We start from the raw sequence: 452178 nt of genomic DNA, 5'->3' as shown, positions 1-452178 counted from the left end.
CCGGCGCGAAATCCTTGATCGGGTCATACGACAGCTTGCCGTACAGCGCCGGGTTCACGGCCATGCCATTGGCGACGATGATCAGCGTATAGCCGTCGGCCGGCGAACGCGCCACCAGTTCGGCGCCGATGTTGCCGCCCGCGCCGGGGCGGTTCTCGACCACGATCGACTGGCCCAGCGTGCGCGACATGTCCTCGCCCAGCGTGCGCGCGATGTTGTCCATCGCGCCGCCCGACGGGAACGGCACGATCCAGCGGATCGGGTGGTCGGGATAGGCCGCGTGCGCGGCCGGTGCGGCGAACGAAAGGCTCGCGGCCAGCGCAAGCGCGCCTGTGCGGCTGACACCTGCCAGCCGCTGAAACAACGTCTTCATAGTCTCCTCTCTGCTTGCCCGCGTGATGCGGGTTGTTCTGTTCGCGTACCGCCGTTCAGCGGATCGACGACGGGTGCTTCGCCAGCGGGGTCACGTGGATCTTCATGTACGGGAACAGCGGCAGGCCGGACAGCAGCGTGTGCAGCTCGTCGTGCGAACCGACGTCGAAAATGCTGTAGTTGGCGTACTCGCCGACCACGCGGTAAAGCTGCTGCCACTTGCCTTCGTGCTGAAGCTGCTGGGCATACGCCTTCTCGCGCGCCTTGATGTCATCGGCCTGCGCAGCAGGCATGTCGTGCGGCAGGTTCACATCCATCCGGACCAGGTAAAGCATGGCGTTCCTCTTGGCTAATCAGATCAGTTCTTTAAGCGCGGTCGCGCCGGTAGTGCGCGAGCTTGTCTTCATCGAGCGCGAGGCCCAGTCCCGGGCCTGCGGGCAGGTGCAGGCTGAAATCGCGATATTCGGGCCGCTGCACGACTACATCGTCCTTGAGCAGCAGCGGGCCGAACAACTCTGTGCCCCACGCAAGTTGCGGCAGCGTGCAGAAGCCGTGCGCGGCAGCGATGGTGCCCACGCTGCCTTCCAGCATCGTACCGCCGTATAGCGCGATACCCGCGGCATCGCCAACCGCTGCCGTGCGCAGCATGCCGAAGATGCCGCCCGATTTCGCGATCTTCAGCGCGAACACATCGGCACCGCCGATGCGCGCGAGTTCCATGGCATCTTCTGGGCCACATACCGCTTCATCCGCCATGATCGGCACGACGAAGCGCGCCGCCAGACGGGCCAGCGCCGTACGTTGCTCACGCGGCGTGGGTTGCTCGATCAGGTCGATGCCAGCGGCTTCGAGCATGGCAATACCACCCGCGGCATCGGCCTCGTTCCACGCCTGGTTGATATCCACTGTCACGCGTGCACGGTCACCCAGCGCGCGCTTGATCGCGGACACGTGCGCCACGTCATCACGCACGCTGCGCCGGCCGATCTTGAGCTTGAACGTGTTGTGCCGGCGCTCGGCCAGCAGGCGCTCGGCTTCGTCGATGTCCCTCGCGGTATCGCCGCTGGCCAACGTCCACAGCACCGGCAGCGTGGTACGCACGGCGCCGCCGAGCAGCGTGGCGAGCGGCACACCGAGGCGCTTGCCCTGCGCATCAAGCAGCGCTGTCTCCAGCGCCGACTTGGCAAAGCGATTGCCGCGCGCGATCTTGTTCAGGCGTGCCATGGCGGCATGGACATTGGTCGCATCTTCGCCGGCCAGCGCAGGCGCCAGGTAAGTGTCGATCGCCAGCTTGATGCCTTCGGGGCTTTCATCGCCATAGGAAAGGCCGCCGATGGTGGTGGCCTCGCCGATGCCTTCGATGCCGTCGCTGCAGCGCAGCCGCACGATCACCAGCGTCTGCTGCTGCATGGTGGCCATGGCCAGTTGATGGGCCCGGATGGTGGGCAGGTCGACCAGGATGGCTTCGACCGAGGTAATCGTGGCTGTCATACCTTTGCGCTGCGGAGAAGGATTGTCGACGAAGTATGAATCTTGACGCGAGTCACGTCCAAGACCGATGATGTCTCAATCAATACCCTACAGGTATGCCAATGGAACTCCGACACCTGCGATATTTCCAGGTTGTGGCCCAGGAACTCAATGTCACGCGTGCCGCAGAGCGGCTGCATATGGCGCAACCGCCGCTTTCACGCCAGATCCGGCAGTTGGAGGATGAAGTCGGCGTGACCTTGTTCGATCGCGTGGGACGCGGACTGCGGCTGACGGAGGCGGGCCGTTTCCTGCTGGAACAAACCACGCAACTGACGCAGCGGCTTGAGGAAACCATCGAAAGCACCCGCCGCATCGGCCGGCAGGACAAGCGCTGGTTCGGCATCGGCTTCGTGCCGTCGGTGCTGTATGGGGTGTTGCCGGAACTGATTCGCGAACTGCGCGGCTCGGAACAGCAGGTAGAAGTCGGGCTGGCCGAGATGATTACCGTCGAGCAGGTCGAGGCACTGAAATCCGGCCGCATCGACCTGGGCTTCGGCCGCATTGCGATCAATGACCCTGCCATCCGCCAGGAGGTGGTAATGGCAGAACCGCTGGTGGCAGCGCTGCCGGCAAGCCAGCCGGTACCGGCGCTGGACGCGCTGACGCCGCAGGGGCTGGCCACGCGCCCGTTCATTCTCTACCCGGCGCGGCCACGGCCGAGCTATGCCGACCACCTGCTGTCGCTGTTCCGCGCGCAGGGTCTGCAACTGCGTGTGGCGCAGGAAGCCAACGAACTGCAGACCGCGCTGGGGCTGGTGGCAGCCGGCGTCGGCATTACGCTGGTGCCGGCGTCGATACAACGCCTGCATCGCGATGATGTCCGCTACTGCCCGATCGATGCGCCGGGGTTCGTGTCCCCTGTCATCATGAGCTATCGGGTTGGTGACAGCTCTCAGTTCCTGGCCCAGGCGGTAGCCTGGGTCATGCGTCAAGGGCAGTAGGGATTGACTGGTCCAGAATCGGGGGAATCAGGCCTGTGAGCGGCGCTGGCGCACCAGGCGGTTCGCTACGCTGATCACAGCCTGCACTGACGCTTCCACGATGTTGTGGCTCATGCCGACACCGAAGCTGGCGCCGGGCACGCCTTCCAGCGCGGCTTCGACGATGGCCATCGCCTGTGCATCGGCACCGGCGCCGGTGGCGCGCTCTTCGTAGGCATCAATGCGCATGCGCAGGTCGAGCGCGTGGACTGCGGCTGCGATGGGGCCATTACCCTTGCCGTGCAGCGTCTTGCGCACGCCGTCGACCGTCACGTCGAGCGCAATGCCCTCCCCGCTCTCGTCGAGCTTGTAGGCGTGGTAGACGATGCCCTGGCCCGATGCATCGGATGGGAGATACGTCTCCCCGAACAGCTTCCAGAGTTCCGGGCCGCTGATCTCGGTCTCGCTCGCGTCGGTAGCCCGCTGCACGACCGCGCTGAATTCCACCTGCATGCGGCGCGGCATCACCACGCCGTGCTCGCGTTCGAGCATGAACGCAATACCACCCTTGCCCGACTGGCTGTTCACGCGGATCACGCTGTCATAGGTGCGGCCGAGGTCGGCCGGGTCGATGGGCAGGTAAGGCACTTCCCACACGCCGTTCGGATCCTGTGCGGCAAAGCCCTTCTTGATCGCATCCTGGTGCGAGCCCGAGAACGCCGTGAACACGAGGTCGCCCGCATAGGGGTGGCGCGGATGCACGGGGATCGACGTCGCTTCTTCGGCAATCCGGGCCACGGCGTTGATGTCGGAGAAATCGAGGTTCGGATGCACGCCCTGCGTGTACATGTTCATGGCGAGCGTGACGATGTCCACGTTGCCGCAGCGCTCGCCGTTTCCGAACAGGCAGCCTTCGACGCGGTCCGCGCCAGCCATCATCGCGAGTTCGGCGGCAGCCACGCCGGTGCCGCGGTCGTTATGCGGATGCACGGACAGCACGATATGCTTGCGCGGCACGAGACGGCGGTGCATCCATTCGATCTGGTCGGCAAATACGTTAGGCGTCGCGTTTTCGACGGTGGTCGGCAGGTTGATGATCACGCGGCGGTCGGCACTTGCACCCCATGCCTCGATGGCCGTATGGCACGCCTGCAGCGACACCTCGAGCTCGGCTGCGCTGAAGGTCTCGGGCGAATACTGCAACGTCCACTTGGTTTCAGGATGCTGGTCGGTCAGCGTCTTCAGGTAGTCGATGTGATGGTGCACGAGCGACATCACTTCGGGCACGCTCATGCCGAACACGATGCGGCGCCAGGCCGGCGCAACCGCGTTGTAGACGTGGACGATAGCCTTGCTCGCACCCTTCAGTGCTTCCACGGTGCGGTCGATCAGCTCCTCGCGCGACTGCGTGATGACCATGATGGTCACGTCGTCGGGAATCAGGTTTTCATCGATCAGCTTGCGGATGAAGTCGAAATCGGTCTGCGACGCCGACGGGAAGCCGACTTCGATTTCCTTGAAGCCGATGCGCACGAGTTCCTGGAACAGACGCATCTTGCGCTCGCCGTTCATCGGCTCGAACAACGCCTGGTTGCCGTCCCTCAGGTCGGTCGAAAGCCACATGGGCGCTGAGGTAATCGTGCGGTTCGGCCAGGTGCGATCGGTGAGGCCGACGGGCGGGAACGGTTGGTATTTGGCGGAGGGCTGGGCAATCATCATGGTCCACGAATCCGGTGCCGGACGGTCCGCTGCGGGCCGTGCCGGGAAGTCAAACAGGCAAATGCAATGTGACTTCCCCTGCAGCCCCTCGCATGGCGAAGGCTGGTTCGTGGGCCGGGATCAGGGGGAAATCAGGAGGCGCGCTGCGAATCGTTCGATTCAGGCGCCGGAGAGCTTAGGCAAGCAGATCCCGGCCGAGCACTAGGGCTAGGCGGCGCAGGGATAGGGAGGTGAGGCGCTTGCAAGACATGCGGTCGATTCTAGCAGAGGCTTTGGGAAAACGTGAACGAAAATTTACGGTGTGATGGCCGGACTTCCGCTCATCCGGCAATGGGTTTCGACATCTCCGTGGTCGGGCTCCAGCCCATGCGCGCATAGAGCGGCTGCCCCATCTCCGTGGCATGAAGGACCGCAAAAGCGATGCCGCGCTCGGCAAACTCGGCCTCGGCGCGGTTCATCAGCGCTTGCCCGATGCCGCGCTCGCGGTGGCTGGGATCAACGTAGAGATTGAGGATGTAGCCGCGCTTGTCCTGCAGCGGATGCGAGGGATGCGGCGGCCATTCAATGACCATCAGGCCAATGCCCGCGAGCGGCGCGCCGCCCTCTTCCATCACCCAGCCAAAGTAACTGCCATCGGCAAGTCGCGGCAGAAGCCAGTCGCGGAACGGGTCCTGCATCGCGGCAAGCGTCAAGGCATCGCGGCCCGCTTCGCGGAACATCGCTTCACGGTGGCGGCAAACCAGTTCCAGGTCATCGATGCACAGCGGCCGGCATTCCATGGCTTGGCGCTCCCTCGGCGTAGTGAAGCCGAGAGCGTAGCGCAAACGGCCGGTGCTGCGTAATGGTCGATCAACGTCGATCAACGTCGATCAACGCCAGCCGATGGCCCCCGCCGCCTCAACACGGAACGTGCCCGCATCCGCGACCAGCCGCGACGCCTGTTCCCGCAGGCTCTCGGCTGCCGCGGCCGCCTGCTCGACCAGCGCCGCATTCTGCTGCGTGGCCTGATCCATCTGCGCGACGGCCTGGTTGACCTGCTCGATGCCGGTCGACTGCTCGTCGCTCGCCTCGGCGATTTCCTCGATCAGCGTGGTCACCTGACGTACCGCCATGACGATGCTGTCCATCGCTTCGCCGGCCTGCGCCACGCGCCCGGTACCGGCTTCCACCTGCTGCAGCGACGACGAGATCAGTTCGCGGATCTCCTTCGCCGCACCGGACGAGCGCTGCGCGAGCGTGCGCACCTCGCCCGCCACGACCGCGAATCCGCGCCCCTGTTCGCCGGCACGCGCCGCTTCCACAGCGGCGTTCAGCGCAAGGATATTGGTCTGGAACGCGATGCCTTCCACCGCGCCGATGATGTCGGCCATGCGCGTCGCCGCAGTCGAAATGCCTTGCATGACCTCCACCACACCGCGCACCGTCGCCGCGCCATTGTCGGCCACGCCCATCGCGTCCTGCGCCTGCTTGCGCGCAGCGCGTGCGTTGCCCGCGTTCTGCGTGACGGTCGAAGTCAGTTCCTCCATCGAGGCCGCGGTTTCCTGCAGCGAAGCCGCCTGCTGCTCGGTGCGCTGGGACAGGTCGGTGTTGCCTTGCGCGATTTCATGCGCGGCGCTGTCGACCGAGCCCGACGCAACCTGGATGTTTACCACCAGCGTGCGTAGCTGCGTGAACGCGCGTTCCAGCGCCTGCATCATCTCGCCGATTTCGTCGTGGCTGGTCGCCGTGACGGGATAGGACAGATCGCCCTGCGCGAGTGCCTGGGCCGCCTTTACGGCATCAGCCACCGGCCGCGTCACGGAGCGCGTGATGCGCACGGCCGACACCACGGCCGCGAGCACCGCGATCGCCAGCACGCTGAGCAGCCACACCTTCGCCGAACGGTAGGCCTCGTTCGCCTCCGCCGATTCCTTCGCGCTGACGGCCTTGCCCACTTCCATCAGGGCATCCAGCGGCGCGAAGTAGCTCGCTTGCGCGGCAGACAGTTCACCGTTGAGCTCGGCGCGCGCCTTCTCCGCATCGCCGGCACGCACGCCATCGATCACGATCGCCACGCGCGACCAGTAGCGCGTATCGGCCGCCGCGAGGTCCTTGTACAGCGCCTTGCCCTTGTCGGTGTAGAAGATGTTCGCCATGCCTCGGATCTTCTCTTCGTTGACGGCACGCAGCGCTGCGATCCTGGCAACGCCCTTCTCCACCTTGGTCGCGTCCGGCGCCAGCGCCAGGTCGCGCAGAATGATGGCTGTATGGGCCGCGCGATCCTTCAGTCCATGGAACTCGAGGATCTTGTTGTTCAGGTCCGATACGATGAGTTGCGTATTGGCGTCCATGGTGGCCATCTTCTGCAACGCCACCACGGCAATCACCAGCAACATAAACACACTGAGCGAAAACGCCGCCGCCAGCCGCGTGCCGATGCGCACGCGCTTGAACGAATTCAACATACCTGAAATCTCTCCACTTGAACCGTATCTGCATCTATTGCGGTGGATGCCGTGAGGCACCCGCCCGCCCGTGACTTCAGACCACGGCAGCCGCATCGCACCGGGGTACGGTGCTGGTTTTCAGCGGCTCGTCATTCGTGGACACCAGGGTGTTGGCCCTCGCGTTATCGTCACCCCTCAGGGGTTCTGAAGCATGACCTGGAAAGATGACGGAAAAAGTGATGTATCCGTAGGTCGGCGCACTTGCCGACTCTACGCCGTATGTGCAACCCACTGCCTGACGATTTCAGCCCAGCGCGGAGAGCGCGATGCGCGCCGCGCTGGCGATCGTTTCATTGCTCCACTTCGCATCCGGGGCGGCTTGCGTGAAATAGATAGCAACCACGATCGGCGCGCCCGCCAGGGGCCACAACACGGCGATGTCGTTGGTCGTGCCATAGTCGCCGCTGCCGGTCTTGTCGCCGATCTGCCAGCCGGCGGGCATTCCTGCCTGGATGCGCGCTGCGCCGGTCGTATTGCCGCGCAGCCATGCCTGCAATTGATTGCGCTGTACTGGGGGCAAGGCGCCGTCGAGCGCCAGCGCCTGCAGGCTGGCTGCCATGGCGGCAGGCGTTGAAGTATCGCGCGGATCGCCGGGAATCGCGGTATTCAGTTCGGTTTCCCAGCGGTCGAGCCGGAAGGTCTGGTCGCCGATGGAGCGCGCGAATCCGGTCACGGCAGCGGGGCCGCCGAGACGGTGCATCAGCAGGTTAGCGGCGCCGTTGTCGCTGTATTGGATCGCAGCGGCGCACAACTGGGCGATGGTCATGCCGTCCGCGACACGCTTCTCCGTAATGGGGGAATAGGCAACCAGGTCCTGGCGCGTGTAGCGGACATGCTCATCGAGCAGGCCGGGCGCGCCTGCGCTGCGCTGCAGGACAGCGCCGGCGAGTATCACCTTGAACGTGCTGCAAAACGGGAAGCGCTCCTCGGCGCGATGCCGTACCTGGCGGCCATCGCCGGTGTGGCGCGCGAATACGCCAAGGCGGCCGCCGGCACTGCGCTCCAGCGCGGCCAGTCTCGATTCGGCGTCAGGCGTGGTGGAGCGCGCCGAACTGGCGCAGGCGGAGGCAAACGGAGCCGCGGCGGCGGCCAAAAGCAAGGTGCGGCGGGTTCTTGAAGGGAGCATGGGAAGCGACGGTGAATGCCAGCCGGGCATTCTAACTGTCTGCCTGCTCGCCAGCATTTACGTTTGCCGCCTGCATGTCCTCCGCCTGAACTCGCCCCACGGCAGCCCATGGTCCACCACGCGTGCGTGGATCCACCGGCAACTGCCGCTGGATGGCTGCCTTGGCCAGCATGTGCGCGCTGATCGGCGCGGTCAGGAACAGGAAGGCCGTCACCAGCAGTTCGTGCACGCTGGCACCCTGCCCCTGGCAACTGAAATACACCACCGATGCCACCACCACGCCGCCCACGCCGAGCGTGGTCGATTTGGTCGGCCCGTGCAGCCGCATGAAGACGTCCGGCAGCCGGAACAGGCCGATGGCGCCGACCAGCGTGAACAGGCTGCCAGTCAGGAGCAGTACGCAGACGGCAAGTTCGGCGATCGTGCTCATCGGAACGCTTCCGCTTGCAGGCATGGCTAGTACTCGATGATGTCGCCGCGCTGCAGGTACTTGGTCAACGCAACGGTGCCGACGAAGCCCGTCAACGCGATCAGCAGCGCTGCCTCGAAGAACATCGCCGAGCGCAGGCTGATGCCGAGCACGACGATTACCGCGATAGCGTTGATATTGAGCGTGTCCAGCGCGACGATGCGGTCCACCAGCGCGGGGCCGCGCACCAGGCGCACGAAGGTCAGCAGGAACGCCAGGCCCAGGATCGCCAGGCAGACCGGTATCACGAGGGCAAGCACAGGAAGATCTCCTTCAATGGCACTTCATAGCGCGACTTGATGCGTTCGACCAGGGCGGCTTCGTCGTCGAGGTCCAGCACGTGCACCAGCAGGCTGCGGCGATCGTCGCTGAGTTCCGCGCACAGTGTGCCGGGGCTCAGCGAGACGATGCTGATCAGTGCAGTGGTCGCAAGTTCATGCTCGACATCGAGCGGTACGACAATGAATGCGGGCCGCAGCCGCGCCGTGCGGCCCAGCACGAGGATCGCCACTTCCACATTGGCGACCACGATGTCGATCAGCACATGCACGGCCAGCCGCAGCATCAGGTCCGGGCGCGACAGCCGGAATGGCCCGAGCACGAGCCACAGGTCCGCGAGCCGTCCCAGCCCCCAGCCCAGGAATGCGCCAAGCAGCCAGTGTGCCGGCGCCACGCTGTTGGACAGCATCAGCCACATCAGCAGCAGGATCAGGCTCAGCCATGGATGCGGGAACTGGCGCGCGAGCATTGACCTACCTCTCCGCCGTTTCCGGAACGCCGGCTGGCAGCACGGCGCGAACGTAAGCAGTGCGATCCTGCAGTTGCACGGCTGCCTGTCCGACATAGGCGCTTACCGGCGCGGCAAATGCCGTCAGCATGACGTTGCAGGCCAGCAGGAACGCGCTGCAGGCAAGCTTGCGGCCTTCGGGGCGTGAGCGGACGCGCGCTGGCACGGCGGCATCCTGCGACGGGTGGCTGCCATCGTGCGGCAGGCGCCACAGCAGGCGCGTGCCTGTGCGCGACGCAGCCACCAGCAACACCAGTCCGGATGCCAGGATGGCAGGCCAGTAGACGATGGCACTGTCGGTCGGTACGGCGCGCAGGATCATGACCTTGCCGAGGAAGCCCGACAGCGGCGGCAGGCCCACCGCCACCACCGCGCCGGTCAGGTAAAGCAGACCAGCGAGCCGCGTGCCGGCCACCCTCGACACCTGCCCGTCCGCATGCGGGGGCTCCAGCGCGTCAGCCAGCAGGAACAGCGCCGCCGTGCATAGTGTCGTGCTAAGCAGGTAGTACAGGGCAGCGGCCCAGGCGGCGGGCGTCTGCATGGCGACGGCAATGCCGAGCAGTCCAACGGAGGCGAGCACAAGGTAGCTGGTCAGCGCACGCAGGCTGGTGGCTGCCAGTGCGCCGATGGCGCCCACTGCCAGCGTCGCCAGCGCCAGCACCGGCAACCATGTCTGCATGAATGGCGCGAGCAGTCCTTGCCCGGCGCCGAAGACCAGTGCGTCACAGCGCAGGATCGCGTACAGGCCGACTTTTGTCATCACCGCGAACAGCGCCGCCACCGGCCCCGCGGTCTGCGCATACGCACGCGGCAGCCAGAAGTACAGTGGAAAGAAGGCAGCCTTGAGTCCGAATACCAGCATCAGCATGACACCCGCGGCCACCGCCAGCGGCAAATCTGAGGCCGGCAGGCCCTGCAAACGCAAGCCTATATGCGCGAGGTTTAGTGTTCCGGTCAGCCCGTACAGCATGCCGATGGCGACGAGAAAGAACGACGATGCCACAAGGTTCAGCAACACGTAGTGCAGTCCCGCGCCGATGCGGTCGCGCCCTGCGCCGTGGATCAGCAGCGCGTACGAAGCGATCAGCAGGATTTCGAAGAACACGAACAGATTGAACAGGTCGCCGGCCAGGAACGCGCCGTTCAGTCCCATGAGCTGGAACTGAAACAAGGCGTGGAAATGGCGGCCCGCACGCACGAGTTCAGGCCCTGCAGCTGCGAGCGCCGCCGGTGCCAGCAGCGCGGTCAGCCCCAGCATCATCGCGCCAAGACGGTCGAGTTGCAGGACGATGCCGAACGGCGCCTGCCAGTTGCCGAGCGCGTAGACGGCGATGCTGCCGCCCGCGGCCTGGTCCACAAGCAGCCCGGCAACCGGTACCAGCAGCAGCGTGGCGGCCATGCACACCACGCGCTGCGCGCGCAGCCAGTGCATCGGCATGGCGGTCAGCAGTGCACCGGCGAACATCGGCACAAGGATGGGAAGCAGCAGGACGTGGGTCACGGGCGGCCCTCCGTCGCTTGCGCATCGTTTTGTCCGGCCGCATCGACATGGTCGCTGCCTGTCAGGCCCAGCGAGCGCAGCGACAGCACCACCGCGAATGCCGTCATGCCGAACGCGATGACGATTGCGGTCAGCACCAGTGCCTGCGGCAGCGGGTCGGCATAGCTGGCGCCCGACGCGATCACCGGCGGCCTGCCGATCGTAAGCCGGCCCATGCCAAGCAGAAACAGGCTGATCGCGTACGACAGCAGCGTGAGGCCGAGCACGACAGTGAACGTACGCGCCCGCAGCAGCAGATAGATGCCACACGCACCAAGCACGCCGATTGCTCCGGCATAGAGCGCCGCCATCATGCGCCCTCCTTGCCCTGCCGCGGCCGCCCGAATGCCGCCGGCGTGTTGCGCACGCCCAGGTGCGAGACGATCAGCAGCGTGGTTCCGGTCACCGTGCCGTACACGCCAAGGTCGAAGATCATCGCCGTCGCGAGTTCGATTTCGCCGAGTCCGGGCACGTGGTAATGCCCGAACGCAGTGGTCAGGAACGGAAAGCCGAACGCTAGGCTGCCAAGGCCAGTCAACCCGGCAATCAGGATGCCGATACCGGCCAGCGCACGGTAGTCCGGGGCGATGCGCGCCTCGGTCCAGCGCACGCCGCTGGCCACGTACTGGAGCAGCAGCGCCACCGATGTGATCAGCGCCGCAATGAAGCCACCGCCCGGCAGGTTGTGCCCGCGCAGCAGCAAGAACACGGACACCAGCAGCGTCAGCGGAAGCATCAGCCGCGCGAGCATGGCCAGCAGCAACGGATGCCGTTGCGCCGACCATGCCTTGCCGTCGGGACCGGCCTCGGGCATCGGTAGCCGCATGCCGCGCAATAGTGCCTGCACAGCCAGTCCGGCAATCAGCAGCACGCAGATTTCGCCCATCGTGTCGAAGCCGCGGAAATCCACAAGCAGCACGTTGACCACGTTGTGGCCCCCGCCGCCCGGCACGGCGTTCTCGACGTAGAAGCCCGACACCGGATCGTAAGGCCGCGTCATCACCGCGTAGGCGCAGATGGCGAGCATGCCTCCGCCGCCGAACGCCAGCACGATGTCCCGCACCTGCCGCGTTGGTGCTGCGGCCATGGTCGGCTCCGGCGGCAGGTAGAACAGCGCCAGGACCAGCAGCAGGACGGTGACCACTTCAACCGAAATCTGCGTGAGGGCCAGGTCGGGGGCCGAGAAGCGCGTGAACAGCAGTGATACCAGAAGCCCGCACGTGCTCAGGAACACCAGCGCCGCCACGCGCTGGCGCCGAGCTACGACTACCGCCACAGCGCACAACGCCAGCAAGCCGAGGTAAGCCGCGCCCATTGGATCGATCGTTCCATCGGAGGTTGTCCCGGCCAGCGTATCCAGATCGGCGAGGAATACCGCTGGCACCGCCACCAGCGCGGCCAGCATCCAGGCCATGTAGCGCTGCAGCGAACCGTTCTCCATGCGCTGCGTCAGCGCGCGGGCCAGGCGTTCCAGCGCGGCAATGCCCGCTTCGAACGAACGTCGCGCACTCAGCGGTTCGATTGCCTGCTGCCAGCGCCGCAAGGCGTCGCGCCGCAGGAAGAACAGCGCCGCGCCGCCGGCCATGGAAACCAGGCTCATGAGCAGCGGCAGGTTGAAGCCATGCCACAGGTGCAGGCTGTAGTCGGGCAGCGGCGCGCGCAGCGTGGCCAGCGCGGTGGTTGCAAGCAGGTCGCCAACTGTATAGCCAGGCGCCAGGCCCACCACCAGGCAGATCACCACCAGCAGTTCGACCGGCAGCTTCATGAAGCGCGGCGGTTCGTGCGGCGGATAGTTTGGTACATCGGGGCGCTCGCCGCCAAAGAAGACACCGTAGATGAAGCGCAGCGAGTAGGCCATGGTCATGGCGCCGGCCACCGTGGCGGCTGCCGGAATCACCCAGTTGAAATCGCCGAGCAGGCCCTGCGCCAGCGTCTCGCCAAAGAACATCTCCTTGCTCAGGAAGCCGTTGAACAGCGGCACGCCGGCCATGGACAGCGACGCCACCACGGCCAGCAGCGCGGTATGCGGCATGTAGCGCGCCAGCCCGTGCAGGCGGTCCAGGTCGCGCGTGCCGGTTTCATGGTCGATGATGCCGGCGGCCATGAATAGCGACGCCTTGAATACCGCGTGGTTGATGATGTGGAACAGCGCGGCGACGGTGCTCAGTTGCGTGTCGAGCCCGAACAGCAGCGTGATCAGGCCGAGATGGCTGATGGTCGAATACGCGAGCAGGCCCTTCAGGTCCCGCTGCAGCAGCGCCAGTGCCGCGCCCATGATCAGCGTGACCAGGCCCGTCATGCTGACGAGGTAGAACCAGGCGTTGGTGCCATCCAGCACCGGGTAAAGCCGCGCCAGCAGGAATACGCCCGCCTTGACCATCGTGGCCGAGTGCAGGTAGGCCGAAACCGGCGTCGGCGCTGCCATGGCGTGTGGGAGCCAGAAGCTGAACGGAAATTGCGCGGACTTGGTGAATACCGCAAGCAGCACCAGCACCAGCATCGGCAGGTACAGCGGATGGCGCTGCACGTTGCCGGCCTGCGCCAGGACGTCGCCCAGTTCCAGGCTGCCGCAGATGCGCCCGAGCAGCAACACCGCCGCCAGCAGTGCAAGGCCTCCGCCACCCGTGACCGTGAGCGCCATGCGCGCGCCCTGGCGCGCGTCCTCGCGCCACGACCAGAAGCCGATCAGCAGGAAAGACAGGATGCTGGTCAGTTCCCACGAAATCGCCAGCAGCAACAGGTTATCGGCGAGCACCACGCCGAGCATGGCGGCCATGAACAACAACAGCAGGCAGAAGAAGCGCACTGCCGAGGCATTGCGCGGCAGGTAGTAGCGTGCATACAGGACGACGAGAAGGCCTACGCCGATGACCAGCAGCGCGAACAGGAAAGACAGGCCGTCCAGCCGCAGGCCGAGGTTCAGGCCGATCTCTGGAAGCCAGTTGACGCGCCAGACGAGCGCATGGTCGGGGTGGTCGAACACCGCTTCGCGCACGCTGAACAGCAGCACAAGCGCCGCCAGCGGGAAGCCGATGGTGATCGGTGCAACGAGCTGAGCGGCACGCTTGCCCGCCAGCCATGTCAGGACGGCGGCGACAAGTGGCAGCGCGATCAGCAGGACCATCACTACAGTCATAGCCTGACACCTGTTGACCCGAACGGGTCACGAATCCGGTCACGAATGGGCAGTTCCGCCACCGGTGCGTGAGCCATACTGCCCTCACCCTGCCTGAATTGTGCCCGCGTGGGCCGGCAAACGGACCCCATCCGCGCACGACGCGAAAAAATTCACTGCCGTGCAAAAGATTCTGAATACGCAATGTCGGCAAAGTCGCCGAAGGCGCGTAGTAATCTTGCGTACCCCTTGCAAAACGGTCTACTGGTACGCGGATGAATCGTCCCATGTTCCTGCTGATGTCGGTGGCGCTGGCAAGCGTCGCGGCGCTGGTCCCGGTGTTGGTCAGCGTGCGCGTGGCCGAGCAGGAAGCGGACCGGCGCGAACAGGAACACCTGCACGCCTTTACACGGGCGGCGGTGCTGCGCATCGAGCGCGTCATGACTGATGCCATCCAGGGCCTTCAGGAAATGGAGGCGCAGACCGATCCGCCGTGCTCGCCGGGAAACCTGCTCGCGCTGCGGCGCGTCGCCTTTACCTACCGCTATGTCAAGGATGCCGGCCGGCGCGTCGGCAACACGCGGCTGTGTTCGGCGCTGCTCGGCGATGCTTATGGCCGCGGACTGACACTGCCTGAGCAGGACTGGCAGGGCCTGGACGGGCTGGAATACTGGTTCTCGGTACGTAATCCGTTCGGGGCGCCCCGCCCCGAACTGCTGGTCGGCCGCAGCGGCCACTACGTCTCGCTGGATCCGCAGTCCATGGTGGATGTGGTCGACCTCGAGCGGCGCGACCTGGCGGCCGTGAGCCTCGGCACCGGTCGTCTGGTGGCGGCCAAGGCCGGCACGGACCCGGTGGAGATGGAACGCCAGTACGCCGATCCCTCGGCCCGCGACAATAGCCACTACTACGCGGTGGTCCGCTCCGCGAGCATGCCGTTCGCGGTGGTGACCCGGGCTCCGCGGGGCCGCCTGGTCTCCAACTGGCCGCTGTTGCTGGGCCTGTGCATCTTGACGGGGCTGGCGATCGGCACCGCGGCCGGCGCGCTGACGCTGCGCCTTGTTTCTCACAGGTTCTCGCTGGAATGGGCGCTGCGCAACGCGGTCAAACGCCGCCAGATCAGCGTGCATTTCCAGCCGATCATCGCGCTGGCAGACCCACGCTGTGTCGGCGCGGAGGCCCTGCTTCGCTGGCAGCATAACGGCGAGATGGTGTCTCCGGAACTGCTGCTGTCGGTGGCCGGGCGTGCGGGACTGATGGCACAGATTACAGACCAGGTGCTGGACAACGTCCTGCAGGATCTCGGCGACTGGCTGCGCAGCCATCCCGACTTCTATGTTTCCGTCAACGTCGACGTGCAGGACCTGAAGGCGCGCCGCTTCCTCGACGTGCTGAGCGCCCGCCTTCCCGGCACGGGCATTGGCGCACGGCAGATCCGTATCGAGATCACGGAGCACGCCTTCCTAGAGGCCGAAGCCGCCCGGGGCATCATCCAAGCCTTCCGCGATGCCGGCCACCCCGTCTATATCGATGATTTCGGCACGGGGTACTCGAGCCTGTCCTACCTGCAGAACTTCAAGGTCGACGCGCTGAAGATCGACAAGTCGTTTACCGACACGATCGGGCGCGATGCGGCGTCGAGCACGGTGGCGCCGCACATCATCAGCATGGCGCATGAACTCGGCTTTGAAGTCGTGGCCGAGGGCGTCGAGCATGAAGCGCAGGCGCGTTACCTGAAAGAGCACGGCGCCCAGTACGCGCAAGGCTGGCTGTATTCGCGCGCATTGCCGGCCGATGCGCTGGTGGGGTTCCTCGAAAGATGGCATCCCGTCCCGGGGGCAGCATGAACGCGTGCCGGTCCGTGACATGTCTCGCTGTTCTATCTTTGGGACATTTTTAATGGCGATTTGAAAACTTTAACTTCGTGGTCCGACGCGCCACGGCGACAATGCCGGGGAAACTGGAAAACTAAATTAAGCACTATCCAGAACGCCATAACTAACCAGACGCCCGTATCACCCGGCATCCGGCCCTTCGCGACCGGCAACGAGGAGCGAACATGCAAATTGCGCCAGCCCGATCGATTCGTCGCTTCCCTTCGCCCCGACCGCTCGTTGCCGGGCTGGCCGTAGCAGGCGCATGCATGGGCACCGCACACGCGACCGAAGGCGGCCTGGGCCGCCCGGTCACCGGCACCAGCGTGCTGCCCAATGCCGGCATCGTGGCGCCCGAGCCCATTACCGTGGTCAATTTCGGGGAGATCTACCTGAACGGATCGATCGGCGGCGGCCGGCAGGTGCCGGTCGTCGGCCAGACTTCGCTTGGTATCGACGCGGAGATCGCCTTCACGCTGGCCACGATCATGAAAGTCTGGGACACGGGCCCCGGCGCGTGGAACTTTGCATCCAGCTTCACGCTGCCTTATGTATGGACACAGGTCGGTGCCACGTTTTCGGCCGGCCGGCTGCAGGGACGCACGGAAGACCGCGCCTCGAACCTGTTCGACATCACGTTCACGCCGGTGATCGCCGGCTATCACTTTTCCCAGACGGCCCACATGGCGCTGAGCCTGAATATCTGGGCACCGACCGGGCAGTATGACAAGAACGCGCTGGCCAACCCGAGCCTGAATAACTGGACTTTCATCCCGCAGGTGGCGTTCACCAAGCTGATGCCAGAACACGGCCTGGAGTTCGATGCCGTGGCTGGCATCCAGTTCTATACGCGCAACAACGCCACCGACTACCAGAACGCTCCGCTCTTCACGCTCGATGCGATGGTGCTCAAGCGTTTCGCCAATGGCTTCGGCGCCGGCATTGTCGCAGGCACCACGCAGCAGCTCGGCGACGACAGCGGTCCGACCGCCGACCGGCTCAACGGTTTCCGCGGGCACGACTGGGCCCTGGGCCCGATCGTCACCTACGACACCAAGGTCGGCGCCAAAAGCAAGCTGTCACTGGGATTGCGATGGGTACCGACCGTGGCCAGCAAGAACCGCATTGACAGTACGAAGACCTTCATGGGGACGGCAACGCTGGTCTTCTGAGATCGGGCGAAGATCGGCCGAGGCGGCCCGAAGGCGCCCTGCTCCCGTGTGTCCTTGAGGTCTGGCGGGCCGGCACATTGGCGCCGGCCCGTCGGTCTTTTGAACGGCGTGTTCCTGCCGGCGGGCACTCAGCCCGATGTGCTGGCCAAGGTCGAGAAAATGTTCCTTGCCGCTTCGGCAAACCCGTCCACCGCCGCCAAGCTCGAAGCATTGGGCCTTGAAGTGGTGGCGCGGCCCGGGCAGGAGGCGCGGCATCGCATCCAGAAGGAACGCGCCGCATGGCGGCCCATCGTGGAGGCGACCGGCTTCGTTGCGGAGGATTGAACCGAGCGGGAACGCACAGGGCGTGCGTTCCCGCTTTGTACTCGGGGCTTGCGCCGGATGGCGCCCGCCCCTGCAGCTCAGTCCGCTTTAACCCCAAGCGTCTTCGCCAGCGGAATCCACCGCGCACGCTCGTCACGCACGAACTGACCGAATGCCTCCGCCGAGCCCGGCATCGGCTGCGCGCCGATGGCATGCAGCTTGTCCTGCAGGTCCGGCTGCTGCAGCGCGTCGTTGATGGCGCGGTTCAGCCCGGCAATGGCCGCGTCAGGCGTGCGCGCGGGTGCGACGACGCCGAACCACGCGCTCGCTTCCAGGCCCGGATAGCCGAGTTCCTGCATGGTCGGCACATCGGGCAGCAGCGGAAAGCGGCTGCGGTCGAGGATGGCCAGCGCCTGCAGCTTGCCGCTCTTTGCCTGCTGCATGGACGACGGCAAGGCATCGAACATGATGTCGACGTTCTTGCCCATCAGGCTGATGATGGCCGGCGCACTGCCCGCGAACGGTACGTGCGTGACCTTGAGGCCGAGCGATGACACCGCGTATTCGCCCGCCAGGTGCGTGATATTGCCGCTGCTGGCCGAGCCCATCGTCAACTTGCCGGGCGATTGCTTGCCCAGCGCCACCAGGTCTTTCACGGACTTCACCTGCAAGTCCTGCCGCGTGACCAGCAGCAGCGGCGACTTGCCCATGCCGGCCACGGGCTTGAAGTCCTTGACGGGGTCATACGGCAACGTCGTATAGAGCGCGCTGTTGATGACCAGCGGCGCGTTGGAACCCACGAGGAAGGTCTTGCCATCGGGTTCGGCTCGCGCCACGGTTTCGGCGGCGATGATGCCGCCCGCACCGCCCTTGTTGTCCACCACGATGGGCGTGCCGAGCTTCACGCTTGCCTGCTGGGCCACGAGCCGCGTGATCTGGTCGGCCGCGCCGCCGGGCGGGTATGGCACGACAAAGCGGATCGGCTGCGCGCGGGACCGGGCGCCTGCGGGTACGGCCATGACGCCAAGCACGGCCGCGGTCATCGCGACGGCCAGGCGCAACGGGAATCGGGTCTTCACTGCTGTCTCCTCTGGTTGGTATGTGTTCATGCAGCGATGCCGTCGATGTGGCCTACAGCACACCCTCCTTGCGCAACGCGGCAATACGCGCGGCGTCGTAGCCGAGTTCGCCGAGTACAGCGTCGGTATGCTCGCCCAGCGTCGGCGCGGAGCGCTCGTATGTGACCGGCGTGTCGGACAACCGGATCGGGTTGGCCAGGCCTGGTGCACTCACGCCAGCGCTGTGCGGCAGCGACAGCTGCATCTCGCGATGGCGTACCTGCGGATCTTCGAATACCTGCTGCATGTTGTAGATCGGGCCGCAAGGCACGTTAGCCGCTTCGAGCAGCTCGACCCATTCCGTCATGGTGCGCGCCAGCATGGCTTCGGCGACTTGCGGGATCAGCACCTCTCGGTTGCGGTTGCGGTTCCCGGCAGTCGCGAAGCGTTCGTCTTCGCCCAGGTCGTGCCGCCCGATCACCTTGCACAGTGCGCGATACTGGCCGTCGTTGCCGACCGCGACGATGACGTCGCCCTCCTTGCAGCGGAACACCTGGTACGGGACCATGTTCGAATGCGCATTGCCCATGCGCTGCGGAATCTTTCCCGACAGGAAGTAGTTGATCGCCTGGTACGAGTTGATCGTCACCACGCAGTCGAGCAGCGCCATGTCGATGTACTGGCCAACGCCGCTCACGTGCCGGTGTTCCAGCGCGGCGAGAATGGCCGTGGTCGCGTACATGCCGGTCAGCAGGTCGGTAATGGCGATGCCGGACTTGACCGGCCCGCCTCCGGGCTCGCCGTCGGGCATGCCGGTGATGCTCATCAGCCCGCCCATGCCCTGGAACACGAAGTCATAGCCGGGCAGCGATGCGTACGGGCCGCTCTGGCCGAAGCCGGTGATCGAGCAATACACGAGCCGCGGGTTGATGGCGCGCAGGTCTTCGTAGCCCAGCCCGTAGCGCGCCAGCGTGCCGACCTTGTAGTTTTCGACCACCACGTCGGCCTCACGCGCGAGGTCGCGGATGATGACCTGGCCCGCGGGCGTGGCGATATCCACCGTCACCGAGCGCTTGCCGCGGTTGGCACTCAGGAAGTAGGACGAATCGCGCGTCTCCTCGCCTTGTGCATCGCGCAGGAAGGGCGGGCCCCAGGCGCGCGTGTCGTCGCCCGCGCCAGGCCGTTCGATCTTGATCACGTCCGCGCCCATATCGGCAAGGTTCTGCGTCGCCCAGGGGCCGGCCAGCACGCGTGTGAGGTCCAGCACCCTGAGGTGTCCGAGGGCTTTCTTCATGGGTCTCCTTGCTGTTCTGGGCCTGTTCTGCCGCCACCGGTCCGAATGACGGAGCACGGACCACGGAGAAGCAGCGGAACTCAGCTTAGGAGTGCGCGAGTGTCAGTGTCCAATATTCATTTGTTCGAGAGCGATATCTAGCGGATATCGCGCGGCAATAAATGAATATTGGACGCGCGCATGCCCCTCCCCTTAGCCTTGGCGGCACAGACCCGTCGAACGGGCAAACGCATACGAGGAGACAACATGCAGGCAATCAAAAGGCGCGTGGCAGCCATCGCGGGCGTAACCGTCCTCGCCACGCTGGTGCTCTGTGCCGCACCGGCACGCGCGGAGTATCCGGACCGGCCGGTCAAGCTGGTGGTGTCGTTCCCGCCGGGCAGCGGCACCGACACAAACGCACGCTACGTTGCGCGCAAGCTCGAAGAGAAGCTCGGCAAGCCGGTGGTGGTGGAGAACCGCCCCGGCGGCAACAGCTTCATCGCCGCGCAGGCCGTTGTCGGCGCCGAGCCGGACGGCTACACGCTGCTGCTGGCCAGCAACTCGCCTGTCGCCACCAATGTGGCCATGTTCCGCAAGCTGCCCTATGACCCGGTGGCCGACCTGGCGCCCATTGCGCGGCTTGGCGTTGGCGCCATGGCGCTGGTGGTGCCGGCCTCATCGTCCTACCGCGACGTGGCTGGCCTGGTCGACGCGGCGCGCCGTAATCCCGGCAAGCTCAACTATGGCGGTGGTAGCGCCTCGTACCAGATCGCCACCGAACTGTTCCTGACCCGTGCAGGCGTCAAGGGCAACCATGTGCCCTACAAGGGCGCAGCGCCTGCGCTGACCGACGTGGCCGCCGGCCAGATCGACTTCGCATTTGCCGACTACGGCGCCACGCTGCCGCTGCTGCAGGCCGGCAAGCTCCGCATCCTGGCGGTCACGGGCGACAAGCGCCTCGCCAGCCGCCCCGACACGCCTACGCTGCAGGAAAGCGGCTTTCCCGGCTATTTCATGGTGAACTGGACCGCCGCGTTCGCGCCGGCCCGCACGCCCAAGCCGGTGCTGCATAAACTGGAGCAGGCCATCGTCGAGATCTACAGCACGCCGGAATCGGCCGAGTTCCTCGCGCGCACCAACTGGGATGTCTTTGTCGCCGGCGCCGACGAACTGCGCCGCTTCCAGCTCGCGGATATCCGCCGCTGGTCCGAGGCAGCCGAGCAGGCCGGCATTCCGAAGCAATAACGCGTTTTCAGATTCAGAAACGGAGAGACCACAACATGGCTGACTTCCTTCGCTACGAGCAGCAGGGCCACATCGTGACCCTGACCATGAACGAACCCGAGCGCCGCAACCCGCTGACCGGCAATACCGCCGTCGACGAGTTCCTGGCCGCGATCGACCGTATTCACGGCGACCGCAGCGTGCGCGCCGTCATCATCACCGGCGCGGGCACCGCGTTCTCGTCAGGCGGCAATATCCATGACATGGAACGCCAGGCCTCTGGCGAGGTGAGCGGCATGGAGATCCGCCAGGATTACCGCTGCGGCATCCAGCGGCTGCCGCTGGCGCTGTTTAACCTCGAAGTACCGGTAATCGCCGCCGTCAATGGCGCGGCCATGGGTGCCGGCCTGGACCTGACCTGCATGTGCGATATCCGCATTGCGTCCGAACGCGCGCAGTTCGCGGAATCGTTCGTGCGGCTGGGCATCATCCCCGGCGATGGCGGCGCATGGCTGCTGCCGCGCGTGATCGGGCTCTCGCGTGCCGCCGAGATGATCTTCACCGGCGAGTCCATCAGCGCACAGCAAGCGCTGGAATGGAACCTGGTATCGCGCGTGGTGCCGCCCGAAGAACTCCTGCCAGCCGCGAACGCCATGGCCGAGCGCATCGCGGCCAATCCGCCGCACGCCGTGCGGCTTGCCAAGCGCCTGATGCGTGAAGGCATGCATACGCGGCTGGACACGCTGCTGGAGCTTTCCGCGGGCTTCCAGGCGCTGTCGCACCAGACCGCCGATCATCGTGAGGCGGTGCAGGCCTTCCTGGAAAAGCGCAAGCCGGTGTTTTCGGGCAACTGAGGCGTGGACTTCAGGCGGCCGCCGGATTGCCCTTGCGCGCCGCCTTTGTTTCACATTACCCCGCTGCCCCCAGCGACCCCTCCACGTTGCGCACCAGGCTGACCAGCCGCGGCCCGACGTCTTCGAACAGTTGCTTGCTCTGCTGGCTGAATACAGGCACGGAGGCGGCGACCAGCCAGGCTTCGCCATCGCGCCGGGCGCGCATGGGCACGGCAATCGCCTCGATTTCCCGATGCAGATCGCGGTGGCCACAGCAGAAGCCGTGCTCGTCAAGGTCGTGCAGGGCCTCTTCCAGCCGGCCCTGCAGCCACGTCGCGCGCTGCGGATCGGTGGCGCGGAGTTGTTCCAGGTAAGCGTTCCGTTCCCTCTCACCCATCATTGACAGGTAGGCGCGGCCCGACGCCGTCCGCGACATCGACACGCGGGTGCCGACTTCCGGCCGGAATACACGGCTGCGCAGGCCTTGGGCGATCTCCACGTAGGTCAGCGTGTGCCCGTAGCCGACCATCAGTTCGACCTGACCCTCGATATGGTCGGCCAGTTCCTGCATCAACGGGCGCGCGAGTTGGCGCACCGTCATGCGCGCGAGCGCGGGCGCGGCCATGTTGACGAGTCCGACGCCCGGCACGTAGCGCGACAAGCGCTCCGAGTAATGCAGCAGGCCCAGCTCGCAGAGGGTATCGAGCAACCGAAAAAGGGTCGGCTTGGCCAGACCGGTCCGCTCCATGAGTTCGCGGCTGCTCAGCTCCTGCACGGTCGGCGAAAAGCAGTTGAGGATCGAAATGCCACGCGCAAGGGCGCTGACAAGGCGGGCTTCGCCTTCGGCGTCCGCGCTCGCAGCGGTTGGCAAGGTCATCGGATTATGTGATCCATTTGGCATATAAACGGCTGCTTCTCGGGTTTTTCGATACCAGCGTCTCAAAACCTGGATGGTGCCCTTCGTTTTTCCCGAAGTCAAATCGAGAGTCTTTAGATTTACAGAGGGCTTTTCCGAAGCCAGAATGCCAAATCATCGTATCGGACGATCATTTTCTGGCACCGAGGTCTCACTATCTAGCTCGTGCTGCCAACTGAAATCTGCTGCCCTCTTACAGGAGACCCTCCATGCAACAAGCCGTCATCGTCGACGCCATCCGCAGCCCGATGGGCCGCTCCAAGCCCGGTTCGGCTTTCACCGAACTGCATGCCACGGAACTGCTGGCCCAGGTGCTCAAGGGCCTGGTGGAGCGCAACAAGCTGGATCCGGGTCTCGTCGACGACGTCATCACCGGCTGCGTCACGCAGGCCGGCGAACAGTCCGCCGGCCCCGGCCGCGTGGCCTGGCTGGCGGCTGGCTTCCCTGACCATGTGCCCGCCACCACGATCGACCGCAAGTGCGGTTCGAGCCAGCAGGCCGTGCATTTCGCCGCGCAGGGCATCATGGCCGGCGCCTATGACATCGTCATCGCCTGCGGCATCGAGTCGATGAGCCGCGTGCCGATGGGTTCGGCCCGTATCGGCCAGAACCCCTATGGCCCGTCGATGGAAGCGCGTTACGCGCCGGGTCTGGTCTCGCAGGGCGTGGCAGCGGAACTGGTTGCCGCCAAGTACGAACTGTCCCGCGCGCAGATGGACGGCTACTCGGCTCGTTCGCACGAACTGGCCGCTGCCGCACGCGAAGCCGGTGCATTCCGCCGCGAGATCCTGCCGATCGTGACGCCGAATGGCGTGATCGAGCACGACGAGACCATCCGCCCGGGCACTTCGGTCGAAAAGCTTGGCACGCTGCAGGCCTCGTTCCGCAATGACGAGCTGAGCGCGCGTTTCCCGCAGATCGGCTGGAACGTGACGGCCGGCAATGCATCGCAGATCAGCGACGGCGCCTCGGCCATGCTTCTGATGAGCGAATCCATGGCGCAGCGCCTGGGCCTGAAGCCGCGTGCGCGTTTCGTGGCCTTCGACGTGTGTGGCGACGATCCGGTGATGATGCTGACCGCACCGATCCCGGCCAGCCAGCGCGCCATCAAGAAAAGCGGCCTCAAGCTCGATCAGATCGACCACTACGAAATCAATGAAGCGTTCGCTTGCGTGCCGTTGGCCTGGCAGAAGGCGCTGGGCGCCGACGCGGCGCGCCTGAACCCGCGTGGTGGTGCGATTGCGCTGGGCCACCCGCTCGGTGCATCGGGCGTGCGCCTGATGACCACCATGCTCCACGCATTGGAGGACAGCGGCGGCCGCTACGGCCTGCAATCGATGTGCGAAGCCGGCGGCATGGCCAACGCCACGATCATCGAACGTCTGTAAGGCGTTGACGGACCGGCCTGTGTACCGGTCCGTGCCGCATTTCGCGACTAGCCGTATTTCCGTATCCCTGAATCCCTGAATCCCTGAATTCCTGAATCAGAACTGGAGACTCAAGATGAAACTGACCGCAGATATGTCCGCTGTTGTGACCGGCGGCGCGTCCGGCCTGGGCCTGGCTACCGCACGCCGCCTGATCGAGCGCGGTGTCAGCGTGGTGATCGCCGACCTCTCCGAAGAACGCGGCAACGCCGCCCTGGACGAACTCGGTCCCAAGGCGCGCTTCGTCAAGGCCGATGTCTGCGACACCGACCAGATGAACGCCGTCTACGACGCGGCCGAAGCGCTCGCCCCGCTGCGCGCGCTGGTGCACTGCGCCGGTCTTGGTGCCGCGGTGCGCGTGGTCGAGAAGGACGGCTCGCCGGGTTCGCTGGAAAAGTACGAGTCGATCGTGCGCGTCAACCTGATCGGCACGTTCAATGCGCTGCGCCTGGGTGCCGCGCGCATGGCGAAGAACGAAATGATCGACGGCGAGCGTGGTGCCTGCGTGCTGACCGCTTCGGTCGCCGCCTACGAAGGCCAGATCGGCCAGATTCCGTATTCGTCGGCCAAGGCCGGCATCGTCGGCATGACGCTGGTGGCCGCGCGTGACCTGGCGCAGCGTGCGATCCGTGTCTGCACGATTGCTCCGGGCCTGTTCGACACGCCCCTGCTGGCCAAGCTGCCGGAAAACGTGCGCGCCTCGCTGGGCGCGATGGTGCCGCACCCGGCACGCCTGGGCGCGCCGGACGAGTACGCATCGACTGCCCTGCACATCCTCGAAAACATCATGCTCAACGGCGAAACCATTCGGCTGGATGGCGCTATTCGCATGGCCCCGCGCTGAGCCGCCGGTTTCTCTTCAATACCGATTCAAGCAACACAAGGACAAGCATGAGCGACACGCTGCAACTTGAAACGCGCGGCAATATCCTGCTGATCACGATGAACCGGCCCGAGGCGCGCAACGCCATGGACTTCGAGACTGCGACGGCGCTGGCCGCCGCGCTCGACCAGCTCGAGTCGCGCGACGACCTGAGCGTGGCCATCCTGACCGGTGCGGGCGGTACCTTCTGCTCCGGCATGGACCTGAAGGGCTTCCTGGCCGGCAAGCGCCCCAGCCTGCCGGGCCGCGGCTTTGGCGGCCTGACCGAAGCGCAGCCGCGCAAGGTGCTGATCGCCGCGGTGGAAGGCTATGCACTGGCCGGTGGCTTTGAAATGGCGCTGGCCTGCGACCTGATCGTGGCCTCGAAGGCGGCCAAGTTCGGCCTGCCCGAAGTCAAGCGCGGCCTGGTGGCTGCCGCTGGCGGCCTGATGCGCCTGCCGAGCCGGATCCCGTACCACATCGCCATGGAATACGCGCTGACCGGCAATATGCTCGGCGCCGAACAGGCGCATACGTACGGGCTGGTCAATCGCCTGACCGAGCCGGGCCAGGCACTGGAAGCCGCGATCGCGCTGGCCGAGGAAGTCGGTGCCAATGGTCCGATGGCCGTGGCGGTCAGCAAGCAGATCGTCAGCGAGTCCGCTGACTGGTCGGCGGCCGAGATGTTCGAGCGCCAGCGTCCGCTTGTCGCACCGGTGTTCACGTCATCCGATGCCCGCGAGGGCGCCGCTGCGTTTGCCGAGAAGCGCAAACCTGTGTGGACCGGCAAGTAAGCCGCTGAAGCGGCAAGCCCTTGCCCATGCGGCCGGCCCTTGCGCCGGCCGCATTGCCATCCACGCTCATCCGAAAAGAAGCCGCCTATCGGCGCACGCTGCCGCGCGCGGCGCGGCTTTCCTTGGGACTGCAGCCAAACTGCGCGTGATACCAGCGCGAGAATCCGCTCGGCGCCGAGAACCCGAGCAAGGTCGCCACCTCGGTCAATGGGCGGTCGGTCTCGATGACATGGCGCGCCGCGAGTTCCGTGCGGATGTCGTTGACGACTGCTGAAAAGGGCTGACCCTCTTCCGCCAGCCGGCGTTGCACCGTGCGGCACCCGATACCCAAGTGCTCGGACACCTGCTCGATGCTGCACCGGCCGCTGGGCAGCAGCAACAGCACGATGCGGCGGACGTCCTCAAGCATGGTGGCCTGCTTCGACATGGCCGTGGCGTCGATCAACTGCTGCACATAGCGCGCCATGGCCGGATCGGCATACGGGTTGCGCGCGTCGAGATCGGCCTTCGTGCAGAGGATGCAGTTGAAGTCGTAGTTGAACTCGACGTTCGGGCCGAAAAAGCGCTGGTGCACACTGAGGTCGCGCGGCGCCGGGTGCTCGAAGCATACGCGCGCCGGCTCCCAGTCGTACCGGTGGAGTTGGCGTATCAACCGTACCATCACCCCGAGCGCCAGCTCGACCCTCTGGCGCGTGGGCTCATGCGCATGCCCAGCCATGACCACTTCGCGGATGATGACCAGATCGCCGCACTCCTCGATCGCCAGCGACAACGAACCGTTGAGCAACGCCTGATAGCGCATCAGCATCCGAAGCGAGTCACGCAGCGTCGGCTGGTCGCGGATGAGCAGCCCGACCGGACCGAGATTCGACAACAGGCGCGACTCGGCCATGCACAGCCCGAAACTCTCGTTGCCTGACTGGGTAGCGCACGCCTGAAGCAAGCGTCCGAGACGCTCCACGGGAATCATGACGTCCGGCTCGCGCAGCGCGCTCGGGCTCAGTCCCGCATCGAGCAGCATCCGCACCGGATCGAGGCCGCCGGCACGAGCGACCTCGTTAAAGTTCGTGAGGGCTGCGGCGCGGACAAGTGACGACATCGGAGGGGGCGGTGAGTGAGTCTTTGACAGCTAAGGATAAATGCCTGTCACGTAGTGTCAAGCGGGAAACGCCTGCAGCGCCCAAACTGAGAGGATCCGATCGGCCCGATCGATCACAGGAGACAACGTCCATGACCCAATCCCCAGACGCGGCCCCCGCCGTTGTCCGCGCAACTTCCCTGAGCAGTTCGATCCGGGTCGAGCCCCTCACTTGCACAATCGGTGCGGAGCTCAGCAACGTCAATCTGGGCGCGGCTGCCGAGGATGACGGGCAGATGGCCGAGATCCGCGCATTGCTCCTCAAGCATCGTGTGCTGTTCTTCCGCGACCAGGACATCACACGCGCGCAGCACGTGGCGTTTGCGAGCCGCTTCGGCAAGCTGGAAGACCACCCGGTGGTGGGCAGCCACCCCGATTACCCGGGACTGGTGCAGATCTACAAGACTCCGGACAGTCCGCCCGAGCGCAACGAGAACTCCTGGCACACCGATGCCACCTGGCGCGAAAAGCCGCCGCTGGGTTGCGTGCTGCGATGTATCGAATGCCCGCCCGTGGGCGGCGACACCATGTGGGTCAACATGGTCGAGGCCTATAACCAGTTGCCCGAAGAGATCAAGACGAAGATCGGCTCATTGCGCGCGCGCCACAGCATCGAGGCGAGCTTCGGTGCCGCGATGCCGATCGAAAAGCGTCTTGCGCTGAAGGCCCAGTACCCCGACGCCGAGCACCCGGTGGTGCGTATCCATCCGGAAACCGGAGAGAAGGTGCTGTTCGTCAACGGAAGCTTTACGACGCACTTCACCAACTACAACGTGCCGGCCAACGTGCGCTTCGGGCTGGACAAGTCACCAGGCGCCAGCAACCTGCTGAACTACCTGACCAGCCAGGCCATGATCCCCGAATACCAGGTGCGTTTTCGCTGGAAGAAGAACAGTGTCGCGTTCTGGGACAACCGCTCGACGCAGCATTACGCAGTGATGGACTACCCGCCGTGTCACCGGAAGATGGAGCGTACCGCCATCGTCGGTGATGCACCCGTTTGAACATCGACCCTGACAGTCACACATCGCTTCTACTCCCCCGGGCCTGCGCGACCGCGTGCCGGAAGCCGGGCTTGCGCTGGCTGATGGTTGCGCAAACCTGAGCCAAGCGCCGCGGCGAGTCCAGCGTAAATCCCTTCCCATCATTCCGGCTGGTAGTTGATCGACTTGAGCAGCGCGGCCTGTTGCTGGTAGGCCTGTTTCAGGTCCGCCATCATCTCTTCCGAGGTGACGGCATCGCCCTGCTCCATGCCCATTTCCTTGAGGCGGTTTTGCACCGCAGGCTGCTTGAAGTACGTCAGCGTAGCCTCCCGCACTTTTTGCTGGACTGCCGGAGCGACATCCGGACGGGACCAAACGGCGAACCAGCTTGCTTGCGCCAGTTGCGGGTAGCCGAGTTCCTTGAACGTAGGCACATCCGCCAGTCCGGAAATCCGGGTCGGATAGGCCACCGCAATCGCCTTGATCTTGCCCGCCTTGATCAGCGGCAATGAGGTCGTCACCCCATCGAACATCAGCGGCACGTGGCCGCCCATGAGGTCGTTCAATGCCGGCGGAGAGCCCTTGTAGCCCACATGCCGCATGGGTACGTGGGCGAGTTGTCCCAACAGCATGCCCGACGTGTGGCCCTTCAGCCCCGGCGCGTAAGACGCGAAGACGAGACCGTCCTTTTGCGATTTGCCGTAGTCCACCAATTGCTTCAGGTTGGAAACCGGCAGATCCTTGTTGGCTACCAGTACCAATCCCGTCCGGCTGACCTGGGCCAGCGGCTTCAGGTCGTCGAACGGCTTGTAATGGACCTTGTTGGCCAAAGGCGCTTCGCTCACGACGCCGCCCTGGATAACCAGAAGCGTATGGCCATCCTTGCCGGTGGACTGCAAGTCGGCGATTGCGAGCGCACCGGCGGCGCCAGCCTTGTTTTCGACGATCACCGGCTTGCCCCACGTCTTCTGCAGGCCTTCCGCGAGCAGCCGTGCCAGCGCGTCAGCGGTGCCGCCGGCGGGCCCGCCTACTACGAGGCGGATCGTTTTCGTTGGCCAATCATCCTGGGCCTGGGCCGAGGGAATCCACGCTGCAACACCGACACCGATCGCCAGGGCGTATCCGGTCCACCGGAAGTGATTGTTATGCTGCTTCATGTACATTCCTCTTGATTGCCGCGCTTTCTGTCGAGAAGGCTTTGTCGATGATTGGGGCTATTCTGCGAGGACACTGGGTCACCCCGCTTGGCCAATCGCGCCACGTTCTTGCCATTTCGCGCAAACAGAGGGAAAACCCTGCCAGAGCATGGCAGGCCGGAGTTTCCAATGACGACTTCTCCTGCCTGGGGAGGCCTACGAAGCGCTGACCTTGAACGTCTCAGTCCCAAGCTTCACGAACTCCCGTACGGCTGGCGATACTTCGCGGCGCCGGTAAGCCAGCGCCAGGTTCACCGAGAGCAGGAAGTCGCTGATCGGCTTGTAGATGACGCCCGGCTGGGAGAAGTTCTGCATCGACTCGGGTACGATGGCCATGCCATATCCCGCCGAGGCCAGGCATATCGCCGAGATGAAATCCTGCACGCGATATTCGAGGTGCGGTGTGAATCCTCCTGCTTTGCCCAAGGCCGATAACGCAGATCCGAACCCTTCCTCCTCGGCAAACTGTGGGACGATGAACGATTGATCGGCCAGTGCGCGTGCGGCAACCGTCGCGCGCCGTGCAAGGGGATGGCCTTCCGCCATGGCGGCCAGAAGACGTTCCGTCTGCAAGACTTTGCTGACCACGCCAGCCGGATAGAGCCGTCTCGGCCTGACGATTCCCACATCGATCTGCCCATCGCCAAGCGCTTCGAGTTGCCTTGGCGTATCCATCGGCACGATCTCGAGCCGGACCATCTCATGGGATTTCCGGAACGCGCTCAGCAACCTGGACAGCAGGCCGCTGCTGACGCCGGAAGCGACATAGCCAACACGGATCACGCCAGCCAGTCCTCTGGCCGCGAGGCGGCCGACCTGGTCGGCACGCTCGATGTGCCTCAACGCGGCGGCGGCCTCGGCCAGGAATAACTGCCCCGCATCCGTCAGTGACACTGGCTTTCTCTTGTTCCGATTCAGGAGCGTCACGCCCAGGTCTTGTTCCAGGCGCTGGATCTGGGTACTGAGCCCCGATTGTGCGACGCCTAACCGATCCGCCGCCTTTGCAAAGTGAAGTTCTTCCGCCACGGCAAGGAAGCACTGCAACTGACGTACGTCGATCATCGTTTTAATCGGAATATCGGAACAAAAATTACAGATTGACATCTGGATCATATCAAAGAATCCGGATGAAATAGCGCCATACCACTCATACCATCCGTACCACATCCCGGAGAATGACCGATGAATGCTCCGCTTCCCGCGGCATTGCTCGCCGCCAATGACCAGCCCCGCTTCCAGCTGTCCGGGCACCCGGATCACCATCGCATCGTGCATGTGACCATCGAACGTGACGCGCTGCTGGCGTTCCTCGAGGAAGTGCGCAAGATCGACGTACAGAATCTCGAGTACGTTCCCTTCATGCGCTACGAGCTCGCGAGCACGCTTGCCAGGCATGTCGGCGAGGACTTCGCGGCAACCGTCAACAGCATCGTGAAAGACCGGCATCACGGCGGCTTCACGGCAGGACTCCAGGATCTGACGTCCGACGCCGACGACTTCGTGCGCTTCGGCACTGCCATCGGCCATCTGCTGGGTCCGGGCAACCACGATGCGATGTCGGGCACCTACTATGCCCGCTTCGTGGTCAAGCATACGGACAACAGCGACTCCTATTTGCGCCAGGCCTACCGTCTCTTCACCATGCATACCGATGGCACTTTCGTCAGCGAAGCGACGGACTGGCTGTTGATGATGAAGTTTGCGGAACGCAACGCCGTGGGTGGCGAGTCCCGTTTCCTGCATCTGGACGACTGGGCAGACATCAACCGGTTTGTCAGCCACCGTCTCGGGACAAAGCCTTTCGTCTACAAGGCCCCGGGGTCCAAGAATGTCAGCGATACCGTCGAACGCCCGGTCTTCTTCCAGAACGAGTTCGGGCTGTCCATGTCGTTCATCGATCAATTCGTACAGCCTCGCAATCGTGAGGAAGCTGCATTCCTGAACGACCTGTCGACTTCCATGGAGGCTTCGCCGGGAACGAAGGAGGTGTCGCTGCCCGTTGGCGATCTGGTTGTCCTGAACAACTACTTTTACGTCCACGGCCGCGCGCCGTTCGAAAAGAACCCCTTGCTGTTCCGGGAACTGATGCGCCAGCGCGGGACATTCGCCTGAACATGTAATGGGTTCCGGCACGGCTGGCCGTGACAGCTGCCGGGCTGGACAGAGGCTTCAAACAAGATGACATCTCGAACAGAAGTTGCAGCAAGCCAGCTTGCACCAAGCGCCGGAATGCCAGCTACGGCTGCTAAGGCTGCTTATGGCGTCAACCGCCAGATTCATCGACGCTTGCGCCCTATCCTTTCACTCGCCGATTTTGAAACCGCCGCAAAGCGCGTGCTTCCGCGCCCGATCTTTGGCTACATTGCCGGGGCGGCGGAGGATGAAAAGTCGCTCGCCGCCAACCGGTCGGCATTCGACGCGGTCAGGTTTCGCCCCAGGGTCCTGGTCGACGTCTCTGGACGATCGCAAGCGACCGAGATCTTCGGGCAGCGCTACGCGTCTCCCTTTGGCATTGCGCCCGTCGGAATCAGCGCGATTGCCGCTTACCGTGGCGACGTGGTGCTGGCGCAAGCCGCGCGCGACGCGCAAATACCCGCCATCATGAGCGGCACGTCGCTGATTCCGATGGAAGAGGTCCACGCTGCCGCGCCCGGCACGTGGTTCCAGGCGTACCTGCCGGGCGATGCCCTGCGGCGGGACGCGCTGATCGAGCGGATTTGCGCGGCGGGATTCGGTACCCTGGTCCTGACCGTGGATATTCCCGTCTGGGCCAATCGGGAGAACAACGTCCGTACTGGCTTCTCGCTGCCCTTGCGGCCGTCTGTCCGCCTGGCATTTGATGGTGTGTCCCGTCCGCGCTGGCTGGCCGGGACGTTCGCCAGGACGCTTCTCACGAGCGGCATGCCGCATTTCGAGAATTCCTTTGCCACGCGCGGCGCACCGATCCTGTCGGCCTCGGCGATTCGCGACACAACAGGACGCGATCACCTGAACTGGATAGACATCGAACGCATCCGGCAAAGATGGCCCGGCAATCTGGTTATCAAGGGGATTTTGCACAAGGCTGATGCAGAGCGCGCTGTCGCGTTGGGCGCCGACGGCATCATCGTCTCGAATCACGGCGGCCGCCAACTGGACGGTGCCGTCGAGCCGCTTGCCGTACTGCCGGAAATCTGTGACAGCGTCGGGCACAATACCGCCGTCATGATGGACAGTGGTATCCGGCGCGGCGGTGATGTGCTGAAAGCCCTTGCATTGGGCGCCCGCTTTGTCTTCCTGGGGCGGCCCTTTATCTACGCAGCGTCCGTGGGTGGACCCGAGGGCGTTTGCCACGCCATCACGCTCTTGCGCGACGAAGTCGATCGAAACATGGCTATGCTTGGGGCGAACACCGTCGCCGACGTGAACCGTTCCGTCATTGTCTAGTTCCGTGCACCATTGAAGCCGCACCGGGCGGAATCGCGCCGGTCGCAAGAAGGGAATGCCATGACTCAAGCAAAAGCCATTTATCTCGATCCGCCGGCGGGTTTCGATCACATCGTCGTCGGCACCGCTGACGTTGCGCCGCCGGGGCCGGGCGAGATCACCGTCCGCATTCGGGCCAGCTCGCTCAATTATCACGACTACGCCGTGGTTTCCGGCCGCAGGAGCCTGACGGAACGACGCATTCCGATGGCGGACGGCGCCGGAGAAGTCACAGCTGTCGGCGCGGACGTCAAGGGTTTCTCGGTGGGCGACCATGTCGTCAGCACCTTCTTCCCGACGTGGCAGGACGGCGAGCCGCGATTGTGCGATTTCGCTACCGTCCCCGGAGATGGCGTCGACGGCTTTGCGCGCGACGCCGTGACGATGCCGCAAGATTGCTTCACGCTCGCGCCGCGCGGCTACAGCCATGCCGAGGCCGCGACGCTGACCACCGCCGGACTGACAGCCTGGCGGGCACTGTTTGTCGACGGCGCCCTGAAGCCCGGAGAGACCGTGCTGGTACTTGGGACCGGTGGCGTATCGGTCTTTGCCCTGCAGTTCGCCAAAGCGGCCGGCGCGCGCGTGATCGCCACTTCCTCGTCGGACGAGAAGCTCGACAGGCTTCGGGAGCTTGGCGCGGATTGCCTGATCAACTATCGCAAGACGGCGCAGTGGGGCGAGACCGTGCGTGATATGACGGACGGCGCCGGCGCCGACCATGTGATCGAGGTAGGCGGCGCCGCAACGCTGGATCAATCGATGACGGCAGCCCGTGTCGGCGGCCATATCGCCGTGATCGGCGCGCTGGGGAACGCGACCGCGCCGATTACTGTCACGCAGCTGCTGCGCAAGCATCTGCGTCTGACCGGCCTGCTCGTCGGGAGTCGCCGACACCAGCTTGACATGGTGCGTGCCCTCGATGCCACCGGCATCCGCCCGGTCATTGACCGCCACTTTCCGCTCGAATCCATGGCTGACGCGTTTCGCTACCAGGCGTCGAACCAGCATTTTGGCAAGATTGTGCTGGACATCTGAGCGGGCGTCTGCCTCGCTGAAGGACGCATGGTTACCATGCGCAGCCGCTGACTCCCTGGCATCAGTCCAGCCTGCCCGAAACATCGCCTAGTCCGATAAGACGATGAATGGCAACCCGCGGTCAAAGTAATGTCGGCTCGGGTTGCCGCAAGGCAACGTGGTGAAGCATCAACAAGCCCGGACACGACCCGTGTCCGTGGGCTCTTCTCACGAGGCTGATTCATGTCATTGGAGTTCTCCGTCACGCACCCCTGTCGCCTTGGGAACGTCCCGCAATGGGACATGGAAACCGACGTGGTCGTCGTCGGCTTTGGCGCGGCGGGCGCGTGTGCAGCCATCGAAGCTGCCCAAGCCGGCGCTGTGGTCACGCTGTTCGAGGTCGCTTCCGGCAGTGGCGGCACAAGCGCCTTGTCCGGGGGCGAGATTTACCTGGGCGGTGGCGGTGGTACGCCCGCTCAACAGCAGGCTGGCTTTGTCGACGATACCGAGGACCTGTACCGCTACCTGCTCATGGCAGGCGGCCCTGATGCCGACGAGCCGAAGGTTCGCACCTATGCAGACGGCAGCCGTGCTCACTATGACTGGCTGGTCGAACAGGGGCTGACCTACAAGAACACCTATCTGCCAGAGCGCATGCTTGAGCCGGAGACGGACGACTGCCTGATCTGGTCGGGCAGTGAGGAGGCATGGCCTTTTTCCGGCAACGCGAAGCCTTGCCCGCGCGGCCATACGCCGCAGTGGGCCGGCTGGGGCGGCGGCCGCATGCTGATGGACGTGCTGGCCGCGCGCGTCGTCAAGCTTGGCGTGGATGTGCGCTATGACAGCCGCGTCCTCGCGTTGATTGCCGATGAGGCGAACAACGTGCACGGGGTTGTCGTGCGCATCAACGGCCAGACGCGCTACGCACGCGCACGCAGCGGCGTCGTGCTTTGCGCCGGCGGGTTCGTGATGAATCGCGACATGGTCAGGCGACACGCACCCGGCCTGCTGCGCGCGAACGAGCCGATTGGCAGCCCCGGAGACGACGGCTCGGGCATCCTGATGGGAATCAGCGTGGGCGGCGCCGCGATACACATGGATCAGGGCTTCGTCAGCTTGCCCTTCTACGCGCCCGAATCGCTGATCAAGGGCGTGTTCGTCAATGAACGCGGCCAGCGCTTCATCAACGAGGACTGCTATCACGGCCGCATCGGCCACCACATCATGCAGCAGCTCGGCGACCGTATCTATCTGCTGGTAGATAGTGCCACGTATCAGCAGCCCGCTGAATTCACGCGCATCGGCATTGCCGCCGCTGGCGACACCTGGGAGGAAGTCGAGCATGATCTGGGCATGCCGGCGGGAACACTGAGCGCCACGGTGTCGAACTACAACCGGCACGCTGCCGACGGCGCTGATCCCCTGTTCCACAAAGCGGCGAAGTGGCTGAAACCGCTCGATGAACCGCCCTTTGTCGCGCTCGACTGCCGCGTCGACTATGCGTTCTATCCGCACTTCACGCTGGGAGGATTGGACACATTGCCCACTGGCCAGGTGCTCAGCGAGAAACGCGTACCGATCCACGGTCTTTATGCTGCCGGACGAACGTCGTGTGGATTGCCACGCTGGGGCGGCGGGTACAGCTCAGGGATGTCACTCGCGGATGCCACCTTCTTCGGCCGACAAGCCGGGCGGCACGCTGCCGCCTCGGCGAGCCGATCCTGAGCTCAACTGGTAGCGGGACGCGGATTCAAACCGCCGATACGCCGTTCGACTGCGTCGTCCCGCCAAAGGTGGGCGGCGCCGTCACGATGGAGCGAAGCGCGGGCACGGCCGGCACGATGGCATCGAGGTCGGGAATCGGACGGCACAGTGCTGGCGAGGCCGCAAAGGCGGTCTCCATCGCTTGCGCCACGCCGAGCGCCATGGCATCGCCGCGAAAGCCTCCGGTTATCTGCAGACCGAATGGCATGCTTTGCTCGTCCACGCCGCATGGCAATGAAATGGCCGGGTGTGTGGTCAGGGTGACCACATAGGTCAGTGCCAGCCAGCGGTAATAGTTCTCTTGCCGCTCGCCATTGATGATTTCCGCGAACAGGCGGGTCCACGGAAATGGCGAGACCGGCGTCGTCGGCGACAGGATGACGTCATAGTCCCGGTATGCCTGCTGGAAGCGTTGCAGGATCCGTGTCTGTTCGGCCTGGGCCCAGGCGCTGTCGCCGAGCGACATCTTCGCGCCCAGCTCATAGTTGGCGCGGGTGTTGGGCCCGAGGCTGCCGGGATCGCGCTGATAGGCCTCATGCAGGCTCGCGACGAAGCTCTCCGCGCGCAACACGTCAAAGCAGCGGTGCACATCGCCCAGATCGAAACTGACCTCATCGCAGGACTTGAAGAGGTGCCGCATTTCGGCGATCTTCGCGCGAAAGACGCGGCGGATGCCGTCGTCGACGCTGCAACTTCCAAAATCCTCTGTCCAGCCGACACGCAGGTCGGAAAGGTCGACGTGCTGCGGGGTCAGGAAGGCGCCAGGGTCGAGTTCATAGCTGAGCGGATCGGAGGCCGATGCACCCGCCGATGCTGCCAGCTGCAGGCAGGCGTCGGCGACCGTGCGGCCCATCGGGCCAACCACCGAAATCGGGGTCCAGCCCAACAGCTTGCGCGAGTTCGGCACGACGCCCGGCGAAGGCCGGAAGCCCACCACGCCGCACTTGGCCGCCGGGATACGCAGCGATCCTCCCGTATCGGACCCCGTACAGACCGGCAGAAAGCCTGCGGCCAGCGCCGCGGCCGAGCCGCCCGAGGAGCCCCCGGCGTTCAGGTTCGGATTGAACGGGTTGCCGGTGGCGCCCCATACCGCATTGCGGGAGTTTGCCCCCGCACCCATCTCCGGAATATTGGTCTTGCCAACCACGATGGCGCCGGCCGCGCGCAGGCGTGCCACAAGGACATTGTCCTGGCTGGGCACGTTGTCACGGTAAAGCGGCGAGCCATAAGTGGTGAGCAGCCCGGCGGTCGCCTCCAGATCCTTGACGCCCAGCGGCAGCCCGTGCAACAGGCCAAGCGGCTCGCCGCGCATGACGGCCTGCTCGGCCGCCCTCGCCTCCGTGCGCGCCCGCTCGTAGCAAGTCGCCGTGATCGCGTTGATGGCTGGGTTGTAGGTCTCGATACGGGCAATGCAGGCGTCCAGCAGCTCCACGGGAGAGATTTCGCGGGTGCCGATCAGCCGGCGAAGTTCGACTGCGGAGGCGGAAGTCAGCGAGTCCTTCGAGTACATGGGACGATAGTTTCCTGGAGCGGCCGCTGGGTTTGCCAGCGGCCCGGGACGTGGATCGGTGGGCGTTTGCGCAGGCTCAGTCGAGCTTGATATTGGAGCGCCGCGCTACCTCGCGCATTTGAGGCATCTCTTTCGCGATCAAGTCGCTGACTTGCTTGCCCGGCGCGTAGTGCGGTTCGATGCCGTTATCGTTCAGCTTTCGTTGCGTGTCCGGGGCGGCGAGGACTTCGGCCAGCGCTTTCTCGAGCCTGGCGTGGACCTCCGGCGGCAAACCGCGCGGGGCGACCAGCGCGATCCAGGTACTGGCGTCCATGCCGGGATAGCCGCTCTCGGCCACTGTCGGCACATCAGGCAGCAGCGCCGAACGCTTGGCCGTGGTGACGGCGATGGCCTTGACCTTGCCGCCCTTGACCTGCGGGAGGGCTGCGGCCACGGTATCGATGCTGAATGGGACCTGGCCGCCAATCAGGTCGGTCATGGCTGGTGAACTGCCTTTGTAGGGCACGTGCAGCAGCTTTGTGCCGGTGAGGCTCAGCAGCGCTTCGCCGGCAAAATGCGCGGTGGTTCCCGCCCCGAACGAGCCATAGGAATACTTGCCGGGATTCGCTTTGGCGGCGGCGACGAATTCCTTCAGGTTGTTGACCGGCACATCGCGGTTGGCCAGCAGGATCAGGCCGGTGGATCCGATCAGGCCAATCGGCTCGAAGTTCTTTTGCGGGTCATAAGGCAAGCGCGGATAGATGGCAGGGTTGACCGTGAAAGTCGTTCCGGACGTTGCCAGCAGGGTGTAGCCATCGGCGGCTGATTTCGCGACATAGCTGGCACCGACAATCGTGCCCGCGCCCGGGCGGTTGTCGACGACCACGGTCTGACCGAGCTTCTCGCCGAGCTTCTGGCCGATGATGCGGCCCACGACGTCGGTGGCGCCGCCCGGCGGAAACGGTAGCACCAGCTGGATCGACTTGGTGGGGTAGTTGCCTTGCGCGCTTGCCAGGGCAGGCGTCAGGGCCGCCCCCATGGCGAGTGCGCAGGCAGTCAGCACGGAAAGAGCGTGGTGGAGAGGAGGTCGCATCTCGATGCTCCGGCAAGGATGGGGATCGACTGTTGGCATGCAGTGGCGCCATGCCGTGTGTCACTATCCTACGGTCTCGCCAGCCTGAATTCGTGGCAATGTTTAGAACAATTGATTGCCGTTTCGGCAATCCGTAGAATGGACAGGCTGTCCCTATCGTCACTGTCAGCGTCAGTCCCCATGTCCTCCTATCGGATCCTTCAGGAAACCGCCGTTCGCTACTTCCTCGAAGTGGTACGCACCGGCTCGGTCAAGGATGCCGCGCTCAAGCTCAACGTGGCGCCGTCAGCGGTCAGCCGGCAGATTGCCAAGCTCGAAAGCGAGCTGGACACCCTGCTGTTCGACCGACGAGCGCGGGGTCTGGTCCCCAATGCCGCGGGCGAGTTGCTGGCCGCGTTCGCGAAGCGGTCGCTGCAGGACATCGAACGCGTCACGGGTGACATCCAGGCACTGCGGGGTCTGCGCGCAGGACGAGTGCGGCTGGCCAGCGTCGAGGGCATCGCGCACGAATTTCTTCCCACCCTGGCGGCAAGGTTCAGGGAGCAGCACACGGGCATTCGATTCGATCTGGATGTCTGCCTGCAGGGCGATGTCGCGCGGCGGATCCGCGACGGCGAGGCCGATATCGGGGTCACGCTGAGTGGACTGCCTGAACGGGAGATCGAGGTGGAACTTCGCCACCCTGCCCCCGTACTGGCGATCATGGCGCCCGACCACCCGCTCGCGGGGCAACGCCAGGTTTCGCTGTCGCAAGTCATTGCCTATCCACTCGCCTTGCCGCCGAAGGGCAGCTCGCTGCGGCAGCTGCTTGATACGAGCTGCAGCCGCCAGGACCTGCACTACCAGACGGTGTTTTCCAGCAATCATCTCGACGCGCTCGTAAGCTTCGTGGTGGCAGGCGGCGGCGCCATCAGCTTCTACGGGGAGTTGTCGATACGCGGGCGCCTGGAGTCCGGCACGATCGCCGCCGTGCCGTTGCGCGACCGGGAAATGAACGAGCGCTACATCGAGATCCAAACGCTGGCCAAGCGCAGCTTGCCCCCTGCGGCGCGCGCCTTCGTGCAGCAGTTGGTACAGACCATTACCGGTGTCGGCACCGCTTGATTGCCGAAATTGCAATCCATGGTTCTGTTAAATGCTGCGCAGGCATATTTCCTTCGGTTCGCGCGACACGGAGAATCTGAAGCGGATCTGATCAGGCATGACCAGGAATCAGCCAAGGCAACCCTACAAGAGACAGCACGGAAGGCATGACAAAGGACATTGTGGTACTTGGCGCCGGCATGGTGGGCGTATGCACGGCGCTGGCACTGCGCCAGCGCGGCCATGCGGTGGTACTGGTCGATCGCCAGGCACCCGGCAGAGAAACCTCCTACGGCAACGCCGGCATTATTCAGCGGGAGGCGGTGCAGCCTTATGCCTTTCCCCGCGAGTGGCAGGCCATCCTGCGCGTTGCCCTGCGCCAGGGCAATGATGTGCACTACCATCCCGGCGCGCTGGCACACCTGTCACCGACGCTTATGCGTTACTGGCGCGAGTCGGCGCCCGATCGCTATGCGTCCATCGTGACCGCCTACAGCGCGCTGATCCGCCACTGCCTGAGCGAGCACGACCGGCTGATCACGCTCGCTGGCGCGCAAGACCTTGTGCGGAAATCCGGTTGGCTGCAGGGCTACCGCACGGCGCAAGCGTTCGATCGCGCGGCGAGCGAAGCCGCCGCAATCGCGCGCGGCCATGAACTGGATTGCAAGGTTCTCGACCAGGCTGGTGTAGTTGCCACGGAACCGGCCATCAGCGGGAAACTCGCTGGTGCGATCCACTGGCGCGATCCCTGGACAATCGCCGACCCCGGTGAGCTTGTCACGCGCTATGCCGCGCTGTTCGAACGCGAAGGCGGTGAGTTCCGCCGCGGGGACGCTACCACTTTGAGGCAGACAGGCGCAGGCTGGACCGTAACCACGGAAACGGGTCCGCTAAGCGCAGCCAATGTCGTGATCGCCCTCGGTCCATGGGCTTCGAATCTGATCCAGACGCTCGGCTACCGCTTTCCATTGTTCGTCAAGCGCGGCTATCACCGCCACTATGCCGCCGAGCCGATGCCCCGCTTGCCGCTGCTCGATGTGGAGAGAGGCGTCATGCTGGCACCGATGCAGCGCGGCCTGCGCCTGACGACGGGCGCCGAATTCGCGCTGCGCGACGCGCCGCCAACGCCCGTCCAGTTGGGACGGGCGGAAAGCTATGCGCGGGAACTGGTGAATCTGGGATCACCGGCCGAGTCGCAGCCGTGGCTTGGTGCACGTCCTTGCGTGGCCGACATGAAGCCCATCGTCGGCAAGGCTCCCCGCCATGAAGGCCTCTGGTTCCACTTTGGACACGGGCATCAGGGCTTCACGCTGGGACCGGTAACGGCGCGCCTGCTCGCAGAGGTGATCAACGGCGAGCAGCCCTACGTGGATCCCTTGCCCTACGACCCTGTTCGCTTCGCCGCGATGTAACCCAACTCCCTCACTTTCCAATGTGACGAAGCTGCCTTGCGGGTTTTCCCGCGGTTGAGTTCTGCCCGTCCGTGCTATTTAATTCAACGTGAATTAATTAATAGCGCTCCTCGATGGAGCCAACCGGACGGAGACAAGATGACCGCATCCAAGGCGGGCCGTGGCGTGAATTCCGCCAGCCTGCGTCTCTACAACGAACGGGCCCTGCTGCTTGCGCTGCGCCGCGCGGGTGAAGCTTCTAAGGCAGATCTGGCCCGCATGGCTCAGCTGACCAATACGGCGGTGGGCAGCATCGTGCAAACGCTGACCGACGAAGGCCTGATCCAGCTTGCCGGACGGCGCGTGGACGGCCAGCGCGGGCAGCCTGCCAGCCTGATTCGCCTTCAGCCCAAGGGCGCCTTCGGCATTGGCGTGCGGCTGGACCGCGGCAGCATCGAGGCCGTGATGGTCGATTTTGCCGGGCATATCCTGGCCAGCCGGGCGCACCAGATGGTCCTGCCCCATCCCGATCAGGCGCTGGAGCTGGTGCGTCGCGACATCGATGAAATGCGCGCCCTGCTCTCCCCGGCTGAGCAAAAACGCCTGCTCGGCATCGGCGTTGCCCAGCCCTACAACCTCGGCGCGTGGCTGCGAGAGCTCGATCTGCAAGGTGAGGCCTTCCAGGCCACATTCCGCGCCTGGGACGAGGTGGATTTCCCGTCGATGCTGGCCGACGCCACGCTGCTGCCGGTGTTCAGCGAGAACGACGGCACCGCGGCTGCGGTCGCGGAACTCTTCTACGGTCGGCACCACGCCCAGCACTTCCTCTATGTCTTTCTCGGTCCGGCGATTGGCGGCGGCGTGGTCCTGAACGGCGACTGCGTGCGCGGCGTCTCCGGCAATGCCGGCGATATCGCGATGATGCCGGTGCCGCCCAGCAGGCTGGCTTCTGCCGCGACGGTGCCCGGCCGGCGGCGGGACATCCTGATTTCCCGCGCCTCGCTCAACGCACTGACACGCCACCTGCGCCACCACGGCGTGACGGTGCATGGCCATGCCGACTTGCAGCGCGAGGTGGAACTGAAGCACCCGGCCGTGGCGGAATGGGTCGATGACTGTGTCGATGCGCTGGCGCCGTCGCTGCAATCCGCGCTGGCCGTGCTGGACGTGCCCCTGGTGATCTTTGATGCCGATATCGATGGCGGTCTGGTGCCCACGCTGATCGAGCGACTGCAGCAAGAGCTGGACGCCAATGCCCCCGAGGCGCGCCCGGCCGCCCGCATCGTGCGTGGCTGCTTTGGCGCCAATGCCGGCGCGGTCGGCGCCGCTTCGCTGCCGATGTTCATGAACTTCTCGCCGCGCGCCGAACTGCTCAAGGGCGCGTCCGCCATCGTTCCGGAGGCCAGCCATGCCACTGTCTGAAGCCACTGCCGCCGCGGCGCCGCTGCTGGAAATGCGCAACATTTCCAAGACTTTCCCGGGTGTGAAGGCACTCAGCAATGTCCAGCTCACGATCTTCCCGGGCGAAGTCCACGCGTTGATGGGCGAAAACGGCGCGGGCAAATCCACGCTGATGAAGATACTCTCCGGCGCCTATATCGCCGATGAGGGCGCCGAGTGCCGCATCGGCAGCCGGCCCGTGGTCATCGACGGCCCGCTCGCGGCCCGCGCGCATGGTGTGGCGGTGATCTACCAGGAGCTGAGCCTGGCCCCCAACCTGAGTGTGGCCGAGAACATCTATCTGGGACGGCACCTGCACCGCCACGGCATGGTGGACCGCGCCGCAATGGCGCGCGCCTGCGAAGGCACGCTAGCCAGGCTTGGTGCTGACTTCACGCCGCAGACGCTGGTCGAGCGCCTGTCGATCGCCCAGCGCCAACTGGTGGAAATCGCACGCGCGGTGCATTTCGAGACTCGCATTCTGGTGATGGACGAACCCACCACGCCACTGTCCACCCGCGAAACCGACCGCCTGTTCGCGCTGATCCGCCAGCTGCGGGCCGACGGCATGGCCATCATCTACATCAGCCACCGCATGGCCGAGATCGACGAACTCGCGGATCGCGTCACCGTGCTGCGCGACGGCTGCTACGTCGGCACGCTGGAAAAGGCCGAGCTGACCCAGGCGGCGCTGGTCAAGATGATGGTCGGCCGCGACCTGTCGGGCTTCTACACCAAGACGCATGGCGAGACGCAGGTCGGCGACATGGTGCTGTCGGTGCGCAATATGTCGGACGGCCGCCGCGTGCGCGATTGCAGCTTCGACCTGCATGCCGGAGAGGTCCTGGGCCTGGCTGGCCTCGTCGGCGCGGGCCGCACGGAACTGGCGAGGCTGGTGTTTGGCGCGGATGCGCGCAGCAGCGGCGCGGTGTTCCTCGCCGGCTCGCCACTGGCGATCAGCCAGCCGCGCCAGGCCATCGACGCGGGCATTGCCTACCTGACGGAAGACCGCAAGCTGCAGGGCCTGTTCCTCGACCAGAGCGTGCACGAGAACATCAACCTGATCGTTGCCGCGCGCGATGCGCTGCGCGGCGGCCGGCTCAACCGTGCCTGCGCACGCCGGCGTACGGCCGATGCCGTCAGTTCGCTGGGCATCCGCGTGGCGCATCCGCGCGTCAATGTCGGTGCGCTGTCGGGCGGCAACCAGCAGAAGGTGATGCTGTCGCGCCTGCTGGAAACCAAGCCGCGTGTGCTGATTCTGGACGAGCCCACGCGTGGCGTGGACATCGGTGCCAAGGCGGAGATCTACCGCCTGATCGACGCCCTCGCCCGCTCCGGCGTGGCCGTCCTGCTGATCTCCAGCGAATTGCCGGAAGTGGTAGGCCTGTGCGACCGCGTGCTGGTGATGCGTGAAGGCCGGCTGGTGGGCGAGGTGCAAGCCTGCCCGGATGCCGCAGCCACGCAGGAACGCATCATCGCACTCGCCACCGGCGCGGATGAGCCGGCACAGGCCACCGTACTGCACTGAACCGACATTCCCCGAGACCGCGCAGACGGTCGACGGCAAGCGCCGTCCCACAGACTCAGGAGACACCATGCGCAATTCCATTCATCCCACGGCGCACGCCGTTGCTTCACAAGGCGCGGCGCGCACGCTTGGTCGCCCCGGCGGCGCCACCACGCAGGAACGCCTTCGAGCCCTCGGCATGCTGCCGGTGCTGGTGCTGCTGTGCGCCGGCTTCACGGTGCTGACCGACAACTTCGCCAGCCTGCAAAACCTGTCGATCATCGCGCAGCAGGCGTCGATCAACCTGGTGCTGGCGGCCGGCATGACCTTCGTCATCCTGACGGGCGGGATCGACCTGTCGGTCGGTTCCATCCTGTCGATCTCGGCGGTGGCGGCGATGCTGACGTCGCTGACGCCGGAACTGAGTGCGCTCAGCGTGCCCGCCGCGCTGCTGTGCGGCCTGCTGTTCGGGCTGGTGAACGGCGCGCTGATTGCCTTCATGAAGCTGCCGCCGTTCATCGTCACGCTCGGAAGCCTGACCGCAGTGCGCGGGCTGGCGCGGCTGGTCGGGCATGACAGCACGCTCTACAACCCGGACATCGGTTTTGCCTTCATCGGCAATGGCGACGTGCTGGGCGTGCCGTGGCTCGTGATCATCGCGGGTGCCGTGATCGCGGTGTCCTGGGTCGTGCTGCGCCGGACCGTACTGGGGCTGCAGATCTACGCCGTGGGCGGCAACGCCGAGGCGGCGCGGCTGTCGGGCATCAAGGTGTGGGTGGTGCTGCTGTTCGTCTATGCCGTGTCTGGCCTGCTGGCGGGGCTGGGCGGCGTGATGTCCGCCTCGCGCCTGTACGCGGCCAACGGCCTGCAGTTGGGCCAGTCTTATGAGCTCGATGCGATCGCCGCGGTGATCCTCGGTGGCACGAGCTTCGTGGGCGGCGTCGGCTCCATCGGCGGCACGCTGATCGGCGCGCTGATCATTGCCGCGCTTTCCAATGGGCTGGTGCTGCTGGGTGTGTCGGACATCTGGCAATACATCATCAAGGGTCTGGTCATCATCGGCGCGGTGGCGCTGGACCGCTATCGCCAGAAGGGCTCGGCCCGGACCTGAACCCGCACAGGAGACGCAAGTGATCAAGCAATTCCTGATGACAGTCGCGCTGGGCGCATGCTGCATGACCGGGGCCATGGCGCAGGCGCCGGCCAAAGACAGCGCGACGACCGCTGCGCCGCGGCAGCTGAAGAAGGTGGGCGTCACGCTGGGCTCGCTCGGCAATCCCTACTTCGTGGCGCTGGCCCGCGGCGCCGAAGCTGCCGCGAAGCAGGTCAACCCGCAGGCCAAGGTCACCGTGCTGTCGGCCGACTATGACCTCAACAAGCAGTTCTCGCACATCGATAGCTTCATCGTCGCCGGCGTGGACCTGATCCTGATCAACGCGGCCGATGCGCGCGCCATCGAGCCGGCCGTGCGCAAGGCGAAGAAGGCAGGCATCGTGGTGGTCGCGGTGGACGTGGCCGCAGCCGGCGCCGACGCCACCGTGCAGACCGACAACATCCAGGCCGGCGAACTCGCTTGCGGTTTCATCGCCGAGCAACTCAAGGGCCATGGCAACGTCATCATCCAGAACGGGCCGCCGGTGTCGGCGGTGCTGGATCGGGTCAGGGGCTGCAAGACGGTGCTGGCCAAGCACCAGGACATCCGCATCCTGTCCGACGACCAGGACGGCAAGGGATCGCGCGAAGGCGGCCTCAATGTCATGCAGCTCTACCTGACGCGCTTTCCCAAGGTGGATGCGGTCTTCACCATCAATGACCCGCAGGCCGTCGGCGCCGATCTGGCCGCCCGGCAGCTCAACCGGCGCGGCATCCTGATCGCTTCGGTCGATGGCGCGCCCGACATCGAGGCCGCGCTGAAGGCCGACACGCTCGTGCAAGCTTCGGCCAGCCAGGATCCGTGGGCCATCGCCCGCACGGCAGTGCAGCTGGGCGTCGGCATGATGAACGGCCAGCGGCCCGCCAAACCGGTGGTGCTGCTGCCCTCCACGCTCGTCACGCGCGCCAATGTCCGCGATTACAAGGGCTGGGCGACCCCGAGATAGTGCGCGCCCTGCCATACCCCGAACACCTTTCTGACCGTCCCAGGTGACATGATGGATAGCTCCAAGACCGGCGCGCAGGCCCCGGATTTCGACTTCGTATTGTTCGGCGCCACGGGCGACCTCGCGCGCCGCAAGCTCCTGCCCGCCTTGTTCGATGCGCATGCGGCAGGCGCGCTGCATCCGCGTGGACGGATCCTCGCGCTGGGCAGCCAGCCGCTCTCCCACGAGGCCTATCTGGCCATGCTCAACGACGAGGTACTGCCCGCGCTGGCCGGCAACGCCGTGGCCTCGTCCTGGCCCAGCTTCGTGGAGCGAATCGTCTACCTGCAGGTGGACGCCAACGCCGAGCCGGGCTTCGATGCGTTGGCGGAGCTGGTGAATGCCCGGGCCGCGCCGGTGGTCGTGTACTACCTGGCCACCGCCCCTCACCTCTTCGTCAGAATCTGCGAGCAGTTGTCGCGTGTCGGCCTGACCGACCAACGCAGCCGCATCGTCCTGGAAAAGCCGTTGGGCCATGACCTGGAATCGTCCGAGGAAATCAATTCGGCCGTGGCCAGATTCTTCGCCGAAGACCAGATCTATCGGATCGATCACTACCTGGGCAAGGAGTCCGTACAGAACCTGATGGCAGTGCGTTTCGGCAACGTACTGTTCGAGCCCCTGTGGCGGCGCGAGTGGGTGAAGGAGGTCCAGATCACGATCGCCGAGGAATTGGGCGTGGAGCGGCGCGGCAATTTCTACGACGGCATCGGGGCCCTGCGGGACATGGTGCAGAACCATTTGCTGCAGCTACTGTGCATGGTCGCCATGGAACCGCCCACGAGCTTGTCCGAAGACGCCATCCGCGACGAGAAGCTGAAGATCCTCAAGGCGCTCAAGCCGATCCGGCCCGAGACAGTGGCGGAGACGGTAGTGCGCGGCCAGTACTGCCGCGGCGCGGCTGGCGGCGACCCGGTGCCGGGATACGTGAGCGAGCCAGGCATCCCGGCCGACAGCCGGACCGAGACCTTTGTGGCCATCAAGGCCGAGATCGCGAACTGGCGTTGGGCCGGCGTGCCCTTCTACCTGCGCACCGGAAAACGCATGCAGTCGCGCGTGGCGGAGATCGTCATCCACTTCCACGATGTACCCTGCGCGCTGTTCGATCGGCCGCTGGGCACGCCGGCAGGGAACCGGCTGGTCATCACGCTGCAGCCGGAGGAGAGCATCCGGCTTTATTTCCTGACCAAGCAACCCGGAGACACGCAGGCCCTGGTGCCGGCCTCGCTGGATCTCCAGCGCCCGGGGACAGGCACGCGCGTGCGCCGCATGGGCGCGTACGAGCGCCTGCTGCTCGATGTCATCCGCGGCAGGCTCGGCCTCTTCGTGCGGCGCGATGAACAGGTCCAGGCCTGGCGCTGGGTCGCACCGATTCTCAAGACGTGGCAGAGCACCAACACGCCGCCCAAGCTGTACACCGCCGGCACATGGGGGCCGGCGGCCTCCAGCGCCCTGTTGTCGCGCGACGGCATGGCGTGGCATGAAGAAATGTAGTTCTGTCGTCCGAATTTCCGTTGGAGCAATCCCGATGTCGACGTCCCTCTCCGCCTGGCAATCCCTGCGCGAGCATGCCGCCAAAATTCGCCATACCCATATGCGTGACTGGTTCACGGGTCCGCAGGGCCAGGCGCGCTCCGTGCGCCTGACCGTTGAGGCCTGCGGTCTGACCCTTGACTACGCCAAGAACCGCGTCACCGAAGACACCCTGTCGCTGCTGTTCGCACTCGCCCGCCAGGCTCGCGTTTGCGAGCGGCGCGATGCCATGTTTGCCGGCGAGCCGGTCAACACCACGGAGCGCCGCGCTGCGCTCCATATGGCGCTGCGCGCTCACCCCGGTGACGGCTACCGCGCACTGGGCGTGCCGGTGGAGGCCGATGTATCCGCCGTGCTGGCGCAGATGGAACGCTTCGCGCGAGACGTGCGCAGCGGCAGCTGGACCGGCTTTGATGGACGCGCCATCACGGATGTGGTCAACATCGGCATCGGCGGTTCCGACCTCGGGCCGCGTATGGTGTGCCGCGCGCTGGAGCAGGACACAGAACCGGGGCCCCGCCTGCATTTCGTCGCCAACGTGGACGGCTACGACCTGGCCCGCACGCTGGCTCGCCTCGATGCCGCCACCACGCTGGTGATCGTCTGCTCCAAGACGTTCACCACGCTGGAAACAATGGCCAACGCCCGCACCGCGCGCGACTGGTTCCTGCGCCATGGCGTCACGCACTCGGACCTGGCGCGCCACTTTGTGGCCGTGTCGACGAACCGGGACGCCGTGGCGGCGTTCGGCATCGACCCCGTCAACATGTTCCCGTTCTGGGACTGGGTGGGCGGGCGCTTCTCGCTGTGGTCGGCGGTTGGCCTGTCGATCGCGGTGGCGATCGGCTTTGACAGGTTCCGCCAGTTGCTGGATGGCGCACGCGCCATGGACCGGCATTTCGCCGGCGCGCCGCCCGAACAGAACCTGCCGATGATCCTGGGCCTGCTGGATGTCTGGTATCGCAGCTTCCTCGGCACCGCCAGCCGCTGCGTCGCGCCGTATTGCGAGCCGCTGGACCTGCTGCCGGCGTTCCTGCAGCAGCTCGAAATGGAGAGCAACGGGAAGTCGGTGCAGCACGACGGTGCGGCGCTGGAGGCCGGTTCGGCTGCGGTCGTATGGGGCACCACCGGCACCAATGGCCAGCATGCCTATTTCCAGATGGTCCACCAGGGCTCGCAGCTCGTACCGGTGGACTTTATCGCTTGCCTGCAACCGCACAGCGACCTGCCCGGCCACCATACCAAGCTGCTGGCAAATTGCTTTGCGCAGGGAGAAGCGCTGCTGCGCGGGCGCACCGCCGACGAAGTACGCGCCGAGGGGAAGGCTGACGAGGCGCTGGTGCCGCATCTGGTATTTGAAGGGAACCGCCCCAGCAATACGTTGCTGCTGCAGCGGCTGGATGCGTTCCACCTCGGCGCCTTGCTCGCGATGTCGGAACATCGCACCTTTGTGCAAGGCGCGCTTTGGAACATCAATCCCTTCGATCAATGGGGCGTGGAACTTGGCAAGATGCTGGCCCGTCCCATCGAGCGCGAACTGGAAGGAGCGCCCCCGCAGCCGCATGACGCGTCGACGGCCGCGCTGATCCGCCGCGCCGCACAGTTTTGTGCAAGCACAGACTAGGAGACACGGATGTCAAGACCCCTGCCCCGCTACGTCGTGTTCGGTGAGGCGCTCACCGACATGGTGCTCCAGGCCGACGGCAACTGGCTCGGCCTGCCAGGCGGATCCTGCTGGAATGTGGCCCGCGTCGGCGCGCGCCTGGGCATCGACACGGCCTTTGCCGGCGCTGTCAGCCAGGACCTGTTCGGCGATACACTGGCCCGGGCCACCGAGGAAGCCGGACTCGACATGCGCTTTCTGCAACGTGTCGAGCGTTCGCCGTTCCTGGCTTTTGTCGCTTCGCGGCATCCTCCACAATACTTTTTCGTGGGCGACGACAGTGCCGACCTGCATTTCGAGCCGTCCCGGCTGCCGCAGGGCTGGCACGAGGCGGCGGAGGTCATTCACTTCGGCTCCATCAGTCTGGTACGGCAGCCGCTGGCCGGACGCCTGTGCGAGGAAGCCACGCAGGCCGCTGCGGCCGGCAAGCGCATTGCCTTCGATCCCAACTACCGCTCGCTCATGAGCGCACCGGGCTATGGCGAAACGCTTGCGCACATGCTGCGGCTGGCGTCCTACGTCAAGATCTCGGATGAAGACCTGGCGGGCCTCTTCCCGGCGCTGCCACTGGACGCGGCGCTTGCGCAGGTGCGGGCCATCGCGCCGAACGCCACCATCATGCTCACGCGCGGGGCTGATGGCCTGACGCTGCTGCAGTCGGACATCGTGGTGGAGCAGCCGGCGTTCCGGGTGGAGGTTGCCGATACCGTCGGTTGCGGGGACGCGGCCATGGGCGGCTGGATGGCCTCGGTGCTTAGCGAGCCGCGAGCGGACCTTGCGGGCCAGGCGCGACTAGCGGCAGCGGCAGCGGCAGTCGCGGCCAGCCATGCGGGTGCTTATGCGCCCTTGTGGCGAGAGCTGGAGGGGTTGGCGGCAATGCCCCGGGGATCGGCGTAATTGCCGGTCTGCCAGAGAGTCATCAGGCGAAGTACCCTTCGTCGATGTGAAGCAGTTGCTCTTCCACGAGATGGGCGCCCAGCTCGGTGTGGATCTCCGGAAATATGCGCATTCATGGTGGCATTTTGCCAAACCCGCCATCGCAAAGGTTTCCCTACCGTGTGGCTTCGCCAATGATGCTTTCAATCACCCGCATCTGCGGCGCCTTGCTGGTCAGGTAACGCCTGGCCTGCGGCGTCTCATCGTCCAGATAGCCCCACCAGTCCCAGCAGGCGTTCGGGTTCGGCTTCACCCAGCTGGAATCGGCAATCCGCAACGCCGCGGGCATGGCGCAAACCTCTCCATCCATGGACGTCTGGTGATCGAGCGCCGGGTAGATGACGATGACCTTGTAGTAGTCCGCCCAATTGTTGTAGCCCGCGGTCACGGCAAACTCTTTCGCCGTCTGTTTGCAGCCATGCAGTGCAATGTGTATCCGGCAACGGCTGCCGCTGCTTCGGCAGGACGGCGGAACGTAGAGATATCCGGTATCCGCCATATCGAAGTTCTTGCGCCGCGCGGTGCTGAAGGGTAGCCAGAAGATACCGTCAGGGGCGATCTTGCCGTCGCTCTTTTTGATCGGGTCGATCAGCGGCTGTTGCTTGAATGCCCAGACCTCCGTTGCCGGGATGTCCCTGACACGCCTGGTCGGATCGTAGACCGTGGCCGGTTCATAAAGGGCGTGGAAAAGCTTCCCGGCATTGTCTTCCGCGCCGCAGCGGCGAACGTAGGTCTTTTCCTTGCCATTGGACTGGCACGCATCCGTCCCGTCGGGGGAGATAATGCCGTGGCCGGCCCGGTTGCTTCCGTCCGCGGCATTCCCTCTGTCTACGACAGGCGCTTTTCCGATAAGGGCAGCCAGGAAGTCAATGCTCGCCTGACCCGACTGCTTTACCACGGTATGGTCTTCCGGGCTCTGGAAGACATAGGAGCGCTGAAGTGCCACCGGCTTGCCCGCGACCAGCTGATCGATCGACCCGCTCGCCGCTTGCGCGCGGGCGCCCGCAACATGGGGAGCAGTAGGCTGCCGTCCACACATGCAGTCATTGATTGCCACGGATAGTCGGCCGTCCGCACAGCCCCACCCCGGGCCGGCAACGGCGCCCACTCCGACGATGGAACTGGAATGGGCGACAGCGTACTGAATGGCCATGGCAGCGCCGGATGAAACCCCTGAAATCGAAACCTCATTGGGATTACCACTCCGTGCCAAACCTCTCCCGTCGTCGGCACGGGCGGTACCGAGCGCAGTGAGAATCACGAAAGCGAAGATTTTGAATTGACGCCGCACGTTGTGTCTCTCCTCCAGGACACCCGGGCTGGCGCATGCCAGCCGCTTGCCTACGCTGCCGTTCACCGCCGGAACCAGAGCATCGACAGCACGCACGCCGCCACGAGTAAGACAACCGAGCCTGCCGCGAACAAGGCACCGATCTCGACTTCGCTGCGCTCGAGTGCGAAGCGGCCGCTCAGCTGGCGATACACACGCGTCAGGTCGGCGGCCGAGCCGGCCTGGAAGTATTCGCCGTCCGTGAGCGTCGCGATCTGGCGCAAGGTCGGTTCATCCACCTGCATTTCGTAAGACAAGCTGGATCCCTCCGTACCAGCGTCCTGTACCGCTCCGAAGCCCACGGTATAGACGCGCAGGCCGCGCTGGGCGGCCATGCGCGCCGCGTCAAGGGGATCCGGGCCGGTCGTGCGCCGACCATCACTGAGCAGGATCACCGCACCGTGCCGGTAGGAGCCGGGCGCCGCCCCGGGCTGTTCCAGATCGCGCTTGCGGACGGCGTCCGCCGCGGCGGCCTCGGTCAGCGAGCGGCCGCCAGTGCCCGGCGCAAGCGACTCGCCGCCAAAGAGGATCCCTTCGAGGTCGATGCCGTCATCAGGAAACAGCACCGCCAGCGACTGGATCAGTCCGCTGCCTGTCGCCGTGCCGTTCTGGAGCTCGAAGCGGTCGATCGCGTCGAGCATGCGAAGCCGGTTGTCGGTAGGCGGCAGCACCACGATTGCCGTAGCCGCAAACGAGACAATGCCAAGGCGCACGCCAGGCGGCAACCCGACGATGAGATCGCGTGCGGCCTGCTGGGCGGCGCCAATGCGCGTGGGTGCGACATCGCTCGCTGCCATGCTGCGCGAGACGTCCATCGCGAGCACCAGGGTGACGGTGTCAGATGGCAGTGTGAGGGTGGCGGTGGGACGGGCGCAGGCCAGCAGCGCCGCGGCCAACGCGAACAGGAACAGCAGCGGCGGGATGTGACGCCGCAGCCGCTGCCTGCGACCCAGCGCGGCACGCGGCAGCGCAAGGCTGGCATACAACACGGCAGATTTCTTGCGCCGGGCAAGCAGGTAAAGGTAAGCGGCCACCAGCAGGGGAAGAGAAACCAGCGGCCAGAGCATCTGCGGCCAGAGAAACTGCATGCCTGCTCCTTGGCGCGTAAGTAGGACGATGGTACCGGTATTTCCTGGGTTGACGGTACCTCGCGGGGCAATCGAACGACTATGATCTACGCATGGGTCTCCAACCCCGGCAAACCGACCATGCCAGCTGGCATGCGAAATGCGTATGCCCGGGCTGTTAGAGGCCTTAGGCCCGGCGGGAGCTTCCTGCCGGCCCGCAGCCTTGTCAAAACGACATGGTCATGGCAACGCGCAGCGGCAATCTGTGGAAGCGGTTCCTTGACATCGCCAGGCCATACTGGGTGTCACGGGAAAAGGGAAAGGCTTGGGCGCTGTTGCTGATACTGGTCGGCTTGCTGCTAGGCCAGACCTGGACCAATGTGCGCTTCAACGAGCAGACAGGGGAATTTGCCTCGGCACTCGCGGCCGGAGACGCTGACCGCTTCTGGTATGCCATCCGGATCTTCGTCTACGTGCTGCTGGCGGCCGTTCCCGTTTACGCCTTCTACTACTACACGCGCAACAGGCTGTTCATGCATTGGCGCGCCTGGATGACGCACCAGTACCTGGAAAAATACTTTGGCAACTGCGCCTTCTATGCGCTGAACAACAACACCAACATCGACAACCCCGACCAGCGCATCTCGGAGGACATCAGCACATTTACGCAGCAGTCCTTGTACTTCCTGCTGCTGATGCTGGGGTCATTGCTGCAGCTGATTGCGTTCAGCGAGGTGCTGTGGTCGATCTCGCGCGAACTGGTGTTGTTCCTGGTGCTTTATGCCATCTGCGGCACGGTGGTTTCGGTGCTGTGCTTCGGCAAGGTACTGATTGGGCTGAACTTCTATCAGCTCAGGCGCGAGGCCGACTTCCGCTTCAGCCTGATCCGGGTGCGCGAGCATGCCGAGTCGATCACCTTCCATCGCGGCGAGCAACATGAGTTCCACCACGTACGCGGCCGGTTCCAGCATGTGTTCGCCAACTACAACCGCCTGAACCGCTGGCAGCTCAACCTCTACCTGTTCCAGTATGCGTATGCGTTCCTGACACTGATGCTGCCAAGCGTCATCGTCGCCAACCGCGTGCTCGACGGCGAACTGGAAGTCGGCAGCGCGATCCAGGCCGCGGGAGCGTTCACAGCGGTGCTGGCGGCGCTGACGGTCATCGTCGACAACTTCGAAAGCCTGAGCCGCTTCGTGGCAGGCCTGGACCGGCTTGCCACATTCGCCTCGTCGCTTGCGCATACGCGCGTGCTGCGGCGCAAGCCCGGGGGGCGGATCGATCACCAGCGCGGCGACACGCTGTCACTGGAGCACCTGACGCTGCATACCCCTGACTATGATCGTACCCTGCTGAAGGACCTTAACGTGACGGTGGGCAAGGGCCAGAGCCTGTTGATCATCGGTCCCAGCGGAGGGGGCAAGAGTTCACTGATGCGGGCTATCAGCGGCCTGTGGAACTGCGGCAGCGGCCGCATTGTGCATCCCGAGCCCGGGCAGATGCTGATACTGCCACAACGGCCATACATGGCGGTTGGCAACCTGCGCTGCCAGCTGTTGTATCCCGACCAGGGGCAGCATCGCATATCGGATGAGGAGCTGTTGAAGCTGCTGGACATGGTCAACCTGCCTGACCTAGCGGAACGCGTCGGCGGCCTGGACGCGGAACTGGACTGGGGCAAGGTCCTGTCGCTCGGTGAACAGCAGCGGTTGGCGTTCGCCCGCCTGCTGCGGGCCCGTCCGCGCTACGCGTTGCTCGATGAAGCGACCAGCGCGCTCGATGTCGCAAACGAGGCCGCCCTCTACAGCCAGCTCTCCGCTGGCCATACCACGATCGTGAGTGTCAGCCACCGCCCCACCCTGCTCAAATATCACGTCCAGGTACTGGAACTGTGCGGCAACGGCGACTGGCAACTCCGCACACCGTCCGACTGCAGCTTTGCGTGGTAGCGGCAGCGAAGGGACAGCGGTGCCCGGATTCTGGCTAGGTGGGTCGTGTCGTACGTTATGCCGCCGCGTACAACGGCGTCACCACCTTGCTGTAGAACCGTTCCCCGAGGGCCGTCAGGCACGGCCGACGCTGGGTGATGCCGCGCCGCACCCATTCGATCATGCCTTTATTCGCCAGCCCCTCCAGTTCCAGAGCGTCGGTCGCATGGTATGGCGCGTTCCGCACAAGAATCAGTGCCGAGATTTCATGGTGACTGAGCATTGCGTCTCCGATCTAGCTTTCGGGCGGCACAACCGGGCATGTGCGGCCATAGGTCAAATCATCTCGCAGTCCCGGTGGCGTCCCACGCGCACCTGGAACCCCGACGGCGCATCGGCACGTTGGCAGACCGTGCCGCCCAGACAGCGCCGTCCGGACAGGTTGCTATTCTGGACAAGGTGGACGCCTGCGCAAAGCATTGCTTTGCGATGCCGCCATAACGAAAACTGAGGGCAGTACGGCTCCTCTACGTGGAGCAAACGACATCCCCATGAGCCAGCTTGACCCGCTTTCGCTTGAGCTCTTCATCCACGTCGTGGAGCATGGGACGATCGCCGCCGCCGCAGAGCGCGAACACATTTCCGCAGCGGCTGTCAGCAAGCGCTTGAGCGACCTTGAAGCCCAGCTTCAGACGCAGCTGCTGGTGCGCACCAACAAGGGCGTGGAACCGACTCCAGCCGGCCAGGCGTTGTTGACGCTCGCCCGCAGTGCCCTGCATGAGCTGGACCAGGTCTTGGTGCAGATGCAGAGCTTTGCCGTGGGTGTACGCGGACTGGTGCGCATCTGCTCGAGCCTCTCAGCCATTCTCCAGTTCCTCGCCGAACCGCTTCACTCGTTTTCGGCACGATACCCAACGGTCCAGCTGCAGCTGGAGGAAAAGACCAGCACACTGGTGCCAAAGGCTGTTGCCGAGAACGCCGCCGACATCGGCATCTACCTGCCGGTCATGCCCGTGCCTGGGTTGCAGACGTTCCCGTTCCGCAAGGACAGGCTCGTCGTGGTCACACCGCATGGGCATGTGCTCGGGAATCGGCCCCACGTTGCCCTTCGAGACCTGCTCGATCACGAACTCGTCAGCATGCACACAGGAAGTGCCATCGACGTCGCGCTGCTGCGTGCCGCGCAAGACTTGCATTGCCCGTTGAAACTGCGTATCCGGGTAACGAGTTTCGACGCTTTGTGCGTGATGGTTAGCGCCGGACTCGGCATCGGCATACTGCCGGAGGCGATCGCACAGCGTAACTGCGCCACGATGCCGCTATGCATCGTGCCGCTCAGCGATGCGCTGGCGAGGCGCGAGTTCCTGCTGGCCGTGCGCTCCATGGATGCCTTACCCGTGGCGTCGCAGATGCTGGTGCGACATTTGCTGGAAACGGAGGATGGCACGGACGGTGTCTGAGCTCGCCTGCCGCCTCACATAGAGGGGGTGAGCGGATTAGGCGACACGAGCGGCCATCGGCCGGACCGTCCGCTCACATTCCAGGGAACTATCATGAACTTCATCACCAGTGCCGGCCCGCTGATCTCTTTGATTGCCGGAATCCTGATTCTCATCATGCCCCGGCTGCTTAACTACATCGTCGCCATTTACCTGATCGTCATTGGCGTACTAGGGCTTTTCGGCGGGCATTTGCATTGACGTCAGCTGTCGTCGTGGCACTTGTATGCCTGGCGCTTTCCGAGCACTTGGGCGAGTAACGGCACTGTAGTTACGACCCCTACGGCAAGCAGCGTCCAGCCGATGGCGCGGCGCTGTTCGGGGTTCATTCGGTTGCTGAGCAACAGCGCCAGTCCTGCTGCGCCCGCCGCTCGTGTTCCGGCAATCAACCCTATTTCCGGAATCGTCAGTGATACCTCATTCATTTGTGCCTCCGTCTCCTTTGGGGTGGTCAGTTGCGTGTCTTGAGGTGGGCACATTGACTTCACGCCATCTATTTTTTGTTTTCCGGCGGCTTGTTCATGGTGAACCGGCCAATATCAGACAAACCCATCTCATCCTCGATACTCGCGATCTCCTTCGAAGCGTAATCGAAGCCATCATGGCCAAATACCTTTTTTTCGATTTTTTCGAATTCCTCCCCTGCTTCTTCATAGTTCTTCTGCGACAAGGAATTTTTCCATGCCGTGAAGACTACGGTATCTTCGCGGGCGGCATGGTGTGCATACATCAAATTGAACTCCCGTAGTGCCGCGGCAAGCGGCGCAGCGTTGCTGCCGGCAACATTTCCGCCCTGCGCAACACGAAGGACATAATCGGTGAGATCCCGTCCCCGATCATGCTGCTGCTGCAGGACATCGGCGTAGCGGGAAACCGGCCCCTCGAGTTTGCGTATCGCCGGGAAGATGATCTTTTCTTCCAGCCTGCGCTCGTGGTAGTCCTCCCCGAATGTCCGGAACAGCCGGGCGGTTCTCGCCAGTGCATGGGCCGGGAGCGAGGCGGGTTGCTGCATCAAGCGGTCGGCCGCAGCGCCATAGACCAATAGTGCCCGGCGAAGGACGCCGTGCTCGCGCATGAGATCTTCGTTTGCCGTTACCTTTTTCTCTTGCGTCGCGGCCAAGCCATTGGACAGGAAAGATTCGGCGAGTACCAGGCCGCATCCGACCATACACGTTTCCATGAAATCCCTGCGCTTCGTTGACATTGCACTCTCCTTCTGAAGTGCACCTTTGAGATGCCGGGCGCAATTGGCGATCGAACCTGATGGAAAATGTGAGATTTGCCGTTGCCAGCCTTCCATTTGAAGTCTAGATTTTTCATTTCGCGGAAGCTTCGCGCGCGGAACGTCACAATGCCCGCTTTATGGACAATGGCCGGCAGCATATGTGCGCCGTCAGGCACCACGGCACCACAGCACCGGGGCGCCGTTCACCTCAGGTCACGGCGCTCACGAACGCCTCGAATGCGCTGGCCTCTACCGGAGGACAGAAGAAGTGGCCTTGCCCGTAGTCGCAGCCGGCAGCGAGCAGGATGTCGCGTTGCGACTGGGTCTCGACGCCCTCGGCGATCACACGGATGCGCAGGGCGTGCGCCATGTTGATGATGGCGCGGCACAGGGCCACGTCGTCCGGACCGCGCGTCAGCGAGCGGATGAAGGACCGGTCGATCTTGATGTAGTCAATGTCCAGGCGCCGCAGGTACGACAAGGAGGAGTAGCCGGTGCCGAAGTCGTCGAGCGCAATTTCGATGCCGGCCGCCTGAAAGCGGGAGAGCTGATCCATGACATCGGCGTTCTGCTCCATCAGCGAGTTTTCAGTGATCTCGATGACGAGGCTGCCCACCGGCACGTTCCTGCGCTCGATCATGCTGGACCAGGACTCGGGTCCGCTTGAAGGCGCGCAGAACTCCATTGGGGATTTGTTGACCGAGATCTGGAAATCCTTGCCTAGCAATACGTGCCAGCGCGCAAGCTGGCGCAGCGCTTCCGTCAGCACCCAGCGGCCGATGTCGATAATGAGGCCGGATTCCTCCGCAACGGCAATGAAATCGACCGGGTGGATCGGCCCGCGCACCGGATGGTTCCAGCGAATCAGGGCCTCGGCCTTGCAGACCTTGCCCGTGCGCAGATCAACGATGGGCTGGTAGTGCAGCGCGAATTGTTCGGACGCCAGCGCCGTGCGCAGGTCCTGCGTGATACGCAGGCGTTCCCTCTCTGCCTGCAGCAGCGCCTGGGTGAAGATCTTCCAGCGATTGCGCCCCTCCTCCTTGGCGGCAAACATCGCGTGGTCGGCGTACACCAGCAGCGCCTCGGCATTGTCGGCGTCCTTGGGGTAGGTCGCCACGCCGATGCTGGCCGACACCACCACCAGCTCGCCGGCCAGGCGGTAAGGCGCGGCAATCTGCTGCAGGATCGCCTCGGCGATGCCGCCGGCAACGCCGGCATCGCCGACTGCGGGCAGGATCACGGTGAACTCGTCCCCGGCAAGCCGCGCGACGGTATCCGACGCGCGCACCGATGCCGCGATGCGCCGCGCCGCCTCCAGCAGCAACAGGTCGCCCTGGTCGTGGCCAAGGGTATCGTTCACCTCCTTGAACCGATCCAGGTCGATGAACAGCAGCGCCAGCACATCCTGCGTGCCGCGCGAACGCTCGATTTCCTGCTCCAGCCGCTCGAAGAACAGGCGGCGGTTGGGCAGGTCCGTGAGCGCGTCGAAATTCGCCTGGTGCCGGATGACTTCTTCCGCCTGGCGCTTTTCGGTCATGTCATGGATCAGCGCGACGCGGCGGTGCTCGCCGTACTGGTGTGCCAGGTAGGTATCAACGGTCAGGTAGGCGGGAAACTCGCTGCCGTCCTTGCGGCGGATCGAGAATTCGCCGCTCCATCTGCCCTTGGCGCCCAAGGTAGCCCGCAGGCGTTCGACCAGCCCTGCCGCATTGCCGGCTCCGCTAATGCTGTAGCCAGAGCGGCCCTTGATCTCCTCGACCGTATAGCCGGTGGCAGCCGCAAAGGCGGGATTCGCGTCGATGATGGTGCCGTCGACGGAGGTCACCATCATGGCCTCGCTGCTCGACGAATAGACCAGCGCCGCCAGCCGCATCTCCTCCAGATGGCGCCGTCGCTCCACCATGGAGCGACGCAGGCTGTAGTACAACAGTCCGACCAGCAGCGTGGAAGCCATGGCGCCGGCCAACGCAATGCGGCGATAGACCTCGTAGGGAGCCAGCACCAGGCCCACCGACTCGCCCACTACGAAATTGAGTCCGAACTCCGGCATGCGGTAATAGCCAAAGACCCGTTCCACGCCTTCGGAGCCCGATACCGCGCGATAACTACCAGACTGGGGCGACCCGCTGGCGAGATAGGGCCTGTTGGTGACCGCCCTTGCCAGTGAGCCCTCCAGGCTCGGTACGCGCGCAATGACCTGGCCCGAACTCTTGATGACCGACGCCACTTCGCCATCGCGGTTAGTGAACGTCTGCGCAAAGCTGGCGAACTGCTCCGGACTGACCGAGACCACGATGACCCCGTCGAAGCTGCCCTCGCGCAGGATCGGGCGCGTGAACTGGATCGACCATTTGCCCGAGACCTTGCCCTTCACCGGGTCGCTGATAAACAGCATGTCGCGGCCGCCCGCGTCCTGATGGACCCGGAAATGCTCGCGCCCGCTCAGGTCAACCTTCTCGCCGGATGCGGGCGGGGCGATAGATGAGTAGACGAGCAAGCCATGCTTGTCGATCACGGCGACCTGGAACGTGAGATCGACCACCAGGTTCTCCCGCTCACGCACCATGTCGATGAAGCCCGTCTGACCGGCCAGCCAACTGGCCCGCAGGTCAAGGAGGAACTCGGACAGCCGCAGGATGCTGGACTTGGAGTACGCGCCGAACGCCAGAGCCTCTGCCTGGGTACGGTCGGCAGCGTCGTGCAGCAACCGGTCCCGCTCGCTCACGAGTTGAAACGCCGCGAATGACCACGTTGCAATCAGCCACGCCGCCGCGCCCAGGTTCAAGGGGGAAAAGACCTGGCGCAGGCGCTGCAGCGCCTTGCCCCGGGTGGTCGAGCGTTCTCGCATCGAATAGGTGTCGCAACGCAGCGAAGAATCGGTATGGGTAGCAGGCTAGCCGAGGTCAGCGAACCCGACAAGCGGCACGCATGCTGTACCGTGCATGCTGGCGCGGTACGCCGCTGGTGCGCCGAAAATAGCATGTGGCTGACACGACACCCGGGGCGTGTGCTCGTCCATTAACAAACCATTACAGATGGTGAGATCGGTTTGCATTAACCTCCGCAGCCAACGGCCCAAGCTGGCCACTGACCCACGAGGCCTGAGGCCGGAGAATGTATGAAGAAGATCCAAACGCTTACCCTGATGGCAATGGCTGTGCTGGCAACCGCAGGCACCGCGCATGCGCAGCGTGCCGTCGGTGGGATGGGCGAAGAGATCAGGATCGGCGCGTTCTCCGAGCCGGGACATGCGAGCCGCAACCGTGGCTTTACGGCGGACAGCCGGGACGGCAAGGCAGTCCAGGGTCGAACCCCCACCACCGTCGGCCAGCAACCGGGCCGGGCCGGTGCGCGCGCGCCGGCCGTCCCGCTGCCCGGCAGGCATCTGCCCTAGATCCGCGCCTGGACAGCGAAGCGGCCTTGAAAGGACGCCCTGTTGGCTTGGCTTGGGAGAGTCATGCCCCGCCGCCGTGCACATCGCTGTGCCCGCCGTCGGTGAAGCCATCACGCGAACTGATGCGAGCGCCATCCGTAAAGGGGTCACGCGAACCCATGCGCGCACCGTCGGTGAAGGGATCGCGCGCACCGATGCGCGCCCCATCGGTATAGGGATCGCGCGGGCCGTTGTGACTCGGCGCGCCAACGATCAGTGCATCAGCATAGCCGCCGGCATGGGCGCTCTGGCTGAAGCCGGCAATCAGTGCAACGGTGGCAAGAAGGGTCCTGGCAAGATTTTTGTGCATGGCAATCTCCAACATGGGTGTCGGCGGCGCTGCCGCGGCGGCACTCCTCGTGCAGGCGATCGGACGAAACGACACGTGCCGCACGGGATCGCCTCTGCCGTGCAAGCCGTTGCCTGGCGTGGGCCGGCCGCTTGGTGTGGCTGCGGCGCAGGCCCGGACTTCTGAGTCAGTGGTTGCGAATAGGGAAAGGAGCGCCTCCCCGCCTTAGCGCAACAGGTACAGCGAATGCTGGTCTCCATTTGCCAGTTCGCCGGTGCCCGCGATCGCGGTCATGGCGTTATCGCTGGGGTAATCCGCATCGGCCCCGGTGTCGCGGCAACCGGTGCACGCCAGCATCAACGCTGCAAATCCGACGCACAACAAGCCGTTCATGAAAATCTCCTTCCGCAGGGCGCGAGGAATACCTGCGCCCCATGTGCCATCGTGTTGCTTCAGGCTGGCTTGATGTTTTGATTCACGCGGAACAGGTTGGCCGGGTCATACTTGCGCTTGATCTGCGCCAGCCGCGCGTAGTTGTCGCGATAGGACGCCTTCACGTTGTCATTGCCCTCGTCCATCATCATGTTGATGTAGCCGCCGCCCGCGGAGTACGGATGCAGGGCTAGCCAGTAGTCCTTTGCCCACTGCACGATGCGGTCGTTGTTGGCCGGGTCGGGATCCACGCCGACAATCACGCTCGCAAAATTGGCGTCGCGGTAGCTGAAGGCCGTGTCGTCGCAACCGGCTCGATGCGCTGCGCCATTGATCGGATACAGGTGCATGGTCGAGTGCATCGACGGCAACTGCTGCGCATATTTGATGTGCAGATCGATCGCCTTGTCGCTGAGGTCGCTGACGAAGTCGGCTTTCCAGTACCACTGCAGGCCAGCCGGATACAGTCCGTCGAACAGGCTCTGCAGGACCGGCCAGGGGATCGGCCCGGCAAAGTCCACTACGGGCGGCATGGCCTCGCGAATCGTACGGAAATGCGTATCGGCCTCATCCAGCGGCCCGGTGTAGCACCACACGACGGCGCACATCTTCTGTAGGTGAACTTCCTCCGGGAACGGCGGTGCAGGCGGTACCGTGACGAAGCCGAACCAGCCATTGATCTGCTGCGGCGCGTTCAGGATGAAATCGCGCCACCATGCCATCAGCTCGCGTGCCTGCTCCATCGGCCACAACATCGGGCCGCCATAAACCGTGGCAACGGGGTGCGCCTTGAATTCGAACGACGTCACCACGCCGAAGTTGCCGCCGCCGCCGCGCAATGCCCAGAACAGGTCGGCGTTTTCCTCGTTGCTAGCGGTGACGATGCGCCCATCAGCCAGCACGACCTCGGCGCTGAGCAGATTGTCGATCGTCAGGCCGTAGGCGCGGCTGAGATAACCGATGCCACCGCCGAGCGTCAGCCCGCCCACGCCCGTTGTCGAGATGAAGCCACTTGGCGTCGCCAGCCCGTAGGCACTGGCGGCGTGATCCACGTCGCCCCAGGTGCAGCCACCGCCCACCCGCAGCGTCTTGCGGCCGCCATCGACAAACACGCCCTTCATGGGCGACAGGTCGATGACCAGCCCGCCGTCGCAGGTGCCGAGCCCGGCGCCATTGTGCGCACCGCCACGCACGGCCAGCAGCATCCCGCTGTCGCGCGCCGCGTTCACCGCCGCAACGACGTCCGCGACATCGACGCAGCGCGCGATGATCGCAGGACGCTTGTCGATCATGCCGTTGTACACGGTACGTGCCTGATCGTAAGCCGCGTCGCCCGGCTGAATCAGTTGTCCGCGAAAGTTCGCCTTGAGTGCGGTGGCGACGGTTTCGCTCATCGAAGTTTCCATGGTTGCCTCCTGTCCGGCTGGTATGCAGGAGTTTTAGCAACCTCGGCGTTTCGAAAGCGTTAGGTGCGCCGTTACATGGGGGTTCTGTCCCCCGACCTGAGCGCGGCGGTCGCGCGGAGACTAACGCGCGAGTAACGCCCGCGCCGTGACGATGTCGGGCTGATCGAAGCCTTCCGTGAATCGCGCAAGCGGCGCGGCGATCACCTCGTGCGCAGCGACGCGCCCTTGCGCGGCACGCAGTGCCGCCCATGACAGCGTGGCACGCAGTTCAAGCGGGAGGGCGCGTTGGGCCGTGGCGATCTCGATCGCCCTGGTCAACGATGACTCGGCTTCGGCGACGTTGGCGCTGCTGCGCAGCAGCAAGTCGCCGCGCAGACGGTACAGTTCGGCGTCCAGCCAGTGCTCGTCAGTTCGACTGGCACATTCGAACGCCTGGTCCAGAGCCGCCAACGCACTCTCGGTCTCTCCCACGTCGCCGAGACATTCGGCCAGCATGCCCAGATAGAGCGGCAGACGCAGGCGTGCGCCCGTCGCGTGAAAGGCTTCGAGAGCCGCCCGCATGGCCACTACGGCTTCGGCACCCGGCGACTGCTTCGCGTTCGCCCAGACGAGCAGCATGTCTGCCCAGGCGAGGTAGTAGCCTACGTGGTATTGCTCGGCGATCTCGTGCGCCTGGCGGGCATAGTCGAGCGTGAGACCGTGCTCGCCTCGCAGCGCATGCTGTGTCGCCAGATAGGACAGCGCAAGCGCCCGGGAGAACGGGTGCGCTACCCGGTTCGCTATCTCGAGTGCTTCGTGGCCACGTTGAAGAGCCTGATCGGCAAGCCCGCGGAACCACAGTGCGTGCGCCGACCACGCGGCAGCCAGCACGCCGAAGTTACCGCCCATCAGGGACGCATGCTCGGCATGCTGGGCTTCGTCATAGGCAGCGTGCGCGCGTTGATACGCCGGCTCGGCAGCGAGCCAGTCGCCTTGCTGGACCAGGCTGCCCATGATGCTCGTCCATGCCATCACCGAGTAGGTGCCCGAACCGGGCTTCCCCATGCCTGCAAGCACCTCCTCGCTCAGGCTGCGTGCCTGTGCAAGTTCTGCACGCACTGCCAGGAAAAATGACAGGCTGACCTGGGCGCGGGCCTGCTGATTGCTGTCCCCCACCAGCCGGCTCAGTTCCACCGCGCGTCGCAGCGGCGCGTCCAGTTCAGGAGCGGCCCAACCACGGGCGATGCGAATCGGTGGCGCAAGGTCGAGCTGCAGGGCCAGCGACTGACTGGCGCGCTCATGCGGATCGGCAATCTGCTCCGCTTGCACCAGCCCTCGCGTCAGCAATGCCATGGCGTCGTCATAGGCATACACACGCTGCGCAACACCGGCCGCGCGCCGATAGAATGCCGCCGCCTGGGCTGGCTGGCCCGCCTGCTCATAGTGCCAGGCGATCTGCGCGCTTGCCGCATCGGGCGCTTCGCCTGGCGCCCCCTCGAGCGCTCGCGCCACGCGCAAATGCAGGCGGCGGCGCTGCAGCGGACTGACTTCGGCGTAGGCAACGTCGCGGATCTTGTCATGGCTGAAGTCGAAGGCCAGGCCACCACTGTCGGTCTGGCGCACGATGCGCCGCTGCCACAACTCGTCCAGCGCGCCAGCGAGGGCATCCTCGTCGAGGTCGCTGGCCTGGGCGAGGATGTCGGTCGTGAATGCCCGGCCAATGATTGCAGCCACCCCGACCATATCGCGGGCTTCCGGCGGAAGCTGCGCCAGCCGGTTCGAGATGATGGTGTAGACCTTGGGCGGCAACTTCGATGCCATGCCGCCCTGTGTGTTGCCGACCGGCACGGTGTCGGAGCGGGCCCGCGTCATCTCGACCGCAAACAGCGGGTTGCCCTCGCTCTCTTCAAACAGCCGGGTAGCTTCCGTGTCGGCCAGCGGCCGGTCCAGGATCTGGGCCGCAATCTTTGCCGTCTCGGCGGCATCCAGACTCCCCAATGGAATCTCGACGAACTGGTCGTCGCGGCGCAGTGCGTCCAGCAACCGGTTCGCAGCATGTCGCGGCATGATTTCCTCGGGCCGCGCCGTTGCGACCACCATCACCCTTGCCGTCGCGTCAAAGCGCATCAGGAATCGCAGCCATTCGAGCGTCTCGCCGTCGCACCATTGCAGGTCGTCGAGCAGCAACAGCAGCGGCCCGCCTTGTGCAAGCACGGCTCGCGCCAGCGCCTCGAAGAACCGCTGGCGTTGCCAGTACTCGGTCAGCGGCGACGGCGGCGATAGTCCGGATTGCTGCGTGAGGAGTTCGGGCAACAGTCGCGTGACCTCGCTCAGCCACAGTCTGTCGAGCTTGCCGATTGCGCCGCTCAGGGCAGCGCTGCGCAGCCAGCCGGTCACCGGCGCAAACGCGAGCTGACCCTCGGCCGCATAGGCGCGCGAATGCGCGACAGTGATGCCTTGCTCGGACAGATGGACCAGCAGTTCCTCTGCCAGGCGCGATTTGCCGATACCGGCCTCGCCCAGGATCAGCACAAACTGCTTGTCGCCCAGTTGGGTACGCTGCCAGACCTCAAGCAGCCGGCGCCATTCGCCATGCCGGCCAATCATGGGCAGCATCGCCTCCCGCGGGCGTTGGCGCTGCATGGACGCGCCCTGCCCTGCCAGCCGCGCATAGGCCTCGCGCATGGGTTCGCCAGGCAGGACACCCAATTCGCGCGCGAGCGTTTCCACGCACGTTTGATAGGCGCGCATGGCCGATGCGTGGTCGTGGTTCAGCGCATGCAGGCGCATCAGCGCCATGCAGGTCGGCTCGCGGCACGGGTCGAGCCGCTGCAACTGCTGTGTGTACTTCAGCGCCTTGGCATAGTCTCGCCGGTCCTCGCTCAGTTGACCGAGGCGTGCAAGCGCCGCGATGCACTGTTCGCGCAACCTTTCGCGCTCGGCGTGGATCCACTCGTCGTAGCAGTTGGCCAGAAGGTCACCGCGATAGAGATGCGCGGCATGCGTCAGCGATTCTTCTTCAGCGCCAGGGTCGCCGTGCCTTGCGGCCCTGGCCGCAGCCGCAAGCGCCGACTGGAACTGGGCGACATCGAGGTCGAGCGCCGAATCGGGCAACCATCGCACCGTTTGGGCATCGGCATGGATGAACTGATCTGCCTCCGGCCAGGCCTTGCGCAGCTGGAACAGCAGCTGACGTAGGGCATTACGCGCCTGTGCCTGCGAGGAATCCGGCCAGAACAGAACCGCAAGCTGCTGCCGTGTCTGCGGTGCGTCGCGATGCAGGACAAGACAGGCGAGCAGCGCCTGCAAACGGGGCGAGTTTGCGTTGAACCGGGGCGCGTCGGCGCCGTCGAGCTGGAACTCTCCAAACAGACTGACGGAGTAGCGGGTCTGGGAAGTCATGCTGGGGCGCAATACGGCACAAGGCGGCGGGGAGCTCCTGTTCGGCAGCGTGCGATGCGCACTGCGGAAGCGCTCGCGCGGGTGCTGTCTGTCCCACAACCACGCCCGCGCGAGCGGCATTCGTGACTATATCTCCAGTGTCGGGTATTTCGCCCCTTTATTCTGAAATCGAACTCCGCCAGCGGCGTAGCTAATGATGCCTTTTCGCAACGCGGTGCAGGCGCCCCTTGCGGGAGCGCCTGCACCTGCTTGCTGCCGGGTTGTCAGACTGGTTTGGAGGTAACCGCCCGTCGTCCGTTTCGTGTGCCGAGCAGATCGTAGCGATCGAGATTCATGACCTTGTTCCACGCCGCCACGAAGTCGCGCACGAATCTTTCCTTGCCGTCGTCGCACGCGTAGACCTCGGCCAGCGCGCGCAATTGGGAATGCGCTCCGAAGACGAGGTCGGCGGCCGTCGCGGTCCACCGGGTCTTGCCCGAAGTGCGTTCAATGCCCTCGTACACGCTCTTGTCCGCAACGGAAGGTCTCCACGCTGTGCCGATGTCGAGCAAGTTCACGAAGAATTCGTTGCTCAACGTGCCCGGCTTGTCGGTGAACACGCCGTGCCTGGATTGGCCGTGGTTTGCATCGAGCATTCGCATGCCGCCGACGAGTACCGTCATCTGCGGCGCGGTCAGCTTCAGGAGATTGGCCCGGTCCAGCAGACGGGTTTCCGGCGACAGAGGGTCTTCTGCCCGGAAATAGTTCCGGAACGCGTCACCGATAGGTTCGAGCACGTCAAAGATGCTCTCATCCGTCTGTTCCTGCGATGCATCGGTGCGGCCCGGCGCGAACGGGACGCTAATGTTGAATCCCGCTTTTCTGGCCGCTTCCTCAACAGCGGCGCAACCGCCAAGAACAATCAGATCGGCAAGCGAGACTTTCTTGCCGCCGGACTGCGAGCCGTTGAAGTCGTTCTGGATGCGCTCTAGGGCTGTCAGGACCTTTGCCAGCCGCGAAGGCTCGTTGGACTCCCAGTCCTTTTGCGGCGCCAGGCGAATCCGCGCGCCATTCGCACCACCACGTTTATCGGTGCCACGGAAGCTGGCGGCAGCGCCCCACGCTGTCGATATCAACTCAGGGACGGACAGACCAGAACCGAGGATCGTTCGCTTGAGGGCGTCGATATCCTGTTCGCTGACCAGTTCATGGTCGACGGGTGGGATCGGGTCCTGCCAAAGCTGCGCCTCGGGGATCCATGGGCCCAGATAGCGCGAGCGAGGACCCATGTCACGGTGAAGCAATTTGAACCAGGCTTTGGCAAATGCATCCTCGAGCTGGTCCGGATTGTCGTGAAAGCGTTTGGCAATCGGTCCGTAGATCGGATCCATGCGCAGTGACAGGTCTGTGGTCAGCATCGTCGGCGAATGTCGCCTGGACGCTCCATGTGCATCGGGCACCGTGTCATTCGCTTCCGGATTCTTCGGCTTCCACTGCTTCGCGCCCGCCGGGCTTGTCGTCAGTTCCCACTCGTATTTGAACAGGTTCTCCAGAAAGCCGTTGTCCCATTTGGTCGGATTGTTGGTCCATGCGCCTTCAAGTCCGCTGGTAATCGCGTCGGAACCCTTGCCGCTGCCGAACTTGTTCTTCCAGCCCAGGCCTTGCTCCTCGATCGGGGCGCCCTCCGGTTCCAAACCGACATTCCCTGCCGCCGGCGCAGCACCATGTGTTTTGCCGACGGTGTGGCCGCCCACGATGAGCGCAACGGTTTCTTCATCGTTCATGGCCATGCGGGCAAAAGTCTCTCGGATATCCCTCGCCGCAGCGAGCGGATCGGGGTTGCCCCCTGGCCCCTCTGGATTCACGTAGATCAGGCCCATCTGTACGTTGGCGAGTGGCTTGGCGAGTTCGCGGTCGCCGCTGTAGCGCTCGTCCCCGAGCCAGGTGTCCTCCGGACCCCAGAATATGTCTTCTGGCTCCCAGACATCAGGCCGGCCAAAGCCGAAGCCAAAAGTCTTGAACCCCATTGATTCATAAGCCACATTGCCCGCAAAGATCAGCAGATCGGCCCACGAAACCTTCTGGCCATACTTTTTCTTCAGGGGCCAGAGCAGTCGGCGCGCCTTGTCGAGATTGGCGTTGTCCGGCCAACTATTGAGCGGCGCGAACCGCTGCTGGCCCTCGCCGCCGCCACCGCGGCCATCGGCGATGCGGTACGTGCCGGCGGCATGCCAGGACATGCGAATGAACAACGGCCCATAGTGGCCGTAGTCGGCCGGCCACCAATCCTGCGATGTCGTCATCAGCTGGATGAGGTCTTGCTTCAGCGCGTCAACGTCAAGACCCCTGAACTGGTCCGCATAGTCGAATTCTTCTTCCAGCGGGCAGGACAGGTGCGAGTGCGTGTGAAGCACCGAAAGATCCAGTTGATTCGGCCACCAGTCCTTGTTCCGCCTGGGGCGGCTGACCTTTGGAGTCGGTGAAGGGATGGCAGGGTTCTCGCTCTCGCTAACACTTCTGGTATGTTGCTTGTCAGTCATATCATCCTCCAGGACGGGGGGTACCATATTTGAGGTGGCATTCCGTTGGAGTAGTACTTGCCGGCACAAAATCAAGGCAAAGATGTTGAAATTTAATAATCAGCGCAATAGCGAAAGCCAATCGCAAAGTTTGCCTCGGCCAGGTCGCACTCCCTCCACCAGAAACTACTGATTGGGCGGTTGCCTTGATCCTTGCTTCCGTCAAGGCTGGGCGATTTATCAAAGTCCCTGCTGCAGCTTGAAAGTGATTCTGATGCGCCCTAGTTTGGATGCGTCGGTGCGACAAGCCGGCTTGAGTGAAACGGGAGCCAGAAATGCCAAGTCCTAAGGAAGTCGTTCAAGCGTCATACGAGGCGTATCGCAGGAGGCAAATCGATACCGTCATGAGCCTCATGGCCCCACAGGTTGACTGGAAGTTCGTCGGGCCGCCGGCCATGCGGTACGCAGGCCCGCGCGGAACCCTGGCGGAGATTCGCGAAGTCTTCGAGCAGATGATGCAGGACGATGTCATCGAGGTCTTCGAAGCTCGCGAATTTATCGAAGCCGGAGACGATTTGGTGGTGCTCGGCTTTGTAAAGGGGACTACGGTGCCGGAAGGCAAGCCGTTCGAATCCGACTGGGCGCATGTGTTCACTGTGCGCGACGGCAAGATTACGCGCTGGCGCGGCTTCTACGATACCGCCGCCCGTTGTGTCTAAGGCTCTGCAGGCCTCAGGAAAAAGGACGAAGCGCCAGTTCGAGACCCAGGATGATCAGGAACATGAGAAAGCCACGACGGAAGGCTTGGGGACTGATCTTCTGCCGCACGATCGCGCCCAACCACATTCCTGCGAGCGCGGGAATGACAGCCAGAAGGGACAAGCCGAGCTGATCGAGTCGAAACGCGTCTTGGGCCAGGAGCCCTCCTGCGAGTGCGACTGTGGAGACGGTGAACGAAAGGCCAAGGGCCTGCACGAGTTCGTCCTTCTGAAGACCCAACGACTGCACATAGGGCACGGCAGGAATCGTGAAGATACCGGTGACGCCAGTCAATACCCCGGTAACAATGCCGATGACGGGCGAAAGCCAGGACTCGAGCCGTTCCGGGACCGAGAGCGTCGGCAAGAACAGAGCGTAGGCAGCATAGGCGATCAAGGCCAGGCCCAACGCACGTCCCGCCCAGACCGGGTCAACGATTACCAGCAGTCGCGTCCCCATCAGGGTACCGATCACGATGCAGAGCATCATTGCCCAGAGCCGTCGCATGAGACGGAGCGTGCCGCGCCCAGCCAGCATTTGCCACACGTTGGTCACGAACGACGGAATGATCAGGATCGCCGCCGCTGTGAGCGGTGACATGATCGCGCCAAGCACGCCCATGGCAACCGTTGGCAACCCCATTCCCGTCACGCCTTTGACCATACCGGCCCCGACGAACGTGGCGGAGAGCAGGCAAATCGATTCAATGGTCAGAGTATTCATACGATGGTCCGCGCAGTCATAGCGGCCATTACATATCGGGTCCTGGGCTGGCACAATGCGGTTTTTCCGACACCCCCTTCGGATTTGCCGAAGGAAAGCCGTCTTGGAGGCCGTATGAGATTCGATCTCGCGGATCTGCGCTTGTTCGTTTGCGTGGTCGATGCCGGCAGCATCACAGCCGGGGCCAGACAAGCAAACCTTGCGTTGGCGTCGGCAAGCGAGCGTCTCAGCAATATCGAGGCGGATGCCGGTGTCGTCCTGCTTGAGAGAAGCCGCAAAGGGGTAGTAACCACCGAGGCAGGCGAGGCGCTGGCGCACCATGCCCGTCTGATCCTCCGACAGCACAGCCTGTTGCAAGGGGAGCTACGGGACTTTGGTGCTGGTGCACGCGGTACGTTGCAGCTGTACGCAAATACGGCGGCGCTGACTGGCCTGTTGCCGGAGAAGCTTGCCCCGTGGCTTGCACAGCGTCCGCGTCTGCACATGGATCTCAGAGAACGTACAAGTGCCGAGATCGTGAAGATGATCAGCGCGGGACTGGCCGAAGCGGGCGTGGTATCCGATGCCGTCAATCCCACGGGTCTCACAATCCAGCCCGTCGGCAGCGACCATCTCGTCCTGATTGTTCCTGTGGCACACAGACTCGCAGCATCGAAGGAAGTTTGCTTTGCCGAAATTACGGGCGAGCAGTTCGTTGGCCTGGAGGCGGGGAGCGCGCTTCAAGACCACATCGAAGAACACGCCGCAGGTCTGCGTAAGACGTTGTCACTCCGTATTCGCATGAAGACCTTCGAGGGATCGTGCCAGATGGTGTCGCAGGGAGTGGGAGTCGCGATCATTCCGTTGGCGGCCGCAAAACGCTATCGACGCAGATATCCGTTCAAAACCCTCATGATCAGAGAGGATTGGGCGCGCAGACAGCTCTGCCTGTGCTTTCAGCAATGGCACAGTCTGTCTAAGCCGATGCAAAGTCTGCTGGCGCATCTCGGTGGTAGACCGCAGACCCCCTCACTGTGAACAATGTGACAACACAAGGCGACCGGTCCGCTACGGCAATCGATACTCCATCCGTATGGTTGCAGACCCAATCAGTATTGGACTGAGCCCCGCCGCCGCCAATACGATGCATGCGAAGTGTCGACCCACACGAACGAGGGCGCGCCCCAGCGCAGAGGTCGCCATGTCAGCGCCCCTGGAGGCACCAGCAATGCCCTCGCCCGCCCGCCTAATCTACCGACATCAAGCATGAACAAGCCCTGCATTATTTCTGTTGCGATCACGGGATCACTGCCGCGCAAGAAAGACAATCCGGCTGTGCCAATCACAGTGAGCGAGCAAGTGGAATCTACCCAGGCGGCATTCGAAGCCGGGGCGACCCTGGTTCATCTCCACGTGCGCAACGATGACGAAACGCCCACGTCAAATCCGGATCGTTTCGCACTGGTGCTGGAGGGCATTCGCAAGCACGCGCCGGGCATGATCACTCAGGTGTCCACCGGTGGTCGCTCCGGCGCCGGCAATGAGAGAGGCGCAATGCTTTCCCTGCGGCCTGATATGGCGTCCCTGGCAACCGGGTCGGTCAATTTCCCAGCCCGCGTCTATGACAATCCGCCGGAGCTGGTCGACTGGCTCGCCGCCGAGATGAAAACCTACGGCATCAAGCCCGAAGTCGAGGCCTTTGACCTGTCGATGATCTTCCAGGCCGCTGCCATGCAGGCGGCCGGCGCGATCGTCGGTCCGCTACACATCCAGTTTGTCATGGGCATCAAGAATGCAATGCCCGTCGATCGCGAAGTGCTTGAATTCTACGTTCAGACCCTGAAGCGCCTTTCGCCCGATGCGACATGGACTGGCGCCGGCATCGGTCGCCATCAACTGACAATGGCCCGCTGGTCACTGGAACTCGGGGGACACTGCCGCACCGGGCTCGAGGACAATGTGCGACTGGACAAGAATACGCTCGCCCCATCTAATGCCGCGCTTGTGCGCCAGGTTGCCGAGCTTTGCAAGGAGTATGGTCGCCCTGTCGCAACCGCGGCCCAGGCGCGCGAGATCATGAGTCTGGGTTGAAGATGCGTCCCCTCGAGCCGCACCGCTAGATGCGCCCGAATTCGGGGCTCGCTGCCTCAGAGCGGCATGTGGTCGGTCGAGAACTCGTAGCGGGCGCCGTCGGAGTTGACATCGAATTTGCCTGCCTTTGCGCCATCGGCGTAGATGTCGTACTTCGCAGCCCGAGCACCGGCAGTGTAGGGATCGAACTTTGTGCTGTCAGCCAGAACCGGGGCAGCCGACAAGGCGGCGGCGATGGCGGTGATGACGATCAAGGTGTAGCGGGTGGCGTTCATGATTTCCCTCTCTCTTTTCTCTTTTTTTCCGAGCGACCCGCCAGTGATGGAGTTGCTGCGTTGCGGTATCGCATGGATTGAAAGATAAGGGTTTTCCCGAAAGCGACAAAGAGGGAACTCAGCAACAGACGGTTTCCCGTTACGCAACAATCACCTGGTCGAAATCATGGCATGCCCGGTCAAGCCCCCTTCCTAGTTGGCCTTCCCACCTTAGCCAACGGTAGATTCTCCAGTCGCTCGGCGATGACGTCGCGCAACGCTTGCGATGCGCCCATCTTCTCCAGAAGGCCTGGCCAATGCGCGTGGGCCATGGACACGGCCTCCTTGACCGCGGCTGTAGCGATCCGCCTGGGGATGCCGGCCTTGTCCGCGATATCTTCATAAAGATCCATGGTCTCCTTGCGCTGGATCTCGTCAATCGCAACGTTCTGACCATAGGACGTGAAGTTGGGCAAGGCAGCGACGCACACGATGTCGTACGCCGGCGAGAGCTCCGGCAGCTTCCGGTCGCGGTAGATCACCGAGAAGTTCTTCAGATGCGCGTCGCTATTGCCGATCAGCGTATTGACTGCCTGGCGCAAGAAGAACTGTCGTACGTTCTCAAATCCCTTCGGGCTGAGCCGGTACAGTGCCGCCAGTAGCCGAATGTACTCTTCACGCTTTGCGTACTTCCTGTTGGGCATCCGGCCGAGCATTTGACAGCCGTCCTCCGCATGGAGAAGGCCACCGTCGGCGGCGCGATCAAAGCGCTCCACCGCCAGGTAATGCAAGCCCTTTCCCATCAAATCTGCCAGGTCCGGCACGTCGATACTCGACATGGGAAGAACCTGGATCGGGGCGATGTTCACTCCGGCCGCCGCTGCAAGATGCATCGACACGTATTCGTTGAACACCTGGGAATCGTCATTCTTCGCCGGCAGCTTGGCGATGATGTCGGATACCTTCCCCTTAGTCGGGAGGGTGTACCGCTCGCCCTTGCGCATCGTCGAAAGCGCCAGCTTGTTCTGGACACCCGAAACCGACGCCGCGCCTTCCGTCGCGCCTTCGACTACCGCGATCTCGAGGTTGTCAGCGCCGCCCGTCACGCCGTAGGTGCGCACGTATCCCGGCAGTGCGCGGACATCGGCCGGCTTCACAACGATGGCGCCCGGCAAATCGTTGCCAGCGGAGGCCAGAACGCCAAAATCGTCCTTGTCCTCAGGATTCGTTCGGGTGGACTCAAGGCGCTTGCGCAGTTCGCCCTCCGGCAGCAACCCGGCAAAGTACGGGGGAAGCTCGCCGCCCGTGTTGTAGATCGCGGGGTGGAACGCGTTGTCGAACACTGCCGACGTGGCTTCCCGGCCAATCTCTGTTGGCAGAGTAATGGACAAGCTGAGCGTGTAACGCTCGTTGTCGCCACGGTATTCGTCCGTGGGAACGAAGCGGGTATTCCCACCCGCTTCACAAAGGAAGCCGCAGAGCCGCCCATGAAGGTGAACCTCCAGGTACCGGGGGTGCAGTTCAAAGCTCATTATTTGCTCACCAGGTAATCCAGTGTGGACCGAGCAGTGCGATCCGGACCGCTACCTTTGCCGTCGAGAACCTGGCGTACCTCAGCCAGCTTCTCCTTGGGCACCAGTACCCACTCGGCATCCATGGCAGCGGCCAGCGATTCGAAAGTCGAGGCCCGGCTATCCTTTTTCCCCCGCAGGATAGTCGAGAGGTTTTGCGCTGCCATACCGATCATCCGGCTCAGATCGGCGATGGTGATGCCGCGGCGATTGCGCAGGGTCTGCGTCTGCGAGAGTAATGACATAGCATACTTTTTGCGCTGGAAACTCTTCCATAGTATGTGGCTTCAATCGCCGCCGGACAAGAGAGATACACGCTATCGAATGCATGTACGCCAAAATCCATGCAATAGGTGGTGGACAAAGCGCAAACTAGCCCTTGCGAAGTGACTGAGCCGGAAAATACTATCGAATACCTCCTTTACCAAAACAATGCAATAGCATTGCTTTTTCACTTATACATGCTCCCTACAGCACAACGTACGCCGAAAGCCTAAGAGGCGGCCCGCTGGAGACCTCCGCACTTAGTGCAATGTCTTCAACCGGTTGTTTGCCGTACGCGCGCCTTCCGTACCGGGATATTTGGCCACCACCTGTTCCAGCGTTTTGCGCGCGGCCGGCTTCTGACCGGATTCGAGCTGGTTATTGGCCACCGCGATCATGGCGTCCGGCACCTTCGGATGCGTCGGGTTCGCATGGATCATTTGCTGTAGCACCCAGGTGGACCCCTTATAGTCGCGCTGCGCGTATAGCGAGTTGCCGAGCCAGTACTGCGCCAGCGGCACGTACGGGCTCTGCGGATACTTCTTGATAAACGACGAGAACGAGTTCCCCGCGCTCTTGAAGTCGCCCGCCTGGAAATGCCTGAGCGCGGCGTCGTATTCGGGCTTCTCCCCCGGCGCCGATGTCCCTTGGCGGTCTTCGGCCGAAGCCTGCTGCGGCTCGCGCGTCTTCAGGCGCCCATCAAGGTCGGCGTAGTAGTCCTTCTGCTGCTTCTGCAGGGTCGTCACCGTGTTTTGCAGCACTTCGTTCTGGCCGCGTAGCCGCGCCACTTCCTGGCGCAGGCCTTCGAGCTGGTTCTGGAGGTCGAGCGTGGTGCGGCTGTTCTGCTCGATGCGCTGGGTCGCAGTCGCCTGGAAACTGTTGAACTGGTCACGCAGGTTGATGACCGTCCTGCGTGCCTGGTCATCGTCGAACGCTCCGGCATGCGCCGGCGCGGTTGGCAGGAGGCCGCCGCCAGCCATAGCGGCGAGCCACAACAGGGTGAGAACGCGTACTTTCATAAACGGATCGTGGTTGGTTGTGTCAGTTAGCCTCGTCACATCGGCGGGCGGGGGGGCAAAGGCCGAATGCATCTGCGGGCCTGTCCAGCCCGGCATAACTCCTCGCTCTGCCCGCATTGACCGCCAGCTTGAGCCACGAAAGCCATCTCCCCTGCCCGTCCCGGGTCAGCCCGTAGCTGGCCACCTGATACTGGATCCAGCGAATCTTCGCCGTCCGCTTAGTGTTCGTGGTCATCGCTGCTGCTATCGATACTGTCGCCGCCGTCGGCGGACGGTGCCTGTACGCCCGGATCCGGCTGCTGTGGGTGCTGGGCCTGGTTCCCTGCCGGCGCTTGCCCGCGACCCTTCCCCCGTCGCCGACTGCTGTCCCGCTCGTGCAGCGCCCCGCGCAACTCCGCCAACAGCTGAGGCACGAGCGCCGCCTCGGCTTCGGCGCGCTCGGCGCGTCGCTGTGCCGCCGCCAGCTCGGTGCCCATCCGCTCCTGCTCGAGCGCCTGCCGGCCCTGCGCCTGTTCGGCGGCCGAAAGCCGGTCCGTGAGCGCTACGACCTGGGCTTCGAGCCGGGCGCGGACCTCGGCCTGCGACACCGCGGCGTCGCGGGCTTCGCTGCGCGCCGCCGCCAGTTCGCCGCGCAACTCTTCGGCGGTGCGGTCGCTCTTCTGGCGAGCCGTGCGTTCCTGGTCGAGCTCACGCAGCGCGCGCCGCTCGCTCGCCTCGGCCCGTTCCTGGGCAATGACCACCTGCTCGCGCGCACGCTCGAGCTCGGTCGAGAACTGGGTGCGCAGATCCGCCAGCTGACGGCCCGCCGCCTCCAGCTCGCTCCGTCCCGCTTCCCATCGCGCCCGCGTCGCGGCGTGCGCCTGGCGCTCGGCCGCCAGTTCGACCTGGACCGCTTCATGCGCCTGCCGGGCCTCGCCCAACTGCGCCGAGATCGCCAGTGCGTCCTCGCGCGCCGCTGCTGTCTCGGCGCGCGCGGCATCGCGCCCGGCCTCGGCCGCATTCGCCGCGTCGCGGGCTTCCGCCCGGAGCGCCGCCAGCTCGCTGCTGGCGGCTTCGTTGGCGGCCTGCCAAATCGTCTTGATGGCGTCGGCGGCGACTTCTTTCAACGCATCGGGCAGATCCGGGTGGTCAATCGTGACACGGGTGCGCCCGCGCAACTCCTGCCAGAACTGCTGCAGCACCTCGGCGGGCGTGCCCATGCTGCCCTTGCGCACCAGGCTGTAGAGCTTGTTGGCGGTGGGCGTCACGCCATAGCGAAAGAACAGCAGGCCGCAGACTTCCCGGTACAGCGCCCGGGTTTCGGGGAAGCGGCCGCGCAGTTCGGCGAGGTCGGCTTGCAGGGCGGAATCGGTTAAATCCAGGTCGGCAACGGGCATTGGAAGGTCAAATCGGCTCGATGTGTATATATTACTACGTAATACGTTATTTATTTTGATTGATGTGCATTTTCTTAGACATAAGTGTTCTTATGTCTATAATAACGTCGAGATCACATTTCTCCCCTTGCCCTCGCTATGCAACCCGCCTTGGATGTCCACTCCCCGGTCGCCCGCGCCCTCGCCGCCATCGTGCCTGTACCGATCGAGCGCTTGCACCTGCCCATCGAGCTTTCTGGTGCTCAGGGCACGAATCGGGCGCCGGCGCGCGGGTCGCAGATTGCAGCGTCGGATGATTTGGCCGCTGTTGCCGCCTGGCTCGCGCGCTATGCCAACAGTCCGGCCACGTTTCAGGCCTATCGGCGCGAAGTCGAGCGGCTCGTGTTGTGGGCCACGCTGCAACGCGGGAAGCCTCTGTCGTCACTGACGCATGAAGATTTGCTGGCCTACGAGCACTTCCTCGGCGACCCCCAACCCGCCGCGCGGTGGGTGCTCGGCGCCGGCAAGAAGCTCGCGCGCAGCCACCCCGGCTGGCGCCCGTTTGCCGGCCCGCTGTCGCCGGCGAGCACGCGCCAGGCCATGGTCATCCTCAATGCCTGTTTTGCGTGGCTTACGGAAGCCGGCTACCTGTCAGGCAATCCGCTTTCGCTGGCGCGGCGCCGGCGCGGGCCGACGCAGGCCAGGATTACGCGCTACCTGAGCCACGCGTTGTGGGATGCGGTCAAGGAAGCCATCGAAGCGATGCCGACCGGTACCGAGCGCGAGTGCCTGCACGCGGCGCGCTGCCGCTGGCTTTGCACGGTGCTGTACCTGGCGGGTCTGCGCGCCTCGGAAGTCGCCGGCACCACCATGGGGGCCTTCTTCTGCCGGCGCGACGCCCAGGGGATTGAGCGCTGGTGGCTGGAGGTCGTCGGCAAGGGCAGCAAGCCGCGGCTGGTCCCGGCGACCGACGAACTCGTTGCCGAACTCGCCCGCTACCGGCGCGCGAATGGCTTGCCGCCCATGCCGCAGCCCGGGGAAGATCGGCCGCTGGTGTTGCCGGTGATCGGCCGCGCGAACCCCGATAAGGCGATGTCGCGCGGCGCCCTGCATCTGGTCCTCAAGGAAGTGTTCAGCATGGCGGCAGAGCGCTTGCGCGCGCGCGGGCCGCAATGGGCGGCGCAGGCCGATGTGCTGGCCAGCGCGTCGGCACACTGGCTGCGGCATACGGCGGGCTCGCACATGAGCGACCGGCAGGTGGACCTGCGCCATGTCCGCGACAACTTTGGCCACGCGTCGATCTCCACCACCAGCATCTACCTGCATACCGAAGACGATGCGCGGCATGAGGCGACGCAGGAGCGGCATCGGATTGGCTGGACCAGCAAGGCATGAGCAGTGTCCGCCCCTACCTGGACGCTTCGGCGCTGCCTTGCGCGCCTTGTGACGATGCAACATTTAATGCAAAATCCCCTGAAATCTGAACGCAGCGGCACCGGCGGGCGGCTGCAGTCTGCCACGCAGGCGCGCCTTGCAAGTCTCGCTGCTGCCATCCGCGTTGATGACACCAAGGGGTGTGGCGCACCGGCCCAAGCTTCACTAGAGACCTCGCTGCGTTTCACACGCTAATGCAATGACGCCGGACACCTCTCTCGAAAAGACCTCCCAAAGCATGGACGGGGGCGACGACTGCCCCTTGCGCTGGTTCGATGCGGATCTCGGTGCGTTCGAATCGCTCGAGCGGCTGATCGCCGAGCATCCGGCGGATTTTTTCGCCGGCAAGAGCTTTGAACCGGTAGGCGCTTGCCACACACGCGAGGCAGTGTTCGCGTCGGTAGAACTGCCAGAGACGCCGACATCGCCGCAAGCGCATGCCGATCATCTGCTCCATGACGTGTTTCGGCACGTGATGCCCGTGGCATCGCCGACCTTCGTCGGACACATGACGTCGTCGCTGCCATCGTTCATGCCTTCTCTGGCCAAGGTGGTCGCTGCGCTGAATCAGAACGTCGTGAAGCTGGAGACGTCGGGTGCGCTGACCGGGCTCGAGCGCCAGGTCGTCGGCATGCTGCACAAGCTGGTGTTTAGCCAGGACAGTGCGTTCTATGGCAGATGGCTGCACGATGCAGATCACGCGCTTGGCGCCATCTGTTCTGGTGGCACGGTCGCCAACCTCACCGCCTTATGGGCGAGCCGCAACAAGCTGCTGGGCGCGCGTGATGGCTTCGCCGGCATCCATCGTGCCGGCATGGTGGCAGCGCTGCGCCATTATGGCTATGACGGCCTCGCGATCGTCGTCTCGGAGCGCGGCCACTACTCGTTGGGCAAGGCAGCCGATGTGCTTGGCATCGGGCGCGACAATCTCGTGCCTGTCGAGGTCGATGCGGAAGGCCGCATGCGCATCGACTTGCTGCGCGACACCATGCGTGACCTGCAGCAGCGCAACATCCGGCCGATGGCGATCGTCGGCATAGCGGGGACCACCGAGACAGGCTCGGTCGATCCGCTGGATGCGATTGCGGATATTGCGCAGGAGGCCGGCTGCCATTTCCACGTGGATGCAGCATGGGGCGGCGCAACGCTGCTGTCGGAGCGCGAGCGCTGGCGCTTCGCGGGCATCGAGCGTGCCGATTCCGTCGTCATCGATGCGCACAAGCAGTTCTACGTGCCGATGGGCGCCGGCATGGTGCTGTTCCGCAGCCCCGCGTGGACGCAGGAAATCATCCAGCATGCGAACTACATCGTGCGCAAGGGCTCGGTGGACCTGGGCCGTCATACGCTCGAAGGCTCGCGTGGCGCGGCGGCTGTCATGCTTTACGCGAACCTGCATCTGCTCGGTCGCAAGGGTTTGGCGCAGTTGATCGACCGCAGCATCGACAACGCCCACTACTTTGCTTCGCTGATTGCGCAGCAGCCGGATTTCGAGCTCGTCAGCCATCCGCAGCTTTGCCTCCTGACCTATCGTTACTTGCCTGAGACCGTGCGCGCAGCACTGGCAACGGCTTCGGAGGACAAGCGCGAGAAGATCCTGGATGCGCTCGATGCGTTGACCGTCAGCATCCAGGAAATGCAGCGCGATGCCGGACGCTCGTTCGTGTCGCGCACGCAGTTGACGTCAACACAGTTTGCAGGGCGCCCGATTGCGGTTTTCCGCGTGGTGCTGGCCAATCCGGATACAACGCATGCCATCCTGCAGGACATCCTTGACGAACAGCGCATGCTGGCGGCGGCCAGCCCATGCATGGCTGCGCTGATGGCTCTGGTGGAAGCCAGCGGCAGGCTTCAGCGCTGACGCTGGCGCGCGTCAGTGGCTTTCCTTCGGCCGGGATACCGGACCCTCAAAACGAGCCGCCAGCCATTGAGAGAACACTCGCACGCGCGCCGATAGCTGCCGGTTCTGCGGATACAGCACGGAGACAGGCATCCGTGGCGGCGGGCTGTCAGGCAAGACGATGCGTAGCCGGCCATCGGCCAGTTCTTTCTCGATCCGGTACCGCGGCACTTGTACGAGCCCAAGTCCGGAGATTGCGGCGCCCGTATAGAGATCCGCCCCGGTCACCGAGATCTTCGACGTGAGCTGCAAATCGACGGTTTCCTCGCCAACGTGGAAATCCAGGGCGCTCGGCTGCCCTGTCGCGCTGGAAACGTAGTTCACGGCGTAGTGGTGCTTGAGATCATCCAGCGTGTTCGGCACGCCATGCCGCTCAAGGTATGCCGGGCTTGCCACGGTGACCTGTTCCAACAACGCGATCTGCCGCCCGATCAGGGACGAGTCCTGCAACACGCCGGCACGCAGTACGCAGTCCACGCCTTCCCGAACCAGGTCCACCAGCCGGTCGTCCTCGCCGACATGCAAGGTGATGTCCGGATACTGTGCCAGGAACTCACCCAAGGCCGGCATGACGAAATGCCTGGCAAGTGTCCCCTGCAGGTTCACCCGCAGCAAGCCCTTGGGCGGCGCGTCGCGAAACGAATTCTCCGCCTCTTCCAGGTCGGTCAGAAGGCGCAAACAGCGATGGTAGTAAGCCTCGCCGTCGTGCGTCATTCGCACCTGACGGGTGGTGCGCTCCAGCAGCCTGACGCCGAGGCGCTGCTCCAGCCGCTTGATGAGATTGGTCACCGTCGCGCGTGGAATCTGGAGATCCTCCGCCGCCAGCGAAAAGCTGCGCCGATCGGCGATCCGGACAAAAACCTGCATTTCCTGAAAACGATCCATCAGCGCCAATTGTTGAGCAACGACATAACGTGCGGCGCCCAGATTCGCAGGCCCTGCCGCAAAAATGCAGGATAGATCAATCCCGGGAGAAAGTTAAAGCAAATGGAATTGTGATCACAATTTACACGTAATTATCTTTGACGGTGAACAGTCCAGAATCCTTCTCACCCCCCTGACCCAAGGATTCAGACCATGACGACCAGTTCCAAAGTTGCCCTGATCACCGGCGCCTCCCGCGGCATTGGTGCCACCATTGCGCGCCGGCTGGCCAGTGACGGTTTCGCCGTCGCCATCAACTACGCATCCAATGCGGCCGAAGCCGACGCCCTGGTGGCCGAGCTGGCCCAGGCTGGCGTCTCTGCCATCGCGGTCAAGGCCGACGTTTCCAGGGCTGATCACGTGCATGCCATGTTCGCCACCGTCGAAGACCAACTCGGCAAGATCGACGTGCTGGTCAACAACGCCGGCGTCCTCAAGACCGCTCCGCTGGCGCAGACCAGCGACGAGCTGTACGCGCAGAATTTCGCGATCAATACCCAGGGTGTGTTCAATACCCTGCGCGAAGCTGCCACGCGCCTGAACGATGGCGGGCGCATCATCAACCTGTCGACTACCACTTTGGCGCTGAACCTGCCCGGCTACGCTATCTACAACGGCACCAAGGCCGCAGTGGAAGCCTTCACCCGTGTTTTCGCGAAGGAACTGCGCGGCCGCCGCATCACGGTCAACGCGGTGGCGCCCGGTCCGGTGGCCACGGACTTGTTCCTCAATGGCAAGACTGACGAGCAGATCGACACCTTCGCCAGGATGCCGCCGCTGGAACGGCTGGGCCAGCCCGAGGACATCGCCGGTGTCGTGGCATTCCTGGCCGGCAAGGACGGCGCCTGGGTCAATGGACAGGTGCTGCGCGCCAATGGTGGCGTTGCCTGATCCCGACAGGTCCGGCGGCTGGCGGCCCGGTCATGCAGTTCCTGGCGATCGGCCGATAGCTTCGTGGGCTCGGCCATCGCGGAGCGTCGAATCCATGTACCCTGCCAGGGTGGCGCGGCAACGGTGGGGGGGCGAACCGCGCAGGCTTGCACCTTGGAGATCCACCCCGTCCCGGAGGTTGCGACATGGCCATCCAGCTCAATCACACCATTGTGTTTTCCCGCGACAAGAAGGCGTCAGCCGACTTCCTCTGCGAGATCCTGGGACGTCCCGCGGCGGTCCCCTTTGGACCGTTTCTTACCGTACGGCTGGACAACGATGTCACGCTCGACTTTATGGACGCGGAAGGCGATGTGGCCATGCAGCACTATGCCTTCCTGGTCAGCGACGCCGAATTCGAGCAAGGTTTCGCCCGCATCCAGGCGCGCAATCTGAAGTACTGGGCGGACCCCTACCGTCGCCGCCCCGGCGAGGTCAACACGGACGGTGGCGGCCGCCGGATTTACTTCGAGGATCCGAGCCAGCATTTTTTGGAGATCTTCACGAAGGCATAGGTCGCATGCTCGTGGAGAGGCGCGCAGAGCACAGATGCGCGGCCTCGGCGAAAACCAGAGCGATCGCGATCAATCCGGCACCCACGATACTGAGGTATTGCCGGTCGATGAACAGCAGCACAATGCCCCCGAGAACACCTGAGCAGGCCAGCCCGCCGTAGGTAGCCGTATTGTTAAGGGCCAGCAGCAACGGCGCCATGGGAGGCGCGATTTTTACCAGCCGGTGCTGTTGCGGCACAATCAATCCCCATCCGACCAGCCCCCAGGCGACCAAGGAGACTGCGGCGGTGACCATGTATGCCGAAGTCCATGGCAGCGCACAGAAATTGAGAATGCCGATGCAAAGGCCTGCATTGATGATCTTGCGACTGTCGAAGCGGTCAACGAGGCGGCCGGCAAGCATGTTCCCGACTGTCGCGGCGCAGCCCCAGACGAGCAGCATGCCGGCCAGCACGCGTTCGTCGCCGCCGGTCACCCGATCCAGCACGAGTCCGGCATAGGTGTAGACCATCAGGAAGCCGCCGAACGCAAACAGGGACGTGAGCAGGGTCAGGGCAACGCGGACGTCGCGCAGGGGCGTCAGCCTATCGCGCAGCGAGATTCGCGCAGGCTGAGGAACCGAGCGCAGCATGGCCCCGATCCCGATCATCGCGATCAGCCCCAGGAGCGCGACGAACCAGAGCGTGGTTCTCCAACTGCCGAACCCACCGATGAACGTGCCGATCGGGGCGCCCAGCGCCGTTGCGCCCGCGAGGCCGGCGGTCACCGTGGCAAGCGCGCGCCCTCTCCTCTCAGGAGCCGCCAGTAACGTGGCGACACCCAATGCGGTAGGAGAGAACATCGCCGCGCCAAGGCCCGCCAGCGCGCGACTGAACAGGACCGTGTTCAAATCCGTCGCAAGGGCTGTGATGGCATTGCCAATGACGAAGATGCCGAGCGCGGTGACCAGCAGCAGCTTTCTTGGCCACGCCCCCGCGACAGCCGCCATCACCGGCGCCAGGATTGCATAGGACAGCGCATAGACGGTGACCATCTGGCCCGCGAGGCTCGGGGTCGTGTGCAGCGATGCAGCGACGTTCGGAAGAATGCCGGCAACAACGAAGTTGTCCGTTCCCATGGCAAACATGCCGAGGGCCAGCATCAGTAGTCGACGATCCATTTGAATGACCTTTACTGGAATGACGTTTACGTGGATTGGGAAGTGGGTGCGCTACCAAGGCCTTTCCCAAAGCTGCTGAGTCAGTGTTCCGTGGGCCGCCTCGATCATGGCACCCGCGTGCAACAGCCGCATTTCGCGGAATGCCGGCGCAACGAGCTGGACGCCGACAGGCAATCCCTGTGACAGCCCTGTCGGGACGTGCAGCCCTGGCAACCCACACACGGCAACCGCCATAAGCGGGCTCTGTATTTCCAGCAAGCGACGCATTTCATCGACTGAGCCCTGATCTGCGCCCCACGGCAGTGGCTGGCGACACGAGGTAGGCATGAGCACCAGCGGATGGCGCTGGAACAAGATATTCCAGCTGCGGCGCATTTCATCGCGTGAAGCGATTGCTGCGGCATACCCAGCCAGGCTTGGCACAGGCGCGCAGGCGGCCATGTTGCGGACCGGCGTACTAATGGTCGCGTCGCCAATTGCATCCACGGCGGCAAGCATGCCCAGGTTGCATTCGGACATGACGATGCTTTCCCACAACTCCATCCCGCGCTTGAGGTCTGGCAACGCGACGCGTTCGACCGTGTAACCTCCATCGATCAGCGCCGCGGCGGCCGATGAGAGCGCTTGTTGAATCTCCGGGCTGATATCGATGCCACGGATCTCGTCTACCAGCGCAACGCGTGTTGGCGTCTCATCGTCATCGTAATTCAGGCGGGCATCGACCCAGACCGGGTCAATGCCGCCGTCGCTGGCCATCGCCTCCAGTCCGAGCCGCGCATCCGAAACCGTGCGTGCGATTGGGCCCTGCGCAGACATCGCCTGAAGTCCAAAGAAGCGCTGTGGCGCAGTGGCCTGGAATCCGGGGATGCGTCCCGTAGTTGCTCGCAAGCCGACGACACCGTTGACAAACGCCGGATAGCGGATGGATCCCGCAATGTCAGTGCCATGCGCGATCGGCCCCATCCCGCTCGCTACCGCAGCACCGGCGCCCCCGCTTGAGCCGCCCGAGGTGACTGCCGGCGACCATGGGTTATGAGTTCGTCCATAAATGGGGTTTTCCGTGAACCAGCGGAAAGAATGCGGCGGAGCATTTGTCCGTCCTATGACCACGGCCCCCGCACGGCGCAGGTTGGAAACCACGCCACTGTCCGCTTCAGCAATGCGATCAAGCCACAGCGGATTTCCATTGCTTGTCGCCTCACCGGCGACGTCAACGTTAAGCTTGATCGAGACCGGCACGCCGGCAAGCGGCCCCAGTGGATCGCCGGCCTGGCGCCGCCGGTCGAGCGCACCGGCATCCGTCAACGCGTGCTCCCTGTCCATATGGACAATGCCGTTGATCATGGGATTGACTGCGGCGATACGCGCGTAGACGCTTTCCACCACTTCGACGGCCGAAACATCCCCTCGACAAACCGCAGCCGCAATTTCGGCGCCGGACCAGCGCCAGAGATCGTTCTCGGGTGCGTCGATCGTACAGTGGCTACTTTGCATTGGATTCGCTGACATTATTTGTTATCTCGTGTCCGCTGGTAACGTGAGAATCGTTGCGGACATTGATGGACACCAGAGCGAGCAACCCGCATCGTGCTCGCGGATCAAGTCTGCAGGCGTGCAGCGTCAGCCCGCGGCTCCAGATCCGTTGCACGGATTGAAGGCGAGCTATTGGAGCGGTCAATAAAGGCAACGGCAATCATTGCTATGGCAGCCGGAATTGCCATCAGCAGAAAATTTTGATGCAACGGAAGTTGCATGCCGACCACGGTGCCAAGGATGACCGGCGCCGAGATGGCGCCAATCCGCCCGACGCCCGAACCCACGCCGATACCGGTCGATCGAATCGTCAAGGGATAATACTGACCCGCATAAGCGTAGACGACGATCTGCGTGCCAATCGTCGACGCACCGGCTACAAACAGAAGGAAATAAAGCACTGGCGTTGATGAGTTGAAGCCCAACAGTGCAATCGATGCGCCCGCCAGCGCAAACATGAAGACAAGCACAGTGCGTATGTTCATGCGGTCTGCAAGCATGCCTCCACCAACCGCGCCGAAGATTCCACCGATATTCAGAATGAGGACGAACGTCAGCGCCGATCCGAGGCTATACCCGGCGTTGGCCATGAGCTTTGCCAGCCATGAGCTCAACGCGTAAACCATGAACAGGCACATGAAGAACACGATCCAGAACATGAAGGTGCTCACGCCCCTGCCGTCGCCGAAAAGCGTGCGCAACGTGGTCCCGCCGCTTCGGTTGGCGCCAATGACGAACGCATCATCATGGCGAAGTACATAGGTGCCATCCAGCCGCGCACAAATCCGGCTCAACTCCTTCGTGCGATTGTGCTTGACCAGGTAGGAAAGCGATTCCGGAACATATTTCAAGATCCAGGGAACCACCAATACCGGCGCTGCCGCAGCATAGAAGACGGCTTGCCAGCCATAGGTCCCTATGAAGCCCTTGCCAAACATGGCGGCAATCATGCCTCCGACAGAGTAGCCGCTGAACATCACCGTCACCAACGTCGTCTTCCACCTGCGCGGGGAATACTCGGTCATCTGCGCCACGACCGCCGGCATCACCCCGCCAATCCCGATTCCGGCAATAAAGCGCGCAATGCCAAAGGCAATCGGGTCGCTGGCCAGGCCAGCCGCTGCGGTAAACACACTGAACAAGGACACGCAAAGCGCAATGGCACGACGCCGCCCGATGCGGTCGGCCAGGGACCCCAGCAACACCGCACCGCACATTGCCCCAAATAGTGCCGAGCTAACCATCATGCCGGCCCGGGTAGCGTCGACATTCATGTCTTTCATGATGGATGGCAACGCAATACCGGAGACTGCAAGGTCATATCCGTCAAATATGATGACCAGTGCGCACCACGCCAGAATCGATACGTGGAAGGAATTGAATTTCGCGTCGTCCGCGATTTTCAGTAAGTCAATATTTCGCCCGTTGTTTCTTTCGTTCACCTTTGTCTCCTGCTGTAATGCAGACTGCATGCAAAAGTTAATCCACAATATGACTTCAATGTTGAAGTCAACATCGTTTTTCAACTTAGGGATTCCTCGATCCGGATGCCTCACCGTCCCTGACGAGAAGGACTATTTTTCAGGCGTTGATCAGCGTATGGCGATGGTTTTTTTGGTCTCGTGCCGGGAAATCAGGGAGCTGCCGTGAGCCAGACGCCGGATCCAGGAAGTGCGCGCGATAGTCCTGCGGTGAAATGCCCAGGTTTCTTCGAAATACCGAACGCATTCGGTGTGCCGTTGAAAAGCCACACTCATAGGCGATTGCCTTGATCGGCCTGGATGTTGTCTCAAGCAAGCTTCTGGCAGCGTCCAGCCGTACGGCTTCGACAAAGTCCATCACACTGATGTTGGACTCTCGCATGAAAATCCGCGTGAAGTGGCGCACGCTCATTCTCGCGACGTTCGCGAGAACGTTCAGCGACAGGTCCGCGGTCAAATTGGCAAACACGTACTCGTGCACGCGCGAAACCAATGAACTGGGCTCTACCGATGTATTGAGGTAAGGGCTGAACTGTGACTGGCCCCCTGCGCGATGCGTAAAGAGCAACAACTGCTTGGCAACTTGGATGGCTACCTCCCGGCCATGGTCTCTTGCCAGCAGATAGAGGCTCATGTCGATGCCGGCCGTCACGCCTGCGGATGTCACCAGATTGCCGTCCTGGATATACAGCCTGTCAGGGCTCACCACGGCCGTTGGACACTCCCGGGCAAGGCTCGCCGCATCATTCCAGTGGGTCGTGACATGCTTGCCATCGAGGACACCGGCTCTGGCCAACAGGAAGGTGCCGTTACAGATTGTGCAAATGCATGCTGAATTGACAGACGCCGACCGGATCCATGCATATAGGGAAGGCGCAAAGCTCTGTTGAGGCAACGTGGGTCCTCCGGCGATAAGCAATAGCTCATAGGCGCCATTGGATTCAGAAAACAAGCGATCCGGGTGGATTTCCAGTCCATTGGAGCAACGTATCCGCCCCGGTTCAGTTCCAAGAATTTCAAAGGAATACTGGTCTTCCGAAGAAAGAAAGCGATTGGCTTCCGCAAAGACATCAAGCGGCCCGGAGACATCCAGGCCTTGAACTTCGGGAAACACCAGGACAGCTGCGGTTTTCATGTCAACGTCGGTAAATCGGATAACGCACTTTCCACCTTTTGGCCTCTTGTCATCAGCCTTTAGAACGCGGAGCCTGACGCCGTCGCATCCGCCGCAGCCGGCGTGGCATGCTCGACCGGACCGTCATAAAGCCCGGAAAATCTGCCGTTCCGGCTTGCCTGTTCCAGGACGTCTTCCGGGACCAACGTGGCGAGCAGATAGGTTGAGTACCCGCCAAGAAGTACGGCCAGGAGAACGTATGTGACGGAAAGCAGCGCGAACATCGGCAACTCCGGTTCAGTAGCTTGAAGCAAGTGCGCTAAACCGTCCTTGCCGAGACGAAGCGCGACACGCGACCTGGCTCGTCGCTGACCCTGCATACCCATACGAGCCTTCAAGGGGAGTGTAGGCGTTACACGTCGCTTCCCCGATGCCAGACGGCAATCGAATCGGGCCAAAGGACGGTGGTTTCTGGTCCTGCCTGGCACAGAGCGCGCCCGGGTATTTCCGAAGTCACAGATAGTCCTCATCATCCAGCAGCATGTCCTCGAAGAACGCGCCGAATCGATTCTGGGGATCACGGATGTGGATCTCCAGGATCCAGCGCATCGCCGACGGGCTCGCATCGAAGTCGGCCAGCGAGCCAGTGTGGATGGTGGCGTGCGGGAAGTCCGACACGCGGTGACCCGGTAGATCGAAGTTGAGCTCCCAGCCCATCGACGTGGCAATACGGTCCGCTTCGGCATAAAGGTTCTGTCCGGTCAGGCGGTCGCGCTTCCAGATGCCGCGCATTTCGTGGAAGAGCGCCTCGGCATCGCGCGCACAACGCGCGTAGCTGGCATGTTGCCCGACCACAAACGATGCGCCGCCATCACCTTCCCAGGCGTCCAGACGCGGGGCGATGTCGATGAAGAAAATGTCGTTGTCCTGCAGGATCACCCCTGGCTCGGATGCCAGCTTCATCGGCTTGATGGTGTTGCGACCAAAGCGGACGCGCGCGGGATGCCAGCTCAGCGCAAGGCCGGCGTCGAGCATGACACGCTTCGCCATCTGAACGGCGTCTTCCTCGACCATCCCCGGTTTGACGCGAGCGGCAATCTCGGCAATCGCCTCACGGGTCTTCTTACGAGCCAGCAACATGCCATCGACGGAAAAGGCCGGCCCGACGCGCTCGGCCAGAGATTGGGTAACTTCACGCATTCTGTTCTCTCCTGTGAGAAGGCCGAAACGGCTTCGACCCTTGAGGGGAGAATTGTTCCTGCGCGCATGGCTGAAGGCAGCGTTGACGGACTGCTGGAACGTGCCAATCCGCGTGGTTTTCGTGCCAGTCTCCGTCACCCGTGAATTCTGGGTGTTTCTTGAGCCAAATGACGTGGAATTCCGGCCATGGCACGGTAAGCCTCGCGCCCGGGAGACCATTTCCGCTATCGTTTGAGTTCAACGAAGTTCTCGTCCAGCGCCCTGGAAGCTACGCCCATGACTCGAACTGTTGCCCTGCTGGTCTTTCCCGGCGTGCAGGCCCTGGACGTCAGTGGTCCGATGGATGTGTTTGCCGAGGCGAACCGCTTCGTGCCCAGTAGCGCGCGCTACGAGATCGAGGTCATCGGCATCGGCGATGACGCGCTGGTTGCCTGCTCCAATGGCTTGCTGCTCAAAGTGCACCGCGCGTATGCCGACGTCGACCCATCGGACACCTGCTTTGACCTGATGCTGGCCGCGGGCGGGCCGGATTTGCCTTCGGCCGTCTGGGAAGCAGGTGCGTATGATTGGCTGCGACGCGTGTGCGCGGCCTCGCGCCGTTACGGTTCGATCTGCAACGGCGCTTTCGCCCTCGCGCGGGCCGGCCTGCTAGACGACCGCACCGTTACCACGCACTGGAATGATGCGGAAGCGCTCCGGCACCTCTGCCCCACGACCCGTGTGGAGGCAGACAGAATCTTTGTACGTGACAGCGAACTTTATACGTCGGCCGGTGTGACGGCTGGCATCGACCTTTCGCTATACCTGCTCGCACAGGACCATGGCGACGATGTGGCACTCAGCGTCGCCAGACGGCTGCTGGTGGTCATGCAGCGGGCGGGCGGCCAATCCCAGTTCAGTCCCTACCTGACGCCCTACGCGGAGCCGACCTCGCCGATTGCGCAGGTGCGCGAATACGTGCTGGCACACCTTGCGGACGACCTCAGCGTCAGCGTCCTGGCCGCCATCGCGAAAATGAGCCTGCGCAACTTCGCGCGGATCTTTGCGCGGGAAGCCAGGATGACCCCCGCCGCCTTCGTCGAAAGCGCCCGGGTCGATGCGGCACGGGTCATGCTCGAAAACGGCAAGGTTCCGCTCAAGCGCATCGCCTATGAATGCGGCTTCGGCGACCCCCACAATATGCGCCAGATCTTCAAACGACGGTTCGGTGTGTCGCCCCAGCAGTATCGCGCGACATTTTCCACGCCGGCAGAAAGCGCGGTCATTCCCGGGCCTTGACACCGACGTAGACCTCAAGCCACCGCCGTTTGGCCGGAATCGCCCCCCGGCGCAGATGCTATCGCTCGTCCGGCATCGCCATACTTGTCGTGGATGTCCGCAATCCCGCCCGCATCTATGCATCACACACAAGACGTCATGCTAAAGCGACTATTCCTTTCCACGCTCATTGCGGCGAGCTCGCTGCCCGCCTGTGCGGCCACCGCTGTTGCCCCCGCCATGCAATCGCCCGCCAGCCAGCAGACCACGCCAGACGATTACTTTCATACCGGTGCAGGCGCGCGGTATCTGCGTCGCGCCGATGCCGATCTCGTCGTTCAACCCTTGCGCGACAACATCACCGTCCTGATGGGCTCCGGTGGCAACATCACGGTGCTTTCCGGAAAGGAAGGCAAGTTCCTGGTCGACGCAGGCATCAGCAAGTCGAAGGAGAAACTGCGTGCCGCGCTTGAGAAGATCAGCCCCGCCCCGCTAAAGTATGTCGTGAACACGCATTGGCACTGGGATCACACCGATGGCAATGCCGACATGCATGCGGCCGGCGCCACCATCGTCGCGCAAGAGAATACCTTCCGGCATCTGACCGAAACCACGCATGTCAATGCCTGGAACTGGACATTCAAGCCAGTGCCGGACGATGCACGACCGACTTTGCTGGTCAAGGACCGGAAGATCTTCGAGTTCGCGGGTAGCCGGGTCGAAGTGGAAAACTTCGGCCACGGTCATACCGACGGAGATCTATGGGTCTACTTCGCGAAAGCAGATGTCCTTGTGCTCGGCGACACCTTCTGGAACGGCTTCTACCCCTATATCGATAACGAGGATGGCGGCAGCATCGACGGCGCGATTCAATGGGCCGACAAGGCGGTGGCGCGTACTACTGCGCATACGATTGTCGTTCCCGGGCACGGTGCGGTCGGCACGCGCGCGCAGCTGATCGAGTTTCGCAACATGCTGGTGACAGTCCGCAGCAGCGTGGCGATCCTGAAGCAGCAAGGCAAATCGCTTGACGAGATCATTGCTGCCAGGCCAACGGCCGCGTTCGATGCGAAATGGGGCAACTTTGTGTTCAACGGCGACCAGTTCACAAAGATGGTCTACGCCGGCTTGTAAGGACGATCAGCCGTTACCAAAGATCGTGTTCCTGCAAGGTCCTGATGGTGCCGGGCGCCACAACCGCTGTCGCTGTCGTGGCATCGCCCGTATCGAATACAACCTTTCTCGCACGAAGCAGCGGCTGGATGTGCCGCCACGGTACCTGTCCTGCCACTTCCTGTGATGCTGGCTGAACCACTTCGACGCACACTGGCTGCGCGTCGACCGGCGAACGTCTGATCGTCAGCTGGTAGCCAGTGGCCACCAGCGAAGCCAGGCGAATCTGGGCGTGTGTCAGGCTCATGATGGCGCCGGCTGGGATCGGGCTCAACCCACCAGCGCCTTGGTGGCCAGGTACAGCACGGAAGGCCCGAGCAGGCAACCCAGTCCCGTGTGAAACGTGGCCACCAGCGCGCCATAAGGCACCAGCCGCCGATCCGTGGCTGCCAGGCCGGCCGATACACCGCTGACCGTGCCGGCGAGGCCGCCGAACACCATGGCCGCGCGCGGGTTGTTCAGGCCCAGGAAGCCGGCCGCGAATGGCGTGCCGATCATTACGATGATGGCCTTGACCAGGCCCGTGGCAATCGACAGCGCCATCACGTCGGAACTTGCGCCCAGCGCCGCCCCCGTCACGGGGCCCACGATGTAGGTCACCGCACCGGCGCCGATGGTCGTCATGCTGACCGCATCGTTGTAGCCGAACGCCCGTGCTACCAACGCGCCGACGATGAACGGGACTATGGTGCCCAGCAGCAGGGACACGGCGCCTACCATGCCGGCCTTGCGTGCCTCGCGCACCTGGACCTCGAAGGCGGTGGCGACAATGGCAAAGTCGCGCAGCATGGCACCGCCCATCAGGCCGATGCCCGAGAACAGCGCGAAATCGGCCATCCCTTTTTCCTTGCCGGTCACCACGCCGCCGTAATACGCCAGCGCAAGGCCGATCATGATGGCGATGGCCGAGGCATGCAGGCGCCCTTTCGTAAGCCGTTTCGAGATCTGCGAAGACACCCACATCACGATGCCGACGGTGGCGAATGCCGTCACGAGACCGTTATGGAGCAGCACGTTATCGAACATCATGGCCGGAGCAGCGATAGTCATGGCGTTCTCCCACTTATTTCGAAGCAGCTTCGGCTGCCAACGGCGGCAGGGGCTCGTGGTCGCCGGTGCGGCTGAGCAGTGCAATCAGGCAGGCGCAAGCTGCCGCCGCCAGGATTGCCGACAGCAACGCCACCGGGCCGCCGCGCAACGCGGCCACCACGTTTTGCTGGGCCGCCATCGCCACCACCACGGGGATATACATCGCGCCCCAGAACCCCACACCGGCCTCGGTCTCCTTCGGCATCAGGCCCCGGTCATGCAGGTAGAGCCGCAGGAATATCAGCAGCAGCATGGCGATGCCCACGCCGCCAACGTTCGACTTGACGCCGATGGCGGCGCCCAGCAGGTCGCCAAGGTAGAGGCCCACCAGATGGCAGATGGCCAGTAGCGCGGTTCCGTAGATGATCATGGTGTCTCCAGTTGCTGTTTTAGGCGCCGCCCTCAAGGGGGTCATTTGCAGTCAACTGTACGAATCGTGCTGGTGTGCATCAATCAACCAGCGACGCACGATCGTTACGGTGCGGTTAAGCGTTGTGTCGCAACACCCGCGGAGACAAGTGCGCTCCGGCGCACTACATTCGGATACTGGAATATTGGGGAGTCGCCATCGCGTTCCAGGATGGCACGCTCGCGACTCACAAGAATGTCAGGTGGAAAACACCGAGCCCAGGCGATACCGCTTCACCGGACATGAGTGAGCAGTCCGCAATCGTTCGCAATATGCTCGGCGGCGAGCCGTTTGCTGACCCGCTGGCCGATGCATCGCCAAATTGCGCGGTTGTCGCCCCAGTCTCCGAATGCTCAGATATGAAGTGATAGTCCAGCACTAAACGCCGCAACGGCCCGATTGAACGCGCTGGGGTTCGCGATATTCATGCCGTGGGAAGCTCCGGCAATGGTCTGCCGCTGCGCGCCACCGATCCACTCCTGGAGCTTCTCAACCGTGCTGCGGAACATGCGCGGACTCTTTTGCCCATCGATCAGCAACGTCGGGCACTGGATGTCACGGGCAGCCTCGCGCGTGTAGGCGGGCAACGGGTCACGCATTTGCTTCGGCAGTGTGAGCGCATTATCGAGCGCCATCGTACGGAAGCTCGGGGAACTCTTGTCCCAGAAACCGGGCATGGTGACCGAGTCGACAAACAGGTTCAGGCCCGCATCGAATTCGCCTTGCTCGATCAGTTCCGCGGCCTTCGCCCGCAATGCCTGGGTGGCCGGCGGGAGTTTGGCGGCCTCTGCTTGCGGAGTTGTCTGCAAGGGGCCACCTGGATCGGCGAGCGTGAGTGTCTTCACCAGATGCGGGCATTCGCGCGCCAGATGAAACGTAATGCAGCCGCCACGCGAGTGGCCGACCAGATGGACCGGCCCGCGATGCAACGCCTGGATGAACTCCGCCATCTCGGCGACGTGTGCCTCCCAACTGAAGTCGCCGCGACCGAAGGCGCAGGTTTCCGGCCAGTAATGGCCCAGGCTCGGCGCGAAGCAGTGGAAGTGCTTCGACAGCGAAGCGAGCTGCGGATCCCAATACCGGTAGTCGCACAGCGACCCGTGCACAAATACCATAGGCTCGCCGCTCCCGGCCTCCACGTAGGGAATGGAAATGCCAGAAGCAGTGGAGACAAAGGCGGGTTGGGGCCAGGCACCGGCAAGTGCCAAGGTAGACAGGGGCGCTCGTGCGTTCATTGGAATGACTCCGTTTTGCGAACTTTGCTGCAGCGCACGAAAAAAGAAAATCGCATAATATTGATGGAATCCTTCAGATTTTCTGATGCCTCCCGGACAAACGCATGACCACTGAGATGAAAGCCCTCGACGTCGACGTCCTGACCATGATCATTGCCGTCGCAGACTCCGGCACCATCAGCCGGGCTGCCGACCTCGTGCATCGCTCGCAGTCGGCCGTGAGCATGCAGATCAAAACGCTGGAATCGGCGCTCGGCAAAGCGCTCTTCATACGCAAGCCACGCAGCGTGATTCCGACGCAGGACGGTGAGGTTCTGCTGACGTATGCGCGCCGGATCATTGCCCTTCGCGATGAGGCGTGGGCGGCGATCGTGCGGCCCGACGTCACGGGCCGCGTGGTGATCGGCGTACCTGACGATTACGCATCGTCGCTGTTCCCGCCCATTCTGAAGAAGTTCTCGGCCACCTACCCCAAGGTCGAGATCCAGGTCATCGGGCTGCCCAGCGTCGCGCTCGCGCCGATGCTGCGCGATGGCACGGTGGATCTCGTCTGCGCGACGCGCGTCAAAGGGCTGACCGGCGAGTTTCTGCGGCATGAGCCAATGGTGTGGGCAACCGACCCGGGGTCCACGGAAATCTGGCGAGAGCGGCCCCTCCCCATCGCCGTGTTCCTGCCGGGAAGCGTCGCGCGCGAAAAGGCGATCCGAAGCCTTGAGCGCGCCAAGATCGCGTATCGCACCTCCTATGAGAGCCCCAGCCTGCTGGGCCTGCTGACGATGGCGCGCGCCGGCCTTGCCATCACCCCGCTGGCGCGGTGCGCGGTGCCATCCGACTTTACGCTGCTCGGGGCGGCGCAGGGTCTGCCCGAGATCGGCACGCTTGAGATCATCCTTGCGCGCAGTGTCACGTCGAACCGGCCGCCCTGCGATTTTCTGGCGGAGCGCATCGTCGCCGAGTTGCACGCATAAACCGATAGCGAGCCAGCCCGAGGGGCTGCTCGTGCAAGACCAATGCCGCGTCCCCACGCAGGCGGTCGCTTATCGCACACTCCGTGCGTGGCATGCGGCCGATTGCGGGCTTCGCGCGAAATACGCCCTCGCCCCCTCCGGCATAATCGGCCTGCGGATTGACCGCGAGAACCCCCGGCAAACGCGGGGGAAGATTTGTTCCAATGCAGGAGACGCAGTTGAGCATCAAGAATTCCGTGGCGCGCGGCGCACGACTGGCGACATTCGCCATTACAGGCATGGTTCTGGGCCACACCACTTTTGCCGCCGACGCGTGGCCGACCAAGCCGATCAAGGTCATTGTTCCCTACACGCCCGGCGGGTCGACCGACACGGTATCCCGCGTCGTGTTCGAGAAGGTCGCGCAAAGCCTCGGCCAGCCGATCATCATCGAGAACAAGCCCGGCGCGAACAGCACGCTGGGCGTAGGCGTCGCCGCGCGCTCGGCGCCGGACGGCTATACCTTTGTCTCGGTGCTTGCAGCCTACAGCGCCAACATGTCGCTGTATTCCAAGCTCAGCTACAAGCCTTCGGACCTCGTGCCGGTGGCTGAGATGGCGGAACTTCCGCTGTTCCTGTTCTCGAGCAAGAAGCTGCCCGTCAAGACCGTCGGTGAACTGGTCGACTACGGCAAGAAGCATCCGGACACGCTGACCTTCGGCTCCAGCGGCGTAGGCAGCTCGGCACACCTGACCGGCGAGCGCCTGGCCATGGAATCGAAAGTCAAGATGACTCACATTCCCTACAACGGCAGCGCACCGATCCTGCCGGCGCTCATATCCGGCGAGGTGTCGGTCGCCTTCGATCCGCTGCTGGTCCCGATGCCGCACGTGAAGTCCGGCAAGATCAATGTGCTGGCCGTTGCCTCGGCCAAGCGCTGGCCCGGCGAGCCGAATATCCCGACCATGGAAGAGTCAGGCTTCCCGGGCTTCGTCATGAGCTCCTGGACTGGCCTGCTGGCGCCTGCCGGCACGCCGGCGCTGGTGGTTGACCGCATGGCGAAGGAAATTGCCGCCGCAACGCGCAGCCCGGACGTGGCGAAGAAGCTGACCGACCTCGGCTTCGTGCCGGTGGGCGGTACATCCGAGGATTTCCGCAAACTGATCGAGCGCGATATTTCGCGCTATGGCCAGATCGTCAAGGCGGGAAAGATCACCCTCGACTGAGAGGCCTGACTGTGGGCGACGAGCGGGCAGGAGATGGGGTTTCTGTCACCCGTTCGCCCACCGCGGCACTTGCAGCGCGGCTTTCCTTGGGGCTGCATCCGAACTGCGTCTGATACCAGCGCGAGAATCCGCTTGGCGCAGAAAAGCCGAGCAGCGTCGCCACCTCGGTAAAAGGTCGATCGCTCTCGACGACATGACGCATTGCGAGTTCCACGCGGATGTCGTTGACGACCGATGAGAAGCTCTGCCCCTGCTCCGCCAGCCTGCGCTGGACCGTGCGGCAGACCACGCCGAGATTTTCCGCGACCTGCTCGACGCTGCAGCGCCCGCCGGGCAACAACAGCAGGATCGTGCGCCGTACGTCCTCAAGCATGGTCGTCTGCCGCGTCGCGGCCGACTCGTCGATCAGGCGCTGCGCGTAGCGTGCCATGGCCGGATCGGCCCACGGGTTGCGCGCATCGAGATCGGACTTTGCGCAGACGATGCCATTGAAATCGCAATTGAATGCGACGTTCGGGCCAAAGAACCGCTGATGCGTACTGAGGTCGCGCGGGGCCGGGTGCTCGAAGCATACGCGCTGCGGCTGCCAGTCCGGTTTGATGAGCTGGCGTATCAGCCGCACCATGACCCCCAGCGCCAGTTCAACCCGTTGGCGAGTTGGCTGATGCGCGCTGCCGGCGATCAGTACCTCGCGAATGATGACCCGTCCACCACACTCCTCGACTGCCAGCGACTTCGCGCCGTTGAGAATCGATTGGTAGCGCATCAACATGCCGAGCGCGTCGCGCAGCGTCGCCTGGTCGCGGATCAGCATGCCTACCGGCCCCAGGTTGGACAACAGGCGCGACTCCGCCATGCTCAATCCGAAACTCTCGTTGCCTGACAGCGTTGCAGAGGTCTGGAGCAGCCGCCCGAAACGATCCACCTGAATCATGAGATCCGGCTCGCGCAGTACGCTCGGACTGATTCCGGCGTCAAACATCATTCGTAGCGGATCAAGCCCGCCGGCACGCGCAACTTCGCAGTAGTTGGTAAGGGCTGCGGCGCGGACAAGTAGCGACATCGGGGGCTAATCAGAAAATGACAGTCCATGGTAAATCTAGGTCATGCATTGTCAAGCCCGACTAACCCGCCACGAAAAGCCGGTCATGGCACTACGCCATTCCTGTCTTCTCCGAATCCGCAACGATGCGCGCCATTGTTTCCTGCACCAGTGCCCGCTGTCACAAAAGGTCAAATGCCTGGCACGTAATGCAAAGCGCGAAGTATCGCCGTGCAGGATGATCTGACATGCGAAAAAAGATCACTCACAGGAAAAGGAAATGACTCAAGCACTGCGGATCGACTTCGTCTCCGATATTGCCTGCCCGTGGTGTGCCATCGGCTTGTCGTCGCTCAAGCACGCGCTGGAGCAACTTGGCGACGAAGTGGATGCCGAAGTCGTCGTGCGTTCGTTTGAACTGAACCCGGATATGCCGCCGGAAGGCCAGACCCTTCTCGACTACGCTAGCAGGAAGAACGGCAGTACCGCTACGCAAGTCGCGGAGAGGCTTGCGCTGATACGCGAACGCGGCGCAAGCGCCGGTTTCGACTTCGCTCCCAGGACCCATGTCTACAACACCTTCGACGGTCATCGGCTGCTGCACTGGGCCAGTACGCAGGGCAAGGCGCTGGCGCTCAAGGAGGCGCTGCTCAAGGCATATCACGGTAACGGCAAGAACCCCAGCAATCACGAGGTACTGCTGGAAGCAGTCAAGGCTGCAGGGCTCGATGCCGCGCAAGCACAGCGCGTGCTGGAGAGCGGCGAGTATGCTGCCGAGGTCCGCGCGGAAGTCGCGGAGTTCCAGGCGATGGGTATCAATTCCGTTCCGTCGATCATCTTCGACAACCGCTATCTCGTCGCGGGCGGGCAGTCAGCCGACGCCTTCGCGCAGATCATCCGCGAGGTCCTGGCGAAGCGTCAGGGCTGACGAGCGCTTGCATCGCGGCACCGAACCAATCAGGCATTGGATCGATGCCGCTCCTGATCAGAGTTCCTGAACAAGCGCCTCCGCCAGCGGCCACGTCCCAAAGCCATCCGCCGGCCCCAGATGCCCGACTTCCCCGGCATCGACGAACCGGCTGCCCCAAGCCTGCGCCATCTCGCGGATTCGTTCGAACTTGCCGAGCGGATCATTGCGGCTCGCGACGACGATGCTCGGGAATTTGAGGGGCCGCCGCGGAATCGGGGTCCATCCTTCATCCGCCAGCGTCTGCGGAACCGCGTATCCGGGCGGCAACGGGCTATCGAAGTCGGCCGGCGCGGCAAGCAGTACGCCGTGCACCGCGCACTGCGTCTCCTGTGCCCAGTGAACGGTGATCAGACACCCCACGCTGTGGCCAACGAGGATGGCCGGTCCCGAGATGCTACTGACAACACGCTCCAGGTTCTCGACCCTGGCACGGCGCAACCGCTTGTCGTGATCAATCTGGGGCACGATGCGCACCGCTCTTCCCTGCTGCTCCAGGCGTTCTGCCAGCAGCGACTGCCAGTGCTCCGGCATGTGATCGCGAAAGCCGGGAACGATCACAACGGTTGGCTGATTTCCGGATGTCATGGGATTTACACTCCTCGTTTGATTGGAAAACTCACTGTTATGTCCGCCAGCGAGCACGGCGCTGGTGATCTATTGCGCGACACACTGAACCACAACGGTGCCGAGCTTCGCGCCGGCCTCGACGGCCTGATGAGCCTTCTCGGTGTCTTGCAGGTCGAAGACGCTGTCGACAGCGTGGATGGCATTCGGGACGTCGTGCATCCAGCGCGACAAGCCCTCCTGCGCAATCCAGCGCATCTCGTAGGGCAATCCCGGCAGGTAGAGTCCCTGCAGGCAGAGGTTCTTGCGAATCAGCGTGACCAGCGGAACCGCCTGTTCGAGGCCGGCACCGCTTGCATACGAGACCCACTGCGCATGGTTAGCGGCTGCTTCGAAGCACAGCCTGGAATTGTCGATGGCATTGACATCGACGATGTGGTCTACGCCTTGCCCGTGAGTGGCATCGAGAATCTGCTGCGCAGCATCGGGAGCACGGTAGTCGACCACTGCATCGGCGCCACCCGCTGCGGCGTGAGCCGCCTTGCGTGCGGAGCTGGCGGTGGCAATGACATGTGCGCCGCCCCACTTGGCGAGTTGCACCGCGTAGTGCCCAACGGCTCCCGCACCGCCGGTCACGAGGACGTACTTGCCTTTGATCGCTCCGCGCTGGAACAGGGCGATATATGCCGTCATTGCAGGAATGCCCAGGCATGCGCCCTGCGCGAAGTCCAGATGCTCGGGCAGTGGTGACGTCAATTCGTGTGGCACGCAGATGTACTCTGCCGCTGTACCGAACGGACGCCCGCGCTGTCCGAAATGCAACCAAATCCGCGTGCCCAGCATCTTCTGGTCGACGCCATGCCCAAGCGCGTCGATCACACCCGCGCCATCGCTATTCGGAATGATGCGCGGGAACTCCATGCCACCATGCATGCGTCCGGCGCGCCGGTTTGCATCTGCCGGGTTAACGGCCGATGCGTGGAGGCGCACGCGGACCTCGCCAGGGGCCGGTTGCGGCGTGGGTAGCTCGCCGAAGGCCAGCACCTCTTCCGCCCGCCCTTGTTTTTCGTACCAGATCGCCTTCATGGTGCCCTTGTGCCGTTGCGCATGGCGCGCATCAAGTCGTTCTGCTGGCCCAGTTTCGAATCAGTATGGGATATCACCCACTATTCCCGCGCGCTCCATCTTGCGCGGCGCCGGATAGTAGTCGTTGACCGCATAGTGCTGCGTGCTGCGGTTGTCCCACACTGCAACATCGCCCTCCTGCCAGGCCCAGCGCACCTGGTACTCGGGAATGGTGGCGCGGCTAGTCAGGTAGTTGAGCAGGAGGGACGCGCCGGGCGACTTGTCGATGCCGTGGCGCACGTTGTCCGGCGTACTGTAGTTGGTGAAATGCGTCGTGAACGAGGCGCCGACGAACAGGATCTTCTCCCCGGTCTCCGGATGGGTGCGCACCACCGGATGCTCCACCGCAGGATGATCCTGGGCCAGCTTGGCGCGATCTTCAGGCGTCATGACTGCGCCGAAGCTGTGTTCGATGCTGGCCCTGGCGCGTAGGCCGTTGATCTTCCTCTTGATCTCTTCAGGCAGTTCATCGTACGCCTTTACCATGTTGACCCAGATGGTGTCGCCGCCGATCTCCGGACATTCGAGGCAGCGCAGCACCGCGCCCATGGCCGGGTTGGGACGCCACAGGCCGTCGCAGTGATAGCTGTTCTCGTAGCTGTGCGGGTTGTCGCTGCGATAGACCTTCACGAGGCCCGGGTGATCAGGAACGCTGCCGACAACCGGATGGTCTTCGAGCTTGCCGAAAGCGCTTGCGAAGGCCACATGATCGGCGCGAGTGATCTCCTGCTTGCGAAAGAAGAGCACGCGGTGCTTGAGCAACGCCGCCTTGATTTCGGCAAACAGTGCCGGATCGCGCGCCCCCTCGCCAAGGTTGACGCCGGAAATCTCGGCACCAATGGCCGGGGTGATTTGCCTGATCTTCATTGCTATGTCTCCTGCAGTCCGGTTGATTCTGTCTGTCCGACTTTCTGGTGAGCAAGTATCTGGCCTTCCAGGCTTCCATGCTTATTTGCTCAGGACATTGACTTTCCAATTCGCGACATTGCGCGCGCAACTGCGGCAAGGGACGGCGATGTTTCGTAGCATGAGGACGTCGCACGAACGTGTGCATTTCACAGCCAAAGCGCGAAGGGCCTCTACCATGGCAGCACCACAGAACAAAGTGATCGTCACGTGCGCCGTGACGGGCGGTATTCACACCCCGACAATGTCGCCTCATCTCCCCATTACCGCCAGGGACATCGAAGACGAGTCCGTTGCGGCGGCAGAGGCCGGCGCCGCAATCGTCCACCTCCATGCGCGCAAGCCGGAGAATGGCCAGCCATCACAGGATCCCGCGCTTTTCCTCGAGTTTCTTCCACGGATCGCAGCGCGTTCGGACGTTGTGATCAATCTCACGACGGGCGGCGCTCCCAACATGCTCGTCGAAGAACGCCTGCAGCCGGCGCTGCAGCTCAAGCCCGAGGTGGCCTCGCTGAACATGGGCTCGATGAACTTCGGTCTCTATCCGATGATCGCCCGGCACAAAACATTCAAGTACGACTGGGAGCGCCCTTACCTCGAGGGCTCCGAAGACCGCGTTTTCCGCAACACGTTCAAGGAGATCCGCTACATCCTTGAATCGTGCGCCGACAACGGCACGCGCTTCGAGATCGAGTGCTACGACACCAGCCATCTCTATACCGCTGCGCATTTCATTGACCGCGGCATCCTCAAGCCGCCTTTCTTCATCCAGTCCGTATTTGGACTGCTCGGCGGCATCGGCACGCACCCCGACGATGTCATGCATATGCGCCGCACCGCAGAGCGTCTGTTTGGGAAGGACTATTACTGGTCCGTGCTTGGCGCCGGCCGCAGCCAAATGCCAATTGCCTCGATGGCCGCTGCCATGGGCGGCAACGTTCGCGTCGGGCTGGAGGATTCGCTGTGGGAAGACCGGGGCCGGCTGTCCAGGAGCAATGCCGACCAGGTCAGACGCGTGGTCGGCATTCTGAAGTCACTGAACCTCGAGGTAGCCACGCCGGACGAAGCCCGCGACATGCTTCAGCTGAAGGGCCGGGACGCTGTCGCGTTCTGATCCATTGAATCGCTTCTCTTCACTCACTGTAGGAAACTCCACATGTCTCATCCTGTTGTCCTGATCACCGGTGCAACCGCAGGCATCGGCCGCGCGACGGCGCTTGCCTTCGCAGCCAAAGGCGCGCGGCTGGTCTGCTCCGGGCGAAACGCCACGGCCGGAGACGCGCTCGTTTCGGAACTCCGGCAAATGGGCGCCGAAGCAGACTTCCTCGCGGCCGACATCAGCCTTGAGGGCGATGTCATCCGTCTTGTCAGGCATGCCATCGAACGCTTTGGATCGCTCGATATCGCCGTGAACAGTGCCGGAACGGAAGGAACACCGGGGTCGATCGTCGAGCAGACCGTCGAGTCGTACACGACGACGTTCAATGCGAATGTCCTTGGCACGTTCCTCTGCATGAAGCACGAGCTGCAAGCAATGATCTCGCAAAAGCGTGGGTCGATTGTCAATCTCTCGTCCACGATGGGCAGCCGCGGCAATCCGCGCAATCCGATGTACGTGGCCAGCAAGCACGCGGTCGAGGGCCTGACCAAGTCGGCGGCGCTCGATGCCATCCAATCGAATGTCCGCGTCAATGCCGTGGCGCCCGGCCCGATTGAAACCGGCATGCTCGAGCGCATTGCGGGCGGCACCGATCGGGTAGCGTCGGTCGCGGCAACGATTCCCGCAGGACGCGTCGGCACGCCGGAGGAAGTGGCCGATGCAATCCTCTTCCTGGCCTCCGAGCAAGCGACGTACATCACGGGCCAGATCCTTCACGTCAACGGCGGGAAGACTGCCGCGTAAGCGGCCTTTCACAAGGCGTCGTCACCCACCAAAGCATTACGGAGAGGCGCAATCATAGCGCTGCGCCGCTTCGTTCATTTTTGGTTCGTCTAAAGCGGACCCCAGACGCGCATTCCCCAGACATTCGCTTATTAAAAAAAAGACAAAGGTTCCACAGGGGCTACCTGTCGAACCTTTGAAGCCGGAAGTGCCGAGGAAAGTGCCAGGCTGGCTGAAGATCGGCATTTCCGGTGGAGACTCATGCAGATGGCTCTTCAGAGCCGCCTTCAGAACACGTGGCGGATACCCACAGCGGCGCCAAACATCGAGCTCTGGCCATTGGACAGCGCGTAGTTGTTGACTGTCAGGCTGGTGGCATAGTTGCTCGCTGCCGATTCCATCGCCAGGCCGGCGTTCTTGGCATAGGCCATGGTCAGATAGATATCTGTCCGCTTCGAGAGCGTGTAGTCGGCAATCAGCGCAACCTGCCAGGGATTGGCAACGTGCGTATTGCCGCCGAGGCTCTTCACGTTCTGATAGTCATACTCGAGCGTGAAGTCGAGTGCAGAAGAGAACCGGTACTGACCGCCGACCCAATAAAAATCGTCACGCATGGTCAGGCCGCCATTCTGGTTCTTGTTCTGGCCCCAGCGATAACCGCCCATGACTTTCGCCGTGGCGTTGAAAGCGTAGCTGCCCATGACCGCGGCCTTCTTGAAGGTACCGCTGCCAGTGCCGATCGTCGGATTCCATTGATCGTAGGCAACGCCTACCCCGAACGGCCCGGCGAGATAGCTCAAGCCAACACCATAGGCCGTGTCGCGGCGATACTGCCCCGGCACCTCGCCATTGCCGCCGGCGGCCGGAACGCTTGCGATGACTTGCGGCAGTGTCGTCCCGACGCCGAACGACATGTTGGCCTGTGCCGTGAGGCCGCCGAACACGCCGACGTACTTCAGCGCATTGTCCTCGCGGAAATTCGCACCGGCGATCACGCCCACGGGTTCATACTGGGTCGCATATCGGGCCGGAATGAAGTTGGCCAGCGTCGAGAACATCGAATGGTATTGCCGGCCGAAGGTGAGCTGACCATATTCGGAGCTAAGACCCACAAAGGCCTGGCGACCAAACAAACGCCCGCCCTGCTGCGACGCGCCACTATCGAGATTGAAGCCGCTTTCCAGGACGAAGATGGACTTCATTCCGGCGCCCAGATCCTCCGTGCCGCGAAGCCCCCAACGCGAGCCGGAGTACCCGCCGGAATTCTCGCGGACGACGCTATGGCCGGCACCCGACTGGAAGCCGTTGGCGGCCGACGGCACGGCGGCGCCGACGCGGTTGACGTACTCTACGTTGATATCCGCCACACCATACAAGGTCACGCCGGATTGCGCGCTCGCTGCCCCACACGCACTGACAGCAGCCAGGGCAAGAATCTTTCTTTTCACCAGAACTCCTCCACGTTCATTGTTGTCGTCTTCAACCCGGTGGCGCGCGAATGCCAAGAGGTCGAAGCGTTTGAGGGGGCGAATCGAGGGTCGATTTCCCCCCCCATGCGCAATACAGCCGCGCATCTGCAGGGACGAGCGCGTTCCCCCTCCCTTTGGGTGAGCGATTGCGCTTCGTCCGGTTTTAAAGCTTGAATTTGCTGCGGGTCTGCAGCGGAATCAGAGCGTTAATCGATCTGAATGCCCGCATCGGTCGCGATCTTCGACCAGAGCTGCAGGTCGTGACTGACCAGGTCGCGGAACTGCTCCGGAGTCTTCGAAGGGGGCGGCCCGAAGTTCATGGTTTTCATCGTGGTGGCGACGTCGGGAGACTTCTGGACCTTGCTGATCTCATCCGCCAGCCGCTTCAGGATTGCCGGACTGGTCCCCGCCGGTGCGAAGACGCCGAACCAGCCCACCGCGTCGAACTTGTAGCCCTGTTCCCCCATGGTTTTGACATCAGGCAGTTGCGGCGCGCGCGCATTGCCGGCAATCGCGATGGCGCGGACCTTGCCGGAACGCAGGAACGGAATGGGCGCGCCCGGATCGGTCCAGCCGATCTTCACGACACCTGAGGCGAGGTCGGTCAACAGCTGATTCGAAGTCCGGTACGGGACGTGATCGGTCTTCACACCGGTCTGCTTCTTGAGCCATTCCATCGTCAGTTGCCCAGACGAGCCCGTGGACCACGTGGCGTAGCCGTACTTGTCCGGGTTCGCCTTCAGGAACTGGATCAGCTCCGGCAGGTTGTGTACCGGCAGATCGTTGCTCACCAGCAGCACTACCCCACCCTCCGCCGTTTCGGCGATCGGCACAAGGCTCTTCTTCGGATCGTAGGGGATGGTCTTCAACACGGCCGGGGCGATGACCATGTTCGATGCCGTGGTGTAAAGCAGCGTGTATCCGTCGGACGGCGCCTTGACGACAACGTTGGTCCCGACCACGCCACTGCCGCCCGGCCGGTTGTCAACGACGACCGGCTGCTTCAGGGCCACCGACAACCGTTGCGCCATCAGGCGTGCCAGGGAATCGGTTCCCGAGCCTGCCGATGAGGCGACGACCATCTGAATGGGGCGCGCGGGCCACGCATCTTCCGCGCGCGCCGGCGCGGATGCGCACAATGCCACAAGCGCTACCGTGCCCAGCGTGGCCGCAAGCGGCTTTTGCATTCGAAATATCATTGTCACCCTCCATATCATTGTTCTGTGGCCGATCGCTCGGCCTGTGTGCCTTCCATGTGCATCGGCATGGCAGTGGAGCAACGCCAATGACGAACGCCACGCCGCCTAATGAGGCAGAGCAACGCCAACGCGAAGCTCAGCAAGAAAGGGACGTGTGAACCGTTGAAGGACTGCAAGCGTCCGCTGATTAGTCGCCGCGAGTAATCTCGAACTTCTTGAGAAAGCCCTGATGGCCACCGTTGCGATTCGGCGTGAAGCCATTGGCCTGGAGCGTCTCTTCCACGGTGTCGTAGAACACGTCAAGCTTCAGGATCTCACGCGTTTGCTGTGCAGTCGCGATGGGGCGGCCGAATTCACCGGCGATGCGCACCAACTGCTTGATCTGCTCGACCGTGCTCATCTTGCCGGTGCGGGTCTGGTTCCAGAGTACGTCCTCGATGCCGCAACGAACATGCAGGCCCAAAGCCATCCCGATCATGTTGATGGGGAGGACATTGAGTACCGAACTTTCCACCGTGAGAACCGCGCCATCAGGCACAGCACGCAGCATGTTTGCCAGGTTGAAGATGTTCGCCTGGTCCATGCCGCCGCTGATGGCCACCCAGTTCATGACCAGCGGACCTTTGTAGACGCCGCGGCGCATCATTCGCTCAACCGTTTCAAAGCTATTGATGTTGTAGCACTGAAACGCGCTCTGGATTCCGGCCGCCGACAGTCGTTTAACGTGCTCCTCGTACCAACTGGGAGTCGAGGGCACGACCATGTCCTTGTACGTGTTGTAGTACTCCGGGAAGCCCCGCGACACCCCGCGGAAATCATCGATACCTGCGTGTTCCGTCACATTCATCTGCGAGGTGTTGACGGTCACCGTCACCTGGTCCGGCTTCGGATCCAGCTCGGCGAGCATATGGCGCGTGTCATCGCTAAGCCATTTGGCGCCCTGGCCCTCTTCAGGCGCGAAGCTGATCGAGCCCCCGACCTGGATGACCATCTCGGGGCAGGCTTCACGTACGCCGGCGATCAGCTCATTGAACTTGGACAGGCGCTTGCTGCCTTTGCCGTTGGCTTCGCGCACATGCAAGTGCAGCACCCGTGCACCGGCTTCGTAGCAATCCACCGCCTTCTGGATCTGGTCCTCCATGGTGACAGGGATATCTTCCGGGAAGTCCTCCGGGATCCAGCCCGGCGCGTAGGGAGCGGCGGTGATGATCAGCGGTTGCTGGTTTTCGGGGTACAGGTGGCCGTCAAGGAAATGCATGGTATTGGATATCCAGAATAATGGAGACGATCAAGCGTCGAACCAGAGAAGAGAATTTCGCCGGAGGGATCTGTCAAATCACGAAAATCGATGATCCGGTGGTCTTTCGGGCTTCGAGATCCCGGTGTGCCTGCACGGCATCCTCTAGCGCATAGCGCTGATTGATCTCGATACGGATGCGGCCTGCCGCCACATGGCCGAACAGTTCATTGACCAGTTCCGCCTTCTCGGCAGGATCGGCGATATAGTCGGCAAGGCCCGGGCGCGTAAGGTATGCCGAACCTTTGCGTGCCAGGATTGCCGGATCGAACCCGGTGACCGGGCCCGAGGCAAACCCGACGCACACCAGCAGGCCACGGCGCTTGAGAGAATCCAGCGAGGCCATGAAGGTGTCCTTGCCCACGCTGTCGAACACCACCGATACGCCCACGCCATCCGTCAGTTCGCGCACGCGCTTGGCCACGTCCTCATGGCTGTAGTTGATCGTGTGATCGCAGCCATGGGCGCGCGCCACTTCCGCCTTGGCATCGGTGGATACCGTTCCGATCACGTTCAGACCCAGCAGCTTGGCCCACTGCGAAATGATCAGGCCCGCACCACCCGCCGCGGCATGCAGCAGGATGGTGTCGCCCGCCTTGAACGGCCAGATCCGGCGCATCAAATACGAGGCCGACAAGCCTCGCATGGTCATTGCCGCGGCGACTTCACAACTGATCTCAGGCGGCAGCTTGATCAGCGGTGCGGCGGCAATCAGGCGCTCGGTGCTGTATGCGCCCAGCGTGTTGGTGAAGCCCGTGTAAGTCACGCGGTCGCCAACCGACAGGTGCGTGACGCCGGGCCCGACGGCCTCGATCAAGCCAGCGGCTTCATTGCCGATGCCGCTGGGCAGCGGAACCTGATACATGCCGCTGCGAAAGTAGGTGTCGGCAAAGTTCAGCCCGACGGCCACGTGACGCACGCGGACCTCTCCCGGTCCCGGCTCGCCCACCGTCGTGTCTTCAAACCGAAGGACTTCGGGGCCGCCCGTTTCGTGAATCCTAACGACTTTCGCCATGTCGTCTCCTGTCTTCTGTGGAATATGAAATTGCACCTGCGGCTTGCCGGTCGGGCTTGCCGGAAGGTCAACCTGTGTGGCGAATCATCGGGTCTGACACGGCTTTTCGCTTTCCCGTATGCGTCTGGCGCTTTCCCTTTTCTGACAGCGACGGTCCGCGAGGACGCTGTCTGTCGGCATTAGCATCGCGCAAGCTGTGTGCGTGAACCAAAGGGTGGTGTGGCTTTCGGACGAGCTGGGATTTCGCGCCAGACAGAAGGAGATGTGCGTGGTCAGGGTATTGCGGTGACCGATCGCAGCGGCGTTCCGGGCGCTTCGTCGACCAAACCGCACGATATAAGGGTTATCCCTAGCCCACCATTCCCATTTCCCGAGACTTGGAGTTTTGATTTTTGGGAACGAAGTCCTATTCTTTGCCCCTATGTTGAATGCTGTCGATAAGCCCCGCGCCATGAATCCCGCGCCTTCCACGTCCGCCGAATCCGCCCAGCCCGCGGGCGGCGCCGATCGTGTGCTGTTCGTGCTGGCGACGCTCGCCCAGCACGGCGCGCCGATCACCGTGCGCGAACTCGTTGCCACGACCGGACTCCCCAAAAGCACGCTCTACCGGCAATTGATGATGCTCAAGCGCTGGGGTTTTGTGCTGGAGTCCGACGGCGAATACGCACCGGGCCCAATCAGCCTGCAACTGGCGCTCGGCTTTGACATGGCCTCCCACCTGGCCCGCGAAGCCTTGCCGGACATGCGGCTGCTCGCGCAGCAATCCGATGAAAGCGTGGGCCTGGTCGTTGCCGTGAAGGATCACGTCGTCTGCCTTGAAATGGTCGAGAGCCGCCAGTCGCTGCGTTGCTCGTTCGAGAAAGGCCGCGGCGTGCCGTTGCGCACCGGTGCGTCGGCCATGTCGCTGCTCGCCTTCATGCGGGACGAAGTGCGCGAGCGCGTCGTGCGTGCCCAGTGCGAGCCGGCCGAAGCCGAACGTCTGCTGGCCGAACTCGCCGCCATTCGCGAGACCGGCTACGCCGTCAGCGAGGGCGCCGTGGATCCGGGCGTGTGGGGCGTGAGCGCCCCGCTCTTCTCGCGGCGCGGCAAGACGGATGCGCTGGGCTCCATCACGCTGATGGTGCCGGCCACCCGACGGCAAGGGCGTGAGACCGCGCTGATCGACATGACCGTGGCCGCGGCGATGCGGATTTCCGCGCGCCTGCAGTCCTACTGAATTACGAAGCCCCTCATTACCGCTGCCGTCGGCAAGCCCATGTGGCGGCAGATTCCTCGTTCCCGAGAAAAGGAGACCTCCATGAACCTTCGCCGCAAATGCCTGATGGCCGGCCTCACGGCCCTGATCGGCCTGACTTTTGGCGCCGCCGCCCACGCCGAGGACAATGCCGTGCTGCGTGTGGCCACCGACGCCACCTTCCCGCCGATGGAATTTATCGAGAACGGCAAGCGCACCGGCTTTGACGTGGAGCTCGTGGAAGCCATGGCCAAGACCATGGGTAAGCGGGTCGAATGGACCGACATCGACTTCAAGGGCCTGATTCCCGGCCTGGTTTCGCGCCGCTTCGACATGGCCGTCTCCGGCATCTACATCACGCCGGAGCGCCGCAAGGTGGTGGACTTCACCGAGCCGTACTACACCGGCGGCCTGGTGGCGCTGGTCAAAAGCGGCAACACCACCATCCACGCCCCGGCCGACCTGAACGGCAAGAAGGTCAGCGTGCAGGTGGGCACCAAGTCGGTCAGCTTCCTGCGCGACACGTATCCGCAGGTGCAACGCGTGGAAGTGGAAAAGAACCAGGAAATGTTCAACCTGGTCGAGATCGGCCGTGCCGACGCCGCCGTGACCGGCAAGCCGGCCGCGATGCAATACGTCAAGACCCGCGGCGGCCTGCGCATGGTCGAGCAACCGCTCACCACCGAGGAATACGGCATGGCCGTGCGCAAGGACATGCCCGAGCTCACCCGTGCCCTCAATGCGGCGCTCGTCAAAGTGAAGGCCGATGGCACCTACGCCAAGCTGACCCAGAAGTGGTTCGGCACGGCCGCCTCCAAGTAACCCGAGCCGGTCATCATCATGGAACTGGATTTTTCTCCCGTCTTCAGCGGCTGGCCTGACATCGTCCACGGTGCCATCGTCACCGTGGAAGTGACAGCCTGCGCGCTGGTATTGGGCTGCGTCATGGGCCTGCTGGTCGGTATCGGCCGGCTCGACCCGAAGCGTCGCGTCATCTACAGCATCTGTACGGCCTATGTGACGTTCATCCGCGGCACGCCGCTGCTGGTACAGCTGTTCCTGCTGTTCTTCGGGCTGCCGCAATTCAACATCATGCTGCCGGCCTTTGTCTGCGGCGTGATCGGGCTGGGCGTCTATTCCGGCGCCTATGTATCGGAAATCGTGCGAGGCGCAATCCAGTCGGTGGAAAAAGGCCAGATGGAAGCGGCCCGCTCGATCGGCATGTCTTCGGGCCAGGCCATGCGCGCGGTGATCCTGCCGCAGGCCATCGTGCGGATGATTCCGCCGCTGGGTAACGAGTTCATCGCGCTGATCAAGAACTCGGCACTGGTCTCGCTGCTGACCATTGCCGACCTGATGCACGAGGGCCAGAAGATCATCAGCGTGTCGTACCGGTCGCTGGAAGTCTATCTGGCGATCGCGCTGGTTTATCTGATCCTGACGAGCGCGGCCGGGCTGATCCTGCGGCGCGCAGAACAACGCCTGCGCATGGGAGGCATGGTGCAATGAGCGATTCCGCAATCATCCGGATCCGGAACCTGGGCAAATCTTTCGGCGGCCATACCGTCCTGCGCGGCATCGACTTCGATGTCGAGCCGTCGCAGGTCGTGGTCGTGATCGGCCCCAGCGGCTCCGGCAAGAGCACGTTCCTGCGTTGCTGCAACGGTCTGGAACAACCTGAAGCGGGCACCATCGACATCGTCGGCAAGCGGCTGGTCACTGACGGCCAGCTGATCGGCGAGCACGAATTGAACCAATTGCGCACCGAAGTGGGCATGGTGTTCCAGTCGTTCAACCTGTTCCCGCACCTGTCTGTGCTTCACAACGTCACGGTGGGCCCGCGCATGCTGCGCGGCGCCTCGCGCGAGGACGCGGAGCGCAAGGCAATGAGCCTGCTCGAGAAAGTCGGCCTTGCCCACAAGGCACACGCCATGCCCGCCAGCTTGTCTGGCGGCCAGAAGCAGCGCGTGGCCATTGCGCGCGCACTGGCCATGGAGCCACGCGTGATGCTGTTCGATGAACCGACCTCGGCGCTGGACCCCGAACTGGTCGGCGAAGTACTGCAGGTCATGAAGGTGTTGGCCGCGGAAGGCATGACCATGGTCGTGGTCACGCATGAAATGGGCTTTGCGCGCGAGGTGGCCGATGTGGTGGTGGTCATGGATGGCGGCGGCATCATCGAAGCCGGACCGCCGTCGGTCATCTTCTCGGCGCCGACACAGGAGCGCACGCGCGGCTTCCTGCAAGCCGTGCTGACGCGGGCATGAGGATGGCGGTGACACAGAATCCATGGCAGGGCCGCGTCGACAGCGGCGAAGTTGGCGACACCACTCGCCTGTTCCGTATCGTGAATACGCTGGAATCGTCTGAGGCGAAAACCCTTGGCGGAACGCCAGTGTTGCTGGGTTTCGGTTGCGACGCCGGCGTGCTGCGCAACCAGGGCCGCGCTGGCGCCGCGCACGGTCCGGACGCCATTCGTCAGGCACTGGCCAACGTGCCGGCACATGGGCTGCCCGCGTTATACGACGCCGGCAATATCGCTTGTGAACACGGCGACCTGGAATCGGCGCAGCTCGCGCTGGCGGGATCCGTACACAACATCCTCAGCCGCGGCGGTTTTCCGCTGGTGCTGGGCGGCGGCCATGAAGTGGCCTGGGGCACGTGGCAAGGCCTGCGCGCGCATCTGGACGCACGGAACGATGACGGGCGCCTGCTCATCATCAATATCGATGCCCACTTCGACTTGCGCACCAGCCGGCCCGCAAGCTCCGGCACGCCGTTCGACCAGATCGCCAACGCGTGTGCGGAGCGGGGCCAGCCGTTCGATTATGTCTGCCTGGGCGTCAGCCGCCTGAGCAACACGCCGGCGCTGTTCAGCCGCGCCGACGCGCTGGGCGTCAGCTACGTCGAAGACGTGGACATGCAGGAACGGCACCTGGCATCGCGGCTCGCGGAACTGGCGGCGCGCATCGACGCCACGGACCACGTGTACCTGACTATCGACCTCGACGCATTGCCCGCAACCGTAATGCCGGGCGTTTCGGCGCCTGCCGCCTATGGCGTGCCGTTACCGGTCGTAGAGGAAATCGCCCTGCTCGCACGCCGCAGCGGCAAGCTGCGCGCGGCAGATCTCGCGGAATATAACCCTCAGTACGACCGCGACAATCTGGGCGCGCGCGTGGCGGCGCGGCTGGCCTGGCGGCTGTTGGGCTGAGATGCTGGCGGCTCGTCGCGGCCCCTCTCGCGACGAAGGCTCTTGCCGCTTCCTGATATTTGCTTAACCGGCCGCCAGCGATCCGGCTCTAGCCTTTCCACCCATTGCACCCTCAACGTGTGATCCGCTTTGCAAGCCAGTGAATGAACGGCGCCGCGACAATGACAACCGGCAACATTGCCGCCCAGGAAAACAAATACGCACGCACCCAGTGCGAAATGAACGTGCCCTCCGCGACGAACTGCATGCTTGCGATCGCAGATGCCACCGCGCACGTTATGCCTGCCTGTATCGCGCCGAACGCAAAATGGCTGTATTGCTTTGGAACCTTCCACATTTTGTGCCTTCCGTTGTTTGCCCCCTGAGCGCGAACTGATCGCGCGCCACCAACACATACCGCTTCAAACGGGCCGACGCCCCTCCCACGCGTTCTGCAGCAATTCACGGATCGCCCCAGCTTCAAGCGGACGCGGGTTCGGGTACTGGTTCTGCAGCGCGATCTCGCAAGCCTTGTCGAGTTCGTCCTCGCGCATGCCGATCTGGCGCAACCCCAACGGCGCACCGGTCGTGCGCGCCAGGTCGAAAGCTCCTTGTGCCGCATTGTCTGCGCCCAGGGCCTGCGCGATGGAGGCCATGGCGTCCGGCGCAGCCTTCGCGTTGTAGGCCAGCGCGTGCGGCAGGATGATCGTGTGCGTTTCCGCATGCGGCAGGTTGAAGCTGCCTCCAAGCGTGTGGCAGAGCTTGTGATGCAACGCCACCCCCACACTGCCAAGCACTGCTCCGCATAACCACGCGCCATACAGGGCTTGCGCGCGCGCCTCGCGCAACCTGGCGGTATCCCGTTCGCTGACGAGCGCGGGCAGCGCCGCCGCCATGGCCTGAATGCCTTCCCTTGCCATCAGGTCCGAAATCGGGTTGCGGTCATGGGCGTACAAACCTTCTGCTGCGTGCGCGAGTGCGTTGATGCCGCTGGTCACGCTGATCGCCGCCGGCAGCAAGTAGGTCAGTTCAGGATCGTAGATGACAGTGCGCGGCAGCACTCGCACGTCAGTCCCAGTACGCTTCAGGCCCGCATCGGTGAGGCCGTATATCGTAGTCATCTCCGAGCCGGCATAGGTGGTGGGAATCGCCAGCACGGGCACGCTCATCTCGAGGGCGATGGCCTTGGCGAGCCCCGTCGTGGAGCCGCCACCGATCGCCACCACGCTGTCGGCGCCCAGCTCGAATGCCATCGCGCAGGCCGCGCGCGCCGTCTCGACCGGCACGTGCATCACGGCGCGGTTAAAGATGCCGATCGCGCGGGCGCCAAGCAGGTCCGACACCTGTTCGGCCAGCCGGCGCTGCTCGGGGGTGCTGAGCACCAGGACACTGGATGCGCCCAGTGCATCGATTTCCTCGCCGACTTGCCGGATCGTGCCGGCGCCAAAGACGATGCGCTGGGCGCGCGCGGCGTACTGGAATGCTTTCATCGTAGGGTCTCCCGTCAAAACGATATGCGGCCCATGGCCCAGATCCGGTTGCCTTCCGGCCGATTGCGGGCGCCGAACTCGAACTGCCCTTTAAGCGAGAAGCTGACCTTGTCGTTGAGCTGGAAGCAGATGTCCGGCCCCAGCGCCGTGACGCGGCCACGGTTGCCATTGCCGTTGATGCGCACGCCGTTCTGCGTGTCGTCGGTGGTCTGAACGTAGTAGTAGCCGTTCAGGCCCAGCGTCAGCCTTGGCGTGACGTGGTAGCCGGCACTGAATTCGATGGTGGCTTCGTCACCCGACTGATACTGGGTGGCTTCGTTACGTGTGTTGAAGCCGTATCGGAACTTGGCGCTGATATCGACCTTGGGAGTCGGGAACCACGTGAAAGCGTAGCTGGGCGCTATCTGGTAGTAGTTGCGGCCGATATTGACCGGGTCATGGACATCATAGGCGCCGGTCTTGAGATGGAACTCGACGCCCGCCATCTGGTGGAAGCTGCCGCTGTGCCAGCCGAGGATCACCGGCGCGAACGTCATGTCGGCAAGCCCGGTCTTGTTGCCGCCCTTGTCGAGCGGCGGCAGCGGTGCCGGCCTGGCAACCGACATGTCGAGGTTCGCAGACACGATCGGTACCACGATGCGCGTTTCCAGGTTGGCGCCGAACACTCTGACGCCAGGCCAGACATACGACAGCCGCGGCGCCAGCGCGTCAAGGCGCAGGTGGAAACTGGCCAGCTTGGGATTGTCGTTCCCGGCATTGTCCTTGGAACTGCCCGCATCGTAATGCTGGTAGAACAGCAGCCAGTTGGCGCCCTCGGGCAACATCAGGCCGGAATACAGGTTATCGACCCCGATGGGGTAAGAATTGCCGCCACCCTCCGTGGCCCGTGCCGACATGCTGCCTGCCGCGCATGCGGCGGCGAGCGCCAGCCGCCCGAACTGAACCGGCAGCGCTGCGCGCGCCCGCCGGACCTTCATGCCATCTGTCGAACCCATTTGCCACTCCGAAAGACCGCGTGGAACACCGGGCCGGCTGGCGCGGTGCGTGGTTGCCGCCGCGCCGCCCGCAAGGGCAGCGCGGCGCTTTCCGGTGCTAGAGGGTTGGATTGAGCACGAAATCGAAGTCGAGCCGGTAAGTGCCGTCCGTCTGGCGCACCCAGTCGCCGATCAGCGACGTGCGCACGCCGAACACGGCATCGGAGTCGAGATACTTGTCGCCGCGCCGGAACACGTGCGTGACCAGCGTCTCATAGCCAGGCGCCTTGATCATGAAGTGCAGGTGCGCGGGCCGCCACGGATGGCGGCCGGTGGCGCGAAGCAATTCGCCAACCGGGCCATCGTCAGGAATCGGATAGGCCTGCGCGACGATGGTGCGGAAATGGAAGCGGCCATCCTCTCCCGACTTCAGCACGCCGCGGCCCTGGGCGACTTCGAGCCCTTCGTACTGCACGTCATAGTGGCCATCAGCATCCGCCTGCCAGGTTTCCACCACGGCACCGGCAACCGGCCGGCCGTCTACGCCGGTGACGCGCCCATAGACCATGCAGGGCTCGCCTTTGGCGCCGTTGGCCACATCGGCGCCATGTGCGTAGTGCGGTGCGCCTTCGACGTGGAAGGGACCGAACACGGTGGGCTCGGTGCAGCCTTCCGGCTTCTCCTGGTTCATGGCCACGGTCAGCATCGACAGGCCGAGCACGTCGCTGAGCAGGATGAACTCCTGGCGCTTGTCGTCGCACATCTGGCCCGTGGCGGTCAGGTAGTCGATGCCCTGCTTCCATTCGGCCTCGGTCAGCCTGACCTCGCGCGCGAAGTCGTGCAGGTGCCGCACCAGGCTGGTCATGATCTGCTTCGTGCGCGCATTGGGCGTATCGGCCAGGCGCGCAATGACGGCCTTGGTCAGGTTATGCTGGTCATACTCTTGCATCACTGGACTCCCGGCCGCTAGGCAAGTTGGCAGGCCTGCTCGAACGACAGGCGTGGACTGCGGGCGAACACTTTTTCCGGGTCGCCGTGACCAAGGCCGCAGATGAAATTCGAGCGGATGCTGGTGCCGGCGAAGAAGGCCTGATCGATGGCCTGGTTGTTGAAGCCGGACATGGGGCCGCAATCGAGACCCAGCGCGCGCGCAGCGGCGATAAGATAGCCGCCTTGCAGCGTGCCGTTTCGAAACGCGGTGGTGTTGGCGAAATCCACCTTCTCGTCGCCCTCGAACCATGCCTTGACTGCGGGGTTGTGCGGGAACAGATCCGGCAGCTGCTCGTAGAAGCGCGTGTCGTAGCCGACGATCGCGACGACCGGCGCCGCCATGGTCTTTTCGACGTTGCCGGGGGCCAGTGCCGGACGCAGCTTTTCCCTGCCCTCCTCCGTGCGCACGAACACCAGCCGGGCTGGCGAGCAGTTGACCGAGGTCGGGCCAAATTTCATCAGGTCATACAGTTCCCGCAGCTTGCTGTCAGGCACCGGCGTGGGCAGCCAGCCATTCTGGCTGCGTGCACCGCGGAAGATCTTGTCAAGCAGTTCATTGGTTTGCATCATTCACTCCTTGCATGTTTCGGGTGTTCCGGCCAGACGACGCTGGCCGGAGGTTGAGGCGGTCACACAGTCATCGTGCCGCTCAGGGCAAGCTTTTCCTGATGACGCGCGGAATCCAGAGCCTGGGCGTAGCCGGCCGTGGCCTTGTATTCGCTGTCGTGGCCCTCGGTCAGTTCGATGCCGCAGACCTTGCGCGCCAGCGTGCCGTAGGGACCAGCAGCGGAAAACTCGGCGCGTTGCATAGTCAGCATGCGGATGGCCTGCAGCGGCGTGCCGTTGAAGTTCTCGAAGACGAACAGGCGGTTGCCCCAGTCGGTCAAGAACAGGTCGCGGATCACACGGCCGATCTTCACGCGGTCATGCGGCTGGCCCACAGGACCATTGTTCATGCGTTCGAACCAGCCGTTGAGGGCCTCGTCGTTCCATTGGTCTTCGCTCGCGAAGATCAGCGCACTGCGCCCGGAGAGATCGACCAGCTCGTAGATCATCTGCGAGAAGTTTTCGAGGTAAAGCGCCCGGCCGAAGTCGTAGATCAGGATGTTCGGCTTGTAGGCCCCGCCCGGCGTATGGAAGCCCAGTTCCTCGCTCGCGACGATGTGCGCGAGCATGGCCTGGTGGAAGCCGATCAGCTTGGCCACGCGCGTCTGCACCGCGGGGATCTTGTTGGTGCCGATATGCTCGGTGATCAGGATCGCCAGGCCAGCCATCAGCTCGGCGCGCACCGACTGGCGAATCAGCGCGTGATAGTGCAGCCAGTCGAACACACGCTGCGGGTAGAGCTTGGCGTGTTCCGGATTGCCCAAATGGAACACGTGCGACCACGGGATGAAAACGTTGTCGAATACCGTCATGCCGTCCAGCTCATCGCCCTGCGAGGCCAGAGGGTGTTCGATGGGATCTTCCTTGACCACGCTCTCGCGGCAGACGATGGTCACGCCCGGGGTGTTGACCGGCGTGGCCGCGAAGATGATCTGGTCGCCCGGGATACCGGGGCGGAAGAACACCCCGATATGAATCCAGTCGGCAAACGCCACGCCAGTGCCGATAGCCTTGACCCCTGACACGACGATGCCCTTGTCGTTCTTCTCGATCACGCGCAGCCCCGGCGAACGCTGCTGGGCATCGGGGTTGGAGCGATCCATCTGCGGATCGACGAACTGCGGCGCGCAGTTCAGGTCGTGCTTCTTGGCGAAATTGACGAAGTCGACGATGTTCTTCGCCTTCACCTTGCCTTCGGCGCCGATGGTCTGCGTTTCCCACGGCGACGGATCGTCGATATAGGTCTGCAGCACGTAGTTGTTGACGTCCGGCGTGCGCGGGAACGACGCGCCGGCCATCTCGCGCATGATCGTCTCGTGATACTTGCGTTTGCGGCGCAGCTGTTCCTTGTCGTAGTGGCCGAACCACTGCATGGTGCGGCGCTCGCCATCCTTGTCGACGAAGGTCATTACGTCCTGCAGGTCGGGACGATGGTGCAGGTCGTAGAAGTCGGCGTGACGCTGCGCGTAGTCCCGCGTCTTGGGGTGCGTCGCGACGTTGTCGATCTTCTCGTTGCCGACCCATACGTTGCGGCCGTCGTTCAGCGATTCCAGGTACTGCTTGCCAGTGCGAATCATCGCCAGGTCTCCTTGGTGGTTTTCGGGGTGTGACAGTCCCTGCCCTGGAGAAGGGCATATGGACACGGATACGAAATCGGGTTCTCGCCTGGCGCGGGCCAGGCCGCTTCAAGTCGCGCTAGGCGGCGACTGGCTGCGTGGTGGCGTAGCTGCGGCGGCAGTAGACCAGCGGCGTGTCGTTGCTGCTTTCCGCGCCCGAGCTGCCGAGCACCTGCGCGACGAAGACGCTGTGCGTGCCGATCTCGAGCTGGTCAACGACCTTGCAGTCGAGCGCGACCATGGCGGACTTGCTGTATGGCGCGCCGGTGCCGAACACACCCCAGCTGTCACCGTCGAAGCGCTGCGCCATCGGCACCGCGCCGGCACCGGCGAACAGCTGGGACACCGCGGTCTGGCTGGCGTGCAGCCAGTTGATGCTGACGACGCCGTTGGACTTGATCACGCTGTTTGCGGCGCTGCGGCGATTGATGCAGAACAGCACGGTGGGCGGCGAATCGCTCACGGAACAAACAGCCGAGCACGTGACGCCAGCGCGGCCTCCGGCGCCGTCGGTGGCGATGACGGTCACGGCGGTGACTGCACGCGACAAGGCGTCGCGGAAGCGCGTGGCGTCGATGGCGTCGATGGCGGCGTCGGTAATGCGGCTCGCGCCGGCTTCGATGAAGACTGCGGACGACATGGCGATCTCCTCCTTGTTGGGGGCCTTCTTCGTTGCCCTGCGACAGGGCTTGAATGAAGCTTTGTCTCTGGAAACCTGCTTTCTGATCTGTGTCAGCTGTGTGAAACTAGACTACAGCCGAGCCGGCCCGTTTGCTAATTACCTCGCATCATGGACACTATTCCCCAGCGTCATGAAGACGAACTCAGCCTGAATCAACTGCTGGTGCTGGATGTACTGCTGAGCGAGCGCAGCCTCACCAAGGCGGCGCGCGTGCTCAACCTGACGCAGCCTGCTTTGAGCAAGACGTTGGCGCGTCTGCGCCAGTATTTCGGTGACCCGCTGTTCGTCCGCGTCGGCCTGCGCATGGAGCCGACCCCCAAGGCACTGGAGCTTGCTGATCCGGTGCGGGGCATTCTCCAGAGCGTGCGCGCGCTGCGTTCGGACCATGTCGGCTTCGATCCGCGCACCAGCCAGCGCAGCTTCAGCTTCTTCCTGCTCGATGCCGGCGCCTCGCAGATGCTGCCACCGCTGCTGAGCCGGCTGGCGGAAGAAGCACCGGGCATCCTGGTGCAGGCGGTCAACGCCGATGCCACGCATCTCGACATCTGGCTGGAGAACGGCCTTGTCGACCTGGCCATCGGTTCGTTCCCGGGCCTCACGCAGAGCATCCGCCGGCAGTTGCTATGGCACGAAACCTACGGCGCGGTCGTGCGCAAAGACCATCCGCGGCTCGCTCAACTGGGAGACCTGGATGCCTTCGTCGCCGAGAAGCATGTGCTGGTATCCGCGGTCGGTACGGGCCACCAGCACCTGAGCATCGAGCGCGCCATCGAGGCCGCAGTGCCGCACACCAACATCATCTGCCGCGTGCCCAGCTTCGCCACCGCGGGCCTGATCGCCAAGCATTCGGACGCCGTGGCGGTCCTGCCGCTAACGCTGGCACGCGCGCTTTGCAAGGATCTCGACCTGACGGTTGTCATGCCACCGCTGACGCTGCCCGGCATGGACATCGCCCAACACTGGCACGACCGCGTGCACCGCGAGCCCGGCAACCAGTGGATCCGTGCGCTCGTACACAGGCTGTTCGCCCGGCACGATGCCGTGGCGGGCGCGGCTGCCGGGGCGAACATGGAAGGATGAGCGCCGGTTATAGACACCATGACGGCAAAGGATTGGCGTCCTGCGCCATCGCCTCCTAGCATGCGGTGCATGACAAGAGGAGGAGAGCATCATGCAGGTAACAAGGCAAGCAGGCCCGCTGCGTCTGGCGGCATCCGTCGTTTCGATCGGCACTTTCGATGGTGTACATCGCGGGCACCGTGCCGTGCTGGCGGCGCTACGCGCCAGCGGGCGGGCGCTTGGTCTGCCGACCGTATTGCTGACCTTCGATCCGCATCCGCGGGCCTTCCTGCAGCCGCAGAGTGCGCCGCGCATGATTTCCACGGTCGATGACCGCATCGCGCTGCTGGCCGAAAGCGGCGCCGTCGACCACTGCCTGGTGCTGCCGTTCGACCGTGCGCTCAGCGAAGCCAGTGCGGATGACTTCGTTCGTGGCTTGTTGCTCGCGCGTCTGGGGATGCGGCGGCTGGTAGTCGGCGCGAATTTCCGCTGCGGCCGGGGACGCCAGGGCGATATCGATTACCTGGGCCAGCTCGGCAAATCGCACCGCTATGACGTCGAGTCCGTAGCGTTGCATGCCACCAACGCAACCGGAATGGATGTGCGCTGTTCATCCACGGAAGCCCGCCGCCTGATTCAGAGCGGCGACGTGCGTGCTGCGGCCGCGTTGCTCGAACGCCCGCATGAAATTCATGCCATGGTAGTCGCCAAGGCGCCTGCGAGAGCCAGCGGCGCGGCGGAGATCTGTCTCCCGCACGGCATCTGCGTGCCGCCTGTGGGGCAATACGCTGGCGCGGTGCGCACTCGGACGGGTGGGCCGCAGTGGCGCCCTGCACTTGTGCAACTGGGGGATGCGGACGGCATGGCATGCGTGTTCAGCGACACGCAGTTCGCGCCGACGCCCGGCAGCGCGGTGTCGGTGCGTTTTTTCAACTCGGCGGAGGCTTAGGCCTCGAAGCTGCGCCTGTTTGTTGTCCGCAAGAAATTGCCTTCGAGCGGTACTCCCACCGGGGCACCGCTGTTTCGCAGGCGTAGGCTGGCGTAGGCGGCAAGTCACTTTTGGCCCCATTCGTCCCCAATTGCCGCGCGAAACTCGACGGCGCCCCCGAAATTCCGAGTTCGTCTGACATCCCCCGAGGACCGGCATTGCTAGAGTGGCTCCGGACTGGCACGGTTATTCAGCACGGGTCCATGCACAGTTTTGAAATGGATCTTCCGGGAGCCCATCATGGACGAGAGCGAGACCGGTTCCCCCGTCGCCGATACCAGTACCGACACCGACGCCAACGTGCCCTGGTACAAGCTCATGGGGCCTGGCCTGATCACCGGCGCCGCTGATGACGACCCCAGTGGCATCGTCACCTACGCGCAGGCTGGTGCCCAGTTCGGCAACGGGCTGCTGTGGAGTGTGCTGCTGACGCTGCCGCTGATGATCGCCATCCAGCTCGTATGTGCGAGACTTGGCCGCATTTCCGGCCGGGGGATCGTTGCGAACATTCGCCGCCACCAGTCACGGCCGCTCGCCTACGCCTTTGTGGTCTTGCTGGTCGTGGCCAATACGCTGAACGTCGGCGCCGACCTGGCTGCCATGGGCGATGCCCTGGCTCTGGTCCTCGGCGGCGCGCGCTGGATCTATACGCTGGCCCTCGCGGCGGGATCTCTGCTCTTGCAGCTGTTCATGCCTTACCGTCGGTATGCGGCCTATCTGAAATGGCTCAGTCTTTCACTGCTGGTGTATATCGCGGCCATGTTCCTGCTCAAGATCGACTGGCACGCCGCGGCCCTGGCGATGGTGTGGCCCCGGATCGAGTTCTCCAGCGCCTATCTGCTCATGGTGGTGGCGGTACTCGGCACGACCATCAGCCCCTACCTGTTCGTATGGCAAGCCGCCGCCGAGGTCGAAGAGCTCGACATCGACCGTACCGCCTTGCCGCTTCACGCTGCGCCCGAGCAGGCCAGGATGAATTTCAGGCGCATCAACGTGGACACGGTGACGGGCATGGTGGTGTCTGCGGTCATCGCCCTTTGCATCATGCTCACAACGTCATATGCGTTGCACAACTCAGGCATCCTGGACATCGACAGTTCGGCCGCCGCCGCCAAGGCGCTGGAGCCGGTCGCGGGGAAGTGGGCGCTGCTGCTGTTCAGCGCGGGCATTATCGGCACAGGCCTCATGGCCGTGCCGGTCCTGGCCGGTTCCGTGGGCTATGCGGTAGCCGAGGCGATGCGATGGAGACGCAGCCTTGAAGAAAAGCCGCTTTCCGCCAGGAACTTTTATGCGGTCATCGGCATCACCATGGTCATCGGCACGGCGCTGTGCTGGCTGCCCATCGAGCCCGCAAAGATGCTCGTCTGGAGCGCCGTCCTGAACGGCATAGCCGCTGCGCCGGCCATGGTCATGCTTCAGCTGATGTCGCGACACAAAGCCGTGGTGGGCGAATTCCGGACGCCGGGCTGGGTCCACTCGCTGGCGTGGCTCGCCACGGCAACGATGTGGATTTCGCTGCTGGTGACAATCGTGTTTGCCCTGTGAGCAAGCTGGGGCCTCATGGCGCCGGGCAGATTGACGGACTTGTCCAGTTTCGTGCGGGCTTAACCGGTCAGGCAACCGTATAGCGTTCGCGCGAGACGCAATGCCTCTCTCGCATCGGTTACGTTGGCGAAGCCCATGACCAGGCCACGCGGGGTGCGCCGCGTGCGTCCGTTCGCATACCAGATCGACAGTGGCACCACCGCGAGCCCCGCGTCGCGTGCGCGCGCGGCAACGGCCACGTCGTCGACGGGACCATCGGGACCTTCGGCAAACTGGACCGCGAACTGGATGCCGCCGTGCGGCAGCTCCACAAGCATGCGCTCGCCGAACGCCTGCTCCAGCGCATGCGCAATCAGCGTGCGGCGCTGCCCGTACAACGCACGCATCCGCTTTACGTGGCGCGCAAAATGTCCTTGTTCGATGAAGTCCGCCACGGCCGCCTGCAATAGCGTCGGCGAGCCGGCATTCATGCTGCAGGCCACGCGCTCCACGCGTTCGACCGCACGCTCCGGCACCACGGCATACGCGAGCCGTAGTCCCGGAAACATCACCTTGCTGAACGTGCCGCAATAGATCACGCGATCGTCCTTGTCGAGGCTTTTCAATGCCGGCAGTGGCCGGCCCACATAGCGGAATTCGCTGTCGTAGTCGTCTTCAATGATCCAGCTTGACCCTTTCGCCGCCCAGTCGAGGAGCGCCATGCGCCTGGCGAGCGACAATGTGTATCCGAGCGGCGCCTGGTGCGATGGCGTCACCAGTGCGAAACGCGCGAGCGGATCCAGCGCGATGCCGCGGTCGACATCGATCCCTTCGCTGTCGATCGGCACCGGTACGAGATTGACGCCGACTTCGGCCAGAAAGCCGCGTGCGAGCAGGTAGCCGGGGTCTTCGAACCACATGCGGTCATTGGGACTCGCGAGACTGCGCAAGACAAGTTCGAGCGTCGCGCGGTAGCCAGCGGTGATGAATACCTGCTCCGGCACGCACGCCACGCCCCGCGACAAGCCCAGATAGGTGGCAATGTGCTCGCGCAGCGCGCGGTAACCAACCGGATCCGGATAGGCCAGCATCGCGCGCTCACCGCTGCGCGCGCAACGCGAGACGAGCCGGTTCCACAGCTTGCGCGGGAACGCGTCCAGCGCCGGCAGCCCGGGTTGCAAGAGCTTCGGCTCCCCGCTCATCGCCACGGCGATCGCCAGTTGACGCGTTGCCGGCTGACGACCGCGCAACGCATGGGACGATTTCGTCGCGCCCTGCTCCCTGGCGGGCGGCTGCTCCCGATCCCCGCCACGTGCCGGGCGCGTCACCGATGCCGGCAACGACGCTGAGACGAACGTCCCCGCCGCACCGCGCATCTGCAGGTAGCCCTCGTCGACCAGGACGGTATAGGCCATTTCAACCGTGCCGCGTGCCGTATTCAGCTGCAAGGCAAGCCCCCGAAGCGCGGGCACGCGATCACCGGGACGCAGGTGCCCTGCTGCGATGGCCGTCCTGAAGCGCTCGCAAATCTGCAGATAGATCGGCGAGCGGTCCTGGCGGTCGATTTCGATGGCCAATGCGGAGGTCCGTGCAGTCATGATGGGTTCGCGGGCAATGTGAACAGGCTGGACTTGGCCTAGTCATTTCGATAATTCTTGGCCCTTATCCATAGGGCATGATTGTTCCACAATGGTCTCACACGATGCGACGAAGGCCACGCACCCGAATGGATGCCCCCGGCAGCCGCACCGCGCACTCCCTTACTCTCTCATCTGGAGAATCTGCCATGAAGATCGTTGTAATCGGTGGTTCCGGCCTGATCGGCTCCCAAGTTGTCGCGCTGCTCGCCAAGGCTGGCCACACCGCAATCGCGGCCTCTCCAAGTACCGGCGTCAACAGCGTGACGGGCGAAGGATTGGCCCAGGCATTCGAGGGCGCGGACGTCGTCGTGGATGTGGCGAACGCACCATCGTGGGAACCGCAGGCCGTACTCGATTTCTTCCGCACTTCCGCACGCAATCTCGGCAAGGCCGAAGTGGCCGCGGGCGTGCGCCATCACGTTGCGCTGTCCATCGTCGGTACCGACCGCATGCCGGGCAATGCATATTTTGCGGCCAAGGTCGCACAGGAAGAGGCGATTGAAGCGGCCGGCGTGCCATACACGATCGTCCGCGCCACCCAGTTCATGGAGTTCCTGGGCGGTATCGCGGATTTCGGTACGGACGGTGGCACCGTGCGCATCGGCGACGGACTGTTTCAACCGATTGCTTCACAAGACGTCGCGGCAATCCTTGCGCAGGTGGCGCTGGAAGCACCGCGCAACGGCACCATCGAGATTGCCGGCCCGGACCGCGCCCCCTTCGCCGAGATCGTTGCGCGCTATCTGAAGTCGACGGGCGATGCCCGCCCGGTGGTGACGGACCGCGAAGCCCTCTACTACGGCGGCCAGGTCGAGGAAATGTCGCTCGTACCGCTCGGCGACGCGCGGCTCGGCCGCATCAGCCTCGAACAGTGGCTCTCGCAAGCGAACAAGCAATGAGGAGTCAAGCCATGAAAGCAATCGTCTCTTTTGCGGCAGCGCTGATGCTACCGTGCCTGATGGCGGCGCAGCCGGCAATGGCCGCACCGGAAGCGAAGGTCACGCCCCTGCGGACAGAACCGTTGCCCGAGTACCCTGGCAAGGAAGTCGAGATGATCGTCGTGGACTATCCGCCGGGCGCGGTGGACCCGGTGCATCGACATGATGCGCACGCCTTTGTCTACGTGCTCGAGGGCAATATCATCATGGGCGTCAAGGGTGGCAAGGAGGTGACGCTCAAGCCCGGCGACACCTTCCACGAAGGCACCAATGACATCCATACCGTCGGGCGCAACGCCAGTTCCACACAGCCGGCCAAATTTGTCGTGCTGCTGATCAAGAACAAGGGCGCACCGATCCTGACTCCGGTGAAGTAGGCTTGCAGAACCCGGCAATTCAGGCGCGTCGGACGGCAGATGCCGGGGCCGGCGCGCCTGCTTTAGTCTGTTTGGACTATGTCACCTTGGACGTGAGCAGAAACAATGCGTATGGCAGCCGCGCCTGTTTCGGCTGTGACGCTAACCAAGACATCCGGGAGAGACAACAAGTGACGACCCAACATCCTGCCGCCAGCGAGTTTCGCGTGGCCCTGAATAGCCCGGCCAGCAGTGTCGTGATTACCGGCGGCGCCTCCGGCATTGGCGAGGCTTGCGCGGAGGCCCTGGCCGCTGTCGGGCGGCCTGTAGCGATCTGGGATATCCAGGAGGACAAGGCGCGAGCCGTCGCGGCGACGCTGGCCGAACGCTATGACGTACCCGCTTTCGGGCTCGGCATTGACCTGCGGGTACCCGCAGGGCTCGAAGATGCGCTGGCCCGCACCCGCGCCGCCCTGCCGGCGCTCGGCGGCATGGTGCATGCCGCCGGCGTGGTGGACCAGAGCGGTATCGAGGGCCTGACGCAGGCTCGCTGGGATGCCGTGCTCGATGTCAATCTGCGCGCTATGCCGCTGCTGGTGCAGGCCATGCTGGCCGACTTGCGCCAGCAACCGGGCGCCGCCGTTGTCGCCATCGCATCGATCAATGCGACATTGGGCAATGGATTGATTCCGGCTTATTCGGCTTCCAAGGGCGGCTTGCTCTCACTGGTGCGTTCCCTTGCCGACAGCCTGGGCCAGGACGGGATCCGCATTAATGCCGTCTCTCCGGGACAGATCCACACGCCGATGCTCCAGCCTGCCATCGACGCCCTGCCGCCTGGCACCTTTGAGCGCCGCATCCAGTTGGGCCGCCTTGGCACGCCCGCAGAGATCGGACGCGTAGTCCGTTTCCTGCTGTCTGACGAAGCCAGCTATGTCACCGGCACCGAACTGGTTGTCGACGGCGGCAATATTCCTTCGCAACGCTAAGCGGAAAAAAGCGAAATGCGCCTTCGCGCATTTCGTCTCCCTCCTGGCCACCAGCTTCAGGCCTCAAGCCTCGAACACGTGCCCCAGCGTTGGCAGTTCGATGCCGCCAGGATTCAGCTCGAACACCCGTCGCGCCACGCTGGCGGGGCGCACCTGTTCCACATCGGTGTAGAACTGCTGGTACCAGTCACGCATCTGGTAGATGGGGCCGTCGCCCTCGCACAGCAGCGGATTGTCGATGCGGATCTTGCTATCCCAGATCGCCACATCCTCGTAGAAGGCCTCACGTGCCTGCTCTACATAGGCTTGCGCCACGGCGCGGTTCTGCTCGTCCGACAGGCCCGGTATCTTCTTGACCAGCACACCGTAGCGCAGCTCGAAGCTGTTCAGGTCGATCGGCACATGGCAGTTGAGCAGGATCGAGTGGATCTCCTGGTCGCCCATCTTTCCCGTCATCTCGGTGATGTGGTACGCCGGGCCGAAATACGTCGAGTGCGCGGTCAGCCGCGAGTCACCCGACAGCCGGGCGCTGCGCCCGATCATCAGCTGCGTGGCCTTGTGGTGTTCGAACAGGTTGGCGAAGTAATCCACCGGAGCGCCGTGCACGGTGCCGAAATGCGCCATGTCGGAGATATTGTCGACGAGCTCGCGGCAGTTGGTGCCGATCAGCATCTTGTCCATGGCCCAGTCCGACCAGTCCGCCGCAAAGCAGGCGTCGATGCGCGGAATGGCGACCTCCCGCGGCGCCGGACGGCCTTCCGGATCGTGCCAGACGAACAGCAGCCGGTTCTGCTCGCTAGTCTCCCAGCTGCCGATGCGGGCCTTGGGCGGCACGCGCTTGCAGTACGGAATCGACTTGCAACCGCCGTCGCCGCCCCATTGCCAGCCGTGGAACGGGCAGACCAGGTTGTCGCCCTGCACGGTGCCGGTGCTGAGGTCGGCCCCCATATGCGGGCAATAGCTGTCGACGATGCGGATAGCGCCCGTCGAGTCTGCAAACGCCGCCAGGCGCTTGCCGAAGATGTTCAGCGTATGCGGCTTGCCGTCGCGATAATCATCGGCCAGTCCCAGGCAGTGCCAGCCTCGCGCGTAGCGGGCCTCGAGCGGGCGCGTTTCGATCTTGTAGCCGGTAGTTGTCATGGCGTCAGTCTCCTTGGATCTCTGTGGATGCTTCACGATACGAGGCGCGCGCACGCCGCTCATCGTCCCATCAGACTAGGCTCTGTGTGCGCCTTCACGGACTTCAGGACCTGGATCGGCTTCAACGCCGCCGGGATGCCGGTGAGCGCGGGATCGTTCGCCGGGCCGTGCACGCAGCACACGCCCGCCGGGTCGTAGATCTTTGCCACGCAGCCATTGCAGCTGTCGCACGCCGAACGCGCGGCCACGCCGTTACGCCAGTGCTCGACCAGCGCCGGATCGTGGATCAGCGCGCGCGCCAGCGCGATGCAGTCGAAGCCTTCGCCGAGCAATGCATCCACGTTCTGCAGCGATTTCACGCCGCCGATATAGGCCAGCGGCATTTGCACCGCCTGCCGCACCACGCGCGACGCCTCGAGGAAATACAGTTCCCGGAATGTCAGGTCGCGCGGCGTGCGCTTCTCCAGCATGGTGATGCCGAAGCGGGCCATTGCGTTCGGCGCTGCAGCCTTCATCTGCGCGGTCGGCATCGGGCTGCCGAACAGCGCCCACGGGCTTTCGACATTGCGTCCGCCGCTGAGGGTCAGCAGGTCGGCGCCCTCCGCTTCCAGGATGCGCGCGGTGATTGCGGAGTCGGCAGCGTCATTGCCGCCGGGCACGCCGTCGGTCACGCTGAGCTTGCAGCAGACCGCCATCTCGGCACCGACTGCATCCTTTACCTGGCGCAGCACCATCGCCGGGAAGCGCGTGCGGTTTTCCACGCTGCCGCCAAACATGTCGCGACGCCGGTTGCTTAGCGGCGACAGAAACTGGTTAAGCAGGTAGCCATGGCCCATATGGATTTCCACGGCGTCGAAGCCGGCCTCGCGCGCGAGCCGCGCCGCCTGTGCGAACTGCGCGGCGCGGCGCGACATGTCCGCCTGGCTCATGGCGCGCTGGAAATACACGCCGTGCATCATGCCGAAGGCATTGAGCCCCGTCGACGCGCTGCCCGGCGCACGGCTGCCGCCGTGGCGCATGGTGGTGAACGAGCCGGCATGGGTAATCTGCAGACAGGCCGCAGCGCCCTCGCGGTGCACGGCATCGGTCAGTACGCGCAAATGCGGCACCTGCTCCGCGCGCATGCTGAGCTGGTGCGCGAAGGTCAAGCCGTCATCGGCCACGGCGGCATAGGCGACCGTGGTCATGCCTACGCCACCTGCGGCCAGGTCGGCGTGATGCTTGACCAGCGCCTGCGTCGGCAGGCCTTCGGGTGTCATGCCCTCGTTTGCGCCAGCCTTGATAAAGCGGTTGCGCAGCGTCAGCGGGCCGATGCGAACCGGTGCGAATGCCGCTGCGCCGGCGGATTGCGGAGCCTCCATGCTGTCCCTCCCTGGGTCTTTTGCTTTTGGTAATGACTCATATGAACCGATGGTCTTCTGCTCTGCCCGTTCGTGGGACAGCGCAGAAGACCATCGACATGCGGATTGGCTATCGTGCCGGCGTCATGCCGTATCGGACTTCAGCCCGCGTGCCGGACGTACCCGTTCGTCGTGCACGGCACTCCCCGCCGCCACCCGGGCGCGCTCCTCCTCTTCCACGCCAAGCCATGACGCCAGCGCCGGCAGCAGCGATACCGCACCGAACAGGTTCACCAGGAACATGAACGCCAGCAGGATGCCCATGTCCGCCTGAAATTTGAGTGCGGCAAACGCCCACGTGCCCACCCCGATGCACATCGTCAGCGCCGTGAACAGCGCGGCCGAGCCGCGCTGGCGCATGGCTTCCGCAAAGGCCTGCGGCAGATTCTGGCCTTCTTCGCGGATCTGGTGCTGGATGCGCTCGTACAGGTAGATGCCGTAGTCCACGCCAACGCCCACGCCGAGCGTGATCACCGGCAGCGTGGAAACCTTCAGGCCGATGCCAAGGCGCGCCATCAGAGCATTGCACAGCACCGACACCAGCGTCAGCGGCACGATGATGCACAGCACCGCGCGCCACGAGCGGAACGTCAGCAGGCACAGCAATGTGATGGCGCCGAAGATCGACAGCAGCATCGCCACCTCGGCCTCTTCTACCGCCTCGTTGGTGGCCGCCATCACGCCGATATTGCCGCCGGCGAGGCGGAACGCCACGTTCGCTGTCTTGTCTTCGGCCGTAAAGCGGCGGATCTCGCGGATGATGTGGGCAATGGTGGCGCCTTCATGGTTGGCCGTGTAGATCAACACCTGGATGGCCTGGCAGTTCGGCGTGTTCATGCCGTTGTCCGGGTCGAAGGCCTTGGCGCCCTGGCTCAGGCCGTCGCTGCTGCGCGGCAGTGCCTCCCAGCGCGGATTGCCCTCGTTGTAGGCGCCGACTACCACCTTGGCCAGCGACGACACGCTCACCACCGACTGCACGCCTGACACGCCGCGCATATGCATCTCGAAGCGTTCGACCGCGCTCATCACCGGGTAATGCAGGCAGCCGTCGTCAAAGCCGGCCGGCTCCACCACCACCGTCAGCGCGTCCGAGCCAATGTTGTACTGGCTGACCACGCTGGCGCTGTCGTGGTTGTAGCGCGAGTCGGCGCGCAGTTCGGGCGCACCGCTGCCCACGTCGCCGATCTTCAGGCCGCGCGATTCGATCGCGCCGACCGCCAGCAGCGCCAGCGCGGCGACAAACACGCCAAGCGCCGGTGCCGGTCGCGCCAGCGCACCGAACTTCTGCCACAGCCGGCCGCCGCCCTGTGCACGGCGCGCCTGCGCCGCTGCCAGCGCCGATGGCTCCAGCCGCGTGTACGACAGCAGGATCGGCAGGAACACCTTGTTGGTCACGATCATCAGCAGCACGCCCAGGCAGGCGGTGATGCCAAGCTCGCGCACGATATCGATCTCGATGCGCATGATAACCATGAAGCCGAGCGCATTGGTCAGCAGCGCCACCGTGCCCGGGATAAACAGCTTGCGGAACGCGGCGCTGGCGCTGTCCAGCGCGCTGTGGCCCAGCACCACCTCCTGCTTCCACGCGTTGGTCATCTGCACCGCGTGCGACACGCCGATCGAGAAGATCAGGAACGGCACCAGGATCGACATCGGGTCGATGCCATAGCCCAGCAGCGGCAGCAGACCGAGCAGCCAGCCCACCGGCAGCAGCGCCACCACCAGCGCCAGCAGCGTTGTACGCAGCGAGCGGGTATAGAGCCACAGCAGCAGCGCCGTCACGGCAAAAGCCAACGCGAAGAAGCCCATTACGCCGGCAATGCCCTCTTCCACGTCGCCGACCAGCTTGGCGAAGCCCACGACATTCACGTCGACATCGGTGCCACCGAACTCGGCCCGGATCTTCTCGAGCTGGCGCGCGACCGCGCCGTAGTCGATAGTCTTGCCGGTGGCCGGATCGGTCTCGCGCAGTTCCGCGCGGATCAGCGCGGACTTGAGGTCATTGCTGACCAGCCGGCCGATCTGCCCGGAGCGCGCCACGTTGCGGCGCACCTTGTCGAGCTCGGCGGGCGTGCCCGAAAAGCGCCCGGGCACCACCACGTCGCCTCGGAAGCCGGCCTCGGTGACTTCCGTGAAGCGCACGTTCGGCGTGAACAGCGAGAACACGCGTGAGCGGTCCACGCCGGGGATGAAGAACACCTCGTCGGTGGCGCGGCGCAGCTTGTCCATGAAGGCCGCGTTATAGATGTCGCCGTCGCCCTTCCAGCGCAGGCTCACGAGCACCGTGTTGGCGCCCGAGAACGTGCTCGCGTACTTGGTGAACACCTGCATGTACGGGTGCTGCAACGGGATCATCTTGTTGAACCCGGGATCGAGCCGCAGCCGCGTGGCGGAGAAGCCCAGTGCCACCGTAATGGCCAGGCACACGGTCAGCAGCAGGCGGCGCCTACGCATCAGCACGCTGGCGCAGGCGTCGACGAAACGGCCCAGGCGGCCGGGGGATTGGGGGCGGTTCATGATCGTTCTCGCAATCGTTCAGGCGGGTGGGAGTCAGCGGACAGCGGGGAGTGTCAGGTCCGCAATGCCGCTGTTGCCGCCCAGCGCCAGCGTGTCCTTGCCCGTCGGGGCAAGCGCGGCCAGGGTCTGCGGGCTGCCGGCGGGCAATGCAGCGAAGTGACGCCCGCCGTCGGCGGACATCACCAGGCTGCCACCTTGCCCGGCCAGCACGATGCGGCCATCAGGCAGCATCACGCCGCCGAAGAAGGAGGTCTTCAGGCCTGTCTCTGCGACCTGCCAGGTGGTACCGAAGTCTTCACTGCGCAGCACGTTGCCGCGCATGCCAAACGCCAGCCAGGCGCCATCGCGAAGTGACAGCGCGCCGTACAGCGATCCTTCATAGGGCGCCTTGACGGCTTCCCAGTGCTCGCCGCCGTCGGCCGAGCGCAGCACCAGCCCGGCTTCGCCGACCAGCATCAGGCGGCCTTGCGCATCGCCCGAAATGCCGTTCAGGTGGCGATCCTTCATCGCCTCCGGCATGCCCTTCGCGGCGCCATCTTCCCAATGCTTGCCGAGATCGCGCGAGACCAGGAAGCGGCCGAAGCTGCCAACCGCAAACCACGTCCCGCCAGCCTGCGCCCACGCGCCGAGCAGCGGATCGGACGACTCCGCGTCGAACGCGGCCTGCTGCCAATGCTCGCCACCGTCTTCGGTGCGCAGGATCCAGCCACTGTGGCCCACCGCCATGCCATGGCGGCTGTCGGCAAAGGCGACCTGCGTCAGCGTGGCGCCCTGCGGCTGGTCCACGGTTGCGCCGCGCCAGCTGCGGCCCTGGTCATCGCTGAACAGGATCTTGCCGCGCTCGCCCACGGCCACCAGCCGCTCGCCGGCGCGCGCCATGCCGTTTACCTGCAGGCCGTCCGGACGCAGCACCGTCGCCGGGAACGGCGGCAGCGGACGCGGCGCAAAGGCCCATACCGCGGTCGCCAGTACCGCCAGCGACATGGCGATGCCGATCAGTCGTTTCATGATGTCTCCTCCGTATGGAGCCATGGCGGGCGGCCTCGTGGCGGGCCGCTTCCATGCCAGGATTGCTGCTCAGGGCAGTACGTCGAACAGCGCCGCGGCACCCATGCCGCCGCCGATGCACATGGTCACCACCGCTTGCCGCACACCGCGGCGGCGGCCCTCGATCAGCGCGTGCGCGGTCATGCGCGCACCCGACATGCCGAACGGGTGGCCGACCGAGATCGCCCCGCCGCTGACGTTCAGGCGCGCATCGGCAATGCCGAGCTTCTGCTGGCAATACAGCACCTGCGACGCAAACGCCTCGTTCAGCTCCCACAAGCCCACGTCGGCCACCGTCATGCCGTGGCGCTCCAGCAGCTTCGGCACGGCGAACACCGGGCCGATGCCCATCTCGTCGGGCGCGCAGCCCGCCACGGCCATGCCGCGGTAGCGGCCCAGCGGGCGCAGGCCGCGACGTTGTGCCTCTTTGGCGCTCATCAGCAGTACGGCGGCCGCGCCATCGGAAAGCTGCGACGCATTGCCCGCGGTGATGTATTCGCCTTGAGCGATCGCCTGTCCGCCGCTCCAGACCGGCTTCAGTGCGGCGAGGCTTTCGGCGGTGGTGTCAGGCCGGTTGCATTCGTCGCGCTCCAGCCGCACGGTCTCGTGCCCGGTCAGCACGCCGCTCTTGTCGAACAGCGCGCGGCGCGTTTCCAGCGGCACGATCTCGTCGTCAAAGGCGCCGCGGCGTTGTGCCTCGGCCGTGCGCTGCTGGCTGCGCCAGGCGTAGGCGTCCTGCTCGGCGCGGCTGATGCCGTAACGGCGCGCGACCACTTCGGCGGTCTCGATCATCGCCATATAGGCGGCGGGCTGGTGCGCCAGTACGGCTTCGGATTGGGCGCGGAAGGCGTTCTTGTGCTTGTTCTGCGTGAGCGAGATGGATTCCACGCCGCCGGCGACAAGGATGTCGGCCTCGCCGCACTGGATCGCACGCGCCGCCGCGGCAATGGTCATCAGGCCGGAGCCGCACATGCGGTCCAAGGTCATGCCGGGCACGCTGTCCGGCAGGCCCCCCGCCACCGCGCAAAGACGGCCCAGGTTATAGCCCTGGGTGCCCTGCTGCGCAGCCGCGCCGATCAGTACGTCTTCCACCTCGGCCGGGTCCACGCCCGCGCGCTCGACCACCGCACGCACCACATGACCGCCCAGCACGGGGGCTTCGGTGTCGTTGAAGGCGCCGCGGAAGGCCTTGCCGATCGGCGTGCGCGCGACGGCGACGATGACTGCTTCATTCATGCTCGATTCCTTCTCAGAAGTAGTAGCGGCTGATGGTCTCGGCCACGCAGGCCGGCTTGTCCTCGCCCTCGATTTCCACGGTCATGCGCACCACCGACTGCACGCCGCCCGGCAGGGTCTCTGCCCGCACCAGGTCACCCACGCCACGTACCCGGGCGCCCACGCGCACCGGCGCCGGAAAGCGCACCTTGTCGCAGCCGTAGTTGACGCCCCATTTCATGCCCTCGACCGTGATCAGTTCCGGCAGGAACTGGTTGACCAGGGCCAGCGTCAGGTAACCATGCGCGATGCACGCACCGTACGGCCCCTGGGCAGCACGCTCGGGATCGACGTGCAGCCACTGGTGGTCGCCGGTGGCATCGGCGAACTGGCCGACCTGCGCCTGGGTGATCCGCGTCCAGGCGCTTTCGCCGAGGCGCTGGCCGACGGCGTCGTGGATGTCCTGCGCGGAACGGAAGACTCGTGACATCTGCTTTCCTGTTGTATTCAAGCCCGCTGGCTGCTCACCGGCAGCACTTCGCCCGTCATGTAGGAGGCGTAGTCGCTCGCCAGGAACACCATCACATTGGCCACTTCCCACACCTCGGCCGCTCGCCCGAACGCTTCGCGTTCGCTGAGTTGCCGCAGCAGGTCCGCCGGCGCCGACTTCTTCAGGAAGTCGTGCAGCGCGATGCTGGGCGCCACGGCGTTGATGCGTATGCCGAACTCGGCGGCCTCCATCGCGCTGCAGCGCGTCAGCGCCATCACCCCGGCCTTGGCCGCGGCGTAGTGCGACTGCTCTTTCTGCGCGCGCCAGCCCAACACCGAAGCGTTGTTGACGATGGCTCCGCGCCGCCGCGCCTGCATGTGCGGCAGCATGGCCCGCGTCATGCGGAAAGTGCCCGTGAGGGAAATATCGAGCACGCGCGACCACTCGGCATCGTCCATCTCGACTAGGCGGCGCGAGCCGCCCAGGCCCGCGTTATTGATCAGCACATCGGTCCCGCCCAACGCTTCCTCCGCCGCCGCCACGAGTGCGCGCACCTGCACGTCGTCCGCGACATTGCAGAGCTGGCCATAGATGGCCTGCAGGCCGGTTTCGGCGCGCAGCTTTGCGACCGCCTCCTGCAGCCGCTTTTCGTGGATATCGGAGATCATCAGCGCGCGGCAGCCCTCCTCCGCGCAGCGGCGTGCGGCCGCGAAACCGATGCCGGCGCCTGCAGCCGCGGTGATGAGCACGCTCTTGCCGGCAAGCAGTTGGTGGCCCGGTACGTAGGCCGGCGCGGCCGGCAGGTCAATGGCTTCGGTGTTCGGGGTCATGACTGTCCTCTTGCCTCGCGGGGCATGCCGAGTCCGCGCTCGGCGATGATGTTGAGCTGGATTTCGTTGGTACCGGCGTAGATGGTGTCGGCGCGCGAGAACAGCGCCATCTGCTGCAGCCGCGTGCGGCGCACATCGCCCGCCTCGCCGGCATCGAGCACGTTGGCTAGCGGGCCCAGCACGTCCAGCGCCAGTTGCCCGAGGTCGCGGTGCCAGTTGGACCAGTAGTACTTGTAGATCAGCGCCTCGCGCTGCAGCGTGGCGCCGCCGTCGGCACCGGCTTGCGCCGCGCCGGCCAGCATGCGCAGCGCGTTGGCGCGCATCACGCGCAGGCCGGCCCAGGCGCGCGCGATACGCTGGCGCACCACCGCATCGCGGCTGCTGCCGTTGTCTCGCGCGGCCTGCGCGACCCATTCCAGTTCATGCGTGAACTGCATCTGCTGGCCCAGCGTGGAGATGCCGCGCTCGAACCCGAGCAGCGCCATGGCGATGCGCCAGCCGTCGCCGGGCTCGCCGAGCACGTCGGCGGCCGCCGCGCGTGCGCCGTCGAAGAACACCTCGTTGAATTCCGCACCACCGCCCATCTGCCGGATCGGCCGGATCTCGATGCCGGGCTGGTCCAGCGGCAGCATCAGGAAGATCAGGCCCTTGCTGCCGTGCGAACCGGGCTCGCAACGCGCCAGCACGAAGATCCAGTTGGATTCGTGCGCGAGCGAGGTCCACACCTTCTGCCCGCTCACCAGCCAGTCGCCGGTGGCCGCGTCGCGTACCGCGCGCGTGCGCACATTGGCGAGGTCCGAGCCCGCGCCTGGCTCCGAATAGCCCTGGCACCAGAAGGTCGTGCCGTTGCGGATGCCCGGCAACAGGCGCGCTTTCTGGTCCTCCGACCCGAAGGCGATCAGCGTCGGGCCGATCAGCCCCTCGCCGATATGCCCCATGCGGCCCGGGCCGCCGGCGCGCGCGTATTCCTCATGGAAGATCACCTGCTGCATCACCGGCAGCTCGCGGCCGCCGTGCGCGCGGGGCCAGCCGAGCCCGGTCCAGCCGCCTTCAGCGAGGCGCCGCTCCCAGGCCTTGCGCAGTTCGGGATAAGCCTCCTCGTCACCGGGCCCGCCGCGGTGTTGCAGGCAGGCGAACTCTCCGGCCAGATTGGCGGACATCCACCGCGCTACCTCGGCACGAAATGCCGCGTCTTCGTTCGTGTTCATGCTGTCCTCCCCGCGCCCGGCTCGCTATCCGCGTCTTGGGAAACATCGGCGATGTAATCGAGTGCCACGCCCGCCCCGCCGAGCCAGTGGCTGGCCGCCTGCGCGCGCTTGAAATAGAGCTGGGGGTCGTATTCCCAGGTGAAGCCGACCCCGCCATGGAGCTGGACAGCCTCCTGTGCGCAGAAGCGCAACGCGTCGTCGGCCGCGATCGAGGCCGCGGCGATGTCGGGACGGGCACGGGCCGAATCCTCGTCATCCCATGCGTTGGCCGCGCCATACACCGCGGACCGTGCCGCTTCGATCAGCACCATCATCTGCGCGCAGCGGTGCTTCACTGCCTGGAACGAGGCGATGGCGCGGCCGAACTGAATACGTTCCGACGCGTACGCAACGGTCAGGTCCAGGCATTGCTGCGCCGCGCCAAGCTGTTCCGCTGCGAGCATCAGCTTGCCGTGCCACCAGGCGTGGGCCAGGCCCTGCGCGGCGGCGTCGCCGCGTGCGAGCAAGGCGTCGGCACTGACGGGCAGCCCGTCCAGCCGTAGTGCGGCCATCGTCCGAGTGCGGTCGAGCGTATCGAGCGGCTGCAGCGAGAAGCGTGCATCGCCTGCGAAGGCGACGGGCTCCAGCAGGAACAACGCGGGGCTGCCATCCTCCAGCTGCGCCGGCACCAGCAGCCAGTCCGCGCCGGCGGCATCGGCCACCTGTGCGGCATTTCCATGCATCACGAAGCCGTCCGCGCCCGCCTGTGCGGTGACGGCAACGCGGTCATACCGCCAGCCGCCATCGTCCGGCAACACCACGGCGGCACGGATCTCGCCGCAGGCCAGCCGTTCCAGCCATTGCGCGCTGCCGCGCGGACCGAGACTGGCCTGCAGCAGCGGTGCTGCCACGCAAACCGTGGACCAGAACGGCACGCACGCAAGGCGCTGGCCGAGCTGTTCCTGCAGCAGCACCAGTCCGGGCGCACCCAGGCCGGCGCCGCCCACGGCTTCGGGCAGCGCGATGCCGCACCAGCCAAGCTCGCCGGCCATCGCGCACCACAGCGCGTCGTCATGGGCCGGGCCGGCTTCGGTCACACGCCGCACCGCTGCGGAATCGCTGTGTGCGGCGAGATAGTCCCGCGCGCTGTCGCGAATCATCTGCTGTTCGACGGAATGGGAAAAGTCCATGGCCGTCGCGCTCAGGCCGCGCCGTAGACCGACTGCGGCGCGTGCGCCTGGGCCAGCAGTTCGCCCACCGTCGTGCCGAGTTCCGCCGGTTGCCAGCGTGCGCCCTTGTCGGCGGTGGGGCCGGTGCGCCAGCCGTCGGCAATGGAGATCATGCCGCCCGCGGCCTCGAACATGCGGCCGTTGACCTGTGCCGAAGCGGTACTGCCAAGCCACACCACCAGCGGCGCAACATTGGCCGGGTCGTAGTAATCGAAGCCGCCTTCCGGCGCCTTCATCATGTCGGCGAACACCTGCTCGGTCATGCCGGTGCGCGCGGCCGGCGCCAGCGCGTTAGCGGTGATGCCATAGCGGCCCAGCTCGGCCGCCTGCACGAGTGTGAGCGCAGCAATGCCGGCCTTGGCCGCGGCATAGTTGGACTGCCCGACCGAGCCCTGTAGCCCCGCGCCGGAGCTGGTGTTGATGATGCGTGCGTCGACCGACTGACCGGCCTTGGCCGCATCGCGCCAGCGCCTGGCCAGCAGGTTGGCCAGGCAGAAGTGGCCACGCAGGTGCACGCGCATGACGTCGTCCCAGTCGGCCTCCGTCAGGCTGACAAACATGCGGTCGCGGCAGATGCCGGCATTGTTGACCAGCACGTGTACCTCGCCGAAGGCCGCCACAGCCGCGTCGACGATGCGCTGCGCGGTCACGAGTTGCGTGATGTCGTCATCGTTCGCCAGCGCGCTACCTCCAGCCGTGCGGATGTCGGCGCAGACGGCCTCTGCCGCCTCGCGCCGGATGTCGTTGACGACCACATTGGCGCCTTCGGCGGCAAAGGCCAGCGCATAGGCGCGGCCGAGCCCGCCGCCGGCGCCAGTGACGATAACGGTGCGTCCGTCGCAGATTCCCATGGCCTTCTCCTTACAGTCGTTCGATGATGGTGACGTTCGCCAGGCCGCCGCCTTCGCACATGGTCTGCAGGCCGTAGCGGCCGCCGGTGCGCTCCAGTTCATGCAGCAGCGTGGTCATCAGGCGTGCGCCGGTGGCGCCGAGCGGATGGCCCAGCGCGATGGCGCCTCCGTTGGGATTGGTGCGCGCGGCGGAGTAGCCGGTCTCCGCCAGCCAGGCCATCGCCACCGAGGCAAAGGCTTCATTGATCTCCACCACGTCGATGTCGGCCAGGCTCAGGCCGCTGCGTTCGAGCGCCCGCTTCGTCGCCGGGATCGGCGCGGTCAGCATCCACAGCGGGTCGTCGCCCATGACGCTCATATGCGCAATGCGTGCGCGCGGCGTGAGCTGGTAGCGTTTGAGCGCGTCTTCGGAAACGATCAGCAGCGCGGCGGCCGAATCGGCAGTCTGGCTTGATACAGCCGCGGTCAGCGCGCTGCCCGGCATCAGAGGCTCCAGCGCGGCCATCTTGGGCAGCGTGGTATCGGGGCGTGGTGTCTCGTCATGCTTCACGCCTTCGCACGGCACGATTTCCCGCGCGAAGTGGCCGCCCTCGATCGCAGCCGCGGCGCGGCGGTGGCTTTCCAGCGCGTACGCTTCCATGGCCTCGCGCGACAGCTTCCAGTGCTCGGCGATGCGCTGCGCGGCGTGGAACTGCGACACCGGCGCATCGCCGAAACGCGCGTGCCAGCCCTTGCTGCCCGAGAACGGGTCGGAGAACCCCAACGCCTGCCCTGCCAGCATGGCCGACGAGATCGGGATCTGCGTCATGGTCTGCACGCCGCCGGCGATCACGACGTCCTGCGTGCCGCTCATCACCGCCTGCGCGGCAAAGTGCACGGCCTGCTGCGACGAACCGCACTGGCGGTCCACCGTCACGCCCGGCACGGTCAGCGGCAGGCCGGCGGCCAGCCACGCGCTGCGGGCGATATTGCCGGCCAGCGGGCCAATGGTGTCGACGCAGCCGAACACCACGTCGTCATAGTCCTCGGCGGGAATGTCGTTGCGGCGCACCAGCTCGGCCAGCACGAAGCCGCCGAGGTCCGCGCCGTGCATGTGCGACAGTCCGCCCTTGCGGCGGCCGGTGGGCGTGCGCAGGGCGTCAACGATATAGGCGTGTTTCATGGTCATGTCTCTTGGGACTCTCTTCGGATTCAGGCAAAGGTGGCGCCGGCGCCGATGTCATGCGCGCCATCCAGGATGTGCGCGCCCAGGCGCGCCTTGTGGAAGGCCCGGTCGCCCCAGCTTCCCGCCAGGGCCCAGGCCCGCTTGGTAAAGATCTGCAGGTCGAGTTCCCACGTGTAGCCCATCGCGCCATGCACCTGGATGGCCTGGCGCGCGGCGGACCACGCGCAGCGCGCGGCCGCCACGCGGGCATGCGACACATGCAGGCCCGCCTGCGACAGGCCTTGCGCCAGCGCACTGGCGGCCCGGTGCAGGACCGGCTTGGCGAACTCGAGCTGGATCGCCACGTCCGCCAGCAGGTGCTTGACCGCCTGATTGGTGCCAATGGCCTTGCCGAACTGCTTGCGCTGCGCGCTGTAGTCGATCGCAAGATCGAGCATGCGCTGCGTCAGGCCTAGCTGTTGTGCCGCCACGCCGAGCGCGCCGCGGTTCAGCGCGTCGTCCCACAGGCCGGCGGTAGCGGCCGCCGCCGCGGGAGTCAGTTGCGTCTGTTCGGAATGGGTCCAGGCCAGTTCGAACAGGCGGCGCGAAGGATCGAGCCCCGCGCGCGGCGTCAGCACGGCCTCGTCCCGCCGCAGCAAGTGCACCGCGCCTTCGTGCTCGCACAGGATGGCGTCGGCCACATGGGCGTCGGCCACCAGCAGCTCCTGCGGATGCGCCACCGCGATGCGCGCATGGCCGCCAGCAATGCGCTCCAGCAGCGTCGTGCAACGGTCGCGCGCCGCGTCGTCTTGCACAAGGGGCAACGCATCGCGCAACAGGGCCGCCGCCACCAGCGCGGTGTCGAGCAAGGGCTCGGGCAGCGCGAAATATCCGCACGCCTGCGCCAGTGGCGCCCATTCGACCTCGCCCAGTCCCAGCCCGCCCTGCTCCTGCGGCACCATCAACGCCGCCATGCCCTGATCGGCAAGCTGGCGCCACAGCGCATCGGAGCGGCCAGATTCGGTGGCCCACAGCTCGCGGGTCAGCTCGGGCGTCATCTCGGTCATCAGGAAGCGCCGGATCGCTTCGGCAAACTGCTCCTGCTCTTCGGTGAAAGTGAAATCCATCGTGTTTCCCCTCGGATGCCGTTTTTCTCGTTACGCGCGCGGCATGCCGAGCAGGCGCTCCGCGACGATATTGCGCTGGATCTCGTTGGTACCGGCGTAGATCGGCCCGGCCTGCGAGAACAGGAAGCCATCCAGCCAGTGGCCAAGCGAGCCCGACGGCTGGTCGGCCGGCGCGACTTCTGCGGCCTGGCCAAGGATGGCCAGCGCGGTGTCGTGCATATGGATGTCCAACTCCGACCAGAACACCTTGTTGGTGCTCGATTCGGCGCCAATATGGCCACCGCGCACCAGACGGCTGGCGGTGGCGTAGGTGGACAGCGTGTAAGCCTCCGCATCCATCCATGCGCGCAGCACCGCTTCGCGCAACGACGGATCGCGGTCGGCAGATGCCTTGTGCTGCTGGTACAGCTTCACCAGCGCCCGCGCGGTTTCCTGGAAGCGCGCCGGCGAGCGCAGCATCAGGCCGCGTTCGAAGCCGGCGGTAGCCATGGCGACCTGCCAGCCCGCGCCTTCGGCGGCCAGACGGTTTTCTACCGGCACGCGCACTTCGTCGAAGAAGATTTCCGCAAAGCCGGTCTGGCCGTTGAGCTGGCGGATCGGCCGCACGGTGATGCCGGGCGTGTTCAGCGGCACCAGGATGAAGGTCAGCCCGTGATGGCGCGACGACGACGGATCGGTACGGAACAGGCCGAACAGCCAGTCCGCCCATACCGCGCGGGTGGACCAGATCTTCTGGCCGTTGATCACGTAGTCATCGCCCTGCCGCACTGCGCTGCAGCGAATCGCGGCCATGTCGGAACCGGCATTCGGCTCGGACCAGCCTTGCGCCCAGACGTGCTCGCCCGAAGCCATGCGCGGCAGGAAGCGCGCCTTCTGCGCCTCGGTGCCGAACTCCATCAGCGTGGGGCCGAGCAGGAAGATGCCGTTCTGGTTGACGCGCAGCGGCGCGCCGGCACGCCAGTACTCTTCCTCGAAGATCAGCCACTCGATCAGGTCGCAGCCGCGCCCGCCCAGTTCGGACGGCCACGTGACCATGCTCCAGCGGCCCTCGTTAAGCTTGGCTTCCCACGCGCGGTGCTGCGCGAAACCTTCTTCGGTATCAAAGCTTGCCAGCGGCGTGCGCGGCACGTGTTCGGCCATCCACGCGCGGACCTCGGCGCGGAAAGCGCGCTGGGCGTCGGTGTATTCGAGATGCATGGTGGATTCCCGGGCTAGGCGAAGCGGGCCTCGCGGCCTTCCACGAAGGCGGCGCGCGCCTCGCCGGAATCGGCGCTCATATAGGCCTGCAGCGTGAAGCCCTGCTCCCAGCGGTACTTGTCCTCGAGGTTGCCGTCCTCGACGCCGTTGAGCGCTTCCTTGGCAAGCTGCAGCATGGCCGGGCTCTTGGCGGCAATCTTGCGGGCCAGCGCCAGGGCCGCGTCGCGCAATGCGTCGCGCGGCACGACACGCTCGACCGCACCGAGGCGGAAGGCCTCGGCCGCATCGATCATCTCGCCGGTGAAGTACATCGCGCGCACCTTCTGCACACCGAACATGCGCTGCAGGTGGGCGCCGCCGCCCATGGCGCCGCGGTCGATCTCCGGCACGCCAAAACTTGCGCACTCGGACGCCACGATGATGTCGGCCGCACCGCAGATGCCGATGCCGCCGCCCAGCACGAAGCCGTGCACGGCGACAATGACCGGCTTGGGATTGCGGTGCACGGCGCGGAACGTCGCGTAGTTACCGGCGTTGACGTCGACGATGCGCTGCGGATGCTTCGCCAGTTCTTTGATATCGACGCCCGCGCAGAAGCCACGGCCTTCGCCGCGCAGCAGGATCACGCGCACCGTCGGGTCATCGCCGAGGCGGTCGATTGCCCGTGCCAGCGCCTGCCAACCGGCATTGTCGAGCGCATTGACGGGGGGATGATCAATCACCAGTTCGGCGATGCCATCGCCGATGTAGACGCGAAACGGCGCCTTCTGGGCGGTTTGATTCGTTTGCATGGTTTCCTCTGTCTGTGGTCAGGCGGCAGCAGCCAGCCCGGTGCCGGACAACGCGGCCAGCCGCACCTGCGCCTGGGCAGCGATGCCCGCGACAATCTGCTCGCACGATTCGATGGCGCCAATGGCCGCGGCGGCCTGGCCGCTCGGCAGCACGCCGTCGTCAGGATGCCCTTCCACCATCGCGCGCTGGATCAGCACCGGCGCGTTGGCGGCCATCAGCGTCTGCGCGGCGCTGTAGTCCTGCTCGCGCATGGCGCGCCACGCGGTGGCAAGCATCTGCGCCGAACTCATCCCGGTACGTGCGCGCCACTTGCGCGCGGCACCCAGCGCCAGCCAGGTGCGCCGCCACGGGCCGGCCTGTTCCAGTTCCAGCAGCAGCGCGTTGTCGATCATCCGCTGCGGCAGGCCGTCAATCGCCAGCGACACGCGGATGCTGGCCGGATCACGCACCTTGACGTAACGCTCCAGCGTCTGCGCCGGCACCGGCGACTCGCTCGACATCAGGAAGCGTGTGCCCATGGCCACGCCTGCCGCACCGTACGCCAGCGCCGCAGCGAGTCCACGTCCGTCGAAGAAGCCGCCCGCTGCCACCACCGGTACGCGCACGCTGTCGAGCACCTGTGGCAGCAGCAGCGTGGTTGGCGTGCCGCCGGTATGGCCGCCGCCCTCGCCGCCCTGCACGGTCACCACATCCGCGCCCAGTTCCACCGCCTTGGCGGCGTGCTTGGCGGCGCCGACGGTCGGCATGCAGACGACGTCGGCCGCCTTAAGCCGGCCGACCATCTTCGCGTCCGGCCCGCGCCCGTAGCTGACTGCGCGCAGCCGGTGGCGGATGGCCATCTCGATGACTTCATCCGCGTTGGGCTGGAACATGTGGAAGTTGATGCCGAACGGCCTTTCGCTGAGCGCCTTGACCCGCAGAATCTCCCGCTCGACCTCGCCGGGAGGAATCGTCGCGCCGGCCAGGAAGCCAAACGCACCAGCATTGCCGCTCGCCGCAACCAGCTTCGCATCGGCCACCCAACCCATTGCCGTCTGGACAATGGGATAGCGGCAGCCAAGCAGGTCGCACAGCACCGTATGCAGGCCGGACGCGCTCATGCCTTGCCCTCCCCGGTTCGTTGCGATGCCGCCATGGCGCGCGCGTCGTAGCCGCCGAGCTTGTCGCCGCTGATCAGTTCGTTGTGTGCATGCGCGAAGTGGTGCCAAGCGAAGACAGCGTCCATTGCTGTGCGCTTGCCTTGCAGGTCTTCCACATGGTTGACCGCCTGCTTGGTCAGGGTCAGCCCGAGCCTCGGCATCTGCGCGACCTTCGCGGCCATGCCGTAGACGGCGTCCTCCAGCGCATCGCGCGGCACCACGCGGTTGACCATGCCCATGCGCTCGGCGCGTTCCGCGCTCATGCGCTCGCCCAGGAACAGGAATTCCTTGGCGATGCGCGGGTGCAGTTCATAGGGATGCGCGAAGTACTCCACGCCGGGAATGCCCATGCGCACGACCGGGTCGGCAAAGAATGCGTCATCGGACGCCACGATCAGGTCGCACACCCAGGCGAGCATCAGCCCGCCGGCAATGCAGGCACCGTGCACCATCGCAATGGTCGGCTTGGGCAGTTCGCGCCAGCGACGGCACATGCCCAGATACACCTCCTGCTCGCGTGCATAGAGGAACTCGCCGCCAGGCTTGTTGACGTGGTCATACCAGAGCGACGTGCGATCGAACGATTCGTTGATGTCGCGCCCAGGCGTGCCGATATCGTGGCCGGCGGAAAAATGCTTGCCTGCACCGCGCAGCACGATCACCTTGACCGCGTCATCCGACGCGGCGCGGCGATAGGCCTCGTCCAGCGCATACGTCATCTTCGAGTTCTGCGCGTTGTGGTACTGCGGACGGTTCATGGTGACGGTGGCAATGCCGTCCGCCACGTGGTAGAGCACTTCGGCATCCGGGCCGAGTGCGATGGGCTCGATGGCTGGCGTTGTCATGGTTGCCTCACGCGCGTCCGGAAGGGTTGCCGCGCACGATGGTCGCGCGCAGGTTGTGCGGGTCGAGCTGCGCGATGAGGCGCAGCTCTTCCGGCGTGGGCGGCGCAGTCTCGGGCAGTACTTCGCCGGCCGTGTTGGCCAGCGCGAAGCCGGTGGCCGCCTGAACTTGCTCCAGGCTTACGCCCGGGTGCAGCGAACGCACGCGCACGGCGTGATCCGGGCCGCCAAAATCCATCACGCAAAGGTCGGTGACGATCACGCGCAGGTCGACAAAACTGCGCATGCCTTCGATCTGGCGCGCCGGGTTGTAGCCGGTGCTGCAGACCATGTCGACCTCGCCGGCGACAAAGGCACGCGTGCTGTGCGCCGGCACGAAGAAGGAATTGGCGTGGTGGATGCTGTTGCCGGGAAAGCCACGGGCACCCAATAACTGCGTCTTCGGCTGTGCATGCGTGCCGCCCAGGCACGAGATATTGGCCTGGCCAAAGCGGTCGATCTGCGTGGGCATCACCAGCGCGTGGCGACGTCCGCCCCACAGGCAGTCGAACACGCGCGAGTAGCCCATCCAGCCACTTGCGCGGACCTTGTAGCCGGGCTCGCGCGGGCCCAGCGGCACCGGCGATTCCACCAGGTAGGCTTCGCCGTCGGTCAGCAGCAAGCCGGGGTTGTGCGCGAGACGCGCCAGTCCGGCTGCAATGCGCGGACCGGTGCCGATGCCGGTGGCCAGCACCTCGCCATCGTCGCGCCAGGCGCGGGCGGCGACGGCGATCATCAGCTCGGCGCGTGTGAATTCATAAGTGGCGCTCACGGTCGCTCCTAGAGTTGACGGGTTCAAAGTACGGGCAGCGGCAGGTCATGCACGTGGCCAAGGCCGCCGATGCGCTCCAGATAGGCGGCTTCACTCGCGCCCACCACCTCGTTGCGGTACGCAGCAAAGCCGTTCTCGACCTCGGCGCTGGCGCAGTACGCCTTCAGCGCGGGCAGGTCCCAGCCATAAGCCGGAGCGCAGGACGTGGGATGGGCGCCGCCGGGTCCGTGGACCACGCCCGTCACAAGCGAGCGTTCGAAGGCATTGCCGCGTGCGCGCGACAGGTCTTCATCCTCGATGCTTGGACGCAGGGTTTCGCAGCTCACGTAGCAGCGGCGCGCGGCGCGGGCGAACCATTCATCGAAGAAGGGATCCGGACCGTCGATGCGGGTATTGCCGAGCACGTCGCTCTCATTGACGTGCAGCAGGGCCACGTCCAGCTCGATGGCCGGCATCGCTACCAGTACCTCGCCGTCAGCGTAGGGCGAGCGCACTGTCTTCAGTTCGGGGTTCCTGTCCAGCACATCGGTGCCCAGCGACGCGCGGGTCGGCAGGAACGGCAAGCGCGCGGCGGCGGCGCGCAGGCCGAGTTGCAGCATGCCCTCGTCCAGCTCCGTCACCGCCAGCTGGCCGCGTTCGCGCGCCTGGCGGAAGTACGGCTCGAGCGGAATCACGTCGAGCGACACGAAGCCGAACACCAGCTTGCGCACCTTGCCCGCTGCGCACAGCATGCCCACTTCAGGGCCGCCGTAGGCGACAACGGTCAGGTCTTTCAGCGGCGAGCGCAGGATCTCGCGCACCAGCGCCATCGGCTTGCGGCGCGGGCCCCAGCCACCGATGCCGATGGTCATGCCATCGGCGAGCTGGCCGACCACATCGGCCGCGCTCATGGTCTTGTCGATTGTCTTGATCATAGGTATTCAGGGCTTAGCGGTATCCGATGCTGAAGTCATGTCCCCACAGGCTGACGCGCGTGGCTTCGTAGGCGGCGTGGTGGCTCCAGTCCACCACCAGCCCGCCATGGCCGTATTCGAGGTCGAAACCACCCGGCGTCTTCATGTAGAAGGACGTCATGCGGTCGTTGCAGTGCTGGCCCAGCGTGGCGGACATCTTCACGCCGTGCTGCTGCACGCGGTCCAGTGCGCGGCCGACTTCCGCCATCTCAGGCACTTCGGCCATGACATGGATGCAGCCGGCTTCCGACGGCATCTCGAAGATCGCCAGGCTGTGGTGGCGGCCGTTGCCGCAATGCAGGAAATGGATGCGCTTCTCCGGTTCGGCCGGGTCGTTGGTGAAGCGCACGCGGAAGATGTCCGACAGCCCGAAGCCCATCACATCGCGCAGGAAGGCATAGGTCTCGTCGAAGGCGGGTGCCGGCAGCACGGTGTGGCCTGCCCCCATCGGATCGGTAATGAAGCGCGGCACGCCGATCGGCGAGACAAAGCGCAGGAAATCCGAGCGCATGCCCCACGAGATCTCATGGCGATTGCCCGAGGGGTCGACAAACCAGGCCAGCGCCTGCACGCGGCGTTGCGCCAGGTCCGCGGCGCTGGCGTGCACCACTTCCACGTTGGCCTCGCGCAGCGTAGCGAGCGCATGGCGGTAAGCCGGCTCATCGGCCAGTTCCCAGCCGGAAGCCAGGTAGCGGTCACGCGTGCCGGGAACGATCAGGTAGCGGTAATCGCGCTCGTCCATCTTCACGTACAACGCGCCGCCCGGAGCCCCGGAACAGGCCATGCCAAGCACCTGTTCGGCGTAGTGTCGCCACTGCCCTAAGTCAGTGGACTCGACCACGATGTAGCCAAGCGCACGAATGTCCAACATGCTGGTCTCCTCTGGTTTGATTCGGTATGGAGACCATTCTTCCGTGCGCGGCCGGCCGGCACATCGTCCTAGCGGACTAGCCGGATCCGGCGCGTTCAGGCGGGATTCAGGCGGGATTCAGGCGGCTGGCGGCCTGACGATGTACTGGCTGCTGGCCACCACGTCGATCTTGTCGAAGTCGATAAAGCGCTGGCAGCTTTCCATCATGGCGGCCAGGTTGCGCTGGTATTTCGCCTCGTCGCCGGGTGCATCGAAGAACGCCTGCGGGTCGGTCATGGCGGCTTCAGGGAAGCCTTCCTCCACCACCGCGTCGAGCGGCGGCGCGCCGTACGTCAGCGCGCGCACCACCACGTTCTGCACATAGAGGAACGTGTCCTGGGTGTCGATGGCCACCTGGGTGTGGCGGTTGTGCCAGGTATCGAGCCATGCCTCGTGGGTCAGGCGCGGCGGGCGCTTCAGGAACGCCAGCTGCGAAAAGCCGGGCGTGCGCTCGCCGGCGCGTGCGGGATGCCGCGTGTTGCGGATGGGTTGGGATTCGGTGACGAGGTAGCCGGCCATTCGGCCGGTGGCAGCCAGTACGGCGTCGTCGAATGGCCGGCGCAGACTGGTGATGGCGCTGTCGACCCAGACGGATAGCAGGCCGTCCATCTGGGGGAGTGTGTTCACTTGCCGCAAGGCTGCGGCGGGTGCCACGTCCTCGTCCTGTACGTTGATCTGTACGCCGCGGGCGCCTAGTTGGAGCAGCTGCTGTGCCAGTTTTGTTCGCAGGTCCTGCGCGAATGTTTCCGGCTTGGTGCTGGGGTCGCGCCAGACTATGTAGATGACTTTTTCCATGCTCTTGGCTCCTTGTGCGAAGGGATTGCAGGTTTCAACCTGACGGTCCGTTTAGAACGACATCGCCGATGGCGTTCAGGGGTTCGCAAGGATGCTAGGAGGCTGGGGGGTGAGGGGCATACCTCAAGTGGACTACCGGGTATACGGGGATGTCGGCGGGAGCGGCTTTCTCGTTGGGCTGGGTTATCGCTCTTGGCAGGCGCCGCTGTTTCGCCGGCGTAGCCGGCGACCTACTTCTTGTCCGAGCGACAAGAAGTAGGCAAGAAACGCGTGTCTTGGCAGACGGCCATCAACGATGCGCTTCTATGGTTCGAGCGGCTTTGGTCTCGCGATGCTTGGGTGCTCGTTCAAGCCTGCTCACGCTATGTGAGTCAGGACCTGTGCCTGGCGCGGCACGGCTTTTGAACGATCCCCAAGTTGGACTCGGGTACAGCGTTTCAAACAGGTCAGTGGTGGGACGCCTTCGGCTGCGCTGCGCGCGCGTCCTAGTCTGGGTGCAAGCTCATCAACGTCGCTGGCGCCCGTGGTTCGTTCCGAGGTCCCTTTCCTCGACTTCGCGCATGCAATGCGCGGGCCTCGTCACTGAGGCGTGGTTCGCCTTGGAGTTGCGTGCTCAGACTTGAGCTCTGCGCGTAGCGCAGCCGAAGGCGATTACACGATATCGCCAGCAGCAGGGTCCACGGACAGTTTCGGGGCTCGTTCAATCAGCGCTGTAATTCTGACCATGGTGGTGCACCACGCGGCAGGCAGCCAGAAAAACTCTGAAGCCCATACCCGTACAACACTCTCAGCCCACTGGGGTTGTCAGTTTTTTTGTGTGCAGGGCAGTTAAAGGCTCACCGTCGATTGAGCGGTGAGCCAGCATTATCTCAACGATGCGGATGGGTGAAGCGCTCCTCGTAGAGGATCGCAAACTGGTTCATCGCCGCCTTCCAGTCATGGGTCGAGCTTCCCCACTTGCCGGTGATGTTGCGCAGCGCCAGCCAGAGCAGTTTGGTTGCCGCCTCGTCGCTGGGGAAGTGACCTCGCGTCTTGATGATCTTGCGCAATTGGGCATTGATACTCTCAATGGCGTTGGTCGTGTAGACGATCTTGCGGATTGCCGGCGGGAACGCAAAGAACGGAATCACCTGATCCCAGGCGCGCCGCCAGGATGCGCCGATGGGTGCGTACCGTTGACCCCATTCCCCTTGCTCGAAGGCTGACAACTCGGCTAGCGCAGCTTCGACAGTAGGTGCCGTGTACACGGGCTTGAGCGCTGCCGCCACGGCCCGGCGTTCCTTCCAGCTGGCGTACTCGAGGCTGTTGCGGATCAGATGCACGATGCAGGTCTGCAGCGTCGTATTCGGGAACACCGCATTCAATGCCTGCTCCATGCCTCTGAGCCCATCGGTGACCGCGATCAGGATGTCCTGCGTGCCGCGGGTCTTCAGGTCGTTGAACACCTTCATCCAGAACTTGGCGCCTTCGGTAGTCTCGATCCACAGGCCCAGGATGTCGCGCGTGCCATCTGGCAGCACGCCCAAGGCCAGGTAGACAGCCTTGTTGCGCACCACGCCGTCCTCGCGCATCTTGACCCGCAGCGCGTCGAAGAACACCACTGGGTACATCACTTCCAGCGGGCGCGACTGCCAGGTGATTACCTCATCCATGACTGCGTCGGTCACCGAACTGATGAACTCGGGCGACACTTCGGTGCCGTACTGCTCGGCCAGAAACGCCTGGATCTCGCGCACGGTCATGCCGCGGGCGTACATGGCGATGATCTTGTCGTCGAACCCGGTAAAGCGCCGCTCGTGTTTGGGAATCAGGATCGGATCGAAGCTGCCATCGCGGTCGCGTGGGATATCCACCCGCAGTGGGCCGTCATCGGTCAAGACCGTCTTGGCGCTCTTGCCATTGCGCTGATTGGCCGTGCCGGCTGGGCGCTCAGCACCAGCCGGGTAGCCTAGATGATGGCCCAGTTCAGCGCCCAGGGCGCGCTCGATCAGGGCCTTCTTGAACGCCATCGAGGCGTCCTGGACCGCCTCAGCGGTCATCGGACCCTTGACGAAATGCGCGATCAGGTCCTCGGGAATGGTCGGCAGCTCGCGGTCAGCGGCTTGGCTCGTCTTGGTTTTGCGTGGCATACATGCTCCTTGGTGACATGTTATGCCCTAAACACAAAATTTCTGACAGGCCCAGCCCACTACGATAAATATTCGCCCGTTAGGGCAAGCATGACGCGCTTTTGCCTACTTTTGTCGCTCGGACAAAAGTAGGTCGCCGGCTACGCCGGCGAAACAGCAGCGCCTGCCAAGAGCGTTAAGCCGCCAACCCCTACCCCAACGCCACCACACTACTCAGCAACGTCCTGACCAACGTCGCCTGCCGAGTCACCCCAGTCTTGGAAAAAATAGCCCTTAAATGCGCCCGCGCTGTGTTCTTGCTGATGCCCAGTTCGACAGCCGCCTCATCAAGCGTCAACCCGTCAGCTAGCACCAGTGCGAGCGCCGTCTCCGCAGGCGTGAGATCGAACAGCTTGCGCACGACCTCATGCGAGGCGCGCGATTTGCGCTCCGGATCGCGAATGAACACCGCGCATGCCGGCCGGTGCCGGTTATCCTCCGACCACTCGCTCAACGGAATCGTGCGGATCAACACGCCAAGCTTCCCACGCCCAGACGGCCGCGTGATCGACATGGCTTCGGCAATCGCCGGCGCGCCGCCATGGTGCCCCATGCGCGCACGACGCAGCAGGAACTGGAATTTCCGGCTCTCCTGCGCGTAGGCAATCTCGAAGTTGCCACCGTTGAGCCGGATACCGTCGTTCTCGGCCAGGATCTCATCAGCCTCGAAGTTCTTCTTGAGGATGGCACCCGACTCATCGAGGATCAGCATGCCCACCAGCATCCGGTCAATGGCACCGGCGTAAAGGCTGCGTTCGGACTCGACCACGTCGAGCCGTGAATGGAGCCGCACCGCCCGCTTCAGGTGCGGCAGGATGACGCCGCAGGCAGCCTTGTCCTTCTCGTCGAAATCCCGCGACGCATGTGGACGGCAGATGCGCAGGCGGCATTCCACGCCGTCGTCGGTGCGGATGTCCGCGCCCAGCAGGTAGCGGATGTCGAGCGGCTGCAGGAACTGCCGGTAGATCTCGCTGTGGCACCAGTTGCCCGATCCGGTTGCCTCGTCCACGGTAACGGCGCGGTCGGTGGGCAGGTTGATGAAGGGATCGATCGCGTAGTAGTAGCTGTTGTATGACGCCTCCGCCTCGAGCGAGGTCCCCTGCTCGGACGCATGTACCGCCAGGCCACTGCGGTCGCTGGCCGGCGAGCGCAGGATAAAGCTCACATACGTGGCGTCCAGTTGCTTGCGGAGCATTTCAAGCGCGCGGCCCCAGGGCACGGACTCCATCGGGCCTTCGTAGATGGCTGCCAGCAGCGCACTGAATTGCGCCAGGCCGAGCCCGGAGTGGGTGAACAGGGGCGACGACGCGTCCGGCGCCGGCTCCGTGGCCATCAACATACTTTTCGTCTCCTCGCTTCGCACGGTGTGTATTGCCCGGCGCTCTGCCGGCGCCTGGGTCAGCGGCGATTATAGGGACGCATCAGGGCCATCCCGGGCCCTGCCTTATCGGTGTTTTCCCTGCCATGCATTCGGACGATGTCCACGCCACCACGGCGCTTCAAAGTCGCCCCGGGCGGCCTGCTACGGCCGCTGTCGACCTTTCCCTGCATTACCGCCACGACGAAGAAGGAGACTGAGACTGATGGATTTCCAAGGCAAGACTGTATTGATCACCGGCGGCGGCGCCGGCATCGGGCTGGCGGCCGCACAGGCCTTTCAGGAACAGGGCGCCCGCGTGGCGGTGATCGAGATCGATCCGAGCCGCGCCGACGCCGCCGCATCCTTGCTCGGCGCCGATGGCAACGACGCACTGGTCGTGCATGGCGACGTCACCTGCGCTGCGACCGTGGCTTCACTCGCCGCGCAGATCGGCGAACGCTTCGGCGCGCTCGATGTGCTGGTCAATAACGTCGGTGACTTCCTGCGCATCGCCAAGCCCTTCGAACTGTATGACGACGCCGAGATCGACAGCCTGTACGCGGTCAACCTGCGCCATGTCTTCTCGGTCACACGCGCGATGCTGCCTCTGCTCCGGCGCAGCGCGGCGGCGAGCATCGTCAGCGTGTCGTCGATCGAGGGCTTCCGCGGCATCCCGAACTGCAGCGTCTATGGCGCGTTCAAGGCCGCACTGACCGGCTTCACGCAGAGCCTTGCGCTCGAGCTGGCGCCGTCGGGCATCCGCGTCAACCTGATCGCCCCCGAGACCACGGAAACGCCGCAGGTGCCGGTGTCGCTGGTCGTTGCGGAAGAGCACCGGCACCACATGCCGAACTGGATCCCGCTGGGCCGGTTCGGCACGCCGCGGGACATTGCCGAAGGCATCGTGTTCCTGGCGGGCCCGCGCGCGTCGTGGATCACGGGCACGGCCCTGCATGTGAACGGCGGCGCGCTGGCGGCGTCCGGCTGGTACCGCGACCCGAAAGGCAACTGGACCAATATGCCGGTGATGGTCGGCAACGGCATGAACCTCTGACGGCTGATCGAACCCATCGTAAGCATCAGCCACCCAACAACAACCACGAGCAAGGAGAACAGCATGAAGATTCTGATCGTCGGCGGCACGGGCATGATTGGCGGCCACGCCGCCCTGGCCCTGCGCGACAAGGGACACGAAGTCACCATTGCCGGCCGCAACTGCCCCGCCGCCGGCACGCCGCTCGGTGAACTCGACTACCTGCGCTGCGATTACATCGCCAACGACCTGCCGGCCGCGCAGCTCGGGGCGTTCGATGCCCTGGTCTTCGCCGCGGGCAACGATGTGCGCCACCTGCCGCCGGACGGCAACGAAGCCGCGCACTGGGAGCGCGCGAATGTGCAGGGCGTGCCTAGCTTCTTCCGTGCGGCGCGCGATGCCGGCATCCGTGTCGCCGTGCATGTCGGCAGCTTCTATCCGCAGGCCATGCCGGCGCTGGCCGAACAGAACGCCTATATCCGCTCCCGCAAGCTCGCTGACGAGGGCGTACGTGCACTGGCCGGCCCCGCCTTCCGCGTGGTGAGCGTCAATGCGCCGTTCGTGGTCGGGACCGTGCCGGGCCTGCTGGTGCCCATGTTCAAGGCCTACACCGACTATGCGAAGGGCGGATTCGCGCCGATGCCCGACTTTGCGCCGCCCGGCGGCGTCAACTTCATCTCGGCGGCATCGCTGTCGGAAGCCATCGAAGGCGCGCTGCTGCGCGGCGAGAACGGCAAGGCCTATCTTGTCGGCGACGAGAACCTGACGTTCCAGGATTACTTCGGCGCCTTCTTCCGCGAGGCGGGCCGTCCTGTGCCTCCGGCCATCGACCAGGAACATCCGCTGATGCCTGATGCCGCCATCTGCTTCGGCCGCGGCAATACGCTGTACTACGAACCCGATGCAGCCGAGACCGCGCTGCTCGGCTATCGCCGCCAGGACATCGCACGCACTGTCAGGGAGATCGTCGCGCAATACAGCGCTTAACCAGAACGCGGCAGCTCCGTACTGGCGGCTGCCGCGTCCTCGTCACAGCGACGAGATCAGCTGTGCATTGTCGATGTGCAGTTCAGCGCCATTGATGAAGCGCGATGCATCCGAGGCGAGGAACAGCACCAGGTTGGCGACATCCTCAGGGTTGCACATGCGCGCCATCGGGTCTGTCCCGATACCGAGTGCGACCGGGTCGAGATCCGGCACGAGCGCCTGCGTCATCGGGGTCCAGATACCGTCCGGGTGGATCGAGTTGCAGCGGATGCGGTAGCCCTGCTGCTTGCAATGCGCCGCTACGCTGCGCGTCAGCGCGGTGACAGCGCCTTTCGAACCGGTGTACGCGCACATCATCGGCAGGCCGCCCAGCGCTGCCACCGAAGACATCATCACGATCGAGCCGCCGGCCTCATTGCCTTTCATCGCCGCCACGCCGAAACGGCAGCCGAGGAAATAGCCATCGGCATTGACGCGCATGACCTGCCGCCAGCATTCGAGCGAGGTTTCCTCGATCGAGCCGAGCGGACAGATCGCGGCATTGTTCACCAGCACGTCCAGCCGTCCGAAGCGATCCAGTGCAGCCGCCATGACACTGCGCCAGTCCTCCTCGCTAGCGATGTCGTGACGGACGAACAGCGCCGCGTCACCGATCTCGCGCGCCAGCGCCTGGCCCGCTTCTTCGTTGACGTCGCTCAGTACCACCCTCGCGCCTTCTGCGGCCAGCAGCAGCGCGTCCGCACGGCCGACGCCGCTGGCCGCGCCGGTGACCAGGGCGACTTTGCCCTTCACCCTACCTTCTTGCTTCATCTGCGTTCTCCTCCTTCGTTGTGCCGGCCGTTCATGCCGCGGCCGGAATCCTGCCGGCAAGCACGTCGTCCAGCGCGGCCCTGCCGTACATGGCAGCGATGGCATCGTCCAGCATGGGGTTGCCGCGCAGCTCGTTGCCGCCATCGACGCCAAAGCTCTGTCCCGTCACCCATCCGGATTCCGGCCCAGCGAGGTAACGCACGGCGTTGGCGATGTCCTCCGGCTCACCCGCGCGGCCCAGCGGCATCTGCGCGACAAACTGGCCCAGCACCGCTTCGTTGTCGAACATCGGGCCAGTCGCGCCCGAGCGTGTGAGCCCCGGCCGCACTGCGTTGACACGGATGCCGGCTTCGGCCAGTTCCTCCGCGGCGCCGCGCACGAACGCCTCCAGCCCGGCCTTGGCCGCACAGTAGGCCGACAGCCAGCGGCAGTTCATGCGCGCCGCGCCCGACGAAATGCAGACGATGCTGCCGCCGTGCGGCGCCATCAACGGCGCGGCGTGGCGCACGGCCAGGAACGCGCTGGCGATGTTGAACTCGATCTCGGCCATGAACGAAGCAGCGTCATGCATCAGCATCGGCTTGAAGCCGCCGCCACCGACCGTTGGCACGAGGATATCGAGCCGCCCGCGCAGGTCCCACGCCCGCTGCAATGCGGCCTGCACATCGTCGGCGCGGCATGCATCGCCCACGCAGATCTCGATGCTGGCGCCGGGCACCTTCTCGCGCAGCGCGTCCCGGGCAACTTCCAGCGCTTCGCGCCGCCGGCCCATCAATGCCACCGCGGCGCCGTCGCGCGCCAGTGCCAACGCGCTCGCCGCGCCAATCCCGCCTGCGCCGCCGGTAACCAGTGCTGCCTTACCTTCCAATGCTTTCGTCATGCTGTGCCTCATCCTTTCTGTGGGAGATCCTGGGTCCAGTCGACAAGCAGCGTGCGCGCGGCGATTCGCCACTCGCCCTGACGGCGCACATAGCGGTCCTGATAGCGGATGCCCCAGTCCAGCTTGCGCGGAACGCCGCCCTCGTCCTGATACAGGTGGTTGGCAATGCAGTAGGTCTCGCCGCTGGCGGTGTCGCCGTCCACGTCGACCAGCTGGTGATGCACGTGGTGCTGCGTGGCGCTGTAGTTGCCGAGTGCCGACATGCCTTCGGCGATGGCCTGTGCGCCGTCGAGGTGGAACCCCGGGCCGCTTAATTGCGCGTCGGGTGTGAACAGTGCCGTCAGGCGCGCGAACTCGCGGCGGTCTACGGCCTGGGCGTAGCGCCAGGCGAGTGAGCGGATCGCTTCTATGGATTCGGGGTCTGGCATCGCTTGTCTCCTTGATTGTTGATGGTTGCGCCGCTCGCGGCGCGTGGGCGTATCCGCGCCTATCGTGGCTTGCGTGGAGACAGCAGCCATCGTCCGGGTGGATTAGCCGGCTTCGAACATGGCTAGTCCGAACGAGTGATGTGCTGGTTCCCCTCGAACCGCAATCTTGGAAGCGGTTCCCATACTCAGAGGAGGAGACATGAGCGATTCAAAACAAGCCTGCGTCGCGGTAGTCACCGGCGCATCGCGCGGTGCCGGCCGGGGCATTGCACTGGCACTCGGCGCGGCCGGCGCCACGGTATACGTGACCGGACGTACCGAACAGGAAGGCAGCGCGCCGCTGCCGGGCACGATTCACGCGACCGCACGCGACATCGACGCGCTCGGCGGCCGCGGTATCGCGGTGGCCTGCGACCATAGCGACGATGCGCAAGTGGCCGCGCTGTTCCAGCGCGTGCGCGAGGAAGCGGGACGGCTCGACATCCTGGTCAACAACGCCACCTTCCTGCATGACGAACTGATCATGCCGGGGCCCTTCTGGCAGAAGCCGCTGGAGATGACCGGCATTCTCGACGTGGGTCTGCGGTCTGGCTATGTGGCCAGCTGGCATGCTGCGCCGATGATGGTCGCGCAGGGGAGCGGGCTGATCGTTTTCACTTCGTCATTCGGCGCCAATTGCTATATGCACGGGCCTGCCTACGGCGCGCAGAAGGCTGGGATCGACAAGTTCGCGCATGACATGGCGGTGGACCTGCGGCCCTATGGTGTAGCTGCGGTGTCATTGTGGATGGGGCCGCTGCGGACTGCGCGAACGATGCAGGTTTGGGAGAAGCATCCAGACAAATATGCGTCGTTTGCGCCGGTGGCGGAGACGCCGGAGTTCACGGGGCGCATTGTGGATGCGCTGTATCGGGATCCTGCCTTGATGGATAAGTCCGGGAAGGTCCTGATCTGTGCGGAGGCGGCGCTGGAGTACGGGATCGTGGACGATGAGGGGGTGCAGCCGCCGTCGTATCGGCAGGTGCTCGGCGGGCCGCCGGGGGTGCATCCGGCGATTGTTGAATAGAACGCTGGTAAGGCTGTGGATTTGAGCGGTGTTGGCGCTCTGGCTGGCGTGGCTGTTTCGCCGGCGTAGCCGGCGGGAGCTTTTCTAAGCGGGGGCCGGTTTGTGGTGCTTGGCGGGCGCCGCTGTTTCGCCGGCGTAGCCGGCGACCTACTTTTGCCCGAGCGGCAAGAGTAGGCAAAAGCGCGTCAGGCTTGCCCTAACGGGCGAATATTTATCGTAGTGGGCTGAGGGTGTTGTACGGGTATGGGCTTCAGAGGTTTTTCACGCTGCCTGCCGCGTGGGGCACCACCGTGGGTGGGAATACAGCGCTGATTGAACGAGCCCCGAAACTGTCCGTGGACCCTGCTGCAAGCGATATCGTGTGATCGCCTTCGGCTGCGCTACGCGCAGAGCATTGGTCTGAGCGCGTGAGCCCAGGGCAAGCCACGCCTGGGTGACGAGGCCAGCCATAGCATGCGCGAAGTAGAGGGCGCGCCAGGGAGATGAAAACCGACCTCGGGCGCCGGCGCCGTTGATGAGCTTGCACCCCGACGACGACGTGCGCGCAGCGCAGCCGAAGGCGTCCCACCACTGACCTGGTTGAAACGCTGTACCCGAGTCCAACTTGGGGATCGTTCAAGAGTCGTGCCGCGCCAGGCACAGGTTCTGAATCACATAGCGTGAGCAGGGTCGAACGTCGATCACGCATCGCGAGACCAAAGCCGCTTGAACACAAGAAGCGTACCGTTGATGGCCAGCCGCCAGGCGACGCGTTTCTTGCCTGCTTCTTGTCGCTCGGACAAGAAGTAGGTCGCCGGCTACGCCGGCGAAACAGCAGCGCCGGCCAAGAGCGATAACGCGCGCTCAACCAAAACCCACCGGCCACGCCGGCAAACCGCGGCGCCTGCCAAGAACGACAAACCTAAGCCCCATGCGACAACAGCCCGGTCGTAAAGACAGTCGAGCGGATCAGCCACACGCCATCAACGCATACATACTCATCGGCATAGCGACCACTCAGGAACGTCCTAGCCCCATTGGCATCATCAATCGCCAGATAAGCCAGATCCCAACTCCCCCGCGCTGTCCCATCATCCAGCACCTGAACATCCCCCTGCCCCGCGAAATGCATCTCCCGCAGCGTTGGCCGGCAGGCCAGTTCAGTGAAGCACTGCACCAGCGCATCACGCCCCGCGAAGCTGCCAATGCGGTCATAGTGAATATGCGCGCCGTCGGCGACAAAGCAGGCCCGCATATCCTCCGGGTTCTTGTCATCGCACGCACGCAGGTAGCGCAGCTTGAGCGCCCGGATGGCGTCGGCCGCTTCAAGCCGGTCGAGCCGCTGCGCCAGCGATTTCGTATCGGTCATATCTGTCATCCCCCTCTCCTCCTCAGGATCCCCGCAACTGGTACTTGAGCACCTTCCCTGCCGCGCTGACTGGCAGGGTCGGTACGAACACGATCTCGCGGGGCACCTTGTAATTGGCCATCTGCCGGCGCGCCCAGCCGATCAACGTGTCGGCATCCGCGCGCGCGCCATGGCGCAGTACGACATAGGCGCGACCGACCTCACCTAACCGGTCGTGCGGCATGCCAACCACGGCTACCTGGGCCACAGCGGGGTGTGCAACCAGCAGCTTTTCGACTTCCGCCGGGTAGCAGTTAAAGCCGCCCACGATGAACATGTCCTTGATGCGGTCGGTGATGCGCAGGTAGCCGCGCGTATCGAGCGTGCCGACATCGCCGGTATGTAGCCAGCCATCAGCGTCGATGGCTTCGGCCGTGGCTTCAGGCAAGCTGAAGTAGCCTTGCATCACGTTGTAGCCGCGCACCAGCACTTCGCCCGGCTCGCCGGTGGCGACGGGCTGACCCTGCGCATCCACGCAGCGGATTTCTATGCCCGGCATGGCGCGGCCCGAGGTAGCGGCGACGGTGTCGGCATCGTCGCCGGCGCGCGTCAGCGTGGCAAAGCCGCAGGATTCGGTCAGGCCGTAGCCGGTGATGATGGTGTCGAAGCCCAGCTCGCTGCGCATGCGCTGGATCAGCGCCGGCGCAATGGCGGAAGCGCCGGTCACCGCGATGCGCAGCGACGACAGGTCGAACTCGCGCAGGCGCGGCGCGTTGAGCAACGTCTGGTACAGCGTCGGCGGCCCGGGCAGCACCGTGATGCGTTCGTTCTCGACGCGCGTCATCACGGCTTCGGCGTCGAACACCAGGTGCGGCAGCACCGTGGCCCCGCGCGACAGCGCCGCGAGCCAGCCGGCCTTGTAGCCGAAGGTATGAAAGAACGGATTGACGATCAGGTAGCGGTCGCCGGCCTGCACGCCGGTGATGGCGGCCCAGCCGTCAACGGCGCGAAGGTTCTGTGCATGCGCGGTCACCACGCCCTTAGGCCGGCCGGTGGTGCCGGACGTGAACATGATGTCCATCGGCATATCGCCGCGTACGGTGGCCTCGCGTTCCGCGAACGCAGCCATGTCGACTTGCTGCGCCAGTGCGAGGAACGCCTCCCATGGGAGTTCTCCGTCGGCTGCCGCCCTGCCGTGTCCGGGACGCAGGATCACCAGACGTTCCAGCGTGGCAGGTCGATGCGGCGCCAGCATCTGCGGATAGCTCTCGCCCAGGAAGTCGTCGACGCAGAACAAGAGCCGCGCGCCGCTGTCGGCCAGTACAGCGCCGGCTTCCACGCCTTTCATGCGGGTATTGAGCGGCACCAGTGCCGCGCCCACGCTGTGCGTGGCCAGCGCCGCAATGATCCATTCGGAGAAATTCGGCGCCCACATGGCGACGCGGTCGCCCGGCTGCACGCCGAGCGCCATCAGCGCGCGCGCCGCCTGGATGCGGCTCGCGTCGAGTGCGGCATAGCTCAGGCGCAGGCCGTCTTCCTGAATGGCGATGCGATCGCCATAGCGCTGCGCCGCGCGCCGCACCAGTTCCGGAATAGTCCCCGGGATGTCTTCGCGCGCTGCCATGCCGGTCCCGACCGGTGCCGCAATAGCGTCGATGGTGTCAGATGTGGTCATGTCAATCCGGGAACTTGAGGTGGATGTCGCCGCTCGCGGCGCGGGCCTGGCAAGCCAGGGTCCAGCCCGACTCCAGGTCGGCCTGGTCGAGCACATGGTTTTCGCCGAGCGTGACGTCGCCCTGCGTCACCTGGCACATGCACGCGCCGCACAAGCCGGCACGGCAGGAATTGGGGGCCGCCACGCCGGCGCGCTGCATGGCGTCGAGCACGGTTTCATCGGGCGCGACGCTGACCTGGTGGGTTTCCCCATCGAGCTGCACGGTCAGCGCGGCGCCGTGCATGGTTGCCACCGGGACTGGCGTGACTACGGTGGATGCCGCTGGCATCACTGCTTGCACAGGTGCCGACGCGCGGTCCGGCAGCGACACGAAGCGTTCCACGTGCAGCTTGCCGCGCGGCACGCCCAGTTCCTGCAGTGCCGCCTGCGCGCTGTCCATGAACGGGCCGGGCCCGCAGATAAAGCACTCGGCCAGGCTCCACGGCCGCACCAGCTCTTCGATCTGGCGCTGGCTGGGCGGACCCTGCACGCTGTCGAGCCAGTGGATCACGCGCAGCCGGCCAGGATGACGCCGCGCCAGTTCGCCCAGCGCTTCGCGGAAGATTACCGATTGCTCGTCGCGATTGGCATAGACCAGTGTCACCGTGCCGCGCCCATGGCGCAGCGCCGCCTTGGCGATCGACAGCACCGGCGTGATGCCGCTGCCGCCGGCCAGCAGCAGGAAGTCGCCGTGCAGCGTGGGGGGCGTGAACACCCCGGCGGGCGGCATGACTTCTACCGTATCGCCGGCACCGAGGTGGTCGCAGACCCAGTTGGAAACCCGCCCGCCCTGCACGCGCTTGATCGTCACGCGCAGCGCGCTGTCGACTTCCGGCGCGCTCGACAGCGAATAGCAGCGCTGCTGCGGCACGCCGTCTACCGGCACGCGCAGCGTCAGGAACTGGCCCGGCCGGTAGGCAAAGGTGTCGCGCAGGCTCTCAGGCAGCGCGAAGACCAGCGAATGCGCCTGGTCCGTCTCCGCCACGACTTCGGCGATCTGCAGCCGGTGAAATTGCGCTTGCACCATAGTCGTTTGCGTCAGGCGACGCCCATGATGGACTGCGCGTTGTCGATGCGCAGCTCGGCGCCATTGATGAAACGCGATTCATCGGAGGCCAGGAACAGTACGAGATTGGCCACGTCGCGCGGGTGGCACATGCGCTGCATCGGGTCCACGCCGCCCACCTCTTCCGGCAAGGCGGTGGCACCGCCGGGCAGGAAGGCCGCCGTCATCGGCGTCAGGATGCCGTCGGGGTGGATCGAGTTGCAGCGCACCTTGTAACCGCTCTGCTTGCAGTGGGCCGCGACGCTGCGCGTCAGTGCTGCCACTGCGCCCTTGCTGGCGCTGTAGGCACAGAACGCACCCATACCGCCGAGTGCCGCCACCGACGACATGTTGACGATGCTGCCACCGTCCGCCTTCATCGCGGCCACGCCGTACTTGCAGCCGAGGAAGTAGCCATCGGCGTTGATGCGCTGCACGCGCTGCCATTGCTCCAGCGACGTGTCTTCGACGTTACCAAGCAGAAGGATTGCGGCGTTGTTGACGAGGACATTGGGAGCGCCGAAGCGCTGCTCGGTGCGTGCCATCACCTGCTGCCAGCCGGCCTCGCTAGCAATGTCGTGCTGCACGAACAGCGCGGTCTCGCCGATTTCGCGGGCCAGCGCATGGCCGGCTTCCTCGTTGAGGTCGGTCAGCACCACGCGCGCGCCTTCACGCGCCAGCAACAGCGCGTCTTCCCGACCGACACCGCTCGCGGCGCCGGTGACGATGGCGATCTTTCCTTCAGTACGTCGGCTCATGATTGGTCTCCTGCTGATTGTTGTTTCTGATTTCCGCCTGCCGGTTGCCGGCCGGCTGGTGTTTGCATGGCGGCCTTCCGACGGCCGCTTACATATGGATTACGCTGGACACAACGAGGCGAGCGGCGCGGAAGTGGTATAGGCCCCGTCGACATAGACCAGCGGCGACACCTCGCCCGCCAGCCGCACCTCGCGAAGCCGGCCGATAAAGACCGCGTGCGTGCCATAGTCGAAGCGGCCGTCCTGCGTACAGATCAGGTTGGCCTGGGCGTCGCGCAGGCACGGCACGCCGAGCATGTCATCGTCCCACTGCCCGCTGGTAAAGCGCTCTTCGCCCTTGAGCCTGCCGCTGCAGTCCACCGCGATATCGCGATGATCGGCGGCAAGCAGGTTGATGCAGAAGTCCGCGCCGGCATCGAGCGGGGGGTAGATCGATGAATTGCGGTTGATGCAGATCAGCAGCGACGGCGGATCCGCGGACAGCGAATCGACCGCGGTCACGGACATCGAATAGCGGCGCTCGCCATCGCGGCAGCTGATGACCGCCACCGAGCGCGCCATGCGGCGCATGGCCATCAGCATGTCGTCGCGCAGCGTGGCGCCGGGAATGGGATTGGCGCTCATAAGGCCTCCTGAACGGATTGAGTGTGGGGCGCCGCGGCAGTCTGCCGCGCTTGCTGCGCCAGCACGTCGGCGGCGATAAAGCCGAAAGTCATGGCGGGTCCGAGCGTGGAGCCCGCGCCTGGATAGCTGGTGCCCATCACCGCGGCGCTGGTATTGCCGATGGCAAAGAGCCCCGGGATCACGGAACCGTCTTCGCGCAGCACGCGGGCGCTGGCGTCCGTCACCAGCCCGCCCTTGGTGCCGATGTCACCGGCATCGAGCCGGACGGCGTAGAACGGCGCCTTGCCAATCGGCGCGAGGCACGGATTCGGGCGGACGGCGGGATCGCTGTAGTAGGTATCGAACAAGTTGTCGCCCTTGCCGAACTCCTCGTCCACGCCGCTCGCCGCGTAGCGGTTCATGCGCGCCACGCTGTCGGCCAGCCCCGCGGCATCGATGCCGGTCTGCGCGGCCAGCGCATCCAGCGTGTCGGCTTTCACCAGAATGCCGGACAGGCTGGCGGGGATGCTGCGATCCGGCATGACCGAGCCCGGCAGGATCGGCCCGCACGGGTACTTGTGACGGAAGGTCGCGTCGAACACCATCCACGCCGGCACGCTGCAGCCCGTCTGCTCGTGGTCGCGGTACATGGCAGGCACGAATTCCGAATACGGCGCGGCTTCATTGACGAAGCGCCGCCCCTGCCCGTTCACCACCATGCAACCCGGCATGGCGCGCTCGATAAAGAGCGCGCGCTGCTTCTCCTCGCCCTGCACGCGCACGGTTGGCGCGCCCCACATGTGGGACATCAGTGCGACGCCGGCACCGGCGGCCTGGCCGGCGCGGATGGCATCGCCGGTATTGTTGGGCGGCGTAGCGCTCCACGCGGCCTGCGTCGGTTGCGGCAGGTACTGCTCACGCATGGTCTGGTTGCGCTCGAAGCCGCCCGCGGCCAGGACCACGCCGCGCAAGGCACGGATCTCGACCACGCGGCCGTCCTGCAGCGCGCGAACGCCACGGACCACGCCGTCTTCGATGATCAGGTCCTGCAGCGCCGTATCGAGCCACAGCGGAATGGCCCGGTCCATCATCGCGCGCCGCAGGCCGCCAGCCAGGCTGTTGCCGAGCGTGAGCCGGCGGTCGCGCCGCGTCTTGCGGCGCCAGCCAAGGTCGAGCCAGTAACGCGCGAACTGACGCACGGCCAACCACAGCCAGCCCGGCGACTTGCACACCAGCTTGTGCGCCTCGCCGGAAGTGACCGCCACGCGGCCGGCCACCAGCGTGCCGGGAGACGGCGGGCGCAGGCGGTCAAATTCCTCGCGCAGGCGCGCGCCGTCGAACGGCATCGGGTCAAGCGAGCGATAGCCCGGCATCGCCCCCGGTTGCTTCTGGAAGTAGTCGGCGTAGCGCGGCAGCGTGTAGTAGTGCACTCCGGCCTGCTTCTCCAGGTACTGCAGCATGCGCGGCGCATGGTCCAGGTAGGCACGCAGCCGTTGCGGATCGCCGTGTTCGCCCGTGCAGGCCAGGATGTACTCGAGTGCGGTCGCGTAGTCGTCCTTCGCGCCCGCTGCGGCGATATGGTGGTTGAGCGGAATCCAGATGCCGCCGCCGGACACGGCCGACGTGCCGCCATACTGGCTGCTCTTTTCCAGTACCACCACCGACAGGCCGCGGTCGGCAGCGCGGCAGGCAGTCAGCATGCCGCCCGCGCCGGAGCCCACCACCACCACATCGAATTCCGCCGGCTGCTTGCGCGCTGTGCTCTGGCTCATGATCGGTTCCCTTGAGCGAAGCGAGGCTCAGATGAAGAAATCGGTGTTGGCACGGCCCATCATCACGCCGCCGAGGTTCTGGCCGAAGCGGTCCAGGTTGTTGGCGTAGTGGGCGCGTGCCGCGTGCAGGTCCATGAAGCGGCGCACCATCGGGTTGCTGCGGTAGATACCATTGCCGCCCGCATAGCGCAGCAGGCTGTTGGCAAGCTGCGCGCAGCGCTCGGCCACCTGCGACGACTGGTAGCGGAAATGCAGCCGGCGCGGCGTCGGCATCTGGCCGCCCTCGCGGGCGAGCGCAAGCAGTTCGTCGAAGTTGCGTTCGAGAATGGTGCGCATCTCGTCAATGGCAATCGCGGCGTTAGCGCATGCAAGTTGGGCGCCACCATCCTCTGCGGTCTTGCTGCCGCCGTTGCTGCTCACGCGGCCATCGGCATAGGCGACGAAATCGTCCAGCGTGCCTTCGAGCGCGCCGATGCAGGCGGTGCAGACCGCGCGCACGAAGATCTGCGCGAACGGCAGCCGGTACAGCGGCACGTTGTTCTGCGCCAGGCCCGGGCTGGTGCCCATGGCGCCATCGACGGCACGGTGGGTGCGGTACTCGGGCACGAATACATCATCGACGACGATGTCATGGCTGCCGGTGGCACGCAGGCCCAGCACATCCCAGTTGCGCACGATCTTGTAGTCGGAGCGCGGCAGCAGGAAGGTGCGGTAGTCATAAGCACCGCCCGGCTCGGACGGCGGCACGAGCCCGCCCAGGAAGATCCACTCGCACAGCTCGCTGCCGCTGGAGAACTTCCAGTGCCCTGAAAAGCGGAAGCCGCCTTCCACCGGCGTCACCTTGCCGACCGGCATGTAGGTCGAGGCGATCAGCGTCGAAGCATTGTTGCCCCACACCTCTTGCTGGGCGCGCTCGTCGAACAGCGCCAGTTGCCAGTTGTGCACGCCCACCACGCCGTAGACCCAGGCCGTCGACATGCAACCTTTGGCCAGCGCCATCTGGATGCGAAAGAAGGTTTGCGGGTCCAGCTCATAGCCGCCGTAGCGGCGCGGCTGCAGTACCTTGAAGAAGCCCGCGGCCTGCATGTCGGCCACGGTCTCCTCGGGAATGCGTCCCTCGGCTTCTGCCTGCGCGGCGCGCTGCGCCAGCACGGGAATCATCTGCTCGGCGCGCGCGATCAGGCGTGCCGCCAGTTCCTTGGGATTGTTGTCGTGATGCACCGCGGTCTCCTTGTGATTTTGTCTTGTGGCTGGCGTTGATGTTTGCATCCGCGGGTTCGGGTGCCATCGTCTGATGGGACTAGCCCACGCGCGATTACGCCAGGCATTTCATGGATGCGCTGGCATCTCACCCCGGCGGCCCCTCTCCCGCATGCGGGAGAGGGGCGCAAGCCATCGGCGAGAAATGCGCCCCGGTCAGGCCACGCGCAGCTTGTGGCCCTGCTTGCGGAAATGCGGGATCACGTGTTCGCCGATATTGCGGATCGTTTCGAGCTGGGCCCACTGCGGCACCGTGCCCATCTGGCAGATGAACAGGATTTCGTCGGCACCGGCGTCGATCAGGCGCTGCACGTAGCCGATGCAGTCCTCGACCGTGCCGTACGCATGGTTGGGGTTGAGCATCATCATCGCCGGATCGCTGAAGTCCACCGAGACCTTCTCGGAAGCGAAGTTCGTGTTGATGACGTCCTTGCCTTGCGCGTCGGTGGCGGTAACGTGCTCGTCGTCCCACTTCGAAGGATCGGGACGCTCGCCACCGGCGTACCAGTACGACAGCGATTCCATGAAGTAGCGCTGTCCCTTGATGCCGATCTTGCGCGCGGCCAGGCCGTCTTCGAGCACGATGGTCGGGCACAGCGCGGCCAGGTGCTGGTGCGGGCGGAAACCGACCTGGTCCTCGGGCTTGCGGCTTACCCAGGCGGCGCGATAGATGTCGTTCTTCTTGGCGACATCCTCCGGGCCGCCGAAGCCGAGCACCAGCGCGCCCATGCCGCGCGCGCCCGCACGCTGCAGCGTGTCGGCATTGGTGCAGGCCAGGTACATCAGCGGATGCGGGTCCTGGCGCGGCTTCGGGTGAATCGGGCGGCGCGGGATCTTGATGAACTCGCCGTCGTGCTCGATCTCGTCCTGCGTGAGGATCTTCGGGATCAGGTACATCGACTCGTCGATCATCGGGTGCAGCGTGTTCAGGTCATAGCCAAAGGTGCCCGCTTCCTGTTGCGTGCCGCCCTTGCCCACGCCGAAGTGCACGCGGCCGCCGGACAGGATGTCCAGCGTGGCGATACGCTCGGCCACCTTGACCGGATGATTCATCGCAGGTGGCAGGCACACCACGCCATGGCCGATGCCGATGCGCTGCGTGCGCCCGGCGACGAAAGCCAGGAACGTTTCCGGCGCGCTCATGTGCGCATAGTTGGTCAGCGCGGTGTGCTCCACCGCCCAGACCACATCGAAGCCCATGTCTTCGGCCAGTACCACCTGTTCCATGATTTCATCGAACACCTTGTGGTCGCCGGCGCGCGAAGCATCGACGGTCTGGGCTTCATAGATCAGCGAAAAACGCATTGCAGTCCCCTCTCGGCTTGTATCGGTCCAGATCCGCATCCGGGGCACTGCAAGACGCTGCGCCTGTGGCCGGATGTGGCCTGTGTAATCGCAGTGTGGTCGCCGCAAGGCATTGCAACATCGTCTGATTGGATTATGAGCAGGACATTGCGCGTACCTATCATTGGCAACGGGCATTACGGCCCCTCTTTCAACGAAAGGAACCGCACACCATGCAATCGAAGCTGTTGCTCTACCCCGTCGGCAATCTCGACACGGCCCTGCCGTTCTTCACGGAAGGACTCGGACTACCGGTGAAATTCCGTGATGGCGATCGCTACTGCGCGCTCGACGCGGGAGCGCTGACGCTCGCATTGGTGGCCGGTGAAGAAAGGCTGGTGGAACAGCCCGCGCTTGCGTTCAAGGTGGACGAAGGGGAAGACATTGCGGCGGCAGTCGCACGGCTGGTGAAAGCTGGCGCTGCTGTGACGCAGTCCCCGGCGCAGGGGCCGCATGAGGCGCGTGCGGTGCTGCACACGCCGGAAGGCTTTGCGCTGGTGCTCAGCGCAAAGCTTGCGCCGGCGAGTTAGCCGAGCGAGATCACGCTGCTCAGCAGCATGCGGACCAGCGTGGCCTGTCGCGTGACGCCGGTCTTGGAGAAGATCGCGCGCAGGTGCGCGCGCGCCGTGTTCTTGCTGATGCCGAGTTCGTCCGCGGCTTCATCGAGCGTAAGCCCGTTGGCAAGCTGCAACGCGAGCTGCGTCTCTGCGGGCGTGAGATCGAACAGCTGGCGCACCACATCATGCGACGCCTGTGAACGCCGCTCCGGATCGCGGATGAACACCACGCAGGCCGGCCGCTTGCGATTGTCCTCGGACCATTCGCTGAGCGGAATGGTGCGGACCAGCACGCCCAGCTTGGCGCTGCCAGACGGCCGCGTGATCGACATGGCCTCCATCACCGGCGGCGCTGTGCCGACGTGGCCCATCATCGCCTGGCGCAGTACGCGCTGGAACTTGCGGTTCTCCTGGCCGTACTCGACGTCGAGCCCGCCCTTGGCAATGCGGATGCCGTCCTTGGCGGCGAGGATTTCGTCGGCAGCCGCATTGGTCTTGATAATGGTGCCGGACTCGTCGAGGATCACCATGCCGACGAGCATGCGGTCAATGGCGCTGGCGTAAACCGTGCGTTCGGATTCCACCACGTCGATGCGTGAGTGCAGGTCCACCGCGCGCTTCAGGTGCGGCAGCAGCGCCGTGCACAGCGCCTTATCGGAGGTGGAGAAGTCGGGGCCGTCATGGTTGCGGCAGACGCGGAAGCGGCATTCCACGCCGTCGTCCGTACGCAGGTCCGCGCCCAGGATGTAGCGGATGCCGATGTCCTTGAGGAATTGCTGGTACAGCTCGCTCATGCACCAGACGCCGTGCCCCAGGTGCTCGTCGATGGTCACGACGCGGTCCGACGGCAGGCCGATGAACGGATCGAGCGAATAGTAGTAGCTGTTGTAGGACACCTCGCCCGGCAGCGTCTGGCCATGTTCGGAGGCATTCACCATCAGCCCGGGACGGTCCGTCGCCGGCGAGCGCAGGATCAGCGTGACGTAGTTGGCATCGAGCTGCCTGCGGATCTGCTCCAGCGCCTTGCCCCATGGCACCTGCTCCATCGGCCCCTGGTAGATATTCCCCAGCAACGCGCTGAAGTCCGACAGCGACACGGTTGCCTGCGTGAACAGGTGTGCGATTGCCGGGTTCTGGCTAGCCTCCATCAGCATTTCCTCTGTCTCCATTGTGTGGCGTGCCCAGCGCGCGAGACGTGCCGCGCGGCTGGACTTTGTATGGGCTCTGCGGCCCTTCCGTGCGTCCCGATGACGGGGACGGTGGCGGTGGCCGGCGTCGCGGCCACCTTCATGGTTTTCCCCAAGGCAATCCGGCCATGCATGGGAAGCGGACTAGTCCTGCGGGATAGCACAATGCTCACGCGCCTGACGCGCACGCACATACTCCAAACAGACTAAGGGCAGACCCACCCTGCCCTCCCCCAAGCCCGCCATGCCGGGGGCAAACCCTTAGGCGTCGCCGGATCCTTTGGAATCCGGCCAGACGCCGGTCGCCGCCCTACCCAAACAGACGATGCCGTGCCGCCGCGCTGCCGCTACAAGACAGCCATGCGCGGCGATTTCCGCCGCCTTCTTTTCACCGAGGAGCAACACCATGGCGGCAAATCCGCGGCAGCAGGCCGCAGTGATCACCGGAGCGGCCAGCGGCATCGGCTGCGCGCTCGCGCAGGCCCTGGCGGCGCAAGGGTATGCGCTGGCGCTCGCCGATATCGACGCCAATGCGCTCGAAGCGGCACGCGCGGCGCTCGCCGGGCAAGGGGCGACCGTCATCGCCATCCCCACCGACGTGTCCGACGCCGCGCAGATCGAGCACCTGTGCGAAGAGAGCTTCCGGCGGCTGGGCCGTGTCGACCTGCTGGTCAACAACGCAGGCATTCTCGCGACCGGCCGCTGCTGGGAACTGGAGCCGGAGGTGTTCGAGCGTGTGTTGCGCGTCAATCTGTGGAGCGTACTGCACGCGCTGCGCAACTTCGTGCCCCGCATGGCGGAACAGGGTTCAGGCCATATCGTCAACGTGGCGTCGATGGCAGGCCTCGCGGTAGGACCGTGGCTGGCGCCGTACACGCTGTCCAAGCAGGGCGTGGTGGCGCTCAGCGAAGGGCTGCTGCTCGAACTGCAAGCGGCGGGGATACCGCTGGGCGTATCGGTGGTCTGCCCAGGTCCGGTCGCCACCGGCATCGCGGCGGGACTTGGCGGCACGGCGCAGCAGGAGGTGGACCAGATGAACGGCGCGCTGCGCAACGGCATTGCCGCGGGCATGACGCCCGATGCCGTCGCGCAGCGGATCCTCGACGGCGTGTCGGCGGGCCAGTTCTGGATCCTGCCGCACGAGCAGGCCGCCCAAGCCGCGCTCGTACGCGCGCAAGGCATTGCCGCCGGCAAGGCGCCCGCCTTCGCGCTCTGACCATCATCACCCCAAGTTACTCAGGAGACCCGATGCCGCTCGATCCCCAGGCCCGCGCCATGCTGGACGCCATGGCCGCCATGCCGAGTCCCGACTTCACCACGCTGCGCGCTGCCGACTACCGTGCGGCAGTCGCCGCCATGCCGGCCTTTGCGCCCGGCGACAGCGTTGCCGCGCAGCAAGACCTGACCATCGATGGCGCCGCGGGCCCGTTGCCGGCGCGCCTGTACCGGCCCGACGACAGCGCAGGTCCGCCGCTCATCGTTTATTTCCATGGCGGCGGCTTCGTGCTCTGCGGCCTCGATTCGCACGACAACATCTGCCGCAGCCTGGCGCGTCGCAGCGGCGCGCTGGTGCTGTCGGTCGACTACCGGCTGGCTCCGGAAGCGCGCTTCCCGGCCGCGGCCGACGACGCGGTTGCGGCTGTGCGCTGGGCCGCCGGGCACGCCGCCGAGCTTGGCGTCGACCCGGCCCGGCTGGCAGTGGCCGGCGACAGCGCCGGCGGCAACCTCGCCGCAGTCGTGTGCCAGCAACTGCGCGGCAGCGGCATCGCGCTGAAGCACCAGTTGCTGCTCTACCCTTACCTGGACTGCACTGACGCCGCCGCCGACAGCGCCAGTTACCGCGCCTGTGCCGAAGGCTATTTCCTCAGTGCGCGCGAACTCGACTGGTATCGCGCCCAATACCTGGCCAATCCGGACGACGCCGCCGATGTCCGCGCGAGCCCCTTGCACCAGCGCGATCTGCATGGCCTGCCGGCCGCCACCATCATCACGGCGGAATTCGATCCGCTGCGCGACCAGGGCGAAGCGTATGGCCAAGCGCTGCAGCGCGCGGGCGGTGCGGCCACCGTACGCCGCTGGCCCGGCCAGTTCCATGGCTTCATGAGCATGCAGGGCGTGCTCGATGCCGCGAGCCATGCGCTCGATGCCGCCGCTGCGTCATTGCGCTACGCTTTCGCCGCCAGCGGCACGCAGGAGGCTGCATGAACGCCTCCATGCTCCCGCCGATGCAGGACGTGCTCGCGGCGCTGGCTGCGGGACAGCGCGTGGTGGTGCTCGAAGACGAGACCGACGAAGCCCTTGGCTGCGTGCTGGTCGCCGCCGAGCGCGCCACCGAGGGCGACGTCAACCTCATGGCCGCCGAGGCCCGCGGACTGGTCTGCATGGCGATCACCGAGGCGCGCCGCCAGCGGCTGCAGTTGCCGCCCATGGCCGCCAACCATCGCCAGCGCGAGCGCTACACGGTGTCGATCGAAGCCGCCAGCGGCGTCAGCACCGGCATTTCCGCCGCGGACCGCGCGCTGACGCTGCGCGTGGCCGCGGCACGGCTCGCACAACCGGCGGATCTGGTCCAGCCTGGCCACATCTTTCCTGTGGTGGCGCAGCCTGATGGCGTTCTGCGCCGCGCGGGCTTTGCCGAAGCGTGCTCCGACCTGCCGTCGCTGGCCGGATGCGTCGCGTCGGGCGCTTATGCGATGCTGCTCGACGATGCCGGCGACCTGCTGCGCGGCCCCGCCCTGCTCGCGTTCGCGCAGCGCCACGGCCTGCCCGCGGTATCGATCAGCGGGCTGATCCACCACCGGCTGCTGACCGAAGGCGCGCTGCGCCGCACGCGCACCTCCGAACTGAACACGCCTTATGGCCGCTTTGCCGTGCATGCCTACCATGACGTGCCGGTCGATGCGCTGCACCTGGCGCTGGTGCTGGGGCAACCCGACCCGGCCAAGGCCGTGCTGACGCGCGTGCAAGCGGTGGAGATGCAGCGCGACGTGCTCGGCTTCGGCACGCCGGCGCTGCCGGCCTGGAACCTGGAGCGATCGCTCGCGCGCATCGGTGCCGAAGGCTGCGGCGTGCTGGTGCTGCTCGATGAACGCGAATCGCCGCAGCAGCGGCTGGAGCGGCTCGCCGCGCCGGCCGCCGCTACGCCCGCGCCGGCGTTTGCGCAGCGCGCACTGGGCGTGGGGGCGCAGATCCTGCGCGACGTGGGCGCACGCAAGCTACGCCTGCTAAGCCATCCGGTGCCTTACCGCACGGTCGCCGGCTTCGAGCTGGAAGTCACGGAGTTCGTGCCGCCCGCCTGAACAAGGCGGGCAACGATACCGATGGGGGCTACGCGCGGCCGAAGCAGTCTGTAAAGCTGCGCGTGAAGCGTTCCACGTCGGCGTCCGGCAGGTGGTTGATGCCACCTGCCAGGCGCCGGCCGCCGCCGGTATCGAAGCCGCGGCAGAAGTCGGCTGCGCCGGTGGCGCTGTGCGCGGGCACCCGCACGCTGACGGCAAAGCCGCCGTCCGTCCTGGGCGACAGCAGACCGATGGCGTCGCCGGGGCGCCCGCTCACCAGTTCATTGGCCAGCACGCCAATCGCGCGCCGCGCCCACGCGGCGTCGGGCAGGACCAGCAGCGCCGCACCGGGGACCTCGTGCGACGGCGCCAGGCAGCGCGCTTGCGCCATGTCGTCCGCATAGCCGGCACACAACACCCGGTAAGCCGCGCATTGGGCCGCGAAGTCCAGTGGATCCGCAAACGGCAGCATGTGCGCGGCCAGCTCGGCGGGGTCGAAATGCAGATCGGCCACGCACTCGCCGTAGGCGTTGTAGTTGAGGCAGGTGCCCAGTTGCTCCAGCACAGTGATATCGCGCGCGTGGAGCCCGGCTTGCGCAGCCATCAGCCGGGCCACGCCTGCCAGGTTATCGCCGAAAGCAGCGGTGATCGCCCAGTTCCGGTGGCGACCGCCAAGATGGCGGTCCACCAGAATGCTTGTGCACACGTCCGCGCCTTCGTCGATATGCGCGCAGAGCCCGGGATGGGCGGGTAATTCGCCCGCGTGATGGTGGTCGAAGTAATCCACCCGCGCACCGGCCGCGAGAAGCCGCAGCAGGCCGCCGCGGTTCTGCTCGAGCGAAATATCGAGCGCGGTGACCGTATCGCGCGGTCCGGCGTCGATACGGTCGAGCAGGAGGATATCGCGCTTGACGCCGGTAACCAGTGTCGCGTCGCCGGGACAGGCCAGGCGCAGCTGCTGCAGGGCACACAGGCCGTCGGCGTCGCCGTTGAAGGCGAAGTAGCGTGTCATGGCAGGTTTCCGGTGGCCAGCGGTCAGGGCATGAAATCGCCGCCGTTGGCGTCGAGCGACGCGCCGGTGATCGCGCGGGCGTAGTCCGACACCAGGAACAGCGCGGCGCGCGCGCAGTCGTCGTCGGTCGGCATACGACCCAGCGCGATCTGCGCGGTGACGGGGGCAATCACCGCATCTTCGCTCATGCCCTGCTCCGCTGCAACGTGGCGCACATAGCCCTGCACCGGCGCGCCCCACATCCAGCCCATGAAGATGCTGTTGGCGCGGATGCCATAAGGGCCCAGTTCGCGCGCCAGATACTTGACCGCGACGGCCAGCGCGCCCTTGGACGCCGCGTAGCCGCCTTCACCGGGCATCGGCTTGCGCGTGGCCTGCGTATTGATCATCACGATCGCGCCGCCGCCCTGCGGCTTCATCAGCGCGGCCACTTCCTGGGTCAGCGTCATGGTGCCAAACACGTTGGTATCGAACACCTCGCGCCAGACGTCGAGGTCGGCGGATTCCATCGGCTCGGGGAAATTGCCGTGCTGGAACGCACTGTTGACCAGCGCGTCGATCCGTCCGTAGCGGCGCAGGGTCTCGCCGGCCAGTTGCCGGCACTGGGCGCGGTCGGTGATGTCGGTCACCACCTTGAGCACCTCGCAGTCGGCGCCCAGTTCGTCGATCCGGGCCTGGGCCTCATCCAGCTTCGCCGCGGTGCGTGCGGCAATGGCCACGGCGCGCGCGCCTTCGCGCGCGGCCTCCACGGCCAGCTTTGCGCCAAGTCCGGGACCGATCCCGGACACGATGACGATCTTGTCTTTCAGCAGCATGTTGTTGTCTCCTCGGTGCGCAGTGCGCTGTCTGTTAACGGGTGTTCAATACGTGGCGGGCGCGGTAGCCGGCGAAATCCCGCTCGAGCTGCGCCTGGCTGAGGCCGAACTGGTCTAGTGAATACGCATGCGCCGCGCGCTGATTGCGCGGGTTGTCCTCCATCCACGCCCACATGGCGGCACGCGCTGCTTCGGTCAGCGGCATGCCGGCGAATCGATAGACCGCCCGCACCACGCCGAACGGATCTTGCACGGTGTCTTCGAAGCGGACGTCGAGGAAACGCTCGGCCGGAAGGCTTTCGCGCACGGCCATCGCGTGCGCCATCGCCCGCTGCATCTGGGCGCTCCATTGACGGCCCACGGTGACCGGATCGGGCGCGTCGGCATACAGCTTCCACAAGGTATGGGCCATGCTGGCCATGGAAGGAATGGTCTGCGCGGGGTCGCGGTGGGTCAGCACGACTTGTGCTCCCGGGAAAACCCGGAACAGTACCTCCAGCGTATGCAGGTGTTGCGGTGTCTTCAGTACCCAGCGCTGCGCCGCCGGTTCTCCGCGCTGGCGCTTCTGCCACTGCAGGAACTTCAGCATGGTCTTCAGGTAGGTGTAGACCGGCGTCTGGTCCTGCTGCGAGAGCCACGCGGTATAGGCCGGTACGTTCGCGTATGAGTCCATGGCGCACATGAACGAGTGCTCCATCAGCATGAACTCCTCGTCGGCCTGCATGGCGTCGAGCGGGTGGATGGAGAGGATGTCCGGGATGAAGTGGATCATCTGCGCGACCTCGTCCCGCGCCAGCCCGATGCGCCGGCTGGCGTCGCGCACGTCTTCTTCCGGCAACGGCGCTGGGTAGCGGGTTTCCCACCAGGCTGCCGAATGGAAGCGCGGGTCGCTGGCCAGCATGCGCTGCAGCAGCGTGGTGCCCGTGCGCGGCAGGCCGACAATCACCAGCGGGTCGTCGATGCGCTCCTCCAGGATTTCGGGATGGCGCCGGCAGTAGTCCTGGATCACGAGCCGGTTCACCAACTGGGCCAGCAGCTTGCCGTGCAGCATCTGCGCGCCCTGCACTGACAGGTTGGCCTCGCGCCTCAGCGAATCGAACAGTACGCCAAGCGCCTCGCGGTGATTGCCCGGACCGAAGTCCGTCAGTCCGCCCGCCTGCCCGCTGGCCAGCGTCAGCAGGCGCTCCACGTCGAACACGGCCTGGTTGACCACTGCGGTATTCATGCTGCCCCCTTGAGCGATTCGACTTTGACCACGCGCGTGCGCGGATGCACGGGTTGCGCCGCGCCGACCCAGCGCCAGCACATGGTGCCGTTCTGGTGCCCGGCGGTTTCGAGCCAGTTGGGCAGGCCCGGATCGCGCGCGCTGAGGATGACGGTGACACCGCCGTGGGCGCCGAGCCGCGCACGGTGCTTGTTCAGGCAGATGTCGTGGTAGCGGTAGTCGAGCGATTCCATCCAGTAGTTGTTGATCTGGAAGTTCCAGAACTCGCATTCGGGCACGCGGTCCACCTCGACCACCAGCGCCTCGTCGTCCGCGAGCGCCCAGCACGAGTGGTAGTAGAAGATGTTGGGATCGCCACCGGCCGCCTGGCACACGGCCTGGTCCGCCGGCGGCAGCGCGTTGACGTGGCCGCCATAGCCCTGTGCCCAGTCGGCGAAGATGCGCGCCGTGCTCTCGACAAAACCCGCGGCGCGCATCAGCCCGCCGTGCAGGCGCTCGGCGCCGAGCACCGGCGGAAGGGCCTTGGCGCCGCCATCGATGCGCTCGATGCTCAGTTCTGCCGGCGTCTCCGCCTTGCGGTCAAGGAAGGTCTGCCGTACCACCAGTGCATTGGTGGCGGGCTCCATCCGCACCCAGTTGCCGTCATGCGGCCCCGCGCTGAGGATGAGCTCGAAGCTGCCATCCGGCGCCACGGCGAGCTGGCTACTGTCGATGAAGCCGGTCTGGATCATGCGGCCATCGGTCTCGTAGCCGCCCTTCTGCGTACCGAAGCTCAGGTAGGCCACAGTGCAGCGCCGGCCCCGGATCCGGTATTCGGCGTTACCGTCCAGGCGCGCATAGCGATAGAGGTTGTCCGGATTGTCGGCGCCGATCTTGGCGGTTTCGTGCGACGGCGAGAAGAAGCCGGGAAACGCCGGATCGGCGAATTCCACGTGCATTTCGAGCGCGATGCGCAGCAAGCGGCTCAGGTAACGGAAGCCCTCGGCACGCGTGAGGGCGTCCGATGGTGCCTCTGGGCGCAGGATCTGCTGCCCGCTGCGCTTTAGCACCTCGCAAAACTCGGCCCAGGTCTGGCCGCTCAGCAATTGTTCTTCGGCGGAAGTCGCCATCTGCCTGCTCCCCGTGGTTCGTCAGTGCACACGGGACGGCAATGCCGCTGTCCCGCACCGAAGCAACGATACCTAGCCGCGGGTGGCCCGCTCCTCGTCCGGGCGGACTAGAAAATGCGCGATGGGTCCTCGCATTTCTTAGTCCGCCCGGACGAAGTTGCGCAAGGCCTCGGCTCGTTACCTTTTCCCCATGCCAGGCACCGCGAAATCCGTGGACGGCGCCGGCAACACGAAGAGGAGATCTCGATGTTGACCCACCTGGAGCAACTGGAGGCGGAGAGCATCCACATCATGCGGGAAGTGGTGGCGGAATGCGAAAACCCCGTCATGCTCTATTCCATCGGCAAGGACAGCTCCGTCATGCTGCACCTGGCGATGAAGGCCTTCCACCCGGCCCGGCCGCCCTTTCCGCTACTGCACGTCGACACGACGTGGAAGTTCCGCGAAATGATCGAGTTCCGCGACCAGACTGTCGAACGGCTCGGGCTCGACCTGCGCGTGCATATCAATCCGGAAGGCATCGCGCGGAACATCAGCCCGCACGAACACGGCTCGGCCGTGCACACCGACACCTGGAAGACGCAGGGGCTCAAGCAGGCGCTCGACCACTATGGCTTTGATGCCGCGTTCGGCGGTGCGCGTCGCGACGAAGAGAAATCGCGCGCCAAGGAGCGTGTGTTCTCGGTGCGCACTGCGCAGCACCGCTGGGACCCGAAGATGCAACGCCCCGAACTCTGGCGCCAGTACAACGCCCGCAAGCGCAAGGGCGAAAGCCTGCGCGTGTTCCCGCTGTCGAACTGGACCGAGCTCGACATCTGGCAATACATCTACCTGAACAAGATACCGATCGTGCCCCTGTACTACGCCAAGGAGCGTCCCGTGGTCGAGCGCGACGGCACGATGATCATGGTCGATGACGAACGCCTGCCGCTGCGCCCGGGCGAGACGCCGGCCCTGCGCAAAGTGCGTTTCCGCACGCTGGGCTGCTATCCGCTCACCGGCGCGATCGACAGCGAAGCCGACACGCTCGGCGGGATCATCCAGGAAATGCTGCTGGCCACCACGTCGGAGCGCCAGGGGCGGCTGATCGACAGCGATTCGGCCGGGTCGATGGAGAAGAAAAAGCAAGAGGGGTACTTCTGATGGAAGCGCTGATGGCAATGCAGACGGAAACCGTGCCGGTCACGGCCAATGACGACATCGGGCAATACCTGCGTGCGCAGCAACACAAGGGCCTGCTGCGCTTTATCACCTGCGGCAGCGTCGACGACGGCAAGAGCACGCTGATCGGCCGGCTGCTGTATGAATCGAAGATGCTGTTCGAAGACCAGCTCGCCCAACTGGAAGCCGATTCGAAGAAGATGGGCACGCAGGGCGAGAATCTCGACTTCGCGCTGCTGGTCGACGGCCTCGCCGCGGAGCGCGAACAGGGCATCACCATCGACGTGGCGTACCGCTTCTTCGCCACGGACAAGCGCAAGTTCATCGTCGCCGACACACCCGGGCACGAGCAGTACACGCGCAACATGGTGACGGGCGCATCCACCGCCGATCTCGCGATCCTGCTGGTCGACGCGCGCCGCGGCGTGCAGACGCAGACGCGCCGCCACAGCTACCTGGTGTCGACACTCGGCATCCGCCGCGTGGTGGTGGCCATCAACAAGCTCGACATGGTCGACTACTCGCGCGAGGTCTACGACCGCATCGAAGCCGAGTACCGTGACTTTGCGCGGCAGATCGGACTCAATGACATCGTCTGCATCCCGATGTCCGCGCTGCATGGAGACAACATCACGCAACCAAGTGCCAATACACCGTGGTACCACGGGCCCACGCTGATGGCGCACCTCGAAAGCGTGCCGGTCGACCGCGCGCCGGCGCAGGACGAATCGTTCCGCCTGCCGGTGCAGTGGGTCAACCGCCCCAACCTCGACTTCCGCGGCTTTGCCGGCACCGTCAGTGCGGGCGAGATCCGCTGCGGCGATCGCGTACGTGCGCTGCCGTCCGGCCGGGAAAGCCGCGTAGCCAGCATCGTCGGCGCCGATGGCGAGTGCGGGCAAGCCATGCGCGGCCAGGCGGTGACGCTGACGCTGGCCGACGAGATCGACGTGAGCCGCGGGGATGTGCTGGCATGCGCGGAAGACCCGGCCGAGGTGGCAGACCAGTTCGAAGCCACACTGGTGTGGATGAACGAGGATGCCATGCTGCCCGGCCGCCCCTACCTGCTCAAGCTGGGCACGCGTACCGTCGGCGTTACCGTGGCCCAGCCCAAGTACAAGGTCAACGTCAACACGCTCGAGCACCTGGCCGCGCGCACGCTGGAGCTGAACGAAATCGGCGTGTGCAACCTGCACCTGGACCAGCCGGTCGCGTTCGCCCCGTACACGCGCAACCGCGACCTGGGCGGCTTTATCATGATCGACCGCCTTACCAACAACACCGTCGGCGCGGGCATGCTGCACTTTGCACTACGGCGGGCGCAGAACGTGCACTGGCAGGCCATCGACGTCGACCGCCGCGCGCATGCCGCGCTCAAGCACCAGGCGCCGCGCATTGTCTGGTTCACCGGGCTCTCCGGCGCGGGAAAATCGACCATTGCCAACCTCGTGGAAAAGCGCCTGCACGCGCTGGGCCATCACACCTACCTGCTCGACGGCGACAATGTGCGCCACGGCCTGAACAAGGACCTGGGCTTCTCTGAAGCCGACCGCGTGGAGAACATCCGGCGCGTGGCCGAGGTGGCGCGGCTGATGCTCGATGCGGGTCTGGTGGTGCTGGTTTCGTTCATCTCGCCGTTCCGCTCGGAGCGCGAGATGGCGCGCGCGCTTGCTGGCGACGGCGAGTTTGCAGAGGTCTTCATCGACACGCCGCTCGACGTGGCCGAGCTGCGCGACCCCAAGGGCCTCTACCGCAAGGCGCGGCGTGGCGAGCTGAAGAACTTCACCGGCATCGACTCGCCTTACGAGCCGCCCGAGCGCCCCGAAATCCGTATCGACACCACGGCCGATACGGCCGAACAGGCGGCGGAGCGCATCGTCGCCTGGTTGCAGGAAACGGGTCTGCAGGAATCCGGCGCGCCTAGTACAAACGGACGATGATCGGTTGGCGCCGATCCGTAGGATGAAAGAAGGCGGGCCTTGTCCTTGGGCCTTGTCCCGCCTTCTTTCGCTCCAGCGCTCCGAGGATCCGCGACCATGCTGCCTGCCCCCGACGCCGCCGCCCTGCCGGCCAGCGAGCTGAGCGCCCTGCTCGGCCAGCTCTACCAGGGCCCCACCGAAACGGTACCGTGGGCCGGCTTTCTGGAAAGCGTGCGAGAGCGGCTCGACGCGTCCTTCGTCACGCTGGTGCTGCGCCACCCCGCCACCGACCGGCCCGGGCTGATCGTCAACGCATCGCCATTCGGACCGCACCTGCCGGGCGAGCCTTCCTACAGCGAACAGTATTACGCGCTATGTCCATTCCTGAACCTGCACCCCGACCAGATCTTCAGCGCCGATGAGCTGTTCGGCGAAGCGGGATGGATCGCGCATCCCTTCTATCTGCAATATCTGCAGCCGCTGGACCTGCGCTACATCCTGGCGGCCAACCTGCGTACACCGGACGGCGTGGAATGTGCGCTGTTCATCAGCCGCGGCCATCATGGGGAAGACTTCAGCCCTGCCGGCAAGACGCTGCTGGCGCAGTTGCTGCCCCACCTGAAGCGCGCCGTGGACCTGCACGCGGCGCTGGACGTACTCGAATCCGAACGCGCCCTCTACGCCGATGCGGTCGACCGCCTGCTGGTCGGCACCGTGATCCTGGACGAAGACGGCAAGGTCATGAAGGCCAATGACGTTGCCGGGCGGTTGCTGCAGGCACGCGACGGCCTTTGTCTTTGCAACGGTGCGCTACAGGCAAACAATCCGGTGGAGAACCGCACGTTCCGCAAGATCGTGGACGCGGCGATCGAAGCCCATGGACTGGCGGCATCGCGCAGTGAAGTCACTACGCTGACGCGACCCGCGGTGGCGACGCCGCTGAGCGTGCTGGTGCGGCCCATTCCCCTCAGCTACCGTGCCGAAGACAAGGCGCGGCGGCCTGCCGTGGCGGTCTTCATCCGCGATCCGGCGGGATCCCCGCGTAATGCGCATGCAAGCTTGCGCAAGCTGTTCCGGCTGACGCCTACGGAGATCGAACTCGCGCTGCTGATGATGGACGGGCTGACGCTGGACGAAGCCGCCGGCCGGTTGGGGATCAAGAAAAATACGGCCCGGGCGCATCTGCGCGGGATTTTTGCCAAGACGGGGGCGACGAGACAGGCAGTGCTGGTGAAGACGTTGCTGTCGAGTGTGGTGGCGATGGGGTGAGACGAACGTCTATGCCACGGCATACCGACGATAAGTAATTCTTTCTTCTGCATGGAAGAAAGTCGAACGCCAGCGCCGCGGAACTACATCGTTTCGGTACGGACAGAAGCATGGTGTTGCAAGAGCAACGCATTCACCGCTGGCACCTCGGACTCGCTGACATCCGAAATGACGACTTCCAGCGGGAACGTTTCGCCGGGATGCTCCCCAACACCGACAATCTCGACGATCAGGCTTCGCAGATTGTCGCTGGCCCCTTTCCTTTCCCCGGTTGGCGACTGGTGCAATGCAAAGCGGACGCCCGGAAACTCCGCAACGAGTTCCTCGCATGCGCGCGCGGCGTCCGTCCGTTCGTTGAAAGATGCAATGAGCGTTGCCATTCTCGTTCTCCCCGCTGATACGCAGGCGGAGACGCGCAACCATCGTGCCAACATCCGCCGTGAGCGGCTTAGCGAGAATTTCCGGCAATCCCTCCGGCTTGCTTAGTTTCTATATTTCGAATATAGTCGAAACATGGAAACTGATAATGCGCTTGAAGCACTTGCGGCGCTTGCCCACGCTATTCGCCTGGCTGTTTTCCGCCTGCTCGTGCAAGCCGGCCCTGAAGGCTTGCCTGCAGGGCGCATCGCTGAACTGATGGAAATGCCAGCGTCGTCGCTGTCATTCCACCTCAAGGAACTGCACCGGGCCAGGCTGCTGGTAAGCCGCCAGGAGGGCCGGTCGATCATCTACATGGCAAGGTTCGAGACCATGAACGCCCTGCTGGGCTACCTCACCGAGAACTGCTGCGGTGGCACGCCTTGTTCGCCGGTGTCTGGCTACTGCTGAACTTTTACGTACATAGCAACTTGTGGAGTCGGGGCAATGAGCACCGTGCAAAGTACCGCCTTGGCAGCGCAACCTGGCGCCATTGGCTTTTTTGAACGCTATCTGACCATCTGGGTGGCGCTGTGCATCGTCGCCGGCATCCTGTTCGGCCAATGGCTGCCGGCGGTCTTTCACGCCATTGGTGCCATGGAAGTGGCTCGCGTGAACCTGCCGGTCGGCGTACTGATCTGGATCATGATCATTCCGATGCTGATCAAGATCGATTTCGGCGCGATGGGCCAGGTAGCGGGACACTGGCGCGGCATCGGCGTGACGCTTTTCGTGAACTGGCTCGTCAAGCCGTTCTCGATGGCGTTGCTGGGCTGGATCTTCATTCGGCATTTGTTTGCTGGCTGGCTGCCGGCAGACCATCTCGACAGCTATATCGCGGGCCTGATCCTGCTGGCCGCGGCGCCCTGCACGGCAATGGTGTTCGTCTGGTCCCAGCTCTGCAAGGGCGATCCGTACTTCACGCTGTCGCAGGTGGCACTCAACGATGCGATCATGGTGGTGGCCTTTGCGCCCGTAGTCGCCCTGCTGCTCGGCTTGTCGTCGATTACCGTGCCGTGGGACACGCTCATCACTTCGGTAGCGCTCTACATTGTCGTGCCCGTGCTGATCGCACAGGTTATCCGCAAGGTGCTGCTGGCGCGCGGCGCGGCGACATACCAGCGCGTAGTCGGTGCGCTCGCGCCCTCCTCGATCACCGCACTGCTCGCAACACTTGTGCTGCTGTTCGGCTTTCAAGGGAGTGCCATCGTGGAGCAGCCCCTCGTCATCCTGTTGCTGGCCGTGCCCATCCTGATCCAGGTACTGCTGAATTCGGGCCTCGCCTACCTGCTCAATCGCAAGCTCGGTGTGGCCCACTGCGTGGCCGGCCCGTCCGCGCTCATCGGAGCGAGCAACTTCTTCGAACTGGCCGTGGCCACCGCCATCAGCCTGTTCGGCTTCCAGTCCGGCGCGGCGCTCGCCACCGTCGTCGGCGTGCTGATCGAGGTGCCCGTGATGCTGTTCGTGGTGGGCGTGGTCAACCGCTCGCAGCGCTGGTACGAATCGCCCTGAGGAATCACCATGTCCGTCACCATCTATCACAACCCTGCGTGCGGAACGTCGCGCAATACGCTGGCCATGATCCGCAATGCGGGCATCGAGCCGACCGTCATCGAATACCTGGACACGCCTCCCGACAGGCAGACGCTGCTGGCGCTGATCCGCGATGCCGGACTTTCCGTGCGCGAAGCCATTCGCGAAAAGGGGACGCCCTATGCAGAGCTTGGCCTCGCCGATCCCGCACTGACCGATAACCAGTTGCTCGATGCCATGCTGGCCCGCCCGGTCCTGATCAACCGACCCTTTGTCGTCACGGAGCTCGGCGTACGGCTGTGCAGGCCGTCGGAAGTCGTGCTGGATATCCTGCCCGCGCCGCAGCAAGGTGCCTTCTCCAAAGAGGACGGCGAGGCCGTGATTGACGCGCAGGGCCGGAGGATCCGGTGAGCGATCTGCGGGTCAGCGTCCCGCAGGCATTCGGCATCGACCAGATCGTCCCGGCATTACCAGCTTCCTTGCGGCCAATCCGAAGCTGACGGTCGCAGTCCGCCGCGATCGATACGGAGTCGTTGATGAATCCCGATCTCCAGTGACCAAGTCTTGCCGGCCAGGTGGTGATGACTGTATATTTATACAGTTGTATATTTATACAGTTGTCGTCGCATCCGGAAATGCTGGCTCCTGAAGTCAAGCCCGTGCGGCGGCGACCCTTTCCCCTCCCCCACTTCGAAAGGCAATCATGTTCGTGGACCGCACTGAAATCATCAACGCCGCCAAGGCATTGCGCGCCAGCCAGGAAGAATCCAGGTACGGCAAGCTCGTCGCGCTCGCGAACAAGCAACTGAAGGCAATGCAAACGGCAATCCAGAGGGGCAAGGAAGAATTCGAGACCAGCCTGGTACTCGACATCAACGAAGACAATCCGCAAGCCGCGCTTGAACCGCGCGCGCAACGGCTAGCCGACGATCTCAGAGCGCAGGGCTACACCGCAACGGTGACCACGTTTGCCGAGGTCAGCACCGACCGCAAGAACTGGACGCCGAATATCACGGTCGTCATCGGTCTGGGCGACATGGTTTCCGAACACCACAACGCGATTGCGGAAAGCACGGTGGCCGACGAGACGGAAGTCGCGCTGACTGGCGAAACGGCCAGTGAAATGGCCTGACATCACGCGGGCAATCCGAGATAAGGACCGGCAACCGCGCACGGCGGATCTCGCTGGGAGGATCACGGCGCGCGCTAATGCGTATGGCGATGATGCACGTCCGGATAGTGGGGGTGCTTGTGGACCATCACCTCATGCTTATGCCAATGCCTATGCGGTTCCTTCCCATCCCACGGGAAGTCGTGCTCATGCTGATGGTGCTCGTCGTGCCGATGTGAGTGGCTGTGCGCCAGCGGCTCATGGGTATGCTCGTGCTCGTGACGTTCGCGAAGATGCAACCACACTCCCAGGGCCATGAGAGCCGCCGCAAACCAGAACGCCAGGCTGGGCACTTCGGGCCAGATCACGAACGAGATCAGCACCCCAAACAACGGGGCAATGGAAAAATACGCGCCGGTTCTCGCAGTGCCCAGCACCCGCAATCCCACAACGAACAGGGCGAGACTCACGCCGTATCCAGCGAAGCCGACAAGCAGAGCCTCAGCCGTGGTGCCCATTGAAGGAAGCACGGCCCCCTGCATCAGAGCGAGCCCCGTGTTGCAGAGCCCGGCAACCAGCCCCTTCAGGCAAGCGATAAGGAGCGCATCGTTGCTGGACACTTTTCGGGTCAGGTTATTGTCAATGGCCCAGCACAGGCAAGCACCTACGATAAACAGTGCGCCAGGTGACGTTTGCAGGCTTCCCGGCTGCCAGGACAGCAGCAAGCCCCCGGCCACGATGGCGAGCATTCCCAGCACGATCTGGCGATCGGCGTTCTCCTTGAAAACCAGCCAGGCGATGACTGCCGTCAGTACGCCCTCAACGTTCAGGAGCAGCGAAGCCGACGCGGCATTGGTGGAAACAAGCCCTGTCATCAGCAAGGCTGGTCCTGCCACGCCACCCGCAAGGATGGCGCCGATCAGCCACGGCACCTCCGCTCCGGGGATACCGCTCCGGTCGCTTTCCGGTCCCGGCGGCGTCCAGATTCTGCGAATCGCCAGCACCAATGTCAGCCCTACGCCACTGCCCAGATAAAGCAGGCCCGCTAGCAGGAGCGGTGTCACAGAACCTGTAAGCGCCTTAGCCAGCGGAGTGCTCGCGCCAAATAGCAAGGCAGCAAACAGTGCCGGGGACGCGGTACGAATAGACATGGTGAGCGAAGCGGAGGGGGATGCAGGTCAAGGGGGCGATTTGATCATAAAGCACGTGACCACGCGCTCTTCCCAATCGGACGTGCGAAAACGGGGGTTGTAGAGGTCTCTACAACGTTGAAGCAGCGACTACGGCCGGCTAAGCTGGGCGCATGACTACTCTTCAATCCATCTCTCAACCCGCCTGGCTACTGCTTGTCGTGAGTCTGCCAACGTCGGCCGCCACGCCGCGTATGCGGCTGTGGCGAGGCGTCAAGGCATTGGGCGGCGCGGCATTGCGCGATGGCGCCTATCTTCTGCCAAACGAGGCGGGATTGCGAGCCCAGCTTCAGGCGCTGGCCGACGACGCGGCCAGCGGGGACGGCAAAGTGTGGATTCTGTCGGTGCAGGCCGCGGATGCACAGGAAGATGCCGAGTATCGCGCGCTGTTCGACCGAAGCTCCGAATACACGGCCTGGATGGCGGAACTCTCGGGCGCCCGTGCAACGTTGGGTACCGCGGGCGAAGCGGAGCTACTGCGCATCGCTCGCCGCCAGGGCCGGGGATTCGACGCGATCCGCAAAATCGACTTCTTCCCCAACGAGGCGTCCGCCCGTGCGGAGGCGCATTGGCGAGATTTCAATGCGGCCATCGACATCATGCTGTCACCGGGTGAACCGCGCGGCGTGGCGGGCAACATTCCGCGACGGGACCCTTCCCAGTATCAGGGACGACGCTGGGCCACCCGGCGGCACCTCTGGGTCGACCGGGTCGCCTGTGCCTGGCTGATCCGACGCTTCATCGATCCCCATGCCACTTTCCTCTGGCTCGACGACGTTCGCCAATGTCCTGACGACGTGCTGGGGTTCGACTTTGATGGCGCCACGTTCACGCATATCGGCGATCGCGTTTCCTTTGAGGTACTGCTCGCCAGCTTCGGACTCGATGAGGACAAGGGGCTGGCGCGTCTTGGTCAGATGATTCATGTGCTGGACATTGGCGGCACGCCGGTTGCGGAAGCCAGCGGCTTCGAAGCCGTACTGGCTGGCGCGCGTGAGCGCTTTCCCGATGACGATGCATTGCTCGACGAAGTCGGCCATGTCCTCGACTCCCTCCATACGCATTACTCGAGCCCGCGCAAGCGCTAGCTCGTTGCCAAACCAGCAAAGTCTAGTTTCCACTCCATACGACACAAGATGAACTCGCCCCAACCAACGGAGACCTCTCTAGCCCAATCCCCGCACGAACGCCCCAGCTACACATTGCGCCAACTGGTGATGTACTTCCTGCGGCTTGGCACCTTTGGCTTTGGCGGTCCGGTAGCGCTCGCGGCCTATATGCACCGAGACCTGGTGGACTCGCGGCAGTGGATCACCGATGCAGATTACAAGGAAGGCCTCGCGCTGGCGCAATTGGCACCGGGCCCGCTGGCCGCCCAGTTGGCGATCTACCTTGGCTATGTCCACTACCGGATTTTGGGCGCCACGCTCGTTGGAATCGCTTTCGTGCTGCCCTCATTCCTGATGGTGTTGGCGCTTGGTTGGGCCTACGTGCGCTTCGGCGGCCTGACCTGGATGCAGTCGGTGTTCTACGGGGTGGGCGCGGCAGTGATCGGCATCATCGCGATCAGCGCTCACAAGCTGACCAAGAAGAGCGTGGGCAAGGACAAGCTGCTGTGGTTCATCTATCTGGTTCTCGTCGCAGTCACAGTCATTACCGAATCGGAGGTGGCCTGGCTGTTCCTCGCGGCCGGCGTTTTGGCCTGGTTCTGGCGTGCTCCGCCCAAGTGGCTGCGTCAAGGCAAGCTCAATGCGCTGGCGGCAACACCGCTGCCGGCAGCCAGCGGCATGGTCAGTACGTTGGACTGGCCGCTCCTGTCGCAGATCGGCGTGTTCTTTGCCAAGGCCGGTGCGTTTGTCTTCGGCTCCGGTCTTGCGATTGTGCCGTTCCTGTACGGCGGCGTCGTCACCGAACATCACTGGCTGAACGACAAGCAGTTTGTTGACGCCGTGGCTGTGGCCATGATCACCCCGGGCCCGGTCGTCATCACGGTCGGCTTCATCGGCTATCTGGTGGCCGGCCTGCCCGGGGCTTGCGTGGCGGCGGCCGCGACATTCCTGCCCTGTTACCTCTTCACGATCCTGCCGGCGCCGTACTTCAAGAAGTACGGGAAGCTGCCCGCCATCCTGGCATTCGTGGACGGCGTCACCGCAGCCGCCATCGGCGCCATTACCGGAGCGGTGATCGTACTGGCCAAGCGCTCAATTGTGGATATCCCGACTGCGTTGCTGGCGCTCGTCACCGTGGCGCTGCTGCTGAAGTTCAAGAAATTGCCCGAGCCTGTGATCGTTGCGGGAGCGGCCCTGATCGGCCTGGTGGCCTATCCGCTGCTGCATCACTGAGATGCAAAAGGAGACTCCATGACCTACCAGATGAAACCGCTCCTGTGCGAGCCGACGGGCCTGTCGGAAAAACTGATCGCCAGCCACTACGAGAACAACTACGGTGGCGCCGTAAAGCGCCTGAACGCCATCACGACGGACCTTGCGGCAATGGATGGATGTGGCGACAGCCCCAGTGTTTGTGCTCAACGGGCTCAAACGCGAAGAACTGATCGCTTCGAACTCCATGATTCTGCATGGGGTGTATTTCCACAGCCTTGGTGGCGGTGGCCGGCTGGCAGCGAAGGTGTGGTCGGAGCGAACGCGCACACTCTGGCGGTCGATCCTGCTTCGCATGAAATCTACCTGCCGTTGAAGAATGTAGATCATCGCTTTGTGATATGGGTCATGACACCTTGATGCCATTGGCCAAAGCTGCGCGGGCGAGTAGCCGTGAGCAGTGCAACCTAGTCGACTTCAGAAGTTAAAGGCACCGCCGAGTTGTCGCCTGGGGGTGCGCCCGTCGTGGGCAGCGACTTCACTCACCTCAGTCGTCTGCTTTCCTGAACTCGAATCGCAGAGACGAGTCGTTCTAAAACACGCCGCCTCCCCACAAATCAACAATAAATAAAAAAAAAGACCGACCATCGGAGATGATCGGCCCCAAGCTCACAGCTCATGGAGACTCAGTTCCCCGCCCCTCGCGCGGCATCCGGCGAAAAATAGGCTTCCACGTATTTCGGCTCGCTGTTCAGCCGCGGCGGTTGCCCTTCGTTGGTCAACCGGTCCGCCAGGTAAGCGCCCGAGATCAGGTCGTGGAAGAACACCGCGGTCGGGTAGAAGCGCTTTGCATCGTAGGCATAGACGTTGGCCTGGATGTTGGTGCGCCACAGCTGCCCACGGCTGTCGTAGTTGTCGGCCAGCACGCCGTACCACGAGTCCTCGTCGATATAGATGATGCGCTTGGCGTACTGGTGACGGAAACCTTGCTTGAGCGTGGCCTCCAGCACCCATACGCGGTGCAGTTCGTAGCGCATGTTGGACGGGTCGGCATGGCCCTTCGTCAACAGGTCCTGGTACTTGATCGACGGCGAGCTCATGCGGTAGTTGTTGTACGGCACGTAGAGTTCGCGCTTACCGACGATCTTCCAGTCGTAGCGCTCCGGCGAGCCGTTGAAGAAGTGGTCGTCATCCACGGTACGGAAGCCGCCGGGGCCGAACGGCTGGTCATAGCCATACTCCGGTGCCTGGCGCACGCGGCGCGTGCCGGGGTTGTAGGACCAGGCGCGGTTGCTGTCCGGCTCCGGGCTGTCATAAACGGTATAGCCAGTAATAATCGAACCGCGATCGCGTAGCGGCAACTCAGTGTACATCCGGTAGAACGCACGCGCGTTCATCGGCGCCTTGGCATCGAAATGCTGGCCGTCCTTGGGCGACCAGATTTCATACTTGACCTTGCCCCAGGCGACCTTGCCGTCAGCATAAACGACCGCCTGGTCGTAGACTGCACGCTCGCTCTCGATTGCCGACGCAAAGCGCAGGTTCCACAGCAGCTCCAGCCCGGTCTTCGGAATGGGGTACGGCAACGTGGGCGGGCTGTTCTTCACGCCATTGCCTTCGCCCAGCATCTCGATCTGGGGCGCATAGGTGCGGATCGCCTTGTACGTGCCGTCGTCATAGCGGAAATCGCGATGCGTGGCGTAGATCGGCATCTTGAAGGTTTCCGGATACTTCTTGAACAGGGCCTTCAGGCCATCGGTCAGCTGCTTGTCGTATTGCGCCATGTTCTGCGCGGTGATGACGTACAGCGGCTTCTCGTCGGCATACGGGTCCTGGTAGCGCTCCCCCGCCTTATAGGCGACGCCCGTGGGGGCACCCAGCCACTTGCCCGTCCATGCGGGAATGGTGCCATCCTTGTTGGCGGCGCGCTCCGCGCCCAGCGGCGTGAGGTTGCCATCCAGTTGCTTGAGGTCGTCCTGGGTAATCTTCGCCGTGGCCATCGTGACGGCCAGGGCGCCGGCCGCCAGCACGCCGGCGTGCAACAGAATCTTCAGTGGTCGGGCTTTCACGTCTGTCTCCTGGAAAGTTTTGTCGTGCCCGCTGCCATCGCGCGCAGCGTGGCATCAATTTGCCCTGCCGCTGGCGTAGCGGCTTCGTCCGCTCGGACTCGTCCGTTCGGAGTATGCGAACGCACGGGGCGCCGCCCTAGCATCGGGCGGCCGGCACGTGCCGGTACGAGTCAACCCGCGCCGGTGCGGTAAACGGGCCGGCGCCTACGGAGGAGCAGATGGCCAAGGCAGAGAATCTCGTCACGTCGATCCACGTCGACATCGACGCCCCCGCATCGCTGGTGTGGGAAGTACTGACCGACTTCAGGCGCTATGCGGAATGGAACAGCTTCTGCCCGGGCCTGGAGACCACCGGCCAGTTGGGCGACATGGTGCATATGCAGGTGCGCATCCCTGGCACCGACCAGACGATTCCCGTCAACGAGTACCTGGTGGCATGGGAGCCGGAACGGTTGCTGTCATGGGAGCAGCGCCCCACCGACGAGAACAAGGATGCCGCGCGGCGCGACCAGTACGTGCAGGCCATCGGCCCCGCACGCACCCGCTACTTCACCACGGACCTGTTCCTGGGGCTGAACGCCGACACCATCATGCGCGAGCACGGTGCCTGGGTGAAGCAAGGCTTCGACCAGGTGGCGCGCGATGTCAAGGCGCGGGCCGAGGCGGTTCACGCACAACGGCAATAGGGCAAGCGCGAAGCGCTCACCAAAGGCATGCGGACGCTCCTACCCGGAGCGTCACGCAAATCAGAAATCGAGTGGCCGCTGCACCGCGTCCACGCCGCCATCGATGAAGACGACGTTGCCGTGTATGTAGGAAGCCTGCGGGCTGCACAGGAATTCGATCAGCGAGGCCACCTCTTTCGGTTCCGCGCGCCGGCCCATCGGCGGCAGGAAATCGCGGATGGCATCGCCATAACGCGGATCGTCCAGGCCCGCCTGGAGCAGCGGCGTCTGCACGGCACCCGGTGCCACCACGTTGAGGCGCACGCCTGCCCTGCCCCATGCCGCAGCGCGTTGCCGCGCGGCCGCCGCCACGGCGTTCTTGGCGCTGGCATAGGCCACGTAACCTGACTGGTCCCGCGTCGCGTCGGCCGCCATCGCGGCACGCACCAGCGCATGCACGCCGGCCTCGTCGCCACGCAGATAGGCGTCGCGCAACGGGCTGCCTGCCCACGATTGCAGCGTGGCCGAGTTCGATGACACCACCACGGCGCACGGATCGGTGCCCTGCTGCAAGGCATCGAACAGCCCGTCAAGCAGCGCCACCACGCCAAAGTAGTTGACCGACGCCACCAGGGTGGCGGGATCGACGTGCGGGCCAACCCCGGCGCAGCAGATCAGCCTGTCGATCTTGCCGCCGGACTGCGACAATGCGCCGTCGATCGCCGCTGCGCGGCCCTCCGGCGTGGAAAGGTCGGCGTGGATCTGCGCATCGCGCAGGTCGATGCCGATGACCCGGCAGCCGGTGTCAAGCAGGCGCTGGCGAATGGCCGCGCCCATGCCGGACGCGGCACCGGTGATGACCGCAGTTGTCATGTGTTGGTTTCCGTGGATGAAGAAATGAAAGGAGCCGGCAGGACGGCATCACGGTGCCGGCCGCTGGCCCAGCACCGTCAGCGCTGCGACGCCGCGGCTGCGCACGCAGGCGTCGTCGCAGGCCTCACGGCCGGCGTCGGCCGACCTGAAGATGCCGGCACGGTGTTCGTCCGCCTCGTCGCGGTCGGAAAACATGCCCGATCCGCCCGTTGTCAGGCCCAGCGCCATACCGGCCGCCATGCCGGCGCCCAGCGCCGCCAACCACCGAGTCCGCTTCATCGCTGTCTCCCGTCCGCCTTTTTGCATGGCTTGTGAGTCGATCGTAGTCAGTGGCGTGGGTGTCCGATTCGTCCAAGCAGACTAGGGGGTATCCCGCACCGCCGCCCTCCCGGCAGTGGCGACGGATGCACATGGCAGAGATGCCAGCCGAAGATCGGCGCCTGCGTACAGCCGCGCCAACGGTGCGACGCAATGCGCCAGGCTCGATGGCACCAGCCATAGCGACTGCGCGCTCAGCAAGCCCCACAGGTGGGCCAGCAGCAGGTTTGCGCGCTGCGGATCGGGCAGCCATGACCGCAGCCGCTCGCATGCATATTCAGCGCGCTGCAGCACGTGCGCACGCAGCGGGCAGAGCTCACAGTCTTCCGTGCAGCGGTGCTGTACCACCGCAGACAGCAAGTTCGCATGCGGCGCCAGCGCATCGCCATCGAGCAGCGCTGCAAGCAAGCGCTCGAGCTGCCCCGGCGCGTCCGCATCACAACGCGCGAGCCGCAGCGAGATCTCGGCCTCGGCATCGGTCAGCAAGGCGCGAAACAGTTCGGCCCGGGACCGGAAATGCCCGTAGATGGCGCCGCGCGTCATGCCAATGGTGCGTGCGACCTCTTCCAGCGTGACGCAGTGCGCGCCGCGCTCCCGGATGACCTGCCAGGCGCTGGCAAGGACCCGTTCGCGCGTCATGGCCGCATCCTCGCGGCGGCGGCGGCCCATGGCTGCGCGCGCCTTATACGAAGTGAAGATCGTCGGCCCCCCAGTAGGCCCGCATGCTGCGGATGCGACCATCGGCGCCGAAGGTCATGACGTCCGTCACGTCGATGCGGGCCGGGCGCCCTTCCATGCGCACATGAACCGAGAACGTGAGCGCGGCGGCATCGCCATGCGAACCGCGCGGTGGCGCCATCACTTCCAGCCGTGCGCCCAGCGAGGTGGTGTGCCGGTAGAACGCGCGGATCGCGTCGCGTCCGGCAATCACCTCCCCGCCGACCGGGTCCTCAACGGTCGCATCGTCGGCATACAGCGCGGCAACGCCTTGCGCGTCTGCGGCGTTGAAACGTTCCACGTATTGCTGCAGCGTGGCTTTCCTGGTGGCGTTGTCAACCATCATGGTTCTCCTGAGCGGTTCAGCGGGCCGTTGCCGTATCGGCCAGGAAGCCGAGGCACTCGCGGTTGAAGTAGTCCGCGTGCTCGACCATTACCCAATGGCCGCAGCGGTTGATCATCACGAAGCGCGCATCGGCGCAGCCGGCGAGGAACTTCATGGCGCCGCCCGCGGGATTGAACTGGTCTTCGGTGCCCCAGAAGCCCAGCACCGGGCACTGGATCTCGCCAAGCCGCTCGGTCAGGTTCGGCACACGCATGGTCGACAAGACCTCGCGCGGCTGTTCGCGGCACACGGCCATGCGTTCGTCGACCAGCGCGTCGGTCACAAGGCTGGCGTCGTGGACCAGCAGCTGCAGCAGTTGCCGCATGGTGTCCGGGTTCATGTGCCCGCCGGTGAACAGCGACACCATGCGCTGGATGCCGGCCATCTGGAAATAGGTCTCGCGCTCTTCGACACCGCCCGGCGCCATCATCACGAGCCGGCTGACATGCTCCGGATAATCGAGCGCGTACTGCAGCGCAATCGCGCCGCCGAGCGAATTGCCGACCAGCACGCAGCGCGGCAGTTCCAGCGCCAGCAGTTGTTCGCGCAGTGCGGCGACGAAGAAGTCCAGCGTGTATTCGACGTCATCCGGCTTGGACGACAGCCCGTAGCCCGGCAGGTCCACCACCACGGTGCGGAAACCCGCCGCGCCAAACGACGGCACGTTGTGGCGGAAGTTGCTGTGGCCGCTCGCGCCCGGGCCGCTGCCATGGATGAATACCACGGGCTCGCCACTGCCCGTATCCAGGCAGTGCAGCCGCAGGCCCGCGGCCGTGGTGATGAAGCGTCCCATCGGCAGCGATGGGTGCAGCGACGAAGGCGTGGCGGCTGGCGTGGCCGGCTGTGACGTAGCGGACATGATGGCGTCTCCCGTTGTAGTGGCGACGATAGTGCTGGGCGGGCGCGCGCCGGGCATCGTTCATTCGGACTACGATCGGCATGGCCGCTTCTCCTACGATGGGCGCTCCAATGAGAGGGAGAGCACCCATGACGGAATTCGACTACACCGGCCAGCGCGTTCTGGTAACGGGCGGCATGCGCGGCATCGGCCGCGCGATCAGTGAAGCCTTCCTGCGCGCCGGGGCGCAGGTCTGGGTATGCGGGCGCACCGCGCCTGCGAGCCGCGACGAGTTGCCGCGTGCCGATGGCCGCGCAGCGCATTTCATCGCGGCCGACATTCGCGATATGGAGCAGGTCGAGGCCATGCTCGCGCAGATTGCGCAGGACAGCCCGACGCTCGACGTGGTGGTCCACAACGCTGGCGGTTCGCCGTTCGCGATGGCCGCCGACGCCTCGCCGCGGCTACTTGAATCGGTGATCCGGCTGAACCTGGTGGCACCTCTGCAACTGGCGCAGCGTACCAACGCGCGCATGCAGCAGCAGGCAACGGGCGGCACGCAGCTTTTCATCGGCAGCATCAGCGCGCTGCGGCCATCGCCGGGCACCGCGGCCTATGGCGCCGCCAAAGCCGGCATTCTCAACGCGGTGCGCACTCTCGCGGTGGAATGGGCGCCCAAGGTGCGCGTGGTCGCAGTGAGCCCGGGGCTGACGCTGACCGAGACATCGCAGCAGCAGCATTACGGTGACCCGGAAGCGCTGCGTGAAGTGGCTGAAACCGTACCACTGGGCCGGCTCGCGAACCCTCAGGACATTGCCAGTGCGTGCCTGTTCTTCGCCTCGCCGCACGCCTCCTATGTGTCGGGCGCGAACCTCGTTATCGACGGTGGCGGCGAGCGGCCGGCGTTCCTGGGCGCGGCATCGGTGAACCATTCGTGAGCGCTGCGGCTTGGGGAATCCGCCTAGTCCGTTCTGCCGATTTGTGCACTGCCTCCACTCACTACGCTTGCGCCTAGTCCACTGCGTCCGAGAAAGCGCACCCGGGCGGCTGTGCATCGAGGCCGCAGGCTAGGCGCAAGCGCAGCAATAGCGGGCTATTGCGAGCATTTTCAACGACGCATGCGGCCTCGAGGCGCAGTAGAACGGGGGTGCTCTTCGACTGACGCAGTGGACTAGCGAGCGCTAATCGAAGTGTCAGGCAATGAACCATCACCGATACCAAGGGGAGACAACCATGCACATTCCACGATCCTGCCCACTGCCGGCGAAACCAGCGCGCTTGCGCAAGCTGCGGCCGATCGCCGCTGCCGCGGCGCTGACCACCTTGCTGGCGTCAGGCGCCCAGGCAGGCGAAACCATCGATCTCGGCCACGACACCACGCTAGACTACAGCGTCACGGCCAGCTACGGCGCTGCCGTGCGCACCGGTACGCAGAGCAACACGCTGCTGAGCCCCGCCAACATCAACGGCGACGACGGCAACCGCAACTTCAAGCGCGGCGACATGACCGCCAATCGCGTCTCGCTGCTGGGCGAAGCCCACGTCAAGCACGACGCATTCGGCGCGCTGGTGCGCGGCAGCGTGTTCTACGACTGGGCCTACAGCGGCACCAACTCGAACAACGCGCCAGGCACGGTCAACCACAGCGGCCCGTTCAACGAGTTCACGGGTTCCGCGCGTGACTACCACGAGTCCCGAGCGCAGTTGCTTGACGCCTATGTCTACGGTGCAGTGCCGATCGAAAGCACGCAACTCAGCTTCAAGCTCGGCAACCAGGTAGTGGCCTGGGGGGAGAGCCTGTTCTTCGCCAACATCGCCGGCGCGCAAGGGCCTGCGGATGCGACCAAGGCGTTCGTGCCGGGCGCGGAAGTGAAGGACATCCTGCTGCCCGTGCCGCAGGCATCGGTGCAGTGGCAGGTCACGCCGGCGTTCAGCCTGATGGGCTATTACCAGTTCACGTTCAAGCCCAACCAGCTCTTCGCGCCGGGCAGCTACTTCAGCACGTCGGACATCGTCGGTCCGGGCGCGGAGTTCATCATCGGGCCGGGCTTCCGCATTCCGCGCGGCCCCGACATCTCGCCGTCCGACTGGGGCCAGTGGGGTATCGGCGGTCGCTTCCGGGTGTTCGAAGACACCGAAATCGGCCTCTACCAGCTGCGCTACCACGACAAGAACCCGAGCGTCGTGACCTCGCTGTTCCCGACGCTGCAGTACCAGCAGAAGTACTTCGGCGGCATCAACCTCACCGGTGCGAGTTTCTCGACGCAGCTGGCCGGCGCTAACGTCGCGGGTGAAGTGAGCTACAAGGACGGCGTACCGATGCTGGTCGACGTGGCCGGCTCGCCCACCGCATCTCGTGGCAAGGCGCTGCAGGCACAGCTGTCCGCGATCTACGCGATCGGGCCGACCTTCCTGGCCAACTCGCAGACGCTGCTCGGTGAAATTGCCTACTTGCACGTGATAGGCGTGGATTCGGTGATGGGCTTTGACAAGCTGTCGAACACGCGCAATTCCGCAGCGTTCCAGGTCGGTTGGTCGCTCACCTACAACAACGTGTTCGATGGCTGGGACCTGACGGTGCCGCTCACGTATGCGCAGCAGTTCAGCGGCAACGCCGCCGTTGCCGGTGCGTTCGGCACGCTGATGGGATACGGCGACAAGCGTGCCAGCGTTGGCCTCACGTTCAAGTACCTGAACAACCTGGAGCTCAACCTGACCTATGCCGCGTTCATCGGTGGCGCAAGCATCGCCAACCGTCCGCTGGCTGACCGCGACTACGTGGCCTTCAACGCCAAGTATTCCTTCTGACCCGCGTGCGCCGCGGCGGCTTCACGCCGCGGCTGCATCGACCGAATTCCCCTTCCCCCATGACAGCCGATCTGATCACCTCGCTCAGCAACGAACTTCACCATGCGCTCGTCACGCGCTTGCCCGTGCCGCCCCTGAGCGGCCGTGGACTGAGCCTGGGCATCAACGACGCCTACCGCATCCAGCAAGGCTTCATTGCGCACCGGCTCGCGGCCGGCGACCGCATCACGGGCAAGAAGATCGGCGTGACCAGCCAGGCCGTGCAGCAAATGCTCGATGTCCACCAGCCGGATTTCGGCATCCTGCTGCAGAGCATGCACTATGCCGAAGGCCTGCCGATTCCCACCGACACGCTGATCCAGCCTCGCGCCGAAGGCGAGATCGCGTTCTTCCTGCGGCGCGACTTGCGCGGTCCCGGCGTCACGCGCGACGATGTGCTCGATGCCACTGAGGCCGTCGCGGCTTGCTTCGAGATCGTCGATTCGCGCATCCGGGACTGGCGCATCCGCATCGAGGACACCGTTGCCGACAACGCCTCGTGCGGCGTCTACGTGCTCGGCGACGAGCGTATCAGTCCGCACGCGCTGAACCTGGCTGCTTGCGCCATGACGCTCGAAAAGAACGGCGAATGCGTGGCCACGGGATCAGGCAGCGCCGCGCTGGGCCACCCCGCCGATGCGGTGGCGTGGCTGGCCAACACGCTTGGCAGCTTCGGCATTCCACTACTGGCAGGCGAAACCATTCTATCGGGCTCGCTGGCGGCACTGATTCCCGTGCAAGCGGGGGACCGGTTGTCCATGCAGATCAGTGGCATCGGTAGCTGCACCGCACAATTCATCTGAAGCGCTCATAACGAGGACGCGGCAACGCTCGACGCGGCGTTGCTGCACCGCGAGGATTCCTCCAACTCGACGTTGGTCCATTACCCCGCGCGATCCAAACTTTGTAAATCCTGCACCGCGTCGCGCCTCTGATTCGGGTTGATTGGGCTGCAAGGGCAACCAGCCAATTCTTCAGGCCTTTGAAAAAGCTCCACTCCAACACGCGCAGGAACAAATGAGTCGCCCCCTGCGTCGGTACTCGTGGACCACATAGGAAATCTGCTGCATATTTCCTGCTCCACTTCCAGGCCCCGCACTACGTCAGGCACGCCAAATGCAGACGTACACGCGGGATATCTCGTCGGGTTATACCGCGCTATCCCATTTCTGGAGACACCTGGAGAACACAAATGTCAAAAGACATTGGATGCAGACCTTTGCCAGCAACAATCAGACTGGCACCCCACGTCGTTGCAACGGCAGCGTTGCTGATGCTTTCTGCCTGCGGCGGAGGAGGCGGTGACGACAACAACGCCGGTAACCACCCGGCGACTCCGGTGTCGTGCGAAAACATGCCCGGCAGGACCGTTTCGGCCAGCAACATCGGCTTGCCGACCAAAGGAGCGACCGTCAACGATGCGGTCAAGGTGCCTGCGTCAGGTGGCGGCCAGCTTGGCACTGGCGAGTATTGCAAGGTGACCGGCACGATTACCTCCGTTGACCCGACTGCGCCGGCGATCAAGTTCGAGGTCGACATGCCTGCGAGCTGGAACCAGAAAGTGGTCATGTTTGGCGGCGGCGGCTACGACGGCACCATCCCCAACACGGCAGGCAATGTGCCCGCCGGCCCGACTGACCAGCCCACGCCGCTTGCGCGCGGCTATGCCACCTTCGCCAGCGATTCGGGCCACCAGGCCGGTGCGCTAGGCAGCCGCGACGGCTCGTTCGGCACCAATGACGAAGCCCTGCGCAATTTCGCCGGCGACGCGCTGAAGAAGACCCGCGACGTTGCGGTGGCGCTGATCCAGATGCACTACGCCGCCGATGGCCCGAAGAAGGCCTACTTCGCGGGCGGCTCGAGCGGCGGCCGCGAAGCGCTGGCGGTGGTGCAGCGCTGGCCTCAGGACTGGGATGGCGCCATCGTGCTCTATCCTGCCTGGAATGCCGCGAGCCTGGACCTGCAGTTCGGCCGTATCACCCGCGCGCTGGCCGCGCCGGGCGCCTATCCGAACCAGGCTAAGCGCAAAGTGCTCTACGACGCTGCGATTGCCGCCTGCGACAACCTCGACGGCGTGAAGGACGGTCTGATCAGCAATATTTCCGCTTGCAACGCCAACTTCGACCCATCGACGGCGATGCTGAACGGCCAACCGGTACGCTGCGCCAACGGCGGCGATACCGGCGACACTTGCCTGTCGGACGCTCAGATCAGTGCACTGAAGGTCTATAACTCCGAAATTGTCTTCGGCTATGCGCTGGGCAGCGGAGAAAAGCATTATCCGGGCTTCAACGTCTGGGGCGCGGATCTTGGCATCGCCGGAAATGCCTCCGTTCAGGCCACGGTGATCGCACTGGCACTCAACCTTGATGCCCCGGCAAACCCGATGCCGACGACTGCCCCGTACGGAAGCGTGTTCTGGGACCAGTGGGCGCGCTACTTCGTGACGCGCGACCCGACCTTCAACTCGCTCACGCTCGACCCGCAGAACCCGGGCTCGTGGCAGGACCGCATCAGCCAGCTCGCCGGCATCCAGGACGTCAACAAGACCGACCTCTCCGCGTTCAGGACCAAGGGCGGCAAGATCCTGATGGCGCACGGCATGTCTGACGTGCTGGTCAGCACGCGGTCGACAGAAGAGTATTTCACGCGCGTGCAGAGCACGATGGGCGCAGGCAATGTCAGCACGTTCATGCGTTACTACGAGATCCCAGGCTATGGTCATGCCGCGAGCTCGGTCTTCAACGCTTCGTGGGACTCGCTGACAGCGCTGGAGAACTGGGTCGAAAAGAACACGGCACCGGCCTCGCTGACGGTGAAGGACACCGTTGGTGTACCGGGCCGGACGCGACCGCTTTGCGACTATCCGAGCTGGCCTAAGTACAACGGCTCGGGCGACGTCAACGCGGCGGCGAGCTTTACCTGCGCCACGCAGTGACCTTCAGGCAGGGCCGGCCATCAAGGCCGGCTCTGCCCTTTGACCGCCAGCACCACAGGAAAAGGGTGGGCCATCGGCGCAACCGAGAAGCGCATCCATTGACAATCGTCCTGAACGCCAAGCGCATCGTCGACACGCCAGCCCTCCGCGGCTGGCGCGACGCTGGCCGGCGTACGAAGACATCCGACGCGAATCTATGCTCGACTCCACCAACCCATACCTGACAGGTATGGGTTGAGACATCATTGGTCTTGGACGTTCGAGCCGCCGGGGTCCATACTTTTCTCCCTGTCTGGCCGGCGCATAAGGCCTCGTGAAAGCCCCCTTTCGGATTGGAAAATTTGCGGGGCTCGAAAATTCACCGATCCTTTACGCCGACAACCGCTACCACGACCCGCGAGTGCTGCGGGCGCTGGCAGCAGCACCATCGGACAATGGAGACAAGGCACATGATGCAAACGCGCAAGGTCGGCGACCTCAAGATCACCCGCATTCTCGAGTACGCGGGTCCGACGCACGATCCCGCCTTCCTCTTTCCCGACATCGACCGCGGCGTGCTGGACGCGAACGCGGACTGGATGGCGCCGCACCACTGGATGCCCCATATGAACAAGCTGATCGTGACGATCCAGTTCTGGGTGGTGCATGCCGGCGGCAACATCATCGTGGTTGATACCGGCGTGGGCAACTTCAAGCCACGGGCCGGCATCGCGCGCATGAACATGCTCAACACGCTGGTGCGCGAGTGGATGATTGCGGCCGGCGCCCCGCCGGAGAAAGTCACGCATGTCGTCATGACACACCTGCATGCCGATCACGTCGGCTGGAACACTACCTGGCAGGACGACCGCTGGGTCCCGACCTTTCCAAACGCGCGCTACTACATTCCCAGGGACGACTTCGTCTTCTGCGAGGAAGGACGCAACAAGGAGCCGGGTGTGGTCGACGTATTCGGCGAGTCTTTCTTCGACAGCGTGATGCCGGTCGTCAGCGAAGGCCTGGCGCAGATGATGATGCCCGGGCAGGAAATTGCCGGTTGCCTGCAGGTCGAGTCCGCGGCAGGCCATAGCCCTGGCCAGGTCGCGTTCCGTGTGCGCTCCCGGGGCGAGGAAGCAATATTCTGCGGCGATATCCTGCACAGCCCGCTGCAGATCGTGCGCCCCGACGTGAACTCCGGCTACTGCATACGCCCTGACCTGGCACGCAGCACGCGACTCGCCCTCCTCAACCAGGCCGCCGACAGTGAGGCACTGATCCTGCCGGTGCACTTTGGCGAGCCCTATTGCGGCTATGTCAGACGCGAGGGGACCGGCTTCCGCTTCGAGCCGGCCACGTGGTAAGCACGACGTGCCTGCCGCCCCGCGCCATGCGGCAGCGCGGTACAGGCAGTTGGCGGCGATTCCGCGGTGACGCGGCTATCATCGCGGGTCAGTGAATGTTCGCCGCGAGATTCGAAGAATGCCGGTTCCCTTTGACATCACCGATTTCCGCCTGTTCGTCAACGTTGCGGAAACGCGCAGCCTGACCCGCGGTGCCGAGCGATCGTTCCTGTCCGTGCCGGCCGTCAGCAACCGGATCAAGAACCTCGAAGATACGCTGGGCTTGCGCTTGCTGGAACGCTCGCCGCAGGGGGTGACGCTGACCGCCGCCGGCGAGGTCTATCTGCAGCACGCGCGCGTGGTGCTGACGGAACTGGAACGCCTGACCGGAAACCTGCAACCGTTCACCACGGGCCTGAGCGGGCAGCTCAAGCTGGTGGCCAACACCACGGCCATTACGGAATACCTGCCGCCGGTCATCGGCGACTACCTGGCCACCCACCCCGATGTGCGCATTGAAGTGCGCGAGCGCCTGAGCGACGATATCGTGCGCCTGGTACGCGAAGGCGGTACGGATCTCGGCATCATCTCGGGCAACATCCCGACCCAGGGCCTGCAATCGGTACCGTTCGTCAAGAGTTCGCTGATCGTGGTCGCTCCGCTGGGCCACCCGCTCCTGGCCGAGCGGGACGTGTGGTTCGGGCAAGTCCTGGACCACGCCTTTGTCGCGCTGCTCGAAGGCAGCGCGTTCCAGATGTTCATGACGCGCGCGGCCGGCTCTCTGCACAAGCCCATGACCATCCGCGTGCATGTCGCAAGCTACGACGCCATCTGCCGCATGGTGGCCGCGGGCGCCGGGATTGCCATCATGCCAAAGGCAGCATTCGTGCGCCTGAAGGGCCAGCAGCAGATTGGCGCTTGCAACCTGCGCGATGACTGGGCCGTGCGCACGTTCCAGGTTTGCGCGCGCGATCTGGACGGCCTGTCCAGCTTTGCACGTGAATTCGCCAATCTGCTGATCGGCCACTACGCGCCCGGCGCGGAAGGAAGCTAGCCCATGCGCCGGCCTCGCGCCGGTGGACTTAAGCCAGCGCTAAGGGCGCTTGCAGAAGTCGAAATTGTGAACCGCCGGGCAGCGTGGCAACCTTGTTTCGCCAGACAACAACGAAGGCGAGACATGATTGACAAGCTCTATGGGACAGCGCGCGACGCCGTGAACGATGTGCCGGACGGTGCCACCATCGCGATCGGCGGATTCGGTGGCGCGGGCATGCCCGACGAACTGATCGATGCGCTGATCGAACACGGCGCCACTAACCTTACCGTCGTCAGCAACAACGCCGGCAATGGTGAAACCGGACTGGCCGCGTTGCTGAAGGCGCGCCGCGTTCGCAAGCTGGTGTGCTCCTTTCCGCGCCAGCGCGACGCCCACGTATTTGAAGCCCTGTACCGCGCCGGGGAGATCGAACTGGAAGTCGTTCCGCAAGGCACGCTCGCCGAACGCCTGCGCGCCGCGGGCAGCGGCATCGGCGCCTTCTACACCCCCACTGGCTATGGCACGTTGCTCGCGAAGGGCAAGGAGACGCGCGTGATCAACGAACGCGGCTACGTGCTTGAGTACCCGATCCATGTCGACGTCGCACTGATCAACGCTGCCGCTGCCGACCGCTGGGGCAATCTCGTCTACAACAAGACCGCACGCAACTTCGCCCCCGTGATGGCCATGGCCGCCAGCCAGACCATTGCCGCGGTGGCACGCATCTGCGAACTAGGTGAACTGGACCCGGAAGCCGTCGTCACGCCCGGTATCTTCGTCAGCCGCGTGGTGCTGCGCGACAGCGCTGCCATGCAGGCCAACCTCATGCACGCGAGCTGAAATCATGGACCAAGTCGCAAAGAACCTGCTGGCAGCGCGCGTGGCGCGCGATATCCCGAACGGATCGTACGTGAACCTCGGCATCGGCCTGCCGACGCTGGTCGCCAATCATCTGCCCCGGCATCGCGAAATCATCCTGCATAGCGAAAACGGCGTGCTGGGCCAATGGTCGGCCGCCGAGCCGGGGCAAGAAGATCCTGATTTGATCAACGCGGGCAAGGAACCGGTCCGGCTGGAAAAAGGCGCGGCGTTCTTCCACCATGCGGACGCCTTCGGCATGATGCGCGGCGGCCATCTTGATATCTGCGTGCTTGGCGCATTCCAGGTGTCCGGGCACGGTGATCTGGCCAACTGGCACACCGGAGACCCCGATGCCATTCCGGCGGTAGGCGGCGCTATGGACCTCGCGATCGGCGCCAGGCGCGTGTTCGTCATGATGGACCACATGACCCGCGATGGCGCGAGCAAGCTGCGCCGCCAGTGCAGTTATCCGCTGACCGGGCTGGCCTGCGTCAGCCGGGTGTACACGGAACTCGGCACCTTCGCCATCGGCCCGCAGGGCGTGGCCGTCATCGAGATCATCGGCGACATGTCGCCACAGGCACTGCAGTCGGTCACGGACGTGGAGCTTGATTTCACCACCCTGGCGACGGCCGAGCTTGCCTAGCCTTCTCTGCAGGGGCCGGCGGATCGTTCCATCCAATGCCCGGTACCGCACCTACAACGAAAAAAGACTCACCTCAGGAGACAACCATGTTTGCTTGGTACAAGGCTGGATCGCCCCAGCAGAAAAAGACATTCTGGGCCTGCTACTCCGGCTGGGCGCTGGATTCCTTCGACATGCAGATGTTCAGCTTCCTGTTGCCGGCCCTCACACTTACATGGGGCCTGACCAAGGCCGAGGTTGGCGTCCTCGGGACCGTTGCGCTGGTCGTTACCGCGATTGGCGGCTGGGGCGCCGGGATCCTGAGCGACCGTTACGGCCGCGCACGCATCCTGGTGCTGGCAATCATCTGGTTTACCTTGTTCGGCGTGCTCGCCGGCTTCGCCCAGTCTTACCAACAGCTATTGATTGCCCGTACGCTGCAGGGCCTCGGCTTCGGCGGCGAATGGGCGGTCGGGGCAGCATTGATGGCAGAAGTCATCGACTCCAGGCATCGCGGCAAGGCCATCGGCTTCGTGCAGTCCGGTTTCGCGCTGGGGTGGGCACTAGCGGTCGTCGTCGCCACATTGCTGCTGGCCTGGCTGCCCAAGGAAATGGCGTGGAGGGTGGCGTTCTGGAGCGGTATCATCCCCGCCCTCATCGTGTTGTTCATCCGGCGCCATGTCAAGGACTCTTCGATGTTCGAACGGGCACGCCAGAGCCGCGCCCCGCGCGCCTCGCTGTCCTCGGTGTTCAATCGCAAGTACGCCCGTACGCTAGCGCTGTCCAGCGTGCTGGTCATCGGCCTGCAGGCCGGCTGCTACGCCATCCTGGTCTGGCTGCCTTCCCTGCTGAACCAGCGGCAGGTCGCGGCCGGTTCGATGATCGTCACCGTATTCATCATGGCCTTCGGCTCCTTCTGCGGCTTCGCGGTGACGGCTGACCTCTCGGATCGCATCGGAAGGCGCCCTACGCTGATCCTGCTGTCTGTCTGCGCATGGATCGTGACGGTCAGCTATATGCTTTTGCCGCTGAACACCACGCTGACAGCGATTCTCGGCTTCCTGGTGGGTTTCTCCGCCATCGGCATGTTCGCCGCGCTTGGCCCGTTCCTGAGCGAACTGTTTCCTACCAATGTGCGCACCACTTGCATGGGATTCGCGTACAACGTGGGCAAGTCGATTGGAGCGGGATCCGTCGTCGGCGTCGGCGTGCTGTCCACGCATATCGGCCTGGCCAACGCCATGGGCACGTTCTGCCTGGTCGCTTACGCCTTTGCGGTATTCGGCATCATGCTGCTGCCCGAGACGCGCGGCATCGCGATCGAGAACATCGGCGAAGCCGATGCGCACTCTCCCGCCGCACCGCTGGCCCAGCCGGCAAGCGCTCGATCCTGAATGGCGCCGCGCCAGCACCGGCGGCTGATACAAACGAACACCAACACATCGACAGAGGAGCCAACATGATTCGCTTGCTGTACCTGCTGGTCAAACCAGCCGGCATGTCCGACGAGACGTTCCGCGCGGAGTGCCTGCGCCATTACGAGATGTCGCACGATGTGCCGGGCCTGCACAAGTATGAAGTCCGACTCGTCGCCGAGCAGCCCACTGACACTCACGTGCCCTTCTTTGATATCGGCCATGTCGATGCGATCGGCGAATGCTGGTTCAAGGATGACGCCGCCTATGCGACGTACATGGCCTCGGACATCCGCAAGGCCTGGTTCGAGCACGGCAAGACCTTCATCGGCCAACTCAAGCCCTTCCGTACCGCGCCAGTCGCCGGCGATGAACCGGCAAGCTGAGCGCTTCGGCGTCCAGGACATTCCACACAAGGAGACCCCATGCTTTACTGCGTACAGATGGAAGTGAATATCCCCGATTCCCTGCCGGCAGATCGCGCCGAAGCCATCAAGACCGCCGAAAGGGCGCGTGCCATCGAGATCCAGAAAGCCGGAAAGTGGCCGCACCTGTGGCGCGTGGCCGGGCGCTACGCGAATATCAGCGTATTCGACGTGGACAGCCACGACGAGCTTCACGAACTGCTGTCGTCGTTGCCGCTGTTCCCGTACATGAACATTCAGGTCACACCGTTGGCTCGCCATCCTTCGGCTGTTTGATCGCGCGGAACGAACGCCATAAGGGGCACGATGCCACGCTTGCGTGGCATCGCCCTGGCTGGACCCCGGCATCTCGAAGCGGTGAACTTCCTGCCTAAACCAACCGCGCCCCCGGCCACGCCCCCGACATCACGATACTGCGCACCGACTGCCGAACCGTCTGCATGATGTCCCACAACTCCGGCACGACTGCACGATTGCGCGCCGTTGTCAGGGCCACCTGCCGCGTGACGACAGGATCCACCACGCGCGCCGAATGCAGCCGGCCCTGCGCAACGCGATCGGCCACCGCGGCGAACGGCAGCAACGTTGCGCCGCATCCGTCTTCCACGAGCCGCATCGACACCGTATTCGAAGCATCGCATTCCATTGCCATGTTCAGCGTGGTGCCGACGCGCGTGGCGAGCGATTCGGCCAGCACGCGCAGGCCGTTGGCAGTGCTCGGCAGGATCAGCGGAATCTCGCCGAGGCGCCGCGCCGGGAACGTCGGGCCCAGATGGCTCCACGATGTCGGCGTGACCAGCGTCAGATCTTCTTCCAGCAGCACATCCACCTTCAGTGCGCCCTGTTGTTCCGGCAGGTAGAGCAAGGCCACGTCGATCTCTCCGGCGGCCAGCCAGGCTAGTACCGGACTGGCCAGCCCTTCGACAAAGCGAAGTTTCGTCGCCGGGAAACGTGCCTTGAGCGCGGTGCCGATGGCCGCAAAAGCGGTATTGGCAATGGTGGGCTGCGCGGCGATGACCAGTTGCGCCGGCCCTTGCGCGGCCGAAGCGCGCACGGCGTCGCGCGCCTCGGTTAGCGTGGCCGCCACTTGCCGCGCGTAGCCGAGCAGCGTGCCGCCCGCTTCGGTCAGCACCACGCCGCGTCCGCTGCGATGAAACAGCCGCGTATCGAGTGCGGCTTCAAGCCGTGCGATCTGGCGGCTTACCGTCGACTGGTCCGCACCAAGTTCCAGCGCGGCGCGCGAGATGCTTTGCGCGTTGGCCACGCAGACAAAGCTCGCCAGGTCGTCGGAATTCAGCGCGGACGTCATCGCGGCATCAGGCCTTTTTCGGCGTATCGCCAATGGCAAAACTCGACAGATGCTCGATGGCCTTGACCAGCCCTGAATGATCCCAGCCAGCCCCGCCCTGCGCCACGCAGACGTTGAACAGTTGCTGGGTCGATGCCGTATTCGGCAAGCCCAGCCCAAGCTGCTTTGCCGTCGACAGCGCCAGGTTCAGGTCCTTCTGGTGCAGCTCGATGCGGAAGCCCGGATTGAACGTGCGCTGGATCATCCGTTCACCGTGGACTTCCAGGATCTTCGAACTGGCAAAACCGCCCATCAAGGCCTGGCGCACGCGTGCCGGGTCGGCGCCGGCCTTGGCGGCCAGCACCAGTGCCTCGCTGACAGCCTCGATCGTTAGCGCCACGATCACCTGGTTGGCCACCTTGGCCACCTGCCCGTCACCGGCATTGCCCACCAGCGTGATGTTCTTGCCCATCAGCTGCAGCAAAGGCAGCACCTTGTCGAACACATCCTGCTTGCCGCCGGCCATGATCGACAGCGTGGCGGCCTTCGCGCCCACCTCGCCGCCGGACACCGGTGCGTCCACATAGTTGCAGCCGAGCTTCTCGATCTTCGCCGCGAATTCGCGGGTCTCGATCGGCGAGATCGAACTCATGTCCACGACGATCTTGCCCGCGCTCAGGCCCTCGGCCACGCCATTCTTGTCGAACAGCACGCGGGCCACATCGGGCGTGTCCGGCAGCATCAGGAAAATGACTTCGGCCTGCCGGGCCACATCCGCGGCACTGGAGCAGGATTGCATGCCCTTGTCGAGCAGTTCCTGCGGCACGCCGCTGCGCGTGTGCGCATAGACGATATGGCCGCCCGCCTGCAGGTGTTCCGCCATGGGCTTGCCCATGACACCGAGTCCGATGAATCCGATCTTGCTCATGTCTGTGTCCGGTTGAAGTCGTGTCAGGACGCGAAACGCTCGCGCAGCGCGCGCGCCGCATCGCGCAACAGTACGTGATCCAGTCCGACGGCGACGAAATGCGCACCCATGTCAAGGTAGCGGCGCGCGTCGGCCTCCACGGGTGTCAGGGTGCCGATGGCCTTCCCAGCGTGGTTGGCCGCATCGCAGATCTGCCGCACGGCCGCCTGCACATCGGGATGGTTCGGGTTGCCAAGGTGGCCATAGGCTGCAGCCAGGTCATTCGGGCCAATGAAGATGCCATCGACGCCCGGCTCCGCGCAGATCTCCGCAACCGCTTCCACACCCTTGCGGCTTTCGATCTGCACCAGCACGCAGATATTGTCGTTGATGGTCTTGAAGAAGTCCGGCAGCGTGCCGAAGCGGTTCTGCCGCTGCACGCCCGACACGCCGCGAATGCCGTCAGGCGGATAGCGCGTGGCCCGCACCGCGCGGCGCGCTTCCTCGGCCGATTCCACGAACGGGATCAGGAAGTTATAGAAGCCGATATCGAGCAGGCGCTTGATCATGACGGGGTCGTTCCACGGCGGCCGCACCACGGGCGCGCTGACGCTGTCCTTGAGCGCCATGAGCTGCGGCGCGAGTGTCAGCACGTCGTTGGGCGAATGCTCGCCGTCGAGCAGCAGCCAGTCGAAGCCGGCCAGGCCAATGATCTCGCTGGTCACGGGCTGGCCCAGCGAACTCCACAAGCCGATCAGGCGCTTGCGCGCCAGGATGTCGGCGCGAAACCGGTTGGGCAGCGGATGGATCTGGGGCAGATGCGGGATAACGGAGGGAGTGGTCATCGTCGGGATTCCTGTTCATTCGGCCGCGAGCGCGGAAAGTGGACCGGGCGACTTGCCGCGTGCCTGCAACACGCGCGCGGCGGCATCGTCGAGCTGGGAAAGCGTGCCGCTGTCCACGGGGATGAATTCGGCACGGGCCTGGCGCCATGCGCGCTCGGGGTCGCCAGGCAGCCGGATGGCGTCGTTGCCTGGCTGCAGCCGCGATGCCTTCATCCACTCGACGAACGCTTCCACTTCATGGCCGAACGTGGTGCTGCTGCCAAGCCGCGCCGGATCGAAAATGATCGCCAGCATGTTGTTCCAGACCGCGTGCTCATGCGTGAGCGTTTCCGGCCGGATCGTGTGGCCGCCCGTCACGGCCGCGCCCAGCAGTTCGCACATCACGGCGAGCACATAGCCCTTGTGCTCGCCGAACGTGCGCAGCGCGCCTTGCGGCGTGCCCGGGGGCGGGAACATGACGCCGGGATCGGCGGTGGGATAGCCGTTCGCGTCCATCAGGCAGCCCGGCGGCACAGGCACGCCCTTGTTGTTGGCCACGCGCACCTTGCCCAGCGCAATGGCGCTGGTGGCAAAGTCCAGCACCAGCGGCGGCTGGCCGGGCACCGGCACGCCGATCGTGAACGGATTGGTGCCGAAGCGCGGATCGTAGCCGCCATGCGGCGCGACGATGGGCTTGGACAGCACGTTCACGAAGTGGATCGAGATCATGCCGGCCGCAGTGGCCTGCTCCGCCCAGTGTCCCACCCGGCCCAGATGGTGCGAACGGCGCAGCCCCAGCACGCATACGCCATGATCCTGCGCCCGTTCGATGCCCAGCCGCATGGCCTGTTCGGTCACGGCCTGGCCCATGCCGCGGTTGCCGTCGAGGCTCAGGATGCCGCCCGACTCGTGCACCACGCTGACCTGCTGGTTCAGCTGCAGCTGGTCGGCCTGCCACGACATCACGTACTTGGGGATCATCCCCACACCGTGCGAATCGTGGCCTGACAGGTTGGCGCCGACCAGGTGATCAGCGGTCAGCGCAGCTTCGCGTTCATCGGACCCGGCGGCCAGCCAGAGGTCGACCACCCACTGATGCAGTCCGGCGGTCGGAATTCGGTGATCACTCATGCTGGCTCCGCGTGACAAGGCGCGGCCAGTACCGGCCGCATCCCGAGATGTGAAAAATGCATCCTGTGTCTCCTGTTCGCGCGAATATTCGGGTGCGCCGGTGCGGTATCGTTATGGCTTCGAGTGACGGCCTCCGGCTACAAACCCAAGGCAGACCGCGCGTTTCCGTGTCGTTTCCATGCAAGACCCAGCAGCAAATCTACACGGACAGCCACCTCGCCGACTTGCAGAAATCGCATAACAGAAATGCACGATAGGCCGCACAACCCCGCGCGTCAAACGGAACAATTGCAGACATTCATCCGACCAGACCTCGCCATGACCTCCACTCCTGCCCAGGCCGCCCGCACCGGCGGCCGCGTTCTTGTCGACCAACTGCGCATCCATGGCACCGAACGCATCTTCTGTGTTCCGGGCGAGAGCTTTCTCGACGTGCTCGACGCGCTGCACGACCAGCCAGCCATCGATCTCGTCGTCTGCAAGCACGAGGGCGCAGCCGCAAACATGGCCGAGGCCGACGGCAAGCTGACTGGCCGCCCCGGCATCTGCTTCGTGACGCGCGGACCGGGCGCCACGCATGGCAGCATCGGCGTGCATATCGCCCGGCAGGACTCGACGCCGATGATCCTGTTCGTGGGCCAGATCGCGCGCGAGCACAAGGGCCGGGAGGCGTTCCAGGAAGTGGACTACGCCGCAGTGTTTGGCTCGATGGCCAAGTGGGCGGCCGAGATTGACGATCCGGCCCGGATTCCGGAGATGGTGGCACGTGCGTTCCAGGTCGCCACATCGGGCCGGCCCGGCCCCGTGGTGCTGGCGCTGCCGGAAGACGTGCTCGACGGCCTCGTGAATTGCGCCGATGCCGCGCCGTACCGGCCGGTTGCCGCCGCACCGCGTGCCGAGGATGCCAACGCGCTGGCCACTGCCCTGCGCGCCGCGCAGCGTCCGCTGGTCATTGCCGGTGGCGCGAACTGGACCGAGCAAGCGACCAGCGATTTCGCCGCGTTCGTCAGGGCGTGGGATTTGCCGGTCGCCTGTGCCTTCCGCCGCCAGGACGTGATCGACAACCGCGATCGGCACTACGTCGGCCACCTGAGCCTGGGTGTCAACCCGAAGCTGGCCGAACGCGTGAAGACGGCCGACCTGATCGTGGCCGTCGGCACGCGGCTCGGCGATATCGCGACAGACGGCTACACGATGCTGCAGGTACCGGTGCCGACGCAGAAACTTGTGCATATCCATGCGGACAGCGCGGAACTGGGGCGCGTGTACCAGGCCGCGCTGCCGATCCACGCGGGCGTGGCGCCCGCCGCCGCAATGCTGGCCGCCCTGCCCGCGCCGGCTACCGCGCCGTGGAAGGAGTGGACCGCCGGCGCGCGTGCCGACCACGAGGGGTTCGTCGCGCCACCGAAGCCCCATGCCGAACTGACCGGCGTCGATATGATCGCGGCAATGTCGCACCTGAGCCAGGTCTTGCCCGAGGATGCTGTCGTGACCAACGGCGCCGGCAACTACGCGGTCTGGCTGCACCGCTTCTACACCTACAAGCAGTCACGCACGCAACTGGCGCCGACCTGCGGCGCCATGGGCTATGGCTTGCCGGCAGCCATCGCGGCCAAGCTGCGCCATCCGGAAAAAACGGTGCTCTGCCTGGCCGGCGACGGCTGCTTCCTGATGTATCCGCAGGAAATCGCCACGGCCGCCGCGTATGGCGTGAACCTGGTCGTGATCGTGGTGAACAACGGCATGTACGGCACGATCCGGATGCACCAGGAACGCCGCTACCCGGGCCGCCAGAGCGGCACGACCATCGTCAACCCAGATTTTGTGGCCATGGCCAGGTCATGCGGTGCCTGGGCCGAGCGCGTGGAACGGACGGAAGACTTTGCGGCGGCATTCGAGCGTGCCCGTCAGGCGGGCAAGCCAGCCGTGCTGGAACTGGTGACCGACCCACTGCAGATTACGCCTGCGATGCGGGTCAGCGATCTGCCGCAATAAGGCATATCGGGCCGGGCAACCTGACCCCGTGGGTCACGGTCCCGGCCGCAGCGCGGTCAGCCAGGCTGTTCGTCGTCGGTCGACTCCTGGAGCAAATGCCCGTACGCATCGATTTCCTTCTGCGTGCGTGCCTCGCTTTCCGCGATCTTCTCGGGCGTCACCTCGCCCTCGACAAACTCGACCGATACCCGCGCTACGCGCGGATCCTTGTCGACGATCCCTTGCAGGACCTTGTCGAACAGCTTTTCGCCGGCCCGCAGGCCCAGTGGCCGTGGCACGAGTACCTTGACCAGGAGGATTTCGTCCTCGCCGGCACCTTCCGCCACTTCAGCCAGCGCGGACTTCAGATAGCCCTTCAGTTTCAGGACACTCAGGTCACCGGGTACCCCCACATGCGAGAGCCGAATCGATTTCTTGGCCATGCCTTCTGCTTGAGCGTGTTGTGGAAGCCCGGAATATACCGCACGACGGACCGAAAAAAGTGCAGCGTTCCACACAACGCACGGCGATTGGCACGCTCCCCCATACATCGCACCATTCGCAAGCGACGGCAGAGTCTATTCTCGTCAAGAGCCCGACGCTTGAGACCGAGAGGGACGGCGGCTGGACCCAGCACTGGAGGGACGCGACATGTCTGCCACCCCGGGAACGCGCGATGCAGGCGATGCCAAGGGCTCCGTGAAGCGCATCACGCTTGCCTTGCAAGGCGGGGGTTCCCATGGCGCTTTTGCCTGGGGCGTGCTGGACCGCCTGCTCGAAGATGAACGGCTCGCCATCGAAGGCGTGAGCGCCACCAGTGCCGGCGCAATGAATGCCGCAGTTCTCGCCTACGGCTTGCTCCAGGGCGGGCCGCCCGGCGCGCGCACGGCGCTGCACCGGTTCTGGCAAGACGTTTCCAGCACCGCACGGCTTTACAGCCCGTTCCGCAAGCTGCCATGGGAGATCTGGATGCGTGGCGGCTACGGGCTCGACAACTCACCGATGTACGTGATGACGGACCTGCTGCTGCGCGTACTCTCCCCCTACCAGTTCAATCCGCTCAACCTCAACCCGCTGAGCGACGTCCTGGCCCGCCATGTGGATTTTGACGCCCTGCGCCACGATTGCCCGGTCCAGCTCTTCTTGTGCGCGACCAATGTCGAGACCGGCAAGGTGCGCCTGTTTTCGCGCGAGGAAATCAGCCTGAAAGCCGTATTGGCCTCGGCCTGCCTGCCGTCGCTGTTCCAGGCCGTGGAAATCGACGGCCAGCACTATTGGGACGGCGGCTATGTCGGCAACCCAGCGATCTTTCCGCTGATCTACCACTGCACCACGCGCGATGTGGTGATCGTCCATATCAATCCGATCGTGCGCAAGGGCGTACCGAAAACCACGGCGGAGATTCTCAACCGCATCAATGAAGTCAGCTTCAATTCTTCATTGATCCGAGAGCTCCGTGCGATCAGCTTCGTCACCACCCTGATCCAGGAAGGCAAGGTGGACCGGGCCGACATGAAGGAGATGCTGATCCACGCGATCCGCTCGGACAAGATCATGGCCGGGCTGGGCGTGTCCAGCAAGCTCAATGCGGACTGGGACTTTCTCTGCCACCTGCGCGACCAGGGGCGCAATGAAGCGGAGCATTGGTTGGCGCAGAACTACAGCGCCATTGGGGAACGCTGCAGCGTCGATCTGCGCGAAGAGTTCCTTTGAGAGCGCTCAGTTCGTCCAAGCCGGCGGTGCACTTCCGTGAAACCACGGAATCGCGGATCATGGCAAGGGCAGGCAACCCCGCTCGATATCCAATACTGCCAAGGTAACCATCATGAGCACGCAAGCAAGCACGGTTAGACTGGCCGTCCACTCGCGCGAGAACGGCAAACTGGTCTCGGCACGCGAAGCCGTGCGCCTGATCCGCGACGGCGATACCGTGGCGACCGGGGGCTTCGTCGGCATCGGCTTCGCGGAGGAAATCGCCATCGCGATCGAGGAACTCTGCCTGGCGCAGGAAGACGAGTCGCCAGTCGGCCTCACAAAGCCCCGCAACCTGACCCTGGTCTACGCCGCCGGGCAAGGCGACGGCAAGGAACGGGGCCTGAACCATCTCGCGCTGCCGGGCCTGGTGAAGCGGGTCATTGGCGGACACTGGGGCCTGGTGCCGAAGCTCCAGCAGCTCGCGGTCGGTAACCAGATCGAAGCCTACAACCTGCCGCAGGGCGTGATCACGCATCTTTTTCGCGATATCGCGGCCGGCAAGCCGGGCCACCTGTCGCGCGTCGGGCTGGGCACCTTCGTCGATCCACGCTTTGGCGGCGGCAAGCTCAACGAGCGCACCACCGAGGACCTGGTCGAACTGATGCGCATCGGGGACGCGGAGTATCTGTTCTACAAGGCCTTCCCGATCAACGTCGCCATCGTGCGCGGCACTACCGCCGATCCGGACGGCAATATCACCATGGAGCGCGAAGCGCTGACGCTGGAAGCGCTGGCGATCGCCATGGCCGCGCATAACTGCGGCGGCCTGGTGATCGTACAGGTGGAGCGCATTGCCGAACGCGGCTCGCTCAATCCGCGCCAGGTGAAGATTCCAGGCGTGCTGGTGGACTGCGTGGTGCTCGCGCGACCGGAAAACCACCAGCAGACCTTTTCCACGCCCTACAACCCGGCATTCTCGGGCGAAGTCCGCGTGCCGGTGAGCAGCGTGGCGCCGATGCCGATGAGCGAGCGCAAGATCATCGCGCGGCGCGCGGCCATGGAACTCAAGCCGAACAGCGTGGTGAATCTCGGCATCGGCATGCCGGAAGGTGTCGCCAGCATCGCCAACGAGGAACGGATCCTCGACCTCCTGACGCTCACCGCCGAGCCTGGCGTGATCGGCGGCATCCCGGCCGGCGGGCTGAACTTCGGCGCGGCGACCAATCCGGATGCGATCATCGACCAGCCCTATCAGTTCGATTTCTACGACGGCGGCGGGCTCGATCTCGCCTTCCTGGGGCTGGCGCAGGCCGATGCCATGGGCAACCTGAACGTATCCCGGTTCGGGCCGCGCCTGGCCGGCGCAGGGGGCTTTATCAACATCAGCCAGAACGCCAAGAAGGTCGTGTTCGTCGGCACTTTCATGGCCGGCGGCAGCGAGATCGCGATTGCCGATGGCAAGCTCCAGATCCACCGCGATGGCAGCGCCAGGAAGTTCGTCCAGGAAGTGGAGCACCGCACGTTTTCGGGGCCGCACGCGGCTGCGGCCAACAAGCCGGTCCTATACATCACCGAGCGGTGCGTATTCGAACTGACTGCTCAAGGACTGGAACTCATCGAGATTGCGCCCGGCGTCGACCTGGAGCGCGACATTCTCGCGAGGATGGACTTCACGCCGATCGTGCGCTCGCCGGCACTGATGGACCCCCGGATCTTCAGCCCCGAGCCGATGGGACTGCGCGCGGACGTGCTGCGCCTGCCGCTGGAAGCGCGCGTCAACTACGACGATGACAAGAACATCCTGTTCCTGAACTTCGAGCAGCTCGAAGTGAAGCGCGCGGAGGACATCGCAGCGATCCGCGAACAGGTGTGCCGCGTCTGCGAGCCACTGGGCCACAAGGTCTATGCCGTGGTCAACTACGAAGGCTTCGTGCTGGATCGCAGCGTGGAGGACGCCTATGTCGAAATGATCGCGGAAATGGTGCATCGCTTCTATATCGGCGTGACGCGCTTCACCACCAGCGGTTTCATGCGCGCCAAGCTCGGCGACACCCTCGCCCGTCGCGGGCTCGCACCCTATGTGTATGAGACCGAGGCCGAGGCGAAGGCATCGTTGCGGGATCAGCCGGAGGGCGGCTGACGGGCCCTACACACCCGTTTCCGGTTCATAAGGCTCAACCTCCTCGCGCTCGTCCGCGCTATCCCGCGCGACGATCGCGCGGGCCGGGGCCGTCTTGCTCAGGTTGAACGGCTGGTGCGGCACGCCCGGCGGAATGAACAGGAAGTCGCCGGCTTCCGTCACGACCGACTGGCGCAGGCCCGGCCCATAGCGGGTTTCCACCCGCCCTTCGAGCACGTAGATGCCGGTTTCATAGCCGCGGTGGATATGCGGCTCAGCGTGGCCGCCGGGCGGCACGACCACGACGGACATCGACAGGCCCCTGGCACCCGCCGTTTGCCGGGAAATGCCCACGAAGTACGGCAGCTTCTGCATCGTGGAAATCTCCCGGTCGGGATGCACTGCGACCACGGTTTGCGGCGCGTCATGGGAATCGTCCGACACAGGCCCTCCTTCGATACCGTTCGATGGCGTCATGTGCGGCGCGGGCGGCATCGCCCTGCTGCCACTGCAGCATAGGGCACGTTGCTGGCGATGGCGAATGCCCCTTGGGCGGGGGCGACGCCGGGACTGCTAAAATCACCCCAAATTTCACAATTGGCAGGACAAGATGGGTTTCGAACAACTCGCAGCACTGAAGGCACAACTGGCCAAGCAGGCCAAGGAAGCAAAGGAAGCGCGCCCCGCAAAGGAAGCCCGCCCGGCAAAGCAGTCCAAGGACGCACGGCCGGCCAAGGACGCACGACCGGCCAAGCCCCAGCGCGCGCGTCCTGCCGGCTCGGCAGCCCCGGCGGCCCCGGCCAAGCCCGTGGATCCGGTGATCCAGGCGATCGGCAAGCTGCAGAAGCGCTTCCCGCTGGCCTTCCCGAAGAACCCCGCGCCGAAGCTGCCGCTCAAGGTGGGCATTTTCGAGGACCTGCTACAGCATGCGTCGACGCTGGGGCTGGACGAAGCCATGCTGCGCGAAGCCGTGCGAACGTGGTGCCGCGGCACGCGCTACTGGACCTGCATGGTGGAAGGCGTCGAGCGCGTCGACCTGGCGGGCCAGCCGGCCGGGCAGGTAACGCTGGCCGATGCCAAGCGCGCGCAGCAGCAGCGTGGCCAGCAACATCGCGCTAGCCGTGCGCAGAAGGGGAAGCAGCAGGCTGCGGGGGAACCTGCGGTAGAAGCTTCGGCAGAAGCGGCCAAGGTGGCCGAAGCGGCCAACGGTGAATCCGCGAACGCGCAACTGGCCGTGGACGAAGCCGCCAAGCCGGAATAACGCGGAAAGGTCTTTGTATCGGCATGTATTACCACACCAGGGGAATACATGGCGAAACACTTCCCCTTCCCGCCGATACATCACCGATACGACGACCTGCTGAAATGGAGACTCCTCTGGCTAACCGTAACGAAGGAGTCTCTACATGAAGTCGATTCGAATCATGGCTGCCGTGCTGGTCGCCGGCATGGGCGCGATCATGCAGGCCGTGCCGGCGCAAGCAGCGGATGTCCACCGCACCGATCTCGTCCAGCACGCACTCAGCGCGCCGGGCATCGAAGGCGTCCAGGTCCGGGTGGACTTTGATCCGGGCGCCTTTGCGCCAAAGCACACGCACCCTGGCGAGGAGATCGCCCATGTCCTGCAGGGATCGCTGGAATACCAGCTTGGCGATCAGCCGCCTGTCACGCTGAAGGCCGGCGAATCGCTGTTCATCCCGGCGGGGACGGCGCATTCCGCGCGCAATGTGGGTAGCGGGCAGGCATCCGAACTGGCGACTTATGTCGTCAGGAAGGGCGCCCCGCTGGTGGTGCCCGCCAAGCCCTGAAATCTTCACCTCGTTCCGGGGGGCTGCAAACGACCCTTCGAGCCGCGAAGGCATCGACGCCGTGGCGCCGCACCTCGCGTCGCGAAGCTGTGCAGTTGCCAGGCCCCGCCGCTTCAGCCGCCCCACCCGCCTCCGAACGCCCGGTACATCGCCACTCGCGCCCGAAGCCTAGCCAGCCGCAGTTGTACCGACAGGTCCTGCGCTGCATAGCAGGTGCGCTGGCTGTCGAGCAAGCTGAGCAGGCTCTCGGCTCCCGGCCCGGTAGCGCGCCCCGCTCAGGCAACCGGCCGGCTCAGATTCACTACCTGATCTCGGGCCAAAGCAAGCGGACTCTGACTACCCAGATCCAGATCAATCTGCCCTGCGACACCTATCTGGACGACGACTTTGCCTTTGCCGCCCGCGATGGCCGCGTGGTGGATCTGAAGCAGGTACAAGACCCGACGAGCTATGAATCGCTCGGCATTGGCGCGCCTTTTGCCAGGGTGCAATTCGATTTCCGTCTCCCTTTGCACCAGAATCCGAACTCGTCAACACGAGGCGCCAAGAGAGGATTCCGCTGCCAAACTGACCGCGATAGCCTCAGCGGGCCAATCGCCGATATAGGACTTCAGCATCCGATTCTCGAACGCCTGCTCCTCGTGCACGGCTTTAGCGACGTCATGGAACGAGATGATTCCGAGGAAGTCGCCTTTGCTTACCATCGGTACGTATCGCAGGGAGTGCTGGACCATCAGTCCTCGCAGTTCCGCGATGCCCATTTCCGGGTCGATGACAATGGGAGTTGGGTTCATGATGTGGCGGGCTCGGATACCCAGCACCTGTGGTCCATGCTCCATATTGCGGCCTCGATGGTGTTGCGCCATTGCCGAAAAAATCTCGCGGAAAGTCACCAGTCCCACCAGCGTCCCTCGCTCGACTACGGCCAACGATCCGAGATCATTGTCCGCCATCACGAAGAGACATTCTGAAAGGAGCGTGTTTGGCGAGACGAAAGGGATCGGACCCGCCTTGATTTGCAAAATATCGCACACGCGCATGATTGCCTCGATGTCATTGATAGGTGAACGGATCCCGGCTCGCCTGCACCCGACCACGTAGTCGGCGCCCAGCACCACGCCGGCCCGGCCAAATTCGCCATTGATGTCTTCCATCTCAAAGACTTGGCCGTATGGCACTTCGGCCTCGGCCAGCAGCACGTTTACATGGCCCGGCATGCGGCCCGCCACCGGGTGGATCGCGTACTTCACGGTGACGCCTTCCTCGATGAGCAGGCCGTTCGGTTCCTCTAAGGCGTGCTAGGCACGCGCCACGGCGATCCCGTAGCCGGGCACAGTGATCACGGTCTCCGCATTGCCAATCCGGAATGCGGCGTCGTCCGCTGGGCCTGACTTCACGTTGAACTGGCCCTCGTCCGCCGCCGCACCGGTGGCGCCGCCGAAGCCGCCCAGCAGCGCGTTGAAGAACGAGCGGTTCATGGCCCGCACCTGATGTACGACCGGATGGCACCGGAGGAACGCACCAGCGAGCCGGCGATGATCAACATCGGGCTAGTGTTACTGCTCCATTCTCATCTCTGTCCACGTCAATTCTGGCGATCTTTAAGCACCGTTAGCTCAGACCTACCCCCACAACGTGCTCCTGAAACGCGGGCCGCTGACAGATCAGGTCGTACCAGCGCCGCAGATGGGTGTATTGCGGACGTTCGATCGGCAGTTCGAACCAGCGGTAGGTCAATGGAGCAAGGACGATGTCGGCAAGCGTCAAGCTGTTGCCTTCGACGTAGTCGTGCCCATCGAGCGCCTGATCGAGGACGGCAAACAGCGTCGCGTTGCGGTCCCTGTACCCGTCTATCAGTTCTTGCACGCGCTTCCCAGCGGGGGTACGCACGATGCTCTGAAACAGCTGTGCATTCGCCGGCCCCAGCGTCGACAACTGCCAGTCCATCCAGCGCTCCACCATAGCCCGGCGCGCGACGTCGTCCGGATACAGCGCGCGCGCATTGAACCGGTTGCACAGATATCGAACGATGGTGTTGGACTCCCAAACTACGGTCTCCAAATCGATCAAAGTGGGCACCACCCCATGGGGGTTTTTCTTTAGATATTCAGGCTCCCGGTTACCGCCAAACGCCCCCCCCATGTCCACGCGATGGCACGACTGGCCGATTTCGGCCAGCAGCCACATCACTTTTTGTACGTTAGAAGAGTTCGCACGTCCAAGCACAGTCAGGGTCGAAGGGCTGGTCATCACAGCACCTCCATGCCACGCTGCACCGCCGGCCGTTCACCCAAGGTGTCATACCAGCGTTTGACGTGCGGCACAGAAGCCAGGTCGATCTGATGCAGACCAAAGCGCGCAACCCACGGATAGATCGCGATATCGGCAATGCTGTACGCGTCGCCACCCACGAACTCGTTTTTCGCGAGCTGGCCGTCGAGCACCTTGTATAGCCGATGGGTCTCGGTGGTGTAGCGCTCAAGGCTGTACTTCTCGTGCGCGGCGTAACGCTGGAAGTGATGCGTTTGTCCAAACATCGGACCGACGCCGCCCATCTGGAACATCAGCCACTGGATTGTTTCATACCGTGCGCGCCCCGCTACCGGCAGCAGGCGCCGGGCCTTGTCAGCGAGATAAACGAGAATCGCACCCGACTCGAACAGCGTGACCGGATGCCCGTCCACCCCATCGCTGTCGCGGATGACAGGAATCTTATTGTTCGGATTCATCGCCAGAAACTCCGCGCTGAACTGCTCGCCCTTCGAGATGTCGACCGGATGCAATGTGTAACCCAGGTTGAGCTCCTCAAGCGCGATCGATATTTTTCGACCGTTCGGCGTACTCCACGAATAGAGATCAATCATGTTTCGTTCTCCAGAATGACTAGGCGCTCGAGGAGCGCGATATCTTGAATACGGCTACGACGTTAGCGTGCCGCCGGATTGCCGGCGCTGGCCGGCACATACGTCATCGCCGATTGCGCAGCGTGACGAACTCTTCGGCAAGTGTGGGATGAACGCCTAGCGTTGCGTCGAAATCAGCTTTCGTCGCCTTCGCCTTGATCGCAACCGCAATGCCCAGAATGATTTCTGCCGCGTCGGCAGCGACGATATGCGCGCCTAGCACCCGATCCGTCGACGCATCCACGACAAGTTTGACCAGGGCCCGTTCATCGCGACCCGACAGCGCGGTACGCATCGGCCGAAACGCGCTGCTATAGACGTCGACCTTCGCATGCCGTCTGCGAGCCTGCGCTTCCGTCAGGCCTACCGATGCCGCCTGGGGCTGGCTGAACACTGCAAAGGGCACGTTGTCGTGCGCACTCGCCCGCTTCCTGCCGCCGAACACGGTGTCGGCGAACGCATGCCCTTCGTGGATCGCAACCGGTGTCAGGTTCAGCCGGTTGGTTACGTCACCGACCGCATAGATGTCCGGATTGGACGTTGCCGAGTATTCATCGACCTTGATCGCCCCGCTCTCGTCCAGTAGGACCTCCGCGGACTCCAGCCCCATTCCCGACGTGTTGCTGCGTCTTCCGGTTGCAGCCATCACGGCATCGACTTCGATGGCTTGGCCCGTCGTCAGATGGACAACCAGGCCATCGCCCCGTTTTCCCACCGCTGCGACGTCCACCGCGACGCGCAAATCCACCCCGCTCTTCGACACTTCGGCGCCGAGGTGATTGCGCAACTCGTCGTCGAAGCCGCGCAAGATCTGCTGGCCCCGGTATAGCTGCGTGACATCGCTGCCGAGCCCGTTAAAGATGCCTGCGAACTCGCACGCTATATAACCGCCGCCGATTATCGCGATACGCTTCGGCAACGTATCCAGATAGAACGCCTCATTCGACGTGATCATCAGTTCCGCACCCTGGATAGCAGGCTCCACGGGAACCGACCCGCTGGCAACGAGTATGACCTTCGCGGTGAAAATGACGCCGTTGACCTCGACGCGGTGTGGGCCCACAATCTGCGCCCGTCCCGTAATTGCCTCAACGCCGGCGCTCTGCAGCATGCGCACGTAGATCGCTTCCAGGCGCGCGATCTCCGCGTTCTTCGCAGCAATCAGCGAAGCCCAGTCATGAACCGGCGTTGGGGCCCTCCACCCGAACCCCGCTGCGTCGTCAACTGCCTGCGCGAAATGGGATGCATACATCAGAAGCTTCTTGGGCACACAGCCGCGGATGACGCAGGTGCCGCCGGTCCGATACTCCTCGGCGACAGCAACTCTCGCACCGTAGCCTGCGGCGATGCGGCTTGCCCGAACGCCACCGGAGCCTGCTCCAATGACAAAGAGATCGTAATCGTAAGTCTGCATGGCAGTTCGCTACTGACCGCGCAATCGGCAATGGTTAATCGGGACGCAGGCCGTCGTACGCGACAACATCGGTCCGACACCACCCATTTGAAACATAAACCCCTGCAGCATCGATGCCCACGTGAGGCGTTCGCCGGGAGCGGCGTGCTGCCGTTCCTTTGCAAGGTAGACGAGGATTGCGCCCGACTCGGCCAGCACCAAGCGATCGCCCCGCTCCCTCTCGGGGTCGACCGGTACGGGGATCTAGTTGTTCGCATTCCAAGCAAGGAACTCGGGACGAAGCTGCTCATCCTTCGTGATGTTCACGGAATGCACCGCATAAGAGAGGCTCGAGTTCCTCGAGCAGGACGGAAAACCTTGCGGCCATTTGGCGTGGTCCAGGGTATAAAGCTTCAGCAATTCTCCACCTCATCCTTTGTCCGGATTGCCTGACCCCCAATCCCAAGGCCTGACCGAGACCTCCGCGAATAGATCCGCCTTTCTGTAGGGATCGCCGGCCGAAAATCGTTCAGCGGTGACCAGATCTGGCGCCTCGATCACAATCAACGAACCGATCATCGTCGCGCCGTCAGGCGCTAGAAGTGGTCCGCCCAGCCTGTAAGTCACTCCAGGATGAGGGGTACCCAAGTATTCGCGGTGAGCGGGGCGAGTGCTGGTTCGGACATCGGTGGCCCCGGGGCGGTCGATGGCTACAATAGCGAAATACATTGAAGCTCCTTAGTGTTCCGGATACTAAATAGCGCTAGTTTTTTTCCGACAGTGGCTTCCAATCTCGTCGACCGCGTGTCGGCATGCCGGCCTGGCTGCCGGGACCGTCCATCAGCGGCATTGGGAGGACCGGTCCGATTGCGCCTTGGCAGCGTCGACCTATTTAGCGACCGGTCCGCAGACCCGCGACCTTATTGAACGCCGCCTCGGCCGTTGCCCTGATTTCGCCCACGATTTCTGCTACAGGCTTGACATCGTGGATAAGTTCAACCGTTGCACCGGCATACAGCGGACTTGCCTCCCAATCTCCCTCCATGGCGTCCCACGCAGCCGCGACGTCATAGCGACAGAGTGGCTTTCCATTCGGAAAACGCGATATAGGCTCGCCTTCCCCAGGTCGTTGACCGGTAGGTGGACAACCGGCGGCCTCCCATTTGGAAAACGTGGAATTGCGAATCACCTGATGCGGAGACTCCTGCCAGCCCGCGTCGAAGAGCCTTGTCTCGACAAGGTCCGTCGCGCGCGCTGCAACAACCCGCTCCTTGTAACCGCGATGGTTGGCCGATTCGCTGCTTGCCACAAAACGCGTTCCCATCCAGACCCCACAAGCACCAAGCGCCATCGCAGCGACCAGGCCCCGCCCATCCGCAACTCCGCCTGCGGCTACCACAGGCACTCCCCTGGCGGCGTCCACGATAGCAGGCAGCAGTGACATCGTAGGCGCGCTGCCTACCAGGTGCCCCCCCGACTCCCGCCCCTGGGAAACGATAAAGTCGACGCCAATATCCCTTGCCCGCGCCGCATCTTCGGGAGTACCCACGGTCCAGAACACCAGCCCGCCTGCATCCTTGATGATACGAACATAAGGCTCGATATCTCCCTGCCACATCGAGAATACGCGCACTCCCGCATCCAACGCAGTCGCCAGCCTCTTCCGTTGGTCAACAATCAACGTCAGATTTGCACCAAACCGACCGTTCGTCGCTCGACTGATCTTTGCAAGCTCGTCGCTTACAGTCTCTTCCGGCATATGCATCAGTGCAGTAAAGCCGAAGCTGCCGCTATCGGCCATTGCTCCGAGAAATTCCGCGCTCGAGCCTCGCCCGAGAGGACCCGCCAACACCGGAACGCGCAAATTAAGTGCTTTGGTCAATGCTGTTTCGAAAGACATATCAGTTTTCCTCCACGCTCAGATCGAGCGATTGTCGAATCCATGGGCCCGCCTCAGCCTTTCGCGGACGTCAACTGGGCAGAGGCTACAAAGATCCTGCCATCGGCCACCGTGACCCCGTAGGTTTCAATGTCTCCGTTTGCCGGCGCCGACAACGCCTTTCCTGTGACGACATCGAATTGCGCACCATGGAGCGGACATTCGACCACTGATCCCTCGAGCCAGCCGTCCGACAGATAGGCCAAAGCGTGCGAACAGACATCACTGGTCGCGTACACCTTGCCGTCCACGTTAGAGAGCAGAATCCGCGTGCCTTCTACGAAGACACATTTCATTTCGCCTGGCTTTAATTCCGCGACGCTACAAACATCATCACCTTTGTGCATGCTTCACCTCTCTTCCACCGAATTTCGCCTGACACTGTTTCACATATGCAGATTCAATCGACAAATCTGACAGCCGATCTGCCGATTTACATTGCGCGACGGGGTTAGATCAACGTGGAACCGCGTCTGCATTGACTGCAATATAGACCTCTTTCCTGACGGGATAACTCCCCTCAATCTTGATAGACATTTAGGCGATTCGAAAAGATCACGTACTTGCTTGGAACGTGCGCCCCGGTCCCAAACTCGTTGTGACGACATCTGACTCACTTTGGGTTCGGGGGCGGTAATATCAGAATGAATGAAGACTTACTCGTTGGGATTTGATGCGTGAGGCGGCGCAGTGTGGCTGCCGGCTGGAGAGGGACTTGCGAGGAAATGGGCGTAAACGCGCGCACGTTTCAGCGCTGGGTGGCACGCGGTGAGGACCCGGTGCGCGCCGATGGCCGCACCACGACCGAGCGGCTGGCTGAGGCCGAACAGCAACAGATTCGGGAGGTGGCTAATAACGAGGAATTTTCCAGACCGCAGCCCAGCATGGCGGACCGCGGCGTGTACTTCGAGTCGGAATCGAGCTCTTACCGCGTAGTTCAGATGTATCGATGCTTTGCTGGGAGACTTGCAAAGCAATTGTCGGGCAACTACTGCATGAACCTGATGAACGTAATGGAAAGCCTCGATACGCCGATCTCTGGCTGGGCTGCGTTCACCGAATCGTGGCGCTGCCGGAAAGCAGCTACTCCGGTCTTACCGATCAGGCATGGCATCAAGCCAGCGCTGCTCTTCGGCGAACCGGTCGACCAGCATATCGAGGAGCAACCGGACCTTGGTGCTTACCTGACGCCGATGGGGGTAGAGCGCGACGATCTCCAACTCCTGTGTTCGGTAATCGGGCAGCAGCGGCACCAGCGCACCGGAGGCGAGAAGGTCTGATACGAGAAACGGGGGGCACAGCCACAATCCGAGTCCGGCTGCGGCAGCTGCGCGCATTACGGTAATGCTGGCGGTGACCATGTTGCCCGAAACGCGAGTGCTCATCGGATTGCCGGCAGGATCGACGAAATGAAACTCGTTGCGGAAGATCGAATAGGCGTAAAGCAGGCAGTTATGGTCGACCAGGTCGGCTGGGCTGTGGGGCACGGAATGCGTCTCGAGGTAAGCCGGCGCACAGCACAATAGGTAGTGCCATTTCGCCAGGGTCCGTCTGATCAGGGTCGAGTCAGGAGGTGATGCCGGCATGATCGATAGGTCGAAGCCCTCCCGCACGGGGTCGATCATGACGTCGGTCTCGAAATCTAGCGAGACTTCCGGGTAATTGCCCAAGAAGCGGGTGACGACCGGCGCGATGAACCGGTCCAGTGATTGATGGCAACGGAGGCGAAGCCGGCCGCGCGGAGTCACCTGCAACGCGCTGGTAATCTCGTCGGCTTCCGCCAACTCCTGCAAGATATGTGAGCAGCGCTCGTAATACTCGCGGCCGATCTCGGTTAGACTCACATGGCGTGTGGTGCGGTTCAACAGGCGCACACCAAGGCTGTCTTCGAGCGCCTGGACGTGGTTGCTGACCGTCGTTGTCGACAGGTCCAGGCGACGCGCCGCCGCGGTAAAGCCCCCGCTCTCGACGACGCGGACAAAGGCGGTAAGACTGGCCATCCGATCCATGCGTTCCACCAATTAAGTCACAGTTGAGAGTCACGTCAATACTGGAGCGCCAAACCGGCGTTTGTCAACGTAATTGACGCGTCACGTTAAGCGAATTGCTTTGCTAGGAAATGTTGCGGACAGATGGGTGCCTGAAGAACCGAGCGCACGAGCTTCGGGTTGCGTCCAACTTGCGAGCTGCTCGTGAATTTGTGGCCCCAACCTTTCGCCTTTTTTGCAAAGGGGACCGCGCGGCGGCGCGGCGCTTGACGTGACTCCACACCAACTCGTCTGGATTGAGGGTCCGGTGCGTAGCCGGGAAGGAAATGCAAGGTCAGTTTTCCCTGCGTACTGGCGACGTAGTCCTTGATGATGGCCTTCTTATGCGCTGGCAATCCATCCACGGTCAGATGCACCGCCTTCTTTCAATTGAACATCAGCTTCCTGAGCAGCGTGACAAACAATTCCCTCTGAGCCCGCCTTCGTACGTTGCAAACCAGAAGGCACCCTTCTAATTGACGGCGGACGCCGCGCTCACGCTTTGCCGCTGGCTAGGCCGAACGAAAACTGGCGTTTCGCCGCGCGGCGCACGGGTCCTGGCATGCACCCGTCAGATCGGAAGCCAGATTCGTCCCAGAAGAAATTTCTACACGCGCTATCAAGCCATCGTGTAGGCGGTCTTGATCGTAGTGTAATGCTCCTTGGCGTACGTCCCTTGCTCACGAGAGCCATAGCTCGAGCCCTTCCGACCACCGAACGGAACGTGATAGTCGACACCCGCTGTCGGCAGGTTGACCATCACCATGCCAGCCTCGCTACTGCGTTTGAAGTGCGTCGCATACTTCAGAGAGGTCGTGCAGATACCAGCGGAGAGGCCGAACTCGGTGTCGTTGGCCAAGGCTAGTGCTTCGTCGTAGTCCCTGACTCGCACAATGTTGGCGACCGGGCCGAAGACCTCCTCGCGCGAGATCCGCATCGCATTGGTCGTTTCGGTGAAGAGCGCCGGCTGGAGATAGAAGCCGGGCGTCGCACGCTTCAGGAGTTCGCCACCGAAGACCAGCTTGCCGCCCTCATCCTTAGCGATCTGGATGTACCTAAGGTCCTGGTCGATCTGGCTCTGGTCGACCACCGGGCCTATCTGCGTGCCTTGCTTCAGCGCGTCGTCGACGACGATGCTCTTCAGCCGCTCGATGCAGGCCTCGACGAAGCGGTCATGGATGCCCGCTTGGACGACCAGGCGCGAAGACGCCGTGCAGCGCTGACCGGTGGAAAAGAAGGCGCCGTTGACTGCCACTTCGACCGCCGTGTTGAGATCCGCGTCGTCAAGCACGACAAGCGGGTTCTTGCCACCCATCTCGATCTGGACCTTTTTCATCGGGTTCGAGGCGATACAGGTGGCCGCAACCTTGCGACCAGTCGCGACCGAGCCGGTGAAAGAGATCGCGTGCACGTCCTTGTGCTCGAGCAGCGCCTGACCAACTACCGAACCGCGACCCATGACAAGATTGAGCACGCCCTTAGGCAGGCCGGCGCGCTGGATGATGTCGACGAGCGCCCAGGCGGAGCCCGGCACAAGGTCGGCCGGCTTGATGACGACGCAGTTGCCCCAGGCGAGAGCCGGCGCGATCTTCCACGCCGGGATTGCAATCGGAAAGTTCCAGGGCGTGATCATCCCGACAATCCCCACCGGCTCGCGGGTGATCTCGACACCGACACCAGCGCGTACTGAAGGAATTGCCTCACCACCGGCACGCAAGCATTCGCCTGCGGCGAACGCGAAGATCTGCCCTGCACGGGCCACCTCGCCGATGCCCTCGGCGAGCGTCTTGCCTTCCTCGCGCGAGAGAAGCCGGCCAAGCTCCTCCTTGCGGGCGATGATCTCATCGGAAGCCTTCCTCAAGATGTCGAAGCGCTCCTGTGACGTCGCACGGCTCCAGGCCGGGAAAGCAGCCTTAGCTGCGTCCACTGCTTTATTAACGTCCGCCACGGAACCCTGCGCGTACTCGCCGACAACGTCGTTCGTATTGGATGGGTTGATATTGCGAGAGATATTCGCCCCTTCAACGAATTCTCCGGCGATAAGATTGGAATAAAGTCGCGACATTTTTCCTCGATCCTTCTTCTGTTGAGCAAAGGGTTGATAAGCATGACATGGTACGATCACGCTCGATCCTTGATCTGCCTGCCTTCTCTTGGGAGTCTGGATGCACGCCGACATAGCGACATCCGCGCCTTGCAAGGCTCTTCAGCCAAGCCACGCCGTAAGCCCCGGCGGAACGATAGATAGGGCTCGCTTTGCGGTCGCCCCAAGATCTATCGTTCTTCTGCAGTACTTCTCAAACGGCCTCAATTGTCAAACTATGGTGCCGGTCCGGTCCGCGCTCTCAAACTCGGCAAGCTGAGCAATGATCTCCGCGCCGCGGTTTGCGCACGGTATCCCGCCATAGAGGTAAGCGAGACTAACGACGGCCTGCATTTCTTCCCAGCTAGCGCCAGCCCGGCGTGCCGCGCGCGCATGCAACATGGCCGCGTCGAGCAGCTTGGCGAGCAGAATGCCAAACACCATTAGCTGGGAAGTTTTCGTGTCGAAACACGCCGGATACAACGTGCGAAGGCGCACCTCCTCTTGGAGACCAAGCAGTTCAGGATCGAGCGCTCCCGTCACGGCCAGTCGGGCGGCTATGCGTGGAGGCAGGAAGCCAACGAGGTCCTTGTAGGCTTGCTCGCGTTCAGCGAGAGGAGTTTGTGTATCTGCGTAGGGACCGATTTCGCTCCTAACCGCATCCATATCCAGGTTGACATGTGCCATCGATAGAGTCCGTCCATTTCGAAATTTGTTGTCTTGAGCTTGCCGATGATCGAGGCCGCGCACTTCGTCACATCGTGAAGCAAAACGTTGCCCGGGACTGTCCGCCCCGGGCAGGGTAAAGATCATTCTGAAAAGCAATGCCGGCTTCGAGACGCCGACGGCGCTTCGCTTCAGGGCAGCAGCACCAGAGAACCGGTCGTCTTGCGCGACTCCATCGCAAGATGCGCTTCAGCCGCGTCCTTGAGCGCGAAGCGCTGGTTGATGTGAACCTTCACCGCCCCTGACTGCACGACGTCGAACACCTCCTGCGCACCCTCCTCGACCTTGGCGCGGGTGGGCAGGTACGCATTCTGGGTCGGGCGGGTCAGGAACAGCGAGCCCTTCTTGTCGAGGATGCTGATGTCGAACGGCGGCACCGGGCCGGAGGACTGGCCGTAGAGCACCATCAGGCCGCGCGGCCTGAGGCAGTCGAGCGAGCCCATGAAGGTATCCTTACCGATCGAGTCATAGACGACTGGGACACCGACGCCGCCTGTGATCTCCTTCACTACCTCGACGAAGTCGTCCTTGCCGTGGATCAGCGCATGGTCGCAGCCGTGGGCCTCCACAAGCTTCGCCTTTTCCTCAGTCGACACGGTGCCGATGACGGTCGCACCCAGATGCTTGGCCCACTGGCACAGCACGAGGCCGACGCCGCCTGCGGCCGCGTGCACGAGGATCGTGTCGTCCTTGCCGACTTGGTAGGTCTGACGGCACAGGAACTGCGCGGTCATGCCCTTCTGCATCACCGCCGCACCGATCTCGTCGCTGATGCCGTCGGGAAGTTTGACCAGGCGATCGGCCGGCACCAGCCGGACCTGGGCGTAGGCGCCCTGCACGCCGCTATATACGACACGGTCGCCCGGCTTCAGCGAAGTGACGTCAGGCCCGACTGCCTCGACTACGCCGACCGCTTCGCGCCCCGGGATAAACGGCAGCGGCAACGGGTAGAGGCCGGTGCGGAAGTAGATGTCGATGAAGTTCACGCCGACGGCCGTCTGGCGAAGGCGCGCTTGCCCTGGGCCGGGATCGTCGACGGAAATCTGATCCCAGACAAGCTTTTCGGGTCCACCGGTCTCGTGAATGCGGATGGCATGGTGCATCAGTCGTCTCCTTCTGTTGACTAAATTTTGCAGATTGGGTTAGTGCAGGTACGTCGGCGGTATGGCTGTACTCCGGCCGGCGGGCTCATCTGTCCTGGGCGCGGGCGGCCCCGTCTTCGTGCGAGTGCGTATAGGCTCCGTGGTCACCTGTGTGCCACCGGAGGTAATGTTGGCGCAGCAGATCCTTTCCATAGTCCTTGCCATTCGGCGTGCGAACGAGCGTGTGGATGTGATCACGGGACGGCTTATCGTTGTCGAACACGATGCCCGGTTGGTGGTCGAACTCGACCAGGATCGCCGGGCTCAAGATGCGGTAATAGAACGGGCTGGTATCGTCGAACGGCCCGATCCAGGCGAATTGCGTATCGCCGAGGTGGCGTTTGGCCTCGGCCCAGCGCAGATCGGAATGACCGGGGCGGATGTACCCGATATAGGTTGCCAGCAGCGCCTCGAGACGCTCGCGGCCTTCCTGCGGCAGGTCCGCGTAACGGATGCCGCCCGGCTCAATATGCCGGTTGTCGTTGTAAGCACCGGCGAACACTTCCCACGGCAAGTCAGTGCCGAGCGTCGCCTGTTGCCGCGCCTCGGCCGACAGCGCGCTCATCAGCGCATGGCCTTGTTCCTCCTCGGCAGCAAACACCCGCAGACCGCTGTACTTACCGAACCGCGCCAAGACCGGCTCCGAACCCATAAGGGTCGGTGTCATGACGAACTGGTCGCCGAGCACGAAGCAATTGACGTTGAGGTGGTGCCCATCGATCTGCCAGCCCCAAGGGGCGTTCGGCGATGGCGTCCCGAAGATGCTGATCCAGTAGTACCACTCGCTGTACTCCTCGGGCTTACCCGTTATTTCGAGGGCGTGCTCGTTGAGTCGCATGACATCGCGCGCGGTCTGATAGCCCGCCCCGCTCATCGTCTCACGCATCAGTGCCAGCGCTGCCTTGCGCTGGCCGTGGCTGAGATCGGCGAGGCAGATCCCATTGCGTGGCATCAGCCAGGGATGAAAGTTGGACCACTGGCGCCACGCCGTGTCGTCGATTGCCAGGCAGGCGGCGCGCCGCTGCCTGGCGTCGAGACTCGCGAGAAAGGCGCGCGCCGCCTCCAGCAGCGGGGCGAGCGAGACGCCGGTTGCAGCGGGCGGAAATTGCCCCTCGGCTACCGAGCCGATGCAACTGATCCCGCGGAACGGCTCGGCCAGGCCAGCCCGCGCCATATCGACCAGCTTCTGCTGGCGCAGCGTCAATTCGAATGGTCGGATCGCCGGCGCCGGCGGCCAGTTGCGCAATCCGAAATGTGCCGTTTCTCCTGCCATATTCATCGCCCCCGCGCTTGTTTGGCTGCCACCCGATGGCAAGCCGAGATCGGAAATACCCGTTTCGCCCGCAACGTCGTTTTGACCGTCATGTTTGCGCCCTCTCACGTCGCGAAAAGCGGATCGCGTGCGCCCGCAGATCGAAGTCGGGATCGACGGCCTGTTCCGGGGACAGACGCGGGTCGGCGAGCAGCAACCGACGCGCGACCACGTGGTCAGCCGGCCGGTTGATCGACTCGACGCCGATCAGGGTGCCGTCGCGGAAGAAGAACACCGAGAAGCTGCGGCTCTCAGGATCGCCGCGCAATACCGAACGGTCGTGGCCAGCCGTGATGCCGGCGATCTGCAGTTTCAAATCGGCCTGGTCGGTCCAGAACCATGGCACCTTGTCGTAGGGTATCGACTCGCCGACAATCGCGGCAGCGACGGCTTGGCCCTGATCGACGGCGTTCTGTACCGATTCGAGACGGCAGCGGCCGAAGCGGCTGGGGTAGTTGGCGCAATCGCCGATCGCGAAGATCGTTGGGTCGGTGCTCGCCAGGTTCTGGTCGACAATGATGCCGTTGTCGATCGCCAGCCCCGCTGCCGCAGCGATCTCGGTATTTGGCACGACGCCGATGCCGATCAATACGAGGTCGGCCGGCAGTGTGCGGCCATCGCTAGTCTCAACCCCGCTGACCCGCCTGTTGCCGAGAATACGGGCAACACCGGTGCCGAACAGAAACGCTGAGCCCCAGTCGCGGTGCGCCCTGGTGTAGAAGCGGGATGTCTGCTCGGAGACGACCCGCCCCATCAGCCGCTGCGTCATTTCGATGATGTGTACGGCAACCCCTGCCTTGCGAGCGACGGCGGCAAATTCAAGGCCAATGAAGCCGGCGCCGATGACAACAACCTCGCGCGCCTCTGCGAGCCGCGGCCGCAAAGCGTCTGCGTCGGCGAGAGTGCGCAGTGGCAAAACGCCGTCAAGCTCGGCGCCCGGGACCGACAAGGGGCGGAAGCGAGCACCGGTCGCTAACACCAATCGGTCGTAGGCAACCTTGCGGCCAGAGGCGAGTTCGACTTGCCGCGTCTGCCGGTCAATCGCGGTCGCGGTTTGGCCCAGTTCCAGCTCGATTCGCTCCTTTCCGTAGAACATCTCCGGCCGCAACCAAAGGCCGTCGAGCCCGGTCTCGCCTGCAAGGTAGGATTTCGACAGGGGTGGGCGCTCGTAGGGGATGCAGGGCTCATCGCCGACCAGCCGAATCCTGCCGTCGAACCCCGCTTGGCGCAGCGAGGTGGCTGCCTGCAAGCCAGCCTGGCCGGCGCCGACGATGACGACCGTCGAGCTCGGCATCATATCCACGTCTCCATCAGGGGCCCGACGACGCCGCCCGTCCCCGGCGACGCCACCAATCGGCTGGAGAGGCGCTCCGTCGGACAGCGCTCGCAGGCGGTAAATTCGAGCATCTTGTTTTCGCTCCATGTTGGGATCTAGCCGGGATCATCAGCCACGACATAGCCGCGGCGGGTGGCGCATATCCCCGATCCGCCACCCTCGGCAAAGGTACGGACGATGCAGTTGTGAGCCGCGGCCCGCACGTCCCGGACGTCGAGCGCCAGGGACGTGACTCCGGCGAGTCAGGCGAGGCGCCCCACATTCGCGCCGAGAGCCGCGGCTTCGGCGGAGGTGAGGACCGCGTTCCAGGTTCCGGTCGGAATGCCGCGCGCGGCGTCCTTGTCGCGCACGACGTTCAGCGGGTCGAGTCCTTGTTCGAGCCGCTTCAACTGTTCGCGCAAGATACGTCGCAACATCACGACGCCGCCGTCGGAGGTGCCAAGGTTTTCGAGCGCATGCACGGCAGTCGTGCGCTGGCCCTCCTGCGCTTCGCGGTCATCAGGCTTGCGCTGGCGTTCCTCGTAGCTCCGCTCCAACGCCGCGCCCGGCCGGACTGCGTCGCTGATGTCGGTCCCGGGGCGCCAGCCGGGCTTCGGCTTGCCGTCCTGCAAGGGCCACGCGACGATGCTGATGCCGCGAACATGCTCGTTGTCCACCGGCACCACCCAGGACAGCTCGGTGGCGCGTGTCTTGCGCGCGCCGCTGTCGTAGACGGCGGGGACCAGGAACGCGTTCGGCACGATGCATTCCGCATGCCGAATGAAGTGGTTGCCGTTCGGCAACTCGCGCACCATGTTGAAGCGCACACCCAATGGCGTTTTCTCAAAGTCGATCTTCGCCATGTCCCGCGCCAACGTGTCGCCTGCCAGGCCCTCGAGCATGTTGTGCCCCTGGTTGCCGCTGATCACCTGGTGCAACATGATGAGGTGCCAGGGATCGACGACGTTCTCGTAATGCTGGAGCCAATTGCAGTCTTTGACGTAGCCGATCCCGTGATCGCCCCAGAGTCGCATGCCGCGCAGTTCGACCTCGCCCACCACGTTCGGGTCGATAATGTCGTAGACAGGGAATATCGGCTCGGTGCCGGCCGGGCCCATATAGACGAAGACGAGCCCGCCGAATTCGAGCGTCGGATAGGCCGGCTGCCAGACATTCATCCGCTCGCGAAACTCCTCGGTCTCGCACGGCATTTCAAGGCAGCGGCCATCGGTGCCGTAGAGCCAGCCGTGGAAACAGCAACGCAAGCCCCTGTCCTCGATCCGCCCCCATTCGAGCGAGGTGCCGCGATGCGAGCAATGCGGCTGCAAGGCGCCGACTTTCCCTGTCCCATCGCGGAACAGTACGATCTCCTCGCAGAGGAGCTTTTCCTTGCGCGGCCGGTCCGTCAATTCATCGGAGGTGCAGACAGGTTGCCAGTAGCGCCGCAGCAACTCACCCATTGGGCTGCCCGGCTCAACGCAGGTTAGTTCGGAAGTGACTGGCGGTGTCTGGTGTCCATAGGCAGACTGCATCGCGTTGCTCCTAGTCTCGTTGTAGTGTTATCAAACTAGGGGTGAAGGTACCCTCGACGGGCCCTGGAATAAACATGTCTCGGCTGGAAGAACTCTCAGGCGCAGCCGGATAATCGCACCTGCTTCAAGCACTTCCTTGAGTGGCTTAAGTCACGTTGCCGGTCGCTATTTCCGGGCAATGTAGGAATCTAGGCGTTAGCTAGTCTCCCCCGGATGTTGCCGCAGGGGTCGGCGACATACATCGTGCCGGTGCCGTTGGTAGTGATCGACGTCGGGGAACTCGAACTGGTCACTTCCGACATTGGCCGGCGGCTCCGCCCAATGTCGTCACATTTCCGACCGGCTGGGTCGGTTGCTACCGTCCCGCATGTAAGCGCTGGCCATTTGTTGACGGCCGACTCGACACTAATGCCGATTTCGTCGACGGCAGGCAGGCCTGGCGAACTCGGGCTGCAACGAGCGTTGCGGATAATCCGTTGGCCATCGCGCACGAGGCTGCCCGCTAGGTCGCTGCCGCTCTGGATGCCATTCCGGCGCCAAGCGACTCATGCAATTGCCCTTCTCGATCGTGAGGTGGAAATCCTTCTCGCGGAGTCGATGGAGCAAGATCGATGGCTTGGCGTCAACCAGAAGGGCGCTGTTCGGCGAACCTGGAAACAGCTGCGCCTGCGAAAAGCCATCCCCCCCCCGCGACAGCCACCCCGCTGGACCCAACGAAAGCCCCCCACTGGCACTAACCCCGCAAAACGGCCTTCCCTACCATGGCGCTCACATGCCGCGCCATGCGTCATGTGCCGGCGCTCTGCGCAGTAGCGGGGAGCCCCATCCAACAGAGGGTGCAACGACACCCCAGCCAAGGAGACTGGCATGCCTCTTGCTCGACCTTCCTTCCTCCTCGTTTAGGCACCACACGCAGGCACTGCGACGGTGCCGACCCACCGTGCCGTCCAACGGACGGCATCCAGGCAGTTTCAACAATCGAGGAGTCCGATCATGCATTGGATCAAGCAACTGGCAGCAGGCATCGCGCTCGCGGCCGTACTGGCCCCGGCCGCCCACGCACAGGCCAAGGAAGTCATCATCGCCTATCAGGACATGGTGGTGCCGTGGCGCTACGCGCAGGATATGAAGGAGGTCGAGAAGCAGACCGGCTACAAGGTCTCGTTCCGCCAGTTCACCGGCGGCGGCGACGTGATCCGCGCGATGGCGTCGGGCCAGATCGCCATCGGCGAGGCCGGTTCCTCGCCCATCGCCTCGGCGTTGTCGCAGGGGCTCGATGTGGAGCTGTTCTGGATCCTTGACGACATCAACGCGGCCGAGGCCTTCGTGGCCCGCAATGGTGCGCAAGTGTCCAATATCGCCGACCTGAAAGGCAAGCGCGTCGGCGTGCCGTTCGTCTCGACCACGCACTACCACACGCTGGTGGCGCTGGAGCAGGCCAAGGTCAATCCGAAAGACGTCAAGATCATGAACATGCGGCCGCCGGAAGTGGCCGCGGCGTGGGAACGCGGCGACATCGACGCGACCTTTATCTGGGACCCGGTGCTGGCCAAGGTCAAGCGCTCCGGCAAGGTGCTGACCACGTCGGGCCAGATCGCCGCGCAGACCGGCAAGGCGACCTTCGACGGCATGATCGCCAACAAGAAGTTCGCGCGTGAAAACCCGGACTTCATGGTCAAGTTCGTGCGCGTGCTGGCCGCCGCGGACGACAACTACCGCAACAACAAGGCAGCATGGACGCCTGATTCCCCGCCTGTCAAGTCCGTGGCCCGGCTCACCGGTGCCAAGGCCGAGGAAGTCCCGGCCAGCATGGCGCTCTACAGCTTCCCCACGCTGCAGGAGCAGGCATCGTCGCGTTGGCTCGGCGGCGGCGCGGCCAGCGCCCTGCGCTCGGCGGCAGTCTTCCTGAAGGAACAGGGCACGATCCAGACCGTGCTGCCCGACTACAGCGGCGGTGTCAACGCCGAATGGGTCCGGCGCGCCGCGCAGTAGCCGCGGCCCCTTGCAGTGCACGCGTCGGTGCCGGCCACGGCCCACCGACGTACCTGCCCTCGCCCGCCCATGGCTTCATGCGGCCGGCGATGCGGCAAGCCACACCCCAAATCTTCAGGAGGACTGTCATGTCCCGGCTGGAAATCGACAAGGTCAGCGTCAACTACGGCGGCCGCGGAGGCGCGCAGACGCTGGCCCTGTCCCAAGTGAACCTGACCATGGAACGCGGCGACTTCGTGGTCGCCCTCGGCGCCTCGGGCTGCGGCAAGACCACGCTGCTGTCCTGCATTGCGGGCTTCATGCAACCGTCGGAGGGCGAGATCCGCCTCGACGGCAAGCCTGTGCTCGGCCCTGGCGCGGAACGCGGCGTGGTGTTCCAGAAGCACGCGCTGATGCCGTGGCTCAACGTGGCCGACAACGTCGCCCTGGGCCTTCGGCTGCGCGGCGTAAACCGTGCCGAGCGCCTGCGCATCGCGCATGAAAAGCTGGCCCAGGTAGGTCTCGAGAAAGTCGCCAGCAAGCCCGTCTACCAGCTGTCGGGCGGCATGCAGCAGCGCGTGGGCATTGCACGCGCGCTGGCCAATGACCCCGAGGTGATGCTGATGGACGAGCCGCTGGGCGCGCTCGACGCACTCACGCGCGAATCGATCCAGGCGCTGATCCTGCGGCTGTGGGCGCGCGAACAGAAGATCGTTTTCTTCATCACGCACAGCGTGGAAGAGGCGCTGTTCCTCGCCACGCGGCTGATCGTGATGACGCCGTCGCCGGGCCGCATCGCGCACAGCTACGACCTGCCGTTCGCGCGCCGCTACATCGAATGCGGCGACGCGCGCGCCGTCAAGTCCGATCCGGAATTTATCCGCTATCGCGAAGAAATCGTCGACCTGATCCATGCCACGCCCTGAGGACAAAGCCATGACCGTACCCGCCCAACAGGTCGACGCTGCCGCCGTGGCAGCCCCCGCCGTCCCGACCCGGAGCACGGCTCCGGCCGGCCAGCCCGCCGCACCGCGCCGCGCCATGCGCACCGTCTCCGGTTACCGCATGCCGGGCGAAGGCTCCAGCTCGCGCATCGCCACCGTCACGGTAATGACGCTGCTGGCGCTGTGGTGGATCGCCAGCCACCTGCAGTGGCTGCCGCCGCTGTTCCTGCCCACGCCGGAGGCCATCATCCGGGCCTTTATCGATGCCTGGAACGGCAATGTGCAAGGCGGCCTGCCGTTGCTGGACCACTTCCACGCCAGCCTGGTGCGCGTCTTCGGCGCCTTCGCGCTGGCCGTGCTCACCGCGGTGCCGATCGGCGTGCTGATGGGCGTGTCGCGCGTCGCGCGCGGCGTCTTCGATCCGCCAATCGAGTTCTACCGTCCGCTGCCGCCGCTGGCCTACCTGCCGCTGATCGTGATCTGGTTCGGCATCGACGAGACCTCCAAGATCCTGCTGATCTACCTGGCCTGCTTCGCGCCGCTGGCCATGTCAGCGCGCGCCGGCGTGCGTTCGGTCACGATCGAGCAGATCAATGCGGCCTACTCGATGGGTGCCACGCCGTGGCAGGTGATCCGCCATGTGGTGCTGCCCGCTGCGCTGCCCGACATCCTGACCGGCATGCGCATCGCCATCGGCTTCGGCTGGACCACGCTGGTCGCCGCCGAGATGGTCGCAGCGACCGCCGGACTCGGCCAGATGGTGCTCAATGCGTCCAACTTCCTGCGCACCGACGTGGTGATCATGGGCATCCTGCTGATCGGGCTGATTGCCTTCCTGTTCGACCTGCTGATGCGCAAGTCCGAAACGTGGCTGGTGCCCTGGAAGGGCCGTATGTAAGACGACACCCGGCTCCGTCGGCAGGAGCACGAAGCGCCCGCCTGTGCCGCAGCCGCGGCCCGGGCCGGCGCTTTGCATTGGTGCAGCGGACGATGGCAGACGAGCGCGGTGACACACGTGATCGCCTTGAGCATTTTTGGGATATCCGACATTTTCGGCGCTACAACGCGACGACGCGAAGGTCAGTGCCGAGCCAACATATTGGACGCAGATGTCGGTGCAAATCCGGCAGTTTCGGCGATTTACCGCAGGTCACCGGCCGTCTGAAGGCCATTTCCCGACATGGCATGCCATGTGCATGGGTAAAGGCAACCGCGAGCCACGCGCGCCAGCCCGGATCCCAAAGGAGTCAGCCATGAATGCCAGACTTGTCTACCTGATCGCCGTAGTCACCGCAGCGCTGGCAACCCTCTTCCTCGCCGGTGAGACCGACACCATCAAGGAAGATTTCGGAGCACGACTGCCAGGCATGATCCAGACCGTGTGGTAAGGCGCAGCGTTACTCCGCCGGCGGTTCCGCCTGCTTGACCCGCGCCAGCGCTGCGCCCACCTCGCCGTAGAACTGCTTGAGCGCGACGGCATCCAGATCGGGCGGTTGCAGCGCTGGCCAGAGCAGCGCGATCAGGTCGCTCGCCGTCCGGTCGATGTCCACTGGACGCCCGCTCACCACCGCATCCCACAGGACGTGCTCCATCGGCCCGAGGATGGCCGAACGCAGTAGCCGCAGCGACAGGTCCGTCCGGATTTCCTTACGTGCCTGGGCCCGCGCCAGCAGGTCCATCAACGGCGCCGTGTAGCGCCGTTGCAGCGGCACGAACACTTCATCCAGGCCCTGGCCTTTGGCCCGCCCCTCCGACAGCACCAGTGCGCACAGTCCCGTGCCCTGTATCAGGAACAGCCGCAAATGCGTGCGCACGAAGAACTCGAGCTGCACCTTGGTGCTCTGCTCGCGCGGCAGGCCATTCTCGATCGCGGCAATGATCTCGTCATACCAGTCCTGGATCACCCGGACACACAGGTCGCGCTTACTGTGGAAGTACGTAAAGACGGTGCCTTCGGAGATGCCGAGCCGCTGCGCGATCTCGGTCGTGGTCGCGCGTTCGTAGCCAAGCTCGGAAAACACCTCGCGGCCGACCCGCAGGATGTCGCGCATGCGCTGCTCGGCCTTGGCCCGTGCCGGCACCCGGCGTTGTCCCGCAATCTGCTGCATCGACGTGTCCTTGCGTGGTGATAGTGACGACGGCCGCATTATAAGTGCGGCTTCCCGCCCAAGCGCCGCCATTGCAGGCCTGTCGATCCACTTTATACGATAGTTGACCAACACTCAATTTTTGTTGATTTTTTCTGAGCGCAGGTATAACTTTACCGGACAGAAAGAAAAAAGCAGCGCCAAACCGAATGAAAGGCTTCCCGCCATAAACTTGAGCTACGCTCAAAATACGGGAAGAACGACACCGAACGCCGCACTCTGGAGACGAGCATGACGATGCAGCCTGGGACTTCCCGGACCGTGCCCGATACAACCCTGCCCACCAACGGGTTGTCCTATGTAAAAGGCGACACCACCTCCCCGCTCAGCGAACAGACGATCCCGGCCATGCTGGCCGACACGGTCGCCCGCTTCGGCCAGCGCCCGGCGGTCGTGTTCCGCGAGCAGGGCATCCGCTGGACCTGGCAGGAATTCGCGGCGGCCGTCGATGCACTGGCAGCCAGCTTCCACGCGCTGGGCCTGCGCCGTGGCGATCGCGTCGGCATCTGGTCGCCGAACCGCGTGGAATGGCTGCTGACCCAGTTCGCCACCGCGCGCGTCGGCCTCGTCATGGTCAATATCAACCCGGCCTACCGCCTGTCGGAGCTTGAATATGCGCTGAACAAGGTTGGCTGCAAGGCGGTCATCGCGCCGGAGTCGTTCAAGACGTCGCGTTATCTGGAGATGCTCCAGACGCTGGCCCCGGAGCTGCAGCAGAGCGAACCGGGCGCGCTGCAGGCGGCGCGCCTGCCGGAACTACGCTGGGTCATCCGCATGGAGAACAAGCCGACACCCGGCATGCTGACCTGGCAGGAACTGCACGCGCGCGGCGCCGGCCTCCCCGTATCCGAGCTCGACGCGATTACGGCGCAACTCGACCGCCATGACCCGATCAACGTCCAGTTCACCAGCGGCACCACGGGCGCGCCCAAGGGTGCCACGCTGACGCACCGGAACATCCTCAACAATGCGCGCTACATCGCCGCCGCGATGCGCTTCACCGAGCAGGACAAGCTCTGCATTCCGGTGCCGCTGTACCACTGCTTCGGCATGGTGCTGGCCGTGCTGGCGTGCGTGTCCACCGGCGCATGCATGGTCTTCCCGGGCGAGGCGTTTGAACCCGTCGCGACCATGTCGGCCGTCAGCGAGGAACGCTGCACCGCCCTGCACGGCGTGCCGACCATGTTCATCGCGCAGCTCGACCATCCGGAATTCAGCCGCTTCGATTTCTCGACGCTGCGCACCGGCATCATGGCCGGTTCGCCCTGCCCGATCGAGGTCATGAAACGCGTCGTCGCCGACATGCACATGGCCGAGGTCACCATTGCCTACGGCATGACCGAGACGAGCCCTGTGTCGTTCCAGAGTTCCACCAATGATCCGCTCGACAAGCGCGTCTCCACGGTCGGCCGTGTGCAGCCGCACCTGGAATGCAAGGTGGTCGATGCCACGGGCCAGATCGTGCCAGTCGGCGAAACCGGCGAACTGTGCACGCGCGGTTACTCCGTCATGCTCGGCTACTGGGACGACGAAGCACGCACCAGCGAAGCGATCCGCGACGGCTGGATGCACACCGGCGACCTGGCCACGATCGACGCCGAGGGCTATTGCAATATCGTCGGCCGCGTCAAGGACATGCTGATCCGCGGCGGCGAGAACGTCTACCCGCGCGAGATCGAGGAATTTCTGTTCCGCCACCCCAAAGTCCAGGCCGTGCAGGTGTTCGGCGTGCCGGACCAGAAGTACGGTGAGGAAATCTGTGCATGGGTCGTGCTCAAGCCTGGCCAGACCGCGACGGAAGACGAGATCCGTGCGTTCTGCCGCGACCAGATCGCCCACTACAAGATCCCGCGCTATATCCGCTTCGTCGACGAAATGCCGATGACCATCACAGGCAAGGTGCAGAAGTTCGTCATGCGCGAACGCATGACGAAGGAACTGAACCTCACCGAAAGCAAGACCGCCTGACCCACGGCGCCCCACACACATCTACGGAAGAACACGATCATGACCCAACTCCCTGGCCTGAGATTCGACCTGGGCGAAGATATCGAGATGCTGCGCAGCGCCGTGCGCGACTGGGCCCAGGCCGAACTGGCGCCGCGTGCGGGCGAGATCGACCGCACCGACCAGTTCCCGATGGACGTCTGGAAGAAGATGGGCGACCTCGGCGTGCTTGGCATCACCGTGGCCGAAGAATACGGCGGCGCCAACATGGGCTACCTCGCCCACATGGTCGCGATGGAGGAAATCAGCCGCGCTTCGGCGTCGGTCGGCTTGTCCTACGGCGCGCATTCGAACCTCTGCGTGAACCAGATCCACCGCAACGGTACGGCCGCGCAGAAGGCGAAGTACCTGCCCAAGCTGGTCTCCGGTGATTGGATCGGCGCACTGGCGATGAGCGAGCCCAATGCAGGCTCCGACGTGGTCAGCATGAAGCTGCGCGCCGAACGCAAGGGCGACCGCTACGTGCTCAACGGCACCAAGATGTGGATCACCAACGGCCCGGACTGCGACGTGCTCGTGGTCTACGCCAAGACCGAACCGGAACTCGGCGCGCGCGGCATGACCGCGTTCATTGTCGAGAAAGGCATGAAGGGCTTCTCGGTTGCGCAGAAGCTCGACAAGCTCGGCATGCGCGGCTCGCACACCGGCGAGCTGGTGTTCGAGGACGTGGAAGTTCCCGCCGAGAACATCCTCGGCGCGGAGAACGGCGGCGCCAAGGTGCTGATGAGCGGTCTCGACTACGAGCGCGCCGTGCTGTCGGGTGGCCCGATCGGCATCATGCAGGCTTGCATGGATGTGGTCACCCCGTACATCCACGATCGCAAGCAGTTTGGCCAGAGCATCGGCGAGTTCCAGCTGATCCAGGGCAAGGTCGCCGACATGTACACCACGCTGCAGGCGGCACGCAGCTACCTGTACACGGTCGGCAAGAACCTGGATTCGCTGGGCAGCGACCACGTGCGCCAGGTGCGCAAGGACTGCGCAGCAGTGATCCTGTACACGGCCGAGAAGGCCACGTGGATGGCCGGCGAAACGGTGCAGATCCTCGGCGGCAACGGCTATATCAACGAGTACCCGGCCGGCCGCCTGTGGCGCGATGCCAAGCTGTATGAGATCGGTGCCGGCACCTCGGAAATCCGCCGCATGCTGATCGGCCGCGAGCTGTTTGCCGAAACGGCCTGATCCGCAACCGACGCCCCCACTGCCCGCCCTGCCGGCGGCCCGACCAGAACAAGACTGCCCAAGATCGTATGCCGACCTTAGAAACCAAACTCAACGCGCGCTCCGAATCGTTCAAGTCGAATGCCGAAGCCATGCAGGCGCTGGTCGCCGACCTCAAGGCCAAGGTCGCCAAGCTCGCCGAAGGCGGCGGCGATGCCGCGCGTGACAAGCACCTGTCGCGCGGCAAGCTGCTGCCGCGCGATCGCGTGCAGCAACTGCTGGATCCGGGCACGCCGTTCCTGGAACTGTCGCAGCTCGCCGCGTACGACATGTACGACAACGCCGCGCCGGGCGCGGGCATCATCACCGGCATCGGGCGCGTGGCCGGGCAGGAATGCGTGATCGTCTGCAACGACGCGACCGTCAAGGGCGGCACGTATTACCCGATGACGGTCAAGAAGCACGTGCGAGCACAGGAGATCGCCGAGCAGAACAACCTGCCGTGCATCTATCTGGTGGACTCGGGCGGTGCGAACCTGCCGAACCAGGACGATGTATTCCCCGACCGCGATCACTTCGGGCGCATCTTCTACAACCAGGCCAACCTGTCCAAGCAGGGCATCCCGCAGATCGCCGTGGTGATGGGCTCTTGCACGGCCGGCGGCGCCTATGTGCCGGCAATGAGCGATGAGTCGATCATCGTCAAGAACCAGGGCACGATTTTCCTAGGCGGCCCACCGCTGGTGAAGGCCGCTACGGGCGAAGAAGTCACGGCCGAAGATCTCGGCGGCGCCGATGTGCATACGCGCCTGTCAGGCGTGGCGGATTACTTCGCGCAGAACGATCATCACGCGCTGTCGCTGGCCCGGAACATCGTGCAGCACCTGAACCGGCGCAAGCCCGACCAGATCCGCCTGCATGCGCCGGCCGATCCGCTGTATCCGGTAGAAGAACTGTACGGGGTGATCCCGACCGATACGCGCAAGCCGTTCGATGTACGCGAGGTCATTTCGCGCATTGTCGATGGCTCCGAGTTCGACGAATTCAAGGCGCGCTATGGCACGACGCTCGTCTGCGGCTTCGCACGCATCTGGGGCTACCCGGTCGGCATCATCGCCAACAACGGCATCCTGTTTTCCGAATCGGCGCTCAAGGGCGCGCACTTCATCGAACTGTGCTGTCAGCGCAAGATTCCGCTGGTGTTCCTGCAGAACATCACGGGCTTCATGGTAGGCCGCAAGTACGAGAACGAAGGCATCGCACGCAATGGCGCCAAGATGGTCACGGCGGTCGCCACGGCACAGGTGCCGAAGTTCACGGTGATCATTGGCGGCTCGTTCGGTGCGGGCAACTACGGCATGTGCGGCCGTGCGTATTCGCCGCGCTTCCTGTGGATGTGGCCGAACGCGCGTATCTCCGTGATGGGCGGCGAGCAGGCCGCAAGCGTGCTGGCGACGGTGCGCCGCGACGGCATCGAGGCCAAGGGCGGTAATTGGAGCGCGGAGGAAGAAGAGGCATTCAAGCAGCCGATCCGCGACCAGTACGAGCATCAGGGGCATCCGTACTACGCGAGCGCGCGGCTGTGGGACGACGGGGTCATCGATCCCGCGCAGACGCGCACGGTGCTCGGGCTGGGCCTGTCGGCCAGCCTCAACGCGCCGATCGACGACATGAAGTTCGGCGTGTTCCGCATGTAAGCCGGCCCCCGACCAACGCACATTCAAGCCATACCGCCATGGAATTCACCACGCTTACCGTCACCATCGCCCGGCATGTCGCGACCGTGACGCTGAACCGCCCCGACGTGCGCAATGCGTTCAACGAAACCGTCATCGCCGAACTGACCGGCGCCTTCCGCGCGCTCGGTGACATGGACGAAGTGCGCGCGATCGTGCTCGCCGGCAACGGCCCCGCGTTCTGCGCAGGCGCCGACCTGAACTGGATGAAGAAGATGGCCGGTTACTCGAACGACGAGAACCGTGCCGATGCTCTGGCGCTCGCGCAGATGCTGCACACCATCTGGTCCTGCCCGCGCCCGGTCATTGCCCGCATCCAGGGCGACACCTATGCCGGCGGCGTCGGCCTTGCCGCGGCGTGCGACATCGCGGTGGCCGCCGACCACGCCCACTTCTGCCTGTCCGAAGCGCGCCTGGGCCTGCTGCCCGCGACCATCAGCCCGTACGTGATCCGCGCCATGGGTGAGCAGGCATCGCGCCGCTACTTCATTACGGCCGAGCGTTTCGACGCCGCGGAAGCGTTGCGCCTCGGCTTCGTCCACGCCGTAGTACCGGCCGATGCGCTCGACGCCAAGGTGACGGAAATCGCTTCGGCACTGGTCGGCAACAGTCCCAACGCCGTGCGCGAGAGCAAACGACTTGTGCAGGAAGTGGCGGGCAGACCGGTCGACAACAACCTGCTGGCCGATACGGCGGACCGCATCGCCGCGATCCGCGCCTCGGACGAAGGCCGCGAAGGCGTGCGCGCGTTCCTGGAAAAGCGCTCGCCTGCCTGGAAGCCCGCGTAAGCGCTTCCGACACCCCTACAAAACGAACCCCGGCAGCATGCCGAGGCGGCGTCCGCCTGCTGCCCGCATGCGGCAGCGGCCGGCGTGATACCGCTGCCCTCGCCCGCCCCCATTCCAGGAGAAACCATGTTCAACAAGATCCTGATCGCGAACCGCGGTGAAATCGCCTGCCGCGTCGCCGCCACTTGCCGCCAGCTGGGCATCCGCACCGTCGCGGTGTACTCGGACGCCGATGCCGATGCGCGCCACCTCGCGTTCTGCGATGAAGCTGTACATATCGGCGGCGCCGCAGCGCGCGACAGCTACTTGCGCGCCGACCACATCATCGAGATGGCGAAGGAGACCGGGGCGCAGGCGATCCACCCCGGCTACGGCTTTCTCTCCGAGAACGAAGCATTTGCCGAAGCCTGCGCTGCGGCGGGCCTCGTCTTCATCGGTCCGCCCGCTTCCGCCATCCACGCAATGGGCAGCAAAAGTGCGGCCAAGCAACTGATGGAAAAGGCCTCGGTACCGCTGGTACCGGGCTATCACGGCGAGGATCAAGACCCCGCCCTGCTGCGCCGCGAGGCCGATCGCATCGGTTACCCCGTGCTGCTCAAGGCTAGCGCCGGTGGCGGCGGCAAGGGCATGCGTGTGGTGGAATCGGGCGACGCGTTCGAAGCCGCGCTCGCTTCGGTCAAGCGCGAAGCGTCGGCGAGCTTCGGCGATGACAAGGTGCTCGTCGAAAAGTACCTGACCCGTCCGCGCCACATTGAAATCCAGGTGTTCGCCGACACGCATGGCAACTGCGCCTACCTGTTCGAGCGTGATTGCTCCGTGCAGCGCCGTCACCAGAAGGTGCTCGAAGAAGCGCCCGCGCCGGGCATGACGGAGGAACGTCGCCGCGCGATGGGCGAAGCGGCCGTCGCCGCCGCGAAAGCAGTCGGCTATGTCGGCGCCGGCACGGTCGAGTTCATCGCCAACCAGGACGGTTCGTTCTACTTCATGGAGATGAACACGCGCCTGCAGGTCGAGCATCCGGTTACCGAAATGATCACCGGACAGGACCTGGTCGAATGGCAACTGCGCGTGGCGGCTGGTGAACCGCTGCCGCTGAAGCAGGAACAACTCCACATCCACGGCCACGCGCTCGAAGCGCGCATCTACGCCGAAAACCCGGACAAGCAGTTCCTGCCATCGACGGGCACGCTGCGCTTTCTGCGCACGCCGCCTGCGGTGCAGTTCATGCGCGGCGGCGATGCGCACGGCCCGGCCGGTGTCCGCATTGATTCGGGCGTGCGCGAGGGCGACACGATCAGCCCCTACTACGACCCGATGATCGCCAAGCTGATCGTGTGGGGCAAAGACCGCGACGAAGCGCTTGCGCGCATGCAGCAGGCACTGGCGGCGTATCACGTGGTGGGGTTGTCGACCAACGTGGCATTCCTGCAGCGGCTGGTGAAGTCCGAAGCCTTCCGCACCGCCGATCTCGACACGGGCCTGATCGAGCGCAATGAAGCGACGCTGTTCCCGCCGCCCGCTCCGGTCGGCATGGAAACCATCGCGCTGGCCGCCGCCGCGCTGCTGGATCGTGAAACGCGCGAGCGACATATCGACGCGGCCGACCAGCATTCGCCGTGGACCCATGCCGGCGCATGGCGACTGAACGGTGCAGGCCGCACCACGTATCGCCTGCAAACGCCCGACGGTGACATCGATGTCGCCGTGCAAAGCGACGCCCGCCGCCAGTCGCTGACCGTGCGCGGCAAGACCTTGCCGTTCCGCACATCGCTGCGCGACGAAGTCCATACCGTCGATCTCGGCGAGCGCACCGTCAAGGGACGTTGCCATCTGGAAGGCGACACCCTGCACGTCTTCAGCGGCGAAGGCCAGTGCTCGCTGGTGCTGGTGGACCCGCTGATGCATGCCGGCGAGTCTGAAGGCGAAGGCGGCAAGCTGGCCGCACCGATGCCGGGCCGCATCATCGCCGTCATGGTCGAAGCTGGCACCACCATCAACAAGGGCGATGCACTGATCGTCATGGAAGCGATGAAGATGGAACACACGCTGACTGCCCCCGCAGGCGGCAAGGTGCAGGAAGTGCTGTACGCCGTGGGGGACCAGGTCCAGGAAGGCGCGCAGCTCGTGACGCTGGAACAGGAGGCCGCCTGACATGGAACGCAACGCCCCTTCCCTGCTCCAGGCGCTGCCGTTGCCCGACGCCGTCAAGATCGTCGAGGTCGGGCCGCGCGACGGCCTGCAGAACGAAGCACGCCACGTGCCGGCAGCGGTCAAGGTCGAACTCGTCAATCGCCTGAGCGAGGCCGGCTTCGCCAATATCGAGGCCGCGTCGTTTGTCTCGCCCAAGTGGGTGCCGCAGATGGCCGACGGCGCCGAAGTCATGGGCGCCATCGCGCGCCGGACGGGCACCGTCTATTCGGCGCTCACGCCCAATATGAAGGGCTTCGAGGCCGCGCTGGCAGCAGGCGCCGACGAAGCCGTCATCTTCGGTGCGGCGAGCGAAGCGTTTTCCCAGCGCAATATCAACTGCTCGGTGGCCGAATCGATCGCGCGTTTCGAGCCCGTGGCGGCTGCGGCCAAGGCGGCCGGCCTGCGCCTGCGCGCCAGCATCTCGTGCGCACTCGGCTGCCCGTACGAGGGCGAGATCGCGATCGAAAAGGTCGCCGAGGTGGTATCGCGCATGCGCGATCTCGGCTGCGACGAGATCGACATCGCCGATACCATCGGCGTCGGCACGCCGCTGCGCACGCAGGCCGTCATGAACGCCGCGGCGCAAGTCTTTCCGCGCGAGCGGGTGGCGGGACATTTCCACGACACGTATGGCCAGGCACTGCCCAATATCCTGGCCAGCCTGCAGGTCGGTATCCGCATCTTCCATGCGTCGGTCGCAGGCCTTGGCGGCTGCCCATACGCCAAGGGCGCCTCGGGCAATGTGGCGACGGAAGACCTGCTTTACATGCTGCATGGCATGGGCATCCATACTGGCATCGATCTTGGCCAGGTGATCCAGGCAGGTGCCTTCATCTCCGAGGCAATCGGGCGGCCGTATGGGTCGCGTGTTGGCAAGGCATTGCTCAAATGCAGTTGCCAGCAGCAAAGCGCCTGAGCCTGACTCTTGCGCCTGCCCACATCGCCCGGGTCGCCGCAGCGTCCCGGGCGTTTTACATGGTTACGGCTTCTTCGGCCGCACGGCATCCGCGGTGCCAAGGATGAAGGCCTGGATCTTGGTCACATCCTCGGCTGTCAGCTTGCCCGTGAAGTCGGGCATGCCCTTTTGCACGAACGGCCCGTTGAACACGAACTTGTCCAGATGCTCGATGACCGGGGCACCGACGTAAGCGAGGTTGGGAATGTTGCCGCCCTTGTCCACGCCCGGCACGCCATGGCAGAACACGCAGTTGTTGACGTAGAGCTTCTGCCCTTCCTGCACCTTGCCCGCGTCGTACTTGACGCCTGATACCAGCTCGGCCATCGGATACGGCGCGAATGCCGGCGCCTTGGCCTTGCCCCCGACAGCAAAGGTGTACACCGTGCCCGGCGACTGCCGGTCAGTGCCACGCGCGCTCAGGCCAAACACGCCGCCCCAGCCCACGGCAACCGACACGTACTGCTTGCCATCGACCAGGTAGGTCACAGGCGGCGCCACCACGCCGGTGCCGGTCGGTGTTTCCCACAGCTTTTCGCCGGTCTGGGCGTGATAGGCGATAAAGCGTCCGTCCGCAGTGCCCTGGAACACGAGGTTCCCCGCGGTGGTCAGCGTGCCGCCATTCCATGGGCCGGTGTAGTCCTGGTGCCAGACCGCCTTCTGCCGAATCGGGTCCCACGCGATCAGGCGGCCCATCGGCTTGCTCTTCGGCGGCTCGGCGTTGACCAGCATGCCGAGGTTCCAGCCCACGCCGCGGTGAGCTTCGGGGGAATCCTTCTGGTTGTGCTCCCATCCCTTGTTGTCGGCCAGCGTCAGCGGCACATGCTGCGCCGGGATGAAGGCCAGCCCGAGACGCGGGTTGAACGACATCGCATGCCAGTTGTGGGCGCCGAACGGACCCGGCACGACATCAACGGGCTTGCCAGAGGTATCCGCCTGCGGCGTTTCGATCGGGCGTCCGTTCTTGTCATAGCCCGATGCCCAGTTCACGTCGACAAAGTTCTTCGCGGAGATGAACTTGCCGTTGGTCCGGTCGATCACGAAGAAGAAGCCGTTCTTCGGCGCGTGCAGGATCACCTTGCGCGGCTGGCCGTCGATCGGCAGGTCCGCCAGGATGATGTCCTGGGTCGAGGTGTAGTCCCAGTTGTCGCCGGGCGTTTCCTGGTAGTGCCAGACGTATTCGCCCGTGTCCGGATTGAGCGCAACCACCGAAGCCGCGTACAGGTTGTCGCCACCGCCGGGGCTGCGTGCCTTGCGGCTCCACGGGCCGGCATTGCCCGTGCCGATGTACATCAGGTTCAGGTCGGGATCGAACGCCATCGTGTTCCACACCGTGCCACCCCCGCCGTTGACCCAGTACTTCCCGGCCGGGTCCCACGTAGCCGCGGCCTTTGCCATGGCGTCATTCTCGAACGGCTTAGACGGATCGCCCGGCACCGTGAACCAGCGCCACCGCTGCTTGCCGGTCTCGGCGTCATAGGCGGTGATGTACCCGCGCACGCCATATTCGGCGCCACCGTTGCCGATGATGACCTTGCCCTTGTACACGCGCGGCGCGCCCGTGATGGTGTAGGAATGGCTGCGGTCGGCGATGGTGTCCTGCTCCCAGACCTTCTTGCCGGTGGCCGCGTCGATGGCCACGAGGCGGCCGTCGAACGAACCCACGAACACCTTGCCCTTGTAGAGCGCCACGCCACGGTTCACGACGTCACAGCAGCCCTTGTAGGCCTGGTCGCGTGGGACCTTGGGGTCGTAGGTCCACAGCGTCTTGCCGGTGCGCACATCGATGGCATGCACGACGCTCCACGGCGCGGATACGTACATCACGCCATCGACAACCAGCGGCGTGGCCTCCACGCCGCGCGTGGATTCAAGGTTGTAGGACCAGACCAGGCCGAGGTCCTTCACGTTGCCGGCGTGGATCTGGTCAAGCTTGCTGAAGCGCGTCTCGGCATAGTCCAGGCCATAGGTCGGCCAGTTCGGCGTGGCAGTCTCGTTGGCGCGGATGGCCGCACCGTCCACGCGGGCGGTGCTCGCGCGTATCTTCTGCGCGGTCACGGGCCGGCCGTCTGCGCCTTGCGCGGTCACGCCAGCCATGGCCATGGCGGCGGCAATGCCCGCCAGCACCAGGCCGTGCGGCCGGCGTGACCGGCTGCGGGAACGCATCTGTGAGGTGTTCATCGAAATCTCCTCTTTGTCGTTGGAATGTGGGGTCAGAACACTTTGAGCAAGCGCAGATTGAAGCGATTGTTCTCCATGGGGCCGTTGCGTACGGAGATGTCCTGGCCGTACGTGCCCAGCACTTGCACGGTCGGCGCCGGGAACCACGCGAAGCCGATCGAGAATTTCGACGTATTGGCGCGATCGTTGCGTGATACGCCGTTGACCGAGGTCTCGCCGCCAAACGCGTACGACAGGCCACCGCGAATATCGAAGGCGTCCGTGAAGTGGTAGCGCAGCCACGCCTGCCCCTGCGCCAGTGCATCCTGCCGCAGCGTGGCCGATGCCGGGCCGAACTTCGTGTTGTTGCCGAACACCGTCACGTCGGCAACCAGGTCCAGCGTCACCTTCTGTGCCAGCGGTGCAATATAGCCCGCCTGCAGCGCAAACTTCCAGCGGTTCTCGCCGAGGTTGAGCGGCTTGTCCTTGTCGTAGCTGCCCACCGGCACGTACAGGAACGGCGTAATGCCGACGTACTGCTTCTTCTCCGGCTGGTTGACCAGCCAGACCGTCGCCGCGAGGATCAGGTCGCCCACGCCGCTCGCGCTGCCGAGCGCGGACAGCTTGTCGGAGCCGCGCAGCTTGCCGAACGGCAGCAGGAACTGCGGATCGACGGTAAAGCCGCCGATGTCCATGAAATGCACATAACGCAGAATGCCGACGTCCGAGTCAAGGCTGCCGCCCGCGACCTGGTTGCCCCCGGCATAGATGCGGTCGCGCGCCACGTGCTGGTAGTAGAGCAGGCCAAGGTTGGTACCGGCCGGCAAGGCGGTGTAGTCGCCGGCGTCCACGTCGATGGCGTGTGCTGGCGCGGCCAGGGCCAGCAGCATGGCCGCGCCGGCCTGTTGCAATGCCCTCCGGATCCTGCCTGGCGTGCGCCGTCCCCGGCCGCGCGCCGTCAGTGTCTGATGCATGTCTCCTCCGAATTGTTCTTGTTGCACGGCCGGCCGCCCGCGTGCAGCACGCGGACAGGCCGTGGTCGTGCGCCGGGCATGGGCGCCCGGCGTTGCTGGCTGGCAGGTGTTCAGGCCGCCTGTTGCCGAGCGATGTTGATCACGCTGAGCTGCGCGTACTCGGCCAGGCCTTCGGTGCCGAACTCCACGCCGACGCCCGACTCCTTGGCGCCCACCAGCGGAATGTGCGGGCCGAAGTGCAGGTGATGGTTCACCCATGCCGTGCCGACCTGCAGCCGCTGTGCCACTGCGCGGGCGCGGTCTTCGTCGGCCGACCACACGGAGCCGCCCAGGCCATAGGGCGAAGCGTTGGCGCGCACCACGGCCTCGTCGATGGCGTCGTACCGGAGCACCGGCAGGATCGGCGCGAACTGTTCCTGCGCCACCAGCTCGCTCTGGTCATGCAGGTCGCGCACGATGGTGGGCGCGACGAAGTAGCCATCGCCGTTGAGCAAGGCGCCACCGGCCAGGATCTTGCCGTCGTGCCGCGCCGCCGCGAGAAAACGCCCCGCCTTGTCGTACTGCATGGCGTTCTGCAGCGGACCAATCGTCACGCCTTCGTCGGCACCATTTCCCACGACAGCCTGGCGGGCCAGCTCCGCCAGCGCCTCGCAAAGCTGGTTGTGGATCGACGCATGCACGTAGAGCCGCTTCAGCGCCAGGCACACCTGCCCGCAGTTGTAGAAGGCACTGCCGAAGATCTTTGGGGCGATGTCGTCGACATTGGCATCGTCCAGCACGATGGCCGCGTCATTGCCGCCGAGTTCCAGCGTAATGCGCTTGAGCCCCGGGCCGGCGCTCGCCATCACCTTCTTGCCCGTCGCGGTCGATCCCGTGAACGAGACCTTGGCAATGTCCGGATGGGAGGTCAGGAAGCTGCCGAGGTCATTGGCATCGGTGATGACATTGACCACGCCCGCCGGAAAGATGTCTTTCAGGATGGCGCCCATCTGCAGCGCCGCAAGCGGCGTGGTCGGCGCAGGCTTCAGCACCACAGTGTTGCCCATCAAGAGCGCCGGGGCCAGCTTGTAGGCTGCGATCAGCACCGGGAAATTCCACGCGGCGATGGCAGCCACGACGCCCAGCGGCTTGTGATGCAGTTCGATGCGGTGCGTAGCATCGTCCTGCACGACCGATACCGGCAGGCTGAGCCCGGCGATGTGGCGCACGAACGCTTGCGCGAACTGCAACTCCTGCCGCGCCTCGGCCAGCGGCTTGCCCTGTTCCAGCACCAGCGACGCGGCCAGGTCTTCCGCGTTGGCTTCGAGTTCGTCGGCAAAGCGCAGCAGCAACGCGCGCCGCTGTTCCAGTGCCAATGATCCCCACGCTGGCTGCGCGGCCTTGGCCGCGGCAATGGCGGCAGCGGCCTCGCGCTCCGTGGCGCGGGCAACGGTGGTGAATACCTCGCCCGTGGCCGGGTTGACCACGTCCAGCGTGGCATTGCCCTGCACCAGTTTTCCGTCGATCAGCAGTCCTGCATGGGTCTGCATGGTGTGTGTCTCCTCTTTTGCATTGTCAGTGTGCGTCGGGGAAGCGACCGCTTCGATGCCGTCACTGGAGGAAACCGGCATTGCATCAAGCGTGAAGCGGCGCTCACGCATCACAATGCAATGGGCGTGCCTGCACGGCCGACGACGGCGTGGAGAGATTTCCGGCCGGAAACAGGCCCTTTTCGAGGGGGATATGCGGGAGGATGCGCGGCGGACTGTCTCAGCTTGAGTCAGTCCGCCCGAGACAGTCGGCGCAGATTGAGGCAGCGGAAAACTAGCGGCCCTTGTCCCTGTCCTGGGCCAGCTTCCGGTACAAGGTCGCGCGCGAGATACCCAGCGCCTTGGCCGCCTGCGAGCGGTTGCCGCCCAGTTCGGCGAGCGTGCGCTCGATCATGCGGCTCTCAACGTCGGCCAGCCGTGTCGGCATACGTTGCGGCGGCATGATTGTCGTCGGTGCCGTGGTGACAGCTGTATCGATGACGGACTCAAGCCAGCTTTCATCGAGATGCTCACGGCGGATCTGCACCGCTTCACCGGACAGCGCGACCGCCGCGCGCAACACCTGATGGAGTTCGCGCACGTTGCCCGGCCATGCATGGGACATCAGCAACGCCACCACGTCGGCGTCGAGCACCTTGCGGCGGCCGCGCGATAATGCTGACAGCGTGCTGTCGATCAGTTCCGGCAGGTCGGTACGTTCGCGCAGCGCGGGAAGGCGTACCGACATGCCGTTGAGGCGGAAGAACAGGTCCTCGCGAAATACGCCCTCGCGCACGAGTTCCTGCAGATTGCGGTGCGTGGCGCAGACCACGGAGATATCGACCGCAATGGACGCAGCGCCGCCCACGCGCGTGACGCTGCGCTCCTGCAGCACGCTGAGCAGGCGCGTCTGCAACGCGAGCGGCATGTCGCCGATCTCGTCCAGAAACAGCGTGCCGTGGTTGGCCTGCTCGATCTTGCCCGCGCAGCCGCCCCGGCGGCTGCCGGTGAAGGCGCCATCGGCATAGCCGAACAGCTCTGCCTCCACCAGGCCTTCCGGAATCGCCGAACAATTCAGCGAAATGAATTTGCCATCGGGCCGGCTCGCCTCATGCAGCATGCGCGCCAGCATGCTCTTGCCCGTGCCGGTCTCGCCGAGTAGGATCAGCGGCACCTGTTCGCGCACCGCCATGATGGCCTTGCCAAAGACGCGGCCGAGCGCCCCATCCGCGATGACCTGCGGCGCGCCAGCAGCTTGTGGCGTACTGCCTGGGTAGGACACCGTCCGCGTGCCCGCCGGATGCGCCGCCACGACGTGCAGACGCTCGCCTCCGTGGGTATGGACCATCGCAGGCGCGGAACCGCCAAGGCCACGCAGGCCGCCAACCAGCAGGCTGCCGATTTCAGTGACCCCAAGAGCCGCATCGGACAGATGCAGCATCTGCCGCGCCGCGCGGTTCGCTGCGACCACCACGCCGTCCTCCGATACGGCGATCACGCCCTCTACCGGCGTCTGCAACATGCGGTAGTCATGATGCAGGCGCACCACGCGGCAGCCGGGCAGCCGTTCGAACGTTCGGTTGCCGATCGACATGGCAGCCGCCTGTACTCGCGACAGCGTGTAGCGCGGCAGGTCCACGCCGAAGCCAGTCACATCGAGCACGCCAATCAGCTGCTCATGGCAATCGAAGATAGGCGCTGCCGCGCAGACCACGTCGACAAGTTCATGCAGATAGTGCTCGCCCCGGCGAATCTCGATACCAGGGCCGCCGCGCTCTTCCAGCACGCAACCGGGCGCATTGGTGCCAATGCCTTCCTCCGACAGCATCCGTCCATGCTGCAATGGCGACGGCTCCGTAGGGCCCGCGCCGAGCCGACCGTGCGACGCCACGATCGTGCCTTGCGCATTCGTGCACAGCACGATCCAATGCTGCGACGGAAATGCGCCGGCAAGGATATCCATATCGGTAGCGGCCATCGTGATGAGCGCCTGGTTCTCTTCTTCGGCACGCCGCCACTGGCTGCGTGTGACGACATCCGAGAACAGCAGGCGCTGCTCGGGCCGCACGCCGGCCTGCACAGCGCGCTGCCACGAACGCACGATCGGGTCGGGCACCATGCCGGCGGGCAAATCCTTTCCTTCGAGGAAATTCTGCCGCGCCGCCGAGGCGTCGCGTGCAAGGGCAGCGGGTGCAAGTGGCATTGCGTTTGTCTCCGTTGGCCAGCGTGCGCAGCGGGCACGACAGCGGGATGCCGGCCTTCGCGTGAGACCGGTCTTCGCGCCGCGCCGCCACTGGCGACCCGCGCGTAAGCTGGACGGTACTTTATGGGAGCATTCCCGCGAATACAAGACGGCTGGCAGCGCAATTTCACTGCCGACGCGGTACTCGATTTCCGTCGACGATCACGGTGTCTCAGATTGAGACAGTCGGGCAACGTTCACGACACATGCCGCCTTACCCGGCACTGGAACTTTGTGGCCGATGCGCCTAGGCTAGGGTCTGGCACGTCCCCAGATGGGATCTGCGTGATCCCGATTCGCAAGGAGCACTCATGAAAGCCGTTGCCGCACTGGCCATCGCCGCTCTTGCCCCAATGGCCGCCTACGCCGCGGGGCCCGCCAATCCGGCGGACCGCTACGACTACAACATGCGCAGCACCAACAAGGACGGCTACGTTCCCGATGCGCAGCGTGCCACCAACAAGGACGGCTACGTCCCAGACTCGCAGCGCGCCGGGGACAAGTTCGATCCGTACACGCAAGGCGCAAAGCAAGGCACGGCCTCTTCGCTGGCGGATGACAAATCCACGCAGCCGAAATCGTCTGGCAAGTCACACAACAGCCATAAGAAGGCGCCTGCCAAGAAGGACGCCGAGTGATCCGGCGACAATCGTTGATTTCCGGATCGCATCGGACAGGACTTGATCCCGCGCAAGTCCTCGTGCGCTTTGCGCCGCCAAACTTGCGCGCATGACATCGCCTCCCTCCCCCGACGCCGGCAGCGCCATCGCTGCCGGCCAGCCCGGTCACCACGAAACCAACGTCCGCCCCGCCCACCAGCGCACATCGCGCCCTCCGCCGCATAGCTGGCCGCTGGGTGCCGCCAGCCTGCTCGTGCTGGGGCTCAACACCGTGTTCTGGTGCCTGCTGCTGTTCCCGCTGGCACTGCTGAAGCTGGCCTTGCCGATGCCCGGTGCCAGGCGGCGCCTCGACCCCATACTCAATGCCGTCGCGCGTGCATGGATCCGTTGCAACGGCGCGTGGTTCGGCGCGATCCAGCGGCACGCGTGGGACGTTGACGGCGTGACCGGCCTGGCACGTTCCGACTGGTACCTGGTCAACTGCAACCACCAGTCGTGGGTGGACATCTTCGTGCTGCAGCGTGTGCTCAACGGGCGCGTGCCGCTGCTGAAGTTCTTCCTCAAGCAGCAGTTGCTCTATGTGCCGTTCATCGGCCTGGCGTGGTGGGCGCTGGACTTTCCGTTCATGAAGCGCCACACGCGGGCGCAGTTGCGCCGCAAGCCCGAACTGCGGCGCGAGGACCAGGAAACCGCGCGGCGCGCCTGCGAGAAATTTTCTCTGTCTCCCACCAGCGTGATGGTGTTCGCCGAAGGCACGCGCTTCAGCGAAGCCAAGCGCGCGGCGCAGGCGTCGCCGTACCGACACCTGCTCAAGCCGCGCGCAGGCGGGCTTGCAGTGACAATCAACTGCATGGGAAGTCGCTTTCGTGCGCTGCTCGACGCCACCATCGTTTATCCGCACGGTTCACCGAGCTTCTGGCAGTTTGCGTGCGGACGTACGGGCCCGGTAATCGTGCGCATGCGGCAACTGCCCATCCCGACTGCATTCTGCAACGCAGACTACGGCACCGATTCCAGATTCCGTGGCGATTTCCATCGCTGGCTCGACGCACGCTGGCAGGAAAAGGACGCGGAGATCGATGACCTGCTGGCGCAGTCGACGGACCGCTGAAGCCGCTTTCGAAAGTGGATCAGGCGGCAACTTGTTCAACGCAGTCGAACGAGTTGCTCTGGAAAATCGTAGGGAAAGCCGTCCGAAAGCGCTCACCATGGCGGCATCGGCCCGCGCAACACGCACACCGCGCGCCACCGTCAAGGAGCAGCAAATGGGACTTCTGGTAAATGGCCAGTGGCAGGACAAGTGGTATGACACCGCCTCCACCGGCGGGCGCTTCGTGCGCAAGGACGCAGCATTCCGAAACTGGATCACGGCCGATGGCGCACCGGGCCCGTCGGGCAACGGCGGCTTCGCGGCGCAGGCCGGGCGCTACCATCTGTACGTCAGCCTTGCGTGTCCGTGGGCGCATCGCACGCTGATCATGCGGCGCCTCAAGGGGCTGGATGACATGATCGGCGTCTCGGTCGTGCACTGGCTCATGCGTGAAGAAGGCTGGACCTTTTCCGAAGGTCCCGGCGTGGTGCCAGACACTGTCAATCACGCGCGCGTACTGCACCAGGTCTATACGGCGGCAGATCCGCAATACACGGGCCGGGTCACGGTGCCCGTTCTGTGGGACCGGCAGCGGGCCACCATCGTGAACAACGAGTCGTCGGAAATCCTGCGCATGATGAACAGTGCGTTCGACGCGATCGGCGCCAGGCCGGGCGATTACTACCCGGCGGAATTGCGCGAGGAAATCGACGCGGTCAACGCGCGTGTCTATGACACCGTCAACAACGGCGTGTACAAGGCCGGCTTCGCCACGATGCAGCAAGCGTATGAAGAAGCCGTGTGGCCGCTGTTCGAGACGCTCGACTGGCTCGACAACCGGCTGTCGATGCAGCGCTATCTCGTGGGCAATCGCTTGACGGAGGCTGACATCCGGCTGTTCACCACGCTGGTTCGCTTCGACCCCGTGTATGTGGGGCACTTCAAGTGCAATCTGCGGCGGATTGCCGATTACCCTGCCCTGTCAGCGTTTGTGCGAGATATCTACCAGCATTCGGGTATTGCGGAGACTGTGAATGTTGAGCACATCAAGCGCCATTACTATGAAAGCCACCGTACGCTGAATCCGGCAGGTATCGTGCCTGCGGGGCCGGTGCTGGATCTCGATGCGCCGCATGGGCGGGAGACGCTTGCCTGACTTCAGACCGGCAGCCTGTCCACGGCACTCCGCCCCCGCGCAATCGCCCCCGTCAGTGACGGACTCCCTGCGCTGTCGCTACCCGCAAAACTCACATTACCTACCCCCGCGGGCGACGCCCACGTGGCCGCATCTTCTCCGGCAAGGCTGTCAGGCCGATAGCTGTAGCCGTGCGCCCATCGGTTGACGGTGATCGCGCGAATGACATCCTTTGACGCAAACCCGGCAGTCCCGAGCATGCGGTCAAGCTGTGTACGGATGCCACGCTCCAGTTCGCTGAACGGCGTGCCGAGCAGGAACGCACGCCCTGCGCGGAAACGCTCGCGTGCGCTCATGCCGCTGTCGGGCACCGTCGGCACGTAGAGCATGTGCAGCACCGCCGGATCAGCCGGACTTGTGCCGGCAGGCGGCTCCAGCCAGAGATCGGTGTAGGCCATGGCCGGCGCGTGAATGCGCCGCGTCTGGAGCGCGGCAAATGCGCGCCAGTGGTCGAGCGCGACCTTCGTATAGACCAACGGCGCTTTCACTTCGGCACGCATGGTGTCGCGCTGCGTAGCCGGCAGCGATGGCATCAGGTACGGCACCATCATGTTCCAGCCCGCGAGCACCACGTGGCGCGCTTCGATGCGATGCAGGTTGCCGCGCCAGCCATATGTGACACGCGTGATCGGTCCGTCCGGATCGACGGCGATGGCCGTGGCTTCCAGGCGCAGCCGCACCGGCGCACCTTCCTGGTCGAGCCGCCCGTAATCGAAGGCCGCATTCATGATGTCCGACGGACGCGTTAACTTCGCCACGCCTGGAATCATGCGCTGCACGAGCAGTCGCGCGAGCGAGGCATTGCCGTCCGGGAACCACAGCCGCGAAGCCGGCGATTTTCCAAGGCGAGGATCGGGCGAAGGCGCCGGCATGCCCGCGCCCGCCGGCAGACCGATGCCGATGGCATCCGCCACGCTGATGCCGTCGGCATCGAGCGCATAGGTATCGTTGCTGCGGCTGCGCAGGAAGCGTTGTCCGGCCAGGCCGATGCCGGCCTTGTCGCGCAGGAATGCCGCGTAGCGCGTGCTGCGGAGGTACGCCGCACGTTCGCCGGCCGGCATGCCCGTCAGATAATCGGTGGTGCCGTCGACAAGCCGGGCCAGTGCCGCGCGATCCTGCAGCGGCAACGGCGCAGCATCGAGGAAGCGCGACAAGGCTGCTGCGTCCGGCGCCGCGGCGCCCTGCCGCCCGGCCCGTGCATCGACGTATTCGCCAAACGGGTCGCCGGCCAGCCACTGGTCGCGGCCGAAGTGGTCGGCATCGAAGAACACCGCACGGCCCATGCCGAGCGCGGCGTAAGGGTCCGCCTGTTCGGCCGGCGGTGTGCGTGCGGCATCGACGCCCAGGCCGGTGAACAGTTCGCGCACGGCAGCGTCGGTGGCGGCCGAGGGCGGCACCTCGGCGCTGCCGCCATAGGTCACCAACCGCTTGCCGCGCACCGTGAACTCGTTGCGCTTGGCGTGACCGCCGAAATCGTCGTGGTTATCCAGGACCAGGATGCGCTTCCCGGTCCCGAAACGACGCTGGTAGAACCACGCAGCCGCCAGCCCGCTCAGCCCGCCGCCCACCACCACGAGATCGAAGGACTCGCGGGCCATCACCGTCGGATACTTGGCGCCTTCGCGCGCGAGGCTGTGCGCAAGCGTGAATGTGCCGGCATGGTTGCCGCGCAACCCAGTCAGCGCGGGCGGATAAGCTGCGCCCGGCCGCCCCTGCGCGGCGGCCAGCAGTTGCGCGGGCGCCATGCCGGCGGCGATGGCGAGCGCGGTGCCGTTGAGGAAATCTCTGCGCGAAATCGTCATGGGTCGTCGTGGCGGGATCAGCGGGTGGCTTCGAGCTGGCGCCGGCGTGCCGCTACGTCAGCTTCGCTGACAGGCGCGGCGCGGTTGCCCCAACTGCCGCGGATGAAAGTGAGCACGTTGGCAAGCTCCTGGTTGTCCAGGGTCCAGCCATAGCCGGGCATGTGATAGTCGGTCGGCGCCGTATTGATGCGGGCGGTCACCGCGCCATTCAGCAACAAGTTCACGAGCGAGGCCGGGTTCGGGTCCGCCACCGTCGGGTTGCCGGCCAGCGGCGGAAACACGCGCGCAAAGCCTTTGCCGTCGGCGCCATGGCAAGGCATGCAGAACTGCGAATACTGGCGCGCGCCAGGGCTGTCGTAGCGGCCCTGCAGCAGGCTTGGCGCAGTCGATGTGTCATGCTGGAACGGCCGGGTTTCGCCGCGAGCGCCGGGCAGCGACTTCAGGTAGGCGGCCACGGCATCGAGATCGGCTGGCGTCATGTATTGCGTTGCCGTGGAGATGACCGTGGACATCGGCCCGAACGACGTCGCGTGCGCATTGCGTCCGGTGCGCAGGAACTCGGCGATTTCCGCGCGCGACCAGGCGCCCAGGCCCGTCATCTGATCGCCGGTCAGATTGGTGGCCGACCACCCTTCCACGCTGGCGCCCGACAGGAAACGCTTGCTGCGCTCGTCGAGGCCTTTCTCGCCATACAGCCAGCCGCGCGGCGTGTGGCACGCCCCGCAATGCGCGACAGCTTGCACGACGTATGCGCCGCGGTTCCACGCCGCGTCCTTTGCGGCATCGGTGCGCACCGGTGACCCACTCACATACAGCGCGTTCCACACGATCAGCAGCGAGCGCATGCTGTACGGCCAGTGCATCTGGGCGTCCGTGTTGCGCTGGGTGACGGGGACCACGCTGGCGCGCATGTAGGCATAGAGCGCGGCAATGTCTTCGGCCCGCATGCGCGCGTACGACGGGTAAGGCATGGCCGGATACAGCCGCCTGCCGTCGCGCGCGACGCCCTGGCGCACCGCACGGTCGAATTCGGCGAGCGTGTAGCCGCCGATACCGGTCGTGACATCCGGCGTGATGTTGGTCGAGTAAAGCGTGCCGGCTTCGGTGCGGATTGGCAGACCGCCGGCGAAAGGCTTGCCGCCTTCGCGCGTATGGCAGGCCACGCAGTTCGCGACGCGCGCAAGATAGCGGCCGCGTTCCACCTCGGCGGAGGCGGCATCCGCTGCGGCAGCGGGGGCGATGCTGCCCGGCAAGCCGGCGAACAGGCCAGCGAGCAGCGTGGCGGCGCTCAGCAGCCGCCTTGCAGGGAAAAACATGGATCCGTCCAGGTCTTATTGTTCTGGGGTTGCACGGCAGCGTGCCGTCGGGGCGTCCAGTCTCAGGCGCCGGCTACCGCGAACTTTGCCACCATCAGCAGGCAAAACACCAGCCCGGCCGCCAGCGACACGCCGGTCAGGATCAGCGGCACCGGCCGCATGTTCTCGAGATCGCGCTGGTGCTCCTGGCCCTTGCGCAGGCCGAGAAAGCCCCACAGCACAGTGCGGGCAAGCCTCAACGGGTTCATGGCGACTCCTTTGTCTCGGGGAGGCAGCCGCCCTTGCGCTGCCAGTCCCTGGCGCCGATTATCGGCGCCAGCCTGCGGACATGACAGCAGCAGATATCGTGAATTCTTGCATATCAGATGGGGGGCCCGGCGTGCCGCTTCCGGCGCAGCGCCCATTCCAGCAACTCGAATCCGGCCTGGACCGCCAGGGCCAGCACGGCGGCGGGTATGGCGCCGGCCAGCAGCATCACCGTGTCGTTGAGCGCTAGCCCGGTGGCAATGCGCTCGCCGTAGCCCCCGGCGCCGACGAACGCCGCGATGGTCGCGGTCCCCACGCTGATGATCGCCGCGGTCTTCACGCCGGCCAGTACCACCGGCAGCGCCAGCGGCAGTTCGACGTAACGCAGCACCTGCAGATCGCGCAGGCCCAGCGCACGCGCCGCGTCCCGCATGCTGACGGAAACCTGCTGCAGCCCCGTGCAGGTATTGCGCACGATCGGCAGCAATGCGTAGAGGAACAGTGCCACCATCGCCGGCCAGACGCCGATGCGGCCGAGCAACGGAATCAGCATGGCCAGCAGCGCCAGCGACGGCACCGTCTGCAGCATGCTGACCACGCCGAGCACACCCTGCCCCAGCCGCCGACGCCGCGCCGACACGATGCCGAGCGGCACGCCCGCGAGAGTGGCCGCGCCCACGGCGCCAACCACCAGCGCAACGTGGCGGCGTGTCAGGCGCAGCGTGTCGGTATCAAGCAGCGCCTGCATCAGGCCGGCGCGTGCTGGCGCCTTCGCCGCATGGCCGGACAGGAAGTCTCGCGCGATCGCCGCGAACGACTGGCCGTCGATTTCGGCCGCCGCGTTCATCGCCACCATGTCCGCCGCGCTGATGCGTCCGGCCAGCGCCTGCAGCGCCTGCCAAGCCGCCGGAAACCGGCGCGGCACGTCCAGCCGGTAAACGACCACGGCGTCATAGCGCGGAAAGAAGTGCAAATCATCCTCTAGCACGCGCAACTGGTATTTGCGGATCTTGGCGTCCGTCGAATAGATGTCGATCACATCGACCTGCCCGGCTGCCAACGCTTCGTAGGCTACACCGTGGTCGAGTCCGACCGGCTTCTGCGGAAGCCCATAACGCCTGGCCAGTCCCGGCCATCCATCGGCACGCCCCAGGAACTCATGCGACAGGCCCATGCGCAACTGCGACTGCCGCGCCAGATCGCTCAGCCGGCGCAAGCCAGGGGCACGCGTTTCCTGCACAGCCAGCGCATAGGTGTTCTCGAATCCCAGCGCGATGCCCGCGCCGAGCCCCATCGGCCGCAGCGCATCGTTGATCTGTGCCAGCGTCGCGCCCGGCGGCAGCTTCAGGATCTCGCTCGCGAGCGTGCCGGTGTAGTCGGGATAGAGGTCAATGCTGCCCGACCTTAACGCTTCGAACACGATCGCGGAATTGCCCAGCCCCGCGTGATGACGCGCATTGCCGGCAGCTTGCGTCAGCAATTCCCCAAGGATGTAGGACTCGGTAAAGCGCTTGGAACCGACGCGGAGGCTGTCGCCGCCCTGAGCCTGGCATGCAGACGCAAGCGCAATCAGCATGCCGGCGAAGCACGCGGCCATACCGGGAAACACACCTCTGCGGCTGAATAAGGACAAAGCGTCGGCTCCGGGGGGCGTGGTTGGCCGATGTGCATTCGGCATCTCTACATCATAGGCGGGCGCGTGCGCATGACGTCATAGCGAAATAGTATTTGCAATTCGCATGATTGACCATGCAGAATCCATAATTCGCATACAAACACGTTCGCCTTTGATGGAAATCCGGCAACTCGAAGCCTTTGCAGCGGTCGTCACGACCGGCAGCGTCACCGCCGCCGGCCGCCTGCTCGGCCGCTCGCAGCCCGCTATCACTCGGCTGATCCAGGAGCTGGAAGGCGAACTGGGCTTCGCGCTGTTCACGCGCAGCGGTCCGCGCGTGAGCCCTACGGAGCAAGGCTTCCTGCTCTATGACGAGGTGGAACAGACGCTGGCGGGGCTGCAGCAGATCCGCATGCGTGCTGCAGCGCTTGCACGTGGCGATGGCCGGCCGCTGCGCATCGCCGCCACGCCGGCACTGTCGGCCGGCTTGCTGCCCGCCGCGCTCGCGCTGGCGTTCGGGCGCGGGCTGTGCGCGCCGGAGCGCGTGGAAGTGCAGAGTGTGTCGCCCGAGCAGGTCGTGCATGCGGTGCTGACCGGCGCGGCCGAAATCGGCGTGAACAGCCTGCCGCTCGAACACCGCGGCGTGAACGTCCATTGGATCGGACAGGCCGGCTGCGTGGCGGCGATGCGCGTCGACGATCCACTCGCGGCCTGCGAGACTGTGCGCCTGGCGGACTGCCGCGACCGCCGCATCGTCACGATGCAGAACCCGTACCGCCTGCGGCGCCGAACGGATGCCGCCTTCAAGCGCGCTGGCATCGGCCCGGCCGGCGTGATCGACACCAATACGTCGATCAATGCGCTGACACTGGTGCGCGCCGGGCTCGGCATCGCCGTACTGGAACCCATAACCGCGCGCGGCCTGCCGCTCGCCGACATCGCCGTGCGCCCCGTCGACGCGGACATCCCGTTCTATTTCGGCGTGATCACGCCGCAAGCGCGCCCGGCCAGTGCCGTCGTACTCGGACTGGTCGACCTGCTGGCCGAGGCCTCTGCCGCGCTACTGCCTGATTTCGTGCGCCGCGATCCCGCCGAACATGGCGCGCTACTGCAGTCGCTGTATGGCGACGGCGCAGCCCCGACTGAAGATATCGAATCCCTGAGTCATGACTGACACCAACACCCCATGCGGCGCGGCTGGCCTGGCCGCGCTCGAAGCGCGTTTGCGCCAGGATCTTGCCTGGCTGGAACTGCCGGCCAAGGCCTGGACCATGCCGCGCACCCACGAAGGACAAGCCGTGCTCGACGTCGCGGTGATCGGCGGCGGCATGGCGGGGCTGGCGGTCAGCGCCACGCTCAAGCACCTTGGCATCCAGGCCTGCGCGTTCGACCAGTCGCCGGCAGGCTTCGAGGGCCCGTGGGCCACCACGGCACGCATGGAAACCCTGCGCTCGCCCAAGCAGCTCACTGGGCCCGCACTCGGCCTGCCCGCTCTGACCTTCCGCGCGTGGTTCGAGGCGCAGTTTGGTGGCGAGGCATGGGAAGCGCTCGACAAGATCCCGCGCCTGCAGTGGATGGACTACCTGCGCTGGTACCGGCAGGTGCTCGACCTCGATATCCGCAACGCGCACCGCGTCGAGCAGGTACTGCCGCGTGCCGACGGCCTTGTCGCACTCTCGATGGTGGCGCCGGAGGGTCCGCGCACGGTGCTGGCGCGCCGCGTGGTACTTGCCACCGGCCGTGACGGCCTCGGCGGCGCTTACGTGCCGCCGCTCGCCGAAAACCTGCCGCGCAAGCTGTGGGCGCATTCGTCCGACGACATGGACTACACCAGCCTGCGCGGCAAGCGCGTGGGCGTGGTCGGCGCGGGCGCCTCGGCCATGGACAGCGCCGCCACCGCGCTGGAGGCAGGCGCCGCGAGCGTCGACATGCTGATCCGCCGCGCGGATATCCCCCGCGTCAACAAGAGCAAGGGCGCGGGAAATCCCGGCCTGACCTTTGGGCACAATGGCCTGTCCGACGAATGGAAATGGCGCCTGCGCCATTACATCAACAGCCAGCAGGTACCGCCGCCGCGCGGCAGCACGCTGCGCGTCTCGCGCCATGCCAATGCGCGCTTCAACCTCGGTTGTGCGCTCGACGCGGTGGACGTAGACGGCGATGTGCTGCGCGTGCGCACGCCCAAGGGCATATTCGAGCTGGACTTCCTGATCTTCTCGACCGGCTTCCGCATCGCGCTGGAGACCCGCCCCGAGTTCACCGCGTTCGCGCCGCATATCCGTTTCTGGCGCGACCGTTTCGATCCTCGGCCCGGACAGGAAGACGGCGAATTGTCCGATTCCCCCGATCTCGGCCCGGTCTTCGAATTCCAGGAGAAGACGCCGGGCGCTTGTCCGGGGCTGTCGCGCATCCACGCATTCTGCTACCCGTCCGCGCTGTCGCACGGCACGGTGTCGGGCGATATCCCCGCCATTAGCGACGGCGCGAAGCGCCTGGGCCAGGGCATTGCCGGCCTGCTCTACCAGGAAGACGTTGAACTGCACTACGCCGCGCTGCAGGCCTATGCCGAGCCTGAAGTGTTTGGCGACGAATGGGTGCCGGCACCGCCGCCCGCACTGAAATCCTGATTCTGAACCCGACCGGAACCTCACAAGCACCATGAGCCAAGCCCCCACGCCGCCGGACCTGATCGACGCGATCTCCGGCCTGCAACCCGGCAGCGCGACGCACGCGCTGCGCCACCAGCGCGAGAAGGTCGTGGCAGCCACGCAAGGCAGCTACGACGCGCTGTTCGACCCGGCCCTGCCCGGCCTGACGCTGGTGGAACGCCTGCTGGTCGCGCTCTACGCCGCGCGCCTCACGCCGTCGCCGAAGCTGGCCAACCACTACCGCGCACGCCTGGCCGTGGCCGGCGCCGATGCCGCAGCGATCGCCATCGCCGAACAAGGCACGCCCGCCGATGCCGCCGATCCGCGCCTGCGCGCCATGCTGACGTTCACGCGCACGCTGATCGAAAAACCGATCGAAGGCGACAAGGCCGCGCTCGAAGCGCTGCCCGCTGCAGGCCTGACCACGCCTGCCGTGGTCACGCTGGCGCAATTGATCGCCTTCTTGTCATATCAGGTACGGCTCGTCGCCGGCCTCGATGCCCTGACGGCACTGAACGACAACGCAGGAGCACAGGCATGAGCGAGATCATCCAATCCCACGGCTTTACCAACGAAGTGCTGGACTGGAAGGCCTGGCTCGACATCGTCGAACTGGACCAGGCCACGCCCGAGCAGGTCGCCGTGCTCGACGAAAGCCACCCCAAAGCCCGGGTGCAGGACTACTACCGTTTTCTCGTGCACCAGCCCGAGATCCTGCGCCAGCGCTCCACCGCGTTCAACGCGATCATGTACGCGCCCGGCGGCATGCCGCGCGCCGAGCGTGAACTGGCTACCACGGTGGTGTCGCGGCTCAATGGCTGTGTTTATTGCGCTTCCGTACATGCGCAGCGCTTCGAGCAGCTTGCCAAGCGGAATGACGTGATCAAGCAGGTATTCGAGGATCCGCGTACGGCTGGCACGACGGAGCGGGAGAAGGCAATTGCTAAGTTTTCGGTCGAGTTGACGGAAAATCCGGCGGGTGTGTCAGCGGAGAGTCTGGCTGCGCTGCGCGAGGTGGGAGTCAGCGAAGCGGAGATTCTGGACTTGATTCACTCGGTCGCGATCTTTGCGTGGGCGAACCGGTTGATGTTGAATTTGGGGGAGCCGGTGTTTCCGGCCGACGCCACTGCCGCGTAGCACTCCCGCTCCGTCATTCCTGCGGCGGCGGGATTTCGAACGATTCATCCAATGCAATCAGCCGATCGCACAGCGGGACGCTACGCAGCGTCGCAATGCACCGCCAGCCAGACCGTCGGCTCGCCGCCATCAGTCCATGCGACGCGATGACGGCAGTGCGCTGGCACGTGCAGCCAGTCGCCGGGCCGCATGACGCGCGGGGCCGTATCGCCCTCGCACTCGATTCCCGCGCTGCCACTGACGACCATCACCCATTCGTCCTGCGGGCTGTCGTACCAGAAGCCCGGCGGGCTGGCCTGGCCATTGGAGATGATCCGTTCGATCTTCAGGCCCTTCCGTTCCAGCAAAGGCTGAAAGATCTCGTCGGGCGCGCCGACAGGGACGTCGGCGAAGAGATTGCCGTGCTTCGGGTCCATGTCGGCCTCCGGAGATTCAGTCGCCCGGCCCGGGCGCCAGCACGTCGCGTGCGCCGTTGCGACCCATCGGCGAGACCAGGCCCGCGGCTTCCATCTGCTCGATCAGCCGCGCGGCGCGGTTGTAGCCGATGCGAAGCTGGCGCTGGACTGCAGAGATCGATGCGCGGCGTGAATTGAGCACAAAGGATGCGGCCTCGTCATACAGCGGATCGGCTTCGCCGTCGCCGTTGCTATCGCCGAACAGATCGCTGGCACCCACCTCGGCGGCATCGCCGGCGAGGATGGCTTCATCGTAGTCGGGTTCGCCGAACTGCTTCCAGTGCTCGACCACGCGGTGCACCTCATCATCCGCGACAAACGCGCCATGCACGCGCTGCGGATAGCCGGTACCCGGCGGCAGGAACAGCATGTCGCCCTGCCCCAGCAGGCTTTCCGCGCCCATCTGGTCGAGGATGGTGCGCGAATCGATCTTCGACGACACCTGGAACGCTACGCGTGTCGGGATATTGGCCTTGATCAGGCCCGTGATGACGTCCACCGACGGACGCTGCGTGGCCAGGATCAGGTGGATGCCAGCCGCACGCGCCTTCTGCGCGAGCCGTGCGATCAGCTCCTCGATCTTCTTGCCGGCCACCATCATCAAGTCGGCCAGTTCGTCGATCACGACCACGATCAGCGGCAGCGTGGATAGCGGCTCCGGCGCGTCCGGCGTCAGCGAGAACGGGTTCGGCACCTTCTGCTCCGCGGCCTCGGCCGCGCGGATCTTCTGGTTGTAGCCGGCCAGGTTGCGCACGCCGAGCGCCGACATCAGCCGGTAGCGCTTTTCCATCTCGCCGACGCACCAGTTCAGCGCATGCGCGGCCTGCTTCATGTCGGTGACCACCGGTGCGAGCAGGTGCGGAATGCCTTCGTAGACCGACAGCTCGAGCATCTTCGGGTCGATCATGATCAGGCGCACGTCCTCGGGCGTGGCCTTGTATAGCATCGACAGGATCATCGCATTGACCGCCACGGACTTGCCCGAGCCCGTGGTGCCCGCCACCAGCAGGTGCGGCGCGCGGGCCAGGTCGGTCACGACCGGGTGGCCCGTGATGTCCTTGCCCATGGCCAGCACCAGCCGCGAATTGTGCGACTGGAACGACGACGCCCGGACAATCTCGGACAGCCGGATCATCTGCCGGCGCGCATTGGGCAACTCCAGGCCCATGCAGGTCTTGCCGGGGATGGTCTCGACCACGCGGATCGACGTCACGCCAAGCGCGCGCGCCAGATCCTTCATCAGGCCGACCACCTGCGCGCCACGCACGCCCATCGCGGGCTCGACTTCGAACCGCGTGATCACCGGGCCGGCGCTGGCGCCTACCACGGCGACCGGTACCTTGAATTCCGACAGCCGCTGTTCGATCAGCTCACCGGTCTCGCGCAGGCGCTCTTCGGAAACCTGCTCCGTATGGTCAACCGCAGCTTCCAGCAGTTCTGTCGGGGGCAGGCGGTAATCGACGATGACGCGCGGTGCAGGCGCGGGTGCCGGAGCTACCGGCGCGGGCTGGACGGGCTGCGCGTTGAGCGGAACCGTCTTGCCGACCACTGCGGGCAGCACGATACGCGGCTTGGCCGCCGGGGCAACCGGTGCCGGTGCCGGCTCGGGTTCGGGCAACGGCTCGGATTCAGGTACCGACGCACCCAGCAAGGCATTGGCATCGACGAGCGTTTCCGCCTCGAAAGCATCCTCAGGTTCCGCTTCAGGGAGCGGACCGTCCTCCATGACGAACGCCGGTGCAGCTTCCGATGCGGACGCAGCGTCGACTGGGGCGTCAGCTTCGGCTTCGGCTTCGGCTTCGGCTTCGGCTTCGGCTTCGGCTTCGGCTTCGGCTTCGGCTTCGGCTTCGGCTTCGGCTTCGGCTTCGGCTTCGGCTTCGGCTTCGGCTTCGGCTTCGGCTTCGGCTTCGGCTTCGGCTTCGGCTTCGGCTTCGGCTTCAACGGCGAGTTCGGTGATGGACGAAGGTTCCCCGAATTCCGTCGACTCCGGCGCGGCTTCCTCTACCGCAGGAGCGGCCGGAGCCTGCGCTTCGACGGCCGGCTGAACAGGCACTGCCTTGCGCGACAGCATCTGCAGCTCGGCCAGCAGTTGCAGCGCTTCCTGGCGGATAGCTTCGACCGTAGCTTCGTCCGCCTCGGATCCCTCCACTTCAGCGGTCTGCGCAGCCACTTCGGTGGCGTGGCTGTCGGTCATCTCGATGGATGGAACCGCCTCGACAACGATGGGATCAAGCACGGCGACTGCGTCATCAGTCGTCGTTTCGGCGAGAACCTCAGTTGTCGCCGTGGCGGGCGCATTGGCCACTGCCGCTTCGACAGCGGGGGCAACCGCCGCAGAGGCAGCCGCGACCGTTGCCGCTGCCTTCGCAGGCGCGGCGGCCACCGCTGCTTCCGGCAAGGTCGTGATGGCAGAGCGAACGATCGGTTGCGGCTGGCGGAACGGCGTGCTGACCACCGTGGCGCGAGCGGGTGCGGGCGCGGCCGGACGGGATGCAGCAGCCGGGGCCGGCGTCGGCGTTGCAGCGGCCGCGGCGGCAGCCTGCAAGCTCACCGGACGGCGCGGCGGCGGATTCTGCTGGGCGCGTGGTGCCGTGGCTTCTGGCACGGACTGCGCGGCAGGCCGCACGGGCGGCTTCACCGCGCCGGGCGATTCGGCATGATGCAGCCAGATCTCGCCGGGCTGGGGCGGCGACTCGCGCGTGCGGGGCGGCGGCTGCCAGGCCGGCTGGCGGCGCGCGGAAACGGCGTCGAAACTGCGGTGGCGCGGCGATGGCGCGTTCCAGCCGCCGGATGCGGCACCGTTGGCCGCGGTCGATTCCCAGCGTTCGGGTTCGCGCATCGGCTGGGTCGGCACGAATTCGGCGGGCTCGTCTTCGGCGCGCGGGGCGCTGAGCGGCTTGCGCAGCAGGAACAGGCTGCGCCATGTCTCTCCGAACACCATCGGTGCGGCCAGCGCGAGCACGCCCAGCATCACGAACAAAGCGCCGGTCCAGCCGAACAGGTTACCGACCATGCCGCCGAGCGCGCGGCCGGCCGAACCGCCCGCCGTCCCGCCTTCGCCGCCGGTCAGCGCCTCCAGCGATGCGCTTGCACAGAGCACGATCACCGTGCCGAGCCAGATGCGCAACGAGCCCGGGCCGGAAAGGCGCCGTTCGCGCGCCAGCAGGCCGCCGAAGAACCGCCACACGAGCGGCACCAGCCACAGAGTCGAAAATCCGAACCAGCCAAAACCCATGATCGCCACGCCACGTTCAAAACTACGGGCAGCGATTGTAGCGGTTAAGGCGGCCGGCCATCGCCCCGGGCAGCGCAATAAAGCGCAAGTATTCGTAAGCGCGGCGTGCCGGCAACACTCCCCTGCCCTGCCGCTCGCTACCGGGCGCTACGGGTCGCTACCGATCGCTACTGGCTGCCAGCGCGGAACGGGTACTTGGCGAAGATCTGTCCGACGACCTTGTCGATGCGCTGCTGGATATTGGACTGGTCGTGCGTATCCACGCTGCCCACGGCAACGCCTTCCCAGACCAGCTTCATCGCCTTGCGGTCGACGACGTCGATGTTCAGCGTGCCTTCGGTGTACGTGTACACGTCGTTATAGAAGCCGTAGCCCGGCCACGGCGCGTAGAGCCCGCCGCGATAGCCGTAGTAGCCCATCATCGGCGGCGGCGCCGGCGTGACCTGCACCTTCTCCTGCGTGCGCGCGTTGAAATTGACCAGCAGGTCGGGCGCCTGGGCGTTGTACTGATACCCGCGCGATGTCATCTCGCGCTGCACCGCGCTTTTCAGGTACTGCGTGGTCAGGCTTTCGTAACCCTGCCGGTCCGTGCCCGGGTTCTGCACGAAGCCGAAGCTGCGGTACACGCTGAAATCCGTGTTGTGGTTGTAATCGGTCTTGATATCCGGTGCGCTCGCGCACGCGGCCAGCAACGCCGATGCCACGACAACAGCCGTTGCCGTCCTGCTTCTCGGAAGTTCCACGATACGTCTCCAGGAACTCGCGGCAGTGGCTAGTTCCACTTGCCGCCGGCACCACCGAGGCCCAGACGCCCGCCACCGATAAGCACCAGCGTCAGCGCCGCTGCCAGGTACATGCCTTGCAGCTCGAGCTGCCAGCCGCCGGTATCGTTGAGCATGGCGATCTGCTTCGTATGCACAAGGGCAACCGCAAACAGCATGTTGACCACCACGATCAGCGCCGCCAGACGCGTCCACAGGCCGAGGATCAGCAGCACGGGGGCAACGACCTCGCCGATATACGCGCCGTAAGCCACCCACGCGGGCAAGCCTGCCTGCGTCGCGGTCTGCTCGACGAAGCCCACCCCGCCCTTCAGCTTGGCAATGCCATGCAGCAGGATCAATACCCCAAGCACGATGCGCAACAGTGCCTTGCCCAGATCCTGCGAACCCTGAGAGCCGCTCATGGCCATCCTCCTTGTCGGTTGAGAACAGTAGGAGCACCCGGGAAACGCTTGCCATCCGCTGTGGACATCAATCCGGCCAAGCGACTTCGCCCGCACGCAACGGGGCTCGCCCCTGTACCTTAGTGCCCCGTGGCGTGAAGGTAAAGGCGCAAGCGTGGCGAATGCGCTCCATGGCACCGCCGTCAGACGGCGCGGTGCATGGCCGGCTGGCGTGGCTCGTGCATGCCGACCTTGCGCGCATTTTCGGGCAGGATCTCGCTGAGGAAATCGAGAAAGCGCCGGACGGCAGGCGTCACGCCCTTGCGCGACGGAAATACCGCGTGCAGCGTGCCCACGGGCATTTCCCACTGGGGCAGGAGCAGTTCCAGCTCGCCGGCATCGATCGCATCGCGGCAGTACATGCGCGGCAGCATGGCAACGCCGATGCCTGCAATCGCTGCCTCGCGCAGCAGCGAGAACTCGTCCGTGACCAGGCGTGGGTCGTAGGCGATCTGGATTGTCTCGCCGCTCTTGCAGCCGAGGACCCAGACATGCTTGCCGTCGTGCGGCTTTTGCCCGACGCCTGGCATGCCGTCGAGCGCCTGCGGCGTACGCGGGCGGCCGATACTGTCGAGCAGGCCGGGGCTGGCCACGAGCATGAGCTGGCTTTCACCGAAGGTACGCACGGCAAGACTCGAGTCCTCCAGGACATCGCGTACGCGCAAGGACAGGTCATAGCCCTCGCCGATCACGTCGACGCGTCGATTCGTGGCCTCCAGCTCGATGCGTACGGCCGGATTCGCGCGCATGAAATGGCCGATCGCCGGCGCCAGCAGGATCTGCGCGATGGCCACCGGGCAGCTCACGCGCAGTGTACCGCCAGGCTGGTCGCGCGCCTGCTCGATCACTTCGTGCGCGGCCTCTGCCTCCTTCAGCATGGCCCGGCAACGCTCGTAGTAAGACTCTCCAAGCGGAGTGACACGCACCTGGCGGGTCGTACGGCGCAACAGCTGCACGCCGAGGTCGCGTTCGAGCTGGGCAATACGCCGGCTCAGGCGCGACTTGGGAATCCCCGTGGCGCGGCTGGCTGCGGAAAAGCTGCCGTGCTCTACCACCTGGGCAAACAGCGACAGATCGTTAAGGTCCTGCATATCGGCCTCCGCCTGTGCAACGAAACCATGGACAGGGATCCCGACGCTCGTTGCATGAATAGAACAATTATTTGCATTTTGCCTCACTACCGACACCAATGGCCAGCCGCTAATCTGTGTTCATCGCAACCGCACCTTGTGGAGAAAGACATGAACATCCTGCAGATCGATTCGAGCGTTCTTGGTGGCCATTCCGTTTCGCGTAACCTGACCGCCAGCGTGGTGGCTGACCTGGTCGCCGCCAACCCTGGCGCCAAGGTGACCGTGCGCGATCTGGACCAGGATGCCCCGGCCCACCTGTCCGGCCATCTGCTGCCCGTGCTGGGCGGCCCGAAGGACGGCCTGAACGCCGCGCAGGAAGCCGAACTGCAGCGTACCGAAACGTGGCTGGCCGAGTTCCTGGCTGCCGACGTGCTGGTGGTGGGCGTGCCGCAATACAACTTCAGCATCCCGAGCCAGCTCAAGTCCTGGATCGACCGCATCGCCCAGGCTGGCCGCACTTTCAAGTACACCGAGAACGGCCCGGTCGGCCTGGCCGGCGGCAAGCGCGTGATCGTGGTGTCGTCGCGCGGCGGCGTGCGCCAGGATGCCAATGAACTGGATCTGCACGAAAAGACTGTGGACGTCGTGTTCCGTTTCCTGGGCATTACCGACATCACCTACGTGCGTGCCCACGGCCTCGCCATGGGACCGGACGCTCGCGAAGCCGGCCTGAGCAGCGCCCGCACGGAAATCGCGGCACTGAACGACGGCGGCCGCCTGGCCGCCTGACCGGCTCGCCCCTCGGGCGGAACGGGTCTATGATGAATGCGGGGCGCTACGGCGCCCCGCGTGCCATTGGCGACGTCACTGGCCAGCCTGCTGCGCTGGCTGGTTGCGTCCTTCGCCCAGTCATCGACCGATCCCGGGAGCCCGCATGACTTCAGCCCTGCTGCCAGCCGCCGCCATCCACCCGCCGCACGAACCCGCCTTGCTGTCGCAGTACCGGCACATCCGGTCCGCCACCGAGGCCATGGTCGCCGACCTGTCGGACGCCGACGCGACAGTGCAGTCGATGGAGGACGCGAGCCCGGCGAAATGGCACCTCGCCCACACCACATGGTTCTTCGAGGAATTCGTGCTGGCCGCGCGCGTGCCCGGCTACGAGCCGGTCGATCCGGCCTACCGTTTCCTGTTCAATTCGTATTACGAGTCGGTTGGCCCACGCCATCCGCGCCCGCGCCGCGGGCTACTGAGCCGCCCGTCGCTGGACGAGATCCTGGCCTACCGCGAGGCCGTCGACGAGTCGATGCTGACATTGCTGGGCACCGCCCAAACCGACGCCGAAGCGGCACTGATCACGCTCGGCCTGCACCATGAGCAACAGCACCAGGAACTGCTGCTGACCGACATCCTGCACCTGTTCGCACAGAATCCGCTGCGGCCCGCGTTCGCGCCCGAACTGCTGGAGCCGGTGATCGCCGACCCGCGCGCGGCGCCGGACTGGGTCGGCTTTGACGGCGGCGTGGTCGAGATCGGCCATAGCGGCGATGACTTCGCCTTTGACTGCGAGGGTCCGCGCCACAGGGTGTACCTGCAGCCCTATACGCTGAGCTCGCACCCGGTCAGCAACCGCCAGTGGTTCGAATTCATCGACGATGGCGGGTACCAGACCGCCGGCTTGTGGCTCTCGGATGGCTGGCGCTGGGTGTGCGAGCAAGGCATTCAGGCGCCGCTGTACTGGGAAGAACGCGAAGGCACGTGGTGGCAGATGACGCTGCGCGGCATGCTCCCCGTCGACCCGGAAAGTCCCGTCACCCATATCAGCTTCTATGAGGCCGACGCCTTCGCGCGCTGGGCCGAGCGCCGGCTGCCGACCGAGGCAGAGTGGGAATACGCCGCACGCCATCTCCCGGCCACCGGGAATTTCGTCGAAGGCCGCGCGCTGCGGCCCTTGCCCGATCGCCAGAACACCTCCGGTGTGCTGCGCCAGATGTTCGGCGATGTGTGGGAATGGACCGGAAGCGCATTCCAGCCCTATCCGGGCTTCCGACCGAGTGCCGGCGCGGTCGGCGAATACAACGGCAAGTTCATGAGCAGCCAGATGGTGCTGCGTGGCGGGTCCTGCGTCACGCCGGAATCGCACATCCGGGCCAGCTACCGCAATTTCTTCTATCCGCACCAGCGCTGGCAGTTCACCGGCGTACGGCTCGCGGACGATGCCTGAGTGCGCAACGGCGTCAGCGGGCTGACCACCAGCGCCAGCCCAGCCATGCCAGCAGCGCCCAGGTCAGCACGATGATCGCGCCCGCCCACAGGTTGCGCGGGCGCTCGCCTTGCGCCGCCTGCCAGGCTTCCGCGCGTACGCGGCAGTCGGCTTTCACGGCCGCCGGCACAAGCCGCAACGCGAGCCAGATACCCAACGGCACCAGCAGGACGTCATCGACATAGCCGAGCACCGGAATGAAATCCGGCACCAGGTCGATGGGGCTGAACGCGTAGGCCACCACCAGCACCGCCAGCATCCGCGCCGCCAGCGGCGTGTCCGGATGGCGGCTGCAGAACCACAGCATTACCAGGCTCGACTTCAGCCGGCGCGCCCATTGCCGCAGGCGCTGGTTCAAGTTCACGCCCATTGCCGGCGTGCCGTTGGGCGGAATTTACTTGCCGCTGGCCGGCACGGCCTTGATCGGCTGCCCGCCGGGCTGCGCGACTGGAGCCTTCAGCGGCGGCGCGGCGACGATGGGCACCTGCGGGTAGAGCTTCTGCCAGCGCGATTTCAGTCCAGTGGCAATTTCCGCCTGGTTATAGCGCTCGGCAAAGTCGATCACCGTCATGCCCTGCTGGTTCTTCAGGCGCATGTCGGCGCCTTCGTCGAGCAGCAGCTTCACGGTCTCGATATGGCCACTACGCGCGGCCATCATCAGCGGCGTGGTGCCGTTCGGGCTTTCGGCGTCGATATAGGCGGCGTGGTCGATCAGGTATTTGACGACGTCGTTGTGGCCGGTCGTGCATGCGTAATGCAGCGGCGTCCAGCCGGTCTTGTTCACCTCGGCCTCCATGTCGTCGACCATCAGCTTGACCATATCAAGCTCGCCCTGAAGCGAAGCCATCATCAGCGGCGTCTCGCCCGCCGGGTTGGCTTTGTCGAAGTCGATGTCCTTGGCCTTGATCAGTGCCGCCGCTGCTTTCAGCGATTTCTCACGCAGCGCGATGACCAGCATCGGATCGCCACGGCTATCCGCGAGATTCGGATTCACGCCGCGGCCCAGCAGCTTCTGCACGGTGCGCGCGTCGTCGAATTCCACGGCCTTGCGCATATCGTCGACCGGCGCGGCCCAGACCAGCGCCGCGCAGCCGAGCAGTACAGCGCCCGTCAGGCTGCGGATGGATTTCAGGTCAAACATGGGCTTCCCTGTCGATGTGCTTGAAAAGCTTGAAGAAATTGTCAGTCGTCTGTTCGGCAATCTGCTCCACCGGCAGACCGCGCAGCTTGGCGATGAACTCGCCCACGTGGCGCACCCAGGCTGGTTCGTTGGTCTTGCCGCGGTACGGCACGGGCGCCAGGTACGGCGAATCGGTCTCGATCAGCATGCGGTCCAGCGGCACCTTGCGCGCGGTTTCCTGCAGGTCCGCCGCGCTCTTGAAGGTGACGATGCCCGAGAACGAGATGTGGAATCCCTCGTCCAGCGCCTGTTTCGCGACGTCCCAGGTCTCCGTGAAGCAATGCATCACGCCGCCGGCCTCGCCCGCGTTTTCCTCGCGCATCACGCGCAGCGTGTCGTCGGCCGATGAGCGGGTATGGATGATCAGCGGTTTGCCGGTCTGGCGCGCGGCGCGGATATGGGTGCGGAAACGCTCGCGTTGCCACTCCATGTCGGCGATGCTGCGTCCATTCAGCCGGTAGTAGTCCAGGCCGGTTTCGCCAGTGCCAACCACGCGCGGGTGAGCGGAGAGCTCCAGCAGGCGTTCCAGCGTGGGCTCTTCGCCCTCCTCGTAGTCCGGGTGGACACCAACCGACGCGTACAGGTTCGGATGCTGCTCGGCCAGCGCGAGCACGCGTGGAAAGTCTTCGAGCGTCACCGAGATGCAGAGCGCATGCGACACCTGGTTGGCGCGCATATTCTCCAGCAGTTCAGGTAGCCGGGCGGCCAGGTCGGGGAAATCGATATGGCAATGCGAATCTACAAAATTCATTATAAACAATGAGTTACGATGCAAACCTCTTGTATTTCACAAGGTTTGCGTGGGCCGGCCGGATTCCAGTTGCTTGCCCAGGATCTCCTCGACGGCACGGCGGAGGTTGCGGCCATTGTCGTCATCGGGGAAATGCACCCCAACACCCGGCGTCTTCATCGGTGTGCCCGGCGGCGTGATCCAGGCCACGTGCCCAGCCACCTGGTACTTCTGCGGCCGATCCAGCAGCGACAGAACCAGGAACACTTGCTCGCCAAGCCGGAACGGCCGGTTCGACGGCACGAAAATCCCGCCACGCGTCAGGAACGGCATGTATGCGGCGTAAAGCCCGGCCTGATCCTTGATCGACAAGGACAACACGTTCGGCCGCGATGGCGTTCCGCCCGTAGTTCCGGCCGAAGCGCCGGCCGCGCGAGGCGGCAAGGTTGCGACATCTGTACTCATGACTGACCCCTTTCTGACCTGCTACAGCTTTGTGTTATAGATGTTTTGGTCCTGCACCCCGGCTGTAGCCGGGCCCCGCGTACTGCGCCGGAGGCGTCAGTGGAACAGCTGCCGGTATTCAAGAAACACGGATTCCATCACCAGCCTCGACGCGAGCGGATGGTTCTCGCTGCGCCGGTGCGCGCTGAGGCGCGTGGCAAATGCCTGCAGCCGATGGGCATTGGAGGCACCCGCGCAACGCGCCAGCACGGTGCGCTCCTTCGGGAAGTAGCGCGGCACCGCGTTGCCCGAGGCGTCGAGCCGGCACTTCAGCAGATCGTACGTCCAGCGCTGGAGGATGCCAAGCACGGCGGGCACCGGCAGCTTTTGTAGTTGTTCCGCCGCACCAGTCGCGTCAAATTCGGCGCCAGCACCAAGTTGGCCGACCAGCCAGCGCTGCAGCGGCTGCTCCTCGGCCTCCGCGGCATGCAGAGCGGTCAGCGGCGAGCCGCCAGCCAGCGCAAGCTGCGCCTCGGCGTCGGCAACGCCTTGGCTCTTGAGCCAGGCCAGCGCCGCTTCTGGCGTTGGCCGCTGAGTGGAAAACTGGCGGCAGCGCGACAGGATGGTCGGCAGGATGCGATCGAGCCGGTCCGTAACGAGCAGGAAGACCGTCGACGACGGGGGCTCCTCGAGCGTCTTCAGCAACGCGTTGGCCCCTTCAACCTGCAGCGCGTCCAGCGGATAGACCACCACGACGCGCAGGCCCGCCCGGTGCGTGCCCACCCCCACCGCGTCAATCAGCGCGCGCACCTGCTCCATGCGAATGATCTTGCTGGGCGCCTTCTTCTTGCCGCTGTCATCGGCCTCGCCTTCACCGCCGGACTCCAGCGCTTCAGGTCGTACCACCGTGAAATCAGGATGGTTGCCCTGGCTGAACCAGTGACAGGCAGCGCACTGGCCACAGGGCTGGCCGTCTGGCCGCGGCGATTCGCACAGCAGACCCTGCGCAAAGTGCAGCGCTAGGTCACGCTTGCCGGTGCCCTGCTGGCCATGGATCAGCAATGCATGGGGGAGCCGCTCGCGCAGCGCGCCAAGCCGTTGCCAGTCTTCCGTTTGCCAGGGATAGAGCATGCGAATCAGTCAGTTAGCCGCGAAAGCCGAGGGGTCACCTTTACAACCGTGCCGCTGCCGATGACGCAACGGCACAGCGTCGGTCCATTATTATCGATCAATATAAAGCTGGAAAATCAAAGCGTTGAGATGATCTTTTCAAGTTCGACGCGAATGGCTTCAATGCTCTGCGTGGCGTCGATCACGCGGAAGCGTTCGGGCGCCTGCGCGGCGCGGCGCAGGTACTCGGCCCGCGTACGCTCGAAGAACGCGCGCGATTCCGCCTCGAACTTGTCGGGCTCGCGCGCGCCGGCCAGGCGCTCGCTCGCGGTTTCCAGCGGCACATCGAACAGCAGCGTCAGGTCCGGCTGCAGGCCGTCCTGTACCCACGTTTCCAGCGTTTCGAGCCGGGACGTGGCCAGCCCTCTTCCGCCGCCCTGGTAAGCAAACGTGGCATCGGTGAATCGGTCCGAGATCACCCAGTCGCCACGTGCCAGCGCCGGTTCGATGACCTCCGCGATGTGTTCGCGGCGCGCCGCGAACATCAGCAGCGCTTCGGTTTCCAGGTGCATCTTGCGGTGCAGCAGGATCTGTCGCAGGTCCTCTCCCAGCGGCGTACCGCCCGGCTCGCGCGTGGTGACAACGGCCGGGATGTCCTTGCGCTCGCGCAGCCGCGCCGCCACCGCGCCGATATGGGTGCTCTTGCCGGCGCCGTCGATGCCTTCGAAGGTAATGAATTTTCCGCGCATGGATGCTTATTTGCCGCGCTGGTACTGATCTACCGCGCGGTTGTGTTCGGGAAGCGTATTGGAGAAATGGCTGGTACCGTCGCCGCGCGCCACGAAATACAGCGCATCGGACGGGGCCGGCGCGGTAGCCGCGGCCAGCGAAGCCAGGCCCGGCAGCGCGATCGGCGTGGGCGGCAGGCCGGTACGGGTGTAGGTATTGTACGGCGTGTCGGTCTGCAGGTCGCGCTTGCGCAGGTTGCCGTCGAAGCGCTCGCCAATGCCGTAGATCACGGTCGGGTCGGTCTGGAGCATCATGTTCTTGCGCAGGCGGTTGACAAACACCGCGGCGATCATCGGGCGCTCGGTGGCCTGGCCGGTTTCCTTCTCGACGATCGACGCCATCACCAGCGCCTCGTACGGGGTCTTGTACGGCAGGTCCGCGGAGCGCGCGTTCCAGGCCTCGTTCAGCCGCCGCTGCATGGCCTTGTAGGCATGGCGGTACAGCTCGATATCGCTGCTGCCGCGCGCGAACAGGTAGGTGTCGGGGAAGAAGAGCCCTTCCGGGGCATCTTCCGTGGCGCCAATCGCCTTCATCAGATCGGCGTCCGACATGTCCTTCGTGTCATGGCGCAGAGCCGGGCTGGCATCCACCGCGGCGCGCATCTTGCGGAATTCCCAGCCCTCGATCACGGTGACGACATAGTGCGTGACTTCGCCGCGTGCGAGCTTGCCGACCACACCCATCGGCGTAATGCCCGTTTCGAATGTATAGCCGCCTGCCTTCAGGTCCGGACCATGGCCGGTCAGCCGCGCCAGCAACTGGAACAGGCGCGGGTCCATGCTCACGCCGCCGCGCTGGAGCTGGCGGCCGACGCTGGCGACACCGGAATTCGGCTTGATGACGACTTCGACAGGCGAGGCGGACAGGCCCAGCGGCTGGTTGGCCCACCACGCGAAAGCGCCGGCGGCAGCCAGGGCAAGAACGAGGACGAGCAGTCCCAGGCGTAGAAAAAGACGTGTCATGAAATCCGTTCGGTCGCGGCAGCGTCCGGACTGCGGGTGATGTCCCAGCCGCGCGCTGCCGGCGCCGGCTGAAATGCCGGCAGCCTCATATAATACCGGGAGCCTTGCGCGGCCACGACTTTGCCGGTCGGTGAACCGCGGCGCGCACCAGTCCAATGCACCCAATTGCCTGATCGGAATGCCTGAAATGAATGCCCCAGCCAACAACCTCTCCGCCAGCTTTGACGCCTTGCAGAATCGTGGCGTTGTCTGCGCACCGGCCGGGCTCGGATGGATCCGCGTGGCGGGCGATGATGCCGCTGCCTTCCTGCACACGCAGCTGACCAACGCGGTCGAAGACCTCGGCCCCGGCGCTGCCCGCCTGGCCGGCTATTGCTCGCCCAAGGGCCGCCTGCAGGCCAGCTTCCTGATGTGGCGCGATGCGGACGGCATCGTGCTGCAACTGTCAGACGACATCCAGCCAGCGCTGCAGAAGCGCCTGAGCATGTTCGTCCTGCGCGCCAAGGCCAAGCTCAGCGACATGTCTCCTGTCGTGGCCGTGGTGGGCGCGGCGGGTCCGCAAGCCGCCCAAGCACTGGCCAAGGCCGGACTGCCCGCGCCCGACGCAGTGTTCGGCACGGCCAGCGTTGAAAGCGCAACCGTTATCCGCCTGCCGGACGCTGCTGGCCAGCCTCGCTGGCAAGCCGTGTTGCCGGCCGAACGCGCCGGAGAATTCCGTGCCGCGCTGAGCGGGGAATTGGCGGACGCCGACTCCGCGTTCTGGGACTGGCTCGATGTCCAGTCCGGCATCCCGCGCATCGTCACCGCGACGCAGGAACAGTTCGTGCCGCAGATGATCAACTTCGAACTGGTCGGCGGCGTCAATTTCCGCAAGGGCTGCTACCCGGGCCAGGAAATCGTGGCGCGCAGCCAGTACCGCGGCACGCTCAAGCGCCGCATGTGGCTGGTGCAGGGCGACGGCGCCGTGCCGGCGCCCGCTACGGAGATCTTCCGCCCGGAAGATCCGCAGCAGCCGTGCGGCATGGTCGTGAACGCCGCCCCCGCCCCGCAAGGCGGCTGGGCGGGCCTGGCCGAACTGAAGATCGATGCGGCCGCGTCGGCCCTGCATCTGGGCAGCGCCGAAGGCGCCGCGCTGACGGTGGGCGAACTCCCCTACGAAGTACCGCTGCCGGAAGCCACGCAGGCCGCCGGCTGACCCCAGGACGCTGCCATGAGCGATCACGTCTTCGTCTATTTCCGCGTCCCCGAAGCGCTGGCAACCGAAGCGCTGCCGCACTGGCATCGCTGGATGGAGACGGTTGCCGAAGCGACCGGAATTGGTGGTACGCTGATGCGCAGGCCGGAAACCCGCGCCGGCGTGCAGACCTGGATGGAATGCTATGCCGATGTCCCGCCCGCCTTTGACGCCACGCTTGCCGGATTGTGGCGCCAGAGCGGACTCGATCAATGGGTCGATGGCGAGCGCCAGGTCGAGCACTTCATCGACCTGGACCTGCTCTAGGGTCGTCGCAGTTGGTTCTGCGCCGTAACGGAAGGAAGCAAAGCAATGTGCCTGATCCTGGTTGCCTGGCAATCACACCCGGACTATGCCCTGGTGGTGGCCGGCAATCGCGACGAATTCTATGCGCGCCCCGCCGCGCCGGCGCACTGGTGGCAGGATGCCTCCCACGTGCTGGCCGGCCGCGACCTGGCCGAGGTGATCGGCGAGCCCGGCACCTGGATGGGTGTAGGCGGAGATGGCCGCTTTGCTGCACTGACGAACTATCGCGCCCCATCGGAAAAACGCACCGATGCGCGTTCGCGCGGCGAACTGGTGTCCGGCTTCCTGCGCGGGCATGACGCGCCTGCGGACTACCTCGGCACGCTGGCAGGCGCCGATGGCTGCTACAACGGCTTCAACTTGCTGGCCAGCGACCTGAACGAACTCTGGTGGTACAGCAACCGCTCTGCCTCGCGCCAGCCGCAGCGGCTGCGCCCGGGGCTGTACGGGCTGTCCAATGCGCTACTCGATACACCGTGGCCAAAGGTACGCAGCCGCGTGGGCGCGCTTGCGGAAGTGCTTGCGGCCGATACCGGCCATGCCAATGCCAGCGCGGAACCCTATCTGAAACTGCTCGCCGATAACCGGCAGGCTGCCGACTTCGAGCTACCGTCGACCGGCGTCGCTCCCGAGTGGGAGAAACTGCTGTCGTCGGCGTTTATCCGCTCGGGCAACTACGGCACGCGCGCGAGTACCGTGCTGCGCGTGCGCCATGACGGCCGCTTCGACCTCAGCGAGCGCAGCTTTGATGCGAGCGGTCAGACCGGCGAGGTTTCCTACCGCGGCAAGCTAAACCTGGCGCGCGACACGGGCACCGTACCAGCGCCGCGCTGATCAGGCGCCCAGCCGCTTGCGCATCTCCACGTGGGGGATGCCGGCCTCCTCGAACTCATCCCCGACCTGCGCAAAGCCGACGCGCGCATAGAACGGCGCGGCATGCGTCTGTGCATTGAGCACGAGCTCCGGGTAGCCCAGTTCAACGGCCTTCTGCATCAGCGCTTCCAGCACCAGCGCGCCAACCCCGGTGCCGCGCACCGAGCCGAGCACTGCCATGCGGCCGATATGGCCATCCGGCAACAGGCGGCCTGTGGCGACCGGCGTGCCATCGTCGGCCAGCGCCAGCGCATGCCAGCTCGGCTCATCCCATTCGTCCCACTCGAGCTCAACCGGCACGCCCTGCTCTTCGACAAATACGGTGTAGCGGATGGCGCGCGCGCGTTCACGGGCTTCGGACCAAGGGCAGATCAGGACGGAGACAGGCATGGCGATGCGGGGAAAATGACGTAAAGGCGAGCCGGGCTACGGGTATGGCAGCCAGCGGCCGCCATGATACGCCACAATCCGGCCCCCGTTGGCCGCACCGGTGTAGTGCGGCAAGCACCAAATCAGGGTTTACGCTCAGTACCATATCACCTTTAAATTTGTATGATGACCTGACTACCGTATAACCCGATGACGCCGTGTTCCAAAAAGTACCTGCCCGCGCCCTGACCGACAACGTCGCCGAGCAACTGCTCGACAAGATCCAAAGCGGCGCTTTCGCACGGGGCGACAAGCTGCCGACCGAAGCCGTACTGTCCGAAGAATTCGGCGTCAGCCGCACCGTTATCCGCGAAGCGATCTCGCGGCTCAAGTACGAAGGCGTAGTCGAGTCGCGCCAGGGCAGCGGCGTGTTCGTGACCGAACAGGCCGGTATCCGCCCGCTGCGGATCGACTACACCGACACCGGCACGCTCGACTCGGTGCTGCAGATCGTCGAACTGCGCCGTGCCATTGAGGCCGAGGTGGCGGCGCAGGCGGCACGCCGCCGCACCGATGCCACCATGACGGCGATCGACACCGCGCTGGCCCGCCTTGACGCGGAAGTGGCCGAGGGGGGCGACGGCGTCGCGGCCGACGTGGCCTTCCACCGCGCGATTGCCACGGCCACGGGCAATCCCTATTTCTTGAAAACGCTGGAGTTCCTGAGCCAGTACCTGGAAGCCGCCACGCGGGTGACGCGGACCAACGAAGCGCGCCGCGCCGACTTCACGCGCCAGGTGCGCGAGGAACACCAGGCCATCGTCGCCGCGATTCGCGCCGGCGACGCGCTGGCCGCGCGCAATGCCGCGCAGAACCACATGTACAACGCCGCCCGCCGCCTGTCCCAGCTCGGCCAGGACGAAGCGGACGACGAGCGTCCCGGCATCGCCAGCTAAGCCGGCGCCGCCCTATCGATTGACCTGCCTTACCTGCATCAGGAGTTTTCTATGTCCCGGAATATCGGCGTAATCGGCCTTGGCGCCATGGGCAACGGTGTCGCGCAGTCGCTGCTGCGAGCCGGATTTACCGTGCACGCCTGCGACCTTCGGCCCGACGTGCTGCAGCGTTTTGCCGACGCCGGCGGCGTGCCGTGCGCAAGCCCCGCCGAACTGGGCAGCCGCTGCGATGTCGTGATCACGCTGGTAGTCAACGCCCAGCAGACCGAGGCCGTGCTGTTCGGTGCCGACGGTGCCGCCACGACGATGCGCCCCGGCACGCTGGTGATCGCGAGCGCGACCGTGCCGCCCTCGTTTGCCGAAGCGCTGGGCCGTCGCCTGGGCGAGCAAGGCATCCTGCTGCTCGATGCCCCGGTGTCCGGGGGCGCGGCGCGGGCGGCCAGCGGCGAGATGACCATGATGACGTCCGGCCCCGCCGAAGCGTATTCGCGGGCCGAGGACGTGCTGGCCGCGATCTCCGGCAAGGTCTACCGCCTGGGCAACGCGCATGGTGCCGGCTCCAAGGTCAAAATCATCAACCAGCTTCTGGCGGGCGTGCATATCGCCGCCGCGGCGGAGGCCATGGCACTGGGCCTGCGCGAAGGTGTGGACCCGGATGCGCTGTACGACGTCATCACCCATAGCGCCGGCAATTCGTGGATGTTCGAGAACCGCGTGCCGCATATCCTGTCGGGCGACTACACGCCGCTGTCCGCAGTCGATATCTTCGTCAAGGACCTCGGCATGGTGCTCGATACCGCGCGCACCAGCAAATTCCCGCTGCCGCTGTCCGCCGCCGCGCACCAGATGTTCATGATGGCCTCCACCGCCGGCCACGGCGGCGAAGACGATTCCGCCGTGATCAAGATCTTCCCCGGCATCGAACTGCCGGCCAAGGCAGAGTGAGGCGAAGCACGTCATGACCGCCATCCAGCAACAAGATCGCCCGCTGCTCGGCTGCATCGCCGACGACTTCACCGGCGCCACCGACCTCGCCAATGCGCTCGTGCGCAACGGCATGCGCACTGTGCAGACGATCGGCGTGCCCGACGCGCACGCCGTACGGGACGTCGGCCAGGCCGATGCAATCGTGGTCGCACTGAAGTCGCGCACCATTCCCGCCGCCGACGCCGTGTCGCAATCGTTGGCCGCACTCCAATGGCTGCGCGCGCAGGGCTGCCGGCAGTTCGTTTTCAAGTACTGCTCGACGTTCGATTCGACCGACGCTGGCAATATCGGCCCGGTCGCCGAAGCCCTGCTCGCGGCACTGGACAGCGATTTCACGATCGCCTGCCCGGCCTTCCCCGAGAATGGACGCACCATTTTCCGCGGCCACCTGTTTGTCGGCGATGGACTGCTGAACGAATCGGGCATGGAGAACCATCCGCTCACGCCGATGCGCGACGCAAACCTTGTGCGCGTGCTGCAGCGGCAGAGCAAAGCGAAGGTCGGTCTGCTGCGCTATGACGCTGTTGCACTGGGTCCCGCTGCCACGACAGCGCGCATCGAAGCGCTGCGCGCCGATGGCAATCACCTTGCGATTGCCGACGCCGTGTCCGACGCCGACTTGTTCACCCTTGGCGAAGCATGCGCGAACCTGCCGCTGATCACTGGCGGGTCGGGCATCGCGCTCGGCCTGCCCGAGAACTTCCGCCGCGCAGGCCTGCTGCCGCAGCGCGGCGATGCCGCGTCCGTCCCGCGTGTCGACGGCCATGGCGTAGTGCTGGCCGGCAGCGCCTCTCGTGCGACGAACGGACAGGTGGCACGCTGGCTCGAACAGGGCCGTCCCGCGCTGCGCATCGATCCGCTCGCGCTCGCACGCGGCGAAGCCATTGTGGATACAGCGCTTGCCTTCGCCGCGAACCATGACGAGCCAGTGCTGATCTACGCGACCTCCAGTCCCGATGAAGTCAAAGCCGTGCAGGCCGAACTCGGCGTGGAACGTGCCGGTCATCTGGTCGAACAAGCGCTGGCCGGCATCGCCGCAGGCCTGCTCGCACGTGGCACGCGCCGCTTTGTCGTCGCGGGTGGCGAGACTTCCGGCGCCGTCGTGCAGGCGCTTGGCGTCCGCGCATTGCGTATCGGCGCACAGATCGCGCCGGGCGTGCCCGCGACCGTCACGCTCGATGCGCAGCCCCTCGCGCTAGCGTTGAAATCGGGCAACTTCGGCGGCGAGGACTTCTTCGCCGAAGCGCTCGCGCAACTCGGAGGCCAGTGATGAGCCAGGAAAGCAAGCTGCGCGAAGAGATCTGCCGCATCGGCGCTAGCCTGTACCAGCGCGGCTATACCGTTGGCTCGGCCGGCAATATCAGCGCGCGGCTTGATGACGGCTGGCTGATCACGCCGACCGACGCGTGCCTCGGCATGATGGATCCGGCTGCCGTGGCGAAGGTATCCGCAGATGGCAACTGGGTGTCCGGCGACAAGCCGTCGAAGACGCTGACGCTGCACCGTGCCATCTACGACCACAATGCCGAGGCGAAGGCAGTCGTGCACACGCACTCGACGCATCTTGTCGCATTGACGCTGGCCGGCGTGTGGCAGCCCGACGATATCGTGCCGCCGCTCACGCCTTACTACGTGATGAAGGTCGGTCATATCCCGATGATCCCGTACCACCGGCCGGGCGATCCGGCCGTGGCGGCGCGTGTCGCCTCGCTTGCCAACAAGGTGCGCGGCGTGATGCTCGAGCGACTCGGTCCCGTGGTGTGGGAATCCAGCGTCTCGCGCGCAGCGTTCGCGCTCGAAGAGCTGGAAGAGACCGCGAAGCTCTGGATGATGATGAAAGACATGCCGGGCTTCGCGGCCCGCGCCGCGCTCGGCGAGAGCGCTCTGGCTGAACTACGGGAGACCTTCCAGGCCCGCTGGTAGACCATCGCAGCAGTACCCCACTAATACAGACGCGATCCCGTGCGCAGCAGCCACAAGGCTGCCGCGCGGAGAACACGCGCGCCCTCGAAACCCGAACCGGAGACCACCGTGAATCCCAACCAACCCGCGGCCAGCGTGCCCGCCTACGACAGCCTGGGCGCCAATGCCCGGCTCGATGCCGACGCCCAGGTCGAAAAACGCGCCTATAACAAGGTGTTCTGGCGCATCATGCCTTTCCTGATGCTGTGCTACGTGATCGCGTACCTCGATCGCGTCAATGTCGGCTTCGCCAAGCTGCAGATGGGCCAGGACCTGGCCTTTTCCGAGACCGTGTTCGGCCTTGGCGCCGGTCTTTTCTTCATCGGCTACTTCCTGTTCGAGTTGCCTAGCAACCTGCTGATGCACAAGCTCGGCGCGCGCATATGGATAGCGCGCATCATGATCACGTGGGGCATCATCTCGTCACTGTTCATGTTCGTGCAGACGCCGACACAGTTCTACGTGATGCGCTTCCTGCTCGGCCTGGCCGAAGCAGGCTTCTACCCGGGTGTGATCCTGTACCTGACCTACTGGTACCCGGCCAACCGTCGCGCGAAGATGATCGCCCTTTTCATGTCGGGCATTCCAGTGGCCGGCATGTTCGGCAACCCGCTGTCGGGATGGATCATGGACGCGTTCAACGATACCCACGGCCTGCGCGGCTGGCAATGGATGTTCGTGATCGAAGCCCTGCCCGCATTCGTGATCGGCGTGGTAACCGTCTTCGTGCTGCGCGACGGCATCGACAAGGCGCCGTGGCTCGACGCCGACGAGAAGCGCGTGCTCAAGCGCAATATCGAGGAAGACCAGCAGAACGCGGGCGCGGCCTCCGGCAAGGCGCATGGCCATTCGCTCGGCGCCGTCTTCAGCGACAGCCGCGTCTGGTGGATGTGCCTGATCTACTTCTGCTTCGTCACCGGCCAGTACGCGCTGACGTTCTGGATGCCCACGCTGGTCAAGGCGAGCGGCGTGACCGGCAACTTCAATATCGGCCTGCTGTCGGCGATTCCGTTTCTGTGTGCGGTCGTCGTGATGAATATCCTCGGCCACAGCGCCGACGCGCGCCGCGAGCGCCGCTGGCACCTGATCGTGCCTGCGCTGATGGGTGCCGCGGGCTTTGCGGTTGCGGCTTCGTTTACCGACAATACGACCGTGGCCATCGCCGCGCTGTCCGTGGCTGCCGCTGGCGTACTGACCTGCGCGCCGCTGTTCTGGTCGCTGCCGACCGCGTTTCTGTCGGGCATCGCCGCGGCCTCGGGCATCGCGGTGGTCAACTCGGTGGGCAACCTGGCCGGTTTCGTGTCGCCGTACATGATCGGTGCGCTGAAAGACATGACCCACAGCACGCAGCTGCCCATGTATGTGCTTTCCGCGATCCTGGTCATTGCCGCGGTGCTCGTGTGGCTGACGCCGGCCAAGCTGGTCAACCGCTGATCCGCCGCTTTAAAGACTCACAACTGGAATCCAACCATGCCGCGTTTCGCCGCCAACCTTTCGATGATGTACACGGAGCACGACTTCCTGGACCGCTTCGCCGCTGCCGCGGCGGACGGCTTCCAGGCCGTCGAGTACCTGTTCCCGTACGAGTACCCGGCCGCCGAACTGCGTGCGCGACTCGACGCCAGCGGCCTCGTGCAGGCGCTGTTCAATGCGCCGCCGGGCGACTGGGCCGCAGGCGAGCGCGGCATTGCCGCCCTGCCCGGCCGCGAAGCCGAGTTCCGCGATGCCTTCGGCCGCGCGCTCGAATACGCCGGCGTGATCGGCAATGACCGTGTCCACGTGATGGCCGGCCTGATTCCCGCCGATACCGACCTCGCGCGCTGTCGTGCCACCTATCTGGAAAACCTGGCCTACGCCGCGAAGGCCGCTGCCGCCCAAGGCATCACCGTGCTGATCGAGCCGATCAACACACGCGACATGCCCGGCTATTTCCTGAACCGCCAGGACGACGGCCAGGCCATCTGCAAGGAAGTCGGCGCCGCGAACCTGAAGGTGCAGTTCGACTGCTACCACTGCCAGATCGTCGAAGGCGATGTCACGAAGAAACTGCAGCGCGACTTCGCCGGCATCGGCCATATCCAGATCGCCGGCGTGCCGGAGCGCCACGAGCCGGACATCGGCGAACTGAACTACCCCTACCTGTTCGATGCGATCGACAGCCTCGGCTACCAGGGCTGGATCGGCTGCGAATACCGGCCGCGCGCCGGCACCTCGGCCGGCCTGGGCTGGATCAAGCCGTACCTGAAGCGCTGAACCCTCTGAGAAGCATTGCCATGAACGTACTGATTACCGGCGGCGCCGGCTTCCTCGGCCTGCAACTGGCGCGCCTGCTGTTGCAGCGCGGCTCCCTGAACCTGGATGGCAAGGCGGTCGCCTTCGACCGCCTGACGCTGCTCGACGTCGTTGCGCCGCAAGGCCTCGATGACGCGCGTGTTCGCGTGGTGACCGGCGACCTGTCGGACCCTGCCGTGCTCGCGCAGGCCATTGACGCCGATACAGGCGCCATCTTCCATCTTGCCGCCGTGGTGTCGGGCCAGGCCGAAGCCGACTTTGAGCTCGGCATGCGCGTGAACCTCGACGCTTCGCGCGCGCTGCTCGAAACGTGCCGCGAGCTCGGCCACAAGCCGCGTGTGTTGTTCACCAGCTCGGTCGCAGTCTATGGCGGCGAGCTGCCGCCCGTGGTGCAGGACGATACCGCGCTGAACCCGCAATCGTCGTACGGCGTGCAGAAGGCCATCGGCGAATTGCTGCTGTCCGACTACAGCCGTCGCGGTTTTGTCGACGGGCGCGTACTGCGCCTGCCGACCATCAGCGTGCGGCCCGGCAAGCCCAATGCGGCAGCCTCGTCGTTTGCGAGCGGCATCATTCGTGAGCCGCTGTCGGGGGTAGAAGCCAATTGCCCGGTGGCGGCGGACACGCCGTTGTGGCTGCTGTCGCCGCGCGCGGCCGTGGCGGCGCTGGTCAACGGCATCGAGCTGGACGGGGAGCGGCTCGGCAATCGCCGCGTGGTGAATCTTCCGGGGCTGTCCGTCACGGCGGCAGGCATGGTCGAAGCGCTGCGCCGCGTCGCGGGCGATGCCGTGGCTGACCGTGTCACGTGGCAACGCGAGGAACGCATCGAGAAGATCGTCGGCACGTGGCCGGCGGCGTGGAATGCAGAGCGTGCGGTGTCGCTCGGGTTCCAGAGCGATGCGAGCTTTGATGAAGTGATTCGGGCGTATAGGGAGGATGCGGGGTTGGCGAAGTAAGCCACAAGGCTTTGCTACTGCCAACGCCTTCGCATCTACCGACGACCAGTCCCCTCTTCCGCGAACGGGAGAGGGGAGCAAACCAGCGGGATAGTTCTGCTGGCGGTCGGTGTCACCCGGCCGGCTTCACCACCTCATACGCCGCGATCGTCTCCCGCACCGGCCCCGGAATCGGCGCCGACGTCTTCGACTCCGGATCCGCGCACACATAGACGATCTCGCCGGTGATCAGGTGTTCGTCGCCACGGTACATCTCCACGCGGAACAGCATGCTCGAACGCCCCATGCGCGCCATGCGGCCACGGATGTCGAGCACATCGTCAAAACGCGCCGACGCATGGTATTCGAGCGTCGACTTGACCACGAAGATATCGACGCCATGCGCGTGCAGCACGTCCTCCGGATACCGGATGCCGGCATCGCGCCAGTATTCGGTGACGCAGATATCGCAGTATGTGAGGTAATGCGCGTTGAAAACGATCGACTGCGGATCGACTTCGGCCCACCGCACGCGCAACGGCATGCTGTGGCGGAAATCTTCTTTGGCCATCTGGCTGGTCTCCTCTGATCTGGCTTGTACATGGCAATCAGGCCGCCACCCCGCCTGTTGCAGGCAGCGTGGCGGCCTGAGCCGTGGTGCAGAAAAATGCCTGCGGATTTATTGCGGCTTGGCCAGGCCCAGCTTTTCGATGATGGCCTTTTCCTTCTTCACCGTATCCGCGGCAAACTGCGCGTACTGCGCGCTGTTCATGTAGTACGGCTCCATGTCGAACTTGGCCAGCGATTCGCGGTAGTTCGGCATTTCCATGGCCTTCTTGAACGCATCATGCAGTTTCTGCACGATCTTCGGATCAGTGCCCTTCGGCGCCACCAGACCAAACGGCGAGGTCTGCACGATGCCCATGCCCAGTTCCTTCAGCGTCGGCACGTTGGGGAAGCGCGCCGAACGCTTCTCGCCCCAGGTGGACAGCAGGCGCAGCTTGCCCTGCTCCACGTATGGCGCCCACGCCGGCGTGTCGGCCACGGACATCACATGGCCGCCGAGCAGCGCCTGCATCGATTCCGAATTGCCCTTGTACGGAATGTGCGAGAACTGCACGCCCTGCTTCAGCGCCAGCTCTTCCATGGTCAGGTGGAGCGTGGTCATGCTGCCCGGCGAGCCGTAGGTCAGCTTGCCCGGGTTGGCCTTGGCGTAGGCGATGTACTCCTGCATGGTCTTGATCGGCGAATCCGCCGGCACCACGAGGCCGAACGAGTAACCCGCCAGGTTGATGATGTAGCTCAGGTCCTTGACCGGATCCCAGTTGATCTTGGTGGTGTACGGCAGGCGGTAGACCGGCATCGCGACTTGCGCCAGCGTGTAGCCGTCAGGCGCGGTCGATTGCATCATCTGGGCCGGCAGCACGCCGCCGGCTCCGGGCTTGTTCTCCACGATGACGGGCTGGCCGAGGATTTTCGATGCGTTATCGGCCAGCACGCGGAACGGGATATCCGTGGAACCGCCTGCTGTATAGCCGATGACCAGGCGGATCGGACGTTGCGGGAATTTCTCTGCCTGCGCATACGCGGGCACGGCGGCAAGACCCAGTGCGGCGGTGGCTGCGGCGAGGCCCGCACGGGCGATGAATTGGCGGCGTTGCATTTGACGATGTCTCCTTGTGCTGCAAGTCACTGCTGAAAGTTTTTGAGTTCGGACCGCAATTCGTGTGATTCGTGCCGCGGCCCGGCGTTACTGCCCGGTGCCGAAAGCGGCCCGGAGCGCCGCCACGGCATCGGCATGCGCCTGCGCCACGGCAGGCACGAAGCGGCCCATCTTGAAAAAGTCGTGGATCATGCCAGCATAGTCGGCCAGCGTGACCGTCACGCCCGCCGCGCGCAATTTATCGGCGTAGGCCACACCTTCGTCATGCAGCGGGTCATAGCCGGCCACGGCAATCCACGCCGGACAGCAGCCGCGCACATCTGCACCACTGCCGCCGCCATCGAGCGGAGCAAAGCGCCAGTCGTCGCGGCTCGATTCCTGATCGAGGTAATGCGAGAAGAACCACTGGATCATGTCCGCCGTGAGCAGATAGCCCTCCGCCAATGCCCCGTGCGACGGCGTGTCCTGCCGCGCGCAGGTGCCGGGATAGATCAGCAACTGCAGCACGGGCGCCAGCCCGCTGTCGCGCGCATGCACGGCGCATGCCGTGGCAAGCGTGCCGCCGGCACTGTCCCCGCCCAGCGCAATACGCGCGGGGTCGGCGCCGAGCCGGGCGGCCTCTTCGAAGACCCAGTGCAGCACGTCGAAGGCGTCGTTGGCCGCGGTCGGGAAGCGCCATTGCGGTCCGAGGCGGTAGTCGACCGACAGCACCATACAGTCGGCATGCGCAGCCTGCATGCGGCACAGCGCGTCGTGGGAATTGACGCTTCCGACCGTGAATCCGCCGCCGTGAAAGTACACGAGCATCGGCAGCGGATCGGCCCAACTGGCCTCGCGCGGCGCGTACAGGCGCACCGGAATCCCATGGCCGTCGCGCGCGCAGACGTGGAGATCGTCGACCGCATGCATGGGCAGCGGCGAGATATCAAGGATGGGCGCACTCTTCTCGTAGGCGATCTTGGCGTCCTCCACGTCCATCACATGAATGGGTGGCCGCTTGGCGCGTGCAATCAGGTCGAGCAGCGCCGCTGCCTGCGGGTCGAGCGGCACGGCAGGCATGCCAGCGACAGACTGGCTGGCCGGCACAGCGGACGAGGCGGAGGTTACGGCAGACATGGCAGATACTGGCGTCGATACAGCATGGGCGGGGCCTGTTGGGCAGCCGCACTATGACTCGGGGCTTCCCCCGACGTCGGGGCAAGTTCGAATTGTGAACGGTCGTTCGATTTCAGTATCATGCCAGTGTTTCAAGAAGCAGACATTACGAAATAACCCCGATGCGTGCCCGCGAGTGGGTGTTTCTGGGCGATGATCGCCCTAGTTCATCCGCTTGGCCAGTTTTTCTCAGAATGCAAAATTCGCGGCAGATCGCCGCAGGAGACAGCGAACCATGGCCTTTATCTACTATCTGACGCACATTCATCTCGACTTCGGCGCCGTGAGCCTGCTGAAGGCCGAATGTGAACGCATCGGCATCCGCCGCCCGCTGCTAGTGACCGACAAGGGCGTGGTCGCAGCCGGCGTGGCACAGCGAGCGATCGACGCGATGCAGGGCCTGCCGGTGGCGGTGTTTGACGAGACGCCGTCGAATCCAACCGAAGCCATGGTGCGCAAGGCCGCCGAGCAGTACCGTGACGCAGGCTGCGACGGGCTCGTGGCGGTCGGCGGCGGTTCGTCGATCGATCTCGCCAAGGGCATCGCGATCATCGCCACGCACCCGGGCGAACTGACGACCTACGCCACCATCGAAGGCGGCAGCACGAAGATCACCGAGCGCGCCGCGCCGCTGATCGCCGTGCCGACCACATCGGGCACCGGCAGCGAAGTGGCGCGCGGCGCGATCATCATCCTCGAAGACGGGCGCAAGCTCGGCTTCCATTCGTGGCACCTGCTGCCGAAATCGGCCATCTGCGACCCGGAACTCACGCTGGGGCTGCCTGCGGGCCTGACCGCCGCGACCGGCATGGACGCCATTGCCCATTGCGTCGAGACCTTCCTGGCACCTGCCTTCAACCCGCCCGCCGACGGCATTGCGCTGGATGGCCTGGAGCGAGGCTGGGCCCACATCGAACGCGCCACGCGCGACGGCAAGGACCGCGACGCGCGGCTCAACATGATGAGCGCGTCGATGCAGGGCGCCATGGCGTTCCAGAAGGGCCTTGGCTGCGTGCATTCGCTGTCGCACCCGCTCGGCGGACTGAAGATCGACGGCAAGACCGGCCTGCACCACGGCACCCTCAACGCGGTGGTCATGCCCGCGGTGCTGCGCTTCAACGCCGACGCGCCCACCGTGGTGCGCGACGACCGCTACGCGCGCCTGCGCCGCGCCATGCACCTGCCCGAAGGCGCCGACGTCGCCCAGGCCGTGCACGACATGACGGCCCGGCTGGGGCTGCCGACCGGGCTGCGCCAGATGGGCGTCACCGAAGACATGTTCGACAAGGTGATTGCGGGCGCCCTGCTCGACCACTGCCACAAGACCAATCCAAAAGAGGCCAGCGCGGCGGATTATCGGCGTATGCTTGGAGCGTCCATGTAGGCCTGCCTGGCCCTGGCCGGCCCGGGACATTCATCCACTGCGGGAGACAGCGAATGACAGGTGAACACTTGCAGGTTGTGCATGGAGACATCACCCGGATGGAAGTTGATGCCGTCGTCAATGCGGCGAATAGCGGGCTGCTAGGCGGGGGCGGCGTGGATGGCGCGATCCACGGGGCCGGCGGCCCCGCGATCATGGCGGCCTGCAAGGCCATCCGCGACGCACAGGGCGGCTGCCCGACCGGCGAAGCGGTGATCACCACCGGCGGGCTGCTGCCGGCGCCTTACGTGATTCATGCGGTCGGGCCGGTATGGCATGGCGGTTCGCGGGATGAAGATCAGCAACTGGCAAGCGCGTATCGAAACAGTATTCGGCTTGCAGCCGAGCATCATCTGCGTACGGTGGCGTTTCCGAATATCAGCACAGGCATCTATGGCTTTCCGCGCGAGCGCGCGGCGGATATTGCCATTCGGGCCGTGCGTGAGGCGCTGGCCGCGGCGCCGGGGATTGAGCAGGTGACGTTTGTTTGTTTTGATGAAGAGAATTATCGGCTCTATCGCGAGAGGTTAGCGTGAGTGCGGGCTTCTGGTCGAGTCTGGGTTATCGCCCTTGACCGGCGCCGCTGTTTCGCCGGCGTAGCCGGCGACTTACTTCTTGTCCGAGCGACAGAAGTCGGCGGCGCCCCAGTCCGACCAGAACCCACCAACCTACTTCAAAGCACTACGAATCAACCGGCTCACCAGTTCCGGCTCCTCATGCACTACCCAATGCGTGCCATCCGGAATGCGCTCTAGCCGCATATCCGGCACGAACTGATCCAACCCGTCCAGCAATGACTTGGGCAGCGCCCGGTCCCTCTCTCCCCAGATCACGAACGTAGGCACGCGAACTACGAACGCCGCCGGATCGAGCCGCGAGATGTCCGGTGGCGCCTCTCCCGGCCCGGGCGGATGCATCGGCGACGCACGGTAATAGTTGACCCCGCCCGACAACGAATGCGCGCTGCCTTCGCCAGGCTGCGCCCAGGCCGCCAGATACTTCTCGCGCGTATCGCCGCTGAACCACGGTGCGGGCTGCTCGCCGCCGGCCGTCAGCATGCTTTCCAGCATGGCGAAGTTGTTTGCGGCAAGCACCGCTTCAGAACCTGGCCGGCGCAGCCAGTTCATATAGGCCGACGCTGCCTGCTGCTGCGGATCGTTGACCAACGCCTTCGCGAACAGATACGGATGCGGTGAATTGATGATGACCAGTTGCTCGACCAGTTGCGGAAACTGAATGGCAAGGTTCCAGCAGACAGCCCCACCCCAGTCATGCGCAACCACGATGCAACGCTCATACCCGAGGGCGCCGATGAACTGCACCAGGTCCTCGACGATATGGCGCGGGCGGTAGGCCTCTACCGCTTCGGGCTTGCTCGACAGGTTGAAGCCGCGCAGGTCCGGTGCGACCGCGAAATGGGTGCGGCCGAATTCGGCAAGCTGCGCTTCCCATTCGAACCAGAATTCCGGGAATCCATGCACGAACAGCATCAGCGGCTTGCCGCGCTCTCCGGCGCTGGCGTAGTGCAGGCGCGTGCCATTTGGCAGGTTGGCGAACTGCAGATGACGGATGACGGCGGGAGCGGTCATGGGGGTCTCCATGCGCGGGCCTCGTGTGGTTGGTTCGTCGATCAGCCGCGCAGCGCGGCAACCAGTCCTGCGCGTACCTCGGGCTTGTCCGCGAACGGATCGCCGGGATTGCGCTGGCCGATGATGTCCTCGAAACGTTGCTGCACGGGCGCGAGGGCCTGCGGGTGCGAATAAATATAGAAGCTTTCCGCACGAATCGCATCGAAGGTCTTCTGTGCCACGTCCTCGGCCGTGACCTTGCCCGACGTGACCGCCTTGTCCGTCAGCGCCTGCGACACCATCTGCGAACGCGTGGGCGGCGCATCGTTGGTCAGGTCCGCGGGACGGTTGCGCTGCGACTGGTTGATGCCGGTCGGCACGAAGTACGGGCACAGCACCGAGCAACGCACCTGCTCCGTGACGAGGCCCAGGTCCTGGTAGAGCGTTTCGGTCAGCGTCACCACGGCATGCTTCGATACGTTGTACACGCCCATGGCCGGCGGGCTCAGCATGCCGGCCATCGAGGCCGTGTTGACGATGTGGGCCTGATAGGTCGGATCCTTGGCGGCCGCGGCCAGCATCAGCGGCGTGAAGATGCGCACGCCGTGGACCACGCCATACAGGTTCACGCCCAGGACCCACTCCCAGTCCTTCAGCGAGTTCTCCCACAACAGGCCGCCCGCGCCAACGCCCGCGTTGTTGAACAGCAGGTTGACCTGCCCGAAGCGCTCCATGGCCGCATCGGCCAGCGCCTGCACCTGCTCGCCGCGCGAAACATCAGTGCGCAAGCCGATCACATCCGCGCCTTGTCCCCTCAGTTCGGCCACGGTTGCATCCAGCGCATCCTGCTGGACATCGGCCAGCACCAGCTTCATGCCCAGCCCGGTACCGATGCGTGCGAACTCCTTGCCGAAACCGGACGCGCCACCCGTGATGACGGCCACTCGGCCTTCGAATTGATTCATGTGTTTGTCCCCTCTCGCTATGTCGTGTACAGGTCCTTATCGGACCTTCTTTGGCCCGGCTCAGCGGCCTGCCTGTTTCAGCGCCTTCAGTGCCATGCGATCCACCATCGCCGGAGCCAGCAACTTAAGCCACTGCCCCAGCCGGCCTTTAGCCGTCATCACCAGTTCGCGCTTGCGCGCGGTCATCGCGGCCAGCATCTGGCGCGCGCATTCCTGCGCGGTCATGGCATCGTCCTCACGCAGCCGGCTTTCGCCAAGCGCGCGGCCATCGGGGCCGAAGCCGTTGACCCGCGTATCCGTCGCGACCACGCCAGGAAACACCACGCAGATATCGACGCCGCTGCCGTGCAGCTCGCAGCGCAGCGCTTCGCAGAAGCCCGCCAGTGCAAACTTGCTGGCCGAATACGCGGTACGCCCTGGCACGCCGACCTTGCCGGCCAGGCTCGATACGGCCACCATCTGGCCACGGCGCGCGCGCAAGTGAGGCAAGGCAGCGCGCGTGCACCACATCGCGCCGAAGTAGTTCACGCGCATGACGGTCTCGTAATAGCCGTAGTCGGACACCTGCTCGAAGTAGCCGTGCGCGGATACGCCGGCGTTGTTGACCAGCACGTCAAGGCCGCCGTAATACGCAACGACGTCCGCAACGAGGCGCGTGCAGGCGGACTCATCGGACACATCGGTGCGCCATACGGCGACCTCGGCATGCGGGTGCATGGCCTGGATGCGGCTGGCCAGCGCATGCAGCATGTCCAGGCGGCGCGCGGCCAGTGCGAGCCGGGCGCCCTGCTGTGCCAGCAGCATCGCGAGTTCCGCGCCAATGCCGTCCGACGCACCCGTGATCAGTACCACCCTGCCGGTGAACGGGGCCATGGTTTCAGTCCAGCAGGTCGGGCTGTTCTTTGACGATGCGGGCGTACAGCGGCTGGAATTGGAACCAGCCCGCCTGCGCGGTACCGACGATCGAATAGGCCTGGCTCGCTGCGGCCTCGGAGATGAACTTGAGCGGCGCATTGGTGCGCGCGGCAGCGGCTTCCGCCAGCAATTGCACCTGGCACGAGCGCTCCATCGTGATGAACCACCACGCGGCCTCGTCGACGGTCTTACCGACCGTCAGCAGCCCATGGTTCTGCAGGATGGCGGCCTTGTTCGATCCCAGCGCATTGGCAATGCGCTGGCCCTCGTCCAGCTCCACCACCACGCCGCCGAAATCGTCATAGACGGCATGGTCGTTATAGAACGCGCAGACGTCCTGCGTGAGCGGGTCGAGCGGGCGGCCCAGCGTGGACCATGCGCGGCCATACGTGCTGTGCGAGTGCGCGGCGGCGACCGCGTCCGGACGCGTCTGGTGCACGCGTGAATGGATTGCAAAGGCTGCTGCGTTGACCGGATAGTCGCCTTCCACCACGTTGCCGTGATGGTCGCAGCGGATCAGGTTCGACACGTTCACCTGGCTGAAATGCACGCCGAACGGGTTGACCCAAAACGTGTCGGTATGCTCGGGATCGCGCGCCGTGATGTGGCCGGCGACGCCTTCGTCGAAGCCGAACTTCGAAAACAGCCGGAACGCCGCGGCAAGGCGTTGCTTGCGATGGAGGCGTTCCTGCGCGGGCGTGTCGAACTCCGGCGGCCGCGGCAGGTTGCGGTAGCGGGCCTTGACCTCTTCGGACAGGCCGGCGCCGATTTCGTCGGCGGCTGCGGGATGGGCTTGCGGGGCGTTCATGCGTGTCTCCTGTGGTAGTCGTTGTGCGCAGGTCCGCCGACCGGGCGCCAGGCCCGGCCGGCGACGCCCTGGCGCTTACACCAGTTTCACCAGCTGCTTGCCGAAGTTCTTGCCCTTGAGCAGGCCCATGAATGCTTCCGGCGCGCTTTCCAGGCCCTGCGCGACCGATTCGCGGAACTTGAGCTTGCCCTGCGCGACGGCCGTGCCCAGCTCCTTCAGCGCCTGCGGCCACACCTCCATGTGTTCGGAAACGATGAAGCCTTCGACGGTCAGGCGCGAGACCAGGATCAGCTGCGGATTCTTCAGCGGCAGCGGCTGGCCGTCATAGCCCGCGATCATGCCGCACATGGCAATGCGGCCGAACGCATTCATGCGCGTCAGTACGGCATCAAGGATGTCACCGCCCACGTTCTCGAAGTAGCCGTCGATGCCATTGGGCGTGGCTTCCTTGAGCATCGTGTAGAGCTCCTTGGAATCCTTGGCGGCCTTGTAGTCGATACACGCGTCGAAGCCCAGCTCATTGACCACGTAGTCGCACTTGTCCTTGCCGCCGGCAAACCCCACGGCGCGGCAGCCGGCCAGCTTGGCCAGTTGCCCGACGACGCTGCCCACAGCGCCCGACGCAGCGCTGACGACCACCGTCTGGCCCGCCTTCGGCTGAATGATCTTGTTCAGGCCGTACCATGCCGTCACGCCCGGCATACCGACTGAACCGAGATACGCCGACAGCGGGATATGCGTGGTATCGACCGGTTGCATGCCGGTGCCGTCGCTCACGCCCATTTCCTGCCAGCCGAACATGCCGACCACCTTGTCGCCGGCCTTGTACTTGCTGTTCTTGCTCGCGACGACTTCGCCCACCGTGCCGCCGATCATCACCTCGTTCAGCGGCTGCGGCGTGGCGTACGACTTGCTGTCGTTCATGCGACCGCGCATATACGGGTCCAGCGACAGGTAATGGTTGCGCACCAGCACCTGGCCGTCGGCAAGCTCCGGCACGGGTACTTCCTCGAGGCGGAAGTTGGCCGGCGTCACGGCGCCTTCGGGGCGCGATGCCAGGACGATGCGCTTGAACGTATTGGTGGACATGTCAGATCCTTGTAAAGGGAAACGCGGCGGGGGTTGTGCCGCGGTTATTGCTTCATCAGCTCCATCGCCAGCGCGCGGTAAGCGCGATGGGTCACGGGGTCATTGGCGGCGTTGGCCGCAAGCGGGTGCGAGGCGTAGCGCACAATGGTCATCTGCGCCTTGGGATCGACATAGATGCGCTGACCATGGATGCCGCGCGCTTCATAGACGCCGTGGTCATCGTGGGATACCCACCACATGTCGCGGTAGCTCCAGCCCGGCAGCGTGGCATAGCCGGCCTTGGCGAACTTGGCACGGTCGCCGCCACCACTGATTTCCTGGACGACCGATGCGGGAATCACCTGCTGGCCATTGAAGCGGCCCTGGTTGCGCATGGTTTCGCCGAAGCGAGCGAGGTCGCGCAGCGTGGTGTTGAGGCCCCCGCCGCCCGATTCGGTGCCGATGCTGTCGACGGTGAAGTAGGCATCGCTCTCGGCGCCCATCTTTTGCCAGACGCGATCGGACAGCAGCTTCGCCAGCGACTGACCCGACGCGCGCTTGACGATCCACGCGAGCACCTCGGCATTCACGGTCTTGTAGGCGAAGGCCTGATCGTGTTCGCCTTCCTTTTGCAGCGTCTTCAGGAAGTCATAGAAATTCTGCGGCCCTGTGTAAGCGGCATCGCGCGGCAGCATGCCGCCGGCACGCGCGTAGTCGAAGACTTCCGCCTTCGGGTCGGCATAGTTTTCCGAATACTTGACGCCCACGGTCATGTCCATGACCTGGCGGACCGTAGCATCGCCGTAGGCAGTGCCAGCCATCTCGGGCACATAGCGCGTGACCGGCGCGGCCGGGTCGAGCTTGCCGTCCGCAGCGAGCACGGCCGCCAGCGTGCCCACGAAGGACTTGGTCACCGACATGGCAAGGTGCGGCGTGTGGTCGTCCAGCGCGCCGAAATAGCGTTCGTAGACCACCTTGCCCTTGTGCATCACGAGGATGCCGTCGGTGTAGGTCAGTGCCAGCATGTCGGAGAACATGCGGCGGCTGCCGTCGGCGTCCGTGAACGGCACAGCGCTGATATCGCGCTCCGCGCGTGGCAACGCGCTCACACCGGCGCGGCCATGCCAGACGGCCGCAGTCGGCACCAGCTCGCGCATATGCGAAAAGCTCCAGCGCTGGCGCGGAAAGCGGCTGCTCGCGATATTGAAGCCGATCTGCTTGTCGGCCGGCGGCGGGAAACCCTGCATCCACCCGAGCGTGATGGGGTCGGTGGCGGCGGCGTCCGGGAAAGAAGGCGGTGCGGCCGGGGTGGCCTGGGCGTGCACCGGCGAGTTCGCCGCCAGTACGCCCGCTCCGAGCGCGCCAAGGGCGCGAAGTCTCAGGGTGGCAATCAGGCGCCGCGCGGCGCCAGCTGTCTTCTGCATCGTGTCTCCCGATCAATCTTGTTGTGTTGACTTCGACTGCTGCATTGCCTGCCGGTCTGCGCCGGCTCCTGCCCCGTTAGTTTCGATCAGCCGTCGGCGCCGGTGTCCGCGCCATCGTCGGCCGTGCGCTGCGGCGGAATCCGCTTCACGTACTTGAACGTGCCGGACGCGCGCGCCACGGTCTTGCCGTCGGCATCGACGATCTCGGCCTCGCAGAACGCCATGGTCGTGGTCCGGTGCACGCATTCGCCGCGTGCACTGAGCGTACCGCGTCCGGGCGCCATGAAACTGGTCTTCATTTCGATGGTGACCAGGCCGCGCCCGAGCGTGTCGGCCGAGCGGCCGGCCACCGCCATGGCCACGTCGAGCAGTGTCATGAGCACGCCGCCGTGGGCCATGTCCCAGCTGTTCTGGTGGCGCTCTTCCAGCGCGAGTTCAAGTTCGCTTCGCCCCCCTTCGCTGCGGTTGCAGGTCACGCCAAGCTCGGACAGGAAGGGAATACGGTTCGGGAATCCGTTGTGTTGCGTCATGGTCTTGTCAGGTTCAATGAGACGGGCGCCACGCCAGGCGCAGCCACCCGCCATTAGACCATGCGATCAGACTGCGCTGACGCCACCGTCCACGGCCAGGATCTGGCCGGTAATGTGCTTGCCCGCGTCGCTCGCGAACAGCAGCGCGGCGCCCTTCAGGTCTTCGTCGTCGCCAAGGCGGTGCAGCGGCACGCCTTCGCACATGGCGTCCACGCCCAGGCGATCGAGCGAGCCCTTGGTCATCTTCGACGGGAAGAAGCCCGGTGCCAGCGCATTGACGGTGATGTTGTGCTCGCCCCACTCGCCCGCCAGCGTGCGCGTGAAGTTGACCACGGCACCCTTGGAGGTGTTGTAGGCAATGGTTTCCATCGACCCCGGCGGGTTGCCGGCGAGCCCGGCAATCGATGCCACGTTGATGATGCGGCCGTAGCGGCGCGGAATCATCGACAGCTTGCCGATGCGCTGCGTCAGCAGGAACAGGCCGCGGATGTTCAGGTTCATGACCTTGTCCCAGGCCTCGACCGGGTGGTCTTCGGCGGGAGCGCCCCAGGTAGCGCCGGCATTGTTGACGAGGATGTCGATGTGGCCGAGCTTCGCCAGTGCTTCATCGGCAAGGCGCGCGATATCGGCTTCCTGTGCGCCGTCGGCGGCGATCCAGTCGGCCTCGATGCCGCGCGCTTTCAGGTGTGCCTGCGCGGCCTGCAGTTCGTCGGCCTTGCGCGCGGACAGCACCACGCGCGCGCCTTGCTCGCCCAGTGCTTCGGCAATCTGCAGGCCAAGCCCGCGCGAACCGCCGGTCACGAGCGCGGTACGGCCCTTCAGGTCAAATAGTTGCTGGATGGTACGCATGATTGGGTTCCCTGATGTTCCTCGATGTCGTGGACACGGATAGCGGCGCGGGTCAGAACCAGGCGTCCTGCATATCCAGCGTGGTGCGGTCCAGCGTAGCCAGCAGTTCGAGCTGCGGGCCGACCTTGGGCAGTTCCCAGCGGGAGAAGTACGTGGCCGCGGCAAGCTTGCCGCGATAGAAGGTTTCGTCCTCGCCGCTGGCGCCACCTGCCAGCGCAGCTTGCGCGACCAGTGCCTGCTCCAGCCAGATCCATGCGACCACCACGTGGCCGAACGCTTCCAGGTAGATGCTCGCATTGGCCAGCGTCACGTTGGCATCGCCGGCGCTCCACAGCACCTTCGTGACCTCGGCAAGACGTGTCGCCGCAGCACCAAGCGCGCGCGCCTGGCTGCCCAGCTCCTTGTCGCCGCTCGACAGTGCGCATTCGCAGGTCTCGCGCACACGCTCGCCCAGCAGGCGGAATGCGGCGCCGTCCTTCATCACGACCTTGCGGCCCAGCAGGTCCAGGCCCTGGATGCCGTGCGTGCCTTCATGGATCGGGTTCAGGCGGTTGTCGCGGTAGAACTGCTCGACGTTGTACTCGCGGGTATAGCCATAGCCACCATGGACCTGGATAGCCAGGTTATTGGCTTCGAGGCACCACTGCGACGGCCAGCTCTTGGCGATCGGGGTCAGGATATCGAGCAGCAGCGAAAGCTGTTCATGCTTGACCGCATCGGCGGACGCGGCGCGCTCTTCGTCGACCAGCTTCGCGCAATACAGGTTCAGCGCGAGGCCGCCTTCCACATAGCTCTTCTGTGCGAGCAGCATGCGGCGGATATCGGCATGCTCGACGAGCTTCACCTGCGGGCTTGCCGGGTCCTTGCCGCCGGGGCCGACCGGGCGGCCTTGCGGACGATTGCGCGCATAGTCGACTGCATGCAGATAGCCGGTATAGCCGAGCATGACCGCGCCGAGGCCCACGCCGATGCGGGCCTCGTTCATCATGTGGAACATGCAGGCAAGGCCCTTGCCGGGCTCGCCGACCAGATAGCCGATGGCGCCAGCCTTGCCGGCCGGCTTGTACTTCATGCCCTCGCCGAAATTCAGCAGGCAGTTCGTGGTGCCACGGTAACCCATCTTGTGGTTCAGGCCGGCCAGCACCACGTCGTTGTGCTCGCCGAGCGAGCCGTCCGCGTTGACGAGGTACTTTGGCACGATGAACAGCGAGATGCCCTTCACGCCCGGCACCAGCTTTCCGTCCGGCCCCGGAATCTTGGCCAGCACCAGATGCACGATGTTGTCCGACAGCTCGTGCTCGCCGGCCGAGATCCACATCTTGTTGCCGCGCAGACGGTATTGCGCGCCGAGCGGCGATTCGCCTTCGTACTCGGCACGCGTGGTGACGTCCGACAGCGACGAACCGGCCTGCGGCTCCGACAGGCACATGGTGCCGAAGAAGCGGCCTTCCATTTCGGGCTTGACGAAGGTATCGATCTGCGCGGGCGTGCCGTGCGTAAGCAGCAGGTTGGCGTTGCCGATGGTCAGGAACGGGTAGGAACTCGTGCCGACGTTGGCGCCCTTGAAGTACGCAAAGCCTGCTTTCTCGACCAGCACCGGCAGCTGCATGCCGCCGATTTCGTAGTCCTGTCCGGCGGCCATCAGCCCGGCCTCGCAGAACGCCTTCAGCGCCGTGCCGACTTCTGGAATGATGGTGACGGTCTCGCCGTCGAATTCGGGTTCGTGCTGGTCGTTCTTCTTGTTGTGGGGCGCAAACAGGTCGGTGGCGATTTTCTCGCACGTATCCAGCGCCGCGTCGAAAGTCTCGCGCGAGTGGTCGGCGTAGCGGGGAATGCGGGTCAATTCGTCCGCCTTGAGCCATTCGTACAGGACGAAATTCAGGTCACGGCGGGAAAGGATCAGCGACATGGTGTCTCCATGCGGGGCGCTGCGTGGCGCACCGCGGTTCTTCTTGTCTTGCTGGCGCGCCCGAGGGTGCGAGAAATCCCTATCGAATGGGAATGACCCTGGAGCGGTATTGAATTTGCAGGAACGCCTGCCTTTCAGTGACTACATGGGTGCTCCCTCTCCCGCGCACGGGAGAGGGAAGCAAACCAGACTTACAGCACTTCGAACAACCCGGCCGCGCCCTGCCCGCCGCCGATGCACATCGTCACGACGACGTACTTCACGCCACGGCGCTTGCCTTCAATCAGCGCATGACCGACCAGGCGAGCACCCGACACGCCATACGGGTGGCCCACGGCGATGGCGCCGCCATTGACGTTCAGGCGATCCATCGGAATGCCCAGCTTGTCGGCGCAATACAGCACCTGCACGGCGAAGGCTTCGTTCAGCTCCCACAGGCCAATGTCGTCGACCTTCAGGCCCGCCTTCTTCAGCAGCTTGGGCACCGCGAACACCGGGCCGATGCCCATTTCATCGGGCTCGCAACCCGCCACGGCAAAGCCGCGGAACACGCCCAGCGGCTGCAGGCTCTTGGCGGCGGCGACGCGCGCGTTCATCACCACGGCAGCCGAAGCACCGTCCGAGAACTGCGACGCATTGCCGGCGGTGACCACGCCACCCGGCACGGCAGTACGGATTTTCGACACGGCTTCCAGCGTGGTGTCGCCACGGATGCCTTCGTCGCGGTCCAGCGTCACTTCCTTCGTGACCAACTGGCCCGTGGACTTGTCGGCCACGCCTGCGAGCACCGTGATCGGCACGATCTCGTCCTTGAACTTGCCGGCTTCCTGCGCGGCAGCGGCGCGCTGCTGGCTGCGCACGCCATACTCGTCCTGGCGATCCTTCGAGATGTTGTAGCGCTTGGCCACGTTCTCGGCGGTCTGGAGCATGTTCCAGTAGATTTCCGGCTTGTTCTTGACCAGCCACGGATCGGCGAGCATGTGGCGGTTCATTTCCGCCTGGACGCAGGAGATGCTTTCCACGCCGCCGGCCACGAAGATATCGCCTTCATCGGCGATCACGCGCTGCGCCGCCATAGCAATGGTCTGCAGGCCGGACGAGCAGAAGCGGTTCACGGTCGCACCCGGCACGGTGACCGGGCAACCAGCACGCAGCGCGATCTGGCGGGCGATGTTGGAGCCGGTGGCGCCTTCGGGGTTGGCACAGCCCATCAGCACGTCTTCCACTTCGCCGGCTTCGATCTTTGCGCGCGCAATGGCGTGCTCCACGGCGTGGCCGCCGAGCGTCGCGCCATGGGTCATGTTGAACGCGCCCTTCCAGCTCTTGGCCAGCCCGGTGCGGGCGGTGGATACGATGACTGCCTCGTTCATGTTTTGCTCCTCGGAATCTTGGTGTCTTTCAGTTCGGTTAGTTCGGTTCAGCCCGGGGCTTGCAGCAGTTCGGCCGCGTGGATGCGCTTGACGCCAGCGGCTGCGAGGTCCTGCCACGCCTGCGCCAGCGACCCGTTAAGGTCGATGGCACGGCACGCATCCTCGATCAACACGGCGTCGAAGCCTGCAGCGCGCGCATCGAGCGCGCTCCACGCCACGCAGTAGTCCGTCGCCAGTCCGGCCAGGAACACGCGCTTCACGCCGTGCTCTCGCAGGTAGCCGGCCAGTCCGGTGCGCGTGCTGCGGTCCGCCTCCATGAAGGCGGAGTAGCTGTCCACGCCCGTGTGATGGCCCTTTCGGATCACCAGCCGGGCGTGGGGCACGTCGAGCCCGGCGTGGAACGCCGCACCCGTTGTGCCCTGCACGCAATGGACCGGCCACAGCACCTGCTGGCCATACGGCAACGCGAGCATCTGGAACGGCTCGGTACCGGCATGGTTGGCGGCAAACGAGACATGGTCCGCCGGGTGCCAGTCCTGCGTCAGCACCACGTGCGGGAATGCATGCGCGAGCCGGTTGACGACAGGCACGATCTCATCGCCACGCGGCACGGCAAGCGCGCCGCCTGGCATGAAGTCGTTCTGCACGTCGACTACCAGCAGGCAGTCATCCGGACCGGGTCTCATGTTCGCCTCCGTCAGCCTTGCTGCTGCCTTGGCTTCAGTCGTTGAAGCCCTTGCCCTCGTCCGCCAGCTTCTGCAGCAGCGGCGCGACTTGCCACGCTTCGCCGTGGTAGCCCTTGGCGTACTTCTTCATCGACAGCGCGACGTTGTACAGGCCGACCTGGTCTGCATACAGCATCGGGCCGCCGCGGAACAGCGGGAAGCCGTAGCCGGTCAGGTACACCATATCGATATCCGAGGCCTTCGAAGCAATGCCTTCTTCCAGGATCTTCGCGCCTTCGTTGACCAGCGCGAACACCAGGCGCTCGACGATCTCCTCGTCGGAAATCTTGCGGCGCGTAATGCCAAGGTCCTTGGAGTGCTGCACGATCATGTCGTTGACCTGCTGGTTCGGGTACGGCTTGCGGTCGCCCGCCTTGTAGTCGTACCAGCCCGCGCCGGTCTTCTGGCCATAGCGGCCCATTTCGCACAGCAGGTCAGCGGTCTTGCTGTACTGGATGTCAGGCTTGTCCACCGCGCGGCGCTTGCGGATCGCCCAGCCGATGTCGTTGCCGGCCAGGTCGCCCATGCGGAACGGGCCCATGGCGAAACCGAACTTTTCGATAGCACGGTCGACCTGCTCGGGCAGCGCGCCTTCGTCCAGCAGGTAGCCGGCCTGGCGGCTGTACTGCTCGATCATGCGGTTGCCGATAAAGCCGTCGCACACGCCCGACACCACAGCGGTCTTCTTGATCTTCTTGCCGATCGCCATCACGGTGGCCAGCACGTCCTTGCCGGTCTTCGCGCCGCGCACGACTTCCAGCAGCTTCATCACGTTGGCCGGGCTGAAGAAGTGCATGCCGACCACGTCCTGCGGACGCTTGGTGAACGAGGCGATCTTGTCCACGTCGAGCGTCGAGGTGTTCGAAGCCAGGATCGCCCCTTGCTTCATCACTTCGTCCAGCTTCTTGAACACAATTTCCTTGACGCCCATTTCTTCGAACACGGCCTCGATGACCATGTCCGCGTCCTTGATGTCGTCATAGGAGAGCGTGGTCGACAGCAGGCCCATGCGCTGCTCGACCTTCTCCTGCGTGAGCTTGCCCTTCTTGGCGCTGTTCTCGTAGTTCTTGCGGATGATGCCAATGCCGCGATCCAGCGCTTCCTGCTTGGTTTCCAGGATCGTGACCGGGATGCCGGCGTTCAGGAAGTTCATGCTGATGCCGCCACCCATGGTGCCGGCGCCGATCACGGCGATCTTTTCGATCTTGCGGACTGGCGTGTCCGACGGCACGTCCGGGATCTTGCTGGCGGCGCGCTCACCGAAGAACGCATGGCGCAGCGCGCGCGATTCCGGCGTGGTCACCAGGTACAGGAAGCCATCGCGCTCTTCCTTCAGGCCTTGCTCGAACGGCTTGAGCGAGCCAGCCACGGCTTCCAGGCACTTCAGCGGCGCCGGGAAGTTTTTGGCCATGGCGCCAACGGTGGTCTTGGCAAAGCCGAGGAAGCCTTCCGGGTTCTCGTGACGGACCTTCAGGTCGCGCACCTTCGGGTACGGGCCGGGCGCAGCCGCGACGTTTTGCGCGAACTTGACCGCGGCGGGCAGGACATCGCCATCGACGATTTCATCGAACAGTTTGGTGCCGGCGAACTTCTCGGACGGCACGGCGGTGCCCGACACGATCATGTTGGCAGCCGCTTCCAGGCCGATCACGCGCGGCAGGCGCTGCGTGCCGCCGGCGCCGGGCAGCAGGCCCAGCTTGACTTCCGGCAGCGCGATCTGCGCACCCTTCGAAGCCACGCGGTAGTTACAGCCCAGGGCCAGTTCCAGGCCACCGCCCATTGCCACCGAGTGGACTGCAGCCACCACCGGCTTGGAGGAACCCTCGATCACGCGGATCACCGAATGCAGCGTCGGTTCCTGCGTGGCCTTGGGCGTATTGAATTCGCGGATATCGGCGCCGCCCGAGAATGCCTTGCCGGCGCCGGTGATGACGATGGCCTTGACGGCCGCATCGTCCAGCGCACGGGTCATGCCATCGACGATGCCAAGCCGGGTGCTGTGACCCAGGCCGTTGACAGGAGGATTGTCGAGCGTGATGACGGCTACGCCGTCCTGAACCTGATACTGCGCTGTCATGCTGGTTCCTTTGGTGTCTTGGGTTGTCTCGGGATTCGAATTCTCGAATATGGTTGTTTGCTGCATTGCCGGCCTGTCTCGGCCGCTTCACCACTAGCGGCCGAAGCCGCGATGGAAGGGTAAACCCTCCGCATTCCCACGCCCGACAAGCGTTTCAGCCGACGGGCGAAACACAGCATACACAAAATAGCACGGTCGTTCAATTTTAATTTTTGCGCAATTTGACCACCATGCGCGCGCTTTATTTCGCTCCTTCGCGGCGTGCATGAGAGCAGCAGTACGGGCGTTGGGGAAACGTTGGCAAGTCAAGTAATCGCCGAAACGTCGCACGTCGGTTACAGCACTTTCACAACATCCACGCAGGGCATCAGGGTCAGTATGCGACTTTATTTGATGCGGACGAGCGATCCGCTAAAAAAGACACGTTAGACTCGCGGCTTTTCATTTTTCGACCCCGGACATCCATAAGTTGTCCGGGCAGGCGAAGTTCCAGCGACCCTGATGTCTTCCCACTCCCATCCTCATCCTCACCAGCATCCGGTCGTCGAGCACGACGACCTTCAGCGCAAGCTCAAGGCGCGCCATCTCACCATGATCGCAATCGGCGGCGCGGTTGGCACCGGGTTGTTCGTCGCATCCGGCGCCTCCATCGCACAGGCTGGTCCCGGCGGCGCGCTTCTGATGTACGCCCTGCTTGGCTTCATGGTGTATTGCCTGATGACCAGCCTTGGCGAACTGGCCGTCCACATGCCCGTGGCTGGCTCGTTCGTCACCTACAGCGCGCTCTATGTCGAGGAAGGTTTCGGCTTTGCGCTCGGCTGGAATTACTGGTTCAGCCTGGCCGTGACCATCGCGGTGGAACTCACCGCCGCGCAACTGGTGATGCAGTTCTGGTTCCCCGGCATGCCCGGCATGGTCTGGAGCGCGGGCTTCCTGCTGCTGATGTTCGCGCTCAACGCGTTCTCGGTGCGCGGCTTCGGCGAAGCCGAGTACTGGTTCGCGCTGATCAAGGTGATCACGGTGATCGTGTTCCTGGGCGTGGGGCTGCTGATGATCTTCGGCATCATGAAGGGCGGCCCGCAATCCGGCTGGCACAACTTCACGACCGGCGACGCGCCGTTCGTCGGCGGCATTCCTGCCATGATCGGCGTGGCGATGATCGCCGGGTTTTCGTTCCAGGGCACCGAGACCGTGGGCGTAGCTGCCGGCGAGGCGCAGGATCCGGCCAGAACGATCCCGCGCGCGATCCGCCAGACCTTCTGGCGCATCCTGCTGTTCTACGTGATCGCGATCCTGATCATCGGCGTGCTGATTCCCTATACCGATCCGAACCTGCTGCGCAATGATGTGACCGACGTCGGCGTGAGCCCGTTCGCCCTGGTGTTCCGTCAGGCCGGGCTGGCCTTTGCCGCCGGCCTGATGAACGCCGTGGTGCTGACCGCGCTGCTGTCGGCGGGCACGTCGAGCATGTACGTCTCCACGCGTATTCTCTACGGCCTGGCTGTGAGCGGACGCGCCCCGCGCTGGCTGGGCAAGCTGACCGTGAACGGCGTACCGTTCAATGCGCTGCTGGTCACCACCGCCGTCGGCGCGCTGTGCTTCTTCAGTTCGCTGTTCGGCGACAAGGCCGTGTACCTGTGGCTGCTGAACACATCGGCCATGACGGGCTTCTTCGCATGGTTCGGTATCGCCCTGAGCCACTACCGCTTCCGGCGCGGAATGGTCTATCAAGGCTATGACATCAACGCGCTGGCGTACCGCTCGCCGCTCTATCCGTTCGGCCCAATCTTTGCGGGCGTGCTGTGCCTGGTGATCGTGGCGGGACAGAACTACCAGGCATTCGCGGACATTCCGAACCGCTGGCCGGAAATCATTGCGACGTACATCGGGGTGCCGGTGTTCCTGGCGCTGTGGCTGGGGTACCGCATCGTCAGGAAGACGCGGCTGATCGACTATGAGGATATGCCGTTCGAGTTGCCGAAGACGGCAAAAGTCATTGCCGGGCAAGCGGCACAAGTGTGATGTCAGGCGCGTCCGCCCGGCACGGACGCAACCTGCGGCATTACACCTCCAGCCACTCCTTGCGCACCTGCGCATTGGCCTTCAGTTCGGTCGGCGTTCCCTCGAACACGATGTGGCCATGGCCCATCACATACACACGCTGCGAAATATCGAGCGCAATGGCCAGCTTCTGCTCGATCAGCAGCACCGACACGCCGCGCTCCTTCAGCGTCTTGAGGTAATCGCCGACCAGTGTCACGATCATCGGCGCCAGGCCTTCGGTAGGCTCATCGATCAGGATCAGGTCGGGATCGCCCATCAGCGTGCGGCACAGCGTCAGCATCTGCTGCTCGCCGCCTGACAGCACACCTGCGGCAGTGTTCTCGCGTTCCTTCAGGCGCGGGAACATCTGGAACATGTCGTTGATCGACCAGCGCGGCTTCGACTGGCGCGGGTTGCGCTTTTCACCGAGCAGCAGGTTCTGGCGCACGGTCAGCGTCGGGAAGATATCGCGATTCTCGGGGACATAGCCAATGCCGAGATGCGCGATCTCGAAGGTACGGCGTCCGAGGATCTCTTCATCGCGCAAGCGCACCGACCCCTCCGCTTTGACCATGCCGAGGATCGCCTTGGCCATGGTCGACCGACCCACGCCATTGCGCCCGAGCAGCGCAACGATCTCGCCCTCATCGATATGCGCATCGACGCCATGCAGGATATGGCTCTTGCCGTAATAGGCATGCAGCCCCTGGACTTCGAGCATGCGTTTTGCCATCAGTGCGCTCCTTCAGTCGCGGCTTCGTCGAGCGTGGTACCCAGATATGCCTCCTTGACCTTGCGATTGTTGCGGATGGCCTGCGGGGTGTCGGTGGCGATCACCTCGCCGTAGACCAGCACCGAGATGCGGTCGGCCAGCCCGAACACTACGCTCATGTCATGCTCCACCATCACGAGTGTCTTGCCTGACGTAACCTTGCGGATCAGTTCGACCGCGTGGTCCGATTCCGAGCGGCTCATGCCCGCCGTGGGCTCGTCGAGCAGGATCACATCGGCGCCGCCCGCGATCGTGATGCCGATTTCCAGCGCGCGCTGCTCCGCGTAGGTCAGCAAGCCGGCCTGCGAGTCGCGGCGATGCTGCATGCCGATCAGTTCGAGCACTTCCTCGGCACGCTCGCGCGCATCGCGCAGCGCTGACAGCCGGTGCCAGAACGAGTACTTGTAGCCGAGCGACCAGAGCACCGCGCAGCGCAGGTTCTCGAACACCGACAGCCGGTGGAAGATATTGGTGATCTGGAAGCTCCGCGACAGCCCCATGCGGTTGATCGCGAATGGCTGCAGGCCCCCGATCTCCTGCCCGTTCAGGCGCACCGAACCGCTGGTCGGCGCAAAGCGTCCCGAGATCAGGTTGAACGTGGTTGACTTGCCGGCGCCGTTCGGGCCGATCAGCGCGTGGCGCTCGCCCTTGCCAATCGACAGGTTCACGCCACGGATGATTTCCGTCTGGCCGAACTTCTTGCGTACATCGGTCAGTTCCAGTGCCGCTGTCATGCCCTGCCTCCCGCGATTTCACCGTGCACCTTGTCCCATGCCGTGCGCACGCGCGCCGCCGCCATGCGCCACGCCAACAACCCGGCCACCCACAGGGCGGCCGCGACCGCCCAGGCCATAGGCTTGCCGGCATCGAAAGCGATGCCGAACAGCGACATGTCGGTGCCGTTGGCGCTGTCGACCTGAACCTTGTAGACCAGTTCCACGGTCAGGATCATGGCTGCGAGCAGCACCACGCCTGCCGCTGCGGCACGCCCGTAGGACGGCAGCATCTGTTTGAACTTGCCTTTGGCCACCAGCGGCATCTGCATCAGCAGCAGGCTCGCGATGCCGCCCGGTACGAACATCACCATCAGCACGAAGAACAGGCCCAGGTACAGCAGCCACGCCTTGGTCAGGTCCGACAGTGCAACCGCGAACAGCATGAATACCACCGCGCCGATGATCGGCCCGAAGAACACGCCGGCGCCACCGATGAACGCCGCGAGCAGCACGCCGCCCGAGCGTACGGCGCTCACATTTTCGGCCGATACGATCTCGAAGTTGATCGCCGACAGCGCGCCCGAGATGCCGGCGAAGAACGCCGACAGGATCAGCACGAGGTAGCGCACACGCTGCGTGTTGTACCCGATGAACTCGACACGTTCAGGGTTATCGCGTACCGCGTTGGCAATGCGGCCAAGCGGCGTCTGCGTCCACGCATACATCGCCACCATCGACACCAGGCACCACGCGGCGATCAGGTAGTAGACCTGACGGCCGGGACCGAACGTGATGCCAAGGAATGGGTCACCCACCACGCGGTTGGTAGAGATGCCGCCTTCGCCGCCGAAGAACTCGGGGAACATCAGCGAACTGGCAAACACCATCTCGCCGATGCCCATGGTGATCATGGCGAACGTCGTGCCCGACTTCTTGGTGGTCACGTAGCCGAACAGCACGCCGAAGAATGCGCCGGCCAGGCCGCCCACAAGCGGCAGCATCGACACGGGCAGCCACACCTTGCCCGCGCCCAGCATATTGAGCACGTGCACGGCAATGAAGGCGCCGAGGCCCGAATACACGGCGTGCCCGAACGACAGCATGCCGGTCTGGCCGAGCAGCATGTTGTACGACAGCGCAAAGATGATCATGATGCCCATCTGGGACATCAGCGTGATCGCAAACCCGCCGGTAAAGATCAGCGGCAGCACCAGCATGACCAGTATGGTCAGGCTCCAGATCACCCAGCGCGCAAGGTTGAGCGGCTTGTAGCGCATGGTACGGCCGGTCACGACCGGCCCGCGGCTTTGTTCCATTGTCGATTCGATTCTCATGGCTCAGCTCTCCCGGGTTCCCATCAGACCTCGCGGCCGGAAGATCAGCATCAGCACCAGCAGCAGATAAGGCAGCACCGGCGCCACCTGGGCCACGGTCAGCTTCCACAGCGAGTAGAACGGCGTGGCGTCGCTGACGGCCAGGCCAATGCTGTTGAAGAGGCCGGCCAGCGACGCATCGATGGTCACGGCGAACGTCTGCAGCACGCCGATCAGGATAGAAGCGATAAACGCCCCCACCAGTGAACCCATGCCGCCCACCACCGCGACCACGAATACGATCGACCCGACTGCCGCCGCCATCGATGGCTCGGTGACAAAGGCATTGCCACCGATCACGCCGGCAAGTCCGGCCAGCGCCGCGCCCCCGCCGAACACCATCATGAACACGCGCGGCACATTGTGGCCAAGCGCTTCCACCATCTCCGGATGCGTCAGCGCCGCCTGGATCACGAGGCCGATGCGCGTGCGCGTGAGCACGAGATAGATCGCCACGAGCATGCCCAGCGAGACCAGCATCATGAATGCACGGTATTTCGGGAACGACGACGTGAATACCGTGAACAGCGGCCCGTCGAGTTCGGCCGGAATACGGTATGGCACGGCAGCCAGGCCCCAGACGAGCTTGACCCCTTCTTCGATCAGGTAGGCCAGGCCGAACGTGAACAGCAGCTCGGCCACATGCCCGTACTTGTGCACGGCGCGCAGGCCGAAGCGTTCCACGAGCGCGCCGGCAAATGCCACCAGCAGCGGCGCCAGGATCAGCGCCGGCCAGAATCCTATCTTGCTGGCAACGGTGTAGGCAAAGTAGGCCCCGAGCATGTAGAAGCTCGCGTGCGCGAAGTTGAGCACACCCATCATGCTGAAGATCAGCGTGAGGCCAGACGAGAGCATGAACAGCAGCAGCCCGTAGCTGATGCCGTTCAGCAAAGAAATGACGAAGAATTCCACAACGTATCCTTCAATCTGGCTGCGCCACAGCGCGGCCATCCGGTTTGAACAAGGGTGAGCGCATCCTGCCGGGCATGGCATGCATGCCCGGACGCTCCCCGGTCTTCTACCGAAAGTATGCAGGATCGGGCGCCCGGCTTTATACTGCCGGCCGGCCCGCCGTGGGCAGGATCAGCCCGGCCGCTTCATCTGGCAGGAAGTCGGCTGCGCGGCAACGTACTGGTCCATCAGCGCATTGGTCTTCCAGCCGTAGCCGGTGTTTTCCTGGTCGAACTTGATGTCCTTGCCGTTGACCTTGGTCCAGGTGGCCACCACGAGCGACTGCTGGGCCTGGTGGTCGGTCTTTCGCATCTCGACCGGGCCATTCATGCTGTCGACCTTGATGCCTTCCATGGCCTTGGCGACCTTGACCGGATCCGTGGAACCGGATTCCTTCACCGCCTTGGCCAGCATGGCCACGCCGGTGTAGGCGGCCATCACGTAGAAGTCGTCGTTGTACTTCTTCTTGTAGCCCTCGATGATGTCGGCGCCCTTGAAGCCCTCGTTGTTCGGGTTGTAGTAGCCCACGTACTTGACGTGATCGGCACCGGCGGCGCCCATGGCGGTCGGCACGCCGGTGGTGCCGGCGTAGTACGTGTAGTAGTTGGTGGTCAGGCCGGCGTCCTTGCCCGCCTTGATCAGCAGCGCGAGGTCGCTGCCCCAGTTGCCCGTAATCACCGTATCGGCGCCCGACGCCTTGATCTTGGACGCGTACGGCGCGAAGTCCTTCACCTGCGCGAGCGGATGCAGGTCTTCTCCGACGATCTGGATATCCGGACGCTTGCGCTTCAGGTAGTCCTTGGCCGCGCGCGCGACCTGGTGGCCGAACGAGTAGTTCTGGTTGATCAGGTAGACCTTCTTGACGTTGGGGTCCTTGGCCAGGTACGTGGTCAGGGCCTCCATCTTCATGTCCGAGTTCGCGTCGAGCCGGAAATGCCAGTAGTTGCACTTGCTGTTGGTCATGTCCGGGTCTACCGCTGCGTAGTTCAGGTAGACGATTTCCTTGCCCGGATTGCGCTCGTTGTGCTTGGCAACGGCGTCTTCCAACGCCAGGCCCACCGACGAGCCGTTGCCTTGGACGATGTAGCGGATGCCCTGGTCGGCCACCTGCTTGAGGATGGTCAGGCTCTCCTGCGGCGACAGCTTGTTGTCGAAGCCCACTACCTCGAACTTGTGCGGGCCACCCCAACCCTTCTGGTTGGCTACCTCGGCCACGTACTGCCAGCTCTTGAGCTGGTTCTGTCCAACGGGGGCCATCAGCCCCGAAAGCGGATCGATGAAGGCAATCTTCACCGTATCTGCGAGTGCCGTGCCTGAAACCAGCGCAGAACCCAGTGCCGCGAACACGGCCACGCCAGCCACCAGCGGACGCATTTTGGTCATACCTGTCTCCTTCACTCTTGTCGTTGGCTTGTCGTCGATTGCGGCTCGCCGGGCGGACCCTGTTGTTGCTCGCCCGGCTGCCTCGCCAACACCGTGCCGCAAGCAGGCACGGCGTGGCGAATGCCCGTTCCGCCTCAGGCTGTCGGCAGGCGGTAGTCCTTGAACTGGTCGCGCAGCTTGAGCTTCTGCATCTTGCCGGTAGCGGTCAGCGGGATTTCGCTGACGAAGGCCACGTCGTCAGGAATCCACCATTTGGCGACCTTGCCCTCAAAGAATTTCAGCAATTCTTCCCTGGTGACTTCGGCGCTCGGCTTCTTCACCACGACCAGCAGCGGGCGCTCGTCCCACTTCGGGTGATGCACGGAAATGCAGGCGGCCATATGCACGGCCGGGTGGGCCGCGGCCACGTTCTCGATATCGATCGACGAGATCCATTCGCCGCCGGACTTGATCACGTCCTTGCTGCGGTCGGTGATCTGCATGTAGCCGTCGGGATCGATGGTGGCCACGTCGCCGGTCGGAAACCAGCCGTCGACGAGCGGATTGGTGTCATTGCGGAAGTAGCGCTCGATGATCCAGGGACCGCGCACCAGCAGGTCGCCGAAGGCCTTGCCGTCCCAGGGCAACTCCTTGCCGTCGCCATCGACAATCTTCATATCCACCCCGAACAGCACGCGGCCCTGCTTCTCAAGGACCTTCTGGGACGCCTCCTCGGACAACTCCTCGTGCTTGGCCAACAGCTTGCAGGTGGTGCCCAGTGGTGACATCTCGGTCATTCCCCAGCCGTGGATGACTTCGACATCCAGCGCCCGCAGCGCGCGGATCATTGCCGGTGGCACCGCCGACCCGCCGATCACGGTGCGGCGGAAGGTGGAGAACTTCAGGTTGTTGGCCTGCACATGCTGCAGCAGGCCCAGCCATACCGTCGGCACGCCGGCGGAGAAGGTCACCTTTTCTTGCTCGAACAACTCATACACGGAAGCCCCGTCCAGCTTGGGGCCAGGCAACACGAGCTTCGCACCGACGAGCGGCACCGAATATGGCAGGCCCCAGGCGTTGACATGGAACATCGGGACCACCGGCAGGATCACGTCGCGCGCCGAGCAGCCCAGTGCATCGGGCAGCGCGGACGCGTAGGAATGCAGCACCGTCGAGCGGTGCGAATACAGCGCGCCCTTCGGATTGCCGGTCGTACCGGAGGTGTAGCACAGGCTCGACGCCTGGTTTTCGTCGAGGTCCGGCCAATCATAGTTGCCGTCCTGCGCGTCGATCAATTCTTCATAGCACAGCAGCTTCACCTTGGACTCCGCCGGCATATGGGCACGGTCGCTCATCAGCACCCAGCCCTTCACATTCGGGCAATGCGGCGCCACGCCTTCCACAAGCGGCAGGAAAGTTAGGTCGAAGAACACATAACCATCGTCGGCGTGATTGACGATATAGGCAATTTGCTCGGGGAACAGGCGCGGGTTGATCGTATGGCAGACGGCGCCCATGCCCGACACGCCATAGTAGATTTCGAGGTGCCGGTAACCATTCCAGGCCAAGGTACCAACACGATCGCCCTGCTGCACGCCAAGCGCAGCTAATGCCTGGGCCATCTTGCGGGCACGCAGCTCGCAATCGCGATAGGTATAGCGGTGAAGGTCGCCTTCGGTACGTCGCGAGACGATTTCGGTGCTGCCGTAATAGCGGGCAGCGTGCCGGATGATGGAGGAAATGAGCAGCGGCGCGCTCATCATTTGACCCATCAATGCCATGAAACAGTCTCCTGAATTTTAGTATTTATCGTCTGAAAACGAACAACCGTTCTATTTTTTGGCGATTGTTCCCACGCACTCAAACAACGTCAACGGGATTTCGTTGTGCACTGCCGTATTCGGGGCCGCAATTCTGCGAGAGTTCATGCGCCGGATTCATCGACGCAATCAATGGGAAGAACATTGCGTGTGGCAAGGCAGCCTGGCGGGCCAGATCCGGATGTGGAAGTACAATACTGCGTGCCATGTTGCGTCTCAACATGTCGTTTTCCCTAGCACGCAAGCGCACTTCGGGGCGCTGCGGCATGCCGGCGCTGCACTGCCACGCGCGCCATCGCTTGCCAGCCCTGAATCCATCGCCACGCGGCTCGCCCCCAGACAATGTCCGATACCCATCCTTCTCAGACCACCCCGCGCGACGCCGCCGATAGCGTTGCAACGCTGAGCGCGCCCTTCCCGACCATGCCCGGCTTCGCCGAACTGGGCGAGCGCTTCTTCACGCGGCTGCGTCCCACGCCATTGCCATCGGCCTATCTGGTCAGCGTGGCACCGAACGCTGCGGCGCTGCTTGGCATGCCGGTAGAGGCAGCGTCAGAGCCGGACTTCATTGAGGCCTTTGTGGGCAACAGCGTCCCTGACTGGGCCGACCCGCTGGCCGCCGTGTATTCGGGGCACCAGTTCGGCGTCTGGGCCGGTCAGCTCGGCGACGGGCGCGCGATCCGGCTGGCGCAGGCGCAGACCGATACCGGCCCGTGGGAAATCCAGCTCAAGGGCGCCGGGCTGACGCCCTATTCGCGCATGGCGGACGGCCGCGCGGTGCTGCGCTCGTCGATCCGCGAATACCTGTGCTCGGAAGCCATGGCAGCGCTCGGCGTACCGACCACGCGCGCGCTGAGCATCATCGGCTCGGATGCGCCTGTGCGGCGCGAGACCATCGAGACTGCCGCCGTGGTCACACGGCTGGCGCCCACCTTTATCCGCTTCGGGCACTTCGAACACTTCGCCGCACATGAAGACGTGGCGGCCCTGCGCCAGCTTGCCGACTTCGTCATCAACAATTTCATGCCGGCCTGCCGCGAAGCGGCCCAGCCGTACCAGGCGCTTCTGCGCGAGGTGTCGCTGCGTACCGCCGACATGGTCGCGCACTGGCAGGCGATCGGCTTCTGCCACGGCGTGATGAATACCGACAATATGTCGATCCTCGGGCTGACCATCGACTATGGTCCGTTCGGCTTCCTTGACGCGTTCGACGCCAACCACATCTGCAACCACTCGGACACGCAGGGCCGCTACGCCTACAGCCAGCAGCCGCAGGTCGCGTTCTGGAATCTGCATTGCCTGGCCCAGGCGCTGCTGCCGCTATGGCTGGAGCCCGGTGCCGACGAGGCCGCGCGTGACGGCGCCGTGGCGCAGGCGCGCGAAGCGCTGGACCCGTTCCGCGATCGCTACGCGAGCGAGTTTTTCCGCCACTACCGCGCAAAACTGGGCATTCACATGCCCGCGGGCGGCGACAAGGAAGACGAGCCGCTGCTGACGAGCCTGTTCCAGCTCTTGCACGAGCAGCACGTCGACTACACCTTGTTTTGGCGCAACCTCGCCCGCATCTCGTCCGCAGATGGCTCGGGCGATGCGCCGGTGCGCGATCTGTTCCTGGACCGTGCCGCGTGGGACACCTGGGCGGAAAGCTACCGGAACCGCCTGCGCGCGGAGCAGTCCGATGATGCAGCCCGGCGCGTCGCCATGCTGGCGGTGAATCCCAAGTATGTGCTGCGCAACCACCTTGCGGAGATCGCCATCCGGCGCGCGCGCGAAAAGGACTTCAGCGAAGTGGACCGCCTGCTGGCCGTGCTGTCGCGCCCGTTCGACGAACAGCCGGAGGCCGAAGCCTACGCCGCGCTGCCGCCTGACTGGGCGGGCGGCCTGGAAGTGAGCTGTTCGTCCTGATCATCGCCTTGCACGCGCCGGCACACTTGCCGGCGCTGGTGTAAGGTTCGGGCCACGGCCGCGACCAATGCGTGAGGCCGGCAGGAACGCCAGCCCCCTACCGAAAGGATTGAGCATGACCACAAGCAAGACCGAAGCCGAGTGGCGCGAGCAACTCTCCGACATCGAATACCGCGTCACACGCGAGGCCGCGACCGAGCGCCCATTCACGGGCCGCTACTGGGATCACTGGGACAACGGCATCTACAAATGCGTTGGCTGTGGGACGCCGCTGTTCGAATCGGCCACCAAGTTTGACGCCGGCTGCGGCTGGCCCAGCTACTTCCGGCCCATCAACGGCGAAGTGATTGCCGAGCACGCCGACCACACGCACGGCATGGTGCGCGTCGAGGTCCGTTGCAAGGAATGCGGCAGCCATCTGGGCCATGTATTCGAAGATGGCCCCGCGCCGACCGGGCTGCGCTATTGCATCAACTCGGCTGCGCTAAAATTCGACGATCGCGACCCGGCTGAGCGCGACGGCTGACGCACATGCGCCTGGCCCGTGCAGCCGGCCCGCGGGCCAGGCACGCTGCCAGGCCCGCCAACCAGAATCATTCCTGCATGAAATTCCTGTTCGACCTGTTTCCGGTCATCCTTTTCTTTGCCGCCTTCAAGCTGGCCGGCATCTATACCGCCACCGCCGTGGCCATCGGCGCCACGCTGGTCCAGATCGGCTGGGTGTGGCTGCGCCACCGCAAGGTCGAACCGATGCAGTGGGTCAGCCTGCTGATCATCGGCGTGTTCGGCGGCGCCACGCTGGTGCTGCACAACGAGACCTTCATCAAGTGGAAGCCGACCGTCCTCTACTGGATGTTCACGGCAGCGCTGATGGGCTCGGTGCTCGGCTGGCGCAAGAACCTGATCCGCGCCATGATGGAAAAGCAGGTCACGCTGCCGGACGCCGTCTGGGCGCGCCTCAATCTCGCCTGGGCCAGCTTCTTCGCCGTCATGGGGCTGCTGAACCTCTATGTGGCGTACCAGTTCTCCACCGACGCCTGGGTGAACTTTAAGCTGTTCGGCAGCATGGGGCTCATGCTCGTCTTCATCATCGTGCAAAGCGTCTGGCTGTCGCGCCACATGCAGGAAAACGCGCAGGATTGATTGCCTGCGTTACGTTGACGTGGCCGGCACTCCGGCCGCGCCCCAAGAATCCCTGAGGAATACAAATGGCAGCTGATCCCGCCACTATCGAGGCGATGCTGCGCGAAGCGCTCGCCCCCAGCCATCTCATCGTGCGCGACGACAGCGCGTTGCACGCGGGCCACGCCGGCGCGGCATCCGGCGGCGGCCACTATGATGTGACCATCGTCAGCGAGCGCTTTACGGGTCACACCCGCGTTGCGCGGCACCGTATGGTGTATGATGCGCTGCGCGGTCTGTTCCCCACGCAGATCCACGCTTTGGCCGTGACCGCGTTCACCGATCAAGAATTTCAATCCCGCGAAACTTCACGCGGTTCTTCCAGCAACTCTCAGACCTGATTCCATGAAGACCACCGTCCTCTCGTTCAGCCTGGCGGCTGTGCTCGCTGCCGGCAGCCTGCCCGCAGCCGCCCAGAATGCCGCTGTCGTGAATGGCAAGGCCATTCCCTCGGCCAAGCTGGACAAGCTGATCGCCGGCACCGGCCAGCCCGCCAACCCGGAACTGCGGGACCGTGCGCGCAGCATGCTGATCGACCGCGAACTGCTGGTGCAGGAAGCCAACAAGCGCGGCCTGACCCAGCGCGACGACATTCAGGAGCAACTGGAACAGGCCCGCCTGAACGTGCTCGCCGGCGCGGTGTTCGAAGACTACGTCAAAACCCACGGCGCCAGCGACGACGAACTGCGCAAGCAGTACGACAAGATCAAGTCGCAGTTCGGCAACGGAAAGGAATACCACGTCCGCCACATCCTGGTGGAAAAGGAAGCCGACGCCAAGGCCATCATCGCCAAGATCAAGGGCGGCGCGAAGTTCGAGGACATGGCCAAGGCCTCGTCCAAGGACCCGGGTTCGGCTGCCAATGGCGGTGACCTCGACTGGGCCAACAGCGGTAGCTACGTGCCGGAATTTTCTGCGGCTATGACTACCCTGAAGAAGGGTCAGATGACCGATACGCCGGTCAAGACTCAATTCGGCTGGCACATCATCGAGCTCGTCGACACGCGCGACGCGAAGATCCCGAGCTTCGAAGAGGTCAAACCGCAGCTCATGCAGATGATGATGGGCGACCAGAACTGGCAGCGCGAACAGTTCCAGGCCATGATGAAGTCCCTCAAGGACAAGGCCAAGATCCAGTAACGTTGCAGGCCGGTACCCCCGCCGGGCTGCAGACTAGAAGGAAGCAGCAGCGTGGAGCCACAGACCGGCTACTGGCAACTCTGGCACCTCTCTTCCCGGGGCATGTGCTATTGCGCGCTAGCCTCGGCATCGCTTGACGGCGCCGCCCCCGGGTGGCGCGCGCTCCATCAATACTTGCCCCTGCGTGACCGCTATGCGCCTGAGAAGATTCTTCGGGCGGTGGTGGCTTACAAGGAATCTCGCGGCGAGATTGTTCCCCTTCAGGATTGTGATCGGCACAGGCTGCTGCACTTCGCCTATGCGTCGTGGAGTTCGCGCTTGATGGCGCCGTTGCCCGAATAAGAAAAACGGCGTGGCGCACCCCGGATCCGGGCTACGCCACGCCGCTTGCGGCGATCATGCGCCGGGCAACTGATGCTGCCCGGCATGGCCTCCCGGCCTTACCCCACCCACTTCCGCGCATTGCGGAACATGCGCATCCACGGGCTCGCGCCGTCGGCGACCTGCTTCCAGGCATCCGGCGCCCAGCTCATGGTGGCGGTGCGGAACACGCGTTCAGGGTGCGGCATCAGCACGGTAAAGCGGCCATCGGTCGTCGTCACCGAGGTGATGCCGTCCGGCGAACCGTTCGGGTTCAGCGGATAGGTCTGCGTGACCGCGCCGTGGTTATCCACGAATCGCAGCGCCACATTCGCCTGCCCGATATCCCCCTGCTGCGAGAAATCAGCAAACCCTTCGCCGTGTGCCACGACGATAGGAATACGGCTGCCTTCCATGCCGGCGAAGAAGATCGACGGCGACTGCTGCACTTCTACCGTGACGTAGCGTGCCTCGTACTGCTCCGACTGGTTGCGCGTGAACTTCGGCCATGCACCGGCACCCGGGATGATCGGGGCCAGGTTGCTCATCATCTGGCAACCATTGCACACGCCTAGAGCGAAGGTGTCCTGGCGATTGAAGAACGCCGCGAACTGCTCGGCCATCTGCGCGTTGAACAGGATGGTCTTGGCCCAGCCTTCACCCGCACCCAGCACGTCGCCGTAGCTGAAGCCCCCGCATGCGACAAAGCCCTTGAAGTCGGCGAGATTTGCACGGCCGGCAATCAGGTCGCTCATATGGACATCGTGCGTGTCAAAGCCCGCGCGATCCATGCTGTACGCCATCTCGATCTGCGAGTTGACGCCCTGCTCGCGCAGGATCGCTACGCGCGGACGCGCGCCGGTCGCGATGAACGGAGCGGCGATGTCCTCGGCCACGTCGAACGTCAGCACAGGGCTGATGCCAGGGTCCGCAGCATCGAGCAGACGATCGTACTCACTGTCCGCGCAGGCCGGGTTGTCGCGCAGGCGCGCGATACGCCAGCTCACCTCGCTCCAGTTGCGCTGCAGGTCGGTGCGCGACGCGCCAAACACCTTCTTGGCATCGCGATAAATCTCGATCTGGTCGGTCGTGTTGGGCTTGCCCACCACGTGGCTGCAGGCCGACAGGCCGGCTTCACGCAGCACGGCGAACACCGTGTCGCGGTCCTGCAGGCGCACCTGCACCACAGCACCAAGCTCTTCCGAGAACAGCGCGCGCAGCGTCTGGTCGTTGCGGCGCTCGGCAATCTGCTGGGCCCAGTTCTTGGCGTCGCCGAAGTCCTGTTCCTGCTGCGGGTCCAGCGCCAGCATGTCGACGTTCAGCGAGATGCCGCAGTGGCCGGCAAACGCCATTTCCGCGAGCGTGGCCATGAAGCCGCCGTCGGAACGGTCGTGGTAAGCCAGCAGCTTGCCCTCGCGGTTCAGGCGCTGGATCACGTTGAAGAAGTTCTTCAGGTCCTCGGCACTGTCCACATCCGGCGCGCTGTCGCCAACCTGCTGCGTGACCTGGGCCAGGATGCTTCCGCCCATGCGGTTCTTGCCGCGGCTCAGGTCGATGCTGATCAGCACCGTGTCGCCCACGTCGGTACGCAGTTGCGGCGTCAGCGTGCGATTCACGTCATCGACTGCAGCGAATGCCGAGATAATCAGCGACACCGGCGCGACGACTTCCTTGGCCACGCCTTCGTCCTGCCATTTGGTGCGCATCGACAGCGAATCCTTGCCGACCGGGATGCTGATGCCGAGTGCCGGGCACAGCTCCATGCCGACGGCATGGACGGTGTCGTACAGCTTGGCGTCCTCGCCTTCCACGCCGCAAGCAGCCATCCAGTTGGCAGACAGCTTGACCTTGCCGAGGTCCGTGACCGGCGCTGCAGCCAGGTTGGTCAGCGCTTCGCCAATCGCCATGCGGCCGGAGGCCGGCGCGTTGATCACGGCCAGCGGCGTGCGCTCGCCCATGGTCATCGCCTCGCCGGCGTTGCCCTTGTAGTCGAGCGTGGTCACGGCCACGTCGGCCACCGGGACCTGCCACGGGCCGACCATTTGGTCGCGCGCGTTCATGCCACCGACGGTACGGTCGCCGATGCTGATCAGGAACGACTTGTTGGCCACGGTCGGGTGGCGCAGCACGTCGCGCACGGCCTGTTCCAGTGCGATGCCAGTGACATCCACGGCAGGCAGCGACTGCTCGACGCGTGTCACGTCGCGATGCATGCGCGGCGGCTTGCCCAGCAGCACTTCCATCGGCATGTCGACCGCATAGTGCTCCTTGAGCGCGGCGTCGACGTGCGAATCGACCAGTTGCAGCTGCTTCTCTTCGGTGGCGATGCCGACCACGGCGAACGGCGAGCGCTCGCGCTCGCACATGGCCTGGAACTTCGCGAAGCTGTCCGGCGCGATGGCCAGCACGTAACGCTCCTGCGATTCGTTGCACCAGATTTCAGCCGGCGACAGGCCGGATTCCTCGAGGTGCACCTTGCGCAGATCGAAGCACGCGCCGCGGCCCGCGCCATCGACCACTTCAGGGAATGCATTGGAAATGCCACCCGCGCCGACATCGTGAATCGACAGGATCGGGTTCTCGTCGCCGAGCTGCCAGCAGGCGTTGATGACTTCCTGGGCGCGGCGCTCCATTTCCGGGTTGCCGCGCTGGACCGAGTCAAAGTCCAGATCAGCGGTGTTCGTGCCGGTTGCCATCGAGCTGGCCGCGCCGCCACCCATGCCAATGCGCATGCCCGGGCCGCCCAGCTGGATCAGCAGCGTGCCGGCCGGCAGGTCATTCTTGTGTGTGTGGCTGGCATCGATGTTGCCAATGCCGCCCGCGATCATGATCGGCTTGTGGTAGCCACGCACGGTGCCGCCGACGTTCTGCTCGTAGACACGGAAGTAGCCGCCCAGGTTGGCACGGCCGAATTCGTTGTTGAACGCGGCGCCGCCGAGCGGGCCGTCGATCATGATCTGCAGCGGCGAGGCGATGCGGTCCGGCTTGCCGGTCACGCCGGGCTTGTCGTCGGGGTTGCGGTGCGCCACCGGCTGCGCGGCGTCGCGGTCGTTTTCCCACGACTCGACGGCCTCGGGCAGCATCAGGTTGGACACCGTGAAACCGGTCAGGCCAGCCTTCGGCTTGGCGCCGCGGCCCGTCGCGCCTTCGTCGCGGATTTCACCGCCAGCGCCAGTGGAGGCGCCCGGAAACGGCGAGATCGCGGTCGGGTGATTGTGCGTCTCCACCTTCATCAGCGTGTGCGTCAGCGCTTCGTGGCGGTCGTATTTGTGCGCATCGCCGCGCGGGAACCAGCGCTCGGCCACACCACCTTCCATCACGGCGGAATTGTCCGAGTAGGCCACGATCGAGCCCTGCGGATTGAGCTGGTGCGTGTTGCGGATCATCGCGAACAGCGACTTGTCCTGCTGCACGCCGTCGATGGTCCACGTGGCGTTAAAGATCTTGTGGCGGCAGTGCTCACTGTTGGCCTGCGCGAACATCATCAGTTCGACATCGGTCGGATTGCGCTCAAGCTTCGCGTAGGCGTCGACCAGGTAGTCGATTTCGTCTTCGGACAATGCCAGGCCCATCTCGACGTTCGCAGCGGCCAGGGCGTCGCGGCCGGCGGAGATGTCGATGAAGCGCAGCAGCTTGGCCGGCAGTTCCTCGAACAGGCCGGCGGCATCCTCGCGCGTGGCGACCACGGCTTCGGTCATGCGGTCGAACAGGTGCGCGGCGACGGCGGCGCGCGTGCCGGCGTCCAGCGACTTGCGCCCGCGCAGCAGGCCCTTCTTGCAGATCACGGTGATCTCGATGCCGCGCTCGATGCGGTGCACATGCGTGAGACCGCAGTTGTGCGCGATATCCGTCGCCTTGCTGGCCCACGGCGAGATCGTGCCGAAACGGGGAATCACGACGAAGCGGTCGCCCTCGGCCTGCTCGGCGAACGGGGCGCCGTAGGTCAGCAGCGCGGCAATGCGGCTCTGGTCTTCAGTGGACAGCGCGGTGTCCGAATCCACGAAATGGAGGAACTGGCCGTGCACCGATTCGATATCGGTGTCGATCTGCCGCAGGGCGGTGAGCAGGCGTTGCTGGCGGAAGGCGGAAAGCGCCAAAGCGCCGGGGAAGCACGAAAAATGCGCCATGATCGTAGCGGTCGGGAGGCGTAGGAGGTAGGGGCTGCTGCTTGCCGGCACCGCTGCATGGGGTGCCGGCCGGCGGGAAACCGCTATTGTACCTTGCCGGCACCCGGATTTTGCACTGCGCCATCCGGGCAATCCCGTGTTACGGCTTGCAGTGATAATGCTTATGCGTCACTTTTTGCGTTTATACCCCGCTTCCGGCGGTCAGAGTGACGTAGCCGAGCGCGCGGCCTGTTCGTAAAGTCCCGTCAGTACGCGCAGCAGGCGAGCCAGTTCGCCGATCTCGGCATTTTCCTGGCTGCCTTCGGTGAAGTTGCTGGTCAGGCATTGTTCGCGGATTTCACGGTAGCGCGCGCAGGCTTCGGCGCCGGCCGGCGTGGTCGAATACGTGGCCTCCTTGCCGATCCGCTCGCCAGTCACCAGCCCGAGGCCCTGCAGTTTCTTGAGCGAATACGTGACGAGGTGGGTGTCTTCGACGTTCAGCACGAAGCAGATATCGGCCAGTCTTTTGGCGCGGCCGCGATGGTTGACATGGTGCACCACCAGTACATCGAGGAACGTGAGGTCGCGCACGCCGGCCGCGCCCATACAGCGCACCACCCAGCGGCTGTAGGCGTTGTAAGCGGTGTTCAGGCCGAACTCGAACTCGGACAACTCGGGGCTGCGCGCCGACACCAGGTGCGACGACGACACAATGTTGGTGCCCGGGGCGCGCGACAGCGACGTGACGGGACTGAGGGGGGCGGTGTCCGGCGCGGAGGCAAGATCCGACTCGGGGACCGGACCGGGCGCGGCGGGCTTGCGTGCCATGGGAAATACTCCTTGCTACCTTGCTCGGGGGCCGCCGGGCCTTGCCCATGTGCGGCTCCCGCTAATTTTGGCTTGACAGTTTATCGGCAAATTATGAGCATGAGTGACTGACAAGAACAGGCAGGGCTCGGACGGCGGCACGCCTGGAGCCAGCGCGCACCCTGCCCGCCTCCACGCCACCGATGCTTCCTGACCTCAACACACTGCATGCCCGTCTGCGCGAAGGCGCCATAAGCCGCGTCGAACTGATCGAAGCCGCTGCCGATGCAGCCTCCCAGCCCCGCGCCCAGGCAGTCTTCCTGCATAGCACGTTCGATACCGCCCTCCAGACCGCCCGCGCCGCCGATGCGGCGGGCCGTGCCGGCAAAGCGCTGCACCCTCTGGCCGGCTTGCCGGTTTCGGTCAAGGATCTCTTCGATGTGGCCGGCGAGGTCACGCGCGCAGCCTCGGCGGTACGGCACGACGCTCCCCCGGCGACGGCCGACGCCACCGTGGTCGCACGCCTGCGCCACGCCGGTGCGGCCCTGGTCGGGCGCACCAACATGACCGAGTTCGCCTTCTCGGGCGTGGGCATCAATCCCCATTTCGGCACGCCGGTGAACCCGGCAAGCGCCGATGGTATCGCCCGCATCCCCGGAGGATCGTCGTCGGGCGCGGCCGTTTCGGTGGCACTCGGGCTGGCGGTCGCGGCGCTCGGCAGCGACACAGGCGGATCGATCCGAATTCCCGCAGCGCTGTGCGGCCTGACCGGGTTCAAACCGACCACGCGCCGCGTGCCGCTGACCGGCGCCTTTCCATTGTCCTACACGCTGGACACCGCCTGTGCGATGGCTCGCACGGTCAATGACTGCCTGCTGGTGGACAGTGTAATTGCCGACAACGCGCTGGTGCCAAGCGCTCCCGCCGCCGCGGCGCTTCGCCTGGCCATCCCGCGCCAGGTACTGCTGGACGACCTCGACCCCGTGGTCGCGCGCGCGTTCGACCGCGCGCTGGGCCGATTGTCGGCCGCCGGCGTGCAACTGGAGCACACCGACCTGCCTGAACTCGCCGAACTCCCGGGCCTGAACGCCGCAGGCGGCTTCAGCGCGGCCGAGGCCTTTTCCATCCATCGCCACACACTCGCCTCGCGGCGCAACATGTACGACCCGCGCGTTGCCATGCGCATTGACCGCGGAGCAGCCATGGGTGCAGCAGACTACGTCGATCTGGCCCGCGCGCGCATCGACTGGATTTCACGCGTGGAAGCCCGCCTCGCGCGCTTTGATGCGGTCATCTGCCCGACCGTGCCGATGGTCGCTCCCGCCATTGAACCGCTGCGCGCAGACGACGATTTGTTCCTCCGCACCAACGCGCTGCTGCTTCGCAATACCTCGGCCTTCAACTTCCTCGACGGCGGCTCGATCTCGCTGCCCTGCCATGCGCCCGACGAACTGCCCGTGGGGTTGATGCTGTCCCATGGCCCCATGCGCGATGCGCAATTGATCGGCACCGCCCTTGCATTGGAAAGCATCGTGCAGCCTTCCCTGCGCGACGAATAAGCCAGCCCGGCGCCCGATCGCCGCGGGCGCCGGCGCGATCCGAAACCGCATGAATACGACCCGCCCCCACCCTTCCCTTGCGGCCGATGACTGGACTGCACTGACCGCCGACTCGGCCGAGGCCATCCCGCTTTATGACGTCGATACGATCCGCCGCATCGAGAACGAAGCCTTTGCACGGCTGCCATCGTTCGAACTGATGTCGCGCGCGGGTAGCGCCGCGGCCGAATGGCTGGCCGGGCACGCGCCTGAAGGGATGCTGCTGTTTCTCGCAGGGCCGGGCAACAATGGCGGCGACGCTATGGTTGCGGCAACGCGCCTGCACCAGGCCGGGCGCAAGGTCGAGGTCTGGCTCGCAGGCGATCCTGCGCGCATGCCAGGCGACGCCACGCGAGCGTGGCAGGAAGCCACGGCCGCCGGCGTGCCCATGCAGGCCATGCCCGCAACTGCGGCATGGCCCGAAGGGATGGCGGCGATCGTCGACGGCCTGCTAGGCATCGGCCTGAACCGCGCTGCGAGCGGCAGCATGGCGACATGGATCGAGCGCCTCGCGCAGGCGCCGGCCGCGGTGTTTGCACTCGATATCCCGAGCGGCCTGTTCGCCGATACAGGGGCCGGCGAACCGGCAGTGCGGGCGTGCCGCACGCTCACGTTCCTCGGCGCCAAGCCCGGCCTGCTCACGCTAGATGGGCGCGATTGCGCCGGTGTCGTCGACATCGCGCCGCTTGGGCTGGACTATCCGCCGGCGCAAGGGCCGCGAGCCCTGGTGAATGGGCCAGCCTTGTTCCGGCACGCATTGCCCGCGCGCAGGCACGCCACCAACAAGGGCACATTCGGATCGCTCGCCATCATCGGCGGCAGTTCAGGCATGACCGGCGCCCCGCTGTTGGGCGCGCGCGCGGCGCAATTCCTTGGCGCCGGTAAGGTCCATATCGGCTTTCTTGCGCCGTCTACGCCCGCGGTCGACCCTATCCATCCGGAACTGATGCTCCATCCGCTTGCCGGACTGGCGCTCGACGCCATGTCCGCATTGGTGATCGGTCCCGGCATGGGGACGGACCCCGCCGCATGCAAGGCGCTCGCACAGATCCTCCAAGACGCCGCCCGTGCACCCTCGCCGCCATCGCTGGTGCTGGATGCCGATGCGCTCAACCTGCTCGCGGCCGAGGCCGGGCTGGCCGGCACGCTGACCGCTTCAGTGCTACCGCGCATCATGACGCCGCACCCGCTCGAAGCAGCACGCCTGCTGGGCAGCACCGTCGCGGCCGTACAGTGCGACCGGCTGGCAGCGGCCGAAGCATTGGCGGCGCGATGGCAGGCGATCGTCGTGCTCAAGGGTTCTGGTTCCGTGATTGCCTCCCCCGGCATCGCCGCGAGCACGATCAACCCGACTGGCAATGCGGCGCTTGCGAGTGCCGGGACCGGTGATGTGCTCGCCGGCATGGCCGGCGCGCTGCTGGCGCAGGGAATGCCGCCTGCGGAGGCCGCGCAAGCAGCCGTGTGGATTCATGGACGGGCCGCCGACGTGCTCGTCGCGCAGGGTATGGGCCCGGCAGGGCTGACCGCGAGTGAACTTGCCATCCCCGCGCGTAACGTCTTCAACGCCTTGCTCGCTGGCAAGGCGGGATAGTGCACGCGGCTGTCCCGGTGCAGCAACGGTCGCAATCCCGCCGTACTATCGACACAATCGGACAAAAGCCGACAGGCCCGCGGCCAACGGGTACGCTACCGTTTCATCTCGTAACGATAACGGCACCCGAGAAGCCGTGATCGACACCATACACGCCTTATACTTGCAAAGCCCGGGAAATATCCGGGCCTCGAGCTCCTGAAACGAATCAGTGCCCCGCATGCCCACGAATCTTCACGCCTGGAACGCCCTTCAGCAGCATCACGACGCCATTCGCGATCACCAGATGGCGGATTGGTTTGCCGAGAACGGCGCGGATCGTGTCAGGCAGTTTTCGCTGGAAGCCGCTGGCCTGTACCTGGACTACTCCAAGAACCGAATCACGCCGCAGACCATGCAGCTGTTGCTGCAACTTGCCGATGAGGCCGGCGTACCGGCACGTCGCGATGCGATGTTTGCCGGCGAGCATATCAACGCAACGGAAGACCGGGCGGCGCTACACGTCGCATTGCGTGCCACAGCCGGTGCCGGTTTCAAGGTTGACGGTGTCCCTGTCGTACCGGCTATCCAGAATGTGCTGGTACGCATGCGTGCCTTTTCCGAAGCCGTCCGCAGTGGCGCGTGGACCGGCACGACCGGCGAGCGCATCACCGATGTCGTAAACATCGGCATTGGTGGCTCCGACCTCGGTCCGAAGATGGTATGCCGCGCCCTGTCGCACCTTGCGCACGACGACGGCCACTCGGGCCCGCGCATGCACTTTGTGTCGAACGTCGACGGCACGGAACTCGCCGAAGCGCTTGAACGGCTGGATCCGCGACGCACCCTGATGATCGTCTGCTCGAAGACCTTCACGACGCTGGAGACCATGGCCAACGCGCACAGCGCGCGGCAATGGTATCTGGACAACGGCGTTGCCGAGGATCAGCTCGCCCGGCATTTCGTCGCGGTGTCGACCAATGTGGACGCCGTGCGTGCGTTCGGCATCGACCCGGCCAATATGTTCGAGTTCTGGGACTGGATCGGCGGCCGCTTTTCGCTGTGGTCCTCGGTCGGCCTGTCGACCGCGCTGGCGGTCGGCTTCAATGCCTTCGCGGACCTGCTTGCGGGCGGGCGCGCCATGGACGAGCACTTCCGTACAGCCCCGCTCGAACGCAACATGCCGGTGGTGCTTGGCATGCTCGGCATTTGGTACCGCAACTTCTTCAACCTGCCCACCAGTTGCATGGCGCCCTACTCCACGTCGCTGGAGCTGTTCCCCGCGTTCCTGCAGCAACTGGAAATGGAGAGCAACGGCAAGACGGTGCAGCTCAACGGACGCCGCGTGCGCACGCATACTTCGCCGGTCGTGTGGGGTACCGCGGGCACCAACGGTCAGCATGCGTACTTCCAGATGATCCACCAGGGATCGCAGATCGTACCGGTCGATTTCGTGGCCCCGCTGGTGCCGCCGCGCGAGTTGCCGGGCCATCATGCCAAGCTGCTCGCCAATTGCTTTGCACAGGCCGAAGCGCTGATGCGCGGCCGATCCGCGGAGGAATTGCGCGCCGCCGGCATGACCGACGAGCTGCGCATTGCGCATATGGTCTTCGAGGGCAACCGCCCCAGCAATACGCTACTGATGGAAGACCTGACCCCGCACGTGCTGGGCGCGCTGATCGCGCTCTACGAGCACAGGACGTTCGTGCAGGGCGTGGTCTGGAACATCAACTCATTCGACCAATGGGGCGTGGAACTGGGCAAGATCCTCGCACGTCCGATCGAGTCGGAGCTGAACGGTGCCCAGGCGGGCTCGCACGACGCCTCTACGGCGGCCCTGATCGCACGCGCACGCGGCGTGCTGGCAAGGAACGGCTAGACCTCGGTGGCCATCCACTCGTCGCTGGCCACGCGGCCGGCTTCGATGGTCAGGATGCGGTTGCAACGCGCCGCCACTGAGCGGTCGTGCGTGACCAGTACCAGCGTCGAGCCGGCGTCGCGGTTAAGCTCGAACATCAAGGCGATCACGGCCTCGCCAGTCGAAGTATCGAGGCTGCCCGTGGGCTCATCGGCAAACAAGATATCCGGACGCGTAACGAAGGCGCGGGCAAGCGCCACACGCTGCTGTTCACCGCCCGAAAGCGTACGCGGATAGTGGTTGAGCCGGGCGCCCAGGCCAACGCGCTCCAGCATATCGACTGCGCGCTCCCTGACCCGTTCGGTTTCGCCGCGCAGTTCGAGCGGCAGCATGACATTCTCCAGCGCCGTCAGGTGCCCCACGAGCTGGAACGACTGGAACACGAAACCAACGTGCCTGCCCCGCAGCGCCGCACGCTGATCCTCGTCAAGCGCGAAAAGGTCCTGACCCATGAGGCGCACCGCGCCGTTCGTCGGCAAGTCTAACCCTGCCAGCAAGCCGAGCAACGTGGATTTCCCCGAACCCGATGCGCCCACGATCGCGAGCGTTTCGCCGGCCGTGACGGAAAACGTGACGTCGTGCAGAATCGTCAGCGAACCGGTCGTATCGGCAACGGTCTTTCCCAATGACTCGACGTCGAGGATGGAAGAGGACATGAACAGTTGGATCCGAAGCAGTTGGCACAAGGCGGCACTGGCCGCATGCATGGCCTTCATGGTGACGGCGGCAGGGGCCACCGCGCAGGCGGCACCTGCCGTACTGGTACTTGGCGACAGCCTGTCGGCCGAGTACGGCATTGCACGCGGCTCTGGCTGGGTCAGCCTGCTGCAGCAGCGCTTGCAGAAAGAGCGTCTCGATTATAGCGTCGTCAACGCGAGCATCAGCGGAGAGACCACGATCGGCGGCAAGACGCGATTGCCTGACTTGCTGGCTCGGCATCGGCCGGCCGTGGTGATCGTGGAACTGGGAGCCAATGACGCCTTGCGCGGCCTCTCGCTCCAGGTGACCGAATCGAATTTGCGTACCATCGTTGGCGGTGCCCAGAAAGCCGGCGCGCGCGTGCTGCTGATTGGCATGCGTATCCCGCCTAACTATGGCCAGGACTACACCGAAAAGTTCTTCGCGCTCTATCCGCGACTGGCACAGGAATTCAAGGCGCCGCTGGTACCGTTCTTCCTCGACAAGGTCATCACACGCCAGGACTGGTTCCAGCCCGATCGAATCCATCCAACGGCCGACGCACAGCCAGCCCTGCTGGACACTGTGTGGCCTCACCTCAAGCCCTTGCTCAGGGCCGGCGGCAAAGGCTGACGGCACCTCTGGCCACCAACAACACAAAGAAAAAGCCCCCTGCGGAATTCGCAGGGGGCTTTGTCATTGCACTAAGCGCTATTGCGCAGCCGCTTCGCTGCCGGCCCCGTTGTCCGCCGTGGCAACCGGCTTCAGGATCTTGACCTTCGACCGCGCCTTCAGGCTCTCGTAGTACGCACCAAGCTCGGTCTGGCCGGCCAGTTGCGAGAGCTGTTGCGCCTCTGCCTGGCGCTGGCCCTCATTGGCCTGCTGCGGCTGCGAAATCTTGGTGATGCGATAGACCGCATAGCCGTTCGCACGCAGATCCACACCCACCACCGCGGGCAGCTTCGAGGCATCGGCCCGCATGATGGCTTCCACGGCCTTGGGTTCCATGCCTTCAGCCTTGGCACGCGACACCATCGTGACGGCGCCGAAGCCTTGCGCGCTGTCGCTCTTCTTCAGGGCTTCCACGCGTGCCTCGCCATCCTTGCGAGCGAGCTCCGCGGCCTGCTGGGCGATATAGCCTTCGCGGACCTTGGCCTCGACTTCCTCGAACTTGCGCACGGTCGCCGGGCGGTAGTCCACGATGCGCGCCGCAACCAGCGTGGTCGGACCGACCTGAACAGCCTCCGTGTTGCGCTTGTTCTTGATGGCGTCATCGCTGAATAGCGCCTTGAGGACCTTCTCATTGTTGAGCGGATTGTTTTGGCCCAGCGCCGGATTCGGCTGGCGCGTCACGTTGTCCGCGGTCTGGATCGTCAGCTTGAACTTGTCGGCAGCAGGCTTCAGGCTATCTGCTTGCTCGTACACCATGTTGCCGAAGGCATCGGCATCTTCGGCGTACTTCTTGGCGGCGAACTGCTTGCGCAGCTCGGCTTCAAGCTCGGGCCGCACGGCGTCCAGCGGTTTGGTTTCGGACGGCTTGATGCCCGTCAGCTTGATGATGTGGTAGCCGTAGTCGGTCTCGACCACGTCGCTGATCTGGCCGTCCTTGAGCGCGTACATCGCATCTTCGAACGGCTTGACCAGTGCGCCATGGCCCATGAAGCCGAGATCACCGCCCTTCTCCGCCGAACCCGGATCCTGCGACTGCTTGCGCGCCACGTCGGCAAATGTATCGGGGTGCTTGCGCAGCTCTTCCAGCAGCTTGCCGGCCTTGTCCTTGGCCGCCTGACGCGCCGCCGCCGGGCCATCCTTGGGTGCCGCGATGAGGATATGGCTCGCGCGGCGCTGCTCTTCCGTGCGGAAGCGCGCGATATTGCTGTCGTAGTAGGACTTCAGTTCCTCGGGACTGACGGCCTGGCTTGCTGCCAGTGCATCGCCGGACAGCACGACGTATTCCACCTTGGCCTGCTCGGGCACGGAGAACGCGGACTGGTGGCTCTCGTAGTACGCCTTGAGCGCGGCGGCATCAGGCTGCACCTTGGATGCGTAGTCGGCCGGCTTGAACAACAGGGCCTGAACGTCGCGCTGCTGGTCGCGCACGGCAATCAGGCGGTCCAGCAGAGACTTGGGCACGAAGGCCGTGCCGGCGATCGAAGTGCCCAGTTGCTGCGTGGCGAGGTCAAAGCGCATGCGCGCATCGAACTGCTCCGGCGTCATGCCTTGCGCCGCCAGCAGTTGCACATAGGCCTTGTCGTCGACCGAACCGTCCTGCTTGCGCGGCAGTTGCGCAATCGCCGGAATGCTATTGATTGCCTCGTACAGGCGTGCGTTCGACACCGTCAGGTGTTCGCGCGCCACCTCATTGGCCACCACGCGTTGCAGGATCAGCTGATCCGTCACGTTTTTGCGCAGCATCGGGCCCTCGAACTGGCGCGGATCGTAGCTGGCGCCAAGCATCTGGCGCATGCGCTCGCTTTGTTCACGCACCACGTTGTCCACTTCCTGCACCGTGATCGCGCGGCCGTCGACCTTCGCGACATCGTGCGAGCTGTCCATGAAGCGCGAGTAGCTCTCCACGCCGAAGAACACGAACGACGGAAAGACAAGCACCAGCAGCAGCAAAAGCATCAAGCGCCGGTTATTGCGTACGAAATCAAGCATGCGGACTCGGGTAAGAGGGTTGGCACGAAGTCAAACTCCGCGATTCTAGCAGGAGCCGGGCGCTGCACAGCCATTTGGCGGCCAAGGGCCGCGCCGGAGAAGCCAGAGGCCAAATCCGGTTCGTGGCCTCGCAGACACCGCTTGCGCCCCAAACAAAAATGCCCGCATCAGCGGGCATTTTGGCACTACATGATCTGGCGGAGTGGACGGGACTCGAACCCGCGACCCCCGGCGTGACAGGCCGGTATTCTAACCGACTGAACTACCACTCCTTTGTCGGCTCCCTGAGAGACTTGAGTCCATGCGCGGTGGCTTAGTGGTGGGTGCTGAGGGGTTCGAACCCCCGACCTACGCCTTGTAAGGGCGCCGCTCTACCAACTGAGCTAAGCACCCACTAGACCATCGCAGGCATGGCAGCCTGCAGGGCAATCTCGCTTCGCACGACCCGGCGGTTGCTGCTTGATTGCCGCAGTTTGCGTTGCGAGGCCGCGATTGTAATACGAGAGTTTTCGATTTGCCAAGTACCGAACGCAATAATCTCAACAATCTCGCAGAAGCCACCTCCGGAAAGTAAAACGCCGCGGGTTTCACTCCGCGGCGTTCTCACCTGCTGTGAAGCAGACGGATCAGTGGTGGATCATCTCGACCTTGGACGCCGCCTTGTCCGCCACTTCGGCAGGCTTGGCGTCTTCCTCGGGCAGCGGCTCGGGCTTGCGCTCGAGTGCCAGCTCCAGCACCTTGTCGATCCAGCGGACCGGCACGATCTCGATGGCGTTTTTCACGTTGTCGGGAATCTCGGCGAGATCCTTCACATTTTCCTCAGGGATCAGCACCAGCTTGATACCGCCACGGTGGGCAGCCAGCAGCTTTTCCTTGAGGCCACCGATCGGCAGCACTTCACCGCGCAGTGTGATCTCTCCGGTCATGGCGACATCCGCCCGCACCGGGATACCGGTCAGCACCGACACCAGCGCCGTGGTCATGGCACCGCCAGCCGACGGACCGTCCTTGGGCGTTGCGCCTTCAGGCACGTGGATATGGATGTCACGCTTCTCGAACATCTCATCCGTGATGCCCAGCCGACGCGCCCGCGAACGCACCACCGAACGTGCCGCCTCGACCGACTCCTTCATCACGTCGCCCAGCGAACCAGTACGCGTGATGTTGCCCTTGCCCGGCATGATCGCGGCTTCGATGGTCAGCAGATCGCCGCCCACTTCCGTCCACGCCAGACCGGTCACCTGACCGACCTGGTTTTCCTTGCCGGCCAGGCCGAAGTCGTACTTGCGCACGCCGAGGAACTTGTCGAGGTTCTCCGAATCGACCTTGATCGTGCCCGACTCCTTCTTCAGCAGCAGGAGCTTGACCGCCTTGCGAGCAATCTTGGACACCTCGCGCTCAAGCGAACGCACACCGGCTTCGCGTGTGTAATAGCGAATGATGTCGCGGATCGCCGCATCGGTGACCTCGATCTCGCCAGCCTTCAGACCGTTGTTCTTGATCTGCTTGGGCAGCAGGTATCGCGTCGCGATGTTGAGCTTCTCGTCCTCGGTGTAACCCGACAGGCGGATCACTTCCATACGGTCGAGCAGCGGCGGCGGAATGTTCAGCGAGTTCGACGTCGCCACGAACATTACGTCGGACAGGTCGAAGTCCACTTCGATGTAGTGGTCCTGGAACGTGTGGTTCTGTTCCGGGTCCAGCACTTCAAGCAGCGCCGAAGACGGGTCGCCACGGAAATCCATGCCCATCTTGTCGATTTCGTCGAGCAGGAAGAGCGGATTGCGCACGCCGACCTTCGACAGGCTCTGCAGGATCTTGCCCGGCATCGAACCAATGTAGGTACGGCGGTGACCGCGGATCTCGGCTTCGTCACGCACGCCACCGAGTGCCATGCGCACGAACTTGCGGTTCGTCGCGCGCGCCACCGATTGGCCGAGCGAGGTCTTACCCACGCCGGGAGGCCCGACCAGGCACAGGATCGGAGCCTTGACCTTGTCCACGCGCTGTTGCACGGCAAGATATTCAAGGATACGTTCCTTGACCTTCTCGAGACCGTAGTGGTCTTCATCAAGCACGCGCTCGGCGTTGGCCAGGTCGTTGTTGACCTTGCTCTTCTTGCGCCACGGCAGGTTCACCAGCGTGTCGATGTAGTTGCGCACGACGGTGGCTTCCGCCGACATCGGCGACATCAGCTTGAGCTTCTTGAATTCAGCGTCGGCCTTCTTCTTGGCTTCCTTCGGCATGCGCGCAGCCTTGATGCGCTTGTCGAGTTCTTCCAGGTCGGCGCCCTCTTCGCCTTCGCCGAGTTCCTTCTGGATCGCCTTGACCTGCTCGTTCAGGTAGTACTCGCGCTGGCTCTTTTCCATCTGGCGCTTGACGCGGCCACGGATGCGCTTTTCGACCTGCAGGATGTCGATCTCGCCCTCGAGCTGCGACAGCAGGCTTTCCAGGCGCTCGGTCACATTGACCATTTCCAGGATCTTCTGCTTCTGCTCGAGCTTGATCGGCAGGTGCGCGGCGATCGTGTCGGCCAGGCGGCCTGCCTCATCGATGCCCGACAGCGAGGTCAGGATCTCCGGCGGGATCTTCTTGTTGAGCTTCACGTACTGGTCGAACTGCGACACGATCGCGCGGCGCAGGGCCTCGGTCTCGGCGCTTTCAACCGCTGCGGGTGGCACGGGAACGGCTTCGCACATGAAGTGCGACTCGTCCTCGCTGACCTCGCGGATGTTTGCACGCTGCGTGCCTTCCACCAGCACCTTCACGGTACCGTCGGGCAGCTTCAGCATCTGCAGAATGTTGGCGATGCAGCCGACCTCATACAGGTCGTCGGCGGTCGGTTCGTCTTTGGCGGCAGTCTTCTGCGCCACGAGCATAATGCTCTTGCCCGACTCCATCGCAGTCTCAAGCGCCTTGATGGACTTCGGGCGTCCCACGAACAACGGGATCACCATGTGCGGAAACACCACCACGTCGCGCAAGGGCAACAGTGGGAGGCGAATCGGCTCGGCCGGGAGGAGTTGTGTTCCGGACATCATTTTCCCCAAGTCAGTCATTTAAGGCGTAAATTGGGCCGCCCAAATCGATTACAAGATACCGAGACGAAACCGATTTGGATTGACAGGCTGATGCCGCATCCTGCACTTGCAGGCCCATCTGGAACAGCATACCCGCGTTTCCTCCTCTTCGTCGGTTGAAATAAACAAAAAAAGCCGCTCGCTTCTACGCGAACGGCCTTTCTGGCTGGCTGCCATGGGATTTTGACCTCTTCACCCGGACAGCGCTCGCGTCAGTTGGAGCCTGACACCTTCGGCTGCTGTTCCTCGTACATCAGCAGCGGCGGTGCGTCTCCGTTGATGGTGCTCTCGTCGATGACCACTTTTTGCACGCCCTTGTAGTTCGGCAGGTCGTACATAACGTCCATCAGCGATTGCTCCAGGATGGAACGCAATCCACGCGCACCCGTCTTGCGACGGATCGCCTTGCGCGCGATCGCCGACAGTGCCGCAGGGCGGATTTCCAGTTCCACGCCTTCCATCGCCAGCAGCTTCTGGTACTGCTTGACCAGCGCGTTCTTCGGCTCGATCAGGATCTGCACCAGCGCGGTTTCGTCGAGCTTGGCCAGCGTAGCCACGACCGGCAGGCGGCCGATCAGTTCGGGAATCAGGCCGAACTTGATCAGGTCTTCCGGTTCGGTCTGCGGCAGCACTTCGCTGACTTCGCGTTCTTCCTTGCTTTGCACCTGCGCAGCAAAACCGATGCCAGTCTTGTCCGAGCGCTGCATGATGACCTTCTCGAGGCCATCGAACGCGCCACCGCAAATGAACAGGATGTTCGTGGTGTCGACCTGCAGGAAGTCCTGGTTTGGATGCTTGCGGCCACCTTGCGGCGGCACCGATGCCATGGTGCCTTCGATCAGCTTGAGCAGTGCCTGCTGGACGCCCTCGCCCGAGACATCGCGCGTGATCGACGGGTTGTCCGACTTGCGCGAGATCTTGTCGATTTCGTCGATGTAGACAATACCGCGCTGCGCCTTCTCGACCTCGTAATTGCAGTTCTGCAGCAGCTTCTGGATGATGTTCTCGACATCCTCGCCGACATAGCCTGCTTCGGTCAGCGTGGTCGCGTCCGCGATCACGAACGGCACGTTGAGCAGGCGCGCCAGCGTCTGGGCCAGCAGCGTCTTTCCCGAACCGGTGGGGCCGATCAGCAGGATATTGCTCTTCGAGAGCTCGACGTCGTCCTTCTTGCCGAGGTGCTTGAGGCGCTTGTAATGGTTGTACACCGCCACGGCCAGAATCTTCTTGGCCTGCTCCTGCCCGATCACATACTGGTCCAGGCTTTCGCGGATCTCATGCGGTGTGGGCAGGTCGGAACGGGTGGCCGCAGCCGCATCCTTCTCGGACGCAGTGGCTTCGTCGCGGATGATTTCGTTGCACAGGTCGATGCATTCGTCGCAGATGAACACCGACGGGCCGGCAATCAGCTTCTTCACTTCATGCTGGCTCTTGCCGCAGAAGGAGCAGTAGAGAAGCTTTTCGCTGGATGAACCTTTTTTTTCCGCCATAGGAATCAGTCACTTAGCAGTGTGCGCATTGCGGTACAGGGAGCGCCGCAGGAGTACGCTTCTAACGCATCATACGCCAAAACAATTTGCCCAACCGGCGGGGGTTATCCCGGCCTGTGGGTCAAATGCAAAAAACGAGGCACAAGGCCTCGTTCCGGTGTAGCCTGTGCCGTTTGGCCAGCCGACGTGCCGCCGCGCACAACCTTGCCGCAGCGGCCCGCAGCATCAGCTGCGGCGGGCAATAACCTTGTCGATCAGGCCGTAGTCCACTGCCTGGTCGCCGCTCATGAAGTTGTCGCGATCGGTATCGCGCGCAATCTTCTCGACCGGTTGGCCGGTCACTTCGGACAGGATGCTGTTCAGGCGTTCGCGCAGGTACAGGATCTCGCGGGCCTGGATCTCGATATCGGAAGCCTGGCCACGCGCGCCGCCAAGCGGCTGGTGGATCATGATGCGCGAGTTAGGCAGCGCCGAGCGCTTGCCCTTGGCACCGGCCGCGAGCAGGAACGCGCCCATGCTTGCTGCCATGCCCATGCACAGCGTCTGCACATCGGGCTTGACGAACTGCATCGTGTCGTAGATCGCCAGGCCTGCCGAGACCGAACCGCCCGGCGAGTTGATGTACAGCGAAATATCCTTGTCCGGGTTCTCGCTTTCCAGGAACAGCAATTGCGCCACCACCAGGTTGGCGGTCTGGTCATTGACCTCGCCAACCAGGAACACCACACGCTCCTTCAGCAGGCGCGAATAGATGTCGTAGGCACGCTCGCCCCGGCCGGACTGCTCGACGACCATCGGCACCAGCCCCAGACCCTGGGTTTCCAGCGCCGAAGCCTGCGTGGTGGCGAGACGGTCAAGCAAATCATTGCGGGTCATGCAAGTTCTCCAGGGTATCGTTGGATGGCAAGGAACGCCGGGCTTCACGCCCCCGCACTACGGCGCGGGGACTGCGGATCATGCCGGACCTCAGGCTTGCTGTGCGTTGCCTTCGGCGGTCAGTTCCTCGAAGGACACCGACTTGTCGGTGACCTTGGCCTTGTCGCACACGAAATTTACCACGTTGTTTTCGAGCACGTAGGCTTCCATCTCGGCCAGGCGCTGCTGGTCGCCGTAGTACCAGCGCATGACTTCCTTCGGATCTTCGTAGCTCTTGGCGAAGTCCTCGATCTCGGCCTTGATCTGGTCAGCCTTGGCTTCCAGGCCGTGGGCCTTGACGATCTCGGCCAGGATCAGGCCCAGCTTGACGCGGCGCTCGGCCTGCTGTGCGAACATCTCGGCCGGAATCGGCATGTCTTTGGCGTTCGGCATGCCACGCTGCTCGAGGTCGCGGCGGGCCATTTCCACCAGGCGCTCCTGGTCCTGTTCGATCAGGGCCTTCGGCACATCCAGCTCACTCACCTTCAGCAGCGCTTCCATGACCTGATCCTTCAGCATGGCGTGCGTGCGGCGCTTCACTTCGCGCTCGAGGTTTTCGCGGATATCAGCACGCATCTTGTCGACGTTGCCGTCGGCGATGCCCAGCGACTTCGCGAACGCGTCGTTCACTTCCGGCAGGTGCGCCCACTCGATCTTCTTCAGCGTGACGGTGAACTCGGCGGTCTTGCCGGCCACGTCCTTGCCGTGATAGTCGGCCGGGAACGACAGCGGGAAGCTCTTGCTCTCACCGACCTTCAGGCCCAGCGTGGCAGCTTCGAACTCGGGCAGCATGCGGCCTTCGCCGAGCACGAACGGGAAGTCCTCAGCCTTGCCGCCAGCGAATTCCACGCCTTCGATCTTGCCGACGAAGTCCAGCGTCACGCGGTCGCCGTTCTGGGCGGTCACATCGCCGCCGCCGTCACCGTGCTCGCCGGCTTCGCCGCGCACGTGGTAGTGCACGCGCTGTTTGCGCAGGATGTCGATGGTCTTGTCGATCTCGGCATCGGTGATCTCGGTCTTGGTGCGGGTCACTTCCGCGCCAGTCAGGTCGCCCAGCTTGACTTCCGGGTACACCTCGAAGGTGGCGTCGAACGCGACTTCGTCCTCGCCCACGCCTTCGGTCTTGATCTCGAACTTCGGCTGGCCAGCAACCTTGACGTCCTGTTCCTTGGTGATGTCGAAGAACTTGCGGGCAGCTTTGTCGAAGCGCACTTCGAATTCGACTTGCTGGCCGTATTGCTTCTCGACCATCTTCATCGGCACCTTGCCCGGACGGAAGCCCGACATCTTCACCGTCTTCGACAGGCGAACCAGGCGGTCCTGCTTTTCCTTTTCGACTTCGGCCTTGGGAATGGCCAGGGTCACCTTGCGGTCCAGTTTGCCGAGGTTTTCAATGACGTTCGACATGGTCGTGATCCAATCCAGAAATGTAGTTGTGTTCGTAGCGCAATCGCTTGTGCGCCGGCCAGTCCGGCACTGACGCGTGCCCGCGAATAGCAAGCTCCGCGCAAACGGAAAACGAGCATTATCGCACGGTTTGCGTCCGGTTCCGGCAGTTTTTACCCTGATAGTCCGCTGGAATGCCCTTCTTCGCGGCCAACCTGCCCATGACGCAGTGCACGCAGCAGCAGACGCGCCGGGTCGATGGCGTCTACCAGATCGGCTTCGAGCGGCAGTGGGTCGCCTTCGATTTGGCTTGCCAGCAACTCCGCGCCCAATGCGGCCCATGTGAGGCCGCGTGACGCGTAGGCAAGCGCTGCGTAAAGCCCTGGCACCCTCGGAATGTCGCGCAAGTGCGCTCCGCGCAGTGACGGAGCCGCCGCTATCGCCGCTGCCTCGTCCGGCATCTGGCCAATCAGCGGCAAGCGGTTGTGTGACACTGTGCGCACGCCGACATATCCGTTCATCGCCGCGGCATCGAGATTGCCGGCAGCTGCAGCAGCCTGCGGCAACAGCCCCGCCAGGCGATCAAGGTTTGCCGCATGGACTTCGGTTCGCGCGACCAGCGGTCCATCGTCGGCTTCATAGCTCGAACCCACCCGCGCGCTGCCATCTTCCGACACCGGCAGCAGGTATCCCGCACCGGTCACCACGCAATCCGGCCACGATCCGAGCGCTGTCACTTGCCCAGGCGCGAGCGTGGTGAGCTGGCCGCGCACGCGTCGCATCACCTGGTGCCGCATCGGCGCGAGCCGCGGCGCTTCGTGAGCGTTGGCCAGCACAAGAATGGGCGCCGAAGCCAGGACGGCACCATCTTCGTCGATGGCTTCCCATTCGTCGTCGCGGCGGCGAATGCGCTCCACTCGCGTACCAAACCTCGACTGCACGGCATCGCCCGCGCGGCGCAACTGAGCACTGCAGATATCGGGCGGCGCAACCCAGCCGCCCTGCGGAAACCACAGCCCTCCGCGCGGCACGCCGGCGCCGTGTTGCGATGCCGCCTCCCCCGGCGACATCCAGCGCACGAAGGACTCCGGCAGACCGAGTGCTTCGAGCGCAGCGCGCTGCGCCTCGGCTTCTGCTTCGTTCTCGCCGATCTGCAGCACGCCGCAGCCATGCCACCCCACCGGTTGACCCGCACCAGCAAGCGCGGCCCAGGCACGCAGCGCGTATTGGTTGCCAGCGCGCGACAGCCGGGACAGCAGGCTGTCGTCGGACGAGATATGCGCATGCATCGCAGCCGCACGATGGGACGACGTTTGCCGCGCCGGGCCGTCATGTACGTCGAACAACGTCACCTGCCAGCCACGCGAGGCCAGGCGTTCCGTCACGGCACAGCCCGCAAGCCCAGCTCCAATCACGATAGCGTGTCGCACCTTCCATTCCGGCGCAGGAGTCGGCGCATGCCGCCGCGACTTCCATACCGGGCAAAACGTCGCAACCGTCATGTCCCGCTTGCCACCGAAGCCCGGCGCCTTGCGCGCGTCGAAACCCGCCTCCCGCAGACCCCGGCGCACGAAGCCCGCCGCCGTATAGGTCGCCAGCGTGGCTCCCGGCCGTGCGAGCCGCGCAAGGCCGCGAAACACCAACGGCGACCACATGTCCGCATTGCGCGACGGAGAAAAGCCATCGAGGTAGAACGCATCCGCGCCGGCCACCAGCTTGGGCAGCACTGCCTCGATATCTCCGAGGGCCAGTGTCAGCGTCACTCCGCCATCCTCGAACGCGAGCCGATGCAGGCCGGGCAGCGCATCCGGCCAGGCCGCTTGCAGTTGCTGCGCGAGCGGCAACATATCCGCAAGCCCGGCATGCAGTTGCGCCAGTCCCTCGCGCGTGAACGGATGTTTTTCGATCGAGACGAAGTGCAGGCGGCGACAGCGCTGCGGATCGTTACGCCACGCCTGCCACGTCGCCAGGAAGTTCAGCCCTTGCCCGAATCCGGTCTCGACGATCACGAACTGATCGCGCCCCGCCCAGGCTTGCGGCAATCCATTGCCACCCAGGAATACGTAATGCGCCTGCGCCAGGCCGCCTTCCGTGCTGTGGTAGACGTCGTCGTAGCGTGGAGAATAAGGAGTGCCTTCGGCAGACAGAATAGGCTCGGCGGGCTCGAGTGCGCGCGACATGGATGGGCAGGAAACGGGAACGCGAGTCAGGGGGCGACTGGCGGCGGATGGTAGCATAGCGCCCCGTCCTGCAATCCGGCCCGGCCGCACCGGCCGCCGCCCCGCGCTGATCCGCCATGCTGTCCTATCGCCACGCCTTCCATGCCGGCAACCATGCCGATGTCCTCAAGCACGCCGTCGTCGTGCAGCTGCTCGAGCACCTGACCCAAAAGGACAAGCCGTTCTGGTACATCGACACGCACGCGGGCGCCGGCCTCTACGCGCTGGATCACGCCTACGCGCAGAAGAAGTCGGAGTTCGAGACCGGCATCGGTCCGCTCTGGCGTGCCGCTGCCAGCGGCACCGCGCTCGGACCGATGCTCGACGAGTACCTGGACCAGGTGCGCGCACTGAATACGGACGGGCAGCTGCGCCACTACCCGGGCTCGCCGTGGCTGGCCTGGCAGATGCTCCGCGACCAGGATCGCCTGCGCCTGTTCGAACTGCACAGCACCGAAATCCAGGTGCTACGCGACAACTTCCGCGGAGCCGGCCGAAAAGTCATGCTCTATGACGGCGACGGCTTCGGCGGCATCAAGGCCATCCTGCCGCCCGCGCCGCGCCGCGCGCTGGTGCTGATCGACCCGTCCTATGAAGACAAGCAGGACTACGCGCGCACACTGCAGACGCTTCAGGATGGGTTGCAGCGCTTTGCCACTGGCGTCTATGCCATCTGGTACCCGCAAGTGCAGCGTCGGGAATCCGTGCAGTTGCCGGTGCAACTCAAGAACCTGCCGCTCAAGAGCTGGCTGCATGTCAGCCTGACGGTCAAGCACCCCGTTGCCGGCGGGCTTGGGCTGCACGGTAGCGGAATGTTCATCGTCAACCCGCCGTGGCGCCTCAAGGAATCGCTGCAGCAAGCCATGCCGGTGCTCAAGGAACTGCTGGCGCAGGACAACGGCGCCCACTTCGTGCTCGAAGCCCAGGAAGACTAACTGCGCGAAGCCCGGGCACGCTGCCCGCCGGCTCGGGAAAACAGCCAGTCCAGCGCCATGGCAGCCAGCAATCCGATGGAATCGGCCAGCACATCCATCGGATCCGCGTCGCGATACGACGTCATTCCCTGTAGCAGTTCGATCAGGACGCCATATCCGACCAGAGCCAGCACCACCCACGTACGCTGGCGCGCATAAGCCCGCCTGCCGAGCCACCCCAGAACCAGGAAAGCGAGCACGTGGTTGGCCTTGTCCCACCCGGTGGTCGGGAGTGGCTGAGTGGGCGGCAACAGCGCCAGCACCAGCACCGCGATCAGGCAAGGCCAGAATAGCAAGCGCCAGCGCCGTGGCGCTTGCAGGAACGCTGCGTGCGAAATCATGGGGTTGGCGTACGTGTCTGGAACAATCCCCCCATACTAACGGTTCGGCCGCGCTATTGCGCCTGCGCTACGCGGCCACGGACACGCTCAGGCGGCCAGCTTGCAGTCGAAATACAGTGGCTCGCGATCGTCCAGGATGGCTCGCATGGCGGCCAGGTCGGTGGCTTCGGGGTTGAGCCAGGCATCCAGATGCTCGGGACGAATCGGAATGATGCAGCGGTCGTGGCCGGCAGCCGCCACTTCGGGCGGCGGTTCGTCGGTAATGGCGGCGAACGAGTACAGGTCTTGCTCCCCTTCCCCGCCCGGGCTTACCGACCACAGGCACGCCACCAGCATGTCCTGTGGCGGGCGCGGCTGAAAGGCCAGGATCAACCTTTCCTCGGCCTCGCCAGGCAGCAGAGCGCGGCGCTCGGCCTTATGGCGTGGCACATGCTCATAGAAGGCGGTGATCACCATCACCCCGTGGCGATGCCCGAACAGCGCGCGCCACGCGCGCTCCAGGTTGTCGCGCCGCGCATTGTAAGTCCCGGGCCGCTTGCGCTCGTCCACCTCGGTCCAGCCGGGCAGGCGGCACTGGTAGCGCATCGGGACCACCACCCTGCGCCCGCCCTGCGAGATGATCACCGGCGCGTAGTAGCCGGGAAAGACACGACGGTCCTGGTCACCCAGCCCGGAATGCTGCAGGTCGCCCAGGTTCTGCTGAGCCCTGGCAATCTTGTCGGTCGCGATGCGACGGTCGGCCTCGGCCTTCTTGGTCGGCCGGGTGGCCAGTGTCCGCTCAGCCTCGGCAAGCCGGCTGCGTTGCTGGAAGATTTCGGCCTCGAAACGGTTCGCCTGCTCCCTGTCGCCATCACGCACGATCGCAGCGTTCGAATCTGCCGATTCGGCAAACGCCTTGCGCAGCGCCCTGGGAATTCTTTGCCAGCCGCCAGTCCGTCGCTGGTGCCAGAACAATTCCACGAAACGTTCGATGCTGATCGACGCCCCGTATTCGCGCTCGAACCTGCGGAACTCTGCCTGGATCTGGGAGGAATAGCACATGGGCAATGTCCTTTTGCCTGGCGCCGGTGGCGCTCGCTCAGGACCATTCTAAGCCGGCAAGCGGAGGCGTCGGGAAAGGCGGCGTTCTGGACGGCCGACTTAAAAGTCAACCTTTCGCCACATGAGTGAGGGATCGATTAGGGAATGTATAGGAGATTGGTGCGAGGGAGGGGACTCGAACCCCTACACCATTGCTGGCGTCAGGACCTAAACCTGGTGCGTCTACCAATTTCGCCACCCTCGCGGTCCTTGCGAGCCCCGGACGGGGCCGCGATGCTCGTTGCAGCGATGGCGCGAAAGCAAAAAAGGCGGCTGGAACTGCCCGCCTTCCTGTAACGGCTGCCGCCGCGCTTGTGCGCGCTCTGCAACGAAGCAGCGGATTGTAGCGCAAGCCTCGGGGGGAATCCAGCCCCGCGCTGGCGACATAGTGCAAGCCCTCATGTGACTTGCCTTTCGCGATGGGAGTCCGCGATCTATGCTGAAGTTGTGGGACGCCTCCGGCATGCGCGCATCAACGTCGCAATGCGGGGGAGCTTTCTGCGGTGCCTCAGCCCCCGAACGGAGGGGATATGAAATTACCTGTCCTGCTGTTGGCAGCTTCGATGGCGCTTGCATGGTCATCGACGGTCAAGGCTGCTGGTTGCCAGTACGACATGCAATGCAAAGGGGAACGGATTTGCCAGCAGGGGCAATGCGTTTCGCCTGATGGGGATGAGCAGGCGGACTCGCCCGCGCCCAAGCCTGCGCAAGCCACCAGGGCATCGCCTGCTGCCACGCCCGCTGCTGCGCCTGCGGCTGTTGCCCCGGCAGCGGCAGCAACAGCCACCGCAGCAGTACCGCCTCCACCACCACCGCCAGCACCTCGAGGTTGCTGCACGGTAGCGGGCAAACTGAGGCTGAGCCCTGCCATGGCCAGCGACACGTCGCTGGTAATTGGCGATGCTTGCCAGGGGATGACGAATTCCGGCAAGCCCGTCCCGGGGACGCTCTGCTACTAGCTGGCCTTACGGCGGTCATCGCCGCACATGCGCCCATCGCCATGCGGATGGGCGTGGATGGGTCGGTTTGCCTGTCGCAGTCAGGAAGTCACCGGCCCTGCCCCCATTCCAGGCTTACGCACGCGGAACCATGCCGCATACAGTGCCGGCAGGAACAGCAGCGTCAGCACGGTGGCGATGATCAGCCCGCCCATAATGGCCACGGCCATCGGGCCCCAGAACAGCGAGCGTGACAGCGGAATCATGGCCAGCACCGCCGCCGCTGCGGTCAGGATGATCGGGCGGCAGCGGCGCACCGCTGCCTCGACGATGGCATTCCACGCCGGCACGCCGGCCTTGATGTCCTGTTCGATCTGGTCCACCAGGATCACCGAGTTACGGATGATCATGCCGAGCAGCGCCGTGATGCCAAGCTGCGCGACGAAGCCCATCGGCGCGCGCAGCAACAGCAGCGTGGCGGCCGCGCCAATCAGGCCCAGCGGCCCGGTCAGGAACACCATCAGCGCGCGCGAGAAGCTGTGCAGCTGGAGCATGAGCAGCGTGAAGATCAGGAAGATGCACAGCGGCAACTGCGCTGCGATAGACGCCCCCGCCTTGCCGCTTTCTTCCTCTGCCCCTGCCACGGTAATGCGATAGCCCGGCGGCAATTGCTGGCGCAGCCTGTTAAGCAGCGGGTCGATCTGCGCGGTGACGGTCGGCCCCTGGATGCCATCCACCACATCAGCCTGTACGGTCACGCCGAAGTCGCGGTTCTCGCGCCAGATCACGCCCGGCTCGGAGCGCAGCGACAGCCGCGCCACCTGCGTCAGGGGCACCACGCGGCCAGTGTTGGTGGGCACCTGGATATTGCCCAGATCCGACATGGTGTCGCGTTCGTTGCGCGGCGTGCGCATCATGATGTCGATCAGCTTGTCGCCATCGCGGTATTGGCCCACGGGAATGCCGGTCAGCACGGTCTGCGTGACACGCGCGATGGAACTTGTGGTGACGCCGAGCGCGCGCGCCTTGTCCTGGTCGATCTCCAGGCGCAGCACCTTGACGCTCTCGTTCCAGTTGTCGTTGACGCCAACCGTGTTCGGATTTGCGCGCATCAGGGCCTTGACCTGATCCGCGAGCTGGCGCACGCCAGCAGCATCTGGGCCGATCACGCGGAACTGTACGGGATAGGCCACGGGAGGCCCGTTGGGCAACAACTTGACGCGCCCGCGCAACTGCGGGAACTGCGTATTGAGCACCGCGATCACGCGCTGGCGCAATGCATCGCGCGCCTCGGTGCTGACCGGTAGCACGATCACCTGCGCCACGTTGCTCTGCGGAAAGATCTGGTCCAGCGGCAGGTAGAAGCGTGGCGCGCCGGTGCCGACGAACGTGGTCAGGCTCTGCACGTCGCGATCCTGCTGCATGGCGGCCTCGAAGCGCCTGGCTTCGCCCTCCATCTGCGCAAAGCTGGTGCCTTCCGGCATCCACAACTCGACCATCAGTTCGGGCCGGCTCGAGTCCGGGAAGAACTGCTTCTCGACGAACTTGAACGCATAGATGCCCAGTGCAAACGTCACCAATGTGATGACGATAACCGTCTTGCGCCAGGTCACGCACCAGTCGACCAGACGTCGGAAGCTGGCATAGAACGGCGTAACGAACACCTCATGGTGCTCGCCACCCCCCGCGCGCGATTTCAGCAGCAGGTAGCCCAGGTATGGCGTGAAGTAGACCGCAGCCAACCACGACAGCACCAGCGCCAGCGCGGTCACGGCGAAGATGGCGAAGGTGTACTCGCCGACCGTGGATTTCGCGAGGCCCACCGGCAGGAAGCCCGCGGCCGTGATCAGCGTGCCGGTCAGCATCGGCATGGCCGTGGAGGTATACGCGTAGGTGGCGGCCTCCATCTTCGAAAGCCCCTCCTCCAGCTTGCGCACCATCATCTCCACGGCAATGATGGCGTCGTCGACGAGCAGCCCCAGCGCCACGATCAGCGCGCCGAGCGATATCTTGTGCAGGCCGATGCCGAAGATGTTCATGAACAGGAACGTCACCGCGAGCACCAGCGGAATCGTCAGCGCCACCACGAGTCCCGGGCGCACATCGAGGCGCAGCGGCCGCGTGTGCAGGCCCAGCGAGACGAAGCTGACGCCCAACACGATCACCACGGCTTCGATCAGCACATGCACGAATTCGCCGACCGAGCGCTTGACCGCTTGCGGTTGGTCCTGCACCTGCTCCAGCTCGATGCCGACCGGCAATTGCCCGCGCAGGCGGTCGAATGCGCCCCGCAGGTTCTTGCCGAGCTCGATGATGTCACCGCCCTTGGCCATCGAAATGCCGAGCCCGACCACGTTCTTGCCGTTGTACCGCATGGTGCTCTGCGGCGGATCGACGTAGCCGCGATACACGTGCGCAATGTCGCCCAGACGGATATTCGCAATGCCGTTTGGACCGCGCAGCACCAGGCTCTCAAGGTCTGAAACGCTGGCGAATTGCCCCGTCACACGCACTTGCAGGTTATCGGTCGGCGTGACTAGCACGCCGCTGCCATTCAGGTTGTTCTGCTGCGTGATCTGGTCGGCAATGGCGTTGATGTCGAGCCCTAGCTGCGCGAAGCGCGTCTGGTTGAACTCGATGTAGATCTTCTCGTCCTGCAGGCCCAGCAGCGACACCTTGGCCACGGCCGGCACACGCAGCAGTTCCTGGCGTACCAGGTCGGCATACTCGCGCAGTTCCTTGTAGTTGAAGCCGTCGGCCGACAGCGCATAGATGGTGCCGTACACGTCGCCGAACTCGTCATTGAAGTACGGGCCGCGCACGCCGGCCGGCAGCGTCTGCGCGATATCGCTGATCTTCTTGCGCACCGTGTACCAGATCTGCGCAGTGTCCTTCGCCGGCGACGTGTCCTTGAGCTGGAAGATGACCGTGGTTTCGCCCGGCTTGGAAAAGCTGCGGATCTTGTCGGCATACGGCACTTCCTGCAATTGCCGCTCGATCTTGTCCGTCACCTGTACCGCGATCTGCTCGGCGGTGGCGCCGGGCCAGAACGCCTGCACCACCATCACGCGGAAAGTAAACGGCGGGTCCTCGTCCTGCCCGAGCCGGAAGAACGCCATCAGGCCCGCCAGCAGCAACACCACCAGCAGGTAGCGCGTCAGCGGCTGGTGTTCCAGCGCCCAGCGCGACAGGTTGAAACGAGAATGATCCATGCCTTGCCCTCAGCCCTGCTGGGGGACGGAGGCGGCCGTCGGCGCCGGGGATGGGGCGGACGGCGCCGATGCCGGCACGACCGCCTGCATCGGCCTGACCCTCTGCCCCGGCTTGAGCAGATGCACGCCGGCCGTGACAATGGTCTGGCCGGGCGCCAGGCCCTGGCGTATTTCGATCTCGTTGCCGACCGGATCACCCAGCGTCACCTGGACCGGCTTCACCGTGCCGGCCGCCGCGTCATAGACCCAGACCTGGTTGCGGCCCTGCTCCTGCAGCAGCGCGGTCAGCGGCACGCGTACCGCCGGCACGGCGCCCGTGCGCACGAAGGTCACGACGGCAGTCATGCCGAGCTTGATATCTGCCGGCGGATTCGGCACCGACACACGTGTGGCATAGGTACGCGTCACGGGATCGGCTGCGGCGGCAATCTCGCGTACGCGCGCGGGCAACGCGCGGCCCGGATCTGCCCAGGTGCGCACCGTCACATCGGTAATACCGCGCAACTGGTCGACCTGGTCTTCGGGCAGCCCGATGGCGACTTCCTTCTCCGCCGACTGCGCCACGCGGATCACCGCCTGCCCGGGGGTAACGACTTGTCCGACCTCCGCATCCACCGCCGTGACCACGCCATCGGCATCAGCCAGCAACACGGCATAGGCAGTCTGGTTGGCCTGGCTGCGCAGGCCTGCCTCGGCCTGCTTGAGGCGCGATGCGGCGGCATCGAACGTGGCCTGCCGCCGATGCTGCTCGGCAGCGCTGATGAAGCCCTTCGCGAACAGGTCGTTGTAGCGCTTGAGATCGGAGGCCGCCAGATCGCGGTCCGTGCGTGCCGCATCGAACTGGGCGCGCGAGCTCGCCTCGGCCAGCGACAGGTCAGTCGGATCGAGGCGCGCCAGCGGCTGGCCCTTGCGTACGACCGCACCCACGTCAACCAGGCGCGCTGCAATCTTGCCGCCCACACGGAAGCCCAGCCGCGACTCCACGCGTGGCCGCACGTCGCCAGAAAACTCGAACGTCGTCTTGCCAGTGTGCTGGCTCAGCTGCAGCAAGCGGACGGGCCGCACTTCAGGCGCGGGCTCGCTAGTCTTGCTACACCCCGCCAGCGCCACGACCGCTGCCGCGAGCACGGCGGCGCCAACACGGACAAGCCGCCGACGCGACAGGGAATCGGAGGATATCTCGGGACGAACGGCCGCAACTTCCGGCACTTGGCAATGCACTGGCATGGATAAGCAGCGAATCGAACAACGTGGGAAAGCTGATGCGGCCCGTTCAGAGGCTTACTACGCACAATCAGAACAGCATTCGTGCGCACCGGAATTAATAACTGGCCGGTCAGCAATATAGCGACGCCCTTCAGGTGCGTCAAACGGCGGGTAACGAAACTGCCAGAATGAAGACCGAAGCTTCCTTCTAGACCGCGGAACGGTACGAAATGGCGGCCGGCGCTGTCTGGGTGTGAGCTCAAACAGCACCGGAAACTGCTATGGCTCAATGCTACAATCCCGCCGCCGCCAGGCTCTGACGCCGCCCGCACCCACCCTACCTCACCAGACCGAGACCGGCGTGACGCCCGATCAGTATTGCCAAGAGAAAGTCGCCCAGAGCGGCTCCAGTTTCTACTACAGCTTCCTGTTCCTGCCCGCCGAACGCCGCCGCGCGATCACGGCGCTTTATGCCTGGTGCCGCGAAGTCGACGATGTGGTCGACGACGCCCACGACCCCGCCCTGGCCCACCAGCAACTGGACTGGTGGCGCGGTGAGCTGCGTCACCTGTTTGAAGGTGAGCCGACCCACCCCGTCACGCAGGCGCTGCGCCCGCACGTGAAGGCCGCCGGACTGCCGCATGCCGAAATGTCGGAAGTACTCGACGGCATGGAGATGGACCTGACCCAGAGCCGGTATCTCGACGAGATCGGCCTGAACCGCTATTGCCACTGCGTGGCCGGCGTGGTCGGCACACTGAGCGCGCGGCTGTTCGGCTATTCGGATCCCCACACGCTGGTATTCGCCGAGAAGCTCGGGCTGTCGCTGCAACTCGTCAATATCCTGCGCGATGTCGGCGAGGACGCGCGCCGCGGCCGTATATATCTGCCTGTCGATACATTGCAGCGCTTCCAGGTGCCCGCGTCGGAAATCCTCCAGGGCAAGCATTCCGAGCGCTTTGTCGCGCTGATGCAGTACCACGCTGGGCGCGCCCGCGCGCTGTACCGCGAGGCGCTGGACCTGCTGCCGCGCCAAGATCGCCGCGCCCAGCGCGCAGGCCTGCTGATGGGCGCCATCTACCACGCGCTGCTCGACGAGATCGAGCGCAGCGACTTCCAGGTGCTGAACCAGCGCATTGCGCTCACGCCGCTGCGCAAGCTCTGGATCGCCTGGAAGACCTGGGTGCGCAACAGCTAGCCCCCAAAGTCATTCCCGCCCTGCACCACGCCGTTCGCCAAGCCATGACCCAGAATCCCCATCCGCTCGGACAGAGCATCATTGACCGCGCCGAAGCGCTTGCCCGGTTCTCCGACATGGAAGGCGGCCTGACCTGTGCGTTCCTCACGCCCGCGCACCGCTCCGCGCAAGCCCTGCTGGCGCAATGGATGGAGCAAGCGGGCATGCAGGTGCGCATCGACGCCATCGGCAACGTGATCGGAAGGTATGAGGCGGATGCCGCCGCCGGCCCCGATGCGCGAGTGCTGATGACCGGTTCCCACTTCGACACCGTGCGCAATGGCGGGCGTTATGACGGCCGTCTCGGCATCCTGCTCCCGATCGCCGTGGTCGGCGCGCTCCATACCGCAGGCATCCGCCTGCCCTATCACCTCGATATCGTCGGCTTCGCCGAAGAGGAAGGCCTGCGCTTCAAGACCAGCTTCCTGGCCAGCAGCGTGCTCGCGGGCCGTTTCGACGCGGCTTTGCTGACGCGCACCGATGCCGATGGCGTGACGCTGGCCGAAGCGCTCGCGGCGTCCAGCCTGCCGGGCAATGGCGAGCTTGCGGCACTGCAGGCCGCCGCTGTGGATCCCGCCACGCTGCTTGGCTTCGTCGAAGTCCATATCGAGCAGGGACCAGTGCTGCTGAACAAGGATCTGCCGCTCGGCGTGGTCACGCAGATCGCCGGCAGTAGCCGCTTCCAGGTGCGTATCGAGGGACAGGCCAGCCATGCCGGCACTACGCCAATGGGCATGCGCCGGGATGCCGCCGCCGGCGCCGCGGAGATGATCCTGCTGGTGGAATCGCGATGCAGCGCGGTGCCAGCCCTCGTGGGTACCGCGGGCCAGCTGCAGGTACCCGACGGGTCGAGCAACGTCATTCCCGCCGCGTGCACCTTTTCGATGGACATCCGCGCCGGCGAGGACGATATCCGCGAAGCCGCGATCGCCGACATCGTTGCCGGCATCCAGCAGATCGCGGCGCGCCGCGGCTTGTCGGCCCAGGTCGACCGGGTCAAGCCGGTCTTCAACGCGCCTTGCGCGCGCTGGCTGATGGACCAGTTCAGTGCCGTTCTGCGCAAGCGCGGCCTGGCCGCATTCGAACTGCCGTCGGGCGCGGGGCACGACGCGATGATGATGCAGCGCATCACCGACGTGGCCATGCTGTTCGTACGTTGTGGAAATGGCGGTATCAGCCACAACCCGTTGGAAAGCATTACCGCAGAAGACGCGCAGCTGGCGGCCGAAGTGTTCGTGGATTTCCTGCGGCACTTCCAGGCGCAAGGCTGATGGCAGGCAGCCGGCAGCCTCAGCCGCCCCGGTACATCTCGCGTCCGAGGTCGTAAAGGTTCTGCCGCAGCTTGCGGCGCTCGTCGGGCGACAAGCTGGAGCCTGATCGCCCCTGATGGCCGGCGCGCTCGGCCTCGCGCTGTTCGGCGCGGTGCCGTTCGGCCCGAGCGCGTGCCTCCCGCTGGCTGGAGGCAGCTTCGCTGGCGTGGGTGGAGGGACGCTCGTGCCCGTGCAGCAGGTTGGCCATGCCGGCCGACTGGGCCACGGCCGGCCGTGGCGCCGCGCACAGCCACAGCGCCGCACCGGCGAGCGCCACACAGACGCCAAAGGCGCCGTGCAAGGTCTGCCCATGCCGGTTACGGTTCACTTTCATTGATAATGGCGTTGTTGGCCTCGAACTTGCAGCCGCCTGGACTGCATGAAGCCGGAAAATCGGTACCCGTCCGCGCGATCGCCGCAATGCAATATGCGGCGGACCGCAGATAATCCGGTGGCAATATCCAGGCCAACCGGATAATGGAGTAGTGCGACATAGTGCGCGAAAGACGGTATGCGGCAGTGTAATGGCAGGGTTCGTGCATGCCGCAATGCCACAGGGTAAAGTATGTAACGTTTTGTTAAGCCATTTTGAGCGAAAGCGATAGTCGCTAAGATACCGCCATGGAAAATACCAGCCACAAGATTCTCGTCGTGGACGACGACCCGCGCCTGCGCGATCTGCTGCGCCGCTATCTGGGCGAACAGGGTTTTACGGTACTGGTGGCCGAAAATGCCACTGCCATGAACAAGCTCTGGCTGCGCGAGCGCTTCGACCTGCTCGTGCTTGACCTGATGATGCCCGGCGAGGATGGCCTGTCCATCTGCCGGCGCCTGCGCGGCGCCAACGACCAGACACCCATCATCATGCTGACCGCCAAGGGCGAGGACGTCGACCGTATCGTAGGCCTCGAAATGGGTGCCGATGACTACCTGCCCAAGCCGTTCAACCCGCGTGAGCTGATTGCCCGCATCCACGCCGTGCTGCGCCGCAAGGGGCCGGCCGAGGTGCCCGGCGCACCGTCGGAAACGCCGGAAACGTTCGCATTTGGCGATTTCGTGCTCAACCTGGCCACGCGTACACTGACCAAGAACGACGAGGAAATCACCCTGACCACGGGCGAATTCTCCGTACTCAAGGTTTTTGCCCGCCACCCGCGCCAGCCGCTGTCGCGCGAAAAGCTCATGGAGATGGCGCGCGGCCGCGAATACGAAGTATTCGACCGCAGCCTGGACGTGCAGATTTCCCGCCTGCGCAAGCTGATCGAGCCCGATCCGAGCAACCCGCGCTTTATCCAGACAGTCTGGGGTCTGGGCTACGTGTTCATTCCCGATGGCGTGAAGTAACCCGGTCGGCCGCTCAACATCGTGGCGACCGCCCTCGGCCGTACGGCCACGCGTTTCTTTGGTTCGCTGTTCTGGCGAACCTTCATGCTGATCGCGCTTCTGCTGGCTATTTCTCTGGGCATCTGGTTTCAGAGCTACCGGCTGTTCGAACGCGCCCCGCGGGCGCAGCAGATCGCCATGCAGGTGGTCAGCGTGGTCAAGCTGACGCGCGCGGCCCTGCTCTATTCGGACCCGGCACGGCGCCGGTTCCTGCTGCTCGACCTGGTCCAGAACGAAGGCATCAAGGTTTATCCGCGCGAGAAGGACGACGATTTTGCCGCGCCGACCGCCAACCCGTTCCTGACCCAGCTTGTGCAGCAGGAAATCCGCAGCCGGCTTGGCGAGGACACGGTGCTGGCCACCACCGTCAACGATATTCCCGGCGTATGGGTCAGCTTCGAGATCGAGGGTGACGATTACTGGGTCGCGATCAGCCCGGAGCGTTTCGAGCGCGTGTCAGGCATCCAGTGGCTGTGGTGGAGTATCGCGGCGTTGCTGCTGTCAATCATCGGCGCCGCGTTCATTACCGCACGCGTCAACTACCCGCTCAAGCGGCTGGCCACTGCGGCGCGCGAGATTGGCGCGGGCGGCGATCCGCCGCCACTGCCCGAGCATGGCGCCAGCGAAGTCGCGCTGGCCAACCACAGCTTCAACCAGATGGTGCGTGACCTGCGCCAGCTCGATGACGACCGGGCGGTGATGCTGGCCGGCATCTCGCATGACCTGCGCACGCCGCTTACGCGCCTGCGGCTGGAAACCGAGATGTCGCCGGCCGACAATGCCACGCGTGAAGCGATGATCACCGACATCGAGCAGATGGATGCCATCATCGGCCAGTTCCTGAACTACGCGCGGCCGCCGCTCGAAATGGTCGAGCCGGTGGACCTGTCGGCGCTCGTCCAGGATGCCGTGGGAGTCTATGCCGCACATGACGACGTGCGCGTGCAGGTCCGCGCCAACGAGCCGGTCATGGCCGTGGCCAACCGCATGGAAGTCCAACGCATTCTCGACAACCTGGTCGAAAACGCGCGCCGCTATGCCAAGAACGACGACACCGGCATTGCCGAGGTCGAGATCACCACGAAGCTCGACGACAAGGACGCCGTGCTCACCGTGGCCGACAACGGCAAGGGCGTGCCGGACGCCCAGCTTTCGTTGCTGACCCGGCCGTTCTATCGGCTCGACAGCGCGCGCAGCGAAGCCAAGGGCGCGGGGCTGGGCATGTCGATCGTCAACCGCATCCTGCAGCGCAACGGCGGCCGGCTGGTGCTGTCGAACCGCTCGGCGCCCCACTCCGGCCTTGTCGTCAGCGCCTGTTTCCGCCGCGCCTGACGAAAACGGCGCCCGCCGCACATTGCCGGCGCACATCCCGGCGACTGACAGGTTTTCGACAGCTACTGATAGGGATCTGTAAGGTCTTTGACAGGGCAATGACAGCGTCGCGGCGCACACTGGCGCCGGTCAGCAGGGCCGATGCATATGCATCCTCCCAGCCACGGCGACGCCTGCTGTCTCCTCCCCAACGCCTGGCTGGCTCACCGAACAATCATTCGCCGGGACCCACCGGCGACGTCCGAGAGAGACAGCCATGTCAGACACCTCCCAAACCGCCGGCCAACCGCAAGCGCAGCACGGATTCAAGACCGTCTTCCGCGTCGTCAGTGGCAATTTCCTGGAAATGTACGACTTCATGGTGTACGGCTTCTACGCCGCCGCCATTGCCAGGACTTTCTTCCCGAGCGGCGACGAATTTGCGTCGCTGATGCTGTCGCTGGCGACGTTTGGCGCCGGCTTCCTGATGCGTCCGCTGGGCGCCATCGTGCTGGGCGCGTACATCGACCATCACGGCCGCCGCAAGGGGCTGATCGTCACGCTCGCGCTGATGGCCGCCGGCACGCTGCTGATCGCATGCGTGCCCGGCTATGCCTCGATCGGCGTGGCGGCACCGCTGCTCGTGCTGGCCGGCCGCCTGTTGCAGGGCTTCTCTGCGGGCGTGGAACTGGGCGGCGTCTCGGTCTACCTGTCGGAGATCGCCAAACCTGGCAAGAAAGGCTTTTACGTAGCCTGGCAGTCTGCCAGCCAGCAAGTCGCGGTGATCTTCGCCGGCCTGCTTGGCGTGATCCTGCATGCGACGCTTGCACCGCAGCAAATGGATGACTGGGGCTGGCGCGTGCCGTTCCTGATCGGGTGCCTGATCGTGCCGTTCCTGTTCCTGATCCGCCGCTCGCTCGAAGAAACCGAGGAATTCAAGACCCGCAAGCATCGCCCGACCATGCGCGAGATCTACCGCTCGATGGCCGAGAACTGGCGCATCATCATTGCGGGCTGCATGATGGTCGTGATGACGACGGTATCGTTCTACATGATCACCGCATACACCCCGACCTTCGGCAAAACGGTGCTCAAGCTCGATGACGTGGACAACCTGATCGTCACCATGTGTGTGGGCCTGTCGAACTTCATCTGGCTGCCGCTGATGGGCGCGGTGTCCGACCGCATCGGTCGCAAGCCGCTGCTGGTGTTCTTCACGCTGGCCACGCTGCTGACCGCCTATCCCGCCGTCTCGTGGCTGGTGGCCGAGCCGTCGTTCTCGCGCCTGCTGATGGTCGAACTCTGGCTGTCGTTCCTGTACGGCAGCTATAACGGCGCGATGGTAGTCACGCTAACCGAAGTCATGCCGCCGGCGGTGCGTACCGCGGGTTTCTCGCTGGCCTATAGCCTGGCTACGGCGCTGTTCGGCGGATTCACGCCGGCAATCGCGACCTACCTGATCCACACCACCGGTAACAAGGCGGCCCCTGGCCTGTGGCTGATGTTCGCCGCCGCCTGCGGCCTGATCGCCACCCTGATCATTTTCCGCGCACGTCGCGGCCAGCCCGCGCTGCGTCCTGCCTGAGCGGCCACCTGCCGTCCCTGCCACACCGGCCTTGTGCGGCCGGTCGTGGCATACTTCCCGCTTGCGCAAACTCCCATGCGCGACGATCCAGAGCGCCATGCCGCGCCGCCTATCGGGCTGTTTGAGAATTTCAATTAGCCCTGCAGTGCGTCCTGACGCATAATCTCCCCTTGTCGCGGCGCACCAAAGCGCTGGCTCCAGTCAGTGCCGACATTGCCCGCATTTGCACAAACTCTCTCTTCAACCGTATCAGGAGAAGTCTATGAAGACCGTTGGTGACAAGCTCGAAGCCTTCCACGTCGTTGGTGTCAAGCCGGGTTTCAACAACCATGAGGAAAACGGCCAGTCGGCTTTCGAAGACATCACCGAAAAGTCGTTCGAAGGCAAGTGGAAGATCATCTACTTCTACCCGAAGGACTTCACGTTCGTATGCCCGACCGAAATCGTGGCATTCGCCAAGCTGAACGGCGATTTCGCTGACCGTGACGCCATCGTTCTGGGCGGCTCGACCGACAACGAATTCGTGAAGCTGGCATGGCGCCGCGAGCACAAGGATCTGAACAAGCTGAACCAGTGGCAATTTGCCGACGTGACCGGTTCGCTGATCGACCAGTTGGGCGTGCGTGACCAGGCCGCTGGCGTGGCTCTGCGCGCGACCTTCGTCGTCGACCCGCACAATGTGATCCAGCACGTTTCGGTGAACAACCTGAACGTCGGCCGCAACCCGGACGAAGTGCTGCGTATTCTGGACGGTCTGCAAACGGACGAACTGTGCCCGTGCAACCGTGCCGTTGGCGGCGCAACGCTGTAATTGCTGCAAGGTTGCCGGTAACTACGGCGACTCGCGGAGGGCCCTGCCCCTCCGCCCCAAACCCGCAGAAGCGGGTTTTTTGAGCCCTGATCGATAGGAGAATTAAATGGAATTCCTCAGCACGATTAAGAATCTCATCCCGGACTACGCCAAGGACATCCGCCTGAACGTAGACGGCACCATTGCGCGCTCCTCGCTGGAAGGCAATGACGCCGTCGGCGTGGCCCTGGCGGCCGCCTTCGCAGCGCAGTCCAAGGTGCTCGTGGATGCGATCCGCAACGCCAATGTGCTGTCGGCCGAGGAAGTCAATGGCGCGCTGACCGCCGCCGCGCTGATGGGCATGAACAATGTGTGGTATCCGTATATCGAGATGGCGGACGATCCGGACCTGGCCAACCAGCCAGCCGGCCTGCGCATGAACGCCTACGCCACCCATGGCGGCGTGGACAAGCGCCGCTTCGAAATGTACGCGCTGGCCGCTTCCATTGTCGGCAAGTGCCATTTCTGCGTGAAATCGCACTACCAGCTGCTCAAGAACGAGCAGGGCATGACGTCGCAGCAACTGCGTGACGTCGGCCGCATTGCCGCCGTCATCGCCGCGGCCGCCAACGTGATTGCCGCCCAGTAAAGCGCTCTTTCGGTGCCAGCGCGGCTCAACAACAGCCGGCAGCTTCCCAGCGGGAAGTGCCGGCTGTTTGCATGTGCGGCCCCGACAACGGCCGAAGGCACCACTCGTGCAGTGAACGGCCTACAATCCAGACAAGACACGCACTTCAGTTACCCGTCCCCTGCACCATGAGCATCCTGCCTTCGCCAACGTCGCCGCGCTTCCACTACCGCCTCGCCACTGTCCAGGATTGGGGCGACATCGCCGCTGTCACACAGCAGGCGTATTCGCAGTACGAACTGGAAATCATGGAGGATTGCCGGGCGTCCTTCCAGCGCGGCATGCAGGCGGTGCTGGCTACCAGCCATCCTGATATGGAATGGTGGGTGGCCGAGACCGAACATGGCATTGCCGGCGCCGTTCTGTTCTGCCACCCCGGCGCGACACTGCCGGCGCTGGATGGCAGCACGATTACGCTGACCCAGCCGGAAGCCCGGCTGCTTTCCGTCAGCCCGCAAGCACGCGGCCTGGGGCTTGGCCATACGCTGATGCAGATCTGCATCCAGCGTGCGCGCGATATCGGCTCGCCGACGCTGCTGGTGCGGACCATGCCTGAAATGGCGTCCGCCAATCGCCTGTGCCAGCAGATGGGCTTTGCCAAGCGCACGGAGGCTGGCGCCCGAACGGGCGCCATGGCAAGGCTGATCGACTACAGCTACGCCATCACGCCAGAGAGCGCGCCTGCACCGGCCAAGGCGTAAGCGCTTTCGCTTCCGCTTCGGCCAGGGATCCGGGCCGCGCTCAGTCCTGCGCGTCCGCGATTGCGCCGCGCCAGATCAGGACCGCGGCCTGCGCCACGATACCTTCCTGCCGTCCTTCGAAGCCAAGCTTTTCGTTGGTCTTGGCCTTGACGTTGCAACGCGTGGCGGGCAGGCCCAGGTCATCGGCAATATTCGCAACCATGCCCGGAATATGCGGTGCCAGCTTGGGCTGCTGCGCGATCACCGACGCATCGACATTGCCGATTTCGTAGCCGGCCTCGCGCACGCGGCGCGCGGCCTCACGCAGCAGCACGCGGCTGTCGGCACCGGCAAACTGTGCATCCGTGTCCGGGAAATGGCGCCCGATGTCGCCAAGCCCTGCCGCGCCGAACAGCGCGTCCGTAATGGCATGGAGCAGCGCATCGGCATCGGAATGCCCGAGCAGGCCGCGGTCGTTTGGAATATGCACGCCGCCGAGGATCAGCTTGCGGCCGGGCACAAGTGCGTGGACGTCATAGCCCTGCCCCACGCGGATATCAAAAGGCATCATTGATCAGGCTCCTGAATCGGCAGACCTGGCCGGCCCGGTGCCGAGCAGCACTTCGGCCAGCGCGAAGTCTTCCGGATATGTCACTTTGAAATTGCGCAGCGAACCGTTGACGAGCCGCGGATGCAGGCCCAGCCGTTCGATCGCGCTGGCTTCGTCGGTCACCACCGCGCCCGCGGCCAGGGCGTCCTGCAAGGCCTGGCGCAATACGCCGACGCGAAACATCTGCGGGGTCTGGGCCTGCCACAGTCCGTCGCGCGGCACTGTGGTGCCGATGCGCTCGCCGGCATCGGCACGCTTCAGCGTATCGGGGACGGGCACGGCCAGGATGCCGCCGATTGCCGCATCGGGATCATCGTCGTTATCGCTTTCGACGGCGCGCACCAGGTTATGGATCATCGCGGGCGTCAGGCCCGGTCGTGCCGCATCGTGCACCAGCACCCAGTCAGTGTCGGTAGCGCCGAGCTGCGCCAGGTGATGTAGGCCGGCGAGCACCGACGCGTGGCGCGTGTCGCCGCCGACAAAAGCGGTATCGAAGCGCAAGCCGGCAAAGATATCGGCGCCGAAGCGCGACTCCAGCGGCATGTCGTCGGGCGCCAGCACCAGCGCGGTGGCACTGATCGCGTCACAGGCCGAAAACGCTGCCAGCGCGTACCAGATCATGGGCCGGCCCGCGACGGGCTGGTATTGCTTGGGCACGGAGCCACCCGCGCGGCTGCCGGTACCGGCACAGGGAATCAAGGCGAAGCGGCGGTCGGACACAGGGTCGGGATGAAATGGAAAATGCGTTGAAAACGTCACGGCGATGGCCTGCGCCGTGGCCGGAGCGCATTCTATAATACGGCCCTTGTTTGCCGCCATGCCGCCTTGCCAATCCGGCAAGCGGCGCACGCACCCCCGCCCGCGCTGCCGGCGGGGCGTTGTCGTTCGTTGTCGTTGATTCCGACCGCTGCCCGATGCCTGACGCCGCACCCGCCTTCCCGTTCGCCAACCTGCCCCTGGTCAAGTCCGGGCTGCGCCATAGCATGGCGGGCCTGCCCGGCTCCGCCGACGCACTCGCCATTGCCGCCTACGCGCGCCAGCACAGGGAGCGCGTGCCGATGCTGGCCGTGGTCTGCGCCAACGCCGTCGACGCCCAGCGGCTCGCCGATGAAATCCCGTGGTTCGCGCCCGAAACGCGCGTGCGCCTGCTGCCGGACTGGGAAACGCTGCCCTACGATAGCTTTTCTCCCCACCAGGACCTGGTGTCGGAACGTCTCGCGACGCTGCACGACATCCAGACCGGCCAGTGCGACGTGATGCTCGTGCCGGCCTCTACAGCGCTCTACCGGCTAGCGCCGCCGTCATTCCTGGCCGCCTATACGTTCTTCTTCAAGCAGGGGGAACGGCTGGACGAAGCCGCGCTCAAGGCGCAGTTCACGCTGGCAGGCTACGAGCACGTCAGCGCCGTGATGCGTCCGGGCGAATACAGCGTGCGCGGCGGCCTGATCGACCTGTACCCGATGGGTTCGGCGCTGCCGTACCGCATCGATCTCTTCGGCGACGAGATCGAAACCATCCGCGCCTTTGATCCCGACACGCAACGCAGCCTGTACCCGGTCAAGGAAGTCCGGCTGCTGCCGGGCCGCGAGTTTCCGCTTGATGAAGCCGCCCGCACGGCATTCCGCGGCCGCTGGCGCGAAGTCTTCGAAGGCGACCCTAGCAAGTCGCCCATCTACAAGGACATCGGCAACGGTGTTCCTTCGGCCGGGATCGAGTACTACCTGCCGTTGTTCTTCGAGTCCAGCGCGACGCTGTTCGACTTTCTGCCGGCCGATACCCAGCTTGCCTTCGTCGGCAAGGTGGACGAAGCCATCCGCCGCTTCTGGACGGATACCACGCAGCGCTACGACTTCATGCGGCATGACCGCGAGCGCCCGCTGCTGCCGCCGCCGCAACTGTTCCTGTCCGAGGAGCAGTTCTTCATTGCGGCCAAGCCGCTCGCGCGGCTGGTACTGCAAAGCGAACCGGCGGCGGACGGCCAACCCGCGTTTGCGGCGAGCGTTCCCGATGTCTCGGTGAACCGTCGCGCCGAAGATCCGCTCGTGAACCTGGAATCCCTGCTGCTGGACAAGGCCACGCGCGTACTGATGTGCGCCGATACCGCCGGCCGCCGCGAGACCCTGCTGCAGCTGTTCGCCGAAAGCGGCCTGCGCCCGCAACCCGTGGACGACTTTGCCGCGTTCCTGGCTGGCGAGTCGCACTTCAGCATCGCCGTGGCGCCCCTGCACAGCGGCTTCATGCTGCCGTCCGCGAAATTCGCCTTCGTCACGGAAGCCGAACTCTACGCCGGCACCGCGCGCCGCGCGGGCCGCCGCAAACAGGAACAGGCCACCGCCGTCGATTCGATGGTGCGCGACCTGGCCGAGCTGAAGATCGGCGACCCGGTGGTGCACAGCGACCACGGCATTGGCCGCTACCACGGCCTGGTGTCGCTCGACATGGGCCAGGGGGACGAGGAATTCCTGCATCTCGAATACGACAAGGGCAGCAAGCTGTACGTGCCGGTGCATCAGCTCCACGTGATCTCGCGCTATTCGGGCGCTGATCCGGACACCGCACCGCTGCATCACCTCGGCTCGGGCCAGTGGGACAAAGCCAAGCGCAGGGCTGCGCAGCAGATCCGCGATACGGCGGCCGAACTGCTGAACCTGTACGCACGGCGCGCCGCGCGCGAAGGCTTTGCGTTCCCACTCTCCCCCAAGGACTACGAGACCTTCGCCGAAAGCTTCGGCTTCGAGGAAACGCCCGATCAGGCCGCGGCGATCGCTGCCGTCATCGCCGACATGACCTCGGGCAAGCCCATGGACCGGCTGGTGTGCGGCGACGTCGGCTTCGGCAAGACCGAAGTCGCCTTGCGCGCGGCGTTCGTCGCCGTGCTCGGCGGCAAGCAGGTTGCCATGCTGGCGCCGACCACGCTACTCGCCGAGCAGCATTTCCAGACGCTGTCGGACCGCTTCGCCGAATGGCCGGTGCGCATCGTCGAGCTGTCGCGCTTCAAGACGAAGAAGGAAATCGACGCGGCGGTGAAGCAGATCAACGAGGGCACGGTCGATATCGTGATCGGCACGCACAAGCTGCTCTCGGATGAAGTGAAGTTCCAGCGCCTCGGCCTCGTCATCATCGACGAGGAGCACCGCTTTGGCGTACGCCAGAAGGAAGCGCTGAAAACGCTGCGCGCCGAGGTCGACGTGCTGACGCTCACGGCCACGCCGATTCCGCGAACACTTGGCATGGCGCTCGAAGGCCTGCGCGATTTTTCCGTGATTGCCACAGCGCCGCAAAAACGCCTGGCCATCAAGACCTTCGTGCGGCGCGAGGAAGACGGCGTGATCCGCGAAGCCATCCTGCGCGAGCTCAAGCGCGGCGGACAGGTGTATTTCCTGCACAACGAAGTCGAGACCATCGAGAACAAGCGCGCGAAGCTGGCCGAACTGGTGCCTGAAGCGCGCATTGCCGTGGCCCACGGCCAGATGCACGAACGCGAGCTGGAACGCGTGATGCGCGACTTCGTCTCGCGGCGCGACAACATCCTGCTGTGCACGACGATCATCGAGACCGGCATCGACGTGCCAACCGCCAACACCATCCTGATCCATCGCGCCGACAAATTCGGTCTCGCGCAGCTTCACCAGTTGCGTGGCCGCGTCGGCCGCTCGCACCATCAGGCCTATGCGTACTTGCTCGTGCATGATGTGGATGGCCTTACCAAGCAGGCGGGGCGCCGGCTCGAGGCCATCCAGCAGATGGAAGAACTGGGTTCGGGCTTCTACCTGGCGATGCACGACCTGGAAATCCGCGGCGCCGGCGAGGTGCTTGGCGACAAGCAGTCCGGCGAAATCCACGAGATCGGCTTCCAGCTCTACACCGACATGCTGAACGCAGCGGTCAAGGCGCTCAAGGCCGGCAAGGAGCCGGACCTGATGGCGCCGCTCGCGGCGACCACCGAGATCAATCTCGGCACGCCCGCGCTGCTGCCCAACGACTATTGCGCCGACGTGCACGAACGCCTGTCGCTGTACAAGCGGCTCGCGAACTGTGAAACCCCGGAGCGCGTCGACGACATCCAGGAAGAGCTGATCGACCGCTTCGGCCGCATGCCGGACCAGGCGCAGGCGCTGGTGGAAACCCATCGGCTGCGCATCGCCGCGGCACCGCTCGGCGTGCGCAAGATCGATGCGGGCGAGGCGTCGATCAGCGTGCAGTTCGTGCCGAATCCGCCGATCGATGCGCTGCGGATCATCGAGCTCGTGCAGAAGAACCGGCATATCAAGCTCGCGGGGCAGGACAAGCTGCGTATTGAAGCCAAGATGCCCGACGTGGCCGTGCGTGCGCAGACCATCAAGCAGACGCTGCGCCAGCTGGCATAGGGAATTTGCTGCAGGGCGTCTTACCCGAGGGGCCGGGACGGGTGTAGCATCAGCTACTTCACCCGTCGTTCAGAGCCCCCTGCCCCATGCAAGCCGATACTCAACGCCAGTCTTCAGCCACTGAAGCCAATGCGCCGCGCGGCAGCGCGATCGAATGGACGCAGCGCCTGGTGGCGTACGACACCACGAGCCGCCATTCCAACCTGGGGCTGATCGAGTCCGTACGCGACCACTTCCTCGCGAAGGGCTTGCGACCCCATCTGAGCTACAACCCCCAGCAAGACAAGGCCAACCTGTTCGTCACGGTGCCGGCCGCCAGCGGCGACACCAATGGCGGCATCGTGCTGTCGGGCCACACCGACGTGGTGCCCGTGGACGGCCAGAACTGGACCACGGACCCGTTCAAGCCGGTGGTGCGCGACGGCAAGCTCTATGGCCGCGGTACGTGTGACATGAAGGGCTTTATCGGCACCAGCCTGGCGCTGCTGCCGACGCTGCTCGACGCGAAGCTGCGCGAGCCCGTGCACTATGCGCTGTCGTTCGACGAGGAGATCGGCTGCATGGGCGCGCCCTACCTGCTTGCCGAACTCCGTGAGCGCGGCGTGCGCCCGGCCGGCTGCATCGTGGGCGAGCCCACCAGCATGCGCGTGATCGTCGCACACAAGGGCATCAACGCGTACCGGTGCTGCGTCAAGGGTCATGCCGCACATTCGTCGCTGACGCCCCGCGGTGTCAACGCGATCGAATACGCGGCGCGGCTGATTTGCTTCATCCGCGACATTGCCGACGAGTTCAAGGCCAACGGCCCGTACGACAAGGCCTTCGACGTGCCTTACACCACCGCGCAGACCGGCACGATCCAGGGCGGCATCGCGCTGAATACCATTCCGGCGCTGTGCGAATTCGTATTCGAGTTCCGCAACCTGCCCGGCGTGGATCCCGAAGCGCTGTTCGCGCGGATCCAGTCGTATGCCAATGACGTACTGCTGCCGAAGATGCGCGCCGAACACGCCGATGCCGGCCTTGTGATCAGCAAAATCGCGGCGGCACCGTCGCTAGACGCTGCCGAGCAGGAAGCCATCACGCAACTGGTGCGGGCGCTGACGGGCGACCGCGAGACCAGCAAGGTTGCCTACGGCACCGAGGCCGGGCTGTTCCAGCGCGCGGGGATTCCCGCGGTGGTATGCGGCCCCGGCGATATCGAGCAGGCGCACAAGCCGGATGAGTTTGTCGCGCTCGATCAGCTTGCCGCTTGCGAGGCGTTCCTGCGCAAGGTCGTCGACAGCCTGCGCGTGGCCTGACCCACCCTTTTCGCCGTGCGCTGCTTCCCTCTCCAATTGCGAGAGGGAAGCAGCCACTCGGCTTTCCTGGCGCATTGCAGCGCCAAGACACCACCAGCCTCAAACCAACAACAACGAAGGAGATCCTGCATGGCTGTTCGTCGCACTGCATCCCGTTCCACCCAGAGCCTCGTGCTGGCAGGCCTGGCACTCGCCGCCGCCGTGCTTTGCAACGCCGCGAACGCACAGTCCGCGGCACCTGCTACCAGCGCCGACGACCTGCACGCGCAGATCGAAACGCGTGCGAAAGCGGTAGAAGCACAGCTGATCGCGTGGCGCCGCGACATCCACCAGCATCCCGAACTCGGCAACTACGAGACGCGCACCGCAAAGCTGGTCGCCGATCACCTTCGCAAGCTCGGCATGGATGTGAAGACGGGTGTGGCCAAGACCGGCGTAGTCGGCGTGCTCAAGGGCGGCAAGCCAGGCCCGGTGGTGGCGCTGCGCGCCGATATGGATGCGCTGCCGGTGAAGGAGCGCGTGGATGTGCCGTTTGCCTCCAAGGCCAAGGGCCAGTACCTCGGCAAGGAGGTCGACGTGATGCATGCGTGTGGCCACGACACGCACGTAGCCATTCTGATGGCCACGGCGGAAGTACTTGCCGGCATGAAGGACCAGCTTCCCGGCACGGTCAAGTTCATCTTCCAGCCGGCCGAGGAAAGCCCCGCGGACATCGAACCGAATGGCAAGAATATGTGGGGCGCCAAGCAGATGGTGGCCGAAGGCGTGCTCGACAACCCGAAGGTCGATGCGATCTTCGGCCTGCACGTGGCCGCGGGCATGGAATCGGGCAAGCTTGGCTGGCGCAGCGGCGCGTCCATGGCAGCCGCGGACCAGTTCTGGATCGACGTGAAGGGCCGCCAGACCCATGGCGCGCGCCCGTGGGCTGGGGTCGATCCGATCGTGGTCGCGTCGCAGATCGTCATGGGCCTGCAGACCATCCAGAGCCGCCAGGTCAATGCGATGTTGGAGCCGTCGGTCATCACGGTAGGCACCATCCACGGCGGCAACCGCATGAATATCGTGCCGGAGCAGGTCGAGATGATGGGTACGGTGCGCACCTATGACGAGGGCATGAAGAAGGACATTCACGCCCGCATGAAGCGCACGACCGAGACCATTGCCGCGAGCGCCGGCGCGGAGGCCACGTTCCGCGTGGTGGAGCTCTACAACGCCACCGTCAACCAGCCGGTGCTGACCGAAAAGATGGCGCCCACACTGCGGCGCGTGGCCGGCGAAGGCAACTGGCTGACCATGCCGAAGGCAACGGCGTCCGAAGACTTCTCGTTCTACCAGGAAAAGGTGCCGGGACTGTTCTTCAATCTGGGCGTCACACCCAAGGGTACGGACCTGGCCAAGGCGGCCTCGAACCACTCGCCGGAGTTCTATGTGGATGAGCCGGCGCTTGTCAACGGCGTGCGTGCGCTGTCGAACCTGACGGTGGACTACATGACCATGGCCCAGCGCTGACGTGCGTCACGCGCCGGGGGCACGCGGGCCGTGAGCGATTACAATGTCGCCTTTGCCGTCCCGCCCCTCGGCGCGCCGCCCGATCCGCCTGCTGCTGTCATGCCCCTGATCCTCCAGAGTACCCGCCCGCTCGCTTCCGACGACCTTTCCGCCATCCGCACGCTCGCCCGCACTTCCGAGCCGGAGCTGCGCAGCGAAACTGTCGCAGCCGCCGAAGACTGCGCCCCGCTTACGCCGGCGTTGCGCGACACGCTGGACGACTACTGCGGGCCGCGCGCGATCGACTGGGCCGTCGTGCCTGCCGGCCGGCGCCTGTCGGACTTCCGTCTGGTGGCCATGGACATGGATTCCACGCTGATCACGATCGAATGCATCGACGAGATCGCCGATTTCTGCGGGCTGAAGGCCGAGGTTTCCGCCATTACCGAAGCCGCCATGCGCGGCGAGATCACCGACTTCAACGAAAGCCTGCGCCGCCGCGTGGCCTTGCTGAAGGGCCTGGATGCCAGCGTGCTGGATCGCGTCTATGAAGAGCGCCTGCGTCTGTCGCCGGGTGCCGAGCGCATGCTGCAGACCGTGCAGGCGCTGGGCCTGCGCACGCTGCTGGTGTCGGGCGGCTTTGTGCATTTCACCGATAAGCTCAAGCCACGCCTGAAGCTGGATGTCACGCGCGCCAACACGCTGGAAATCGTCGACGGCAAGCTGACCGGCAACGTGGTCGGCGAAATCGTCAATGCCGATGTGAAGGCCCGTACCGTACAGGAAGTCTGCGCGCAGATCGGCGCAACGCCGGACCAGGCCATCGTGATGGGTGACGGCTCGAACGACCTCAAGATGATGGCAGTCTCCGGCCTTTCGGTGGCCTTCCGCGCCAAGCCTGTCGTGCGCGCACAGGCCAGCGTTGCCTTCAACCACGTCGGGCTGGACGGCCTGCTGGCGCTGTTCCCCCACTGATTTCCGCAAGACGGACGCTTGGGCGTCCGCTCTTTCTTGTGCGCCTCACGCGCTCCGGTGCCCTACACTAGCTGCAGTGACCACCCCAGAAGCGGAGCACCTCACCATGGAACAGGCCTTCCACCGCTTTTCCGAACTGTTTGCCCAATTGGGGCTGCCCAGCGATGAATCGGGCATCCGCCAGTTCATCGCGACGCACGCGCCGCTGCCTGGCGACATCGAACTCGCCGATGCGTCGTTCTGGACGCCTGCACAGGCAACCATGCTTCGAGACGAGATTGCAGACGACGCCGATTGGGCCGAGGTGGTCGATCAGCTCAACGTCGCATTGCGGGCCAGTTAGCGCGCTTCAGCCCTTCAGCACCTGCTCCATCGCCTGGCGCAGATCGGCGATAAGGTCGCGCGTGTCCTCCAGGCCAATGTAGAGGCGCACCAGTTCGCCAGCGTGCTGCCAGCCAGCAGGCGGCCAGCTGCCTGCCGGTCGCATCGTCGGCACGTGGTAGGGCACGGCAAGACTGTGCGCGCCTCCCCAGGACCAGCCGATCGCGAACAGGCGCAGCGCTTCGACGAACGCGTCCACCTGCTCCTGCGAATACCTTTCGTGCATGATGATCGCGAACAGGCCGCTTGCGCCGGTGAAGTCCCGGCGCCAGTTGGCGTGGCCCGGGCAGTCCGGCAACGCGGGATGCAGTACCCGCACGACTTCCGGGCGCTGGTGCAGCCACTCCGCGACCTCGCGCGCGGCGCGGTCGTGCGCGGCCAAACGCACCGGCAGGCTCGGCAACGACCGCAGCACGAGATGGCAGTCGTCGGCCGACACGCCCCACCCCATCAGCATGCGCGCGCGCTTCAGGCGAGCCTGCACGGCGTCATCGCGCGTCAGCACGGCGCCCATCAGGACATCGCTGCCGCCCGACTGGTACTTGGTCAGCGCTTGCACCGAGATATCGATGCCCATGTCGAACGGCCGGAAATAGAGACCGGCTGACCAGGTATTGTCGATGGCGGTCAGCACGCCGCGCGCCTTTGCCGCGGCGACGATCGCTTCGCTGTCCGGCACTTCCATCGTCACCGAGCCGGGCGATTCCATCCAGATCAGGCGGGTATTGGCGCGAATCATGCCGGCAATGCCGCCGCCGATCATCGGATCGTAATAGCGCACCGTCACCCCGAAATCGCGCGCGAGCCATTCGCCGTGGTCGCGGTTCGGGCCGTACACGTTGTCCGGCACCAGCACATCGTCGCCGCTTTTGAGCAGCGCGAAGTAGACCAGCGAGATCGCGGCCAGCCCGGATGGCAGCAGCAGCGTGTGCCGCGCGCCTTCGAGCAGCGCCAGGTGCTGGCACAGCGCTTCGCTGGTGGGCGTGGCATGCAGGCCATAGCGCCAGTATGTGGTGCCCCGATCCCCATAGGCGCGCAGTTCCGCCAGATTGCGGAAGACAACCGTGGAGCCGCGATGGGTGGCGGGCGAAAACGAGTCAAAGCCTGGCGCGATGTCCAACTCGGGCTGGACGGCAACCGTCTGGATGTAATGGCTGGCGGAGCCCGACGCGGGCTTGCCGGAAGTGGGATCGGACACGGCGGATTCCTTGATGGCTGGCATGCCCCGCCGCGTTGCGCGGCAGGCATAAAAGAGACGCGATATACGTCCGAGCTTACCAGCAAATGGCGGCCGCGCCACCGGCGGGCGTGCTTACCAGCCCTGGATCGATGCCCGCGGTGGTGCAGGCGCGTAAGTGGCGCCGCTGCCCGGTGCCGTGTCGAAGGGAGGAATGACCCGCACGCTGCCGAGCGGGCGGATGATGAATGGCAGCACGTTGGCCGGATTGAACGCATCGGTCCAGGTGCCGCGCACGGCGCCGCTGGCGTCGATGGTGCCTTCCCAGTTGCCGGAAACACGGGTGCCGTCGTCGGACTCTTCCATCAGGAAGCTGCCGTCCCCCCACTCACCCGCCAGCAGCCGCACGCCAGGCACGCCGTTGGCCGTGTACTCGCCGCGCAGGCTGTCGCGCTCATCGGGCTTCGGGCCAATACGCAGCCGCACCGGCTTGTCACCGACCTTGCCGACGTAAACGGGAAGCTTCGCGAATTCTGGCCGGGGCGACAGCGCCCCGGCAGTCGCGCCGGCGGACGGCGCCGCGTTGCGGCGCGCCTCGCCTTCGCGGATCGCCTCGTTCAGGCCGAGGCCGCCAGCAGTAGCAGCAGCCGGGCCGGTCGACAACACGTTGTCATCGGCGGCCTGCACCGGCATCGCCCCCGCAAGCGCGAGCGCGGCAGCCAGGCTGACGAGCGAACGGCGCTGCAACGGGGGGCGACGACACATCAACAAGACTCAGATGCGCTCGAAGATGGCGGCAATGCCCTGGCCGCCGCCGATGCACATCGTCACCAGCGCATAGCGGCCCTGCACGCGTTGCAGCTCATGCAACGCCTTGACCGTGATCAGCGCGCCGGTGGCGCCGATCGGGTGGCCAAGCGAAATGCCGGAACCGTTGGGATTGACCTTGGCCGGGTCCAAGCCCAGCGCCTTGGTCACCGCGCAAGCCTGCGCGGCAAACGCTTCGTTGGCTTCGATCACGTCCAGGTCGGACACCGACAGGCCAGCGCGCTCCAGCGCCTTCTTGGTAGCCGGCACCGGGCCGATACCCATGGTCTTCGGATCCACGCCAGCGTGGCCATACGACACCAGGCGAGCCAGCGGCTTCAGGCCACGGCGCTCGGCTTCGGCGCGCTCCATCAGCACGACAGCCGCAGCGGCGTCGTTCAGGCCGGAGGCATTGCCCGCCGTCACGGTGCCGTTTTCCTTGACGAAGACCGGCTTGAGCTTGGTCATGTCGTCGATCGTGGCGTCGTGACGCACGTGCTCGTCGGTGTCGAAGCTCACCTCGCCCTTGCGGGTCTTGAGCGTCACCGGAACGATCTGGTCCTTGAAGTAACCAGCCTTGATCGCGGCCGAAGCGCGACGGTGCGATTCCAGCGCGGCTTCGTCCTGCTGGCTGCGCGTGATGTCGTATTCCTTGGCCACGTTCTCGGCCGTGACACCCATGTGAATGCGGTGGAACGGGTCATGCAGCGCGCCCAGCATCATGTCGACCATGCTGGCATCGCCCATGCGCGCGCCCCAGCGAACTGCGGGCGCCAGGTACGGCGCGCGGCTCATGCTTTCCGCACCGCCGCCGATGGCCACGTCGGCGTCGCCGAGCAGAATGGTCTGCGCGGCGCTGACGATGGCTTGCAGGCCCGAGCCGCACAGGCGGTTCACGGTCAGCGCAGGCGCATTGATCGTCACACCGCCATCGACGGCCGCCACGCGGCCCAGATACATGTCGCGCGGCTCGGTCTGAATCACGTTACCGAACACCACGTGACCAACATCGTCGCCCGACACCTGAGCACGGGCCAGCGCCTCGCGCACCACGAGTGCACCCAGTTGGGTCGGTGCCATGTCCTTCAGGCTGCCGCCGAAAGTGCCGATTGCCGTACGTACGCCACTCACTACCACGACTTCACGCGTCATGTCTCTCTCCATGAGGTTATGTTGCGGTGCACAGTATAGCGGCATCGCGACGGAATCGAACGATCGTACTTTTACTTAAGGGCAGCAGAAGCCCGTTGCATCAAATCTCGCCCCACAAGTCGTGACCATCAGCGCCAGTGATCTTCACCTGAACGAAGTCCCCGGCGCGATAGCGCTGCGACGGCTTGGCCGGCGGCGCGATATAGACCAGGCCGTCGATTTCCGGCGCATCCGCCGAAGACCGGCCGATGCCGCCGTCCTGATTCACCTCGTCGATCAGCACGCGCAGCGTCTGGCCAACCTTGCGCTGCAGGCGGCGTGCGGAGACTTCCTCGGCCACCTCCATGAAGCGCGCGCGGCGTTCCTCGCGGACTTCGTCGGGCAAGGCGCCCGGCAGGTCGTTGGCCGTCGCGCCTTCCACCGGGGAGTACGCAAAGCAGCCCACGCGGTCCAGCTCGGCTTCGGCGATGAAATCGAGCAGGGTCTCGAATTCCGCTTCAGTTTCGCCCGGGAAGCCGGCGATAAAAGTGCTGCGGATCGTCAGGTCCGGGCACACCTCGCGCCAGGCGCGGATGCGGTCCAGCGTCTTCTCGGCATTGGCCGGACGCTTCATGCGCTTGAGCACGTCGGGGTGCGCGTGTTGCAGCGGCACGTCCAGGTACGGCAGCACGTGACCGCCGTTCATCAACGGAATGATCTCGTCGACGTGCGGGTACGGGTACACGTAGTGCAGGCGCACCCACGCACCGTACTGGGCCGCCAGTTCACCCAGCGCCGCGACCAGTTCGGTCATGCGGGTCTTGAGCGGACGTCCGTTCCAGAAGCCGGTGCGGTACTTCACGTCCACGCCGTAAGCGCTGGTGTCCTGCGAGATCACCAGCAATTCCTTCACGCCGGCCTTGAACAGGTTCTCGGCTTCCAGCATGACTTCGGCGACGGGACGCGACACCAGGTCGCCGCGCATCGACGGGATGATGCAGAACGAGCAGCGATGGTTGCAGCCTTCGGAAATCTTCAGGTAGGCGTAGTGCTTGGGCGTCAGCTTGATGCCGGCCGCCGGCACCAGGTCGGTAAAGGGGTCATGCGGCTTGGGCAGGTGCGTGTGCACCGCCTGCATGACTTCGCCAAGGGCGTGCGGGCCGGTCACGGCCAGCACTTTCGGGTGCACCGACGACACGATGTCGTGCCCCGCCGCATCCTTCTTCGCCCCGAGACAGCCGGTCACGATGACCTTGCCATTCTCGGTCAGCGCCTCGCCGATCGCGTCGAGGCTCTCCTGCACGGCTTCGTCGATGAAGCCGCAGGTGTTGACCACAACCAGGTCGGCACCGTCATAGGTGCCGCTGATTGCGTAACCCTCGGCGCGCAGCTGGGTGATGATCTGTTCCGAGTCGACCAACGCCTTCGGGCAGCCAAGCGAAACGAAGCCGACGCGCGGGCTCTGGTCTTTCTGGGTCATTGATTCTGAAGGATTTTTCACGGGGAATGCGAATGTGGGGCAAGCGGGGCGGAGTATATCGGGTAATCCCGATGGATGTCGGGCAAGTCCGCCCGGCGCTGCAAGCAACCCGGATTTTAACCGTTTGCCGCAGTCAAACGGCGCCTGACGCGGCACACGGCAAGACAGGCGGCTCTGGCCCTATGCCGGTGCGATCCTCGGCGTGGCATCAGAGGCACTCTGCAGTACCTGCTCGATTTGGGCCGAATCGTGGATCCTGCGGATCGCATCGTGCAGCGCCGTGGCTTGCGGCCAGGTCCGCTTGAGATAGCTGAGCCACAACTTCACCCGTCCATGCTCATGGCAGGATGAGATCCGGTCATGCAGCTTCCTCAGGTAAGCCGCAATCTGCTGCAGCACGAGCGGCCAATCAGCATCGGATGGCGTGCTGTCCATGAGGCCTCGGATACGCAGGGCCAGGAACGGATCCGATACCGCGCCGCGGCCGATCATCACATCGGCGCAGCCACTGACCGCGCGGCAACGCTCCCAGTCGGCAACCGACCAGACGTCACCGTTGGCAATGACGGGGATATCGACGGTGTCGGCGATGCGGGCGATCCATTCCCAGTGCGCCGGTGGCCGGTAGCCGTGGTCACGCGTGCGGGCGTGCACCACCAGCGACGCCGCCCCACCCTCCGCCAGCGCCGTGGCGCAATCGAGCGCCAGCGCGGTATCGGAAACGCCGAGCCGCATTTTGGCCGTGACCGCGATATGCGGCGGGACCGCTGCGCGTACCGCGGAAACGATGCTATGCAGTTGCTCGGGATGCGCCAGCAGCATCGCGCCGCCCCCGTGCCGGTTGACGACCTTGGCCGGGCAACCGAAGTTCAGGTCGATACCGTGCGGCGACAGGGTCGCGGCATAAGTCGCATTGCGTGCCAGCCACTCGGGATCGCTGCCGAGCAGCTGGATCACCATCGGGGTGCCGCTCGGGGTATGGCCGCCCTGCAGGATCTCGGGAGTATCCCGCTCGTAGACGCGCGGAGGAAGCAGCGAGCCCGTCACCCGCACGAACTCGGACACGCAGCCGTCGTAGCCGCCGAGGCCTGTCAGCACGTCGCGCAGCACATAGTCAGCGAGCCCCTCCATCGGGGCGAGGAATAGCCGGCTCATGGTCAGGCTCGAGCCAGCGCGGTCACGCCGGAACCCGGGGCAGACAAAGTGGAACGGGGAAGGCTTGGAATCATCGGGATATCGCGCTGCAGGCGAGTCCGCAAGATGAGCCGCCAGTTCAGAAGGGGCGCATTTTACCTGCTTGGGCGCCGCCCCGCAGAGCACCGGAACCGAGCGACGATGGTCGGTGGCGGCGCGATGGCGGACCGGGCGGTCCGCCATCGGTATGACTTACTTCTTCTCGGGCTGGTTGAACGGGAACGTCCCGAACATATTCTTGGCCTGGTTCTGCATCTGCTCCTGCATCTGCACGAACAGGTTTTTGCTCTGTTCGATGTAGTTGCTCATCATCCCCTGCATCATCGGCCCCTGCATGTTCATGAACTGGGACCACATGTCGGGGCTGAAGGCTTCGCCGGAATACAGGCCCTTGGAATTTTCGGCCAGCTTGTTCTGGATGTCGATGAAGGCCTGGATGTTCTTTTCCAGGTAAGTGCCCATCATGCCCTGCATGGCATGGCCGTAGAAGCGGATGATCTGCGACAGCATTGCGCTCGAGAACATCGGCACGCCGCCAGTTTCTTCTTCCAGAATGATCTGCAGCAGGATGCTGCGCGTCAGTTCATCACCGGACTTGGCATCGACGACCTTGAAGTCCTCCGAATCCATGACCAGCTGCTTCACGTCGGCCAGCGTGATGTAGGTGCTGGTCTGGGTGTCGTAGAGCCTGCGATTGGGATATTTCTTGATCAGTCGCTCTGCGCCTTTTTTGCTCGTGGCCATCGGTGCTCTGTCCTCTTGTCGTCGCTGATGGGCGCTGCTGCACCGCATGCGGTGCAGTGCGCAAACCGGTAGTCCCGGGCCATCCTGAAAGGTCGTGAAAAGTTACTATGTGCGCACTCGCCGGCGATCTCGCCAAGTGCCTTGTAGCCCTCGCCCCCGCGAAGGCCCGCACGTTGCACGACAATAGTGCCGGCCGTGCCGCTGCCCTGATTCTATGCCCAACAAAGCACTAAGGAAAGACAGGCGGCTTAAGGAAAACCCGCACGCACAAATGGATTGCGGGCCCTGAAGAGCCCGCAAAGCGTCCGCGCAAACCGGTTGTGCACCGCGCTGGCTGCACCGCAAAAACGGCGCGCCCGCGCGGCACGCATTGTCGATCAGCCCATGTGCAGGCCGCCGTTCAGCGAGAAGTCCGCACCAGTGGAGAAGCCCGATTCATCGGACGACAGCCACGCGCAAATGGACGCGATTTCCGACGGCTCACCCAGGCGCTTGACCGGGATGGTGCCCACGATCTTGTCCAGCACGTCCTGACGGATAGCCTTGACCATGTCGGTGGCGATGTAGCCCGGCGAAACCGTGTTCACCGTCACACCCTTCGTCGCCACTTCCTGTGCCAGAGCCATGGTAAAGCCGTGCAGGCCGGCCTTGGCGGTGGAGTAGTTGGTCTGGCCGAACTGGCCCTTCTGCCCGTTCACCGACGAGATATTGACGATGCGACCCCAGCCACGATCGACCATGCCGTCGATGACCTGCTTGGTCACGTTGAACAGCGAGGTCAGGTTGGTGTCGATCACCGCGTCCCAGTCGGCGCGCGTCATCTTGCGGAACACCACGTCGCGCGTGATGCCTGCATTGTTGATCAGCACATCAACCTCGCCGACTTCGGCCTTGACCTTGTCGAACGCAGTCTTGGTCGAGTCCCAGTCGGCCACGTTGCCTTCGGAGGCAACGAAGTCGAAGCCGAGCGCCTTCTGCTGCTCGATCCACCGCTCGCGGCGCGGCGAGTTCGGGCCGCAGCCCGCTACCACGCGAAAGCCATCCTTGGCGAGACGTTGGCAGATCGCGGTTCCGATGCCGCCCATACCGCCGGTCACATATGCAATGCGCTGAGTCATGTCTGCTCCTTGATTGGCTCTTCGTTGTCTTCGCCCGGCCACGCGAACGGTCGCGCGGCAAGGCACATCCCTTTAATTGCGCTCGACCGCCAGCGCCACACCCATGCCGCCGCCGATGCACAGCGAGGCGAGCCCCTTCTTCGCATCGCGGCGCTTCATCTCATGCAGCAGCGTCACCAGGATACGGCAGCCCGACGCACCGATCGGGTGACCGATGGCAATGGCGCCGCCGTTCACGTTGACCTTGGAGGTGTCCCAGCCCATCTGCTGGTGCACGGCCAGCGCCTGCGCGGCGAAGGCCTCGTTGATTTCCATCAGGTCCAGGTCGCCCACGCCCCAGCCTGCACGCGACAGGCAGCGCTTGGATGCCGGCACCGGGCCCATGCCCATGACCTTCGGGTCCACGCCGGCATTGGCGTAGGCCTTGATCGTGGCCAGCGGGGTCAGGCCCAGTTCCTTGGCCTTGGCGGCCGACATCACCACCACGGCGGCAGCGCCGTCGTTGATGCCCGAGGCATTGGCGGCGGTCACCGTGCCGGCCTTGTCAAAGGCGGGCTTCAGGCCTGACATGTTGTCCAGCGTGGCACCCTGGCGGACGAACTCGTCCGTCTTGAATGCCACCGGGTCGCCTTTGCGCTGCGGAATCATCACCGGGACGATTTCATCATCGAACTTGCCGGCCTTCTGCGCAGCCTCGGCCTTGTTTTGCGAGGCCACGGCGAACTCGTCCTGCGCTTCGCGGGTAATGCCGTATTCCTTGGCGACGTTCTCCGCCGTAATGCCCATGTGGTACTGGTTGTACACGTCCCACAGGCCGTCGACGATCATCGTGTCGACCAGCTTGGCGTCGCCCATGCGGAAGCCATCGCGCGAGCCCGGCAGCACGTGCGGTGCTGCGCTCATGTTCTCCTGGCCGCCGGCCACGACGATCTCGGCTTCACCGGCGAGGATAGCGTTGGCGGCCAGCATCACGGCCTTCAGGCCCGAGCCGCACACCTTGTTGATGGTCATGGCCGGCACCGACGAGGGCAGGCCCGCCTTGATGGATGCCTGGCGCGCCGGGTTCTGGCCCGAACCGGCCGTGAGCACCTGGCCCATGATCACTTCGCTGACCTGTTCCGGCTTCACGCCTGCACGTTCCAGGGCAGCCTTGATGGCGATCGCGCCCAGTTCCGGGGCGGGAATCTTCGCGAGCGAACCGCCAAACTTGCCAACGGCGGTACGGGCGGCGGAAACGATGACGATATCGGTCATTTGGAGTCCTCTCAATGAATAGCTTAGGGGTCAGCGGGCAGGTCCCGGAATAGCGGGACCGCTCGCAAGAGTCATGCCTTGGCCTTGACGTAACGGCCCGGCGCGGGTTCGATGGCAGCGTAACGCTTGCTGCCGTATTCGGTCGGTGCGGCGCGCTTGGCGCCGGCCTGCTTGCCCAGCCACGTCATCCAGTCCGGCCACCAGCTGCCATGGTGCTCCTCGGCACCGGCCAGCCAGTCTTGCGCCGATTCCGGCAACGCATCGTTGGTCCAGTGGCTGCGCTTTTTCTTGGCGGGCGGGTTGATGACGCCGGCAATGTGCCCCGACGCCCCGAGCACGAAGCGCAGGTCATTCTTGAGCAATGCGGTCGACGCATACGCCGCCGTCCACGGCACGATGTGGTCCTCGCGCGAGCCGTAGATATAGGTCGGCACGTTGATGGCGCCGAGGTCCACCGGCTCGTTGCACACGGTCAGCTTGCCCGGCTCCTTCAGTTCGTTCTGCAGATAGGTGTGGCGCAGGTACCAGCAATACCACGGCCCCGGCAGGTTGGTGGCGTCGCCGTTCCAGAACAGCAGGTCGAACGGCACCGGCGTGTTGCCCTTCAGGTAGTTGTCGACCACGTAGTTCCAGACCAGGTCGTTCGGGCGCAGGAACGAGAACGTATTGGCCAGTTCCACGCCGCGCAGCAGGCCACCGGACGCGCCGCCGAGCGTCGCTTCGCGCAACTGCACGTGAGGTTCGTCGACGAATACGTCAAGGATGCCGGTATCGGTGAAGTCCAGCAGCGTGGTCAGCAGCGTCAGGCTGGCCACCGGGTGTTCGCCACGCGCGGCCAGCACGGCCAGCGCGGTCGAAATGATGGTCCCGCCCACGCAGAAGCCAAGCGTGTTGATCTTGTCCTGGCCGCTGATATCGCGCACCACTTCGATGGCGCGGATGGCCGCGTTCTCGATGTAGTCGTCCCACGTGCATCCCGCCATGCTGGCATCCGGGTTGCGCCACGACACCAGGAACACGGTATGGCCCTGCTCGACAGCGTACCGCACCAGCGAGCCTTCCGGCTGCAGGTCGAGAATGTAGAACTTGTTGATGCAAGGCGGCACCAGCAGCAGCGGACGCGTATAGACCTTGTCCGTCAGCGGCTTGTATTGCAGCAGCTGGAAGAATTCGTTTTCGAAGACCACCGCGCCTTCGGTGACGGCCATGTTGCGGCCGACTTCGAACGCGGTCTCGTCGGTCTGCGAAATCTTGCCGCGCGTCAGGTCCTCGAGCATGTTCCGCATGCCGGCGCGCAGCGATTCACCGCGCGACTCGATCAGCCGGTTCTGCGCATCGGGATTCGTCGCCAGGAAATTGGCCGGCGACATCGCATCGACCCATTGCGACACGGCGAAGCGGATACGCTGGCGTGTCTTGGGATCCGCCTCGACTGCATCGGCCAGTTCCGTCAGGGCGCGCGCATTGAGCAGGTAGAACGCCGCGGTGTAGCGGTACGGAGCGTTCTTGTGCCAGGCCTCGCTGGCAAAGCGACGATCGTGGAGCTTGCCCGCGGATTCGGTATCGCCTCCCGCCAGGCCGCGCCACAGTTCGGTGAAATCGCGCATGTAGCGCTGCTGGATTTCCGCGAGCTGGGCCGGGTCGATCTTGACACCCGCAAGCGGGCTCGCCGCGAAGGCCTCGAAACCCGGAAAACCACCGGGAACCGTGCCGCCGTTGCCCTCAGGGCCTTGCCACTGACGGGACCACTCCAGCCAGGTTGCTGGATCCAATGGCCCCGGCGGGAACTTGAACGGTTGGGACTTGCCTTCCGTTGAGGAAGCTGCCGCACCTTTGCCGGTCGCCATGATGTAATTGTCTCTCTGCCGTCACTATGTCAGACCGGCTCCGGGACATTGCCCTGGCCGGCACTTATGCATCTGGAGACGCAATCCGGATGGACCTGACACGACGCCCCCGACCAGGGCGTCCAGGACTGCCGCTTGCAGCTTTCCCTTCCATCTCGATAACGTCCCCTGCCCGGTTCACACCGCAATCTGGCTGGCAGCGCCATGCGGTATGCTTGCCGGCAAAACAAAGGAATCTACTGGGATTCCGCAACATTCGAGGTCATTGTTGCCTTGCAATGTACGCGCTGTCAATGCAGAAAACCGCGTCGGCGTATACGCCGTGAAAACCTACCCCCGGGTAGGGATCCGCGGGGCCCAAGACCAGCGCGCAAGCCTACCTGCGAAGGATGAAAGTTTCATGTACATCGTGGCCATTGGATGGCTCTACGTGGCACTGATGATGGCAATCACTGAGCACAACATCGTTGCCGGTGTCGCCACGTTTCTGCTTTATGGCGCTGCGCCGGTCGCGCTGGTGCTGTACATCATGGGAACGCCCGGCAGGCGACGGCGACGCAAGGCAGAGGAAGCGCGCGCGGAGGAAAACGCCAAAGCTGGCGAAAGGGGACCGCAGTGACGGGCCCGCAACTCTCAGCGTTCGAGCCAGACCAGGCTGGCCATGCGGCCTGTGACACCGTCGCGCCGATATGAGTAGAACCGCTGCGGATCGGATACGGTGCACGCATCGCCGCCGTAGATATCGGTGCAGCCAGCGCGGGCGAGGCGCGTGCGGGCCAGCGCATAGATGTCGGCCATGTACTTGCCCTCAGCGCCAGCCCGAAAAGCTGCCTCGACAGCCGGATGCTCGCCGGCACGCGCCTGCTCGAGGAAGGCCTCGCGGACTTCGGCACCGACTTCGAAGGCACCGGGCCCGATAGCAGGGCCAAGCCATGCGAGCCAGCGTGTCGACGGCATGCCGCGTGCCGCCTGCATGCGTGCCAGTGCGGCTTCGATGACACCGTTGCACAGGCCGCGCCATCCCGCATGCGCGGCGCCGACAACGGTCCCCTCCGCATCGCATAGCAGTACGGGCAGACAGTCCGCCGTCATGACCGCGCAGACCTGTCCGGGCACGGCGGCCACACTGGCATCGGCCCGCGGCGGCATCGCGTCCGGTTCCGCAAGGTGGTCCACCGTTGCCACGGCGCAGCCATGCACTTGCTCTAGCCATAGCGGCATGGCAGGCAGATGCGCGGCAAGCCGCGTGCGGTTCTCCGCGACGTGCGACGCATCATCCCCGACATGCGTGCCGAGATTGAGGCCGCCTGGTGCGCCGCCGTCAAGCCCGTACGGACCACGGCTCACGCCACCCGCACGCGTCGTGGACAACGCGCGCACCGACGCAGGAGCCGGCCAGTCGGGTCGCAGCCACGCGGTGTCAGTCGTCATCGTCACCCTCCCCGTCGGCCCAGATGACTTCGGGGCCATCTTCCCACTCTTCGTCCCAGTCGTCCTCATCGGCTTCGGTTTCACCGCCAGAGAAATCGAGCGCATCGATCAGCGCCTGGAGGTCTTCCGGCGGCGGCGCGGTCCACGACACGGTCTTGCCAGTGACCGGGTGCACCAGCCCGAGCTTGAACGCATGCAGCGCCTGCCGTTCGAATGGCACTGGCAGCGGTACGCGAATGGCTGGCCGCTGCCCGCGTTGCGTCGCGCGGTAATAGACCGGATCCCCCACCAGCGGATGGCCGATCGATTCGAAGTGCACGCGGATCTGGTGCGTGCGCCCGGTTTCGAGCTGGCAGCGCACCATCGACACGAAACTGCGCCCGAGAGGCACCGTGGCCAGCGTGCGGAAGTGCGTGCGCGAGGGCTTGCCGCTGTTGGTGTGGACGATGGCCATGCGCGTGCGCTCACGCGGATCACGGCCGATCGGGGCGTCGATGGTGCCCTCCTCGTATATACGTCCCCATACCAGCGCGAGATACGTGCGCTTGACGGTGCGGGCCTGGAGCTGGCGCACGAGGTCGGTCTGCGCCGTCAGCGTGCGCGCAACCACCATCAGGCCCGAAGTCTCCTTGTCCAGCCGGTGCACGATACCTGCGCGCGGCAACGCCGCTGCCGTTGGGTCGCGATGCAGCAGTCCGTTGAGGACCGTACCGCTCCAGTTGCCCGCGGCCGGATGCACGACCAGCCCGGCGGGCTTGTCGATGACCAGAAGTGCGTCGTCTTCGTACACGACGTCCAGCGCGACATCTTCGGGGGCGAAGGCCTGCGATTCCGGCGCAGCCTGCGGCTGGACCTCGATGCGATTGCCCATCTGCACTGCGTCGCGCGGCCGGCGTACTTCACCGTCGACGCGTACCGCCCCGCTTTCGATCCACTGCTGCAGCCGGCTGCGTGAAAACTCGCTGAAGTGCCGCGCAAGCAGCTTGTCCAGCCGCTCGCCATGTGCGACGCTGTCAACTTCCAATGTCAGCGGCACCGACAGGTCGTTTACGGGTGCTGCGGGCACCTCGTCAGCGAAGTCGTCGGTGTCATCGTTATCGGTCTGGGATGCCTGGACGCGCACCTGTTCAGGCGGCACTCCCCCCACGCCGGATTCTGGCTGAGGGCTTGGGCTATAATGCTTGACGCTATTTTTCTTCATCCGGGATACGTTGCCCATGCAATTGCTGAGCATGAAGCGCGCCAATTGGCGCGCGCGATTTGGAGCGATTCTGCTCGCAGGCGGCTGCGTCATGCTGTCGGCATGCGGCCTGCTTGCTGACCAACCCGACGAGACCGCTGGCTGGTCGGCCAACAAATTATATTCGGAAGCCAAGGACGCCCTCGATGGCGGCGACTATTCCCGTGCCGTGAAGCTGTATGAAAAGCTCGAAGGCCGCTATCCGTTCGGCCGCTACGCGCAGCAAGCCCAGATCGACACCGCCTACGCCAGCTACAAGGACGGCGAGACCGCAGCGGCACTGGCCGCGGTGGACCGCTTCATCCAGCTGCACCCGAGCCATCCCAATATCGATTACGCCTACTACCTCAAGGGCCTGATCAACTTCAACGACAACCTGGGCTGGCTGGGCCGCTTCTCCGGCCAGGATCTCAGCGAGCGCGACCCGAAGGCGGCCCGCGCGGCGTACGACGCCTTCAACACGCTGGTCACGCGCTTCCCCGACAGCAAGTACACGCCTGACGCCGCTGCGCGCATGCAGTACATCGTCAACTCGCTGGCCCAGCACGAAGTCCATGCGGCGCGCTACTACTACAAGCGCGGCGCCTACCTGGCGGCGGTCAACCGCGCGCAGCAGGCACTCAAGGACTATGACGGCGCGCCCGCCAACGAGGAAGCGCTGTACATCATGATCCGCTCGTACGACTCGCTCGGCATGAAGGATCTGCGTGACGATACCGCCCGCGTGATGGAGCGCAACTTCCCGAACAGCGACTACATCAAGTACGGCGAGCGCCGCAAGGACAAGTCCTGGTGGGAAGTGTTCTGATCGGTAAGGACGCGGGGCACTGATTCCGCGGCTCATACAAAACGGGGCAGATCCGCAAGGATCTGCCCCGTTTCTCGTTGTCCGGCCCGGATCGCGGACCGGATCGGCGAAGCCGCTCAGTCCGGCTGCGCCTGTGCCTCGCCTTTCTTCCCTTCCCTCAAGGACTCCAGGAAGCGTACGACGGTCGGCGCCTCACGCGTGCGCGTGAACGGCGGCAGGCTTTGCCAGATCTGGCGGCCATAGGGCTTTTCGACCAGCCGTGTGTCACAGATGGCCAGCACGCCACGATCAGATTCCGAGCGGATCAGCCGCCCCGCGCCCTGCTTCAGCGTGATGACGGCATGCGGCAACTGGTGGACCGCGAACGGGCTGAGTCCCTTCTTCTGCAGCACCTCCATGCGCGCGGCCAGTACCGGATCATCGGGCGGCGCGAACGGCAGCTTGTCGATGATCACGAGCGACAGCGCCTCGCCGCGCACATCCACGCCTTCCCAGAAACTCTGGCTGCCCACCAGCACAGCATTGCCAAGTTCGCGGAAGCGGTCGAGCAATTCCGTGCGGCTGGCCTGGCCCTGCACGAGCAGCGGCAATTCCAGGCCACGCTCGGCAAAGGCGTCGTAAAGCAGGTCAGACGCGCGCTGTACGGCCCGCAAGGTCGTGCACAGCAGGAACGTGCGGCCGCCGGCAGCCTCGATCAGCGGCAGCGCCGCCTGCACCACGGCGTCCGTGAACTGGGGTGAGTTCGGCGGCGGCATGTCGCGCGGCACGTAGAGCAGCCCCTGCTTGCCGTAGTCGAACGGGCTCGGCAGCGTCAGCGAGTTGTCCTTGTTGAGCCCAAGTTGCGCGGCGTAGTGCGTGAAGTTGCCCTTTACCGACAGCGTGGCCGACGTGAACACCCAGGCGCGCGGGTGGCCTTCGCGCTGGCGCGTGAAGATCGGCGCGATCGAAAGCGGCGTGCGATGCAATTGCACCGTATGCGAAAAGACCTCCACCCAGCGCACCGTGTCCGGCCCGAACTGCGCGGGCGCGGCAGGAGGCGGCGGCGCATCGGCTTCCGGCGCGGCGTTTCCGCCGCTGTCCGGCGCTTGCGGCGCGGGTGTCTCAAAGGCCTTGCCTTCGTCCCGCCATGCTTCGAGGCGCTGTTGCAATTCTACCGCGCGGCGGTGGCATTGCTGCAGCGTCTCGGCACGTTCGGCCTGGCTTTCGAGATGCTCGACGAAAGTCGACAGCGCCTCTTCGAGCGCGTCGAGCGTGTCGAAGAACGGTTCGCCGATGCGCCGGTCCGCCTCGATCTGTCCCAGTGCCAGCCGCGCGTTCTCCTTGCCAAATGCCAGGCGCAGATCGCGCGTGGCACGCTCTAGCGGCGCCGCGATACCGACCCAATCCACTGCGTCGCGCGCGTGCGAAAGCCCTTCGGCCACGGTATCGCGGCAGATTTCGAGCAACTGGCTCGTCGACAGCGTTTCGCCGAAGAACAGCGTCGCCGTATCGGGCAACTGGTGCGCTTCGTCGAAGATGATCGTGTTCGCCGCGGGCAGCAGTTCGGCCATGCCGCTGTCGCGCAGCACGACATCGGCAAAGAACAGGTGGTGGTTCACCACGACCACGTCCGCCTGCTGGGCTTCCTTGCGCGCCCGCATGACGAAGCAGTCCTTGTAGTTCGGGCACTCCGATCCGAGGCAGTTGTCACGCGTGGAAGTCACCATCTGCCACACGGGCGCGTTCTCGGGCACCGCGGCCAGTTCGGCCTTGTCGCCAGACGACGTGACCTTGGCAAAGCGTGCGATTTCCCGCAGCCACGCGGCATCCTGCTTGGACGCGAGCCGGCCATTGGCCTCCGCGCGCTCGAGGTGATAGTGGCACAGGTAGTTGGCGCGCCCCTTGAGCAGCGATACCGAGATCGGCACATTCAGCGCGCGCCGCACGGTCGGAATGTCGCGCAGGAAGAGCTGGTCCTGAAGGTTCTTCGTTCCCGTGGACAGGATGACCTTGCCGCCCCACAGCATGGCAGGCACAAGGTAGGCAAAGGTCTTGCCCGTGCCCGTCCCGGCTTCGACGATCACCGTGTCGCTCGCTTCGATCGCTCCTGCAACGGCTTCGGCCATCTTCTGCTGCGAGGCGCGCGGACGATAGCCCGGGATGCCCTGCGCCAGGGTGCCGGTGTCGGCAAAAATCCTTGCCAGTTCGCTGGCGTGGTCGGCAGGCACCGCGGACGCGGGAACCAGTTCAGTCTGCGCCGGGACCGGGTTATCGGCGGCGACGGCAGAGACGGCGGCGTCGATGTCGGTATCTGCGTTCGGCTCTGGCAGGTCGGTCGGCTCGGTAACGGTGGTCAAGGCTGGTAAGGCTCGGGATGGCGGGATAGCGGGATAGCGCGCCATGCGGCGCAGACTACGTCGGCGCAGCGGCGCTCAGGCCGGCACGTCGGGTTCGAGCTGCAGTTGCAGCAGGGTGATGGCGTCCTTCAGCTTGAGGCGGCGTTTCTTCAGCCGCCTGAGCTGCAGTTCGTCATGGGCGGGATCCTCGGCGAGCCGGTCGATCAGCGAATCCAGGTCGCGGTGCTCGATTTGCAGTTCAATGATCTGCCGCTCGAGGGTGTTCAGGTTAGTGTCCATATGTATTTCCCCCACCGCCTCTGCCGGGACAGGCTGGCGCGGCCCGCTCCGGCTCAGAAGCCGAAGGGACGCGGCGCCGACGCCTGGCCCTGCTGTTCCTTCGCCTTGGCGCGCCGCTCGTCCAGGTCTTTCTGGCGCTGTTCGGCTTCGCGCTGCTTGGCGTCGTAGGCCTTCACGTTTTCTTCGCGCTGGCGCGCCTGCTCGGCACCCTTCTGCTGGGCCTCGCGCATGCGGGCGTCGAAGTCTGCCTGCTTCTGCTGGTAGGCCTGCGCGTTGGCCGAACGCTTCGGCGCATCGGCCTGCCGCTGCGCGTCGCGCAGTTGCTGATCCTGCTGTTTCTTATCGAAGGACTCGCGGCTGGCTTTCTCATTCGCGCTGCGCTGCGGCTGACCTGCTTCGTATTCAGCCCGGCGCAAGGCCTGTTCGCGGTCACGGTCGGCCGCGCGTTGGGCACGTTCGGCATCCCCCACTTCCAGTTCGCGCTGGCGCAGCACCTGCAGTTCCTGCCGCTGGACTTCCTTCGCCTTGTCGATGCAGCTAGTGACGAAGAATTTGTCGTAGCAGGCACGTTCGGCCGTGGCAAAGCGGTAGTTCGTCCACGCGCGCGAATCGCCGATGGCCTTGCGTTCGGCGGCAAAATCACGCGGTGCAACGGCGCCCGCCGCTACCGGCGCGGAAGCTTGCGCAGCGCTATCAGAAAGCGGCGCCAGCGTACCTGCGCCGACCAGGGTCAGCCACAGCGCGGCGGCGGCGAACAGGCGTGCAGGCAGGGTCATTCGCCCGGCATGGCGCGGGGCGGAGCGGAACAGGCGTGCGGCAGGAAACATGGCCAGGAGTGCCGTGTCGCGGACGGCCATCGGCATGGCGGGCGCGACGGCCGGATGGGGCTTGAAGGTCATGCCCGAATTCTAGCATCCGGCCTGCCACGCGCCTTGGCGGCCAGTGCGGCGGCGTCTCGCGGGATACACAGACTGAATCAGGCCTACTTCCGTGGGGGATATCCGCCAGCTTGTGGCAAAATGCCCCGCTTTCGACTGACCGCTTTCGACAGACCGATTTCCCGATGTCCAATCTGCCCGCATCCGTTTCGCAAAAGATTGTGTCGCTCATCGCGGCTGAACTCACCGTTCAACCCCGCCAGGTAGCGGCGGCCGTGGAACTGCTCGACGAAGGCTCGACCGTGCCCTTCATCGCCCGTTACCGCAAGGAAGTCACGGGCAACCTGGACGACACCCAGCTCCGTACGCTGGAAGAGCGCCTGCTGTACCTGCGCGACATGGAAGACCGGCGCCTGGCGATCCTTGCCTCGATCGAAGAGCAAGGCAAGCTGACGCCGGAACTGCGCACAGCCATTGAAGGCGCCCAGACCAAGCAGACGCTGGAAGACCTGTACCTGCCCTACAAGCCCAAGCGCCGCACGCGCGCGCAGATCGCACGCGAATGCGGGCTGGAGCCGCTGGCCCAGGCACTGCTGGCCGACCCCACGCTAGACCCGCAGGCCGAAGCTGCCAAGTACGTCAACGGAAATCCGACCGCCGACGGCGGCGTGCCCGACGTCAAGGCTGCGCTGGATGGCGCGCGCGACATCCTTTCCGAGCAGTTCGGCGAAACCGCGGAACTGCTGGGCAAGCTGCGCGAACACTTGTGGAGCAACGGCGTCGTCAGCTCCACGGTGATGGAGGGCAAGGAAACCGCCGAGGAAGAGAAGTTCCGCGACTACTACCAGTACAGCGAAACCATCCGCACCGTGCCGTCGCACCGCGCACTGGCGCTGTTCCGTGGCCGCAATGCGGGCGTGCTGATGGTCAAGCTGGGCCTGGGCGAAGAACAGGATGCGCTGGTGCCGCACCCGTGCGAAGGCATGATTGCGCGCCACGTGGGCATCCAGAATCAGGGCCGCCCCGCCGACAAGTGGCTCGGCGACGTGTGCCGCTGGTGCTGGCGCGTCAAGGTGCAGCCGCATCTGGAAACCGAACTGCTGACCCAGTTGCGCGAAACCGCCGAAGGCGAAGCCATCAAGGTGTTCGGCCGCAACCTGCACGAACTGCTGCTCGCCGCGCCGGCCGGTCCCAAGGCGGTGATGGGCGTCGACCCCGGCATCCGCACCGGCTGCAAGATCGCTGTGGTGGACACCACCGGCAAGCTGCTCGAAACCGCGACCATCTACCCGCATGAGCCGCGCCGCGACTGGAACGGCTCGCTGGCCACGCTCGCGCGCATGGCCAAGCAGCATGGCGTGGCGCTGGTCTCGATCGGCAACGGCACGGCCAGCCGCGAAACCGACAAGCTGGTGCAGGACCTGATGCGCCAGGCGCCCGACCTCAAGCTGACCAAGATCGTCGTCAGCGAGGCCGGCGCATCGGTGTACTCCGCATCGGAACTGGCCGCGAAGGAATTCCCGGATCTCGACGTGTCGCTGCGCGGCGCCGTATCGATTGCGCGCCGCCTGCAGGATCCGCTGGCCGAACTCGTGAAGATCGATCCGAAATCAATCGGCGTCGGCCAGTACCAGCATGACGTGAACCAACGCGAGCTGGCCCGCACGCTCGATGCCGTGGTCGAGGACTGCGTGAACGCCGTGGGCGTCGATGTGAACACCGCCTCGGCCCCGCTGCTGGCGCGTGTGTCAGGCCTGAACACCGTGCTGGCGCGCAATATCGTCGAGTACCGCGACGCCAACGGTGCCTTCACCAATCGCGAAGCGCTGAAGAAGGTGCCGCGCCTCGGCGACAAGACCTTCGAGCAGGCCGCCGGCTTCCTGCGCGTCAACAACGGCGACAACCCGCTGGATCGCTCGTCGGTGCACCCGGAGGCCTATCCGGTGGTCAAGCGCATCCTGGACCATATCAAGAAGGGCCTGTCGGACGTCATGGGCAACCGCGAGGCCCTGCGCGGCGTGTCGCCGGCGCAGTTCACCGACGAATCGTTCGGCCTGCCGACCGTGCGCGACATCCTCACCGAACTCGAAAAACCGGGCCGTGACCCGCGCCCCGAGTTCAAGACCGCGACCTTCCAGGAAGGCGTCGAAGACGTGAAGGATTTGCAACCGGGCATGATCCTGGAAGGCGTGGTCACCAACGTGGCGGCCTTTGGCGCATTCGTGGACATCGGCGTGCACCAGGACGGTCTCGTGCATATCTCGGCGTTGTCGAACAAATTCGTCAAGGATGCGCACGAGGTGGTCAAGGCTGGCCAGATCGTCAAGGTCAAGGTGATGGAGGTGGACGTCAAGCGCAATCGCATCGGGCTGAGCATGCGGCTGGATGACGAGCCCGGACAGACCTCGTCGCGACCGTCGTCGGGTGACCGTGGTGGCCAGCGGCCCGGCGGTGGCAAGAGCTTCGGCAATGGCGGCAACCGCCGCGAAGCAGAACCAGCCGGCGCCATGGCGGCGGCATTCGCCAAGCTCAAGCGCTAAGCTGCCTGGCCAATACTGTTGTTGAAGGACGCCCCGCGCGGCTGCTGCCGCCCGGGGCGTTTTTTATGACTGCCCGGCACAACGGAAGATGCGAACCATCAGGCCGTTGCGGCCATCGCCGCGATTCGCAAATGTAATTGCCAGTCCATGCAACCGCGCAACGCGCTGCGCAATGGAAATCCCCAACCCATGCCCCTGCTCGCGCTGGCCGCTTCCGCGAAAAAAGCGATCACCCAGCCGTGCCAGCACCTCAGGGGCCACACCAGGCCCCTCATCACACACCACAATGCCGTCAGCCCGAAAATCCATGGTGACCATCGCCCCCGCCGGGCTGTAGCGAATCGCATTGTCCAGCAGATTCCGCAGCATCAGCCCAAGCAGATTCGGGTCGCCCGCCAACGGAAGCGGCGCTATGTGCGCTGATGGCCAGATCAATTCCACATCGATCTTCCTGCGCTGCGCCAAAGCGAGGCAATCCGACAGCGCCTGCTGCGCAATCGATTGCCAGTTCACGTCTTCCAGCAAGGCCAGCTCCGACGCATCTTCGAGCCGGCTCATGGTCAGCAACTGCGACACCAGCCGGCTCATGCGATCGATGCCGGACTCCACATTGGCACGCGCGCGGGCGCGTTCGCTCTCGTCCGGCGAGCGCCGTGCGATTTCCCACTGGGCCTTGAGCGCGGCCAGCGGCGTGCGCATCTCGTGTGCGGCATCGGCCGTAAGGCGCCGCTCGTGCTCGAGCGAATCGGAGACGCGCACCAGCAGCCGGTTCATGGCGTTGACCAGCGGCACCAGTTCGCCGGGCACGCCCGCCAGACCCAATGGCCGCGGGTCGTGCGGAGAACGGCTCTCGATTTCTGCGGAAAGCTCCCGCACGGGCGCCATCGCGCGCCGCATGAACAGAATCAGTACACCGATGAGCACGGGCAGGCCCACCGCCCACGGCAGCACCTGTGCCGCGATATAGGACAGGATCAGCTCGTTGCGCTCGCCCAGCTTCTGGCCGATGCAAACACGCCAGCCGCTGACGTCGTCATCCAGGTAATACAAGCGCCAGCGATGGCCGTCGATGCGCCGGTCGGTAAAGCCCTTCACGCCTTGCGCGGGCGGCAGGCGATCCCCGTCCGGATCGATGTGCATGGGCGTGCCATCGGGCAGCCAGGCAGCAATAGCCATGTCGCCGAGGCCTGCATCGCCCTGATCGCCTTCCGCCGCAGCCGGCAGCCGTGCCCGCGACGGCGCGGCGGTGATGTCGACCAGCGGCACCAGCGAATGCATCTGCATCGCCATGCGCACCATGTCAGTGTCGTACAACTCGTTGATTTCGTGGCGCGCACGCACGTAGGTCATGCCGATGGTCAGCAGCCACACCACCGGGGCCGCGATCAGCACGGCCAGGATCAGGCGCCGCTGCAGCGTCATGCGCAGTCCTCGGCAGCACCGAGCGTGTAGCCCGCGCCACGGAATGTGCGGACGATCTTCGGATGGATCTTGCGGCGCAGGTGGTGGATATGCACCTCCAGCGTGTTGCTTTCGAGGCCGCCCTGCCAGTCATAGAGCTTGTCGCGCAGAAAATCGCGCGTCAGCAGGCGGTTCGGGTGGGCCAGCAGCAGTTCGAGCAGCATCGCCTCGCGGCTGGTCAGGTCCACGGGCTTGCCGTGCCAGAGGGCCTGCTTGGCGGCCGGGTGGAATTCAAGTGCGCCGTGCCGCCAGACAGGCGCGGAGTTTCCGGCGGCGCGGCGCGTCATGGCGCGCAGCCGGGCGGCAAGTTCATCCAGCGAAATCGGCTTGACCAGATAATCGTCGGCCCCCGAATCCAGGCCGCTGATGCGGCTCTCGATGGCGTCACGCGCCGTGAGTACCAGCACCGGGATCTGGCAGCCGCGCTCGCGCCAGCGCCGCAGCCACGTCATGCCGTCGTCGCCCGGCAGTCCAAGGTCGAGCACGGCAGCATCGTAGTGCACCATGCCAAGTGCATGATCGCCCTCTGCACCCGTGGTGAACCAGTCGACGACGTATCCCACGAGCTGCAGGCCATGCAACAGGCCATCACCCAGCATGGGGTCGTCTTCAACAATAAGTATTCTCATTTCCAGGCCTGCTTTTATGCTTTTAAAGATATAGGCCAATCCGCGGCAATGAAGCCTGGCAAGTCGAGCAGTCGACATTTTGCATAGTATTCCTTAATCTGCCATTAAGGTTCGTCACTTATCCTTCGCTGTTGCCCTGAACGAGCCGCCGTCCCGCCGTTCACGCGACACTGTTTGCCGCACGGCACCGCCCGGTTTCCGGCCCCCGATCCGCCACGCCAGCCCCCTTTTTTTGATGTTTCAAGGTTCCGATCGCCTGACGAAGCAGGAAGTGCTTGCCGCACAAGCCGCACAACCCTGGCACAGGCGCCGCTTCGGCGGCGTTCCGCTGATCGTGCTCGCCAGCGTCTGCGTGCTGATCGCGCTACTGTGGTTCGGCACGCTCGGTATGCGCCACCTGATCGGCCCGGACGAAGGACGGTACGCCGAAATCGCGCGCGAGATGTTCGTGAGTGGCGACTGGGTGACCATTCGCTACAACGACCTGAAATACTTCGAAAAGCCGCCGTTTCACATGTGGGTGACGGCGCTGTCGTATTCGCTGTTCGGTATCGGTGAGTGGCAGGCGCGCTTGTGTGTCGCCCTGGCCGGCGCCATCGGCTTGCTGGCTTCGATGCTGGCTGCAAATCGCTGGTTTGGCGCCCGTGCAGCCCTGCTCACGGGCCTGGTGCTCGTCGCTGCGCCGATGTGGAGCGTGGCGGCGCACTTCAACACGCTGGACATGACACTTTCCGGCGCCATGGCCTGCGTGCTCGCATTCATGCTGCTGGCCCAGCACCCGCAGGCCAGCCCGGCCGCACGCCGCAACTGGATGCTGGCGTGCTGGGTCGCGATGGGCGTGGCGATCCTGACCAAGGGACTCGTAGGCATCGCCCTGCCCGGCCTGGTGCTGGTGATCTACACGCTCGTCAGCCGTGACTTTGCCCTGTGGCGCCGCCTGCATCTCGTGAGCGGCATCGCGCTGATGCTACTGGTTGCCGTACCGTGGTTCTGGCTCGTGTCCGAACGCAATCCGGAATTCCTGCGCTTCTTCTTCATTCATGAGCACTGGGAGCGCTACACGTCGACCGTACATTCACGCAAGGGGCCCCTGCTCTATTTCGTACCGCTTGTGATCGCCGGCTTCCTGCCCTGGCTGGGCCTGTTTCCGCGCATGTGGCAGGCGGTGCGCGAGCGCGCTGGCGTGGAACGCGGCACCGCGGCGCGGCCCTTCCAGCCTGCACTGCTCGCTGCGGTCTGGGCGATTGTCATCTTCGTGTTCTTCAGCCTGTCGCGCTCGAAGCTGCCCGGCTATATCCTGCCAATCTTCCCGGCACTGGGCATCATTGCCGGCGCAGCCCTGGATACCATCTCCGAGCGCTCCTGGCGCAGGCAGTTGCTGGCTGGACTGGCCATTGGCGCCATCGGCCTGCTGGCCAGCCCCATCGTGGCGACGCTCAACTCCAACAACACGCCAAATGCGCTGTATCGGGCCTACGCCATCTGGGCCGCCGTGGCGTTCGCGATGATCATCGCCAGCACGCTGGTTGCGCGCTGGCTGCTGGAGCGGCGTGGTTTGCTCGCAAGCATCACGGTCTACGCACTCGGCATGTGCACAGCGTTCACGGCCGCGCTGCTGGGCCATGAAGTCATCGGCCGCTCCGCATCGGGCATCGACATGATTCAGCCGCTTGCACGCGTACTTCGCCCCGATATGAAGTTCTATGGCGTGCGTGTGCTAGACCATACGCTGCCGTTCTATCTGCGCCACCCGCTGGTCATGGTCGAACGCCCCGACGAACTCGAGTTCGGCGTTACCCAGGAGCCGCAGAAATGGCTGCCGACCACCGCGGCGTTCCTGTCAGAGTGGCAGGACGGCAAGCCCGCCCTGGCAATCATGTCGCCGCAGACGTTCGACGAGCTCAGCCAGCACGCGCCCATGTACGTGGTGGCGCGGGACTGGCGCCGTGTAGCCGTTACCAACTTCGCCGTGAATCCTCCGGCACCGCAGCGCTGAAGCACCAAGCGCCCGGCACCCCTTACGCTTAACCCATGCAACAACCCAATTCCATGCAAGGCAAGAAAGTCCTCATCCTCGGCGTCAACGGCTTCATCGGCCACCACTTGACGCGCCGCATCCTGGAAACGACGTCGTGGGAGGTCTACGGCATGGACATGTCGTCCGACCGCCTCGGTGACCTCGTCGACCATCCGCGCATGCACTTCTTTGAAGGTGACATCACCATCAACAAGGAGTGGATCGAGTACAACATCCGCAAGTGCGACGTGGTGCTGCCGCTGGTGGCCATCGCCACGCCGGCCACGTACGTGCGTCAGCCGCTGCGTGTGTTCGAGCTCGACTTCGAAGCGAACCTGCCGATCGTGCGCGCCGCCGTGAAGTACGGCAAGCACCTGGTGTTCCCGTCGACCTCCGAGGTCTACGGCATGTGCGCCGACGACGAATTCGATCCCGAGTCGTCGCCGCTGATCTACGGTCCGATCAACAAGCCGCGCTGGATCTACGCCTGCTCCAAGCAGCTCATGGATCGCGTGATCCATGCCTATGGCATGGAGCAAGGCCTGAACTACACGCTCTTCCGCCCGTTCAACTGGATCGGTGCGGGACTCGACTCGATCTTCGAATCGAAGGAAGGTTCGTCGCGCGTGGTCACGCAGTTCCTCGGCCACATCGTGCGCGGCGAGCCGATCAAGCTCGTCGACGGCGGCGAGCAGAAGCGTGCGTTTGCCGATATCTCGGACGGCATCTCGGCGCTGATGCGCATCATCGAGAACCCGAACGGCATCGCCACGGGCAAGATCTTCAATATCGGCAACCCGTCCAACATCCACTCGGTGCGCGAGCTCGCCGAGATGATGCTGAAGATGGCCGCCGACTATCCCGAATACGCCGAGGAAGCGCGCAAGACGCAAATCGTCGAGACCTCGTCGGGCGACTTCTACGGCAAGGGCTACCAGGACGTGCAGCACCGCGTGCCGAAGATCGACAACACCATGCAGGAACTCGGCTGGAAGCCCGAGGTGACGATGGAACAGGCGCTGCGCCGGATCTTCGAGGCGTATCGCGACCACGTCGTCGACGCCCGCACGCTGGTCAACTAAGCGACTAGGCCGAGCGCGGGACTTACACTCCCGCCTTGTCCCTCCCGCGCCATCAACGGCACGGCGCAGGACCTGTCCCGAGCTGTACAAGGACGTTTTCCTGTCCCTCTCCAGTCGTCACCCGCCATGGCCGCGTGAACGGCCTCAAAGACAAAGCCCCCGCAGGTTCGCACCTGGCGGGGGCTTCGTACTGCCTGCACGGGCTCGTCAGATTTCGACCTTCGTGCCGAGTTCGACCACGCGGTTGGCCGGAATCTGGAAGAAGTCCGACGGCTTGGCGCCGTTCTGATGCATCCACGCGAACAAGCTTTCGCGCCACATCGACATCCCCGGCAGCTTGGACGGGATCACCGATTCGCGCGCGATGAAGAACGAGGTCTCCATCAGCTCGAAATGCATGCCCAGCTTGCGCTGCGCGAGGTCCAGCACCTTGTGCACGTCAGGAGTCTCCTTGAAACCGTAATCCGACTTCAGGATGAACACACCGCCGCCAAGGTCCTTGCAGCTCAGGCGTTGCTCGTCGTCGACATACGGAATATCGCGCGTGACAAAGCTCAGGAAGACCACCCGCTCATGCAGCACGCGGTTGTGCTTGAGGTTGTGCAACAGCGACACCGGCACCGACTCGGTATTGCCGGTCAGGAACACCGCCGTGCCCTCGACGCGATGCGGCGGATGTGCGAGCAGGCCGGCAATGAACGGCTCCAGCGGAATGCCGTCTTCGAGGCTGCGCGCACGCAGCAGCTTGCGGCCGCTATACCACGTCATCAGCAAGAAGAATGCTGTGCTGCCGAGAAGCAGCGGGAACCAGCCACCTTCAGCAACCTTCAGCAGGTTCGCCGCGAAGAATGCCAGGTCCACGAGCAGGAACGACAAGCCGAGCAGCGTCACGAGCGCCGGGTTCCACTTCCAGACGTTGCGCATCACCACGGCCGCGAGGAACGTGGTGATCACCATGGTCGTGGTCACGGCAATGCCATAGGCCGCCGCCAGGTTTTCCGACTTCTTGAACGAGATCACCACGGCCACGACCAGCACCAGCAGGATCCAGTTGATGACCGGCAGGTAGATCTGCCCGATCTCGGCCGCCGAGGTGTAGCGCACGCGCATGCGCGGCACGAAGCCGAGCTGGATGGCCTGGCTGGTCAGCGAGAATGCGCCCGAGATCACCGCCTGCGAGGCGATGACCGTGGCGCAGGTCGCCAGCACCACCATCGGGATCAGCAGCGGTTCCGGCACCATCAGGTAGAACGGGTTTTCGGCCCCAGCCGGGTTCGTCAACAGCATGGCGCCCTGGCCGAAGTAGTTCAGGATCAGGCACGGCATGACCAGCACGAACCAGCCATAGCGGATCGGGCGCGCGCCGAAGTGGCCCATGTCGACGTAGAGGGCTTCCGCCCCGGTCAGCACCAGGAATACCGAGCCCAGCACGATAAAGGCCTGCAGCGAATGCGCGATCAGGAACGAGATCCCGTAGTACGGGTTGAAGGCCTTGAGGATCTCCGGCGCCTGCACCAGGTTGTATAGCCCGAGCAGCCCCAGCGTCACGAACCAGACCACCATGACCGGGCCGAACAGCTTGCCCACCACCGATGTGCCGTTGCGCTGGATCAGGAATAGCGCCACGAGAATGACCAGCGTGATCGGGATCACGAACCGCGAGAGCTGTGGTGTGGCAATTTCCAGCCCCTCCACGGCGGACAACACCGAAATGGCCGGTGTGATCACCGCATCGCCATAGAACATGCATGCCCCGAAGATGCCCAGCATCATCAGAACCTTGGCCCAGCGCGAGCGTGGCGCCGCCGTGCGCAGTACCAGCGCCATCAGCGCCAGCACCCCGCCTTCGCCGTTGTTGTCGGCGCGCATCACAAACACCACGTACTTGATCGAGACCACGATGGTCATGGCCCAGAACAGCAGCGAGATGATGCCCAGAACGGCGTCGGGACTGAACGGGATGCCGTGCTCCTTGCTGAAGCACTCCTTGAGCGAATACAGCGGACTGGTGCCGATGTCGCCGAAGACGACACCGATGGCGCCGATCACCAGCGCGCGCGTGCTCGGATTCTCGACAAAGTAGTGGCTAGTGGCGGTGGTCGCGGATTGGGTGGTCATGAATTCTGGTCTTTGGGACCGGTTCGCGGAGCAGACATCGATCTCCCGAAACCCGGCCAGACACAGCAGCCGTCGGATTGGCCGCCTCCCTCTTCTGATGTTCTATTGCAATGCACAATTGGGCGCAATTCTAGAGGAACTGTGCCCCGCCGGCCACTGACGATGCCACCTATACCGCAGGTGGAACGCATCAAGCATGGGAGGGAAGTGGCGGATGGTCAAGTCCTGCCAGCAAATCTCGGGGACGCCGTCGGCATTGGCACGACGTTGCGATGCCGCTACAGAAAGATGCGCTTCAGGCGCTTTTGGAGGCGCCCTACACGCCCAGGTAGCGGTCCAGCGCTTCGGGCTTGGCGGCGAGGTCCGCAGCGGGGCCGGTCAGGACAACGCGGCCCTTTTCCAGCACGACCACGCGATCGGCATGGGCGAGCACCGAGCGGAAGTTGCGGTCCACCACCACGGAGGCAATGCCGGTCGTGCGGACCGTGGCGATAACCTCCCATATCTCGCGCACGATGCGCGGCGCCAGGCCTTCTGTCGCTTCATCGAGCACCAGGCAGTCCGGGTTGGTCATCAGCGCGCGGCCGATCGACAGCATCTGCTGCTCGCCGCCGGAAAGTTGCTGGCCGCCGTGGCCCAGGCGCTCCTTGAGCCGCGGGAACAGGTCGAGCACGCGCGCTTCGTCCCAGTCGTGGCGGCCGTTGCAGCCCTTGCGTGCCGCCATGATCAGGTTCTCGCGCACCGACAGGTTCGGAAAAACGCCGCGTCCTTCGGGCACATAAGCGACTCCGAGGCGCGCCAGTTCGAAAGGCTGCGCGCGCGAGACGTCGCGCCCCGCCACGCGGATATTGCCGCTGCGCTGGCGCACATGGCCGAGCAGCGTTCTCAGCAGCGTGCTCTTGCCCATGCCATTGCGCCCGAGCAGGCCGACGGTCTCGCCCGCGCCGACGCGGAACTCCACGTCGCGAAGGATATGGCTTGAGCCGTACCACGCATTGATGCCGCTGGCTTCGATCATGGTGGTCGTCATGCGGGCACCCCACTGTCTTCTGCCTCGCCCAGGTAGGCCAGCTGCACTTCGCGGTTGGCGCGGATTTCATCAGGCGTGCCGCTGGCGATCACGGCGCCATTGACCATCACCGTGATGCGATCGGCCACCGAGAACACGGCATCCATATCGTGCTCGACCAGCAGGATCGCGTGGCCCTCGCGCAGCCCTCGCAACAGCCCCAGCATGCGCGACGATTCCTCTGCGCCCATGCCGGCCAGCGGCTCGTCGAGCAACAGCGCAACCGGCTGCGTCGCCAGGCACATGGCCACTTCGAGCTGGCGCTTCTGGCCGTGCGCAAGTTCGCTGGCGAGCCGCCCTGCATGCGCTGCCAGACCGGCACGCTCCATCGCCTCATCGGCAAGTGCGCCGCTCATGCGGCAATTGCGTGCGCCTTCCCACAAGCGCCACGCACGCTGGGCACGCGATTGCGCCGCGAGCCGGCAGTTCTCGCGCACCGTCAGCGGCAGGAAGATGTTGTTGCGCTGGTAGCTGCGGCCAATGCCATGCCGCGCCAGCCGCGGCTGGGACCAACCGGTCACGTCGCGCCCTTGCAGGTGAAGGTGTCCCTCCGACGGCGGCAGTTCGCCGGACAGCATGTTGATCAGCGTGGATTTGCCTGCGCCGTTCGTGCCGATCACCGCATGGATCTCATGCAATCCCAGCGACAGGTCTACGCCCGCCACGGCCGTCAGGCCGCCGAAACGCCGCGTCAGGCCCGTGGCTTGCAATACCGGTGTACTCATGCGGCCTCCGTACTGCGCGCGCTGCGGCCTTTGCTGCCCGCGCCCTGCGCCGTGTCATCGTCATCGCCTGCCGTCCCGCCATTGCGCGCGCCCGATGCGCCATGCTTCTGGCGCAGCACGGCCGGCAGGCTCACCAGCCCGCGCGGTAGCAGCGCCACCGCGACGATGATGAAGCCGCCCATCAGCAACTGCCAGTGCCTGGTCATGGTGCTGAACCATTCGGCCAGCAGCACGAAGGAAAACGCACCGAGCACCGCACCCGCCAGACTGCCCACACCGCCCAGGATGACCATCAGCATGGCGTTGCCAGACTGGTGCCAGGACGCGATCTCCGGATTCACGAAGCCGAACTGGATCGCGTACAGGAACCCTGCGAGGCCGGCCAGCATGCCGCCCGCAACAAAGGCGCCGAGCTGGTAGCGGTACGTGGCGTAGCCCGCCGCGCGCATGCGCTGTTCGTTGTGGCGGATACCCACCAGCGCGTGGCCGAAGCGTGAACGCAGCAGCAGTGTTAGCACAACCACGGTCACGCCCATGGCGGCCCAGACCATCCAGTAAAAGTGGCTCGGATCGTTGACCGTGAGTTGCTGCGTGCCGGGTACGGGAAATTCAGGGCGGAAGTAGATGTAGGTGCCGTCGCTACCGCCGGCGATCTTGGTGTCGTGGAACACGAAGTACACCATCTGCGCGAACGCCAGCGTCACCATGATGAAGTACACGCCGCGCGTGCGCAGCACCAGCATGCCGACCAGCACCGCGAGTGCCGCTGCCGCGCCGAGCGCGCCGGCGAGCAGCAGCCAACCATTGCCGGGCCCCGCTTCGGGTGCCAGGATCGCCGTGGCATAGGCTGCGGCCGCGAAATAAGCAGCGTGGCCCAGGCTCACCAGCCCGGTATAGCCGATCAGCAACTGCAGCGAGAGCGCGAAGATCGCCATGATCATGACCTTGCTCAGCAGCTCGATATAGAACTTGTGGCTGTCGGCGGTCAGCAGCAACGGCAGGCTGGCCAGCAAGGCGAATGCCACGAGCCACGCGAAAGCGACGCGCGCATTGCCATGCGAAGGCGCGAGGGAATGCTTGGTATCCATATCAACCCGCCTTGAACAGGCCTTGCGGCTTCCACGACAGGATCAGCGCCATCAACAGGTAAATCAGCACACCTGACGCTTCCTGCCAGAACACCTTGCCGAAGGTATCGACAAAGCCGAGCAACAGCGACGCCACCAGCGCGCCCTTCACCGAACCGATGCCGCCGATCACCACCACCACGAAGCACACGATCAGCACCTGCGCGCCCATGCCCGGGTACACCGACGACACCGGCGCGGCAATCATGCCCGCCAGCACGGCCAGCGCCACGCCGAGGGCGAACACCACCCGGTAGAGCACCGTCACGTTGATGCCGAGCGACTGCACCATTTCGCGATTGGTCGCGCCGGCACGGATCATCATGCCGAGCCGCGTGCGGCGGATCACGTAGTACATGCCCGCTGCTACCAGCAGGCACACCGCCGAGATGCACAGGCGATAGACCGGATAGGTCATGTCGTTGCCGATCGGCAGCGCGCCGTCGAGAAACGCGGGAATCGACACACCGTGCACGTCGTCACCGACCAGGATGCTGCGCAGTTCCTCGAACACCAGGATCAGGCCGTAGGTCATCAGCACCTGCTGCAGGTGGTCGCGCTCATAAAGGAAGCTGAAGAACGCCCACTCAAGCACATAGCCGAACGCCACGGCCAGCACGATGCCGAGCGGCACGGCAATCAGCAGGTTGCCGGTCAGGCTGGCCAGCGTGAATGCCAGGTAGGCCCCGAGCATGTAGAAGCTGCCATGCGCCAGGTTGATGACGCCCATGATGCCGAAGATCAGCGTCAGGCCGCTTGCCACGAGGAACAGCAACAGCCCGTACTGCACGCTGTTCAGGCACTGGATCAGGAAGGAGACGATGTCCATGCTGCGTGGGGGAGGACGCCCGGCGCGCGGCAAGCCGCTGCACCGGGCCTCATTCCGGTAGGATGGTGGGAATCAAAGACGGCAACCGCGTGCCGGATCGGCCAGCGCCTTCACCGCCACGGTGCTCACCTTGTTCTCGCGGCCATCTACCTTGCGCAGGTAGAAATCCTGCACCGGGTTATGCGCCTTCGACAGCGTGAAAGCACCGCGCGGGCTGTCCACCTTGGCGGTCTCCATGGCCTTGTAGACGTCGGCCTTGCGGGACATATCGCCCTTGACCGCATTCGCCCCGGCGGCAAGCAACTGCGCGGCGTCATAGCCCTGCACCGCATACACATCCGGCTGCAGCTTGTAGGTCTTGGCGTAATCAAGGCGGAAGGTCTTGTCGCGCGCGTTGCTCAGGCCATCCGCATAGTGCAGCGTGGTTTCCAGACCCTGCGCGGCATTTCCCTGCGCCTCGAGCGTGCCATCCGTGAGGAAGCCCGAGCCATAGAGCGGGATCTTGTCCTTGAGCCCCGCGCCGGCCCAATCCTTGACGAACTTGACCGCACCGCCGCCCGCGAAGAACACGAACACGGCGTCCGGCTTGAGCGCGGCCACTTCCGTGATCAGCGCCTGGAACTCCACGTTCGGGAACGGCAGGCTCAGCTCCTTCACCACCTTGCCGCCCTTGCTCTCGAAGGCCTCCTTAAAGCCCTTTACTGATTGCTCTCCCGCCGCATATTTCCAGGTCAGCGTGACAACCTTTTTCATGCCCCGCTCGGCCAGCACGTGGCCCATGGCGTAGCCGGGCTGCCAGTTCGAGAACGACGAGCGGAAGATGTTCGGACCGCACAGCGGGCCGGTGGCCTCATCGACGCCGGCATTCGGGATGATCAGCAGCGTGTTGTTTTCCTTGGCCACCTTGACGATGCCCATCTGCACGCCTGAATGCACGGTGCCCACCACTACATCGACCTGGTCGCGCTTGATCAGCTTGGTTGCGTTCTCGGGTGCCTTGGCGGGATCGGATTCGTCGTCAACCTTGAAGTACTCGATATCGCGCCCGCCGAGCTTGCCCCCCTGCTGCTGCACATACATGCGGAAACCGTTTTCGATCGCCGTGCCCAGTGCCGCATACGTGCCCGTATAGGGCAGCATGAACCCTACCTTGATCTTCCCGCCCTGCGCACTCTGCGCCTGGACGGCTCCCGTGGCGGCAAGCATTGCAGCAACGGCAAGGCAGGCAGGCGCGAGCCTGCGCGATGTGAAGCGGTGCATGATGTCTCCTGGTGGTCAAGCCGGCGGTTTGCCTGTTGCGAAACCGTGATCGGTCCCTGCCCCCAGGGTCCGGAGCGTGTCCGGATGCAACACAGGGGGCGGGCAACGAATTATTTTAGGTATGAAGTATGTGCGTTTATAAACCGTACCGCCGCCTGCGTCAACGGCTCCGGCTGGTCGCGATGTGGCGAATGACCGCACCGCGCGAGTTTAAGCAAGGCGGTTTGCGGGGCATATCGATGGATACCCTCGATCTGCGCCATGGTGCCGTACTCGTCGTCCTCGCCCTGCACCGCCAGCACCGGACAGCGAAATTGCGGTAGCAGATCGTGCAGATCCCACTGGCGGAAAGCGGGGTCGAGCCAGATATCGTTCCAACCCCAGAACGCCGAATCCACGTCGTCGTGGTAGCGCGCCAGGCGGCTGCGCAAATCGGTTTCCAGGTAGGCCTGGCGCGTGGCCGCGATGCTGCGAACCGACACGTCTTCGACGAGGATATGGGGCGCGAGCACGGTGATGCCGTCGACGGAATCGGGAAAGCTCGCGGCGTGGATCAGCGCAATGGAGCCCCCGTCGCTATGGCCGAGCAGCCATGGCTTTCCGTGACTGCTCCCCGGGCCGATCTCCAGGGCTTCGAACAATGCCGGCAATGCCTCGCGCGCCTGCCGGTGCATGAAATCGACGCCCCACTTTTCATCGTGCGGCCGCGGGGTAGAACGCCCGTAGCCATAGCGCGAAAACACCAGTCCGCGAAAGTCACCGGCCTCACAGAAGCTGCGCGGAAAATCGCGCCACATGCTGACCGAGCCGAGCCCTTCATGCAGGAACACCACCAGCGGACGCTGCGCGCGCTCCGCGCGCAGCCACTGGTATTCGATCCGGATACACCGGCCGTCGAACGGAATGTCTACCCAATCGCTATGCATGCCGATCCTGTGGTCAGGCATCGGCGTGGGCCGTTGCGGCCGCACGCGCTGCTTCCTCGCGCTGGCGCAGGCGGAAGCGCTGAATCTTGCCCGTAGCGGTCTTCGGCAATTCCTCCACGCACTCGATCTGCCGTGGATACTTGTACGGCGCAAGTCGTGACTTGACGAAGGCCTGCAACTCGGCAGCCATGCCCGCGTGCCACTGCTGTCCCGGACGCATTACGACGAAGGCTTTCGGCTTGACGAGTTCGTCGGCATCGACCACGCCGATCACCGCAGCCTCGAGCACGGACGAGTGCAGTGCGAGCGCGGCCTCGACCTCGAACGGCGAGACATAGATGCCGCCCACTTTGAGCATGTCATCGCTGCGCCCGGCGTAGATGTAGTACCCGTCCGCATCCTGCAGGTACTTGTCGCCACTGCGCGTCCATGCGCCGACGAAGGTGTCGCGGGTCTTGTCGCGATTGCACCAGTACATCAGCGCGGCCGATGGCCCTTTGATGTACAGGTCTCCGATCTCGCCTGGCTTGCCGGGTTCGCCAAGCTCGTCGAGCAGCTTCAGTTCATAGCCGGGCACCGGCTTGCCCGTCGTGCCATAGCGTACGTCGCCGGGCCGGTTCGACAGGAAGATGTGCAGCATTTCGGTAGAGCCGATGCCATCAAGAATGTCGCAGCCGAAATGGGCGAAGAACCGTTCGCCGATATCCCTCGGCAAGGCCTCGCCAGCCGAGGTGCAGACGCGCATTGCCACGTCGCTGCGCGGTGGCAGTTCGGGCGAGGCGAGCATGCCTGCAAACAGCGTCGGCACACCGCAGAACACAGTGGGACGATGCTCGCACAGCCGCCGGAACACCGCGGCCGGCGTGGGCCGTTCCGCCATCAGCACTGTGGTGGCGCCCACGAACAGCGGAAACGTCAGCGCATTGCCGAGTCCATAGGCAAAGAACAGCTTCGCCGCCGAGAACACCACATCGTCTTCACGCATGCCGAGCACGCGCCGCGCGTACAGGTCAGCGGTATGGAAGAGGTTGCCGTGCGTATGCACAGTGCCCTTGGGGCGGCCCGTCGAGCCCGACGAATAGAGCCAGAACGCCATGTCGTCCGGCCCGGTGTCGACCACCGGCGCCGCCGAGCGCGTGCGCGAGATCACTGCCTCCACACTGCAGCTTGGCGCCGCATCCTTGTACGGGGCTGCCTGAATGACCACCGGCGACAGGCCGCTGCTGGCGACCGCGGTCTTCATGAGGGGAAGCAGCGCCTCAGACACCACCACGGCACGCGCACCACTGTGCTGGAGCATGTACGCGTAGTCGTCGGTCGTGAGCAGCGTATTCACCGCGACCGGCACCACGCCCGCAAGCAGGCAGCCGAGGAATACGGTTGGAAAGTCGACGGTATCGAACGCGCACAGCAGCAGACGTTCCTCGCGCCGGAAACCCGCGTCATGCAGCGCCGCGGCAAAGCGGCGAGCGCGCGCATCGAGTTCAGAGAAAGTTAGCGAGACCTTGTCGTCGACATAGGCAACTTTGTCGCCGCGACCCGCCGCGAGGTTGCGCCCCAGCAAGTCGGCGGCAGCGTTGTACCGGGCGGGCAGCGCGGTGATATCGGATTCGGCAGTTCCGGACGAAAGCGAAGCACCCGCCGGCGAACCGGCAGCGGTATTGGGGGGCGTCATATCTCCACTCCTTGGGGTCGCAGCGCCTCCGGCAGAAAAAACCGGCAGCGCGGCGGCGTCAGGCCGGTCGCTCTTGGATGCCGGTGCGTAAAGGCGATCGCATCGGCTTGTTGATGCATTTTATTTCATATCGCCTATCATGCAAGTTAGTAGATGCACTATATGACACCGTGCGGGCAATCGCCCCGCAAGGCTCCCTTATAATTCGCCTCCCTTTCCGCCGGATACTGCACAAAGGCCGGCCCAACCGCCTGAATCGCCCGATACACCTGTCCGCCATGCGCCGAGACCCCGAACCGCACTCCCCGCCCGATGCCACCGCCGGCGGCGCCAACGGCGAACGCGACCCCTATCTCACGCAGTTGGGGGAACGTATCCGCTCGCTGCGCGCGGCACGCGGCATGTCGCGCAAGGACCTGGCGCGCGGCGCCGACGTTTCGGAACGCTACCTGGCCAACCTGGAGACTGGTACGGGTAATGCCTCGGTGCTGCTGCTGCGTCAGGTGGCGCGCGCGCTCGATGTGCCGTTGCCGGTCGTGCTGGCGGAAGTGGACGGCCTGAATGGCCAGCAGGTAACCGAGTTCGCGCAGCTCGTGCAGTGGCTCGCGCAATTGCCAACGGGCGACCTTGCACGCGTGCGCGATGCCTGCCGCCATGCGCTGGCACCCGCGGAATCGCGCGATGCGCGGCATCGCCGCATTGCGCTGATCGGCTTGCGCGGCGCGGGCAAATCGACGTTGGGCCGCGCCCTGGCGGCGGCTGAGGACATGCCGTTCGTCGAACTCAACAATGTGATCGAACAAGAAGCGGGCGCAAGCCTTTCCGAGATTCACTCGCTCTATGGCCAGGCTGCTTATCGACGCTACGAGATGCGCGCGCTCGAACGCGTACTGCGCGAGCACGACAACATGGTCCTCGCTACACCCGGCAGCCTCGTCTCCGAACCGGGCACCTTCAACCTGCTGCTGTCGCGCTGCTATACGGTGTGGGTCAAGACATCGCCCGAGGAACACATGGCCCGGGTGGTCGCACAGGGCGACATGCGCCCCATGCAAGGCAATCGCGAAGCCATGACGGACCTGCGCCGTATTCTGCAGGCGCGCACGCCGCTGTATGCCCGCGCCGACCTCGCACTCGATACCAGCGGCCAGGACGCCCACACTTCGCTGCAGGCCCTGCGCGCCCACATTTCCCACGTCACGGCCTGACTTCGGGCGCCCTCGGCACGGCGTGCAGAAAGGTATTGCACCCCCCGTCACCATGCACTATATTTCATCGAAAGCCGCAAGGCACTATAGTGCATTAAGGAGACAGCCATGTCCGCGCCGGCCACCGCCCCCACTCAAGCCGCTGAACCCGTCACGTTCGAACGCCACCCCGAGCAATACCGCCACTGGAAGCTCACATTTGACGGCCCGGTCGCCACGCTGGCGATGGATGTCGACGAAGAAGGCGGCCTGCGGCCGGGCTACACGCTGAAGCTGAACTCCTATGACCTCGGCGTCGATATCGAACTGCACGACGCCCTGCAGCGCATCCGTTTCGAGCACCCGGAAGTGCGCACGGTGGTGATGACCAGCGCACGCGACCGCATCTTCTGCTCGGGCGCCAATATCTTCATGCTCGGCCAGTCGACGCACGCGTGGAAGGTGAACTTCTGCAAGTTCACCAACGAGACGCGCAACGGCATCGAAGACGCCAGCCGCCATTCGGGCCTCAAGTTCATCGCGGCGTGCAACGGCACCACAGCCGGCGGCGGCTATGAACTCGCCCTGGCCTGCGACGAAATCGTGCTGGTCGACGATCGCTCTTCGGCCGTGAGCCTGCCGGAAGTGCCACTGCTCGGCGTGCTTCCCGGCACCGGCGGCCTGACCCGCGTGACGGACAAGCGACGCGTGCGTCGCGACCATGCCGACATTTTCTGCACCACGACCGAAGGCATGCGCGGACAGCGCGCCAAGGACTGGAAGCTCGTCGACGACGTGGTCAAACCCGCGCGCTTTACCGAATACATTGCCGAGCGCGCGGCCGCGCTGGCCGCCACCAGCGATCGCCCGCAGAACCACCACGGCATCGAACTGACCCCGCTGTCGCGCACCGTCGAGGAAGACGGCTACCGCTATGACACGGTGCGCGTCCATTTCGACCGCGCCGCGCGCAAGGCCACGATCACCGTATTCGGCCCCGACCGACACCAGCCCACGGACCTCGCGGGCGTTGTCTCGGCGGGCGCGCAATGGTGGCCGCTCAAGATGGCGCGCGAACTGGATGACGCGATCCTGACGCTGCGCACGAACCATCTCGATATCGGCATGTGGATCATGAAGACTGACGGCGACGCGGCAGCCGTCCTGGCTGCCGATGCGCTGATGGAAGCGCACGCCAGCCACTGGTTCGTGCGCGAAACGATCGGCATGCTGCGCCGTACGCTTGCGCGGCTCGATGTGTCGTCGCGCAGCCTGTTCGCGCTGATCGAGCAGGACTCGTGCTTCGCCGGCACGCTGCTGGAACTGGCACTGGCGGCGGATCGCAGCTACATGCTGCATCTGCCCGACGCACCTGACGATGCGCCGCGCGTCTTCCTCAGCGAAGCCAACTTCGGCCGCTACCCGATGCCCAATGGGCTGTCACGGCTGGCCGCGCGCTTCTATGGGGACGAAGCCGCCATTACCGCAGCACGTGAACACATCGGCCAGCCGCTCGATGCACTGAGCGCCGATTCACTGAGCCTGATTACCGCCGCGCCCGACGATATGGACTGGGAAGACGAGATCCGCATCGCTGTGGAGGAGCGCGCCAGCCTGTCCCCCGATGCACTCACCGGCCTGGAAGCGAACCTGCGCTTCGGCCCGGGCGAAACCATGGAAACCCGGATCTTCGGACGCCTGACGGCCTGGCAGAACTGGATCTTCAACCGCCCCAACGCGGTGGGCGAGAACGGCGCGCTCAAGGTTTTCGGGAGCGGGAACAAGCCCCGTTTCGACTGGAACCGCGTCTGACGCCATAACGACCTGCAAGGAGACACGCCGTGAGCATCGACTACAGCCAGAAGATCCCGAACAACGTCAACCTGGCGGACGACCGCGCGCTGCAGCGCGCACTGGAGCACTGGCAGCCGGCGTTCCTGGACTGGTGGCGCGACATGGGGCCGGAGGGCTCGCACAACTTTGACGTGTACCTGCGCACGGCTGTGTCGGTCGACCCGTCGGGCTGGGCGCATTTCGAGCACGTAAAGATGCCGGATTACCGCTGGGGCATCTTCCTGCAGCCCGCCGATCCGGCGCGCCAGATCCATTTCGGCGAGCACAAGGGCGAAGCCGCGTGGCAGGACGTGCCGGGGGAACATCGCGCCAACCTGCGTCGCATCATCGTCACGCAGGGCGATACAGAGCCGGCATCGGTTGAACAGCAGCGGCACCTTGGCCTGACTGCACCGAGCCTGTATGACCTGCGCAACCTGTTCCAGGTGAACGTGGAGGAAGGCCGCCATCTGTGGGCCATGGTGTATCTGCTGCACCGCTATTTCGGCCGCGACGGGCGTGAGGAAGCCGAGGCGCTGCTCGATCGCCGCTCCGGCGATCAGGACAATCCGCGCATCCTGGGTGCATTCAACGAACGCACGCCGGACTGGCTGTCGTTCTTCATGTTCACGTACTTCACCGACCGCGACGGCAAGTTCCAACTCTGCGCGCTTGCCGAATCAGGCTTCGATCCGCTCGCGCGCACCACGCGCTTCATGCTCACCGAGGAAGCGCACCACATGTTCGTCGGCGAATCGGGCGTGTCGCGCGTGATCCAGCGGACTTGTGAAGTAATGCGCGAACGTGACATCCGTGACCCGGCCGATGTGCGCGCTGCCGGCGTGATCGACCTGGAGACCATCCAGCGCTACCTGAACTTCCACTACAGCGTCACCATCGACCTGTTCGGCGCGGACCAGTCGTCCAACGCCGCCACGTTCTACAGCGCCGGGCTCAAGGGCCGCTTCGAGGAAGGCAAGCGTACCGATGACCACGTGCTCAAGAGCGACGTCTATCGCGTGCTCGAAGTGCGCGACGGCCAGCTCGGCGAGCGTGAAGTGCCGATGCTCAATGCCCTCAATGAAGTGCTGCGCGACGACTACATCCGCGATTCGATCGGCGGCGTGGCGCGCTGGAACAAGGTGATCGAGAAGCACGGCATCCCGTTCAAGCTGACGGTCCCACACAAGGCGTTCAATCGCAAGATTGGCACGCTTTCCAATGTGCACGTGTCGCCGACCGGCGAGCTGCTGACCGAAGCACAGTGGCAAGCCAATGAGCGCAACTGGCTCGCCACGGAAGAAGACCGCGCCTATGTCGCGTCGCTGATGGGCCGTGTGACGGAGCCTGGCAAGTACGCCAACTGGATCGCGCCGCCCGCTGTCGGCGTCAATCGCCAGCCAATGGATTTCGAGTACGTGCGCTTCAACTGAATGACCGCCACCACAAGAAAGACAGGACTGTAGCCCCGGGGCCGAAGCCGGCCCCGCCCCACATGGAGACATACCATGGGCGCCCCCGAAATGATCAAGCAGCACCTGATCGATCCGGAAATCTGCATTCGCTGCAATACCTGCGAAGACACGTGTCCGATCGACGCGATCACCCATGACGAGCGCAACTATGTGGTGAAGGCCGACGTCTGTAACGCGTGCAACGCCTGCCTCTCGCCATGCCCGACCGGCGCCATCGACAACTGGCGCACCATGCTCAAGGGCCAGGCCTATCCGATCGAAGAGCAACTGCTGTGGGATGAACTGCCGGCCGAGATACCGCTGCCTGCAGCGGAACTCGATGCAGCCGGCACGGACGAAGCCCTATGCGCAGACATCGCCACAGCTGCCGCAGAAGGCGGTGTAACGGTACAAGCCGTGGAAACGAGCCGACACACGTCGGCGCGCGCGCCATGGTCGGCAGCCCATCCGTATGTCAACCTGCACGGCGTCCGGGCGCCCATGGCGGCTACCGTGGCTGGCAACTACAGGCTGACCGCCGAGGATGCATCAAGCGACATCCACCACATCGTGCTGGACTTCGGCACGCATTTCTTCCCGGTGCTGGAAGGACAGGCCATCGGCATCGTGCCGCCCGGCACAGACGCAGCCGGCAAGCCGCACTACATCCGCATGTACTCCGTTGCCAGCCCGCGCGACGGCGAACGGCCTGGCTACAACAATCTTGCGCTGACCGTGAAACGCGTCGAGGAAGACCACGACGGCAATCCGGTGCGCGGCGTGGCGTCGAACTTCCTGTGCGACCTGGCCAAGGGCGATACCGTGCAGGTGGTCGGGCCGTTCGGCACTACGTTCCTAATGCCCAATCACCGGGAAGCCAGCATCATGATGATCTGCACCGGCACGGGCTCGGCTCCCATGCGCGCGATGACCGAGCGCATGCGGCGCAACATGGAGCACTTCGGTGGGCGTCGCATGCTTTTCTTCGGTGCGCGCAATGCTCGGGAGTTGCCGTACTTCGGCCCGCTGCTGAAGCTGCCGAAAGATTTCCTCGACATCCATTTCGCGTTCTCGCGCGACGCCGAGGTGCCACGCCGCTATGTGCAGGACGCGATCCGCGAGGCGTCGGCCGGCGTGACGGCCCTGCTGTCCGATCCGCATGGCCATGTCTACATCTGCGGCCTGAAGGGGATGGAAGAAGGCGTGCTGGCAGCCTTCGGCGATGTCTGCGCCGCGTCAGGCATGTCGTGGCCGGAACTGGAGGCCACCATGAAGGCCGAAGGCCGGTTGCATATCGAGACTTACTGACCCCTCTTTGGCCTGGCTATGCCCGCCGGCCCGTGCGGTTCGCGGGCCGGTTTCCTTGCATCTCGCACTTCCCTTCTGAAATGACTCGCCTATAATGTTTCTCAAGAAACAGGAGCAACGGCGATGCAATCGAGGCGAATTCCGGAGGCAGAACCCGCCAGCGGTCCGGACCCTGGCACCACGCTGACCAAGGCCGTCATGCGCGCGGCCAGCTTCCTCGGCATCAGCCAGGCCATCGTGGCCAGCGTGCTGGGCATCAGCACGGCCTCCGTATCGCGCATGGCATCCGGCCTGTACATCCTCGACAAGCACCGCAAGGAGTGGGAATTCGGCGTGCTGTTCGTACGGCTGTTCCGCTCGCTTGACGCCATCCTCGGGCACGGCGACCAGGCACGGCTGTGGCTGACCAACGAAAATCTCGCGCTTGGCGGCAAACCTCTCGAAATGATCCGCACTACTGAAGGCCTCGTTCGTGTCGTTCACTACCTGGACGCCACCCGCGGTCGCATCTGAGCGCCAGCCGTTCGCGCTCACCCTCTGGCGTGCGGTAGAGGCCCAGCATGTGGTCTCGACCATGCCGCTGGTCGACAGCCTCGACGAGCAGGCCGTGCTGGAAGCCGTGCTCGACGCCGGCAAGCCCGCCGTGCCCGCGGAGGCCCGGCATCTGCACTATCTGCTGTTCACGCCGTTCCGTTACCCGCCATCGCCGTGGGGCTCGCGCTTTCGCGCCGGGCAAGATCCCGGTGTGTTCTATGGCGCCGAGGAAATCCGCACCGCCTGTGCCGAGCTTGGCTACTGGCGCTGGCGCTTCCTCAACGACAGCCCCGCCCTGCCCCGCATCGACGCCCGCGCCCAGACACTGTTCCAGGTGAGCGTGCGCACCGAAGGCGTGGCTCTGGATACGCCGCCGTTCGACCGCGACAGCGCGCAATGGACCGATCCGGATAGCCACGAGGCCTGCCAGGCCTTCGGCCGCATCGCACGCGAAGCCGGCATCGGCCTGATCCGCTATACGTCGGTCCGCGATCCCGGGCACGGCCCATGCGGCGCCGTAATGACGCCGCGTGCGTTTGACCATCCGCTGCCGCTGGCCACAACCACATGGATGCTGACGGTGCGCCGTGACCGCGTAATCTGGCAACGCGACGACCTGCAGCAACGCGACAGCTTTGAGTTCGCCGCATCGCTGTGGCAGCGCACAAGCGAAAGGTCCCCAGAAGGCTGAACCTCGGCAGCGCCATCGCCGTCTAATCGTTACGGAAGGCAGCTCGGCGCGCAAATGCAGTTTTTTTCACATAAGTGTTGCAACGCGGTAGCCGTTGCCCTATAATTTTTTCTTCGACGGACGCGGGGTGGAGCAGTTGGCAGCTCGTCGGGCTCATAACCCGAAGGTCGCAGGTTCAAGTCCTGCCCCCGCAACCAAACGCCTCAACACGTCGAACCGGATCTGCCAAACGTTTCGTTGGCAGTTCATCGCAAAGCCCGCAATCGCGGGCTTTTTGCTTTCCGGGTCTCGCCGCACGCTGTGGGGCCCGCCACTCAGGCAGCCGGGCCGCGCGGTGATACACTTTGCCCCATTCCTCCCGGACGCCCCTCATGAAATTCTGCTCGAACTGTGGCCATGCGGTCGTGCTGCGCGTACCTGACGGCGACAACCGCCCGCGCAGTGTTTGTGACAACTGCGGCACCATTCACTACATCAATCCCCGCAACGTGGTCGGCACGATCCCCGTCTGGGAAGACAAGATCCTGCTGTGCAAGCGAGCAATCGAGCCGCGCTATGGCTTCTGGACGCTGCCGGCTGGCTTCATGGAGATCGGCGAGACCACGGCCCAGGCCGCCTCGCGCGAGACGCTGGAAGAAGCCGGCGCGCGCGTGCAGGTAGGTGAACTGTTTTCGATGCTGAACGTGCCCCACGTGCACCAGGTGCATCTTTTTTACCTGGCGACGCTGGACGACCTCGACATTGCCCCGGGTGAGGAAAGCCTCGAAGTGAAGCTCGTGGAGGAAGCCGATGTACCGTGGGACGAACTCGCCTTCCCCACGGTGATCCACACGCTGCGCTGCTTCTTTGCCGACCGTGCCGCAGGCCGCCTGCAAGACGGCAGTTTCCGGCTGCACAGCCTGGATATCGACAAGCCCATGCGCCCGCTGACCAGCCGGGCGACGGTGACGCCCTGATTCCTTCTGCGCCAGCAGCCCCAGCATGATCGCCTGGCTGGACCCGCACGATCCGTTTCCGCCGGTGGAGCGCGCGCTCGGGCCGGCCACGGAAGCGCCGGGCCTGCTCGCCGCCAGCCGCGACCTGTCGCCCCAACGCTTGCTGCTGGCGTACCGCCAGGGCATCTTCCCGTGGTATTCGGTGGGCCAGCCGGTGCTGTGGTGGAGCACCGATCCACGCATGGTGCTCGCGCCGCAGGCGCTGAAGATCTCCGCCACTTTCCGCAAGACACTACGCCGTGTGCTGCGCGATCCGGACTGGGAGATCCGTGTCGACGATGATTTCCTCGCGGTGATGCGCGCCTGCGCGATGACGCCGCGCGAGGGACAGGACGGCACGTGGATCACGCGCGAGATCATCGCCGCCTATGGTGCGCTGCACAGCAACGGTATGGCGCACTCAGTGGAGACCTGGTACCGCGGCACGCGCGTCGGCGGCCTCTATGGCGTGGCGCTGGGCCGCATGTTCTATGGCGAATCGATGTTTGCGCACCGCACCGACGCCTCCAAGATCGCGCTCGCGGCGCTGTGCGCGTTCCTCGGCAATCACGGCGTGCCGATGATAGACTGCCAGCAGGAAACCGATCACCTGGCCTCGCTTGGCGCGCGCCCGATCGCGCGTGCGGAATTCCTGGCCCATGTACGAAATGCCTCGGCACAACCGGCAATCACGCCCTGGTGGTTCGACAAATCGGTGCTGGAGCGGTGGACCGCCACGCCCGCCACCCCGGCCGTCTGACAAGCTGGCTGCATCACCCGCCCCAAGTCCGCCATGAGCAAGCTGAAGGAGCTTCCGCTTTCCGCGCTGCAGTTCTATGCCACGGCGCCCTACGCCTGCAGCTATCTCGATGGCCGCATGGCTCGCTCGCAAGTGGCGACACCGGCCCACCTGATCAACGCTGACGTGTACTCGCGGCTGGTGCGCGCCGGATTCCGCCGCAGCGGCATCTTCACCTACCGCCCATACTGCGATGAATGCCACGCGTGCACGCCGTGCCGCGTGCTCGTGGAACAGTTCGAGCCGGATCGTTCGCAACGCCGGGCCTGGCGCCGGCACGGCCATCTGCAGGCGCTGGTGGCGCCGCTCACGTATGTCGAGGAGCACTACTCGCTGTATTTGCTGTACCAGTCGATGCGCCACGCTGGAGGCGGCATGGATCAGGACAGCCGCGACCAGTACGAGCAGTTCCTGCTGCAAAGCCGCGTGAACTCCCGGCTCGTGGAGTTCCGCGAGCCCCCCGGCTCGCCCGAGGCCGGCAAGCTGCGCATGGTCAGCATGATCGACGTGCTCGATGACGGGCTGTCGTCCGTCTACACGTTTTACGATCCGCTCGAGCGCAACGCGAGCTACGGCACCTACAACATCCTCTGGCAGATCCGCCAGACACGCGAACTCGGCCTGCCGCACCTGTACCTTGGCTACTGGATCGCCGAAAGTCGGAAGATGGCCTACAAGGCACGATTCCGCCCGCTGCAGGTGCTGACCGGCAACCAGTGGCAGGCGTTCGAGGACGACGGAGTCAGCGCCGCAACGGCCGCACCGCCGGACGAGCCCGGACCCGTGCAGGAATAGCCCGGACGACGGGCCTGCAAGGCCCATCCCGGCGCGCGAGCAAGCGCCCCAGCCGCTACAATGCCGGCTTGGTTTTCACTCTGCGCCGGCTTCCCGGTCGCCCCTCCCCGTGCTCAACGCGCTCTACCCCCTGTTCCGCCCCGCCCTGTTTTCGATGGATGCGGAGGACGCCCACCACTTCACCCTGAACAACCTGCTGCGCGCCCAGCGCCTGGGCCTCGGCGGCTGCATCGGCAACCGTATCGCCGAGGATCCGCGCACCGTGATGGGCGTGCGTTTTCCGAACCCCGTGGGCCTTGCCGCCGGGCTGGACAAGGATGGCGCGTATATCGACGGGCTCGCGTCGTTCGGCTTCGGCTTCATCGAGGTGGGCACGGTCACGCCACGCGCGCAGCCCGGCAACCCGCGCCCGCGCATGTTCCGCCTGCCGCAGGCCGACGCGCTGATCAACCGCATGGGCTTCAACAACGGCGGCGTCGACGCGTTCATCGCCAACGTCAAGGCATCTCGCTGGAAGGCGGAAGGCGGCGTGCTGGGCCTGAACATCGGCAAGAACGCCGATACGCCGATCGAACGCGCAGCCGACGACTACCTATATTGCCTCGAGCGCGTCTATCCGCATGCGAGCTACGTGACGGTCAACATCTCGTCGCCGAACACCAAGAACCTGCGCCAGCTCCAGGGCGCCAGCGAACTCGACAGCCTGCTGTCGACGCTCAAGGCCGCCCAGCAGCGCCTGGCCGACCAGCACAAGCGTTACGTGCCGGTGGCCCTGAAGATCGCGCCCGATCTCGATGCCGACCAGATCGGCAATATCGGCGACGCGCTGGTACGCCACAAGATCGACGGCGTGATCGCGACCAACACCACGATCTCCCGCGATGCCGTGAAGGGCCTGCCGCACGCGGAAGAAGCCGGCGGACTGTCCGGCCGGCCGGTGTTCGAGCAGTCGACGCACGTGGTGCGCGCGCTGCGCCAGGTCGTTGGCGATGCGGTGCCCATCATTGGCGTGGGCGGCATTTTCAGCGGCGCGGACGCCCGCGCGAAAATCGATGCCGGGGCAAAGCTCGTCCAGGTCTACAGCGGCCTGATCTACCGAGGGCCGACACTCGTACGCGATTGCGCCGCCGCGCTGCGTGCCTGAATCCGTTCTGCTAGCCAGCAAGGAGAACAACATGGAAACCGTCCGCCTCGGCCGCAGCGACCTGGAGGTCTCCCGCATCTGCCTGGGCACCATGACCTTCGGCGAGCAGAACACTGAAGCCGACGGCCACAGCCAGCTCGACTACGCGTTCTCGCGCGGGATCAACTTCATCGATACGGCCGAAATGTACCCGGTCAGGCCGCGTGCCGAAACCTACAGCCGGACCGAGCAGATCATCGGCAGTTGGCTCAAGCGCCAGCCGCGCGACCGCGTGGTGCTGGCCACCAAGGTGGCCGGCCCGGGACGGATGCCGTGGATCCGCAATGGCGACGACTTCACCCCCGCGGGCATCCGTGCGGCGGTCGACGCATCACTGCAGCGGCTGCAGACCGACTACATCGACCTGTACCAGATCCACTGGCCCGCCCGCAACGCGCCGATCTTCGGCCAGATCAGCTTCGATCCGGCCATGGAACGTCCTTGCGCGTCCATCCAGGCGCAACTGGAAACGCTGGCGGAGCTGGTGCAGGCCGGCAAGGTTCGTTATGTCGGCGTTTCGAATGAAACGCCATGGGGCGTGAGCGAATTTGTGCGCCTGGCCGAGCAGCACGGGTTGCCGCGCATTGCGACCATCCAGAACCCCTACAACCTCGTCAACCGCAGCTTTGAGCAGGGCCTGGACGAGGCTTGCTATCGCACCGACGTGAGCCTGCTGGTCTACAGCCCGCTCGCCTTCGGCCAGCTGACGGGCAAATACCTGAGCGGCGACCCGGCAAACCCGGTCTTCAACGATGCCGCAATCGGACGCCTGACCCGCTTCGGCGCCGACTGGAGCCCGCGCTATATGCGCAAGGAAACGATGGCCGCATCGGCGCGCTATGTCGAACTGGCACGCAAGGCCGGATTGTCGCCGGCGACGCTCGCGCTGGCCTGGTGCTATTCGCGCTGGTTCGCCGCCAGCACCATCATTGGCGCCACGTCGCTGGACCAGCTACGCGAAAACATCGATGCGTGGCAAACGCAATTGCATGAAGACGTGATTGCCGCAATCGGGGTAATCCACAAGCAAATCTGCAATCCTGCGCAATAATCTGCGCCCCGATGGCAAATAAGGGGGCTCCGGCAGCATCGGATGCCCCGCATTCCCTCCGGGACTTCCCATTTCGTGCGCGAGAAGTGGTATCCTCGCAGGCTTATCGCTGTCTGGCCCATTGCGCGGACGCGCGCCTCCACCAGCCGCCGGAAGTGACGCAAACGCCATGAGCAGGTGTCCACCACACTATCGTCGTGGCGGCCCGGCAGCGAGACCAAGCTTGTGCGCGGCCGCACCATCCAGAACCGAGTCACTCGGAGGAGAACAGATCAATATGAAGGGTCTCAAGGCAACCAAGTCCATCCTCGGCGGCGCAGTCGCGCTGGCATTGCTGTGCGGCGGCGCCGTGCACGCCCAGACCGTCAAGGTCCTGTCGATCGTGGACCACCCCGCGCTGGACGCCATCCGCGACGGCGTGCGCGAGGAGTTGAAGGCCGCCGGCTATGACGCCGACAAGAACCTGAAGTGGGAATACCAGAGCGCCCAGGGCAACACCGGCACGGCCGCGCAGATCGCCCGCAAGTTCGTCGGTGACAACCCGAACGCGATCGTCGCCATCGCCACGCCGTCGGCCCAGGCCGTGGTCGCCGCTACCAAGACCGTGCCCGTCGTGTATTCCGGCGTGACCGATCCGGTCGCCGCACAACTGGTCAAGAGCTGGGCGCCGTCGGGCACCAACGTGACCGGCGTGTCGGACAAGCTGCCGCTGGACAAGCAGGTCGCGCTGATCAAGCGTGTCGTGCCGAATGCGAAGACCGTCGGCATGGTCTACAACCCGGGTGAAGCCAACTCGGTCGTGGTGGTCAAGGAACTGAAGGAACTGCTGGCCAAGCAGGGCATGACCCTGAAGGAAGCCGCCGCGCCGCGCACGGTTGACATCGGCGCCGCCGCCAAGAGCCTGGCCGGCAAGGTCGACGTGATCTACACCAACACCGACAACAACGTGGTGTCGGCCTATGAAGCGCTGGTGAAGGTCGCCAATGAGTCGAAGATCCCGCTGATTGCCGCCGACACCGACAGCGTCAAGCGTGGCGCCATCGCCGCACTGGGCATCAACTACCTGGACCTGGGCCACCAGACCGGCAAGGTCGTGGTGCGCATCCTGAAGGGCGAGAAGCCGGGCGCGATTGCCTCCGAAACCAGCAGCAACCTTGAACTGTTCGTAAACACCGGCGCCGCGCAAAAGCAAGGCGTGACGCTGTCGCCGGACCTGGTCAAGGAAGCCAAGACCGTCATCAAGTAAGCACAAAAGCTGACCAGCGCCGTCCGCTCGATGCGGACGGCCGCGCGTCCCCCTACAGTACAAGATCCGGATCGCCCTACCCGGGCCCGCCCCTGAACGAGACGGCGAGCCGACCGGCCTTACCCGGGCGGGCCGCGCAGCTGTCAACAGGATTCACCATGTCCCTCTTTTCCCTTCTGGGTGCCCTGGAGATCGGCCTGATCTTCAGCCTGGTCGCCCTCGGGGTGCTGATTTCCTTCCGCATCCTCAATTTCCCCGACCTGACCGTTGACGGCAGCTTCCCGCTCGGCGGCGCCGTGGCCGCGACGCTGATCGCCGCCGGCCAGGACCCGTTTGTCGCCACGGCCGTTGCCATCGTAGCTGGTGCCCTCGCCGGTTTCATCACCGGCTGGCTGAACGTGCGCCTGAAGATCATGGACCTGCTCGCCAGTATCCTGATGATGATCGCGCTGTACTCGGTCAACCTGCGCATCATGGGCCGCCCGAATGTGCCGCTGATCACCGAGCCGACGATGTTCACCATCCTGCAGCCCGACTGGATGCCGGACTACGTGCTGCGTCCGCTGGTGCTGTTCATCGTGGTGGTGGTTGCCAAGATCGGCCTGGACTGGTTCTTCTCGTCGCAGCTCGGCCTGGCCATGCGTGCGACCGGCGCCAATCCGCGCATGGCGCGCGCGCAGGGCATTGCCACCGGCCGCGCCACGCTGGCGGGCATGGCGCTGTCGAATGGTCTCGTCGCACTGGCTGGCGCGCTGTTCGCGCAGACGCAAGGGGGCTCCGATATCTCGATGGGCATCGGCACCATCGTGATCGGTCTGGCCGCAGTGATCATCGGCGAAAGCATCCTGCCGGCACGTCGCCTCGTATGGGCCACGCTCGCCGTGGTGCTGGGCGCGATCCTGTACCGCTTCTTCATCGCGCTGGCACTGAACAGCGACTTCATCGGTCTGAAGGCGCAGGATTTGAACCTGGTCACCGCCGCACTGGTAACGATCGCCCTGGTACTGCCCGCCACCCGCAAGAAGCTGTTTGCCCGCAAGAACGGAGGTGCCTGAGATGCTGCGCGCACAAGACCTGAAGCTCACCTTCAACCCCGGCACCCCGATCGAGACCCGCGCACTGCGCGGCCTGAGCCTGGAAATCCCGAGCGGGCAGTTCGTGGCTGTGATCGGCTCCAACGGCGCCGGCAAGTCGACCTTCCTGAATGCGATCAGCGGCGACCAGATGGTCGATTCCGGCCGCATCACCATCGATGACACCGACGTGACGCGCAAGCAGGCGTGGGATCGCGCCCATCTGGTGGCCCGCGTGTTCCAGGACCCGATGGCCGGCACTTGCGAAGCGCTGACGATCGAGGAAAACATGGCGCTGGCCATGGCGCGGGGTGCCAAGCGCGGCTTCCGCCCGGCACTGAACCGCAGCTCGCGCGAACTGTTCCGCGAGAAGCTGCGCCTGCTGAACCTGGGCCTGGAAAACCGCCTGACCGACCGCATTGGCCTGCTGTCCGGCGGCCAGCGCCAGGCCGTGAGCCTGCTGATGGCCTCGCTGCAGCCGTCGCGCATCCTGCTGCTCGACGAGCACACCGCAGCGCTGGACCCGAAGACCGCCGCATTCGTGCTGGAACTGACCGCGCGCATCGTCGAGGAAAGCAAGCTGACGACGATGATGGTGACGCATAGCATGCGCCAGGCGCTGGACTACGGCCAGCGTACGGTGATGCTGCACCAGGGCCAGGTCGTGCTCGATGTGTCTGGCGAAAAGCGCAAGGGACTCGACGTGCCCGATCTGCTGCGCATGTTCGAGCAGACGCGGCATGAGCAGTTGGATGATGATGCGTTGCTGCTCGGTTGATCCGCCTGCAGCACCATGAAGAAAGGGAGCTCGTCGCTCCCTTTTTTCTTTCCGTCAGACCGTAGCGGCCTTGTCCAGCCACCGCTTCAACTGATCCGTCACCGCCGTGCTCGAAAACGAGCAACTGTCCTGTGCGAACACCGCCGACATCTCGAGCCGGCGCAGCAGCTCTTCCATCGCCTGGCCGAAGACCGGCGGCAACGTCAGCGCGGATGCTGCTTCGCGCCACGACTTCACAAGTTCAGCCGCCGGCAGTGATCCGCCGGTGTGCTGGTCCAGTGCTGAACGCATGCGCGCCAGCGTATCGGTATTGGCCGCGCTCATGTGCGTGCCCTCCTTTCTTTGTATAGCTCGCGGAACGTGCGTCCCGATGGTGCGGGCATGTCCCGCGTCTCGGTCCAGCCCTTGCCCGCCATAGGCAGGCTGCCGATAAGCCGATTGCTGCCGCCCATGCGCGCAAGGACGCGCGCGCCGAGACGAGTGGCCAGCGCATAAAGCTCTGGGCGTCGCGCCACGAAGCCCCAGGCCTGCAGCGCAAACCGCTCCTGCCAGGGCCGCAGGCCACGCTCCATCTGTTTCTCGCGCAGTTTACGCAGCAGATCCGACAACGGAATCGACGCCGGACACACGCGGTTGCACTCGCCACACATCGTGGCCGCCTGCGGCAGATCGACGGCATTGGCCAGGCCCACGTAGCTCGGCGTCAGCACGCTGCCCATCGGCCCGGGATAGACCCAGCCATACGCATGGCCGCCGATCTTCTGGTAGACCGGGCAATGATTCATGCACGCGCCGCAGCGGATACAGCGCAGCATCTCCTGGAACTCGCCGCCGATCAGGCCGCTGCGGCCGCCGTCGACGAGCACGAAGTACATATGCTCAGGACCATCGCGCTCGCCTTCCGCACGCGGGCCGGTCAGCAGCGAGAAATAATTGGAGATGGCCTGCCCTGTCGCCGAACGCGGCAGCAGCCGCATCACGGTCGCGAGGTCTTCCAGTGTCGGCAGCACCTTCTCGATGCCGGTCACGGCCACATGCACGCGCGGCATCACGGTGCACATGCCTTCGTTGCCTTCATTCGTGACGACCGCCACCGAGCCGGTCTCGGCGACGATGAAGTTGCCGCCGGTCACACCCATGTCGGCCGACAGGAACTCGGGGCGAAGCACCTCGCGCGCCTCGCGCGTCATCTCCGGGATATCGGTGAGACGCGGCTTGTTGTGGACTTTCGCGAACAGGTCGGCGATCTCGTCCTTGTCCTTGTGCACCACCGGCGCAATGATGTGCGACGGCGGCTCCGAGTCATTGATCTGCAGGATGTACTCGCCGAGATCGGTTTCGATGCTCTGCACACCCATCTCGCCGAGCACCCGGTTGAGCTGCATCTCCTCGGTCACCATCGACTTGCTCTTGATGACCTTCTTCACGCCGTGCTTCTGGGCGATCTCCGCGACCAGCCGCGCCGCGTCAGCCGTAGTCTCGGCAAACAGCACGGTGGCGCCGCGCCGCGTGGCGTTTTCCTCGAACGTGGCGAGCCAGACGTCCAGGTTTTCCAGCGCTCGGTTGCGCCGTTCCTTGAGCGCGGCGCGCGTGGCATCGAAATCGATGTCGCGGATGGCATCCGCGCGTGCGGTCACGAATTTGGTGGAGAGCTTCTTGAGGTTCTGCTGCAGCCGCTGGTCGGCCAGCTTCTGGCCCGCGCGCGCCTTGAATTCCATGCTGTGGACTTGCATCGTCGCGTCTCCGTGTCTCAGGCGTCGCCAGCCAGGACCTGGGCAATATGCAGCACGCGTGTCTGCGTATCGCCGCTGCGGCGCAGGCGGCCTTCGATATTGAGCATGCACCCGAGGTCGCCAAGCACCACCGCATCGGCGCCGCTGGCCTTGATGTTCGCGCACTTCTCGTCGACGATTGCCGTCGAGATATTGCCGTACTTGACCGAGAAGGTGCCGCCGAAGCCACAGCAGGCCTCGCAGTCCTTCATTTCGGTGAGTTGCACGCCTGGCAGCTTGCCAAGCAGCTCGCGCGGCTGCGTCTTGACGCCCAGTTCGCGCAGGCCGGAGCACGAGTCGTGGTACGTGATGTGGCCGGCAAAGCCGGAATCGACCTGTTCGATTTTGGCGACGTTGACGAGGAAGTCCGTCAACTCGAATACGCGTGCGCGCAAGCGCTCGTAGCGGCCGTTCAGCTCAGGGTCGTCGCGCAGCAAGTCGGCATAGTGGTGACAGATCATGCCGCCGCAGCTGCCCGATGGCACGACCACGTAGTCGAACATCTCGAACTCGCGCAGGAATTTTTCAGCCAGGTCGCGCGACACCGCTCGCTCGCCCGAGTTGTAGGCCGGCTGGCCACAGCAGGTCTGGGCTTCCGGCACCATGACCTCGTAGCCGGCGCCTTCGAGCAGTTTCAGCACGGAGAAACCGATCTCCGGACGCATGAGGTCCACCAGGCAGGTGGCGAACAGGCCAACTCGCATTTGATTTCTTTCTCCAGACCCCGAAACCCGGCAATTATGCGCGTTTGCGCCGCGAGGTGGCGCACAAACCATTCAGGCGCGGTGAACGCGGTTCAGGCCGCATCCTTCCCTTCGTTCCTGCCCCACTAGAGGATTCTTACTGAAATGTCATTTCACCCATTGAAATTTTCACGATGTGAGATAGAATCAGGCAAACGCTTAATTTGCCGCATGGCAACATTTCTCTATGTCAGACGCAGACAAGTCGCCTGGAAAGACCTCGATCCAGGTTATTGAACGCATGATGACGCTGCTGGACGCCCTGGCCCAGCACGCCGACCCGGTCAGCCTCAAAGAGCTGTCGATCGCTACCGGACTGCATCCCTCCACGGCCCACCGCATCCTCAACGATATGGTGGCGTGCCGCTTCGTCGACCGCTCCGATCCGGGCAGCTATCGGTTGGGCATGCGGCTGCTCGAACTCGGCAACCTGGTCAAGGCACGGCTTTCGGTACGCGACGCGGCGCTGGCGCCGATGCGCGCGCTGCACCGCGTGACCGGGCAGACAGTCAACCTGTCGGTGCGCCAGGGCGACGAGATCGTGTACATCGAGCGCGCCTACAGCGAGCGCTCCGGCATGCAGGTGGTGCGCGCCATCGGCGGCCGTGCGCCGCTGCACCTGACCTCAGTCGGCAAGCTGTTCCTGGCCGCCGACGAGTCCACGCGCGTGCGCAGCTATGCCACGCGCACTGGCCTGGCCGGTCATACCCGCACCTCGATCACCGAGCTGACCAAGCTCGAACGCGAACTGAACTGGGTCCGCACCAACGGTTATGCGCGTGACAACGAAGAGCTGGAACTCGGCGTGCGCTGCATCGCGGCCGGCATCTACGACGATTCGCGCCGCCTGGTCGCCGGGCTGTCGCTTTCGGCGCCGGCCGACCGCCTGCAAGACAGCTGGCTCCAGAACCTGAAGGACACCGCGCTGCAGATTTCGCGCGGCATGGGATACGTGACGGAGCCCGAAGCGGCCTGACGTGAGCCGTTCCGGCGGCAGCGGGAACACAGACTTGCTGCCGCCGGATACCCTGACGCAGTGATGATGGATTTAAGGGTTTACTCGTAGTTTTCAGATAACCTGCAAACCCTATAATCGGCAGACCATGCGAACCCGCGCCGTCACCCTGACCGAACAGGTCACCCGTCAGCTACGTACCGACATCGAGAACGGGATCTATCCCATCGGAAGCCGTTTGCCCACAGGCAGGCAACTGGCTGATCAATACGGCGTCAGTGCCGCCGTGATCCGCGAGGTCACGGAGCACCTGCGCTCGCAAGGGCTGGTGGAAACCCGCCAGGGCGTGGGCTGCACCGTGCGCTCGCGCACCGGCTCCGCCGGCTTCCAGCTGCCGCGAGAGCCCGATCTTGGCCGTACCGAATTGGCCGATCTGTACGACCTGCGCATCGACCTGGAAAGTGCGGCCGCCGCACTGGCCGCGGTGCGCCGCACCGCAGAAGACCTGGACAGCCTTTCGCTGCTGCTGCAACGGCTGAAGATCCAACTCTATGATGCGCAGCAGGCGGTCGACCTCGATGCCGCTTTCCATATCGGCATCGCGACGGCCACGCATAACCCGTACTACCGGCAGTTGCTGCAGTACATGAACCTGCAGTTGCACCAGGCCGTTGCCGCGGCGCGCGCGAACACGCTGCAGCAGGCACGCCTGCCCGAAGCCGTGCATTCGGAGCATGAAGCCATCTTCGAAGCGGTCCGCGACGGCAACGCCGCCGCGGCGCGCGAGGCCACCACTCATCACCTGCAATGCGCGGCGCAGCGCCTGGGCCTGACCCTGCGCGCTCGCGCAGCTGCCGATTCCTTGCCCTGAAAGCCATCGATCCCATGCAAGCCACCACCCTGCCCCAGCGCCTCGTCGAAGCCCTTGGCCCCGATACCGTACTTACGCAGCCCGACGACATTGCGCCGTGGCTGTCGGACTGGCGCGGCATCTATCGCGGCCAGGCACAGGCGGTGGTGCGGCCACGCACGGTCGACGAAGTCTCGCGCTGCCTGGCACTGTGCCAGCAGGCCGCGGTACCGGTCGTGCCGCGCGGCGGCAACACTGGCCTGTGCGGTGCCGCTACGCCCGACAGCCAGCCGGAGAACGTGGTGCTGAGCCTGGACCGCATGCATGCGATCCGCTCGCTCGACACCATTGCCAACACCATGGTCGTCGAAGCCGGCTGCATTCTCGGCAACCTGCGCCGTGCCGCTGCCGAGGCCAACCGCCTGCTGCCGCTGAGTCTTGCCGCAGAGGATTCCTGCCAGATCGGCGGCAACCTGGCCACCAATGCAGGCGGCGTCAATGTCGTGCGCTACGGCATGACGCGCGAACTGGTGCTCGGTGTCGAAGCCGTACTGCCGAATGGCGAAATCTTTCGTGGCCTGCGTGCACTGCGCAAGGACAACACCGGCTATGACCTCAAGCAGTTGCTGATTGGTTCGGAAGGCACGCTTGGCGTGATCACCGCCGCAGCGCTGCGCCTGTTCCCGCGCACGGACACACGCAGCGTCGTATTGGCGGCCGTCGAATCGCCGCAGCAGGCGCTGGAGCTCTATGCGTTGCTGTTCGAGCAATGCGGCGCGCGGTTGCAGGCGTTCGAGTTCTTCACCGGGTCTTGCCTGGACCTGGTCCTTACCCATGCCGAAGGCGTGCACGAGCCGTTTGCGCAGCGCTACCCCGCTTACGTACTCGTAGAACTGGCCGACACCGCGGAAGAAGCAGCCCTCAATGCGCTGCTGGAGCGCGTGATCGGCGACGCGCTGGAGCGCGGGTTGTGCCTTGACGCGGCCGTATCGGCCTCGCTGGCACAACTGCAGGCGCTGTGGAAGTTGCGCGAGGAGATCTCGGAAGCGCAACGCGCGGACGGGCCGCACCTGAAGCACGATGTGTCGCTGCCGATCGAACAGATCCCGACGTTCATGGTGTCGATGGAGGCACGGCTGCATAGGCTTGACCCGGCGATCCGGCCATTCATCTTCGGGCACTTCGGCGACGGCAACCTGCACTACAACCTGTCACGTCCGCAAGGTGCGCCGAAGGACTGGGCGGCAACGCATGAGGATGCCGTGACCGGCACCGTGCTCGATGAAGTCATGCGCTACGGCGGAAGCATCAGCGCCGAGCATGGAATCGGGCAGCTCAAGCGCCATGCATTCCTGCAGTACAAGGATCCGCTGGAGCTGCGGCTGATGCGCGAAATCAAGCACGCATTCGATCCGGCCGGCATCATGAATCCTGGCAAGCTGCTCTGACGCTGCGAGACGCCAATAAAAAACGCGCCTGAGTCGGCGCGTTTTTTGTCAGAGGAACCGCAGATCAGGTTCCGCGCGATGGCTGCGAAGCGAGGATTGCGCGCGCGCCAACGGGCGTCTGGGTCATGTTCGGCGAAGACGGGAACGCATGCGGCTGCGGCGTCGTCGACGGCGCATGCTCGAGCCAGTCGCGGACGCGCGTGGCATCGGCAAAGCGCGACAGCTTGCCCACGGAGTCCAGGAACACCATCACCACATTGCGGCCATTGACCTTGGCCTGCATGACCAGGCACTGGCCCGCCTCCGAAATAAAGCCGGTCTTCTGCAGGCCGATGTCCCAAGTGCCGCCGCGCACCAGGCGATTGGTGCTGACATAGTGCTGCGTACGGCCCAGCACGTTCACTTCATGCTCGGTCTGCGTGGAGAACTCGCGGATGGTCGGGTTGCGATACGCGGCATTGACCATGCGCACCAGGTCCATGGCGCTCGACACGTTGCTGCTCGAAAGGCCGCTGGAATCCACGAAGTGGCTGTCGTTCATGCCCAGTTCGCGGGCCTTGCGGTTCATCGCCTGGACAAATGCCGGCAGGCCGCCCGGGTAGTTGCGGCCCAGTGCCGACGCGGCACGGTTCTCGGACGACATCAGGGCCAGCAGCAGCAATTCCTGGCGCGTCAGTTGGGTGCCGAAGCGCAGGCGCGAGCTGCTGTGCTTCTCGGTGTCCTTGTCCTCTTCCGTAATGGTCAGGACCTCGTCCATCGGCAGGCGCGCATCCGTCACGACGAGTGCCGTCATCAGCTTCGTGATCGAGGCGATCGGCAGCACGGCGCTCGGGTTCTTCTGGAACAGCACCTCGTTGGTGTTCTGGTCCATCACGAGCGCAACGCTGGAACGCAGCGCCAGCGCGTCTTCCGTATCGCGCAGGCCCATGGCCTCGCCAAGCGACGGCTTGGCCGGCGTGAACACGGCACGCACCGGAGCGGCATGATGCGACGCCACGATCTGGCGTTTGCCGTTCTTCAGGATGACCACTTTGCGAGACGTCGAGGCTTCGGCCTTAGCCGCCGTGCGCGTACTGCTCGCACTCACCTTTTTCTCAGTTTTGGAGGATTTTGCCTGCTTTTTGGCAGACTTCTGGGTAGATGTCGACTTGGTGGCCGCCTCAGCTATCGGGGCGGCGAGCAGGGACGCAGAGGCCAGCACGGCCACTGCGGCAGCGCTCAGGGGCGTAAAGCCGAAGAATCTGGAAATAATGGAATCAGACCGAAACATGATTCGTTCAGCGCATCAAGATGGCGCTAGTGTAGGAAATTAAGAAATTGTTAGCAAGATTAAAGACTTACGGAAACAAGTTAAAGTTCGATTTGCATACATTTCCACAATACGGGAATTGTTGACTATTCGTCACGTGCATCATCGTGTGCATCCCGTAAGCCACAACGCCGCAACGTCATCGCGGCAGCAGTCTTCCTTTGTATGTCGGCAGTTATCGTTACACATTGATACACATCTCACTATGAGAGGAAACGCGCAAACCCGCTTACCGGTTCACGTTCCGTGCTCAATCTATTTTCCAGCGCCTCCGGGTCCGCATAGCCGAGCGACATCCCGCACACCACCATTTCTTCACCGGGCAGGCGCAGGTGATCGCCAATGATCTTGTGGAACTGCGTGAACGCGGCCTGAGGGCACGTGTCGAGACCGCGCGCCCGGGCTGCGATCATGATGCTTTGCAGAAACATGCCGTAGTCGAGCCAGCTGCCGAGTTCCATGATCCGGTCGATCGTGAAAATCAGGCCGACCGGCGCGTCGAAAAAGCGAAAGTTGCGCGCGTGCTGTTCGTGCATGCGCGCCTTGTCCTCTCGGCTGATCTCGAGCAGGCCATACAGGTCCCAGCCCACCTTGCGGCGGCGCTCCAGATAAGGGGCAACCCAGGAGCGCGGGTAGTACGGATACTCCTCCAGATACTTGCTGTCGCGCTCCGGATCTTCATAGGCGGCGAGCAGGTCCGCGCACAGCCTCGCCTTGGCATCGCCCGAGAGTACATAGGCGCGCCACGGCTGCGTGTTGGTGCCGGAAGGCGCACGGCTGGCCACGGCCAATATTTCTTCGACCGTTTCGCGCGGCACCGACGTGTCGAGGAATGCCCGCACCGAGCGCCGCGTGAGGATGGCACTGTCTACGCAGTCGACCGCCTGCCGCGCAGCCGCTTTGTCAACGGCCGGCGTGCCTGCTTTCACGTCCTGCGACATCTTGCCCTCCTCCATCACGCCTCAGCCCCCGCCTGCGTACGAGCGGCCGTCAGCGGCAGCAATGCCCCGCGTAGCGGTTCGGGCAAGGGCACCGGTCGGCGTGTGTCGCGGTCGACATAGACATGGACAAAGTGCCCTTGTGCCGCCGCAATCTCGCTATCGCCGCTGAACAGCCCTACCTCATAGCGCACACTGGATGTGCCCAGCCGCGCCACGCGCAATCCCGCCATGACCGTGTCCGGAAAACTGAGCGACGAGAAGTAGTTGCACTGCGTCTCGATCACCAGCCCGATCGTGCTGCCCGCCTCGAAGTCGAGCACACCTTGCCGGATCAGGTACGTATTCACGACGGTATCAAAATAACTGTAGTAGACAACGTTGTTAACGTGGCCATAGACATCGTTATCCATCCAACGCGTGGTGATGGCCTGGAAGTGCGGATAGGCACTGCGGTGCTCAGCTTGCGGTTTCATGTGACGTGGCGGGACAGGGATGAAGAAAATGTGCGACGGGCGCTACCCGCGGCTATCGGCGAATGACCAGCGCTACGCCAGCAGCAGCAAGCGCCATGCCGAACGCTGCCAGCGGCGGAAAATGCTCGCCGAACAGCAGCCATGCCATGACGGCAGTGGTGGGCGGCGTGAGGTACATCAGGCTGGAGACACGCGTCGCAGCGCCCTGGCGGATCAGCAGGAACAGCAGCGATATCGCACCGATTGACAAGGCGACGACGGACCAGACCAGCGCCCCGACCATCTCGGCGGTCCAGTCCACGTTGCGCGTTTCGAACAGGAACATGAACGGCACGCAGGCGAGCGCCGATGCGGCGAACTGGATCACCGATCCCATGCGCAGATCGAACACCGCGCAGAATCGCTTCTGGTAGAGCGTACCAAAGGTGATGCTGAGCAATGCGCCAATTGCGAGCAGCACGCTCGTCTCGGACATTCCCTTTCCGCCGAGCTTGTTGGCCACGACCAGCCCCACACCTACGATACCGAGCAGCAGGCCGAGCCACTGGCGCGCGCTGATGCGCTCACCCATGCGTGATGCAATCAGCGCCGTGAGAATGGGCTGCATGCCGACGATCAGCGCCGACATGCCGGCCGGCATGCCAAGCTTGACGGCTGCCCAAACGCCACCGAGATAGCCGGCCTGCAGGAACAGACCTGCCACGGCGATATGGCCGACCATGCGCCAGTCGGAACGGCCGTCGCGTTGCGGCAACGGCACGCGCGCCAGCCACACGAACGGCACCATCAGCACCAGCACGCCGACGAACCTCAGGAACAGGAACGTCATCGGCTCGGCGTGCGGCATGCCATACCTGGCCACGATAAAGCCGGTACTCCAGATCAGTACGAAGAGCCACGGCATGCTGGCAGCCCAGAGCGCATGCCGGGAACGCGCGTGGGTATCGCGCACCACGCTGGTCATGACGCCACCGCCGCAACGGGCGTGACGTGCTCCATCGCGTAGCGCGCGTGATAACGATTTGCCAGGCCGACGGTCTGCGCATGCACGGCGACCGTATCTTCGATCTGGTTGCCATAACCGCCAGCCATCGCCACGGCAATCGGAAGCCGGCGCGACACGGCGGCTTCGAACACCATGGTGTCGCGGCGCGCCAGGCCCTCCTTGGACAACTTCAGCCGCCCAAGGCGATCGCCTTCGTGGGGGTCGGCGCCGGCAAGGTAGATCAGCAAGTCCGGTGCGAAGCGTTCGAACAGCGTAGCCAGTGCGCACTGCAGCGCTTCGGCATAGGCATCATCGTCACAGCCATCCGGCAGTCCGACGTCGAGGTCGCTCGCTTCCTTGCGAAAGGGATAGTTCTTCTCACCATGCAGCGACAGCGTGAAGACGGTCGGGTCCGCGTGCAGGATGGACGCGGTGCCGTTGCCCTGGTGGACATCAAGATCCACGACCGCCACCCGCGCCACGTGCCCGTCGCGCTGCATCACGCGTGCCGCGATGGCGGCGTCATTGAAGACACAGAAGCCGCCACCCTTGTCGGCGTACGCATGGTGCGTGCCGCCGGCCAGATTCACGGCAATGCCCTCGCGCAAGGCCGTGCGACAGGCTTCGATCGTAGCGCCGGCCGAGCGGCGTGAGCGCTCGACCATTGCCGCGGACCACGGGAATCCGATCTCGCGCTGGCGTGCCGCGTCCAGTGTGCCGGCCGATGCCTCCGTCACATACGCGCGTGTATGAGCCAGCAGAAGCGCATCGTCCCCGGCCCGCGGCGCCTCGCGGAGCTCCACCCCTGGCATGCAGGCCACGGCTTCCCGCAACATGCTGTACTTGCGCATCGGGAAGCGGTGGCCCGGCGGCAGTGGCAGCACGAAGTGGTCAGCGTAGTAGGCGAGCATGGCTTGGCAAAGCGGTCATTTTTTGTTGTTGGAGCGACGCTTGCTTGGTCAAGCGTTGGCAGCCTGCGATGGTAGCACTGCTGGAAAACCCGCGTACCGCGCCGCTCTGCATGGCGCCCACCGCACAATTGGTGGTGAGCGACACATTCTTTTTGTGCAACGCACAAAAACCGCTTGACACTGATCTGGCATTCCCTAGAATTGCAATTGTTGCGGCGCACCAAAGCAATCAGGGAAGCGCCCTGACCCACCACCCCCGCCCGGGCTGGCCGATGCGGAAAAAAGTTTTCCGTCACGGTCCTGACATCTGGGCAGCTTAATTTGCTTGACCTTGAAGTTCACCACTGGAGACCAGCAATGATCCTCACCCCGGAACAAGTCGCAGCAGCGCAAAAGGCAAACCTGGAAACGCTGTTTGGCCTGACCACCAAGGCTTTCGAAGGCGTCGAGAAGCTTGTCGAACTGAACCTGCAGGTCGTCAAGACCACCTTCGCCGAAAACGTCGACAACGCCAAGAAGGCGCTGTCCGCCAAGGATGCCCAGGAACTGCTGGCCATCCAGGCTTCGCTGGTGCAGCCGGTCGCTGAAAAGACCCTGGCCTACACCCGTCACCTGTACGAAATCGCTTCGGAAACCCAAAGCGAATTCACCAAGGTTGCTGAAGCCCAACTGGCTGAAGGTTCGAAGAACGTGCAAGCTCTGGTCGACAACCTCGCCAAGAACGCACCGGCCGGTTCGGAATCGACCGTGGCCATCGTGAAGTCGGCCATCTCGGCTGCCAACAACGCCTACGAGTCGGTCCAGAAGGCCACCAAGCAGGCTGTTGAAATCGCCGAAAGCAACTTCCAGGCTGCCGCTACGGCTGCCAGCAAGGCTGCCCAGCAAGCCAGCGCCACGGCTCGCACGGCCGCCGCCAAGAAGACGACCGCTGTCTGATCGTCAACTCGGCTGAGATGTAGCACGTAGTACCAACGACCGGCCCCGGCCGGTCCGTTGGCAAAGCGCACCGCCACACGGCGCGTTTTGCCAACGATGATGGCGGCAACCGCAATGCACAACGCAAATCTGCCGCATCGCGTACCAGTGTCTCCTCGGTACCGCGGTCTCCTTGTCCAAAGGTATCGTTAAGCCCGACCCTCGAGGTCGGGTTTTTTTTCGTCCGCTTTCCGCCGCGATTCCACCCCCGCAGATGTCAGGCAACCGGCGCCCGCAAGCGTTCTCCTTGCGCAATGCCCGAGCGGGCGACTATCGTTAGCAAGGTGCAGCCCGCGGCATTCTGGCCTCACCCGGATTTCACTTGGTGCAATGCAATATCGCGCCATGCCGGGCATGCGTTGCGCAATGCAACAGCGTCCAAGGAGATGCCATGAAGACGCAGAGCCATATCACGACCTACATCGTCATTGCGATGATCCTTGGCGGCGTGGTCGGCTACGCCTGCCATGTCGCGTTTCCCGATCCAAAGCTGGCGAAGGAGATCGCCGGCTACATCTCGATCATCACCGACGTCTTCCTGCGGTTGATCAAGATGATCATCGCGCCGCTGGTCTTTTCGACACTGGTCATGGGCATTGCACATATGGGCGATGCCAGCACCGTCGGCCGTGTCGGCATCAAGGCGATGGCGTGGTTCATCACGGCCTCGCTCGTATCGCTGACGCTGGGCCTGATGATGGCCACGGTGCTGCAGCCGGGCGTCAATATCGGCCTGCCGCTGCCCGATGTCGGTTCCGCGACCAATCTCAAGACCAATGCGTTCACGCTGAAGGACTTCGTCGCTCACCTGGTTCCGAAATCCGTAGCAGAAGCCATGGCCAACAACGAGATCCTGCAGATCGTGGTCTTCTCGATCTTCTTCGGCACCGCGCTTGCCACGCTGGGCGAGCATGGCAAGCGCATGGCAGGTGTGATCGAAGATCTCGCGCAGGTCATGCTGAAGATCACCGGCGCGGTGATGTGGCTGGCACCGATTGCCGTGTTCGCCGCGATTGCGTCGACGGTGACCACGCAGGGCCTTGGCATCCTGGTGACCTTTGCCAAGTTCATGGGCAGCTTCTACCTTGCCCTGTTCGTGCTGTGGGGACTGCTGGCACTGGCTGGATTCGTGTTTTTGGGCAAGCGAATCGTGAACCTGATCAAGCTGATTCGCGAGCCGTTCCTGCTGTCGTTCTCCACAGCGAGCTCGGAAGCCGCCTACCCGAAGATGCTCGATGCGCTCGACAAGTTCGGCGTCAATCGGAAGATCTCTAGCTTCGTATTGCCGCTGGGCTACTCGTTCAACCTGGACGGATCGATGATGTACTGCACGTTCGCCGTGCTGTTCATCGCCCAGGCGTATGACATCCACCTGCCAATGGGCACACAGATCACGATGTTGTTGCTGCTGATGCTCACGTCGAAGGGCATGGCCGGTGTACCGCGCGCGTCGCTCGTTGTAATTGCCGCCACGCTGAACCAGTTCAATATTCCCGAAGCCGGCCTGCTGCTGATCATGGGCGTGGACCAGTTCCTCGACATGGGCCGGTCCGCGACCAACGCCGTGGGCAACTCGATCGCCTCCGCCGTGGTCGCGAAGTGGGAAGGCCAGCTCGCCAGCGAATCGACGCTGGATACCGATGACCGGGGTGGCATGGGCAGCGAGCCTGAAGCGGTGGCCAAGCCCGAGACGGCTGGTGCATAAACGGTGGATCGCAGACCGCAGAGGAGCGACGCATGTCCTGTACTGGAGTCCGGCCCGGCCGCATCTTGTGGTGGCGGTTCGTGGCGGTATGCCTGGCGCTGTCTGCCGGACTTGCGCTGGCCCAGGAACCGATCGCCCTCTCCGGCACGCTCAAGAAGGCGAAGGAGACTGGCGCCCTGACCATCGGTTACCGGGAATCCTCTCTGCCCTTCTCGTACCTGAACCAGATCCGCCGGCCAATCGGCTATTCGATCGAAATCTGCAAGGCCATCGTCCAGACCGCCGGCAACGAAGTGGGCCGTGATCTCGCCATCAACTGGGTGCCCGTAACGTCTGAAACCCGTATGGAAGCGATGACGTCCGGCAAGATCGACCTCGAATGCGGATCGACCACGCGCAATGCCGAGCGCCAGCAGCGCGTGTCGTTCTCCCCCGTGATCTTTGTCGCGGGCACCAAGCTGCTGGTACCCCACGGCTCGCCGATCCGCACCTTCCGCGATCTGAAAGGCAAGACGGTGGTAGCGACGGCCGGCACCACCAATGCCGATGCGATCGAACGCCTCTCGACACGCTTCAACCTTGGCATCACCCTGATCCGCGCGCGTGACCACGCCGATGCCTTCGAGGTGCTGCGCCACGGCGGCGCAGACGCCTATGCAGGCGACGATGTCCTGCTGTACGGCTTCCTGGCCAAGTATGGCCTCGGCAAGAAATACGACGTCACGCGCGATTTCCTGTCCTACGACCCCTACGGCATCATGCTGCGCAAGGATGACCCTCAGTTCGCCGCGGTCGTCGACAAGGCGGTCCGTGACCTGATTACCACCGGCGAACTCGAACGCCTGTACAAGCAGTGGTTCGTCGACCGCCTGCCTACTGGGGAACGACTTGGCATCCCCATGAGTTCGCAGCTCGAAGACATCATCGAATCCACGCCGCAGCAGCCGGAGTGAACCCGTCTGATTACCACCGCTGCCCCCTTGCCGGCGAGACAGGCTGAGGGTTCAAATTCCTGTCGGTTAATTGCGCAATTTGCGAAAACGAAACCCGCCACGTGGGCGGGTTTCGTTTCTGGTGCCTTGCTGTGATCAGCGCTTGCGCGGGGGCGGCACGTCGGTGCAGGTGCCCTCGTAGATTTCGGCCGCCATGCCGATCGACTCGCCCAGCGTCGGGTGCGGGTGGATGGTCTTGCCGATATCCACGGCATCCGCGCCCATTTCGATGGCCAGGCACACTTCGCTGATCAGGTCGCCGGCATGCGTGCCGACGATGCCGCCGCCGATGATGCGGTGGGTTTCCTCGTCGAAGATCAGCTTGGTGAAGCCTTCGTCACGGCCGTTGGCAATCGCACGGCCCGAGGCAGCCCACGGGAACACGCCCTTGCTGTACTTGATGCCCTGCTCCTTGCACTGGTCCTCGGTCAGACCAGCCCAGGCCACTTCTGGATCGGTGAAGGCCACCGACGGGATCTGCTTGGCGTCGAAGTAAGCCTTCTCGCCATGGGCGGCTTCCGCGGCCACGTGGGCCTCGTGCACCGCCTTGTGCGCCAGCATCGGTTGGCCCACCACGTCACCGATCGCGAAGATATTCGGCACGTTCGTGCGCATTTGCGAATCGACGTTGATGAAACCACGGTCAGTCACGGCCACGCCGGCCTTTTCCGCACCGATGCGCTTGCCGTTGGGCGAGCGGCCGACCGACACCAGCACCAGGTCGTAGCGCTGCGGCTCGGCCGGTGCCTGCTCACCTTCGAACTTCACGTAGATGCCGTCCGGCTTGGCTTCCACCGCGACGGTCTTCGTGTTCAGCATTACCTTGCCGAAACGGTCCTTGTTCTTCTTCTCCCAGACCTTGACGAGATCACGGTCGGCGCCGCTCATCAGGCCCGGCAGCATTTCGACGACGTCGATGTCCGCGCCCAGCGTGCTGTACACCGTCGCCATTTCCAGGCCAATGATGCCGCCACCGACGACCAGCATCTTGTTCGGCACCTCCGGCAGTTCCAGCGCGCCGGTCGAATCGACGATGCGCGGATCTTCAGGGATGAACGGCAGCTTCACCGCCTGGCTGCCAGCGGCGATGATGGCCTTCTCGAAGCGGATCACCGTCTTCTTGCCCGTGGTCTGCTTGCCCTCGCCTTCGGTCGCATCCACTTCAAGGTGATGCGGATCGAGGAAAGTGCCGATGCCGCGCACGACCTGCACCTTGCGCGCCTTGGCCATGCCGGCCAGGCCGCCGGTCAGCTTGCCGACCACCTGGTTCTTGTAGTGGCGCAGGCCGTCCAGATCGATCTTGGCTTCGCCGAACAGGATGCCGTGGGCAGCGAGTGCCTTGGCTTCGTCGATAACCGCAGCGTTGTGCAGCAGTGCCTTCGACGGGATGCATCCGACGTTCAGGCAGACGCCACCGAGCGTAGCGTAGCGTTCGACCAGCACAGTGTTCATGCCGAGGTCAGCCGCACGGAAGGCAGCCGAGTAGCCACCGGGGCCGGCGCCCAGTACGAGCATCTCGCACTGGATATCAGCGCCACCAGCATGGCTCGCTGCTGCCGGAGCAGGAGCAGGCGCGGCCGCCGGAGCCGGTGCCGCGGCGGGTGCAGGAGCCGGCGCCGGTGCGGGCGCAGCCGCAGCGGCTTCCGCTTCCACCGTGCAGATCACCGTGCCCTGCCCGACCTTGTCACCGACGTTCACGCGCACGTCGACCACCTTGCCGGCCACCGGCGACGGCACTTCCATGCTGGCCTTGTCCGATTCCAGCACGATCAGCGACTGTTCCTGCTCGACCGTATCGCCCGGCTTGATCAGGACCTCGATCAGTTCCACCGCGTCGAAATCGCCGATATCCGGCACCTTGACTTCGATCACACTCATATTTGCTCCTCAATGCGCGCCGGCCTGCGTGGCTTCAGGGCGCGCCGTCGTTGTTGGTTGCCGCTGCGCCGGCGGCGCCGGCTTCGTGCAGCCTTACGGTATGGACTTCAATCGGGCCTGCGGAACTCTTGTCGAACTCGATGCCGGCGTCGACACCGATGCGCGCAACAGCGGCGGCATCCAGGTCGGGCTTGTCGTAGACCGCGTGCATGGCCCCCAGCGCATAGTTGCGGCCCGAGCCGATGCCCCAGAAACGGTCGAACGAGAACACCTCACGGTACGAATACACGCCGAAGATCCCCGCCGGGTTCGCGATCAGGCAGACGATCTGCGACGACTCGTACGGATCGTCCTCATCTTCCTTGGTGTTGATGAAGTACTCGGACTTCAGCTTCTCATGCACCTTCAGGAAGGTCCGGAACACGTCATCGCGCGACCCGAGCCGGCATTCCTCTCCCATGCCCGCCAGCAAGGCGCGCATGACCGGGAAGTGCGCCGTGGTGCCGGCCAGCGCGACAAAGCTGTCGCCGATCGGAAACACCTTCTGGTTGCGCTCGTAGGCGCGCGACAGGCGCGTATCCCCGAACGTGACCAGTGCATCGGCCGCGATCGCGACCTCTGCACCCTTTCTGACGACGACACAGGTAGTCATGGCTTGCCTCGCTCGACTGCAAGCACCATGGCCATGCCCGTTCCGGACATGGCCGCGGCCCCTTAGAGAAGGATGCGACGGAAGTCCGCCAGCAGTTGCCCGAAGTACGTATTGAAGCGGGCCGCCTCGGCGCCGTCGATGACGCGGTGGTCCCACGACAGCGACAGCGGCAGCGTCAGGCGCGGCGCGAACTGCTTGCCGTCCCAGACCGGCTTCATGTACGACTTGCACACGCCCATGATGGCCACTTCCGGCGCGTTGATGATCGGCGTGAAGTACGTGCCGCCGATGCCGCCCAGCGACGAGATCGAGAAGCAGCCGCCCTGCATCTGGTCGGGCTTGAGCTTGCCGTCGCGCGCGAGCTTGGCCAGCTCGCTCATTTCCTGGCTGATCTCGAGCACGCCCTTCTTGTCGGCGTCCTTGATGACCGGCACGACGAGGCCGTTCGGCGTATCGGCCGCGAAACCGATGTTGAAGTACTTCTTCAATACCAGGTTGTCACCGTCGAGCGAGGCGTTGAAGTTCGGGAACTTCTTCAGCGCCGCCACAGTGGCCTTGATCATGAACGCCAGCATCGTGACCTTGACGCCGGACTTCTCGTTTTCCTTGTTGAGTTGGACGCGGAAGGCTTCCAGGTCGGTGATGTCCGCTTCGTCATGGTTGGTGACGTGTGGAATCATGACCCAGTTGCGGTGCAGGTTTGCACCCGAGATCTTCTTGATGCGCGACAGGGCCTTGCTTTCCACCTCGCCGAAGCGCGTGAAATCGACCTTCGGCCACGGCAGCAGGCCAAGCTCGCCACCACCGCCACCAGCCGCGGCAGCCTGTGCCGGCGCGGCAGCCTGGCCGGTCATCACGCCCTTGACGTAGCGCTGTACGTCTTCCTGGGTGATGCGGTTCTTCGGTCCCGTGCCCGGCACGCGGGAAACATCCACGCCCAGTTCGCGCGCGAATTTGCGCACCGACGGCGATGCGTGCGCGGCCTTGCCGGTCACGCCGACAGGCGCTGCGGCGGCGGCTGCCGGAGCCGGCGCAGCGGCAACAGGCGCCGGGGCCGCTGCCTGGGCAGGTGCTGCCGCGGGAGCCGGAGCGGGTGCTGCAGCGGCCGGAGCCGGTGCGGCGGCGCCAGCGGCGCCTTCCAGCAGGATCAGCAGCGTGCCCTCGGACACGTTGTCGCCGACCTTGACCTTGACTTCCTTGACCACGCCGCCTTGCGGGGACGGCACGTCCATCGTGGCCTTGTCCGATTCCAGCGTGACGACGGCATCTTCGGGGTTGATCGTGTCGCCCGGCTTCACGTGGACTTCGATCACGGGAACAGCGTCGTAATCACCGATATCCGGCACCTTGACTTCAATGGTGCCGCCGGCTGCCGGAGCAGCGGCGGGCGCCGGGGCAGCGGCCGGAGCCGGTGCGGGCGCGGCAGCCTGGGCGGGGGCAGGCGCCGGTGCGGCAACTGCGGGAGCCGGCGCAGGCGCGGCAGCGCCAGCGGCTTCCAGCATCACCAGCACGGAGCCTTCGGATACGTTGTCGCCCACCTTGATGCGGACTTCCTTGACCACGCCGGCCTGTGGCGAGGGCACGTCCATGGTGGCCTTGTCCGATTCCAGCGTGACCAGCGCGTCTTCCGCATTGATGCTGTCGCCGGGTTTCACATGCACTTCAATGACGGGAACGGCGTCATAGTCGCCGATGTCCGGCACCTTGATTTCAATCGCTTGACTCATTCAGTGTCTCCTGGGCAGGCCGGCGCGCACGACATCCGCAAGCGGCGAGATTACCCTCGCCGCCCGCTTCTGTCACGCCGCTGTGCCGCAAGGCGCCACCGGATTTCCGGGGCGCCCGCGGCACGGCGTCGCCGTACTGCGGGGGTTGGTGCAGGAAGCCGGTCAGACCGACATCGGATTCGGCTTGTTGGGATCGAGGTTGTACTTCTTGATCGCTTCAGCCACCTTGTCGCGGCTGATGGCGCCTTCGTCGGCCAGCGCCTTCAGCGCGGCCAGCGTGACCCAGTGGCGATCCACCTCGAAGAAGTGACGCAGCTTTTCGCGGGTGTCCGAGCGGCCGAAGCCGTCGGTGCCCAGCACGACATAGCGGCGCGGCACGAACGGACGGATCTGTTCGGCAAACGCACGCACATAGTCGGTCGAGGCAATGACCGGACCGCGCGCCGACTTGAGCTTCTGCGCGACGAACGACTCGCGCTGGGGCTCGGCCGGGTGCAGCAGGTTGAAGCGCTCGGCGGCCTGGCCTTCGCGGGCCAGCTCGGTGAAGCTCGGGCAGCCCCACAGGTCCGATTCCACGCCCCAGTCCTTCTTGAGCAGTTCGGCGGCGGCGATCACCTCGCGGAAGATCGTGCCCGAGCCCAGCAACTGCACGCGCGGCGCGTTGCTGTTCTCGACGCCCTTGCGGAACTGGTACATGCCCTTGACAATGTCCTGCTCTACGCCAGCCGGCATTTCCGGATGCTCGTAGTTCTCGTTCATCACCGTCAGGTAGTAGTAGACGTCTTCCTGCTCGGCGTACATGCGGCGCAGGCCGTCCTGCATGATCACCGCCAGTTCGTACTGGAAGGTCGGGTCATACGAGATGCAGTTCGGGATCACCGAGTGGAACACGTGCGAGTGGCCGTCTTCGTGCTGCAGGCCTTCGCCGTTCAGCGTGGTCCGGCCGGCGGTGCCGCCCAGCAGGAAGCCGCGCGAACGCATGTCGGCCGCCGCCCAGCACAGGTCGCCGATACGCTGGATGCCGAACATCGAGTAGTAGATGTAGAACGGGATCATCTGCACGCCGTGCGTCGAGTACGACGTAGCGGCGGCGATCCAGTCGCACATGGCGCCGGCTTCGTTGATGCCTTCCTGCAGCACCTGGCCAGTCTGCGATTCCTTGTAGAACATGAGCTGGTCATGGTCTTCCGGGACGTACTTCTGGCCTTCCTGGTTCCAGATCCCGACCTGACGGAACAGGCCTTCCATGCCGAAGGTACGCGACTCGTCCGGCACGATGGGCACCACGTGCTTGCCGATCTGCTTGTCTTTCAGCAGCGTGTTGAGGATACGCACGAAGGCCATGGTGGTGGACACTTCGCGGCCTTCGCCGGTGGCCTTCAGCAGCGCGTCGAACGCGGACAGCTGCGGGATCTGCAGCGCTTCGGCCTTTTGGCGGCGCGCCGGCAGGTAGCCGCCCAGGTTCATGCGCGCCTGGCGCATGTATTCCAGTTCCTTCGAGCCTTCGGGGAAGGTGATGTACGGCACTTCGTCGAGCTTGTCGTCGGGCACCGGAAGGTTGAACTGGTCGCGGAACTTGCGGATCGCGTCCACCGGCATCTTCTTCTGCTGGTGGGCCACGTTCATGGCCTGACCGGCATCGCCCATGCCATAGCCCTTGATGGTCTTGGCCAGGATCAGCGTCGGCTGGCCCTTGTGCTCGCTGGCAGCCTTGTAGGCCGCGTAGATCTTGTGCGGGTCGTGGCCGCCACGGTTCAGGCGCCAGATGTCGTCGTCGGACCAGTCGGCAACCATCGCCTTCAGTTCAGGCGAGTTGAAGAAGTGCTCGCGGACGTAAGCGCCGTCCTTGGCCTTCATGGTCTGGTACTCGCCGTCCACGCAATCCATCATGCGCTTCATCAGCAGGCCCTTGGTGTCGCGCGCCAGCAGGGAATCCCACTTGCTGCCCCACACCACCTTGATCACGTTCCAGCCGGCACCGCGGAATTCGGACTCCAGTTCCTGGATGATCTTGCCGTTGCCGCGCACCGGACCGTCCAGGCGCTGCAGGTTGCAGTTGATGACGAAGACCAGGTTGTCCAGCTTCTCGCGGCCGGCCATGCCGATCGCGCCCAGCGATTCCGGCTCGTCGGTTTCGCCGTCGCCGAGGAAGGCCCAGACCTTGCGGTCGCCGGCCTTGGCCAGGCCGCGGCTGTCCAGGTACTTCATGAAGCGGGCCTGGTAGATGGCCATGATCGGGCCCAGGCCCATCGACACGGTCGGGAACTGCCAGAAGTCCGGCATCAGCCACGGGTGCGGGTACGACGAAATGCCCTTGCCGTCCACTTCCTGGCGGAAGCTGTCGAGCTGGTCCGGGGTCAGGCGGCCCAGCAGGAATGCGCGCGAGTACACGCCCGGCGCCGAGTGGCCCTGCACGAATACCAGGTCGCCACCACTCTGTTCCGACGGAGCACGCCAGAAGTGGTTGTAGCCGACGTCATACAGCGTGGCCGCCGAGGCAAACGAGGAGATGTGGCCGCCGACGTTGGTGTGCTTGTTGGCGCGCAGCACCATCGCCATCGCGTTCCAGCGCGTGTACGAGCGGATGCGGTGCTCGATATCCTGGTCGCCGGGAATACGTGCCTGCTGCTCGACGGGGATCGTGTTGATGTACTGCGTTTCGGCGTGGAACGGCTGCGTAACGCCATTCACGCGTGCGTACTCGATTTGCTTGTCGATCAGGAAGGCCGCGCGTTCTGAGCCCTCTGCGGCGATGACGCCTTGCAGAGCATCAAGCCATTCGTGGGTTTCCTGGGGATCGGCGTCGTTGGCGCTGGATGCGCCGAGAATCTGCTCGGGTACGGCGGACATGACTGTCTCCTGGTGAATTCCTGCTCCGGGACCCTGGCTTTTGGCATTCGGGCCCCTGGGGTGACGGGGTATGACTTGCGGATGCGTCGCCGCAGCGCCTTGCATCGGAGCTGCCGCCGGGCGCCCTGTTCCGGACACTCCGCGCGGCAGGCGCATGGTTGCCGCCCGCGTTCTTGGTCGATCGGATTCTATGGAAGCAGAAAGGGCAGCACAAGCAAAATTTTCAAATTGCGATATCGTTTTTTATAATGTGAAATATTGGCGCGGCGCACCACACTTCACACCCGCTTGCATAGCCCATACGGGTCAAGCGGGGCCGGGACGTCAGGCATTAGCTTGATTTCATTGGCGCTTTCCCCAAGCGACGCACCGCAATAATCCCGCTACACTGCTCGGTCAGCCGTCAATCCCTGTCATGTCGTTTTTCGATCGTTTCCTGTCCAGCCTGCGTGCAGCCGTCGTTCCGCCCACCGCCTCCCCTACCGCGAGCTCTACCGCGTCCGATAGGGCCAGGGCAACCGGAGGCGACGGCGCACACGCCGCGCCGCCGGCCGGCACGCTTGGCACGATCGACACCATGGCACCGGTCGATGACGGTGGCACCGTCGCCGCGCCCACACGCGGCCTGTGGTGGCTGCGCTGGCGCAACCTCGTCGCCACGAGCTGGTTCATGTTCATCCCACTGGTGGCCATCGTGCTGTTCAGCGCGGCGATGGGCGTCATCCTCTGGTCCCTGCACGAGACCGAGCGCCAGCAGCAGCGTGACGCGCTGTACCGCGACGCGGCCTGGGCGCAGCAACGCGTGCGGCTGTCCCTGCTGAGCAATCAGGACCAGCTTGCCTCGCTCGCTCGCGACATTGCGGCCGCGCAGCTCGAACAGGGCGCGTACCGGACCGCGGCGCAGGAAATCCTGCGCGAGAACCCCGAGATCGTCTTCATCAACTGGCTCGATGCTACGCGCCGGGGGCGGTGGTCGCTGCCGTCCACGTCGGAGTTCGCGGCGCGCCTGCGCGAGAACCAGGACCAGCCGCTGGAACCCGAGGTACTCGACACCTTCGACGCCGCGCGCGAGACCCAGCGCGTGGTCTACTCGCGCCCGCTGACCAATGACCGCGGCGACAGCTTCATGCTGATGGAAGTGCCGATCGTCCGTGACAACGAGTTCCTCGGCACGCTCGGCGCGCTTTATTCGATCAACGGCATCCTCACGCATCTGCTGCCGCCGGAACTGACCGAGCGCTATCGGTTCTCTCTGATCGACAAGAACAACCAGACCCGCGCCAGCACCTCGCTGCGCCCCGTGCCCGGCAACGCGCTGTCGTACGAGGTGCTGCTCGACCCGCCGGGCCATTCGCTGTCGCTGCGCGCCGACGCGTATCCGCCGCCGTCCAACTTGCCCAACAACATGCTGCTGTGGCTGGTGGTCGGGCTGTCGTGCTTTCTGCTATGGAGCCTTTGGAGCATGTGGCGACACACCAGCCGCCGCTCCGAGGCGCAGCGCGCGCTGCTGGCCGAAACTTCGTTCCGGCGCGCGATGGAAAACTCGATGCTGATCGGCCTGCGCGCGCTGGATCTGAATGGCCGCATCACCTACGTGAATCCGGCGTTCTGCCGCATGACCGGCTGGCAGGAAAACGACCTGGTTGGCCGTCTGCCGCCCTTCCCCTACTGGCCGCCGAACGACCAGCAGGAAATGCAGCGGCAGATCGACCTCACGCTGCAGGGCAAGTCGCCGTCCGGCGGCTACGAAATGCGCGTGATGCGCCGCGACGGCAGCAGCTTCTTCTCGCGCATGTACGTGTCGCCGCTGGTGGACAGCCGCGGCCGCCACACGGGCTGGATGAGTTCGATGACGGACATCACCGAGCCCAAACGCGCACGCGAGGAACTGGCCGCCGCGCACGACCGCTTCACCACCGTGCTGGAAAGCCTGGACGCCGCGGTGTCCGTGCTGGCCACCGACAAGGCCGAGCTGCTGTTTGCTAACCGCTACTACCGCCAGCTGTTCGGCTGGGAAGCCGAAGGCCACCTGAAACTGGCCGGAGACGACGTCGACAAGGACCAGGTCTCGAGCGACAACACCGACTATGTCGATGCGTACGCCGGCCTGCCCGCCTCCGAACTGATGCCTTACACGTCGGACGCGCGCGAAGTGTTCGTACCCGATATGCAGAAGTGGTTCGAAGTGCGCCGCCGCTACATCCAGTGGGTGGACGGCCATCTCGCGCAGATGCAGATCGCCACCGACATCACGATGCGCAAGGCCGCCGAGGAAATGACGCGCCAGCACGAGGAGCGCCTGCAGTTCACCAGCCGCCTGACCACCATGGGCGAGATGGCGTCGTCGCTCGCGCATGAGCTGAACCAGCCACTGGCCGCCATCAACAACTACTGCATGGGCGCTGTGGCGCGCCTGCATTCGGGCCGCAGCACGCCGGAAGACCTGATCCCGGTACTGGAAAAGACGTCGGCCCAGGCCGTGCGCGCGGGCACCATCATCAGCCGTATCCGCGGCTTCGTGAAGCGCAGCCAGCCGCAACGGCGCGAGGCCTCGCTGCACGATATCGTGGCCGACGCGGTCGGCCTGGCCGACCTCGAGGCCACGCGCCGGCGCGTCACGATCCTGACGCGCCTGCCTGCCCCGCCGACGATGATCTACGTCGACCCGGTGCTGATCGAACAGGTATTGGTGAACCTGCTCAAGAACGCCGTCGAGGCGATGTCCGGCATGCCCGCCCCGCGGGCGGGCGGCGTGGTGCGCCTGCACGCGCGCATCGAGCCGGGCGAGTTCGGCAACAACGTGCATATCGACGTGATCGACCAGGGTCCCGGCGTCGACGAAGCCACCAAGGAACGGCTGTTCGAGCCGTTCTTCAGCACCAAGTCCGACGGCATGGGCATGGGGCTGAATATCTGCCGCTCGATCATCGAATCCCACCAGGGCAGGCTGTGGGTCGAGAACAATGTCGACGGCATTGGCTGTACGTTTAAAATCATGCTGCCTCTGCAGCCGACAATGGCTGATCAGTAACGACACGCGCCCGATCACGGAACTGCCGGCACCCCACGCCGGTGGGGTGCCGGATCTGTTACATAGCGCCGCGGCCGGTTACACTTCTGCCGCAAATGAATGGTTGTCCCAGGAGACTTCATGACCGCAACGCCAAACCCTGCCCCTCACCGCGGCGAGACCGTCTTTATCGTCGACGACGATGAAGCGATGCGCGACTCGCTGACCTGGCTGCTGGAGGGCAATGGTTACCAGGTGCGTGCTTTCAGCAGCGCCGAACAGTTCCTGGCGGCTTATGACGCCGGCCAGGTTTCCTGCGTGATCCTCGACGTGCGCATGCCCGGCATGAGCGGCCCGGAACTGCAGGAGCGCATGATCGCCGAGAACATCGACATTCCTATCGTGTTCATTACCGGCCATGGCGATGTGCCGATGGCGGTGTCTACGATGAAGCGCGGCGCAATCGACTTTATCGAAAAGCCGTTCGACGAGTCGGAACTGCGCTCGCTGGTCGAACGCATGCTGCAGAAGGCGCGCACGGATCACTCGGCCGCGCGCGAGCAACGCGCCGCCAAGGACCTGCTGGGCAAGCTGACCACGCGCGAGCAGCAGGTGCTGGAGCGCATCGTGGCCGGCCGCCTGAACAAACAGATCGCCGATGACCTGGGCATTTCCATCAAGACGGTGGAGGCGCACCGCGCCAACATCATGGAAAAGCTCAACGTCAATACCGTGGCCGACCTGCTGCGCCTCGCGCTGTCGCGCAATAGCTGATGCCGCAAGCTGCCCCGGCGCTCGCCGGGGCACGCATCCCTGCCCTGCCGCTCTTCGGCGCACACCTCAGTTCCGCAGGTAATCCTCGTCACGGAACGTCACGACCCATTGCGGCCGGTACACCACAAAGACTGCGACCAGCATGCCGGTCAGGAAGGCCTCGCCAAAGGCAAGGATGACAATGGCCGCGAGCGTGTCGGCCGTGCTGAAGGGCAATCCTGGCGCCATCCAGTGCCGCCAGGCCGCTTCCGCCGCGCCGGCGCCCATGGCGGCCAGTCCCGCGCAGAAATAGCCGTGGCCAAGGATGAACACGAACGGGTGGTGCGGCAGCATGCGGCGCATGAGCCCCTGCAGGGCCGCCGAGATCAACGCCGGCAGCAGCGCCAGCCAGACGTAGCGCACCCAGAGCGACGGCCAGTCGAACAGCGCCCATCCATGGCCGGCCAGGTACTCAAGACCGAACAGCGATACCAGGTCAACCACAAACAACGAGACGAGCGCCAGCGGCAGGCCGAACAGCGTCACCATCAGCGTGGCGCCGAGAAGCTGGATCACAAGACCGCCCACCAGCGTGGCGCGGACCGTCCACAGCAGCGCCACGAACATCATGCCGCCCAGCCACGCATGCTGCAGGGAATCGCGCCGCAGCAGATGCCATGGACGGCGGCTTAGGGCCCAGCCCAGCCCGACGACAGTCAGCACGATGAGCAGCGGGTCGGACAGCAGGGATGGGAGCGCGGTATGCATGCACCGATGCTACCAGTGCCGCCAGGTATCCCGGCTTGCCAGCGGTCAAACGGCCGTGTGGCCACCCGGGGGGCGGAATGCCCGCCCGTGACCCCGTATAATTCGCCTTTAAGCTTTGCCGACCGGGCGCCGCCCCGCGACGGCGCCTTCACTCCGGCCACAAACCCGCCTCTCCCCATGTCTGCACAACTGATCGACGGCAACGCTCTTGCCAAACAAATCCGTTCCGAAGCCGCCGTGCGCGCCGCCCGCCTGACCGAACGCGGCCACCAGCCCGGACTGGCCGTGGTCCTGGTCGGCGAGGACCCTGCCAGCCAGGTCTATGTGCGCAACAAGGTCAAGGCCTGCGAGGACAACGGCTTTCATTCGTCGCTGGACCGCTATCCGGCCGACCTGTCCGAGGCCGAACTGCTGGCCCGCATCGATGCACTGAACAACGATCCGAAGATCCACGGCATCCTGGTGCAGCTGCCGCTGCCCAAGCACATCGACAGCCACAAGGTGCTCGAAGCCATCGCCCCGGAAAAGGACGTGGATGGCTTCCATGTGGCCAATGCCGGGGCGCTGATGACCGGCGCCCCGCTGTTCCGCCCGTGCACGCCGTATGGCTGCATGAAGATGCTGGAATCGATCAGTTACCCGCTGCGCGGCGCGCGCGCGGTGGTGGTCGGCGCCTCGAACATCGTCGGCAAGCCGATGGCCATGCTGCTGCTGCAGGCCGGCGCCACCGTGACCATCTGCAACAGCAAGACGCGCGATATCGGCGCGCATACGCGTGACGCCGACGTGATCGTCGCCGCCGTGGGCAAGCGCAACCTGATCACTGCCGACATGGTCAAGCCCGGCGCGGTCGTCATCGACGTGGGCATGAACCGCGACGACAACGGCAAGCTGTGCGGCGACGTGGACTTCGCCGGCGTGCGCGAGGTGGCTGGCTACATCACGCCGGTGCCTGGCGGCGTTGGCCCGATGACCATCACCATGCTGCTGATCAACACGCTGGAAGCCGCCGAGCGCGCCGCCGGCTAAGCCTGCGCGCCGTTGCGGCACGTGCCGCAACGGCACTGGAAAAGCACCGGGGCTGCCCCAATCTGCAAGCCATTGCCTCTTCAGGCCTGATAACCGAGAACCGCCATGGACCAAGCCGTCAACAATCCACTGCTGGACTTCACCGACCTGCCGCGCTTCTCCGAGATCCGCCCCGAGCACATCAGCCCGGCGCTCGACGTGCTGCTCGAGCGTGCCCAGGCTGCCGTGGCCCGCGCCGAAGACCCCGCCACGCCGGCCGACTGGGGGAATGCCGTCGAGGCACTGGAAACCGCCACCGAGCCGCTGGGGCGCGCGTGGGGCGTGGTCGGCCATCTGAGCGCGGTCGCCGACACGCCGGAACTGCGCAAGGCGCACGCCGAAAACTTGCCGCGCATGACCGAGTTCTGGTCGTCGCTCGGACAGAGCCTGGCGCTCTATGAAAAGTACAAGGCGCTCGCAACCAGCCCCGAGTTCGCCGGCATGGACGCCGCGCGCCACCAGCTGATCGAGAACGAGCTGCGCGGCTTCCGCCTGGGCGGCGCCGAACTGCCCGAAGACAAGAAGCCACGCTTTGCCGAGATCCAGGAACACCAGGCGCAGCTGTCCAAGGCGTTTTCCGACCACGTGCTCGATGCCACCAATGCGTACGCGCTGATCATCGAAGACCCCGCGCGTCTGTCCGGCTTGCCCGAAGACGCGAAGGAAGCCGCGCGCCACGCCGCCGAGAAGGACGGCAAGGCCGGCTGGAAGTTCACACTGCACTTCCCGTCCTATTTCCCCGTGCTCCAATACGCGGACGACCGCGCGCTGCGCCAGACCCTGTACGAAGCCAACGTGACACGTGCGTCGGCGCAGGGCCCGCAGTACGGCAACGGCCAGGCCGATTGGGACAACACGGACAATATGCGCGAGCAGCTCGCGCTGCGCCGCGAAGAAGCGCAGATGCTCGGCTACCAGTGCTACGGCGAAGTCTCGCTGGTGCCGAAGATGGCCGAATCGCCGGCCGAGGTGCTCAAGTTCCTCGATGAACTCGCCGTCAAGGCGCGTCCGTATGCCGAGAAGGACTGGGCCGAACTCAAGGCCTTCGCTGCGGCGGAACTGGGACTGGCCGAACTCGCACCGTGGGACGTCGCCTACGCCTCCGAAAAGCTGCGCGAGCAGCGCTATGCGTTCTCCGAACACGAGGTGAAGCAGTACTTCCCCGAGCACAAGGTGCTGCAGGGCCTGTTCGGTGCTGTGGAGCGGCTGTTCTCGGTCAAGATCCAGCCCGACCAGTCGCAGACCTGGCACAAGGATGTGCGCTTCTTCCGCGTGAGCGCGACCGATGGCACGCTGCTCGCCCAGTTCTATATCGACCTCTATGCGCGCGAGGGCAAGCGCGGCGGTGCGTGGATGGATGATGCGCGTGGGCGCAAGATCCTCGCAGACGGCGAGGTGCAAACACCCGTGGCCTACCTGACCTGCAACTTCTCGTCGCCGGTCGGCGACAAGCCCGCGCTGTTCACGCACGACGAAGTCATCACGCTGTTCCATGAGTTCGGCCATGGCCTGCACCATATGCTGACGCAGGTTGGCGAGTTGGGCGTGTCTGGCATCAACGGCGTGGAATGGGATGCAGTCGAGCTGCCGTCCCAGTTCATGGAGAACTTCTGCTGGGAATTCGAAGTGCTCAGCGGCATGACGCAGCATGTCGACAGCGGCGAGCCGCTGCCGCGCGCGCTGTTTGACCGCATGCTCGCCGCCAAGAATTTCCAGAACGGCATGATGACGCTTCGCCAGATCGTGTTCTCGTCCTTCGACATGCACCTGCACACCGACTTCGATCCGCAAGGTGCCAAGTCGGTGCTCGACCTGTCGCGCGAGATCAACGACCGCGTGCATGTGGTGCCACAGTACCCGCTGTCGCGCTGGCCCAATACCTTCAGCCACATCTTCGCTGGCGGCTATGCCGCGGGCTACTACAGCTACAAGTGGGCTGAAGTGCTGTCGGCCGACGTGTATGCCGCGTTCGAAGAAGCCGCGCAACTTTCGGGCACCGTGCTCGACAGTGAAACCGGCGCTCGCTACCAGCGCGAGATCCTGTCGGTCGGCGGCAGCCGCCCGGCCATGGATTCGTTCGTCGCGTTCCGCGGCCGCGCGCCGCAGATCGACGCGCTGCTGCGCCACGGAGGCATGGCAGCATGAGCGCGGTGCTGCCTACGTCGGGGCCGCTTCGCATTGCGAGCTGGAACGTCAACTCCCTCAAGGTCCGCCTGCCGCAGGTGCTGCAATGGCTGACGGAACAGGAACAGGCCGGCGCGCCGATCGACGCGCTGTGCCTGCAGGAACTGAAGCTGCCTGACGACAAGTATCCGCTTGCGGAACTTGAGAACGCCGGCTTCCACAGCGTGTACACGGGCCAGAAGACGTACAACGGCGTCGCCATCCTTGCGCGCGATGCCAGCATGCCCGGTCCGGTCGACGTGGTGCGCAACATCCCGGGCTTCGAAGATGCGCAGCAGCGCGTCGTGGCAGCCACGTATGGCGACATCCGCCTGGTTTGCGCGTATTTCCCGAACGGGCAGGCGCCGGATTCCGACAAGTTCGTCTACAAGCTCAAGTGGCTCGACGCCATGACGGCATGGCTGCGCGAAGAGCTCGCGAAGTATCCGCGGCTCGCGCTGCTCGGCGATTTCAATATCGCCCCGGAAGACCGCGACGTGCACGATCCGGCCAAGTGGGAAGGCCAGAATCTGGTCTCGCCGCAGGAGCGCGCAGCGTTCACCGCGCTCGTCGAACTCGGTCTGGCCGATGCGTTCCGCAAGTTCGAACAGCCTGAAAAAGCGTTCTCGTGGTGGGACTACCGCATGTTCGCCTTCCGGCGCAATGCCGGCCTGCGCATCGACCACATCCTGCTGTCGCCGGAACTGGCCAGCAGCTGCTCGGCATGCGTGATCGACCGCGCGCCGCGCACCTGGGAGCAGCCGTCCGATCACACGCCGGTGGTCGCCACGCTGAACTGCGGCTGAACCGCGTGCTCCGTTCACGCAAGTCCGGGCAAGCCCGGCTCGCGGCGAACGGGGTGCGCCGCTACACTGCGGCGATGACCCCCGCATCACCCCGCCGTCGCCAACGCACTGGTTTGCCAAGGCTGGCCCGCCATACGGCGCCGGCCGCGTCATCGCGCAGCGTGCTGCCGATGCCTGCCCTCCTCCCTTTTCCCCGCCCATGACTGTCTCCGCAACCAGCCCCGGCACCCGGCTGCAGCGCCTGCTTCCCTGGACGCAACGCGTATCCCGCGCCACGTTGCGCGCGGACGGGATAGCGGGCTTGCTCGGCGCCGTGCTCGTGCTGCCGCAAGGCGTGGCATTTGCCACGCTCGCGGGCCTGCCGCCCGAGTACGGCATCTACACGGCTGTGGTGCCGTGCATTGTCGCCGCACTGTTTGGATCAAGCTGGCACGTGATGTCGGGCCCGACCAACGCCAATTCGCTCGCGCTGTTTGCGATGCTGAGCCCCGTGGCATTCGCTGGGAGCCCGGCGTATATCGGCCTGGCGCTGTCGGTCACGATCCTGGTCGGGCTCATGCAACTGGCGGTCGGCACGCTGCGGCTTGGCACACTGGCCAACTTCATTTCCCCCTCCGTCTTGCTCGGCTTCACGTGTGGCGCGGCCACGCTGATCGGCCTGTACGCGCTCAAGGACCTGTTTGGCCTGGCGGTGCCCACCGGCACAAGCGCGTTCGGCGTGCTGCGTTTCCTGTCCGACAACGTTGACGCGATCAACTGGGGGGCTGCCACCGTGGGCGCGGTCACGCTCGGGGCAACGCTGCTGTTCAAGCGGCTTGGCAAGCGGCTGCCGTTCATGCTGCTCGGACTCATGGCCGGCTACGGCGTCGCCCTGCTGCTGAACCGCACCGGCTGGGGCGGCGGACACCATGTCAACGTGGTCGGGCCGATTCCCTCCGCCATCCCGGCCTTCCATGTGCCCGATATCTCGTGGCGCAGCGTGCCGGACCTGCTCGGCATTGCCTCGGCCCTTACCATCGTTGCGCTGGGCCAGTCGATCTCGATTGCCAAGGCCGTGGCGCTGCGGTCAGGCCAGCATATTGACGCCAACCGCGAGTTCATCGGCCAGGGGCTGTCCAATATCGCCGGGGGCCTGTTCTCCGGCTATATCTCGTGCGGTTCGCTTAATCGTTCAGTACCGAACTTCGAAGCCGGCGCGAAGACGCCGCTGGCCAGCGTGTTCTCGGCACTCTGGCTCTTGGCACTGGTCGCCGTCAGCGCGTCGCTTCTGGCGCAGATTCCGCTCGCCGCGATCGCGGCCATGCTGCTGCTTGTCGCATGGGGACTCTTCGACTTCGCGCGCCTGCGGCGCATCGCGGCGCTGAGTCGTACGGAGTTCGCTATCGCGGTCGGCACATTTGCCGCCACGCTGATGATCCGCCTGGAGATGGCGGTGCTGCTTGGCACGATCCTGTCGCTGGTTGCCTACCTGTACCGTACTTCACGACCCGCGGTGCGCAGCCTCGTACCCGACGCCGACGATCCGGGCCGCCGCTTCACGCCACTGGACGAACTGCATCGGCCTCAACCGGAGTGCCCGCAACTCAAACTGCTGCGCATGGAAGGCGCCATCTACTTTGGCGCCGTGCAATACGTGACGGATCGGCTGCACTGGCTGCGCACGGTCAATGCCAGCCAGAAGCACTTGCTGGCGATGACCAAGAGCATGAACTTCATCGACCTGGCCGGCGCGGAGATGTGGGAAGCCGAACTGTCGGAGCGGCGTGCCGCCGGCGGCGACCTGTACTTCCACCGTCCGCGCACGCAGGTGCTGCAGACGTGGGAGCAGACCGGGTTCACCGGCAAGCTCGGTCCCGACCACGTCTTCTCGACGAAGCGTCAGGCGCTGCACACCATCATCGGCCAGCTGCCGCCCGATGTCTGCGCGCAGTGCAAGGTGCGCATCTTCGAAGAGTGCGCCCAACGCCCCGGCGCGCAAACGCACGCAGAAACGCTATGACGTCAGCGTCGGAAAAACAGAATCCAGTGGATTGAGACGGGAAGCTGACACCGGAGAGAGCCCGTGCAGCGAGGGTATGACAAGTTAGCCGTAGCGGCTGCGTGGAATGCAGTGCTACCGGGATGAGGCTGATGTGAGATGGGCGCCCGCGGCTTGCCTGCGGCTGGCCGGGGCATCCATCCGAATCAGACCGGCGCCACGTGTGCGCGCTTGACGACGACCGGCTGCGGGACGCCCTGTTCTATCAGCACCACCGCTGCACGTTCGATCGTATCGCGGCCGGCGCGGAAGGCTTCTTCCAGCGAAAGAACCTGATCGGCACTGAATCCTTCCCACAGTGCTTCGCGTGTCACCACGCACGTTACCTGCTCGCCATTGACGATCGCGTGGAACAGCAGGCCTTCGTTGTTGATGTCGTAGCGCTCTTGCTCCTGGAACTTGATTTCCATCGGTGCAGCCCTCCATATGCAAGTGGAGAAACATCCTAACATGGCCGGAGCGATATCGTATGCGCCGACCCTCGCTGATGCGCTCAATCGAATGACAACCGGATGGGGCCGCCGGTTCCATTGCGGCGCCGAGCGATGCCGACGCCGCAAGCCGTAATGCCTCGCATGCCAAACATGATTCATGCACACAGGTGTTTGACAAACTCCGAAATCATGTTAAAATCTTTTTCTTCGTTGGGGCGTTAGCTCAGTTGGTAGAGCAGCGGACTCTTAATCCGTAGGTCGAGTGTTCGAGTCACTCACGCCCCACCAGCGAATTCGAAAAAAGGGCCAACCGCAAGGTTGGCCCTTTTTGTTTTCCGGCGTCTGATTGGATTATTCAGTGCCTGCCAGATAGCAGGCACCAAGACACGCTCAGGCTCCGCCGTCGCGTGCGCGCTCGAACAATGTGCGCGCGAGCTGTCGGTGCTGCGACAGTACGACCGGCAGGTCAGCCGTCAGCAGTTCGCCGTCACGAACGACGACCCTGCCATTGATCACGCTGGTCGCCACATTCGCGGGCGTGCAAAACACCAGCGACGCGACGGGGTCATGTCCGCCGCCGGCAAAGCCCACGGCCGACATATCGAACGCCACGAAATCGGCCGCCATGCCCGGCGCCAGCGCGCCAATGTCATCACGGTTCAGCACTCGCGCACCACCGAGCGTTGCAATCTCCAGCGCCTCACGCGCACTCATCGCGGCCGGGCCAAATCCGACACGTTGCAACAGCAGTGCCTGGCGCGCTTCGCCAAGCATGTGGGCGCCATCGTTCGAGGCGCTGCCATCCACACCCAGCCCGACCTTGACGCCGGCATCGCGCATGGCGCGCACCGGCGCGATACCGGATGCCAGCCGCATGTTCGAGCATGGGCAATGCGCTACGCCCGTGCCGGTACGCGCAAACAGCGCAATCCCTTCGTCATCCAGCTTCACGCAGTGGGCATGCCAGACATCGTGTCCGACCCAGCCGAGGTCCTCGGCATACTGCGCGGGCGTGAGGCCGAACTTCTCGCGCGAATAGGCGATGTCGTTATCGTTCTCGGCCAGGTGGGTATGCAGCGAAACGCCGTAGTGACGGGCCATGACCGCCGATTCGCGCATCAGGTCGCGCGACACGGAGAACGGCGAGCACGGCGCAAGCACCATGCGCAGCATCGCGTGGCGCGAGCCGTCGTGGTATTGCTCCACGAGTCGCTGGCTGTCGCGCAGGATTGCGGCCTCCTCCTCCACCACCACATCGGGCGGGAGACCGCCCTTGCTGCGGCCGACGCTCATCGAGCCGCGTGCCGCGTGGAAACGCATGCCCATTTCCTGCGCCGCGGCGATCGAATCATCAAGGCGCGAGCCGTTTGGATAGAGGTACAGATGATCGCTCGTGGTCGTGCATCCCGACAGCATCAGTTCGGCCATCGCGGTCTTGGTCGAAATGCGGATCATCTCCGGCGTCAGGTGCGACCACAGCATGTAGAGATTGGTCAGCCACGAAAACAGCTCGGCATCCTGCGCGGCGGGCACCGCGCGCGTCAGACTTTGGTACATGTGATGGTGCGTATTGACCAGGCCCGGCGTCACCACGTGGCCGCGCATGTCGATGATCTGTGCCGTACCGTCGTCGATCTTGCGGCGATACTCGAGCGGCAGATCCGCCGTAGTCCCGACCCATTGCACCGCAGGACCTTCGGCAACCAGCGCGCCATCGGGAATTTCTCGCCGTTGCGCGTCCATGGTGACGAGCACATCGGCATTCAGGGCGATCAGGGTCATATCGGCAACTCTCGGCGGATTGGCATGGGGCGAGTCTATGACTCGCGCCGTCAATCCGAAAGCGCAGAATTTCGCCAACGATGTCCACAAAAAGTGGACACCTACGCGATCAATGCCCTTGCGCGAACAGCGCGGCCAACCGCTCGCCGATATCTGCCGCCATCAACTCGGCCGCCGGACTCAGCACGGTCTGCGCGCGTGCGACGAGCGCCAGCGTCTGGCGCCGCAGGTAGCGGTCGCGCAGCGGCACCAGGACGAGAGCACCGCGCTCGCGCTCATCCATGATGTCGAGTGGATTGAGCAGCGCAATGCCGCTACCCAGCATGACCAGGCGCTGGATCAGCGCCATCGAGGTCGACTCGGCAGCAGGCGTCACGTCAATTGCATGACGCGCAAAGGCATCGTCGAGAATCGCGCGGATGGATAGCGATGGCGCCGGCAGCACGAGCGGATAGCCGACGCATTCACTTAGCAAGACCGACGGTTGTGCCGCCAACTCATGACCGGGAGGTACCACAGCACCGATCTGCCAGTCGCTCGTCCCCAGGATCCGCAGCGCCGGCGCGGCAGGCAGGTCATAGCCGAGGCCGAGGTCAGCGTCGCCCTGCTCGACAGCCAGGACGATATCGGCAATCGGCAGGTCGACCACCCGCACAACAATGCCCGGATACCGCTGGTGAAATTCGTGGGTCAGCGACGGCATCAACGATCCGGCCAGCCCGGCCGTCACCGCTACCGTCACCTCGCCCCTCCGGGCACCTTTGAACTCTTCGATCCG

401 protein-coding genes, 5 tRNA genes and 6 pseudogenes (2 of these 412 only partly in view) are annotated in these 452178 nt (G+C 64.6%); 176 read left to right on the top strand and 236 right to left on the bottom strand.

The features are described 5' to 3' along the window. The 3 genes in view from ACIGJG_RS08715 to ACIGJG_RS08705 are tightly spaced (at most 55 nt apart) and all read right to left on the bottom strand, a layout consistent with a single transcriptional unit that may run on beyond the window. Positions 1-373, bottom strand: partial view of a tripartite tricarboxylate transporter substrate binding protein gene (locus ACIGJG_RS08715; RefSeq protein ID WP_011297854.1) — the start only. 623 nt of this gene lie to the left of the window's left edge; the window shows 373 of its 996 coding nt (coding positions 1-373); its start codon is at positions 371-373; its stop codon lies beyond the left edge, outside the window. Positions 374-428: 55 nt separating this feature from the next. Beyond that, positions 429-707, bottom strand: coding sequence for a muconolactone Delta-isomerase (gene catC / locus ACIGJG_RS08710; protein WP_011297853.1), 279 nt, complete (start codon positions 705-707; stop codon positions 429-431). A gap of 31 nt (positions 708-738) precedes the next feature. Beyond that, a complete protein-coding gene (locus ACIGJG_RS08705; RefSeq protein WP_011297852.1) occupies positions 739-1863 on the bottom strand; it encodes a muconate/chloromuconate family cycloisomerase in 1125 nt (374 codons plus the stop codon). A gap of 101 nt (positions 1864-1964) precedes the next feature. Here ACIGJG_RS08705 and ACIGJG_RS08700 point away from each other — a divergent pair, with 101 nt between their 5' ends. After that, entirely contained in the window at positions 1965-2846 is an 882-nt protein-coding gene (locus tag ACIGJG_RS08700) for a LysR family transcriptional regulator (protein ID WP_011297851.1), read from the top strand. A gap of 27 nt (positions 2847-2873) precedes the next feature. Here ACIGJG_RS08700 and leuA read toward each other — a convergent pair whose 3' ends face one another. The 10 genes from leuA to ACIGJG_RS08650 all read right to left on the bottom strand — a co-directional run bounded on the left by leuA (position 2874) and on the right by ACIGJG_RS08650 (position 14088). Further along, positions 2874-4541 carry a 2-isopropylmalate synthase gene (gene leuA, locus ACIGJG_RS08695; RefSeq protein WP_011297850.1) on the bottom strand — a complete coding sequence of 556 codons (1668 nt, stop codon included), beginning with the start codon at positions 4539-4541 and terminating at the stop codon, positions 2874-2876. Positions 4542-4864: 323 nt separating this feature from the next. Then, positions 4865-5323, bottom strand: coding sequence for a GNAT family N-acetyltransferase (locus ACIGJG_RS08690; RefSeq protein ID WP_011297849.1), 459 nt, complete (start codon positions 5321-5323; stop codon positions 4865-4867). Between the two features lie 90 nt (positions 5324-5413). Next, the gene (locus ACIGJG_RS08685) at positions 5414-6988 is read right to left on the bottom strand and encodes a methyl-accepting chemotaxis protein (RefSeq protein WP_011297848.1); all 1575 of its coding nucleotides are present in this window, start codon (positions 6986-6988) and stop codon (positions 5414-5416) included. A gap of 286 nt (positions 6989-7274) precedes the next feature. After that, a complete protein-coding gene (bla, locus tag ACIGJG_RS08680) occupies positions 7275-8156 on the bottom strand; it encodes a class A beta-lactamase (protein WP_140951704.1) in 882 nt (293 codons plus the stop codon). Between the two features lie 31 nt (positions 8157-8187). After that, entirely contained in the window at positions 8188-8586 is a 399-nt protein-coding gene (locus ACIGJG_RS08675; RefSeq protein WP_245001947.1) for a Na+/H+ antiporter subunit G, read from the bottom strand. Positions 8587-8612: 26 nt separating this feature from the next. Next, positions 8613-8885 (bottom strand): K+/H+ antiporter subunit F, encoded by a 273-nt coding sequence (locus ACIGJG_RS08670; RefSeq protein WP_140951700.1) that lies wholly within the window; start codon positions 8883-8885, stop codon positions 8613-8615. After that, positions 8870-9373, bottom strand: coding sequence for a Na+/H+ antiporter subunit E (locus ACIGJG_RS08665; RefSeq protein ID WP_011297844.1), 504 nt, complete (start codon positions 9371-9373; stop codon positions 8870-8872). Before ACIGJG_RS08665 ends, ACIGJG_RS08670 begins: the two co-directional genes overlap by 16 nt. Before the next feature lie 4 nt (positions 9374-9377). Further along, the gene (locus tag ACIGJG_RS08660) at positions 9378-10913 is read right to left on the bottom strand and encodes a monovalent cation/H+ antiporter subunit D (RefSeq protein ID WP_483673030.1); all 1536 of its coding nucleotides are present in this window, start codon (positions 10911-10913) and stop codon (positions 9378-9380) included. Continuing rightward, the gene (locus ACIGJG_RS08655; protein WP_041679938.1) at positions 10910-11263 is read right to left on the bottom strand and encodes a Na+/H+ antiporter subunit C; all 354 of its coding nucleotides are present in this window, start codon (positions 11261-11263) and stop codon (positions 10910-10912) included. The genes ACIGJG_RS08660 and ACIGJG_RS08655 overlap by 4 nt, the downstream gene beginning before the upstream one ends. Continuing rightward, positions 11263-14088 carry a monovalent cation/H+ antiporter subunit A gene (locus tag ACIGJG_RS08650; RefSeq protein WP_140951696.1) on the bottom strand — a complete coding sequence of 942 codons (2826 nt, stop codon included), beginning with the start codon at positions 14086-14088 and terminating at the stop codon, positions 11263-11265. The genes ACIGJG_RS08655 and ACIGJG_RS08650 overlap by 1 nt, the downstream gene beginning before the upstream one ends. 254 nt (positions 14089-14342) lie before the next feature. Here ACIGJG_RS08650 and ACIGJG_RS08645 point away from each other — a divergent pair, with 254 nt between their 5' ends. The 3 genes and pseudogenes from ACIGJG_RS08645 to ACIGJG_RS08635 all read left to right on the top strand — a co-directional run. After that, positions 14343-15914 carry an EAL domain-containing protein gene (locus tag ACIGJG_RS08645; RefSeq protein ID WP_011297840.1) on the top strand — a complete coding sequence of 524 codons (1572 nt, stop codon included), beginning with the start codon at positions 14343-14345 and terminating at the stop codon, positions 15912-15914. A gap of 296 nt (positions 15915-16210) precedes the next feature. Continuing rightward, positions 16211-17113, top strand: coding sequence for a SphA family protein (locus tag ACIGJG_RS08640; protein ID WP_049796417.1), 903 nt, complete (start codon positions 16211-16213; stop codon positions 17111-17113). Between the two features lie 105 nt (positions 17114-17218). Then, positions 17219-17437: pseudogene (locus ACIGJG_RS08635) on the top strand (tripartite tricarboxylate transporter substrate-binding protein); the annotation flags it as partial. A 77-nt stretch (positions 17438-17514) separates the two neighbouring features. Here ACIGJG_RS08635 and ACIGJG_RS08630 read toward each other — a convergent pair. Further along, the gene (locus ACIGJG_RS08630) at positions 17515-18459 is read right to left on the bottom strand and encodes a Bug family tripartite tricarboxylate transporter substrate binding protein (protein ID WP_483673067.1); all 945 of its coding nucleotides are present in this window, start codon (positions 18457-18459) and stop codon (positions 17515-17517) included. A gap of 88 nt (positions 18460-18547) precedes the next feature. Further along, positions 18548-19768, bottom strand: a complete 1221-nt coding sequence (locus tag ACIGJG_RS08625; protein ID WP_011297837.1) for a CaiB/BaiF CoA transferase family protein — start codon at positions 19766-19768, stop codon at positions 18548-18550. Between the two features lie 246 nt (positions 19769-20014). On the opposite strand from ACIGJG_RS08625, the gene ACIGJG_RS08620 reads away from it, so the two are divergent. Together ACIGJG_RS08620 and ACIGJG_RS08615 are read left to right on the top strand one after the other, a co-directional pair. Continuing rightward, on the top strand, positions 20015-20995 hold the full coding sequence (locus ACIGJG_RS08620) for a Bug family tripartite tricarboxylate transporter substrate binding protein (protein ID WP_011297836.1): 981 nt from the start codon (positions 20015-20017) through the stop codon (positions 20993-20995). A gap of 35 nt (positions 20996-21030) precedes the next feature. Beyond that, a complete protein-coding gene (locus ACIGJG_RS08615) occupies positions 21031-21828 on the top strand; it encodes a crotonase/enoyl-CoA hydratase family protein (RefSeq protein ID WP_011297835.1) in 798 nt (265 codons plus the stop codon). A gap of 55 nt (positions 21829-21883) precedes the next feature. Here the strand turns inward: ACIGJG_RS08615 and ACIGJG_RS08610 are convergent, their stop codons facing one another. Beyond that, complete coding sequence (locus tag ACIGJG_RS08610) at positions 21884-22708, bottom strand: IclR family transcriptional regulator (RefSeq protein WP_483673029.1); 825 nt, start codon at positions 22706-22708, stop codon at positions 21884-21886. Positions 22709-22932: 224 nt separating this feature from the next. Between ACIGJG_RS08610 and ACIGJG_RS08605 the strand changes: the two genes are divergently transcribed. The 3 genes from ACIGJG_RS08605 (at position 22933) to ACIGJG_RS08595 (ending at position 25806) form a co-directional block, all read left to right on the top strand. Then, on the top strand, positions 22933-24111 hold the full coding sequence (locus ACIGJG_RS08605; RefSeq protein ID WP_011297833.1) for a thiolase family protein: 1179 nt from the start codon (positions 22933-22935) through the stop codon (positions 24109-24111). A 115-nt stretch (positions 24112-24226) separates the two neighbouring features. Then, on the top strand, positions 24227-24994 hold the full coding sequence (locus ACIGJG_RS08600; protein WP_483673028.1) for an SDR family NAD(P)-dependent oxidoreductase: 768 nt from the start codon (positions 24227-24229) through the stop codon (positions 24992-24994). A 47-nt stretch (positions 24995-25041) separates the two neighbouring features. After that, the gene (locus tag ACIGJG_RS08595; protein WP_011297831.1) at positions 25042-25806 is read left to right on the top strand and encodes a crotonase/enoyl-CoA hydratase family protein; all 765 of its coding nucleotides are present in this window, start codon (positions 25042-25044) and stop codon (positions 25804-25806) included. 85 nt (positions 25807-25891) lie between these two features. On the opposite strand, the gene ACIGJG_RS08590 is transcribed toward ACIGJG_RS08595, so the two are convergent. Next, the gene (locus tag ACIGJG_RS08590; protein ID WP_011297830.1) at positions 25892-26905 is read right to left on the bottom strand and encodes an AraC family transcriptional regulator; all 1014 of its coding nucleotides are present in this window, start codon (positions 26903-26905) and stop codon (positions 25892-25894) included. A 131-nt stretch (positions 26906-27036) separates the two neighbouring features. Here ACIGJG_RS08590 and ACIGJG_RS08585 point away from each other — a divergent pair, with 131 nt between their 5' ends. After that, entirely contained in the window at positions 27037-27948 is a 912-nt protein-coding gene (locus ACIGJG_RS08585) for a TauD/TfdA dioxygenase family protein (protein ID WP_011297829.1), read from the top strand. A gap of 140 nt (positions 27949-28088) precedes the next feature. Here the strand turns inward: ACIGJG_RS08585 and ACIGJG_RS08580 are convergent, their stop codons facing one another. Continuing rightward, entirely contained in the window at positions 28089-29084 is a 996-nt protein-coding gene (locus ACIGJG_RS08580; RefSeq protein WP_011297828.1) for a Bug family tripartite tricarboxylate transporter substrate binding protein, read from the bottom strand. A gap of 195 nt (positions 29085-29279) precedes the next feature. Further along, entirely contained in the window at positions 29280-30236 is a 957-nt protein-coding gene (locus tag ACIGJG_RS08575) for a LysR family transcriptional regulator (protein ID WP_235679868.1), read from the bottom strand. A gap of 69 nt (positions 30237-30305) precedes the next feature. On the opposite strand from ACIGJG_RS08575, the gene glaH reads away from it, so the two are divergent. From glaH to ACIGJG_RS08555, 4 genes are all read left to right on the top strand, one after another. After that, the gene (gene glaH, locus ACIGJG_RS08570; RefSeq protein WP_011297826.1) at positions 30306-31235 is read left to right on the top strand and encodes a glutarate dioxygenase GlaH; all 930 of its coding nucleotides are present in this window, start codon (positions 30306-30308) and stop codon (positions 31233-31235) included. Between the two features lie 66 nt (positions 31236-31301). Beyond that, positions 31302-32549 (top strand): alpha-hydroxy acid oxidase, encoded by a 1248-nt coding sequence (locus tag ACIGJG_RS08565; RefSeq protein WP_011297825.1) that lies wholly within the window; start codon positions 31302-31304, stop codon positions 32547-32549. Positions 32550-32609: 60 nt separating this feature from the next. Further along, positions 32610-33623, top strand: a complete 1014-nt coding sequence (locus tag ACIGJG_RS08560; protein ID WP_011297824.1) for a zinc-dependent alcohol dehydrogenase family protein — start codon at positions 32610-32612, stop codon at positions 33621-33623. 222 nt (positions 33624-33845) lie between these two features. Continuing rightward, positions 33846-35327, top strand: coding sequence for an FAD-dependent oxidoreductase (locus ACIGJG_RS08555; protein WP_011297823.1), 1482 nt, complete (start codon positions 33846-33848; stop codon positions 35325-35327). Between the two features lie 25 nt (positions 35328-35352). Here ACIGJG_RS08555 and ACIGJG_RS08550 read toward each other — a convergent pair whose 3' ends face one another. Beyond that, entirely contained in the window at positions 35353-36876 is a 1524-nt protein-coding gene (locus ACIGJG_RS08550) for an amidase (RefSeq protein WP_011297822.1), read from the bottom strand. A gap of 76 nt (positions 36877-36952) precedes the next feature. Further along, positions 36953-37948 carry a Bug family tripartite tricarboxylate transporter substrate binding protein gene (locus ACIGJG_RS08545; RefSeq protein WP_011297821.1) on the bottom strand — a complete coding sequence of 332 codons (996 nt, stop codon included), beginning with the start codon at positions 37946-37948 and terminating at the stop codon, positions 36953-36955. A 180-nt stretch (positions 37949-38128) separates the two neighbouring features. Between ACIGJG_RS08545 and ACIGJG_RS08540 the strand changes: the two genes are divergently transcribed. The 9 genes from ACIGJG_RS08540 to ACIGJG_RS08500 all read left to right on the top strand — a co-directional run bounded on the left by ACIGJG_RS08540 (position 38129) and on the right by ACIGJG_RS08500 (position 49600). Continuing rightward, complete coding sequence (locus ACIGJG_RS08540; protein ID WP_041679598.1) at positions 38129-39052, top strand: LysR family transcriptional regulator; 924 nt, start codon at positions 38129-38131, stop codon at positions 39050-39052. A gap of 146 nt (positions 39053-39198) precedes the next feature. Next, the gene (locus ACIGJG_RS08535) at positions 39199-40443 is read left to right on the top strand and encodes an NAD(P)/FAD-dependent oxidoreductase (RefSeq protein ID WP_011297819.1); all 1245 of its coding nucleotides are present in this window, start codon (positions 39199-39201) and stop codon (positions 40441-40443) included. 138 nt (positions 40444-40581) lie between these two features. Next, entirely contained in the window at positions 40582-41844 is a 1263-nt protein-coding gene (locus ACIGJG_RS08530) for an ROK family protein (protein ID WP_483673027.1), read from the top strand. After that, positions 41831-43390: a sugar ABC transporter ATP-binding protein gene (locus tag ACIGJG_RS08525; protein WP_483673026.1), complete on the top strand. Its 1560-nt coding sequence runs from the start codon at positions 41831-41833 to the stop codon at positions 43388-43390. Before ACIGJG_RS08530 ends, ACIGJG_RS08525 begins: the two co-directional genes overlap by 14 nt. Positions 43391-43457: 67 nt before the next feature. Beyond that, the gene (locus tag ACIGJG_RS08520; protein ID WP_011297816.1) at positions 43458-44480 is read left to right on the top strand and encodes an ABC transporter permease subunit; all 1023 of its coding nucleotides are present in this window, start codon (positions 43458-43460) and stop codon (positions 44478-44480) included. 64 nt (positions 44481-44544) lie between these two features. Next, positions 44545-45468 (top strand): ABC transporter substrate-binding protein, encoded by a 924-nt coding sequence (locus ACIGJG_RS08515; RefSeq protein ID WP_049796457.1) that lies wholly within the window; start codon positions 44545-44547, stop codon positions 45466-45468. A gap of 51 nt (positions 45469-45519) precedes the next feature. Next, the gene (zwf, locus tag ACIGJG_RS08510) at positions 45520-47001 is read left to right on the top strand and encodes a glucose-6-phosphate dehydrogenase (RefSeq protein WP_011297814.1); all 1482 of its coding nucleotides are present in this window, start codon (positions 45520-45522) and stop codon (positions 46999-47001) included. 34 nt (positions 47002-47035) lie between these two features. Continuing rightward, a complete protein-coding gene (pgi, locus tag ACIGJG_RS08505; RefSeq protein ID WP_011297813.1) occupies positions 47036-48664 on the top strand; it encodes a glucose-6-phosphate isomerase in 1629 nt (542 codons plus the stop codon). Positions 48665-48673: 9 nt separating this feature from the next. After that, complete coding sequence (locus ACIGJG_RS08500) at positions 48674-49600, top strand: carbohydrate kinase family protein (protein ID WP_220631605.1); 927 nt, start codon at positions 48674-48676, stop codon at positions 49598-49600. 154 nt (positions 49601-49754) lie between these two features. On the opposite strand, the gene ACIGJG_RS08495 is transcribed toward ACIGJG_RS08500, so the two are convergent. Both ACIGJG_RS08495 and ACIGJG_RS08490 read right to left on the bottom strand, forming a co-directional pair. After that, positions 49755-50930 carry an extracellular catalytic domain type 2 short-chain-length polyhydroxyalkanoate depolymerase gene (locus ACIGJG_RS08495; RefSeq protein ID WP_483673025.1) on the bottom strand — a complete coding sequence of 392 codons (1176 nt, stop codon included), beginning with the start codon at positions 50928-50930 and terminating at the stop codon, positions 49755-49757. A gap of 62 nt (positions 50931-50992) precedes the next feature. Further along, positions 50993-52057, bottom strand: coding sequence for a VWA domain-containing protein (locus ACIGJG_RS08490; protein WP_011297810.1), 1065 nt, complete (start codon positions 52055-52057; stop codon positions 50993-50995). A 215-nt stretch (positions 52058-52272) separates the two neighbouring features. Between ACIGJG_RS08490 and ACIGJG_RS08485 the strand changes: the two genes are divergently transcribed. Continuing rightward, positions 52273-53985 carry an ABC transporter ATP-binding protein/permease gene (locus tag ACIGJG_RS08485; RefSeq protein WP_140950520.1) on the top strand — a complete coding sequence of 571 codons (1713 nt, stop codon included), beginning with the start codon at positions 52273-52275 and terminating at the stop codon, positions 53983-53985. A 55-nt stretch (positions 53986-54040) separates the two neighbouring features. On the opposite strand, the gene ACIGJG_RS08480 is transcribed toward ACIGJG_RS08485, so the two are convergent. After that, the gene (locus tag ACIGJG_RS08480; protein WP_041679596.1) at positions 54041-54247 is read right to left on the bottom strand and encodes a hypothetical protein; all 207 of its coding nucleotides are present in this window, start codon (positions 54245-54247) and stop codon (positions 54041-54043) included. Between the two features lie 268 nt (positions 54248-54515). On the opposite strand from ACIGJG_RS08480, the gene ACIGJG_RS08475 reads away from it, so the two are divergent. Together ACIGJG_RS08475 and ACIGJG_RS08470 are read left to right on the top strand one after the other, a co-directional pair. Next, positions 54516-55424, top strand: a complete 909-nt coding sequence (locus tag ACIGJG_RS08475) for a LysR family transcriptional regulator (RefSeq protein WP_011297808.1) — start codon at positions 54516-54518, stop codon at positions 55422-55424. A gap of 93 nt (positions 55425-55517) precedes the next feature. After that, positions 55518-55664, top strand: a complete 147-nt coding sequence (locus tag ACIGJG_RS08470) for a DUF3096 domain-containing protein (protein ID WP_011297807.1) — start codon at positions 55518-55520, stop codon at positions 55662-55664. A gap of 2 nt (positions 55665-55666) precedes the next feature. Here the strand turns inward: ACIGJG_RS08470 and ACIGJG_RS08465 are convergent, their stop codons facing one another. From ACIGJG_RS08465 to ACIGJG_RS08455, 3 genes are all read right to left on the bottom strand, one after another. Beyond that, positions 55667-55888, bottom strand: coding sequence for a hypothetical protein (locus ACIGJG_RS08465; protein ID WP_041679595.1), 222 nt, complete (start codon positions 55886-55888; stop codon positions 55667-55669). A 68-nt stretch (positions 55889-55956) separates the two neighbouring features. Beyond that, on the bottom strand, positions 55957-56667 hold the full coding sequence (locus ACIGJG_RS08460) for a hemerythrin domain-containing protein (RefSeq protein ID WP_483673023.1): 711 nt from the start codon (positions 56665-56667) through the stop codon (positions 55957-55959). 229 nt (positions 56668-56896) lie between these two features. Then, a complete protein-coding gene (locus ACIGJG_RS08455; RefSeq protein ID WP_140950517.1) occupies positions 56897-59536 on the bottom strand; it encodes a bifunctional diguanylate cyclase/phosphodiesterase in 2640 nt (879 codons plus the stop codon). A gap of 270 nt (positions 59537-59806) precedes the next feature. Here ACIGJG_RS08455 and ACIGJG_RS08450 point away from each other — a divergent pair, with 270 nt between their 5' ends. Continuing rightward, positions 59807-60082: a hypothetical protein gene (locus tag ACIGJG_RS08450; protein WP_483673022.1), complete on the top strand. Its 276-nt coding sequence runs from the start codon at positions 59807-59809 to the stop codon at positions 60080-60082. 61 nt (positions 60083-60143) lie between these two features. On the opposite strand, the gene ACIGJG_RS08445 is transcribed toward ACIGJG_RS08450, so the two are convergent. The 5 genes from ACIGJG_RS08445 to katG all read right to left on the bottom strand — a co-directional run bounded on the left by ACIGJG_RS08445 (position 60144) and on the right by katG (position 68148). Then, the gene (locus ACIGJG_RS08445) at positions 60144-60431 is read right to left on the bottom strand and encodes a hypothetical protein (RefSeq protein ID WP_483673065.1); all 288 of its coding nucleotides are present in this window, start codon (positions 60429-60431) and stop codon (positions 60144-60146) included. A 204-nt stretch (positions 60432-60635) separates the two neighbouring features. Continuing rightward, entirely contained in the window at positions 60636-60803 is a 168-nt protein-coding gene (locus ACIGJG_RS08440; protein WP_483673021.1) for a hypothetical protein, read from the bottom strand. A 59-nt stretch (positions 60804-60862) separates the two neighbouring features. Then, complete coding sequence (locus ACIGJG_RS08435) at positions 60863-62248, bottom strand: FAD-binding oxidoreductase (protein WP_011297801.1); 1386 nt, start codon at positions 62246-62248, stop codon at positions 60863-60865. A gap of 120 nt (positions 62249-62368) precedes the next feature. Further along, entirely contained in the window at positions 62369-65629 is a 3261-nt protein-coding gene (locus ACIGJG_RS08430) for an AfsR/SARP family transcriptional regulator (RefSeq protein ID WP_483673020.1), read from the bottom strand. Between the two features lie 263 nt (positions 65630-65892). Next, the gene (gene katG / locus ACIGJG_RS08425; protein WP_483673019.1) at positions 65893-68148 is read right to left on the bottom strand and encodes a catalase/peroxidase HPI; all 2256 of its coding nucleotides are present in this window, start codon (positions 68146-68148) and stop codon (positions 65893-65895) included. 383 nt (positions 68149-68531) lie between these two features. On the opposite strand from katG, the gene ACIGJG_RS08420 reads away from it, so the two are divergent. Beyond that, positions 68532-68846, top strand: coding sequence for a nuclear transport factor 2 family protein (locus ACIGJG_RS08420; RefSeq protein WP_235679869.1), 315 nt, complete (start codon positions 68532-68534; stop codon positions 68844-68846). A 13-nt stretch (positions 68847-68859) separates the two neighbouring features. On the opposite strand, the gene ACIGJG_RS08415 is transcribed toward ACIGJG_RS08420, so the two are convergent. Then, entirely contained in the window at positions 68860-69609 is a 750-nt protein-coding gene (locus tag ACIGJG_RS08415; protein WP_140950513.1) for a sulfite exporter TauE/SafE family protein, read from the bottom strand. A gap of 114 nt (positions 69610-69723) precedes the next feature. On the opposite strand from ACIGJG_RS08415, the gene ACIGJG_RS08410 reads away from it, so the two are divergent. Both ACIGJG_RS08410 and ACIGJG_RS08405 read left to right on the top strand, forming a co-directional pair. Then, positions 69724-70626, top strand: coding sequence for a LysR family transcriptional regulator (locus ACIGJG_RS08410; RefSeq protein ID WP_011297796.1), 903 nt, complete (start codon positions 69724-69726; stop codon positions 70624-70626). Positions 70627-70854: 228 nt separating this feature from the next. Continuing rightward, on the top strand, positions 70855-71679 hold the full coding sequence (locus tag ACIGJG_RS08405) for a 3-oxoadipate:acetyl-CoA acetyltransferase (RefSeq protein ID WP_483673018.1): 825 nt from the start codon (positions 70855-70857) through the stop codon (positions 71677-71679). A 56-nt stretch (positions 71680-71735) separates the two neighbouring features. Here ACIGJG_RS08405 and ACIGJG_RS08400 read toward each other — a convergent pair whose 3' ends face one another. The 5 genes from ACIGJG_RS08400 to ACIGJG_RS08380 form a co-directional block, all read right to left on the bottom strand. Next, positions 71736-71954, bottom strand: coding sequence for a hypothetical protein (locus ACIGJG_RS08400; RefSeq protein ID WP_041679592.1), 219 nt, complete (start codon positions 71952-71954; stop codon positions 71736-71738). Positions 71955-72133: 179 nt separating this feature from the next. After that, a complete protein-coding gene (locus tag ACIGJG_RS08395) occupies positions 72134-73465 on the bottom strand; it encodes a type II toxin-antitoxin system HipA family toxin (RefSeq protein ID WP_011297793.1) in 1332 nt (443 codons plus the stop codon). Continuing rightward, positions 73465-73749, bottom strand: a complete 285-nt coding sequence (locus ACIGJG_RS08390) for a helix-turn-helix domain-containing protein (RefSeq protein WP_011297792.1) — start codon at positions 73747-73749, stop codon at positions 73465-73467. Before ACIGJG_RS08390 ends, ACIGJG_RS08395 begins: the two co-directional genes overlap by 1 nt. A 279-nt stretch (positions 73750-74028) precedes the next feature. Continuing rightward, positions 74029-74787: a tol-pal system protein YbgF gene (gene ybgF / locus ACIGJG_RS08385; RefSeq protein WP_220631600.1), complete on the bottom strand. Its 759-nt coding sequence runs from the start codon at positions 74785-74787 to the stop codon at positions 74029-74031. A gap of 218 nt (positions 74788-75005) precedes the next feature. Further along, positions 75006-76163, bottom strand: a complete 1158-nt coding sequence (locus ACIGJG_RS08380) for a DNA-binding protein (protein ID WP_011297790.1) — start codon at positions 76161-76163, stop codon at positions 75006-75008. Positions 76164-76301: 138 nt separating this feature from the next. Between ACIGJG_RS08380 and ACIGJG_RS08375 the strand changes: the two genes are divergently transcribed. Then, complete coding sequence (locus tag ACIGJG_RS08375; protein ID WP_140950084.1) at positions 76302-77537, top strand: tyrosine-type recombinase/integrase; 1236 nt, start codon at positions 76302-76304, stop codon at positions 77535-77537. A 238-nt stretch (positions 77538-77775) separates the two neighbouring features. Further along, the gene (gene panP, locus ACIGJG_RS08370) at positions 77776-79434 is read left to right on the top strand and encodes a pyridoxal-dependent aspartate 1-decarboxylase PanP (RefSeq protein ID WP_220631599.1); all 1659 of its coding nucleotides are present in this window, start codon (positions 77776-77778) and stop codon (positions 79432-79434) included. A 12-nt stretch (positions 79435-79446) separates the two neighbouring features. On the opposite strand, the gene ACIGJG_RS08365 is transcribed toward panP, so the two are convergent. Further along, the gene (locus tag ACIGJG_RS08365; RefSeq protein ID WP_483673017.1) at positions 79447-80358 is read right to left on the bottom strand and encodes a LysR family transcriptional regulator; all 912 of its coding nucleotides are present in this window, start codon (positions 80356-80358) and stop codon (positions 79447-79449) included. 192 nt (positions 80359-80550) lie between these two features. Between ACIGJG_RS08365 and ACIGJG_RS08360 the strand changes: the two genes are divergently transcribed. Both ACIGJG_RS08360 and ACIGJG_RS08355 read left to right on the top strand, forming a co-directional pair. Continuing rightward, positions 80551-81288, top strand: coding sequence for an SDR family oxidoreductase (locus ACIGJG_RS08360; protein WP_011297786.1), 738 nt, complete (start codon positions 80551-80553; stop codon positions 81286-81288). Between the two features lie 185 nt (positions 81289-81473). After that, a complete protein-coding gene (locus tag ACIGJG_RS08355) occupies positions 81474-81842 on the top strand; it encodes a VOC family protein (RefSeq protein ID WP_220631597.1) in 369 nt (122 codons plus the stop codon). Here the strand turns inward: ACIGJG_RS08355 and ACIGJG_RS08350 are convergent. The 6 genes from ACIGJG_RS08350 to ACIGJG_RS08325 form a co-directional block, all read right to left on the bottom strand. Then, positions 81829-83001, bottom strand: coding sequence for an MFS transporter (locus tag ACIGJG_RS08350; RefSeq protein ID WP_011297784.1), 1173 nt, complete (start codon positions 82999-83001; stop codon positions 81829-81831). The two genes, ACIGJG_RS08355 and ACIGJG_RS08350, sit on opposite strands and share 14 nt — an antisense overlap. Positions 83002-83052: 51 nt before the next feature. Next, entirely contained in the window at positions 83053-84495 is a 1443-nt protein-coding gene (locus ACIGJG_RS08345) for an amidase family protein (RefSeq protein ID WP_483673016.1), read from the bottom strand. Between the two features lie 104 nt (positions 84496-84599). Beyond that, entirely contained in the window at positions 84600-86006 is a 1407-nt protein-coding gene (locus ACIGJG_RS08340; protein ID WP_483673064.1) for an MFS transporter, read from the bottom strand. A 109-nt stretch (positions 86007-86115) separates the two neighbouring features. Then, positions 86116-87150: a GlxA family transcriptional regulator gene (locus ACIGJG_RS08335; RefSeq protein WP_011297781.1), complete on the bottom strand. Its 1035-nt coding sequence runs from the start codon at positions 87148-87150 to the stop codon at positions 86116-86118. A gap of 59 nt (positions 87151-87209) precedes the next feature. Then, positions 87210-87413 carry a hypothetical protein gene (locus ACIGJG_RS08330; protein WP_140950077.1) on the bottom strand — a complete coding sequence of 68 codons (204 nt, stop codon included), beginning with the start codon at positions 87411-87413 and terminating at the stop codon, positions 87210-87212. 229 nt (positions 87414-87642) lie between these two features. After that, a complete protein-coding gene (locus ACIGJG_RS08325) occupies positions 87643-88329 on the bottom strand; it encodes a M24 family metallopeptidase (RefSeq protein WP_011297780.1) in 687 nt (228 codons plus the stop codon). A 276-nt stretch (positions 88330-88605) separates the two neighbouring features. On the opposite strand from ACIGJG_RS08325, the gene ACIGJG_RS08320 reads away from it, so the two are divergent. Further along, positions 88606-89607 carry a GlxA family transcriptional regulator gene (locus ACIGJG_RS08320; protein WP_483673015.1) on the top strand — a complete coding sequence of 334 codons (1002 nt, stop codon included), beginning with the start codon at positions 88606-88608 and terminating at the stop codon, positions 89605-89607. Positions 89608-89745: 138 nt separating this feature from the next. After that, the gene (locus ACIGJG_RS08315) at positions 89746-90720 is read left to right on the top strand and encodes an MBL fold metallo-hydrolase (protein WP_483673014.1); all 975 of its coding nucleotides are present in this window, start codon (positions 89746-89748) and stop codon (positions 90718-90720) included. A gap of 13 nt (positions 90721-90733) precedes the next feature. Here the strand turns inward: ACIGJG_RS08315 and ACIGJG_RS08310 are convergent, their stop codons facing one another. The 4 genes from ACIGJG_RS08310 to ACIGJG_RS08295 form a co-directional block, all read right to left on the bottom strand. Then, entirely contained in the window at positions 90734-91006 is a 273-nt protein-coding gene (locus ACIGJG_RS08310; RefSeq protein WP_140950075.1) for a hypothetical protein, read from the bottom strand. 23 nt (positions 91007-91029) lie between these two features. Next, entirely contained in the window at positions 91030-91809 is a 780-nt protein-coding gene (gene madM / locus ACIGJG_RS08305) for a malonate transporter subunit MadM (protein WP_011297776.1), read from the bottom strand. A gap of 13 nt (positions 91810-91822) precedes the next feature. Next, complete coding sequence (gene madL, locus ACIGJG_RS08300; RefSeq protein ID WP_011297775.1) at positions 91823-92218, bottom strand: malonate transporter subunit MadL; 396 nt, start codon at positions 92216-92218, stop codon at positions 91823-91825. A 392-nt stretch (positions 92219-92610) separates the two neighbouring features. Then, positions 92611-93492: an alpha/beta fold hydrolase gene (locus ACIGJG_RS08295; RefSeq protein WP_220631593.1), complete on the bottom strand. Its 882-nt coding sequence runs from the start codon at positions 93490-93492 to the stop codon at positions 92611-92613. Between the two features lie 116 nt (positions 93493-93608). Here ACIGJG_RS08295 and ACIGJG_RS08290 point away from each other — a divergent pair, with 116 nt between their 5' ends. Together ACIGJG_RS08290 and ACIGJG_RS08285 are read left to right on the top strand one after the other, a co-directional pair. Continuing rightward, the gene (locus ACIGJG_RS08290) at positions 93609-94460 is read left to right on the top strand and encodes a LysR substrate-binding domain-containing protein (RefSeq protein WP_181184415.1); all 852 of its coding nucleotides are present in this window, start codon (positions 93609-93611) and stop codon (positions 94458-94460) included. A 203-nt stretch (positions 94461-94663) separates the two neighbouring features. Continuing rightward, entirely contained in the window at positions 94664-95665 is a 1002-nt protein-coding gene (locus ACIGJG_RS08285; protein WP_483673013.1) for a Bug family tripartite tricarboxylate transporter substrate binding protein, read from the top strand. Here ACIGJG_RS08285 and ACIGJG_RS08280 read toward each other — a convergent pair. Continuing rightward, on the bottom strand, positions 95652-96728 hold the full coding sequence (locus ACIGJG_RS08280; protein WP_140950074.1) for an AraC family transcriptional regulator: 1077 nt from the start codon (positions 96726-96728) through the stop codon (positions 95652-95654). The two genes, ACIGJG_RS08285 and ACIGJG_RS08280, sit on opposite strands and share 14 nt — an antisense overlap. A gap of 259 nt (positions 96729-96987) precedes the next feature. Here ACIGJG_RS08280 and ACIGJG_RS08275 point away from each other — a divergent pair, with 259 nt between their 5' ends. Then, positions 96988-97635, top strand: a complete 648-nt coding sequence (locus tag ACIGJG_RS08275) for a DsbA family oxidoreductase (protein ID WP_140950073.1) — start codon at positions 96988-96990, stop codon at positions 97633-97635. Between the two features lie 57 nt (positions 97636-97692). Here ACIGJG_RS08275 and ACIGJG_RS08270 read toward each other — a convergent pair whose 3' ends face one another. The 3 genes from ACIGJG_RS08270 to ACIGJG_RS08260 form a co-directional block, all read right to left on the bottom strand. Further along, complete coding sequence (locus ACIGJG_RS08270; RefSeq protein WP_140950072.1) at positions 97693-98262, bottom strand: RBBP9/YdeN family alpha/beta hydrolase; 570 nt, start codon at positions 98260-98262, stop codon at positions 97693-97695. 69 nt (positions 98263-98331) lie between these two features. After that, the gene (locus ACIGJG_RS08265) at positions 98332-99327 is read right to left on the bottom strand and encodes an NADPH:quinone reductase (RefSeq protein ID WP_011297767.1); all 996 of its coding nucleotides are present in this window, start codon (positions 99325-99327) and stop codon (positions 98332-98334) included. Between the two features lie 60 nt (positions 99328-99387). Beyond that, complete coding sequence (locus ACIGJG_RS08260) at positions 99388-100233, bottom strand: TauD/TfdA dioxygenase family protein (RefSeq protein ID WP_220631589.1); 846 nt, start codon at positions 100231-100233, stop codon at positions 99388-99390. 217 nt (positions 100234-100450) lie between these two features. On the opposite strand from ACIGJG_RS08260, the gene kce reads away from it, so the two are divergent. Together kce and ACIGJG_RS08250 are read left to right on the top strand one after the other, a co-directional pair. After that, on the top strand, positions 100451-101386 hold the full coding sequence (kce, locus tag ACIGJG_RS08255) for a 3,5-dioxohexanoate:acetyl-CoA acetone transferase (protein WP_041679589.1): 936 nt from the start codon (positions 100451-100453) through the stop codon (positions 101384-101386). Positions 101387-101428: 42 nt separating this feature from the next. Further along, a complete protein-coding gene (locus ACIGJG_RS08250; RefSeq protein ID WP_011297764.1) occupies positions 101429-102175 on the top strand; it encodes an SDR family NAD(P)-dependent oxidoreductase in 747 nt (248 codons plus the stop codon). A 266-nt stretch (positions 102176-102441) separates the two neighbouring features. On the opposite strand, the gene ACIGJG_RS08245 is transcribed toward ACIGJG_RS08250, so the two are convergent. The 4 genes from ACIGJG_RS08245 to ACIGJG_RS08230 all read right to left on the bottom strand — a co-directional run bounded on the left by ACIGJG_RS08245 (position 102442) and on the right by ACIGJG_RS08230 (position 107134). After that, on the bottom strand, positions 102442-103602 hold the full coding sequence (locus tag ACIGJG_RS08245) for a porin (protein ID WP_011297763.1): 1161 nt from the start codon (positions 103600-103602) through the stop codon (positions 102442-102444). Positions 103603-103829: 227 nt separating this feature from the next. Then, complete coding sequence (locus ACIGJG_RS08240) at positions 103830-104822, bottom strand: Bug family tripartite tricarboxylate transporter substrate binding protein (RefSeq protein ID WP_011297762.1); 993 nt, start codon at positions 104820-104822, stop codon at positions 103830-103832. Between the two features lie 187 nt (positions 104823-105009). Next, positions 105010-106080: a beta-keto acid cleavage family enzyme gene (locus ACIGJG_RS08235; protein WP_011297761.1), complete on the bottom strand. Its 1071-nt coding sequence runs from the start codon at positions 106078-106080 to the stop codon at positions 105010-105012. A gap of 73 nt (positions 106081-106153) precedes the next feature. Further along, on the bottom strand, positions 106154-107134 hold the full coding sequence (locus tag ACIGJG_RS08230) for a quinone oxidoreductase family protein (protein ID WP_220631588.1): 981 nt from the start codon (positions 107132-107134) through the stop codon (positions 106154-106156). A gap of 421 nt (positions 107135-107555) precedes the next feature. On the opposite strand from ACIGJG_RS08230, the gene ACIGJG_RS08225 reads away from it, so the two are divergent. From ACIGJG_RS08225 to hutG, 5 genes are all read left to right on the top strand, one after another. Then, positions 107556-108350 (top strand): IclR family transcriptional regulator, encoded by a 795-nt coding sequence (locus tag ACIGJG_RS08225; RefSeq protein ID WP_483673010.1) that lies wholly within the window; start codon positions 107556-107558, stop codon positions 108348-108350. An 81-nt stretch (positions 108351-108431) separates the two neighbouring features. Next, positions 108432-109190, top strand: coding sequence for a glutamine ABC transporter substrate-binding protein (locus tag ACIGJG_RS08220; protein WP_011297758.1), 759 nt, complete (start codon positions 108432-108434; stop codon positions 109188-109190). 18 nt (positions 109191-109208) lie between these two features. Next, complete coding sequence (locus tag ACIGJG_RS08215; protein ID WP_011297757.1) at positions 109209-109877, top strand: amino acid ABC transporter permease; 669 nt, start codon at positions 109209-109211, stop codon at positions 109875-109877. Next, positions 109874-110635 (top strand): amino acid ABC transporter ATP-binding protein, encoded by a 762-nt coding sequence (locus tag ACIGJG_RS08210; RefSeq protein ID WP_011297756.1) that lies wholly within the window; start codon positions 109874-109876, stop codon positions 110633-110635. Before ACIGJG_RS08215 ends, ACIGJG_RS08210 begins: the two co-directional genes overlap by 4 nt. After that, the gene (hutG, locus tag ACIGJG_RS08205; RefSeq protein ID WP_483673009.1) at positions 110632-111582 is read left to right on the top strand and encodes a formimidoylglutamase; all 951 of its coding nucleotides are present in this window, start codon (positions 110632-110634) and stop codon (positions 111580-111582) included. The genes ACIGJG_RS08210 and hutG overlap by 4 nt, the downstream gene beginning before the upstream one ends. 112 nt (positions 111583-111694) lie before the next feature. Here hutG and ACIGJG_RS08200 read toward each other — a convergent pair whose 3' ends face one another. The 7 genes from ACIGJG_RS08200 to ACIGJG_RS08170 form a co-directional block, all read right to left on the bottom strand. Continuing rightward, complete coding sequence (locus ACIGJG_RS08200) at positions 111695-111919, bottom strand: DUF2798 domain-containing protein (protein WP_041679588.1); 225 nt, start codon at positions 111917-111919, stop codon at positions 111695-111697. A gap of 64 nt (positions 111920-111983) precedes the next feature. After that, complete coding sequence (locus tag ACIGJG_RS08195; RefSeq protein ID WP_483673008.1) at positions 111984-113051, bottom strand: maleylacetate reductase; 1068 nt, start codon at positions 113049-113051, stop codon at positions 111984-111986. A gap of 14 nt (positions 113052-113065) precedes the next feature. Continuing rightward, positions 113066-114046 carry a SphA family protein gene (locus ACIGJG_RS08190; protein ID WP_258234527.1) on the bottom strand — a complete coding sequence of 327 codons (981 nt, stop codon included), beginning with the start codon at positions 114044-114046 and terminating at the stop codon, positions 113066-113068. Between the two features lie 97 nt (positions 114047-114143). Beyond that, complete coding sequence (locus ACIGJG_RS08185) at positions 114144-114974, bottom strand: intradiol ring-cleavage dioxygenase (protein ID WP_011297751.1); 831 nt, start codon at positions 114972-114974, stop codon at positions 114144-114146. A 17-nt stretch (positions 114975-114991) separates the two neighbouring features. Continuing rightward, a complete protein-coding gene (locus ACIGJG_RS08180; RefSeq protein ID WP_011297750.1) occupies positions 114992-115582 on the bottom strand; it encodes a malonic semialdehyde reductase in 591 nt (196 codons plus the stop codon). 62 nt (positions 115583-115644) lie between these two features. Next, positions 115645-117198 carry a 3,5,6-trichloro-2-pyridinol monooxygenase TcpA gene (gene tcpA, locus ACIGJG_RS08175; RefSeq protein ID WP_011297749.1) on the bottom strand — a complete coding sequence of 518 codons (1554 nt, stop codon included), beginning with the start codon at positions 117196-117198 and terminating at the stop codon, positions 115645-115647. Between the two features lie 118 nt (positions 117199-117316). Then, entirely contained in the window at positions 117317-117877 is a 561-nt protein-coding gene (locus ACIGJG_RS08170; protein WP_011297748.1) for a flavin reductase, read from the bottom strand. A gap of 150 nt (positions 117878-118027) precedes the next feature. Here ACIGJG_RS08170 and ACIGJG_RS08165 point away from each other — a divergent pair, with 150 nt between their 5' ends. The 3 genes from ACIGJG_RS08165 (at position 118028) to ACIGJG_RS08155 (ending at position 121511) form a co-directional block, all read left to right on the top strand. Next, positions 118028-118999 (top strand): LysR family transcriptional regulator, encoded by a 972-nt coding sequence (locus ACIGJG_RS08165; RefSeq protein ID WP_011297747.1) that lies wholly within the window; start codon positions 118028-118030, stop codon positions 118997-118999. Positions 119000-119090: 91 nt separating this feature from the next. After that, entirely contained in the window at positions 119091-119927 is an 837-nt protein-coding gene (locus ACIGJG_RS08160) for an FAD synthetase family protein (RefSeq protein WP_140950066.1), read from the top strand. Between the two features lie 279 nt (positions 119928-120206). Continuing rightward, on the top strand, positions 120207-121511 hold the full coding sequence (locus tag ACIGJG_RS08155) for an Nramp family divalent metal transporter (RefSeq protein WP_011297745.1): 1305 nt from the start codon (positions 120207-120209) through the stop codon (positions 121509-121511). Between the two features lie 59 nt (positions 121512-121570). On the opposite strand, the gene pdxR is transcribed toward ACIGJG_RS08155, so the two are convergent. Beyond that, a complete protein-coding gene (gene pdxR, locus ACIGJG_RS08150; RefSeq protein ID WP_483673005.1) occupies positions 121571-123088 on the bottom strand; it encodes a MocR-like pyridoxine biosynthesis transcription factor PdxR in 1518 nt (505 codons plus the stop codon). A 188-nt stretch (positions 123089-123276) separates the two neighbouring features. On the opposite strand from pdxR, the gene ACIGJG_RS08145 reads away from it, so the two are divergent. The 3 genes from ACIGJG_RS08145 to ACIGJG_RS08135 all read left to right on the top strand — a co-directional run bounded on the left by ACIGJG_RS08145 (position 123277) and on the right by ACIGJG_RS08135 (position 125413). Then, positions 123277-124029, top strand: coding sequence for an SDR family oxidoreductase (locus ACIGJG_RS08145; RefSeq protein WP_011297743.1), 753 nt, complete (start codon positions 123277-123279; stop codon positions 124027-124029). A gap of 11 nt (positions 124030-124040) precedes the next feature. Beyond that, complete coding sequence (locus ACIGJG_RS08140) at positions 124041-124445, top strand: cupin domain-containing protein (protein ID WP_220631585.1); 405 nt, start codon at positions 124041-124043, stop codon at positions 124443-124445. A gap of 170 nt (positions 124446-124615) precedes the next feature. After that, positions 124616-125413: an SDR family NAD(P)-dependent oxidoreductase gene (locus ACIGJG_RS08135; RefSeq protein ID WP_011297741.1), complete on the top strand. Its 798-nt coding sequence runs from the start codon at positions 124616-124618 to the stop codon at positions 125411-125413. Between the two features lie 63 nt (positions 125414-125476). On the opposite strand, the gene ACIGJG_RS08130 is transcribed toward ACIGJG_RS08135, so the two are convergent. The 22 genes from ACIGJG_RS08130 to ACIGJG_RS08025 all read right to left on the bottom strand — a co-directional run bounded on the left by ACIGJG_RS08130 (position 125477) and on the right by ACIGJG_RS08025 (position 150536). Further along, complete coding sequence (locus tag ACIGJG_RS08130) at positions 125477-126553, bottom strand: 3-ketosteroid-9-alpha-monooxygenase, oxygenase component (RefSeq protein WP_483673004.1); 1077 nt, start codon at positions 126551-126553, stop codon at positions 125477-125479. A gap of 59 nt (positions 126554-126612) precedes the next feature. Next, complete coding sequence (locus tag ACIGJG_RS08125) at positions 126613-127851, bottom strand: NADH:flavin oxidoreductase (protein ID WP_483673062.1); 1239 nt, start codon at positions 127849-127851, stop codon at positions 126613-126615. A 186-nt stretch (positions 127852-128037) separates the two neighbouring features. Continuing rightward, positions 128038-130470 (bottom strand): efflux RND transporter permease subunit, encoded by a 2433-nt coding sequence (locus ACIGJG_RS08120; RefSeq protein WP_483673003.1) that lies wholly within the window; start codon positions 130468-130470, stop codon positions 128038-128040. Positions 130471-130503: 33 nt separating this feature from the next. Further along, positions 130504-131478, bottom strand: a complete 975-nt coding sequence (locus ACIGJG_RS08115; RefSeq protein WP_220631581.1) for a WD40/YVTN/BNR-like repeat-containing protein — start codon at positions 131476-131478, stop codon at positions 130504-130506. 69 nt (positions 131479-131547) lie between these two features. Further along, positions 131548-132753 carry an acetyl-CoA C-acyltransferase gene (locus ACIGJG_RS08110; protein WP_483673002.1) on the bottom strand — a complete coding sequence of 402 codons (1206 nt, stop codon included), beginning with the start codon at positions 132751-132753 and terminating at the stop codon, positions 131548-131550. A gap of 13 nt (positions 132754-132766) precedes the next feature. After that, complete coding sequence (locus tag ACIGJG_RS08105) at positions 132767-133222, bottom strand: MaoC family dehydratase (RefSeq protein ID WP_011297735.1); 456 nt, start codon at positions 133220-133222, stop codon at positions 132767-132769. A 17-nt stretch (positions 133223-133239) separates the two neighbouring features. Beyond that, positions 133240-134052: an SDR family oxidoreductase gene (locus tag ACIGJG_RS08100; RefSeq protein ID WP_483673001.1), complete on the bottom strand. Its 813-nt coding sequence runs from the start codon at positions 134050-134052 to the stop codon at positions 133240-133242. Further along, complete coding sequence (locus tag ACIGJG_RS08095; protein ID WP_140950059.1) at positions 134049-135260, bottom strand: acyl-CoA dehydrogenase family protein; 1212 nt, start codon at positions 135258-135260, stop codon at positions 134049-134051. The genes ACIGJG_RS08100 and ACIGJG_RS08095 overlap by 4 nt, the downstream gene beginning before the upstream one ends. Then, positions 135257-136429 carry an acyl-CoA dehydrogenase family protein gene (locus ACIGJG_RS08090; protein ID WP_483673000.1) on the bottom strand — a complete coding sequence of 391 codons (1173 nt, stop codon included), beginning with the start codon at positions 136427-136429 and terminating at the stop codon, positions 135257-135259. Before ACIGJG_RS08090 ends, ACIGJG_RS08095 begins: the two co-directional genes overlap by 4 nt. A gap of 11 nt (positions 136430-136440) precedes the next feature. After that, positions 136441-137319 (bottom strand): SDR family oxidoreductase, encoded by an 879-nt coding sequence (locus ACIGJG_RS08085; protein WP_011297731.1) that lies wholly within the window; start codon positions 137317-137319, stop codon positions 136441-136443. A gap of 10 nt (positions 137320-137329) precedes the next feature. Next, a complete protein-coding gene (locus ACIGJG_RS08080; protein ID WP_483672999.1) occupies positions 137330-138481 on the bottom strand; it encodes an acetyl-CoA C-acetyltransferase in 1152 nt (383 codons plus the stop codon). Positions 138482-138510: 29 nt separating this feature from the next. Beyond that, complete coding sequence (locus ACIGJG_RS08075; protein ID WP_483672997.1) at positions 138511-139590, bottom strand: acyl-CoA dehydrogenase family protein; 1080 nt, start codon at positions 139588-139590, stop codon at positions 138511-138513. Positions 139591-139620: 30 nt separating this feature from the next. Beyond that, positions 139621-140787, bottom strand: coding sequence for an acyl-CoA dehydrogenase family protein (locus ACIGJG_RS08070; RefSeq protein WP_011297728.1), 1167 nt, complete (start codon positions 140785-140787; stop codon positions 139621-139623). A gap of 14 nt (positions 140788-140801) precedes the next feature. Further along, a complete protein-coding gene (locus ACIGJG_RS08065) occupies positions 140802-141578 on the bottom strand; it encodes an enoyl-CoA hydratase family protein (protein ID WP_224003912.1) in 777 nt (258 codons plus the stop codon). 18 nt (positions 141579-141596) lie between these two features. Continuing rightward, positions 141597-142679, bottom strand: a complete 1083-nt coding sequence (locus tag ACIGJG_RS08060) for an NAD(P)H-dependent flavin oxidoreductase (RefSeq protein WP_483672996.1) — start codon at positions 142677-142679, stop codon at positions 141597-141599. Continuing rightward, positions 142676-143563, bottom strand: a complete 888-nt coding sequence (locus ACIGJG_RS08055) for an enoyl-CoA hydratase (RefSeq protein WP_140950055.1) — start codon at positions 143561-143563, stop codon at positions 142676-142678. Before ACIGJG_RS08055 ends, ACIGJG_RS08060 begins: the two co-directional genes overlap by 4 nt. A gap of 7 nt (positions 143564-143570) precedes the next feature. Further along, positions 143571-144371, bottom strand: a complete 801-nt coding sequence (locus tag ACIGJG_RS08050) for a CoA-transferase subunit beta (RefSeq protein ID WP_140950054.1) — start codon at positions 144369-144371, stop codon at positions 143571-143573. Between the two features lie 23 nt (positions 144372-144394). Then, a complete protein-coding gene (locus tag ACIGJG_RS08045; RefSeq protein ID WP_483672994.1) occupies positions 144395-145285 on the bottom strand; it encodes a CoA transferase subunit A in 891 nt (296 codons plus the stop codon). Between the two features lie 13 nt (positions 145286-145298). Next, the gene (locus ACIGJG_RS08040; RefSeq protein WP_011297722.1) at positions 145299-146195 is read right to left on the bottom strand and encodes a VOC family protein; all 897 of its coding nucleotides are present in this window, start codon (positions 146193-146195) and stop codon (positions 145299-145301) included. A 117-nt stretch (positions 146196-146312) separates the two neighbouring features. Next, positions 146313-147029, bottom strand: a complete 717-nt coding sequence (locus tag ACIGJG_RS08035; protein ID WP_483672993.1) for an EthD domain-containing protein — start codon at positions 147027-147029, stop codon at positions 146313-146315. Between the two features lie 869 nt (positions 147030-147898). Next, entirely contained in the window at positions 147899-149158 is a 1260-nt protein-coding gene (locus ACIGJG_RS08030) for an IS256 family transposase (protein ID WP_011296348.1), read from the bottom strand. A gap of 190 nt (positions 149159-149348) precedes the next feature. Continuing rightward, the gene (locus tag ACIGJG_RS08025; RefSeq protein ID WP_224003902.1) at positions 149349-150536 is read right to left on the bottom strand and encodes a helix-turn-helix transcriptional regulator; all 1188 of its coding nucleotides are present in this window, start codon (positions 150534-150536) and stop codon (positions 149349-149351) included. Positions 150537-150780: 244 nt separating this feature from the next. Between ACIGJG_RS08025 and ACIGJG_RS08020 the strand changes: the two genes are divergently transcribed. Continuing rightward, entirely contained in the window at positions 150781-151611 is an 831-nt protein-coding gene (locus ACIGJG_RS08020; protein ID WP_483672992.1) for an SDR family NAD(P)-dependent oxidoreductase, read from the top strand. Between the two features lie 63 nt (positions 151612-151674). Beyond that, a complete protein-coding gene (locus ACIGJG_RS08015; protein ID WP_011297718.1) occupies positions 151675-152577 on the top strand; it encodes an NAD-dependent epimerase/dehydratase family protein in 903 nt (300 codons plus the stop codon). 42 nt (positions 152578-152619) lie between these two features. Here the strand turns inward: ACIGJG_RS08015 and ACIGJG_RS08010 are convergent, their stop codons facing one another. From ACIGJG_RS08010 to ACIGJG_RS08000, 3 genes are read right to left on the bottom strand one after another with little or no spacing between them, the layout of a single operon-like run. Continuing rightward, the gene (locus tag ACIGJG_RS08010; protein ID WP_483672991.1) at positions 152620-153387 is read right to left on the bottom strand and encodes an SDR family oxidoreductase; all 768 of its coding nucleotides are present in this window, start codon (positions 153385-153387) and stop codon (positions 152620-152622) included. 31 nt (positions 153388-153418) lie between these two features. Continuing rightward, entirely contained in the window at positions 153419-154267 is an 849-nt protein-coding gene (locus tag ACIGJG_RS08005; protein WP_011297716.1) for an SDR family NAD(P)-dependent oxidoreductase, read from the bottom strand. An 8-nt stretch (positions 154268-154275) separates the two neighbouring features. Then, entirely contained in the window at positions 154276-154695 is a 420-nt protein-coding gene (locus tag ACIGJG_RS08000) for a nuclear transport factor 2 family protein (protein WP_011297715.1), read from the bottom strand. 199 nt (positions 154696-154894) lie between these two features. Here ACIGJG_RS08000 and ACIGJG_RS07995 point away from each other — a divergent pair, with 199 nt between their 5' ends. Then, positions 154895-155761 (top strand): SDR family NAD(P)-dependent oxidoreductase, encoded by an 867-nt coding sequence (locus ACIGJG_RS07995; protein WP_011297714.1) that lies wholly within the window; start codon positions 154895-154897, stop codon positions 155759-155761. A 901-nt stretch (positions 155762-156662) separates the two neighbouring features. Here ACIGJG_RS07995 and ACIGJG_RS07990 read toward each other — a convergent pair. From ACIGJG_RS07990 to ACIGJG_RS07955, 8 genes are all read right to left on the bottom strand, one after another. Then, positions 156663-157109, bottom strand: coding sequence for a nuclear transport factor 2 family protein (locus ACIGJG_RS07990; RefSeq protein ID WP_483673061.1), 447 nt, complete (start codon positions 157107-157109; stop codon positions 156663-156665). Between the two features lie 22 nt (positions 157110-157131). After that, positions 157132-158763 carry a FadD3 family acyl-CoA ligase gene (locus ACIGJG_RS07985; protein WP_483672990.1) on the bottom strand — a complete coding sequence of 544 codons (1632 nt, stop codon included), beginning with the start codon at positions 158761-158763 and terminating at the stop codon, positions 157132-157134. Between the two features lies 1 nt (position 158764). Further along, positions 158765-159829 (bottom strand): 2Fe-2S iron-sulfur cluster-binding protein, encoded by a 1065-nt coding sequence (locus ACIGJG_RS07980; RefSeq protein WP_483672989.1) that lies wholly within the window; start codon positions 159827-159829, stop codon positions 158765-158767. Positions 159830-159840: 11 nt separating this feature from the next. Further along, on the bottom strand, positions 159841-160605 hold the full coding sequence (locus ACIGJG_RS07975) for an SDR family oxidoreductase (protein ID WP_011297710.1): 765 nt from the start codon (positions 160603-160605) through the stop codon (positions 159841-159843). A 99-nt stretch (positions 160606-160704) separates the two neighbouring features. Continuing rightward, entirely contained in the window at positions 160705-161229 is a 525-nt protein-coding gene (locus ACIGJG_RS07970; RefSeq protein ID WP_011297709.1) for a flavin reductase family protein, read from the bottom strand. Beyond that, complete coding sequence (locus tag ACIGJG_RS07965) at positions 161226-162980, bottom strand: FAD-dependent oxidoreductase (RefSeq protein ID WP_483672988.1); 1755 nt, start codon at positions 162978-162980, stop codon at positions 161226-161228. The genes ACIGJG_RS07970 and ACIGJG_RS07965 overlap by 4 nt, the downstream gene beginning before the upstream one ends. A 27-nt stretch (positions 162981-163007) precedes the next feature. Next, a complete protein-coding gene (locus ACIGJG_RS07960; RefSeq protein WP_140950042.1) occupies positions 163008-164201 on the bottom strand; it encodes a flavin-dependent monooxygenase in 1194 nt (397 codons plus the stop codon). 195 nt (positions 164202-164396) lie between these two features. Continuing rightward, entirely contained in the window at positions 164397-165545 is a 1149-nt protein-coding gene (locus ACIGJG_RS07955) for an LLM class flavin-dependent oxidoreductase (RefSeq protein ID WP_483672987.1), read from the bottom strand. A gap of 212 nt (positions 165546-165757) precedes the next feature. Between ACIGJG_RS07955 and ACIGJG_RS07950 the strand changes: the two genes are divergently transcribed. Continuing rightward, positions 165758-166114 (top strand): VOC family protein, encoded by a 357-nt coding sequence (locus ACIGJG_RS07950; protein ID WP_140950040.1) that lies wholly within the window; start codon positions 165758-165760, stop codon positions 166112-166114. Here ACIGJG_RS07950 and ACIGJG_RS07945 read toward each other — a convergent pair. Further along, positions 166111-167295 (bottom strand): helix-turn-helix transcriptional regulator, encoded by a 1185-nt coding sequence (locus ACIGJG_RS07945; RefSeq protein WP_011297704.1) that lies wholly within the window; start codon positions 167293-167295, stop codon positions 166111-166113. The genes ACIGJG_RS07950 and ACIGJG_RS07945 overlap by 4 nt on opposite strands. A 439-nt stretch (positions 167296-167734) precedes the next feature. Between ACIGJG_RS07945 and ACIGJG_RS07940 the strand changes: the two genes are divergently transcribed. Genes ACIGJG_RS07940 through ACIGJG_RS07930 form a run of 3 tightly spaced genes read left to right on the top strand, consistent with a single transcriptional unit; the run spans position 167735 to position 170627 of the window. Beyond that, positions 167735-168544 (top strand): SDR family NAD(P)-dependent oxidoreductase, encoded by an 810-nt coding sequence (locus tag ACIGJG_RS07940; RefSeq protein WP_011297703.1) that lies wholly within the window; start codon positions 167735-167737, stop codon positions 168542-168544. 32 nt (positions 168545-168576) lie between these two features. Further along, the gene (locus tag ACIGJG_RS07935; protein ID WP_140950039.1) at positions 168577-169533 is read left to right on the top strand and encodes an alpha/beta hydrolase; all 957 of its coding nucleotides are present in this window, start codon (positions 168577-168579) and stop codon (positions 169531-169533) included. Further along, positions 169530-170627 carry a 3,4-dihydroxy-2-butanone-4-phosphate synthase gene (locus ACIGJG_RS07930; protein ID WP_140950038.1) on the top strand — a complete coding sequence of 366 codons (1098 nt, stop codon included), beginning with the start codon at positions 169530-169532 and terminating at the stop codon, positions 170625-170627. Before ACIGJG_RS07935 ends, ACIGJG_RS07930 begins: the two co-directional genes overlap by 4 nt. A 28-nt stretch (positions 170628-170655) precedes the next feature. On the opposite strand, the gene ACIGJG_RS07925 is transcribed toward ACIGJG_RS07930, so the two are convergent. Genes ACIGJG_RS07925 through ACIGJG_RS07910 form a run of 4 tightly spaced genes read right to left on the bottom strand, consistent with a single transcriptional unit; the run spans position 170656 to position 174767 of the window. Then, positions 170656-171618: an acetyltransferase gene (locus tag ACIGJG_RS07925; RefSeq protein WP_140950037.1), complete on the bottom strand. Its 963-nt coding sequence runs from the start codon at positions 171616-171618 to the stop codon at positions 170656-170658. Positions 171619-171641: 23 nt separating this feature from the next. Then, positions 171642-172433, bottom strand: a complete 792-nt coding sequence (locus tag ACIGJG_RS07920; RefSeq protein WP_140950036.1) for an SDR family oxidoreductase — start codon at positions 172431-172433, stop codon at positions 171642-171644. A 34-nt stretch (positions 172434-172467) separates the two neighbouring features. After that, positions 172468-173658, bottom strand: coding sequence for a sulfotransferase family protein (locus tag ACIGJG_RS07915; protein WP_140950035.1), 1191 nt, complete (start codon positions 173656-173658; stop codon positions 172468-172470). Next, positions 173655-174767, bottom strand: a complete 1113-nt coding sequence (locus tag ACIGJG_RS07910; RefSeq protein ID WP_483672986.1) for a hypothetical protein — start codon at positions 174765-174767, stop codon at positions 173655-173657. The genes ACIGJG_RS07915 and ACIGJG_RS07910 overlap by 4 nt, the downstream gene beginning before the upstream one ends. Before the next feature lie 246 nt (positions 174768-175013). On the opposite strand from ACIGJG_RS07910, the gene cysD reads away from it, so the two are divergent. The 3 genes from cysD (at position 175014) to ACIGJG_RS07895 (ending at position 179113) form a co-directional block, all read left to right on the top strand. Next, on the top strand, positions 175014-175910 hold the full coding sequence (gene cysD, locus ACIGJG_RS07905; protein ID WP_245001941.1) for a sulfate adenylyltransferase subunit CysD: 897 nt from the start codon (positions 175014-175016) through the stop codon (positions 175908-175910). 11 nt (positions 175911-175921) lie between these two features. Continuing rightward, a complete protein-coding gene (cysN, locus tag ACIGJG_RS07900) occupies positions 175922-177865 on the top strand; it encodes a sulfate adenylyltransferase subunit CysN (protein WP_086004440.1) in 1944 nt (647 codons plus the stop codon). 96 nt (positions 177866-177961) lie between these two features. Continuing rightward, on the top strand, positions 177962-179113 hold the full coding sequence (locus tag ACIGJG_RS07895; protein ID WP_011297694.1) for a helix-turn-helix transcriptional regulator: 1152 nt from the start codon (positions 177962-177964) through the stop codon (positions 179111-179113). Positions 179114-179196: 83 nt separating this feature from the next. On the opposite strand, the gene ACIGJG_RS07890 is transcribed toward ACIGJG_RS07895, so the two are convergent. Next, positions 179197-179493 (bottom strand): hypothetical protein, encoded by a 297-nt coding sequence (locus tag ACIGJG_RS07890; RefSeq protein WP_140950033.1) that lies wholly within the window; start codon positions 179491-179493, stop codon positions 179197-179199. A 133-nt stretch (positions 179494-179626) separates the two neighbouring features. Here ACIGJG_RS07890 and ACIGJG_RS07885 point away from each other — a divergent pair, with 133 nt between their 5' ends. The 4 genes from ACIGJG_RS07885 to ACIGJG_RS07870 all read left to right on the top strand — a co-directional run bounded on the left by ACIGJG_RS07885 (position 179627) and on the right by ACIGJG_RS07870 (position 182195). Continuing rightward, positions 179627-179941: an ArsR/SmtB family transcription factor gene (locus tag ACIGJG_RS07885; protein WP_220631560.1), complete on the top strand. Its 315-nt coding sequence runs from the start codon at positions 179627-179629 to the stop codon at positions 179939-179941. A gap of 36 nt (positions 179942-179977) precedes the next feature. Beyond that, positions 179978-181042: an ACR3 family arsenite efflux transporter gene (gene arsB / locus ACIGJG_RS07880; RefSeq protein WP_483672984.1), complete on the top strand. Its 1065-nt coding sequence runs from the start codon at positions 179978-179980 to the stop codon at positions 181040-181042. 9 nt (positions 181043-181051) lie between these two features. Next, positions 181052-181474, top strand: coding sequence for an arsenate reductase (glutaredoxin) (gene arsC, locus ACIGJG_RS07875; protein WP_011297690.1), 423 nt, complete (start codon positions 181052-181054; stop codon positions 181472-181474). A gap of 292 nt (positions 181475-181766) precedes the next feature. Beyond that, entirely contained in the window at positions 181767-182195 is a 429-nt protein-coding gene (locus ACIGJG_RS07870) for a hypothetical protein (protein ID WP_011297689.1), read from the top strand. 74 nt (positions 182196-182269) lie between these two features. On the opposite strand, the gene ACIGJG_RS07865 is transcribed toward ACIGJG_RS07870, so the two are convergent. After that, positions 182270-183325 carry a DMT family transporter gene (locus ACIGJG_RS07865; protein WP_011297688.1) on the bottom strand — a complete coding sequence of 352 codons (1056 nt, stop codon included), beginning with the start codon at positions 183323-183325 and terminating at the stop codon, positions 182270-182272. Between the two features lie 152 nt (positions 183326-183477). Here ACIGJG_RS07865 and ACIGJG_RS07860 point away from each other — a divergent pair, with 152 nt between their 5' ends. From ACIGJG_RS07860 to ACIGJG_RS07850, 3 genes and pseudogenes are all read left to right on the top strand, one after another. Beyond that, entirely contained in the window at positions 183478-184452 is a 975-nt protein-coding gene (locus ACIGJG_RS07860; RefSeq protein WP_483672983.1) for a chromate resistance protein ChrB domain-containing protein, read from the top strand. A 48-nt stretch (positions 184453-184500) separates the two neighbouring features. Beyond that, a complete protein-coding gene (locus ACIGJG_RS07855) occupies positions 184501-185706 on the top strand; it encodes a chromate transporter (RefSeq protein WP_140950030.1) in 1206 nt (401 codons plus the stop codon). Positions 185707-185724: 18 nt separating this feature from the next. Beyond that, a pseudogene (locus ACIGJG_RS07850) lies at positions 185725-185977 on the top strand (superoxide dismutase); the annotation flags it as partial. 394 nt (positions 185978-186371) lie between these two features. Here the strand turns inward: ACIGJG_RS07850 and ACIGJG_RS07845 are convergent. Next, complete coding sequence (locus tag ACIGJG_RS07845; protein ID WP_011297685.1) at positions 186372-187754, bottom strand: DUF1329 domain-containing protein; 1383 nt, start codon at positions 187752-187754, stop codon at positions 186372-186374. Positions 187755-187972: 218 nt separating this feature from the next. Between ACIGJG_RS07845 and ACIGJG_RS07840 the strand changes: the two genes are divergently transcribed. Beyond that, on the top strand, positions 187973-188440 hold the full coding sequence (locus ACIGJG_RS07840) for an SRPBCC domain-containing protein (protein WP_011297684.1): 468 nt from the start codon (positions 187973-187975) through the stop codon (positions 188438-188440). A gap of 60 nt (positions 188441-188500) precedes the next feature. Here ACIGJG_RS07840 and ACIGJG_RS07835 read toward each other — a convergent pair whose 3' ends face one another. From ACIGJG_RS07835 to ACIGJG_RS07815, 5 genes are all read right to left on the bottom strand, one after another. Further along, positions 188501-189292 (bottom strand): SDR family oxidoreductase, encoded by a 792-nt coding sequence (locus ACIGJG_RS07835; protein ID WP_140950028.1) that lies wholly within the window; start codon positions 189290-189292, stop codon positions 188501-188503. Positions 189293-189340: 48 nt separating this feature from the next. Then, entirely contained in the window at positions 189341-189571 is a 231-nt protein-coding gene (locus tag ACIGJG_RS07830; RefSeq protein ID WP_041679582.1) for a hypothetical protein, read from the bottom strand. A gap of 81 nt (positions 189572-189652) precedes the next feature. After that, positions 189653-190279 carry a TetR family transcriptional regulator gene (locus ACIGJG_RS07825; RefSeq protein WP_011297681.1) on the bottom strand — a complete coding sequence of 209 codons (627 nt, stop codon included), beginning with the start codon at positions 190277-190279 and terminating at the stop codon, positions 189653-189655. A gap of 13 nt (positions 190280-190292) precedes the next feature. Next, positions 190293-190670, bottom strand: a complete 378-nt coding sequence (locus tag ACIGJG_RS07820) for a nuclear transport factor 2 family protein (RefSeq protein ID WP_483673060.1) — start codon at positions 190668-190670, stop codon at positions 190293-190295. A gap of 19 nt (positions 190671-190689) precedes the next feature. Continuing rightward, positions 190690-191571, bottom strand: coding sequence for an alpha/beta fold hydrolase (locus tag ACIGJG_RS07815; protein WP_011297679.1), 882 nt, complete (start codon positions 191569-191571; stop codon positions 190690-190692). Between the two features lie 128 nt (positions 191572-191699). Here ACIGJG_RS07815 and ACIGJG_RS07810 point away from each other — a divergent pair, with 128 nt between their 5' ends. The 11 genes from ACIGJG_RS07810 (at position 191700) to catC (ACIGJG_RS07760) (ending at position 203292) form a co-directional block, all read left to right on the top strand. Further along, entirely contained in the window at positions 191700-192488 is a 789-nt protein-coding gene (locus tag ACIGJG_RS07810) for an SDR family oxidoreductase (RefSeq protein WP_483672982.1), read from the top strand. A gap of 295 nt (positions 192489-192783) precedes the next feature. After that, positions 192784-194358 carry a DUF1302 domain-containing protein gene (locus tag ACIGJG_RS07805; protein ID WP_011297677.1) on the top strand — a complete coding sequence of 525 codons (1575 nt, stop codon included), beginning with the start codon at positions 192784-192786 and terminating at the stop codon, positions 194356-194358. Between the two features lie 59 nt (positions 194359-194417). After that, positions 194418-195200: a 2-oxopent-4-enoate hydratase gene (gene dmpE / locus ACIGJG_RS07800; protein ID WP_011297676.1), complete on the top strand. Its 783-nt coding sequence runs from the start codon at positions 194418-194420 to the stop codon at positions 195198-195200. Positions 195201-195589: 389 nt separating this feature from the next. Then, positions 195590-197335 carry a tannase/feruloyl esterase family alpha/beta hydrolase gene (locus ACIGJG_RS07795; protein ID WP_011297675.1) on the top strand — a complete coding sequence of 582 codons (1746 nt, stop codon included), beginning with the start codon at positions 195590-195592 and terminating at the stop codon, positions 197333-197335. A gap of 449 nt (positions 197336-197784) precedes the next feature. Next, positions 197785-198675, top strand: a complete 891-nt coding sequence (locus ACIGJG_RS07790; RefSeq protein WP_011297674.1) for an MBL fold metallo-hydrolase — start codon at positions 197785-197787, stop codon at positions 198673-198675. 118 nt (positions 198676-198793) lie between these two features. Further along, the gene (locus tag ACIGJG_RS07785; protein WP_011297673.1) at positions 198794-199708 is read left to right on the top strand and encodes a LysR substrate-binding domain-containing protein; all 915 of its coding nucleotides are present in this window, start codon (positions 198794-198796) and stop codon (positions 199706-199708) included. 123 nt (positions 199709-199831) lie between these two features. Beyond that, on the top strand, positions 199832-200530 hold the full coding sequence (locus tag ACIGJG_RS07780) for a 3-oxoacid CoA-transferase subunit A (RefSeq protein WP_140950025.1): 699 nt from the start codon (positions 199832-199834) through the stop codon (positions 200528-200530). Positions 200531-200534: 4 nt separating this feature from the next. Further along, the gene (locus tag ACIGJG_RS07775; RefSeq protein ID WP_011297671.1) at positions 200535-201197 is read left to right on the top strand and encodes a 3-oxoacid CoA-transferase subunit B; all 663 of its coding nucleotides are present in this window, start codon (positions 200535-200537) and stop codon (positions 201195-201197) included. A gap of 86 nt (positions 201198-201283) precedes the next feature. Then, positions 201284-202570 (top strand): MFS transporter, encoded by a 1287-nt coding sequence (locus ACIGJG_RS07770; protein ID WP_011297670.1) that lies wholly within the window; start codon positions 201284-201286, stop codon positions 202568-202570. Positions 202571-202635: 65 nt separating this feature from the next. Then, positions 202636-202977, top strand: coding sequence for a 4-carboxymethyl-4-methylbutenolide mutase MmlI (mmlI, locus tag ACIGJG_RS07765; RefSeq protein WP_011297669.1), 342 nt, complete (start codon positions 202636-202638; stop codon positions 202975-202977). A gap of 39 nt (positions 202978-203016) precedes the next feature. Next, on the top strand, positions 203017-203292 hold the full coding sequence (gene catC, locus ACIGJG_RS07760) for a muconolactone Delta-isomerase (protein ID WP_011297668.1): 276 nt from the start codon (positions 203017-203019) through the stop codon (positions 203290-203292). A 94-nt stretch (positions 203293-203386) separates the two neighbouring features. On the opposite strand, the gene ACIGJG_RS07755 is transcribed toward catC (ACIGJG_RS07760), so the two are convergent. The 4 genes from ACIGJG_RS07755 to ACIGJG_RS07740 are packed head-to-tail and all read right to left on the bottom strand — an operon-like array spanning position 203387 to position 207166. Beyond that, positions 203387-204325 (bottom strand): LysR family transcriptional regulator, encoded by a 939-nt coding sequence (locus ACIGJG_RS07755; RefSeq protein WP_140950023.1) that lies wholly within the window; start codon positions 204323-204325, stop codon positions 203387-203389. 7 nt (positions 204326-204332) lie between these two features. Then, complete coding sequence (locus tag ACIGJG_RS07750; RefSeq protein WP_011297666.1) at positions 204333-205232, bottom strand: 2-hydroxy-3-oxopropionate reductase; 900 nt, start codon at positions 205230-205232, stop codon at positions 204333-204335. Between the two features lie 23 nt (positions 205233-205255). Next, complete coding sequence (gene garL / locus ACIGJG_RS07745) at positions 205256-206056, bottom strand: 2-dehydro-3-deoxyglucarate aldolase (protein ID WP_011297665.1); 801 nt, start codon at positions 206054-206056, stop codon at positions 205256-205258. Between the two features lie 15 nt (positions 206057-206071). Beyond that, positions 206072-207166, bottom strand: coding sequence for a malate/lactate/ureidoglycolate dehydrogenase (locus ACIGJG_RS07740; RefSeq protein WP_011297664.1), 1095 nt, complete (start codon positions 207164-207166; stop codon positions 206072-206074). Positions 207167-207484: 318 nt separating this feature from the next. Between ACIGJG_RS07740 and ACIGJG_RS07735 the strand changes: the two genes are divergently transcribed. Next, positions 207485-209161: a thiamine pyrophosphate-binding protein gene (locus ACIGJG_RS07735; protein ID WP_483672981.1), complete on the top strand. Its 1677-nt coding sequence runs from the start codon at positions 207485-207487 to the stop codon at positions 209159-209161. A 56-nt stretch (positions 209162-209217) separates the two neighbouring features. On the opposite strand, the gene ACIGJG_RS07730 is transcribed toward ACIGJG_RS07735, so the two are convergent. After that, positions 209218-209583: a hypothetical protein gene (locus tag ACIGJG_RS07730; protein ID WP_011297662.1), complete on the bottom strand. Its 366-nt coding sequence runs from the start codon at positions 209581-209583 to the stop codon at positions 209218-209220. Positions 209584-209791: 208 nt separating this feature from the next. Between ACIGJG_RS07730 and ACIGJG_RS07725 the strand changes: the two genes are divergently transcribed. Further along, complete coding sequence (locus ACIGJG_RS07725; protein WP_483672980.1) at positions 209792-210853, top strand: patatin-like phospholipase family protein; 1062 nt, start codon at positions 209792-209794, stop codon at positions 210851-210853. A 112-nt stretch (positions 210854-210965) separates the two neighbouring features. After that, positions 210966-212975: an acyl CoA:acetate/3-ketoacid CoA transferase gene (locus tag ACIGJG_RS07720; RefSeq protein WP_011297660.1), complete on the top strand. Its 2010-nt coding sequence runs from the start codon at positions 210966-210968 to the stop codon at positions 212973-212975. Positions 212976-212981: 6 nt separating this feature from the next. Here ACIGJG_RS07720 and ACIGJG_RS07715 read toward each other — a convergent pair whose 3' ends face one another. Further along, positions 212982-213398 carry a cupin domain-containing protein gene (locus tag ACIGJG_RS07715; protein ID WP_041679917.1) on the bottom strand — a complete coding sequence of 139 codons (417 nt, stop codon included), beginning with the start codon at positions 213396-213398 and terminating at the stop codon, positions 212982-212984. Positions 213399-213564: 166 nt separating this feature from the next. Between ACIGJG_RS07715 and ACIGJG_RS07710 the strand changes: the two genes are divergently transcribed. The 3 genes and pseudogenes from ACIGJG_RS07710 to ACIGJG_RS07700 all read left to right on the top strand — a co-directional run. After that, entirely contained in the window at positions 213565-214215 is a 651-nt protein-coding gene (locus tag ACIGJG_RS07710; RefSeq protein WP_140950019.1) for a ProQ/FinO family protein, read from the top strand. A 145-nt stretch (positions 214216-214360) separates the two neighbouring features. Next, positions 214361-214762: a cupin domain-containing protein gene (locus ACIGJG_RS07705; RefSeq protein WP_011297657.1), complete on the top strand. Its 402-nt coding sequence runs from the start codon at positions 214361-214363 to the stop codon at positions 214760-214762. 89 nt (positions 214763-214851) lie between these two features. Further along, positions 214852-215208: pseudogene (locus ACIGJG_RS07700) on the top strand (dioxygenase family protein); the annotation flags it as partial. 84 nt (positions 215209-215292) lie between these two features. On the opposite strand, the gene ACIGJG_RS07695 reads toward ACIGJG_RS07700, so the two are convergent. From ACIGJG_RS07695 to ACIGJG_RS07620, 16 genes and pseudogenes are all read right to left on the bottom strand, one after another. After that, positions 215293-215715, bottom strand: coding sequence for a CBS domain-containing protein (locus ACIGJG_RS07695; RefSeq protein ID WP_235679874.1), 423 nt, complete (start codon positions 215713-215715; stop codon positions 215293-215295). A 138-nt stretch (positions 215716-215853) separates the two neighbouring features. Then, positions 215854-216323: pseudogene (locus ACIGJG_RS07690) on the bottom strand (NAD(P)(+) transhydrogenase (Re/Si-specific) subunit beta); the annotation flags it as partial. Positions 216324-216373: 50 nt separating this feature from the next. After that, a complete protein-coding gene (locus ACIGJG_RS07685) occupies positions 216374-217012 on the bottom strand; it encodes a glutathione S-transferase family protein (RefSeq protein ID WP_140950018.1) in 639 nt (212 codons plus the stop codon). Next, positions 217012-217626 carry a glutathione S-transferase N-terminal domain-containing protein gene (locus ACIGJG_RS07680; protein WP_140950017.1) on the bottom strand — a complete coding sequence of 205 codons (615 nt, stop codon included), beginning with the start codon at positions 217624-217626 and terminating at the stop codon, positions 217012-217014. The genes ACIGJG_RS07685 and ACIGJG_RS07680 overlap by 1 nt, the downstream gene beginning before the upstream one ends. Before the next feature lie 103 nt (positions 217627-217729). Beyond that, the gene (gene gor, locus ACIGJG_RS07675) at positions 217730-219079 is read right to left on the bottom strand and encodes a glutathione-disulfide reductase (protein WP_140950016.1); all 1350 of its coding nucleotides are present in this window, start codon (positions 219077-219079) and stop codon (positions 217730-217732) included. A 408-nt stretch (positions 219080-219487) separates the two neighbouring features. Beyond that, entirely contained in the window at positions 219488-219787 is a 300-nt protein-coding gene (locus ACIGJG_RS07670; protein ID WP_011297652.1) for a YciI family protein, read from the bottom strand. Between the two features lie 163 nt (positions 219788-219950). Beyond that, positions 219951-220958, bottom strand: a complete 1008-nt coding sequence (locus tag ACIGJG_RS07665) for an NAD(P)H-dependent flavin oxidoreductase (RefSeq protein WP_011297651.1) — start codon at positions 220956-220958, stop codon at positions 219951-219953. A 53-nt stretch (positions 220959-221011) separates the two neighbouring features. After that, complete coding sequence (locus ACIGJG_RS07660; protein ID WP_011297650.1) at positions 221012-221344, bottom strand: non-heme iron oxygenase ferredoxin subunit; 333 nt, start codon at positions 221342-221344, stop codon at positions 221012-221014. A 747-nt stretch (positions 221345-222091) separates the two neighbouring features. Then, positions 222092-223006, bottom strand: coding sequence for a LysR family transcriptional regulator (locus tag ACIGJG_RS07655; RefSeq protein WP_011297648.1), 915 nt, complete (start codon positions 223004-223006; stop codon positions 222092-222094). 103 nt (positions 223007-223109) lie between these two features. After that, positions 223110-223624: pseudogene (locus tag ACIGJG_RS07650) on the bottom strand (IS630 family transposase); the annotation flags it as partial. A gap of 19 nt (positions 223625-223643) precedes the next feature. Beyond that, positions 223644-225089 (bottom strand): aldehyde dehydrogenase family protein, encoded by a 1446-nt coding sequence (locus tag ACIGJG_RS07645; protein ID WP_011297647.1) that lies wholly within the window; start codon positions 225087-225089, stop codon positions 223644-223646. 249 nt (positions 225090-225338) lie between these two features. Further along, the gene (locus ACIGJG_RS07640; protein ID WP_011297646.1) at positions 225339-225920 is read right to left on the bottom strand and encodes a carboxymuconolactone decarboxylase family protein; all 582 of its coding nucleotides are present in this window, start codon (positions 225918-225920) and stop codon (positions 225339-225341) included. 44 nt (positions 225921-225964) lie between these two features. Beyond that, the gene (locus ACIGJG_RS07635; RefSeq protein ID WP_011297645.1) at positions 225965-226936 is read right to left on the bottom strand and encodes a quinone oxidoreductase family protein; all 972 of its coding nucleotides are present in this window, start codon (positions 226934-226936) and stop codon (positions 225965-225967) included. Positions 226937-227021: 85 nt separating this feature from the next. Then, the gene (locus ACIGJG_RS07630; RefSeq protein ID WP_011297644.1) at positions 227022-228248 is read right to left on the bottom strand and encodes a DUF3500 domain-containing protein; all 1227 of its coding nucleotides are present in this window, start codon (positions 228246-228248) and stop codon (positions 227022-227024) included. Positions 228249-228336: 88 nt separating this feature from the next. Continuing rightward, positions 228337-229584, bottom strand: a complete 1248-nt coding sequence (locus ACIGJG_RS07625; RefSeq protein WP_011297643.1) for an NAD(P)/FAD-dependent oxidoreductase — start codon at positions 229582-229584, stop codon at positions 228337-228339. A gap of 281 nt (positions 229585-229865) precedes the next feature. After that, a complete protein-coding gene (locus ACIGJG_RS07620; RefSeq protein ID WP_011297642.1) occupies positions 229866-231062 on the bottom strand; it encodes a Rieske 2Fe-2S domain-containing protein in 1197 nt (398 codons plus the stop codon). 1065 nt (positions 231063-232127) lie between these two features. Here ACIGJG_RS07620 and tauA point away from each other — a divergent pair. The 4 genes from tauA to ACIGJG_RS07600 all read left to right on the top strand — a co-directional run bounded on the left by tauA (position 232128) and on the right by ACIGJG_RS07600 (position 235437). After that, positions 232128-233126 carry a taurine ABC transporter substrate-binding protein gene (tauA, locus tag ACIGJG_RS07615; RefSeq protein WP_011297641.1) on the top strand — a complete coding sequence of 333 codons (999 nt, stop codon included), beginning with the start codon at positions 232128-232130 and terminating at the stop codon, positions 233124-233126. A 128-nt stretch (positions 233127-233254) separates the two neighbouring features. Continuing rightward, positions 233255-234031 (top strand): taurine ABC transporter ATP-binding protein, encoded by a 777-nt coding sequence (locus ACIGJG_RS07610; RefSeq protein WP_011297640.1) that lies wholly within the window; start codon positions 233255-233257, stop codon positions 234029-234031. Between the two features lie 10 nt (positions 234032-234041). After that, positions 234042-234947, top strand: coding sequence for an ABC transporter permease subunit (locus ACIGJG_RS07605; RefSeq protein ID WP_011297639.1), 906 nt, complete (start codon positions 234042-234044; stop codon positions 234945-234947). Between the two features lie 355 nt (positions 234948-235302). Further along, positions 235303-235437: a hypothetical protein gene (locus ACIGJG_RS07600; RefSeq protein ID WP_280640420.1), complete on the top strand. Its 135-nt coding sequence runs from the start codon at positions 235303-235305 to the stop codon at positions 235435-235437. 9 nt (positions 235438-235446) lie between these two features. Here ACIGJG_RS07600 and ACIGJG_RS07595 read toward each other — a convergent pair whose 3' ends face one another. After that, positions 235447-236157 (bottom strand): TetR/AcrR family transcriptional regulator, encoded by a 711-nt coding sequence (locus ACIGJG_RS07595; protein ID WP_041679576.1) that lies wholly within the window; start codon positions 236155-236157, stop codon positions 235447-235449. Positions 236158-236427: 270 nt separating this feature from the next. Between ACIGJG_RS07595 and ACIGJG_RS07590 the strand changes: the two genes are divergently transcribed. The 6 genes from ACIGJG_RS07590 (at position 236428) to ACIGJG_RS07565 (ending at position 244994) form a co-directional block, all read left to right on the top strand. Beyond that, positions 236428-238164 (top strand): AMP-binding protein, encoded by a 1737-nt coding sequence (locus ACIGJG_RS07590; RefSeq protein WP_220631545.1) that lies wholly within the window; start codon positions 236428-236430, stop codon positions 238162-238164. Positions 238165-238203: 39 nt separating this feature from the next. Next, positions 238204-239385 (top strand): isovaleryl-CoA dehydrogenase, encoded by a 1182-nt coding sequence (locus ACIGJG_RS07585; protein WP_483672979.1) that lies wholly within the window; start codon positions 238204-238206, stop codon positions 239383-239385. 68 nt (positions 239386-239453) lie between these two features. Next, positions 239454-241061: a carboxyl transferase domain-containing protein gene (locus ACIGJG_RS07580; RefSeq protein WP_011297634.1), complete on the top strand. Its 1608-nt coding sequence runs from the start codon at positions 239454-239456 to the stop codon at positions 241059-241061. 38 nt (positions 241062-241099) lie between these two features. Continuing rightward, entirely contained in the window at positions 241100-241888 is a 789-nt protein-coding gene (locus ACIGJG_RS07575; RefSeq protein WP_011297633.1) for an enoyl-CoA hydratase/isomerase family protein, read from the top strand. 126 nt (positions 241889-242014) lie between these two features. Further along, positions 242015-244039 carry an acetyl/propionyl/methylcrotonyl-CoA carboxylase subunit alpha gene (locus ACIGJG_RS07570; RefSeq protein ID WP_483672978.1) on the top strand — a complete coding sequence of 675 codons (2025 nt, stop codon included), beginning with the start codon at positions 242015-242017 and terminating at the stop codon, positions 244037-244039. Position 244040: 1 nt separating this feature from the next. Then, a complete protein-coding gene (locus ACIGJG_RS07565) occupies positions 244041-244994 on the top strand; it encodes a hydroxymethylglutaryl-CoA lyase (protein WP_483672977.1) in 954 nt (317 codons plus the stop codon). A 63-nt stretch (positions 244995-245057) separates the two neighbouring features. Here ACIGJG_RS07565 and ACIGJG_RS07560 read toward each other — a convergent pair whose 3' ends face one another. The 4 genes from ACIGJG_RS07560 to ACIGJG_RS07545 form a co-directional block, all read right to left on the bottom strand. Further along, positions 245058-247214 (bottom strand): PQQ-dependent dehydrogenase, methanol/ethanol family, encoded by a 2157-nt coding sequence (locus tag ACIGJG_RS07560; RefSeq protein WP_483672976.1) that lies wholly within the window; start codon positions 247212-247214, stop codon positions 245058-245060. Between the two features lie 32 nt (positions 247215-247246). Then, complete coding sequence (locus ACIGJG_RS07555; protein WP_140953459.1) at positions 247247-248167, bottom strand: transporter; 921 nt, start codon at positions 248165-248167, stop codon at positions 247247-247249. 110 nt (positions 248168-248277) lie between these two features. Beyond that, entirely contained in the window at positions 248278-249696 is a 1419-nt protein-coding gene (locus ACIGJG_RS07550) for an aldehyde dehydrogenase family protein (protein WP_140953460.1), read from the bottom strand. Between the two features lie 274 nt (positions 249697-249970). After that, the gene (locus tag ACIGJG_RS07545) at positions 249971-251878 is read right to left on the bottom strand and encodes a sigma-54-dependent Fis family transcriptional regulator (RefSeq protein WP_140953461.1); all 1908 of its coding nucleotides are present in this window, start codon (positions 251876-251878) and stop codon (positions 249971-249973) included. Positions 251879-252228: 350 nt separating this feature from the next. On the opposite strand from ACIGJG_RS07545, the gene ACIGJG_RS07540 reads away from it, so the two are divergent. From ACIGJG_RS07540 to ACIGJG_RS07530, 3 genes are all read left to right on the top strand, one after another. Continuing rightward, positions 252229-252555, top strand: a complete 327-nt coding sequence (locus tag ACIGJG_RS07540; protein ID WP_011297626.1) for a hypothetical protein — start codon at positions 252229-252231, stop codon at positions 252553-252555. Positions 252556-252646: 91 nt separating this feature from the next. Next, entirely contained in the window at positions 252647-253648 is a 1002-nt protein-coding gene (locus tag ACIGJG_RS07535) for an acyltransferase (protein WP_483672975.1), read from the top strand. 154 nt (positions 253649-253802) lie between these two features. Next, entirely contained in the window at positions 253803-254783 is a 981-nt protein-coding gene (locus tag ACIGJG_RS07530) for a glutathione S-transferase family protein (protein WP_011297624.1), read from the top strand. Between the two features lie 2 nt (positions 254784-254785). On the opposite strand, the gene ACIGJG_RS07525 is transcribed toward ACIGJG_RS07530, so the two are convergent. From ACIGJG_RS07525 to ACIGJG_RS07510, 4 genes are all read right to left on the bottom strand, one after another. Then, positions 254786-256624 carry a flavin monoamine oxidase family protein gene (locus ACIGJG_RS07525; RefSeq protein ID WP_483672974.1) on the bottom strand — a complete coding sequence of 613 codons (1839 nt, stop codon included), beginning with the start codon at positions 256622-256624 and terminating at the stop codon, positions 254786-254788. 17 nt (positions 256625-256641) lie between these two features. Continuing rightward, complete coding sequence (locus ACIGJG_RS07520) at positions 256642-257940, bottom strand: c-type cytochrome (protein WP_483672973.1); 1299 nt, start codon at positions 257938-257940, stop codon at positions 256642-256644. A gap of 62 nt (positions 257941-258002) precedes the next feature. Then, a complete protein-coding gene (locus tag ACIGJG_RS07515; protein WP_483672972.1) occupies positions 258003-258188 on the bottom strand; it encodes a DUF2970 domain-containing protein in 186 nt (61 codons plus the stop codon). A gap of 113 nt (positions 258189-258301) precedes the next feature. Continuing rightward, a complete protein-coding gene (locus ACIGJG_RS07510; RefSeq protein ID WP_011297620.1) occupies positions 258302-259783 on the bottom strand; it encodes a glycine betaine ABC transporter substrate-binding protein in 1482 nt (493 codons plus the stop codon). 193 nt (positions 259784-259976) lie between these two features. Here ACIGJG_RS07510 and ACIGJG_RS07505 point away from each other — a divergent pair, with 193 nt between their 5' ends. The 3 genes and pseudogenes from ACIGJG_RS07505 (at position 259977) to ACIGJG_RS07495 (ending at position 263586) form a co-directional block, all read left to right on the top strand. Next, positions 259977-260975 carry a LysR family transcriptional regulator gene (locus tag ACIGJG_RS07505; RefSeq protein WP_483672971.1) on the top strand — a complete coding sequence of 333 codons (999 nt, stop codon included), beginning with the start codon at positions 259977-259979 and terminating at the stop codon, positions 260973-260975. After that, positions 260968-262428: a SidA/IucD/PvdA family monooxygenase gene (locus ACIGJG_RS07500; RefSeq protein WP_011297618.1), complete on the top strand. Its 1461-nt coding sequence runs from the start codon at positions 260968-260970 to the stop codon at positions 262426-262428. Before ACIGJG_RS07505 ends, ACIGJG_RS07500 begins: the two co-directional genes overlap by 8 nt. Positions 262429-262459: 31 nt before the next feature. Further along, positions 262460-263586, top strand: a pseudogene (locus tag ACIGJG_RS07495) (CMD domain protein). A gap of 80 nt (positions 263587-263666) precedes the next feature. Here the strand turns inward: ACIGJG_RS07495 and ACIGJG_RS07490 are convergent. From ACIGJG_RS07490 to ACIGJG_RS07470, 5 genes are all read right to left on the bottom strand, one after another. Continuing rightward, positions 263667-264002, bottom strand: a complete 336-nt coding sequence (locus ACIGJG_RS07490; RefSeq protein WP_011297615.1) for a cupin domain-containing protein — start codon at positions 264000-264002, stop codon at positions 263667-263669. 16 nt (positions 264003-264018) lie between these two features. Next, positions 264019-267276 carry an FtsK/SpoIIIE family DNA translocase gene (locus ACIGJG_RS07485; RefSeq protein WP_483672970.1) on the bottom strand — a complete coding sequence of 1086 codons (3258 nt, stop codon included), beginning with the start codon at positions 267274-267276 and terminating at the stop codon, positions 264019-264021. A gap of 167 nt (positions 267277-267443) precedes the next feature. Further along, the gene (locus tag ACIGJG_RS07480) at positions 267444-268022 is read right to left on the bottom strand and encodes a DUF4136 domain-containing protein (RefSeq protein ID WP_041679910.1); all 579 of its coding nucleotides are present in this window, start codon (positions 268020-268022) and stop codon (positions 267444-267446) included. 26 nt (positions 268023-268048) lie between these two features. Continuing rightward, complete coding sequence (locus ACIGJG_RS07475) at positions 268049-268462, bottom strand: DoxX family protein (RefSeq protein ID WP_011297612.1); 414 nt, start codon at positions 268460-268462, stop codon at positions 268049-268051. Between the two features lie 182 nt (positions 268463-268644). Continuing rightward, positions 268645-269592 (bottom strand): LysR family transcriptional regulator, encoded by a 948-nt coding sequence (locus ACIGJG_RS07470; protein WP_011297611.1) that lies wholly within the window; start codon positions 269590-269592, stop codon positions 268645-268647. Between the two features lie 150 nt (positions 269593-269742). Here ACIGJG_RS07470 and ACIGJG_RS07465 point away from each other — a divergent pair, with 150 nt between their 5' ends. Both ACIGJG_RS07465 and egtB read left to right on the top strand, forming a co-directional pair. Then, positions 269743-270363 carry an FMN-dependent NADH-azoreductase gene (locus tag ACIGJG_RS07465; RefSeq protein ID WP_011297610.1) on the top strand — a complete coding sequence of 207 codons (621 nt, stop codon included), beginning with the start codon at positions 269743-269745 and terminating at the stop codon, positions 270361-270363. Positions 270364-270508: 145 nt separating this feature from the next. Next, on the top strand, positions 270509-271798 hold the full coding sequence (gene egtB, locus ACIGJG_RS07460; protein WP_011297609.1) for an ergothioneine biosynthesis protein EgtB: 1290 nt from the start codon (positions 270509-270511) through the stop codon (positions 271796-271798). A 13-nt stretch (positions 271799-271811) separates the two neighbouring features. Here the strand turns inward: egtB and ACIGJG_RS07455 are convergent, their stop codons facing one another. The 7 genes from ACIGJG_RS07455 to mltG form a co-directional block, all read right to left on the bottom strand. Beyond that, complete coding sequence (locus tag ACIGJG_RS07455) at positions 271812-272207, bottom strand: YkvA family protein (RefSeq protein ID WP_011297608.1); 396 nt, start codon at positions 272205-272207, stop codon at positions 271812-271814. Positions 272208-272231: 24 nt separating this feature from the next. Next, positions 272232-272978: an ankyrin repeat domain-containing protein gene (locus ACIGJG_RS07450; RefSeq protein ID WP_011297607.1), complete on the bottom strand. Its 747-nt coding sequence runs from the start codon at positions 272976-272978 to the stop codon at positions 272232-272234. Continuing rightward, on the bottom strand, positions 272971-273768 hold the full coding sequence (locus ACIGJG_RS07445) for a TatD family hydrolase (RefSeq protein WP_011297606.1): 798 nt from the start codon (positions 273766-273768) through the stop codon (positions 272971-272973). Before ACIGJG_RS07445 ends, ACIGJG_RS07450 begins: the two co-directional genes overlap by 8 nt. A 36-nt stretch (positions 273769-273804) precedes the next feature. Further along, positions 273805-274212 carry a PilZ domain-containing protein gene (locus ACIGJG_RS07440; protein ID WP_011297605.1) on the bottom strand — a complete coding sequence of 136 codons (408 nt, stop codon included), beginning with the start codon at positions 274210-274212 and terminating at the stop codon, positions 273805-273807. A 96-nt stretch (positions 274213-274308) separates the two neighbouring features. Next, the gene (locus ACIGJG_RS07435) at positions 274309-275322 is read right to left on the bottom strand and encodes a DNA polymerase III subunit delta' (protein ID WP_483672968.1); all 1014 of its coding nucleotides are present in this window, start codon (positions 275320-275322) and stop codon (positions 274309-274311) included. A gap of 116 nt (positions 275323-275438) precedes the next feature. Next, complete coding sequence (gene tmk, locus ACIGJG_RS07430; protein WP_011297603.1) at positions 275439-276050, bottom strand: dTMP kinase; 612 nt, start codon at positions 276048-276050, stop codon at positions 275439-275441. A 6-nt stretch (positions 276051-276056) separates the two neighbouring features. Next, complete coding sequence (gene mltG, locus ACIGJG_RS07425; RefSeq protein ID WP_011297602.1) at positions 276057-277052, bottom strand: endolytic transglycosylase MltG; 996 nt, start codon at positions 277050-277052, stop codon at positions 276057-276059. A gap of 187 nt (positions 277053-277239) precedes the next feature. On the opposite strand from mltG, the gene ygfZ reads away from it, so the two are divergent. The 3 genes from ygfZ to ACIGJG_RS07410 are packed head-to-tail and all read left to right on the top strand — an operon-like array spanning position 277240 to position 279426. Beyond that, positions 277240-278247 (top strand): CAF17-like 4Fe-4S cluster assembly/insertion protein YgfZ, encoded by a 1008-nt coding sequence (gene ygfZ / locus ACIGJG_RS07420; protein WP_235679912.1) that lies wholly within the window; start codon positions 277240-277242, stop codon positions 278245-278247. 15 nt (positions 278248-278262) lie between these two features. Further along, positions 278263-278553 carry a DUF4936 family protein gene (locus ACIGJG_RS07415; RefSeq protein ID WP_483672967.1) on the top strand — a complete coding sequence of 97 codons (291 nt, stop codon included), beginning with the start codon at positions 278263-278265 and terminating at the stop codon, positions 278551-278553. A 45-nt stretch (positions 278554-278598) separates the two neighbouring features. Beyond that, the gene (locus ACIGJG_RS07410) at positions 278599-279426 is read left to right on the top strand and encodes an NRDE family protein (protein WP_140953363.1); all 828 of its coding nucleotides are present in this window, start codon (positions 278599-278601) and stop codon (positions 279424-279426) included. On the opposite strand, the gene ACIGJG_RS07405 is transcribed toward ACIGJG_RS07410, so the two are convergent. Beyond that, positions 279427-279855, bottom strand: coding sequence for a GNAT family N-acetyltransferase (locus tag ACIGJG_RS07405; protein ID WP_483672965.1), 429 nt, complete (start codon positions 279853-279855; stop codon positions 279427-279429). Between the two features lie 197 nt (positions 279856-280052). Between ACIGJG_RS07405 and ACIGJG_RS07400 the strand changes: the two genes are divergently transcribed. The 7 genes from ACIGJG_RS07400 (at position 280053) to denD (ending at position 286987) form a co-directional block, all read left to right on the top strand. Further along, entirely contained in the window at positions 280053-280790 is a 738-nt protein-coding gene (locus ACIGJG_RS07400; protein ID WP_483672963.1) for a FadR/GntR family transcriptional regulator, read from the top strand. 51 nt (positions 280791-280841) lie between these two features. After that, the gene (ltnD, locus tag ACIGJG_RS07395) at positions 280842-281735 is read left to right on the top strand and encodes an L-threonate dehydrogenase (protein ID WP_483672962.1); all 894 of its coding nucleotides are present in this window, start codon (positions 280842-280844) and stop codon (positions 281733-281735) included. Positions 281736-281748: 13 nt separating this feature from the next. After that, on the top strand, positions 281749-283047 hold the full coding sequence (otnK, locus tag ACIGJG_RS07390) for a 3-oxo-tetronate kinase (RefSeq protein WP_483672961.1): 1299 nt from the start codon (positions 281749-281751) through the stop codon (positions 283045-283047). Continuing rightward, the gene (otnC, locus tag ACIGJG_RS07385) at positions 283047-283700 is read left to right on the top strand and encodes a 3-oxo-tetronate 4-phosphate decarboxylase (protein WP_011297594.1); all 654 of its coding nucleotides are present in this window, start codon (positions 283047-283049) and stop codon (positions 283698-283700) included. Before otnK ends, otnC begins: the two co-directional genes overlap by 1 nt. Before the next feature lie 108 nt (positions 283701-283808). Beyond that, on the top strand, positions 283809-285173 hold the full coding sequence (locus tag ACIGJG_RS07380) for an MFS transporter (protein ID WP_483672960.1): 1365 nt from the start codon (positions 283809-283811) through the stop codon (positions 285171-285173). A gap of 36 nt (positions 285174-285209) precedes the next feature. After that, a complete protein-coding gene (gene otnI / locus ACIGJG_RS07375; protein WP_220631530.1) occupies positions 285210-285992 on the top strand; it encodes a 2-oxo-tetronate isomerase in 783 nt (260 codons plus the stop codon). Between the two features lie 20 nt (positions 285993-286012). Next, positions 286013-286987, top strand: coding sequence for a D-erythronate dehydrogenase (gene denD / locus ACIGJG_RS07370; RefSeq protein ID WP_011297591.1), 975 nt, complete (start codon positions 286013-286015; stop codon positions 286985-286987). A 112-nt stretch (positions 286988-287099) separates the two neighbouring features. Here denD and ACIGJG_RS07365 read toward each other — a convergent pair whose 3' ends face one another. The 3 genes from ACIGJG_RS07365 to ACIGJG_RS07355 form a co-directional block, all read right to left on the bottom strand. Then, on the bottom strand, positions 287100-287537 hold the full coding sequence (locus tag ACIGJG_RS07365; protein ID WP_011297590.1) for a YbgC/FadM family acyl-CoA thioesterase: 438 nt from the start codon (positions 287535-287537) through the stop codon (positions 287100-287102). 108 nt (positions 287538-287645) lie between these two features. Next, positions 287646-288629, bottom strand: a complete 984-nt coding sequence (locus ACIGJG_RS07360; protein WP_483672959.1) for a tripartite tricarboxylate transporter substrate binding protein — start codon at positions 288627-288629, stop codon at positions 287646-287648. 87 nt (positions 288630-288716) lie between these two features. Beyond that, positions 288717-289745: an alpha/beta hydrolase gene (locus tag ACIGJG_RS07355; RefSeq protein WP_483672958.1), complete on the bottom strand. Its 1029-nt coding sequence runs from the start codon at positions 289743-289745 to the stop codon at positions 288717-288719. A 274-nt stretch (positions 289746-290019) separates the two neighbouring features. On the opposite strand from ACIGJG_RS07355, the gene ACIGJG_RS07350 reads away from it, so the two are divergent. Then, entirely contained in the window at positions 290020-291168 is a 1149-nt protein-coding gene (locus ACIGJG_RS07350) for an iron-containing alcohol dehydrogenase (protein WP_011297587.1), read from the top strand. A 53-nt stretch (positions 291169-291221) separates the two neighbouring features. Continuing rightward, positions 291222-291743 carry an O-acetyl-ADP-ribose deacetylase gene (locus ACIGJG_RS07345; RefSeq protein ID WP_011297586.1) on the top strand — a complete coding sequence of 174 codons (522 nt, stop codon included), beginning with the start codon at positions 291222-291224 and terminating at the stop codon, positions 291741-291743. A gap of 132 nt (positions 291744-291875) precedes the next feature. Here ACIGJG_RS07345 and ACIGJG_RS07340 read toward each other — a convergent pair whose 3' ends face one another. The 12 genes from ACIGJG_RS07340 to ACIGJG_RS07285 all read right to left on the bottom strand — a co-directional run bounded on the left by ACIGJG_RS07340 (position 291876) and on the right by ACIGJG_RS07285 (position 305415). Continuing rightward, positions 291876-292808: an alpha/beta fold hydrolase gene (locus ACIGJG_RS07340; protein WP_483672956.1), complete on the bottom strand. Its 933-nt coding sequence runs from the start codon at positions 292806-292808 to the stop codon at positions 291876-291878. Between the two features lie 29 nt (positions 292809-292837). After that, on the bottom strand, positions 292838-293740 hold the full coding sequence (locus tag ACIGJG_RS07335) for an SDR family oxidoreductase (RefSeq protein WP_483672955.1): 903 nt from the start codon (positions 293738-293740) through the stop codon (positions 292838-292840). Between the two features lie 60 nt (positions 293741-293800). After that, positions 293801-294613, bottom strand: coding sequence for an SDR family oxidoreductase (locus ACIGJG_RS07330; protein WP_483672954.1), 813 nt, complete (start codon positions 294611-294613; stop codon positions 293801-293803). A gap of 4 nt (positions 294614-294617) precedes the next feature. After that, positions 294618-295463: a class II aldolase/adducin family protein gene (locus ACIGJG_RS07325; protein WP_011297582.1), complete on the bottom strand. Its 846-nt coding sequence runs from the start codon at positions 295461-295463 to the stop codon at positions 294618-294620. Between the two features lie 75 nt (positions 295464-295538). Further along, positions 295539-296552 carry an NADP-dependent oxidoreductase gene (locus ACIGJG_RS07320; RefSeq protein ID WP_011297581.1) on the bottom strand — a complete coding sequence of 338 codons (1014 nt, stop codon included), beginning with the start codon at positions 296550-296552 and terminating at the stop codon, positions 295539-295541. 44 nt (positions 296553-296596) lie between these two features. Further along, positions 296597-297955 carry a serine hydrolase domain-containing protein gene (locus tag ACIGJG_RS07315; protein ID WP_483672953.1) on the bottom strand — a complete coding sequence of 453 codons (1359 nt, stop codon included), beginning with the start codon at positions 297953-297955 and terminating at the stop codon, positions 296597-296599. An 86-nt stretch (positions 297956-298041) separates the two neighbouring features. Beyond that, positions 298042-298485: a PaaI family thioesterase gene (locus ACIGJG_RS07310; protein WP_041679907.1), complete on the bottom strand. Its 444-nt coding sequence runs from the start codon at positions 298483-298485 to the stop codon at positions 298042-298044. 66 nt (positions 298486-298551) lie between these two features. Then, on the bottom strand, positions 298552-299334 hold the full coding sequence (locus tag ACIGJG_RS07305; RefSeq protein WP_011297578.1) for an SDR family oxidoreductase: 783 nt from the start codon (positions 299332-299334) through the stop codon (positions 298552-298554). A 52-nt stretch (positions 299335-299386) separates the two neighbouring features. Next, positions 299387-301243: an acyl-CoA dehydrogenase gene (locus ACIGJG_RS07300; protein ID WP_011297577.1), complete on the bottom strand. Its 1857-nt coding sequence runs from the start codon at positions 301241-301243 to the stop codon at positions 299387-299389. A 191-nt stretch (positions 301244-301434) separates the two neighbouring features. Then, positions 301435-302613 carry an acetyl-CoA C-acyltransferase gene (locus ACIGJG_RS07295; RefSeq protein ID WP_483672952.1) on the bottom strand — a complete coding sequence of 393 codons (1179 nt, stop codon included), beginning with the start codon at positions 302611-302613 and terminating at the stop codon, positions 301435-301437. A 47-nt stretch (positions 302614-302660) separates the two neighbouring features. Beyond that, positions 302661-303299 carry a bifunctional nicotinamidase/pyrazinamidase gene (pncA, locus tag ACIGJG_RS07290; RefSeq protein ID WP_011297575.1) on the bottom strand — a complete coding sequence of 213 codons (639 nt, stop codon included), beginning with the start codon at positions 303297-303299 and terminating at the stop codon, positions 302661-302663. 34 nt (positions 303300-303333) lie between these two features. Continuing rightward, positions 303334-305415, bottom strand: a complete 2082-nt coding sequence (locus ACIGJG_RS07285; protein ID WP_140949162.1) for a 3-hydroxyacyl-CoA dehydrogenase NAD-binding domain-containing protein — start codon at positions 305413-305415, stop codon at positions 303334-303336. 501 nt (positions 305416-305916) lie between these two features. Here ACIGJG_RS07285 and ACIGJG_RS07280 point away from each other — a divergent pair. Beyond that, positions 305917-307437 carry an amino acid permease gene (locus tag ACIGJG_RS07280; protein WP_483672951.1) on the top strand — a complete coding sequence of 507 codons (1521 nt, stop codon included), beginning with the start codon at positions 305917-305919 and terminating at the stop codon, positions 307435-307437. Between the two features lie 40 nt (positions 307438-307477). Here ACIGJG_RS07280 and ACIGJG_RS07275 read toward each other — a convergent pair whose 3' ends face one another. From ACIGJG_RS07275 to ACIGJG_RS07245, 7 genes are all read right to left on the bottom strand, one after another. Then, positions 307478-308191, bottom strand: a complete 714-nt coding sequence (locus tag ACIGJG_RS07275; protein WP_011297572.1) for an ABC transporter ATP-binding protein — start codon at positions 308189-308191, stop codon at positions 307478-307480. After that, on the bottom strand, positions 308191-308964 hold the full coding sequence (locus tag ACIGJG_RS07270) for an ABC transporter ATP-binding protein (protein WP_011297571.1): 774 nt from the start codon (positions 308962-308964) through the stop codon (positions 308191-308193). The genes ACIGJG_RS07275 and ACIGJG_RS07270 overlap by 1 nt, the downstream gene beginning before the upstream one ends. Then, the gene (locus ACIGJG_RS07265; RefSeq protein WP_483672950.1) at positions 308961-310280 is read right to left on the bottom strand and encodes a branched-chain amino acid ABC transporter permease; all 1320 of its coding nucleotides are present in this window, start codon (positions 310278-310280) and stop codon (positions 308961-308963) included. The genes ACIGJG_RS07270 and ACIGJG_RS07265 overlap by 4 nt, the downstream gene beginning before the upstream one ends. A 3-nt stretch (positions 310281-310283) precedes the next feature. Continuing rightward, positions 310284-311231, bottom strand: a complete 948-nt coding sequence (locus ACIGJG_RS07260; protein ID WP_041679905.1) for a branched-chain amino acid ABC transporter permease — start codon at positions 311229-311231, stop codon at positions 310284-310286. Between the two features lie 171 nt (positions 311232-311402). Then, positions 311403-312653, bottom strand: coding sequence for a branched-chain amino acid ABC transporter substrate-binding protein (locus ACIGJG_RS07255; RefSeq protein WP_011297568.1), 1251 nt, complete (start codon positions 312651-312653; stop codon positions 311403-311405). A gap of 134 nt (positions 312654-312787) precedes the next feature. Further along, on the bottom strand, positions 312788-314413 hold the full coding sequence (locus ACIGJG_RS07250) for a 3-(methylthio)propionyl-CoA ligase (RefSeq protein WP_140949158.1): 1626 nt from the start codon (positions 314411-314413) through the stop codon (positions 312788-312790). Between the two features lie 79 nt (positions 314414-314492). Continuing rightward, on the bottom strand, positions 314493-314720 hold the full coding sequence (locus tag ACIGJG_RS07245; RefSeq protein ID WP_483672949.1) for a hypothetical protein: 228 nt from the start codon (positions 314718-314720) through the stop codon (positions 314493-314495). A gap of 74 nt (positions 314721-314794) precedes the next feature. Here ACIGJG_RS07245 and ACIGJG_RS07240 point away from each other — a divergent pair, with 74 nt between their 5' ends. From ACIGJG_RS07240 to ACIGJG_RS07220, 5 genes are all read left to right on the top strand, one after another. After that, complete coding sequence (locus ACIGJG_RS07240; RefSeq protein ID WP_483672948.1) at positions 314795-316357, top strand: protein adenylyltransferase SelO; 1563 nt, start codon at positions 314795-314797, stop codon at positions 316355-316357. A 115-nt stretch (positions 316358-316472) separates the two neighbouring features. Then, positions 316473-316883, top strand: a complete 411-nt coding sequence (gene msrB, locus ACIGJG_RS07235; RefSeq protein ID WP_011297564.1) for a peptide-methionine (R)-S-oxide reductase MsrB — start codon at positions 316473-316475, stop codon at positions 316881-316883. A gap of 77 nt (positions 316884-316960) precedes the next feature. Beyond that, the gene (locus ACIGJG_RS07230) at positions 316961-317500 is read left to right on the top strand and encodes a septation protein A (RefSeq protein WP_011297563.1); all 540 of its coding nucleotides are present in this window, start codon (positions 316961-316963) and stop codon (positions 317498-317500) included. A 65-nt stretch (positions 317501-317565) separates the two neighbouring features. Further along, a complete protein-coding gene (locus ACIGJG_RS07225) occupies positions 317566-317880 on the top strand; it encodes a BolA family protein (protein ID WP_011297562.1) in 315 nt (104 codons plus the stop codon). A 4-nt stretch (positions 317881-317884) separates the two neighbouring features. Then, positions 317885-318679 carry a peptidylprolyl isomerase gene (locus ACIGJG_RS07220; protein ID WP_011297561.1) on the top strand — a complete coding sequence of 265 codons (795 nt, stop codon included), beginning with the start codon at positions 317885-317887 and terminating at the stop codon, positions 318677-318679. 440 nt (positions 318680-319119) lie between these two features. On the opposite strand, the gene purL is transcribed toward ACIGJG_RS07220, so the two are convergent. Together purL and ACIGJG_RS07210 are read right to left on the bottom strand one after the other, a co-directional pair. Further along, on the bottom strand, positions 319120-323166 hold the full coding sequence (purL, locus tag ACIGJG_RS07215; RefSeq protein WP_483672945.1) for a phosphoribosylformylglycinamidine synthase: 4047 nt from the start codon (positions 323164-323166) through the stop codon (positions 319120-319122). 201 nt (positions 323167-323367) lie between these two features. Next, complete coding sequence (locus ACIGJG_RS07210; RefSeq protein WP_011297558.1) at positions 323368-323973, bottom strand: winged helix DNA-binding protein; 606 nt, start codon at positions 323971-323973, stop codon at positions 323368-323370. A gap of 182 nt (positions 323974-324155) precedes the next feature. On the opposite strand from ACIGJG_RS07210, the gene ACIGJG_RS07205 reads away from it, so the two are divergent. The 3 genes from ACIGJG_RS07205 to pgi (ACIGJG_RS07195) all read left to right on the top strand — a co-directional run bounded on the left by ACIGJG_RS07205 (position 324156) and on the right by pgi (ACIGJG_RS07195) (position 328999). Next, positions 324156-325511: an amidase gene (locus ACIGJG_RS07205; protein WP_220631525.1), complete on the top strand. Its 1356-nt coding sequence runs from the start codon at positions 324156-324158 to the stop codon at positions 325509-325511. Positions 325512-325560: 49 nt separating this feature from the next. Next, the gene (locus ACIGJG_RS07200; RefSeq protein ID WP_220631524.1) at positions 325561-327141 is read left to right on the top strand and encodes an NAD(P)H-hydrate dehydratase; all 1581 of its coding nucleotides are present in this window, start codon (positions 325561-325563) and stop codon (positions 327139-327141) included. 220 nt (positions 327142-327361) lie between these two features. After that, positions 327362-328999 carry a glucose-6-phosphate isomerase gene (gene pgi / locus ACIGJG_RS07195; protein WP_011297555.1) on the top strand — a complete coding sequence of 546 codons (1638 nt, stop codon included), beginning with the start codon at positions 327362-327364 and terminating at the stop codon, positions 328997-328999. Here the strand turns inward: pgi (ACIGJG_RS07195) and ACIGJG_RS07190 are convergent. After that, positions 328996-329694 (bottom strand): ABC transporter ATP-binding protein, encoded by a 699-nt coding sequence (locus ACIGJG_RS07190; RefSeq protein ID WP_011297554.1) that lies wholly within the window; start codon positions 329692-329694, stop codon positions 328996-328998. The genes pgi (ACIGJG_RS07195) and ACIGJG_RS07190 overlap by 4 nt on opposite strands. Between ACIGJG_RS07190 and ACIGJG_RS07185 the strand changes: the two genes are divergently transcribed. Beyond that, on the top strand, positions 329693-330349 hold the full coding sequence (locus ACIGJG_RS07185) for an arylesterase (protein ID WP_041679572.1): 657 nt from the start codon (positions 329693-329695) through the stop codon (positions 330347-330349). The genes ACIGJG_RS07190 and ACIGJG_RS07185 overlap by 2 nt on opposite strands. 78 nt (positions 330350-330427) lie before the next feature. Here ACIGJG_RS07185 and ACIGJG_RS07180 read toward each other — a convergent pair whose 3' ends face one another. The 8 genes from ACIGJG_RS07180 to mnmC form a co-directional block, all read right to left on the bottom strand. Beyond that, positions 330428-332377, bottom strand: coding sequence for a SurA N-terminal domain-containing protein (locus tag ACIGJG_RS07180; protein WP_483672944.1), 1950 nt, complete (start codon positions 332375-332377; stop codon positions 330428-330430). A 195-nt stretch (positions 332378-332572) separates the two neighbouring features. Beyond that, a tRNA-Asp gene (locus ACIGJG_RS07175) sits at positions 332573-332649 on the bottom strand. Positions 332650-332694: 45 nt separating this feature from the next. After that, positions 332695-332770 (bottom strand) — tRNA-Val (locus ACIGJG_RS07170). 233 nt (positions 332771-333003) lie between these two features. After that, positions 333004-335415 carry an endopeptidase La gene (lon, locus tag ACIGJG_RS07165; protein WP_011297551.1) on the bottom strand — a complete coding sequence of 804 codons (2412 nt, stop codon included), beginning with the start codon at positions 335413-335415 and terminating at the stop codon, positions 333004-333006. Positions 335416-335669: 254 nt separating this feature from the next. Beyond that, on the bottom strand, positions 335670-336947 hold the full coding sequence (gene clpX, locus ACIGJG_RS07160) for an ATP-dependent Clp protease ATP-binding subunit ClpX (RefSeq protein WP_011297550.1): 1278 nt from the start codon (positions 336945-336947) through the stop codon (positions 335670-335672). Positions 336948-337172: 225 nt separating this feature from the next. After that, the gene (clpP, locus tag ACIGJG_RS07155; RefSeq protein WP_011297549.1) at positions 337173-337823 is read right to left on the bottom strand and encodes an ATP-dependent Clp endopeptidase proteolytic subunit ClpP; all 651 of its coding nucleotides are present in this window, start codon (positions 337821-337823) and stop codon (positions 337173-337175) included. 90 nt (positions 337824-337913) lie between these two features. Continuing rightward, positions 337914-339269 carry a trigger factor gene (gene tig, locus ACIGJG_RS07150; protein ID WP_011297548.1) on the bottom strand — a complete coding sequence of 452 codons (1356 nt, stop codon included), beginning with the start codon at positions 339267-339269 and terminating at the stop codon, positions 337914-337916. Between the two features lie 152 nt (positions 339270-339421). Next, on the bottom strand, positions 339422-341428 hold the full coding sequence (gene mnmC, locus ACIGJG_RS07145; RefSeq protein ID WP_140952215.1) for a bifunctional tRNA (5-methylaminomethyl-2-thiouridine)(34)-methyltransferase MnmC2/FAD-dependent 5-carboxymethylaminomethyl-2-thiouridine(34) oxidoreductase MnmC1: 2007 nt from the start codon (positions 341426-341428) through the stop codon (positions 339422-339424). A 116-nt stretch (positions 341429-341544) separates the two neighbouring features. Here mnmC and ACIGJG_RS07140 point away from each other — a divergent pair, with 116 nt between their 5' ends. Beyond that, on the top strand, positions 341545-342402 hold the full coding sequence (locus ACIGJG_RS07140; RefSeq protein ID WP_011297546.1) for a 23S rRNA (adenine(2030)-N(6))-methyltransferase RlmJ: 858 nt from the start codon (positions 341545-341547) through the stop codon (positions 342400-342402). Here the strand turns inward: ACIGJG_RS07140 and ACIGJG_RS07135 are convergent. From ACIGJG_RS07135 to ACIGJG_RS07125, 3 genes are all read right to left on the bottom strand, one after another. Next, positions 342399-342782, bottom strand: a complete 384-nt coding sequence (locus tag ACIGJG_RS07135) for a VanZ family protein (protein WP_011297545.1) — start codon at positions 342780-342782, stop codon at positions 342399-342401. The two genes, ACIGJG_RS07140 and ACIGJG_RS07135, sit on opposite strands and share 4 nt — an antisense overlap. An 87-nt stretch (positions 342783-342869) precedes the next feature. Beyond that, positions 342870-343823, bottom strand: a complete 954-nt coding sequence (locus ACIGJG_RS07130) for an SOS response-associated peptidase family protein (RefSeq protein ID WP_011297544.1) — start codon at positions 343821-343823, stop codon at positions 342870-342872. Between the two features lie 157 nt (positions 343824-343980). Beyond that, positions 343981-344067, bottom strand: a tRNA-Leu gene (locus ACIGJG_RS07125). 325 nt (positions 344068-344392) lie between these two features. Between ACIGJG_RS07125 and ACIGJG_RS07120 the strand changes: the two genes are divergently transcribed. Continuing rightward, positions 344393-344821 (top strand): hypothetical protein, encoded by a 429-nt coding sequence (locus ACIGJG_RS07120; RefSeq protein ID WP_084791902.1) that lies wholly within the window; start codon positions 344393-344395, stop codon positions 344819-344821. Between the two features lie 80 nt (positions 344822-344901). On the opposite strand, the gene ACIGJG_RS07115 is transcribed toward ACIGJG_RS07120, so the two are convergent. Further along, positions 344902-348012 (bottom strand): efflux RND transporter permease subunit, encoded by a 3111-nt coding sequence (locus tag ACIGJG_RS07115; protein WP_483672943.1) that lies wholly within the window; start codon positions 348010-348012, stop codon positions 344902-344904. Positions 348013-348021: 9 nt separating this feature from the next. Continuing rightward, positions 348022-349239: an efflux RND transporter periplasmic adaptor subunit gene (locus ACIGJG_RS07110; protein WP_011297541.1), complete on the bottom strand. Its 1218-nt coding sequence runs from the start codon at positions 349237-349239 to the stop codon at positions 348022-348024. 340 nt (positions 349240-349579) lie between these two features. Between ACIGJG_RS07110 and hpnD the strand changes: the two genes are divergently transcribed. Both hpnD and ACIGJG_RS07100 read left to right on the top strand, forming a co-directional pair. After that, positions 349580-350416: a presqualene diphosphate synthase HpnD gene (hpnD, locus tag ACIGJG_RS07105; RefSeq protein ID WP_041679571.1), complete on the top strand. Its 837-nt coding sequence runs from the start codon at positions 349580-349582 to the stop codon at positions 350414-350416. A gap of 44 nt (positions 350417-350460) precedes the next feature. Then, positions 350461-351726 carry a Zn-dependent hydrolase gene (locus tag ACIGJG_RS07100; RefSeq protein ID WP_220631519.1) on the top strand — a complete coding sequence of 422 codons (1266 nt, stop codon included), beginning with the start codon at positions 350461-350463 and terminating at the stop codon, positions 351724-351726. Between the two features lie 19 nt (positions 351727-351745). On the opposite strand, the gene ACIGJG_RS07095 is transcribed toward ACIGJG_RS07100, so the two are convergent. Next, complete coding sequence (locus tag ACIGJG_RS07095) at positions 351746-352099, bottom strand: hypothetical protein (protein ID WP_011297538.1); 354 nt, start codon at positions 352097-352099, stop codon at positions 351746-351748. Positions 352100-352386: 287 nt separating this feature from the next. Between ACIGJG_RS07095 and ompR the strand changes: the two genes are divergently transcribed. The 6 genes from ompR (at position 352387) to ACIGJG_RS07065 (ending at position 358223) form a co-directional block, all read left to right on the top strand. After that, positions 352387-353109, top strand: a complete 723-nt coding sequence (gene ompR, locus ACIGJG_RS07090) for an osmolarity response regulator transcription factor OmpR (protein ID WP_010810107.1) — start codon at positions 352387-352389, stop codon at positions 353107-353109. 21 nt (positions 353110-353130) lie between these two features. After that, a complete protein-coding gene (locus ACIGJG_RS07085) occupies positions 353131-354480 on the top strand; it encodes an ATP-binding protein (RefSeq protein WP_011297537.1) in 1350 nt (449 codons plus the stop codon). A 256-nt stretch (positions 354481-354736) separates the two neighbouring features. Next, positions 354737-356044 (top strand): MFS transporter, encoded by a 1308-nt coding sequence (tcuC, locus tag ACIGJG_RS07080; RefSeq protein ID WP_011297536.1) that lies wholly within the window; start codon positions 354737-354739, stop codon positions 356042-356044. A gap of 262 nt (positions 356045-356306) precedes the next feature. Next, a complete protein-coding gene (locus ACIGJG_RS07075; RefSeq protein ID WP_011297535.1) occupies positions 356307-356855 on the top strand; it encodes a peroxiredoxin in 549 nt (182 codons plus the stop codon). A 106-nt stretch (positions 356856-356961) separates the two neighbouring features. After that, positions 356962-357483 (top strand): carboxymuconolactone decarboxylase family protein, encoded by a 522-nt coding sequence (locus tag ACIGJG_RS07070; protein ID WP_011297534.1) that lies wholly within the window; start codon positions 356962-356964, stop codon positions 357481-357483. A gap of 167 nt (positions 357484-357650) precedes the next feature. After that, on the top strand, positions 357651-358223 hold the full coding sequence (locus ACIGJG_RS07065) for a GNAT family N-acetyltransferase (protein ID WP_041679570.1): 573 nt from the start codon (positions 357651-357653) through the stop codon (positions 358221-358223). A 40-nt stretch (positions 358224-358263) separates the two neighbouring features. On the opposite strand, the gene ispF is transcribed toward ACIGJG_RS07065, so the two are convergent. Then, a complete protein-coding gene (gene ispF / locus ACIGJG_RS07060; protein ID WP_483672940.1) occupies positions 358264-358773 on the bottom strand; it encodes a 2-C-methyl-D-erythritol 2,4-cyclodiphosphate synthase in 510 nt (169 codons plus the stop codon). Between the two features lie 3 nt (positions 358774-358776). Further along, complete coding sequence (gene ispD / locus ACIGJG_RS07055; RefSeq protein ID WP_041679569.1) at positions 358777-359631, bottom strand: 2-C-methyl-D-erythritol 4-phosphate cytidylyltransferase; 855 nt, start codon at positions 359629-359631, stop codon at positions 358777-358779. 95 nt (positions 359632-359726) lie between these two features. Between ispD and mfd the strand changes: the two genes are divergently transcribed. From mfd to ACIGJG_RS07030, 5 genes are all read left to right on the top strand, one after another. Next, entirely contained in the window at positions 359727-363179 is a 3453-nt protein-coding gene (gene mfd / locus ACIGJG_RS07050) for a transcription-repair coupling factor (protein ID WP_483672939.1), read from the top strand. Positions 363180-363265: 86 nt separating this feature from the next. Further along, entirely contained in the window at positions 363266-364480 is a 1215-nt protein-coding gene (argE, locus tag ACIGJG_RS07045) for an acetylornithine deacetylase (RefSeq protein ID WP_140952199.1), read from the top strand. A 129-nt stretch (positions 364481-364609) separates the two neighbouring features. Continuing rightward, positions 364610-365989, top strand: coding sequence for an amidohydrolase (locus ACIGJG_RS07040; protein ID WP_011297528.1), 1380 nt, complete (start codon positions 364610-364612; stop codon positions 365987-365989). Between the two features lie 99 nt (positions 365990-366088). Continuing rightward, positions 366089-366943, top strand: coding sequence for a phosphoserine phosphatase SerB (serB, locus tag ACIGJG_RS07035; protein WP_041679904.1), 855 nt, complete (start codon positions 366089-366091; stop codon positions 366941-366943). 106 nt (positions 366944-367049) lie between these two features. Beyond that, the gene (locus ACIGJG_RS07030) at positions 367050-367286 is read left to right on the top strand and encodes a DUF2789 domain-containing protein (RefSeq protein ID WP_011297526.1); all 237 of its coding nucleotides are present in this window, start codon (positions 367050-367052) and stop codon (positions 367284-367286) included. Positions 367287-367292: 6 nt separating this feature from the next. Here ACIGJG_RS07030 and ACIGJG_RS07025 read toward each other — a convergent pair whose 3' ends face one another. The 9 genes from ACIGJG_RS07025 to phaC all read right to left on the bottom strand — a co-directional run bounded on the left by ACIGJG_RS07025 (position 367293) and on the right by phaC (position 378076). Beyond that, positions 367293-368522 (bottom strand): cystathionine beta-lyase, encoded by a 1230-nt coding sequence (locus tag ACIGJG_RS07025; RefSeq protein ID WP_140952196.1) that lies wholly within the window; start codon positions 368520-368522, stop codon positions 367293-367295. A 114-nt stretch (positions 368523-368636) separates the two neighbouring features. Further along, positions 368637-369266, bottom strand: coding sequence for a hypothetical protein (locus ACIGJG_RS07020; RefSeq protein ID WP_483672938.1), 630 nt, complete (start codon positions 369264-369266; stop codon positions 368637-368639). A gap of 9 nt (positions 369267-369275) precedes the next feature. Then, positions 369276-370460, bottom strand: a complete 1185-nt coding sequence (gene bktB / locus ACIGJG_RS07015) for a beta-ketothiolase BktB (RefSeq protein WP_140952189.1) — start codon at positions 370458-370460, stop codon at positions 369276-369278. Between the two features lie 100 nt (positions 370461-370560). Further along, positions 370561-371919, bottom strand: coding sequence for a 30S ribosomal protein S12 methylthiotransferase RimO (gene rimO / locus ACIGJG_RS07010; RefSeq protein ID WP_011297522.1), 1359 nt, complete (start codon positions 371917-371919; stop codon positions 370561-370563). Positions 371920-372099: 180 nt separating this feature from the next. Beyond that, positions 372100-373074, bottom strand: a complete 975-nt coding sequence (locus tag ACIGJG_RS07005; protein WP_483672936.1) for a tRNA dihydrouridine synthase — start codon at positions 373072-373074, stop codon at positions 372100-372102. Positions 373075-373305: 231 nt separating this feature from the next. Then, entirely contained in the window at positions 373306-373857 is a 552-nt protein-coding gene (gene phaR, locus ACIGJG_RS07000; protein ID WP_011297520.1) for a polyhydroxyalkanoate synthesis repressor PhaR, read from the bottom strand. 377 nt (positions 373858-374234) lie between these two features. Continuing rightward, positions 374235-374975, bottom strand: coding sequence for a 3-ketoacyl-ACP reductase (locus tag ACIGJG_RS06995; protein WP_011297519.1), 741 nt, complete (start codon positions 374973-374975; stop codon positions 374235-374237). A gap of 72 nt (positions 374976-375047) precedes the next feature. After that, positions 375048-376229, bottom strand: a complete 1182-nt coding sequence (locus tag ACIGJG_RS06990) for an acetyl-CoA C-acetyltransferase (RefSeq protein ID WP_011297518.1) — start codon at positions 376227-376229, stop codon at positions 375048-375050. 71 nt (positions 376230-376300) lie between these two features. Then, positions 376301-378076, bottom strand: coding sequence for a class I poly(R)-hydroxyalkanoic acid synthase (gene phaC, locus ACIGJG_RS06985; RefSeq protein ID WP_011297517.1), 1776 nt, complete (start codon positions 378074-378076; stop codon positions 376301-376303). Positions 378077-378476: 400 nt separating this feature from the next. On the opposite strand from phaC, the gene ACIGJG_RS06980 reads away from it, so the two are divergent. Beyond that, positions 378477-378695 (top strand): hypothetical protein, encoded by a 219-nt coding sequence (locus ACIGJG_RS06980; protein WP_011297516.1) that lies wholly within the window; start codon positions 378477-378479, stop codon positions 378693-378695. 14 nt (positions 378696-378709) lie between these two features. Here the strand turns inward: ACIGJG_RS06980 and pgeF are convergent, their stop codons facing one another. Together pgeF and ACIGJG_RS06970 are read right to left on the bottom strand one after the other, a co-directional pair. Further along, the gene (pgeF, locus tag ACIGJG_RS06975; RefSeq protein WP_011297515.1) at positions 378710-379507 is read right to left on the bottom strand and encodes a peptidoglycan editing factor PgeF; all 798 of its coding nucleotides are present in this window, start codon (positions 379505-379507) and stop codon (positions 378710-378712) included. Then, a complete protein-coding gene (locus ACIGJG_RS06970; protein ID WP_011297514.1) occupies positions 379497-380708 on the bottom strand; it encodes an RluA family pseudouridine synthase in 1212 nt (403 codons plus the stop codon). The genes pgeF and ACIGJG_RS06970 overlap by 11 nt, the downstream gene beginning before the upstream one ends. 16 nt (positions 380709-380724) lie before the next feature. Between ACIGJG_RS06970 and ACIGJG_RS06965 the strand changes: the two genes are divergently transcribed. Further along, positions 380725-381555, top strand: coding sequence for an outer membrane protein assembly factor BamD (locus ACIGJG_RS06965; protein WP_041679567.1), 831 nt, complete (start codon positions 380725-380727; stop codon positions 381553-381555). A 116-nt stretch (positions 381556-381671) separates the two neighbouring features. Here ACIGJG_RS06965 and yoaA read toward each other — a convergent pair whose 3' ends face one another. From yoaA to ACIGJG_RS06950, 3 genes are read right to left on the bottom strand one after another with little or no spacing between them, the layout of a single operon-like run. After that, positions 381672-383936: a DNA repair helicase YoaA gene (gene yoaA / locus ACIGJG_RS06960; RefSeq protein WP_011297512.1), complete on the bottom strand. Its 2265-nt coding sequence runs from the start codon at positions 383934-383936 to the stop codon at positions 381672-381674. A gap of 30 nt (positions 383937-383966) precedes the next feature. After that, the gene (locus ACIGJG_RS06955) at positions 383967-384170 is read right to left on the bottom strand and encodes a YdcH family protein (protein WP_011297511.1); all 204 of its coding nucleotides are present in this window, start codon (positions 384168-384170) and stop codon (positions 383967-383969) included. Between the two features lie 53 nt (positions 384171-384223). Further along, on the bottom strand, positions 384224-385069 hold the full coding sequence (locus ACIGJG_RS06950) for a hypothetical protein (protein ID WP_011297510.1): 846 nt from the start codon (positions 385067-385069) through the stop codon (positions 384224-384226). A gap of 164 nt (positions 385070-385233) precedes the next feature. Here ACIGJG_RS06950 and ACIGJG_RS06945 point away from each other — a divergent pair, with 164 nt between their 5' ends. Further along, positions 385234-387588: a Tex family protein gene (locus ACIGJG_RS06945; protein WP_140952175.1), complete on the top strand. Its 2355-nt coding sequence runs from the start codon at positions 385234-385236 to the stop codon at positions 387586-387588. Between the two features lie 63 nt (positions 387589-387651). Here the strand turns inward: ACIGJG_RS06945 and ACIGJG_RS06940 are convergent, their stop codons facing one another. Both ACIGJG_RS06940 and ACIGJG_RS06935 read right to left on the bottom strand, forming a co-directional pair. Next, entirely contained in the window at positions 387652-389010 is a 1359-nt protein-coding gene (locus ACIGJG_RS06940) for an ATP-binding protein (protein WP_011297508.1), read from the bottom strand. Then, positions 389007-389678 (bottom strand): response regulator, encoded by a 672-nt coding sequence (locus tag ACIGJG_RS06935; RefSeq protein WP_041679564.1) that lies wholly within the window; start codon positions 389676-389678, stop codon positions 389007-389009. Before ACIGJG_RS06935 ends, ACIGJG_RS06940 begins: the two co-directional genes overlap by 4 nt. Positions 389679-389913: 235 nt before the next feature. On the opposite strand from ACIGJG_RS06935, the gene ACIGJG_RS06930 reads away from it, so the two are divergent. Together ACIGJG_RS06930 and ACIGJG_RS06925 are read left to right on the top strand one after the other, a co-directional pair. Next, positions 389914-391674 (top strand): glycosyltransferase family 39 protein, encoded by a 1761-nt coding sequence (locus ACIGJG_RS06930; RefSeq protein ID WP_011297506.1) that lies wholly within the window; start codon positions 389914-389916, stop codon positions 391672-391674. 53 nt (positions 391675-391727) lie between these two features. Next, a complete protein-coding gene (locus ACIGJG_RS06925) occupies positions 391728-392777 on the top strand; it encodes a bifunctional UDP-4-keto-pentose/UDP-xylose synthase (protein ID WP_049796413.1) in 1050 nt (349 codons plus the stop codon). 207 nt (positions 392778-392984) lie between these two features. On the opposite strand, the gene ACIGJG_RS06920 is transcribed toward ACIGJG_RS06925, so the two are convergent. The 8 genes from ACIGJG_RS06920 to ACIGJG_RS06885 all read right to left on the bottom strand — a co-directional run bounded on the left by ACIGJG_RS06920 (position 392985) and on the right by ACIGJG_RS06885 (position 402506). Continuing rightward, the gene (locus tag ACIGJG_RS06920; RefSeq protein ID WP_011297504.1) at positions 392985-394895 is read right to left on the bottom strand and encodes a potassium transporter Kup; all 1911 of its coding nucleotides are present in this window, start codon (positions 394893-394895) and stop codon (positions 392985-392987) included. Between the two features lie 316 nt (positions 394896-395211). Next, a complete protein-coding gene (locus ACIGJG_RS06915) occupies positions 395212-395925 on the bottom strand; it encodes an ABC transporter ATP-binding protein (protein ID WP_011297503.1) in 714 nt (237 codons plus the stop codon). Next, positions 395922-396689 carry an ABC transporter ATP-binding protein gene (locus tag ACIGJG_RS06910; RefSeq protein WP_011297502.1) on the bottom strand — a complete coding sequence of 256 codons (768 nt, stop codon included), beginning with the start codon at positions 396687-396689 and terminating at the stop codon, positions 395922-395924. The genes ACIGJG_RS06915 and ACIGJG_RS06910 overlap by 4 nt, the downstream gene beginning before the upstream one ends. Next, entirely contained in the window at positions 396686-397777 is a 1092-nt protein-coding gene (locus tag ACIGJG_RS06905; RefSeq protein ID WP_011297501.1) for a branched-chain amino acid ABC transporter permease, read from the bottom strand. Before ACIGJG_RS06905 ends, ACIGJG_RS06910 begins: the two co-directional genes overlap by 4 nt. Position 397778: 1 nt before the next feature. Beyond that, on the bottom strand, positions 397779-398645 hold the full coding sequence (locus ACIGJG_RS06900; RefSeq protein ID WP_483672934.1) for a branched-chain amino acid ABC transporter permease: 867 nt from the start codon (positions 398643-398645) through the stop codon (positions 397779-397781). Between the two features lie 72 nt (positions 398646-398717). Continuing rightward, the gene (locus ACIGJG_RS06895; RefSeq protein ID WP_011297499.1) at positions 398718-399905 is read right to left on the bottom strand and encodes an ABC transporter substrate-binding protein; all 1188 of its coding nucleotides are present in this window, start codon (positions 399903-399905) and stop codon (positions 398718-398720) included. A gap of 110 nt (positions 399906-400015) precedes the next feature. After that, on the bottom strand, positions 400016-400831 hold the full coding sequence (locus ACIGJG_RS06890) for an alpha/beta fold hydrolase (RefSeq protein ID WP_011297498.1): 816 nt from the start codon (positions 400829-400831) through the stop codon (positions 400016-400018). 13 nt (positions 400832-400844) lie between these two features. Continuing rightward, positions 400845-402506, bottom strand: coding sequence for a benzoate-CoA ligase family protein (locus ACIGJG_RS06885; RefSeq protein WP_011297497.1), 1662 nt, complete (start codon positions 402504-402506; stop codon positions 400845-400847). Between the two features lie 278 nt (positions 402507-402784). On the opposite strand from ACIGJG_RS06885, the gene ACIGJG_RS06880 reads away from it, so the two are divergent. The 15 genes from ACIGJG_RS06880 to ACIGJG_RS06810 all read left to right on the top strand — a co-directional run bounded on the left by ACIGJG_RS06880 (position 402785) and on the right by ACIGJG_RS06810 (position 417412). Beyond that, on the top strand, positions 402785-403714 hold the full coding sequence (locus ACIGJG_RS06880) for a helix-turn-helix transcriptional regulator (RefSeq protein ID WP_011297496.1): 930 nt from the start codon (positions 402785-402787) through the stop codon (positions 403712-403714). A 108-nt stretch (positions 403715-403822) separates the two neighbouring features. After that, positions 403823-405505: a 2,3-epoxybenzoyl-CoA dihydrolase gene (boxC, locus tag ACIGJG_RS06875; protein ID WP_483672933.1), complete on the top strand. Its 1683-nt coding sequence runs from the start codon at positions 403823-403825 to the stop codon at positions 405503-405505. A gap of 29 nt (positions 405506-405534) precedes the next feature. Beyond that, positions 405535-406959, top strand: a complete 1425-nt coding sequence (gene boxB, locus ACIGJG_RS06870; protein ID WP_011297494.1) for a benzoyl-CoA 2,3-epoxidase subunit BoxB — start codon at positions 405535-405537, stop codon at positions 406957-406959. A gap of 75 nt (positions 406960-407034) precedes the next feature. Then, positions 407035-408288, top strand: a complete 1254-nt coding sequence (gene boxA, locus ACIGJG_RS06865) for a benzoyl-CoA 2,3-epoxidase subunit BoxA (protein WP_483672932.1) — start codon at positions 407035-407037, stop codon at positions 408286-408288. A 123-nt stretch (positions 408289-408411) separates the two neighbouring features. After that, the gene (locus tag ACIGJG_RS06860; RefSeq protein ID WP_011297492.1) at positions 408412-408801 is read left to right on the top strand and encodes an MbcA/ParS/Xre antitoxin family protein; all 390 of its coding nucleotides are present in this window, start codon (positions 408412-408414) and stop codon (positions 408799-408801) included. After that, a complete protein-coding gene (locus tag ACIGJG_RS06855) occupies positions 408761-409513 on the top strand; it encodes an RES family NAD+ phosphorylase (RefSeq protein ID WP_011297491.1) in 753 nt (250 codons plus the stop codon). The genes ACIGJG_RS06860 and ACIGJG_RS06855 overlap by 41 nt, the downstream gene beginning before the upstream one ends. Before the next feature lie 121 nt (positions 409514-409634). After that, positions 409635-409710 (top strand) — tRNA-Met (locus ACIGJG_RS06850). Between the two features lie 174 nt (positions 409711-409884). Then, positions 409885-410469: an NUDIX hydrolase gene (locus tag ACIGJG_RS06845; protein WP_011297490.1), complete on the top strand. Its 585-nt coding sequence runs from the start codon at positions 409885-409887 to the stop codon at positions 410467-410469. 25 nt (positions 410470-410494) lie between these two features. Then, positions 410495-411247, top strand: a complete 753-nt coding sequence (aat, locus tag ACIGJG_RS06840) for a leucyl/phenylalanyl-tRNA--protein transferase (RefSeq protein WP_140950168.1) — start codon at positions 410495-410497, stop codon at positions 411245-411247. Positions 411248-411280: 33 nt separating this feature from the next. Then, the gene (locus ACIGJG_RS06835) at positions 411281-412081 is read left to right on the top strand and encodes an arginyltransferase (RefSeq protein WP_011297488.1); all 801 of its coding nucleotides are present in this window, start codon (positions 411281-411283) and stop codon (positions 412079-412081) included. A gap of 109 nt (positions 412082-412190) precedes the next feature. Next, on the top strand, positions 412191-413225 hold the full coding sequence (locus ACIGJG_RS06830; protein WP_011297487.1) for a quinone-dependent dihydroorotate dehydrogenase: 1035 nt from the start codon (positions 412191-412193) through the stop codon (positions 413223-413225). A gap of 31 nt (positions 413226-413256) precedes the next feature. Continuing rightward, positions 413257-414315, top strand: coding sequence for an aldo/keto reductase (locus tag ACIGJG_RS06825; RefSeq protein ID WP_483672931.1), 1059 nt, complete (start codon positions 413257-413259; stop codon positions 414313-414315). A gap of 277 nt (positions 414316-414592) precedes the next feature. After that, positions 414593-415561: an ABC transporter substrate-binding protein gene (locus ACIGJG_RS06820; protein WP_011297485.1), complete on the top strand. Its 969-nt coding sequence runs from the start codon at positions 414593-414595 to the stop codon at positions 415559-415561. Between the two features lie 158 nt (positions 415562-415719). Next, entirely contained in the window at positions 415720-416616 is an 897-nt protein-coding gene (locus ACIGJG_RS06815; protein WP_011297484.1) for an ABC transporter permease, read from the top strand. A 1-nt stretch (position 416617) separates the two neighbouring features. Beyond that, on the top strand, positions 416618-417412 hold the full coding sequence (locus tag ACIGJG_RS06810; protein ID WP_011297483.1) for an ABC transporter ATP-binding protein: 795 nt from the start codon (positions 416618-416620) through the stop codon (positions 417410-417412). 54 nt (positions 417413-417466) lie between these two features. Here the strand turns inward: ACIGJG_RS06810 and ACIGJG_RS06805 are convergent, their stop codons facing one another. From ACIGJG_RS06805 to ACIGJG_RS06795, 3 genes are read right to left on the bottom strand one after another with little or no spacing between them, the layout of a single operon-like run. Then, positions 417467-417736, bottom strand: a complete 270-nt coding sequence (locus tag ACIGJG_RS06805) for a hypothetical protein (protein ID WP_011297482.1) — start codon at positions 417734-417736, stop codon at positions 417467-417469. Next, on the bottom strand, positions 417733-419145 hold the full coding sequence (locus tag ACIGJG_RS06800) for a LutB/LldF family L-lactate oxidation iron-sulfur protein (protein ID WP_011297481.1): 1413 nt from the start codon (positions 419143-419145) through the stop codon (positions 417733-417735). The genes ACIGJG_RS06805 and ACIGJG_RS06800 overlap by 4 nt, the downstream gene beginning before the upstream one ends. Positions 419146-419162: 17 nt before the next feature. Beyond that, positions 419163-419888, bottom strand: coding sequence for a (Fe-S)-binding protein (locus tag ACIGJG_RS06795; protein ID WP_011297480.1), 726 nt, complete (start codon positions 419886-419888; stop codon positions 419163-419165). Between the two features lie 226 nt (positions 419889-420114). On the opposite strand from ACIGJG_RS06795, the gene ACIGJG_RS06790 reads away from it, so the two are divergent. The 3 genes from ACIGJG_RS06790 (at position 420115) to ACIGJG_RS06780 (ending at position 423180) form a co-directional block, all read left to right on the top strand. Then, positions 420115-420903, top strand: coding sequence for an IclR family transcriptional regulator (locus ACIGJG_RS06790; protein WP_011297479.1), 789 nt, complete (start codon positions 420115-420117; stop codon positions 420901-420903). A 127-nt stretch (positions 420904-421030) separates the two neighbouring features. Further along, positions 421031-421753, top strand: a complete 723-nt coding sequence (locus ACIGJG_RS06785) for a FadR/GntR family transcriptional regulator (protein ID WP_011297478.1) — start codon at positions 421031-421033, stop codon at positions 421751-421753. Positions 421754-421767: 14 nt separating this feature from the next. Next, entirely contained in the window at positions 421768-423180 is a 1413-nt protein-coding gene (locus ACIGJG_RS06780; RefSeq protein WP_011297477.1) for an FAD-binding oxidoreductase, read from the top strand. A gap of 64 nt (positions 423181-423244) precedes the next feature. Here the strand turns inward: ACIGJG_RS06780 and pbpG are convergent, their stop codons facing one another. The 5 genes from pbpG to ACIGJG_RS06755 form a co-directional block, all read right to left on the bottom strand. Then, positions 423245-424450 (bottom strand): D-alanyl-D-alanine endopeptidase, encoded by a 1206-nt coding sequence (pbpG, locus tag ACIGJG_RS06775; protein ID WP_182142271.1) that lies wholly within the window; start codon positions 424448-424450, stop codon positions 423245-423247. 242 nt (positions 424451-424692) lie between these two features. Further along, the gene (locus ACIGJG_RS06770) at positions 424693-425430 is read right to left on the bottom strand and encodes a nitroreductase (RefSeq protein WP_140950172.1); all 738 of its coding nucleotides are present in this window, start codon (positions 425428-425430) and stop codon (positions 424693-424695) included. A gap of 14 nt (positions 425431-425444) precedes the next feature. Continuing rightward, positions 425445-425903: an acyl-CoA thioesterase gene (locus ACIGJG_RS06765; RefSeq protein ID WP_140950173.1), complete on the bottom strand. Its 459-nt coding sequence runs from the start codon at positions 425901-425903 to the stop codon at positions 425445-425447. 52 nt (positions 425904-425955) lie between these two features. Further along, positions 425956-426867 carry a DMT family transporter gene (locus ACIGJG_RS06760; protein WP_483672930.1) on the bottom strand — a complete coding sequence of 304 codons (912 nt, stop codon included), beginning with the start codon at positions 426865-426867 and terminating at the stop codon, positions 425956-425958. Beyond that, positions 426864-427799 carry a histone deacetylase family protein gene (locus ACIGJG_RS06755; RefSeq protein ID WP_140950175.1) on the bottom strand — a complete coding sequence of 312 codons (936 nt, stop codon included), beginning with the start codon at positions 427797-427799 and terminating at the stop codon, positions 426864-426866. The genes ACIGJG_RS06760 and ACIGJG_RS06755 overlap by 4 nt, the downstream gene beginning before the upstream one ends. Positions 427800-427867: 68 nt before the next feature. Between ACIGJG_RS06755 and ACIGJG_RS06750 the strand changes: the two genes are divergently transcribed. The 4 genes from ACIGJG_RS06750 (at position 427868) to ACIGJG_RS06735 (ending at position 431432) form a co-directional block, all read left to right on the top strand. After that, the gene (locus ACIGJG_RS06750) at positions 427868-428119 is read left to right on the top strand and encodes a hypothetical protein (RefSeq protein WP_140950176.1); all 252 of its coding nucleotides are present in this window, start codon (positions 427868-427870) and stop codon (positions 428117-428119) included. A gap of 37 nt (positions 428120-428156) precedes the next feature. Continuing rightward, positions 428157-428735, top strand: coding sequence for a TIGR01841 family phasin PhaP1 (gene phaP1, locus ACIGJG_RS06745; protein ID WP_140950177.1), 579 nt, complete (start codon positions 428157-428159; stop codon positions 428733-428735). Positions 428736-429165: 430 nt separating this feature from the next. After that, positions 429166-430479 carry a dicarboxylate/amino acid:cation symporter gene (locus tag ACIGJG_RS06740; protein ID WP_140950178.1) on the top strand — a complete coding sequence of 438 codons (1314 nt, stop codon included), beginning with the start codon at positions 429166-429168 and terminating at the stop codon, positions 430477-430479. 32 nt (positions 430480-430511) lie between these two features. Further along, entirely contained in the window at positions 430512-431432 is a 921-nt protein-coding gene (locus ACIGJG_RS06735) for an amino acid ABC transporter substrate-binding protein (protein WP_140950179.1), read from the top strand. 135 nt (positions 431433-431567) lie between these two features. Here the strand turns inward: ACIGJG_RS06735 and lpdA are convergent, their stop codons facing one another. The 4 genes from lpdA to aceE form a co-directional block, all read right to left on the bottom strand. Continuing rightward, positions 431568-433349 (bottom strand): dihydrolipoyl dehydrogenase, encoded by a 1782-nt coding sequence (gene lpdA / locus ACIGJG_RS06730; protein WP_011297476.1) that lies wholly within the window; start codon positions 433347-433349, stop codon positions 431568-431570. A gap of 34 nt (positions 433350-433383) precedes the next feature. Then, a complete protein-coding gene (locus tag ACIGJG_RS06725) occupies positions 433384-434001 on the bottom strand; it encodes an Ntn hydrolase family protein (protein WP_011297475.1) in 618 nt (205 codons plus the stop codon). Positions 434002-434063: 62 nt separating this feature from the next. Further along, the gene (gene aceF / locus ACIGJG_RS06720) at positions 434064-435728 is read right to left on the bottom strand and encodes a dihydrolipoyllysine-residue acetyltransferase (protein ID WP_483672928.1); all 1665 of its coding nucleotides are present in this window, start codon (positions 435726-435728) and stop codon (positions 434064-434066) included. 162 nt (positions 435729-435890) lie between these two features. Next, entirely contained in the window at positions 435891-438578 is a 2688-nt protein-coding gene (gene aceE / locus ACIGJG_RS06715) for a pyruvate dehydrogenase (acetyl-transferring), homodimeric type (protein ID WP_011297473.1), read from the bottom strand. Between the two features lie 415 nt (positions 438579-438993). Between aceE and ACIGJG_RS06710 the strand changes: the two genes are divergently transcribed. Together ACIGJG_RS06710 and ACIGJG_RS06705 are read left to right on the top strand one after the other, a co-directional pair. Further along, the gene (locus ACIGJG_RS06710; protein ID WP_483672927.1) at positions 438994-441609 is read left to right on the top strand and encodes a PAS domain S-box protein; all 2616 of its coding nucleotides are present in this window, start codon (positions 438994-438996) and stop codon (positions 441607-441609) included. Positions 441610-441729: 120 nt separating this feature from the next. Further along, positions 441730-442362 carry a response regulator transcription factor gene (locus tag ACIGJG_RS06705; protein ID WP_011297471.1) on the top strand — a complete coding sequence of 211 codons (633 nt, stop codon included), beginning with the start codon at positions 441730-441732 and terminating at the stop codon, positions 442360-442362. A 66-nt stretch (positions 442363-442428) separates the two neighbouring features. Here the strand turns inward: ACIGJG_RS06705 and ACIGJG_RS06700 are convergent, their stop codons facing one another. Then, positions 442429-443109, bottom strand: a complete 681-nt coding sequence (locus ACIGJG_RS06700) for a hypothetical protein (RefSeq protein ID WP_011297470.1) — start codon at positions 443107-443109, stop codon at positions 442429-442431. Between the two features lie 177 nt (positions 443110-443286). Between ACIGJG_RS06700 and folD the strand changes: the two genes are divergently transcribed. From folD to ACIGJG_RS06680, 4 genes are all read left to right on the top strand, one after another. Further along, the gene (gene folD, locus ACIGJG_RS06695; protein ID WP_011297469.1) at positions 443287-444138 is read left to right on the top strand and encodes a bifunctional methylenetetrahydrofolate dehydrogenase/methenyltetrahydrofolate cyclohydrolase FolD; all 852 of its coding nucleotides are present in this window, start codon (positions 443287-443289) and stop codon (positions 444136-444138) included. 105 nt (positions 444139-444243) lie between these two features. Further along, positions 444244-446322 carry a M3 family metallopeptidase gene (locus ACIGJG_RS06690; protein WP_140950181.1) on the top strand — a complete coding sequence of 693 codons (2079 nt, stop codon included), beginning with the start codon at positions 444244-444246 and terminating at the stop codon, positions 446320-446322. Next, positions 446319-447146, top strand: coding sequence for an exodeoxyribonuclease III (gene xth, locus ACIGJG_RS06685; protein ID WP_011297467.1), 828 nt, complete (start codon positions 446319-446321; stop codon positions 447144-447146). The genes ACIGJG_RS06690 and xth overlap by 4 nt, the downstream gene beginning before the upstream one ends. A gap of 199 nt (positions 447147-447345) precedes the next feature. Then, positions 447346-449145 carry a SulP family inorganic anion transporter gene (locus ACIGJG_RS06680; protein WP_011297466.1) on the top strand — a complete coding sequence of 600 codons (1800 nt, stop codon included), beginning with the start codon at positions 447346-447348 and terminating at the stop codon, positions 449143-449145. Positions 449146-449330: 185 nt separating this feature from the next. On the opposite strand, the gene ACIGJG_RS06675 is transcribed toward ACIGJG_RS06680, so the two are convergent. Further along, the gene (locus tag ACIGJG_RS06675) at positions 449331-449594 is read right to left on the bottom strand and encodes a DUF1488 family protein (RefSeq protein WP_011297465.1); all 264 of its coding nucleotides are present in this window, start codon (positions 449592-449594) and stop codon (positions 449331-449333) included. A gap of 236 nt (positions 449595-449830) precedes the next feature. Between ACIGJG_RS06675 and ACIGJG_RS06670 the strand changes: the two genes are divergently transcribed. Beyond that, positions 449831-449906: transfer RNA gene (locus ACIGJG_RS06670), tRNA-Lys, on the top strand. Between the two features lie 102 nt (positions 449907-450008). On the opposite strand, the gene ACIGJG_RS06665 is transcribed toward ACIGJG_RS06670, so the two are convergent. Beyond that, complete coding sequence (locus tag ACIGJG_RS06665; protein WP_041679561.1) at positions 450009-451400, bottom strand: 8-oxoguanine deaminase; 1392 nt, start codon at positions 451398-451400, stop codon at positions 450009-450011. A 109-nt stretch (positions 451401-451509) separates the two neighbouring features. Further along, a protein-coding gene (locus ACIGJG_RS06660; protein WP_041679560.1) for a LysR family transcriptional regulator crosses the window boundary here: on the bottom strand, positions 451510-452178 show its 3' portion. It continues 240 nt past the right edge of the window; 669 of the gene's 909 nt are visible here — the last part of the coding sequence; its start codon lies off the right edge, out of view — the gene reads right to left on this strand; it ends in the stop codon at positions 451510-451512.

It is taken from the genome of Cupriavidus sp. C1SS-2L, assembly GCF_057073735.1.
Note: the sequence above shows the minus strand (reverse complement) of the source record. Positions and strands in the feature narration are given on the sequence as shown.

What these genes read in the sequence shown, in the direction of transcription:
- catC (WP_011297853.1), bottom strand. Translation starts at nt 707, where the DNA reads ATGCTTTACCTGGTCCGGATGGATGTGAACCTGCCGCACGACATGCCT.
- ACIGJG_RS08705 (WP_011297852.1), bottom strand. Translation starts at nt 1,863, where the DNA reads ATGACAGCCACGATTACCTCGGTCGAAGCCATCCTGGTCGACCTGCCC.
- ACIGJG_RS08700 (WP_011297851.1), top strand. Translation starts at nt 1,965, where the DNA reads ATGGAACTCCGACACCTGCGATATTTCCAGGTTGTGGCCCAGGAACTC.
- leuA (WP_011297850.1), bottom strand. Translation starts at nt 4,541, where the DNA reads ATGATTGCCCAGCCCTCCGCCAAATACCAACCGTTCCCGCCCGTCGGC.
- ACIGJG_RS08690 (WP_011297849.1), bottom strand. Translation starts at nt 5,323, where the DNA reads ATGGAATGCCGGCCGCTGTGCATCGATGACCTGGAACTGGTTTGCCGC.
- ACIGJG_RS08685 (WP_011297848.1), bottom strand. Translation starts at nt 6,988, where the DNA reads ATGTTGAATTCGTTCAAGCGCGTGCGCATCGGCACGCGGCTGGCGGCG.
- bla (WP_140951704.1), bottom strand. Translation starts at nt 8,156, where the DNA reads ATGCTCCCTTCAAGAACCCGCCGCACCTTGCTTTTGGCCGCCGCCGCG.
- ACIGJG_RS08675 (WP_245001947.1), bottom strand. Translation starts at nt 8,586, where the DNA reads ATGAGCACGATCGCCGAACTTGCCGTCTGCGTACTGCTCCTGACTGGC.
- ACIGJG_RS08665 (WP_011297844.1), bottom strand. Translation starts at nt 9,373, where the DNA reads ATGCTCGCGCGCCAGTTCCCGCATCCATGGCTGAGCCTGATCCTGCTG.
- ACIGJG_RS08655 (WP_041679938.1), bottom strand. Translation starts at nt 11,263, where the DNA reads ATGGCGGCGCTCTATGCCGGAGCAATCGGCGTGCTTGGTGCGTGTGGC.
- ACIGJG_RS08650 (WP_140951696.1), bottom strand. Translation starts at nt 14,088, where the DNA reads ATGACTGTAGTGATGGTCCTGCTGATCGCGCTGCCACTTGTCGCCGCC.
- ACIGJG_RS08645 (WP_011297840.1), top strand. Translation starts at nt 14,343, where the DNA reads ATGAATCGTCCCATGTTCCTGCTGATGTCGGTGGCGCTGGCAAGCGTC.
- ACIGJG_RS08640 (WP_049796417.1), top strand. Translation starts at nt 16,211, where the DNA reads ATGGGCACCGCACACGCGACCGAAGGCGGCCTGGGCCGCCCGGTCACC.
- ACIGJG_RS08630 (WP_483673067.1), bottom strand. Translation starts at nt 18,459, where the DNA reads ATGACCGCGGCCGTGCTTGGCGTCATGGCCGTACCCGCAGGCGCCCGG.
- ACIGJG_RS08625 (WP_011297837.1), bottom strand. Translation starts at nt 19,768, where the DNA reads ATGAAGAAAGCCCTCGGACACCTCAGGGTGCTGGACCTCACACGCGTG.
- ACIGJG_RS08620 (WP_011297836.1), top strand. Translation starts at nt 20,015, where the DNA reads ATGCAGGCAATCAAAAGGCGCGTGGCAGCCATCGCGGGCGTAACCGTC.
- ACIGJG_RS08615 (WP_011297835.1), top strand. Translation starts at nt 21,031, where the DNA reads ATGGCTGACTTCCTTCGCTACGAGCAGCAGGGCCACATCGTGACCCTG.
- ACIGJG_RS08610 (WP_483673029.1), bottom strand. Translation starts at nt 22,708, where the DNA reads ATGCCAAATGGATCACATAATCCGATGACCTTGCCAACCGCTGCGAGC.
- ACIGJG_RS08605 (WP_011297833.1), top strand. Translation starts at nt 22,933, where the DNA reads ATGCAACAAGCCGTCATCGTCGACGCCATCCGCAGCCCGATGGGCCGC.
- ACIGJG_RS08600 (WP_483673028.1), top strand. Translation starts at nt 24,227, where the DNA reads ATGAAACTGACCGCAGATATGTCCGCTGTTGTGACCGGCGGCGCGTCC.
- ACIGJG_RS08595 (WP_011297831.1), top strand. Translation starts at nt 25,042, where the DNA reads ATGAGCGACACGCTGCAACTTGAAACGCGCGGCAATATCCTGCTGATC.
- ACIGJG_RS08590 (WP_011297830.1), bottom strand. Translation starts at nt 26,905, where the DNA reads ATGTCGTCACTTGTCCGCGCCGCAGCCCTCACGAACTTTAACGAGGTC.
- ACIGJG_RS08585 (WP_011297829.1), top strand. Translation starts at nt 27,037, where the DNA reads ATGACCCAATCCCCAGACGCGGCCCCCGCCGTTGTCCGCGCAACTTCC.
- ACIGJG_RS08580 (WP_011297828.1), bottom strand. Translation starts at nt 29,084, where the DNA reads ATGAAGCAGCATAACAATCACTTCCGGTGGACCGGATACGCCCTGGCG.
- ACIGJG_RS08575 (WP_235679868.1), bottom strand. Translation starts at nt 30,236, where the DNA reads ATGATCCAGATGTCAATCTGTAATTTTTGTTCCGATATTCCGATTAAA.
- glaH (WP_011297826.1), top strand. Translation starts at nt 30,306, where the DNA reads ATGAATGCTCCGCTTCCCGCGGCATTGCTCGCCGCCAATGACCAGCCC.
- ACIGJG_RS08565 (WP_011297825.1), top strand. Translation starts at nt 31,302, where the DNA reads ATGACATCTCGAACAGAAGTTGCAGCAAGCCAGCTTGCACCAAGCGCC.
- ACIGJG_RS08560 (WP_011297824.1), top strand. Translation starts at nt 32,610, where the DNA reads ATGACTCAAGCAAAAGCCATTTATCTCGATCCGCCGGCGGGTTTCGAT.
- ACIGJG_RS08555 (WP_011297823.1), top strand. Translation starts at nt 33,846, where the DNA reads ATGTCATTGGAGTTCTCCGTCACGCACCCCTGTCGCCTTGGGAACGTC.
- ACIGJG_RS08550 (WP_011297822.1), bottom strand. Translation starts at nt 36,876, where the DNA reads ATGTACTCGAAGGACTCGCTGACTTCCGCCTCCGCAGTCGAACTTCGC.
- ACIGJG_RS08545 (WP_011297821.1), bottom strand. Translation starts at nt 37,948, where the DNA reads ATGCGACCTCCTCTCCACCACGCTCTTTCCGTGCTGACTGCCTGCGCA.
- ACIGJG_RS08540 (WP_041679598.1), top strand. Translation starts at nt 38,129, where the DNA reads ATGTCCTCCTATCGGATCCTTCAGGAAACCGCCGTTCGCTACTTCCTC.
- ACIGJG_RS08535 (WP_011297819.1), top strand. Translation starts at nt 39,199, where the DNA reads ATGACAAAGGACATTGTGGTACTTGGCGCCGGCATGGTGGGCGTATGC.
- ACIGJG_RS08530 (WP_483673027.1), top strand. Translation starts at nt 40,582, where the DNA reads ATGACCGCATCCAAGGCGGGCCGTGGCGTGAATTCCGCCAGCCTGCGT.
- ACIGJG_RS08525 (WP_483673026.1), top strand. Translation starts at nt 41,831, where the DNA reads ATGCCACTGTCTGAAGCCACTGCCGCCGCGGCGCCGCTGCTGGAAATG.
- ACIGJG_RS08520 (WP_011297816.1), top strand. Translation starts at nt 43,458, where the DNA reads ATGCGCAATTCCATTCATCCCACGGCGCACGCCGTTGCTTCACAAGGC.
- ACIGJG_RS08515 (WP_049796457.1), top strand. Translation starts at nt 44,545, where the DNA reads ATGACCGGGGCCATGGCGCAGGCGCCGGCCAAAGACAGCGCGACGACC.
- zwf (WP_011297814.1), top strand. Translation starts at nt 45,520, where the DNA reads ATGGATAGCTCCAAGACCGGCGCGCAGGCCCCGGATTTCGACTTCGTA.
- pgi (WP_011297813.1), top strand. Translation starts at nt 47,036, where the DNA reads ATGTCGACGTCCCTCTCCGCCTGGCAATCCCTGCGCGAGCATGCCGCC.
- ACIGJG_RS08500 (WP_220631605.1), top strand. Translation starts at nt 48,674, where the DNA reads ATGTCAAGACCCCTGCCCCGCTACGTCGTGTTCGGTGAGGCGCTCACC.
- ACIGJG_RS08490 (WP_011297810.1), bottom strand. Translation starts at nt 52,057, where the DNA reads ATGCAGTTTCTCTGGCCGCAGATGCTCTGGCCGCTGGTTTCTCTTCCC.
- ACIGJG_RS08485 (WP_140950520.1), top strand. Translation starts at nt 52,273, where the DNA reads ATGGTCATGGCAACGCGCAGCGGCAATCTGTGGAAGCGGTTCCTTGAC.
- ACIGJG_RS08480 (WP_041679596.1), bottom strand. Translation starts at nt 54,247, where the DNA reads ATGCTCAGTCACCATGAAATCTCGGCACTGATTCTTGTGCGGAACGCG.
- ACIGJG_RS08475 (WP_011297808.1), top strand. Translation starts at nt 54,516, where the DNA reads ATGAGCCAGCTTGACCCGCTTTCGCTTGAGCTCTTCATCCACGTCGTG.
- ACIGJG_RS08470 (WP_011297807.1), top strand. Translation starts at nt 55,518, where the DNA reads ATGAACTTCATCACCAGTGCCGGCCCGCTGATCTCTTTGATTGCCGGA.
- ACIGJG_RS08465 (WP_041679595.1), bottom strand. Translation starts at nt 55,888, where the DNA reads ATGAATGAGGTATCACTGACGATTCCGGAAATAGGGTTGATTGCCGGA.
- ACIGJG_RS08460 (WP_483673023.1), bottom strand. Translation starts at nt 56,667, where the DNA reads ATGTCAACGAAGCGCAGGGATTTCATGGAAACGTGTATGGTCGGATGC.
- ACIGJG_RS08455 (WP_140950517.1), bottom strand. Translation starts at nt 59,536, where the DNA reads ATGCGAGAACGCTCGACCACCCGGGGCAAGGCGCTGCAGCGCCTGCGC.
- ACIGJG_RS08450 (WP_483673022.1), top strand. Translation starts at nt 59,807, where the DNA reads ATGAAGAAGATCCAAACGCTTACCCTGATGGCAATGGCTGTGCTGGCA.
- ACIGJG_RS08445 (WP_483673065.1), bottom strand. Translation starts at nt 60,431, where the DNA reads ATGCACAAAAATCTTGCCAGGACCCTTCTTGCCACCGTTGCACTGATT.
- ACIGJG_RS08440 (WP_483673021.1), bottom strand. Translation starts at nt 60,803, where the DNA reads ATGAACGGCTTGTTGTGCGTCGGATTTGCAGCGTTGATGCTGGCGTGC.
- ACIGJG_RS08435 (WP_011297801.1), bottom strand. Translation starts at nt 62,248, where the DNA reads ATGGAAACTTCGATGAGCGAAACCGTCGCCACCGCACTCAAGGCGAAC.
- ACIGJG_RS08430 (WP_483673020.1), bottom strand. Translation starts at nt 65,629, where the DNA reads ATGACTTCCCAGACCCGCTACTCCGTCAGTCTGTTTGGAGAGTTCCAG.
- katG (WP_483673019.1), bottom strand. Translation starts at nt 68,148, where the DNA reads ATGACTGACAAGCAACATACCAGAAGTGTTAGCGAGAGCGAGAACCCT.
- ACIGJG_RS08420 (WP_235679869.1), top strand. Translation starts at nt 68,532, where the DNA reads ATGAGCCTCATGGCCCCACAGGTTGACTGGAAGTTCGTCGGGCCGCCG.
- ACIGJG_RS08415 (WP_140950513.1), bottom strand. Translation starts at nt 69,609, where the DNA reads ATGAATACTCTGACCATTGAATCGATTTGCCTGCTCTCCGCCACGTTC.
- ACIGJG_RS08410 (WP_011297796.1), top strand. Translation starts at nt 69,724, where the DNA reads ATGAGATTCGATCTCGCGGATCTGCGCTTGTTCGTTTGCGTGGTCGAT.
- ACIGJG_RS08405 (WP_483673018.1), top strand. Translation starts at nt 70,855, where the DNA reads ATGAACAAGCCCTGCATTATTTCTGTTGCGATCACGGGATCACTGCCG.
- ACIGJG_RS08400 (WP_041679592.1), bottom strand. Translation starts at nt 71,954, where the DNA reads ATGAACGCCACCCGCTACACCTTGATCGTCATCACCGCCATCGCCGCC.
- ACIGJG_RS08395 (WP_011297793.1), bottom strand. Translation starts at nt 73,465, where the DNA reads ATGAGCTTTGAACTGCACCCCCGGTACCTGGAGGTTCACCTTCATGGG.
- ACIGJG_RS08390 (WP_011297792.1), bottom strand. Translation starts at nt 73,749, where the DNA reads ATGTCATTACTCTCGCAGACGCAGACCCTGCGCAATCGCCGCGGCATC.
- ybgF (WP_220631600.1), bottom strand. Translation starts at nt 74,787, where the DNA reads ATGAAAGTACGCGTTCTCACCCTGTTGTGGCTCGCCGCTATGGCTGGC.
- ACIGJG_RS08380 (WP_011297790.1), bottom strand. Translation starts at nt 76,163, where the DNA reads ATGCCCGTTGCCGACCTGGATTTAACCGATTCCGCCCTGCAAGCCGAC.
- ACIGJG_RS08375 (WP_140950084.1), top strand. Translation starts at nt 76,302, where the DNA reads ATGCAACCCGCCTTGGATGTCCACTCCCCGGTCGCCCGCGCCCTCGCC.
- panP (WP_220631599.1), top strand. Translation starts at nt 77,776, where the DNA reads ATGACGCCGGACACCTCTCTCGAAAAGACCTCCCAAAGCATGGACGGG.
- ACIGJG_RS08365 (WP_483673017.1), bottom strand. Translation starts at nt 80,358, where the DNA reads ATGGATCGTTTTCAGGAAATGCAGGTTTTTGTCCGGATCGCCGATCGG.
- ACIGJG_RS08360 (WP_011297786.1), top strand. Translation starts at nt 80,551, where the DNA reads ATGACGACCAGTTCCAAAGTTGCCCTGATCACCGGCGCCTCCCGCGGC.
- ACIGJG_RS08355 (WP_220631597.1), top strand. Translation starts at nt 81,474, where the DNA reads ATGGCCATCCAGCTCAATCACACCATTGTGTTTTCCCGCGACAAGAAG.
- ACIGJG_RS08350 (WP_011297784.1), bottom strand. Translation starts at nt 83,001, where the DNA reads ATGGATCGTCGACTACTGATGCTGGCCCTCGGCATGTTTGCCATGGGA.
- ACIGJG_RS08345 (WP_483673016.1), bottom strand. Translation starts at nt 84,495, where the DNA reads ATGCAAAGTAGCCACTGTACGATCGACGCACCCGAGAACGATCTCTGG.
- ACIGJG_RS08340 (WP_483673064.1), bottom strand. Translation starts at nt 86,006, where the DNA reads ATGCAGTCTGCATTACAGCAGGAGACAAAGGTGAACGAAAGAAACAAC.
- ACIGJG_RS08335 (WP_011297781.1), bottom strand. Translation starts at nt 87,150, where the DNA reads ATGAAAACCGCAGCTGTCCTGGTGTTTCCCGAAGTTCAAGGCCTGGAT.
- ACIGJG_RS08330 (WP_140950077.1), bottom strand. Translation starts at nt 87,413, where the DNA reads ATGTTCGCGCTGCTTTCCGTCACATACGTTCTCCTGGCCGTACTTCTT.
- ACIGJG_RS08325 (WP_011297780.1), bottom strand. Translation starts at nt 88,329, where the DNA reads ATGCGTGAAGTTACCCAATCTCTGGCCGAGCGCGTCGGGCCGGCCTTT.
- ACIGJG_RS08320 (WP_483673015.1), top strand. Translation starts at nt 88,606, where the DNA reads ATGACTCGAACTGTTGCCCTGCTGGTCTTTCCCGGCGTGCAGGCCCTG.
- ACIGJG_RS08315 (WP_483673014.1), top strand. Translation starts at nt 89,746, where the DNA reads ATGCTAAAGCGACTATTCCTTTCCACGCTCATTGCGGCGAGCTCGCTG.
- ACIGJG_RS08310 (WP_140950075.1), bottom strand. Translation starts at nt 91,006, where the DNA reads ATGAGCCTGACACACGCCCAGATTCGCCTGGCTTCGCTGGTGGCCACT.
- madM (WP_011297776.1), bottom strand. Translation starts at nt 91,809, where the DNA reads ATGACTATCGCTGCTCCGGCCATGATGTTCGATAACGTGCTGCTCCAT.
- madL (WP_011297775.1), bottom strand. Translation starts at nt 92,218, where the DNA reads ATGATCATCTACGGAACCGCGCTACTGGCCATCTGCCATCTGGTGGGC.
- ACIGJG_RS08295 (WP_220631593.1), bottom strand. Translation starts at nt 93,492, where the DNA reads ATGAACGCACGAGCGCCCCTGTCTACCTTGGCACTTGCCGGTGCCTGG.
- ACIGJG_RS08290 (WP_181184415.1), top strand. Translation starts at nt 93,609, where the DNA reads ATGAAAGCCCTCGACGTCGACGTCCTGACCATGATCATTGCCGTCGCA.
- ACIGJG_RS08285 (WP_483673013.1), top strand. Translation starts at nt 94,664, where the DNA reads ATGCAGGAGACGCAGTTGAGCATCAAGAATTCCGTGGCGCGCGGCGCA.
- ACIGJG_RS08280 (WP_140950074.1), bottom strand. Translation starts at nt 96,728, where the DNA reads ATGTCGCTACTTGTCCGCGCCGCAGCCCTTACCAACTACTGCGAAGTT.
- ACIGJG_RS08275 (WP_140950073.1), top strand. Translation starts at nt 96,988, where the DNA reads ATGACTCAAGCACTGCGGATCGACTTCGTCTCCGATATTGCCTGCCCG.
- ACIGJG_RS08270 (WP_140950072.1), bottom strand. Translation starts at nt 98,262, where the DNA reads ATGACATCCGGAAATCAGCCAACCGTTGTGATCGTTCCCGGCTTTCGC.
- ACIGJG_RS08265 (WP_011297767.1), bottom strand. Translation starts at nt 99,327, where the DNA reads ATGAAGGCGATCTGGTACGAAAAACAAGGGCGGGCGGAAGAGGTGCTG.
- ACIGJG_RS08260 (WP_220631589.1), bottom strand. Translation starts at nt 100,233, where the DNA reads ATGAAGATCAGGCAAATCACCCCGGCCATTGGTGCCGAGATTTCCGGC.
- kce (WP_041679589.1), top strand. Translation starts at nt 100,451, where the DNA reads ATGGCAGCACCACAGAACAAAGTGATCGTCACGTGCGCCGTGACGGGC.
- ACIGJG_RS08250 (WP_011297764.1), top strand. Translation starts at nt 101,429, where the DNA reads ATGTCTCATCCTGTTGTCCTGATCACCGGTGCAACCGCAGGCATCGGC.
- ACIGJG_RS08240 (WP_011297762.1), bottom strand. Translation starts at nt 104,822, where the DNA reads ATGATATTTCGAATGCAAAAGCCGCTTGCGGCCACGCTGGGCACGGTA.
- ACIGJG_RS08235 (WP_011297761.1), bottom strand. Translation starts at nt 106,080, where the DNA reads ATGCATTTCCTTGACGGCCACCTGTACCCCGAAAACCAGCAACCGCTG.
- ACIGJG_RS08230 (WP_220631588.1), bottom strand. Translation starts at nt 107,134, where the DNA reads ATGGCGAAAGTCGTTAGGATTCACGAAACGGGCGGCCCCGAAGTCCTT.
- ACIGJG_RS08225 (WP_483673010.1), top strand. Translation starts at nt 107,556, where the DNA reads ATGTTGAATGCTGTCGATAAGCCCCGCGCCATGAATCCCGCGCCTTCC.
- ACIGJG_RS08220 (WP_011297758.1), top strand. Translation starts at nt 108,432, where the DNA reads ATGAACCTTCGCCGCAAATGCCTGATGGCCGGCCTCACGGCCCTGATC.
- ACIGJG_RS08215 (WP_011297757.1), top strand. Translation starts at nt 109,209, where the DNA reads ATGGAACTGGATTTTTCTCCCGTCTTCAGCGGCTGGCCTGACATCGTC.
- ACIGJG_RS08210 (WP_011297756.1), top strand. Translation starts at nt 109,874, where the DNA reads ATGAGCGATTCCGCAATCATCCGGATCCGGAACCTGGGCAAATCTTTC.
- hutG (WP_483673009.1), top strand. Translation starts at nt 110,632, where the DNA reads ATGAGGATGGCGGTGACACAGAATCCATGGCAGGGCCGCGTCGACAGC.
- ACIGJG_RS08200 (WP_041679588.1), bottom strand. Translation starts at nt 111,919, where the DNA reads ATGTGGAAGGTTCCAAAGCAATACAGCCATTTTGCGTTCGGCGCGATA.
- ACIGJG_RS08195 (WP_483673008.1), bottom strand. Translation starts at nt 113,051, where the DNA reads ATGAAAGCATTCCAGTACGCCGCGCGCGCCCAGCGCATCGTCTTTGGC.
- ACIGJG_RS08190 (WP_258234527.1), bottom strand. Translation starts at nt 114,046, where the DNA reads ATGGGTTCGACAGATGGCATGAAGGTCCGGCGGGCGCGCGCAGCGCTG.
- ACIGJG_RS08185 (WP_011297751.1), bottom strand. Translation starts at nt 114,974, where the DNA reads ATGCAAGAGTATGACCAGCATAACCTGACCAAGGCCGTCATTGCGCGC.
- ACIGJG_RS08180 (WP_011297750.1), bottom strand. Translation starts at nt 115,582, where the DNA reads ATGCAAACCAATGAACTGCTTGACAAGATCTTCCGCGGTGCACGCAGC.
- tcpA (WP_011297749.1), bottom strand. Translation starts at nt 117,198, where the DNA reads ATGATTCGCACTGGCAAGCAGTACCTGGAATCGCTGAACGACGGCCGC.
- ACIGJG_RS08170 (WP_011297748.1), bottom strand. Translation starts at nt 117,877, where the DNA reads ATGTCGTCCGCAGTCTTCATCGAAGCCGGCGCGAGCCGCATTACCGAC.
- ACIGJG_RS08165 (WP_011297747.1), top strand. Translation starts at nt 118,028, where the DNA reads ATGGACACTATTCCCCAGCGTCATGAAGACGAACTCAGCCTGAATCAA.
- ACIGJG_RS08160 (WP_140950066.1), top strand. Translation starts at nt 119,091, where the DNA reads ATGCAGGTAACAAGGCAAGCAGGCCCGCTGCGTCTGGCGGCATCCGTC.
- ACIGJG_RS08155 (WP_011297745.1), top strand. Translation starts at nt 120,207, where the DNA reads ATGGACGAGAGCGAGACCGGTTCCCCCGTCGCCGATACCAGTACCGAC.
- pdxR (WP_483673005.1), bottom strand. Translation starts at nt 123,088, where the DNA reads ATGACTGCACGGACCTCCGCATTGGCCATCGAAATCGACCGCCAGGAC.
- ACIGJG_RS08145 (WP_011297743.1), top strand. Translation starts at nt 123,277, where the DNA reads ATGAAGATCGTTGTAATCGGTGGTTCCGGCCTGATCGGCTCCCAAGTT.
- ACIGJG_RS08140 (WP_220631585.1), top strand. Translation starts at nt 124,041, where the DNA reads ATGAAAGCAATCGTCTCTTTTGCGGCAGCGCTGATGCTACCGTGCCTG.
- ACIGJG_RS08130 (WP_483673004.1), bottom strand. Translation starts at nt 126,553, where the DNA reads ATGACAACTACCGGCTACAAGATCGAAACGCGCCCGCTCGAGGCCCGC.
- ACIGJG_RS08120 (WP_483673003.1), bottom strand. Translation starts at nt 130,470, where the DNA reads ATGAACCGCCCCCAATCCCCCGGCCGCCTGGGCCGTTTCGTCGACGCC.
- ACIGJG_RS08115 (WP_220631581.1), bottom strand. Translation starts at nt 131,478, where the DNA reads ATGAAACGACTGATCGGCATCGCCATGTCGCTGGCGGTACTGGCGACC.
- ACIGJG_RS08110 (WP_483673002.1), bottom strand. Translation starts at nt 132,753, where the DNA reads ATGAATGAAGCAGTCATCGTCGCCGTCGCGCGCACGCCGATCGGCAAG.
- ACIGJG_RS08105 (WP_011297735.1), bottom strand. Translation starts at nt 133,222, where the DNA reads ATGTCACGAGTCTTCCGTTCCGCGCAGGACATCCACGACGCCGTCGGC.
- ACIGJG_RS08100 (WP_483673001.1), bottom strand. Translation starts at nt 134,052, where the DNA reads ATGACCCCGAACACCGAAGCCATTGACCTGCCGGCCGCGCCGGCCTAC.
- ACIGJG_RS08095 (WP_140950059.1), bottom strand. Translation starts at nt 135,260, where the DNA reads ATGAACACGAACGAAGACGCGGCATTTCGTGCCGAGGTAGCGCGGTGG.
- ACIGJG_RS08090 (WP_483673000.1), bottom strand. Translation starts at nt 136,429, where the DNA reads ATGGACTTTTCCCATTCCGTCGAACAGCAGATGATTCGCGACAGCGCG.
- ACIGJG_RS08085 (WP_011297731.1), bottom strand. Translation starts at nt 137,319, where the DNA reads ATGGGAATCTGCGACGGACGCACCGTTATCGTCACTGGCGCCGGCGGC.
- ACIGJG_RS08080 (WP_483672999.1), bottom strand. Translation starts at nt 138,481, where the DNA reads ATGAAACACGCCTATATCGTTGACGCCCTGCGCACGCCCACCGGCCGC.
- ACIGJG_RS08075 (WP_483672997.1), bottom strand. Translation starts at nt 139,590, where the DNA reads ATGGATTTCACTTTCACCGAAGAGCAGGAGCAGTTTGCCGAAGCGATC.
- ACIGJG_RS08070 (WP_011297728.1), bottom strand. Translation starts at nt 140,787, where the DNA reads ATGCATCTCGAATACACCGACGCCCAGCGCGCTTTCCGCGCCGAGGTC.
- ACIGJG_RS08065 (WP_224003912.1), bottom strand. Translation starts at nt 141,578, where the DNA reads ATGCAAACGAATCAAACCGCCCAGAAGGCGCCGTTTCGCGTCTACATC.
- ACIGJG_RS08060 (WP_483672996.1), bottom strand. Translation starts at nt 142,679, where the DNA reads ATGAGCGCGTCCGGCCTGCATACGGTGCTGTGCGACCTGCTTGGCTGC.
- ACIGJG_RS08055 (WP_140950055.1), bottom strand. Translation starts at nt 143,563, where the DNA reads ATGACAACGCCAGCCATCGAGCCCATCGCACTCGGCCCGGATGCCGAA.
- ACIGJG_RS08045 (WP_483672994.1), bottom strand. Translation starts at nt 145,285, where the DNA reads ATGATCAAGACAATCGACAAGACCATGAGCGCGGCCGATGTGGTCGGC.
- ACIGJG_RS08040 (WP_011297722.1), bottom strand. Translation starts at nt 146,195, where the DNA reads ATGTTGGACATTCGTGCGCTTGGCTACATCGTGGTCGAGTCCACTGAC.
- ACIGJG_RS08035 (WP_483672993.1), bottom strand. Translation starts at nt 147,029, where the DNA reads ATGGAAAAAGTCATCTACATAGTCTGGCGCGACCCCAGCACCAAGCCG.
- ACIGJG_RS08030 (WP_011296348.1), bottom strand. Translation starts at nt 149,158, where the DNA reads ATGCCACGCAAAACCAAGACGAGCCAAGCCGCTGACCGCGAGCTGCCG.
- ACIGJG_RS08025 (WP_224003902.1), bottom strand. Translation starts at nt 150,536, where the DNA reads ATGTTGATGGCCACGGAGCCGGCGCCGGACGCGTCGTCGCCCCTGTTC.
- ACIGJG_RS08020 (WP_483672992.1), top strand. Translation starts at nt 150,781, where the DNA reads ATGGATTTCCAAGGCAAGACTGTATTGATCACCGGCGGCGGCGCCGGC.
- ACIGJG_RS08015 (WP_011297718.1), top strand. Translation starts at nt 151,675, where the DNA reads ATGAAGATTCTGATCGTCGGCGGCACGGGCATGATTGGCGGCCACGCC.
- ACIGJG_RS08010 (WP_483672991.1), bottom strand. Translation starts at nt 153,387, where the DNA reads ATGAAGCAAGAAGGTAGGGTGAAGGGCAAAGTCGCCCTGGTCACCGGC.
- ACIGJG_RS08005 (WP_011297716.1), bottom strand. Translation starts at nt 154,267, where the DNA reads ATGACGAAAGCATTGGAAGGTAAGGCAGCACTGGTTACCGGCGGCGCA.
- ACIGJG_RS08000 (WP_011297715.1), bottom strand. Translation starts at nt 154,695, where the DNA reads ATGCCAGACCCCGAATCCATAGAAGCGATCCGCTCACTCGCCTGGCGC.
- ACIGJG_RS07995 (WP_011297714.1), top strand. Translation starts at nt 154,895, where the DNA reads ATGAGCGATTCAAAACAAGCCTGCGTCGCGGTAGTCACCGGCGCATCG.
- ACIGJG_RS07990 (WP_483673061.1), bottom strand. Translation starts at nt 157,109, where the DNA reads ATGACCGATACGAAATCGCTGGCGCAGCGGCTCGACCGGCTTGAAGCG.
- ACIGJG_RS07985 (WP_483672990.1), bottom strand. Translation starts at nt 158,763, where the DNA reads ATGACCACATCTGACACCATCGACGCTATTGCGGCACCGGTCGGGACC.
- ACIGJG_RS07980 (WP_483672989.1), bottom strand. Translation starts at nt 159,829, where the DNA reads ATGGTGCAAGCGCAATTTCACCGGCTGCAGATCGCCGAAGTCGTGGCG.
- ACIGJG_RS07975 (WP_011297710.1), bottom strand. Translation starts at nt 160,605, where the DNA reads ATGAGCCGACGTACTGAAGGAAAGATCGCCATCGTCACCGGCGCCGCG.
- ACIGJG_RS07970 (WP_011297709.1), bottom strand. Translation starts at nt 161,229, where the DNA reads ATGAGCGCCAATCCCATTCCCGGCGCCACGCTGCGCGACGACATGCTG.
- ACIGJG_RS07965 (WP_483672988.1), bottom strand. Translation starts at nt 162,980, where the DNA reads ATGAGCCAGAGCACAGCGCGCAAGCAGCCGGCGGAATTCGATGTGGTG.
- ACIGJG_RS07955 (WP_483672987.1), bottom strand. Translation starts at nt 165,545, where the DNA reads ATGCGTTTTTCGCTGATCTATGAAGCCCAGACCGTCGATGCTTCGCGC.
- ACIGJG_RS07950 (WP_140950040.1), top strand. Translation starts at nt 165,758, where the DNA reads ATGCAATCGAAGCTGTTGCTCTACCCCGTCGGCAATCTCGACACGGCC.
- ACIGJG_RS07945 (WP_011297704.1), bottom strand. Translation starts at nt 167,295, where the DNA reads ATGCTGATGGAGGCTAGCCAGAACCCGGCAATCGCACACCTGTTCACG.
- ACIGJG_RS07940 (WP_011297703.1), top strand. Translation starts at nt 167,735, where the DNA reads ATGGCGGCAAATCCGCGGCAGCAGGCCGCAGTGATCACCGGAGCGGCC.
- ACIGJG_RS07935 (WP_140950039.1), top strand. Translation starts at nt 168,577, where the DNA reads ATGCCGCTCGATCCCCAGGCCCGCGCCATGCTGGACGCCATGGCCGCC.
- ACIGJG_RS07930 (WP_140950038.1), top strand. Translation starts at nt 169,530, where the DNA reads ATGAACGCCTCCATGCTCCCGCCGATGCAGGACGTGCTCGCGGCGCTG.
- ACIGJG_RS07925 (WP_140950037.1), bottom strand. Translation starts at nt 171,618, where the DNA reads ATGACACGCTACTTCGCCTTCAACGGCGACGCCGACGGCCTGTGTGCC.
- ACIGJG_RS07920 (WP_140950036.1), bottom strand. Translation starts at nt 172,433, where the DNA reads ATGCTGCTGAAAGACAAGATCGTCATCGTGTCCGGGATCGGTCCCGGA.
- ACIGJG_RS07915 (WP_140950035.1), bottom strand. Translation starts at nt 173,658, where the DNA reads ATGAATACCGCAGTGGTCAACCAGGCCGTGTTCGACGTGGAGCGCCTG.
- ACIGJG_RS07910 (WP_483672986.1), bottom strand. Translation starts at nt 174,767, where the DNA reads ATGGCGACTTCCGCCGAAGAACAATTGCTGAGCGGCCAGACCTGGGCC.
- cysD (WP_245001941.1), top strand. Translation starts at nt 175,014, where the DNA reads ATGTTGACCCACCTGGAGCAACTGGAGGCGGAGAGCATCCACATCATG.
- cysN (WP_086004440.1), top strand. Translation starts at nt 175,922, where the DNA reads ATGGCAATGCAGACGGAAACCGTGCCGGTCACGGCCAATGACGACATC.
- ACIGJG_RS07895 (WP_011297694.1), top strand. Translation starts at nt 177,962, where the DNA reads ATGCTGCCTGCCCCCGACGCCGCCGCCCTGCCGGCCAGCGAGCTGAGC.
- ACIGJG_RS07890 (WP_140950033.1), bottom strand. Translation starts at nt 179,493, where the DNA reads ATGGCAACGCTCATTGCATCTTTCAACGAACGGACGGACGCCGCGCGC.
- ACIGJG_RS07885 (WP_220631560.1), top strand. Translation starts at nt 179,627, where the DNA reads ATGGAAACTGATAATGCGCTTGAAGCACTTGCGGCGCTTGCCCACGCT.
- arsB (WP_483672984.1), top strand. Translation starts at nt 179,978, where the DNA reads ATGAGCACCGTGCAAAGTACCGCCTTGGCAGCGCAACCTGGCGCCATT.
- arsC (WP_011297690.1), top strand. Translation starts at nt 181,052, where the DNA reads ATGTCCGTCACCATCTATCACAACCCTGCGTGCGGAACGTCGCGCAAT.
- ACIGJG_RS07870 (WP_011297689.1), top strand. Translation starts at nt 181,767, where the DNA reads ATGTTCGTGGACCGCACTGAAATCATCAACGCCGCCAAGGCATTGCGC.
- ACIGJG_RS07865 (WP_011297688.1), bottom strand. Translation starts at nt 183,325, where the DNA reads ATGTCTATTCGTACCGCGTCCCCGGCACTGTTTGCTGCCTTGCTATTT.
- ACIGJG_RS07860 (WP_483672983.1), top strand. Translation starts at nt 183,478, where the DNA reads ATGACTACTCTTCAATCCATCTCTCAACCCGCCTGGCTACTGCTTGTC.
- ACIGJG_RS07855 (WP_140950030.1), top strand. Translation starts at nt 184,501, where the DNA reads ATGAACTCGCCCCAACCAACGGAGACCTCTCTAGCCCAATCCCCGCAC.
- ACIGJG_RS07840 (WP_011297684.1), top strand. Translation starts at nt 187,973, where the DNA reads ATGGCCAAGGCAGAGAATCTCGTCACGTCGATCCACGTCGACATCGAC.
- ACIGJG_RS07835 (WP_140950028.1), bottom strand. Translation starts at nt 189,292, where the DNA reads ATGACAACTGCGGTCATCACCGGTGCCGCGTCCGGCATGGGCGCGGCC.
- ACIGJG_RS07830 (WP_041679582.1), bottom strand. Translation starts at nt 189,571, where the DNA reads ATGAAGCGGACTCGGTGGTTGGCGGCGCTGGGCGCCGGCATGGCGGCC.
- ACIGJG_RS07825 (WP_011297681.1), bottom strand. Translation starts at nt 190,279, where the DNA reads ATGGGCCGCCGCCGCCGCGAGGATGCGGCCATGACGCGCGAACGGGTC.
- ACIGJG_RS07820 (WP_483673060.1), bottom strand. Translation starts at nt 190,670, where the DNA reads ATGGTTGACAACGCCACCAGGAAAGCCACGCTGCAGCAATACGTGGAA.
- ACIGJG_RS07815 (WP_011297679.1), bottom strand. Translation starts at nt 191,571, where the DNA reads ATGTCCGCTACGTCACAGCCGGCCACGCCAGCCGCCACGCCTTCGTCG.
- ACIGJG_RS07810 (WP_483672982.1), top strand. Translation starts at nt 191,700, where the DNA reads ATGACGGAATTCGACTACACCGGCCAGCGCGTTCTGGTAACGGGCGGC.
- ACIGJG_RS07805 (WP_011297677.1), top strand. Translation starts at nt 192,784, where the DNA reads ATGCACATTCCACGATCCTGCCCACTGCCGGCGAAACCAGCGCGCTTG.
- dmpE (WP_011297676.1), top strand. Translation starts at nt 194,418, where the DNA reads ATGACAGCCGATCTGATCACCTCGCTCAGCAACGAACTTCACCATGCG.
- ACIGJG_RS07795 (WP_011297675.1), top strand. Translation starts at nt 195,590, where the DNA reads ATGTCAAAAGACATTGGATGCAGACCTTTGCCAGCAACAATCAGACTG.
- ACIGJG_RS07790 (WP_011297674.1), top strand. Translation starts at nt 197,785, where the DNA reads ATGATGCAAACGCGCAAGGTCGGCGACCTCAAGATCACCCGCATTCTC.
- ACIGJG_RS07785 (WP_011297673.1), top strand. Translation starts at nt 198,794, where the DNA reads ATGCCGGTTCCCTTTGACATCACCGATTTCCGCCTGTTCGTCAACGTT.
- ACIGJG_RS07780 (WP_140950025.1), top strand. Translation starts at nt 199,832, where the DNA reads ATGATTGACAAGCTCTATGGGACAGCGCGCGACGCCGTGAACGATGTG.
- ACIGJG_RS07775 (WP_011297671.1), top strand. Translation starts at nt 200,535, where the DNA reads ATGGACCAAGTCGCAAAGAACCTGCTGGCAGCGCGCGTGGCGCGCGAT.
- ACIGJG_RS07770 (WP_011297670.1), top strand. Translation starts at nt 201,284, where the DNA reads ATGTTTGCTTGGTACAAGGCTGGATCGCCCCAGCAGAAAAAGACATTC.
- mmlI (WP_011297669.1), top strand. Translation starts at nt 202,636, where the DNA reads ATGATTCGCTTGCTGTACCTGCTGGTCAAACCAGCCGGCATGTCCGAC.
- catC (WP_011297668.1), top strand. Translation starts at nt 203,017, where the DNA reads ATGCTTTACTGCGTACAGATGGAAGTGAATATCCCCGATTCCCTGCCG.
- ACIGJG_RS07755 (WP_140950023.1), bottom strand. Translation starts at nt 204,325, where the DNA reads ATGACGTCCGCGCTGAATTCCGACGACCTGGCGAGCTTTGTCTGCGTG.
- ACIGJG_RS07750 (WP_011297666.1), bottom strand. Translation starts at nt 205,232, where the DNA reads ATGAGCAAGATCGGATTCATCGGACTCGGTGTCATGGGCAAGCCCATG.
- garL (WP_011297665.1), bottom strand. Translation starts at nt 206,056, where the DNA reads ATGACCACTCCCTCCGTTATCCCGCATCTGCCCCAGATCCATCCGCTG.
- ACIGJG_RS07740 (WP_011297664.1), bottom strand. Translation starts at nt 207,166, where the DNA reads ATGAGTGATCACCGAATTCCGACCGCCGGACTGCATCAGTGGGTGGTC.
- ACIGJG_RS07735 (WP_483672981.1), top strand. Translation starts at nt 207,485, where the DNA reads ATGACCTCCACTCCTGCCCAGGCCGCCCGCACCGGCGGCCGCGTTCTT.
- ACIGJG_RS07730 (WP_011297662.1), bottom strand. Translation starts at nt 209,583, where the DNA reads ATGGCCAAGAAATCGATTCGGCTCTCGCATGTGGGGGTACCCGGTGAC.
- ACIGJG_RS07725 (WP_483672980.1), top strand. Translation starts at nt 209,792, where the DNA reads ATGTCTGCCACCCCGGGAACGCGCGATGCAGGCGATGCCAAGGGCTCC.
- ACIGJG_RS07720 (WP_011297660.1), top strand. Translation starts at nt 210,966, where the DNA reads ATGAGCACGCAAGCAAGCACGGTTAGACTGGCCGTCCACTCGCGCGAG.
- ACIGJG_RS07710 (WP_140950019.1), top strand. Translation starts at nt 213,565, where the DNA reads ATGGGTTTCGAACAACTCGCAGCACTGAAGGCACAACTGGCCAAGCAG.
- ACIGJG_RS07705 (WP_011297657.1), top strand. Translation starts at nt 214,361, where the DNA reads ATGAAGTCGATTCGAATCATGGCTGCCGTGCTGGTCGCCGGCATGGGC.
- ACIGJG_RS07695 (WP_235679874.1), bottom strand. Translation starts at nt 215,715, where the DNA reads ATGGCGGACAATGATCTCGGATCGTTGGCCGTAGTCGAGCGAGGGACG.
- ACIGJG_RS07685 (WP_140950018.1), bottom strand. Translation starts at nt 217,012, where the DNA reads ATGACCAGCCCTTCGACCCTGACTGTGCTTGGACGTGCGAACTCTTCT.
- ACIGJG_RS07680 (WP_140950017.1), bottom strand. Translation starts at nt 217,626, where the DNA reads ATGATTGATCTCTATTCGTGGAGTACGCCGAACGGTCGAAAAATATCG.
- gor (WP_140950016.1), bottom strand. Translation starts at nt 219,079, where the DNA reads ATGCAGACTTACGATTACGATCTCTTTGTCATTGGAGCAGGCTCCGGT.
- ACIGJG_RS07670 (WP_011297652.1), bottom strand. Translation starts at nt 219,787, where the DNA reads ATGTATTTCGCTATTGTAGCCATCGACCGCCCCGGGGCCACCGATGTC.
- ACIGJG_RS07665 (WP_011297651.1), bottom strand. Translation starts at nt 220,958, where the DNA reads ATGTCTTTCGAAACAGCATTGACCAAAGCACTTAATTTGCGCGTTCCG.
- ACIGJG_RS07660 (WP_011297650.1), bottom strand. Translation starts at nt 221,344, where the DNA reads ATGCACAAAGGTGATGATGTTTGTAGCGTCGCGGAATTAAAGCCAGGC.
- ACIGJG_RS07655 (WP_011297648.1), bottom strand. Translation starts at nt 223,006, where the DNA reads ATGGATCGGATGGCCAGTCTTACCGCCTTTGTCCGCGTCGTCGAGAGC.
- ACIGJG_RS07645 (WP_011297647.1), bottom strand. Translation starts at nt 225,089, where the DNA reads ATGTCGCGACTTTATTCCAATCTTATCGCCGGAGAATTCGTTGAAGGG.
- ACIGJG_RS07640 (WP_011297646.1), bottom strand. Translation starts at nt 225,920, where the DNA reads ATGATCTTTACCCTGCCCGGGGCGGACAGTCCCGGGCAACGTTTTGCT.
- ACIGJG_RS07635 (WP_011297645.1), bottom strand. Translation starts at nt 226,936, where the DNA reads ATGCACCATGCCATCCGCATTCACGAGACCGGTGGACCCGAAAAGCTT.
- ACIGJG_RS07630 (WP_011297644.1), bottom strand. Translation starts at nt 228,248, where the DNA reads ATGGCAGGAGAAACGGCACATTTCGGATTGCGCAACTGGCCGCCGGCG.
- ACIGJG_RS07625 (WP_011297643.1), bottom strand. Translation starts at nt 229,584, where the DNA reads ATGATGCCGAGCTCGACGGTCGTCATCGTCGGCGCCGGCCAGGCTGGC.
- ACIGJG_RS07620 (WP_011297642.1), bottom strand. Translation starts at nt 231,062, where the DNA reads ATGGGTGAGTTGCTGCGGCGCTACTGGCAACCTGTCTGCACCTCCGAT.
- tauA (WP_011297641.1), top strand. Translation starts at nt 232,128, where the DNA reads ATGCATTGGATCAAGCAACTGGCAGCAGGCATCGCGCTCGCGGCCGTA.
- ACIGJG_RS07610 (WP_011297640.1), top strand. Translation starts at nt 233,255, where the DNA reads ATGTCCCGGCTGGAAATCGACAAGGTCAGCGTCAACTACGGCGGCCGC.
- ACIGJG_RS07605 (WP_011297639.1), top strand. Translation starts at nt 234,042, where the DNA reads ATGACCGTACCCGCCCAACAGGTCGACGCTGCCGCCGTGGCAGCCCCC.
- ACIGJG_RS07600 (WP_280640420.1), top strand. Translation starts at nt 235,303, where the DNA reads ATGAATGCCAGACTTGTCTACCTGATCGCCGTAGTCACCGCAGCGCTG.
- ACIGJG_RS07595 (WP_041679576.1), bottom strand. Translation starts at nt 236,157, where the DNA reads ATGCAGCAGATTGCGGGACAACGCCGGGTGCCGGCACGGGCCAAGGCC.
- ACIGJG_RS07590 (WP_220631545.1), top strand. Translation starts at nt 236,428, where the DNA reads ATGACGATGCAGCCTGGGACTTCCCGGACCGTGCCCGATACAACCCTG.
- ACIGJG_RS07585 (WP_483672979.1), top strand. Translation starts at nt 238,204, where the DNA reads ATGACCCAACTCCCTGGCCTGAGATTCGACCTGGGCGAAGATATCGAG.
- ACIGJG_RS07580 (WP_011297634.1), top strand. Translation starts at nt 239,454, where the DNA reads ATGCCGACCTTAGAAACCAAACTCAACGCGCGCTCCGAATCGTTCAAG.
- ACIGJG_RS07575 (WP_011297633.1), top strand. Translation starts at nt 241,100, where the DNA reads ATGGAATTCACCACGCTTACCGTCACCATCGCCCGGCATGTCGCGACC.
- ACIGJG_RS07570 (WP_483672978.1), top strand. Translation starts at nt 242,015, where the DNA reads ATGTTCAACAAGATCCTGATCGCGAACCGCGGTGAAATCGCCTGCCGC.
- ACIGJG_RS07565 (WP_483672977.1), top strand. Translation starts at nt 244,041, where the DNA reads ATGGAACGCAACGCCCCTTCCCTGCTCCAGGCGCTGCCGTTGCCCGAC.
- ACIGJG_RS07560 (WP_483672976.1), bottom strand. Translation starts at nt 247,214, where the DNA reads ATGAACACCTCACAGATGCGTTCCCGCAGCCGGTCACGCCGGCCGCAC.
- ACIGJG_RS07555 (WP_140953459.1), bottom strand. Translation starts at nt 248,167, where the DNA reads ATGCATCAGACACTGACGGCGCGCGGCCGGGGACGGCGCACGCCAGGC.
- ACIGJG_RS07550 (WP_140953460.1), bottom strand. Translation starts at nt 249,696, where the DNA reads ATGCAGACCCATGCAGGACTGCTGATCGACGGAAAACTGGTGCAGGGC.
- ACIGJG_RS07545 (WP_140953461.1), bottom strand. Translation starts at nt 251,878, where the DNA reads ATGCCACTTGCACCCGCTGCCCTTGCACGCGACGCCTCGGCGGCGCGG.
- ACIGJG_RS07540 (WP_011297626.1), top strand. Translation starts at nt 252,229, where the DNA reads ATGAAAGCCGTTGCCGCACTGGCCATCGCCGCTCTTGCCCCAATGGCC.
- ACIGJG_RS07535 (WP_483672975.1), top strand. Translation starts at nt 252,647, where the DNA reads ATGACATCGCCTCCCTCCCCCGACGCCGGCAGCGCCATCGCTGCCGGC.
- ACIGJG_RS07530 (WP_011297624.1), top strand. Translation starts at nt 253,803, where the DNA reads ATGGGACTTCTGGTAAATGGCCAGTGGCAGGACAAGTGGTATGACACC.
- ACIGJG_RS07525 (WP_483672974.1), bottom strand. Translation starts at nt 256,624, where the DNA reads ATGACGATTTCGCGCAGAGATTTCCTCAACGGCACCGCGCTCGCCATC.
- ACIGJG_RS07520 (WP_483672973.1), bottom strand. Translation starts at nt 257,940, where the DNA reads ATGTTTTTCCCTGCAAGGCGGCTGCTGAGCGCCGCCACGCTGCTCGCT.
- ACIGJG_RS07515 (WP_483672972.1), bottom strand. Translation starts at nt 258,188, where the DNA reads ATGAACCCGTTGAGGCTTGCCCGCACTGTGCTGTGGGGCTTTCTCGGC.
- ACIGJG_RS07510 (WP_011297620.1), bottom strand. Translation starts at nt 259,783, where the DNA reads ATGGCCGCGTGCTTCGCCGGCATGCTGATTGCGCTTGCGTCTGCATGC.
- ACIGJG_RS07505 (WP_483672971.1), top strand. Translation starts at nt 259,977, where the DNA reads ATGGAAATCCGGCAACTCGAAGCCTTTGCAGCGGTCGTCACGACCGGC.
- ACIGJG_RS07500 (WP_011297618.1), top strand. Translation starts at nt 260,968, where the DNA reads ATGACTGACACCAACACCCCATGCGGCGCGGCTGGCCTGGCCGCGCTC.
- ACIGJG_RS07490 (WP_011297615.1), bottom strand. Translation starts at nt 264,002, where the DNA reads ATGGACCCGAAGCACGGCAATCTCTTCGCCGACGTCCCTGTCGGCGCG.
- ACIGJG_RS07485 (WP_483672970.1), bottom strand. Translation starts at nt 267,276, where the DNA reads ATGGGTTTTGGCTGGTTCGGATTTTCGACTCTGTGGCTGGTGCCGCTC.
- ACIGJG_RS07475 (WP_011297612.1), bottom strand. Translation starts at nt 268,462, where the DNA reads ATGAGCGGCTCTCAGGGTTCGCAGGATCTGGGCAAGGCACTGTTGCGC.
- ACIGJG_RS07470 (WP_011297611.1), bottom strand. Translation starts at nt 269,592, where the DNA reads ATGCAGGACCTTAACGATCTGTCGCTGTTTGCCCAGGTGGTAGAGCAC.
- ACIGJG_RS07465 (WP_011297610.1), top strand. Translation starts at nt 269,743, where the DNA reads ATGAACATCCTGCAGATCGATTCGAGCGTTCTTGGTGGCCATTCCGTT.
- egtB (WP_011297609.1), top strand. Translation starts at nt 270,509, where the DNA reads ATGACTTCAGCCCTGCTGCCAGCCGCCGCCATCCACCCGCCGCACGAA.
- ACIGJG_RS07455 (WP_011297608.1), bottom strand. Translation starts at nt 272,207, where the DNA reads ATGGGCGTGAACTTGAACCAGCGCCTGCGGCAATGGGCGCGCCGGCTG.
- ACIGJG_RS07450 (WP_011297607.1), bottom strand. Translation starts at nt 272,978, where the DNA reads ATGTTTGACCTGAAATCCATCCGCAGCCTGACGGGCGCTGTACTGCTC.
- ACIGJG_RS07445 (WP_011297606.1), bottom strand. Translation starts at nt 273,768, where the DNA reads ATGAATTTTGTAGATTCGCATTGCCATATCGATTTCCCCGACCTGGCC.
- ACIGJG_RS07440 (WP_011297605.1), bottom strand. Translation starts at nt 274,212, where the DNA reads ATGAGTACAGATGTCGCAACCTTGCCGCCTCGCGCGGCCGGCGCTTCG.
- ACIGJG_RS07435 (WP_483672968.1), bottom strand. Translation starts at nt 275,322, where the DNA reads ATGCTCTATCCCTGGCAAACGGAAGACTGGCAACGGCTTGGCGCGCTG.
- tmk (WP_011297603.1), bottom strand. Translation starts at nt 276,050, where the DNA reads ATGCGCGGAAAATTCATTACCTTCGAAGGCATCGACGGCGCCGGCAAG.
- mltG (WP_011297602.1), bottom strand. Translation starts at nt 277,052, where the DNA reads ATGACACGTCTTTTTCTACGCCTGGGACTGCTCGTCCTCGTTCTTGCC.
- ygfZ (WP_235679912.1), top strand. Translation starts at nt 277,240, where the DNA reads ATGAATGCCCCAGCCAACAACCTCTCCGCCAGCTTTGACGCCTTGCAG.
- ACIGJG_RS07415 (WP_483672967.1), top strand. Translation starts at nt 278,263, where the DNA reads ATGAGCGATCACGTCTTCGTCTATTTCCGCGTCCCCGAAGCGCTGGCA.
- ACIGJG_RS07410 (WP_140953363.1), top strand. Translation starts at nt 278,599, where the DNA reads ATGTGCCTGATCCTGGTTGCCTGGCAATCACACCCGGACTATGCCCTG.
- ACIGJG_RS07405 (WP_483672965.1), bottom strand. Translation starts at nt 279,855, where the DNA reads ATGCCTGTCTCCGTCCTGATCTGCCCTTGGTCCGAAGCCCGTGAACGC.
- ltnD (WP_483672962.1), top strand. Translation starts at nt 280,842, where the DNA reads ATGTCCCGGAATATCGGCGTAATCGGCCTTGGCGCCATGGGCAACGGT.
- otnK (WP_483672961.1), top strand. Translation starts at nt 281,749, where the DNA reads ATGACCGCCATCCAGCAACAAGATCGCCCGCTGCTCGGCTGCATCGCC.
- otnC (WP_011297594.1), top strand. Translation starts at nt 283,047, where the DNA reads ATGAGCCAGGAAAGCAAGCTGCGCGAAGAGATCTGCCGCATCGGCGCT.
- otnI (WP_220631530.1), top strand. Translation starts at nt 285,210, where the DNA reads ATGCCGCGTTTCGCCGCCAACCTTTCGATGATGTACACGGAGCACGAC.
- denD (WP_011297591.1), top strand. Translation starts at nt 286,013, where the DNA reads ATGAACGTACTGATTACCGGCGGCGCCGGCTTCCTCGGCCTGCAACTG.
- ACIGJG_RS07365 (WP_011297590.1), bottom strand. Translation starts at nt 287,537, where the DNA reads ATGGCCAAAGAAGATTTCCGCCACAGCATGCCGTTGCGCGTGCGGTGG.
- ACIGJG_RS07360 (WP_483672959.1), bottom strand. Translation starts at nt 288,629, where the DNA reads ATGCAACGCCGCCAATTCATCGCCCGTGCGGGCCTCGCCGCAGCCACC.
- ACIGJG_RS07355 (WP_483672958.1), bottom strand. Translation starts at nt 289,745, where the DNA reads ATGTCTGCCGTAACCTCCGCCTCGTCCGCTGTGCCGGCCAGCCAGTCT.
- ACIGJG_RS07350 (WP_011297587.1), top strand. Translation starts at nt 290,020, where the DNA reads ATGGCCTTTATCTACTATCTGACGCACATTCATCTCGACTTCGGCGCC.
- ACIGJG_RS07345 (WP_011297586.1), top strand. Translation starts at nt 291,222, where the DNA reads ATGACAGGTGAACACTTGCAGGTTGTGCATGGAGACATCACCCGGATG.
- ACIGJG_RS07340 (WP_483672956.1), bottom strand. Translation starts at nt 292,808, where the DNA reads ATGGAGACCCCCATGACCGCTCCCGCCGTCATCCGTCATCTGCAGTTC.
- ACIGJG_RS07335 (WP_483672955.1), bottom strand. Translation starts at nt 293,740, where the DNA reads ATGAATCAATTCGAAGGCCGAGTGGCCGTCATCACGGGTGGCGCGTCC.
- ACIGJG_RS07330 (WP_483672954.1), bottom strand. Translation starts at nt 294,613, where the DNA reads ATGGCCCCGTTCACCGGCAGGGTGGTACTGATCACGGGTGCGTCGGAC.
- ACIGJG_RS07325 (WP_011297582.1), bottom strand. Translation starts at nt 295,463, where the DNA reads ATGAACGCCCCGCAAGCCCATCCCGCAGCCGCCGACGAAATCGGCGCC.
- ACIGJG_RS07320 (WP_011297581.1), bottom strand. Translation starts at nt 296,552, where the DNA reads ATGTCCACCAATACGTTCAAGCGCATCGTCCTGGCATCGCGCCCCGAA.
- ACIGJG_RS07315 (WP_483672953.1), bottom strand. Translation starts at nt 297,955, where the DNA reads ATGCAGAAGACAGCTGGCGCCGCGCGGCGCCTGATTGCCACCCTGAGA.
- ACIGJG_RS07310 (WP_041679907.1), bottom strand. Translation starts at nt 298,485, where the DNA reads ATGACGCAACACAACGGATTCCCGAACCGTATTCCCTTCCTGTCCGAG.
- ACIGJG_RS07305 (WP_011297578.1), bottom strand. Translation starts at nt 299,334, where the DNA reads ATGCGTACCATCCAGCAACTATTTGACCTGAAGGGCCGTACCGCGCTC.
- ACIGJG_RS07300 (WP_011297577.1), bottom strand. Translation starts at nt 301,243, where the DNA reads ATGTCGCTGATCCTTTCCCGCCGTGACCTGAATTTCGTCCTGTACGAA.
- ACIGJG_RS07295 (WP_483672952.1), bottom strand. Translation starts at nt 302,613, where the DNA reads ATGAACGAGGCAGTCATCGTATCCACCGCCCGCACCGGGCTGGCCAAG.
- pncA (WP_011297575.1), bottom strand. Translation starts at nt 303,299, where the DNA reads ATGAGACCCGGTCCGGATGACTGCCTGCTGGTAGTCGACGTGCAGAAC.
- ACIGJG_RS07285 (WP_140949162.1), bottom strand. Translation starts at nt 305,415, where the DNA reads ATGACAGCGCAGTATCAGGTTCAGGACGGCGTAGCCGTCATCACGCTC.
- ACIGJG_RS07280 (WP_483672951.1), top strand. Translation starts at nt 305,917, where the DNA reads ATGTCTTCCCACTCCCATCCTCATCCTCACCAGCATCCGGTCGTCGAG.
- ACIGJG_RS07275 (WP_011297572.1), bottom strand. Translation starts at nt 308,191, where the DNA reads ATGGCAAAACGCATGCTCGAAGTCCAGGGGCTGCATGCCTATTACGGC.
- ACIGJG_RS07270 (WP_011297571.1), bottom strand. Translation starts at nt 308,964, where the DNA reads ATGACAGCGGCACTGGAACTGACCGATGTACGCAAGAAGTTCGGCCAG.
- ACIGJG_RS07265 (WP_483672950.1), bottom strand. Translation starts at nt 310,280, where the DNA reads ATGAGAATCGAATCGACAATGGAACAAAGCCGCGGGCCGGTCGTGACC.
- ACIGJG_RS07255 (WP_011297568.1), bottom strand. Translation starts at nt 312,653, where the DNA reads ATGACCAAAATGCGTCCGCTGGTGGCTGGCGTGGCCGTGTTCGCGGCA.
- ACIGJG_RS07250 (WP_140949158.1), bottom strand. Translation starts at nt 314,413, where the DNA reads ATGGCATTGATGGGTCAAATGATGAGCGCGCCGCTGCTCATTTCCTCC.
- ACIGJG_RS07245 (WP_483672949.1), bottom strand. Translation starts at nt 314,720, where the DNA reads ATGCCGCAGCGCCCCGAAGTGCGCTTGCGTGCTAGGGAAAACGACATG.
- ACIGJG_RS07240 (WP_483672948.1), top strand. Translation starts at nt 314,795, where the DNA reads ATGTCCGATACCCATCCTTCTCAGACCACCCCGCGCGACGCCGCCGAT.
- msrB (WP_011297564.1), top strand. Translation starts at nt 316,473, where the DNA reads ATGACCACAAGCAAGACCGAAGCCGAGTGGCGCGAGCAACTCTCCGAC.
- ACIGJG_RS07230 (WP_011297563.1), top strand. Translation starts at nt 316,961, where the DNA reads ATGAAATTCCTGTTCGACCTGTTTCCGGTCATCCTTTTCTTTGCCGCC.
- ACIGJG_RS07225 (WP_011297562.1), top strand. Translation starts at nt 317,566, where the DNA reads ATGGCAGCTGATCCCGCCACTATCGAGGCGATGCTGCGCGAAGCGCTC.
- ACIGJG_RS07220 (WP_011297561.1), top strand. Translation starts at nt 317,885, where the DNA reads ATGAAGACCACCGTCCTCTCGTTCAGCCTGGCGGCTGTGCTCGCTGCC.
- purL (WP_483672945.1), bottom strand. Translation starts at nt 323,166, where the DNA reads ATGGCGCATTTTTCGTGCTTCCCCGGCGCTTTGGCGCTTTCCGCCTTC.
- ACIGJG_RS07210 (WP_011297558.1), bottom strand. Translation starts at nt 323,973, where the DNA reads ATGGCACGCAAGCCCGCCGCGCCCGGTCCGGTCCCCGAGTCGGATCTT.
- ACIGJG_RS07205 (WP_220631525.1), top strand. Translation starts at nt 324,156, where the DNA reads ATGCTTCCTGACCTCAACACACTGCATGCCCGTCTGCGCGAAGGCGCC.
- ACIGJG_RS07200 (WP_220631524.1), top strand. Translation starts at nt 325,561, where the DNA reads ATGAATACGACCCGCCCCCACCCTTCCCTTGCGGCCGATGACTGGACT.
- pgi (WP_011297555.1), top strand. Translation starts at nt 327,362, where the DNA reads ATGCCCACGAATCTTCACGCCTGGAACGCCCTTCAGCAGCATCACGAC.
- ACIGJG_RS07185 (WP_041679572.1), top strand. Translation starts at nt 329,693, where the DNA reads ATGAACAGTTGGATCCGAAGCAGTTGGCACAAGGCGGCACTGGCCGCA.
- ACIGJG_RS07190 (WP_011297554.1), bottom strand. Translation starts at nt 329,694, where the DNA reads ATGTCCTCTTCCATCCTCGACGTCGAGTCATTGGGAAAGACCGTTGCC.
- ACIGJG_RS07180 (WP_483672944.1), bottom strand. Translation starts at nt 332,377, where the DNA reads ATGCTTGATTTCGTACGCAATAACCGGCGCTTGATGCTTTTGCTGCTG.
- lon (WP_011297551.1), bottom strand. Translation starts at nt 335,415, where the DNA reads ATGTCCGGAACACAACTCCTCCCGGCCGAGCCGATTCGCCTCCCACTG.
- clpX (WP_011297550.1), bottom strand. Translation starts at nt 336,947, where the DNA reads ATGGCGGAAAAAAAAGGTTCATCCAGCGAAAAGCTTCTCTACTGCTCC.
- clpP (WP_011297549.1), bottom strand. Translation starts at nt 337,823, where the DNA reads ATGACCCGCAATGATTTGCTTGACCGTCTCGCCACCACGCAGGCTTCG.
- tig (WP_011297548.1), bottom strand. Translation starts at nt 339,269, where the DNA reads ATGTCGAACGTCATTGAAAACCTCGGCAAACTGGACCGCAAGGTGACC.
- mnmC (WP_140952215.1), bottom strand. Translation starts at nt 341,428, where the DNA reads ATGTCGCGCGCACTCGAGCCCGCCGAGCCTATTCTGTCTGCCGAAGGC.
- ACIGJG_RS07140 (WP_011297546.1), top strand. Translation starts at nt 341,545, where the DNA reads ATGCTGTCCTATCGCCACGCCTTCCATGCCGGCAACCATGCCGATGTC.
- ACIGJG_RS07135 (WP_011297545.1), bottom strand. Translation starts at nt 342,782, where the DNA reads ATGATTTCGCACGCAGCGTTCCTGCAAGCGCCACGGCGCTGGCGCTTG.
- ACIGJG_RS07130 (WP_011297544.1), bottom strand. Translation starts at nt 343,823, where the DNA reads ATGTGCTATTCCTCCCAGATCCAGGCAGAGTTCCGCAGGTTCGAGCGC.
- ACIGJG_RS07120 (WP_084791902.1), top strand. Translation starts at nt 344,393, where the DNA reads ATGAAATTACCTGTCCTGCTGTTGGCAGCTTCGATGGCGCTTGCATGG.
- ACIGJG_RS07115 (WP_483672943.1), bottom strand. Translation starts at nt 348,012, where the DNA reads ATGGATCATTCTCGTTTCAACCTGTCGCGCTGGGCGCTGGAACACCAG.
- ACIGJG_RS07110 (WP_011297541.1), bottom strand. Translation starts at nt 349,239, where the DNA reads ATGCCAGTGCATTGCCAAGTGCCGGAAGTTGCGGCCGTTCGTCCCGAG.
- ACIGJG_RS07100 (WP_220631519.1), top strand. Translation starts at nt 350,461, where the DNA reads ATGACCCAGAATCCCCATCCGCTCGGACAGAGCATCATTGACCGCGCC.
- ACIGJG_RS07095 (WP_011297538.1), bottom strand. Translation starts at nt 352,099, where the DNA reads ATGAAAGTGAACCGTAACCGGCATGGGCAGACCTTGCACGGCGCCTTT.
- ompR (WP_010810107.1), top strand. Translation starts at nt 352,387, where the DNA reads ATGGAAAATACCAGCCACAAGATTCTCGTCGTGGACGACGACCCGCGC.
- tcuC (WP_011297536.1), top strand. Translation starts at nt 354,737, where the DNA reads ATGTCAGACACCTCCCAAACCGCCGGCCAACCGCAAGCGCAGCACGGA.
- ACIGJG_RS07075 (WP_011297535.1), top strand. Translation starts at nt 356,307, where the DNA reads ATGAAGACCGTTGGTGACAAGCTCGAAGCCTTCCACGTCGTTGGTGTC.
- ACIGJG_RS07070 (WP_011297534.1), top strand. Translation starts at nt 356,962, where the DNA reads ATGGAATTCCTCAGCACGATTAAGAATCTCATCCCGGACTACGCCAAG.
- ACIGJG_RS07065 (WP_041679570.1), top strand. Translation starts at nt 357,651, where the DNA reads ATGAGCATCCTGCCTTCGCCAACGTCGCCGCGCTTCCACTACCGCCTC.
- ispF (WP_483672940.1), bottom strand. Translation starts at nt 358,773, where the DNA reads ATGATGCCTTTTGATATCCGCGTGGGGCAGGGCTATGACGTCCACGCA.
- ispD (WP_041679569.1), bottom strand. Translation starts at nt 359,631, where the DNA reads ATGGCGGCAAACAAGGGCCGTATTATAGAATGCGCTCCGGCCACGGCG.
- mfd (WP_483672939.1), top strand. Translation starts at nt 359,727, where the DNA reads ATGCCTGACGCCGCACCCGCCTTCCCGTTCGCCAACCTGCCCCTGGTC.
- argE (WP_140952199.1), top strand. Translation starts at nt 363,266, where the DNA reads ATGCAAGCCGATACTCAACGCCAGTCTTCAGCCACTGAAGCCAATGCG.
- ACIGJG_RS07040 (WP_011297528.1), top strand. Translation starts at nt 364,610, where the DNA reads ATGGCTGTTCGTCGCACTGCATCCCGTTCCACCCAGAGCCTCGTGCTG.
- serB (WP_041679904.1), top strand. Translation starts at nt 366,089, where the DNA reads ATGCCCCTGATCCTCCAGAGTACCCGCCCGCTCGCTTCCGACGACCTT.
- ACIGJG_RS07030 (WP_011297526.1), top strand. Translation starts at nt 367,050, where the DNA reads ATGGAACAGGCCTTCCACCGCTTTTCCGAACTGTTTGCCCAATTGGGG.
- ACIGJG_RS07020 (WP_483672938.1), bottom strand. Translation starts at nt 369,266, where the DNA reads ATGTGTCGTCGCCCCCCGTTGCAGCGCCGTTCGCTCGTCAGCCTGGCT.
- bktB (WP_140952189.1), bottom strand. Translation starts at nt 370,460, where the DNA reads ATGACGCGTGAAGTCGTGGTAGTGAGTGGCGTACGTACGGCAATCGGC.
- rimO (WP_011297522.1), bottom strand. Translation starts at nt 371,919, where the DNA reads ATGACCCAGAAAGACCAGAGCCCGCGCGTCGGCTTCGTTTCGCTTGGC.
- ACIGJG_RS07005 (WP_483672936.1), bottom strand. Translation starts at nt 373,074, where the DNA reads ATGAGCCGGCTATTCCTCGCCCCGATGGAGGGGCTCGCTGACTATGTG.
- phaR (WP_011297520.1), bottom strand. Translation starts at nt 373,857, where the DNA reads ATGGCCACGAGCAAAAAAGGCGCAGAGCGACTGATCAAGAAATATCCC.
- ACIGJG_RS06995 (WP_011297519.1), bottom strand. Translation starts at nt 374,975, where the DNA reads ATGACTCAGCGCATTGCATATGTGACCGGCGGTATGGGCGGCATCGGA.
- ACIGJG_RS06990 (WP_011297518.1), bottom strand. Translation starts at nt 376,229, where the DNA reads ATGACCGATATCGTCATCGTTTCCGCCGCCCGTACCGCCGTTGGCAAG.
- phaC (WP_011297517.1), bottom strand. Translation starts at nt 378,076, where the DNA reads ATGGCGACCGGCAAAGGTGCGGCAGCTTCCTCAACGGAAGGCAAGTCC.
- ACIGJG_RS06980 (WP_011297516.1), top strand. Translation starts at nt 378,477, where the DNA reads ATGTACATCGTGGCCATTGGATGGCTCTACGTGGCACTGATGATGGCA.
- pgeF (WP_011297515.1), bottom strand. Translation starts at nt 379,507, where the DNA reads ATGACGACTGACACCGCGTGGCTGCGACCCGACTGGCCGGCTCCTGCG.
- ACIGJG_RS06970 (WP_011297514.1), bottom strand. Translation starts at nt 380,708, where the DNA reads ATGAAGAAAAATAGCGTCAAGCATTATAGCCCAAGCCCTCAGCCAGAA.
- ACIGJG_RS06965 (WP_041679567.1), top strand. Translation starts at nt 380,725, where the DNA reads ATGCAATTGCTGAGCATGAAGCGCGCCAATTGGCGCGCGCGATTTGGA.
- yoaA (WP_011297512.1), bottom strand. Translation starts at nt 383,936, where the DNA reads ATGGCGCGCTATCCCGCTATCCCGCCATCCCGAGCCTTACCAGCCTTG.
- ACIGJG_RS06955 (WP_011297511.1), bottom strand. Translation starts at nt 384,170, where the DNA reads ATGGACACTAACCTGAACACCCTCGAGCGGCAGATCATTGAACTGCAA.
- ACIGJG_RS06950 (WP_011297510.1), bottom strand. Translation starts at nt 385,069, where the DNA reads ATGACCTTCAAGCCCCATCCGGCCGTCGCGCCCGCCATGCCGATGGCC.
- ACIGJG_RS06945 (WP_140952175.1), top strand. Translation starts at nt 385,234, where the DNA reads ATGTCCAATCTGCCCGCATCCGTTTCGCAAAAGATTGTGTCGCTCATC.
- ACIGJG_RS06940 (WP_011297508.1), bottom strand. Translation starts at nt 389,010, where the DNA reads ATGACGCTGCAGCGGCGCCTGATCCTGGCCGTGCTGATCGCGGCCCCG.
- ACIGJG_RS06935 (WP_041679564.1), bottom strand. Translation starts at nt 389,678, where the DNA reads ATGAGAATACTTATTGTTGAAGACGACCCCATGCTGGGTGATGGCCTG.
- ACIGJG_RS06930 (WP_011297506.1), top strand. Translation starts at nt 389,914, where the DNA reads ATGTTTCAAGGTTCCGATCGCCTGACGAAGCAGGAAGTGCTTGCCGCA.
- ACIGJG_RS06925 (WP_049796413.1), top strand. Translation starts at nt 391,728, where the DNA reads ATGCAAGGCAAGAAAGTCCTCATCCTCGGCGTCAACGGCTTCATCGGC.
- ACIGJG_RS06920 (WP_011297504.1), bottom strand. Translation starts at nt 394,895, where the DNA reads ATGACCACCCAATCCGCGACCACCGCCACTAGCCACTACTTTGTCGAG.
- ACIGJG_RS06915 (WP_011297503.1), bottom strand. Translation starts at nt 395,925, where the DNA reads ATGACGACCACCATGATCGAAGCCAGCGGCATCAATGCGTGGTACGGC.
- ACIGJG_RS06910 (WP_011297502.1), bottom strand. Translation starts at nt 396,689, where the DNA reads ATGAGTACACCGGTATTGCAAGCCACGGGCCTGACGCGGCGTTTCGGC.
- ACIGJG_RS06905 (WP_011297501.1), bottom strand. Translation starts at nt 397,777, where the DNA reads ATGGATACCAAGCATTCCCTCGCGCCTTCGCATGGCAATGCGCGCGTC.
- ACIGJG_RS06900 (WP_483672934.1), bottom strand. Translation starts at nt 398,645, where the DNA reads ATGGACATCGTCTCCTTCCTGATCCAGTGCCTGAACAGCGTGCAGTAC.
- ACIGJG_RS06895 (WP_011297499.1), bottom strand. Translation starts at nt 399,905, where the DNA reads ATGCACCGCTTCACATCGCGCAGGCTCGCGCCTGCCTGCCTTGCCGTT.
- ACIGJG_RS06890 (WP_011297498.1), bottom strand. Translation starts at nt 400,831, where the DNA reads ATGCATAGCGATTGGGTAGACATTCCGTTCGACGGCCGGTGTATCCGG.
- ACIGJG_RS06885 (WP_011297497.1), bottom strand. Translation starts at nt 402,506, where the DNA reads ATGACGCCCCCCAATACCGCTGCCGGTTCGCCGGCGGGTGCTTCGCTT.
- ACIGJG_RS06880 (WP_011297496.1), top strand. Translation starts at nt 402,785, where the DNA reads ATGCGCCGAGACCCCGAACCGCACTCCCCGCCCGATGCCACCGCCGGC.
- boxC (WP_483672933.1), top strand. Translation starts at nt 403,823, where the DNA reads ATGTCCGCGCCGGCCACCGCCCCCACTCAAGCCGCTGAACCCGTCACG.
- boxA (WP_483672932.1), top strand. Translation starts at nt 407,035, where the DNA reads ATGGGCGCCCCCGAAATGATCAAGCAGCACCTGATCGATCCGGAAATC.
- ACIGJG_RS06860 (WP_011297492.1), top strand. Translation starts at nt 408,412, where the DNA reads ATGCAATCGAGGCGAATTCCGGAGGCAGAACCCGCCAGCGGTCCGGAC.
- ACIGJG_RS06845 (WP_011297490.1), top strand. Translation starts at nt 409,885, where the DNA reads ATGAAATTCTGCTCGAACTGTGGCCATGCGGTCGTGCTGCGCGTACCT.
- aat (WP_140950168.1), top strand. Translation starts at nt 410,495, where the DNA reads ATGATCGCCTGGCTGGACCCGCACGATCCGTTTCCGCCGGTGGAGCGC.
- ACIGJG_RS06835 (WP_011297488.1), top strand. Translation starts at nt 411,281, where the DNA reads ATGAGCAAGCTGAAGGAGCTTCCGCTTTCCGCGCTGCAGTTCTATGCC.
- ACIGJG_RS06825 (WP_483672931.1), top strand. Translation starts at nt 413,257, where the DNA reads ATGGAAACCGTCCGCCTCGGCCGCAGCGACCTGGAGGTCTCCCGCATC.
- ACIGJG_RS06820 (WP_011297485.1), top strand. Translation starts at nt 414,593, where the DNA reads ATGAAGGGTCTCAAGGCAACCAAGTCCATCCTCGGCGGCGCAGTCGCG.
- ACIGJG_RS06815 (WP_011297484.1), top strand. Translation starts at nt 415,720, where the DNA reads ATGTCCCTCTTTTCCCTTCTGGGTGCCCTGGAGATCGGCCTGATCTTC.
- ACIGJG_RS06810 (WP_011297483.1), top strand. Translation starts at nt 416,618, where the DNA reads ATGCTGCGCGCACAAGACCTGAAGCTCACCTTCAACCCCGGCACCCCG.
- ACIGJG_RS06805 (WP_011297482.1), bottom strand. Translation starts at nt 417,736, where the DNA reads ATGAGCGCGGCCAATACCGATACGCTGGCGCGCATGCGTTCAGCACTG.
- ACIGJG_RS06800 (WP_011297481.1), bottom strand. Translation starts at nt 419,145, where the DNA reads ATGCAAGTCCACAGCATGGAATTCAAGGCGCGCGCGGGCCAGAAGCTG.
- ACIGJG_RS06795 (WP_011297480.1), bottom strand. Translation starts at nt 419,888, where the DNA reads ATGCGAGTTGGCCTGTTCGCCACCTGCCTGGTGGACCTCATGCGTCCG.
- ACIGJG_RS06790 (WP_011297479.1), top strand. Translation starts at nt 420,115, where the DNA reads ATGTCAGACGCAGACAAGTCGCCTGGAAAGACCTCGATCCAGGTTATT.
- ACIGJG_RS06785 (WP_011297478.1), top strand. Translation starts at nt 421,031, where the DNA reads ATGCGAACCCGCGCCGTCACCCTGACCGAACAGGTCACCCGTCAGCTA.
- ACIGJG_RS06780 (WP_011297477.1), top strand. Translation starts at nt 421,768, where the DNA reads ATGCAAGCCACCACCCTGCCCCAGCGCCTCGTCGAAGCCCTTGGCCCC.
- pbpG (WP_182142271.1), bottom strand. Translation starts at nt 424,450, where the DNA reads ATGTTTCGGTCTGATTCCATTATTTCCAGATTCTTCGGCTTTACGCCC.
- ACIGJG_RS06770 (WP_140950172.1), bottom strand. Translation starts at nt 425,430, where the DNA reads ATGTCGCAGGACGTGAAAGCAGGCACGCCGGCCGTTGACAAAGCGGCT.
- ACIGJG_RS06765 (WP_140950173.1), bottom strand. Translation starts at nt 425,903, where the DNA reads ATGAAACCGCAAGCTGAGCACCGCAGTGCCTATCCGCACTTCCAGGCC.
- ACIGJG_RS06760 (WP_483672930.1), bottom strand. Translation starts at nt 426,867, where the DNA reads ATGACCAGCGTGGTGCGCGATACCCACGCGCGTTCCCGGCATGCGCTC.
- ACIGJG_RS06755 (WP_140950175.1), bottom strand. Translation starts at nt 427,799, where the DNA reads ATGCTCGCCTACTACGCTGACCACTTCGTGCTGCCACTGCCGCCGGGC.
- ACIGJG_RS06750 (WP_140950176.1), top strand. Translation starts at nt 427,868, where the DNA reads ATGGTAGCACTGCTGGAAAACCCGCGTACCGCGCCGCTCTGCATGGCG.
- phaP1 (WP_140950177.1), top strand. Translation starts at nt 428,157, where the DNA reads ATGATCCTCACCCCGGAACAAGTCGCAGCAGCGCAAAAGGCAAACCTG.
- ACIGJG_RS06740 (WP_140950178.1), top strand. Translation starts at nt 429,166, where the DNA reads ATGAAGACGCAGAGCCATATCACGACCTACATCGTCATTGCGATGATC.
- ACIGJG_RS06735 (WP_140950179.1), top strand. Translation starts at nt 430,512, where the DNA reads ATGTCCTGTACTGGAGTCCGGCCCGGCCGCATCTTGTGGTGGCGGTTC.
- lpdA (WP_011297476.1), bottom strand. Translation starts at nt 433,349, where the DNA reads ATGAGTGTGATCGAAGTCAAGGTGCCGGATATCGGCGATTTCGACGCG.
- ACIGJG_RS06725 (WP_011297475.1), bottom strand. Translation starts at nt 434,001, where the DNA reads ATGACTACCTGTGTCGTCGTCAGAAAGGGTGCAGAGGTCGCGATCGCG.
- aceF (WP_483672928.1), bottom strand. Translation starts at nt 435,728, where the DNA reads ATGAGTCAAGCGATTGAAATCAAGGTGCCGGACATCGGCGACTATGAC.
- aceE (WP_011297473.1), bottom strand. Translation starts at nt 438,578, where the DNA reads ATGTCCGCCGTACCCGAGCAGATTCTCGGCGCATCCAGCGCCAACGAC.
- ACIGJG_RS06710 (WP_483672927.1), top strand. Translation starts at nt 438,994, where the DNA reads ATGTCGTTTTTCGATCGTTTCCTGTCCAGCCTGCGTGCAGCCGTCGTT.
- ACIGJG_RS06705 (WP_011297471.1), top strand. Translation starts at nt 441,730, where the DNA reads ATGACCGCAACGCCAAACCCTGCCCCTCACCGCGGCGAGACCGTCTTT.
- ACIGJG_RS06700 (WP_011297470.1), bottom strand. Translation starts at nt 443,109, where the DNA reads ATGCATACCGCGCTCCCATCCCTGCTGTCCGACCCGCTGCTCATCGTG.
- folD (WP_011297469.1), top strand. Translation starts at nt 443,287, where the DNA reads ATGTCTGCACAACTGATCGACGGCAACGCTCTTGCCAAACAAATCCGT.
- ACIGJG_RS06690 (WP_140950181.1), top strand. Translation starts at nt 444,244, where the DNA reads ATGGACCAAGCCGTCAACAATCCACTGCTGGACTTCACCGACCTGCCG.
- xth (WP_011297467.1), top strand. Translation starts at nt 446,319, where the DNA reads ATGAGCGCGGTGCTGCCTACGTCGGGGCCGCTTCGCATTGCGAGCTGG.
- ACIGJG_RS06680 (WP_011297466.1), top strand. Translation starts at nt 447,346, where the DNA reads ATGACTGTCTCCGCAACCAGCCCCGGCACCCGGCTGCAGCGCCTGCTT.
- ACIGJG_RS06675 (WP_011297465.1), bottom strand. Translation starts at nt 449,594, where the DNA reads ATGGAAATCAAGTTCCAGGAGCAAGAGCGCTACGACATCAACAACGAA.
- ACIGJG_RS06665 (WP_041679561.1), bottom strand. Translation starts at nt 451,400, where the DNA reads ATGACCCTGATCGCCCTGAATGCCGATGTGCTCGTCACCATGGACGCG.